Origin of the sequence: Fibrella aestuarina BUZ 2, from assembly GCF_000331105.1 — a bacterium.
Lineage (GTDB): Bacteria > Bacteroidota > Bacteroidia > Cytophagales > Spirosomataceae > Fibrella > Fibrella aestuarina.
On record NC_020054.1, the window covers coordinates 5085460 to 5546832 of the forward strand.

Sequence of the window (461373 nt, forward strand, 5' to 3'; positions counted from 1 at the left end):
GCGAAACAGCTCGCGCAGGGGCTCGATGTCCGCACGGGCGAACGGGCAACGTACCTGACGCAAACCGACACCGGCTGGCAGGTACGTTGCGACAGTGGCCTGACGCTCAGCGCCGATGCCCTCCTGCTCACCCTGCCCGCCCCGCAAGCCATCGCCCTGCTCAACGAATCGGGGGTTACGTTGGCCGAAGCGGACCAACAGGCACTGACCTCCATTCACTATGAACCCTGCCTCGCCGTGATGCTCCGCCTGAACCAGCCGAGCCAACTGCCTAAGCCCGGTGGCCTGAAGTTGCCGGACGGGCCGGTTTCGTGGCTGGCCGATAATCAGCAGAAAGGCGTCTCGGAGCAACCAACCGTAACGATTCACGCCAGCCACGCCTACAGCCAACAACACCTCGACGACGCCGATTTGACCGCGCTTATCCCCGAGCTACTGGCCGCCGTGAGTGACTACGTACCGGCCGACCGCATCGTCGAGAGTCAGATGCACCGCTGGCGCTACAGCAACGCGACCAAACGCCACCCGGACCCGATGCTGGCGGCGACCCTGCCTGGCTCAGGTACGTTGCTGTTTGGCGGCGACGGCTTCGGCAACGGCAACGTCGAGGGAGCGTTTCTGTCTGGTCTGGCGATGGCGCGACACGTAACCGGACAGCGTGCGGCCTGACAGACTATTCATACCGCCTATCTGCCGTTGGTCGGCTATGTGCCGGATCGCGCTTAGCCTACTATGGCTGCTGAGCAGTGCACAGCGGTCATCGACTAGTCACCAGTTTTACCAGCAACACCAACAGGCCCTGCACCAGTTGCTGGGACAGGCGGCGACCCCAACCGAGATTCGGGCGTTGCTCGGCTACGTGCTGGATCAGCAGCATACCGACGTTGAGCCCAATCGCTATTTCCAGCCAACCCGCCCCCCGTTAGCTGTCTGGCTGGCCCGGCAGCGGGGCGACCAGGCCAGCGCCGGGCGGCTGGCCACCACCGTGGTGTACCCGTTGCTGCGGTATGTGCTCCCACGCGCCATTACACCGCCCACGCCACCGACATCACCGGCTACCCGGGTGGCTGCCGCGGCGTATCGGTATGTCGGCGTTCGGTACGGTCCGCCTACCTTCAACCCACGGACCAACCAGGGTACGCTCGACTGCTCAGGCCTGGTCAATCTGGCGCTGGCCGATGCAGGCATAATGTACCCACGGGGCGTGGGCAGTGGCGCTACGGAGGGGATCGTTAACAGTTCCCGCTTTTACGCTGTCCCAGGTAGTCCGTTGCCGGGTGATCTGCTGGCGCGGCAGCATGGGGGCGCCTGGCGCCACATCGGCATTTACGTTGGTGATGGTTACCTGATCGAGGCCCCCTACCGCGGCACCGTAGTTCGCCGGGTGGCCTACCGCCCCGAGAAATGGCTTCGCATTCTCCGGATTCGGTGAGTACGAGTTGGCTGTGGATTAGCAGGCAGGCTAATAGCGTATCAGCCCACGCAGTACCTTTGCGCCATGATTACAATTGGACGGAAGAACCGACTAACGGCCCTGCGCCTGACCAGCGTGGGTATGTTTCTGGGTGACGATGACGGGAACGACATTCTGTTACCCAACAAATACGTACCCGCCGACCTGCGCGAAGACGACGAAATCGAGGTGTTTGTCTATACCGACTCGGAAGACCGGCCCATCGCCACCACACTCCGGCCCGCCGTGGAGCGCGATCAGTTTGGGGCGTTGCAGTGCGTAGCCAATACCTCGTTTGGGGCGTTTATGGACTGGGGTCTCGAAAAAGACCTGCTCGTACCGCTTCAGGAACAGCAGGAACCCCTCACCATCGGCCGCTGGTATGTGGTCTATTGCGGCTACGACAAGCAATCTGGGCGGCTGATTGGGTCCACGCGCATCAACACGCTCATCGACGACGAAGCCCCGGATACCATCAACGAAGGCGACGAGGTGGAAGCGCTGGTGTATGAACGCACCGACCTCGGCCTGAACGCTATTGTGAACGGACAATTCAGAGGCCTGTTTTACGCCAACGAACTCTTCAAGCCACTCCGAAACGGCGACCGGCTCCGCGCCTACGTAAAACGCGTCCGCGACGACCGCCGCGTCGACCTAAGCGTACAGCCGATTGGGGTGGCCAGCCTCGAACCCAACGCCGCAACGATTCTGGCCAAACTCCGGGCGAGCGATGGCTTTTTGCCCCTCACCGACGCCTCAGATCCGCAACTCATCTACCGAGCGCTGGAAATGAGCAAGAAAGCCTTCAAAAAGGCGGTAGGTACGTTGTATAAAGACCGCAAAATCGACATCAAAACAGACGGGATTTATCTAAAGAGTGAATGATTGGTACTGACCTTCAATCGGCAAAACGTTACCTCGAAGCGGGTAACGTGGTGGGGATTCCGACCGAGACGGTCTACGGACTGGCAGGGAATGCACTAAACCCCGACGCCGTCCTCACCATTTTCCGGGTCAAGAACCGGCCCGCCTTCGACCCGCTCATCGTCCATACCGATTCGCTCGACAAAGTGCGTTCGCTGGTGACGGAGTTGCCCCCGCTGGCCGAGGCGCTGGCCGAGGCGTTCTGGCCGGGGCCGCTGACCCTGTTGCTGCCCAAACAGCCTCACGTCCCCGACCTCACCACGTCGGGGCTGCCCCGTGTGGCCGTCCGTATCCCGAATCATTCCTTGACGATCAGCTTGTTACAACAGCTTGATTTCCCGCTGGCCGCGCCCAGTGCCAATCCGTTTGGCTACATCAGCCCAACCACGGCCTGGCACGTCGAGCAGCAACTGGGCGATCAGGTGCCTTATATTCTGGATGGTGGCCCGTGTGGCGTCGGGCTTGAATCGACGATTGTCGGCTTCGATACCGATGGCGAACCAACCGTTTATCGGCTGGGCGGGCTGGCGCTCGAAGCGCTGGAGGCCGTCGTGGGTCGGTCCTTTCGGGTGCAAAGCCATTCGGCCTCCAACCCGTCGGCACCGGGTATGCTCAGCAGCCATTACGCCCCCCGCAAGCCCACGGCTTTGCTGAACGACGCGGCTGGGTACGTTGCCAGTCCAACGGCTGGAGCCCTCGTTTTCAACGATTATCTGCCCAATATCCCGACAGAACAACAGTTGCGCCTCTCGCCCACTGGCGACCTGAACGAAGCCGCCAAAAACCTGTTCAGCTACCTCCGGCAACTCGATGCCATGCCCGTCGAACGCATTTATATTCAGCCCGTTCCGGACGAAGGCCTGGGCCGGGCCATCAACGACCGCCTTCGCCGGGCGGCAGCGTAAAGAACCTTTATGGTTTGATGTGTACCATTTAAGGTTGGCTTGCGCTCGATAATGCAGGCGCGTCAACCAACTTTGAACGGTATACATCAAACACAAAACAAAGAAGGTATCCACCAAGGGCAGATACCTTCCACGAGTACAACAAAACCACAGTCCGATGGGCGATAACCAGGGCTACGCGCTCAACACCTAAGCCTGTGGGTCTGCTGTTATTTTTTAGTTTGTTCTGAAGTTTGGCGTTGCGCTGTCAAGACACATCCGCAACGAGAAAACAGTCGTCGACAAACCGCTTATGCGTCGATCAGGAACTCATCGTGCTGGCTAACGTCGAGGCCTTCTTTCTCATCGGCCTCCGACACACGCAGGGGCAGAATCAGGTCCGTTACTTTCAGCAGCAGGAACGACATGCCGAAGGCGAATGCCGACACCACGACCAGCGCGATCATGTGGTTCATGAACAGTTTCGTTACGCCATAGGCCAACCCTTCGTCGACCACCCCGGCGTTTACGCCTTTGCTGGCGAAGATGCCCGTCATGATCATACCCACCATACCACCGACACCGTGGCAGGGGAATACGTCGAGGGTATCGTCAAGCGTTGATTTTGAGCGGAGGTGCGCTACGTAGTTCGATACCATCGAGGCAATCGTGCCCACGAAAATGGCTTGCGGAACCGTCACGAAACCAGCCGCCGGCGTGATGGCGACCAGGCCAACAACCGCACCGATACAGAAACCCAGCGCTGATACTTTCTTGCCTTTGGCGGCATCGAACAGCACCCAGCCCAGACCCGCCGCCGCCGCAGCGGTGTTGGTTGTAGCGAAGGCCGTAGCGGCCAGCGGTGAGGCGCTTACGGCCGAACCAGCGTTGAAGCCAAACCACCCAAACCACAGCAGACCCGTACCCAACAGCACGTAAGGAATGTTGGCCGGGGGCAGGAAGTTGGCTTCCATGTGGTTTTTCCGACGCTTCAGGTAAATGGCACCGGCCAGCGCAGCCCAGCCAGCCGACATGTGAACAACCGTGCCACCGGCAAAGTCAAGCACGCCGAGTTTGAACAGGAAACCCTCAGGGTGCCAGGTCCAGTGTGCCAGCGGCGCATACACGAACAGGCTGAAGAGGATCATGAAGAGCACATACGACCGGAAGTTGATCCGCTCGGCCATAGACCCCGTGATGAGGGCCGGCGTGATCACGGCAAACTTCAGCTGGAAGAAAGCAAAAACGGCGAGGGGAATGGTAGCGGCCAATGACCAGGGCTTGCCATCGAGCACGCCTTTGAACATGAAGAACGTACTGGGGTTGCCCACAAACCCGCCGATGCTATCACCGAAAGCGAGGCTAAAGCCACAAACCACCCAGATGATGCTGATTACGCCCATCGCTACAAAGCTTTGCAGCATGGTCGAGATCACGTTTTTGTTGTTGACCATCCCGCCGTAGAAATAAGCGAGGCCGGGCGTCATCAGGAGCACGAGCGCCGTCGCCATCAGCATCCAGGCGGTGTCGCCGGAATTGATACCTTCCGTCACGATCGTTGTAGGCACACTGGGCACGAAAACACCCATCACGCTGATAGCCAGCAGAATAAGCAGCGGAATTATTGCGGGTTTTTGCATGGTAGTTAACTGGTTTTTGTTGTACTTAACGAGTGGTTAGAATTTGAAGATGGCGGCCATACCGAGGGTTGCCTGCGAGGGCGTCAGCGACCCGTCGCCTTTCTGGAACTTGTTGGCCGAATAGCTATCGAGGCGGAATTCAGGCTTCAGCAGCACGTGGCCGTCGGCAGCCGTGATGTTGCCCGTAACAGTGATCGAATTCACGCTGGCTCCGTTGCCGGCCGCATCGGTCAGGCCGCGAACACCGCTCTTGTTATCAAACATTTCGTAGCGAACGCCCAGGCCAAACTTGTCGGTGAAGGCGTAGTTTGAATACACCGCCGCGCCGCCCCAGCTTTTCGAGGTCGTTGGGCCGCCGTATCCCTGATAATCCCCTTTCTGCGAACCAGCCGCCGCATTAAGGCCCAGGAAGAATTTGGGCGTAATCTGATAGGTCGTCGTCAGGTCGAAGAGCGCGTAGCTAGCGTCGTCGGCTTTGGTGCCGTCGGCCAGATCAGCCGAGGCTTCGTTCGAGGCGATCGCGTTGAGGTAGACGTTCCAGCCCGACACCGGCGAGACAAACAACTGCCCAACCAGTCCTTTCTTCTTGTTGTTATCGAACAGGTTATCGACGTTGTTGACCAACCCAACCATCAGGGCCACCCGGTCGCTGAACGCGTACTGCGCTTTTACGCCGATGTGGTAGAACGGACCGTTGTTAAAGAGGTTCGAGAGCGAGTAGTTGTAGTTGGCGGGTGCGTCGATCACTTCATAACCGATGTGCGTACCAAACTGCCCGGCCGTAAACGTCAGTTTCGACGTGGCTTTCAGCGAGATGTACGCCTGCTTGATCGCCAGCGACGTTGAGCCAGCGCCCAAAAAGCCGACGTTGTTGCCGTAGTTACCCAGATCAGCAAAGGGGCCAAACGCCAGATCCATCACCGCGTCAACTTTGCTGGATGTGTAGGTAGCCTTGGCCTGAATCAGACCAATGCCAAACTGCCCCGACTTCTGGTCGAATGCCCGAGCGTTGCCATTGATGACACTGCCATCAGCCGCTCGGCCCAGCCCCAGGTTCGACTGGCTTGCCGGATTGTTGAAGTTCCCGAAATAATAGGTATCCAGGTAGCCCGAGAACGTAAACTTTCCGTCGTCCCCTTCTGCCTTCGGGGCTGTAGCGGCAGGCTGTGCCGTCGCTACGGCTTTGGGTTGCTCAACCCGCGTTGAGTCGTTGGCCTGGGCTACAACAGCGAAACTCGATAAAGAAGCAAGTAAAAGTGCTTTTTTCATGTGTTTTATTCTGTCAGGTGTATAATGGAACGTGGTTTTATTTGGCACAAATTTTAGCTAACAAAATGACTGTTGCAATGTTTGAGGTTTAATTTTTTTGTGGAAATACCTAAAAAATGCAATATTCTTATAATATTAGCAAGTGAATCGCGGTATTATCCTATAAAGCACAATCGAAACCGACTTTTGAAGAAATTTTGATATATTTTTAAAATGCCAAATATTATTTTGTTACAATCTTTGTTATTTTTTATTATCAAATGGCCTCTGCCTGGGCTATAAACGGCAAAAGCCCGGCTTGGGCCGGGCTTTTGCTATGCAGGTACGTTGGGGGCGCTAAGCGACTTTACAATGCACCCCATCCATCGAGCGGAGCGCGTTCAGCAGGCGGTTGTCGGGGAAGACCCGGTATTGGCGCGACAATAAGTTTACTTCCACGGGCTCGTCGGGATCTTTTACTTTCATCGACAGCGTACACGTACCTGGGTGCGCCTTCACCAGGTCATTGATGACCCCAATCAGTTCCTCGCTCAAGAAGGCCAGGTTGATGGTAATGGCCAGTTCCTTGCACATCTTCTCGCGGATATCGCTGAGGTAGCGGATGTTGGTCGGCTTAAACTCCAGCTGATCGGAGTTCCAGCGGTTTTGGGTTTTGCCCGTCACGTGCAGAAACAGTCCGGGCTCCACGTACTGCGCCATACGGGCGTAGTCTTCCCCAAAGAGCGTCATCTCCATCGACCCTTGGTAGTCTTCGAGCTTGAAGATCATGAACGGGTTCCCGTTTTTGGCGATGCGCGTCTGCACACTCGACACGATCCCGCCGATGCGCAGTTCGGGCGCATTGGTTTCGTAGACCTTATCGAGCGTGCAGTTGCAGAACCCTTCCAGCTCGACGGTGAATTCATCGAGCGGGTGGCCGGTGATATAAAACCCGACGACATCCTTCTCGAACTTGAGCTTCTCGATCTGATTCCAGGGCGTCACCACGGGCGGTTTGGGCCGGGGCATGGCCACGTCGTTACCTGCCCCACCACCAAACAACGACTGCTGCGAGGCCGATTTCTCGGCGTGGTGGTTGTTGGCGTAGCGGATAATCTTCTCGATGAACGTGCTCGTGTCGCCGGGTGCCGTCTCGAAATACTGCGCCCGGTGGATGTCGGGGTCGAGGGCATCGAAAGCCCCGGCGTAGGCCAGCGATTCGATTGTTTTCTTGTTGACCGTCCGGAGGTTTACCCGCGTGATGAAATCGAACATATCCTGGTAAGGGCCATTCTGGGTACGTTCGGCAATGATGTTTTCGACGGCTGCGTCGCCCGAGCCCTTGATACCACCCAGCCCGAACCGAATTTCGCCCTTCTTATTCACGCCAAACACCCGCTCCGATTCGTTCACGTCGGGGCCTAGCACCGGGATGTTGATGTTCTTACATTCTTCGAGGAAGAAGGTAATTTTCTCAATGTTGCCGAGGCAGCTCGTCAAAACCGCCGCCATGTACTCCGAACGGTAATGCGCCTTGAGCCAGGCCGTCTGGTAGGCTACGAAGGCGTAGCAGGTCGAGTGCGATTTGTTGAAGGCGTAGGAGGCGAAGGCTTCCCAGTCGGTCCATACTTTTTCGCAGGTTTTAACAGGCAGTTTGTTGGCGGCACAGCCCTCCATAAACTTGCCCTTCATCTTGTCGAGCGTGGCGCGGTCTTTCTTACCCATCGCCTTGCGCAGCACGTCGGCGTCGCCCTTGGTGAAGTTGCCCAGCTTCTGCGACAAGAGCATCAACTGCTCCTGATACACCGTGATGCCGTAGGTATCCGCCAGATACTCCTCCATCTCGGGCATGTCGTACTTCACCTCTTCACGGCCGTGCTTCCGGTTGATGAAGTTCGGGATGTACTGAATGGGACCGGGTCGATAGAGGGCGTTCATCGCAATGAGGTCCTCAAACCGGTCGGGCTTCAGGTCCTTCATGTACTTCTTCATCCCGTCGGATTCAAACTGGAAAATGGCGTTTGTCTCCCCCCGCTGGAATAGTTCGTATGGCTTCGGGTCGTCGAGCGGAATACTGTCGATGTCGATCTCCCGGCCGTAGTTCTGCTTGATCAAGCGCAGGCATTCCTTGATGATGGTGAGGTTGCGCAACCCCAGAAAGTCCATCTTAATCACGCCCGCGTCTTCGATTACCTTACCCTCGTACTGGGTGATAATCAGGTTGGTATCTTTCGACGTCGACACCGGCACGATGTTGCTCAGGTCGTCGGGGGCAATGATGATCCCCGCCGCGTGAACGCCCGTGTTGCGCACGGTGCCTTCCAGCCGCCGCGCCTGCTGCAACACGTTCTGCACCTTCTCGGTGTCGATCAGTTTCATGACCCGCCCCACGTTCTGATCACCCGACTCGAGCGCCCGCATCCGCCGTACGTTCTCGACTTCATCGGGTGTAATGAGGTTACTCAGCCCACCCGGCCCGTCGATCGGATCTTCGAAAATCCGCTTCAGGGTCATGTTGTAGGTTGGTTTGTCGGGCACCAGTTTGGCGAGGGCGTTGGCGTCGTTGAGGGGCAAATCCATCACCCGCGACACGTCTTTAATCGCCGATTTGGCCGCCATCGTACCGTAGGTAACAATGGCCGCCACCTGCTGCTTTCCGTATTTGTCGACTACATAATCGATCACCTTCTGCCGACCTTCATCATCAAAATCGGTATCGATATCGGGCATCGACTTCCGGTCGGGGTTGAGGAAGCGTTCAAACAGCAGGTTGTACTTAATGGGGTCGATATTGGTGATGCCGATGCAGTAAGCCACCGCCGAGCCCGCCGCCGAGCCCCGGCCCGGCCCCACCATCACGCCTAGGTCGCGCCCGGCCTTGATGAAGTCGGCCACGATGAGGAAATAGCCCGCAAAACCCATCGTCCGGATGGTAAACAACTCAAAATCGAGTCGTTCCTGCACTTCGGGCGAGATATCGACGTACCGTTTTTTGGCCCCTTCGTAGGTCAGGTGCTTGAGGTATTCCCACTGATTGAGGACGTCGTCGGTATGTTGCTGAAACTCCTGCGGAATCGGGAAGTTGGGCAGCAGAATATCGCGCTTCAGCTTCAGCGTCTCCACTTTGTCGACGATCTCGTTAGTATTGTCGATGGCCTCGGGCAGGTCGTGGAAGAGCGTGCTCATCTCCTGCGTGTTCTTGAAATAGAACTGATCGGAGAAGAACGCGAACCGCGTGTTTTTGGGCATCGCCTCCTCGTCGTTGAATTCCTTCATCGACGGTGTGCTCTGCTTTTCGCCCGTGTTGACGCACAGCAGAATATCGTGGGCAACCCAGTCGTCGCGGTCGACGTAGTGCGAGTCGTTGGAAGCGATGATCTTGACGTTGTATTTCCGGGCCAGCTTGACCAGCACCTCGTTGGCCTTGATCTGATCGGGAATCTCGTGGCGTTGCAGTTCCACGTAATAGTCTTCCCCGAAGCGGTCGAGCCACCACTTAAACTCGGTCTCACCTGCTTCTTCGCCTTTTTTCAGAATCGTTTTGGGCACGATAGCCCCGATGCAGCAAGTAGTAGCGATCAGGCCCTCCTTGTACTTATCGATCAGTTCTTTGGTAATACGCGGGTATTTACCATACAAGCCTTCCATGTAGCCGAGCGAGCACAGCTTCGCCAAGTTTTTGTAGCCAGTCGGATTTTTGGCCAGCAGCAGCTGATGGTAGCGAATATCTTTCTGCTCTTTGGTAAACTGCTTGCGCGTGTGGTCATCAACCACGTAAAACTCACAGCCAACAATCGGTTTGATGCCCTGCTTGGCCGACTCGGCCACGAACTCAAACACGCCGAACATATTGCCGTGGTCGGTAATCGCCACAGCGGGCATATTATCGGCCTTAGCCTTCTTAATCAGCTTCTTAATATCGGCCTGCCCATCGAGCAGCGAGTATTGGGTATGGCAATGAAGGTGCGAAAACTGCATAGATTTACCGAAGAACGCCTGGTTGGGCAGACAGTCTGTTTGGTAAATTTAGGCAAACCCCCGAGGAACGGGCAACGCCCACCCGAAGTTTTTGGCCGAATTAGGCTTATTCTTTGGCGCCTCCCCGAAGCCCCTCAACCCTTCTTCTGCAACGCCCATACATAACAGCCGGGACTGGCGGTTGGGCGTTTAACGAAGGCAAAAAACTGGGATTCAACCAGTTTACCACTGCAGTTTATGGTTACCTGAACGGCAAACTTGGGGGCATCCTTCAAGACGGTTTCGCTAATAATGATTCGGTCGTCGGAGAAGTTGGCGTAGGCGCTTTTGGTGTAGTCGTCTGACAGCGTATCCTTTTGCGGATAGATAGAATAGACAAGTTGATTGGGTCCGGTTGTGCGTTTATAATCTGACGCAATCAACAGCACCCCAGTATACCCACTTTCGCAGGGAGCCTGTGCAACCAGCGTGGCGGGTGGGGAACAGGTAGCAGGTTCTGTATCAGTTGTGTTCTTGCAGCCAGCCAATGCGACTGTGATCAAAGCGATTGACAGGGAACGTTGAGCGGTTTTTATCATAGCGCCTATTTGATTGTACTTTAATGGCATAAATTATAAATTATTTATATAGTAGTCTATAAAAACCGAGTTATAGGCGGCAAAGGCATCGACCTGTATAGGAGGTCGTCTTACAGCGGTTCACCACGGTGACCAGCCAACAGTACGCTCATTTCAGTCCCGCTAGTCCACTGGCGTATTCAGGTTGCCAATGCCATCAGGGGGCAGTTGGCCGCTTGCGAACAGGCTTACCTAGCCAAAAAACCGACCTATTGGCTGATGACCATCCGGCCGCTTGCCTATCCTGCAAGACAATAAAATACTCAGGTTTGCCTACAAACTTATACCCCAAATAACGATACTGTGACTTTAAATTTATCTACTAATTCTACCTGATAGATTGTATCCGAATCGACGCTGGCTTAATTTTGGTAGCCGTAGGCCGACCTCTTTTTACTACAGCAGATGCAGATACTTTCAAACAGCCAAAGCGGCCGCTTGTTGATCATTGACGACAATCCAGACCATTGGGCCATTATCCAGTTGCTTCTCAAACAGCAACTGCCCAATCTGAAAACAGTGTGGCTGTCGGAGTCGCAGGCGACCATTGCCTATTTGGAGGAATGCATGGCGCAAAACCAGGCGCTACCCACCCTGATTCTGCTGGATCTATACCTGCCAAAACGCGAAACCGGCCTGGCCCTGCTCCGGCGTATAAAGGAAGCCAATGTCGAGTATTCGCTAATTCCGGTTGTGGTGCTGAGCTACTCCGACGACGAAACCGACGTTGAGGCCATGTATCAGGCGGGTTGCTCGTCGTATCTGGTCAAGCCAATTACGGTGAACGGCTGGCAGGAACTGATCCAGAAAATCAAAAACTACTGGTGGGACACGGTCACCCGCCCCCATTCTTCTTAACCAGTCGTTTGTCGGCCCCTACTGTCTTCCAGAGCAGGTCTGTTGATCAATGCATTATCCGGCCACAAACCGCTTATTTTCTGACCAATCCTTCGTCAGGTACGTTCGTTTTCCCAGTTAGTTGTCAACTACACTTATAAGGCAACATTGTGTTTGGCAGAATAGGCAAACTTTGGCTTCATTTATGCATCTTGCTCGTTGAAATGCCCTAAACGACTAGTTACCGCCATTGATCTGCCGCCGGGCCTATGCCGTACTTTTTACTGCACACGAATTCGATCATGTCGCTATGCCTGACCATCATCACAGGCAGCGTGTGGCTTTTCCTGCTAAAGTCGAGCGTCAGAACCCCCATCCGGAATTGGCTAACTCTCTTTTACTTTGCCCAGACGGCCTGGCAGTTCAGCGAAATTTTTCATTACAGCATCCACCCCGACTACGTTGGGAGCCTCGCCTACAAGTTGCTGCTCACCGGCTGGGACCTGCCCGCGCTGGCGCTGCTCGAAACGGCCTACGTGCAGGTCAACTACCTGTTCATAGCGGATACCTACCCAAAAGAGCGGCGGGTAATGCTGCGCGCCATGACAATTCTGAGCGTGCTTTTCTGCGTGTTCATTGCCTGGAATGAATTTCACAACGACAGCAACATCAGCCTGCTCAACTTCGCGGGGTTCCTGTATGGTACCATCTGCAATAGCTGGGCGCTCATCATCTGCATTCGCAAAATTTTCGCGCTGCACCGTCAGCAGCACCCCGACAGCGACGGTATCCGCTGGCTGACGTTCGTCAATGTCATTTTCGTGGTGATGTGTGTGCTCGTGGTCACCTTTGGTTTCTATTCTACCATTGGTTACTGGACCTACTGCTCGCTACTCTGGTCGGGGAATCTGGCTCAGATCGTGGTCTACCTGAACTTCGCGGCGGTCCCGATTAACCTGAAGGCCAAACAGATCGGCTTCGCTCAGGTGACAGTTGCCTCCATTCTGCTGACGGTCATGCTGGTTTTTTGTCCACCCGTGGATATCACCAACCTGGCACCGCGGCTACTTCAGCAGCCCAGTCTTCTTAAGATCACGCTCCTGATCATTGGCACCGCCACCATCAATATTCTGCTGCTGCCGCACCTGATCAAGAAAACCCTCACCGACCCGGTGCTACGCCTGCTGGCGGGGGTACAGCACGTCAACGCGGGCGATCTGAGCATCCAGGTGGTGCAGACCACGCAGGACGAAGTGGGGATTCTGACGCAGCACTTCAACCAGATGACGCAGTCGCTGCATAATGCCCATGCCGAGCTGACCCGCTACGCCCAAACGCTGGAAGAGCAGGTGGCCGACCGCACCGCCGAACTTCGGGCCGACAAAGCCCGTATCGAAGAGCAATCGATGCAGTTGCAGACGGTCATGCGCGAACTGCACCACCGCGTCAAGAACAACCTGGCGATCGTGTCGGGGCTGCTGAGTTTGCAGCTAAACCGGCTGGAAGATCAGCAGGCGATGAAAGCCTTTCAGGAAGGGCAGCGCCGCATCGAGGCCATCGCCCTGATTCACCAGCGGCTCTATCAATCGCAGGAATTGACGGCCATCGATATGGGGCAGTTTGTGGAAGAGCTAACCCTCAGCACCATGCTGGCCTATGGCTATCAGCCGGGGTCGATCAAACTCCACATCAACAGCGATGTGGAAGTGCTCGACATCGACATGGCCGTCCCCTTAAGCCTGATTATCAATGAGCTGCTAACCAACTGCTTCAAGTACGCCATCCCCAACGTACCTGACCCTAGCCTATCGATTTCGCTGGTGAAGCAGGATGGACTCCTGCTGGAAGTAGCCGACAATGGCCCCGGCATCGATATCGATCTCTGGAATAAACCGTCGACCTCGTTTGGGAAACGGCTCATCAAAGGGCTGAGTGAGCAAACCGGCGGCATACTTACGGTCGAAAACCGGATGCCGCAGTGCTCATCCCGAAAATCGACCCGATTGCACGATGAACCGCTGCTGGTTGCCGAGCAGCTGGGTACGTTGTTCCGGCTAGCCATTCCCGACCTGAAACTGATGCAGTAAATGCTGCCATCGCCACCGCTCTTGCTTATCCTCTCCGTTCTGCTGCTAAACATTGTTGTCTGCGAGTGGCTGGCAACCAAACCGGGGTTTCGCCACCTGGGTACGGCCCTGCTGGTGATCATCCTGACGGCCATCGAAGCCAATCTGGGGCTGGTACCAACGGGCGAAACGACCCTTTATGAAGGGATTTTCAGCTACGTAGCCCCGTTTTCGCTCTTTGTGCTCCTGCTCAATGTCAACCTCAGCGATCTGCGGCGCGCGGGCTTGCCTATGCTGACCATGTTCCTGATTGGCTCGGCAGGCACCATCCTGGGCGTGGTTGTGAGTATGTGGCTGTTCCGTGGGCCGCAGACGGTGGGGCCGCTCCATTATGCACTGGCCGGTATGTTCACCGGAACGTACATTGGTGGCAGCATTAACTTTCACGCGGTGGCGCTGCATTACGGGGTATCCAAAGCGGGCAATCTGTTCGTAGCCGCTACCGCCGCCGACAACATCCTGACGGCTCTCTGGATGATTGCGACCCTGGCCATCCCGCAGGCATTGCAACGCCTGCGCCCACGCCGCCTCGTCAACGCGACTACCCACCTCAACAATGGCCTGTTTTCCCGCGACGACGAGACCGTTGCGCCCAGCCACCTGGCACTCCTGCTGGCGCTAGGCACGGGGGCTATCGTGGCGTCACAGGCCGTATCGTCGGTCTGGTCGTCGGTCCCGTTCGTGCTCATTCTCACCACCCTTGCGCTGGTCCTCGCGCAGTTTCGGGCCGTCAACCGATTGCCGGGTAGCCGCCTGCTCGGGCTGCTGGGTGTTTATCTGTTTCTGGCCGTGATTGGCGCTTACTGCGATCTGGCGGCCCTACTTCGCGATGGACAACTGGCCATCGTTCTTTTCGGCATAATCTGTACGCTGGTGCTCATTCATGCGCTGATCGTCTTTAGTATCGGTGCGTTGTTTCGGCAGGATTGGGACGTGCTGGGTATCGCCTCACAGGCTAATATTGGCGGGGCCACCTCGGCGCTGGCGCTGGCCCGTAGCCTGAATCGGCCCGACCTGCAACTTCCGGCGGTGCTGGTTGGTTCACTAGGTAATGCCATCGGAACTTACTTAGGTATTTTAGTGGCTGAAGCGTTGCGGTCGTGAGTTCACCCCGCGGGCCCGAGGCAGTTGGCAATAGCGCCTCACAAGCGCTATCCTTGTCTTCCTGCTACCCAAGTTGCAAGCCATGACCAACCCGCCAATAGCCCCAACGCGAATAGCTTACCCACCCAAATACACCCACTGCCCGTTGCAGCACCACAACCCCGGATCGAAGCTGGCGGTCATGTGCTACCCCATTCACGTCAACATCACCGGATAGCTTCGAGCAAAGCTGCTCCTTATGATACCATTCCGCCCGCTACTGCTTATCGGCTGCCTGTTGGTTTTGACCGGCCAGCCCTTATTGGCTCAGGCTGTCCAACTCCGCCTAGAAGACAGCCTGACTCATCAGCCACTGGCTGGTGCCACCGTGCGTGTGCAAACCACGCCCCCCACTGGATTTATCGCCGACGCGAATGGACTGGCCCGCTTGCCGAATCTGCCACCGGGCATCACCCACCTGCTGGTTACGCTGGTTGGCTACAAAGACACGCCGTACGTGTTGACCCTTCCGTTGCCCAAGCCAGATTCCACACTGGTGATTCAACTGGCAGCGGCGCAGGCAGCGTTGGAAGAGGTTGTCGTGACGGCCACACGTACCAATCGCCGTATCGAAGACCTACCCATCAAAGTGGAGGTTCTGGGCCAGGAAGATATGGACGAGGAAGCGGCTGTGGTACCGGGCAATGTGGGCAGTATACTGGGCGACATTTCCATCATCCATGTGCAACGTACTTCGCTGACGACCGGCAACCAGGGCATACGCATGCAGGGGCTCGACCCCAAGTACACCCAGATTCTTCGCGACGGCCTACCACTGTTCGAAGGTTTTTCGGGTAATCTTGGCGTGCTGCAAATTCCCCCACTCGACCTTAAACAGGTGGAAATTGTGAAAGGATCGGCCTCTACACTGTACGGCGGTGGTGCCATCGGCGGACTTATTAACCTGGTTTCGCGACGACCCGGTGCCGAACCCGAATTAACGGCCGTCTTGAACCGCTCGACCCTGCGCGAAACCAACCTGAACGCCTACTACGCTCAGCAATGGAACGCGAAGGCAGGCTTGACGCTCTTCAGCGGCTATACTGCCCAACCTGCTATTGACGTCAACGGCGACGGCTACGCTGACTCACCACTCATCAAGCAGTTTACGCTGCACCCGCGTCTATTTTTAACGCCCTCGGCCCGGACAAATCTGAACCTGGGGTACACGTTTATCCATGAAAACCGGACCGGTGGCGATGTCGACGCGATTTACGGTCGTGACGCCACCCGTACGTATGTAGTTGATAACCAATCGGCCCGACATACCGTAGACGCAACGATCAACCAGACGGTCAGCCAGGCCAATACCCTGACGGGCCGGGGAACGCTTAGTTTCTTTGACCGCACCCAAGTCGACAACGGCTATCGGTTTGCAGGCAGGCAACTGTCGGGCTACGCGGAAGTGGCTGATTATGTGGAACAAGGTCCGCATACGATGGTAGCCGGTATAAACCTAACCGTCGAGCAGTTCCGCAAAGAGCTGACCGACAGCACACGGATCACCGATTACACGTACCGGACGCTGGGCGTTTTTGTCCAGGAGGATTACCTTATTACGCCTACAATTACCCTGCAAGGTGGCCTGCGTCTGGATCAGCATAACGTGTTTGGAACGTTCTTCCTGCCGCGCTTGTCGGTGCTGGTCAAACCCAGCGAGCACTGGAGCGTACGCACCAGCATTGGGACGGGCTATAAAACGCCCAATACCTTCGCCAACCTGACCGGAGCCGATGCCCGGACCAGCCTCAGCTATCGCTATCTGCTGCCCGTCAGCGTTGGTACGCGCCCCGAACGCTCGCTGGGCCTGAACATGGATGTGGCTTATCAGGGCACGATTGGCGACCACCTGACCATTCAACTCGACCAGGCTTTTTATTACACCGCCATCAGCAACCCCGTGGTGGCCGTCACGCCGGCGGCCAGCGGCCTGGCCCAGACCATCCTGCAAAATGCGGCCTATGACATCACCAGCCTGGGCACCGACACGTACCTGCGGATGGAATACGACGAGCTTGAATTTTACCTGGGCTATAACCACACCGCCGTTCGGCGGGGTAGCGTCGTGCGTCAGGGCGGCGACATTACACCGGTAGGTGCCAACACATTTCTACCCTACAGCCCCCGCGACAAATTTTCGCTTACGCTGGCCTATAGCATCCCTGCTAAATGGCGCTGGGGCATTGAGTCAAGTTGGGTCGGTAACCAGTATCTGTATGACAACCAACGAGTGCCGAACTACTGGTTCTGGGCGGCCGCCATCGAGCGGATGTTCGGTAAGGTCAGCGTGGTGCTGAATGCCGAAAACCTGTTTAACGTGCAACAAATTCAGTATAGCCCGGTTGTAACGGGGCCCCGCAACAGCCCAACCATTGCGCCTTTGTGGGCACCGCAGGAGGGCCGCATTGTCAACCTCGCTCTTCGGTACAAACTGCATCAATAAGCGGCAAGTCGCTTGGGATGCAGCCCGCTAGTCAGGCTATCTGCCAATCGCCAGCAGGCGGTAGATGGCCTGATTAGCGGAACAGGCGCATCAGTTTCCACGGTTGCCAGACTAATAAAATCCAAGACGTTGATCTCCCTCCTAACTTACCACGTAAAGTTCACAGCATTTTTTTACCTTTGCAGCACTTCACTCGACAAACGACGCGCCACATTGCTGTGGCGTTTTTCATAAAAGCAATAATCTATTAAGTCTATATAGTTAATACATTATGCAATCAGACTCGGCACTCCTTCCCGATTCCCCGCCCGACCCTCAGCCGTCGTTGCCGTTTAACCTGAACGGGCTGACCGTAACCGTGCAGGGTGTAGCTGCCGATCAGCAGGCGGCCGCCCTACGCACGGCTTTCCCGGCAGCGCAGGTACGTACCCAGCCCGAAGCGCCGCTCTGGCGCAAACGTACCCGCACCGAAATCGCCATTTATCTGACGGCGGCCCTCTCGCTGATGGTGGTGGGGCATCTGCTGTTCAGCTACTTCACGCTCGACCGGCTGACGCTACTGGCCACGTCGGTGCGGGTAGAACCCGAATTTTTCTATTTCCTGATGGCGGGCTTCGTGGCGCAGATGATCGACGGAGCCCTGGGCATGGCCTACGGCGTTACGGCGACCACCTTCCTGATGAGTGTGGGCATCAGCCCGTTGCATGCCACGGCCAGCGTACACAGCTCCGAGATTTTTACGTCGGGCGTGTCGGGCTACATGCACCTTAAGTTTGGCAACATCAACAGCAAACTTTTCAAAGCCGTGCTCATTCCGGGCGTGATCGGCGCCGCGCTCGGGGCGTGGCTAATCTCTGAACTGACGGCCTTCGAGCAGTATGCCAAAGCGCTGCAACCCATCATTTCGGTATACACCGCTTTTCTGGGCATCCTGATTATCCGCAAAGCGCTGATCAAACGGATCGTCAAAAAGCCGGTGAAGCAGATTGGCTTGCTCGCCTGGACAGGCGGCTTCCTCGACGCCATCGGCGGCGGTGGCTGGGGGCCCATCGTCAACTCGACGCTTATCGCCAGCGGTCGGCACCCGCGCTACACCATCGGCTCCGTTAACCTGGCCGAGTTCTTCATTTCATTTGCCTCGTCGGTGGTGTTTGCCCTCTACGTTGGGCTTGGCAACTACGGTCTGGTCATCCTGGGCCTCATTCTGGGTGGCAGCATTGCGGCGCCCATTGCCGCCCGACTGGCCCAACGACTGCCCGTAAAAACCATGATGGTGCTGGTTGGCATCGTGGTCATCCTCGTAAGTTTGCGTAAAATTCTTTTGTTCTTTTAGTGATTTGCCTTCGGCGTCATTGATGGTCATTTATTGTCATTGGTAGTAAGACGACGAATGACAATGAATGACCATCAATGACGCCGAAGGCAAATCACCTTTCCATTATGAAAAAGCAGACCAAAGCCATACGTACCCAGACGCAGCAGACGCAATACCGCGAACACTCGACCCCGCTGTTTCTAACGTCGAGTTTTACGTTTGAAAGCGCCGAACAGGGTAAAGACCTGTTTGAGGAAACCATCGAAGGCAACATCTACAGCCGCTTTTCGAACCCCAACGTCACGGAGTTTGTCGACAAGGTGTGTATGCTGGAAGGGGCCGAAGAAGGTATTGCGACGGCTACCGGTATGGCGGCGGTCTTTGCGTCGATGGCAGGTCTGCTCAAGTCGGGCGATCACATTGTGGCCTGTCGGGCGTTGTTTGGCTCGGCACACCAGATCATCACGCAGATTCTGGCTAAGTGGGGGATCACCCACACGTACCTGGACGCCACCGCCACCGAGGCTGAGTGGGAAGCCGCCATCCAAGCCAATGGCGAACGGCCCGCCGCCCGCATGGTCTACCTCGAAACACCGTCTAATCCCGGCCTGGAACTGGTCGACCTAGCGATGCTCGGGCGGCTGAAAGCCAAGTACGGCTTTATTCTGAACGTCGATAACTGCTTTGCTACGCCCATTCTGCAAACGCCACTGGATTTTGGCGCCGATCTGTCAGTTCATTCAGCCACGAAATACATGGACGGTCAGGGTCGTGTCTTGGGAGGTATCGTTGTCGGGCCCAAAGAATTGATCGCGCCGATTCGCTTTTTTGCCCGCCATACCGGCCCGTCGCTGTCGCCATTCAACGCCTGGACGTTATCGAAGAGCCTCGAAACGCTCGAACTGCGGATGGAACGGCACTGTTCAAACGCATTGGCTTTGGCGCAGGCGCTCGATCAGCATCCCGATGTAGCGACGGTGAAATATCCCTTCCTGCCGTCGCATCCGCAGTATGAGCTGGCCAAAGCCCAGATGAACGCGGGTGGCGCTATCGTCACCATCGAACTGGAGGGCGGCTTTGAGCGGGTTCAGGCGTTTATGGAGGCGCTGGAAATCCCGACGCTCTCCTCGAACCTCGGCGATTCGCGCACCATCGTGACTAACCCCAACACCACGACCCACGCCAAACTGAAACCCGACGAGAAAGCGGCCCTGGGCATCACGCCGGGTCTGATTCGGATCTCGGTGGGCCTTGAACACATCGACGACCTCATCGCTGATTTTGAACAGGCCGTAGCCGTCAGCGCCGACGTCGTGCGCGAGCGTGTGTAGGAAAAGACGTAAAGACATCTGGTATGCCTTGCCATTTTCTGGGCATACCAGATGCTGTCTCTACGTTGTAGTTTGCTTCAGTAGTTAGGCTTACCACAGAGCCAGCTTTGCCTATAGTCTGGACTTTCTTTCTCAACTCCCAAACCGCTATATGAAGCAAGCACTACTTCTATTAACGTTCCTTGTCACTCAATGCGTTATGGCACAGTCGACGCAGAAACCGGTACGCGTTGCCATTTCGGGCCTGACCCACGCTCACGTGCACGAGATACTGAACCGGCTGAAACGTCCTGGTTTGGAACTGGTCGGCATCTACGAGACGGATCGCAACCGGGCGCAGCAACTGGCCAAGCAATACGGTTTCGACATGGCGCTGGTTTCGCCGTCGCTCGACGCCATGCTCGACAAAGCTAAGCCCGAAGCCGTGCTTGATTTCGGCGCGATTGTCGATCACCGCAAAACGGTTGAAGCGGCCGCACCACGGGGTATCCATATCATGGTGGAAAAGCCGCTGGCGACAACGTACCCAGACGCCCAAGCGATGGCCGCGCTGGCGCGTAAGCACAAGGTGCAGCTGCTGACCAACTACGAGACCACCTGGTATGGCAGCAACCACCGCGCCTACACCGTAGCCCATACCGACAAAGCGATCGGCGACATTCGCAAGATTGTCGTCCATGATGGTCACGAAGGCCCCAAAGAGATTGGCTGTAACCCGGAGTTTCTGGCCTGGCTGACCGACCCAGTCGGCAACGGTGCCGGGGCGCTGTTCGACTTTGGCTGCTACGGCGCGAACCTTTCGACGTGGCTCATGCAGGGCCAGAAGCCCATTTCGGTGGAGGCGGTAACCCAGCAGATCAAACCCGACATCTATCCGAAAGTCGATGACGAAGCCACCATCATTCTGACCTACCCAAAGGCACAGGCGATTGTTCAGGCGTCGTGGAACTGGCCCTTTAGCCGCAAAGACATGGAGGTCTATGGCCAGACTGGGTACGTTCACACCATCGACGGGACGCGCATGCGGGCTCGCTACAAAGGCGATAAAGCCGAGCGGGCGATGGAAGCCCCACAGACCGAAGCCCCTGCTACCGACCCGTTTACGTACCTGGCGAAGCTGCTCCGTGGTGAAACCAAACCCGACGCACTTACGTCATTAGAGAATAACCTAATTGTCGTCCAGATTTTAGATGCCGCCCGCCAGTCCGCCAAAACGGGCAAAGCGGTTATCCTGAAGTAGCTTATGATTGGCCCACAGCTAATACTTTGGTCATTTCTGATCGTATTACCGATCAGTGCATTTGTCTGGAGCTTCCTGTTGGTCTATCCGTGGCGTTATTTCAGACAGTACTTGATCGGCCATCTGGCGATGATAATTAGTTATTACCTGCTTATCTGCTTCCTGCGCAGTCCTGAATCTGACCCAGATGGCGACCGTACGATCCTCCGGCTGGTCATGGCCGGTTACAGCCATTGTCTATTAGGCACGCTGGCAGCCTTTTTCATCCGAAAGAAGTACGCATCACACTAGTCCATTCCATCAGCGGGTGGTTTTAAACGGCCCGTTCACAACCATATGATTACCGAATCAGTCAATACCTCGTTCGAATCGCTCTCAGCCCAACTGGCGGGCCTGAATGAGATCGACGCGCTCCGGAAACTAACGGAGCTGTTCCCGGGTCAGGTCGTATTTTCGACGAGTCTGGGCTACGAAGATCAGGTCATCACCGACCTTATCGCCACCAACGAGCTACCCGTTCGCCTCTTTACGCTGGATACGGGTCGCATGTTTGGCGAAACGTATTCGGTCTGGAACAAGACGCTCAGCCGCTACGGATTGCCCATCGAGACAATGTACCCCGACCAGCGGAAAGTGGAGCAACTGATGACCACCAAAGGCCCCTACAGCATGTATGAGTCGGTGGAAAACCGGAAGGAGTGCTGCTTCATCCGCAAAGTCGAGCCGCTGAACCGGGCGCTGGCGGGCCAGAAAATCTGGATTACCGGCATCCGCGCCGAGCAGTCGGCCAACCGCCACGACATGACGCAACTGGAATGGGACGACGCCCATCAGTTGTTCAAGTTTCACCCGCTGCTCAACTGGACATTCGACGACGTGAAGCAGTACGTGAAGGAACACAACGTACCCTACAACCCCCTTCACGACCGGGGTTTTGTGAGCATCGGCTGTCAGCCCTGCACCCGTGCCATTCAACCCGGCGAAGATTTCCGCGCCGGCCGCTGGTGGTGGGAAGACAACTCGAAGAAAGAATGCGGCCTCCACACGCACGAGGAGGTTTTTAAACCATAGAAATGTCATTTGGCTTCGCGTCATTGATGGTCATTGGTTGTCATTCATAGTCATTTATTGTAATTGATAACAGAACAATGAATGACTACCAATGACCATCAATGACGCGAAGCCAAATGACAACACATGCTAATAAGCTCTCTGAATTATGGGGATCAATGAGTTGCAGGTTTATCAGTTAGCGATGACGCTGGGCGAGCATGTCTGGGGCATAGTAGCTAACTGGGATTCGTTTGCAAAACAGACCCTTGGCAACCAACTTGTACGGGCCGCTGATTCAGTTGCTGCCAACATTAGTGAAGGCTTCGGGCGCTATCATTACAAGGAGAATATACGATTCTGCTACATTGCCCGGGGCTCCCGGGGCTCATTGCTTGAAACCAGAACCTGGCTTGACAAGGCACAACGGCGCGCATTGCTCGCTGATGACTTGCATCGGCAACTGGAACAGGACATAAACACCTTGGGCGTTAAGCTTAATAACTACCTGAAATCGCTTGGCCAAAAGGCCAATTTGACAAGTGCTGATCATCAGGTCAGCGAATCAGACGTTTTTTATAGGTCAAGTCATTCAGACAGCCAATGGGACACCACAAATGACAATGAATGACGACATATGACTATGAACGACCATTAATATGGATTACCTCGATCAACTCGAATCGGAAGCGATTCACATCATGCGCGAAGTGGCCGGTCAGTTTGAGCGGCCCGCTTTGCTGTTTTCGGGCGGGAAAGATTCCATCACGCTCGTGCACCTGGCTCGCAAGGCCTTTCGCCCCGGCAAATTCCCGTTTCCGCTTGTGCACATCGACACGGGCCACAACTTTCAGGAAGCCCTCGATTTCCGCGACTGGCTGGCCGACAGTCTCGGCGAACGCCTCATTGTCAGGTACGTTGAGGATACCATCCGTACCCGGAAGCTGAAGGAGCCGACGGGCCGCAACGCCACCCGCAACGGCCTGCAAACCTTTACGCTGCTGGATACGATCGAAGAATTTGAGTTCGACGCCTGCATCGGGGGCGCCCGCCGCGACGAAGAGAAAGCCCGCGCCAAGGAACGGGTGTTCTCGGTACGCGACGAATTTGGCACCTGGGACCCCAAACGGCAGCGACCCGAGCTCTGGAACCTCTACAACGGGCGGATTCACAAGGGCGAAAACGTGCGCGTGTTTCCCATTTCCAACTGGACCGAACTCGACGTCTGGAATTACATCCGCCGCGAGAACATCGCTCTGCCGAGCCTGTATTTCGCCCACGATCGTGAGCTGCTGCTGCGCGATGGCAAGCTGATGGCGACGGCCAACGGCGTGATTCAGCGCGAAGCCGACGACGAAATCGTGACGCGCCGGGTACGTTTCCGCACGGTCGGCGACATTTCCTGCACCGCCGCCTCGGAGTCGGGTGCCGACACGCTCGAAGAGGTGATTGCCGAAATTCAGGCGACGCGCATTTCGGAACGGGGCGAAACCCGCATGGACGATCAGCTCAGCGAAGCCGCCATGGAAGACCGCAAGAAGGGCGGCTATTTTTGACTTAGTCTTCGTTATGCTTTAAAAATCAGATCACTATGAACGCAGTAACGCTCGAAACACAAGACGACCGGTTTCTAATCAGCATTGACCGCGATTATGTTGATCAGGAATTTTTAATCAACCTTGTTGAACGCATCAAACTGGAACACTTGGTTCGCAAAGCTGGTTTTGATGAGAGCATAGAAGAATTAGGCGAACAGATCAAAGCCGACTGGTGGGCCGCTAACCGGGATCGTTTTCTTAACCGGGAACCATGACTAACGTCGTCATCGACTCGAATCTGTTTTTCAGTGGTTTACGAACGCCAAACAATTGGGTACGTGACACCTTGTACCGGCCAGATATCCGGGTTTTCTCGCCTAACTTTTTGATTGTTGAAATCTTCAAATACAAAGAGAAGATTGTCGCCCGGTCGAAATCAGATGAGAGCGAGGTATACGAGCTGCTTAACCTGCTTCTGCAACGAATTACCTTCGTCAATGAAGAAGCCATTTCGCTAGGCAATCTTATTCACGCTCATCGGTTGTGTGCCGATATCGACGAGAAAGATATGCTTTTCGTAGCCTTGGCGCTTGATTTATCGGCCCTTTATTGGACGCGTGACCAGAAACTGAAAGACGGCCTGCAACGAAAAGGCTTCGTCCAGTTTTTTGAGCCCTAATTTACATTACATGGACTTACTACGATTTATTACCTGCGGCAGCGTGGATGATGGGAAAAGCACCCTCATCGGCCGGTTGCTATACGATTCAAAATCCATCCTGGCCGATCAGCTCGAAGCGGTCGAAAAAGCCAGCAAAAGCCGCGACAACGGCGATGTGGACCTAGCCCTACTGACCGACGGTCTCCGCTCGGAACGCGAGCAGGGCATCACCATCGACGTGGCTTATCGCTACTTCCAGACCACCGCGCGGAAGTTTATCATCGTGGATGCGCCGGGTCACATTCAGTACACCCGCAACATGGTGACGGGCGCGTCGAACTGCCAACTGGCCATCGTGCTGATTGATGCGCGGCATGGCGTAGTCGAGCAAACCCGCCGGCACTCGCTCATTGCGTCGCTGTTGGGGATTCAGCACGTGGTGGTAGCCGTGAACAAGATGGACCTCGTCGATTTTTCGCAGGACGTGTTCAGCAACATCTGCATTCAGTATACCGAGCTGGCGCAGAAGCTGAACATACCCGACATCACGTACATCCCCATCAGCGCCCTCAATGGCGACAATGTGGTGGACCGATCGACGGCGATGAGCTGGTACGACGGCACGACGTTGCTCAATCACCTCGAAACCATCGACATCGACGACACGACGAACCATACGCTGAGTCGTTTCCCCGTCCAATACGTGCTGCGCCCCCAAACCGCCGAACTACCCGACTACCGGGGATACGCGGGTAAGATCACGAGCGGCGCATTCCGGGTGGGTGAAGCTGTCACGGTGCTGCCTTCCGGCGAAACATCGACCATTTCGCGCATTGAAAGCAATGAGCAGGATATCCAGGAAGCCGGGGTTAACCAGTCGGTTATTCTGCACCTTGCGGACAACGTCGATGTGAGCCGGGGCGATCTGATCGTACCCTCGACCAGCCAACCCGTTGTTAGCCAGACCGTCGAAGCCATGCTTTGCTGGATGGACACGAAGGCGTTTTCAGTCGGCAGCAAGTATGTGCTACAGGTAGGTACGTCCCGCACGCGTTGTGTGGTGCGCGAGATCCCGTATCAGCTGAACATCGAAACCTACGAACAGGTAGCCGACGTCGAGAGTCTGAAGCTCAACGACCTGGCGCGGGTGGTGCTGAAAACGGCCCAACCCATTGCGTTCGATCCCTATTCGCAGAACCGGGCCAACGGCGGAGCGATCCTCATCGACGAAACCAGCAACGTGACGGTCGGTGCCTTGATGCTGGAAGGCGAAGCATAATCGGTTGTTCACAGCCTGACATCAACCCATGGATATGACGATCGGAACCATCATTTTAGCGGCCGGGCAATCGTCGCGGCTGGGCGAGCCCAAACAATTACTGGAACAGAACGGACAGCCGCTGGTGCGACACATGGCGCAGCTGGCCGTTGACCTCAACGCCGGGCCAATCGTGGTCGTGGTAGGTGCCCATGCCGAGGCCGTTTCCGATGCCCTGCATGACCTTAAAGTACGGAAGCTACCCAACCCCGACTGGCAATCGGGCATGGCGAGTTCGATTAGGGCGGGCGTGGCGCTGCTGGCTCCTACCCAGCCTGAGGCCATCCTGATCTTGCTGACCGATCAGCCCTACGTAAGCCGGGCGCTGGTGGAACAGTTGATCGAGACAGCCCGCTCTACGCACAAGCCTATCGTTGCCAGCCAATACGGCGACACGCTCGGTGTGCCCATCCTGTTTCGCCCCGCTTATTACGAAGCCTTACAACAGCTTACGGGCGATACTGGCGCCCGACTGCTCGTTCAGCAAAACCCCGACGACGTGGCTGCCGTGCCGTTCGAAGAAGGCAGCATCGACCTGGATACGCCAGAAGACGTAGCCCGCTGGCGGGAACAATAGACCCATTGGCTGGCTCGTCGGCACTAACCGACGAGCCAGCCACGATATAGTAGTTACTGCTCGTAGAGTTCGATTGGCAGCTCATCGGGGTCGGCGAAGAACGTGAACCGTCGATTGGTGAACTCATCGATCCGGATTGGTTCCGCCTGAACACCTTTGGCATTGAGCAGTCGAATGCTTTCCTCGATATCGTCGACCACGAAGGCGATATGCCGAAGCCCGGCGGCTTCCGGCCGGCTGGGGCGACCCGGCGGATTCGGGAATGAAAACAACTCGATCACATACTGCCCATTCAACGACAGATCGGCCTTATACGACTGGCGGGCAGCCCGATACACCTCCTGATCGAGGTTGAACCCTAATATCTGAGTGTAGAACTGCTTCGACCGCTCATAGTCGCGGCAAATGATGGCAATGTGGTGAACGGCTTTGAGCTTAATCATGGGCGGCGATTGACGGATTGTGCGGCTGAGTAAGGCCACAAAAGTAGCAATCACGCGGTAGCCTACAGACCCAGGTGGAGACAAGTTAAAAAACCAGTAGCTTCGTCTGAACTGTTTTACCTAAACCGCATGACACGCCACATATTGTTACTGGGTGCCTTTCTGCTCACCCGACAACTCGCTGTTGCCCAATCGTATACCATCAAGGAAGTAGCCGCTCCGGCGGCGGCTGGTTTTAGCGCCGAGCGGCTGCAACGCATGGACCGTTTTCTTCAACAGTACGTTGCCGATCAGAAACAGGCGGGCGTCATTGGCTTCATCAGCCGCAACGGACAGATTATTTATTACAAGGCGTTTGGGAAAAATGGCCCTAAAAAAGACCAATCCCTTCAGCGCGACGCCATTTTCCGCATCGCTTCGCAAACCAAAGCCATCACCAGCCTGGCCGTGCTGATGTTACTGGAAGAGGGGCGTTTCCTGCTCGACGACCCCATTTCAGCCTACATTCCGGCCTTTAGAAACCCCGTCGTACTCGATAAATTCAACGAGAAAGATTCGAGCTACACCACAAAGCCCGCCCGGAGCGAGATCAGCATCCGGCAATTGCTCACGCACACGTCGGGGCTTAGTTATACCAGCATCGGCACGAAAGAGGCCAACGCCATTTACGCCAAAGCCAATATTCCGAGCGGCATTGGCACGCCGTTCTTCAGCTTGTCGGCCAGCGTCAACGCCCTGGCCAAGCTGCCACTGATGCACAACCCCGGCGAGCGCTTTACCTACAGCCTCAGCACCGACGTGCTGGGTCGGTTGGTCGAGGTGCTTTCGGGACAGTCGCTCGACCAGTTTTTCCGCACGCGCATTTTCGAGCCGCTGGGCATGAGCGACACGTATTTTTATTTACCACCCGCCAAACACGCCCGACTCGCGACGCTCTACGCCGAAAACCAGCAGCGTCAGCCCGTTGCGATGGCCATGCAGGGCAACCAGTCACCCGATTATCCCAATCAGGCGGGGCAGTACTTCTCGGGGGGTGCGGGGCTGGTGTCGACGGCCTCCGATTACGCTATTTTTCTGCAAATGCTACTCAATGGCGGGCACTACAACGGTAAAGTGCTGCTGGCCCCGTCCACCGTCCGGATGATGCTGTCGAACCAGATTGGCAACTTGAGCATTGGCGATCGGAAGTTTGGCCTTGGCTTTGCCCTGGCAACCGCTCAGACTGCGGCCCGGCTCCCCAACTCGGAAGGCACGTTCGACTGGGGCGGCTTTTTTGGCACCAATTACTGGGCCGATCCGCAAACCGGCGTGATTGGTATGGTGATCACCCAGAAGGTTCCGAACTCGTTTAACGACCTGAACGACAAGTTCAAGATGCTGGTGTATCAGGCGCTGGTTGGCACGCCCGCAGGTACGTCGGTATCGACCAACGGGGCTACAGCAACGGCGGCAAAGAAACCATAGCGGGGCGTTGCTGGCAGCGCAACCGCTGCCCTGGCCGTTAATTTTTCCTAATTCACCGGTACACACGAAGGCGGGTTTCCCGGCGTTGTACGGAAAAAGCCTATTTTTGCTCGATGGCGCGTAGAAAGAGTAATGTGGGTGGCTACCCAACCGGACGAATCCTGTTCAGCTTAACGCTGGCCCTGCTGTTGATTGGGGCTTGTGGCCTGTTGGCGATCCAGTCGAAACGGCTGGTGACGCAGGTGCGGGAAAGCAACGAGGTGCGGGCCTTTCTGGATAGCGACCTCAGCGACAGCGACCGAACGAAACTAGCCAAAGCGTTGGCCAGTGAGCCCTTTGTGGTAACCGACGGCTCGACGCCGCAGATCAGGTACGTCTCAAAAGATGACGCCGCCCGGGAGTTTATTGCCGAAACGAAGGAAGATTTTACGCAGTTTCTGACCGACAACCCCCTGCACGCCAGTTACCGGATTCGGCTTCGGGAAGATTATTTTGCCGAAGACAAGTTGAAGGAAGTAAAGGAAAGCGTGGAAAAACTCGACGGTGTATTTGAGGTTGTTTACCCCGAAAACATGGTCGATAACATCAACCGCAACATCACGAAGATCTACGCCGTGATGGCCGGGTTTGCCTTGGTGTTGCTGGTGATTATCGTGGTGCTGATGAACAACACGATCCGGCTGGCGTTGTATTCACAGCGGATGCTGATTCGGAGTATGCAACTCGTGGGGGCAACCAACGGCTTCATTACCAAGCCGTTTCTGCTGCGTGGCCTCACGCAGGGCCTGATGGCGGGCGTGATTGCCTCAACGATTCTGATCATTCTCTGGTACATCGCGCTGGTGAGTCTGCCTGAGCTAGGTACGTTGACCGATCCGCTGCACCTGCTGATGCTGGCTGGCGCCCTGGTGGTGCTGGGTATGCTGATTGGTTTTTTAAGCACGCTTCAGGCCGTGAACCGCTACCTCGGCCTGTCGCTGGATGAATTGTATTGATCAACTGTCGTTAGCTTCGCGTCATTCATAGTCATTTATCGCCAATAACCATGAATGACCACAAATGACGCCGAAGGCAACTGACAACAAATGACTAATTCTATGGAAACGACTCGTTTAAAAACACCGAAGGCCACGCAGGCAACGACCTACACCACGCCGCTGGGTAGCAAAACCGAACCGGCCTTTGCGTCGGAGATGCCGTTCGGGAAAACAAATTACCAATTGATGATCGCCGGAATCGTAGCCATACTGGCGGGTTTCCTGATCATGACGCTCGACACCGAGGAATTTGGCTTCGGGTTCATGGGCCTCACGCTCGGCCCGCTGGTGGTCGCTGCTGGCTTCATCATCGAGTTCTTCGCCATCCTGAAGAAGCCCACTTCTGAAGCATAAGCGAACGCAAAGGCGCAAAGGGGGCGCGAAGAACGCAAAGAGCTTTCTTAGAAAATGACTCTTCGCGTTCTTCGCGTCCCCTTTGCGCCTTTGCGTTTAAATCTTCTCGTAGCTTTGCGGCTCACTTTCGCTGCTTCCATGAGTCTGTTTCATGCTATTATGCTGGCCATCATCGAGGGCCTGACCGAGTTTTTGCCCGTTTCATCGACTGGCCACATGATCATCTACTCGTCGTTGGCGGGGATTAGTGGCGACGAATTCACCAAGCTATACACCGTCGACATTCAGTTTGGCTGCATTTTGTCGGTGCTGGTGCTTTATTACCGCCGCTTCCTGCGCGACACCCGTACTCGCGAAGACATGGCTTGGTATAATGCCCTACCCGATGGTATCCGGCGGCTGCTCGGCCCAATCTCGGGACAACTCGATTTTTACCTGAAACTGTTCGTGGCCTTTCTGCCCGCCGCGGTGATTGGCTTCCTGCTCAACGATTTCATCGACAGCCTGCTCGAAAACGTGGTCGTGGTGGCCATTTCGCTGGTGTTGGGTGGCATCGTGCTGATCTTCATCGACCGGCTTATCGAGAAGAACGTAACGCGCGACTACGACATCACCTTCCCCGAAGCACTCAAGGTGGGTTTCTTCCAGTGCATCGCCATGATTCCGGGGGTATCGCGCTCAGCGGCCACCATCATCGGGGGCATGACGCAGGGCCTTACCCGGCAACAGGCGGCCGAATTCTCATTTTTCCTGGCCGTACCCACGATGGCCGCTGCTTCGGGTTACAAGCTTCTGAAAACGTATAAACTCCTGCAACCGGCTGATTTCCAAACCTTAGCTATCGGCAATGCCATTGCTTTTGTGGTCGGGCTGCTGGCCATTCGCGGCTTTGTCGGTTTCCTGAACAAGTACGGCTTCAAGGTATTCGGCTACTACCGCATCATCGTCGGGCTGGCGATTCTCGGCCTGGTAGCCGCCGGCGTGAAGATTGACATTTTGTAATTAGTTGAACGCAAAGGCGCGAAGAGGTTCGCAAAAACTATAGCGTCTTTGCGAACCTCTTCGCGCCTTTGCGTTTTCTTTTTTTATGACGGAACAAACCGATCCTAGCCAGTTGATTCTGATTGACAAGCCGCGCGAATGGACGTCGTTCGACGTGGTGAATAAGCTGCGACGGGCCTGTAAGTTCAAGAAAATTGGGCATGCCGGTACGCTCGACCCGCTGGCAACAGGCCTGCTGATTCTCTGCACGGGCAAAATGACCAAGCAGATCGACAGCTATCAGGCGCAGGAAAAAGAATACACAGGTACGTTGGTGCTGGGCAAAACCACGCCGTCTGTCGACCTGGAAACCGACTTCGATGCTGAATTCGACGTGTCGGGCATTACGCCCGAGATGGTGCGTGACGCCGCCGCCCAGCTTACGGGCACGATCCAGCAGATTCCGCCCATCTACTCGGCGGTGCGGGTCAACGGCGAGCGGCTCTACGAACGCGCCCGGCGTGGCGAAACGGCCGATCAGGTCGAGGGCGGTATCAAAAGCCGGACCGTTACGGTGAGCGTGTTCAACGTACTGACCGACGATTTCCCGACCATCGACTTCCGCATCGTGTGTTCCAAAGGCACGTACATTCGTAGTCTGGTCCGCGATCTGGGACTGCTGCTCAACAACGGCGCGTATATGTCGGCCCTGCGCCGCACCCGCATCGGTGATTTCGACGTCAAAGACGCGCAAACGGTGAACGGGTTTATTGATGACTATTTAACAAGACAGTAATGGTCATTGATTGTCATTCCTGGTCATTGGTAGTCATTCGTCGTAAAAACAATGAATGACTACCAATGATCAGGAATGACAATCAATGACAACCAATGACAACCTATGCTTGTCCATCGCGGCATCGACAGTTTATCCCCCCTCCCCTACGCGGTCGTTACCAGCGGTACGTTCGACGGGGTCCATCTGGGGCATCAGAAAATCTTGCAACGGCTCAACGAAGTAGCCCGTAGCCACCCCGATGGACAGTCGGTGGTGATGACGTTCTGGCCCCACCCGCGCACGGTGGTGTCCAACGACAGTCAGGACCTGCGGTTGCTGTCGTCGCTTGAGGAGAAAATTACCCTGCTCGAACACGCGGGCGTCGACCATCTGATCGTGATTCCGTTTACCCGTTCGTTTTCGCAACTAACCTCAGAGGAATTCATCCGCCAGATACTGATCGATCGCATCGGGACACGCAAGCTGGTGATTGGGTATGATCACCGGTTTGGCCGCGACCGTGAGGGTGGTTTCGATTACATTCAGGCGCATCAGGCCGAATTTGGCTTTGAAGTCGAAGAGATTCCCCGGCAGGACATCGAAGCGGTGGGCATCAGTTCATCGAAAATCCGGACGGCACTCAACGAAGGCAACGTTACGGCGGCTACGCGGTTTTTGGGTCGCCCCTACTCGCTGACGGGCACCATCGTGAAAGGGCGGCAACTGGGGCGCACCATCGGTTTCCCCACGGCCAACCTGCAAGTCGATGACCCCGTGAAGCTGATTCCGGCCAATGGCGTGTATGCCGTGGATGTGGAACAGGGCGGACGTACCTACGGCGGCATGCTCAACATTGGTTTCCGGCCGACGGTGGCGGGCGAGCATCAGACCATCGAAACCTACATTTTCGATTTCGACAAAGACATTTACGGCGAACACATGACGCTCCAGTTCCGGGCGTTTCTGCGCCCGGAACAGAAGTTCAACGGTCTGCCCGCGCTCGTCGAGCAGCTTCAGCAAGATGAACAGCAGGCGCGGGCCTTGCTGGCGCGGTAGGTGACGAAGCGATGCTTGAGCGTAAGAATGCGTCAAGATCTCTCATGCTTCGGGATGACAAAAAAGCCTTATTCCAACACGCGGCTCAGCAGGTTCACCCAGTTTCTGTGAAAGATCTTATCGAGGTCGTCGTCGGAGTAGCCGCGCCGTTGGAGGATAGCCTCGAACTGTTGCAGGTCGGCAATGGTGTCCAGGTCGTAGGGCGATTGCTCGGTACCAAAAAGACCATCCAGATCACTGCCAAAGCCGATATGATCGGTTGACCCCGCCAACTGGCAGATATGGTCGAAATGATCGACCAGCTTTTCGATGTTAATGCCCAGCGCCTGCGGAGATTGCTGCGCCTGCCGGTAGTCTGGATACAGCATCCAGGCATCGAGCGCTCCACCGATCACGCCGCCGCGCTCGATGATCCGCTTCAATTGCTCGTCGGAGAATTGCCGCTCGCCGGGGATGATGCTGCGGCAATTCTGATGACTGGCGATGACGGCGCCGCCAAACACGTCCAGCGCCTCAAAAAAGCCCCTATCAGTCAGGTGCGTGAGGTCGAGCAGCATGGGCAGGCGGTTCATTTCGGTCAGTAGCTCAACGCCCAGCCGGGTAAGGCCGCTCCCGTCGGAATGCGTCCCGGCGGCGTAGCGCCCCGGCCCGAAATGCGAGATACCAATTGAGCGCAGCCCCTGCTCATAATAGCGGTGCAGGTACTCCACCGACACGATGGAATCGGCCCCTTCCAGCGCCAGAATGTAGCCAATGGGCTTTTTTTCCTCTTGCTGGGCCTCATCCTGCCAGAGCGCCAAGTGCTGTTGCAGTTCAGCGCGGGTACGTATCGGCACCATCTCGCCGAGGGCTTCCATCTGTTCATACCAGCACCGTTGCGCCTGCGCGTCGGCATAGGCCTGTTGGGGCGAATGCCAGCCCGGCAATCGCGTTGCCTGTGCGGGCCAGCCGGGTTCGGTGACGCGGGCGATCATCGTGGCAAACACCAGCCCGATGTTTCCCGCCCGAAGTTCGGGGAGCGCCACGGTGCCTTTTCCCCGGTCGGGTGTGTCGGTCCAGCCCAACCGGGTTTCATTGGCCCGAATGGCGTGAACGGGCTGCGTCAGGTCCCGATTCAGAGCAATGGCATTGGTCGACAGATCAAGATGGGCGTCAACAAGAAAGCGGTTGGGCATGGGTGAGTTAGTCAATGAACAAAGCAGACAGCTACGTATCAATCTTGGATACTGGGCAGCGTCCAGTCGTTACGAATAGCCAGCAGGCGGAACAGCGTAATCAGCCCTACTGACAGAATGATGTTCAGGGTCGGGTCCAACCCCATCGATTGGTTGAAAAGGTAAAGCAGCGCGCCAAACAGACAGGGCGTGACATACAGTTGCCGGTCCAGAATCAGGGGCAATTCGTTGACCAGCGTATCCCGAATCACGCCGCCGAAAAGGGCCGAGATAACACCCAGCAGGATGGCCGCCCAGTCATTGACGCCAGCCGTCAGGGCTTTCTGCATGCCCAAGATGGTAAACAGGCCAATGCCGATGGTGTCGAAAAGCAACAAGGGCCGGTGGAGTGCGCTGCGCCACCATTTTCGAAAGAACACGGCAATGATGACGTTACCGGCGATCACGATCAGGTAATTGGGGTCGCGAATCCAGGCAATCGGGTAAGCGCCCATGATGACATCGCGAACCGTGCCGCCCCCAACGGCAGTCAGAAAACCAACGAAAAACAGCGCGACGATGTCGTGGTACATTTTCTTGCCTAAGGCCGACAACACGCCCGATATGGCAAAGACACTCGTACCAACCAAATCAATTACGTACCAGATCGTCATGTGAGAAAAGCACACCGGTTAAGTCGCCACCTGCGGCAACGAGTCAGCAAAAATACGCCGCATGACGATTTCGCACGGAGTGGCTTTAGAGTTGTATTTTGCCATAAATGAGGCTACATCGTGATCATCCGATCACGAGCGACGATCCGCCAGGGTTCGCCTGGCCGCCCATCGACGACCGGAATAACCCGTTCGTAGAGATTGACCGTGGGACAGACATGCATCGGAATGGCCAGAAACGCCTGCCCCACCTGATACACAGCGCTGTCGGGAACCCGCACATTGAGGTGTTCTTCCGACTGCCTGACTACCTCGTATTCGTCTAACTGAGGGAACACCACCCGCGGCAGGGGCGGATCAGCCGCCACGGCTTTGCTACCCAAATCGAAGCAGAGCGTCTGCTCATCCACAATCGACAGAATGCGGGTCAGGATGAAGGCGGCGGACTGAAATGGCAGATCCGGGAACGACGAGCCGTAGCCCGCATCCCACAGAAAGAATGTACCCGGGCTGCACTCGACGTCGGGCTTGCCGGCGTAGAACCGAAATGAGGGCGACCCACCCATCACCAGCGTAATCGTCCGGCCAAACTGTTCGGCAGCCAGTTCCTGCAAGGGCTGCATCTGGGCATAAATTGCGTCGGTTTTGGCCTGCCGGGCGGCGGGGTCTGTGTCGCGCAGGTGGCCATCGTAGCCGTGTAACCCAACGACCCGGATGCCGGGCATATCCTTCACGGCCTCGATGAGTGTAGGTACGTTGGCGGGGGCAATGCCGGTGCGGTCCATGCCCACATTCACATCGATATACACGTTCAGCGGGGCATCGGCAAACAAATCAGACAGCAGCTGGGCGCTGGGTACGTTGTCGATGAGGCTGGCGAAGGTCGTTTGCCCGAACGCCCGACGTACCTGGGCAAATCGCTGCGCCTTTACCGCGCTCAATTGCATGTTCAGCAGCACATCGGGCGCGCCCGCCCGGCCCAGCAGTTCAGCTTCGGCAATGGTGCTGCATTTGAACTTACGAATCCCCTTCTGAATGGCCAACGCCGCAATCTCCTGGCACTTCACCGTCTTGATGTGCGCCCGCAGGCAGTTGCCGGTTGGGGTGGCCGTCAGGGCCAGTACCGCGTCGATGTTGGCATCAATGGTGTCGGGGTAAACCAGCAGCGCCGGTGAATCGAGCTGATCCAACGGCGCTGTGGGTGGGGCAGTAAACAAACGTGTCATGGTGCAGTATACGCAGTTTTTGCGTACGAGCCACCGACGACCAGCCTACACATACACCCGTTCGTAGTATTCGCGCACCATCCGGTCGGCTCCGAAGAAGGCGTTCACGTCGGTCATGCTGCGAGCCACCATCCCCTGCCACTCGGCTGGGCGGTCGTAGTACATGGGCAAAATCTGTTGCTCCAGCAGGTCGTAAAGGCCCGCGCAGTCGTGGGCGTCGCGCACGTCGGCGGTGGCGTTGCGGTCGGCCAGCGGGACGATGAAGCTGTTCTCGTTCGGTTTGGCAAACTCCGAAATCCAGCCGTCGTTGGTCGAGAGGTTGATGGCGCCGTTCATGGCCGCCGTCATGCCACTCGTGCCCGACGCCTCACGCGGCACGATGGGCGTATTCAGCCAGATATCGGCCCCGTCTTTCAAAATTTTCGACAGCCGCAGTTCGTAGCCCGTCAGCACCGCCATGTTGGGATGCAGATGACTACGGTAGAACAGTTTGTTGAAGTTTTGCTTGGCCCCCTCGTCGAACGGGTATGGCTTTCCTGCCCAAATGATCTGGACCGGGTAGTCGGGGTTATTGAGCAGCCGCGTAAACCGCTCGTAGTCAGACAGCAGCAACTCGGGGCGCTTGTAGGCGGCAAACCGACGCGCCCAAACGATGGTCAGCACCGCCGGATCGAAGAGTTTCCCGACCTGATCGGCCACCACGTCGAGCAGCAGTTGCTTCATGGTTCGTTTCCGCACGGCCATCCGGTCGGCGTCGCGCTGTTGCTGGGCGTCGGCCAGTTGGGCATCAGCCCAATAGCGTTGATTCTGCGCGTTGGTCACGTGCGTAATCTCACACGTACCCGGGTAGTGCGCCCACATTTCCCGAGCCACTTCGCCGTGCAGTTTCGATACGCCGTTGGCCCGGCGAGCAACCCGCAGCACCGCCAGCGAATGGTTGAAAATATCTTCCCGAATGCCCGTCAGCTCACCGACCTGATCGAGCGACAACCCGTTGAAAAAGCCGAGGTTATCCAGAAAATGAATGTTGTGTTTCTCGTTGCCCGCTTCTTCCGGCGTGTGGGTCGTGAAAATTAATCGTTTGGTGATTTCGTCTTTCGCGCCGTTGAAGGTTCGGTACAGGTGGAAGATGGCCGAGAGCGCGTGGGCTTCGTTGAGGTGATACACCTCGGGGCTGTAGTTAATTTCGTCCAGAAACTTGGCGCCGCCCAGGCCCAGCACCATGCACTGCGCCACCTTCAGCGTGGGGTCGTTATCGTAGAGCCGGTATGAGATCGCGCGGGCCTGTTCGTCGTTGCCATCCACGTCGGTGGTCAGGAAGAACATCGGCACCGTGTTGAAGTGCTTGGGGTCGAGGTAATAGGCACGTACCCAGACTGGCCGACCGAATACCTGAATGGTGAAGTGAGCGCCCGTATCCTCCAGAAACGAGTAGATCTTCTCCCGAAACTGCACGTCCATGGCGTTGTCGGCCCGACGTACCTGATCGTAATACCCTTGCTTCCAGAGCATCCCGATCCCGATCAGGTTCTGTTTCAGCTCATAGGCACTTTTCATGTGCGACCCGGCCAGAAAGCCCAGCCCGCCCGAATAGGTCTTCAGGGCCTGATCGATGGCGAACTCCATCGAGAAATAAGCAACGGATTTTTTGTAGGCCGGATCAACGGCGTACGGGTGCCGGAAAGCGGCCGGTAAAGTAGCGTTCATAGGGGAGTTACCAGATGGGAAACGACAAAAGTACAGGTTTAAAATCAACGCGGGTGTTCCGTAAGCGGGTGGTTTAAGCTACCCGCTTACGGAACACCCGCGTTGATCAGTGTGTCTAGGCCAATACCTCGCTCACGGCGTGTTTTACCTGATCGTAGGCTTTACCTGCTTTGTATTTGGCTTTGCCGTACTGGTATTGCGCCTGAAGCTTATCCGACCACGAGGCGTTGCGATACAGGGCCGCCAGCGCGATACCCGTCAGGGCCACCGCCGCCAGGCCGATACCGATGGCCAGCCCCGACGATTTGGCTTCTTCTTTCACCTGCTGCTTCGGCGTGTTGAACTTCCGCATCTGGCTCGCCAGCATTTCCTGCGGCATGGTGTAGGCCATTACCTCGAAGGCTTTGTTTTTGATCCCCCCCGGCACCACTTTGGGCTTACCGGCCATCAGGGCGTCGTACCCATCTTTGGCTACCATCGCGGGATCGTCGAGCATTTCCGTCACCAACGTGTCTGAGGCACCAGCTTTGTTGAAGAAGTCAGTATCGGTTGCGTTGGGCATCAGGGCCGTTACGGTTACGTTGGTGTCTTTCAACTCGTTGACCAACGACTGCGTGAGGTTCCAGACGTAGGATTTCGTGGCGGCATACACAGCCTGCAATGGGAACGGCGTGATCGACACCAGCGAGGCCAGGTTCAGGATCTTACCCTCGTTGCGGGCCACCATATCTTTCAGGTACAGCTTGGTCAGCAGCGTGGTCGTCAGCACGTTGAGGTGGATGAGCGATTTCTCCGTTTCCCAGTCGGTTTCCGTGGCAAACTTACCATAGGTCGATACCCCAGCGTCGTTGACGAGTACATCGACCGTAATGCCTTTGGCTTTTACCTGCTCGTAGACATCGCGGGCGGCGTCTTCCTCCGACAGGTCTTTCTCGATAACCAGTACCTCCTCGGTGCCGTAGTTCATCTCGAAGACTTCGCTTAACCGGTGCAGGGTTTCTACACTGCGGGCTACCAACACGAGGTTATAGCCATCCTGAGCGAACAATTTGGCCAGCTCCTGACCAATGCCACTCGACGCCCCGGTGATCAGGGCCGTTTTTCCAATTCCTTTCTTCTGGCTCATAAACGTTGATTTGTAATAATGTACAATGCACGATGAACAATGTACAATGAACCGCTAGCGAAGTCATTGTACATTGTTCATCGTGCATTGTACATTATTCTAGGCACATTGTTCAGCCACCCTACCGATTGGTGCGACCGAAGAAGTAATTCACGCCGAAGCGGAAACGCCCACCTTTGTTCCGACCAGCCAAGGCATCGGCCTGGTTGAAGTAGTTGCTTTCAAGAGCCAGTTCGGCCCCCAGATTACGGCGAATCCAGAGCATTGTACCGATCTCAAGCGCCACGCTGCTGTAGGTTGCTTTTTCCTCAGCGCCGATGTTACTCGACCGTTCCCGGCCAATGTTGTACGAGACACCACCAAAACCGCTGATGCGGGTGCGCCACGGGTAGTACCGCAGGAAAACCCCCGTCTGCGTAGCCTTGTAGCTTGTGTTCAGGCGGCTATCGAAACTCATTTGCAGACCGGCAATTAATCCCTGCTGGAAAAAATACCCAACCTTTGGCGAAAAAGCCAGGTACGTGCCGCTGCCCGAACCGGTACCAAATCCCAGCGCGGCCCCTGCCATGGTGCTGCCTTTCTGGAACCAGGTCAGTTGGTTGCGCTCCTGATACGAGCGACTCACCTCGTATTCTTCCCGGATGCGCTCTTTGGCCTTGCCAGCCGCCTGATTCACATCTTGTTTCACATCCTGAGCCTTCTCACGCACATTGTCGCGGGTTTGCTCGTCGATCAGGGGCCGGTCGTTTTGCCTGTTCGATCGTGATGAATCGGAGGGTGAGGTGGTCTGCGCGACCGACGTACCCAGGCAGGCCGCTACTAAAGCGGCTGTGTAGAAAATCGTTTTCATTGGTTCGTTGAGTAAGCACTTCTGCCCTATAAACTGAGTAAGGTGCGTTTGGTTTGGCCATTAAGGCGGCTTTAACGAACAGCGTCCAGCGCCGAAGGCCGTTTCGACAGGCACCATCTGGCCCCTGGCAACGCACCTTCAGCGCTGGACGCTGATCTGTAAATACCGGTTTAGTTAGCCTACCTGCTTCAGCCGGTCGAGCAATTTACCGACTTGCTCAGCCGAAGTAGCCGGAAAATTAGCGATCCGAATCTGGCCCTCTTTATGCTTGCCATACCCGCTGCCAACGATCATACCGGCTTCTTTCACCGCCCCGATAACCTCATTGGCCGGGCGCGTGGTGTTGGCAACAATCACCGTTTGCGAGCGGTGGCGCTCCTCGTTCACGAAGGGGGCGTAGCCATCGGTTTGTTCCAGAAACTTGTAAATCTGCCGGGCTTTTTCTTCGGTCTGTTTCCGAACGGCATTAATGCCAATCTTATTCAGGTCAGCGGCGATCTTTCCTAACAGGTAGATAAACAGCACGTTGGGCGTAGCGGGCGTCTCGAACGTCTGGTAATGCTTGTGCAGGACGGGTAGCGTGTGGTGCGCCCCGATGGTCATCGAATCGTATTGCTGGAGACGCTCGGCTTTTTCCAGGCAGGTTTCCGAGACGATCCAGACGCCCAACCCGGCCGGCATCCCGAAGGCCTTCTGCACCGAGAAAAACGCCGAGTCGATCAGGCTGTAGTCGAGATCAGGATACGGTGCCGACGACACCATATCAACACAAAAAAGCTTCTTGCTGTACTTCCGCTTCAGCTTGTGGATTTCCGTAGGCCGCATCTGCACCCCCGACGACGTCTCGTTGTGCGCCAACGCCACGAGTTCGGCGTACTCCGGCACGTCGACATCGGCCGCGTCGAAGCCTTCGCCAAAGGGCTTTTCGGCGATGTAGGCAAATTTGCGCAGGCTTTGAGCGTAGTCGTAAAACTTACGCGAAAACGAGCCGTTCACCAGGTGAAAGCTCTCGTGCTCCACGCAGTTGAGCAGCATCCGCTCCCACACTTCCGAGGCCGACCCCATGAAATAGATGTCGTGCGTAGCCGGGATGTTCAGCAGCGTGCGCAGTTGCTCGTCGGTATACTTATAGATATCCCGAAACCGCTGACTCCGGTGCGAAATCGACCCAATCTGCTCATTGACGGACGTTTGCAGGTGCTGGTTGAACGTAGGATACAGCTCGGCCGGACCGGGTGTGAAGTAGGTGTTGCTCATAACATGAATGAGCGAAGGAATGAAAGAGCAGTCCACCACGGTGAAGGAGTGAGCTGTTTTCAGTAGGTAAGGCTAACGTACCCGAACTGTATCAACCCACTCTTTCACCGCGGCGGCGGACCGATCTTTCACGCTCTCACTCTCTAATATAAAAGTCTGAACCGAATGGTGTTGTCGATGTCTTTCAGTTCCTGTACCACTTCGTCGGCGTACTCCTTCGAAATGTCGGAGATAACGTACCCGATCGTCTCGTTGGTTTTCAGGTACTGCCCCTGAATGTTGATGTGGTATTTGGCGAAGATGTTATTCATTTTCGCCAGAATGCCAGGTACGTTGGCGTGAATGTGCAACAGCCGGTGCGAATCATGGAGCAACGGCAGTTGAAGCTCCGGGAAATTGACGCTGCCGTAGGTGCTACCGTTGTTCATGTAGGCCAGCAATTTTGTCGGCACGAACTGCCCGATATTGGCCTGCGCCTCTTCGGTGCTACCGCCGATGTGAGGCGTCAGGATCACGTTGGGTAGGCCGCGCAGTTCGTTCAGGAACTCCTCGTTGTTGGTTTTGGGCTCATACGGGAACACGTCGACACCCGCTCCGGCTACCTTACCTGATTTAATCGCCTCGACCAGCGCCGGTACGTCGACAATATGCCCCCGCGACAGGTTCAGGAAAATCACGCCCTGCTTCATCATGCCGAATTCGCGGGCGCCAATCAGGTTTTTGTTTTCCTTCCGGCCGTCGGTATGCAGCGTAATCACGTCCGAAACGGCCAGTAATTCGTCGAGCGACGCGCATTTGCGGGCATTGCCCAGGGCGAGTTTATCCACGACATCGTAGAAGTACACTTCCATGCCCAGCGCCTCGGCCACGACCGATAGCTGCGTGCCGATGTTGCCATAGCCCACCAGCCCGAGCTTTTTGCCGCGCACCTCGAAGCTGTTCGTCGCCGATTTGTCCCAGATACCCTCGTGCATCTTGTTGCTCTTCGGCACGATGTTCCGAATGAGCATGATCATCTCGCCCACGGCCAGCTCCACCACCGAGCGGGTGTTGCTGTAGGGCGCGTTGAAGACCGCAATACCTTTTTCCGTCGCCGCCGTCAGATCAATCTGGTTGGTACCGATGCAGAACGCCCCGATCGTCATGAGCTTGGGCGCGTTGTCGAGCACGCGGCGCGTGACGTTGGTTTTCGAGCGGATGCCCAGGATATGCACGCCTTGGAGCGCCTCGATCAGTTCGTCTTCATCGAGGGCGCCTTTACGAACGTCCAGGATGAAGCCCTCTTTCTCGAACAGGGCCAGGGCAATGGGGTGCACGTTTTCGAGCAGCAGTACCTTGATGCGGCTCTTCGGATACGATTGGCTACGGCTCAATTTATTGTCGAATAAAAACTCGTCCAGTGAAGCCGCCACGTGGTCGGCTTTGGCCACGACCGACGGGCGTACTACGTTTTCGGTAAACGCATAAAACCGGTTGGCCAGCCCCGATTCACGGATTTCGTAGTCGGTATAACCGTCGCCGATCACGTATACATCGCCGTCAAAATTCAATTCCCGAATCAGCTTCACCTTGCCTTTGTCCTGCGACAGCGGGTTGGTTTCGTCGCAACCGACAATGCTGCCTGCCTCGTCAAAGTGGAAGGTATTGGCATAAACGTTCTCCGCCTTGATGCCCAGCGCCGTCACGATGGGCACAATGAACTCTTTAAAGCCGCTCGACACGATGAAAATCCGGTCGGCGTGCTCGGTCAGGAACACCCGGTTGCGCTGAAACGAGTCGGACACCATCGTCGAGAGGCGTTCAACCAGCGCGGGGAGCTGATCGCGGTGCGCGTTGAGCAGTTTCAGCCGCTGTTGAATCGATTGGGCCAGCGAGAGTTCGCCCGCCATGCCCCTGTCGGTGATGGTTCGGATCTGATCGAGTACATCGTCGCGGTCGGGCCGACCCGATAGCGAGATTTCACCCAGCACGTCGAGGGCTTCTACCTTCGTGAAGGTGCTGTCGAAATCAATGATGTAATACGTCTGATCGGGGGCCGATGCCGTCGAATTCAGTGTTGGCGATTGCGTTAACATACAGAAAAAGATTACAGAAAACTTAGTCTCACGATGGGTTCGGTCGATCAGCCGAACAGGCTGGTTGGGCGTGTTGTACGTCGTGCCAACCCTGTTCTCTCGTCAAGCAAACCGCTGTTGTCTGTATGGTGAAGTGTTACTGTGTCAGAAACGAGGCGGTGCGTTTCTCGGCGTAGGTGGGCGCCTGAAGGCCTTCATTGGTAGTAAACCCGCAATGACCGCCTTGTTCAGGAAACTCCATCCAGACCGAGGTCAGTTCCTTAGCCAGGGCTTCCGGGAAGCATTCCGCCGACAAAAATGGGTCATTCCGGGCGTTTATGACCAACGTCGGTACGGTTATTTTCGTCAGAAACGCCAGCGAGCTATTTACCCGATAGTAGGTATCGGCATTGCCAAAGCCGTGCAACGGGGCCGTAATGAGGTCGTCGAACTGCCGCAGTGAGCGAATTTTACCCATGTCCACGTTGCGGATGGCGTCGGGTAGCAAGGGCGCTTTCTGCCGGATTTTTTCTTTCAGCGTGCGCTGAAACCGAATGTTATAGACCATGCTGTCCCACTTTTCCAGCCGGTCGGCCGTCGTGAGCAGATCGAGCGGCACCGAGATCGCCACCGCCCGCCGAATTGCCCCGTCAACTGCCGCGCCGCGTTCACCCAGGTACTTGAGCGTGATGTTGCCCCCAGCGCTAAATCCCACGAGGCTGATCTGCCGGTAGCCCAGCCCCAGCGCGTGGTCGATTACCGTTTGCAGATCGCCCGTTTCGCCGATGTGGTAAAAACGGGGCAGCCGGTTCATCTCGCCGCTGCACGATCGGTAATGCCAGGCCATGCAGTCAAAGCCAGCGTGCGTCAGTTCACGCACCATGCCCGCCATGTACTGCCGGGTCGAGTCGCCCTCCAGCCCGTGCGAGATGATCACGAGCGGTGCACTGTCGGACGGAGAGTTGCCAAGAGGTAACGTACCTGACGGCTCATTGGCCCCATGCCGACAGAGGTCGACGTCCAGAAAATCGTGGTCGTTTGTTTCCAGCCGCGTCCGAACGTACCTGACCGGAATCTTGCGAAATAGCGACGGTATGACCGTTTGAAGGTGCCCGGTTGGCAGGTAAGCCGTGGGCCGGAAGGAAGGCGTTGTAGTCAGGGGCATACCCAACAAAAAAGGGCCGTGCTGATCAGCACGGCCCTGCAAAGGTATGGCTTATGGCTTATTTGTTGGCAACCATATGGGCAACCCGCCGGATCGTCACGAAGCGTTTGCGGTAATAATCGGCGTTCAGGAAGTCGAATTTTACACCGCCGCTGCTGGCCGAATGGATAAACTTGATCTGGTTGTTGATGACTTCGGTGATGATCCCGACGTGCCCCACGCGCGATTTACCGGCGGCGTGGCCGTTGAAGAAGATCAGATCGCCGGGCTTAGCAAATTCACGCTCGATCTTGGCACCAATCCCCGCCTGAGCAGCGCTCGAATGGGGCAGGCTCACCCCGAACTTGGTGAAGCAGTAGCGCACAAAGCCTGAACAATCAAAACCGCTGGGCGAGGTGCCACCCGACCGATAGCGTGACGACAGGTGCTTGCGGGCAAAACCCAGCAGGTCCTGAATCACCGGGATGTCGTAGCGTTCGTCGGCCTCAGTTGCCACTACCTCGGGGTCCGCAACGTCGGTCTGTCTGGCTAAAGCAACTTGTTTCTGAATTGAGGTCGGCAGCACGGCCATTTGGGCCATTGGCGAGGCACTAACGACGGTCTTCGTTCGTACGGTGCGGGCGTCAAAGGAACGGTGGTTATTGGCAGGCGTCTCGGCGTTCTGGCTCCACTGAGCCGTTACGCGAATGGTATCGCGTGAATAATCGTGCAGAGGCTGGGCATTGGCAATTCCAAAAACGAGTACGGCGGGCACCGTAATAAGCAATCTTTTACACATAGAAAAGGCTATTTCGTTGGGGTTGCTGCAACGAAACTATGCCCATCTGCCCGTAAGGCCAAATTTTCAACTGAAAAAATGTGGTGTGTATTCCACATAATTGGGGAATACACACCACATAGCTCCTGGTTAACTCTCTGACCGTTAGCTAGTAATAGCCAGCCATACGCTCAGAATTTTTTAATCTCCTTTCAGCAGCCTCCGTTCCTGAGCGGTGAGACTACCCATACCGTGTTCGTTGATTTTGTCCAGAATCCGGTCGATCTCCTGTTGCCGCTGAAATTTGGCCCGGTTGTACCGCTCGTCTTTTGATTCGGGCTCACCTCGGCTGAGTGAAAAGCCGCGGATGTAGAGCCAATCCGGGCGCTTAATGATGAAAAACAGAAAGACAAGCGTGGGGGCCGTCAGCAACAGCACAAAAGGCCAGTTAACACGCACCACGTCGGTATCGAGCAGGCAGATGGTGAAGATACCCGCCAGCGCCCCGCCCAGGTGGGCATCGTGGCCGATGTTGTCATTCAGCGATTTAAGCCCGTAGATCGAGAACAGCGTGTAAACCAGCCCAAATACCCAGGCGGGCATCCGGAAGGGCAGGAACAACGGACTGATGGAAAGACCGGGATACAGCACGATGGTGGCGAAGATGAGCCCGGCCACCGCCCCCGATGCGCCAACGGCCCGGTACGAACTGTCGTTGCGGTGGATATAGAGCGCCAGCAGGTTGCCGCCAACCAGGCTGGCCAGATACAGAATGAGCACCTTCCAGGGGCCAACGACCCACTCGACCGTTCCGGCGAATGACAGCAGCGCATACATGTTGAAAAACAGATGCCACCAGTCAACGTGCACAAAACCCGCCGAGATGAGGCGACTGTATTCCCGGTGCGTCAGGATGCCATCGACGGTAAAGGCATAGCGCTCGAATACCGAAGGGCGGCGGAAGGCGCTGAATGTGATCAGGGCGGTAATAATGGCCAGTAGCAAGCCTATTGTTCCGGTGGAAGCCATACGAAAAGGATTGACGTCGAACGGTCGCCGTAGTGCTGTTTAGCCGCAGCCCCCACACGAACCGTTACCCTATAAACGCCAAATGCCGCAGGCACGTTTCGTTGTGCAAACCGGATTTCAGCCGTATACTTGCAGCTTCAAGTCAATATGGTGCTGCCCGTCCGGGCGATACAGGCACCCGTTGATTTATACAGATGAGGGGAGAGACCAGGCTCTGCGAACCTCAGGCAACCTACCCATTGGCAAGGTGCTACATCCTGCCCACAGCATGGTGCTGCTGGGAGATATAAACCAACATACCGACATGCTCACGCACTGCTGCCGACGAATGCCCCAACCGGGCTACTGATCCGTCACCTCCCGTCTGTTGCTCCCGAAGGAGTCACCAGCGCCGCCGCGTACGCCGATTGTCAGGCGCTACACGCTCATTTCCTTTTTCTTTTCACGTATAGCAGTATCCGTATGAACTCACAACCCAGATTTGAAACCCTGCAACTGCACGCAGGGCAGGAAATCGACGCGGTCACGCACTCGCGGGCCGTCCCTCTTTACCAAACCACAGCCTACCAGTTCAACGACTCGGCCCACGGAGCCCGGCTCTTTGCGCTGCAGGAGTTTGGCAACATTTACACCCGCCTGATGAACCCCACCACCGACGTGTTCGAGAAGCGCGTGGCGGCGCTGGAAGGCGGGGTGGCCGCGCTGGCCACGGCCTCGGGCCACTCGGCGCAGTTTCTGGCAATCAACAACATCACAACGGTTGGCGACAACTTCGTAACCACGTCGTTTCTGTACGGTGGCTCTTACAACCAATTCAAGAATTCGTTTAAGAACATCGGCGTGGAAGCCCGCTTTGCCAATGGGGACGATCCGGCCAGTTTTGAACCGCTGATTGATGATCGTACCAAGGCCATTTATCTCGAAACGATCGGTAACCCCAGCTTCAGCATTCCCGATTTCGAGGCGTTTGCCGCGCTCGCCAACAAATACGACCTCCCGCTGATCGTCGACAATACGTTCGGGGCGGGTGGGGCGATCTGCGCGCCCATCAAACATGGGGCGCACATTCTGGTCGAATCGGCCACGAAATGGATCGGTGGCCACGGCACCACCATGGGCGGCGTCATTGTCGATGCCGGTACGTACAACTGGGGCAATGGCAAATACCCGCAGTTTACCGAGCCGTCGCCCAGCTACCACGGGCTGGTGCTCAACGACGTATTCGGTTTTGGTGGCCCCTTCGGCAACATCCAGTTTATCATCCGCGCCCGGGTCGAAGGCCTGCGCGACTGGGGGCCGTCGCAAAGCCCGTTCAACAGCTGGCTGCTGATTCAGGGGCTGGAAACGCTGTCGCTCCGGGCTGAACGTACCTGCGAAAATGCGCTGGCGCTGGCTCAGTGGCTTCAGGCGCAGGACGAGGTCGACTACGTGAATTACCCCGGTCTGCCCGACAGTCCTTATCACGCGTTGGCCCAGAAATACCTCACGCGCGGCGCGGGTGGCGTGTTATCGTTCAAGCTGAAAGCCGGCCGCGAAGCCGGTGATCAGGTGGTCAACTCGCTGAAGATGGTGAGCCATCTGGCCAACGTCGGCGACGCCAAAACGCTGATTATCCACCCGGCAAGCACCACCCACTCCCAGCTTTCGACCGACGACCAGACAGCGGCGGGCGTTGAACCGGGCCTGTTGCGCGTTTCGGTTGGCATTGAACACATTGACGATATCAAAGCCGACTTCGCGCAGGCCTTCGCCAGCGTGAAGGACGCCGTTTCCGTATAGTTTGTCGGTTGCCGTTTATCGGTTGACGTTGAGTCGCCGCTTGCTTGGCGCAACGTCAACCGATAAACGGCAACCGACAAACTGCAATTTTTCTTCCCTTGCAGTACTTCGACTATAAATTTTCGTATTCGTTAGAATTGGGCGACACCCTGCCGGGTTTTCGGCTGGGCTACACCACCCGCGGCACACTCAATGCGGATGGCAGCAACGTCGTCTGGATTTGCCACGCCCTCACCGGTAACGCCGACCCCGGCGATTGGTGGAGCGGGCTGGTGGGGCCGGGCAAGTTCTACGATCCCGCGCAGTATTTCATCGTGTGCGCCAATGTACTCGGAGGCTGCTACGGCTCAACGGGCCCCTTATCGGAAAACCCGCTGACTGGCAAACCGTATTTTCATGAGTTTCCCACGCTGACGATCCGCGACATGGTGGGGGCGCTGGATTTGCTCCGGCAAGAGCTGGGCATCGAGCGCATCCACACCTGCGTGGGTGGTTCGGTGGGTGGGCAGCAGGCCGTTGAATGGGCCATCATGCAACCCAAACTCATCCAGAACCTGATCCTGATTGCGACCAACGCCGTGTTTTCTCCCTGGGGTATTGCCTTCAACGAAGCGCAGCGCATGGCCCTGCAAGCCGATCCCACCTGGGCCGACAACGTACCTGACGCGGGGCAGGCGGGCCTGAAAGCGGCCCGGTCGATGGCGCTTATCTCCTACCGAACCTACGAAACCTACGCCTTCACGCAGGCGCTCGACAACAACGAGCAAACGGATAATTACAAGGCAGCCGGCTATCAGCAATACCAGGGCGAAAAACTGGTAAGCCGCTTCAATGCCTTTACCTACTGGCTCCTGACCAAAGCCATGGATTCACACAACGTGGGCCGTAACCGGGGGAGTATTCTCAACGCGCTGGGCCTGATCGAAGCGCGTACGCTGGTGGTCGGTATTCATTCCGACATTCTGTTTCCACCGTCGGAACAGCAGTTTATGGCGCGCCACATTCCCAACGCCGTGTACGAAGAAATCAAGTCGCTCTACGGCCACGACGGCTTCCTGATCGAGTTCAAACCCCTCGCCCAGATCATCCGCAAGTGGATGAGTTAACCTGCTTCCTAGGTCAGTGTCAGGTACGTCTGTCAGTGCAAAAGCGCACCCATTCGTTGCCTAAAAAGAGCGATTCGGCAGACTAGGTAGCAAAGAGTATTCAACCTGACGCTTATCGTATACCCGATACAGCGAAGGTTTTGCAATAGCCACCCTAAAGCGACAACCCTTTCTTGATCGAGCCATCCTTCTTGAATGTGATATGGGTGTTGTTACCCCCTCCGTTCCCTGCTGCGACATTTCTTATATACGCCTGCATTTTCGGGTTACCTGCTTTATCAAGAATAGGCTGACCGTTTGAGTCCAGCATCGGTACTGTTTGAGGAGGAACGGGTAAAGGGGGAAGAATGGTGGCGTATCTTGCTACTATTGTCTGCAAACAGGTTGCTTCAGCTTTACTAAGTGTATCCTCGCTTTGATTGAGATTGTAGCGTAGCACTAATCTATTGGCTACGATTGTCCAACCTACGGGCGCTAGGCAGTCCGTGCAATGGCCCCAAAAGGGGGCTATGAATTAGTACTGCTTCCAATTGGTTTGCGCCCATACTTGCCAGTTGATCTGGCCGTCTGTGTCAATCCATTCAGATAAATGAATCAGCCCTGAATCTGGTTTCAAAAACCCTGTTGCTTTACACTCGCGAATAAAGCGTTTTAAGACATTTATTTGTTTTCTATCTTGAAAATCAAGCCGGGAACAGGGTTGTGCCATCGCTTGCCCCCCCCCCCAAAAGGAAAGCAGAATAACGATTACTGGACGCATCATACAATGTCTAGATAAGCCGACAGGCACTTACGTTAGCCAACGTACAAAATTTTATGGTAAGTACTCTGTACTACCTGTCTCCTGAAATGTAGCGAATGACCGCCTGTTCGCCGTTCAAAAGGGGAAATTTCTGAGAATTGAGAATTTAAGTCTATCTTACTTAAGGTGGCGTAGAGTCGTTAATCTGTTGGATAACGATACAAAAATATGACTAAGGTTTTACGAGGCTTGATCACAGCGATTTTGTTTGCCTCCTCAAGTGTAGCTCAAGCCCAGAATAGAAGCGTAACTCATATTTTGAGTCGACTTAATCAAGCCGTATTAACATTCAATGCGGGTCAATTTACTTTTCACGATAAGGCGAGTAAGCTCATAACCGACGATAACTCGTCCTACAAGGAACACACCAGTCGCTGCTTCTTCAAACGAAATACTAACGATTCCCTTATAGGCTATCAGTTGTCTTTATTTCGAGCCGATGGCTATCAGCAAATTTATGATGGTACTCATCTGTTTACAGTTTATAGCCAAATCTTGGAAGTAACCCCCAAACGAACTTACCCCCGGCAAATCAAACAATTATTGGGGGGCTTGACGGGCCCTCTTTATCTAATTAACACCAACCGCATTCTTCAGTATTTCAATCAACCCACCACGAATCAACACCTGCAATTTATTGGTCTGACCCACTTTATGGATCAGGAATGCTATCAGTTAAAGTTTGTCGATTCTCTAAATCGCAATCGACGTTCTGAAGTTGATTATTATGTGTCTACTCACTCGTATCTGCCTCTACGAACGGTTACTAGACTGACATCACTTGTCGGGAAAGTCAAAGAAACTACCATCTTTGACTACTCGGTCACGGATGTAAAAGCGAACGTAGCCGTAGCAAATCCCTTCAGCCGAGCTATGTTGACCGACTACCGGATTGAAAAAAACTATAACCTGGCTGAGGAACAAGCTAATGACGAGTTATTACCAATCGGTTCAAAAGCGCCGACCTGGCGACTGCCTTTGATAGGCGGTAAGACATTATCCTTAGAGGCATTAAAAGGGAAGATTATCATTCTTGACTTTTGGTTCAAAGCCTGCGCTCCTTGTCAAAAGCAGATGCTTTCGTTACAAGCCCTGCATGAAAGATATAGCGCTGATAAGGTGATGATTGTAGGAATCAACACAATTGATGATCCCATAAAAGACAAGTTAGCTTCATTTTTAAGGAATCGACTTATCACGATGCGTAGCGTCTATCAAGGTCATTCGATCCAGTCACTCTATAAAGTATATGGCTCACCTGCCTTATTCGTAATTGATAAACAAGGGACTATCGTTTATACCAAGAGTGGCTATTCCAACAGCTTAATCGAGGATATAGACCGGGTTCTTGTCAAACAACTGAGCCAGTGATGTTGACTACTTTTTAACTTAGAAAAGCGGAGTGGCAAAATAGCACCGCGCTAACTCTACTTTTGTTCTAGCTAGGTAATGGTAAATCAGCATCTTCACTGCCATCTCTGATTGATCGAGATAACGCTTTATCGTCGAACGATGAATGATCGTTCTCTCTATAAACAGTTGGTCCGCCGTTACGGAAACCCCGCCAGGTAACGTACCTGAGTGAGCCTCCGCAATGGCGGACCAACTTTATACTACAAACTGTTTAGCCCAGCGTCCGTTCGCGGCGGAGGACTTCGTCGATTAGGCCGTATTCTTTAGCTTCTTCGGCGCGCATCCACTTGTCGCGGTCAGAGTCTTTCTCGATTTGCTCAATCGTTTTGCCTGAGTGATCGGCCAGAATCTGGTAAAGCTCTTCACGCAGCTTCACGATCTCACGCGCGGTAATTTCGATATCGACCGACTGGCCCTGCGCGCCACCCGACGGCTGGTGAATCATCACCCGGGCGTGGGGCAGCGCCGAGCGCTTGCCAGCCGCACCACCCGCCAGCAACACGGCACCCATTGAGGCCGCCAGACTGGTGCAGACCGTGGCCACGTCGGGGCGCACATACTGCATGGTGTCGTAAATGCCCAGACCGGCATACACCGAGCCACCGGGGCTATTGATATACATCAGAATATCCTTGCGCGGATCGGCTGACTCGAGAAAGAGCAACTGCGCTACAATGATGTTGGCAATGTTGTCATCGACGCCCATCCCCATGAAGATGATCCGATCGGCCATCAGCCGCGAAAACACGTCGACCTCCCGGAAGTTCATCGGCCGTTCTTCAATCACGGACCGCGTCATGTTATCGACTGTGTGTCGTACATAGCCATCAACCGTCAGGCCATTGAGACCCATGTGGTGGACGGCAAATTTGCGAAATTCGTCTCCGTACTGCATATTTTTGTTAAAGGTGTCCTCTGTTCACTAGCCTCTGCCGCTTCACTACGTCAGGAAACCCACCCGACCGAAACCACTGAGGCCCATGAACCGTGGACTGTGAACACAATTTTAACTAATGTCAGAACCGGTAAGTTTCAAAACTTATCCGCTACAAAGTTGCGTTCTTAGAGGCAAGAAACCCTGTCATTTTTTCTTGAGATTTGCTCAGTTTTGCTTGATATGAAGCCCCTCAACGCTCCCACCCCTGCCGGCGAACGCATCCGGCTCGCCCGTCTGCAACGCGGTCTGTCGCAGGAGAACATGGCCGACTTGCTCAATCTGTCCACCACGGCCTACGGCGACATTGAGCGCGGCAAAACCGAACTGACCCTCAGTCGGCTAGGCCAGATCGCCCAGGTGCTGGGTACGTCGGTGGTGGCCCTGATCAGCGACGAACCAGTGGCCCTGGAGCCCACCGTGCTGGCCCCCAACGAAGTAGAACAACTCCGCAATACGGTTGAGAAGCAGGAGGTCGAGATCGAGAAGCTCCGGCTGGAGGTCGATCATTACAAACGCCGCTACGACGAGCGCCTCGCCCTCGAACTGCTGCGGGCTGTAACGAGCCAGCAACCTGAGCGCGAGCGCATTGGCTTTTAATGAGTTCGATTCTATCAAACTGAAAAGGCCGGATGAGTTACCCCATCCGGCCTTTTCAGTTTGATAGAATCGATTACTGCGCGTTGGCGCGGTCGCGGAACTCGTCGAGCGTGATCGTCTGATCAACCACCGTCAGTTGTGATTTGATATAGTCGATTACTTTATCGTCGAACACGCGGTTGAACGTGGTGGTGTAGTTTTGACCGTTGTTCTTTTCGTCCATCAGGTAGTTCCGGGCAATTTTATCGACGGTCTCTTTCATCTCATCGCCCATGTCACCCGCAAAACCGAACTGATCGCGCACCATCTGCCGGGTCGAGTCCATCACTTCTTCGAAGTTGACGTCGATGTTGGCCTGCTCGGCTACTTTGTTCTTGATGAGTTGCAGCTTGGCCGACTTCGTGAAATCGGGGTACTGCTCCTCGATCTGCTCCGGCGTAAATTTGCCTTCGTTGACCGTCAGCAGCCAGTTTTTCAGGAACTCGTCGGGCAGGCTGATGAGGATATTCTCAAGCAGCGCGTCTTCGATATCGCGGCGCAGCAGGTTGTCCGACTCACGGGCGTAGTTCTGCCCCATGATCTCGCGCACTTTCGTGCGGAACTCGGTTTCGTCGGATACGGCGCCCACGCCCAGCACCTTATCAAAGAACTCCTGGTTCAGTTCGGCGGGTTCGTGGCGGGTGATGTCTTCGATCGTGAAGGTGAAGTCGCCCGTCAGGTTGCCGGTTTCTTCTTTCTTCACGCCCGTTGCCAGCGCCCGGTCTTTCTCATCGGGGAAGGCAGTGGCCATGTCGAACGTCACGGTTTCGCCTTTGGCTTTGCCGATGAACGTACCCAGCACGTCGGCCGCGATTTTGTTGAGAGGCAGCGCTGTTTTAGTCTCGAAGGGTTCTGCGCCTTCGGGGGCAGTCAGCTGCTTCAGTTCACCATAAACGGTGTCACCTTCAGCGATGGCGTCGGCGTGGGTGTGCGCGTGAAACTGCTTACGGAGGTTTTCGATCGTTTCGTCCACTTCCTTATCGCCCGCCTCAATCGTGTAGTGGTTCACGCTGCCCAAGGTCGCCAGATCCACGTCGAAGTCTGACGCCAGCCCCAGCTCGTAGCTGAATTTGTAGTCGTCCTGGTTATCCCAGTCGATCGCGTCGGCTTCTTCACGGTTGGGCATGGGGTCGCCCACGACCTGCAATTTATTCTCGCGGATGTAGCTCGAGAGGCTCTTGTTCAGGAGGTTGTTGATCTCGTCAACCAAAATGCCTTTGCCATACATCTTCCGCACCACGGCGGCGGGTACGTGACCGGGGCGGAACCCCTTCAGCGACACCTGCTTACCATATTGCTTCAGTTTCTTATCGACTTCGGGCCGATAATCTTCGGGCTTAAGCGTAATAATCAGCGATGCATTGGTTTCGCTGGTTTTGTCAAGAACTATATCCACGATTCAGACTGGTTTAAAATGATAAAGAGTGAAAGAGCGAAAGAATGAAAGAGTGGTGCCTGTTACGAATCACTCTTTCACTCTTTCATTCCTTCACTCTTTGAAAGCACTTGTACGGGCGGAGGGACTCGAACCCCCATGCCTTGCGGCACCAGATCCTAAGTCTGGCACGTCTACCAATTTCGCCACGCCCGCAGGACCTATTTTTCGGCCTGCAAAAGTAGTTAAAAAACTAGACCCACCAAAGCATTTCGCTTTTTTGTGTGATCAATTACCTGCTTTTGCACTCAACAGCTGCATTAGCATCACCACACTACTCGCTTCGTAAGATTGGATTGGCCCCGTTGGGCAGGGCGCCTGGTAATCGCGGTGGGTCAGGTCGCGGGATCGATCGCGGTTTTGCCAGCCCAGATGTGCATTCTGCCTGAGCCAGGGCAGGTAGTGCCGCTGCCCGTAAGTGGTAGCCAGGGGCACCATGTATTGGGCAAAAATAGCTTTCAGCACGCCCTGTTCGTTGAAATCGCCCTCGGCCGGTAAGATGCCGTTGCGGCTCATACGATCGCGGGTGTAGTCGGCAGCCAGTTTGGCGTCGATCAGGTACGTCTCGTCGTGGGTGATGGCGTAAAGCCCGGTAGCGGCCCCGATGCAGGTGCCCTGGTTGTAGGTGTAATCTTCGTAGCCGGGTCGGCCCTTCCCGATTTTGTGGTCGGCCACACGCCCGCTCATCGGCTCAAACAGGTTGGCCCGCGCCCAGGCGTAGACGCGTTTAGCCTTGCCCAGGTACGTGGTGTCGTTCGTCAGGTCATACAGGCGCAGGGCAGCAATGACGGTGGGGTAATTGATGCAGGCGTTTTTGCCGCTATGCTTGAAATCCCAGAACATGCCCCCGTCGACCGGGTCATATGAGCCCTCCCAAACGTGGTTGAACCCCGAAATGGCCCGTTGCAGGTACGTTGGGTTGCGGGTTAGTTTGTGAGCGCGGGCAAAGGCCATCACCCACCACATCATGTCGTCGTAGATAAACCAGACCTTGTGGTTCGTCCAGTCGTACTGGGCATACTGCCTGCCGTTGCCTTCGTATACATCGGTGATGCGTTGGCGTTGCGCCGGGTCCTGGGTGCGTTCATAAACGTCCATGGCCATATCCCAATAGATGGCCTGCGTCCAGATGGCCGCTACGCCCTCGCGTTGGGTGGTGCCGTAATAGAGCTTGGCGTCGGGGTTATAAAAAGCCTGGTCGAACGCCGCATAGGCCCGGTCTGCGTCGGCCGGAGTGGGGTTGGGCTGTGCCCACGCCCAGCCGGGCAGGGTAAGCAGCAGGCAGGTAAGGAAGCCAAAGCGAAGTGCCATCGTGTTGGGGCAAAAAGCGGTCGATACGCCTGGTAAAGCAGCCCACGGCACAAATTGCCCCTCGCGCAGGAAATCCATCGCTTTCGCACTTTTTCCGACCTAAGCGTACCCACATTTTGTTTTAATAGTGTACCTTGAGTAACGTGTACAACGACACCACCTTTTTGAAACAACCCTGATGAATGCGACCGCTGCTCCCGTAATTGATCTTGAACAGGAACGACAGGAGATCCTGAAACGATACCGCCGATTGCTCCGGGCGGCAAAGCCTTATCTGAAAGATAATGATGCCAAGCTGATCAAGAAGGCGTTTAACACCTCGGCCGAAGCCCACAAAAACATGCGGCGGCGGTCGGGCGAGCCTTACATCTACCACCCGCTGGCGGTGGCGCAGATTGCCGTGGAAGAAATTGGGCTGGGCACCACCTCCATCGTAGCCGCGCTGCTGCACGACGTGGTGGAGGATACCGACACGACGATTGCCGACATCGAACGGGCGTTTGGTGAGAAAGTGGCCCGGATCATCGACGGCCTGACCAAGATTTCGGGCATTTTCGAATATGGCAGCTCGCAGCAGGCTGAGAACTTCCGCAAAATGCTGCTGACGCTCTCCGACGACGTGCGGGTGATTCTGATCAAACTGGCCGACCGACTGCACAACATGCGGACGCTCGACTCGATGCCCCGCGACAAACAGCTCAAGATTGCGTCGGAGACGATTTACATCTATGCCCCGCTGGCGCACCGGCTTGGTCTCAACGCCATCAAGTCGGAGCTGGAAGACCTGTACCTGAAATATGTGGAGCCGGAGGCGTACAAAGACGTCGCCAAGAAACTGCGCGAGACCAAAACCTCGCGGGATCGGTTCATCGGTACGTTCATCAAACCGATTGAAGATGACCTGATTGCGTCGGGCCTCCCCTACTACATCAAAGGGCGCCCCAAATCGATTTATTCAATCTGGAATAAGCTGAGCAAGTCGAAAAAGCCATTTGAAGAAATTTATGACCTGTTTGCGGTACGCATCATTCTGGGTGTGCCGCTGGAGCAGGAAAAGGCCGCCTGCTGGCGGGCGTATTCTATCGTAACGGATCATTATAAGCCCAACCCCGAGCGCCTGAAAGACTGGATCAGCACGCCCCGGGCCAATGGCTATGAGTCGCTGCACACCACGGTCATGAGCCGGTCGGGGCAGTGGGTGGAAGTGCAGATCCGGACCGACCGGATGAACGAGATCGCCGAGAAAGGCTACGCCGCGCACTGGAAGTATAAGGGCAACGACACCCGCACGGCGGCCGGCCTCGACTCGTGGATCGGTCAGGTACGTGAGATGCTCGAAACCACCGAGAAGGGGGAGAAAGGCGATAAAACCGCCGCCATCGAGTTTCTCGATGATTTCCGCAGCAACCTCTACAGCGAAGAGGTGTTCGTGTTTACGCCCAAAGGCGAGTTGAAAGTGCTACAGCGCGGGGCTACGGCCCTCGACTTTGCGTTTGACATCCACACGCAGATCGGCGCCAAATGCATGGCCGCGAAGGTCAACAATGTGCTGGTGCCGCTGAGCCACGTGTTGCAGAACGGCGATCAGGTGGAGGTTATCACCAGCAACAAGCAAAAGCCCAATGAAGACTGGCTGCGCTTTGTGGTGACCTCGAAGGCCAAGACCAAGATCAAAGACCTCATCAAAGAGGAGAAAAAACAATATATCTCCGACGGGAAGGACCTGATCAGCAAACGGTTGAAGATTCTCCGCATGGAGGTCACCAACGAGCTGACTAACCAGATTCGGGCGTATTTCGGCTCGAAAACCACCAGTGACCTGTATTACCGCTTCGGGAAAGGGCACATCGACGTTAAAGAGCTCAACAAGTTCAAGTCGGATAAGGAGGCTAAGGAAAATCGCGCCAACAAGCTCAATACCGATACCATTCAGGATGGCAAATCGCTGGGTAAAGAGCTGAAGAAAATCCATGGTGAACGCTCCGATGCCGACATGCTCCTCATTGGTGAGGACATGGACAAGATCGATTACACGCTGGCCAAATGCTGCAACCCGATCGCGGGCGACGATGTGTTTGGCTTCGTGACGGTCACCGACGGCATCAAGATCCACCGGGTAAGTTGCCCCAACGCGGTCGAGCTGATGTCGAACCACGGCAACCGGATTATCAAAGCCAAGTGGACCTCGCAACAGGAACTGGCGTTTCTGGCGGGCCTGCGCATCACCGGCACCGACCGGATGGGCCTGGTCAATGACGTAACGCGGGTGATCAGCAATGAGTTGAACATCAATATGCGCTCGGTAACCATTGATTCGCAGGATGGCATTTTTGAGGGCAATATCAAGTTATACGTGCATGACACCAGCCACCTGGAAACGCTGATGCGGAAGCTTGCTTCCGTCGATGGCGTCTTCGACGTGGTGCGGTTTGACTAAGCAGGCTCAAGGTCCAATCGTGGCGTCGCGGGACCAACCTCTGAGGTGACGGCCTCCGAGCGAAGCGACACTGCCCATTGGACCTTGGACCTCGAACTGTTACTTTTGCCTTATGCCAGCACCCAATCAAGCAAATATTGAATCGGCGAAGACGATTTTGCGCGCTTACCTCGAAAACAAGGGGCTACGCAAGACGCCGGAACGCTTTGCCATTCTGGAAGAGATTTACAACCGCGAAGATCATTTCGACGTCGACGAGCTGTATGTCTCGATGAAAAACAAAAACTACAGCGTCAGCCGGGCGACGGTCTACAATACACTCGACGTGCTGGTAGACTGCGACCTGGTTACGAAGCATCAGTTTGGTAAGAACCTGGCCCAGTACGAGAAATCGTATGGCTACCGGCAGCACGACCACCTGATTTGTACGGATTGCCACAAGGTGATGGAGTTTTGCGACCCGCGCGTGCAGAACATCCAGAATATGGTGGGCGACATGCTCAAGTTCGATGTCATGCACCACTCGCTGATCTTCTACGGAGCCTGCCGCCGCGACCCCTGCGAAAACCGGGACGAAGCTGCCCGCAACAAAGACCGGCAGGGTGAACCGGCTACGCAGGCTGAGGTATAACAGAATACGAGTTTCTTTTCAATGATTAGGGTCGTCGGCAAGGCGATCCATCTTTCAATTTTTCAATGATAGACGTTTTGTTAGGCCTCCAGTGGGGCGACGAGGGAAAAGGTAAGATCGTGGACGTTTTGGCGCCACAGTACCAGGTGGTAGCGCGTTTTCAGGGCGGCCCCAACGCCGGGCATACGCTCGAATTCGACGGTATCAAGCACGTGTTGCACCAGATACCGTCGGGTATTTTCCGGGCCGAAGCGCTCAATATTATCGGGAACGGGGTCGTGCTCGATCCAATCGTGTTTCGGAAGGAAATCGACGGGCTGGCGAAGTTCAACCTCGCGCTCACCCAAAACCTGATCATCTCGAAAAAAGCGTCGATCATCATTCCTACGCACCGGTTGCTCGATGCGGCTTATGAGCAGGCGAAAGGTGCGGCCAAAATTGGCTCGACGCTGCGCGGCATTGGCCCCACCTACCAGGACAAAGTAGCCCGGCAGGGGTTGCGCGTGGGTGATGTGCTGTCGCCCAATTTCCGGACGAAGTACGATACGCTCGTAGCCGCTCACAAAACGATTCTGGACTGGCACAATTTCGATTATGCCTCGGTTCTACCGGCGGCAGAAGACGACTTTTTCTCGGCCGTCGAGTTCCTGAAAACCTTTACCCTCACCGACAGCGAATACGAAGTCAACCAGGCTTTGCAGAACGGACAGAAAGTACTGGCTGAAGGAGCGCAGGGGTCGCTGCTCGACATCGACTTTGGCTCTTATCCGTTCGTGACGTCATCCAACACCATGACGGCTGGTGCCTGCACCGGGCTGGGCGTGGCGCCCCGGCAGATCGGTGAGGTATTCGGGATCTTCAAAGCCTATTGCACCCGCGTGGGCAGCGGCCCCTTCCCCACCGAACTGCACGAGGAAATCGGCGAGCGGATGCGGCAGGAAGGGCGCGAATTTGGGGCAACCACGGGGCGCCCGCGGCGGTGTGGCTGGCTCGATCTGCCTGCTCTGAAATACGCCATCATGCTGAACGGCGTTACGCAGCTGGTGATGATGAAAGTAGACGTGCTGAACATCTTCGACACGATCCGCGTCTGCACGCACTACCAACTGCCCGATGGTACGCTGACCGAGAAACTACCCTACGACCTGTGTGACACCGAGGTAACGCCCATTTACAAGGACTTCCCCGGCTGGCAAACGTCGCTCGACGGTATTCATACCTTCGACGCGATGCCTGCCGAACTGGCCAACTACGTCAGCTACCTCGAAAACGAACTGAATCTGCCCATCACGTTCGTGTCAACTGGCCCTGACCGCGAAGCCCTGGTGCACCGCGAAGCCGTAGGCGTATAGTACCGACTCCTTTCAGGTTTACGAAGGCGGGTTGCTCGTTGAGCTGGTTTCATAGCTACTCAATGAGCAACCCGTTCTCATTTCGCTGATCTAGCCTAAACCGACTTTGCTGCCATGCCATCCGCCATCCCTGTCTATAATCTACGCTCCTTTCCCCGCCATCAGTCCAGCGAGCTTTTTTACATGACTCGGCTGGAAAAACTGGTCAGCGAGTTCAAAAACATCGATCAGTCGCATTCGCACACTTTTTATCTGGTCATGTGGATTAATCAGGGCGGCGGCACCCACACCATCGATTTTAAAACCTATCCCATTCGGCCACATCAGCTTTATTTTTTGACGCCGGGACAGGTGCATAGCTGGCAGCTCGACACCAACACGACCGGGTTCAACCTGTTTTTCGAGCCTAACTTTTTTCGTAGCCAATGGGGCAACCGGCTTCACCAATACCCCTTCTACCATTCCCATCAACACCTGCCCTTGCTAGAAGTAACGCAGGCCGAAGACCGGTTCAACACGTTATTTTCCTACGCGTATCAGGAATATAGCGAGCAGCAACCGAATCGGGCCGATGTGTTTTTATCGTTTCTGCACCTCATCCTCGAATCGGCCAACCGCCTCTACGATCAGCAGCTACCCGGTGCCAACTCGCCTTATTACGATCGAATTCGCCAGTTTGAGGAGCTACTGGAAACGCAGTTTATTCAGGTACGTACCATCGGTGCCTACGCGGATCAGCTGGGGCTCACGCCCAACCACCTCAATCACATCTGCCAGAAGGTGCTGGGCAAAAAAGCGAGTCAATTGCTGCACGAGCGGATTTTGATTGAGGCTCAGCGGTTGCTGACGCATACGACTAAGTCGGTGCAGGAGGTCGGGTTTCAGCTTGGCTTCGATGATCCGTCGTATTTCGTTCGATTTTTCAGGAAGTATGCCGGCTGCACGCCGGCCGACTTTCGACATCAACAAGCAGTGAGCGAACATCGTTGATTTGTACCATAGCTGCCTTTGTTTCTACTGGCAGCCCCCACGGGCCAACCCTACCTTTGGTGCACCAAGAATGGCTGACCAGCACCTGGTAATCAGCCTGTTTGGCCACCAAAAAACGTACAGCTATGGCTTCCGATAGTCGATTTTACAGCGTTGTGTTCAATAAATGCCCCCGGTGTCATGAGGGCGATTTCTTTGTCGAACCAAGTGCGTTCAGCCGCCATTTCGATGACATGCACAGCCACTGCCCAAATTGCGGCGAAAACTACATGCCCGAACCCGGCTTTTATTGGGCGTCGATGTTTATCAGTTACGCCTTCTTTACCGCCTGGACGTTGATTACGTTTTTTGTCGCAGTCGTCTGGCTGAAGGTCGATCTGACTTACTACTTGATTGGGTTGGTCCCTACGCTCGTTTTGCTGACGCCCTATTTTTTCCGAATGGCCCGCCGAAGCTGGCTGACCCTTTTTGTCAGCCCAAAAGCCAAACGGATTTCGCTTTAGTAAACCCATGTACAGGTGTACAGGAAGGCAGCTGAGTCAGCTGCCTTTTGCGTGTGATAGTATCTGATGCTGAAGACGATGGTTAGTTTAGGTCTGGGTTTTTCGGGTGGTAACGGGGCTGGGCACGTTACCTAACAATCAAAAATGTTTCTTTACCTTCCAACGCTTTGGCTCAGGTACGTGTCCAGTGAGTAATCAACTCAGCCAGTTTATGCAAAACGTACGTGTTCTCTTTTTCCTATTTTGCCTCAGTAGCCTGCTTAGCTGCCATCAGGCCGTTACGCCACCCGATGCGTATACCACCGATCTGGTGCAGGCTAAAGTCTGGTTTCCTGGCCATTGGCGCCTGACAAAGATGTATACGATGGGCTCAGGTTCAGCAGTCCCGAATGTACAGCTTATCGTTACGGATGATCAGCAGATTAGGCTCGTCCGGGATGGCAAACAGACCGATTTGGTCAGCTACAAGATCAACGAAACGCCATACGACTTCCAACTCAAAACGACCGCCCAGCCCCGAGAGGACAACTGGTATCTGCGCGACCCGTCGTTGCGGATTGCGCCTAATCGCTTGTTTCTGGACACCGGCATGGCTGGCGATTTACCTGGTTTTCTCTTCGAGCGAATCAATCCCTGAGTTGTGGCGCCACAACAGTCGAATTTGAGGGTCTGGGTACGTTGCATGCGCGCCAATCCGCTACATTTGGCGATTCACTAGCGATACCCATGCGAGAAAACGCAACCAAAACGAAATTGCTCAATGGCCAAGCGGTGCTTGGCGTTATTTCTAACAGCTCGGACCCGACCATCGCCGAAATCTGCGGCTTCTCTGGCTTAGATTATTACCTCATCGACGGCGAACACAGCACCATCACCACGGCGCAGGTGCAGGAGATTGTGCGGGCCTGTGAGGTGAGCGGCATCACGCCGCTGGCCCGGATCCGCAGCAACGATCCCAAGCTGGTGTTGCAGTACCTCGACGCGGGCGTGATGGGTATCGTGATGCCGGGCGTTAAAACCGCTGATGATCTGGACGCGCTGATTGCGGCGGTCAAATACCCCCCGTTTGGCCAGCGTAATCTGGGGCCGGTGCGGGTTGCCGAGTACTTGCAGGGGAGCGTCAGTCAGGGCGATTATGTGCAGTATGCCAATGAGCAAACGCTGGTGATGCCGCAACTGGAAGATCAGGAAGCGGTTGCCAATCTCGACGAACTGCTGACCGTCGAAGGCGTCGATGGGTTTTTGATCAGCCCCCGCGACTTGGCCATGAGCATGGGCTATTACGACGGCCCCGGCCACGACGAGGTGAAGAAAACCATCGCTGGCGTTGTGGAGAAGATCAAAGCGGCGGGTAAGGTGGTCGGTACCACGGTGGCCAACGGCGATCAGGCGAGGGCGCTTATCGACCGGGGCGTCTTGTTCTGCCTCAACTCGGTAGCCGGTATGCTCAAAAACGCCACCAACGACTTTCTGAAAAAGTAAGCGATGCGAGATAGCACGCGGATGACATAGATTTTAGGGATGATCGCGGATGGATTCAGTCGAATGCCTGAAAAGAGAAAGCTGCGGCCGTCTTTAAAATCCGCTTCATCCGCGCGCCATCAACACCGCCGGTTGTTCGTCTAGCTAAAAACCCTTACTTTTGCGGTTCAAAATTCGAACCGACAATTAACGATATACTACAATGGGAGTTACCAAACTACTTCGGAAAGGCCGTAAAAACCGTGCCCGTTCTAACAACGCGACGGAAGCCATCAAGCAACTGCTGCGCAAGCCGATCATCAAAAACGTTGACGTAGAAGCGATCAAGGCCTCTTTTGCTGAAAAGAAAGCAGCTGCCTAAGCTAACATACATACGCTTTAAGTAGCCCCGTTGCCTTTTGGTGACGGGGCTTTTTTGTACCTCTTGAAATCCTTGCGTTGCCGCTTCAGCTCCTGCCGGATCAGTTGGCGTGTATCAAGCATAACGCGGAAACGGATAGCCGAGCCAAAAATCGAAATCCCCCCATTGACCAGTATCAGGCTATAGGTGCCTTTCAAAAACCAGCGCATAAACGGCGCGCCTGCGTGCATCTCGTAGCCGGCACCCACCAGCACGCACAACCCTGCTCCGATCAGCAAAAGACCCACCGGGGCCAGAATAAGCCACTTGGTACGGGCACTCATGCGTTTCACCAATCGTTGGCCGGGAGGCTTAGCGGGATTTGCCATAGCGAACTGTTGAGGTAGTATTATGGTAGTATTAACTCGTTACTATTTCAGGTGTTTAGCTTCGTTTTCCTCATTTACCATACCAGCCTATCCATTCCCCCAAAAAACCCAGTCCGTAGGCTGATAACTGCGTGAACGACGCCGCCACGCTGAGCACCCCCACGCGTAGGCTTCGTTCCTGTCGGGTAGCGTCGGCCAGCACCAGACCGGCAAATAGCCCGTACGCACCCAGCCCTAAACCGGCCAACGCAGGCCACAGTAGTGCAAACAGCGGTAAACTTAGCCAGCCCAGCGTAAATACCACCGGAAAGAGGTGCACGATTTTGACCGGAATGCCATATTGCCGGTTAAGCTGCACCCGCGTGCGACCAAACTGAATAATCTGCCGAAAAAAAGCCCCTAACGTACCCCGTCGTTTGTGGTACACAAAAGCGCCGGGAATGAGGCCCACGCGGTAGCCGAGCCGGAGCAGGCGCGTGCTCAGTTCCATGTCCTCCCCCATGTCGCGCTTGGCAAATCCGCCTGTTTCGGCAAACACCCGCCGCGACAGGCCCATGTTGAACGAGCGGGGTATAAACGTCCCGCCCGCATTCTGAGTTTTTCCGCGAATACCACCCGTGGTGAACACCGACGTCATGGCGTAGCTGATGGCTTTCTGGGTGGCCGAAAAATCCGGACTCGCCGCGTCGGGGCCGCCGTAGGCATCGAGTGGCGTATGTGCCAGGTACGTTTGCACGGCGGCAAAGTACCCCGGTGGGATCACGGCGTCGGAGTCGAACACGACGAAATAATCGCCATTGGCCCGCTCAAATCCATAGTTGCGGGAGAAGCCCTGCCCCGTGTTGGGTTTTTCGAAGTAACGTACCTGAAGCCGGTCCTGATACGCCGCCACCACCCCATCGGCTTTCACCGTCGACCCATCTTCCACCACCAGCACCTCAAAATTGGTCACGGTTTGCCGGGTCAGGCTGTCCAGCAGGTCAGCCAGTTCGTCGGGGCGGTTATAAACGGGAATGATGACGGAGAAAAACATGCAGGAGTAGTGATGAGTGATGAATGAGAAACGATGAGTGTGCCATGACCTTCAGTCTCTTGCCCCGGCTCACTCATCGTTCATCATTGATCACTCATCCTTCATTACTGCCTTAAGGCTTTCTTCGTTGGCAGCAATCACCTGTTCGATCAGGTCGTCGGTGAGGGCGGTCGAAACAAACAGGCTTTCGTATTGCGCCGGAGCCAGGTACACGCCGCGTTCCAGCATCGCGTGGAAATAACGGCCAAAGCGGGGGATGTCGGAGGTCTTGGCCGAAGTCAGGTCGGTAACGGGCTTGTCGGTTATAAAGAGCGTGAACATCGACCCAATCTGGTTGACGGTGTAGTTCAGCCCCAGCTTGGCCGCGCTGTCCCGGAAGCCATCGCCCAGCCGTTTACCGATCGTGTCGAGGCGCTCATATACCTCCGGATGCTCGTTCAGGTACGTGAGCATGGCCAGCCCCGCCGACATGGCAATGGGGTTGCCCGACAACGTACCGGCCTGATAAACCGGCCCGGCGGGCGACACCATGTTCATGATGTCGGTACGGCCACCGTAGGCGCCAACGGGCATACCGCCACCGATGATCTTACCCATCGTGGTCAGGTCGGGCAGGATGCCGAACCGTTCCTGCGCACCGCCTTTGGCCAGTCGAAAGCCCGTCATCACCTCGTCGAAAATGAGTACGATGCCGTGTTTGGTGCACAGGTCGCGAATGCCTTGCAGAAAACCGGGGTCGGGCAATACGCAGCCCATATTCCCCACCACCGGTTCCAGAATCAGGCAGGCGATCTGGTTGGGGTTGGCGTCGATGAGCGTTTCCACGGCCGCCAGGTTATTATACGGTGCCGTGAGCGTATCGTGGGCGGTGGCTTTCGTCACGCCGGGGCTATCGGGCGTGCCCATTGTCATGGCGCCGCTGCCCGCCGCAATCAGAAACGAATCGCCGTGGCCGTGGTAGCAGCCTTCAAACTTGATGATCTTATCGCGGCCCGTGAACCCACGCGCCACCCGAATCGCGGCCATCGTGGCTTCGGTGCCCGAATTGACCATCCGCACCTTCTCGACCGACGGCACCATGCTGACGATCAGCTCGGCCATCTCGACCTCTTTGCGGGTGGGTGCGCCAAACGAAAACGAGTACTGAATGGCATCGCGCACGGCCCGCTCGACCGGCTCAAACGCGTGGCCCAGAATCATAGGGCCCCACGAGTTAATGAGTTCGATGTACTGGCGGTCGTCTTCGTCGGTCAGGTACGCGCCCTTGGCCGATTTAATAAACAGCGGTGTTCCGCCTACCGCCCGAAACGCCCGTACGGGTGAATTGACCCCGCCGGGGATCAGCGTTTTTGCTTTCTCGAAAAGTTGTTCGCTCGTCATAAAGTGAAAGAGCGAAAACGTGAATGCGTGAACGAGCGAAAGCGGCTCGGTCATGTCAATGGAGTTGGCAGCGTCGCTTTCGCTCGTTCACGCATTCACGCTTTCACTGGTTTGCTCGTATAAACCGGGCACCGTCGAATTTTACGATCGGCACCACCTGATTGTCATTTGATCGGGTATAATCGAACCCCGACAGTACGTAATCGTTGTCGGGCTCCGTTTGCAAACTGGTTCGGTTCTTCAGCGCATTTTTCGCCAGTTGCCGCCCAAAAAACAGGAGCATGTCGTACCCCCAGGCCGAAAAAACCGACGGGATGATATTACGGCGGCTCAGGTACGTCTCCTGAAACGCTTCGGTGGCCTCGCGGCTCATATCCATAAACTCTGGCGCGACCAGATACAGCTCCCGCCGGGTGAAGGTCGACAGCGAATTTCGGAAGTAATCGAAGGCTGGGTACGTGGCGATGAGCGGGCCTGTGACGCCCCGGCTACTCAATGCGCTTAGCATGCGCGGTCCATCGTCGTCGTTGCTCGAGGCGAAGAACACGTGGCCCGGCCGGTTCATGTCGTTGATCCGCATCGCGGTGGCCATATCGGTGCCGTTGCCAGTCAGCTTGCGAAAGTCGACGACCTGAAAACCCTGCGCTTTCAACTCGGTCTGATAGGCCGAGGCCAGCAGTGAGTCTTTGCGGGCCGCCCCGAAATACACCGCCGCCCGCCGGTTCTCGTTTAATCCTTTTACAAACCGCACCGTTTCGATCGCCTGCTGCACGGTCGACGGCTGGGCGAGGTAGGCGTTGGGCAGGTTAGCAATCAGATCGCGGCTGGTGGCAATGGGGTTCACGAGCGGGATGTTATTCTGCACCGCAAACGCCGATACCAGTTTGTTCGGCTCGGCATAGATGGGGCCAATCAGCAGGTCATTCTGCGCGAATGAGGCGTTGTTGAGCAGTTCAAGCGTTTCGTCGGTGTCATTGTCGCTGTCGTAGGCAAACAGGTTGATTGTGATCCCTTCGGCCAGCAATTTGCTCTTGGCGAGCTTCATGCCTTCGTACAGGTCATAGACGTACTGATTGGACCGCGCCCGATCACCCACGCCCAACCGGTCGACGCGGAACGGAAACAAGACACCGACGTTGTAATAGCCTTTGTTCTTTTGGCGGATAGCCGTGGCAGGTGCCTGCGGGGTGGCAGGAACGGCGGCAGGGGGCGTCGGCCGGCTCGGCGCGGGGGGCGGTGACGAAAGCCCAAACCGGTTCGACAGCCGGTCCGACAGTTCCAGATCTGACTTTTCCGACGATGTCCGCTGAATCAGCTCAACCAGCGTCAGGGCCAGCGTTCGATCGGCTGGGTACTGCTTTTGTAGGGCTTTCAGTCGGTTCAGGTCGCCAATGCGGGGCAGGAAAAAAGCCTCCATCCGATCGACTTCCCGGCGCAGTTCCGGGTCGCTGATCAGGTTGGTATACGAAAACGCCTCGTCGAACAGGCTTTGCTCGAAAGCCGCTGATGCCGCCAGGTAATAGGCCTCCTCTTTTTTGAGCCAGTTGGGGTATTTGTCGATGAGTTGTTTGAGCGTGGCCCGCGCCGCCTCGAATCGTTTCTGCCTGACCGACGCAACGGCGTGGTAGTAATAAGCAAACGGCGCAAAGCTGCCGTCGCGTTGCATCACCACTTGCAGGTCGGAACGAGCCCGATCATACTCGCCTAATTGCACCGCTTTCACGCCCGCCCGGTATCGTCGCTCCGTATCCTTCTGGGCAAACCCCGTCAGCGGCAACCACACAGCCAGGCACACGATCAAAAAACAAACTTGTTGTTTACGCATTGCTACTACCATTTACTATGTGAAAAAGCAACGCGATAAGGCGTTGCTTTTTGAATGAACCGCAACGGCGGACCGTAATGGATGATGTACAATGTATAATGACTTCATACGAGCAGGTCATTGTGCATTGTGCATTGTACATCATCCATTATTCATTACTTCTTAGCTTTCTTCTTGGCGGCTTCGGCCTGCTTGCGCGCGTCTTCAGCGGCAGCCAGCTGCTTTTGCAGCATCTCCTGAAACTTCGACTTCTTGCCACCACCAGCGGCAATCTTCTGCCGGTTTTCGTCGAGCAATACCCGAATCTTCCCTTCATCAACGAAGTTCCGGATCAGCAGCTGCTGAGCGATCGTCACCACGTTCGAGACGAAGTAGTACCACGTCAGACCGGCCGGGAATGAATTCAGCACAAACATGAACATGAGCGGGAAAATGTAGCTCAGCGCCTTCATGTTTACCGGACCCGGTTGCTGCGGCGTCGTTTGGTTGTTGTAATACGCGTAGGCAATGCTCGACGCGGTCATCATCACCGTGAACAGGCTGATGTGGTTACCCACAAACGGGATGTTCGTGCCCAGGTTGATGAAGGCATCGTAGGTCGACAGGTCGGGTGCCCACAAGAACGCTTTCTGCCGCAGTTCAATGAGGTTCGGAAACAACTGGAACAGGGCCAGCAGAATCGGCATGGTCGCCAGCACCGGGATACAGCCACTCAGCGGCGAGACGCCCACCTCCGAGTAGAGCTTCATCTGCTCCTGTTGCTGCTTGGTCATATCATCGCCCACGCGCGCTTTGATCTCCTCAATTTCGGGCGCCAGCACCCGCATCTTAGCCATGCTGACATACGATTTGTAGGTCAGGGGGGTCAGCAGCAGTTTCACGAAGATCACCAGGCAGACGATCAGGATCCCGTAGTTACCGATGAACTTCTCGAAGAAGTTGAACATCGGCACAAAGAAGTATTTGTTGATCGGCTTCAGGATCGAATAGCCCAAATACACGTTCCGGTCAAACTCCGGCGCGATACCTTCTTTGATCAGTTGAAAATCGTTGGGGCCGTAGTAATACCGGAATGTCCCTTTCCCGCCTTTGATGTCGGCGAGTGGCATGCTTACGTCGGCCAGCGCCGTTTTCACCGTGCTGCTGTCGGCGGGGTCGACGGTCGTCTGAAACTTGGCCTTGGTCAGTTGTCCGGCCTGCGCGATAAACGCCGACAGGAAGTACTTGTGCTTGATGGCGAACCACTTCACCGGCTCTTCCACGACGGCTTCGTTGCTGCTTTCATTCTCGGGCAGCTTGTCGAAGTTTTCGTCGACCGTCAGGTAATTGATGGTGGCAGCGACCCGGTTGTTTTTCAGGTCGTTTTCGTATTGCTGCATGCGGTCTTCCCACAGGAACCGCACGTCGCCGTTGCCCAGCACGCCGTCGAGGCCGTTGGTCTTGAGCGCGTAGTCGATCACGTACCCAGCCGCCGGAACGGTGTAGGTTTGCTCGACGGATTGCCCCGGCCCGATTTCGGCGCGGAACGTGATCGCCTGACCCGCTGCGGTACCACTTTGGGTAGCCGTCTGGAAGTACAGTTCGTGCAGATCGACCGAGCCCGATTTAGTTGGCAACACCACCGACGTTTCGCTGGTTTTGGCATCAATCAGCAGCAACGGCTTGCCGTCGAACGTCTTGTATTTTTTCAGCAGTACTTCTTTTACCCGTCCCCCCAGCGTGCTGAACGTCACTTTCACCTCGGGGTTCTCGATCACGATATCACGGGCTTCACCGTTGGCGGCCGCCGCAAAAGCCCCAAATTGGGTGCGGGCAGCAATCGAATCGAGTGGAGCGGTGGTGGCGACCGTGGCGGCACTACCCGACGCGGGCTTGGTGGTTTTGGTTTGTTGCGTCGGTTTCTTCTCCGGCGGGGGTTTCGGCACCAGGTATTGGTAGCCGACAAACATGGCCAGAATGAGTAATAGGCCAATAAGTTGATTACGATCCATTTCTAGAGTTTGCAGTCTGCAGTTTACAGTTTGCAGTTCGGCGCTGTGCGCGTTGGAGCGTCAGCAACTGGAAACTGTAAACCATAAACTGTAAACTGAATTTCACGCAAAATTACGCCAATCGGGTGGGTTAACCAACAACTGCCTCGTTGCCGACGGGCGCTTCAAACGCACGCTTATGCTGAGCGTAGGCCATAGCCGCTTTTACAAACTGAACAAACAGCGGTTGCGGCGCCATCACCGTACTTTTCAACTCGGGGTGGAACTGCACACCCACAAACCAGGGGTGCGACGGCAACTCTACAATCTCGACCAGCCCCGTTTCGGGATTGGTCCCAACGGCCCGCATGCCGCCTTTTTCAAACTGCTCCAGGTAGGCGCTGTTGAACTCGTAGCGGTGGCGGTGGCGCTCGCTGATGGTTGTCTTGCCGTAGGCCTGATACGACAGCGAATCTTTCTTGATCTTACAGGCATAGGCGCCCAATCGCATGGTACCGCCCATGTTGACAACCTTCTTCTGATCTTCCATCATGTTGATGACCGGATTGGGCGTCTGCGGATTCATTTCGTAGGAGTGCGCTTCGGGCAGGCCCAGCACGTTGCGGGCATACTCGATAACGGCGCACTGCATACCAAGGCAGATACCCAAGAACGGCACCCCGTTTTCGCGTACGTAGCGGATGGCGTTGATCTTCCCTTCGATACCCCGCTCGCCAAAGCCGGGCGCTACCAGCACCGCGTCGAGGTCGCGCAGGCGTTCTTCTACCGCCCCTTCGTCGGCCAGATGCTCCGACTGAATCCAGTCGATATGCACCTTGCATTCGTTTTTCGAGCCGGCGTGGATAAACGATTCGGCAATTGATTTGTAGGCGTCGTGTAGCTCTACGTATTTGCCCACCAGCCCGATACGTACCTCATCGACGGGGTTTTTGAGCCGTTTTAGGAAGTTGCGCCACTCGTCGAGGTCCGAATCCTGATCGTTGTAGATATCGAGCAGATACAGCACCCGCTGATCGAGCTTCTCGTTTTTCATCAGCAGCGGCACGTCGTAGATCGTTTCGGCATCCATTGCCTCAATCACCGAGCTAACCTGCACGTTGCAGAACTGCGCGATCTTCCGCCGGATATCGGGCGGCAGCGGGTGTTCAGTGCGGCAAACCAGGATATCGGGCTGCACGCCCGCTTCCTGCAACATCTTCACCGAGTGCTGTGTGGGTTTGGTTTTCAGTTCACCCGCCGAGTTGAGGTACGGCACCAGCGTCAGGTGAATTACCAGCGTGTTGTGCTCGCCCAGTTCAAACTTAAACTGCCGGACCGCTTCGATAAACGGGAGCGACTCGATGTCGCCCACGCAGCCGCCGATCTCGGTGATGACGATATCGTACTCGCCCGATTCGCCCAGCAAACGCAGGTTACGCTTGATTTCGTCGGTGATATGCGGCACTACCTGCACCGTTTTTCCCAGAAAATCGCCTTTGCGTTCGCGGGTGATCACGTTGTAATAGATACGCCCGGTGGTGATATTGTTGGCCTGCGAGGTCGGCGTGTTCAAAAACCGCTCGTAGTGGCCCAGATCGAGGTCCGTTTCGGCCCCGTCGTCGGTTACATAACATTCGCCGTGTTCGTACGGGTTGAGCGTACCGGGGTCGATGTTGATGTAGGGATCAAATTTCTGGATAGTGACCGAAAGACCGCGTGATTGCAGGAGTTTGGCCAGAGAAGAGGCGATAATGCCTTTTCCGAGTGATGATGTTACTCCGCCAGTAACAAAAATGTATTTCGCGAACTTCGTTGAAGTTTTGGAGCCCGTAGCCGCCATGGTTGACAATCCGTTTGGTCGTTACGGGATGTAAAAGTACGGGAATTTATGCCAAAACCGGCGGTGTATTTTCAGTTTAGGTGCGTGCCGTTGGATAGAGTCCTAGCCCTGAGCGAGTTTACTGTCTATAAAAAATGGTTGCCCTTACTTGGGCACAAACCCACGCCCCTTACCTTTTTCAACGACGCCCGATGCAGGGATGCTACGGTTTATAGCCCAGTTGTTATTGGTCCGGGGCTTCCTGTTCTTGTTGCCCCAACTAGCCAGTGTAGTATGCCATCTTCTACCCATGCCTTTGAGACGGATCGTGTGTTATTTGAAGCGCTTCAGGCCGGTAAAGCCAGTGCCTACGACTGGCTCTATACCAATCTGTTCCCTTCATTCCGGTTCTGGGTCATTAACAACAGTGGCACCGTCGCTGACGCCGAAGATTCGTTTCAGAAAGGTCTCATCAACTTTATCCTTAACCTTGAATCGGGCCGGTACGAACACCGGTCCAGTACCAAAGTGACAACTGTACTGTTCGATTATTGCAAGAAAGTGTGGCTCACCGAGCTTGATTCCGCCCGGATGCGTCGCCACGCGGCCATGCCCGCGCAGGTCGACACGCCCGACTCCGACGACGCCCTGCTTGAACTCGCCCGCCAGGAAACCGTAGAGGCCGTGCGGCAGTCGCTCGGGCAACTCCGGGAGGGTTGCCGCCAGCTGATGCAGTGGTTCTACATCGACGAACTATCCCTGCGCGAAATCGCCGAACGCCTGACGATGAAAGAAACCTCGGTGAAGTCGAAGCGGTATGAATGCACCGAACAATTGAAACGTATTTACCAACAAATCGCCCGGCAACGGGGACTCTAATGCCATCGCAAGCCCAATTTGAGCTGATCGAAGCGTACCTGAATCAGGAGCTGTCTCCCGCTGATCGCCAGTCGTTCGAGCAGGCCATGGCGAGTGACGACGCGTTACAGGCCGATGTACGTCTTCACCGCTCGCTACGCATGGGTCTCCACGGCCTGGCTGTCGAGCAGCGGGTGAAGCAGGCGCATGAGCGCTACAAAGCCCGCCCTGACGACGAAGCCACCTCCCCCACCGCTGAGCCAACGCCGTTGCTCGCGCCACGCCAAAGTGCTGGCTGGGGCCGCTGGGCCGCCGCCGCTAGTGTAGTGCTGGGTCTGGGCGTCGGGTATTATTTCCTGCAACAACCCGCCGAGCCAACGAGCCTTGCTTACGCCGAGCAAAGCCTTCGCCAGAACGACGATCAGCTCACCAAGAGCCTGCCCGCGCACCTGGCGCCCACCGAACGCCGTCAGCTGCTCACGGCCATCGAGGCTTACAAAACGGGGCGGTACGACGCTGTCATCGACCAACTGGCCATTCCGGCGCAGGACCGCCAAACTGAGCCTTATCGCCACTATTTTCTAGGGCTAACGTACCTGGCCAAACAACAGCCGACCGCGGCTATCGCGCCGCTTCAGGAAGCCGTGAGCCAGTCGACAGGAGCCCTGCGCCAGAAAGCCGACTGGTTTCTGGCCCTTGCTTACCTGAAAAGTGAGCAATCTGACCTCGCCCGCCCCATTCTCAACCGGATTAGCCTCGACAGCACCCATCCGTACCACTCGTTGGCCGAACAACTGACGCAGCCAAAAGGCGATCAGGCCGCTCCTACGGAAAAATAGCTCCCTGACGTTGACTGCATTACCTTGATTACCATTCCCTTACAGCCTGCACAGCCGTCGCAGGCTGTCCTTTGCTGAGCCGGTCACGCCATCCGACGAGCCAGTTCGTTACCGTGGCAGTTCAGCCATGCTGGCCCTTCCCTCCGCCCTCGCCGGACCGGTTACGAGGCCACTCCCGACGCCGGTTTCCCTGAAAATTACTGGTTTTCCGGTATGGTGCGACCCATGTCACCCACGGTACATTTGTGGCGTTCAAGTTTATCTATCCACACTTTTTTTCTTGTATCATGAAAACGACGTTGATTCGTTTGCTGGGGGCGTATGGCCTTGCAGCGCTGCTGATTGGTGGTCTGAATGCCTGCAAAGGTGATCAGGGCGACATGGGGCCGGCCGGGCCACAGGGAGCCAAAGGCGACACCGGGGCCACTGGCCCGCAGGGTGTATCGGGGGCCGCCGGAGCAACGGGGCCGCAGGGCGTATCGGGCGCAGCGGGTAAAGACGGTAACGCCAATGTGGTCTACACCGACTGGAAAAGCATGCAAACCGATGCCTTCGGGCGTGCGGCTGACAATACGGTCGCCTACCTAAACACCAACGCCACCTCACAAGCGGTACTTACGCAGGAGGCTCTCGACAAGGGGGTCGTTTATGTCTACTACAAGTTCAAATATCCGTTTTGGGACCAGTCTATTGCCGAGTACAAACTGGTTGATCGCATCAATCAGGGATATGCCTACAATTACTCACTGGTGCCGGGCCGCCCCGCCAACAGCTTCGAAAACTACGTTCAGACCTACATCAGCAATGATTTCCTGGGCGTCAATTACTTCTATCCATATATCCAGATTTACACCCGTGACTGGAAACCGGCGACGCAGTCCTACGCTGCCATGCCGGAATTTGTTGGAAAACCCGCAACCACCTTCCGCGATCTGGTTAAAGACACACCCCAATACCGCATTATGGTGGTCTACGGCAGCACAAAAGGCGGCCGCATGACCAACGAAGGCAAGCCCGTCGATTTCAACAATTATGCGTCGGTGAAAGACTACTTTAACCTGAGTAACTAAGTTTCATCTATCCACACCATGACAACGTACCTGAACGGGCATCTGCTTCGGCAGCCGTTCAGGTACGTTGCTGTAGGCAATTACTTGTCAGCAACGCTGTAGATGGCGGCTGAGCGTGTTTGTCGTGGGAAACCTGGTTCGGCCTGTAGTTGAAACAGGGCCCTGTCTGTATCTTTACAAACCGCTGGCTTACTGGCTGGCGGTCTGTTGTTTCACCGCCTGACTTGCTCATGATTCGCCACCGCCTCCTCTGGTCCCTCGCACTTAGTACACTCACGTTCACCCCTTTATTCGCCCAGCAAAAACCCGCCGACTTACCGTTGGGTTTTGAAGAATACGACCCCGTCTCAACGCTGAAAGTCCCCGAGCATAAACGGACGCGGGCCAAATACCCGTTCATCGACGTGCACAATCACCAGTGGAACATGGGCGACGCCAACCTGCGGCCCCTCCTGAACCAGATGGACAGCCTGAATATGGGCATTATGGTCAACCTCAGCGGACGGGGCTGGGGCGATGCCGCCGAAAGCGACAAGTTCCTGAGCCAGTCATTGGCTAACATCAAGAAAACCAATACGCCCCGGCTGGTGCTGTTCACCAACATTCTGTTTGACGGTATTGGCAAACCCGGCTGGACCGACGAGGCCGTCAAACGCCTCGAAGCCGACGTGAAAGCGGGCGCCTGCGGCCTCAAGATTTACAAGAATCTGGGCATGGATACCAAAGATGCGAGTGGCAAGCGGGTGGCCGTCGATGACCCTCGTCTCGACCCGATCTGGGCCAAAGCCGGTCAGTTGGGTATTCCGGTCATCATTCATACGGCCGACCCCAAGTCATTCTGGGACCCGATGGACCGCTACAACGAGCGCTGGCTGGAACTGAAGCTGCACCCCAACCGGAAACGCTCAACCAACAACACGGCCTCGTGGGAGCAACTCCTCACCGAACAACACAACGTATTTCGGAAGCACCCTAAAACCACGTTCATCGCGGCGCACATGGGCTGGTACCCCAACGACCTCGCCAAGCTCGACAGCCTGATGCAGGCGATGCCCAACATGATCGTGGAAATCGGCGCCGTTATTGCCGAACTGGGCCGGCAGCCGCGCGCCTCGCACAACTTTTTCGTGAAGCATCAGGACCGGATCGTCTTCGGGAAGGATAGCTGGGTGCCCAGCGAATACGCCACGTACTTCCGCGTGCTCGAAACCGACGACGAATATTTTCCTTACCACAAGAAGTACCACGCCTTCTGGCGGATGTATGGCATGGCACTGCCCGACAATGTGCTGAAAAAGGTGTATTACAAAAACGCCCTCCGCATCATCCCCGGCCTCGACGCCAAACTCTTTCCAAACTGAAACCGATAGACCCGCCACGGCGGGTCTATCGGTTTCGTCGTAGCTAGCGCCGGTTGTCTTCGCCTTCCATCATGCTGAGGTAGCTAACGTACCTAGACTCGGCGATGTCGCCTTCGGCCACGGCGTCTTTAATAGCGCAGCCTGGCTCGTTGATATGCAGGCAGTTATGGAACCGGCACTGGTTGAGCCGATCGCGCATCTCGGGGAAGTAATGCGCGATTTCGGCCTTACCCGTATCGATCAGGCCCAGTTCCTTGATACCCGGCGTGTCGATGATGAACGTACCTGGCGCCAGTTCAAACATCTCGGCGAAGGTGGTGGTGTGCACGCCTTTGTTGGCAAACGTCGACACTTCGTTGGTGCGCAGATCGAGGTCGGGCGCAATCGCGTTCACCAGCGACGATTTACCCACGCCCGAATGCCCCGACAACAGCGTGATTTTACCATCGAGCAGGTCACGGAACGCCTCCACGCCGTCGCCTTCGGTGGCTGAGGTCGCCAGCGTTGGGTAGCCGATCTGCTCATACATATCCTGAATCTCGCGCTGGTACTCGAGCCCTTCGTCGTTCAGAATATCGGTTTTGTTGAACACAACGGTCGTGGGGATGCGGAAGGCTTCGGCCGTGACCAGAAAGCGGTCGATGAAGCCCAGCGACGTGCGCGGCAGGGTGAGCGTAGCCAGCAACACTGCCTGATCGAGGTTGGCCGCCAGAATATGCCCGTGGGCCGTTTTGTGCACCGACTGCCGGATGATGTAATTGTCGCGGGGGGCAATGTCGAAAATCACGGCCGTGTTTTCGAGTTCGTCTTCCACCTCAAACTGCACCCGATCGCCCACGGCAATGGGGTTGGTTACTTTCAGCCCCTTAATCTTGAATTTGCCCTTCAGCCGGGCGCGATAAATATGTCCGTCCTGGTTCCGAACGTCGTACCAGGAACCCGTTGAGCGTATGACTAAGCCGTCTGCCAAAATGAATCCTTTTTAGTTGTAAACGCAAAGCGCGCACAGGGAATCGCAAAGGACGCGAAGTTTTTCAACATTGTCTTTGCGACCTTTGCGTCACTCTTTCGCGCGTTGCGTTTCTACCGATGAAGTTTCTACGTCTGTTGCTGAAAATCCTGGGCGGCCTGCTGGCGCTAATCGTGTTGTTTCTGGCAGTGAGCCTGTCGCCCAACGACCATACGCCCTACCAGCAAACCGATTTTTACCGACAGACCACCGCCCGCCTCAATGCGTTACCGGCGCTGCCCAAGCCCAAAACGGCCTTGCGGGCGGGCTGGGCTAAAGCCAACCTGACACCCACCTTCACAACCCCCACGGGCGGCTATGGCGTGCGCAAAGGCAAGCACTGGACCACCGTCGCCGATTCGGTCTGGGTACGTGCCGTGGTGTTCGACAACGGCAACGGCCCCGTGGCGCTCATCGCCTCCGACCTGCTCATTACGCCCCCCACCTTGAGCGAGCAACTGCGCAAGCGCCTACCCGAGGTGGGCCTGCGCTGGGAATCAGTGTATTTCGGAGCCATCCACAGCCACAACAGCCTCGGCGGCTGGGCACCGGGCCTGGTGGGTAACCTGTTTTCCGGGTCCTATGATCAGCGGGCCGTCGATCATATCACCAATACCATCCTCAACGCCATCCGCCGCGCCAAAGCCGATCTGCAACCCGTAACGGTCGGATACCGGGAAGTTAACGCGCCGGAGTTTGTCTATAACCGGCTGGACGATACCAAACCCGTCGATCCGTTTTTTCGGTTGTTGCAACTCAAACGGGCCAACGGCCAGACGGCCACGCTGGCAACGTACCCAGCCCACGCTACGCTGATCGATATTTTTAGTTACCAGTATCTCAGCCGTGACTGGCCGGGTCGGCTGGTGGATGGGCTGGAACGCGAAACAGACGGCTTTGCCCTGTTTCTGGCGGGTGGCGTCGGGAGCATGGGCCCCAAAGGGCCACCCACCGGCAAAGACATCAAGCTGATCGACCAGTACGCAGCCGAGATGCTCACCCGCCTGAAACCCGAGTTGAGCCAGTTCAACGCCGCGCCCGACAGCACGCTGGGCCTGCTTACCCTACCCCTTACCCTGCGCGATCCAGCGCCCCGCGTGATTGGCGATTGGCGCATTCGGCCGTGGCTGTTTCATGCTGTTTATGGCGATTACCCGTCCGATCTGAAAGCGTTGCGTGTGGGACCCGTGCTGCTCATCGGCACACCCTGCGATTTTTCGGGCGAACTGTTGGCACCGCTCACCCAGGTCGCGCGGCAACAGGGCCTCGACCTGATCGTGACGAGCTTCAACGGTGGGTACGTTGGCTACATCACCCCCGATGCCTACTACGACAAAGACGCCTATGAAACCCGCGTTATGAATTGGTTTGGCCCGCAGAACGGCGCCTATTTTTCCGAATTGATGCAGGGGTTAACCCGAAAATCAACCTACTAAACCGGAGGTGCCTGCCCCGTCCCTTTTACTAAATTAATCCTATTACAACTCCGGATTAGTCAAATTTTAATATACTAAGCCAAAAGAGTCGTTACATTACCTACCTAAAACAGGTACTACTATGAACCGGCTCTGCTTACTGCTGCTCCTGCTGCCTAGTCTGCTTTTCGCCCAACATGACAGCGTCCAGACGCTACGGCGGCAGGACCTGAAGCCAATCGGGAACGACCTTGTACCTGACTATCGAGGTCCTTACTACGGATCAACGGTCAGTACGCAGTACACGTATGATGGCCTGGACATCATAGCGCGCCATTTAGTCCCCTACATACAAGCCTCGGGTGATCCGGATGCCATCCGGGAAATCAACGCCTACATCCGTAACCGACATACGGGTGGTTGGCTTATTGCGGGCGGCGTGGCGACTATGGTTGTCGGTACGGTGATGGTGGCGTCCAATGCGCCCAATGCGGATGGTAAATTCACGACGCAGCAGCCCTACATCTGCCCGACTGGTTTGGCCTGCGGGTACAGTGGCGGAGTCGTCTACGGTGGGCAACAGGCGGGGGCTGTCACCGTCCCCGATAACCAGCGCAAAAACGCGTTCGGAGCAGGCTTTGCTGTTTTGCTGGGCGGTGGTATCCTGACCGGCATCGACTGGGGCCTCAACCTACCGGGTCAGCACGTACGTCGGGCAGTGCAGTACTACAACCGGTCGCTTCGGCAAGAGCAGCGCGTTTCGTGGCGCTTACAGCCCGGTACCATCACCACGGCGGCGGGGCTTACGCTACGGAGTCGTTTCTGAGCCTGCCGCCACGAAGACCTCCAGTTCGGGCCACTGCCGGCGCAGCATTTTTTTCAACATACGCAGGCCCCATTCTTCGGTACGGCGGTGGCCAATGGCAATCACGGCCATCCCCGTTTCCTCCACGGCGGGCTGAGCGCCCGTGCGGTACTCGCCCGTGAGGTACAGGCTGGCCCCGCGTTCATAGGCCTCCCTGATCAGTTCGCTGTTCATGACGCCGGCCACCACCACCCGCGTCGGCATGGGATCGTAGCCCCACTCGGCCCGATCAAACCCCGTAAAGGCGTGCTCCACAAACGACACCCAGTCAGTAAAAGGCCGCAGCAGGGCGTCGCCAATCATCCCGATCGGGCGGGGCGGCATGGGGTTGCCCAGATCGTCGGGGGCGCGTTTATAGCCAAACTCGGCCACGTTGATCAGCCCCATCAGATCAGCCAGCCGGGGGTTCATGCCCATCGTCAGGTGCTCGTCGAAGGGCAGATGCTGGTGCAGGATGCCGATATCGGCCGACAGTTGCTCCAGTTCGACGCGCCAGGGCCGGTGCAACCAGAGGGCATCGAGTTGCTCGGCCCGCACCCAGTCAGCCAGTTGGGGCGGGGGATCGAGGGCCAGACCGAGGCGGCGGATCGGGCGGTCCGACGCTCTATAGATACCGCCCTGCTCGCTTGCCGGAAACCGGTCGACGAGTAAGGTCTTTTGCAGATAGGCGTTAATATCGGCTAGGTTCAGGTGCTGCATGGCGACAGAATCGCATATGTTCATAATAGTTCGGCCATATTAGCAACAAATCCGTATCAATCGGCTACACCAGTAGGCTAATTTACGTCGAATCTGATTTCCCTGCGACGGGCAAGGGATAGGCAGCCGAAAAATCTGCTTTACATAAAAATCCTATTTTGACCATGAAAAATCTGATTCCGTTGCTGGCGCTGGCAGGGGTTGCGGCGACACAGTTGCCACCCGTCCGCTCGTCATCGCCTAACGTAACCGTAGTGGACCGGCCAGCCGTTAGCAGCCGTAACGCTCACTACGTCAGTAATCAGGCTCCTCTCAAACCCGACTATTTCATCAAACTCCCCATCGGTAGCATTCGACCCAACGGCTGGCTGCTCGAAAACCTGAACCGGCAGGCCAATGGGTTGGCGGGGCATCTGGGGCAAATCAGTATCTGGCTCACTAAAAAAAATAACGCCTGGCTCAACAAAGACGGCAAGGGCGAGTACGGCTGGGAGGAACTCCCCTACTGGCTTAAGGGCTACGGCGATATGGCCTACGTGCTCAACCGCCCCGATATGCTGGCCGAAACCAACATCTGGCTTGAAGGCACCATGAATAGCCAGCGCGACAACGGCGATTTCGGCCCTATCGTGATGCGCAACGGCAAACGCGATTTGTGGGCGCAGATGCTCATGCTGTTCTGCCTGCAATCGCGCTACGAACACAAACCCGATCCGCGCATTCTGACCTTGATGAGCCGCTATTTTACCTGGCAAAACAGCCTGCCCGACGATCAGTTCTTGGAAGATTACTGGGAAAACAGCCGGGGCGGCGATAACCTCTACAGCGCTTACTGGCTCTATAACCGCACCAAAGCGCCCTTCCTGCTCGAGTTGGCCCAAAAAATTCACCGCAACACCGCCAACTGGCGGCAGGCCAACAACCTGCCTAACTGGCACAACGTCAATATTGCCCAGTGCTTCCGCGAACCGGCGACCTACTACCTGCAAAGCGGCGACCAAAGCGATCTGATGGCAACGTACCACAACTTTGAGCTGGTGCGGCAGCGCTACGGGCAGGTACCCGGCGGCATGTGGGGTGGCGACGAAAACAGCCGCCCCGGCTACACCGACCCCCGGCAGGCCGTTGAAACCTGCGGCATGGTGGAGCAGATGGCCTCCGACGAGCTGTTGCTTCGTTTTACAGGCGACCCGTTCTGGGCCGACAACTGCGAGGACGTCGCGTTCAACACCCTACCGGCGGCGTTCATGCCCGATTACCGCTCGCTCCGGTACCTCACGGCTCCCAACATGGTGCGCAGCGACGCGGCCAACCATCACCCCGGCATCGATAACCAGGGGCCGTTTCTGATGATGAACCCCTTCAGTAGCCGCTGCTGCCAGCACAACCACGCCAACGGCTGGGTCTATTACGCCGAAAACCTGTACATGGCCACGCCCGACAACGGCCTCGCGGTGGTACTCTACAACGCGTCGGAGGTGACGGCGAAAGTGGGCAATGGCTCAGCGGTGACGCTCAAGCAGGAAACCAGCTACCCCTTTGAGGAGCAGGTGCGGCTAACGGTGCAAGCCGCCCGCCCCACAGCCTTCCCGCTCTACCTGCGCGTACCGGCCTGGTGCAGCAACCCCACGGTGCGCGTCAACGGGCGAGCAGTACCGGTTACGGCCAAAGCCGGGCAGTACATCGTCTTGACCGATACCTGGCAATCGGGCGATAAGATCACGCTCGACCTGCCCATGCGCCTGCGGGTACGTACCTGGGACGCCAACAAAAACAGCGTCAGTGTCAACCACGGCCCGCTTACCTATTCGCTGAAGATCGATCAGGAAGTGCGGCCGGAAGACAGCCGCAAAACCGCCATTGGCGATTCGAAGTGGCAACCCGACGCCGATCAGTCAAAGTGGCCGTCGTACGAAATCTTCCCCAGATCGGCCTGGAATTACGGGCTGGTGCTGGCACCGCAACCCGAACGATCATTTACGGTAACGCGGAAGAAGGGCCCCGTGGCACCGTTCCCGTTCACGCCCGAAACAGCCCCCGTCACCCTGACGGTGAAAGCCCGGAAGATTCCCGGCTGGGCGATCGATCAGTATGGGTTGTGCGGTGTGTTGCCCCAGAGCCCGGTGGTCAGCCGTGAACCCGTGGAGACCGTCACGCTCGTCCCGATGGGGGCTACCCGTCTTCGCATTGCTTCGTTCCCGGTGGTACAGCCATAAGGCACCCGCCAGGCATAAAAAAAGAACAACAAAACCCTATTCCGATCCATGTTGTATTCTTTCGGCACAAAACGTAGTTATTTTAGCAGCTTATTTCCGGTGGATAGGCACCGAATAAGCCAGTTACAGGTCTCTACGTTATTCCGTTCGTTATGAGAAAAAGTGAGTTTGCTTCCCTGCCTGACGCTGCCCTTTGGAAACAGGCTCTCTCGGGCGATAAGGCGGCTTTTTCCTATCTCTACGAAACCTTTGCGCCGGTGCTCTACAATTACAGCTACCGCTTCACAGGTGATCAGGCGTTTACGGAAGACTGCATCCAGGAGCTTTTCCTGCGGCTGCTCGAACGGGGCAGCAACCTGTCGGAGACCGATTCCATCAAGTTTTACCTCTTCCGGGCGCTGCGGCGCGACATCGTGCGGCGCCTCGACGCGCGCGATCAGCAAACGCTGCCGCTGCTCGAACGCGACACCGACTTCCGGGTTGAGTTCACGCACGAACCGTCATGGCTGGAACACCGCATCAGCGAAGAGCGCTCGGGGCATCTGCTCAGCCTGCTCAATCGCCTGCCCGCCCGGCAGAAGGAAGTTGTTTACCTACGATTCTACGACGAGCTACCCTACGACGAAATCGCTCAGATCATGGGAATCAGCCAGTTATCGACGTATAAAGTGCTCTATAAAGCTCTTGCCAGCCTGGGAAAACACCTACCTGCCCGGGCGGCATTGTCGTTGTTGCTGCTACTGTTGACGAAACCGTAAAAAATAGTACCTAATCAGGGATAATTTATCGCATTCCCGGATTTGACCTGATAACAGCAATAACAGGTCAATGGAAGTCCCCGACTACAGCGAATACGGCTTCGAAGATTTCTTGATGGATGCCGATTTCAGGGCGTGGGTCCAACAACCGACGCCTGAAACCGACGCATTCTGGCGCCGATTCGCCGCGGCGCATCCCGAGCTACAGGCCACGATGGAAGACGCCGCCTGGGCCGTTGAACACTTCACCATCCGCCCCCATACGCTGCCCGACGCGAGCCGGCAACGCATCTGGGCGACCCTTAGCCGCCACTATGACCAGCGGTATGCGGCGGCGGCACCCGCCGATGAAACACCCGTGCTCCGGCTCCCTATCTGGCGGCAGTCGTGGTTTCGGGTGGCGGCGTCGCTGACGGGCGCCCTGCTGGTTGGACTGGGCTGGTACACCCTCAACGTACCTGGCCGTCACACCATCGAGACGGCCTATACCGAGACAAAGCAGGTGACCCTGCCCGACGGCTCCACCGTCACGCTCAACCGCAATTCGTCGCTCACCTACGCCGACGACTGGAGCGCCGACAAACCCCGCGAGGTGTGGGTATCGGGCGAGGCGTTCTTCTCGGTGCATCGGCACGCGGCCCCCACGGCCACGGCCCCCACCCGACCGTCTGACGCCTTTATCGTGCACACCGACCTGACCAACGTTGAAGTGCTCGGTACGCAGTTCGACGTGAACACCCGACGGGGCAAAACGCGGGTCGTCCTCAACGAGGGCAAAGTAAAACTCACCCGGCCGGGCGCAAACGAAAGCCTGCTGATGCAGCCCGGCGACCTGGTCGACGTATCACCCAGCGCCACGGGTTTCCAGAAGCGGCGGGTCGACGTCGACAGCTACGACGCCTGGCGCGATGGGCAGCTCCGGTTCGACCAGACCCCCATCCGCGACATCATCAGCGGGCTGGAAGATATCTACGGCTGGCACATCAGCCTACGCCGCCCCAATCTGGCCAGCCAGACGTTTACGGCTACCGTTCCCGCCGACAACCCCGATCTGCTCCTTTCCCTACTCACCGAATCGTTCGGTCTCCACATTCACCGGCGCGGCTCCGTCGTGACCATCGAATAACCCTAAGTCTTCCTACTCCCTTTTCTTTTTACTATGCCTAAACAACTACGCTCCTTAAAAGCTGGTCTGTTTTGCCTGCCGCTGCTCGGTAGTTTCCCGACGGCGGCCTCGGCCCAGGACTTTGCGTCGATCCGCCTGGTATCGACCAAGGCCGCTACCAGCGACTTCAGCCCCGTCATCGTTCGGTTGCAGCAGACCGCACCAACGGCCCGCCGCAACATGCGGTTACTGCGGGAATGCCTCGACAAGCTGGCGAAACAACACAATGTGCGGTTCGCCATCAACGATCAGATCATCGCCAACAAGTACGCCGATGGTACCGTGCTGCGCCTCAACAGCCTCAAAGGTTCGCTCGACGCGTTGCTCGCCCCGCACCACCTGACCTACAAAAAGGTGGCGGATTACTACGTAATTCAGCCCGCCGAGGCGACACCGGCCCTGCCGACGATCCCCCGCACCCGCCCCACCTCGGAGCATGCTGAGCCGGGCCTGATGGCCCCCATGGCGTCGCTGCAGAACGAGCTGGTAGCCCCGCCCCTGCACCTGGTGGCCGTCAAGGATTTTCCCGTTCGGGGTACGGTGCGCGACAGCACCAACGGCCAGGGCCTGCCGGGCGTAAGTGTGGTGCTGAAAGGAACCCAACGCGGCACCACCACCGACGCTGACGGCAACTTCCAACTCGACGTACCTGATGCCAGTTCGGTGCTGGTATTCAGCTACATCGGCTTCGTCAACAAGGAACTGACGGTGGGTGGGCAAACCAATCTGAGCATCAACCTGCGGGCGTCGGATCAGGCCCTGAACGAGGTCGTGGTGGTGGGTTACGGCACTCAGAAACGGGAATCCGTAACGGGAGCCATCTCGACCATCGCCAGCCGCGACATCGAGAAAGCGCACGTCTCCACGGTCAGCGCCGCCCTGGCGGGCAAGATTCCGGGCGTGTCGTTCCGGCAAAACGAAGGGCGCCCCGGTTCGTCGGCCATGTTGCAGGTACGTGGTATGGGCGATCCGCTGTTTGTGATCGACGGTATCCAGAAAGACGCCGGTCAGTTCAACAACATCGCCCCGTCTGACATCGAAACCATTACCGTACTGAAAGACGCCTCGGCCTCGGTGTATGGCTCACGGGCGGCCAACGGCGTCGTGATCGTGACGACCAAACGGGGAAAGACCGGCAGCCGCAACGTAATCAACATCGACTCGTATTACGGCTGGCAAAACTGGACCCGTTTTCCGAAGGGCGTAGGTGCCTACGAATGGATGCTGGGCAAAGCCGACGCGGAGGTGAACCAGACCGGCAAAACCAACATCACCCAGGACGAACTGAACAAGTGGAAGCAAGGCACCGAAGCGGGCTACAAGAGCTTCGACTGGTATGATTTCATCGTGAGCAAAAACGCGCCGCAGTACCAGTTCAGCGCCAATGCCACGGGTGGTTCCGACAAGATCAATTACTACTTCTCGGTGACGCGCCTCAACCAGGATGCCGTGCTGAACCAGTATAACTTCAACCGGACCAACATCCAGACCAACGTGGATGCCCGCATTGCCGACCGGCTGAAAGTGGGTGTGCAAATCAACGGCCGGATCGAAAGCCGGGAAAACCCCGGTGTACCGGGTAGCGACGACTACTGGGCTCCTCGTTTCGCCTTGTTCCGCAACCGGCCCACCGAGCGCCCCTACGCCAACGATAACCCGCTGTATCCCAACAACATCGGCCACAATGCCGAAAACTGGGCACTGCACAATTTCGATATTTCGGGCTACTGGCGCGAAGACTGGCGCGTGCTGCAAACCAACTTCAGCGCCGACTACAGTACCCCCATCAAAGGCCTGACGGCGCGGGGTGTTTACTCTTACTACATCGCCGACCGGCTCATGAACGGGCACGAATACACCTACAACGTGTATTCCTACGACCCCGTCAAGGACGCTTACAGCATCACGGGGGGCAGCAGCAACCCCTGGCGTGAGCGCGGTACCCGGAAGATCCTGGAGAACGTCTTGCAGGGCCAGTTGAACTACAGCAACACCGTCGGGCGGCATACCGTGGGCGCTACGTTCGTCGCCGAGCGCATTAACCGCCGCGACATCGAAACCTGGGTGCACACGGTGCCGAAAACCAACGCTCTGCCGCTGTTGCAGTTTGCCGACATGGATACCTACAACGACAGCGACAACGAAGAAGCCCGCATTGGGTACGTGGGCCGGCTGACGTACAACTACGCTGACAAGTACTTTTTCGAGGCGGCGGGTCGACGCGATGCCTCCTGGAAATTTGCCCCTGACAAGCGCTGGGGCTTCTTTCCCAGCGTATCGGCGGGCTGGCGGATTGGCGAAGAGGCGTTCATCAAGAACCTGAACCTCGCTGCTCTGAGCGACCTGAAACTGCGGGCGTCGTATGGCAAGCTGGGCGACGACGACATCAACCGGGACGCATCCTTCATTTCGCCCTTTGCCTACATCCCTGGCTACAACTACGCCTCCTCGACCGAAATCCTGGACGGGCAGATTATCAAAGGGTCGCGCAATACGGGGGTGCCCATCAACAACCTCTCGTGGTTCACGAGCACCATCGCCGACATCGGCCTCGACTACTCGCTCTTCAACGGCAAGCTGACGGGTGAATTCGATTATTTCTACCGCAAACGGACGGGCCTGCGGGGCCGCAAGTACGACGTGCTGGTGCCCAATGAACTCGGCTACGCCCTGCCCGACGAAAACGTGAACAGCGACGCCCGCATCGGTGGGGAAGCCTCACTGGCCTACAATACTTCTTTCAAGGGCGTGGGAATCCGGGCGGCGGCCAACGTGGGCTATTCGCGGGCCCGCAACCTGCAATCATACAAGCCTATGTTCGGCAACTCGCTCGATTACTACTACAACTCCCGCGAAAACCGGTGGGCGGATACGTATTGGGGCTGGGAAGTGATTGGGCAGTTCAAGTCGCCCGAGGAAATTGCCGACTACAAGGTCAACGTGGATGGACAGGGCAACAAAACGCTGCTGCCGGGCGATTTCATCTACCGCGACGTAGATGGCAACGGCCGCATCGACGACAACGACCGGCGGCCCATCGGCTACCCGGTGTCGAAAGTGCCCATTGTCAACTTCGGCTTCAACCTGTCGCTCAACTACCGGGGCTTCGATCTGACGGCCGATTTCTCGGGTGGCAGCATGTACTCCTACAACCAGAACTGGGAGATGCGCTGGCCCTACCAGAACACGGGCAACCTGCTGCGATCGATGTATGACGACCGCTGGCACCGCACCGACCCGCTCAACCCCGACAGCCCCTGGATTGAGGGTCGCAGTCCGGCCCTGCGCTTCAACGACGGCGGCCACAGCAACTACAACAAACCCTCGACCTGGTGGCTGGTCAATGTGCGTTACATCCGCCTGCGCACCGCTGAGGTGGGCTACACCCTGCCGCAGAGTCTCACCAGCCGCCTCAAAATCCAGAAGGCGCGCGTGTACCTGAACACTTTCAACCTGTTCTCGATCGACAACGTCTCGCAGCTCGGCATCGACGCGGAGGTGACCGACGAAAACGGCCTGCAATACCCGCAAAACCGGTTAGTCAACGTAGGGGTAAACCTGTCGTTTTAACCCACAGCCTATAACCGTCATGAAACGAACTACATGTACTTTACTGGCGCTGCTCACCGTGTGCGGGGCCTGCAATGACCAGGATTTTCTGTCGAAACAGCCGAAGAACATCCTGCTCGAAAATCAGATTTTCAGCGACCCGTCGCTTACGCTGTCGGCCGTCGCGGATCTATACAACCGCTACCCCGACTACCAGCGCCTCGACCGCTGGTATGAGTTCACCAATTTCGACGAAGCCTTTGCTTCGGCCTTTGGCGACTACGGCCGGCATCAGAACCAGGATTATGGCTACGGCAGCTGGGGTAGCTGGGATTATGGTTACCTGCGCGACATCAACCTGTTCATTCAGCAGTTGGACAAGTCAACCGAACTGGCCGCCGACGCCAAAGCCCGGTTCAACGCCGAGGCCCGTTTTGTTCGGGCGGCCCTCTATTTCGACCTGGTGAAACGTATGGGGGGCGTGCCGCTCATTCTGGAGCCCATGACCTACGACTTCAGCGGCGACCCAACGTACCTGCAAAAGGCCCGCGCCAAAGAAAGTGAGATCTACGATTTCGTCATCAGCGAAATGGAAGCGATTAAAGGCGCGCTACCCAACGACCCCAACGTGAAGTCGCGGGCCTCGCGCGGCGCGGCGCTGGCGCTGGAGGCCCGGGCGGCCCTCTACGCCGGGTCGATTGCTAAATACGGCGCCACCACCCCGCAGGTGACCCTGCCGGGCGGCGAAGTGGGCATCCCTGCCGACAAGGCGACCGCCTATTACCAGACGGCCCTCAAGGCAGCGCAGGAGGTGACGGGCTACTCGCTGTACCTGAAAAAACCCGACGATCTGGCCGACAATTTCGCGAGCCTGTTCTACGACAAAGGCAACAACCCGGAGGTGATTTTTGCCTACGATTACAAGCTCAAGAGCGGAAAAGTGCAGAGCTGGACGCTGGATAACAGCCCGTTGACCTCAGCCGAAGAAGGCACCAACGGTGGTCGGCTCAATCCCTCGCTTAACCTGGTGCAGTCGTTCGAGAAGCTGGACAACACCTTTGCGCCGCTGCCCATCAATGATGCCGCCGGAAACCCGATCGTGTATGCCAATCAGAAGGATTTGTTTGCGGGCCGCGATGCCCGGCTGGCGGGAACGGTGCTGTTTCCAGGTACGTCGTTCAAAGGCAAGCCGGTCGATATTTGGGCGGGGGTACAAACAACCACTGGTCAGGTGATCACGGCCGACAAACCGGGCGATACCAAAGTGCTGCCCGGCGGCACCACGCCCGTACAGGTGGTGGGCAAAGACGGCCCGATCGACGGCTACGAGTTTACAGCCCAATCGGGCTTCTACGTCCGCAAGTACATGGACCCCACCGTTGGGTCGGCGCAGATCGGGACGCAGTCGGAAGTGTGGTGGGTACGTTACCGCTACGCCGAAGTGCTGCTCAACGCCGCCGAGGCCGCCTTTGAACTGGGGCAGACCGCCAAAGCAGCCGAGTACATGAATCAGGTACGTGCCCGCGCCGGTCTGACCAAACCCTTGACCGCTACTGACATCACCTTCGACCGGATCTGGCACGAGCGCCGCGTGGAACTGGCCTTTGAAGACCATCAGCTTTGGGATTACAAACGCTGGCGGCTGGCGCACGTTGCCTGGAACGGCAACAGCGCCCCGCTGACCACCAACCCCGGCAAGGCGACCGAAACCAGCACGCGCGTGTTTGGCCTGTGGCCCTACAAACTCTACGCGCCCGGCACGCCCAACGATGGCAAGTGGATCTTCAAGCAGGTGCTGCCCTCGCGCGTGACCAACGCGCACCGCTTCCGGCTGGGTAACTACTACTCGTTCATCGGCGACGACGTTCGCGCCAACAACCCTAAAATCGTGCGTAACCCGAACCAATAAGCCACTATGAAACGACTTCTTTTTTACGGGCTTGTGTTGCTGGCTGGCCTGGCCGTAACCGCCTGCGACTACGACAATTACGCCGCCCCCCAATCCTACCTGAAAGGCCGGATCGTCTACAAAGGAGAACCCATCGGCGTGGAGTACAACAACGTCACGTTCGAGTTGTGGGAACCGGGCTGGCAGAAACGCACACCCATTACGGTGACCGTCGATCAGGATGGCTCGTACTCGGCGCTGCTCTTCGACGCCACCTACAAGATGTACATCCCGTCGGCGCAGGGGCCGTTCCGTACTATCCGCAAAGACAACTCGGACACCACAACCGTGGCGCTCAGCGGCTCCCAGACGATGGACATCGAGGTGATGCCCTACTACATGATCCGCAACGCCCGGCTCGTGTCGGCCAGCCGGAAGGTAACCGGTACGGCGTCGCTGGAAAAGATCATCACCGACGCCAACGCCCGCAACGTCGAGCGCGTGTCGCTGTATGTGAGCAAGACGCAGTTTGTGGATGGCCGCACGAGCGTGGCCACCAAAGACCTCACCGGCGCCGACCTGACAAACCTGGCCAACCTGTCGCTGTCCGTCGACGTACCCGCGTTGACACCTGCCCAGTCGTTTGCCTACGCCCGGATCGGGGTCAAGATCGCCGGGGTTGAAGACATGCTCTTTTCGCCCGTTCAGAAAATTCAACTGTAAAACAGGCGGTTGCTGACGCGACGTTCTCGTTGGCAACCGCTGTTCAAAACGCCTTTTTTTAGTCGTAAACGATAATTCATAGGTTAGAAGTGCGGAAAAGCCTGCCTTGCTTAAGGGAGGCTTTTTTTGATGGTGCGCCCATCATCCCGCCGCTTTCACAGCGGTATCGTCGACACTTCGTTTCTGCTTTGCTCAACGTTCATGAAGCTTTTTTTATCGGTTAGTCTGCTGTTTATCTGTTTTATCTGGAATAGCCCAATCGTACAGGCGCAGCCCGATACGGTGGCCCTGCCCAGTCCCATGCAGGCCGCCGACGTGGGGAGCCTGGTGGGCACGGTGCTGGATTCAGCCAGCCGCAAGCCGGTGGAATTTGCCACGATAGCCCTGTTTCGACCCGGCAGTGCCCAGCCGCTCACGGGGGTTACCACCGACGCAACGGGCAGCTTTGCCCTGAATCACCTCCTGCCGGGGCGGTACGTGCTGCGCGTGAGCTTCGTTGGCTACGACAACCGGATGACCGATACGCTGGCGCTGACGCCCGACAGTTACCAGCAAACCCTGCCCCCGCTGCTGCTCCGGTCGACGGCCAACACCCTAGCCGAGGTGCAGGTAACCGCCCGCCGCGACCTGATCGAAGACCGGGAAGACCGGCTCGTCTACAACGCGGGCAACGACCCGTCCAACGCGGGTGGTACGGCCATCGACGTGATGAAAAAGACGCCACTGCTCACCGTCGATCCCGACGGCACTATTCAGCTTAAAGGAAGTACGAGTATAAAAGTGCTGGTCAACAACAAGCCGTCGAGCATTATGGCCCGCAGCATCAACGAGGCGTTGCAGATGATTCCGGCCGACGCCATCAAAGCGGTGGAGGTGATCACGGCCCCCTCGGCCAAATACGATGCCGAAGGCACGGCGGGGGTCATCAACATCATCACCAAAAGCCGACTGGAAGGTATGACGGGTGGCCTGAATGGCACCGTCGGCAACCGCACCGACAACCTCGGCGGTAACCTGAACATGCGGGCGGGTAAATGGGGACTCACGGCCTACGGCGGCGGCAATTACACACTCAACTACAGCCGGTCGTCGTCGGTGCGGCGGGCGCTGGGTACGTCCGATTCGGTGAGTGAACTGTATCAGAGCAGCAGCAGCCGCAACGGGGGCAATGCGCTGTTCGGCTCGTTCAACCTCGACTACGAACTCGACTCCACCAACCAGTTTGGCCTTGATGGCAGCGTCAACAGCAGCGACCGCTCAGGTACGTCGATTCGCGATACGCGCTACGTGTCGGCCACGCCCCGGCAACCGTTCCGGCGGTATACCGACAACACGTCGGCGTCCAACAGCGTCGACGCCAACATCAACTACACGCACCTGTTTGCCCGGCCCGAACAGACGCTGACCTTCCTGACGCAGGTGAACCGCAACGCCAACGACAGCCGTTACGCGCTCGATCAGTACCCACTCCCCGAAGGCGAGCTGATCAACTACCGCGAACGGAACGTCAACCTGAACACGACTACCGAACTGACGATTCAGACCGATTACGACCACCCGTTCAAATCCAACAAACAGAAACTGGAGGTGGGCGTTAAAAGCGTGCTGCGCCATGTCGGCAGCGATTACCGCCTCGACAGCGCCACCGACAGCACCGATTTCCGGGAAGACCCGCGCCGGGCCAATCAGTTCGATTACCAGCAGCACATTGTGTCGGGCTATGCGTCGTTTCGGATCAATACACCCCGCAAATGGACGTATACGCTCGGGAGTCGCTATGAGCTGACCCGCATCACCGCCGATTTCGTGTCGACAAAAACCACCTTCGCCGACCGCTACACCAACCTATTGCCCAACGTCTCAGTATCGAAACGGCTATCGGGCAATCAGCGCGTCCGGTTTAATTACAGCCAGCGGATTCAGCGTCCGTCGATCAACTTCCTCAACCCGTACATCAACTCGACCGACCCAAAAAACCTGTTCTTCGGCAACCCCTACCTCGACCCCGAACTGGCCCATTCGGCCGAAATCTCCTACAACACGTTTACCAAAAAAGGCCTGAACATCAACGCGATGGTCTTCGCCCGGCTGACTAACAACGCCATCGAGCGCGTCACGACCGTCGACACGGCCAATGTTTCCTATACGACCTACCAGAACATCGCCCGCAACGCCACCTACGGCCTCAACCTGTTTGGGTCGGGTCGCCCCTACCGCAACTGGCAACTGAACGGCTCGATCGGCGTCAACTACAACCTGCTAAATAGCGCGGCCTTACAGGTGCAGAACAGCAACTGGAGCTACCGCGTGACGATCAACACGTCGGTGCCGTTGCCCAACGACATCAGTCTGCAGGCCAATGCCTCCTACAACTCGGCCCGGATTCTGTTGCAGGGACGTACCTCGGGCTTTTACAACTACGCGTTTGCCGCCCGCAAGGAATTCAAAAAGCAACGCGTGGTGCTGACGCTGAACCTCGAAAACGCCTTCGCGCAGTACAACACCATCGTGAACCAGTTTCGTACGGCCACGTTCATCACAGACGGCGTCAACGAAAACGCTTACCGCAACATCCGGCTGTCGGTCAACTGGCGTTTCGGGCAACTATCGGCCAAAGCACAGCGCCCCAAAAAGCGCATCACCAACGACGACGCGAAGACGGAATAAATGGAGTTTCTCCGGTTTGAGTTTTGGCGTTTTCCGCTGGCTGGCCCAAGCTTACTAGGGCGTCAGCCAACCGGAAACTCAAAAACGCTAAACTCATTTTAGGTACGTATCAGAAACTTACGTAGCTTTGCCCTTCCAAAACACGCTTCGCCTTGCTGCGCTGCGTCTATGCCGATGAAGCTGATTGCGCTCGCTCGGGTTCGGTAACGACAACGAGCTTTCTTTTCTGACCGCCCGCCCCACGCCAGCCGTGGCCGTTTGCGCTGTCTTCCTCTCTCCTTCTCTTCACATCGGTAGCCGTTTTTGAGCGGCCCTTTCTCCTTTTCTGTAATGTCCCGATTTTTTCGGCTCTTGCTGGCTGCCTTGCGCGGCTCAGAAGCCAACCTGACGTCTGGTAGCATCAACCGGGCGATCTTCCTCCTATCCGTGCCCATGATTCTGGAAATGGTCATGGAGTCGCTCTTCGCGATCGTCGACGTGTTTTTCGTCGCCCGCGTGGGCACCGAAGCCGTCGCCACGGTGGGCCTGACCGAGTCGGTACTGACGCTGGTCTATTCCATCGCCATTGGCCTCAGCACGGCGGCTACGGCGCTGGTGGCTCGGCGCGTGGGCGAAAACAACACCGACGAAGCCAGCCGGGCCGTTGGGCAGGTGTTGTTTGTATCACTGACGGCGGCGATCGTGCTGGGTATTCCCGGCGTGGTGTTTGCGCCGGACCTGCTCCGGCTCATGGGCGGCGATCCGGGGCTGGTTGCCAGCGGGGCCGGGTACACCCGCGTCATCTTTGCTTCGGCACCGGCCATCATGTTGTTGCACACACTCAGCGGCTCGCTGCGGGGTGCGGGCGATGCCGCCACCGCCATGCGCTCCCTCTGGATCGCCAACGGCATTAACATCGTGCTCTGCCCGATCTTCATCTTCGGCTGGGGCCCCATCCCCGAGCTGGGCGTGATGGGCTCGGCGGTGGCTACCACCACGGGCCGCAGCCTGGGCGTACTGTACCAGCTTTACGCGCTGGCTGGTCCCAAAGGCCGGTTGCGTATCAGTTGGGCGTCGGTGGCGCCGGACGGGGGTGTTATTCGTAACCTGCTGAATCTCGCAGCGGGTGGTACCGGTCAGTTCCTGATCGGATCGGCCAGTTGGGTATTCCTGACGCGCATCGTCTCGACCTTCGGTAGCGACGTGGTGGCGGGCTATACCGTGGCGATCCGCATTTTCATCTTCACGATTCTGCCGTCGTGGGGGATGGCCAATGCGGCGGCGACGCTCGTGGGGCAGAACCTGGGGGCCAACCAGCCCGACCGCGCCGAGACGTCGGTGTGGCGGGCGGCCTTGTGCAACCTGCTGTTTCTGTCGCCGGTGGGGCTGGCGCTGTATCTGGGCGCCGAATCGGTGGTCGGCATCTTTAGCCAACAGCCCGACGTGCTGGCCATCGGCGTGCAGAGCCTGCGGATTTTCTGCCTTGGGTACGTGTTCATGGCCTACGGCATGGTGGTGTCGCAGGCGCTCAACGGGGCGGGCGATACCCGGTCGCCCATGCTGATGAACATTTTGTGCTTCTGGGTTATTGAAATCCCGCTGGCCTGGCTGCTGGCCGAAGTGCTCCGCTGGGGGCCGTCGGGCGTGTTCTGGTCGGTGGCGATCGCCGAATCGCTGCTCGCGGTCGTCGCCGTGCTGATCTTCCGCCGGGGCCGCTGGCGAACTGTGAACGTGTAAAACAGTTTTCAGTTTCGAGTTTTCAGTTTAGACTTAGCTGGCTCTCTAGAAGCCTGCATCAGCCAACGCTAAACCTTCGAAACTCGAAACCGAAAACTGGAACCTCTAAACTACTGTTATCCATATAGTATGATCGAAACGCATAAACAACCCGAAACCGCTGTGTTAGTGGCCGTTTCTACGCAGAAACAGACCGCTTCGCAGACACAGGAATACCTGGACGAACTGGCCTTTCTGGCCGAAACGTCGGGGATTGTCACGAAGAAAACGTTTACCCAAAAGCTCGAACGGCCCGACGTGCGCACGTTTGTGGGCAAGGGGAAACTGGAAGAGATTCAGACGTATGTGATGGCCGAGCCCGTCGATACGATCATCTTCGACGACGACCTCACGCCCGCGCAGGTACGTAACCTCGAAGCCGAGTTCAAAGACATCAAAGTGCTCGACCGGAGCCTGCTGATCCTGAACATCTTCTCGATGCGGGCGCAGACGGCGCAGTCGCGGGTGCAGGTCGAACTGGCGCAATACCAGTACATCTTCCCCCGTCTGACGCGCATGTGGACCCACTTGAGCCGCCAGAAAGGGGGCGCCGGGATGCGGGGGCCGGGTGAGAAAGAACTCGAAACCGACCGCCGGATCGTAAAAGACAGGATCGCCTTCCTGAAAGAAAAGCTGGAGAAGATCGACAAGCAAAGTCAGACGCGCCGCAAGGAGCGGGATCGCCTCGTGCGCGTGGCCCTGGTGGGGTACACCAACGTGGGCAAATCGACGCTGATGCGGACCGTGGCCAAGACCGATGTCTTTGCCGAGAACAAGCTGTTTGCGACGGTCGATTCGACGGTGCGGAAAGTCACGCTGGGCAACATCCCGTTCCTGCTGACCGACACCGTTGGGTTTATCCGTAAGCTGCCCACGATGCTCATCGAGTCGTTTAAGTCGACGCTCGATGAGGTGCGCGAAGCCGATATTCTGCTGCACGTGGTCGATATCTCACATCCCTCGTTTGAGGAGCATATCGACGTGGTGCACAAAACGTTGATCGAGCTGGGCGTAGCCGACAAGCCGGTGGTACTGGTGTTCAACAAAATGGACGCCTTTGTACCGAAGGAAGAATGGGCGCCCGAGTTCGACGCCGAAACGGAGGGCGAAGTCCCCGCCGACGAACGGCGGCAGACGGCGCTAACGTACCTGAAACGGATGAACCTGGCGAAGCAGGCCGAGCACGTCGTATTCGTGTCGGCGCAAACGGGCGAGAACCTGTCGGAACTGCGCGAGCTGCTCTACGAGATGGTGAAGGAACGCCACTTCCAGATCTATCCCAACTGGCTGAACGTACCCCTGCTCGAAACGGCCACGCTGGGCGGCGACGGAGCCCGCCCCAGCGCGGAAGAAGTCACGCCAAAATTGGAGAACTAGGCTGTTTTGCCCATTTTTGCAGTGAAATGCACAATGGATAATGAACGATGTACAATGAGTGATCGCATTGCCATTGTACATCGTTCATTATCCATTGTGCATTTCACTGGCACTGTAGTTCAACGGATAGAATAGGCGTTTCCTAAACGCTAGATGCGGGTTCGATTCCCGCCGGAGCCACTTTATGGCCTCCTCAGTTGGCTCAAGCAGAGCCAACTGAGGATGACCACTTCCTGGCCAATCTCTCAAACAGATACGCCTACCTGGCACAGTGGCTGCTTTTGTCGGCAGGAACTGATGGCATTATTGCGCGTAGAAGGTCGCCAATTGAGCCAGGCGCTGTTTAACCAGCGGGTTCTTCATGGGCTCAAATCTGGCTACCTCGACGTCGTCTTTCGTGACAGTCACATAAAAAGGCTGATTCAACCGGGTCGTGAGGTGGTAAATGGTTGCCAGCTCGGCAATATCCTCAAACCAGGCAGCCATGGCATACAACGAAGGAAACGGCGTCTTTGAGAGCGTTCTATACACGGCCGGCGCCGCACTGATCGGCACCGTCTTGCCGCTTCGGAAACGGGTTTGTTCCAGCAGCGAATCCAGGTACGTACCGGCGGGTACGTTCATCAAGCGCCATATACCCTTTGTAAACCGTGTCGGTTTAACCACTGATGTTGGCTCGTCGACGTGTGGGGTGATCTCCTTGACCGCGTCGACAATATGCGTGGCCTCGTGCATGAGCACGTAAACGATCGCGTCCATATTGCCCCCCTCAACGCGCACGTTGTAACGAGGCTCATCGGCCTGCTTAAAGCACGTGTTCTCTTTGGCCGAGGCCCAGTCAGCAATGGTTTCGTCCAGTAAACCGGCCCGAAACGTAATCGTAAACTGTCTGGACAGGCCGCTAGTATCAACGGGCGACGTCAATGCCGTGTTGGGCATGTTGTCCATAAAGCTGATGCTGTGCAAATGCTGTTTCAAAAGTTGCCGATGTAGTGGGGGCAGCAAGGCAAACGCACGGCTCACCTTCTCTTTCTGAGCGGGCGTCAGCTTATGGTCAACGGGATTCATGCCAGCCGCGCGGAATTTGTTGACGATCGCTTCGGAGGCTACCCGAATCCGTTCTGCGGGGTCATTTTCGTACGTCGCCGCCACCTTCTGCGCCAACATATGGCCCGAGACCAATAGCGTTAGCAAAGCCCAAGTCGCCCATCGAAAAACCGAGTTCTTAATCATCGCGTCATCAGTCATTTAGCGGATGCCCACTTGATCCGCTGTCAAGTGGGCATCCTACTTGTGCAATTTGGGCAAATTTCGGCCGGGAGCGTCTACCCTGAAATGCGTAATGAGCGAATGAGTGGCCCATCCAGTTCGAGGTGGTAGTGCAGCACAGCCGGGCTTCCGGGAAACGTGCCGCTTACCTCGACGGTCAGCTCAGCCGTGGAGCCGGTTTGCTCGAAATCGAGTGGTTTTAGCTGCATCCGGTACTTTTGGGTCGCCCCCTCTATCCATTGCTTAATTTCGGCTGAGCCCGCATAGGACGATCCTTCGTCGGAAACGGTAGCCGCTGTTGTAAAGTGCGCCGCAAATGCAGTGCTGTCCAGGTCATTCTGCGCCTTGACAAGGCCTTCTATATTGTCAGGGAGTTTCATTAGTATACAGTTTATGGTTCAATAAACGGGGTTTGTCGCCCGTCTGGAAACTACCGGTCTATACCGTGGGTATGGTGCCGCCGTCAATGACAAAGTCGGTGCCGGTCAGATAGGCCGCCCGGGGTGAAACCAGGAAGCCCACCAGTTCAGCCACTTCCTCAGGCCAGGCGGGCCGACCGAACGGAATACCGCCAAGGGCATCCATTACCCCCTCAGCGGCCTGTTCTACGGTACTGCCTGAACGTTCGGCAATACGCTCCATCATTCGGCTCGATGCCGTGGTCATGATCCAGCCCGGCGATACGGTGAGCACACGTACCCCTTTTGGCGCCACCTCGTTCGACAGGCTTTTGCTGTAATTGACCAGCGCGGCTTTCGCCGCGGCATACGGCAGCGTGGCGTCGTATAAGGGCAACTTTGCCTGGATGGACGCGATGTGGATGATGACCCCTGCCCCGCGCTTGATCATGCCGGGCAACAACCCGCGGTCTAAGCGCACGGGGGCCAGCAGATTCGTTTGAAACGAAGCCTCCCAATCTTCATCGGATAGCGTAGCGAACCCACCACCCGGCGTTTCTGAGCCACCCATGTTATTAACCAGGATATCCAGGTGACCGAATGTGCTAAGTATTTCGTCAATTACGTGCTGGGTGCCGGCCGGTTTGCTTAAGTCGGCGGCGATAAAATGGGTACCATGCGTCTCGTCTTCCGGCTTGTTTCTGGCCGTACTAATCACCGTGGCACCCGCTCTCAACAGGCGATCGGCGATGGCCTTCCCGGCTCCTTTACTACCTCCGGTGACCAGTGCGATTTTGCCTGCCAATTCATTGTCAAAGGGACTATCCATAACGCTGTTGCTTTGTACAGGACAAATTTGGGGCGTATGACAGGCGCTGACAAGTACGGTCTTACGAATCAGATAGGGATAAATTTGTCCCTATTGAGCGGCCCGGTGCACCTGGTTATATTTGCCGTATGTACGAACGAAAGACGTTGCCCGAGTTGACCTGTGGGCTCGACCTGATTGGCGAAGTACTTTACGGCAAATGGAAGATGCGGCTGTTGTGGTTTATCCACGAGGGTTTTCAACGCCCCAGCGAGCTGCAGCGAAAAATTCCGGGGGCTTCCCGGCGCGTGCTGAACGTACAGTTGAAGGAACTGGAAAGCCACGAACTGGTCGGAAAAGTGATTCACCCGGTTGTGCCGCCCAGGGTTGACTATTACCTCACCGATTTGGGCCAATCACTCATTCCCGTTATTGGCGCTATCGGGCAATGGGGCGATCAGCATGATGAGCGCTTGCGGACCCTCATTCTGAAGAACATCACACCCGAATCACAATGATGGCTATCATGGCCAGTGTCTAATACTTTCTGAAGCCGTCGGGCATTTCACCACAATGGCTTCGGATTTTTAATTCGTTTAGGGGAGGTAGATATATTGGGGCTTCCTGGCCGTCACACAAAATCGGCCATTAACGCGTTCAGGTGGCTTATAGTACACGTATCTTCTGGCTCATTGTCAATGAAACGGACTATAGTAAATAGTGCTTATCGATCGACTAAGTTTATCCTATAACTCTTTTCATCTCTATTTATGAAATCTAAGTTGCAACTATTCTTTTCCGCAGTATCAATCTTATATACCGTTCAATGTGTAGGGCAAGAGAACCTTGGTTCTATAAAGAAACGATACTTTTTTGTAGATGCAAAGTATACCAAAAAACTTATACTGTCAAATTCGACAACAGGTGGCTTACAACTAGAGGTTATTAATATGTTAGTTGATCATAACAAGGTAAAAGATTATGGAAGTAACACGAATCTATCTTACGCAATCAGTATGATCGTATTACCGAAAGCTGGCTTTTCACACTATGCCTTTAATGACCGGTTTTGGCGAGAAGTGAATTATGATCATATTCGAGATAGTGTTATCACGTTTAATGACGTCGTGAAGCTCGTCGATCAGTCCTTTAAGTCAATACGTGAGGAAAAAGACCAGGATTCTGATTTTGAGAAGTCAAATGGTTTGTCAATGAAGACTAGAACATATAATTTGATTCCAATTATAGAAATCGACAGTGCTTTCTATATTCCGAACGAGGCTGAAACCATGACACAATGCTTTGCGATTGATAACACGACCGTGCCTAAGACAGTAAGGAACAGTACAATGGCTACTTGTATACGAAAGCCCATCCAAGTTTCAATGCCGATTCAGTGAGGATTATCGCTGATGAACTGATTGATAAACCCGAATTAGTTGTAGATAAAACCCCCAGAAGCACTGGGATTTACGACAAATTTATATTATTGCGCAAAGAAGAATATTCGGGCATATATAATTTTATCCATTTACAAATTAATAAATGGTTTATTGGACCTTTCTACCAAGACTATAGTTTAAAAAAATATTATGGGATAGGTGAATTCCTTTTTCATCCTTGTATAGGCATTGTAGGGGCTACTTATCCGTCATATCTGAAAAGTTTTTACAGCTGGATTCCCGGAGTTGAGAAGAAGCAAACTGTATTATTCAGAGCTATACAAGTTAACGGCACACCCTTAAATCATTATTTAAATTTGAATTGCAACTAAGCAGTCGTAAGAGTAAGTTCACGGCATGACCACTTAGTATTATGGCAGCAAACGCCGTTGCCAATACACATTCATCAACGTTACCAATAACCTATTTTAAGAAGTAAACGTATGTTCAATATTTAGTCCACACGAAATTAAATAATGGGCAACCTAGGCTGGCTTATAAATACATATCAACATTGAGTAGAGACTTTTTTACGGTGTTTATTTAGTACTGCCTTTACGTTGATCCTGACGTAGTCCGTAACGCCTTTTCACTTCTATCTGGCCACTAGGCTTGGCGATAGCATTGATCACCTTACCTGACTTTACAGACTTACTCACGCATTAAGGGCCTTTTACTACTCCCGATAGCACTTCCTTTTGCCTTTAGCTTCACGTTCTTATTCATATGGCCTTCGGGATCTTACGGTTGCGTTTGCCTTCACCATATCCGTAAAATTGGTAGTAACTTCCGTAATCTGTATACCCGTTTACCGGTCTATTCATGAGACTTTTGTACCGGTCTCCTTTTGTCCCAAACGAAAGGCGGTTCCGATCAGCCAATCACCCTTGCTACAACTACGCATACATCATCACCTAGTAAACCCAACAACAGTGGCAACGTACAATCTAAAGGTTAACGGAAAAATCAGGCGAGTGGATGTCGATCCAGCTACGCCCTTGCTGTGGGTGCTCCGCGATCATCTCGACTTATCCGGCACCAAATATGGCTGCGGAGTCGCGCAGTGCGGCGCCTGCACGGTGCATCTCGACGGCACGGCGGTCCGTTCCTGCCAGTTGCCGGTGTCGGTGGTTGGCAAAGGCGCCGTCACCACCATCGAAGGCCTCGCGGCAACGGCCGGTTCGGCTAGCCTCCACCCCGTGCAGAAAGCCTGGCTCGACCACGACGTAGCACAGTGCGGCTACTGCCAGGCGGGGCAGATCATGAGCGCGGCATCCCTGCTCAACACCACGCCTAACCCTAGCGACGCCGACATCGAGGCCGCCATGAGTAGCAATATCTGCCGCTGTGGCACGTACCTGCGCATCAAAGACGCCATCAAATCAGCCGCCAAGAAGTAGGTACGTCGTCAACCCGAAAACAACACCTCCACCATGAAGACTAGCAACCCAGCCCTCAACCGGCGCTCGTTCTTAAAAGCGTCGCTGCTTACCGGTGGCGGCCTGATGCTTAACGTCAGTTGGTTGACCAGCGCCAAAGCCGCCGACAAACTGGAGGCGCTGAACCTGCCGCCGCAGTGGACCCAACTGAACGGGTATATTCAGATCACGCCCGATAACGTGATCAAACTGCTGTGCCCTAACCCCGAGTTCGGGCAGAACGTGATGACGTCGCTGCCGATGATGGTAGCCGAAGAACTGGACGCCGACTGGTCAGCCGTGGTCGTCGAGATGGGCCCGCACGACAACGCGAAACTGGGGCCTCAGTTTACGGGCGGTAGCAACTCGGTCCGGATGTACTGGAAACCCCTGCGCGAAGCCGGGGCCGCCGCCCGGCAGATGCTGTGCGAAGCTGCCGCCCAAACCTGGAACGTACCTGTCGGTGAGATCACGACCAAAGCGGGTGTGTTGTCGCACGCAAGCGGCAAATCGGCGAAATACGGCGAAATGGCCAGCAAAGCCGCTACGCTGCCCGTGCCCAAAGGTATGAAGCTGAAAGCGCCCAAGGACTTTTCGATCGTGCGGACGTCCAAGAAAAACGTGGAAGGGGAGAAAATCGTCACCGGCAAACCCCTCTTCGGACTCGACTACCGGGCCGAGGGGATGCTCATCGCCATGATTCAGCACCCGCCTGCATTCGGCATGAAGCTGAAATCGTTCGATGCCGCGCAGGCGCTCAAGATGCCGGGTATCAAAGACGTATTCAGCCTGAAATTGTACCCTGAGGGTTTCGAGCAGGGCGGTTTCGACACCCGCACGTTCAACGACCTGCTGGTTGTGGTGGGCAAAACCACCTGGGAGGTCATGCACGCCCGCAAAAAGCTGGTGGCGCAGTGGGAACCGGCCGGCGAGGTCAAAGACACCATGATGGGCCGGGGTGGCAAACGGGAGGTTTCTGTACCCGGTGGCCTGGAAACGACCACGGCCCAACTCGAAAAGATGCAGGAACTGGCCGCCAAACCGGCTCAGCAACTGCGGAAAGATGGCGACCCTGAAACCGCGTTCAAGACAGCAGCGCAGGTAATTGAACGTACCTACAATGCGCCCTTTCTGGCCCATAACTGCATGGAGCCGATGAATTTCTTCGCCCACGTAACGCCCGAGAAAGCTCTGTTGGCGGGCCCCTTGCAGGCCCCGGGCTGGGCCGAGCCTACCCTATCGAAGCTGCTGAACCTGCCCGCCGACAAGATCGAAATTCAGATGACACGCATGGGCGGTGGATTTGGCCGTCGCGCCTATCCCCAATACCTCTACGAAGCCGCGTTGATCGCCAAGCAAGTCAAAGCCCCCGTCAAACTGATGTACACCCGCGAAGATGACATGACCTATGGCATCTACCGGCCCATGTACACGGCAACGTACCGGGCGGCGCTGGATGCCAACAAAAACCTGATTGCCTTCCACGTGAAAGGCGGCGGCATCCCGGAGCATCCGGTACACGCCAACCGCTTCCCGGCCGGTGCCGTCGACAACTACCTGGCCGAAGGCTGGGAGATTCCTTCCAACATTACCATCGGGGCGTTCCGGGCACCACGCTCCAACTTCAACGCCGCCGCCGAGCAATCGTTTCTGGACGAAGTGGCCGAGGCGATGGGTAAAGACCCTATCGAGTTCCGGCTGGAGCTACTAAAACGGGCGAAGGAAAACCCGGTCGGCAAAAACAACGAGTATGACGCCGATCGTTACGCTAGCGTGCTTACGCTGGTACGCGACAAGTCGGGCTGGAACAAACCCGGCAACGAGAAATACAACCGGGGCGTGGCGGCCTATTTCTGCCATAACTCCTACGCCGCGCACGTAGTCGACATGGTCACCCGCGATGGCGAGCCGTACGTAGAGCGGGTGTTCAGCGCCATGGACTGCGGCATCGTGGTCAACCCCGATGCGGCCAAAAACATGGTGCAGGGCGCCGTGGTTGACGGCATCGGCAACGCCTTTTATGGGGCCCTGACGCACAAAAACGGGGCCGCCGAGCAAAGCAACTTTCACAATTACCGGCTAATCCGGCACAACGAAGCGCCCAAACAGATTGAGGTGCATTTCGTTGAAAACGACCTCGACCCAACGGGCCTGGGCGAACCGCCTTTCCCGCCGGTATTTGGTGCGGTCGCCAACGCCCTGTACAAAAACCGGGGCAAGCGATTCTACAACCAGCCCTTCAAGCCCGAACTCGACAAGAAGATTCAGGGGTAGTAGTACCGTCACTTTGTGAGACCAGGGCACCGAAGTGCCCTGGTCTCGTTTTTTTGGGATTCGGTTTTGTGGGGTGAACATTACCGGGTGCGGGCAAAGTCGAGAGTGACGCTGATGCCCCGTACGGTGCCCTGTGTGATATCCTGCCGCAATTCGCCGTCGAGTTGCCGGGTGAGGAGAGCCACCAACTGCGTGCCGAAGCCAGTACCCAGCGACGCGGCCGTGGTTTTACCCACACCGTTATCGGCCACAACGAGCCGAAGGTGATCTGCGCCGAGGTCGTTCAACTCGATACGTACCCAGCCCGGCTGCTGATCGGGAAAGGCGTATTTGAGCGCATTGCTCACCAACTCATTAACAATCAGACCCAACGACAGAGCCGTATCGACGTCGAGGGCCAATTCGGGCATGGGGCACTCGATGCGAATACGCTGAGTGGCGTTGTAGGTATCGAGCAGGGTTTCGGCTAACCGGTGAAAGTACGACCGCATCTCGATGAGGGCTACGTGGCGATCCTGATAGAGCTGCTGATGTAAAATGCCCATGCTCTGCACCCTATTTTGGCTGGCGCGCAGCACATCCTGCACGGCGGGGTCGTTATGTTGGGCCGCCTGGAGTTCGAGCAGGCTCGACACGATCTCCAGATTATTCTTGACGCGGTGGTGAATTTCTTTCAGCAGCAGTTCATTCTGGGCGTTTTTTAGCGCAATCTCATCGCGTTGCTGTTTACTGATCACGGCTTCTTGCAGGGCCAGCTTGCGGGCCTGCTCGCGGAGGCGGGCCTTCATCAGGAACCATAAACCAATTCCTGCCAACAACCCATATACCGAATAGGCCCAGGGAGTTTGCCACCAGGGCGGACGGATACCAATACGGAGGGGCGCGGCCAGGGTGGTCCAAACGCCATCTGTGTTGCGGGCTTTCAGGTGGAACAGGTACGTTCCCGGCTTCAGTTGGGCAAAGTCGACGGTATGTTTGGCGCCGATGTTGACCCACTGCGGCTTCTCATCAACTCCACTCAGGGCGTAGGCATACTCCCGACTGGCCGTGTTGCGGTAGTCGAGCAGCGCAAACCGGAGTTCAAGGGTGTTTTGCCGGTACGACAACGCCAGGTTGTTGGTTCGCCAGTGTTGTTGGGGCAGTGGCCTCATTGTCTGGGTTTCATCGGCATCAAAACACGAAACCGCCACTATCCGCAGGGGCGATGGTGTCTGGGTGGTGTTTTGACTTAGGGCTGGCCTGAACCGCCGCAGGTTGTTCTGGCAACCGAAATAAATCTCGCCGGTGAGAGGCTGTGCGGCAATGGGGGTGGAATAGGGCGAGGTTCCCACAAACTGCGGAAACGTGGTTACCTGCCCGGAGATGGGGTCGATACAGGAGACCACCTGATTCTGATTGAACCAGATTTTGCCCGTTTCGTCTAGCGTGGAGTTGCCAAAGTAATCATCCGTAAACCCGCTGGAAAGACCATACTTGTTGAACCGCCCCGTTTTGACCGACAATCGCTGTAATGGGGCCGTGTACCCACTCGTCACCCACACGTCGCCCTGCTTATCCACGAGGGGCGCGTAGGTGTAGTTGCTGGCTAATCCGTAAGGGTCGCCTTGCCGGAGCATGTACCGCCGCACCTGCCGGGTACGTTTGTTTACCCGGCACAACCCGTTGGTCGATCCGCACACCCAAATGGTGTTCTGCGCATCGACGGCAATTTTTTGCAGATGGTTCGAGGGCAGGCTGTTGGCGTTGGCCGGGTTCTTTTTCCATTGCTCATAGACGCTTACGAGCCCTGTTTCAAGCGACAAACTACCTGTCGGTATGCGGAAAAGGCCATCGCCCCAGGTCGAAATCCAGAGATCGCCGTCGTGATCGAGGGCCGAGCAGATAGGGGTCTGGATGGGTTTGCCTTTCCCTGTCGGAAACCGGAGCGGGCGGGAAAAGCCCGTGTTTTTGTTGAAGATAAACAAGCCATCATCTTCCGACATAACCAGCAGGTAGCCATCAGCCAGTACACTACAGGAAAGCACGTTGGGTCGTTTCAGCACAAACCGGGTGTCGCCCCGGTTCGAATCGTAGCGAATCAGCCCGAGGGCCGTACTGATCCACAGCAGGCCGTTCGATTCGGGGAGGATGTCGGTAGCCAACGGCCTGACGCCGCCCAACATCGGCAATTGAATGTTGGGGTAGCGTTCCTGACGGCCGTCGAAAAAGAGCGGATTTTTGTCGCTAAGCCGCTCCAGCCAGATCAGCCCCTGCCGATCTTCGTAGAGCGTCAGCAACCCGGATAACCGCTCCTGATTGTCGACGGCAACCGGCGTGCATTGCTCCACCACGGCCCGATCGGCCGATATGCGGAAAATGTCGTTCTCGCAACAGAGCCAAAGCCGCCCCAACCGGTCTTCCAGCATCACTTTGGGAAATGGAATCGCTTTTCCCCCGGCCGTCTGTTTGGTAAACGAGGTGAGTTGCCCGGTTTCTGGATTGAATACCCGTAGCCCGGTTTGGTCGGGAACGCCCATCCAGAGCAGACCCCGATGATCCTTACAGAGACCGCCGGAGGTATTTAGCCTACCGGTTGAGCTAGAAGCCCCTCCCTGTTTATCGATTGGCAGGTAATGCCATCGACTACCGACAAGGTCATAATACTCAAACCCAGCCGTGGTGCTGACGTAAATTTGACTGGCCGTAACCACGATGGGCGACAGCGGGTTGCCCTGTAGCTCTCCGGTTTTACCGGGTTGGGGCAAAAAACGGACAGTACGGCCTGTTTTGGGATCGAACCGATTCATGCCCCAATCGCTCCCGATCCAGAGTTGTCCTGACGCATCACGTTGCAGAAACCGCAGGTTGTCGGACGACAGACTGGCCTTATCGGTGGGTACGTGCCGAAAATGGGTGACTTTTCCGGTTTGTGGATTATACGCATTCAGGCCACCATCGCGGGTAGTGATCCAGAAGTTTCCCTGCTCATCCTGGATCATATCGACCGCATGGGCTGACGATAACGAATTCAGATCGACCGGATTGGAGTGGACGGACTCAATTTCATGGCCGTCGTAGCGGCTTATACCGTTCGAACTGACGAACCAGAGAAAATCGTCGCGATCGGTAAAGAATCGGTTGATGGTTAATTGATTTCGGTTGCGGCCCAGCGTCTCTTTGGGAGGTTCGTTGAAATAAAGCACCGTAGACTGTGCCTGCCCGGCAGATGCAGACAGGCACAGAAGCAGGAGGAACCACCCAAAAACAACGTACCCATTCATGTTGCCCTGTTTAGTGGCCTAAGCTACTTCACTTGTCTTTCTGATCCTCGTTGTTGATATCGCGGATGCAGAGGAATTTTCCGTCGCGCTTTTCAAAAATGCCCATGTATTTGCCGGTACTCACTACGTTGCCTGCCGTGTCTTTGATCGTTGTCTTCCCAACTTCGGTCACTACGTTGCCATCGCCGTACACGTCCATCGTTTCATAAGAAACCGTGGTCCCGGCCTTGCGCGCTTTCATACTTTTGAGCAACACCTGCCGGATAGCCGCCTTGCCCACACTCATGGGTTCGTCGTCGGCCATTTCTACGGCATCGTCTGCGTAGAGTGCCATTACTTTGTCGATGTCCCTGGCTGTTGTGGCGGTGGCCCATTCGGTTTCGATGGCCTGTATCTCCGTTTTGATGGCAGCCATGTCGGGTTTAGTTGCTACCTGCTCGGTGCTTGCTTCTGCTTTTTGGGCGGGGGCGTTACAACCGGTAACGCAAACAGTCGTGCTGGCAACAACGGCCAGGAGTAGGGTAAATGGCGTGTTTTTCATAGTTTGTTTTTTAGTAATCATTGTTTTGTTGCGACAGGCGGAGCGGCAGACTCGTGGTAGAATGTCGCCTTCCATGCGCCGTTAATTTTCGCAAAGAGCATCGTTCCCGCTACGTGCTCAAACGTTAGCTTCTGGCCGGTTTTAAGCGTTGCCTTCTGTTCCATCGAGAACGTGTAAAGCACCAGTGAGTCAGTCAACACCCGAATCACTTCTTTGCTGGGCACGACGCTCAACGTCTTCATCTGGCTAAATCCGTCTGCGTTCAGTTTTTTTAGCGCGTCGTAATCGCCCAGGGTGCCATCGGGATTGACGGCCTGAAAATCAGGTGTATTTTTAAAGTAGGTCATACACGTTTCAATGTCCAGCTTTTCGACCTGTTGAAAAAAATCTTTGACAAGGGAAGAAATTTCCTGCTCAATGACTTGCTTCTTTTCGGCGGTCATCACGGGTACGTTAGCGGTGGTGGTTTCCTGTTTATTGGTATTGCATCCAGTGGTGCAAACAGACAGAGTCACTGCGACAAAAAGAATCAGAATGGAGACTAATAAAATGGTTTTCATGGTTTTGATTTAGACGATTTAAGGTACTCTCACTAAGCGACGATAGAGTTCAACGGCTTTTATTTTCTCGTACACTGTACCCAATTTTTTATCGGCTTCCTGAAACGATTTGTCATCGTGGATTTTCTGGTATGCTTCGGCATTGGGCCAATTACCCTCGAAGAAGTAGCTGTATTTGTCGGCTCCTTTTCTCTCTACTTTGTAGAGGGTGTACCCGGCGTTACTGTACCCCAGGCGTGTAATAACCGTGTTCAACTCGCTGATCAACGCCGATAGTTGGGCCTCCGTTACACCGGCTGGCATATCGAATAGGTGGATGCTTTTGAGTGAAGGCGTTGCCGTTTGCTGAGCCTGCACAGATGCCGACATGCCGAGGCTAACCAGCAACCAGAGAGCAGAAAGGGAAATCAGGAACTGTTTCATGATTTTGATTGATTTGTTTGATTGTTTTAATATCCATTGTTCAGGACTTCAAGCTAATAAGCACAGACAAATCTATAGACCAGTACACTGATTTATAGATGTTTATACACTAAAACTCTTTAATTCATTCGCACTCAAATTCTCCTTTGACTTTATTTATTGTAGTCAATTAAATTCAATTCCATAAACAACAAACAGTTTTTAAATGCCGCGGAAATTTCCATTTCTGGATAGGCGTCAATGTCACGAAATCCAAAACGTCTATATAAGGCGTGAGCTGCTTCCATAAACTTCGGACTATCAAGGCGAACTTTTTTATAACCGATTTTCCCGGCTTCAACTAAAAGTTGGTTAAGGATAGCTCGTCCAGCCCCAACGCGTCTGCTAGCTGGATGGACAAACATTCGTTTTATTTCACCGATATCGGAATTGATACGTTTTAGGCTTCCAAGTCCACATACTTCACCTTCGTAAATAGCTAGTATTAGCTGTCCGTAAGGTGGTTGAAACTTGCCAATCTGTTGGATGTCCTGTTCAACAGTTTCTTCGGGATTATGGGGATGAACGCCGTAGAGCTCCTGCATTTTGTCGTTACCCCAAACTAAATAATCAAACCATAATTTTTTAACGGCCTCCAGGTCGTCAGGAATGACAACGGTTCTTGTGCTTACTTTTTGATTTTCGTTCATTTCCTGAATAGGTTTTGGTTGTCTACTTTCTGTGGTAGCCTTGCCGCTAACTCGTCGATTTATATCATCTTAAATCGGTTCGAGTTTTACCCACATTCCCGTTCTTTTATTGCGAATTCATTGATCACAGATAGCTCAGCCACCACTGCTCTTTGTGCGTTGTCTTGTAGTCATCAAACCAGCGACACAGGGGGTACAACGACGCGACAACGGCTATCCAGATGAAGTAAACCACCCCAAGATCATAGCCACCCTCACCGGGTAGCACAAACCGCATCGGTATGATTTTCAGCGATTTATCGGCCTCCGTCATGGTATGGCCAGCGGCAAAAAAGACAAGCATGCGCAGGGTATGCAGGACGTACCAATGGATCGTGTAATAAAAAAAGGCCGTTCGTCCGTAGGTGCGCAACACGGCCGTAACGCGGTTGTGGATGTTCTCCAGCAACGCCAGGCCCAGCAGTGCCGGCCCGACCGTAATGCACATGTACAGCAGCGACGGGGGGTATTTGTGCACCTTCAGGAACGAAAACACCGTGGTGAGGCCATCTTTCTGGACGCTCCAGGGGAAGGGGTCACCGTATCCATTCAGCAAGCGCAGCCCCACGAATAACCCAATGGCGCCGGCACCGAAATAAACCAGCCATTGTTGACGCTTGCTGGCGGCAACCGTTGGCTCAAACAGCCGGCCCAGGCAGTAGCCCAGCATCATTAGCCCCAGCCAGGGAAGAAACGGGTACAGTACCACAATGACCCGACCGGGCGCGTAGTCAAACACACGGTGATCGCCACCATGGAACAACGCCCACCAGAACCCCGATGTAAATCCTGGTGCCTGTTCCACCGCATCCAGCAGATTATGGCCTAAAACGATCGCTAAACCAATACTCAGTATGGCCCGGAACGGCAGCCACGTCAGCCCGGCCATAAACACCATGCTGATGCCCAGCGACCAGAAAACGACCAGCGTGATGGAAGTAAACAGGGTAAAAGTATCCCCCGGCACAATCAGGAGTACCTCGGCGACAATGAGCCACAGGCCCCGTTTCAGCAGGAATAGACTCAACTCGCTACGCGATTTTCGTAAACCCTGGAGGTAAATGGACGTACCCGATAGCAAGGCAAACGTAGGGGCGCAGAAGTGGGTAATCCAGCGGGTGACGTACAGGACCGGCGTGGTGGTATCGAGATTGAGCGGGTCGTCGGTATAGGCCTGGCCGTGGAAGAAATCACGCGTATGGTCCAGCGCCATAATGACCATAATCAGGCCCCGCAGTACGTCGATGGACTCGATGCGGCTTTTGATTGATGAAGGCACTGGATTGAGGGCGCTTGCGGTTACCGATGTATGGGGGAGCGGAAAGGTCATGTCGGTATAGCGACTAACTCTCGTTTATGTGTCATGGGAGATTTGGGCTAACCCCAGGCAGGAATCTGTGAAAACCGATGAGGCTCAACATTGAATCCGCTTAACTGAATCAGCGCACTTTATAGGCTTCTAACTCAATCTCGATCAACTGGCCGGGCAAGGCTAATTCCTTCACGCCAAACCACGACCCGGTCGGAAACTGCTTTTTGTAGATCGTATTTCGGTAAGCCGACTGTGCCACAAATTCGGACATGTTCGTGGTCAGAATATTCTCCACCACAACGTCGTCCCAGTTGTAGCCATAGTGCTTCAGAACTTTGTCCAGATCGGCGTAGCAATTTTTCATCTGTTGCCCCAGATCACCCTTAGCCGTCAGGTTTCCTTTCTCGTCCATACTGACCGCACCCGATATTTTCAGTTCGTTGCCAATCCGAACGGCATGGGAATAGCCATACGCTTTCTCGACGTCGGGCCGTAACAAGAAGTATTCCGGTACATCGGACTGAGCCGCTGGTTTCTCATCTGCTTTTTGGGGAGCGGTAGTGCAACTGGCGGCAAACAAGATTAGGGCGGCAAAAAGGGCCAGAATGGGAACGAATGGGTTGGTTTTCATTGACTTGGCTTGGTTGTTTCGCCCGGCATGCAACGCTGCCAACTGGGCGAATATGGTGTGGATAGATTCGGTTATTTCTTGCTCATAATCAGCATTATAGGCTTGTCAATGACCCCATCTTTTTGCATCCTTTCCGCCAAATCCGGGCGGGCAAAAAAAGCCTTCGGTGCATCGGGCGAGGCCCACTCGCTGATGATACAAACCGTGTTGGGATCGTCGGCCAGTGTACTGACTTCGGCACTTAGTTCGCCCGCCAGCATTCGTTCGTTATAAAACAGATCGAAGCCTTTTTTCCAGGCGGCATAGTCGGCCACTTTGTGATAGACCATCGCTTTGACGAGTTTGACTTGTGTGTTGCGGCTGATCTTCCACTGCCCGTTCTCTTTGACCGCAGTGTTGCTGTAAGCTCCCTCTCTCACGATCCGCTCTCCTGTTGCCGACCGCCCCGTTAGGTGATAGGTTCCTGTAAAAATCACGCTGCCATCGAACTGCGGGCTAACATTGGCCAGCGAAACGACGTTGGTCACGTCGGCATCGACAAACCCCTGCGTGTAAAAGTCACCTATCGCAGCCCCTTTTATGGTGGTGCCGTCTGTAGCCGTCCGCACGGCATCGGCGGTGAACATCGTTTTCAGGGTCGCTGCCTCCTCGCGGTTAAAGGCATCCTGAAACCGCTTCATCAGGTCGCGCATCTCAAGCGCAACCTGGTTCATACTCCACTTGACCTGACTGATTTTCCACTGTCCGCCGACCTTGCCGATCATCATCTCATAGGTACCTGCCGTGGGGTTGAGCTTCGCGCCGGTTTTCCGCACGAAATCGTAGCCGCTGACAGTCGTGCCGACTTTTACTTTGCCATCAGGCTGAGCCTCGGTGCTGACCACCGTGAGGTCCATATACGACCCGGCCGTTTCGCCGAAATCGCGTACGTAGTCGGCTTCAACATCGGCTTTAGAACCGGGCGTTACACTGCCATCGGGGTTTACCCAGCCCACATTGTCGGCAAAAAGGGTCATCAGCGTGGGCCGGTCGCCTTTGTTATAGGCTGTCTGGTAGGTTTTGACAAAGGCAACCACTTCGGGGTTGAGGCTCTGAGCGAGGGTGGTGGCCGTGAAAGCCGGGAGGAGCAGCAGCGTCAACAGCCGGGCCATGACGAAAGACAGGTTACTGGTTTTCATGGGTGTGTATGGTTATTTGGATCGATTGGGAGAAGCAAGGCTGCATGGCCAGCTGTAGCGTTTCCAGCGCCAGCCTGAACGCTACGCCGAGGTCATTGGCCGCTAGGGTGTTGCTATATACAAGTGCGGCTGCGGGCGGGGGCTGGTTCAGCATGAGCGACAGGATAGGCATGGCGGGATCGGAATAAAAAAAGGCTACTCCAGCGGAGCAGCCCTGTAAACCAACCTTATAGACATCTGGCAGGCAACCCCGCCGGGACGAACGCCCCCTTTTGTTATCCCAGACCCGCTCCGATTAGTACGAGTAACTGAGCGGTCACACCATTCGGATACGGCGCAGCAGTTCGTCGCGGTAGATGTGGCCCAACGGCACGGTTTTTCCCCCTACCGTGAGGCGGTTTTCAGCGACCTCGTCTACCCGCAGCAGGTTGACCATATACGACCGGTGCACCCGAAGAAACTGCTGCGTGGGGAGGGTTGCTACCAGTAGTTTGAGTGGCGTAGTAAGGGTATACTGCTGCCCGGCCGTAAACAGATGGCAGTAGTTTCGATCGGCTTCCAGGTAGAGAATGTCGGCCAGTGCGATACGCACCATGCGATCGATGTGGCGCACAAAAATCCGGTCATTCAGTACATAAGGTGCCTCGCTCGGTTCCAGTGACGCCGAAACGTCGGCCTTGGGCGGCTGGGTACGTTCAGGCAGTAAACTCAATGTAAGTTCAATGGCCCGTTGTAGATCGAGGTTATTGATGGGCTTGCCGATAAACGCATAGGGGTGAGTGGCTTTTGCCCGGTTGAAAGTCGCTTCGTCGGTGTTAGCCGTCACAAAGATGACCGGAATGGCACCCCGCTCATGCAACGCCTGCGCCGTTTCGATGCCATCGGTCGTGCCCCGCAACTGCACGTCAAGCAGTACGATATCGGGGCGGTTGGTTTCGGCATGGTGCAGGGCCTCTTCGCCCCGCGCCACTACCCCTGTTACCTCATAGCCGAGGCTGGTCAACAGCAGGGCGATTTTGGCCCCGATAAGCATATCATCCTCCACGACGAGTAGTCTTACGGGCAACCCATCGGGGCTGGACGGCTGAAAGGGCATAACCTGGGGCATCGGTGGCGAATCGGTTCGTCAATATAGCGCCATTTAGGCAACTATAGTCGCACACACTGCTGTGTATTCATCAGCAGGCCAGCCTGCTACAATTCCTCATTTCTATGCCATCAGTCGAGCGCGCCGGCAAGACCTGAACGGCAAATTAAGTGGGCATACATGTTGGCTCAAGAACGGCTCCTGAAGTACTGCACCCGTTTCTAGTCAAATCTGTCGGTCAATTATTTTGGGGATCTGATTAAGAAAGAAACCGGCAAAACGGCGCAGAAGTATATGCAGACGAAACTCATCGACGGTACCAAAGAACGCATCTTCAACCAGAGCAGGCCGGTCAGCCAGATCGCCTATGAAATGGGTGATAAATCCCCCATTAGTTCACCCGGTTATTCGAGCAGAAAGTGGCGGTTTGAACTGATTTTGGTGAGGTAGGGTAACGTAAAGCAGGACGGACTACTAACAACTGATTTAATTAAACGATCGTCTGAATTCGAGGGGCGAAAGATTGGTCTTCGTTTTGAACAGTTTGCTGAACGATTGCGAGTGCTCGAACCCCAGCTCGTAGGCCACTTCGCTTACGGATAATGTAGTGGTCGAGAGCTTCTCTTTGGCGGCGGCAATCAACTTATCGTGAATGTACTGCTGGGCGTTTTGCCCGATCAGCGACCGGAGCATATCACTCAAATAACTGGGCGACAGGTTCAGGTGCGCCGCGAGGTAGCTGACCGTTGGCAACCCCTGACGCAGGGAGGTCTCATCGGCAAAGTAGCGATCCAGTACATCCTCCAGTTTTTGCAACAGATCGTGGTTTACGGCTTTGCGAGTGATGAACTGGCGTTTGTAAAACCGATCAGCGTAGCTCATCAGTAACTCAATCTGAGCAATAAGCACGCTCTGGCTGAAATCGTCGATCCGGCTGTCCAACTCCTTCTCGATCATGTTGAAGAGGCCAATGATCGTCCCTTTTTCCTCTTCCGACAGGTGCAGCGTCTCGTTGGTCGAGTACGAAAAAAAGCCGTAGTGCTTTATGGTCTTCGCCAGTGGGTAGCCCAAAAAGAAATCGGGATGAATCAGCAGCGTATACTGCGAACAGATGCTGCCGTCGTCCTGACTGCTGCCGATGACCTGACCCGGCGACGCGAACAACAAACCACCTTCATCGAAATCATAATAACTCTGGCCGTACTTCAATTTGCCGCCCAGTTTTGGTTTGTACGAAATCTTGTAGAAACCCAGCACATGCGAGCCGGGTAACGCATGCATGGCCACGGGGTTATTGGCGCCATTGATGAGGCTGATCAGCGGATGCCTGGGATTCGGTAGCCCAAAAGCCCGATGGGCATCGGCCAGCGATTCGATTTTATACGGGCCGTTTTCCTCTTTTTTCATAAACCATCACGTAAACCAGATTAACCGATAGCAGTTTACTATCGGTTAATCTGGCTGTTTTAGCTACAATTTGTCTGATCTCGGGGTTCGTTATGCCACTGCCCCCTGCGCGGCGTTGGAAACCGATTCCCAGGCTTCCCAGGTCGCCATTCGTTCCGCATAGGCAGCACGTACCGAGGGCAGGTTATGGCTACCCAGAAAGAACCGGAGCGGTGGATTTTCAGCGTCAACGGCGGCAAACAGCGCGTCGGGAGTGGCCTCCGGGTTGCCCCTTTCCATAGTGCGGAGGTTTCCGAAGAACTGATTTTTGAAGTCCGTGTAGACGTCGAGTCCTTTGGCAAACTTCAGGGATTCCTGACTGCCAAACTCAGTAGCATAGGCTCCGGGTTCAATAATGGTCACGTTGATACCAAACGGCTTTACTTCCGCAGCCAGGCTTTCATGAATGGCTTCGAACGCCCATTTCGACGAACAGTAGTAGCCGATCACCGGCAGCGTTACATGCCCCAGGTTACTCGACGTACCCACGATGTGACCGCTCCCCTGCGCTCTCAACAACGGCAACGCCGCCTGAATCACCGAAACCGGCCCAATGACGTTGGTTTCGTAAAGGGCGCGAATGTCATCCGCGCTGGCTTCTTCGATGGTACCAACCAGCGAATACCCGGCATTATTGAACACGATATCGAGCCGGCCAAAATGCGCGTGGGCTTGCTCAACGGCGGCTTTTACCTGCTCAGGTTGCGTTACGTCGAGCGCCAGCGTCAGCACGTTGTCGCCGTAGGTTGTGGTCAGGTCGGCAATACTATCCAGGTTGCGGGCGGTAGCGGCCACTTTATCGCCCCGTTTGAGGGCCGCCTCAGCCCAAACGCGCCCAAACCCCCGGGACGTACCTGTGATGAACCAGACTTTTGATGCTACAGGCTCACTGCCTGCTTTTTCTTGCGGTATCATAGCGTATTAGCTAGCGTTAAATGATACCACAAAGGTCGGGTGACCCGATTCGCCACCTGTAGCCGAATTGAGGGGGTTTGTAGTCAAAACGAGTACCGCTCCAATCAGACGCCGCCGCCCACTCTACCAGACGGTGATCCGGTCTTGTTCGGGTTTGTACATCTTGTCGCCGGGCTGCACGTTGAAGGCGTTGTAGAACGGCGTGAAGTTCATCAGTGGGCCATTGACGCGCCACTTGGCCGGTGAGTGCGGGTTCGTGTTGACGTACATGCCCATATAGGCGTTCCGGGTTTTCACGCGCCAGATCCGGGCAATCGAGATAAAGAACCGCTGATCAGGCGTGAAACCATCCAGCTTCGCGGTGCTTTTGCCCTGCTCGGTCAGTTTGAAGGCGTCGTAGGCGATGGCCACCCCCGCAATGTCGGCGGTGTTTTCGCCCACCGTGAGTGCCCCTTTCACATGCACCGAATCCAGCACCGTAAACTGATTGTACTGATCGATCACCTGCTGGGTACGTGTTTTGAACTTGGCGTAATCGGCTTTGGTCCACCAGTTGGTCACATTGCCGACTTTATCGAACTGCGCGCCCTGATCGTCGAACGAGTGGGTGATTTCGTGGCCGATCACCATACCGATGCCGCCGTAATTCAGCGCGTCGTCGGCGTTCACGTCGAAGTAGGGCGGTTGCAGGATGCCCGCCGGGAAAACGATCTCGTTGAGCGGCGGGTTGTTGTAGGCCGTTACCGTGGGCGGTGTCGTGTGCCACTCTGTCCGGTCGACGGCTTTACCTACTTTAGCCAGACTTTGCACGTAATCGTTTTTGTTGGCCGACAGCCGGTTTTCGAAATAGGCGTTCCGTTTCACGTCCACCTTCGAGTAATCGCGCCACTTGTCGGGGTAGCCGATTTTCTGCGAGAAGGCATACAGCTTTTCTTTTGCCCGGTTCTTGGTCGAATCGCTCATCCAGTCCAGTTTCGTAATCCGGGCTTCGAAGGCTTTTTTGAGGTTATCGACCAGCACCGCCATCCGTTTTTTGGCGGCTTCGGGAAAGTATTTTTTCACATATAACTGCGCCAACGCCTCCCCCAGCGACCCATCGACGGCCTGCGTCATGTCTTCGGCCCGCGTCTTCTTCACCGCCTGTCCGGTCAGCATTTTGCCATATGCAAACGAGGCATCCACAAAGGGTTGGCTTAGGTACGTGGCGTAGTTAGTGAGGGCGTGGGCCTTCAGGTAAACTTTCCACTCGTCGATGGGAACCGACGTTAGCATCGCGTTCAGCTTGTCATAATACGCCAGTTGGGCCACGTTGACCGAATCGGCGGTTACGCCCAGTTGGTTCATCAGGGTTGGCCAGCGCAGGGCGGGCTGTTTTTGCGCCAGCTCCGCCACGGCCAGTTTGTTGTAATTGGCTTTCACGTCGCGGCGCTCGATGTTCGTTTTGTGGGACGCGGCCAGTTGCTTTTCAACGGCATACACAACGTCGGCATCTTTCTGGGCGATGGCGGCCTCGGTGCCGGTCAGTTCAAACAGGCGGGTGAGGTAGGCGCGGTACGCTTTCTGGATGGCGGCAGTCGACGAATCGGTTTTGAAGTAATACTCCCGTTCGGGCAGGCCGATGCCGGTTTGGGAAAACTGGGCGATGTTGACCGAACTGCGCCGGTTGTCGGGTCCAACGTAGAAGCCAAGGATCGACCGATCGCCCACTTTCTGTTCGTCAGCGACCAACGTCAGCAGCGACGCTACATCCGTTACGGCGTCGATGCGGGCGAGCAGCGGTTTAAGGGGTTCGTAGCCGCGTTGGTTGATCGCGACCGTGTCCATCCCCGAGGCGTAAAAATCACCTACCTTCTGTTCGATGCTCCCGGCTGGGTACGTCCCCGCCGACACGCTATCCAGGATGGCCTGTAGCCGGATGCGCTGCGGGTAATTCATGAACGAATAGGCTCCAACGCCTGCCTGGCTGGCGGGAATCTGGGCGGTGTCGGTCCAGATGCCGTTGGCGTACTTGAAAAAGTCATCGCCGGGTTTCTTAGATGCATCGATGCCCGTGATGACAACGCGTTGTTTGGTTGGTACTGCCGCTCGCTGGCAGGCCCCCGCCAACAGGAGCATCAGCGCGCAATAGACAAGGTTTTTCATGGTGTATAGTGCTAACGAGCGAAGATACTCCAGAAAAGTCAAGGCAAAATAAAAACGAACAGCGTTTCGTTAGCAATTTCACTCAATACTACCTATCTATTTTCTTTGCTACAATCTTCATATGGAGTTTTACGTCGTCCGAAATTGTTCCATCACCATACTGATAAAAGTACTTTTCTGATCCAGAATTGACGCCCCAATCGGTTCGATCAATGACCAGCGTGCCATTCATCTCGACAGTCCCATCCATTCCATCGTTAAAATTCAGTTTGGCCGGAAAAGTAACTGTCTTCGTAATGCCTTCCATGGTCAGAGTTCCCGTAATTTTTATATTCCCTTCTGTTCTGCTTCGTATGCTTCCATCAGTTGGAATTTTTGTCTTTCCATCATTTCCTGTTTCGACTTTTGTCATTACGAATGTTGAAACAGGAAATTTTTTAACATCGAAAAATGGTGGCATTTTATTGCGTGGGCGTTGATCATCAACCTTTTGTTCGATTGTAGTCATATCGACGTCGACTGTACCGCCCGTTAACTGACGATTTTCGATCAGCAATTCACCTTTTAACAGATCGACGTCGCCTGTTGTTGACCCATCACCACGAAACGTAGACCCTTCCCATCCACCAAGAAGCATAGAGACTTTCCAGATGATGACACTTTGCTTCGTGTCTACGCGGTATTTCTTCTGACCTTTTTTGTTATAAAAGTCCGTGATGGTCTTTCCATCATAGCGATAGACGCCGGTTGCATCGCCAAACCAAATACTGCCATCGCTTGCCTCCGAAATCCCAAAAAAAGCCTTTCCAGACCTAATTTCGGTTACAGTGGTCTTATCACCATCCAGAGAATTGGCGTCATACCGGGAAACGGCCTGAACCGTCGAATTAGCAGGATTTACCGGGCCGGTAGTCCAGATGTTTCCTTGTTTATCCTGGATTATCGCAGTAGCACCTCTCTCCGATACCTTCGTAAACGTATGGCCGTTATAACGCCAAAGGCCACCGGTCCGGCTTACGTTAAAGCCATTGTTACCGCTGAACCAGATGGTCCCTTTTCGATCTTCCAGTATAGCCGAAACGTGGAGAAAGGGCTCGCCTTTGTGGGTTAACGTGGTAAATTTCTTCCCGTCATACACAAAGGCGTCGCCTCTTGTGCCAACCCACAATCTTCCTGTTTTATCGGCAATGATGGTATTAATATCATTATTCAGTTTTTCATCTTTATAAAAAAGCGGGACGTTCGGAGACGTAAACGTCTGAAACGATTTTCCGTCGTAACGACTTAGGCCACTTGCAGTACCAAACCAGATAACACCGGCTTTATCTTCATAAATAGCTGTAACCCGATTATCGGCAAGACCTTCCGTAGTTGTAAAATGTTGAACGGACTTTCCGTTGTCATAATAAACGCCTGAATCAGTAGAAATAAACCAACTATTCCCCTGACGATCTTCCAGAACATCCCAGAATTTATGCTGCCCTAGTTTAGCGGTCAGGTTAGTAAACAATTTTCCATCGTATTGAAAAACATCACCAAATGATTCGTTATTCGGGCCAGCCATTAAAAGGCCATCATTCCTACCTTTTTTTATACTACGAACTAATATGTTTGGTCCTATGTCTTTGATTTCGGTCTTGATAGTATCGTTTGATTCATCTGTTTGGTTTTGTTTGCAGGAAGCGCAAAAAGTAGACAGGAAAAGTAAAGCATATACGAGGGCGTAGTTCATTCTTTTTCTTTTTTAATGCCAACGAATGTCAACCGCAACGGCGGGCTGTAAACCTAGCCGTCTTTATGCTGAGATGTGTTGGAGCGCTAGTAAAAGAATGTGAATGAAACGTAAAAGCCGCTTTTACGGATTGTGGCAAACTCCTGCCCCTAACTCGTTATACGTATTGACAAGCGGTTAATGCTCAGGCAACGTCTGCATCGGCGGCCCGGCGGTATTCATTGGGCGATTGGCCGACTCGCTGTTTGAATACGCGGATAAAGTGCTGAGGGTATTTAAAGCCCAGATCGTAGGCGATCTGGCTGACCGACTTGCTCTGGTCGAAGATGCGTTCTTTGGCTACGTCAATTAGCTTAGCCTGAATGTATTCCTGCGCGGTTTTGCCGGTTTCTTTCTTGATCAGATCGCCGAAATAATTGGCCGACAAGTTCAGTTCACCCGCGCAATACGCCACCGAGGGCAGGCCAATTGTCTGTGGTTTATCAGTCTGGAAATACGCGTTCAGCACCTTCTCGAACCGCTCCAAAACGCCCTGATGCGCGTGATTGCGGGTGATAAACTGCCGGTCGTAGAAACGGACGCAATAATTCAAAAACAGCTCTACACTATTGACAATCAACTTCTTGCTGTGCTTGTCGATGGTCTGCTGTAGTTCGTATTCGATTTTCGCGAAGAAATCCAGCACCAATTCCCGCTCCCGTTTCGACACGTGCAGGGCTTCGTTGGACTGGTAACTAAAGAAGGTGTAGTCCTGTATGTGCCGCCCCAGCGCGGTGCCGTGGATCAGATCGGCGTGGAAAACCAGTGCATAGCCTTTGGGCTGATACACGTCGCCGTTGCTGTTCATCCCGACTACCTGACCCGGCGCCAGAAACACCAGGGTGCCCTCCTGATAATCGTATGTGTGGCGGCCATACACCAGATCGCCGCACTTAACATCTTTCAGCAGGATGGCGTAAAAGCCAAAATACATACCCGATCCGGCTCGAGGCGCTGCTTTCGAGAAGTCGATGACACTGATGAGTGGGTGTAACGTTTCGTGCTTATTGAATACGTTGTAATCCGTGACCGTTTCGAATCGTAGCAGGGTGTCCATAGCCTTGTTGGTTGACCTATCTCAAAAATAGCACTTTCCAAACGGGCGGCCGGATGCCTTTTTGCGCATCCGTAATAGTGGTAGTAACTCCCGTAATCTATATACCCGTCGGGCGTCGAATGACTCTGACCTTTGTGCTGTAAACAGACCGGCAGTGGCTGCTAGAGTCGCGTTAGGAAACGAATACACGAACGCAATCAATTCAATACCATGCAAACACGTCAATTAGGTAATAGCGGCCTGGAGGTATCCGCCATTGGCTTCGGCTGTATGGGGTTAAGTTTTGGCTACGGTCCATCAACGGACAAACAGACGGCCATCGACTTACTCCGTGCCGCTTTCGATCAGGGCGTCACCTTCTTCGATACGGCTGAAGCGTACGGCCCCTTTGTCAACGAAGAGCTGCTGGGCGAAGCCTTACAGCCCGTTCGGGATCAGGTCGTTATTGCCACCAAGTTCGGCTTTCGGGACGGCGTCTCGACCAAAGGGCCCGACAGTCGCCCCGAACGTATTCGTCAGGTGGCCGACGAAGCGCTGAAACGGCTCCGCACCGACCGCATCGACTTGTTTTACCAGCACCGGGTCGACCCTGCGGTGCCGATGGAAGACGTAGCCGGTACCGTCAAAGACCTCATTCAGGCTGGCAAGGTGAAGCACTTCGGCCTGAGCGAAGCCGGTGTGACCTCCATCCGGAAAGCCCACGCGGTTCAGCCGATAGCGGCCCTGCAAAGCGAATACTCCTTGTGGTGGCGGGAACCCGAAAAAGAGATTCTCCCGGTCCTGGACGAACTGGGCATCGGGTTCGTGCCGTTCAGCCCACTGGGCAAAGGGTTTCTGACGGGCAAAATCGACGCGACGACGACCTTCGACAAGACCGATTTCCGCAACGTTGTGCCTCGTTTTTCGGAAGAAAACCGAAAAGCCAATCAGGCCCTGGTCGATTTATTGAGCACGATGGCGGCCGAGCGCCAGGCCACCCCCGCACAGATTGCGCTGGCCTGGTTGTTAGCGCAGAACCCCTGGATCGTCCCGATTCCCGGCACGACCAAGCTGCACCGGTTAGAGGAAAACATAGGAGCTGCAGCTATTACCCTGTCTACCGACGACATCGGCCAGATTAACACCGCCTTTGCCCAGATTCCGGTGCAGGGCGACCGTTACCCGGAACACCTGCAAAAACTGGTGGGCAAGTAAGCCACCGAGATCGGCAATGGCTCCCACTCCTGAAACGCCTCGCCGCTTTTTGCCCACCGTAGCCTATTCGGTACCCGTCATCCCGATTCGGTATCTGTTTGTGCCTGGCCCGAACCGCCTGCGTCAGTTGCGGTTCGGGCCAGTTGATTACTGATATGAACTGTATCGTAACCAGGCCCGGTTGTAGGATACGAGCACCCGTGCGCTCCCGCAGCGCTTTACTCCATGCACGTAGCTAGCCCTCCCATACCGGTTTATCCGCTCCAGCCCGACGAAACCGGCAACACCCAGTTTCGTCTCTATACGTATCAGGGGAACCTCCCCGATCAGGCGGATCTGCTGATTCCACACCGCAAGGATCATTACTTACTGGTGTTTATCCGGCGGGCGGGCAGTCGCCAATGGATCGACACCACGCCCTACGTACTCAGGGACAACACGATCTACTTTAGCGGCCCCAACCAGGTCATCGTCAAGGAAGGTATGCACCAGTTGTGGAGTACGGGCATTGCCTTTACGAATGAATTTCTGTCGTTGCAGGAAAACGCGTTCCTCAGCCAGCTCTCGTTGCTCCAAAACCCACAGAACGGCCATGAACTACCTCTTGCCGAGGCCGATGTGCGCTTTGTCGAAGCGCAGTTGGCCAACATTACAGCGGAGTATCACCGCCCCGGCGACTGGCAGCAACGGATGCTCTCGGCTCACCTCACGGTGCTGCTAACGTACCTGAGCCGCCTCTACACCGCGCAGTTCAGGGATACGCCTCCCTCGGCTGACAAGCTGCTGCTGAAAACGTTTCAGGCCACGATTGACGCGTGTTTCCGCGAGCGGCATGAGGTAAGCGACTATGCCTCGCTGCTCAACCTGTCGGCGGGCTATTTGGGCGAAGTGGTGAAACAGCAAAGTGGCAAGCCCGCCATCAAGCACATCCATGAACGGATCGTGCTGGAAGCCCGACGCCTGCTGTTTCACACCAACGATTCGTTGAAAGAAATTGCTTTTGACCTCGGCTTTTCCGATGCGTCGTACTTCAGCCGCTTCTTCAAACGCGAAACCGGCCTGACGCCGGCTGACTACCGCCACAACAGCCGTAAAATGTACCAGTGATGCCGTAGAATGTGTACCAGCTGGGCGCCCGGCCTTCCCTAGCTTTGTCCCGTTAATCACGCAAGGATGAAGACAGTATTGATAACAGGCGCCAACAAAAGTATTGGCTTTGAAACCGCCCGGCAGTTGCTACAGCAGGGCTATTACGTGTATTTGGGCAGTCGCGACGCGCAGAAAGGGCAGCAGGCCGCCGATCAGCTACGGGCCGACGGCCTCGATCAGGTGGAGCCCGTTGTGATCGACGTCGATGACCCGTCGTCGATCAACGCCGCCCGGGCCGCAATCGGCCAGAAAACACCGGTACTGGATGTGCTCATCAACAATGCCGGTATCCACGGTTCCATGCCGCAGACGTCGCTGGAAACGGATAGCCGCGCCTTCAGGCAGGTGTTCGACACCAACTTCTTCGGCGTCATCGACGTAACCCAGGCGTTCATCGATCTGCTGCGGCAGTCGCCGGCACCACGCATCGTCAATGTTACCTCGGGGCTGGGTTCGCTTACGCTGCACAGCGACCCGACCTGGAAATACCATGCCGTTAAGCCCACCAGCTACGTCGCGTCGAAAGCCGCCCTGAATGCCTATACCATCGTGCTGGCCCACGACCTGCGCGATACGGCTTTCAAAGTCAACGCCGTTGACCCGGGCTATACCGCCACCGATTTCAACAATCATTCGGGCCCCGGCACTGTTCCCGATGCAGCGGCGCGCGTTGTGAAAGCCGCCACCTTGGACGCCGATGGCCCCACGGGTCAGTTCTATAGCGACGACAATAGCCCCGAAACAGGCATCAGCCCCTGGTAATCCCTTTCGCTGGCTGGCAACGTACCTGGAACGTACCCAGCGTTGGTTGCCAGCCAGTGATTTGTGTCATCAGCCACGGCTGGTGCGCAGGGCGCAGGCCTATCCCCTCCCCACCGGGTCTTTTTGCCGCATCCATTGCCGCAACTCCCCCATCGACCGGAGGTTCAGCTTTTGCAGCACGTTGAATTTGTGGGTCTCGACGGTCTTGACGCTGATGAACAGCCGCTCGGCAATTTCCTTGTTGGTGTAGCCCCGCGCAATCTGTTCCACCACTTCATACTCCCGGCTCGTTAATTTTCCCTCGCTCAGCACCGGGTGGCTCGTAGTCGTTCTGTTGCGGTCACCGAAGTGCGGCGACAAGAAGCGGTACCCGGCGGCTACCTTGCTCAGGCAGCTCACCAGTTCGTCGTTTACGTGGTCGGCGCATACTTTGCCGCTGATATCAAGCTCGTCGAAGGCATTGAGCCAACTCACCCCACTCGGCAACAGCACCACGCACTTGACCGGCAACTTGGGCCAGGTCCGAATGCGCTTCACCAGTTCAATGCTCGATTCGTGGCAGCCAGGATCGGGTTCCACCAGCACGAAGTTGGGCAGTAGCTGGCACAGGGTCTGCAAAATGTCGTCGCCATAATCAGCCGCGTTGATGAAGGTGTAAAAGTCGGGCGGGTTGGTAAAGCAGTTGACTAACGCACTCTGGTCGGGTAGCCAGTAAGCCACCGTTTGCGGAATTCCTTTTTTCATAACGTGCAATTGATAGTAAAGCTATTTGTGCCGAATGAATGTATTTCTTCGTGAGTGTGGAGGCGGCTGCGCCAGCAAGAGGTGCGCTACTACGACTACGCTGTTGGTTAACTACGGTTGATCTACTTTTCAGTCTAATATATGTTTGTAAGATCATAATTATATAGAATAGTTATCGGTAGGTAGGTATCTTACCAGGCGGGCAGTACGGCTGCTCGGTGGGCGTATGATCTGCGTAAGCAGCTAAACAAGCGGTCAACCTGTATTGGGTGGCTGACTTCGTGGGGGTCTCGTCCAACTCGTCTATTTTGCCGTTACCTTAGCGGTTTATCTGCAAACACCGATGAAAAATCGACTTTTTATGATCCTGGCTGGCTCGTCGCTGGCCTTTACTGCCTGTGGCCAAACCGCGTCGACCCAAACTGGTAGCGGGCTGGCTCCGGTCGAAACCAAAGAACCCAACTCCGCTTACAAACCCGCCTTCGCTGGCCAAACGCGCGTGGCTGGCGTTAAATCCAGCACCAATTACCAGCGCACCGTTCTGACCGAGGCTCTCAAGAGCCCCTGGGGCATCACAAGCCTGCCCGACGGCCGCCTGCTGGTTACCGAAAAAGAAGGCACCCTCCGCCTTGTCACCACCGACGGCAAAGTAAGCGAGGCGATTACGGGTATTCCGAAAGTCAACCCGGCCGGACAGGGTGGCCTGTTGGGCATTCGGGTCGACCCCGATTTTGCGAAAAACCGCATGGTTTACTGGGTCTTTTCAGACGCCACGCCCGAGGGTAACCTGACGGCCGTAGCCAAGGGCAAACTGGCCGCCAACGATAAAACCATCGAAGGCGCCACGGTGATTTACCGCGCCACACCCGGCTACAAGGGCACGCTCCACTACGGTGGCCGGATTCTGGTGGCACCCGATGGTAACCTGCTGATCAGCACCGGCGAACGGTCGGATAAGGTAACCCGCCCGCAGGCGCAGCAGCTCAATTCAGGGCTGGGTAAGGTAATCCGGATCACCAAAGAGGGCCAACCCGCTCCGGGCAACCCGTTTGCGGGGCAGGCCGACGCCCGTCCCGAACTGTATTCGTATGGCCACCGGAACGTGCAGGGCCTGGCGCTGCACCCAGTTACGGGCGAGTTGTGGGAAAATGAGTTTGGCCCCCGCGGCGGCGACGAACTGAACCTGATCAAACCCGGCAAAAACTACGGCTGGCCCACCATCACCTACGGCATCGAATACAGCGGCGACAAAGTCGGCGAGGCCATCCAGCAAAAAGACGGGCTGGAGCAGCCGGTTTATTACTGGGACCCGAGTGTATCGCCCAGCGGCATGACCTTCTACACGGGCGACGCGATCCCCGAGTGGAAAAACAACCTGTTCATCGGCTCGCTGAGCGGGATGCACGTGGTTCGGCTGGTGATCGAGAACAACAAGGTGGTTGGCGAAGAACGCCTGCTGGCCGACGAACTTCAGCGCTTCCGCGACATCACCCAGGGCAAAGACGGTGCCCTCTACGCCATCACGGACCAGGGCCGCCTGTACCGTATCAGCAAAAAATAAGATCAGTCTAGAACAACGCAACGGGGTTCGGCAAAAGGCGCACTAGCTACCTTTTGCCGAACCCCGTTGCGTTTATCGGGTGATGTGTACGTCAGTCACGCACGCTGTCGTATCCCCTATTCATACGCCACGACGGCCTTGATCACCTGCTGATCAGGGTCGTAGAGCGACGTAAAGTCGTCGGTTAGCGTGGCGAAGGTTAGCCGGTGAGTAACGTACCCATCGACCGACAACAGACCCGCTCGGAGCAGCCGGATGATTTTGGTAAAGTCGGTGGGGTAGGCATTGCGTGACGTTCGGATCGTTAGCTCTTTCATCTGGATGTAGGGGTCGTGGAACGTTAGGTCGCCGATAAACAGGCCCACGTAGACCACCGTTCCGCCCGGCGCTACGTACTCCACGCACCGCTCCATCGACTGCTTGTTGCCCGTGGCGTCGATCACCACCGTGGGCAGTTTACCACCCAGCAGCGCCTGTAACTCCTCGACCACCGTCTCGCTGACGGTCAGCGTATCGACGCCGGGCAGCGTTTGCCGGACGAAGTCAAGCCGCGTCTGATTCACGTCGAGGGCCACGATCCGGGCGGCGGTCAACTGCCCCATCATCATGGCGGCAATGCCAATGGGCCCCGCGCCTACCACCAGCACAATATCGTTGGGCTGCACCATGCCCCGGTCGATGGCGTGGCTGCCGATAGCCAGGGGTTCGATCACGGCGATCTGCTCCAGCGCCAACCCGTTGGCCGGAAACACCTGACTGGCCTGGTAGATCATGTACTCCTGCATGGCGCCGTCTTCGTGCACGCCCAGCACCCGCACGTTGGGGCCGCAATGGGTTTTGCCCAGTTGCACCGCCTGATCAGTCGAGATGTTGCGATACGGCATCACGGCGCACCGATCGCCCACGGCCAGGTGGGTTACGCCCCCGCCCAGTTCGACTACCTCGGCAGCAATCTCGTGGCCCAGAATCCGGGGATATGAGAAAAAGGGCTGGCGTCCTTTGTAGGCGTGCAGGTCGGTCCCGCACACACCCAACGCCTTAATTTTCAGCAGTACTTCACCGGCACCAGGCTGGCCGGGGTGTTCTTTTTCGATGCGCCTGAACGCACCGGGTTCGTCGAGAATAATGGCATTCATAAGAGGTAAATCCTGAAAGCGCCCACAGCGCTACGGTAGAAAGCGGACCAGTAGGCCTGATTTACCCCGCCGGCCCGCCCGACGCACCCGCCTTTTCGAGCCGACGCCCTACAGGCGCTTCTCAGACAGCGAGTTGCGTCAGTTTTTCTTTGAGCGAAACAAAATCGAGGGGCTTGGCCAGGAAATCGTCGGCACCCAGCGTCATCGCCTGTTCTTTGCTTTCTTCGTCGCCATAGGCCGTAATCATCATCACCACGGGGGGGCGGTCGGGCTTCACCTGCCGGATGTGCCGCAGCAGTTCCAGCCCACTCATGCCCGGCATATTAATGTCGGAAAGGATCAGGACGGCTTCGTGGGGGCGTTCGTTGAAAATGGTCAGTGCTTCTTCGCCCGACGAGGCAAAGGTCATGTGCACCGCACCGCTCCGGATTTCGCGCCGGAAACGCTGCTCAAATAGCGGCTGAACATCCGCTTCGTCGTCAACAACAAGGATATGCGTCATGGGGTATCGTTTAACGGGTGGCGTTTCGAGTTTTCAGCTGGCGGGTACGGTCTTACTCTGGCGTCAGCCAACTCGAAACTAAAAACTCATTCAAACCGCTGGCAGCAGAATGGTAAAGGTAGTGCCTTTGCCTTCGATGCTATCGACCTGCATGGTGCCATTGTGGCCTTTGGTGATAATCTCGTAGCTCAGGCTCAGGCCCAGCCCCGTGCCGCTGCCGCTGGGTTTGGTGGTAAAAAAGGGTTGAAAAATCTTCTGTTGCAGTTCGTCGGGCACGCCGGTGCCGTTGTCGGCTACTATGATCTCGACGCCAATGGGAGTTTGCCGGGTCGTTACCTTCACAAACGGCCGGTAGGCCAGCCCCACCAGCGTGTCTTTTTCGCGTTCGGCCTGCTGGCGCTGCTGGACGGCGTAGAAGGCGTTGTTGAACAGATTCAGCAGCACCCGGCCGATGTCCTGACCCACCACCGACACCGGCGGCAGGCTCGGGTCCAGCTCCGCCTCGAAGCTGGCGTTGAAGCTCTTGTCCTTGGCCCGCAAGCCGTGGTAGCTCAGCCGCAGGTACTCCTCGGCTAGCGCGTTGAGGTCGGTGGGCTCCCGCTGCCCCGTCGAGCTGCGCGAGTGCTGCAACATCGAGCGCACGATGCCCGAGGCCCGCTGGCCGTGGTGCTGGATCTTGCTCAGGTTCTGCACCAGATCGCTCAGCAGTTCCTCTTCCAGCTCGGCGTCGCGCTGGGGGGCGGGGCGGGTGCGTTCCTCGCGCAGCTCCTCGAGCAGGTCCACCGAGACCTCCGAGAAGTTGTTGACGAAGTTCAAGGGGTTCTGGATCTCGTGGGCGATGCCCGCCGTCAGCTCACCCAGCGACGCCAGCTTTTCGCGCTGCACGAGTTGGTCCTGCGCGGCGCGAAGCTCGTTCAGGGCCATCTGGAGTTCTTCTTTCTGGCGGCTCAGTTCCGCCTTTTGCTGGGTCAGCTCCTGGGTACGTTCCTGCACCAGCTCTTCCAGCAAATGCCGTTCGCGGCGCTCCTGTTCTTCTTTTTCCTTCCGCTCCTCAACTTCTTTGCGATACGTCTTTCGCTGTCTGGACGCGAAGAAGAAAATCGAGAACACCCACACGTACCCAAACCCCACGGCGCTTTCGAAGAAGTTGCTGTAGGGGTTGAAAACCGAGGTTGGCAGCACCAGTTTTACCAGCGATGAGGTCACCAGCACCAGCCAGAACGGCACCATCGCCAGCAGCAGGGTGCGGGCGGGCGGGTACCGGCGCGAGCCGATGTAGGTCAGGTAAATGACGATGGCAATGACGACATACGCCACCCAGGTAGCCCGAATTTCAAACTTACCGTTTGCCTCCCCAATCTGATCCAGCACAAACAGGCCAATCAGCCCGTAGGCCGACCAGGTTAGCCAGCGGTCCCAGGTCGGTTTACGCTCCCTGGTATTGAGGAACGTACGTACCTGAAACAGCAAAAATAACGTAACGCCAAGGACGGGAAAGTTCATGAACCAATGGGTTTGCTGTACACAGTCTTCTGTTCACTGTTTACTGTCTTCTGTTGCCTAACGCCGGATCAACTTGCGCCAGCCAACAGAAGACAATGAACACATACTATGAGGACTCCTTAAATCGGTAACGTAATCACAAATTCGGTAAAGGCATCGGGGCGTTGGTCGCTGGACTCCACGCGCAACGTACCGGCATGGGCTTTGGTAATAATATCATAGCTCAGACTCAGGCCCAGCCCCGTGCCACTGCCGGTTGGCTTGGTCGTGAAAAAGGGTTGAAAAATCTTGCGTTGCAGGTCTTCAGGAATACCGGTGCCGTTGTCGCGCACCCGAATCTCCACCGACGACCCGACCCGCTGGGTACGTACCCGAACGGCCGGCTGGTAACCGGGTTCATCCTGCTGCTTGCGCTGCTGGACGGCGTAGAAGGCGTTGTTGAACAGATTCAGCAGCACCCGGCCGATGTCCTGACCCACCACCGACACCGGCGGCAGGCTCGGGTCCAGCTCCGCCTCGAAGCTGGCGTTGAAGCTCTTGTCCTTGGCCCGCAAGCCGTGGTAGCTCAGCCGCAGGTACTCCTCGGCTAGCGCGTTGAGGTCGGTGGGCTCCCGCTGCCCCGTCGAGCTGCGCGAGTGCTGCAACATCGAGCGCACGATGCCCGAGGCCCGCTGGCCGTGGTGCTGGATCTTGCTCAGGTTCTGCACCAGATCGCTCAGCAGTTCCTCTTCCAGCTCGGCGTCGCGCTGGGGGGCGGGGCGGGTGCGTTCCTCGCGCAGCTCCTCGAGCAGGTCCACCGAGACCTCCGAGAAGTTGTTGACGAAGTTCAAGGGGTTCTGGATCTCGTGGGCGATGCCCGCCGTCAGCTCACCCAGCGACGCCATTTTCTCTTTCTGCACCAGCTGATTCTGGGTCGTGCGCAGTTCATCGAGCGACTGTTGCAGCTGGGCGGTGCGCTCAGCGACCTGTTGCTCGAGGCGTTGTTTCTGGCTCGCCAGCAGTTGCTGCCGTTCTTTTTCCTGCTCGAAGGACTGCTTCGACAGACGCTGCACTTCCAGCAACTGCCCGGCCATCCGCCGTTGGGTGTAAATAAACGACCGCGCCACGTAGAGCGAAATCGACAGCGGAATGCACAACACGGCGGTATTGTAGATAATTTGTACCTGAAAGCGGGTCAGCGCAACGGGCCGGATAAACGCCAGTTCGTCGACGCTGTAGAGGCAGTAGACAAAGAACAGCACCAGAGCCGCCACCATACCTGCCGTGATGAACTCGCCCCCCCACTGCCGCCGCGCCTTGAGCATCACCCGGCTGCACTCAGCCGTTACCAGCAGCGCCGGTCCGAACTCGATCCAGAGCAGATCGGTGTCACGCCGCACGAAAAAGAAAACCACGCACAAGCCCACCAGCCCCACTACAATGCCGTAGTTAAGCCCCATTTTCTTCTCGAAAATCGCGTAGATGGCCGTCAGCAGGGCAACGTACCCAACCGGGTAGGCCAACGTACCCAGCAAGGTCCAGCGGGCGTAGGCCGTTTGCGTATCGACCAGCGTAAACAGCTGAGCGATAGCCAGAAACGCAACCCCAAAGCAAAAGCAGGCCAGCGCCGTGGAGCCGTTGGTGCGGTCGGCAGTGTTGTAAAACCGGAATACCGTGTGCAGCAGAAACAGCACGAAAAACAAGCCCGCCGTAAACGCCCCCGCAATGGGTTGCCAGCGAATCATGAACGAGTCGGTGAGGTCGGCGTCGGCGGGGTAGAGAGTTGCCAGAAATAGGTGACTATCGGGGGCCGTATACTGCCCTACACTCAGGCCATCGTCCTGCACGGCAAACCGCAGCGCCAGCGTCAATGTCCCGGTTGAATCAGGCCTGACGACCAGCGTATGCCGCCGAAACGGGTTCGTAGCCTGGATGGGCTGCCCATCGGTGGGGAACACGCCGGTTCGTCGCCGCAGTTGCCCATTGACAAACAGGTCAGACGCCGCCGTTTGTTGCCAACGCAGGGTAAAAGCCTGGGTTCGCAGCGCCTTCGGGATCGTCACGCGCAGCCGAAGCCAGCCAAGCCGGTCGGGCAGTTGAGGCAGCAGGTCGGCCACCAATTGGGTGGGGTCAATCGGTTTCCAGTCGCGATCAGCCAGGTTGGGTTGGCTCCAGGTCGGGTCATCGCCCGCCCGAAACGCCCAGGTCGTTCGCAGCGATATCCCCGAATCGGCCAGGCTTTCGACCGTCACGGTCTGCGCAACAGCCAACCGACAAAGTAGCCAGCCAATCAAAACAAAACAGATACGGGGCATAGGTGGCAAGGGGATCAATGGCTAAAGAAACGCCATTCGGCCCAAAGCCGCAAGCCGATGGGGCTGGATGGTCACTATAGCCCATAAACAGTGGTGCCATTCCGTCGACGGAATGGCACCACTGTTTCGCTTGGTATGGGTAAGCAGGCTCAGGGTTTCCGCTCGTAGGTGAACTCCTCTACGTTGCCGTTGGTGTACTCGATGCGCATCACCAGGCCATCGGCATTGTAGGTGATCTGCTTGGTATTGTTGGTGATGTTATTCCGGTTAAACAGCTTCACCTGCGTATCGCTGAAATAAGCCGAATTGTCGAACGGAGCAGTATTGAATGGATTAGCACTTGAAACTAATGAATTGCCATAATACAGCGCCTGTAAGTTAAACCCCACTAGCCCTCGATACGGGTTAGGCTTGTCATCGTAGGCATATGTAGTTCCATTTATAGCGACGGCATTTTCTCCATTGAAAACATAGGTTTCGTCAGGGACGGTAGTCGACCCATCGAGCCGACTGACCGGTAGCAGAGAGGAACCGGAATAGGTGAACTCAACGCCCAATAGTCGAATGAACAGTCCATATGGGCTAAAAGAATCAAAACCGACCCGATTTGTGGTTAGCCTCCCCGCCGCATCATATTCATACCGCCCATACACGAAAGGCTTAAAATCCGGAACCTGATCGTTAACGACTTTACTGAACTGGAGTACCCTGTCAGAGTCGTACCGAACGGCCCGGTACGTGTCGTTCACTGTTGTAAAACCCGAAAACCGCCCTGTTGCATCGTACGTCAAGGTATACGTTGTTGCCGGATAGGTATTGTTGCCCACGGTACGGGCATTGTAATTAACCGACTTCAAGCGAAACGCACCCAGCGGATTGGGATCGTCGAGGCGGTGGTCGCAGCTTAGCAGCAACGAGGCGGGCAGTAGGACGGCCCAAAGCAAACGGAGTGTTTTCATAATCGATGTTGTATACCACGCACAATGAGCAGATGTATTTCTCAGCGTAGTAAATCAAGATATTACTTACTGATTATTAATCCCTTCAACTTTATGAAACGAAGGGTGTTTACGGTTTTCGTTCATAGATAAACTCCTCTACGTTGCCGTTGGTGTACTCGATGCGGGTTACCAGACCATCGGCATTGTAGGTGATCTGCTTGGTATTGTTGGTGATGTTATTCCGGTTAAACAGCTTCACTTGTATATCGGCAAAGTAGTCGCTGTTATCGAATGGCGTGTTGGCCGGGCGGGCCAGTTGTGGGTTTTCAGAGAACGTAGTAAATCCATTGAAGCCCAGCAGTCCATAATACGGGTTAGGCTTATCGTCGTAGGTGTACGGCGTTCCGTTGATGGTGACGGCATTGCCATTGACAAACGTGTAGTCTTCCTGGGCATTGTTGATGGTGAGTTGCGACTCCAGATACCCCCGACGTACGGGCTGCGGCACCAGCACACCCTGCTGCGCGGTATACACGTACCCATAGCGACGCAGCACCTGATCGGTTCTTTTGGTGGGATCGGTGGGGTCTATCCCGCGGTTCCAGGTTGTGATCTGACTAACCGGCGCATCGGGCGAATGCGTGTACGTCATAAACTCGCCCAAAAACGAGTTTGATAAATCCGTTACCACCTGCACGGGCCGATCCTGCGCATCCCGCTCTACACGGTATTGCTGGAAGAACAACCCGTTCCCCTGCGTATAACTGAACGTATAACTGATCACTGACCCCTTCGAATTGTATGTCAGCTGATAGCCCCGTTGCTGGCGGGGTATGCCGTTCACGGTACGCGCATTGTAACTAACCGATTTCAGCCGGAACTGCCCCAGCGGACTGGGGTCGAGGCGATGATCGCAGCTTAGCAGCAACGAGAGGGGCAGTAAGGCTACCCAAAACAGGCGTATTGTTTTCATAATCGATGTGTTGTGGTTGCGCGTTCTATTTGGGAGTAAAAAAAAGGTAAGTCACCCCGTTATTACCAATTGATGAAACGGCCCAGAATCGGCTGGTTTTGGTTTTCTTTGCCCTATGGTGACGACACGCGCCCGGAACCGGGTCAATCAGTCGTTGGGCATTCGCGCCGACGAAGGGACGACCGTCCGGCTGTTTTTTGGACATAATTTTCTGCTGGGCATTGGCACCGTGCTGGTTTACGTAACCGCCACGCTGTTACTGCTCGAAAACCACCCCGAAACCAACCTGCCCCTTGCCTACATCGCCTCCGGGCTGGGCATGATGGCTGTGGGCAAAATCTACGCGCATTTCGAGCACCACCTGGCCCTGCGGCAACTGGTCACGCGGGTGCTGTGGTCGGTCATTATCCTGACGGGCGTCATCGGGGTGCTGGTGGCCTTCGGGCACTCGGTCGTGACGGCCATCGCCATTATGGTGGGCTACCGGTCCATCTACTTGCTGACCAATCTGGAATTCTGGGCTGTATCGGCGCTGGTATTCGATGTACGTCAGAGCAAGCGGCTGTTTGGCGTCATCAGTTCGGGCGATATGCCCGCCAAAGCGATCGGGGCCATCTTGGCGGCGCTCATTCACGGGCATGGTCCACTGCTGTGGCTGCTGCTGCTGGCCTTTGCCTGTTACGGGGCCGCCCTGCTGATCACCAACCAGACCTTGCGCCTGCACGACGTGGAAGCCACCGCCCGCCCCGCTCGCGCCACGCAGCGGCCCATCAAGGCACTCGTCAACCAGCTGTTTGGCGGTAGTGACCTGATCTTCGCCGTCTGCCTCACGCTCGTGCCCGTAGCGATGCTAGCGGCGGGCATCGAATACGAATTCTTCGTCAACGTAAAGCATAAATTTCACGATCAGGGCGACGTGATGGGCGCGCTGGGGCGGGTGCTGGCCGCCACGTACCTGTTGGCCATGGGCGTAAAAGCCCTGTTTTCGCGCCGGGCGCTGGATCGGTTCGGCATCCCCGCCACCCTGACACTGCTCCCCGCCGTGGCGGGTCTGGGGCTACTGGCCTACGGGCTGCTGGCCGGGCAGGCCAACAACGACCAGGCTCAGCTGGTCTATTACAGCTTGTTGTATGTGGGGTTTGAAGTGGTTCGCCGGGCCATTTTCGATCCGGTCTTGCTGGTCTTGTTTCAACCGCTGCCGCCGCAGCAACGGCTCAAGGGTCACACCTTGGGCAAAGGCTTCTACGAACCGCTGGGCATGACCCTCGCCGGGGTGGCCCTCTACCTGGTGGCGCTGCTGGGCGAACGTACCTACGGCTGGCTTCTGCTGGGCGGTGGCCTGCTGGCGCTGGCCCTGCTGCTGCTGACCCGCCGCACCTACCGCCGGTATGTACTGACCTTGCAGGATGCGCTGAGTCACCGGTTTGTTGCCCCCGACTCGCTGGCCATGCCACAGGCCGCTACGGCCTTTATCGAAACCGCACTGGCCAGCCCCAATGCCCTCGACGTACTGAATGCGATCGACTACATCCCCACGCTGCCACCCGAGGAACAGCAGCGCCACATAGGTACGTTGCTGCGCCACCCCGACGCGCAAGTCCGGCAACAGGCTATGGCGCTCACCGACACCACCGCCGAACACCTGCCCACGTTGGCTGAACTGGCACAACAGGACCCCGACCCTGACCTTCGCCGGTACGCCGCCGAGCAACTCGCGCAGCAGGCAACCACCGCTGACGGGGCGGCATGGGTCACCACGCGGGAAGCGGTACAGCGACTCCTCACCACCGCCGATCAGGCTGGGCGTGAAGGTGCCATCATCGGCGCGTTGCGAAGCCAGCCCGCCGACAAAGCCGCCGTCGACAGCCTTGTCCAACTGATCAACAGCCCCGACTCAGCCGACCAGATCACGGCGCTCCATTGTTTGGCCACCACCCCGCTGGCCCGCCAGGAGGCGTTCGTTCAACGCGCACTGACCGACGCGACACTGGTCGAAGCGGCCTTACCCGCCGCGGCCCAGTACGACGCCATTCGCCCTGCGCTGACCACGTTTCTAACCAACCGGCACTACTGGCGATCCGCCAGTGAAGCCCTGATTGCGCTGGGCGACGAGGCTTTGCCGCTGCTACCCAGGCCATCGCTGTCGGCAGCCGATGCGGCGTTGGTGCGCCGCCTGGCGGTTGTGGCGGGGCGGGTCGGTACCGAAGCGGGCCGCCAGTGGCTGCTAACGTACCTGGCCGACGCCCCCTTTGCTCTGCGGGGCCCCTTGTTAACGGCGTTGAAAGAATATGACCCCGACGCTGCTAACGCGCCGCTTTATCACCGCCTCATGGCCGACGAAGCCCATTTGGCGCAACGGTTGTTGCAGGGACTCGCCAGCACGGCCAACCCCGCTCTGGCCAGCGCGCTCACTTACGAAACCACCGTAGTCACCGACCGGCTGCTGCTGCTGCTGATGGGCCTCACCGACCGGCAAACGGTGCAAAACGCCCGTCAGAGCCTGTATCACCAGACGACCGAACGCCGCGCTAACTCGCTCGAACTGCTCGAAAACCTCATTCTGTCGGCCAAGAGCCCCCGGTCGGTCTATGCTGCGTTGCTGGCCCTGACCGACACCGCCCTGCCCCTCCCCGACCGGCTCAGGCTGCTGGCCCCCCATGTAGACGCCAGCCCGACGCCCATCCTCGACGATATCCTCACCGAACGTACCCAGACTTTTACGAACTGGACCGTACTGATGGCGCAGGCCGCCACCCCGCCCGACTCGTACCACCCAACGCCAACCTCCATGCACCACGCGACCGACACCGCCACTGTTTCGACCATCGAACGGGTTTTTCTGCTTAAAAACAGCCGCCTGTTTGCCGACACTCCCGCCAACGTGCTGGCCAGCATCGCCCCGATCATGAAAGAAGTCACCTTCAGCGAGGGGGAGGCAATTGTGCGGCAGGGCGACATTGGCACCAGCCTGTTCGTGCTCTTCGACGGGCAGGTAGGCGTCTATACCGGCGATACGCTGCTGGCCCAACTGGGCCGGGGCGATGTCTTTGGGGAACTGGCCCTGCTGGATGCCGAACCCCGTTCGGCCACGGTAACGGCGCAGGGCGACGTGCTGGCCTTCCGCATCGACCAGGACGATTTCTACGACCTGATGGAAGAACGGCCCGAAGTTCTCCGCAACATCATCAGCCTCCTCAGCCGCCGCATCCGTACGCTGAATCAGGGAAAATGAGTTGAACTCACTTCAGCCCAAACACGACGCGCAGGGGTTTCAGCGGGCGGATCAGCGCGACATAAAGCAATACGCAAAGGGCCAGCGACGACAGACTGATAAACCAGAAACCGCCCCAAACGCCTAGCTTCAGCTTGTTCAGGGCCCAGTAGCCGATGACGACGATGACGGTCTGGTGCAGGATGTAGAACGGGTAAACGGCCTCGGTCAGGTGGGGCAGAATTGGCTTGTTCACATTCAGATAGCGGTAGCCATAGCCCACCGTCGCCAGTACCGAAAACCACGTCAGTCCAATGCTGTTGAAGCTGTAAAGGGTGCGCAGTACCGCCGACGCTTCTGTAGTCTCATCGCTGATCGTGGCTCGCCAGCCATAGAGTATAACCGTACAGACCACCGTTGCGGCCAGAAAAATACGCCGTTGGTCGGTCAGGAGTTGCCAGAAGGCCACACGGCTTACCAGCACGTAGCCGTACCAGAACAGCAGCAGGTTTTTCATGAAATACGCCCAATCATCAATGAGCGCGTGCGTTTCGTTGGGGAAGAAGCCGCCCAGAACGAGGTCGTTCAGCCAGAGCGGCACCACCAGCGCCAGTGCGCCACCGGGGCGGTCAAGGAGGTGGGCCAGCCGGTCGATGGTGCGCTGACCACGGTCGCTTTTTAGCCAGCGGAAGACTGGAATGCTGAGAAGCGAATAGAAAAACAGGTAGCAGATGAACCACAGATGATGCCAGCTGAAGGCGCCACCCTGCCCACCATCCCGATACGACTGAAACCGGAAGACCTCCGGGTAAAAATCGAGATAGCTGCCCGCAAACCGTTCCCGAAAGAGCCATTCGATGTAAATCTGCGGCGGCACCACCACAAACATGCCAAACACCAGCGGCACGAATAACCGCCGAAATCGCTCACCCGCATAGCGGCCGTAAGTGCGTTTGCGCAGGGCAAACCAGGTGCCACCGCCCGAAATAAAGAATAGCAGCGGCATCCGCCAGCGGTGCAGCCACCGCATGACCTCTTCCATGGGCTGGCTATGCTCGGTGCTTTTGATGTGCCAGCCCCACGAGACGTAGATCATGCCCGTGTGGTAGAACAGCAGGATCAGAATGGCACCGATGCGCAGCCAGTCGAGGTCGTAGCGGCGGGCGGTACCGGTCAAGAGAACATCAGGCGAAACAGCGGGTTGGGCCGGAGAAGGCGTCATGGTCGTTGGCGTTGATTGATGCTCCAAAACACGCTTCCAGCGCCTGTTTTGCCCTGTCTGCCGACGATTTCGCAGTTCGTCCCGGTCGGCACGCAGTTTCTGCTACCGATCCGACGACGTTTCGGCACCGGGTAGCGCCTCCCTGAATTGCGCGGGCGTCTGGTTGGTCAGCCGTTTGAAAGCGGTATGAAAGGCCGAGGGCGAATTATACCCCACCCGCTCGGCAATCTCGTCGATTTTGAGCCGGGACGTGGCGGGGTCGGCCAGCAGGCGCTGGGCTTCGGCCACCCGATGCTGCGCCAGCCAGTCGAAAAACGAAACGCCCAGCCGGTTATTCAGCACCTGCGACAGGTGGTGCGGGCTGGTGTTGAGCCGCCGCGCCAGCGCCGACAGCGACACATCGGCCAGCAGGTGGGTGCGTTCGGTGGTGGTTAGCTGCTCCAGCCGGGACAGCAGAGCGGTTTCCTGCTCGGCACTCAACGCCGACTTTTCGTATTTCCGTCGAACGGGTGGTTCGTCGGGCGGCACAGGCAATTCGGCAGGTACAGTCACGGCCTCCGGGCGCGTCGAGGGGCTGACCAGCGCCCAGAACGTCGTGCAGTAAATAATTACGGTGAGGTAACAGGCCAGCAGGTAATCGCCCAGATCGTCGGGAAACAGCCGTTTGGTGCAGATAATCAGGAAGGGAAACAGCAGCAGCAGGATCACCAGAAAACGCAGCGACGAGAGCGGGTCGGGCGCCGTTGCCCAAAACCCCACGCCTTTTGCGCGAAACGCCCGCCGTACCGCCCTCAGCGACAGCAGGCTGTAAACGAGTAAGCTCAGTACCGTCAGCTCATTGATCCAGTCACGCAGCCAATCGTAGTCGACCAGAGCATTGTAATTGGCTTTGATCCGGGGGAGTTCGGGGTGAAATGAGCCGAGGTAAGCATTGTACTGGTAGGCCTCGGGCTGGGTGAGCCAGGTGAGCGAATAGAGAGCCCACGCCACCGCCGGCAGCGTATGCCACCCAACGTTAGCCAGGGGCCGATTGGTCAATCGGCTAACAACGTACCCATAAAAAAGCGGCGACAGCAGCAGGTTGATGGGCTCGGTGCTGTCGTTGAGGGCCAGTACCCGAAACATATAATTCGTATAGCCCAGCAACACATCGCCAGTAAGCAGCACCAGGCCCAGCATAAGCCAGCCCAGGTAGCGGTTGGCCGGGTGCTGCCGCCGCGACCCGGTCAGGAAAAAGAAGCCCAGCAACCCTGCCTGCACAATCCCCAGCAGCATCACCAGGGCAAACACATCAAACCGAAGGGGTAATGCCGTCATAACGGGCGCAAAATGATCTGCACAAAGCTACGGGGAAAGTGGGGAGTTGCCCAGCACTCGCCGCAGCCTATACTCACCACTTCCGCACGGAGCCCACCACCGATTGCGTGTCTGACGCTGGCCGACCCGACAACGAGTTCGGGGCGTTCAGGTTGGCGTGTTCATCGACGCCCACGCCCAACCGGTCGACCAGCTCGCCGCCCAGCCAGCCCGTCAGGCCCGCTAGCAGAAAGCCCGCCCCCGACACCAGCAGCGCCAGCGTATCGGGAACGTACCCGGGCTCGTTGCGCCGTAGCAGCCAGCTCAGGGCAAACAACAGCAGCACCCCCACGTTGCCCAGCCCGTGCACCAGCCCGACCCGACGGGCGCGGGTACCGGCGGGAATGGCAAACCAGTCGATCCAGCCGGGGACGGCCGCCACGATACCACCCAGCAGCCCCCCGACGATCGCCCAGAACGACACAATCGTAAACTCCCGCGTATCGCTGACCAGATACGCCCCATCAAATAACACCGAAGCCGCCAGTAAGCCCAGCGGAAACACAATCAGAATGGGGTGGAGCGGATGCCCCAACGCTTTAGCCCGACTTTCCATGACCGTTTACAGCAATTGATTACCCCTCCGCAACGCCCGGCTTTGGCATTTGTTAGCGGCCACAGCCTAAAAATCTACTAAAAAACTATACTAATGAGCCACCGGTGTCAACAATTGATTGGGACTGCGCGATGTATGGAGTATGAGGTCCTGGTTTATCGCACTGTCGCCGGTTAGCTGGCTACACATTGGGTTTGCGCTGCTGGCCCTGCTGACGGGTAGCTACATCCTGTGGGCGCCAAAAGGCACCACCCGGCACCGGCAGGTCGGCTACCTGTATGTGGGCAGCATGCTGGTGGTCCTGACAACCGCATTCGGCATTTATCACCTGTTTGGCCACTTTGGCATCGTGCACTGGGGGGCGGTGGCCTGCTGGCTCGCGCTGAGCGGGGGGATGGCCGCCGTCTGGCTACGAACGTACCTGCGCGACTGGCTACGCTGGCATTACTTCGGCCTGAGTGCCTCGGTGGCGGGCCTCTACACGACGTTTATCGTCGAAGCCACCTACCGGCTGTTTCCGGCCGCGTATTTCTGGTGGACGACCATGGGCACCGCCACGCTGGTGCTGACGCTGGCCGGGGGACTGATCTACCTCAACCGGGCGGTGCAGCCCGCCGCTTCCGACAGCGGTACCGGTCGCTAAAGACGCGCGCCGACGCCTAAAAACAACGACCACTTACTACGTTGATTACCAGTTAACTAAATCAGGTAGTTGCACGTACTACCGCTTAATCAGGGGGGTACTTATGCGCTCGTGAAGGCGTAGTTCAGCGGTTTTCCGGTGGCTGGCGTTTGGCTAGGTTTGCCCTTGACCAACAGGCATCCCGCCTGTTCATAACCATCCCTATAATACCATGAAAGGCGTACAGAAAACCAGTACATCGGGCCAGCCAATTTTGCCGGCTGCGGCCCAGACCGACCCAACCTGCCTGCCCGTTCCGCCCTCGCCCGAGTTGCGGGATAAACTCGTCAAGGAACTGGAGAAACTGCGTAAGCGCGAAACACCGCTGGCCGCACACCTGAATTTTCAGGAGCAAAACGTCGTTGGGCGCGATGATGGCCTCATCTACCCCGGCACCCTGTATCCGCTGGGAACAACGGCTTCCATTGCCCAGAATGGCGCTGCCGAACGCGCCCCGCTCCAGGGCACCGTCCGGGTGGCGATTGTGCTGGTCAATTTCAGCGACAGGGCCATCACGCAGCCCGCCAGCCACTACAACCAGTTGTTTTTCTCGCTGGGTGCGATGCCAACGGGCAGCGTGCGGGAGTACTACCGCGAGGTATCAAACAACCGGGTCGATATCCAGGGCGAAATCGTGGGGCCGGTTACGCTCTCGCACCCGATGGCCTACTACGCCAACGGCCAGTCGGGACGCGGCAACGCCCTACCTAATTCGCGCACGATGGCGCAGGAAGCCGCCCAACTCGCCAACCCGCTCCTCAATTTTGGCAATTATGACAACGACGGCGACGGCTACATCGATGCGTTCATCGTCATTCACGCGGGCACGGGCGCCGAGCAGAGCGGCTCGGCCTCCGACATCTGGTCGGTGAAGTGGGTGCTGCCCAGTCCTTTCGCCGCCGATGGCAAAACCATCTATGCGTTCCTGACAGTGCCCGAAAACTGCCGGACCGGCGTGTGTGCGCACGAACTGGGGCACCTGCTGTTTGGCTTCCCCGATCTGTACGACGGCGTGGGCATGGGCGAAGGCATTGGCAACTGGTGCCTGATGGGCGGCGGTAGCTGGAACGGCGCTACCCCCGGCGACCGACCGGCGCACCCCTCGGCCTGGTGCAAGCTCCAGCAGGGCTGGGTGACGGTGGTGAACCAGACGGCCAACGCCAACGTGAGCCTGCCCGACGTAAAGAGCAGTTTCAAAGTGCACCGGCTCTGGAAAGATGGCGCGGCAGGCTCGGAATACTTCCTGGTCGAGAACCGGCAGAAGACGGGTTTCGACGACCACCTGCCTAACAGCGGCCTGCTGGTGTGGCACATCGACGACGCCGTGGGCAGCAATACCAACGAAGCCCATTACAAAGTAGCGCTGATGCAGGCCGACGGGCTGCGCGATCTGGAACAGAGCCACAACCGGGGCGACGCGGGCGACCCTTTCCCAGGCAGCAGCAACAAACGCACCTTCAGCGCGTCGAGCACGCCCAATTCCAATTCCTACGCGGGGGCAGCTACCTGCGTGACGATCAGCAACATTGGCGACCCGGCCGCCACTATGACGGCCCGCTTCCAGGTACGTTGTAAAGTGATCAAGGAATTCAAGGAGATCAAAGAGGTTCGTAAAGACGTCATCAAAGACAAGGAGATTCACAAAGACCTCATCAAGGACAAGGAGATTCGTAAGGAATTCATCAAAGAGAAAGACTTCCTCAAAGATGTTCAGCCCGACAAGCGCATCAAGGAGAAAGACAAGGATAAGGACATCTTCGAGAAACCGGGCGATGGCAAGCTCGCCGACGGTCGCCCCGGCGAACTGGGCGGTGGCGGACTCGGCGCAGATGCGGGCGGGACTGATCCGATGGCCCGCCTGACGGCGATTGAAGGGCGGCTCAATGCGCTGGAGCCCTTTATCAGTCAGTCGCTCCGGCCCGATCTGGTGGCGGGTGCTTACCGGCAGGAAGCCGACCAGGGGGGTGAGGCGCACGAACTCGACGCCGAGAGCAAGCGGAGTTTCGACACCAAAGTACCCGATACTATGTAACTGGCGGGCGCAGTCCGTTGGTGGGCTAACCCCTCACCAACGGATCGCCGCCTGAACCTGCCGAAACCATGAAAACACTCCTGATCCTGGGGCATCTGCACGACGCCACCCTGCCCGCGCTGGCCCGCCTGCTGCGCGAGCGGGGAGCGGTGCGGGTCGAGTGCCTGACCGACGCCGATCTGATTGCCGCCCCCGACTGGCGGGTACAGCTTACCAACGACACCACCGACTGGCAGCTAACCCTGGCCGATGGGCGCCATTTTTCGGCCCAGACTACCGACGCCCTCTACAACCGGCTGGGGTATCTGACGCCATTGCCCTTTGCCAGCGCTACCGACACCGCCTACGCCCAGGCCGAATGGCACGCGCTGCTGGCCGGCTGGCTGCAAAACCTGGGCCCGACCCGGCGGCTGGGTACGTTGTTCCCGACCACCCTGGCCGTTGGCACCGCCAATCCGCTGCTGCGCGTACGTCAACTGGCGCTGGCGGGGCTGCCCGTCGCCGATCTGTGGGTAACGGCAACGCCACCCAAACAGGGGTTTACAGCCCCGGCCGCCTCCACAGCCGGCCAGTGGCGGCAGGAGACCCTCAATCACCAGTACAACTCCGTACTGGCCACGCGCCAAACCCTCACGGGCGCATTGGCCCGCGTGTTCCGCACGGGTATCCGCCAGCTACAGGCTCAGCTCGACTGCGAACTGCTTCAGGTTCATTTCTGCCAGAGCGTTAGCGGCCACTGGAAAGCCACCAACTACCAGACGCTGGTGCAGCCCGGTTCGGAAGCTGAACTCGCCGCCCTGGCCACGTACCTGATCGAACGTACCCACGCCCCCGCCACTCACCTCACTCCTGCCCTGCCATGATCCTGATTGCTGGTATTGCCTCCGAAGAACCCACCGCCCAGGTGATTGAGAGCGCCGACGCACTGGGCATCGACTACCTGGTCTTCAATCAGCGCGACGCGGGCCACTACGACCTGCGTACGTCGCTGACGGCCAACGGCCTGCGGGCCGAGTTGTGCATCGGCGGTCAATGGATCGACCTGACCACGCTCGATGGCCTGTATGCCCGCCTGATGCCCCCCGAAACGTTTCCCGACGTGCAGGTGAAAGGCATGGCGCTACGCCTGCCACCGGCGCTGCACCAACGGCGGCAGTTCATCAATACCCTGTTTGCCCAACTGGTCGATCTGCTGCCGATTCGGGTCATCAACCGCCACGAGGCGATGGAATCAAACTTCTCGAAGCCCTATCAACTGGCGGCGATCCGCGCCGTTGGCCTGGGTATCCCGGCTACGCTGCTGACCAACCAGGCCGGGGCCGTGGCCGACTTTGACACCGAACGAGGCCCACTTATTTTCAAATCCATCAGTTCGACGCGCTCGATCGTGAAGGTGCTGACCGATGAATACCGCGATCGGCTCCCGAACCTGACGGCGCTGCCTACGCAGTTTCAGGAACAGTTACGGGGTCACAACATCCGCGTACACGTGGTGAGCGACGCTCTGTTTGCCGCCGCGATCGACAGCACCGACGTGGATTATCGCTACGCCAGTTCGGGCGGTGGCCACACCACCATGCAGCCCGTTCTGCTGCCTGCGGCCATCGAAACGGCCTGCTTTGCCCTATCTAAACGCTTGATGCTGCCGTTATGCGGGATCGATCTGTTCAAAACTGAGCGGGATGCGTACTATTGTTTCGAGGTCAACCCATCGCCGGGGTACACCTATTTTCAGCACGAAGCCGGGTTACCGATTTCCGACGCCATTGCCCGTTACCTGGCGACGGGCTCGGCCGTTCGTCAGCCCGTTCAGTAACCCGTTATCAGCCTATGCAGATCATCGAAAATCGGACGCAGGTTCGGGGCGTGGTGCAGCACGTTTCTGCCCAAAGCGACGTAGCCCAGTTTGGGACCCTTCACCTGCTCGTGCAGCAATTGGCCGCCGTTGCCAACGTCGCCGACCTGCTTTCCTCCCGCGAGCCCATCAGCCTCGCGGTGCTGGTGCCCCTCGCTGAACTAACCAACGCCGATCTGACCGAGGGCCAGACGGTTGAGGTCGAGGTACGCCTCGCCACGCCTGACCGCCTTTTTGCCTACGCAGGTACGCTCCATCGCCTTCGTTAAGGTGGGGCAAACTTTTTTTCGCACAGTCATTGACTATTCCGTTTTTTGCTCATTTACTTTGCAAAACAAAGTACTTTCAATAAAACCATCATGAACCCTCTTTCTTCGCCTCAGCCCTCGTTATTCGACCGGCTCAATCAGTGGTTACGCACGTCTACGCTCATCAAGCTGGCGACGATTGGCATCCTTATTCTGGTATTGCTTATCCCAACCACCATGCTGCAAACCCTGATTTCGGAGCGGGAAAGCACCCGAAACACGGCCGTTGCGGAAGTGAGCGGGAAATGGGGCGGCGTCCAGACCATCAGCGGGCCGATTCTGTCGGTGCCGTATACGGTGGTGGAGAAGGACGAAAAAGGAAAAGAATCGCGCTACACGGCCTACGCGCACGTTTTGCCCGACGACCTGCGTATTACCGGTACGTTGCAGCCCGAACAGCGCAACCGGGGCCTGTTTCAGGTGATGCTCTACAACACCCGCCTGCTCCTGCGGGGTACGTTGCCCCGCCCCGACATGGAGCGGCTCGGCATCGACCCGGCCGCCGTTCAGTGGAACCGGGCTTTTGTGTCGGTGGGCATCAGCGATATGAAAGGCATTAAAGACGAGGTACAACTGCGCGTGAGCAGCGGGGGCGGCGCGTTGCAACCCCTGACGGTCGAGCCGGGCGTACCTACCGACGACGTGCTGGCCTCGGGCATCAACGCCCGCGTGCCGCTGGGCGACTCGCTGCGATTCGACTGCGAACTGAACCTGAACGGCAGTACGGATCTGTATTTCATGCCGTTTGGCAAGCAAACGACCGTATCACTGACTTCGCCCTGGGCCACACCGAGTTTTGTGGGGGCGTCGCTGCCCGATCAGCGCACGGTGAGCGCGTCGGGTTTTGGGGCGCAGTGGAAGGTGCTGCAATACAACCGTAACTACCCGCAGCAGGGCCTCGGTGCCTTTCTGACGCACCGCTCGCCATCAGAGGAAGGCGTGACGGTATCGGCGGCGGTGGGTACCGAATTTGGGGTTCGGCTGCTGACGCCCGTCGACGAATACCAGAAAACGATGCGCTCGGCCAAGTACGCCGTTATGTTCATCCTGATCACGTTTACGGCCTTTTTCTTCGTGGAAGTGCTCGACAAGCGGCGCATCCACCCCATCCAATACCTGCTGGTCGGGTTTGCCATCTGCCTGTTTTACCTCTTGCTGCTGGCCATCTCCGAGCATATGTCGTTCAATCTGGCTTACTTCATCAGCGCGGCGACGGTGCTGGCCATGATCACGTTCTACGTACGCTATGTCTTTGAAAATACCCGGCTCACGGCGCTGTTCAGCGGCATACTGGCCTTGCTCTACGGCTTCTACTTTTCGCTGCTGCAACTGGAAGACTATTCCCTGCTGCTTGGCACGCTCGGCCTCGCGCTGATCCTCGGTACGATCATGTACCTGACCCGCCGCATCAACTGGTACCAGGCCTACGCGTAGACAGTTTACGGTAGACAGTGTGCGCTATAGCTACCTATAGACTGTTCATTACCTACTGTCCACTGTCAGCACCCAATCCTGGCCGTAACCACTGGTGGGCGGCGAAAACCGTTGCTCACCCGTGTTTGGGTACGTACCGATGGGCGTCGACTGGCCTGTGCGGGGGTCAAACCAGGCGGCGGTAATCTGTTTGCCCTCGGTTTTGCCCAGCAGCAGCGTAAAGGGTCGGCCCGCCGACGAGTAGACAAAGGCGTAGGTGCGTCCCCGCGTGGCCTGAATGCGCTCGGCGGGCGGGTAGTTGTTTTCCCGAATCAGCGACTGATCGGGTATCCGTTCGAGTAGTGGGCGGCTGGTGAGCAGTTGCCGCACAAAGCGCATCTGGCGGGCAGCGGGCAGGTCAAGGGCTTCTTTCCAACTTAGGTGCGGCCCGTTGACCGGCGTGCGACCGGGCGCAAACAGTTGCCAAACATCGTGGCACCCGTAGGTCTGGCCGTGCGCCCCGGCAAACAAGGCTAGATACACCGACTTGCGCACGTCGAGCGCATTGGACGTACCCAGCGCCTTCGCATTGAAGCAAACAGGATGGTCTTCGTAGATCGGCTCGGCGTCCATTGTGGGTTTGGTGGGCTGCCGGTTGTAGCTGGTTGTGAGGTAGTCGTAAACGGGGGTATCGCGGCAGTGGCCCGTCTGGTGCATGTTAAAATCAAACCAGGCGTCGGCCTGAAACCAGCGCCCCGCGCCGCCATCGGTCACCGAATTAGGTTGGGGGTGGAACGTCATCAGGGCTTTATCAGCCCCACCCACACCCTGCTGAATACCGTCGGCCATCGCCCGCCACACCGCCACGTCGGGCGACCCCTCGCGGGGGGTACGGTCGCCGCCCAGCACCCAGATGATGTTGTCGCGGGTTTTATAACGGTCACCGATCCAGCGGCCATAGGTATGGGCATTGTCGACGTTGAAAATCTCCGGCCCTTCGCCCCACTTGTCTTTAAAGAGCTTATCGCCCCAGGTAGGTAGCAGCGCCACCGCGATACCCAGCGACCGCGCCTTGTCGATAATCCAGTCGACGTGCTCAAAATAGGCAGGATTGGGCGTAGTGGGGTCGTTGTTGAGCAGCGGTTTCTGGCCGTAGGGGTTGGGGTCGTTGAGGCCATTGAGTTCGGCTAGCGCCACCGCCTGCACGACCGTAAAGCCCTGTTCGGCCCGGCGGCGCAGGTAGTAGTCGGCTTCGTCGCGGTTGAGGCGGTGAAACAGTTCCCAGGCGGTATCGCCCAGGTAGAAGAAGGGTCGACCATCGGCGTGAACCAGGTACCGTTGGTTGGCCGATACCCGCAAGGGACCGCCTGTCCAGGGAGTGGGTGTCAGTTGGGCCTGCGTGGGCGATGCATACAGCCAACCAAGCGTCAGCAGTAGAAACAGTCGTTTCATATCGGAAGGATTTAGCCATAAAGGGCAAATCCCTGCCCCCTTTACTACCGAGGTGACGACGGCTATTTCCCCAGCCGTTCCCACCAGCGGACGCGCTCGTCCTGCTCGAACGGCCGAAACCCGTTGTTGAGCAACACCGTTTGCGAAGCGGTATTGTCCAAGGCCGTTTCGGCCACCACCCGGTGGGTATTGGGCTGGCTCAGCGCCCAGGCCGTCATGGCTCCTACGATTTCGGTCATGTAGCCCCGCCGCTGAAAGGCCGGGTACGTGCCATAGCCAATTTCGACGGTCTGTTCTTCATCGGGCATACCTTTAAACTTCGCGTCGGCCACAAACTGGTTCAGGGTAGTGTCGAGCGCAATCCAGAGGGTGTCGTAGATCGACTGGCGACCCGGATTTTGCAGAAAGGGAATCGTAAAATGCCGCAGGATGCTCAACAACGGCTCGGTCACTTCCCGATGGCCCGGCCGAACGCCCATCGCTTCTTCGAGCCGGGTACCGCCCGCAATGTGCAGCCGCACCTGCTCCAGCGACAGCGGTAGCAACATGAGCCGGGGTGTTTCAATCATAGTCGGCGGTTGGTTAGTCGCCCGCAAGATAAGCGGCTACGCGATTGGTCAGTATGTCGACGAGTTCATCATCCATGTAGCCATACTCATCGGGAATGAGCAGCGTCACGATCGGCTTACCGGTGACCAGATCGGCGTAATGAGCCAGTATCCAGTCGCGGTGTTTGCGTTCCATTACAAACACAATATCGGCCCAGCCGAGCAGGCCGGGCGTTAGTTTGGTGCGAGCACCGGGCGCGGTCCCTGCCGAACGTACCTGATAGCCAGGCTCCGACTCAAAAATGCGTTCGGCGGTCAGGCTGCGTTGCCGATTTCGGCTACAGACAAACAATAGCTTTTCCAAAAAGTGATTCAACGAGGGCGTTCTGTCAACGCTCGCTCAATTTATACTGGCTGGGCTTCACCGTATCAGGATTAGCCCGATAATCGTAGTTCGAAACGGTTCGGAGCTCACCCTCCTAGCCTGTAACCCCCTCACTCGATGCCGATCATTTCCCGCAAGAAACAGGTGTATCCGATCCGGCAACCGCTGCGGCATTACCTGACGCACTACAACCGCGAGCACGACCTGCCCATCCAATACGCCGATCTGCTTCGGTTCGACAATTCGGTGACGCTGTTCGACAACCGCAACCGCGACACGCTCTGGGAGACGGTCTACTACCCCGCTACGGAATCGAACGATATGTTGCAGGCGCTCAAGCAGATTTACGCCATCCTGAAAGCCGACGGCGACATGTCGGTAACGGGGCATCTGGCCATCGACCGGGTCGATCTGTGTATGTATGGCAACACCGCGCCGTTTCGGGTCCGTATCCGCAACCAGGTCAACGATAATTTCGATTATTTCTACCTCAAAAAGGCCGATGCCTCGCGCATTTATGGCCTCGAACTAGAGCACATTCTGTCGCCCAACCGCATCAGCTACCTCACGAGCGGGCAAACGCTGATTGAAGAGCACATTGCGGGCATTCCGGGGGATATGTTTTTCGAGCAGCGCATCAACGAGGACGATCTCAACCCGGTGCGGTTGTGCAAGGAGTTTGTCAAGTTCAACGAGCGCTGTTTCATCCGGCTGCTGGGCGACATGCATTCGAGCAATTTCGTGGTCGACCTCACGCCCGACTTCGACGAGGTCTATTACCGCATCCGCGCCATCGACTTCGATCAGCAGTCGTACGAGGGGCGCAAGTCAGTCTATATGCCGCAGTATTACCGGCAAAATCAGCCTATTATCGACCTGGGCACGAAGACGCTGACGCCCGAAAGCGTTCGGCAATACCAGATTGAAGAACGGTCGCTGATGGCGGGTCGGCTACGGGTGGAACAAACCCGGATTGGCGATCTGATGGCGGCCATGCGTCACGACGAGATTGCGCCACCGTCGCATGTTCGGCAGCTCGCTGAGTCGCTCAACCGCCATTACCAGACCACCCGCTTTAGCCCCGCCCGCACCATGGGCGACCTCGTCTGGCAAAGCCTCGAAATCTTGGCCATGCATTAAAGATGGAAACGCAGATGACGTGGATCATAGGGATGATCGCGGACTGTCGTAATTCCAATGGATGGGATACAGTGGCTTATCAGTTACGGTAGATCTTGCGTTTGATTTCGGATTTCCGGCCAAAATTGAGTAGTAGCCCAACTTCGATCGTCGTCGCTTTCAGGTAATTCAGCAATTGATATTCGTGTTCTGGCCTAATCTGGTCCACGGCTTTCAGCTCAACAATAACTAACTCGTCCACGATGAGATCAGCAAAGTAATTACCGACTTCTACGCCTTGGTAATACACTTTAACTGGTTGTTGCGTCAGACATTGAAGGCCCCTGCTTTGCAATTCAAGGCACAACGCGTTTTCATAAACACGCTCCAAAAAGCCGTAGCCAAGCTCATTGTATACAGTGTAGAAGGCACTAATGATCTGATTGGTTAAGTCGTCGTGTAGCATCGGTTTTGGTGAGATAGGTGTAATAGAGCTTTAGAATCCGGGCAAATCTGAGGAAACAGACTTCATCAGCGAAAATCCTTTAAATCCGGTTCATCCGCGTTCCAATCTATTCCCCAACTTGCGGCCATGCAACATCGATACGTACTCACCTATGTCTTCCTGGTTTGGGCTGCCCTGGCAACGGCCCAAACACCCCCTACCTCGTCAACGGCCCGATCGGGGAAAATTCTTGTTACCGATCTCACCCGAATCAAACAGCTTGGCGAGATCCGGCTGTCACCCAACGGCACGCAGGCGCTCTACACCCTAACCAGCATCGAAGCCGCCGACCAGCCGTTTGAGTTCGACTACCGCACCCACGTTTACCTCACCAGCACCACGCCCGGCAGCGCCCCCAAAGCCCTGACGCGGGGCACCGAAAGCGCCCGGCAACCCGTATGGTCGCCCGATGGGCAATCGGTCGTGTTTTCGCGGACCGTGAAGGGCAAACCCCAACTGTTTGTGATGCCCCTCGGGGGGGGCGAGGCCTACCAGCTCACCAGCCTCCCCTACGGCGCCAGCAACCCGCAGGTGTCGCCTGATGGCAAACGCATCCTGTTTTCGAGTACGGCTTCGTTTACCGAACTGCAAACCGACACGCTGCTGAACCCGACGCGGCAGGCACCGAAGTGGTCGCTCGAAAAACCGGGACTCGCCGGGTACGTACCCAATCCTAAAGAGACTGTTAAGCCCAACCCCGACGGCTCGCTGACGGAGGTGTGGGCGTACCTGGCCAAAGATGTCGACGACAAAAAGGCGAAGGTGATTAACCGGCTCAATTTTCAGGGTGAGTCCACTACCGAGCCGATGATGAGTTTCCAGCATCTGTACGTGGTCGATTTCCGCACCGATGGCCCTATGCCGACGCCCAAAGCCATCACGCGCGGCTTCGCGTCGTATCAGGCGGCGGTCTGGCACCCCAACGGGCAGGTGATTCTGGCCGTTACCGACCGCGACCCGGCCCAGCACCCCGACCGCGAAGTGGACAATGCCATCGTGGCCATTGCCGCCGATGGGTCAGGCACGGTGACGCCGGTGGTGAGCGAAGCGGGGAAATCGTTTGCCAATCCTACCCCCTCGCCTGATGGCAAACGGCTGGCGTACCTCGGCGGCAACTCGCGCGGCGTAGATTTTGCGCCCCTGATGGTAGCCGACCTGACTGGCACCACGATCAGCAACGCCAAAGAAATCGTCTTCGACCGGGCGGCGGGCAACCTGCGCTGGGCCAACGTACCTGCCCCCACAACCGGCAAACGGAAATCGGCTGGCGCAGCGGGTTATACGACGTTGTACTTCACGGCCCCATCCGACGGCGGTTTCCCCATCTACCGACTCAATCAGCAGGGCGTTACTGAGCGACTCAGCCCCTTCGAGTTGGGCCTCACCAGCTTCGATGTAGCCAATGGCCGGATGGTCTACAGCCAGACGAGCATCGACGACCCGGCCGCCCTCTACACCGCCACGCCCGACTTCACGACCCCGGCCCTGCTCAACGCGCCCAATGCCGACTGGCTCGCGGGCAAAACACTGAGCCGACCCGAGAAGCACGTCTACACCAACTCGAAAGGACAGGCGGTCGACTACTGGATCATGAAACCGGCCAACTACGTCGCGGGCCGAACGTACCCGCTGATCCTGAATATGCACGGCGGCCCAACGGCCATGTGGGGACCGGGCGAGCAATCAATGTGGCATGAGTTTCAGTACCTGTGCGCGCAGGGCTACGGCATCGTCTACGCCAATCCCCGCGGGTCAGGTGGCTACGGGCAGGCATTTCAGCGGGCCAACTACCGCGACTGGGGCACCGGCCCCACCGAAGATGTGCTGGCCGCTGCCACCGCCGCCGCCCGCGAAGCCTGGGTCGACACGTCGCGGCAGGTGATTACGGGGGGCTCGTACGCGGGTTACCTCACGGCCTGGATCGTGGCGCACGACAACCGGTTCAAGGCGGCGTTCGCGCAACGGGGCGTCTACGACTTGACGACCTTTATGGGCGAAGGCAACGCCTGGGCGCTGGTGCCCAACTACTTCGGCCTACCGTGGGAGCCGGGCGCGCAGGCCGTGCTCGACGCCAATTCGCCGTACTCGTTCGTGCAGAACATCAAAACGCCGCTGCTGATCAAACATGGCGAAAACGACCTGCGCACAGGCGTTATCCAGTCGGAGATGCTGTACAAAAGCCTGAAAATCCTGAACCGCCCCGTCGAATACGTCCGCATGCCGGGGGCTACGCACGAACTGAGCCGCACGGGCAACGTCCGCCAGCGCATCGACCGGCTGCTGCGCATCTACGAATTCTTCGAACGCTTCGTCGGCGATACGGGCAAAGCGAAATAGTAGATTACGGGGCTACAGACCTATAAGGTTTTTGAAACCTTATAGGTCTTCTTTTTTATAGGAAGTTCAGGTACGTCAGTTGGCAATGTTCATGCTCAAAAGCGTGGCTCTATGCTGACGCTGGGTGCTACTGCATTGCTGTCGCTGTTCTGGCACACCCAGCGCCCATAAGTGTTGATGAAGAGGAGACAACTTCATTGAACACAAGACACTGAATCTTTACACATTCGTCAGATTAGGCTGCAAACTCGCCTTTGGGACGTGCTCATCGTCCTAGGGAATCAGCCCTGCGTGTAGAAAACTCGACTTGGCTTTACTTCTGGTTTAATCGCTTAATTAGGTGTTCGATACTCTGCCGCCAAGCAGGATAGTCGGACTCATTCTCTGCCCACAATTCATTCAATTTCGAATCGTCATCTAAAACTCGATTTAATGCTTTAACTACCTTCTCCTTTAAGTCAGAGAAGTCTACGTTTGAATGGCGTTCTGGGAAGGTATCGACAGCTAAAGGCTCATCTTGGTTAACCTTAGAAAACATGGTTCCATTTAGTTGTCTGTCCACATAAGCGGCAGCGACTATAACGGCATTGCCTTCGTCAGCTTCCAAATAATCTGCTTTAACGGCATTCTCAAACGCGTTCTTAATCAGCTTTTTAGGATTTTTAGCATCCTCAATATCTGCCATAAAATCCAGTGCTGAATCATCTTCAAAGTATCCGTGTCCCCAAGCTCCCATCACTAATCTTTTGATAAACAAGTTGTTAATTCTCAAACATAGTCTGCCGAACAAAACCCGCCCAACGTGCCAAAAAGCCTAACTGCTGTGGCCTGCCATCTGTTGCCGGTGACACACCTTGCACTCAAATTTTGGCTGGTTCACCCAACTCCCCTGAGGGCTAATGGTTTTGCCGCTACCTGCGCAAGTGAAGCCCTGACCCGGCTAACCTTTTCACCCTCAGCAATGTTGGGCGCAGGATGGTCGTGTATGTAGGAGGATTCCTGTCGCCTGAAAATGCCGAGTAGCGGAGCTAAAATTAAGCTTCGAGTATCTGCTGCCAGTATACAACTCGATGAGGTGCGGTGTGAGCTATATCAGATAAGAAGGCTGTTTTCAATTGATTGTAAGCGGCCACTAGATCGGCCATCTTGAACTCAATGCGCTGCCAGTCCTTGTCGCCTTCAGCTTCGGTAATGGACTCCACAATAGAAAGGTAGCCGACTCCATCCTGGAAATCAAACTGAAACGCTGGTTGGCCTTGCTCACATTCATCAATGGTGTAGGTATCCTCGCCCTGACGATAGGCTAGTATGAGTTTTGAGAGTTCAGCTAGCCAAATATTAAGGCAAACATCAGAAACGCCGAAATACCCCATGTAAGGCACAACAGCCTGATTGATTTTAAACTCCAGGCTGCCATGCAGATGATGATACTCAGGGGTATCATGCAGTAATTGGCCTAACTGGTGTTTGAAAGAAACGCTCATTGATCACGTAGTTGTGACTGCAAGTTAGGTTTGTCAGCGGTTGGTTGGCGTTGATACAAGTACGTACTGTCGGCGGAAGTTGGGCCTGTCGGACGCGATCCACGAATACGCTTTCTTTTTTGGCTTCTAGTGATAGAGCGGCAAGCAAGTATACAGAAGCAGTTTCCTCTACATCCTCGTCTGGTTTGATACTCTAACACTCTTTCGGCAAGTAACCCCTGCGGTCCATTCATCGCCACCTGCAACGCTACTTATTTTCGTGGCCGGTTATACCATCGGTACTCTTCCCACCGCTTCAGCTTACGCCAAGCAGGGTCATAATCTTGGTCGGAACCACCTGTTTCGCCACGCCCACCTAACTCGAACAGTGTGCTTCTCAATGAGTCGATGCCATACTCATTTGTCGTTGTTGATGTAAAGCTCAAGGTGTTGTCATGAATGCCTATCGGCACAGTATAAAATTTGACGATGTCGAATTGTAGCTCACTGACATGCGTTAAATGTTGAAGCCGTTGAAGCTGCTCGTTCCGCAAAAGAGTTGCCTCTTGGTATTTGTGCTGTTGAAGAAAGACGTTTAGTTCTTGACTCAGTTGAGTAACCTTGTCGGCATCGCAACCAAGGACATGGTTAACTTCCTCTAAAGAGCACAAAACAGGCAGATGGACAATCGCTTTTAGGTCAAGCGTTAGTCCTGTTTGTCGCTCAAACTGCTGCTTGATACTCTTAAAGGTTGGTAAACCTTGAGCAAACTCGAATGAGTGATAGATAAAGCCCATTGGTCGATTTTCCCAGATAGAGGTATTACGTCAAATTTGGTGTATCAGCGGAATGGTGCCGCGCCACAGCCACGTTTGTCAACAAGAATAAGAATTACCGCCAACTAAATTATCATTGAGTGTACGTCGACGTACTGTTTATGGACCTTTGCCAGCCCTACGCTTCGCAACCATAACCAATACTATATCGTTTTGCAACGGCTTTTGCCTAAGCCAACGCTACAATCCTGTTAGCCTTATACGCCGGCTGAACGTGCGTATCGCCTTATCTTTGTTCTATGCGTATCCCGGAGGAAACAGTTGAGCAGATTCGGCAGGCGGCCGATATTGTGGAGGTAGTGGGCGAGTTTGTGTCGTTGAAGCGACGCGGCAGCAATTACATTGCCTGTTGCCCGTTCCACAACGAGAAAACGCCTTCCTTCAACGTCAATCCGGCGCGGCAGATTTACAAGTGCTTCGGCTGCGGCAAAGCCGGTGACCCCGTCCGTTTTGTGATGGACGTAGAGAACCTTGGCTATGGCGAGGCGCTGCGCTACCTGGCCAAGAAGTACAACATCGAGATTGAGGAACAGGAGGTTACGCCCGAAGAACAAAATCGCCAGACCGAGCGCGAAAGCCTCTATATCGCCCTCAACTACGCCAAAACGTTTTTCCAGGACCACCTGCTCAAAACCGACGAAGGGCGCGGCATTGGCCTCAGCTATTTCCGCGAACGGGGTTTTTCGGACCCCACCATCGCCGCCTTCGACCTCGGCTACAGCCCCGATAGCTGGGACGCGCTGCTCACCGATGCGCAGGCGAAAGGCTACAACCCCGATGTGCTTGCCAAAGCGGGGCTTACCGTCACGCGGGAGGACTCTAAAAAAGTGTTCGATCGGTTCCGGGGGCGGGTCATGTTCCCGATCCACAACGTGTCGGGGCGGGTGATCGCCTTTGGGGCGCGGATTCTGAAAGCCGATCCCAAAGCGCCCAAGTACCTCAACTCACCAGAGACGGATGTCTACCACAAGAGTCAGGTGCTGTACGGCATTTTTCAGGCCAAGCAAACCATCCGGCAGGAAGACATCTGCTACCTCACCGAGGGCTACACCGATGTGATTTCGCTGCATCAGGCGGGGATCAAAAACGTGGTAGCCTCATCGGGTACGTCGCTCACCATCGAACAGATCCGGCTCATCAGCCGCTTCACGCAGAATGTAACCATCCTCTACGACGGCGACGCGGCGGGGGTCAAAGCGGCCCTGCGCGGCCTCGACATGGTGCTCGAAGAGGGCCTGAACGTGAGCGTGGCCACCTTCCCCGACAACGACGACCCCGACAGCTACGTCCGCAAGGTAGGGGCCGAGGCGTTCCGAACGTACCTGAAGGGCAACACCCAGAATTTTATTGCCTTCAAAACGGCGGCCCTCCTCCGCGACGCCGGGGCCGACCCGTTCAAGCGGGCCGAGGTCATCACCGAGATCGTCGGCAGTATTTCGCGCATTCCCGACCCCATTAAGCGGCAGGTGTTTTTCCAGAGCACCGCCCAGCAACTGAAGGTCGACGAACAGACGCTGATTTCAGAGAGCAACCGCCTGATTCGGAAGCAGCGCGAAACGCAGATCAAGGATTACGAACGGCAGCAGGAACGGGATGCCCGTCAGCACAACGTACCTGGCAACCGACCCCGCCCGTCGGGCCCGGAGTCGAGTGGGTACGTTCCCGATTTTCCGCCCGACGATCTATTCAACGACCTACTCGATGAAGTGGGGATCGCGCCGTCGACGGGCCAAACCGAAACACAGCCCGCTACCACCCAGCCGGCGGCTAGCAACCTGCGGCCGCCCCTCGCCTATCAGGAAGAGGAATGCGTTCGGCTCTTGATGAACTACGGCACCCGCGAACTGGAGCCGGGCATTTCGCTTTGCCACTACATGCTCAGCGAACTGAACGACATCGACTTTCAGCATGCGCCCTACGACTTGATCCTGAACATTTTCCGGCAAGCGTTCAGCCAGGGCGACATCCTGACGGCCGACGATTTTCTGCAAACGGGTCGGCCTCACCTGAGCGACCTGCCGCTGGAGCAGCGCAACAGCCTGCAATACGAGGCTATCAACATGACCACGCTGCGCTACGAAATCAGCGAAAACTGGGAAGAGAAACACCAGATTTTCGTGCCCTCGGAGGAAGACACGGGCGTACTGGCCGAGGCAGCGTTTGGCAATATTTTGCGCCTGAAAAAACTGCTGGCCGAAGAGCGCATGCACGATCTGCTGCAACGCATCCGCACCGTCACCGACCCCGCCGAATCGGATCAGCTCATGGCCGACTACATGCATTTCAAGCGCGTCGACGTGGAGATTGCCAAGCTGCTGGGCACCGTTATTTCGGGGTAAATCCGTGCTGTATCGGCACCCACCGGCCGGAGGGCGACCGTTGTTGCCAAAACAAATACAGTCCTGATATGGTAATCTACTGAGTCACTAACCCGACGCTCAGTAGACCGTCGTTTGCCTTACCTATGACCGATCTGACCAACGACGAAAGCGACCGACTCGTTGAAGACTGGATGATGTTTATGCGCTGGATGTACGATGTACCAACTTGGTTGTTGGCAATACTCATTATTGGGGCGTTTGTTAGTGTGGCCTTGCTGGGTTTGTTCATCACCCACCGACGTATTCACAAAAGCAGCCTTGCCACCGTCATCGACAATGGCACGGTGGGTTGGTTTTTTTCGGGCGTCTCGGTCCTGTACGGCCTTACCCTGGGGTTGATTACGGTGGCTACCTGGGGCAACTACGCTACGGCTACCGCCATTGCCTCCAACGAATCAGCCGCCATTGCAGTGCTCTACCGCGATCTGATGGGCTATCCAGAACCTTTACAGGGTGAACTCCGGAATCGACTCAAGGCCTATACCCGCACCATCATCGACCATTCCTGGCCGGCGCAGCAACAGGGTGCCATCAGCCTGAAAGAAACCAGTCGGCTCGATGAATTTCAGGATGCGTTTCTAAATGGGGAATCTCAGGCAGAGAGCCGGGCGATGCTCCACGCGGAAGCCCTTCGGGCCTTCAACCAGATGATCGAACTACGTCGTCAGCGCCTCGATTCCATCAAAGGCAACGTACCCGGTGTACTTTGGAGCGTGGTGTTGATCGGCGCACTGGCCACGATTACGTTTTCCTTCTTTTTTCTGATCACCAATTTCAGCTTACACGCGACCATGACCGGCATTTTGGCCGGGATGATTGGCCTGCTGATTTTTCTACTTGTGGTCCTGGATCATCCCTACTGGGGTGAAGTGAGCGTTACGCCGGAAGCCTATGAATCGGTTTACACTACGCTGATGGACAGGGTGCGCAAGTAATCGGCATTGGTGCCGCCTACCTTACGAGCGAGGTGTTAGGGCTAACCAAGCAGCTACCCGGACTTGATTTCATCCTTCGTAATCAACGACCGTTTACCGTCGGCGCCGAATCGGATCCGTTCCTAGCTGGTTACAGGCACCTTAAGTGCGCCTTCAGCGAGCTTGCCAAGCTGTTGGGTACCGTTATTTCAGGGTAAAGGCGTTAGATGACCCGGTTGAGGGCCTTTCGGGAGGTATACTTCTTTCGCGTACTCAACCATGAATCGACGATTGCTGCTGAAAACCGTAGCCGGTCTGGCTGCCATACACCCCCTTTCACGCCTGCCGGGCTGGGCCGCCCCCTACCGCACCCAACTGAGCGGTGAACCCATGGCTACGGGCAAATTCAAGCCGACTTGGGAATCCCTTCAGCAGTATGCCGTGCCCGACTGGTACCGCGACGCCAAGTTTGGCATCTGGGCCCACTGGGGCGCTCAATGCCAGCCCGAGCACGGCGACTGGTACGCCCGTAACATGTATGACGAGGGGGGCAACGACTATAAATTTCACGTCGAAAAATACGGACACCCCTCCAAGGCGGGCTTCAAAGACGTGATTCATCAGTGGAAAGCCGAGAACTGGAACCCCGATCAGCTGCTGTCGCTGTACAAACGGGCGGGTGCCCAGTACTTTATGGCGATGGCCAACCACCACGACAACTTCGACAATTACGACAGCAAGTACCAGTCGTGGAACGCAACCCGGCTGGGTCCTAAGAAAGACATCATCGGCGGCTGGGCCAAAGCGGCCCGTCAGCACAGTCTCCGGTTTGGCGTGAGCGTGCACGCTGCCCACGCCTGGACCTGGTACGAGACGGCCCAACGGTCGGACAAGCAGGGCCCGCTGGCGGGCGTCCCCTATGACGGCAAGCTGACGAAAGCCGATGGCAAAGGCACCTGGTGGGAAGGCTACGACCCGCAGGAGCTCTACGCCCAGAACCACCCCCTGAGCGAAAACAGCCTCAAGACCAGTAGTATCCACCGGCAGTGGGAATGGGGCAACGGCGCCAACGTACCCCCGGCCGCCTACTGCGAAAAATTCTACAACCGCACCGTCGATCTGATCAATAAATACAGCCCGGACGTAGTCTATTTCGACGATACGGCACTCCCGCTATGGCCCATCAACGACGCCGGCTTACGGATCGCCGCGCACCTCTACAACAGCAACATGAAACGCCATGGCGGTAAGTTGGAGGCGGTACTCAACGGGAAGATCCTGACCCCCGAACAGCAGAAGTGCATGGTCTGGGACATCGAGCGGGGCCAGTCGAATCAGATCGAGCCGTTTGTGTGGCAAACCGACACCTGCATTGGCAGCTGGCACTACGACCGGCGCGTGTATGACAACAACCGCTACAAATCAGCGCAGACGGTTGTCCATACGCTGGCTGATGTCGTTAGCAAAAATGGCAACCTGCTGCTCAGCGTGCCCGTGCGCGCCGACGGCAGCATCGACGAAAAAGAAACGGCAATCGTAGAAGGCATCGCAGCCTGGATGGCCATTAACAAAGAGGCTATCTTCGGTACACGCCCTTGGCGGATATTCGGTGAAGGTCCGGCGCTGGAATCGGCGGCTCCGTTGAGTGCGCAGGGTTTTAACGAAGGTAAGGGCAAGCCGTTCGGGGCAGAAGACATTCGCTTTACCCGCAAAGGCAATACGCTCTACGCCATCGTGATGGGCTGGCCCGCCGATGGCCAGGTACGTATCAAAAGCCTGGGAACCGCCGCGGCCCAATCCCCCGCCTATACCCACGTTAGTCTACTGGGTCATTCCGAGCCATTGCGCTTCACTCAAACGGCTGAGGCATTGACTGTCAGCCTCCCCAGCCAGAAACCCGGCGATTACGCCTATTGCCTCAAGCTAAGCTAGTCCCAGGTACGTTATCGCACCAACAAAAAGCCCCTGCCGTTACCAGCAGGGACTTTTTGTTAAACCTATAAGGTTTTCGAAACCTTACAGGTTTTATACGTTCGTATTTACTTCACTTCTTCATACGGCACGTCTGACACGTCGCTGTCGGTGGGTTGGCCGTTGCCGTTGGGCTGACCGCCACCCGGCTGACCACCAGCGAATCCATCCATCGGGTTGGCTCCGTCGGGTTGACCCTGCGTTGCCGCGTAGATCTCCTGCGAGGCGTTGTTCCAGGCAGTCGTCAGGCTGGCGAGCGCCGTTTCGATAGCAGCTACGTCGCGGGTGCCGTGCGCCGTGCGAAGCTGCCCAAGCGCGTCTTCGATGGCCTGTTTGTTACCAGCCGACAGTTTGTCGCCGTAATCTTTTAGTTGTTTCTCGGTCTGGAAAATCATCGAGTCGGCCTGGTTAACCTTCTCAATTTTCTCTTTCTCGAGTTTATCGGCGGCTTCGTTGGCTTTTGCCTCTTCGCGCATCCGGTTGATCTCGGCGTCGGTCAAACCACTTGAGGCTTCGATCCGGATCTTCTGCTCTTTACCGGTGCCTTTGTCGCGGGCCGTTACGTTCAGGATACCGTTGGCATCCACGTCGAACGTCACCTCGATTTGGGGCACACCACGCGGTGCGGGCGGGATGTCGCTCAGGATAAACCGACCCAACTGGCGGTTCTGACCAGCCATTGGCCGCTCACCCTGCAACACGTTGATTTCTACGCTCGGCTGGTTGTCGGATGCCGTTGAGAACACTTCCGTTTTCTTGCTCGGGATCGTCGTGTTCGACTCCACCATTTTGGTGAATACGCCGCCCATCGTTTCGATACCCAGTGACAGAGGAATTACGTCGAGCAGCAGTACGTCTTTTACTTCACCCGTCAAGACACCACCCTGAATGGCAGCACCAATGGCCACGGCTTCATCGGGGTTAACGGCTTTCGAGGGCTTCTTGCCAAACAGCTTCTCTACTTCTTCCTGTACTTTCGGAATCCGCGTTGACCCACCGACCAGAATCACTTCGTCGATCTGGCTGGCGCTCAGGCCTGAGTTTTTCAGCGCCCGGCGGCACGGCTCCAGACTCCGCTGAATCAGCGAATCGGCCAGTTGCTCAAACTTCGCGCGGGTCAGCGTCCGAACCAGGTGCTTCGGAATCCCATCGACCGGCATGATATACGGCAGGTTGATTTCCGTCGACGATGAGCTCGACAGCTCAATTTTCGCTTTCTCCGCGGCTTCTTTCAGGCGTTGGAGCGCCATCGGATCTTTCCGCAGGTCGATGCGCTCGTCGTTCAGAAACTCCTGCGCCAACCAGTTGATGATCACCTGATCGAAATCGTCACCACCGAGGTGCGTATCGCCGTCGGTCGATTTTACTTCAAACACGCCATCACCCAATTCCAGAATCGAGATATCGAACGTACCGCCACCAAGGTCAAATACGGCGATCTTCATGTCCTTATCGGTCTTGTCGAGACCATAGGCCAGGGCCGCCGCGGTGGGTTCGTTGATAATCCGTTTTACGTCGAGACCAGCAATTTGGCCCGCCTCTTTGGTGGCCTGCCGTTCGGCGTCGTTAAAGTAAGCGGGCACCGTAATGACGGCTTCCGTTACGGTTTGGCCCAGGTAATCTTCGGCCGTCTGCTTCATCTTTTGCAGAATCAGCGCCGAAAGCTCCTGCGGCGTGTATTGCCGGTCGCCGATCTTCACGCGGGGGGTATCGTTGGGACCCTTCTCCACGTTGTACGAGATCTGACCGAGCTCGTTTTGTACTTCGTTATACCGTTTACCCATGAACCGCTTGATCGAGTAGATCGTGTTCTGTGGGTTGGTGATGGCCTGGCGCTTGGCGGGATCGCCCACTTTCCGTTCGCCGTTGCCGTTGTCCATAAACGCCACCACTGAGGGCGTTGTGCGACGGCCTTCGCTGTTCGGAATTACCACCGGCTCGTTACCTTCCATAACGGCCACGCACGAGTTGGTTGTGCCTAAGTCAATGCCAATAATCTTTCCCATAATGTATTGTCGTTCGGGTTGAACAGGTTCAGTCTGCTGACGACACCAACACCCGAATCATTCCTGCAAGCGTTTAGTTCGACAGTCTGTACACTCTCTATCAAGCCAAATGCCAGCTCGTTTGTTTGCTTTTTTTTATGCCAGATTGGCAGCGTTTTTTGCCTTAGTGGGCCAGTTAGTGCACGAGTTGGCAGGTGGCACTGACAACCCTACAACAAAAAACGCCGGAGGTGCTCCCCCGGCGCTTCGGTAATGTGTCGGAACGGCTTACTTGCCGCCAAAGAGCCCACCCAGCATACCGCCGAGGCCGCCCCCGCCGCCCATTTGGTTGCCGGCTACGCGCATCAGGTCGTTCATATCGAGTTTACCATCGGCCATTGCTGAAGAGGCCATGCCCATCCAGTCGGTGCCCTGCTGCCCCGTCGCGGCGCCCATGATGGTGTTGCCATCCACGCTGTTGTCGTTGGGGTCGGCGGCTTTATTCATGAGCTTGCCCAGCACGACGGGCACCAGCGCCCCGGCAATTGACATGGCTACCTGCGGCGAGATGCCCAGCTTTTCCATCAGGCCCTGCTGCACGTTTTCCTGAACGCCGTGGGTCACGGGGTTGTCCTGGATATTGCCACCGCCGTTTACGACCATGCCGAGCAGATTGCCCAGACCGCCGCCCTGCGCCTGTTGGGTGAGGCCACCCATCATACTTTGCACCACCGTTTCCATAGCGGTGTTGTTGTGCTGATTCGGGATAGCGGGATTATTTACGATCGCAGAGCCAGCGTTCTGCTGCACGAGGTTCATTAAGGTCTCAAACATGAGCTAGTAAGGATTATGTGTTTGTTCGGTTTGGTTAAGCGGATAAATGTAGAGAAGTTTCGGGCGGTATTAAGCCGGCCCCAACGTACCCAACCTTTTTTAGTTCTTACTGTTTAACCAGCTGCTATGACGAACCCATCAGCCGATAGTAACGCCCCCGACGACCAAAAACCGGCCACCGATTTTGCCACGCAGGTAACGCCCCTGCTGACCGACCTACTCTATCCCAGCGAATCCGACGAACCCATTGAGGTCGTCGACACGTACCTGAAAATGGCCGAGCCGCTCACGGTCAGCCACATCAAAGACTGGCTGATGCTGCCGCCCTCGGTCTACGTCGAAGAAATGCCCGAGGCCGATTTCTGGGTACCCGTCACGACCATTGAAGCGTGGTTTGGCGACGATGAAAAAGCGCAGGCCCACCAATTTCAGCAATTGAAAGAAACGCTGGAAAAGCTCCTCACTGACCGGCAGGTGTTCCGCGTGGGCGATACCGAGATCGACGTCTACCTGCTTGGCAAACCCGCCGAAGGCCCCCGCGTCGGGTTGAAAACGAAGGTGGTGGAGACGTAGCGAACGTTCGTCTGGCTTACTATTGCTGGCTAAGTTGCAACTTAGCCCCGAGGCTCATGCTCACCTTACCCTCACTTTTGTATTGAATTTGCTTGGCAACTGCTGTTTGAGTCCCCTCGACGGTCAAGCGGTGTGCGATTTCTACTGAGTCTACACTTGTAGGAATTCGATTACAGGACCACACACTAGGGTCAAGCCATGCGCCGTTCTTCACGGTTCGAAGGACAGCGCAGTCGGTTGTCGTGAAATTGTAGGTAGCAGTGAAGTCGGATACCCCATTGTCGATGCAAAGGGTTCGAACGCGCCACTCATAGGTAGTGCCCGGCGCCAAGCCTGTGAGCACCAGTCCACCAACGGCAGCTGTCGTGCTGTTAGGCCATGTAGTAGCTCCCTGAACGCGCCACTGTACATCGTAGCGCGCGCCCAAGCCAAATTCATACCAGCTTAAACTGGCGGTATTAGCACTAACAGCGCTGCTTTGCGGAGACGGTATATTGCCGTATGGGTAGCCAGGGCCGGGTGCCCAACAGTAAGGCAGTAAAATGGTACTTGTCGGGTCACCGGGCTGTCCGTTACAAACCTGTTGAACCTGAACATCGTAGCCAGTTTTTAATAATGGCTGTATGGTATAGTCAAACCCGCTGACCAACGTACTTTCGGTCCAATCACCACCGGTCTCAGGGCGCCACCGGACACGAAATTGAGGAGTAGAAGGTGCTATCCAACCAATAGGCATATCCCATCCAATTTTAGCAGCACCTGATGTTACAGCGAGTTTTGACACGAAATTGGGTGACGCACAAGCCGTGGAGAAAGAGCGGGGCGATGTATAAACAGACGCATTGGTAACAGAACAAAGCGTTTGAATCCGCCACTCATAACGTGTACCCGATTGTAGGTTAGCCACCACAACGGAATTCATGCCTGTAGCCGAGATCGCGTTCACACTGATGGTTGTCCAGTCAACAGGATTTGTGCTATAGGGTCGCCACTGTACCCGGTAAGCAATGCCGCCGATTGCCCTCCACCATAACCCAATCTGACTGAGCGAAAGCGCTTGCTCATACTGATAGCTGACGGCTTCGCATGAAGTCGTAAAGGAGCGAATTGGTGTGTAAGACGAAGTGGCCGTTTGCGAACAAACTGCCTGAACCTGCCATTCATAGGCAGCACCTACCGTTAGACCGGTTAGTGAGGCAAAAACCGTTTCCGTTCCGTTCCTTGTGTAGGGCGTAACAACAGTCAACGAATTCCAGACTGGATTTCCATCTTCCCGCCAGCGTACATTCGCTGAGATGGCTCCTGAAACGCCAAACGCTAGCACGACCGCCGTTCCGGTCTGGTCGATTTCCCGATACGAGTCAATGTTGGTGCAGTTACCGCCGGCGCTCTGCGTCTGAAAACTGTTTGTGGTGGTAAAAGCGGAGTTACTCCCTTCTTCGCAAACTGTTCGTAACCGATAGTCATACGATGTCCCTTGCGTCAGATCAGTCAGTGTATAGGTAGAACCCGCCACGCTTCTGCTATTCCAGGTGGATTGCCCTGATGGTCGCCACTGCAATTCGTACTGCACGCCATTTCCATAGTTACCCCATGTAAAAATTGCGGAGGTGGCCGTAATCTGAGGCACGTTTACATACTTGGGCGTGTAACAGCCCGTCGTGAAAGGTGCCCCGTTTACGTAGCCCGATGGCACACCACTGCACAGCGTTTGAACACCCCACTCGTAGGTGGCTCCGTTTACGAGGCCGGTGAAACTTATGAATGAGTTGGGGGTACTCGTTGTTTCTAGCCAGTTCTGGTTTGATCCCGCTGGGCGATAGCGCGCCTGAAACTGAATATTGGTTCCTAACAACTGTCGCCAGTATACATAAGCTGCAGAAGCCGTTACATAGCTCACGCCCAATTCGGTTGGTACAGAGCAAGTTGAGGTGAATGAACGCGGGACTGTAGCGTTAGATAGCGTCCCGTCGGCGCACTGACTCACCAACTGCCATTCATAGTTTGTACTCGGAGTCAGGCCGGTTAGTGAGAACGGCGAGGAGGCAATGTCAGCAACACTATTCCAGATAGACGTACCCACAGGTCGCCAGTTCAGGGTGAACTGATGTAGCCCTGGGGCGGCCGACCAGTAAAGAAGGGCGGCTGTTGGAGACACGGCTTCATAGAGCGAATCGGGAACAGGACACGATACCGTGAACGTGCGCGTGGCCGAATAAGCGGATAGTCCATCAGCGCATGCAGTTCGTACTCGCCACTGATAGGTCGCTTGATAGGTCAATGCCGCCAGGTTATACTCGACGAGGTTAGAAGCGGTCGTCACCAATGAAACGGATGTCCAAGTGCTTGCGGTGGCAACTTTCCAGTCAAGCTGATAGCCGGTAGCACCAGACACAGCTGGAAAACTAAGCCAGATACTATTGAATGTCTGGCGCGTTTCCTGAAGCGCAACAGGGGTAGGACAAGTTGAGAAGGCGGCAGTAGACAAACTTATTCCTATAACAGCAAAAAAGAAAAACAGTATTCGCTGCCGCAGTACCCCGAACATATGTTACGAATTTGTGTGAATGCGCACCAAGTAAAGTAATTGTTTTTAAATAAAAAAATACATATCTCCTATGGTGATACATGGGCTTTTTCCTGCCAAAACAAAAAACCCCCGGCCTCATGACCGGGGGTTTGCTAATAGAACGCAATAGCTGCGTAAATGCTGTTTATTTAATCTGATCCACCACAGCTTTGAACGCCTCGGGGTGGTTCATGGCCAGATCGGCCAGCACTTTCCGGTTCAGTTCGATGCCTGATTTGTGCAGGGCGCCCATGAATGCCGAGTACGACATGCCATGCTGACGAGCACCTGCGTTGATCCGCTGAATCCAGAGGGCACGAAAATCGCGCTTCTTGGCTTTGCGGTCACGGTATGCATACCCTAACGCTTTTTCAACGGCGTTTTTCGCCACTGTCCAAACGTTCTTACGACGGCCATAAAAACCTTTGGCCAGTTTTAAAATTTTCTTGCGACGTGCCCGTGAGGCTACGTGATTGACTGAACGCATTGTATTATGCTTTTTTGACGAAGGCGAGTCTGTTAATGAACAATGTATGATGCAAAATGTACAATGGCTTGGGTAGCCATGAATCATTGTACATTGTTACTTATTCAGTATACATTCTACTTAAAAGCCTTTCTGTCGGGTGAAAGAATTAACCAAAAAAGATGACTACGACAGACCCAGCAGGGCCTTGATCCGCGGCTCGTTGCTCACGTGCACCGTTGATGAGTGCGCGAGGTTCCGCTTCTGCTTCGTCGTTTTCTTCGTCAGAATGTGTGAGTGGAAGGCGTGCTTCCGCTTGATTTTCCCGGTGCCTGTCAGCTTGAAACGCTTCTTGGCTGCCGAGTTAGTTTTTTGCTTTGGCATGATGGACTTGACCGGATCGCCGGCCACGATTAAATAAACAGGCCGCAAAGGTACGAAAAATGACTGTACGATGTACAATGAATAATGCACAATGGGGCAGACGCCTTCTAATTCCGCGTCTGCCCCATTGTGCATTATTCATTGTACATCGTACACTATTTCTTCACCGCCACTACTTTCGGGGCAAGGAACATAATCATGCGCTTGCCTTCGAGCTTAGGCTCCTGTTCGATCTTGCCGACTTCTTCCAGGCCTTTCGAGAAGCGCTCCAGAATCTGAAGGCCCCGGTCTTTGAAAACGATCGACCGACCGACGAAGTGCACGTAGGCTTTCACCTTGGCGCCTTCTTTCAGGAATTGCAGGGCGTGCTTCAGTTTAAATTCGAAATCGTGGTCGTCCGTATTTGGGCCGAACCGGATTTCTTTGATCACGACCTTCTGCGCGTTGGCCTTGATCTCTTTCTGCTTCTTCTTCTGTTCGTACTTGAACTTCGAATAGTCGATTACGCGGCAGACCGGCGGGGTGGCGTTGGGCGAAATCTCCACCAAATCCAGACTCTGCGCTTTGGCCATCGTTAAGGCCTGCTGAATGCCGTAAATGCCCTGTTCAACGTTCTCGCCGACAACCCGCACCTCACGAGCCTGGATGCGTTCATTAATTCGGTAGGGTTCTTCCACCACGCGCCGGGGTGGTCTCCGCTGGGGTAATGCCATGTGTTGGGGTTAATGTGAAACGTCGTTGTAAACTTTCGTTTTTTAAACGCACGAAATATATAAAAGTTTGGCTTTCGCCACGTTTGCGGGTTGGTGTTTACGAGTTCATGTTTCGCTAATGACGACAACTTCTGCGAATTAGCAAACCAACATTAAACACTAACCATCACCTGTTAAACTATACTTTTACCTGCTCCTGAAAGAACGCGGTAAAGTCACTGATACTCATACTGCCGAGGTCGCCCTCGCCTTTGCGCCGCACGGATACCTTGCCTTCGGCCTGCTCCTTCTCACCCACAATGAGCATGAACGGAACTTTGGCCACTTCCGCATCCCGGATTTTGCGCCCGATTTTCTCGTCGCGCACATCCACAAAACCACGGATATCCGCCTCCTGTAGGGTCAGGAACAACTCGTTGGCGTAGGCCTCGTATTTTTCTGAAATGGGCAGAATCGCAATCTGATCGGGTGAGAGCCAAAGCGGAAAATTGCCCGCCGTATTCTCGATCAGGATAGCCACGAACCGTTCCATCGAGCCAAACGGGGCGCGGTGGATCATCACGGGGCGGTGTTTCTGGTTGTCGGCACCGGTATATTCCAGTTCGAAGCGCTCGGGCAGGTTGTAATCGACCTGAATCGTCCCCAGCTGCCACTTCCGGCCCAGCGCATCGCGCACCATGAAGTCGAGTTTGGGGCCATAAAAGGCGGCCTCCCCTTTCTCCATAACGATGGGCAGCCCTTTCTCGTTCGCCGCGTCGATAATCGCCTGTTCGGCCTTGTCCCAGTTCTCGTCCGACCCGATGTACTTCGTTTTATTGTCGGGGTCGCGCAACGACACCTGCGCGCTGTAATCGGAGAAGCCCAGCGCCTTGAACACGTACAGCACCAGATCGATCACTTTCTTGAACTCGTCGCTCACCTGATCGGGGCGGCAGAAGATGTGGGCGTCATCCTGCGTGAAGCCACGTACCCGCGTCAGCCCGTGCAGCTCACCCGACTGTTCGTAGCGGTACACCGTTCCGAATTCGGCCAGGCGCAGCGGCAGGTCGCGGTACGAGCGCGGCTTGGTCTTGTAGATTTCGCAGTGGTGCGGGCAGTTCATCGGCTTCAGTAGGAACTCCTCCCCCACGTCGGGCGTCAGGATGGGCTTGAACGAATCTTCGCCGTATTTCTCCCAGTGGCCCGAGGTCACGTAGAGCTGCTTGCTGCCGATGTGCGGCGTTACCACGGGCGAATACCCGGCACGTACCTGCGCCCGGCGCAGGAAATTTTCGAGCCGCTCGCGCACGACGGCACCTTTGGGCAGCCACAGCGGCAGGCCTTGCCCTACTTTCTCCGAGAAGGCAAACAGTTCGAGTTCCTTGCCCAGCTTGCGGTGGTCGCGCTTTTTGGCCTCTTCCAGCAGGGTGAGGTAGTCGTCGAGTTCTTTCTGTTTCGGGAACGTGATGGCGTAGATGCGCGTCAGCATCTTGTTCTTTTCGTCACCGCGCCAGTAGGCTCCTGCCACGTTCATCAGCTTGGCCGCTTTGATGAACCCCGTATTCGGGATGTGTGGTCCCCGGCATAGGTCGGTAAACCCACCCTGCGTGTAGAATGTGATGCTGCCGTCTTCCAGGCCCTGCAACAGGTCGATTTTATACGGGTCGCCTTTCTCGTCGAAATAAGCGATGGCGTCGGCTTTCGAAACGGCCTTCCTGACGTAGGCGTTTTTCTGCCGGGCCAGCTCGAGCATCTTGTCTTCTACCTTTTTGAACTCCTCCTGCGAGAAGTGCCGCCCTTCAAAATCGACATCGTAGTAGAAGCCGTTTTCGATGGGGGGGCCAATGGCAAACTTGATGCCGGGGTACAGCGCTTCCAGCGCCTCGGCCATCAGGTGGGCCGACGAGTGCCAGAACGTCGATTTGCCTTCTACGTCGTTCCAGGTCAGCAGTTGCACCGGCACCGCCGAGCCGTCGGCAGGTACGTCGATCGGCAGGGTAGCGTCCTGCACTTTGCCATTCACTTTGGCGGCCAGCACGTTGCGGGCCAGGCCTTCACTGATGCTCAGGGCTACGTCGAGACTCGACGCCCCGGCGGGGTATTCGCGGATGCTGCCATCGGGCAACGCTACGCTTAATTGCACGTCTTGAGTGGTCATATTGTGGGGAGTCAGTTGGCTGCGCCGTCAGTCGTGGTCATTGGTAGTCATTTGTTGCTTTTACGATGAATGACTACCAATGACCACGACTGACGGCGTAGCCAACTGACCTTCTTTAATCAATCGTTCTAATCTTAATTGAGTCGCCCATCGATTGGATACGGGTTCGGGGTTGGATGGGGGCAATCCGAATCCGGTTGGTGTCAAGTATACGCCCGCTGGGCGTTCGGTCGGGCAACAGGCCCGTTTTGTCGTCGGTATCGGGCAGCAGGTAGTCGCCGTAGCCAGCGGCCATCTGTTGCCGGCGCTGCACCCGCCACAGGCCAGCCTGCGCCGCCGGGTCATACGGATCTTTCTGCAACACAGCCGTGTACTGCGCCTGTGCCCGCTCCCACTGGTAGGTCATTTCGAGGCCGTGGGCGACGAAATAACCGATCCGCGGGAAGTCGGCTTTCCGTTTCTGCACCTGCTCGTAGTTGGTCAGCGCCGCGCCGTAATTACGGAAACGTTCAAAGATCAGACCAGCCTGAAAGTAAGCCTGCACAAAGTTGGGGTCGAGCCGTACGGTTTTCTGGTACGAGATCAGCGCACTATCGGCCCGGCCCGCCGACTGGTAGATCATGCCCCGCTGAAAGAGCAATTCGGCGTTGATCGGGAAGTACTGCATGGCCCGCTCGTTGTAAACCAGCGCCGTATTCAAATCGCCCAGCGACCGATACACCGCCGTCAGTTGGTTGTAGGTAGGCAGAAAACGCGGTTTCAGTTGCAGGGCCTGTTGGTAGTCGGCGAGGGCCCGGACGGTATCGCCCAATTTGGCCGCCATCAGGCCGTTGTAGAAATGCGCTTCGCCATCATACGGGGCCATCTGCAGGGCCTTAGCCACGTAAAGACGGGCCTTTGGGTATTGCGTCTGCTGTTGCAGCACGTCGCCCATGAGCGTGTACAGCTCCGGCGACGTAGCCCCCAGAATTTCAGCCCGTTGGGCGTCGTCAAACGCCTTATCGGGTTTGTTCAGCGCCCGCAGTACCTGCGCCCGTACGACGTAGAAAAAACCGGTGTTGTTGTTTCGGGAAATCGCTTCGTTAATATCCTCCAGGGCATCGGCGATGCGCCCCATCGAGAGCAGGATCATGGCCCGTTTGGCATAGGCCGTTGCCGACGACGACTGGCTGATGGCCCGGTCGAGCGCGCGAAGGGTGTTCTGCGCCGACGTACTATCGGAAGCCTGGGGAAGGGGTGGGATGCGCGATAGTCGCCGGTCGCCGCTGCTACACGCCGCCAGAAGGCCTACCCCCAAAAGGATCAATATGTATCGCAAAATGTCCCCAAGCGAAAGCTGTTAATCTGTCTACAGTCCTCTGTCTTCTGTTGTTTCACTTAGGTACGTTGTGTGTGGTCAGCGAGCCAACAGAAGACGGAGGACTGTAAACAGTAAACTGAGTTCACAAAGTTACAGAAGAAAACCGAGAGAAAACGCCCAGTGGCAGCCGTTTCTGCCGCGAATCGGTCAGGAATAGCTCGCCCGACTGGTAGTTGGGGAGCCGGTTGATCGCCGCCGCCCCTTCAGGTACGTTGCCAAAGTGCTGCACCATGAGGTTGTCGAGGATGATGGCCGAAAACCCGAGCGAGTACAGGTTGATGATGAAGAAAAAGTCGCGCCGGTCGAGCAAGGCCGCGCAGGTACGTAGCAGGTCGTTGAGCTGCTCTTCCAGCACCCATTTTTCGCCGTCGGGGCCACGGCCATAGGCGGGCGGGTCCAGAATGAGGCCGTTATAGGTGTTGCCGCGCCGTTCTTCGCGCCGCACAAACTTGACGGCATCCTCCACCACCCAGCGGATGTTGTCGAGGCGGCTCATCTCCATATTTTCCCGTGACCACGAGATCACCGGCTTCACGGCATCGACGTGCGTGACGTCGGCACCTGCCTGCCGGGCTGCTAGTGAGGCCCCGCCCGTATAGGCAAAGAGGTTCAGCACGCGCGGCCGCTCAACGGGCATGGCTTTTACGGTGTCGTGGATGTACGTCCAGTTCACGGCCTGTTCTGGAAAAATACCGACGTGCTTGAAGGCCGTCAGCGCCAGCTTGAAGGTCAAATCCAGTTCCTGCTGCTTGAAATTAACCGTCCAGGGGTCCTGAATAGGCTTGAGCCGCTGCCAGTCGCCGCGCTCGGGCGATTGCCGGTCGCGCCGAAACGTGGCGTGCGCCAGCCGTTCCCATTCGCCTTCCGAGAGCGAGCAATCCCAGATCGCCTGGGGTTCGGGCCGGGCCAGAATATACTGGCCAAACCGTTCCAGCTTCATAAAATCGCCCGAGTCGATCAGTTCATAATCAGCCCAGGCAGGGGGGGTGAGGAGGGTCATGAGGGAGGAAATGAATAATGTACGATGCACAATGACTCCACTAAAGAGACAAGAATCTCATTAACAGTACTTTAGTACTTATTTTTCATTGTGCATCATACATTGTTCATTGTACATTCTTTTTAACTAAAAGCACCACATTCTCCACGTGGTGCGTGTGGGGGAACATGTCGACGGGCTGCACGGCGTCGACGCGGTAGGCTTCGTCGAGCCAAGCCAGGTCGCGGGCCTGCGTGGCCGTGTTGCAGCTGATGTAGACAATTTTCTGCGGGGCGGCTTTGATGAGCTGCCGAACCACGGCCTCGTCCATCCCCGCGCGCGGCGGATCGGTAATCACCACGTCGGGGTGGCCGTGCTGGGCGAAGAATTCCTCCGTGAGCAGGTTCTTCATGTCGCCCGCGTGAAACGACGCATTGCTGATTCCGTTGACCTCGGCGTTTACGCCCGCATCGGCGACAGCGGCTTCCACATATTCGATGCCAACCACGTACCTAGCTTGCCGCGCCACAAACAGGGCGATGGTGCCCGTGCCGGTGTAGAGGTCATACACCAGCTCGTTGCCCGTCAGGCCGGCCATGTCGCGGGCCACGCTGTAGAGCGCAAACGCCTGCTTGGCATTGGTCTGGTAGAACGATTTGGCATTGACCCGAAACGTCAGCACCTGATTGACTTCGGACGTACCTGGGGCCGATGCAACGGCTCCCGACGTACCCACGCCAGCATCCATGGTTTCCTCGATGTAGGGCGTACCGGCATAGTTAATCACTTCCTGATCGCCGTAATTGTCGTTCTTCTTCGTGTTGATGATGTAGTTCAACGACGTAATCTGCGGGAAGCGTTCGAGCAGGTGATCGAGCAGGGCGGCGAGCGTTTGCGGGTGATCCTGCGCTACCTGTAGTGTCACCATCACCTGCCCGGTGGTGTCAGCCGTGCGGATGATGAGCGTGCGGAGGTAGCCCTCATGCGTTTTGAGGTTGTATGCCGCCAGGTTATTGGCAAACAGGTAGTCGGTGACGGCCAGCCGGATGTCGTTGGACGGATCGGGTTGCAGGTAGCAATGCTGGATGGGTAGCACCTTATCAAAGCGGCCCGGCACGTGGAAGCCCACGACGCGCGGGTCCATGCGCTCGGTAGTTTGTACTTCAGCCTGCGTGAGCCAGCGCCCGTCGGCGATGGTGAATTCCAACTTATTCCGGTAATACTGGGTCGGATGGGCGGCGAGAATCGGCCGCATTGACGCGGCACTACCGCCGGGCAACGGAACCTTGGCGATGCGCGTAAGGTGATCAATAACCTGTTGCTGCTTGAACCGCAGTTGTTCGTCGTACTGAATATGTTGCCATTTGCAGCCCCCGCATACGCCGAAGTGTTCGCAAAACGGCTGGGTACGTACCGGCGAGGGCGTCACCACCCGTTCGACGAGGGCTTCGCGGTACTGTTTTTTCTGATTGAAAACCCGGATGTCGACCACGTCGCCGGGTGCAGGCATCGGATGGCCCGGTCGGCCTTCCACAAAAATGACCCCGTCGTCGGTGCGGATCAGGCACTTGCCCTCCGCCGCCACGTCGGTTACGGTCAACCCCGCGAGGAGTTGGGGTTGTTTATGGTGTTTTTTACGCATTTCTAGTCGTTCAACGTCCAACGGTCAACGTCCAGTGCGATGCGCGTAACGGTAGCACAAACCTTGATCCTTGACCAGTAGACCTTGAACCTTCTCGTTCAAACTGCTAAATTAAGCAGCCTTTTCGGCAAGGGCTGTACCCAACCCAACTTGTATGCCTCAACTTTACATGAAAGCGCTTTGTCGGCTTCTGTTTTTCAGTGTAGTAAGCCTATTGCCCCTCGTCGGTTTTGCCACGCACATTGTCGGCGGCGAAATCGAACTGCTCTACCTCGGGCCCAACAGCGCTTATTCGCACCGGCTCAACCTGAATTTGTATTTCGATCAGAACAACGGCAACCCCGGTGCCGAAGATGCCTTGATGACCCTGGGCATTTTCCGCAAGCGCGACAATGCCCAGCTGGCCAGTATCGACCTGCCGCGCCTCGGTTCGTCGCAGGTAGCCTACTCCATTCCCAGTTGCGCCACGGCCATTCAGAGCACCCGCCTGATCCGGTACGGCGTCGACGTAACCTTCCGCCCCGAGTCGTTCAACGACCCCGGCGGCTATTACGTCAGTTGGGAACGCTGCTGCCGCAACGGGACCATCAACAACCTCCTTGCCCCCGGCGATGCAGGCTCGGTATTCTACCTGGAATTCCCGGCGGTGCTGCAAAACAACCAGACCTTTGCCAACTCCTCGCCTGTTTTCAACACAGTCAAAGGCGACTACATCTGCCTCAACCGGCCCTTTACGTTCGATTTTGGCGCCCGCGATGCCGACGGCGACAGCTTGGTGTATACGATGGTGACGCCCTTCAACGGCTACAGCACGGCGGCTGTCCCCTACCCCGCCCGCCCGACCCAGCCCGGTCTGGAAGGTGTCTTTCGGGCGGCACCGTATCCCCCTGTGCGCTGGGCCAGCGGCTATTCCGAAACCAACGCCATACCCGGCATCAGCCCCCTGAAAGTAGACGCCAAAACGGGCCTGCTGAGCGTAACGGCCGATCGGGTCGGGCTCTTTGTGTTCTCGGTGGAAGTGGTCGAATACCGCAAAGGCGTGGCCATCGGCCGGGTACGTCGTGATTTCCAGTTGCGCGTAATCGACTGCCCCCGCAACGATGCACCCGTGCTGCTGATGAAAGCGCCCGGCAGCAAGGAGTATTACAAAGCCGGTACGGTCATCCAGTTGACCGACACCGATAAGGCCTGCCTGAACCTGTTCCTGACTGATCCCAACGCCAACCAGCGCATTACCGTCACCAACGGCAGCGGCGCCCTATCGGGCCTGGCGATCACACCGGGCGTGGTTAGTTCCGGCAATGGGCGGGACACCACCTCGACGCAGTTCTGCTTCGATGCCTGCGCGCTGTATAACAACGGCAACCCCGTGACGCTGCGCATCCAGGCCACCGACGACGGCTGCCCGCAGGGGATTACCACTAACCTCGACGTACTGGTGCAGGTGACGTCGACGCCCGGCGTCAAACCCGTGGCGAGCACTGATCTGCGCGGCAGCCAGACAACCATTTCGGTGGGCTCATCGCTCACGTTCAATGCGTTTGGCAAAGACCCGCAAAACGGCGCTGTGTCGATTCAGGCCGTGGGCCGGGGGTTTGCGTTGGGCAGCGCAGGCATGACCTTCGCCCCCACCTCGGGCACCGGCACCGTGCAACAACCCTTCCGCTGGAACCCGACCTGCTCGCAGGCGTCGCAATCGGCATACGTGGTCGACTTTATCGCCATCAAACGGGCCTGTAACGTCGAACGGCGCGACACCACCACCGTCAGGTTGACTGCCCAAGGGCCCGCCAGCCAGCCACCAACGATTCGGACCTCGCTGCCCAGCCGGGTGGTGGAATTGACCGTTGTGCCGAACGATACAAGCTCGGGCGCGGTGCGGTTTACCGTCTTTGGTAACGATCCCGACAAAACCGACAGCCTGCGCCTGACGGGTGCGGGCCGGGGGTTCAGCCTGACGCAGGCGGGTATGGTGTTTACGAACAGAAATGGCCGGCCCGAACTACAATCGCCGTTTTCGTGGCAGGCGACCTGCGCCGTGTTGCAGGGGCGGCGCGAGGCCACCTTCACGCTCGACTTTGCCAACACCGATGGGAGCTGTCAGGCTAAAAACACCGATACGACCAGCGTGGTACTGAAGCTGAAAACGCCCGAGGTCAACTACAGCGACCTGAAGGTGCCCAACACGTTTACGCCCAACAACGACGGCAAAAACGATTATTTCGGGTTAATGAACGTACCTGTCGAAAACTGCTACGAGAAATTCGAGCGGGTCGACGTGTACAACCGCTGGGGCGTTCAGGTCTTCACCTCCACCGACAAGGCCTTCCGCTGGTATGGCCCCGACTTCCCCGTTGGGCTCTATTATTACACCGTCACCTTCGGCCGACAGACCGTAAAGGGTACGTTGATGCTCGTTAAGTAGTAGTCAATGATCAATTGTAATGAGCGGCCTATGCCACTGAGTAGGTAAGCGGCATTCCTGACGCGGTCTGGCTTATGACTTCCGGCAATCAGCCCTACCTTTGGGGCTTGTACAAATCACGTAAGCACATGGCACAGGCACAAGCTGGCGACACCGTTCAGGTTCACTACACAGGTACGTTGACCGACGGCACCTTATTCGATTCGTCGCAGGGACGTAGCCCATTAGAATTTACGCTCGGCAGCGGGCAGGTCATCAAAGGATTCGATGATGGCATCACGGGCATGGCTGTCGGCGATCATAAAACCATCCATATTCCCGTTGAAGAGGCCTATGGCCCGGCGCACGAAGAGATGGTCTTCACGCTCGACCGTTCGGATATTCCCGACGAAATCCCCCTTGAGGTAGGCATGACGCTCAACATGCACGAAGACGGTAACCCGCAACCCGTGCCCGTGATCGTCCGCGCCCTGAGCGACGATTCGGTCGTGCTCGACGCCAACCACCCCCTCGCCGGGCAGGACCTGACGTTCGAGATCGAACTGGTCGGGATTAAGTAAGTCGGTACAACAAGTCCCTGAAAAGCGAGTGCGGAGTCTGGAAAGGCGGTATGGTAAACGTGTAAGCAACACGTACCTAACTTTCCAGGCTCCGCACTCATTTCTTTCAGACTTTCCAGCCGTTCCTGTTGTTGTCTGTGGTATGGATACGACACCGCTCAACGTGGGATACGCCTGCATCAACCTGACGCTGCAGGTCAACGAACACATCACCACCACCCGGGGAATGATCAAAAAGACATTCGCCGAGAAAGGCCTGCAGTACGCATCGCAGTTGGCCCTGCAAAACGTGCAGGATTTGCTGAAGGTAGTCGACTGGAACCTCGAACACGGGTTTCAACTGTTTCGTATCTCGTCCGACATTTTCCCCTGGGCTTCTGAATACCGTATCAACCAACTCCCGGATTTTGCGGAGATCCGGGCCGTGCTGGAAGATATCGGCGCGCGGCCTATCCGGCTCACCTGCCATCCGGGGCCATTCAACCACCTGGCCGGGCAGGGCAAAGTGCTCGAGAATACCATCACCGATCTGGAATACCAGTCGTCGGTATTTGACCTGATGGGCCTCACGCCCTCGCACTGGAACAAGATCAACATCCACGCGGGCGGCACCTACGGCGACAAAGCCGGTACGTTGGCCCGATTTGCCAAAAATTTCCGCGAACGGCTGTCGGAGAGCCTACGCGCCCGGCTCACCGTCGAGAACGACGACCGGCCCAATCTGTATACGGTGCAGGATCTGACGTACCTGCACGAGCAGATCGGTACGCCCATCGTGTTCGATTATTTTCACCACAGCCTCAATCCCGGCGACCAAACGCAGGAAGAAGCTTTCCTAACGGCCTACGGCACTTGGGATGTACGCCCCGTCTTCCACTATTCTGATTCGCGGCGCGACTATGAAGACCCCAAAGCTCGCCGCGAAGCCCATGCCGACTGGCTCTATAACCCCGTCAACACCTACGGCAAGGACGTTGATATTGTCTTTGAATCGAAGATGAAGGAACTCTCGATCCTGCGCATCCGGGGCGACGTACCTGACTACTCGCCCAAACTCCAGAAGCTCATTCAGCAAACCGCCGCCACCGCCGATGAGTAGCAACTTACTCCGCGATTGCTAACTAGTGCTGAGACTCGTTACCTTACACGTTGAACCAGTAGGAGAGCTTAATCACCAGTGCGCGGTTTTTGCTGGTCAGTGAGCCGGGGAAATAGTTTTCCTGATAGACCACAAACAGGTCTGATACCGGTGCATACCGCCATTGCAGACGCGTGTTGAGCAGCGTGTTGGCCGTCTGGTTGTTGACCTGCACGGTGGTCGTCCAGAACAGCTTACGCGTGAAGGTCAGATCGAGACGGGGACCGATCAGCAGGTACGTTGCCGATTTGTAGGGTTCTGGCAAGCGAATGGCGTTGAACTCGCTGTACACGCTCAGCGACCCGTAGGGCTGAAAGCGATACTGCACCTGCGCCGTCAGGCTGGTGTTTTTGCCGTTGAAATAGCCGCCGCTCCACCCTTCCAGGCTCACATTGAACAGCTTACGCCGGTCGGAATTGTAAAAGCCAAACAGCCCCCGGATGTTGTAGCCGGTATCTTCGGCGAGTTCGCGGCCGTCGGAGTTAGTCGGGTCGTAAGGAAAGAACAGGTACGTGTAATGGTTGTAATACCCCAGCCCTCCCTCGGCAGTGCTCCGGAACTGCACGTTGTAGCCAATGTTCCATTCGCGGTCGGTCAGCCGCGCCACGCCGGAGGGTGTCAGCGTGCGAATCAGCATCAGGTCAGTGAACGGCCCATGCGACACCACGGCGCGGCTCCCTTTGGTGTAGAACGTACCAGACAGCTCGGGCGTGAAGCGCCAGTAACCCCGTCGGTTCACGAAGCCGATGTCATTGATCTGGTACTGCCGCCCCACATACTCCTGCGTCCAGGTGGCGGTGAGATTGCGGCTCGTATAAACGAGATTCAGGCCGTGCGTGTAGGCATCCTTGTCGATGGTTACGCCGTTGCGGCGCTCGCCCGGCTGATCGGGCCGGAAAGCGCGGGTGTAAAACAGCTTACCGCTCCAGCGGTTGTCGGCCGTTTGCAGGTTGTATTCCAGGCCCGCCAAGCGGGTGTAGCGCAGGCTGTCAGGTACGTTGCTGCGCGACCCGCCCACGCCCTGCCGGTTCACGAAAATACCCGAGAGGTTTGACCGCCCGAATAGCTGCCGCTGCACCACCGCCATGGTGTAATTCTGGCCCGTAATGCCCCGCTCAGGCCGATTGGCCGTTTGGGTATTAAGCAGCCCCACCCGCCAGTCTTTGCCCACTTTGCCGCTCAGCCGGGCGCCGTAGAGCAGCGGATTCTGCACAATTACCCCCGTGGTAGTGTCGTAGCTGATACCGATGCGCCGACTGAAAAAAGGCCGATTCTGCTCGAAACCGAAGTTGGCGAAGAGGTCCTGATTCTCGATAAAAAACTGCCGCCGTTCGGGGTAGAAGATCTCGAACCGGCTGAGGTTGGTCACCTGCTGATCGGCTTCCACGTTCGAAAAATCGGGATTGACGGTCAGGTCGAGGTTCAGCGACGGCGTCAGCCCGAACTTGGCGTCGAAGCCAACGCCGCCGGCAACCGTGCGCGCGCCCATACTGCCTTCGCCCAGGTTGTCGCTGTAGCGGGCCGCCACGTACGGAATCAGCGAAATGTTGGGGCCGGGGTCGGGCAGTGGCGTCTCGAACCGAACGGTATCGGCAAAGGCCAGCGCCGAGATGCGGTAGGCCACCGGCACGCGCCGCCACGAGGTACGCTGGTTGTTTTTCAGGTCGTGGCGGGCAAAGTTCATCAGGAACCACGACGTGCCTTTGCGGTAGCGGAAGCTTTTGAACGGAATCACCAGTTCGGCCTGATACCGGTCGTTGAACACACGTACCGCCGAGCGCCACTTGTTGTCCCACTCCGATGCCACGCGCTCGCCGTTGAACAGCTGCCCCTCGCGCTCGACGCCGTAAGGCGTTACGTTGAACGTGAAGCCGTTGATTCGGTCGCCGAACGGATCGAGGTAGACGGTGAAATTATCGTTCTGGTCCCACTCGAAATCACGCTTCAGCGAACTGGCCGTGTAGCGCCGCTCGGGGTTTTTATCGTAGCAGATCACAGCTACGTACAGGTGCTGGGCGTCGTAGGTCAGGCGCACTTCGGTAGGGTTGTAGGCCCGCGCCGTATCGTTCGGAAAATTCTGGATGAAGTTGGTGGCCACCTTTGCCGTCTGCCAGGTACGTTCCGTCAGCAGCCCGTCGAGCTGAATCGACGAATCGGCGGGCGACACCTGCAGGGTTTGGGCGCGGAGGAGCAGGCTACTCAGACAGAGGCCTATCAGGACCAGTACACGTTGACTCATAGGGCAAAAATAGGGGGCCCGACGAAGCGCTACCGGCCGGTTAGGATGAACGGTTTCACGACCTAATCGATGGGCCACCGTTCCCGGCAGCCGAAACAGGGGCCGCCCCAACTTTTTTGACTAATTTTGTGGTTTATCAGACAGACACAACCCCCGTTCTTTCAGCGTGAAACATATTCGGAATTTCTGCATTATCGCCCACATCGACCACGGTAAAAGCACCTTAGCTGACCGGCTGCTGGAGTTTACCAAGACCGTCGGTGCCCGCGATATGCAGGCCCAACTGCTCGACGATATGGACCTGGAGCGTGAGCGTGGCATCACCATCAAGAGCCACGCCATCCAGATGGATTACATGCATAACGGCGAGAAGTACACCCTCAACCTCATCGACACGCCGGGCCACGTCGACTTCAGCTATGAAGTGTCGCGGTCGATTGCCGCCTGCGAAGGTGCCCTGCTGCTCGTGGATGCCTCGCAGGGGACCGAAGCCCAGACGATCTCGAACCTGTACCTGGCGATGAATAACAACCTGGTTATCATCCCGGTGCTCAACAAGATCGACCTGCCCGGTGCCATGCCCGAGGAGATCAAAGACGAGATGGTGGACCTGCTCGGCTGCGAGCGCGACGATATCATCCCCGCCTCGGGCAAAGAGGGCATCGGCGTGCCGGAGATTCTGGCGGCGATCGTGGAGCGGATTCCGCCCCCGAAAGGTGACCCCAACGCGCCCCTGCAAGCCCTGATCTTCGATTCGCAGTTCAACTCCTACCGGGGTATCGAGGTTATTTTCCGGGTCAAGAATGGCTCGATCCAGAAAGGGCAGAAGGTGAAATTCATGAACACCGGCAAAGAGTATTTTGCCGATGAGATTGGCACGCTTCGCCTCTCGCAGGAACCCAAAGACAGCATCGAGTGCGGCGACGTAGGCTACCTCATTTCGGGCATCAAAGTGGCGAAAGAGGTAAAGGTGGGTGACACCATCACAAGCTTCGACACGCCCGCCAAAGAAGCCATTCAGGGATTCTCGGAAGTAAAACCGATGGTCTTTGCCGGCATCTACCCGGTCGAAACGAGCGAGTTTGAAGAACTGCGCGAGGCCATGGAGAAGCTGCAACTCAACGACGCCGCGCTGGTATGGGAGCCCGAAACCTCGGCGGCCCTTGGTTTTGGGTTCCGTTGTGGGTTCCTCGGCATGCTCCACATGGAGATTGTGCAGGAACGCCTCGAACGCGAATTCGACATGACCGTGATCACGACGGTGCCGTCGGTGCGGTTTGAAGTGATGACCACCAAAGGTGAGTTCATGCAGGTGTCGGCCCCGTCGGAGATGCCCGAGCCCAATTTTATCGACACCATCGAGGAGCCGTTCATCAAAGCGCAGATCATCACCAAGGCTGAATACGTGGGGGGCATCATGAGCCTTTGCATGGATAAGCGGAGTATCCTGAAAAACCAGGTTTACCTCACCGCCGACCGCGTGGAGCTGCAATTTGAGATGCCGCTGGCCGAGGTCGTGTTCGACTTCTTCGATAAACTCAAGACTATCTCGCGCGGGTATGCCTCGCTCGACTACGAGTTTATGGACAACCGCGAAGCCGACATGGTGAAGCTCGACGTGATGCTCAACGGCGACCGGGTCGACGCTCTCTCGGCCATCGTACACCGCAGTAAATCGTATGAATGGGGCCGGAAACTGTGCGAAAAACTGCGTGAGCTGATTCCGCGCCAACAGTTCGAAATCGCCATTCAGGCCGCCATCGGTCAGAAGATTATTGCCCGCGAAACGCTCAGTGCCCTGCGTAAAGACGTATTGGCGAAGTGTTATGGCGGTGATATTTCGCGGAAACGAAAACTGCTCGACAAACAGAAGAAAGGGAAGAAACGGATGCGTCAGGTCGGCAACGTCGAGATCCCGCAAGCCGCCTTCATGGCCGTGCTGAAGATCAACTAGCCGTTCTTTTACTGGCCTAGAACGCCCCGCCAACAAGGTTGACGGGGCGTTCTGTTTTGTCGAAATTCGGCCCGAAAATTGATATGTACATAGGTTAGACAACCGCGCTAGCCCATATGCGTTTTTTACTGCTCTTCCTCTTTGCACTCCCGGCCTTACCAACGAGCGGTCAGGCGATTAAGCTATCCGATAAGCCTACCAAAACGGTGTTTGCAATCAAGGCCATCGACGACAAAACCGAGGCCGACATACCGGCTCACTTCATCATTAAAACCTCGCTGGCCCGCAAGAAATTTGAAGGTAATAGCCGTGTGGGTAAAGAGTTTGAGTTTATCCTGACCCGCGCCGATACCCTCGACGTGATCGCCACCGCCAAGGGCTACCAGGAAGCCGAAGAGCTTATGGTTGTCACCTGCGACACCTGCGCCAACTACGGCTACGCCATCCGCCTCGAAAAAGCGGATTCCGTCTTTCGGAACCTACAGGTCAACCAGGCCATCCGCCTCGATAAGGTTTATTTCGATCAAAGCAGCTACCACATGCGCCCTGAGTCGTACGAACAACTGGACAAGCTAGTCCGCACGCTCCAAACGCAACCGGCGCTGAGCATCGAAATTGCCGGCCATACCGACAACGTGGGCGACCGGCGGCTCAATCAACTGCTTTCCGAAAACCGGGCCAAGGTGATTACCAATTACCTGGTGCGCAATGGCATCCCCGAGAAACGGCTGCGCTACAACGGCTACGGCGATACGCGCCCCGCGGCCCCCAATGATGTAGAAGAAAACAAGCGTAAGAACCGCCGCGTCGAATTCGTTGTATTGGGGAAGTAGCGCGTCGGTAGCTGGCTCCAGCAAACAGAGGCCACACACCGACCTACCCATCCCATGACCACGCCCACCTCAATAGTACGCCAGATCTGGGGCGACGCCGACGTGATCCTGCTGGTTTTCGCGGGTTCAGCGGCCGAATTCGCCCTCAACAAAGCGGTCGATTGGCTGTTCTTTACCGGCAAACTACCGGCCGATCCCATCGGGCGTTTGTTCTCGACGGTGCAATACGCCCAGCAGATTGTTTTTGCCGACCAAACGCGCGCCAGTCAGGCCGTCACACGCATGGCCGACATCCACGCGGGAGTTGAAGCCAAACGGGGCTATGAGATTCCCGCCTGGGCTTATCGCGACGTACTCTATATGCTCATCGATTATTCGGAACGAGCCTACGAACTGTTGCATCGCCCCCTCACCGACGCCGAGCGCGGCGAGTTATTCGATACCTTTCAGCAGGTGGGCGCCGGTATGCACGTACCTGACTTGCCCAACACCTACGCCGATTTCAAAGCCGACCGGGAACGGCATCTGGCTCAGGATCTGGAACGGAGTGCCTACACCGACAAACTCTTTCAGCGGTATCGCGAAGAGTTGGGCGACTGGCGCTTCGGCCTGTTGCTGCAAGCCCAAAGCCTGTTGGTACCCGCGCCGGTTCGTTCGCTGCTCAAGCTACCTGAACGCCCTCCCCTTACGTACCTGATGTGGCTGTACCCACTCTTCAATACGTTGCGGCTGCGGGCGCTGGTGCAGCGGGTGCTGATGCCGACAACGTACCTGGCGAAGGTGCAGGCGCTGGACCGGCGCTAATTCCACCCCGTATGGCACTGACACGAAAAAACCCCGCCGATCAATCGGCGGGGTTTTCATTTGGGAGTATGCAGGTAAAACCAATAGCGCAGGGCTTTAGTTCGCACGTTGGAAACGATTCGGATAATTTTTCAAAATAGTTTGCCGGAACATTGGCCTCGCCGGGTACGTTCCTTCCAAAACGACACACTAATGAACAAGCCCCAACTTCCGTTCAACGAATTAATCAAAAGTGGTCAGCCGGTGCTGGTCGACTTCTACGCGGATTGGTGCGGCCCCTGCAAGATGATGGCCCCCACGCTGAAGCAACTCGCCGACCGTTCTGGCGACAAGCTCAAGATCGTAAAAATCGATATCGACCGGAGCCGGGCCGCCGCCGACAAGTTTCAGATTCGCAGCGTGCCAACGCTCATTCTCTTCAAAGACGGCAAGATTATCTGGCGTCAGTCGGGCGCGCAGCCCCTTCACAAACTGGAAGCCGACGTAAAGCCTTATTTATAGTAAGGGGTCAAAGTTTGATGGCCAACGTGTAATGTTGCAACGTAATGAGTGGCGTTTGCCACGTTGACCATTAAACTTTGGATAAAACGTTGAACTGGCTTACGAATAAACGGATCGTTGTAGTCGGCGGTACTACTGGTATGGGGTTATCGGCCGCGCAGGCTTTCGTTCGCGAAGGCGCGCAGGTAGTGGTGGTAGGGCGCAACCCGGATAGCTGCGCCACGGCCGAAACGCTACTGGATGGCAACGGCTTAGCCATGAGCGGCGACGCCGCTGACCCACAAACAGCCATCAAAGCCATCGACCTCTGCCAGACGATCTTCGGCGGATTCGACGGACTTTATCACGTAGCGGGTGGCTCGGGTCGCCGTTTTGGCGATGGCCCCCTCCACGAACTCACCCTCGACGGCTGGAACGCCACGTTCCAACTCAACCTCAGCTCGCTGATGCTCTCGAATCAGGCGGCGGTGCGGGCCTTTATGGCGGCGGGTACGGGCGGCACCATCCTGAACATAGGTTCGGTGCTGAGTTACTCCCCTTCGCCTAAACACTTTGTCACGCACGCCTACGCCGCCGCCAAAGCCGCCGCTTCGGGTTTCGTGCGCTCGACGGCGGCCTATTATGCCAGCCACAACATCCGGATTAATAGCCTCATTCCGGCGCTGGTTGAGACACCGATGGCCCAACGCGCCGCTGGCGACGAAGCCATTATGGCCTTTATCAAAACCAAACAGCCCCTCGACGGGGGGCGCATTGGCAAACCCAGCGACCTCGATGGCGCAGCGGTCTATTTTATGTCGGATCAATCGGCGTTCACCACTGGCCAAATCCTCACCGTCGATGGTGGCTGGGATCTGAGCGAAGGGCAATACTGAATTTCTCAGCACAGAGACACGGAGATCACCTAGGGAACAATAGCGATTCTATTGGCTCCGTATTCGCTGTGTAATCTCCGTGTTTCTGCGTTGAAAAATCACCTCAACGGCTGTAGATCAGGGTTTTGCAGGAAGGTATAATCGGTCAGCGTGTACAGAAACGAGATAATGTCGTTCTGCTCCTGCACCGTCATCGGAATACCGACCTGACCGTTTTGTTTCAACAGGGGGTCAAGGTAGGGGCTGTCCTGAACGCCGGTGGCGTAGTGGCGCAACACTTGTTGCAGGCTCGAAAACCGGCCGTCGTGCATGTAAGGCGGCGTAAATTCTACGTTGCGCAGACTCGGCACCCGAAACTTGTACAGGTCAGCGTCCTGCGCCGTGATGGCGTACCGACCCTTATCGTCGATTTTGGCGGTGGCCAGTTGAGGCAGGCCGTTGTTACGGAAGCCCTGGTCGGTAAAAAACGGCTCTTTATGGCAACTGGCGCACTTTTGCTGAAACAGCGTCAGTCCGCGCTGAGCAGCCTCTGTCAGTGCCGCGCCCCCCTCCTTCCGCGCCACTTTATCATACGTCGAATTGCTCGATACCATCGTCAGCATGAACTGCGAGAGCGCCTTCAGAAACCGGTCGCTGCTGATGGAATCCGAGCCAAACGCCGCCCGAAACAGGGGCCGGTAACGCCCACTCGTCCGCACCTTCGTCAGCACGTTGGGGAACGTTTCGTCCATCTCGATGGGATTCTGTATGGGTGCGATGGGCAGCAGATCGAGGTCGATGATGCCGCCATCCCAGAAAAACGTGTTGCGCCAGGCCAGGTTCTGAATGCCAGGTACGTTGCGGGTACCCGTCTGGTCGCGGATGCCGTGGCTCAGCGGGTGGTCGGTATGCGAAAAACCGGTAAAAGGCGAGTGGCAGAAAGCGCACGAAATGGTGCCGTCTTTCGACAGCAGCGCATCGTAGAAGAGCGTCCGGCCAAGCAGCACGCCCTCTTTGGTGAGCGGGTTATTGGCAAAATCGTACGTTGGATCAGGAAAATTGGCGGGTTTCTGCCAATTGAGCGGCGTGCCCGTCGATGGGGTAACGGGTGGTTCGGGCTTGACGGGTTCGGTGGTGGGCGTTTGCTTGCAGCCAACCACCCAGCCCCAGAGCGCCACACTCACAGCCAATCCGATGCCCTGCCATCCCCTCATTTTTGCTCCAGCGTTGACAGGCCAAACGAGAACATCGTCGCGTAATTGTTGGCGATCGTGGCCGACACCGGCGACACCATCACGTCGGGGTACTGGGCGATGCTGATCGGCGTGGGACCGTCGAAGAGTTTACCGGCATCGGCCAGCACGACCAGCCGGGTACGTTGGTCGGTGCCGATGTTGAGGGTGTTGCCCGAACTGCTCAGCGGCACCCGCACCGTGCGCAGGTTGTTGAGGGTGCGCGACTGATAGCCGCCAAACAGCCCAATGTGATAGCGGAAATTGCGATTGCCGGTGGCATCAACCGGGGCGGCGGGCGACGTGCCTTCCAGTTTCAGGTGAATATAGCCCGTATTCCAGTCCCAATACATCCCGCTGGTATGGCTGCTGCCGGGGTCGAGTACGCCTTTGCGCCGGCTCACGTCGGCGGTGTTGCGCAGGCTGTCCACCCCAATCATGAATTCCAGTTGACTGTAATCGCCCGCCGGAATGTTGTTGAGCGACATACTCTGCGAGGTCGGGTCCGAGGAGCGAACCAGAAAATAGCTATCGTCCTGCGGCACCGTGTAGGCCGAGCCGTCGGTCCGAAGCAGCCGGATGTTAGTCAGGAAATAATCGAATTTAGAAACGACAAACGACTCCCCGGCCTTGTTCTGGTAGGTCTTGGTAGTCAGCACCAACGGGCTCCCGTTGACCGTATGTTGCAGCGACAGATCGAGGCTACCCGTGCCCGGATCGAGGCTCGATTTACAGGAAAAAATCGCCAGACTAACAAAAAGCAGTGCGTAAAACCGGTTCATAGCGATCGTTTTAGCTATGCAAACATAACGACAGGACGACCTCGATGTTGTAACGCTATTGGGCCCACCAGCGGCTTGTGGGCAACACGCCCCCCAGCGGTACGGGCTCGCCGATACGGGGTGTCGTTACGCGCAGCGAAGCCGTATCGCTCACGGCCGCCGTCAACTGGTTGATCGGCTCCGTCCAGGGGTGAAACGCCAGCGCGAACTTTCCCCAGTGTACGGGCAGCAGCACCTTGGCACCCAGGTCGTTGGCCGCTTTGGCCACTTCGTTGGGAAACATGTGGATACTGGGCCAGTCGCGGCCATACTGCCCACATTCGAGCAGGGCGAGGTCGAACGGACCGTGTTGCTGCCCAATGCTTCTGAAGTGCGGCCCGTAGCCCGAATCACCACCCAGAAACAGGCGTTGGCCATTCAGGTCCATCACGAAGGCGCTCCACAGGGTTTGACCCCGCCGGATACCACGCCCCGAAAAATGCCGGGCCGGTACCGCCGTCAGCGTAAAGCCGTCTGACAGGGTGGCCGTTTCGTCCCAGTCCAACTCCGAAATCCGGGTCGGGTCGTAGCCCCACCGTTCGAGGTGTACGCCCACACCGAGGGCAGTCACGACCCGCTTTACTTTGTTGCTCAGCCCCTTCACCGTTTCGTAGTCGAGGTGGTCGTAATGGTCGTGGGTAATCACCAGCAGATCAATCGGCGGCATATCGGCAACCGTATACGCATCCGCGCCGGGAAACGCTTTCCCGAAAACCGGCACGGGCGATGCATAGCCCGAAAATACCGGATCGACCAGCACCGTAACGCCACCCGATTTGATCAGGTACGACGAATGGCCAAACCAGACGACGGTAGTGCCAACAGCGGGCAGGTTGCGGAGATCGGTCCTGACAGTCGATAACGGCTGTTGGGGCTCCACGTCGGCGGGTTTCCGGAAATTATCGGTCAGCATAGCCCAGTACGAGGCATCGCGGCGCATCACGTCGGTCGGCTCAACATTCTGGAAAGCCCCTTTGCTCCAGTGTTTCGATTGTTCGATGCGCGTCAGGCGAACATCGGCGGGCACGCCGCCAAAAGGCGCCGTTTGCATAAACAGGTACGTACCCAGGCCCAACAGGGCAATAACAAGTAGGATATAGAACAGCATTCGTTTCAGGCGATTCATGGGCCGAAGGTAGCGACAACCAGGCCGATCCATCATCGCTTTGGCTTGATAGTATGTCTGTTTTAATTGACGATTACGATTCGTTTTGTAACTATGCCCCGGTCAACATGGGCATCATGGGTGGGTTTCTTTTTCAGCTTCGGTGGGTCATCATCGGTTTGCTGCTATCGTCGGTAGGGCTGGCGCAGTCACCGGTGCTGCTTCGGGGGCGGCTGGTCGATAGTCAAACGGGCCAACCCCTTCCCTATGCCGCCCTGTACGTCCCCCGCCTCAAGGTCGGCACCGTCGCTAATGGCGATGGTCGTTTCCAACTCCACATCGATCAGGCTGCGCCCACTGATAGCCTGCGCCTTTCGATGGTAGGTCATCAGACCCGGTACGTGGCGCTCCGCCAGCTGACCGACCACGCAGAGGCGCTGACCTTGGCGCTTGTGCCCGCCGCACAACACTTAAACGAGGTCGTCGTGCGTCCCATTGACCCGGTCGATCTGGTGGTGAAGGCAGTGCGGCGCATTCACAAGAACTACCCTGATCAGCCGGCTATGATGACCGGTTTCTACCGGGAATGGGTACGTGAGAAGGAATTTTTGGTGCAGAGCGAAGGGCAATTGGAGTTGTATAAAGCCAGTTATGGGCGCAGCAGTTCGGCCGATGCCGTGCGGATGCTAAAAGGTCGCCGCAAACCGCTGCCCACTTATTTTTTGTCAGGAACGGATACCTGCCACCTGCCCAATATCACCAACGGCCCGCATCTGGGCATCATGCTCGACATTGCCAAACTAACCAACTTGGGTACGTTCCTGCTCCCATTTGGTGAGGCTGGTTATACCTACGCGTACGAGGGCATGACGTCGGTCGACGATCGCGACGCGTACATCATCTCGTTTACACCCCGTTTGGGTCCGTCGCCACGCAACAGCGCTTTTTTCGAGGGGAAGGTACTGATCGAAAAATCGTCGTTAGCTATCGTAAAAGCCCATTTTACGCTGTCGTCCAATGGGCGTATGCACGTCAACAACGGGTTGCGCATTTATCAGTTACCCATTCATCTGCTGTATCGGCATTACCTCATCACCTACCAACCACTCGACGGGCGATACACGCTACATCATGCGCAGGTCGAAAACCACTATCAGTACACCGCCAGACCGGCTCAGCTAATCCGTAACCTGATGGACTTCGTGGTGACCAAAACCAGTTTCGACAACGTCCAGAAATTTGCCCGCCGGGACGTAATCACCGAAAACCAGTCCTTTTCGGAACGGGTCATGGACTTTGACGATAGCTTTTGGGCCAATGACAACGTCATTGTCGAGGAGCAGTGAGGCTGGCTAAGGTGTGCATTCGACGCCCCCTAGTTAATCAGCACGTGGCGGGTTATAGTGGGCTGACCCTGTTGCTGTAGGTGTATCAGGTACAGACCAACGGGCAGATCACTCACCGTCAGGTCCGTAACATCACCCGCGCGGGACGTTTTACGGCGCAGTATACCCAACGCATCATAGAGCAATATGTAGGCTGGCGTTGTCTGTTCGGCCGTTGGCCAACGTACCTGAAGGCGGTCGTGGGTTGGGTTCGGAAACACCTGCGCTGTGATGTCGGTCCCAGCCCAAACGGCCAACGGCCGCGATACGGACGCGGCTCCGTCGTTGTCGGTCTGGCGAAGGCGGTAGTAGTTCCAGCCGGGAGCGGGGGCTTCGTCGGTGAAGGTATACGTCTGGCGGGCGGTGGTGGTACCGCTGCCGGTTATGCGGCCCAAGGTGGCGTAAGTTGCCGCGTCGGCGCTACGCTCGATGCTGAATGAAGCGTTGTTGACTTCGGAGGCCGTTGCCCAACTGAGGCGGGTAGTTTTCCCGAGCGGTTCGGCCTTGAAGTCTAGGTACGTTACCGGCAGCGGCGTCGAGCCGATGGTAATGTCGTCGAGGCGTAGTTCGGGGCGCGTACCACTGCCTGTGCCCGTCTGGTAATAGACCCAACGCAACTGCACAACCGGCTGATCGTTGACGGTACTGGGAAGCACTAGGCTGAACGCCTGACTGGTGCCGGTTGTCGAGGCCACGTAAGCCGCACCCGCAACGTTGGTAAAGTTGCCACTTGTGCCAACCCGGTATTGCAACTGAATGGCATAGGGGCGCCCACCCGATGCTACGGTCCCACCCGTCCAGCTCACGATAATCCCATCGCGGCCAGTTGTGTTTAGCGCGACTACCGCGCTACCTACGAAGCGTGTATTGCTGACTGTTCCCCCCACGCAATCGTTAAACTGCGCTTCGGCTGTATTCAGAAAACTGATTCCGGCGCTACCCTTCCCTAGCAAACGCGAGCGAGCCGTCAGGTTATAAGCGCATTGGTAATCGCCGGTACCGGGGGCCAATGGGTTAAACAGGTTATCTTCTCCGTCGCGCGATGTCTGGAAAACCATGTTGGGGGGATAGGTACCCGCCGCCGAAGCTCCGTCCCAGCTGACGAAGGTGTAGTTTCCCGACGAAAGGTCGAATGGAGCCGGATTTGACTGGCTACACCCGACCCGCGCTATGGCTAATAGACCTAACAACGCGTACAGCTTTTTCATGAGATACATGGATAGACAACGGCTTAGACCTCCGCTAACTAAGCAAATATTCTTAAGCAGTTGCGTTATTTACGCCATTTTTCTCAAAAAAATCTGACATTCGGCGACAACCGGCTAGTCGGTATCGGGCTGCTCGGGCCGGGCTAGCAGGTAAACGACCAGGCTAAACGCCAGCGCCCCGCCACCGGCCAGCAGCAGGGTAAACACTGTCAGGTTAAAATCATCGCTGGGCTGAATGGGGCCACGCCTCGCCAGCAGATACCCAACACGACCCATCAGCGTCAGGGCCGACAGCGTACACCCCACCACGATCAGCCACAGAATAACGGGCACGCGTTTCCAGCGCCACCCCACTACCCGGCCGTCGGGCGTTACATATGTTTTGGCTCTTTTCTCCACCGTATCTTGTTTGCTAAGTAACGTTTAACGTTTTAACTCGCCACTTTACTGTAAACGGGCAATCTTGTGGTTATTCCACCAACTGGTTTTTATGCACGCGCACGATCATTCACACAACCACACTGCTCACTCACACGCCACCACGATCACAACCATCAACCGGGCCCTGATGATTGGGGCGGCGGTCAACATTCTTTATGTGCTGGTCGAAGCCGGGGTGGGGCTATATACGGGCTCGGTGGCTTTGCTGGCCGACGCGGGGCACAATTTAAGCGATGTGGCGGGCTTGTTGCTCTCCCTGCTGGCTTTTCGGCTGGCGCGGGTAAAGTCGTCACCAACGTTTACGTATGGGTATCGAAAAAGTACGGTGCTGGCCTCGCTGGCTAATGCGGTGCTGTTGCTACTGGCCGTCGGGGCCATTCTGCTGGAAAGTATTCAGCGTTTCAAGCACCCTAGCTCCATTCCGGGGGGGACGGTGGCCTGGGTAGCTGCTCTGGGGATTGTGGTCAACGCGGCGTCAGCACTGCTTTTTTTTCGCAACAAAGAACACGACCTAAACATGCGCGGCGCGTACCTGCACCTGCTGGCCGATGCGCTCGTATCGGTTGGCGTGGTGATCTCCGGGTTACTGATGCGTTACACAGGCTGGTTCTGGCTCGACGCGGCCGTGGGTATCCTGGTTGCGATCGTGATTCTGGTGGGTACATGGCGGCTGCTTACCGACAGCCTGCGCCTGACGCTCGATGGTGTACCCGCCAACATCATGCTCGCCGACGTGCGGCAGACGATTCAGGACGTTCCGGGGGTCGTGGCGGTAGAGCACATACACGTATGGGCCATGAGCACAACCGAAACCGCCCTCACAGCCCACCTTACGCTCGACACTAGTTTGTCGGCAGATCAAATCGCCGCCCTAAAAAAAGAGGTGCGCCACGAGCTGGAGCACCTCAACATTAGCCACGCAACGCTGGAGACGAATTGAACGGGTCTAGTCTTCCAGCCACATGACTTTATCGTAAGCGATTTCGTAGTCCATCTCCTGGAGCGGCGTCGTCCCCACAAAACGTCCCGCCGGGCTCACGCGAACGCCGTGCCACAGGCCCGTGGCATCCCGAAACAGCAGCCGGTAGCCAAACAGCGGGTGGTAGGTACCGGCATCGGTACGGTGGTCCCAGCCCGTGTGCAACTCGATGGCGAACCCCACCCGGTCAATTACCTCGGCCATCTGGTCGAGCAACGTACCTGTGGGGCTTAAATCTTCAATCCACAACACCAGATTGTCGGTCCCCCAGTCGAACTGGATAGCCGACGGGCGTACCGACAGCAGAGCGGCCATGAAACTGGCCGTATCGGTGCTCGGAGTAGTCGAAGTGGGCGTTGTGTTCATCAGCTTTGTTGTTCCGGTAGCAACCGGCTCAGCCGGTTGCTACCCTGTTCAAATAGAACAAAAACGGCCCCGAATTAATCCGGTAACCCGTTGGTTTCCTGCCATTTTTTAAGCCAAAAGCGGTACTTTTTGCGACCGTAGTCAACGAAGCCGGGCAGGGCCGTGGCGTCCACCGCAAACAGCCGATGCGGGGCCTGTTTGGTCACGCCAACCAGCACAAACCGGAACCGCCGGGTGGTATCCCATTCACCCGAATCGGCATGTTGCAGGCTGTCGAGGTAAAACGCCGCCTGCCGGTCGTAGTCGTAGTCGTAACAGCTTTGCAGAAACTGCGCCTGCGTGCGGGCCGACGTCGTCTTGAAGTCAAGCACCAGCGCGTTGTGGCGTTTGGGGCTCGTGTAGACCAGATCGAGGCGCGCCTTGCAGGCCACCTGCGTAACCGGGTCCGTAAACAGCACCACCCGGTCGCGTTCGGCCATGCGCAGGTAACGCCGGCAAAACGAGTCGTGCCGGATCGTCTGCGTCAGGCTCGTTGGGGTGTTATCCGTAGTCAGGTCGCCACCCAGGGCATCCGTCATGAGCCGATCGTTGGTCAGGTCGGGCAATAGCTGCTCAAGCACCGTCGCTACCGATTCGGGTTCGAGCAGGTGCTGATGAAAAGCTTTGCCAAACGCCCGGTTGCCAAAACGGCTGGCCGATTCAGCCCCCCAACGCGCCGTTGGCTGCTTGCCATTGGTGTAGCCTAGTTGCTCTTCCTTCAGGCGCGTCAGGTCGGAGTTCGATACGCGCGGCAACGTGCGGTAATCGCCGGGTAAGGCCATGCCGGCACGTACCCAGCCCATCAGTTGGTCGGTCAACAAAGAGGGAGTCATGAATAAAGCAGTTTAAGGGTCAACGTTCAACGCCTGGGGTTGCCAGCCTGTGCCTGTTGCTTCGGCTGGCAAACCTCGCGCGGACGTCGACCATACAGCAGTCAAACACGTACCGGCGATCAGGCCGTCAAGAGCGCCGGACCGGCGATTGGCCCCAGAACGGGTTCGTCGATAGCGTGCGCAAACGGGTTGTAGTAGTTAAACGCCGTCTTGATGTTGGCGATGTCGGTCAGGGTTTCCTGCCGGAACACCTTGTAGTCCTGCGCAAACAGTTTCAGCTCGGCCGATTTCTCGGGGTTCGCCATCTGGTATGAGAAGTTGGCGATGTAATAAATGCCCTTGGGCTGAATTTTATTATTTTCTTTTTTCTCCGCCGTAGCCGTGATCACCACGTCGGCCAGCGTGAGGTCATCGTAGTACAGCGGCTCGATCAGCCGGAAGATATTGTCGACCGAATAGCCGTGGAAGAGCACCGCCGATACGCAGTTCTTCTCGTCGATGAAAAAGAGCTCAGCCCAGTTCTTCGTGCCCATATTCAGGATGTTATCCGTAAAAATGCGCCACGCAATAGGCTGAAACGTGAGGGTGCGGCCCAGCTTCTCAACGCCGTTGACATTAAACACACCCTCCTTGGCATCGAACCGATACTGACGCGGGTGCCCTTCCAAATACTTGTACCGGCTGACCACTTCACCCGTCGTTTCGTGTATCATTTGATACGGTTTCACGACCTGAGCGTTTTGAAAAGTCTCGATTGTGTTTTTGTTTTGCGTGTTCATTAGTATTTGTTGTTTACTGTTCGAGCAGGGGGTCCGGTTGAGGCCCCTTTTGCCTTTTACAGGGGTTGTTTAACAACTTAAAGATACCGTATTTTAGTCAAAAAGAAAAACATAAATCGGTCGCACTTTACCCGCCAAAACCAGCGCTACCGAAGCAGAAAAATAATCAACACAATCTTCTAGTAATCAGTAATTTACAAATCTATTCTTGGCACCGTTCGTTACGCCAAAAAAGGCCATTCGATAAATCAGTCCTCTATTTCACTTGTACACTATCTATTGCTCTATTGGCTTCGCGCTAAAATCAATTTACACAACTCAATTAGTCGGTATCGTCTGATGGCCTGATCGCCGCTACGTACCTGACGTCCCTTGCGCCTGACGCGGGCTGTGCTTTTTCGATTTTAAACAACTCGCCAGATAGGTGGTTTAGTAAGCAAACACGAATCACTCAAACCATGGCAACTAAATCCGCTTTTGATCCCGATCAGGTTGATTCTGACTATTATTCGAAAGATCCCAATCAACAAGGTACGTCCGACTACGGCCACGAATCGGAAGGGGTCGGCACGAATGCCTATAAAGACAGCACGGCGGGTGCTGATATGGAAGCCGCCAACCGCGACGACGTGACCAACGCCCGCGCCGAAAACTGGAGCGACAACAACCCTGATGCCCCCAGCGGCGAAAGCGTAGGGACGTATCAGGAGTGGGACGTGAATCCCGACCTGCTTAACCCCGACAAGCCCAAGCGCGGCCTGACCGAGTTTGAAGCCCAGAAACTGGAATCCATCTCCGACAACCCGTCGGATGAAGCGCTCTTCAAGCGGGCTGATGCCACGTACCTGGAACAGGGCGATAACCCGAACGTCGGGTATGATCCTCATAACAAAGGCTACGACGGCAAAGCCGGGAAAGAACAATAAGCTTGTTATAACCCTGTTATAGAGCAGGCAACCCACGCGGGTTGCCTGCTTTTTTTGTGCTTTATGGTTAAATAGGCATTTTTGAACCCTTTCTCAACGTGACCGTCTGTCAGTAGCGCGACAAACCGGTTGCCCGAGTGTACTGACATAAAAACCGCAGTTTATGAACCGCATGAAAACAACGCTGGGTATCGCCCTGATTACCCTGGTTATCGGCACCAGCGCAACGACCCTGAAAGAGCCCCTGAAAGGCAAGTGGGAAAGCCTGTTTGACGGTAAAACGCTCACCGGCTGGCATACCTACAAAAAAGCGGGTCAACCCGTTTCTGCTAATTGGAAAGCCGAAGATGGCGCGATCCATTTTACCGGCGGCCGGGGCGGCGGCGACCTGCTGACCGACAAAGAGTACGGCAACTTTGAACTGGAAATGGAGTGGAAAATTTCGGAGGGCGGCAACAGCGGCATCATCTACCACGTTTCGGAAGACCCCAAATACAACGCTACGTACTTCACCGGCCCGGAAGTGCAAGTGCTCGACGATGAGCGCCACCCCGACGCCAAAGCGGGCGTTAGCGGCAACCACAAAGCCGGTTCGCTCTACGATATGCTGCCCCCCGCCGACCTGAACGCCGTGAAACCCGCCGGCCAGTGGAACAAGGTGCGCATCGTGATTGCCAACAGCAAAGGCGAGCATTACCTCAATGGCAAGAAGGTTGTCGAGTATCCCACCACCGGCCCCGAGTGGGACAAGATGGTGGCCGCCAGCAAGTTTAAGGCCTGGGATGGCTTCGGCAAATACGCTACTGGCCGGATCGCCCTGCAAGACCACGGCAACGAAGTATGGTTCCGTAACATCCGAATCAGAGAGCTTTAACTTTAATGAATAATGTGCAATGAGTAATGTACAATACATGATTTCTCAAGCCTGATCTGGCTATTCATTGTACATTATTCATTCTGCATTACCTCCCCCCATGCAACGTCGCAACGCCCTCCGAACCCTAACCGGTACTGCCCTGTCGCTGACAGCCGTACCTTCTTTTTCGCAGCTTATGAAAGAAAAAGAGCCCCTTGCTCCCACCCAACCGGCAGCTGCTGCTCTGAAAGGTAACATCAACCATTCGGTATGTCGCTGGTGTTACTCGAAAATTTCGTTGGAAGACCTCTGCAAGGCGGCCAAATCGATCGGTATCAAATCGATTGAGTTGGTTGGCCCCGAGGAGTGGCCGACGCTCCAGAAATACGGCCTGACCTCGGCCCTGCCGTGGGGCGCCGGCAAAGGCATCACCGATGGCTTCAACGATCCCAAGCTGCATGATGAGCTGGTAGCCAGTTACGAGGGTATTTTTCCGAAGCTCAAAGCAGCGGGCCTCACCACCGTGATCTGTTTCTCGGGTAACCGCCGGGGCATGAGCGACGAGGTGGGCATCGAGAACTGCGCAAAAGGCCTTAAGCGCCTCATGCCCAGCGCCGAGAAATACGGCATCACGATGATTATGGAATTACTCAACAGCAAGGTTGACCACAAAGACTACATGTGCGACCACACTGCCTGGGGCGTCAAGTTGTGCAAAGCGGTCGGCTCTGAGCGCTTTAAACTCCTGTATGACATCTACCACATGCAGATCATGGAGGGCGACATCATCCGTACCATCCGCGATAGCAGCCCGTACATCGGGCATTACCACACGGGTGGCAATCCGGGCCGGAACGAGATCGACGAAACGCAGGAGATCAACTACCCGGCCGTGATGAAAGCCATTGTGGCCACGGGCTACAAAGGGTTTGTCGCCCAGGAATTTATTCCCAAGCGCGACCCACTCACTAGCCTCCGCGAGGCGGTTAACCTGTGTGACGTATAACCATAACCGTTAAAAAAATTTAAAACGGCACTTATCCTCAAGATAGGTGCCGTTTTTTATGCCTAATTGCAATGCATTGCATATAAGTAGGTTTAAGTAATAAGATTGAGTACGGCCCTAAAAAGGCCAATTTATACTTAGTAGACCAAAATAATAGAAATTGTATTTTTTAACGAAAAAGTGGGGTATTATGCAATCGATTGTATAATTATTAAGGCAATAATCAAATATTAATTTGTCACCTGTAGGCCGGGTAATAGCTTTAGCCTCGATCGGGAAACTCATCCGGTCTGATTAAACTAAACTCAACTCATCTATGGCAAGCAGGAATCTCTCCAAACTGCTACTTGGCTTTAGCCTTTTGCTGGGTACGTTACTCTCCAGCACACTAGCCCTCGCTCAGGGCACTACTCGTACCGGTCGGGTTACGGGTCAGTCTGATGGAGCGGGTATTCCAGGGGTTAACGTAACGATTAAAGGCACCACGCGTGGGGCTGTCACCAATGCAAACGGTGATTTTACCATTGTAGCCGACAACGCTGCAACACTTGTTTTTTCGTTTATCGGGTACAAATCGCAGGAAGTCGCTGTCGGCTCTCAGACCACCTTTACGGTCACGCTGGCAGATGATGCTACCTCGCTCAACGAAGTCGTTGTTACGGGTTATACCAGCGATAGCCGCCGCGAAACATCCGGTTCGGTATCAACCGTGCCGGCTCAGCAGTTGAAAACGGTGCCTTCTGGTAACGTTGAACAGCAGTTACAGGGCCGCGTAGCGGGTGTAACGGTGATCACCAACGGACAACCGGGCACCAGCAGCCAGATCCGGGTACGTGGTTTTGGGGCCTTTGGCGGTAACCAACCCCTGTATGTCGTGGATGGCGTTCCGACGCAGAACATCAACTTCCTCAACCCCGACGACATCGAGTCGACGACGGTCCTGAAAGATGCCGCAGCGGCGTCGATCTACGGGGCACGGGCGGCCAACGGCGTAATCGTGTATACGACCCGCCGCGGCCAGCGCCGGGCGCAGAAACTGACCGTTACGTATGATGGTCTGTACGGTTTTACTGATCCGGGTAAAGGTCAGCCCATCCTGAATCCGCAGGAGCAGGCCGACTGGACCTGGCAGGCGCGCCGCAATGATATCTATCAGGCTGGCGGCACGGTTGGCCCCGATAGCTTCACGGGTCTGGCTGGTGGCCAATATGGATCGGGCCAAACGCCTGTTCTGCCCGAATACCTGCTGGTAGGCACTCGGGCCGGCGTAACGGGCGGCGTTGATCTGGCGGCCGAACGTACCCGGTACAACACCAACCCGGCCAACGGCGCCGTGTACCTGGTTATTCCGTCCAACAAAGAAGGTACCAACTGGTATAAAGCCATCACGCGCACGGCCCCGCTGCTGCGCCAGACGCTTGGTTTCTCAGGCGGTACCGACGCGAGCCGCTTCTACGTTAGCCTGGGCATGCAGAATCAGGGGGGTATCGTTCAGTACAACGATTTCAGCCGCTACACGCTGCGCGCCAACACTGAGTTTGATCTGACCAAAAACCTGCGCATTGGCGAGAACTTCCAGCTCACCTACCTGTCGGTTAAAGGGCAGCAGGGCGGTAGCAACGGCCAGAACGTAGCCGCCGAAGAAAACGACGTCTTGCTGGCGTTCCGGATGGCGCCCATCGTGCCGGTCTACAACTCGTTTGGTGGTTATGCCGGTACGGCAGCACCGGGCTTCAACAATGCCCGTAACCCGGTCGCTAACCGTCTTGGCCAGCAGAACAACCTTAGCAACAGCATTATCGGCTACGGTAACGCCTACATTGAGTTTGATCCGATCCCGGCCCTGACCCTGCGGAGCAGCCTGGGTGGTAGTTTCTACAACAACTACTACAACTACTACAACCGCGCTCAGTACGAAAACTCGGAGAACAACACCAACTTCACGTATGGCGAAGGCGCCAGCACGGGGCTGGCCTGGACGTTCACCAACACGGCGCAGTACAAGCAGCGGTTCGGCATTCACTCAATCGACGTATTGGGTGGTATCGAAGCCCTCAACACGGGCAGCGGCCGCAACATCGACGGCTCAGGTCTGAACCCTGCCACGGTCGATCCGGCCTACGTGAACCTAAGCACAACCACGCCCGGCTCTACCCGGCTGGTCAACAGCGGCAACGGCCTGGGGGTTAACTTCTACTCGCAGTTTGCCCGGATCAACTACGTGTTCAACGACAAGTATATCGTAACGGGGGTGATCCGCCGCGATGGTTCGTCGCAGTTCGGGGCTAATAACCGCTACGGGGTATTCCCGGCCGGTTCGGTTGCCTGGCGCCTGTCGTCGGAGCCGTTCATCAAAAACCAGTCATGGATCAGCGACCTGAAAGTGCGGGGTGGTTACGGTACGATGGGTAACTCCAACAACGTGAACCCCAATAACCAGTACAACCTGTTTTCGTCGAACCCCGGCAACGGCTATGACCTGACGGGTGCCAACACGTCGATTACGCCCGGTTTCTACCGCAGCCAGATCGGTAACCCCGATGCCAAATGGGAAACCTCGATCACGACCAACTTCGGTATCGATGGGTCGTTCTTCAACAACCGCCTGGAAGTCATCTTTGACCTGTGGCGGAAAGACACCAGAGACCTGCTGTTCCAATTGGGTCTGCCGGGTGTTGTAGGGGTTCGGGCCAACGCGCCGTCGGTCAACATCGCCAGCATGCGTAACCAGGGTATCGACATTCAGATTATCGGCCGGGGTAACGTCACCAGCGACCTGACCTACGAAGCCAACCTGACGGGTAGCTTCCTGCAAAACCGCATCACGGCGCTGGCTCCGGGCACGCCCTATTTCACGGGCAGTGGCCAGCGGTTGAGCACGCCGGTCGTTCGCAACGAACCGGGTCAGGCGATCTCGTCGTTCTTCGGGTATAAGGTGATCGGGCTCTTCAACTCGAAAGAAGAAGTATCCTCGGCTCCCACGCAGGATGGCGCCGCTCCGGGCCGTTTCCGTTTCGCCGACATCAACAACGATGGCCGCATCAACGACGACGACCGGACGTACCTGGGCAGCCCCGTACCGAAATTCACGGGCGGTGCTACGCTGACGTTGAAGTACAAAAACTTCGATTTCGTCACGTACCTGTACACGTCGCTGGGCAACCAGATCTTCAACAACTCGAAATGGTACACCGACTTCTACCCGTCATTCCCGGGAGCAGCCATCAGTGCCCGCGTGAAAGATTCGTGGCTCCCCACGAACACTAACACGAACGTACCCATTTTCGAGTCGACGTCGAACTTCAGCACCAACACGCAGGCCAACTCGTACTACGTAGAAAACGGCTCGTACCTGCGGATGCAGAACCTGACGCTGGGCTACACCCTGCCGGCCGGTATGCTGGATCGGCTGGGCATGAAGCGCGTGCGGATTGCGGTAGCAGCCAACAACCTCTTCACCGTTACGGGCTACTCGGGCCTCGACCCGGCTGTAGGGGGCGCAGCTGATACCAACTTTGGTATCGACATCGGTAACTACCCCCTCACGCGTAGCTACAACGCCGTACTGAACATCAGCTTCTAAAACCAGATAACGGTCAGGTAGCCGATGCTGGTAACCTGACTACATCACAACAACGAGACAATCATCTATTATGAAAAAGCTATTTCTTAGGGGAACAACCGTCGCGGCAATCTTGCTAGGCACCACGTTCGCCTGTAAAGAAAGTTTTTTGAATGTGCAGCCAACAGGCTCGTTGCGTACAGACAATCCGCTGCTGTACTCGAAGAGCTCGATCGATGCCGCCCTGGTTTCAACCTACGCTCAGCTTAATGGCCGGGGCTTCTCCCGGGCCACCAGCTCGTTCAACTGGGTGCGGGGTAGCGTATCGGGCGGTGAAGCCAACAAAGGGTCAAACTCCGGCGATGCGGGTGGTAACAGTAACTTCATCACCTTCCAGCGCTTTGAACTGCTGCCTTCCAACGGCGACGTGAACGACAAATGGCGGGGCATGTATGAAGGTATCAGCCGGGCCAATGCCGTGCTGCGCCTGCTGCCCAACGCCGGCGCCGACGTTTCTGCGGCCGACAAATCCCGGATCGAAGCCGAAGCCAAGTTCCTGCGGGCGCACTATTACTTCGAACTGAAGCGCTCCTTCAACATGGTGCCCTACGTAGACGAGACGCTCGACTACGGCACCGGCATTGAGAAGGTGGCGAACAACGTCGACATCTGGCCGAAGATCGAAGCCGATTTCAAATTCGCGGCCGATAACCTGCCCGCTACTCAGGGCGCTGTAGGTCGTGCCAACAAGTGGGCGGCAACGGCGTACCTGGCGAAGACGTACCTGTACCAGAAAAAATACACCGAAAGCAAGGCCCTGTTTGATCAGGTTATTGCCAACGGCGTAACGGCTGGTGGTAAAAAGTACGCCCTGGTGGCCAACTACACGGATCTCTTCAATGCCGAGAAAGACAACAACGAAGAGTCGGTATTTGCGATTCAGGCGGCAGTGAACACCGGCGACGTAGCCAACTCGGCCCAGGAGCTCGACCTGAACTTCCCGTACAACACGGGCTCGAATGGCCCGGCCGGCTGCTGCGGTTTCTTTGCCCCCAGCTTTGAGCTGGCCAACTCGTTCCGCACGGCCAACGGCCTGCCCCTGCTCGATGGTTCATACAACACGGGTAACAACCAGTTGAAAAACGACCAGGGTATCGACTCAAAAACCGCCTTCACGCCAGACGCTGGCCCCGTAGATCCGCGGCTCGACTGGTCGGTTGGCCGCCGTGGTATCCCCTACCTCGACTGGCAGGTGCACCCCGGCCTCGACTGGATTCGTGACCAGGGCTTCGCCGGCCCCTACTCGCCCAAGAAGTTTATCTTCTACAGATCGCAGGACAAAACCCTCACGGATGGTAGCTCATGGACTGATGGGTACTCGGCCATCAACTACAACATCATTCGGTTTGCCGATGTGCTGCTGATGGCAGCCGAAGCCGAAATCGAAGTGGGTAGTCTGGAAACGGCACGTACCTACATCAACCAGGTTCGCACGCGGGCGGCTAACCCAGCTTATTGGGTAAAGCTGAGCGGTGCCAACGCGGCCAACTACGTGATCAACACGTATGCAACGGCGTTTGCCAGCAAAGAGGCAGCACGGACTGCGGTTCAGTTCGAGCGTAAGTTGGAACTGTCGGGCGAAGGCCACCGCTTCTATGACCTGGTACGCTGGGGGAATGCGTCAACGGTGCTGAACGCTTTCCTTGCCTACGAAAGCCAGAAATTGCCCGTAGGGTACGGCGGCGCGAAGTTCACGGCCAACAAAGATGAGTATATGCCGATCCCGCTCACGCAGATCGACTATCAGGGTCGCGATGTACTCAAGCAAAATCCGGGATACAACTAAGACGACTAGTTGATAACCCTTTTTATTGACAAGGTCCGCCAATCTGTTGGCGGACCTTTTTCATGTCCGTACCATATCAAATCTATGTTTAAAGTAGATATAACACCCCCTTTTTCTTTGAATCGTTCAATTCGTTAACTTATTTGTACTTACTTCATTGCTTAAGTACTCTATCAGAATCAGCCTAAACTACTTAGTAAATATCAAAAACAACGATTGCATTATTTTACGAAAAATTAACAATTAATAGCATAAAGGTATAATTATTTCATGCAATGCTTCTAAACGGTTTGCAACGTTCTGGATAGGTAATAGCTTTAGAGTTAGTCATTCAGAAGAATGGCTAATAGACAAACCTAATTTTATACTCTATGTTAAACATGTACATGTCCAGATTCATGGGCATCGCCCTCTTCTTGGGTGTGCTATTCACGAGCGGAATGGCATTGGCACAGGGCACTACCCGAACAGGGCGAGTGACAAGCCAAACCGACGGGACCGGGCTTCCCGGCGTCAATGTTACAGTGAAAGGCACGACCCGAGGGGCTGTAACTAACCCAAACGGCGAGTTTTCAATTGTCGCCACCGATGACGCCACCCTGGTCTTCTCGTTTATTGGATACAAAGCACAGGAGGTTCGCCTGGGCAATCAAACCAATATCAAAGTGTCGCTTAGCGAAGAAAACGCAACACTGAACGAGGTGGTCGTAACGGGCTATAGCTCACAATCGCGCCGGGACATTACCGGGGCAGTAGCTACGGTCAATACCAAAGAACTGTTGTCGATTCCGGCCACAGACGTGTCGCAGCAGTTGCAGGGCCGCGTAGCCGGGGTGACGGTAACCAACGATGCTACACCGGGCGGTAGTGCCACCGTGCGGATTCGTGGTCTGGGTACCATCGGTAGCAATGACCCGCTCTACATCATCGACGGTGTACCCACGCAGAACCTGGGTACCATCAACCCGAACGACATCGAAACCTTCCAGGTGTTGAAAGACGCCTCGGCTTCGTCGATCTACGGGTCACGGGCAGCCAACGGCGTTGTCATCATCACGACCAAGAAAGGGAAAGCCGGGGTATCGCGCATTACCTTCGACGCCTACTACGGTAGCCAGCAGTGGGCTAAGAAAGGCGAGGTATTGAATTCAACCGAACTGGGCCAATACCTGTACCTGGCCGACGTAAACGCGGGCAAAACGCCTTCACACGGTCAGTATACGTACGGCGCCAATGGGCAGGTTACCATTCCGGCCTATGTGTTCCCCAGCCGGGGTGCCGAAGGTTCACCCGACGTTGATCCGGCCAAGTACTCGCTGACGCCGAGCAACATCTACCCGATCACCCGCTCAGCCAATACCAACTGGTTTGATGAAGTAACGCAGGCGGCCCCCATCCAGAACTACCAGCTTGGTGCGTCGGGTGGTTCAGAAACGGGCCGTTACGCCTTGTCAGTCAACTACTTCAATCAGGAAGGTACGGTAAAGTACATTGGCTATGACCGCTATTCGATCCGGGCCAACACCGAGTTCAACGTGAAGAAGCGCATCCGGGTTGGTGAAAACCTGACCGTGGCCTACAGCAGCCGCAAGGGTGGTTTCAACAACAACGAAGAGCAGAACGCCGTATCGGGTGCCTACAAGCACCACCCCCTGCTGCCGGTTTTTGATATTGCGGGCAACTTCGCGGGTAGCCGGGGCCTAAACCTCGGGAACAACGAAAACCCGGTAGCGACGCTGTACCGTCAGCGCGACAACCGCTACAACAGCATCCGCGTGTTTGGTAACGCCTATGCCGAAGTCGACCTGCCTGCGGGCTTCATGGTTCGTAGCTCGATCGGTATCGATGCCAACAGCGACCGGGCCAAGTACCTGCGCCGGGCCAACCCCGAATACATCGAGGGTAACTTCAACCTGGAGCTGAACGATCAGAGCCGCTACAACTACCAGTGGGTCTGGACCAACACGCTGAACTACGCCAAAACCTTCGGTGGTGCGCACAAAGTGGAAGCGTTTGTCGGTACGGAGGCCATCAAGCAGTATCAGGAGTATTTCGATGCGTTCCGTAGCGGCTTCTTCAACGATCAGCTGTCGATTCAGAGCTACCTCGATCTGGGTACGCGGGCGACGTCGGCCAACAGCGGCCGGGTTGAGCAGGATTACACGCTGTTCTCTATCTTCGGAAAGGTCAACTACGCCTTCAACGACAAGTACCTGTTCCAGGCCATCCTGCGTCGTGACCAGTCGTCGCGTTTCCTGGCTGCCTCAAACAGCGCCCTGTTCCCCGCCGTATCGGCTGGCTGGCGGATTTCGCAGGAAGACTTCTTCAAGAACATCACCTTCATCAACGACATGAAGATCCGGGCCGGCTACGGGCAGACGGGTAACCAGGCGATTGGTGATTACAACGCATACACGACGTACCAGTCAGACACCTATCACTCAGGTTATCCGATCAACGGTGATCCGGGCACAGCTACGGCTGGTTTCGACATCCGGCGTTTTGGTAACCCGAATGCAAAATGGGAATCGACGGCCTCGACCAACATCGGTTTCGACGTGTCGATGCTCGCCAACAAACTGGAGGTGAACTTCGACGTGTGGAGCCGGAAAACGACCGACATGCTGTTCACCACGCCGTTTACGTATTCGGCGGGTGATGCCGAAATTCCGTCGTACAACGTGGGTAGCATGAGCAACCGCGGAGTCGACCTGGCAATCAGCTACCGCGATCGTCGTGGCGATTTCCGGTATGGCGCTACGCTGAACTTCGCGACGTACCGCAACGAAGTCATCCAGTTGGACGAAAGCCCCTCGACCCGCTACTTCGGGTATAGCTCACGTGTACCGGGTGGCGGTGTGACCCTGACGCAGGCGGGCCTGCCCGTGTCGTCGTTCTACGGCTACAAAGTGCTGGGTATCTTCCAGAGCGATGAAGAAGCCAAAGCCTGGGCACCGTTCGGGACGACGACTTACAACAAAGCCGGTAAATTCAAATTTGCCGACGTCAACGGTGATGGCGTGATTACCGACGCTGACCGTACGGTTATTGGTTCGCCGCACCCCGATTTCACGTATGGCCTCAACCTGAACCTGGGCTACAGAAACTTCGACCTTACCGTATTTGGTAGCGGTTCGCAGGGCAACCAGATCTTCAACTATACGCGCTACTTCACCGATTTCAACACCTTCCAGGGGAACCGGTCGAAGCGGGCACTGTACGAAGCCTGGTCACCGACCAACAAGGGTGGCACCACGCCGATCCCCGACGCCAACGATCAGGTGAGCAGCCTGCCCTCGACGTACTTCATCGAGAATGGTTCGTACTTCCGCCTGAAAAACGTTCAACTCGGCTACACGCTCCCCACCGCCCTGCTGTCGAAGCTGGGTCTGGGTACCGCTCAGGTATACGTTCAGGGCCAAAACCTGCTGACCGTTACGAAGTACACCGGCCTGAACCCGGAGATCAGCATCTCGAACAACTCGAGTGGTGACCGCAACCGGAACCTGGGCTTCGATGGTGGTTATCTGCCGGTATCCCGGACGCTCCTGGTCGGCCTGAACCTAAGTTTCTAAGTCATTACTCCCAAAGACAATCGGCATAACATTATGCAACTTCTTCATAAAAAAATTGTCATCTCGACGCTTACGCTCACCGGCCTTTTGCTGCTGGATGCGTGTAGCACCGACTTTCTGACCCGTCAGCCACAGGGACAGTACAGCCCCGCCTCGCTTAGCAACAGCAACGGCATCGAGGGGCTGCTGATTGGTGCCTATGGCATGATCGACGGACAGGGGATCGACGGGCAAGACGCCTGGAACCACGAAGTACAGAACTGGGTCTACGGTGGTATTGCATCAGACGATGCCTATAAAGGCACCGACTCGGGTGACCAACCCGAACAGTCGTTCATCGAACGCTACGACTTCCAGCCGACCCTCAACCACACCCGCAACAAATGGCGTGGGCTGTATGAGGGGGTTGCGCGTACCAATGACCTGCTCGACAACTTAGGCGCCGCCACAGGGATCACCGATGCCCGCAAGAAGCAGATCGAGGCCGAGGCCCGGTTCCTGCGCGGCTATTTCCACTTCGAGGCCCGGAAGATTTTCCGGTACGTTCCATACATCGACGAGAAAATCTACGATGCCAGCGACCCGAACTCGACCAAGGTTCCAAACGACAAGGAGATCTGGCCAAACATCGAAGCCGATTTCCAGGCAGCGATGGCGGTGCTGCCCGAAACACAGGCTGAACCCGGCCGCCCAACCAAGTGGGCAGCGATGGCACACCTAGCCAAGACCTACATGTTCCAGGGGTTTGATATCAGCACGGGTGCACCTAATGCGGCCAAACTGCAGCAGGCCAAAGCGCTGCTCGACCAAATCGTGAACAGCGGCAAATTCTCCCTGATGGAGAATTACTCGCAGAACTTCGATTCGGACACCCGCAACAACAAGGAGTCGATTTTCGAGGTGCAATATGCCAAGTCGGCGGCCGATGATGGCGCTGCCAATGCCGGTATGGGCCTGGCTCACCCCTACGCATCGCCTTGGGGCTGCTGCGGCTTCTATCAGCCGTCGCAAAACCTCGTGAACGCCTACAAAACCGACGCCAACGGCCTGCCCTTGCTCGACACGTTCAATGATTCTGACGTGAAAAATGACCAGGGTGTTGCCTTCGAAGCGGCTTACACGCCCCACACGGGCACCCTTGACCCCCGCCTCGACTGGACGGTTGGTCGCCGGGGTATCCTCTTCAAAGACTGGAAAATCCATAACAGCGACTTCATCCGCGATCAGTCGTATGGTGGCCCCTACTCGCCCAAGAAGCACGTTGCCTCGCGGAAAAACACGCTGCTGGGTGCCGGCTGGGTAAACCTGACGGCCAACAACTACCGCATGATCCGGTACTCGCACGTGCTGCTGTGGCTCGCCGAAGCCGAAACCGAAGTCGGTAGCCTGACCCGCGCCCGCGATCTGGTCAATATGATTCGGAAGCGTGCCGCCAACCCCGCCGACTTCGTGAAGCTGGCCACGCAGGGTGCCACCCGCGATGCCTACACGGTCGATGAAAGCAAGCCTGCCGCCAACTACCTCATCAAGGAGTACCCGGCGTCGGCGTTTGCCACCAAAGAAGCCGCTCGTAAGGCTGTCCGCTTTGAAACGCGCCTTGAGTTTGCGATGGAAGGACACCGGTTCTTCGATCTCGTTCGCTGGGGTATCGCAGCCGACGTACTCAACACCTACGTAACGAAGGAGGCCGACAAACGTACCTACAAGCGCGGTGCCCGGTTTGTAAAGGGCCGGAACGAGTATTACCCCGTTCCCCAACAAGCCATCGATAATGCCTTCAAAAACGGTCAGCCCACGCTGGTGCAGAACCCGGCCTACAAGTAGTCGGTACACAGCATAGCTTAATAGTCAAAAAGCCCGTTTCGAGATGTTGCTCGAAACGGGCTTTTTCGTTGGCTGTCAATACGACAGGCCCGGCGTTTTCCGCAGGTACGTCGCCGTCGTGAGTTGAGCCAACATGAAAGCCGCCACGTCGGCACGCGAGATTTTCAGCCTCAGCCCGGCAGCGTTGGTGCCAAAGCCGTGTTGATACAGGTTGGTGAGCGGGCCATCGGTAAAGGCGGCGGGCCGAACGATCGTCCAGTCGAGCGAACTGCGCCGGATGTATTGCTCCTGCAGTTCGTGGTCCTGCATGGCTTGTTTCAGCAACAGACCAAACATCAGGTATTTCCAGAAAAAATTCAGATTTTCCCGACTGTCACCAGCGCCCAGCGTGGTCTGGCAAATGAGGCGATCAATCCCCTCACGTTCCATCGCCTGAATAATATGCCGGGTACCTTCGGCGCGAACAACCCCTTTGCGCCCCGCCCCTAAGGCACACAATACGGCATCGTGCCCGCCGATGGCCTGCTCAACAGCCGCGTAATCCAGTACGTCGCCCGCGTATACCTGCAATGAAGGATGCTCAACCTGTACCGATTCGGGTCGACGACTGAAAGCGGTGACCGTGTGTCCCTGATCGAGTGCCTGACGAACGAGCTCGCGGCCGATGCTGCCCGTTGCTCCAAAAATGATGATGCGCATATCCTTTTTTTAGGACAAACGTACCCGTCGGCAAAGGGTGAAAATAGAACAAAACCGACAGCGCGCCTTACGTACCCAGCGGACTGAGTAGCCGGGCATCGGCCCGATGCCGCCGAAACTGCAGGGGCGTCACGCCCGTGAATTCTTTAAACGAGCGGATGAAGTGCGACTGATCGGCGTATCCGTTGTCGAACGCAATGTCTGACAGCTTCTGGTAGTGGCGGCTTTCCAGCTGACTCAGTGCCGACTGAAACCGACAAATGCGTGAAAACAGGCGCGGTGAAATGCCAACGTACTGCTCAAACCGACGTTCAAAGGTGCGCTCCGAAAGGTTGAGGTACTGTTGCAACGCGGGCAATTGGGTCAGCCCGTTTGTGATCCGAATCCGCCCAAGGGCATAGTCCAGCGCCGGGTCGACGCCCAGGGCGCTGGTTCGGGCGAGTTGGAGCACATAGGCCGATAACCGGCTGACCTGCTGGGCCGCCGTTTCGTGCCAAAGCTGCTCCTGCAAAGACTCGATGCCCTGCGTTGGCAACGCACTCAGGTCATAACAGGTATCCGTCAGTTCATTAGCCCTAACCGCCAGTAATGGCCCGATCGCCTGCGGGTGCAACAAACCGACAATGAGCCGGAAAGGTCCTTCAGTCGTAATCTGCACGGGTTTGACCGGCTGACCGTACAGAAACAGCGACGCCAGCGTATCGGTCTTGTTGGCCAGTAGCACCCCGGCGCGGGCCGATTGCTGAAAGACCAGACCGGGAAACCCATCGGCAAAAAACGAAAACGACTGCGCCGGTGCCGCCGGATCGGTGGATTCCAGCACCAGCCACTCCTTGACAAACGGGCGCAGCGCAGCCGATGGCGCAATACGTTGAGGAATCATAGTAATGAGTCAGGCTATGATTTGTGTTAATGCACTGTTTAGCGGCGCAGTAGAAATTGATAGGTCTTCGCTACGCCCCGGTCATTAATCGTCCCGGCACGCCAGTGAGGCATGGCAGCACCTACCCGCGCCAGTTCCTTTTTCAACGTCGGATCGGCATCATACGTCGGGACCAATTCGATGACCTTACCGGTCTTGTCGAGCGTGGCAGTCAACCAGGTTTTCCGCCCTAGCTTGATGGGGTTCTCGGCGTCATCAAGTTGATTGAGCACAAAGGTGTTCAGTTTATCGTCGCCACCAGGGAAAGCAGGCGGAAACTGCGTCTTAATCTGAGGCAGAGGCCCATAGGTGTTGTAGGTAATAACTGGCTTACCGCCATTAATCCCACTTTGCGCCCGCGAATCGGAGCCGGTCGCGGCCCAAACTGTAACGGCCAGGAGAATAGGCAGGATCAGGTTTGAATACGTCTTCATGGTCTTTTCGGCGAAGATGCAGCACTGGCAGGGTGGTTGCATAGCCGCTTGTCGTCTGTTTTACCCCCCGTCTACAAGGCCTTGTACGGCCGGAGGCCATGGCCTCAGGGGCTTATTTTCCCAGTAGCTGTTTGCGATGATTGACACCCCAGTTATGAAGTTCCATCATCACGTTCTTCAACGAACGAGAGTAATCCGTAGCCACGTATTCGATCAAACCCAGATTGTCCTCGTGAACGATGCGTTGGATTAACTGGTGCTCCTCCATATCCTTCAATTCCTTGGCGAGAACTTTAGGGTTGATTTTGGGGATGCTACGCTGTATTTCCGTGAAACGGCGATTGTCGCGCATAATAGACGTCAGAATCAACACTTTCCATTTGCCGCTGATCACGTCCAGCGCATCCCGGATGGGTAGTATCTGGTCTATACAATCGATCTGCTTGGTTTTGCCTTCGGTTAAAATCATAGCGCTTACGTTCAGGTAACTGCCCACAACTGGCAAGTAAAAGTAAAGACCTTTGTCAGACCACCTACTCCGTATCCGGGATGACAAGTCCGAAAAAAACCTCGAAAACGCTCCACATCACCTTGTGGGTTACCCAAGTACTGCTGGCTCTACTGTTCATCGGCTCGGGCGTGTTCAAGTTGGTCACCCCCATTGCTACCCTCGCCCAGATGTGGCCCTGGGCGGGCGCCTATCCGAACCTGCTCCGGCTAACCGCCCTGCTCGATGTATGCGGTGGTGTGGGCATCGTTTTACCGGCGCTCACCCAGATCAGGCCGAGATTGACCGTCCTGGCAGCGTTGGGTTGCGCTACCCTGATGCTGAGTGCCATTGTCTTTCACCTGGCTCGTGGTGAAGGCGCCAACACCCCGATCAACGTTGTCGTGTTGGCCCTTTCGCTTTTCGTAGTCTGGGGCCGTTGGGCAACTGTACCGCCCAGCCTGGTAGCGAAAAAGTAAGTTTCCGGCTATCCGCTGAGGCGTGAGAAAGCGGCACAAAGTCGCTCATCATTTGGGAGCAAACAGGCTAGCTCTTCACTGTTTAGGCTCATCAGCGCTGTTATACGTGCTTCTCCAGCAAGGCTCGATAGTCTGCTGAAAAACAACTTTCTTCCGCACCTGATAGCGATTGGGAAAACAACTGGTCAGCGGCCTGGGTCTTACGAGATAGCTAACTGCCAACGACCCCATGCGCCGTCTGTTTCTGTATTTACTTTTGGTCCTATGCCTGATGAGCACGCCTACACTAGCCCAAACGGGCCAACCGAAGCGCTTTACTAAGGTGCCCGCTGGCTACCTGATGGTGTTGCAGCAGGGCGACAATGTCTTTGAGCAGTTGGAAGCGCTCGCCCGGCAGGAAGCCATCCCGTCGGCTACGTTCACCGGACTAGGGTTTGTCACGATCCAGTTTGGCTTTTTCGACTTCAAAAAGAAGGAGTACAAACCAAAAACGTTTACGGACGTCGAGCTAACCAGCCTGACGGGTAGCCTGGCCTGGCAGGAAGGCAAGCCGTCGATTCACGCGCATGGCGTTGTCGGCGACGAGCAGTTCAGGGCACACGCGGGCCATATTTTGTCCGCCACGGTGAGCACAGGCTCCGTCGAAATCATGATCACGGTACACCCGCAACGGCTTGAGCGAAAAATGAACGAGCAACTGGGTGCCAATGTGCTTAGTCTGGACGAGTAAGTGTCTGGTTTTCTTCGCCGACGAGGCGGCTGGGTACGTTGCCAGCTAGTCAGGTACGTTCCCACTCGCCATCATTTCGCCAGAAAAGAATGTACCCGATCCACTAGCTAGTGGATCGGGTACGTCGTTGATTCAGATAAACTGTAGTTGACGCGCGGGGCGTTACCAGCGCCGATAGACCCGGCGAGGCGCTACGTAAACGGGGCGGGGCCGGGCATAATAGCGGCGCGGGGCGTAATACCGACGCGGCGCGTAATAGACCGGGCGCGGCCGAGCATAGTAGCGGCGCGGGGCGACATAAACGGGACGGGGTACTACGTAGACCGGGCGCGGTGCCACATACACCGGACGAGCATAGTGGCGATAATGGTGGCGGTGACGAAACCGCTGGGCTTCAGCAAATGGGCTGATAAACAGGCTTAAACCAATCAGAAGCAGGGCAAATTTTACCGTTTTCATGTGTTCTTTCTGTTAACGTTGCACCATACGGCGGGCCGCTTTGGGGCCACCCACCTCTCTTAAGACTACCGAAGCAGCCTATAAGTTCAACGACGAACGTTCCTTCAGATTGGCTCAACCGACGTTTTTATGCCGAATAAGCCCAGCCTTTTTCGTAGTCACGGCTCCACAACTTCATGGCTTCCTTGTCTTTGATGTGGCCATTTTTCGTGTCGACCTCAAACGGTTTGTTCACCCGGTACGAGATATTGGCCAGGTGGCAGAGCAACGTACTCTTGGCGCCTTCATCGATGGGCGATGCCTGTTTTTCCTTGCCGCGAATGGCTTCAAAGAAGTTAACCACGTGCCGGGTGGTCATGTCGCCACCGCCGCCAAGCGCCGTACCCGCCTCGGAACCAGCCGACTTACTATCTTTCACGAGCTTGCCATCGCGGTTGTACAATTTGTAGCCGTCCCGGTCGACGTAAACGCTGCCCGTTGAGCCGAAAATGACCGTGCCGCGGTCGGAGCCGTAGGTCTTATAGCCGTTGCGGCTTTTGCCATCCCACTGAATGATCTTGTTGCCCGGAAACCGGAAGGTCGCTTCCATCGTGTCGTATATCGCCCAGCCGTCGTTCATAAAGTGCCGCTTGGCCGCTTCGGTCGACACGTATTCGGGGTACTCGACCTGCAAGGCCCACCGCGCCACGTCGAGTTCGTGAGTGGCGTTATTGCCACTTTCGGCCGTGCCGTAGTGCCAGCCATACCAGTGCCAGTTGTAGTCCCAGGTGTCGTGCGTGTAGGGCATGCGCGGAGCCGGTCCCTGAAACAGATCCCAGTCGAGGCCGTCGGGCACGGGCGCCGCTTTGGGTATGGGCACTTCGCCGCGCTGTGCCACGTAGAAGGCCACGGCTTTGTAGGGCGTACCGATCACCCCGTTATGAATCTGATTGACAATATCGATCGACTCCACCGCCGAGCGCTGCTGATTGCCCATCTGGATCACCTTGCCGTAGCGGCGCTGGCACTCCATCAGAATTTCGCCCTCGCGGGGGTTGTGGCTGCACGGTTTTTCGACGTACACGTGCTTGCCGCCCTGCGTAGCCAGCCACGTACCCGGCGCGTGCCAGTGGTCGGGCGTGGCGATAAACAGCGCATCGACGTTCTTGTCGGCAATGACCTTCCGAATGTCGTTTTCCAGCTTCGGCTGGTAATTGATGTGTTTGGCAAACTTCTGCGCCCCGGCTTCGCGCTGTTTCTTCATCACGTCGCACAGGTACATCAGTTCGACGTTGCTTTCTTTTTTGCCGATGGGTTCGTAGTAAGCGCCCAGCCGCCGACCCAGCCCGGCAATGGCGACGTGGATACGTTCGTTGGCACCCAGAATGCGGGCGTAGCTTTTGGCCGACATGCCGTAGCTGGCAACCGTTAAACCGGCGGTGCCCAGGGCTGCTTTTTTGATAAAATCACGTCTGGAATTGTCCATAAAACGCAGGAGTTGGAGGAAGAAATCAGGTTGTGGTGACAGGAACAACAAACGAATTAAGAGCGGCGCTTGGCTGAGCGGGTCGCCTCGCAAACGCCCCGGAAATACCCCACCGACTCGGCAATACCGGCCAGCGGGTCTTTCATGTCTTTCTCGTATTCGAGGCTGCACGAACCCGAATAGCCGATTTTGCGGAGCATCTGCACAAAGGCCGGAATATCGATCACGCCGCGGCCCAGCTCGCAGGTTTTGCCTTCTTTGGTCGCTGCCGACACGTTTTTGAGGTGAATGTCGAAAATGCGTTTGGCGTAGATCTGCAAATCGGCAACGGGATCTTCGCCGAAGCGTTTGTCGTGGCCCATGTCGAAGCAAAAGCCGATGCGCGGGTCGAGGTCTTTGATTTCCTTGTAAATCGACGCCGGGTTGGGGTAGAGCGCAATGTCGGGGCCGTGGTTATGAATGGCCACGCGGAAGTCGTATTCCTTCACCCGCTTATCCACCAGCGGCAGCAGCTCCACGTTGGGCACGGCTACAATCAGCTTCACCCCTACCCGTTTAGCATAGGCAAACGCCCGATCAACTTCGGCCTCGGTTTTCATGTAGATGGGCCCCACGGCGTAGCCCGTCACGTTCGACTCTTTCAGCTTGGCATGAAACTCGGCGATCTGTTCGGGGGTGCTGTCGAGCGGCAGGTGGAAATCTTTGATGCACAGGTAGTGCACATCCACTTTGCGCAGCATCTCCAGCGCCTGATCGAGTTTAAAATGGACAAACGTATAGCCCGCCATGCCCAGTTTGAACTGATCGTCATTGGCGGCGACGGGAGCCGTGGCCAATGCCTGCGTGCCGCCCAGGCTGCTCAGGGCGGCTAACCCTCCGGTGCTTTTCAGAAAGACTCTACGTGTTGTCATGCTGTTACTTCGTGTTTCGTTCGGTTTGAAACAGTAAAAGCACTTCAACAACCGCACTTAACATAGCGCGAACTGCTTTTGCCAAAAAAGGCAGACCGGGCTGGTCAACGCAACGGCTCGTCGGTGCGTTGAATCAGCTGCAACGCCCGTTCCAGCACCTCATCGCGGCCAGCCCGGATACCGGCCGGGGTGGGCGTGACCAGCACGTCGGGCACAATGCCGACACGCTGGGTTTCGCGGCCGTCGGGGTAATACACGCCAATCCCGCTGAAGGCCGTTCGGTAGCCGCCCGGCAGGGGTACCCACGCAATATTCCCATCGGCACCCGCGGTGGGGCTGCCCACCAGCAACGTACCCGGAACCGACCGAAACGCCATCGCCGTAAATTCGGCCTGGCTCTGCGTCTCGGCGTCGACCAGCACGATAAGTTTACCGCGATAGGCTTTCCCTTTCAGGTGGGGTAGCCTGGTCGGTTTCTCGCTGGCGAACGTACCCGGAAACCGCAGGTTGGCGCGGGTGAAGCGCACAAACGGAACGGGCTCATCGGTCAGGTAGCGGCTGATGAGCCAGAGGGTGCCTTTTGGGTAATTCCGCAAATCGACCAGCAGGGCGCGGGCGGCTTGCAGCGGCTGCATGACACTGTCGACCTGGGGCGTCGTGAGCTTGCCCATGTTTACGTACCCAACGCTGTCAGCCAGCCATTGGCTCACAGGATATTGCTGCGCAGTGGACGCAGCCGCTATAGCCCGGCCCAGTTTCGGGTAGGGATACCGAGGCACCAGCACGACGGTGTCGCGCCCGTTGTGCCGGATGGTAAGCCGGGCTTCGGGGTTAGTGCCAACGCCAATCAGCCACCGCAGGTCGCGCAGTAGCGCCCCTTCATTCGAGGCCGCGATAAACGGGCGCAGGCGCTCAACACGGGCCGGAATCGGCTCGCCATCAATCGCGTGAATGACGGTGCCGGCGGTTACGACCGTGGGTACGTTCAGCGAATCGTTGAAGCGGCGGGTAACGACGAGTTGGCGATCCAGAAAGGTCGCTTCAAACGGGAGCCAGAGCTTACCCCACTCACAACGCAGACAGCGTGTTTTGTCGACGTTCTGCATGAAGGCATGGCTGTCGTTGATGCGGCTAGTCAGTTGATAAAGAGCGCCTTGATAAGCCTCTTCGGTGGTTGCCTGTCGAAATACGGGGATGAGGTCGGTCAGTACGTCGTTCCAGCTGCCATCGACGGCGTACTTGTAGGGAAAGAAATACTGGATGACGTTCCAATAGCGAAACAGGGCCAGCAGGCGACACGGCTCGGCGGCGGTCCCGCGTCCGGGCTGATGGAGGTTTTCGTATAGTTTTTCATTATCAAACGACAGCGCAAACCCCGATTGCGGAGCCGGTTGCTGCACGTAATACGGTTTCCCCTGATAGCGGTTGGCGATCAGGTAGGTCAGTCGCCCTTGAAGATCGGGTGTAAACACCAGCGAATCAGACAGAAAAGCCAGATCGAGGTTGCGTTGCCCCGACTCGCTGACCGGGCAATTCCGGCACGATTTCACCGGCCCCAACTCATCGAGAAGTTGCCCATAAACGGCGGATAATGCCTGTTTATCGGCCGCCTGTTGCACCGCAGGCAGCAACGCCATCAGTTGCTGATCCCAGTCGCGTTTCCCCGGCGCTACGGCGGGATGGTAATACTTCAGAAACCCCCATAGTTTGGCCAGCGAAGCCAGTTTTTGGGTGTCGGTGAGCGGTTGGGCCCGTGAGGAAGCCGATACCAGAAACAGGCAGACGATAAACAGGGTGCGCATACGGAGCGAAAGACGAGTGTACCCACACGACCCGGGTTACAGTAAGTCGTTGCAACGGTAGGTATTAAGGTATGTTAAAATGTCGCCTATCCCCTACGGCATGGGGTGCAGCCCTTCCCAACGTACCTGCCAGCGACCATCTTTTGGAAAACCGGGCGTGGGTGTCTGGTTGCCGTCGTAACCCGCGCAGAGCAAGGCCATTGCCGCCAGCAGGCCCCCGTTGCCGGGCAAATACAGCGTCAGGCGGGGCGTCTGGTAATTGTGTCCGTTGATCAGGTACGTATTGGTCGTGACATTCCTCAGCAGCGCGTCGATGGCGTTATCGGGCCGACCGAGGCGGGCCGCCGTCATGGCGACCAGCGGGAAATCCCAGCCCCAGGTATGATTCCAGTGCCAGACCTGCTCCACCCGGTCGTAGGTACGTTGCATCACCGCCGGGTCCACCACGCCGTTGGGCGGCAGCGTGCTCATTGCGGCCAACACCGCCGGGTGGTCGATGGTGTAGGCGCTGTTGGGGCCATACGAGTCGGTCACGTTTTCGGCGGCTTTGTAGAGGCCATCCTGTTGGGCCAGTGGGGCCAGCCCGTCGATCACGCGCTGCCAGTCGGGATTGGGCGGCAGGCCCAGCCGCTGCCGCCAGCGTTGCGCCGTTTGCAGCCCCCACCGCCAGTAGGCCAGTTCGTAAGGCGGGTTCACCGTCTGCACAGGATCGAAACATTCCTGCGCCGGAATCACGCCCTTTCCCAGGTCATAGCCGCCCGTGGCGGGGTTGAGGTGCGCAAACGACGCCATGAAATCGGCGGTAGCGAACAGGATGTCGCGGTAGCGCTGCAACACCGCGCGGTCGGGTTTATTGCGGTAAATTAGTTCGGCCAGGTAGATGGGATGCGGCTGCTGCCAGATCAGAAACGACCCCACCGACGACGCCGTTTCGCCCCCCTCGGGATCGGTCATTTTGGGCCAGCGCACCCCGGCGTAGCCCTGCCGGGTGGCGATGGCGCGGGCGGTGGGCAGGGCGCGATCATACCAGCCCATGCTGTTTTCGAGCAGTTCGGTCCGGCCCCAGAGCGCGTAGTGGGCGGCGTGCCACCAGTACATTTCCATGTGCGGTTTACCAAACCAGCTGTTGTAGGTGAGGCCGGTTTCCTGCGGGGGCGACGTACACGCACACTGCACGCGGGTGAGGTATTGCGAGAGCACCACGCGCCGCTCCAGTTCGTGGGCGCGCGGGTCGGTGCTGCCGCTCAGGTCCACCGCCCCACCCGACAGCCAGAACGCCCGCCAGCCCGCGCGGCTGCTTTGGGCGACCGCCGTAAAGTCAGGTACGTTGGCAACCGCTTTGGGCGAAAACTGAACGCTGATCCCAAACGCTTCACCCCCGCCGGGCGTCAGCGTGTAGTCGTGCGGGGCGTTGTTGCGGAGCGTGACCGCACCGAGCCAGCGAGCCGTCACTACGTAGCTGTCGGCGTCGAGCTGACGGCTGAAACGGGCCGAATTGAGCGTCGGCAGGGTTAATTGCGTCTGATGGTCGGCGGCGTGGGTGTAGTTGACGCCCATGTCGGAAAAGGCGTTGGTCGGGTACGGAAACCGGACACGTACCTGAATGCGCTTAGCCCGCAGCAATGTCGAAACCACGCGCACGGCAACCACATCCTGACTCGCGTGGGCGCAGGTGGTGACGCTGATGGGCGACCCTTCGACAACGAATGAGCTGCTGATTTCGCCCGTCCACACATCGAGTTGCTGCCGTACCTGTTGCAGGTCAGCCAGTTGGGCGGGCTTCCCGTCGCGTTTCAGAATTACCAGCCCCACATTGCCCAGTTGCAGTCGGTGCGGGTTTTGGCGGAAATAATCGGCGGCTCCCTGCGCCCGGCCAGGTTCGCGGCCCTGCACAGCATAGGGCCGATCGTTCCCGTTGAACGAATACGGTTTCAGGCATTCGTCGAACCGGTACTGACCCGTATTGGGGAAGCGATGCCAGCCCCAGTCGGACTGCGTACCCAGCGGAATGCCGTGGGCGTAGGCTTCGGGAAACGATTGCAGGCCCGTGGCGTCGACCGTGAAGGCAAACCGGCCGTTCCCGACAGTGAGCGACCCCAGCGTGTCGGGGCGGGTCAGCACCACCCGGTGCCGATTCACCACGGCCTGCCGGTCGATGGGCGTTGCGCGGGATTGGGCCAGACTCACGAGCGCGCAAAGCGTCAGCAGGAAGGTCAGGGGTAAGCGGTGCATACGGGCTTTTAGCCTGCATAAGACCGCTTACCCCGTCTGGCTACTGAACCAGCAACACGTTCTTGCCTTTGGAATGGCCCAGTTTCTGGTACGCCAACGCTTCTTTGGCGGCGGTCAGGGCAAATTGCCGGTCGATCACCACCTTCAGTACGCCCTGCTCGATCAGCCCGACGAGCTGTTTTAGTTGCTCGGCGTCGGCATGAAACAGAAAATGCTGGGCCGTAATGCCGTGTTGTTCGGCCAGCCCTTCCACGGGTTTGGCGGTAATGGTCACGTAGCGGCCACCCGGTTTCAGCAGCGGAATCGTCTGCGCCGACGTACCCATGCTATCGAACACGGCATCAAAATCGGCGGGCAGGCTGTCGTAGCCATCATGGTAATCGACTACCTCATCGGCACCGGCTTCCCGCACGAAGGCTTCGTTTTTCTCCGACGCCACGGCCACTACCCGCGCGCCTTTCCACTTGGCCAGTTGCACGGCGAAATAGCCCACGCCCCCCGCCGCCGCCTGAATCAGGACTTTATGGCCGGGCTGAATGGTCAGTTTGTCGAACAACCCCTGCCAGGCCGTCAGCCCCGCCAGCGGAATCGCGGCCGCTTCGGCAAACGACAGGTTGGTGGGCTTGAGCGCCAGATGTTCTGGCTCCGTAACGATGTACTCGGCAAACGCGCCCTGTTTGGCCCATTCGAGCGACCCGATCACTTCGTCGCCCACGGCAAAGGTTGTCACGTCGGCGCCAACCTGCTCCACCACCCCGGCGATGTCGGTGCCGATGATGTGGGGCATCTGAAAAATACCGTTTATCACCCCTTTCCAGTCAACGGGATTGATGCCACAGGCATGCACACGCACCAGTACCTGACCGGCATTGGGCGTGGGTACGTCGAGGTCCTGCACCTGAATGTTGTCCAGCGACCCTTTTTCACTAATGGTAATGGCTGTCATTGTATGAAGCGGGCCGCGTTACGCCGACCCTACCCGTTGGACACGAAACCCGCTGTTATGGTTCTCGTGGCGGGTGGGTTTTGTACAGGTGCGGTTAGCGCCAACCCTAGTCGTCGCCGTAGATCAGCTTGCCGGTGATGGGCAGGCGTTTGCCGCGCAGGTCGCTCATGGGCCCCTCCACAATGCCACAATCCAGCAGGTTATCCGGCGACGACCGGCGACCGCTGTAGACGTTGACGAGCAGGCGGATGTCTTTATCGGCCAGCGCGTCGTAGTCTTTTCGGGCAAATTTGAGGTTTTCGAAGGTGGCTACCCGGGCCGTCGTCAACTCGATTTTCTGATCCTTCACACCCACTTCGCCCGATTCCAGAAATTCCTGACTCGTGGTGTCTTTAGGCGTGCCGCTGAAAAAGGCCGCCACGATCACCGTTTCTTTATCTGCTTTCAGTTTCGCTTCGGCTTTGGGGCTCAGTTGCAGGGCGATGGTCACGCGGGGAATCACCACCGAGTCCCCGTCGAGTTGATAATAACCTATATCAGACGCGATAGCGGTTGTTTTGGGGCTATCGGTGGCGGTATTGTTTCGCTCGGTACGTGATGAGCAGGCGGCGACAAACAGCGCTATGGCAAACAGAAACCGGTGGGCGGTCATGCGCAGTTGGGGAAGGCTTGGGATGGTTTACTGCTTGTAAAGAAACGCAATCAGCACACTGACGAGGGCCAGGCCAGCAAAAAGTAACCCGGCGGTGTGGCGTCCGGTCAGGTACAGCAGCCACGCGCCTATCAGGAAGAAGGCGATCTCAAACACGAGCCGCCCCGCAAAGGGTAGCCGGTAGGCCGACCGGGGTGCGGCAAACACCCCCCAGAGGGTTATGCCCAGCAGCGTTAGCCCAATGGCAAACAGGTACTTGGTCAGGGTGGTGCGGCCCTGCTGAAACCCCCAGGTGGCCAGACTGGCAAACAGGGCCAATTCCAGCAGAAACGCCAGCCCCAGATTGATCGTTTTGAGTAGGTTCATAACGAATCGTGGCCTTTCGAGCCGTACAGGTTCTTATTGCTTACGACCCAGCCACAGCAAGCCGTTGACAATCAACTGGTTTTGCGCCGGGCTCTGAAACGACGACGACAGTTCGCGGTTGGTTTTGTTTTCGTAGTCGATGTCGTTGTGGCCCATGTTCACGTACAGCATCCGGTACTTGCGGTTGGTCCAGACAACAGGGTAATAACCACTGTGCCAGATTTCATGGGGTTTCGGGCCGGTGCCCAGCGGAAAGCTTTTGGCGTCGATCGCCAGCAGAATGTCGATGTCGGGGTTCTGGCGCAGGTCGTTTTGCCAGCGGTACCATTCGTTCGGTGTAGACTGGAAGGTGGTGGGTAAGCCCTTCGTGACGGGGTGGGTCGGGTCTTCGACGTGCAGGATGGCGGCGGTGGGTCGCCAGGTATTGCTGCCGTATTGGCCTGACCCCAGCAACTGGTTGTGGTACCAGTCCCAGTTTTGTGGGTACGTCGAGGGCGTCAGGGCGAAGGCGGCGAAGTGGAAGCCCAACCAGGCCCCGCCCCCTTCCAGGTACGTCTGAAACGCGGCGCGTTGTTCGGGTTTCTCGGGGCGGGTATCCAGAAAGACAACGACCTGATAGTTGGCCAGAAATGACGCGTTCAGGTCGGCCCAGTTGCTGGTCGAGTCGTAGCGAAAGCCGTGCTCGGTACCCATTTTGGCCAGCCATCGGTTAGCTTCGTGTACAAAGCTGATGTGCGCCGGATCGTTTTTGGCCGTGTAAAACCCAACGACCTTAAACGGCTGGGTACGTCCATACTGGGTACGTGGTTGGGCTTGGGTGATCGTGCTTACGAGCAAGATGAAAAAGACTATCAGATAGCGGCCGGGCATTGGCGTATTGAAAACTTGGCTGTTTTCTAGAGACGGATAACAATGCCCTTTCTACCCGGTTTTTTGACTTTTTTGTCATTCCGAGGCACGAGGAATATTACGTTCTCGCGGCTTTTGAGTCAGCACGCATCAAGATTCCTCGTCCCTCGGAATGACAAAGAGCCTATTCCGGCGTGAATTGTAAATGGTATTTTTTGTCATCCCGACGGAAAGAGGGATCTCGAAGCGCCCCTACCCACAAGCAGGGAAATCTTAAGATCCCTCCTTCCGTCGGGATGACAAAAAATCTCCACACAAATTCCTATTGGTCAGCGCATTAACCTGTAAACTCGCTGCAAATCAGGCAATTCTACCAGTAGTCATTCCACTCAGAATTTTACGACACCCTCGTAGGCTTTTTTGGGTTTCCCGTCTTTGTCGAATAGCAGCGGGTAATCTTTGCGGCCGGGGACGGGGAAGTTGTCGAGCCACGAGTAGCGATCGGAGAGGTTCCAGAACGTGACGCCGGTGATGGTTTTGCGGTGCTTACGGAACACGTCGAACAGCATTTTGTAATGCGCAGCCTGTTTGTCGTTCATCTCGGGCGTAAACTCGCTCTTGTCAGTGTCGCGGCGCTCGCGGCGTTCGTGCTCTTTAGGATACACCGACACGTCGAGTTCGGTGATCTGCACCTTCAGACCCAGGCCAGCGAATTTGGTGATCGACTCTTCCAACTCCTGTCGGGTCGGCTCGAAAATCGACCAGTGCGCCTGCAACCCAACGCCGTTGATGGGTACGTTCCGGGCTTTCAGCTTTTTCAATACCTGATAAATCTTCTCCCGTTTCGCGGCGCTCTCGGTGTTGTAATCGTTGTAGAAAAGCTGCGCCGAGGGGTCGGCCTCGTGGGCATACTGGAAGGCTTTTTCGATGTAATCCTCGCCAATGATCTCGTAAAATTTCGACTTCCGGTAAATGCCGGTTCCGGTGTCGGGCACGGCTTCGTTGACCACATCCCAGGCGTAGATTTTGCCTTTGTAGTGGCCCATCACATCGGTAATGTGCTGTTTCAGGCGGGCGAGCAGTACCTCACGGCTCACCTGCTTCCCTGTCGAGTCGGTAAAGAACCACCGGGGCGTCTGGTTGTGCCAGCAGAGCGTATGACCACGCAGCTTGATGTTATTCTGCTGGGCGAAGTCGGCGATGGCGTCGGCATCTTTCCAGTAGTAGCGGTTCGGCTCCGGGTGAATCGGCCCCATCTTCATGGCGTTTTCGGGCGTCATGCTGTTGAACTGCGCCTTGATCAAGTCGGCGTCGGGGCCGGGCTGCACCATACGCTGATTCACCGCCACCCCGATGGGGAAGTAGTTTTTGTAATAGTCTTTCAGCCCTTTTTCGGGGGCAATGAACGCCGATACCAGCGTCAGCAGAGCAAGTGAAACGATGCGCATAGTTGTGTTTGTTTGACCCCACCCCCTGCCCCCTCCCCTTGGTTAAGGGGAGGGGGTTTTAGCGGGCGAAAGCTCATTTTAGCCGAACTTGATGAAGTGGTTGAACTGGTAAGCCTCATCTTAAGATGGCGGGGCAGGTAGCTCGTTTTAAACAAACCTGATTCAGTGGCTAGACTAGCCAACCTCCCCTCCCCTGCTTTCAGGGGAGGGGCCGGGGCGGTCCCGCGTCCGGGTGGGTCCTACTTCACTTCCAGCACGACCACCGAGAACGGCGGGAGCGAAACGGTGAGCTTGTCGCCGTCGCGTTTGAAGCCGGAAAAGGCAGTTGGTGCTACCTTATTGGGCTGGGCAAAGGTGTTATGGTCCTGCAATTTGGTCGATGTCAGCACGCGGCCGGTGATGGTGCCCGCGGGCAGGCCGTTCAAGTCAACGGTTACATCGTTGGCCTTCTTGGCGTCGATGTTTACCAGCGAGACGTGGACGCGGTTTTGCCGGTCTTTCGAAGCGGATACCGACACGGCGGGGAGTTTGTCGCCGCCCAGTTTATAGTCTTCCGATTTCACCTCCACGGGCAGCAGCGTGGCGTCGTGGTGAACGGTGTACATCTCCATCACGTGGTACGTCGGTGTCAGCAGCATCTTGTTGCCTTCGGTCAGGATCACCGCCTGCAACACGTTGATGGCCTGGGCCAGGTTGGCCATTTTCACCCGGTCGCAGTGGTTGTTGAACGTATTGAGCGTGGTGCCGGCAATCATGGCGTCGCGCAGGGTATTCTGCTGGTACAGAAACGCGCTGTTGGTGCCCGGCTCCACGTCATACCAGCCGCCCCATTCGTCGACGAGCAGGGCCACTTTTTTCTTCGGATCGTACTTGTCCATGACGGCCGAGTGCTTCGTCACCAATTCTTCCATCAGCAGGGCCTGCTTCATGGTCTTCATGTACGTCTCCTCATCGAAAGTCGTCGACGGGCCTTTTTTAGCCCATTCGATCACCGAGTAATGGTGCAGGGCCACGGCGTCGAGCAGCGAATGCGGAATGTTCTTCATCAGCGTTTCGGTCCAGGTGTAGTCGCCGTCGCTGGCACCCGACGCAATGCGGAAGAGACTGTAGTCCTTGCTGCCGTTGCTCATGAACGTCGCAAACTGCCGGTAGAGGTTAGCGTAGTAGTCGGCGGTCATGTTGCCGCCGCAGCCCCAGGCCTCGTTGCCGATCCCCCAGTATTTCACGTTCCAGGGTTCGGTGCGGCCGTTTTGCTGACGCAGTTCGGGCATGGGGCTGCTGCCGTTGGGGTGCGTGGTGTACTTGATCCAGTCGGCGAGTTCCTGCGGGGTGCCGCTGCCCACGTTGGCCGACAGGTACGGCTCGGTGCCCAGCAGTTCGCACATGTTCAGAAACTCGTGGGTGCCGAAGCTGTTGTCTTCACGCACGTTGCCCCACCAGATGTTGAGCATCGATGGCCGCGATTTCTTCGGCCCGACGCCGTCGCGCCAGTGATAGGTGTCGGCGAAGCAGCCACCCGGCCAGCGGAGGTTCGGGATCTTGAGCTTTTTCAGCGCCTGTACCACGTCGGTTCGGACGCCGTTGATGTTGGGAATGGTTTTGTTGCCCTCGCCCACGTAGAACCCGTCGTAGATACAGCGCCCGAGGTGCTCGGCAAAGTGCCCGTAAATCTGGCGGCTGATGGTGTCTTTACCCGTTTTGGCGATCGAGACCCGGTTTTGTGCCAGCAGGCTCAGCGGGGCCAGCGCCGAGGCGAGGGTGATTAGTCGTAAGAAACGCTTCATAAAGCAGATGGTCATTAAGGCGTTAGCAGCGGTCGTACCACAGGGCTTTTGGCCCCGCGGTACGACCCGGTAATGGCTTATTTGTAGGCGTCGATGGTCTTGATGGTACCGTCGGGGTTGTAGGTCAGTTCGGTCACCTTCACGTTGCGCAGGGGTGTTTTGCCCGACAGTTGCACGTCGTGGTAGAACAGGTACCATTTCGGGCCAACCTGCACGATCGAGTGGTGGTTGGTCCAGCCCAGCACGGGCTTCAGCACGACGCCTTTGTAGGTAAACGGTCCGTAGGGATTGTCACCGATGGCGTAGCAGATGTTATGCGTGTCGCCAGTCGAGTACGAGAAGTAGTACTTGCCGTTGTACTTATGAATCCAGGCGGCTTCGAAAAAGCGTTTGTCGTTGTCTTTCTCCGTGAACGGCTTACCGTCAGCGCCAACCAGCTTGATCTCTTTCACGGGCTCGGCAAACTCCTTCATGTCGGCATTCAGACGAGCGACGCGGGGCAGGTAGGCCAGTTCATTTGGCTTTTTCAACGCACCTTTCGCGTTGTACTTGTTGCCGGTCCAGCGCTGTAACTGTCCGCCCCAGATCCCCCCAAAATACAGATACGCTTTGCCGTCGGTATCCTGAAACACGGTCGGGTCGATGCTGTAGCTGCCTTTGATGGGCGCGGGCTCTGGTTTGAAAGGGCCGGTGGGGCTTTTGCTCGTGGCTACGCCGATGCGGAAGATGTCCTGCTTGTCTTTGACGGGGAAATACAGGTAGTAGGTTCCGTTTTTGTAGGTCGCATCGGGCGCCCACAGTTGCCGACCCGCCCAGGGAATGTCTTTGAGGCGAAGCGCCACGCCGTTGTCTTTTACCGGCCCGCCGATTTTGTCCATCGACAGGATGTGGTAGTCGTTCATGACGAAGTGCCCGCCATCATCATCTTCCTTGACGTTGACCGCCTCGATGTCGTGCGACGGATAAATGTAAATCTTGCCGTTGAACACGTGCGCCGAGGGATCGGCGGTATAGATATTCGAGATCAGCGGCTGCGAAATCGGGTTTTTTCCGCCGTTCGTCTGCGCCACGGTGGCGAGTGAGCAGCCCAGCAGGGCCACGAGTGCGAGTGTAGTTTGGGTACGTTGCATGCGTTTTAGTTGATAGTGGTTCGATAAGTTCCTCCAGCGGGGTTAGCCCTTCCAGGTGCCGAATTTGCCCAGTTGGTAATCGCGGTAGGCGTCCATAATTTCCTGCTCCGAGTTCATGACGAATGGGCCGCGGGCCACCACCGGCTCATTGAAGGGCACGGCATGCCCGAAGAGCAGGAGCGCGTCGGTCGTGGCCGTTACCTCGAGACTGTCGCCGTCGGGGTTGAACGTAACCAGCTGGCGCTGATCGACGGTTTGCCCGTTGACGGTGAGACTCCCCCGAATGACGTAGAACAGGATGTTGCGATCGGCAGCCACGGGCAGCCTGATTTGCCCACCCGGCTGGAAGGCGATGGTGCTGAGAAAGACGTCGCTAAGCGTGTTGAACGCGCCGGGCTGTCCTTCCCAAACGCCAGAAACGAGGTTCAGGTCGACACCGGCACTAACCGGAATCGCCGGAATCTGCTCTTTTTGCAGGCCTTCGTAGGCGGGTTCGGTCAGTTTGAGGCGGGCAGGCAGGTTGACCCACAGTTGCAAGATTTCGAGCGGCCCACCCTCGGCCAGAAACCCGGCCGACGACACTTCGGCGTGGATCAGGCCCCGGCCCGCCGTCATCCACTGCACGCCTCCGGCCGTAATCACGCTCTGGTAGCCCTGCGAATCTTTGTGCATGATGTCGCCGTCTACAATGAACGTCACGGTTTCCATGCCCCGGTGCGGGTGCGGCCCAAATGGCAGGCCGTTATTGCGCGGTGGGTACGTCTGGTAGCCGTGGTGGTTCAGAAACAGAAACGGGTCGATCTGCGCCAGTTGCCGGGTGGGCAGGGGCGAGTAGGTGATCAGGTCAGCTATGGGGCTGTATTCGGCCGGATGGATGTTGTTGATGCTGCGCATGGGGGTTACGAACTGGTGTGGGCTTACATCGTCACCGAGTCATAGACGACGACCTTGCTCCAGAGGTGCTTGTTTTTCTCGACAAACTGCAGGTGAATCGGGTGTTTCTGGTACACCTCCTCTTCTTCCAGGTTATCAAAAAACAAGAGCCACGACACCTGATACGACCGTTCGATGACGTCGCGGTTGGTGGTGGCGGGCGTGCCGATAAAGTGTTGCCGGATCACGGGCACTTTGCTCAGCGCCTGAAGGGCACTTACCAGCTGCTTTTTGTCGGCCTCGCTGTTAGGGTTGGTGAGCCAGAAATAGACGTGGTGCACAAACGGCTTCGCGGGAATTTTGTCAGGTACGTTGCCAGCCTGCGTGGCCAGTAGCCCACCCGCCGCGAGCGTCTGCGGGGTCTGTTCAATAAATTGTCGACGGTTCATTATGGGAAGATACTTGATTGATTAGTAGTCGTTTGTGGTCATTGGTGGTCATTGGTGGTCATTGGTAGTCATTCGTGGTCATTCGTTGTACAAAACAATCAATGACTATAAATGACAACGAATGACCACCAATGACCCGCAGCGGCGGACCGCATCAATGACTCCTAAAACCCAATGGAGTTGCCGCCATCGACGGGGAGTGAGACGCCGGTGACGTATTTGGCGGCTTCAGAGGCCAGGAACACGGCCGCCCAGCCGATGTCTTCGGGCTGGCCGAATTTGCCCATCGGGGTGCGGCGCATAGCGCGGGCGAAGCGGTCGGGGTCGCCGCCCATCGCGGTTTTGCTCATAGCCGTTTCGATGAATCCCGGTGCAATGGCGTTCACCCGAACGCCTTTGCCCGAAAACTCCGAGGCCAGCACTTTCACCATCCCTTCCACCGCCGATTTGGACGCCGCGTAGGCCACCACCCGGTCGATGCCATAGTAGGCCGCCATGGAAGAGATCATGATGATGGAGCCGCTGCCCCGCTGGAGCATGCGGGCGGCGCAGGTACGTGTCAGCGAGAAAACGGCGTTCAGATTGGTGTGCACGATGCGGTCGAAATCGGCGTCGGTGACTTCCAGCGCGGGCTTTTTCAGATTGATGCCCGCGTTGTTGACCAGGATGTCGATGGGGCCGTAGGTACGTTCGATGTCGTCGACCAGCGCCTCCAGGGCATCGCGCTCGGTGACGTCGTTGACCCGGTAAAAGGCCTGCTCGCCGAGTGTGGCGATGGCGTCTTGCAGGGGTTGCTCGCGGCGGCCCGTGATGACCACTTCAGCCCCGGCCGCCACCATGCAGCGGGCGATGTCGAACCCGATACCGCTCCCTCCGCCGGTGATGAGGGCGCGTTTGCCCGCCAGTGAAAACACCGTTTGAAGCGCGGTAGCCGGGGCGGGGGCGGCCTGTTGTCCGTTTGAATGCATTAGCGTAATAAATAAATGTCAACTGATTTTTTTACGTCGGTCAGCGTGCGATCCGGTTTTTTGAACGGAGCCGGGATGGGCTGCCGGGCAAAGGTCTGCAAATACAGCACCCAGGCGTCGCGCCACCAAAGGGCTTCTTTGTACTGAGTATCGAGCCGACCCGACACGTCGGCAAATAAAGCCGGATCGACGGCTGACTTTACCTGCGCCCACTCGCGCCGCATCCACTGCACCGAGTCGGCACCGGTATAGAAGCGGGTACAGAGTTCGTTCCAGAGCGTGCGGCCCGAGCTGAGCGGTTTGGTCCAGGGTACGTGGTGGAACCACAGCAGATACGGCAAGGGGCAGGTTTCGGGGTTTTCCCACTGCCGCCGCACCTCGGGCCGGTACTGCGCCAGCGCGTTGCTACCGGTAGGGGTTCGGTCGAAGCCCAGCCCAACGGAGTCGGCGCGGTGGTAATACACGGCGGTCCAGTCGGGGCGGGAGCTGTTGTTCTGCCAGGGCTCGGGGGCAAAATGCACGCCCGTCCAGGGGCGCGACAGGCCCAGCGGCGTGTTGTAGTCGACGTAGATATCCCGCGATTTCAGCAGCAGGTTCGTGATGCGTTTCACCGCCTGCGGTTCGCTTGTCAGGGTCATTCGCGTCCATTCGTTAGCGATGGCGTCCGACGAGAGCGTGTGATCCCAGGCCAGCCGCCCGAAGGCATACCAGTTGGCCTGCGCCAGCGGGTTGCCGGTCCAGTTGCGGTCAGAGCCCGTATTAGCCACGCCCGCCATGAGCGTTTGGGTCGGTCCGGCGTTCCGGTAGCCGTGCACACTGCCGTCGACCACCTTCGCCACGGTTGATCCTTTGCCGTTTACGTAGGTGTCGGCTTCCAGACATTCCTTGAACAGCGGCGCTTCGTAGACGGTATGGGTGGCAAAACCGAGGTATTCCTGCGTGATCTGAAACTCTATGCCCAGCGGTGTTTTGGGCATATTGCCGAACAACGGCGAGAACGGCTCACGCGGCTGAAAGTCGATCGGGCCGTTTTTAACCTGCACAATCACCTTCGGGTCGAACTGCCCGTCGAGCGGCGTAAACTCCTCGTGGGCGGCTTTGAAGCGGTCGGCTTTGGGATCGGCTTTGTAGACGAACGCCCGCCAGATGACCAGGCCGCTGTAGGGTTTCATGGCCGCCGCCAGCATGTTGGCGCCATCGGCGTGGGTACGTCCATAGTCCTGCGGGCCGGGTTCGCCTTCCGAATTGGCTTTCACCAGGAACCCGCCGAAATCGGGAATGTACCGGTGGATTTCGTTGACTTTATCGGCCCACCACTGCCGCACCTGCGGGTCAAGCGGATCGGAGGTTTTGAGGCCACCCAGCGTTTTGGGCGCGGCAAAATAGACCGATAGATAGACCTTGATACCGTAGGGCCGGAACACGTTGGCGAGTGCGGCTACTTTTTGCAGGTATTCGCCCGTCAGCAGGCGCGGGCTGGCGTTGACGTTGTTGACAACGGTGCCGTTGATACCCAGCGACGCGTTGGCGCGGGCGTAATCGCGGTAGCGCGGATCGACGGTTTCGGGCAGTTCATACCATTTCCAGAGCGTGCCGCCCGCGTAGCCCCGCTCGATGGCGCCGTTGGGGTTATCCCAATGGTTGAGCATGCGCAGCTTCACCTTCGGGTTGCTTGTCAGTGATACTTGGTCGATGGGTTGGCCCGTTTGCAGGTGACGCAACAGGGCAAAAGCGCCGTACAGCGCACCCGCATCGGTTTTGGCCGAAATAACGATGTTGTTCTGCCGACGGACGATCCGATACCCTTCGTCGTTGAGGCCCTGCACGTCGGCGCCCGACGGGGCTACGGTCAGCACAATACCGCCCGTTCGGCTTCCTGATTGAGCGACAACAGGCACGGCTTTACCTAATAGGCCCTGCAAGCCCGTCTGTAACTCCGTAACGGCTGATTGCAGGACGGGCGATGGCTTGTTTGCGGCAATGAACTGCGCGGAGCGGGCGTAGGCCGTGCGGCGGGGTATGTCGTTGATGAGGTCGTATTTCAGCCAGAGCCGGTAGCCGTCGTCGGCGTGCGCAAGCTGGGTCAGTAGTAACAGGCAAAGGAGTAATCGATACATAGTAGGTACGTTGTGGCGGAGTGGTTCAGCGTCAGCTTAGGCCATTTCGGCGCGTTGGTTTATCGGTTTTATTTCCTGAAGCATCCGTTCGATACCCAGTTCGAGGCCGCGCAGTTCGGCCAGCCCACGCAGGCGACCGATGGCCGAATAGCCTGGGTACGTTGGTTTACCCGAATGCAGGTCGTCGAGCATCTGATGGCCGTGATCGGGGCGCATCGGGATGGATGGCTCGCCGATGCCCGTCCGGGTACGTCGCTGCTGTTCGAGCACGATGGCCTTCACCACGGCGTACATATCGACATCGCCCGCCAGGTGGTCGGCTTCGAAAAAAGCGTTGTACCAGGGGCCGTCGGGCTGCTCGGATTTGGTGGTGCGCAGGTGCACAAAATGGATGCGTTCGCCAAACCGCCCGATCATGCCGGGCAGGTCGTTGTCGGGCCGGATGCCCAGCGAGCCGGTGCAGAAGGTGATGCCGTTGGCGACCACGTCGCAGGCGTCCATGAGCTGTTCCAGATCGGCCTCGGTGCTGACCACACGGGGTAACCCCAGCAACGGACGTGGCGGATCGTCGGGGTGGATGCAGAGGTTGACACCCACTTCCTGCGCTACCGGCGCCACCTGCTGAATGAAGTAGTACAGATTGGCGCGCAGTTCGGCATCGCCGATGGTGGCGTAGTGGTTCAGCAGCCCCTGAAACGTATCGAGCGTGAACGCTTCGTTGGAGCCGGGCAGGCCGAGCAACACGGTGTTGCGCAGGGTAGCGATGTCGGCGGGCGTCATCCGGGCAAACTCCTCACGAGCCGTCTGGATAACCTCGGGCTCGTAATCAGCTTCGGCACCGGGCCGTTTCAGAATGCACAGATCGAAAACGGCAAAATCCTGCCAGACGAAGCGTAGGGCCAGCGAGCCGTCGGGCATTTCGTAGTGCAGGTTGGTGCGCGACCAGTCGAGCACGGGCATGAAATTGTAGCAGACCGTTCGGATGCCGCAGGTTGCCAGATTACGAATCGACTGCTTGTAGTTTTCGATGAACGCCTCGCGCTCGGGCAGTCCTTTTTTGATGGCCTCGTGCACGGGCAGGCTTTCGACCACGGCCCAGTGCAGCGGTACATACCGGTCGTTATCCTGCTCGATCAGCCGGATGCGCTCCTGAATGGCCGCTACGGGCCAGACATCGCCCACCGGAAGTTGGTGCAGCGCTGTGACCACGCCGGTGCAACCGGCCTGCCGAATATCCATCAGCGACACCGGATCGTTCGGCCCGAACCAGCGCATCGTTTGTAGCATGCCCATTGATTAGTTGTGTTGGTGGGTTTAACTAGTGATTGACGTATAGTACTCTTTTTTTGTCATCCCGACCAGGACGCGTAGTCGTCAGGACGCATCTTCGGACTAGGCTGAAAACCTCCGGCTACAGGCGATTCCTTCTGTAGCCGGGATGACAAAAAACGGCCTTCTAGCCTATTCTATTTCGCTTTTACCCGTATATACCGATCAGCGTATTGGAGGAACGTGGGCCAGTTGGGGCCGGTGGTGTGGCCGCCGCTATGCTGCCGGAAGGCAATGTCGCCACTCACCAGCGCCGTTTCCTGGGGCGGATAGTCCATCGTACCCATGCCTTTTTTGCCCAGCAGTTCGTAGACCGGGCTGGCGTAGGCCCCACCCAGAAACATGCCTTTGGCATCGACCCATCGACCTTCCACGTCGGGCGAGCCGGAGCTGATGAAGACGGGCCGGGGCGCGCAGAGGGCTACCAGTTCGTGGGCGTCGACGGGCATATCGGTGGGTTTGAGAGGTCCGGCGTATTTGATAAAGTTGCCCGCCATCCAATGGTATTCGGCCGACGACGCGACGTTTTCGACCTGCTCGCCATAAGTGCGCCGGTGTAGTTTCACGCCCCCTTCGCCCGATGAACCGATAAAGCCGATGGCGAAGCGCGGTTCGTAGGCCATTGTCACGGCCGTGGCTTTGCCGTAGCGCGACAGGCCCTCGATACCCACCTGTTTGGCGTCGACGTCTTTGTCGGTTTCAAAGTAATCGAGCGCCCGGCTGGCGCCCCACGCCCAGGCCCGGAGCGCCCCCCAATCGTCGGGTTTGCGGGGCTTGCCTTTATTCACCAGTCCAATGATGCCCTCGGTCAGGCCCGCACCGTTGTCGGCCTGGTAGCTGGTGGGGTAAATGACGGCGTAACCCCAGCCTTTTTCGAGTAGTTGTTGCTGCCAGCTCAGTGGTGGCGGGGCGGTAGTCGACGACGGGGGCTGCGGCATTCGGAAACCAGCGGGAAACCGGAACCCATAGCTCATCATCACCGGCACACCACTTTTGGCCTTGGCGGGTGTGGCCAGCATCAACTCAATATCGACCTTGATGGCTGGGTACGTTGCGTTATCCACGTGGCCAACCAGTTGTTTCAGTTTGATGGGGTACGCACCATCAACCGTATCTTTTGTGCTGACGACCTCCCAGCGCACGCCAGGTACGTTGGCGGGCACCCGGCCGTAGATTTCCCGGTCGAAATCTTCCACAATTTCGGGGCGGCGCTTTTGCCACCAGTCTTTCGCCGATTTTACTTTCTGCCCATTTTTCAGGGTAAGCGGGTCGGGCAGGCTGGTATAGGTGGTGGCTTTGGCTTCATCGGCGTTGGCAGCATTGGGCGCTTTCGGATTGCCCGACGGGCCCGGCCGCGTTTCGGTAATCATCAGTTGGGCCAGCATGCTGCGGTAGTCGGCCTGCGTTTTGCGTTGTTGCCGGGCCATCAGGCTGTCCTGCTCGGGCGTGCGCGGACCAAACTGGGCCAACAACCAGGTCGGGGTAGCCAGCAGCAACGTACTGATTAGTAGTGACTTCATGAGATCGAGGGCGTTTGACTGGCTTAGCGGCCGGTTGATTCGTTAAGCGTGGCAGTTTCGGGCCGGAAACTCTCGGGCGGACCGAGGTAACTGGGCTTCAGCCCGCCCCGGTCGATGACCAGTTTCTGCACCACCACCGCCGGGTCGACCAGCCAGTAGTTGAGCGTATGCGGCCCCGGTTTGGTAATCCGGTGGCGGGTCGTCAGGATGCGGATGTTGTTGGCGACGGATTGCTCCCAGACGCGCGGGGTTTCATTGGCGTGGATATCCACAAGCTGCGGGGCTTCATCGTCGAACGAAATGGCGTATCGCAAGCCTTTGTTATCGTTGAAATTGAGCGTGGGCGACAGGTACGTCTGCACCTGAACGCTGCCGCTGTCGGCCAGAAAAACGGCGTATTCCAGGCGGGGCGACGCGCCACCGGGTTTGTCGATCGCGGGTGCCGTGACGGGCCAGCTGGTCATGCCCGATGCGGTGCGGCCAATGTCGGGGATGCGTATCCAGTTGGTCGCTGCCGTGGCAACGGTTCGGCTGGGGTGTTCGGCCTCGATGGATACGTACCCACCGCTTTCCACAAACCCTTTTGCCAGGGTGGGGCGGGCTGCCGGTTTGTCGACCATCGCCTGCACGACTACCGGCGGGCCGTTCGGGCCGCTGATCGTGATCGGCACCTGTTGTTTACCAACCGGCACCTGCTTCCAGTCGACGCGGACCAGCAACCGGGTTTCTTTGTCGACGGTGCCTTTGGGCGCCGACAGGCTAAGCCACGGCACGGTGGTTGTGGCCGTGTACGTCACCGGCACCGATCCCCGGTTGAACAGTTCGATGTAGTGGGATTGCGCTCCGTACGGGTCGAAAACCGGCAGGCGAGCCTCGGCCGTTGAACCACCCGGCCACCACGCCGTCGAGCCTTCGATGGCGACGCCCAGTTCGGCCGTGTTGGGTACGTCCAGCGTTTTCACGTCGGGCATTTTGTTCTTCTCAGGCTGCTGCCAGTAGGTGTAGCCGATGTGGGTCTGGTCCATCATGTGGCTCCACTTGCCCCCGGCCAGCGTATCGTTGTAGTAGCGCGTAATCTGCGCGTCTTTCTCGAAAAGCGTCTTCACCCGATCGGCCAGATCGTTGGTGGCGGCTCGCCCCTGCTCAGCATACCAGCGGTTGCGGCCAGCCGTTACGTAAAGCTCGTTGACGGTCGCACAGGCTTTTACGGGGTGCAACACCAGTTGAAAATAGGCGTCCTGATAGCTGGCGGGCAGGTCTTTTCCGATACGCTCTGCTTCCGCCAGCAGTTGGTTGTAGTCGTTAACGACCGTTTCGGCCTCGCGGTAGTTGGTAAGGGTGTATGTATTGGGGGCCAGCAGTTCGGGTTTCCGGCGGGCGTTGAAGCGGGTGTATTGGGTCAGCACGTCGGCAATGGCGGCGGCGTGCTTCGTTCCGAACTGCCGCTCGGCCCACAGGCGGGTGTAGTCGGGCAGTTTGTCGGCGGGCCAGTTGTTGGGGTTCCAGGCGTAGTCGAGGAAGAATTCGATGGGAAACTCCATCGGTTTGATGTCGCCCACGTTAACGATCCAGATCTGATCGACGCCGTGCTCGTAGGCCAGGTGCATCTGCTCCCAGGTGCGGGCGATGGGATTGGTGTTTAGCCACTTGTAGTTGCGGGGGCCACCCACGTAATCGAAATGATAATAGATGCCGTAGCCGCCTTTGCGTCGGGGAGCGCCCATGACGGGGAGCTTACGGATGTTACCCCAGTTATCGTCGCAGAGCAGCAGGGTCACGTCGTCGGGCACGCGCATGCCTTTGTCGTAATAGTCCTGCACTTCCTTATAGAGCGCCCACGACTGCGGCGTTTCGGACGCGGGTTTGCCCGTTACGTCCTGAATGATTTTGCGCTGATCGGCCACGATCGTTTCCAGCAGCGTGGTGGCGGTTTCGCGGCTCATGGGGGCATCGCCGTCGCCCCGCATCCCCACGCTCAGGATACTTTCGTTGGTGCCCATCCGCTGCACGCTGCTCCGCCAGAACGCCCGCAGGGTGGAGTCGTTGGTGCTGTAGTTCCAGGGACCTTTGCCGTAGCGGCGCCACTCGTCGTGCGCCCGCATCAGCGGTTCGTGGTGCGAGGTGCCAATGACTACGCCGTATTCGTCGGCCAGTTTGGGGTTCATAGGGTCATCGTCGTAGAAGGCGTTGCCCCACATGGCGGGCCAGAGATAATTGCCCTTCATCCGCAGGATCAGCTCGAAGACATGCTCATAGAACTGGTGGTTGAACCCGCCAAACTTCGCCTTTGTCCAGCCCGACAGCGCCGGGGCTTCGTCGTTGATAAAGATGCCCCGGTATTTCACGGCGGGGGTTCCCTGCGTGTGGCGACCCGGCAGCACATACAGCGTTGGCTGCGGTGCCACAGGCACGTCGGCCCACCAGGTCCAGGGCGATACGCCAATCTGCGCCGAAAGGTCGTAGAGGCCGTAGATGGTGCCGCGTTTGTCGCTACCGGCAATCACCAGCGCCCGATCAACGCCGGGCATGGGCTTTTCCACGACCTGCGTCACGAAGGTTTCCCACTTGCCCGCCAGATCGGTTACGTTCAGTTTGTTGGCTCTGATAAGGCCATCGATCAGCGGACTTTTCCCCAACGTACCCACCAGCACCACCTCCTTCGCCGACAGCTTATCCATCACCAGCGCAGGCTCGGTGTGAGTCACCTTGCCAATGTCGGTTTTCAGGTTGTTAAGTGCCCGTAGCACACCGGGAAAATCGCTTCCGCTCACCACCAGCGGCGTTGCTTTCCTGTTGGCTACCAAGGCAAACCGCCCTTTTCCGTTCTGGCCCGACACGTAGCGGTTGGGATCGATGGCGAAGGTCGTGGCCGAACCGAGCAGCAGCACGATGAGCAGCAAGGTTCGCCGATGCCAACAAGAAGCGGTTGAGTGATTCATGGGTACGTTGTTCATTCGCAGTCAATAAGCCAATAGCCTGAGCTGGTAGGGTCGGCGTGTCGTGCGGTCGTGGCCAGACGCCCCCCGACCCTACCAGACCGTTCTGCTAAACGAAGAAAGGCACGTCTTTGGGGGCGTATTTTTTCATTCCTTCTTCGTTGATTTCCACGCCGATGCCCGGTTTTTCGGAGAGCGGAATGAAGCCGTCTTTCACCATCGGGCCGTCGAACGTGACGATTTCCTTAAACATCGGCTCTTCGTGGAAATATATCTGCCACTCCAGAATCAGGAAGTTGGGCACGGTGGCGCAAACGTGGCTCGACGCCATCGCGCCCAGATACGAGGCCACCATGTGGGGCGCAAAGGGCACGTAATACAGGTTGGCGAGGTTGGCAATGCGCTGCCCTTCACCCAGGCCACCCGCTTTTTGCAAATCGGGCATGATGATGTCGACCGCCCCAATTTCGAGCAGGCGCCGGAAGCCATGCGCGAGGTAATGGTTTTCGCCCGCGCAGATCGGGGTGTTCGACGCTTCGCGGATCTGCCGGTAGGCTTCGGGGTTTTCGGCCGGGATGGGCTCTTCCAGAAACAGCAGGTTCAGCGGTTCCATCATCTTGGCCACGCGCCGGCCCGTCGTGACGTCGTAGCGCCCGTGCATGTCCACGCAGATATCGATTTTGGGGCCAACGGCTTTCCGTACCCCCGCAATTTGATTGTACATCCGCTCCAGCTCGCCCTGGCTGGCGGTCCAGTTGTAGGCGTCGAACTTGTTAGGATCGTTGCGCTCGTCGATGTCGTATTTGACGGCCGTAAAGCCCATATCGACCGCTTTTTTGGCGCTTTTGCCGAAAGCGTCCGGGCTGGTATCGGTTTCGCGGTAGGCGCCCGTATCGCAGTAGACCCGCACCTTATCGCGGTATTTGCCGCCCATCAATTGGTAAACAGGCAGGCCCAGCGCCTTGCCGACGAGGTCCCACAGGGCCGTTTCGATGGCCGACAACACCGAGATGTAAATGCCCGACTGCGCGCCCTCGAAGAAGCCCGACTTGCGCACATCCTCAAACAACCGATTGACGTTGAGCGGGCTTTTGCCTTTGATGCGCTGCGCCATCATCTTGACCAGGTGATACGTACCCACCGACGCGTCGACGGCCTCGCCGCAGCCCCAGATGCCCTGGTTGGTGTGCACTTTCACAAACAAGCTGTGGCCATTGCGGGTGTAGCCGCATTTGATGTCGGTGATTTTCAGGTCCGACGGGGCCGAGGAGAGCGGGGCGTTGTGCACGGCCGTTTCAAGCCCGCTCCCATAGCTGGTGATCGAGGTAGCCGCCAACGCGCTCGCGATAGCACCTTTGGTCAGGAACGAACGCCGTCCGATCCCGTTTTGTGTCGTTTTCATTAAAGTGGCAGGGTTTAGGAATAGTCAGTTACCAGGTACGGGTTTTCAGGTAGTCCTGTATCTGTTCTTTCGGTACGGGTAGTTCGCTGATGTGGGCGTTGAGCCACTGCGAAAAATCTTTCTCGATCTCGGGCGACCAGCGGGTGTCGATCTGCCCCGGCGTGTACTTCTGCTCGCGGAGGCGAAGGTGCCCAAACATGTCGCGCAGCCGAACGATCTCGGAGGTTTTCACCACTTTTTCGGCCAGATGCGGCGGAATGAACGACACGGCCCCGTCGCGCCCCAGCACGATGTCGCCGGGCATCACCATCACTTTACCGATGCGGGTCGGTTTGTTGATCCCGATCAGCACCGTGTTCAGGTCGCCCGGCGGGTTGTGGTGCGAAGGGTGGTAGCTACGAAAATACGACGTAAAGCCGCCGATTTCTTTCAGCCCGGCCACGTCACGCACGGCCCCCTCATACACAATCCCGTTGCCCGTTTTGGCAAAGATCGAGTTGCCGAGGTTATCGCCGATGGTGGGGCCGTCTTCGTGCATGCCATACTGATCCACCACATACACATCGCCTTTCACAAGCAGATCGATCGGCCAGGAATTCTGCCCTTTCACGCGGCCGTCTTTGTCGTGCCCTTTCTGGTCGATCGCCTTGTGGATGTCGGGTCGGCCGGGCATGAAACAGGCCGTTACGGCGCGGCCCACCAGCACGCTGTCGGGGTTGATGGTTTGCCAGCCTTCCGCATATTGATACTTGTAATTTTCACCCTTCATCACCGCCCAGGCTTCTTCGTGGGTGACGAGTTTCATGCGTTTCAGCAGGGCGTCGGGTACTTTGGGGCGGCCATCGGGAAAGCGGTCACCTTTCCATTCAGGCGTCAGAAAAAGCAGTTCCTCGCGGGAAATTTGTTGTCCCCGCGACACCGTTCGCTGGCCTAACAGGCCCATCAGCAAGACGGCAACGAAAACCAGTTTCATAAGTTTTATACGTGTTTAGAGGGTTTACCCATACGGAATGCGTTTGCTGCCTCTTTATACCCTTTTCCGTACACTGACTTCCTGATCCAGAATAGATTGGCGGCCCCACGTTCTCGTTTTAAAAACATATCCTGCCTATAAGGCAGGACATGTCGCTCTTAACAAACCTATGTGAAACGAAGCAATGCGATGTAAACCGGGCGGGTGTTAACGTACCCAGCCCTGGTTTCTGTAGCTCAAGTATGAAGTTACCCCGACGAGGACGGCAGACGATCGGGCTAGCTGCAACTACGGCCGGACCTGGGTCGGGCTCTCCCCTTTCGTTGATGCGTCTCAATCAGAGCCTAAAAATCCTGCTGATTTTTATATTTTGCAACCGATTGCAGAAACAGTTTCAAAAAAAGTGATTATTCGTGTGAAAATAGGCCTCCAAAGCCCTTTTTCAGCCATCAACCGATTACCAGACAAGTTACGTCTATTGCTTTTGCTATACATAGCTAATCGTATCCCGTATACATTAAGGTAAGGTTATGGATTAGTCAAAAACACCAATTGTTTCCGTTGTTGTTAGTAGCTTAGTCGTCTGGCAACGTGGAAAAACAATACATTTGTTAGGGTTAACCCAAGGCAGTCGACTGCCCTACCTACCACGTACACTAGCCACCAACGACGATAGCCTAACGCTGCATGGAGAAGGAGACAACTATTTACGATATTGCCGAACGACTTAAACTGTCCCCTGCCACCATCAGCCGGGCGCTGAATGACCACCCCGCCATCAACCACGATACCAAGTCGATTATCGCGGCCACGGCACAGCAGATGGGGTATCGGGCCAACATGTTTGCCAGTAACCTGCGGCGGCAACGCAGCAATACCATTGGGGTTATTGTGGGCAGCCTTACCAGCAGCTTTATGTCGTCGGTGCTGGCCGGTATGGAGCAGGTGGCCAATGAGGCGTCGTACAACCTGATTATCAGCCAGTCGCTGGAGTCGGCCAAGAAAGAGATCGCCAACGCGCGCACCATGTTCGACAGCCGGGTCGACGGGCTGCTGGTCTCGGTGGCCTACGATACCGACTCATTCGATCATTTTGAGCCGTTTATCCGAAAGAAGATTCCGCTCTTATTTTTCGACCGGGTGCTGACCCACAAGCAATGCACGAGCATCACCATCGACAACGCGCAGGCGGGTTACGAAGCGACCTCGCACCTGATCGAACAGGGTTGTCGGCGCATCATGCACGTGACGGGCAGTCTGAAACGAAACGTATATGCCGACCGGTTGGCGGGCTATCGGCAGGCGCTCATGCAGCATAACCTGCCCATCGATGAGTCGCTGATTATGGTTACTGCCCTGGATCGGGAAGCGGGCATCGAGGCGGCCCGGCGGCTTCAGGCGATGGATAACCGCCCGGATGGGATGTTCATCACGAACGACTTCTGCGCGGCCAGCAGCATTATCGCCCTCCAGAAACTGGGTCTTTCGGTGCCCAACGACGTCGCCGTCGTCGGCTTCAACGACGATACCGTCGCCCAGATTGTAGCGCCCCAACTAACGACGATCCATTATTCGGGCATCACGATGGGCGAAGTCGCCGCCAAGAGCCTGATCAACCACCTGACGGGCGTGCAGGATATCCTAACGACCAACCGCATCATTCTCCGGTCGGAGCTGGTGATTCGGGAATCGTCGTTACACGGCCGGGTACGTTCCTAAGCCACCAGGACCACCGCCTGCATCGCCGACTTGGGCGCGTCGCAGGTTGGGCAGGCGTAGGTGTCGGGTAGGTCGGCAAAGGCGGTGCCTGGTGGGATGTCGTTCAACCCATCGCCGTAGGCAGCATCGTACACAGTGAGGCAGTGCGGGCACTGATGCACAGGCTCGACCGCGTCGGCTACGGGCTCGGGCAGGTCGGGTTCGGCGTATTGGGCATCGCGGTCAGCGGGCAACCGGTTGGTATTGAACTGCCGGCACAGGCGGTTGATCTGATTCGGGAGGTGCAGTTTGAGTAGCCCGCTCTCAAACCGATGGTACACCCGGCTGTTGGGATTGAATTGCTCGGTATAGTACACATCATACACGCTGAATAGCGCCAGTTGCCCAATCCGCAGCAACGGCCGACGGCGGATCAGCACCGAACCAAACACCTCGGATTTGGGGCGGGTCTGAATCCCGAAACATAGCCCGAACGTGCGGGTGTCGTGCTTCTCGAAATAGTGCAGGACGTAGTTTTTCAGGCGGGTACCTTCGTCGGTATAGTCTTCCGTTTGCCAGGCGAGGCCATTGGCAGCGTGGCGCACGTTGATGTTGTGTTTACCCAGCACATACGACCAGTCAGCCCGATCTTTCTCCTCAATCCCTTTAATGATCAGCGATTTCCAGGGGGTCGTGCAGAGTTCGCCAATCCGGGTTTTGAGGCAAAGGGCGCAGATGTCCAGCAGAAACGCGATCGAAAACTGCTCATCGCGGCGGTACAGGCCCAGCCACGACCGCTGCCCATATCGGTTGAACCCTTCGTAGTAGGGCAACGAAAATTCGGGCAGCACCAACTCCTGCGTAACGGGCTGACTGATGAACGACTGCCGGGCGGTCACGGTCCGGTACAGGGTGGCTTCGTCGGTATGTTCGTCGGTCAGCATGGCGGCCTCCACGGCCTGCGCTAGTCGGCCTACGTCGTTGGTGTAGACCAGTTCGGGCCAGCAAAAGAGCGTGTTGCTTTGTTTGGGGCGCACGTAGAGGTACCAGAAGTGCGGGTCGGGGGAGCTGATGAAGTTCAGGTTGCCGGTGAAGAAAGGCGTGAAACTCTGCCGGGCATCGGCCAGATTCACCTTCAGACGAGGGCGATACTCAAACTGATCCAGCACGGTATGGTATTCGCTTTCGCTCAACCAGCCGCCCGCTTGAAACACCGCCTCGCCACAGTAGGAACTGATCAGGTTGGGGTATTCTTCCGAGTTGACTTCGTAGGTGATGTCGTGCTGTTGCAGGTCTTTTTCCAAAAACCGCAGCACTTCATAGTGCACCGTAAGCAACAGTTGCTGCCGGGCGCCGAACTGCACTGTCCGCACCTGGGCGTCGTAGGCCAGCCGCAGGATGGTCTGAAGGGTGCGCGGCGACACGATGCCCGCGGGCAGATTCACCTTCAGCGTATAATAGTCGCGCATAAACAGTCGTCGTCGATCAGATAAGGTTAAGCGTTGACCGGCTCGGTCAGTTTGTCCAGCAGGCTGCGTACTTCGGGGCGGCAGGAGCCACAGCCGGTGCCCGCGCCCGTTTGCTGGCAAAGCGCGTTGAAATCGGTGCAGCCCGCCCGGATGGCCCGCTCGAGGTTGCCCTGCCCGACAGTGTTGCACGAACAAACCAGCTTGCCCAATACGGGGTCGGCCTGTTTGCTCGATCGCAGCAGTTGCAGCCGCTTCTCCGACAGTTCAATGCCATTGGCGATGAGGTCGCGGAACTCGGCAAATTCGTTTTTGTCGCCAATCAGAATCGCGCCAATCAGCTTGTCGTTGTGCACAATGCACTTCTTGTAATAGCGCCGGGCTTTGTCGATAAACACGATTTCTTCGTAGGCCGCGCCCCCACCGGCCGGTACGTCGGTTACGCCCATACTGCACAGGTGCAGGCCCTCCATCTTCAGGATGTTCATCGACAGGCTCCCCCGGTAGGGTTGCGACACGTCGCCGGCGATGAAGCGAGCCGCCACCTCGGCCTGTTGCTCGGCGGCCAGGGTGATACCCCACATCTGCCCGTTCCATTGGGCCACTTCGCCCGTCGCAAAAATGGCCGGGTCGGAGGTTTGCATGTACTCGTTGACCACCACGCCCCGGTTGCAGACCAGCCCCGCCTCGCGGGCCAGTTCGATGTTCGGCTCGGTGCCAATGGCCATTACCATCACCTGACACGGCAACCGCCGACCCGATTTTAGCTGAATGCCATCGAGCCGAGCCGTGCCCGAAACGGTCTGCACTTCTTCGTTGAAATAAATGTCGATGCCCCGGTCGAGCAGTTCGAGATACAGCAATTCGCTCGCCAGCGTATCGAGCTGACGTTCCATAAACCGGCCACCCCGTTGCACCACCGCCACCCGCACACCAATCTGCCGCAGCGAAGCGGCCAGTTCGAGGCCCAGCAGCCCACCGCCCACGATCACGGCCTGCGCCTCGGGCTGATCCAGAAAGGGCAGGAGCGCATCGGCATCCAGCCGCGAGCGCATGGTGAAGATACCCGGCAGGCGGGGCACTCCTTTTGGTCGGAACGCCCGGCTCCCCGTACCCAGCAGTAGCTTGTCGTAGGCATGTTCGACGCCGTTGGTATCGGTTACCACCTTCGCCTGCCGGTCGATGTGGGCAATGCCAATACCCTTGTGTACCACAATGTTGGCATCAGCAAACTGGTCTTCGCGCAGCTTGACGAGTTGCGCCCAGCTCTGCGCGCCGCTGATGTAGTCGGGCAGCAGCACGCGGTTGTAGAACGGGTAAATCTCCGTGGAGAACACGTGGATTTCGTCGTCCAGAGCCTGGCTGTCGGCCGTAACGGCGCGGTAGGCCTGAATGAACCCCAACCCGGCCGAACCCGCCCCGATCACGACGATTTTCTCAGTAGGTTTTCGGTACGGCACCACCTCGACCGCCGCGAACTTGAAATCGGGTTCTTTCGAGCGCGGGTCGACCAGGCTACTGGTCAGGTTGTTGGCCCGGTTGAGGGTGCTGTTGCCCGGTTGCTTACCCCAGTGCATGGGCAGAAAGCAGAGGCCGGGGCGCAGGTCGTCGGAGAGTTGAGCGTTCACCCGCACCTCGCCCCGCCGACTACGTACCTGCACCAGTTGCCCCTCGCGAATACCACGTACCTGCGCGTCGGCGGGGTGGATGTGCAGGAAGGGCTGCGGCACGTGCTGCATTAATTTGGCGACCCGCCCGGTCTTGGTCATGGTGTGCCACTGATCGCGGACCCGGCCCGTGGTCAACACCAGCGGAAAATCGGGGTCGGTGGGTTCCGAGGTGTTTTCGTCAAGCACGGCCTGAAGCTGTGCCCGGCGGTTAGGGGTGTAAAACTGCCGGTCGGTGAAGAGTCGGGGCGTACCCACAGCGCCCGTATCGGCGTCATCAACCGATTCGGTGACCGCCCGCGCCGCCGCGGAGTAAGGCCACTGAATGCTGCGCCGGTCACGCAGCAGCGCGTGACTGATGCCGGTCACGTCGACGTTGGTACCCGCCGTGCTGCGGGCATATTCGTCGTACACATCGGCGGCGGTAGCGTAGTTGAATTGGGAACCAAAGCCCATTTTTTGGGCAAAGCGCCAGATAATCTCCACGTCGGGCAGCGCCTCGCCGGGCGCATCGATCACCTTCGGCAGGTACGTTACCCGCCGTTCGGCGTTGGTCATGGTGCCTTCTTTCTCGAGCCAGGCCGCAGCCGGTAGCACCACGTCGGCCAACGGCACGGTATCGGCCCGGTTCGATACGTCCTGCACCACCACAAACCGGGCTTTTCGGAGCGCTTCTTCGGCCCGGTTGACATCGGGCATGCTCACCAGCGGATTGGTGTTGATGATCCAGACCGCCTTTACGCGGCCATCGTGCAGAGCGTCGAATAGCTCAGTGGCCGTCAGGCCCGGTTTGGGCGCGATCTTGACGGGGCTCTGCCAGAAGGCTTCCATTTCGGCCCGGTGGGCGGCGTTGGTTACCTCCCGATGGGCGGGCAGGCTGTTGGCCAGGCCACCCACTTCACGTCCACCCATCGCGTTGGGTTGCCCGGTGAGCGAAAAAGGGCCGTTGCCGGGTGTGCCGATGCGCCCCGTAATCAGGTGCAGGCTGATGAGCGAGAGGTTTTTGTTCACGCCTACCACCGACTGGTTCAGGCCCATCGTCCAGAGCGACAAAAAGCCCGTCGACTGCCCGATCCAGCGCGCCACCTGCTCAATCTGCGCCGGTTCAATCCCGCACAGGTCGGCGGCGTCGGCCACGGTCCGTTGCATCACCTGCGTCGCATAGGCCGCAAAGCCGTCGGTATGGCTGGTGATAAAATCATGGTCAACCCATCCCTGTTCGATCAGCACTCGGCCAATGGCGTTGTTGAGCACAATGTCGGTGCCGGGCCGGATGGGTAGGTGCAGGTCGGCGGAGCGGGCGGTGTCGGTGCGGCGGGGGTCGATGCAGACGATTCGCACGTGCGGGTTGGCCGCCTTGTGGGCTTCGATGCGCCGCCACAGAATCGGGTGGCACCAGGCCGGGTTGGCCCCCGCCACCACAAACAGGTCGGCAGACTCGATGTCGTCGTAGCAGACCGGCACCGCATCTTCGCCCAGCGTCAGTTTATAGCCCACCACCGCCGAACTCATGCAGAGCCGGGAGTTGGTGTCGATGTTGTTGGAACCGATAAACCCTTTGATGAGCTTGCTGACCAGGTAATATTCTTCCGTCAGGCACTGCCCCGATACGTAGAAGGCTACCGCGTCGGGGCCGTACTTTTGAATCAGGGTGCGGAACACGGCGGCGGTCCGTTCCAGAGCCGCGTCCCAACCCACGCGCTGCATGGGCATCGACCGGTTGAGCCGCATCTGCGGGTACAGCAGCCGATCTGAGCTATCCATGACCGTGTAGTGCAGGTTCATGCCCTTCGAGCACAGCAGGCCCCGGTTCGACGGGTGTTGGGGGTCGCCCTCGACGGTCAGGCGGCCGTTGGCATCCTGGTTCACCAGAATGCCACAGCCTACGCCGCAGTAGCAGCAGGTGGTGCGGTGTTGCGTGGTTGGCGTATGCATAGGACCGGAGGATTACACGTTGATAAACAAAACGTTAGGCGACAGTAAGGGTGGATTCAGTGGCGGGTTCAGCTGTGGGTACGTCGGCTTTGGCAAAGCGCGTCAGGGCGACTACGCCCGCGACCACCGTGACCAGCGCCCCGATGTACACGAAGGCTTCGGAGTAGGAGATGCTATCCGATTTGAACAGAAAACCCGCCAGCACAGCCCCCACGTTACCCCCCGCGCCTACGATGCCGCTGACCGAGCCCAGCGCCTTGCGGTTGATGAAAGGGACCATGGCGTAGGTGGTACCATTGGCCATTTTCAGGAATAAGGCAAACACCACCATAGCCACGATGGCCACCGTCAGGCTCGCCGTCAGCCCAAAGAAGATGATCCCGGCCCCCTCAAGCAGCAGCAACCCCGCCAGCAGTAATCCTTTGCCGCGCATGCCGAACCGCCGCCCCACGTTGTCGGCCACGATACCACCCATGGCGCGGGCGAAGAGATTCATGAACCCAAACGACCCCGCCAGCAGCCCCGCGACGGTGAGGCTTGCGCCAAATTTTTCGGCGAAAAACAGGGCCGCTACGTTGTCGAAGGTCACTTCAATACCGAAGCAGGCGCCGTAGGCCAGAAACAGCACCCAGGTGCGGTAGTCCTTGGCGGCGTCGGCCAGCGAGCCTTTCTGTTGCTGCTGCCGGTCGGGCAGGGCGTCAAAGTTACCGGCCGGGGTGTCCTGGGTGTAGCGCCAGTACAACAGTGCCATGATGAGCAGCCCAACACCCGGCACCAGCATGGCCAGCCGCCAGGCCGAGGTGGGCAGGTAACCCAGGCTCACGAAACCGGCGAAGATAAGCGGCATGACCATGTTGGTGACGCCACCGCCGAGGTTCCCCCAGCCGCCCGCCACCGCGTTGGCCGTGCCGACAATCTTCCGGTCGAACATCACCGAGGTGTGGTATTGCGTGATCACGAACGACGCCCCGATCACCCCGATCGCCAGCCGGAACAGCAGGAAGGTGACGTAGTTGTGCGACAACCCCACCAGCAGCACCGGCACGGCAGCCAGCACCAGCAGGGCCGTGTAGGTTTTGCGCGGTCCCCAGCTATCGCAGAGCTTCCCGACCACGATACGGGCCACCACCGTTACGGCCACCGACGCGATGATGATGTTGCCAATCTGCGCTTTGGTCAGGCCGAGGTCGTCTTTGATGACCTTCATCAGCGGAGCGAGGCCGAACCAGCCGAAGAAACAGACAAAAAACGCCATCCAGGTGAGATGGAAGGTGCGCATCTGCACACCGCGGATGCTGAAAATGGTCAGCTTGTCGAGGGGTTTGTTGGCTTGCATGTGAACTGACGGATTAATGGTTGATAGAGAGTTTGTCAAACAGAAGGCCTCGCAGCCGGTCGTGGCTGTTTGCGTATACCGGTCTGGTCAAGGCGTCGGGTTGGTCGGTTACGGCCGGATGGCCACGGGTTTGGTGTAGAAGAAATCAGGGCGGATGTTGATCATCAGGTACGCCCACGTACCCAGCTTATCTTTCTGGTTCATGGTGCCCTGCTTGGCGTATTCGAGGCTGTTTGTGCCGTTCATGAGCGAGTAGCCCAGTTCGAGCGCCGTCAGCTTGTTAAGCGCGTAGGTGGCCACGAAGTCGTATTCGATACCCAGCTTGGGGTCGATCAGGCTACCGGCGGGGGCGTCGGTCATGCGGTTGGCGGTGGGGGCTGCCAGCGCGAAATAGTGGGCGTCGAGGCCCGCCGTCAGCCGGTTGGCGGTGTATTTCACTTTCACGAAGGCATCCTGCAACCCACCCGCCGGGGCACCCGTGCCCACGTAGAAATAGTCCATGTAGCCCCAGTGGCGGTGGGGCGTGCCGTAGAGCGGATCGAACCGGCTCGTTTCGCCCGCTTTGCTCGTGTTGGCGTTATTGCCCGACAGCACCTCGTAGCCCGGCCCGAAGCTGAGCGGTCCTTTCTGAAACAGGACGTTGCCGCCGTAGTGATACGCATCGCGGATCAACAGGCCGTCGCGGTCATGGCCGTTTTGCCCGTACCCAAATACCTGCCACTGCACCTTACCCAACGGCGAGGCGGCGTTGCCCAGTTGCCCGGTAAGCATGGCCCCATAGGTGAGCCGCGAGTTGACGCCCGTCACGTCGTACCGGCGCCCGTAGACGTACCCCTGCGCGGCATTGCCCAGTGAGTCGACCCGGTACTTTTGAAAATCGTCTTTAAAGAGCAGCGCCGAGAATTTGGTCTGGTTGACCTTGCGGGCCAGGTAGGCCATCTGAAACGATTTGAACTGCTGATTCTGCCCGTTGGTACTGAGGGGCGTGGCCAGCACCGGCGCGCCGCCCCGGCCCGCCGTGGGCAGAAAACCCGCCGGAATCGCCAGCGTCACATTCTGCGTCGACAGGGCCGTAGCCGGCGCGTTGCCGGCCGTGTAGAACGTACCCACGGTGCCGAAGGCGTCGGTATTCTGGTTGAAGCCCACGCCCAGATCGAGCGCCCAGCCCAGGTGCTGCGCTTTCAGCAGGGCCGCGTCGAAGCGGCGGCCCTGTTGCAGCCAGTCGAGGTTACCCAGCAGGCGCACGTCGTCGTAGACCAGTTCCTGACGGCCAATCTTGAGCGACAGGTTCTGGATTAGCTTGAACTTGAGTGTCGTATCGGCGCTGTTGGCCAGGGTGATGTCGGCCCAGGCTTCGTGCACCATCAGCCGGTTGCCGTCGACGTTATCAATGGTGGCGGCATCCTGCCCCCACACCCGCACATCCTGCACGGCGGTCTGGAAGGTGACGCGGTCCCATTTGTAGTTGAACGTCAGCCGGGCGCGCTGCGAGGTAAACACCGCCGCCGGGCTGTCTTTGGGTGCTAGATTGCCCAGCCCGTTCCGAACTTCGGTGCGGGTCCGTAGCTGCCCCGTGAGCGAAAATTGGGCATACAGTAAGGTATTGGTAGCCAGCATGGTGAAGCACACCAGGGCCACTCTCAGGGTAGATAGTGTCATGAGGAAGTACAGTGAGATAGAAAATGAAGGTCCGGCCGGAAAGCTCGGCCAGGAAGGCCCGAATGGGCAAGGCAGCGGCAGGGATACCCCAAATCGGGTAAACGGTACTAGACGGCCTGATCGATGATGGCGCGCGGGCGGAGCAACCCGTCAATGTGGGTACGGTCGGGTGCCGGGCGAGCGGGGCGAAATTGTGTTATTCGCTTTTTTTCATTTTCTTTGATGCGTTTGTGTTTTTCGCATAAACAATCCCTGTTTAGCCGATCCAAAGGTGCCCCCACACCGGATCGGCTTTTTTTGTGGTCTTATAGACCAGCCGCCGCGTACGCAGGTACGTTGCGCAAACACGCAGCCAGATACGACGGGTGCAGCGTCACCACCGCCCCAATAACCAGCACCGCGGGTACCCCAATAGGTGCCCCGGAGGGTGCCCCAATGGGTGTCTCCGCATTATGCTCAGCCATCAGTTGTGGCATGGCCCAGACTTCACCCACGAGGCACTGCTCATCGGGCCGCGTCCCATTCTGCACAACGGCCATCGGCAGGTGCCCACGGCCGGCTTCACAATAGAGCGCGCAGATTTCGTCCAGTTTCCGCAGCCCCATCAGGATTACCACCGTTGCGTTGGACTGCACCGCCAGCCGCAGATCGTTGGAGAGCGCGCCCGTTCGGGTGGTGCCGGTAATGACCCAGAAGCTCTCGCTGATGCCCCGGCTCGTCACGGGAATCCCCTGTGAGGCGGGTACGGCGATGCAACTCGACACCCCCGGTACCACCGTGCACGGAATGCCATGTTGCCGGGCGTAGTCGGCTTCTTCAAACCCGCGCCCGAATACATAGGAGTCGCCGCCTTTCAGCCGCACCACGTGCCCATGCTCCAGGGCCAGCCGCACGATCAGGCTGTTGATCGCCTCCTGCGGGTACGACGGTTTCCCCGCCCGTTTGCCTACGTATAGCGTCTGCGCATCCTCCGGCGCGTAGGCCAGCAGGCTATCGTTGGCCAGATCGTCGTAGAGCACCACGTCGGCCTGTTCGAGGGCCCTGATGCCCTTTAAGGTAATCAGTTCGCCGTCACCGGGACCCGCCCCCACGAGTGTAAGTTTTGGCTGCATAGTAAAACGAGAGATAATACCTTATAGTCAAAAAATACTATTAGTTGAAAATTTCAAATAGTACAATTCTTGGTTCAAAAGTATAGATCAAATTGGCAAAGTCAAGTCATTTTCCAAAAAATATGTTCTCAATCAACAGTAAACCAGAATTTAATAGTAGGTTTTTCAAAAACAGCCCTATAAATTTGAAGTGATCAAGAAAGGGGAATTTTGATCAATTCCTTAGTAAAATACAATTTTAAAACAGGGTGTTTATAATCTCATAGTCACTATCAACTATGCAACACAGCACAAGCAAACGAATTGTCGTCGTTGGCAACGGCATGGTTGGCTACAAATTCTGCGAAAAATTTATAGCCAAAGAAAAAAACGGGCAGGCGTTCAGTCTGACCGTTTTCGGGGAAGAGCCCCGGCCCGCCTATGATCGCGTACATCTGAGTGCCTATCTCGGCGAGAAAACAGCCGACGAGCTCACAATGGCCCCGGTTGGCTGGTACGCCGAGCAGGGCATTACGCTGCACCTGAGCGATCCGGTCGTCGCCATCGATCGGGACCGGCAGCAGGTTCGGTCGCACCACGGTCTGGTAGTGCCTTATGACTATCTGGTGCTGGCTACCGGGTCGGGCGCGTTTGTGCCACCGGTAGCGGGCGTCGATAAAGACGGTGTGTTTGTGTACCGCACCATCGAAGACCTCGACCTCATTCAGGCCTATGCCCGCAAGGCGCGGCGCGGGGCCGTGCTGGGGGGTGGGTTGCTGGGCCTCGAAGCGGCCAAAGCGCTGCTCGACCTGGGGCTCGACGAAGCCCACGTGGTGGAGTTTGCCCCGCGCCTGATGCCCCGGCAGATCGACGAGGCCGGCTCCGAGATTTTACAACGCCAACTCGAAGGACTGGGCCTACAGATTCACCTGGCCAAAAGCACGCAGGCGATCACGGGCAACGAGACGATCACGGGGATGCAATTTACCGACGGCACCCACCTCGACGTGGACATGCTCGTGATTTCGGCGGGCATCCGGCCTCGCGACGAACTGGCCCGGACCGCCGGACTCGCCACGCACCCGCGCGGGGGTATCCTGGTCGATACGTACCTGCGCACCTCAGACCCGGCCATTTTCGCCATCGGCGAGTGCGCGCTGGTGCATGAGATGATCTACGGGCTGGTGGCACCGGGCTACGAAATGGCCGAGGTCGTAGCCACACAACTGCTGGGCGAAAGCCGGGCCTTCCAGCCCTTCGATATGTCGACCAAGCTGAAGCTCATCGGCACCGACGTGGGCAGCTTTGGCGATCCGTTTGCGGGCGAGCCCCTGCACCGGACGATCGTGTACACCAACCGGGCGAAGGGCGTTTATAAGCGGATCAACGTGTCGGCCGATGGCAAGCACCTGCTGGGCGGCATTCTGGTGGGCGACGCCGAGCAGTACAATATGCTCTTGCAGACCTGTAAGAACCAGACTATCCTGCCACCCGACCCCGAAGACCTCATTCTGGGTACGCGCGGCGGTGAGGAAGCCGGGGCCGGTATCATGAGCCTGCCCGACGAGGCCCTGATCTGTTCGTGCGAAGCCCTTACCAAAGCCCGGTTATGCCACGAAATCGGTGAGAATGGCCACACCACGGTTGAGGCGCTGAAGAAAGCGACCAAAGCCTGCACCGGCTGCGGCGGCTGCACGCCGATGGTAAAAGACCTCATCCAGGGCGTGCTCAGTCAGCAAGGCGTCTACGTCCGCAACGTCCTGTGCGAACACTTCGACTACACCCGGCAGGAACTGTTCGACCTGGTGAAGATCAACGGCCTGAAAATCTACACCGACGTACTGAATACCCACGGCCGTGGCGATGGTTGCGAAGTGTGTAAACCCGCCGTGGCGTCAATTCTGGCCAGCCTCTGGAATGAAAACATCCTGCAAAAAGACCGCGCGCCTATCCAGGATTCGAACGACCGGTTCCTGGCCAACATTCAGCGGGGCGGTACGTACTCGGTCGTGCCCCGCATTGCGGGCGGCGAGATTACCCCGCAAAAGCTCATCGTGATCGGGCAGGTCGCGCAGAAATATGGCCTGTATACCAAGATCACGGGCGGGCAGCGCATCGACCTGTTTGGCGCACACGTGGGCGACCTGCCCAACATCTGGGAAGAGCTGGTAGCTGCCGGGTTTGAAAGCGGCCACGCCTATGGCAAGTCGCTGCGGACGGTAAAAAGCTGCGTGGGCACGACCTGGTGCCGCTTCGGCGTGCAGGACTCGGTGACGTTTGCCGTTGAACTGGAAAACCGGTACAAAGGTCTGCGCTCGCCGCACAAGCTCAAGTCGGGCGTGTCGGGCTGCACGCGCGAATGTGCCGAAGCACAGAGCAAAGACTTCGGCATCATCGCGACCGAGAAGGGCTGGAACGTCTATGTGTGTGGCAACGGCGGGGCCAAGCCCCAGCACGCCCAGTTGCTGGCGGCCGACGTCGACAAGGAGACGTGCATCCGGCTGCTGGACCGGTTCCTGATGTTCTATGTCAAGACTGCCGACCCGCTCACCCGCACGGCCACCTGGCTCAACAAACTCGACGGCGGCATGACGTACCTGCGGGCGGTAGTCGTCGACGATGTGCTAGGCATTGCCGCGGAACTCGAACGCGAGATGCAGTTGTTGGTCGACACCTACGCCTGCGAATGGAAAGCGGTGGTCGACAGCCCGGAGCTTCGCCGCCGGTTTGCCCACTTCGTGAACGTACCTGAGCAGAAAGACCCGACGGTGCAGTTCGAACCCATGCGCGACCAGATCCGCGCCAAAGAGTGGGCCTGAGAGCAGTTTCGTGTTTAGTGAAGTTGGCTGACGCGTCTTTCTCGGGCGTCAATCAACGCTAAACACCAATCCTCAACCTTAACCGTTAACCAGCAACTGCCAACCATGGAAGCACTTACTGTAGATACCCAACAACTTACCTGGCATGCCGCCTGCCCGACGGATGCCGTCCCCGCCGATGGCGGCGCCTGCGCCCTGATCGCGGGCAAACAGATCGCCATTTTTAACTTCACCCGCCGGGGCGAATGGTACGCCACCGATAACGAATGTCCCCACCGGCAGCAGATGGCCCTCGGGCGGGGGATGATCGGGAGCCAGGGCGGCGAGCCCAAAGTGGCCTGTCCGTTTCATAAGCGCACCTTTTCGCTGCAAACGGGCCAATGCCTCAACGATGACGCCTACCAGATCAGCACGTACCCGGTTCGGGTAGAAGGCGGTATGGTGTACGTCGGATTATCCGTCGATTAACCGCAGGCTGTAACCCCGGGGTCGGGCGGGTGGCCCGGCCCCTTTCTCCCATGAGTCAACTTGATCAACAGGTAGCCAACCGACTGACCCGCTTCTACATGCTGGCGCTGGCCATCCTGGCGCTTTTGGCGATCAGCGGGCTGGTGTTTATCCGGCACACCATCAGCACCCATTACGACGACAGCCGGGTGGTCAACGTGGCCGGGCGGCAACGGATGCTGAGTCAGCGGCTGACTAAGCTGGCACTGCTGCGAACAGTGAATCTGTCGGCCGCCGATACGGTCTCCTTCGATTCGCTCCTACGTACCTGGAGCCAGTCGCACATTCAGTTGCGCAACGGGACGCTTCGCATGGAGAAGACGTACACCGTCCGGAAAAGCCCAACGCTCGACAGCATGTTTACCCGCATCGAACCCGAGTTTCAGGCGATCAATCGGGGCTTCGCGGTCGTTCGCCAGCCGGGCGCTACACCCGGCCAGCGGCAGCAGGCACTGGCCCTCGTTCTGCAACACGAACTGTCGTTCCTGCAACTGATGAACGAGATTGTCTTTCAGTTCGATACCGAAAGCTTTACGCGAGTCCGTAGTCTTGAGCGCATCGAGTGGCTGCTTACCACCGCGACCCTGCTGACGCTGCTGCTCGAAGGTTTTCTTGTGTTCAGACCCGTCGTGCGCTATGCCCAGCACGTGGTACGGCGGCTGGATCGTTCTGAACGGTCGCTTCAGGCGGCCAACGGGGAGCTGGAACAGGCCAATCAGGAGTTGCTCCGGGCCAACCACCAGTTGGTCGCTACCCAAAAAGAGCTGTTACAGATCACCGAAGAGAAATACCAGCTACAACTGGCCGAAGAAACCATCCGGTCGGCGGCGCTGCTGGAAGGCCAGGAAGACGAACGACGGCGCTTTGCCCGCGAGCTGCACGACGGCATTGGGCAGATGCTCACCGGCCTGAAACTCCACGCCGAAAAGCTGAAATCGACCGCCGTGCTGGACGACAAACAGCGCAGCCGCTTCGCCGACCTCTGCGAGCTGATCTACGACATTATCCAGACAACCCGGCAGGTGTCGTACAACCTGATGCCCTCCACCCTGAGCGATTTCGGGCTGGGGGCCAGCCTGCACCTGCTGGTCGAGCAAACGAGCCGGTCGGTGAGCAGCCAGCTGGTGTATGAAGGCCCGCGCGATGGGCAGCGCCTGCCCCCGGCCGTCGAAATTGGTCTGTACCGGATTGCCCAAGAAGCCCTCAACAACGCCATCAAGCACGCCGACGCGCCACAGATTCGCATTCAACTCCAACAGACACCCCGCCAGGTTGTTCTTTCGGTGCAGGATACTGGCAAAGGGTTTTCCCTGAAAACCAGCACCAAAGCGGCCAGACCACCGGTGAGCGTCAACGGACTCGACAACATGCGGACCCGGACGCGCCTGCTCAACGGCCAATTAACGATCCGCTCGAAACCAAAACAGGGCACCGAAATCAAGGTCTGTCTTTATCTTTAGCCGTATTCATCAACTTAGCCGATCTACTGCTACGCCCAATGGCCATCCGACTTCTCATTGCCGACGATCATGCCGTGGTCAGAAAAGGGATTCGCCTGCTGCTCGAAGACGAATCCGATATTCAGATTGTGGGGGAGGCTTCCGACGGCGACGAAGCCATCGATCTGGTCAACAGTCTGCAACCCGATGTGCTGCTGCTCGACATCACCATGCCCCGCATGTCGGGCATCGAGGTGCTTAAGAGCCTGGGCCAACAGCCCTCTTCCCTGCACACGCTGATTTTTAGCATGCACAGCAACCCCGACTATATCCTGAAAGCCGTACAACACGGGGCAGCCGGCTATTTGCAGAAAGACACCAGCCAGGAAGAGATCCTACAGGCCATCCACGCGGTCATGGGTGGCGAGCTCTATTATCCCCCCAGCGCGTCCACGATCATCATCCGGGAGCTGGTGCTGGGCGCTGCGCCCGCACCGGGTGGCCCAGACGGCCAGCACCAGCCGTCGGCCGTGTCGATCTGGAACAAGATTACCTCGCGGGAAGCGCAGGTGCTGACCTGCCTCATCGAGGGCATGAGCAGCGCCGAAATTGCGGCCCAGTTTGGCAGCAGCGCCAACACCGTCGCCAACCAACGGGCCAGCATCATCCGGAAAGCCGGGGTCAAAAACACCGCCGACCTGATCCGGCTGGCCCTGAGCGAGCCGATGCCCCGCCCGCTCAACTGAGCGTTGGCGAACCACCAGGTACGTGCCAGCATCAGTAGAAGGCGGGCTGTTGGGCTGTTTTGGTGGTATGGCGCCCCCTCCTACTCCAGCTCAGTTTGTTCTGCCCGATACCGGGGCGTTTCCCAACAGTCGGTTGCCCGTGCTGCTCTATCGCGGGGTGGTACCCCCCACGCCCAACCCGGCCGACTGGCTCGAGCAGACGTTTATCGTCAACAACTGGACCAACAACTGGCGTAACGGTATTCTTACCTATCCCCATTACCACAGCACCACCCACGAAGTGCTGGGTATCTATGCCGGCTCGGCCACGCTTCAGTTGGGTGGCGAGAGCGGCCCGCTCATCGACGTGCAGGCAGGCGACGTGCTGGTTCTCCCGGCGGGCGTGGGGCATTGCAACCGACGGCAGAGCGGCGACTTTGGCGTGGTGGGCGGCTACCCCGATGGGCGCGACTGGGATTTGCTCCGCGGCCGGGCGGGCGAGCGGCCCGCCGCCGACCAAGCCATTGCCCGGTTGCCGATTCCGGACTCCGACCCTCTTTTTGGGCTCCAGGGCCCATTAATGCCGATCTGGAAATAAGCCTATCGTACCTTTACTAAAATCTTATTTGCTGGTCAGTTTCGGCCCGCTCTTTCGTTATAGGGTAAACCCTAATGTTTTAAATCTATGGGTTTTCACTATTCTATTTCGCTACTGATAAGTCCTAATTTTGCTATATAAAGTTCTACTTCAATTCGGCGCGAAAGTCGTCTTAGGTAACATACGATACAGCAGGCAGCCAAACCGGGCTATTGCGTAACGATCCTCTTTTTTTAACCGACCAGCATGATACGTGTGTTAATTGCCGATGACCACAATGTCTTCGTGGAAGGGATTGAGTCATTGATTTCCGGCTCGTCTGAAATTGAAGTGACCCAGCGATGCTACGACGTATCGTCGGTGCTTGAGTCGATGGCTCAACACGTCGCCGATGTCATTCTGCTCGACATTTCGTTTCCCCACGTCAACGATGGCCTTGGCCTCTGCGATCACCTCACCAAAGTGTACCCACAGACCAAAGTGATTGCCCTGACCATGCACGACGACGCCAGCCTCATCAAGCGGATGGTGAAGAAGGGGGCTAAAGGATACCTACTGAAAAATACGTCGAAAACCGAGCTGTTGCAGGCGATCCGGATGGTGCATCAGGGAAAACAATATTTTAACGAAGCCATCACCAATATCTTGCTGACGGACGTACCCAAGGCCCGGCGGCAAACGGCCGAAACCGGCATGCGCCCCAACCTGACTCCGCGCGAATCGGAAGTACTGATACTGATTGCGCAGGGGCTAACTACCCAACAAATGGCCACGCAGCTGTTTGTGGGCGTGAAAGCCGTCGAATTTCACCGCAGTAGTCTGCTGCTGAAGTTTGGCGTGCCCAATACGGCGTTGCTGGTGAAGACGGCCATGGAACTGCAATGCATCTGAGCGCATGAACTGGGGCAAGGCTGTTCTTTTCGTTCTCGTTGTCGGCTTTCTGGGGCGGTCGGGCTACGCTCAGACCGATACGTCGGCCATCGAGCGCGAGAAAGCAGCACTTGACCAGCTGTTGAGTACCGAGCAGTACACGCAGGCGGCGCGGGCCTACGAGAAGCTGGCCGACCTCTACCATCAGGTCTATGGCTACAACAAATACACCATCGACGCCTACCTGAATGCCATTTCGCTCTACACCCGTCAGGGCGATTCGCTGGGTAGTTACAACGTCCACATGACCGTTGGCAACTACTACACGCAGGACTATTTCATGCAATCGTATGCCGAAGATCATTTAACGAAAGCGCTGGTGTTTTTTCAGCGCACCAACAACAGACCCAAAATCATCGAGTGCCGGCTGGGGATTGCCAACATGGTTGCCAAAAAAGAGCCGACGCCGGTTTCGCTGATTACCGAACTCAAGGCCATCGAACACATGAGCGAGCAGTACCGACAGGTTTATTTCCAAACGTACGCCCAGAATCTGCTGGCCGATACGTACCTGCGGCTCAAGCGGCCCGACTCGGCCTATCACTACGCCGGGCTCAGTCTGGTGCGTGCGAAAGCGATTAAGGTCAACTGGCTGGTGGCGCTCAACTACTTTTACCTGGGCATTGTGGAGCAGTTTCGGAATCAGCACCGCAAAGCCATCGACTATTACCAGAAGAGCTACGCCATTGCCGAAGTCGAGAAAAACCTGACTACCCTGCGGCAGCTTTCCCGCCACACGGCCGAGAGTTACGCCTACCTCAACGACTACAAGAACGCCTATCGCTTCGAGCAGCGGGCGCTGGAATTCACCAATCAGTTCTACTATTCGGAGCAGACAAAGAGCATCCGGTTGCAGGAGCTGAACAGCCAGATCAAATCGCTGGCCGTCGAAAAACGCCTCGCCGAAGAGCAGAGTCAGCACCAGCAGATGGTCAACTACACGCTGATCGCCGCCTTGCTCGTGAGCATTCTGGGCGTGGTGGCGCTGGTGTTCATGCGGCGGCAGCAGAAGCTGATTGCCCATCAGCAATCGGTGATTGCGCAGCAGCAGATCCGGCAGCTGGAGCTGAAGTCACTACGGGCGATGATCGAAGGGCAGGAAAGCGAACGCAGCCGCATCGCCCGCGACCTGCACGACGGCCTGGGTATTCAGTTGTCGCGCATCAAGCTGTTTGTGGAGGCCCACGAGGAGCAGCTCCCGCACGCCATCAAAGAACCCTTAAACCAGTTTCTGGACGAAGCCTGCACCGAAACCCGCCTGATTTCCAACGACCTGCGCCCCTACGCCCTGTCCACCTTTGGGCTGGTACCGGCCCTCGAAGACCTGGTCCAGAAGCTCAACCTGGTCGAAGGGCCCCGGCTGTCGCTCGAGCATTACGGCGACCTGCCTCCCCTGGGCGACGAAGCCTCGGTGATGATCTACCGGGTGATCCAGGAACTGCTCAACAACGCGCTTAAACACGCGCAGGCCGAGGCCATTACCATTCAACTCATGGCCAGCGACGAAACCCTGCTCATCAGCGTCGACGACGACGGGCGGGGTGGTGATTTTGCCGAAACGGCATCAAGGGGCAACGGCATTGCCAACATCCGGTCGCGCATCGATTACCTCGGTGGCCAGGTGATGTGGCAGAGCGAACCCCAACGGGGGACGTCGGTCATGATTTCGCTGCCGATGTCCCGACTCAGTCAATTGCTTACCCAGGAGGTATAACCCGCAACCAGCTGGCGAGTGGCCAACCCGGCCGAACGCCAAATCTCTACTACCTCTATTTTCTTACTATAACAATCAAACTCTACCACAATGATTAAACGTTTGCTTCCAGTAGCCGTCCTGCTCAGCGGTTGGTTGACAACCAGCGCGGAAGACCGGCCAACAGCAAAGTCGGTCAACGTACCCAGTCGAGGGAGGGTGGCGCACATCACCGCACCCGCCGACGCGAAAGCACTCATCAAGGGGACGGTTTCCGACGATAAAGGCAACGGCCTGCCGGGCGCTACGGTATCGGTGAAAGGCACCCAGTTGGGGACCACCACCGACGTCAACGGGAATTTCTCGATCAATATGCCCGAAGGGGCCAAAACGCTGGTGATTTCGTTCATCGGTATGACTTCGCAGGAAGTAGAGGTGGGCACCCGCACCACCCTGAACATCACGTTGCAGGCCGGTGGGCAGGCGCTCGATGAAGTGGTGGTCATCGGCTACGGTACGGCCAAACGGTCGGACGTGACCTCGTCGATCACGACGGTGAAAGCCGCCGAACTGAAAGACATTCCGGCGGCGGGTATCGACCAGTTGTTGCAGGGTAAAGCGGCCGGGGTAACCGTCACCAGCAACGGGGGTCAGCCCGGTGGTGGGGTGTCGGTGAAGGTGCGGGGCGTGACCTCGATCAACAGCAACGACCCGCTGTTCGTGATCGACGGCGTACCGTTTGTGGGTGGCAACACCTCGTCGAGCTCAGGTTACGCCGGGCTGGGTGGCAGTGACGGCCAAACCGGCAACTCGGTGATGGCCATGCTTAACCCGAACGACATCGAGAGCATCGACGTGCTGAAAGACGCCTCCGCGCAGGCCATCTACGGGTCGCAGGCCGCCAACGGCGTGATCCTGATCACGACCAAGAAAGGCAAAGTAGGCGAAGGCAAGATCAACTACGAAATGTATACCGGGGTGTCGGAAGTAGCCCGCCGCCTCGACCTGTTGAAACTGCGCGATTTTGCCCGGTATCAGAATCAGGTGCTGCCCGCCATCGGGCTTCCCGTTGCCGACGAGTTCAAAAACCCCGATCTGCTGGGCGACGGCACCGACTGGCAGGAGGCCATGTTTCAGCGCGGCAAGATCAACAACCACCAGCTGAGCTTCTCGGGTGGCCGCGACAAAACGACCTATTACCTGTCGCTCAACTACTTCGATAACCAGGGGATCATTCTGGGGTCGGATTTCAAACGGTATGCGTCGCGCTTCAGCATCGATAGCCAGCTAAAAAGCTGGGCAAAGGTGGGCATCAGCGCCAACGTGTCGCGCAGCATCCAGAATGTATCGCTGGCCGACGCCGCCGAAGGCACTATCTGGTGGGGAGCTACTACCAGCCCGCTCACGCCGGTGAAAAACATCGACGGCACCTGGGGTGGCGGTCAGACCGTGGGGGGTGTGCAGTATTATGGTTCCAACCTGGTGGGTAACAGCCAGTTCCGGGGCAACACCAAAACGACCAACAACATCTTCGGTAGCCTGTATGCCGAGCTGTTCTTCACCAAAGAGCTGTCATTGCGCAACGAGGTATCCTACTCGCTGGGGCAGGACAACAACGTCGCTTTCCAGAAAGCCGGTAACGTGGGCAGCACGTCGTTCCGCAGCAAACTGATCGACTCGCGCTCCGACAGCTACTACTGGTCGCTGACCAACTACCTGACGTACAATAAGTACCTGGGTAAACACGGCTTCCAGGCCACGGTCGGCCACCAGGCGCAGAACTCGTACTACCAGGGTATTTCGGGCTCGAAAGTGGATCTGCAGGCGAACATTTTTGACCTCAACACCGGCAACGCCGACCAGACGACCTGGGGCCTGAGCGGTGGCAAAGGCCAATGGGCGATGGAATCGTGGTTTGCCCGCGCCAACTACACCTTCGACGATAAGTATTCGGTGTCGGCCAGCTTCCGCGCCGATGGTTCGTCGAACTTCGGCCCCAACAATCGCTGGGGCTACTTCCCCGGTGTATCGCTGGGCTGGACCATCTCGAACGAGAAATTCATGAAAGGCTCGATCGCCAACGTGGTCAACTACGCGAAATTCCGTGCGGGCTATGGGCTCGTGGGTAACCAGAACTTCCCCGGCGGCGCGCCCAACCCGGCCTACGTGGGGGCAGTGCAGTTCTTCTCGGGGCCGGTTGGTTTCGGTTCGTCGAATATGATCAACGGCATTCCCAACCCGAATCTGAAATGGGAGTCGGTGAAAACGGCCAACGTTGGTCTTGACGTGGGCTTCCTGAACGGCCGCATCGACGCTACGATCGACGTCTACAAGAAAGTCACGTCGGACATGATCATCTTCCTGACCGGCCCGAACCTCATTGGGGTAGGCGATCAGTGGGACGACCTGAAAGCACCGCTGGGCAACGCTGGTCAGATGACCAACACGGGTATCGACCTGAGCATCACCACGACCAACATCAAGAAAGGCAACTTTAGCTGGAAGACGAGCGGCGTGCTGACGCAGTTCACCAACAGCTACGACCGCGCGGCCTCGGCAGCGTCGGCCCTCGATGGCAAGGTGTATTATAACAACTACCTCATCACGCACACCACGCCCGGCCGTCCGGTGGGTTCGTTCTGGGGGTTGCAAACCGACGGGCTGTTCCGCACGCAGGAAGAACTCGACAAATCGCTGCCGCAGTTTGGCTACAAGGTGAATCAGGCGGAAACGTGGCTGGGCGACATCCGCTTCAAAGACGTGAACAACGATGGTAAAATCGACGCCAGCGACTACACCTTCATCGGTAGCCCGCTGCCCAAGTTCACCTGGGGCCTGACCAACACGGTCAACTACGGCGACTTCGATTTCTCGCTGTTCCTGCAAGGGAGCCAGGGTGCCAAGGCCTTCAACTTCCTGCGCTGGCAGCTGGAAGGCCTGAACAACGCCTACACCAACCAGATGACGACGGTCAACGACCGCTACACGGCCGAAAACCCGAACGGATCGCTGCCCCGCTTCACGAGCACCAACAAAAACAACACGGCCATGTCGGACCGGTACGTGGAGGATGCTTCGTATGCCCGGATTCAGAACATCACGCTGGGCTACCGCCTGCCTAAGGCGCTGCTGAGCAAGGCGCACGTGTCGAACCTGCGTATCTACGGCTCGATCCAGAACCTGAAGACGTTCACGAACTACTCGGGTTACGATCCCGAAATCGGCTCGTTCAACAACAGCATCAAGCTGATGAACGTCGACGCCGGTCACTACCCGAACCCCCGCACGTTCACCATCGGCGCGAATCTGCAATTCTAACTGAAACGTCATTAGCTGCGCGTCATTTATAGTCATTAGCCTTCGGCGTCATTCCTGGTTTTCCGCCCAAGGCAGTACAACGAATGACTACCAATGACAGCGCAGCGGAATGACCACCAATAACATTGATATCATGAAACGCAAACTCATATATGCTGCCATGCTGGCTCCGGCTTTGTTCCTGACCAGCTGCAAGGAAGATTTCATTGAGCGGCCTTCGCTGTCGGGCACGACGACGGGCAACTACTACAACAACGCCGACGAAGTACGGGCGGCCACCAGCACACTCTACAGCGGGCTACCCTGGCGCAACTACGAAAGCCGCGCGCAGGATGCCATCGGCGACGTCATGGGAGGCAACATGTTCACCTACACCGACACCGAATACCTGAATTTCACGGTATCGGCGGCATCGGAGCGCGTAGGGGCGTCGTGGGGTGCCTTCTATAAGATCATCGGTTACGCCAACGTGATGCTCAAAACGTTTGAAGAGAAGAAAGCCGCTGGCGGTGGCGCCGCCTACCTCGACCCGGCCATTGCCGAGTGTCATTTCATCCGGGGTATGCTGTATTTCTTCATCGCACGTACCTGGGGTGCCGCGCCGATCATCACCGATCCGGGTGCCACGGCGCTCTCGGGCGACTTCAACATTCCGCGCTACATCCAGAAAGATGTGCTGCGGTTTGCGCTCGAAGAGTTGCAGGCGGCCGAGAAAGGCCTGCCCGAGTCGGACGTACCTGGCCGGGTCACGAAGTATTCGGCGAAAGGCATGATGGCCAAGCTCTACCTGTATCAGAAAGACTACGCCAACGCCAAAACCAAAGCTGAAGAGGTAATCAGTTCAGGCAAGTACATGCTGGTAAGCGACTACACGGGTATGTTCACTAAAGCGAGCATGAACAACAACGCCGAGTCGCTCTTCTCGATTCAGCACCAGTTTGCGCAGGATCCCTGGGGTACGGCCAACATCAAAAACCCCGATCGAGGCGCGGGTGCGCTGCGCACGTCGGAGGCCGATGCCTGGGAAATGTACGTTCCGTCGATGGACATGCTGAAGGAGTATGAGTTTGGTGACCTACGCCGCAAATGGTCGGTGATGGAACACGGCTGGACCAACCCGAACTGGAAACCCCAGCGCGCCAACGCCCCGGCCTATAACGCGTTCATGGCCAATGGGTTCAAATACGATACCCTGCAACCAACCAACGACGGTGGCAGCCTCTCGCCCACCCGCGCCAACATCGTGAAGTACTTTGCCGGACCCGGTAAAACCTACGGTGGCGAACCCGTACTGGGCCAGGGCTCAGGCAACAACGTGGTGCTGCTGCGCTACGCCGACGTGCTGTTGATCTATGCGGAAGCCGTGCTGGCGGGTCAGGCCTCGACCGCCGACGCCAAAGCCCTCGACGCGCTGAACCAGGTGCGGAAACGGGCCGGGCTGAACCCCAAAACGGTGATCACCAACGACGACATTCTGCACGAGCGCCGGGTTGAGTTTGCCTTCGAAGGCGACTACTGGTACGACATTCAGCGGCAGGGCTACGCCAAAGCGAAGGCAATCATCGAGAAGCAGGACCGTGGCTCGAAAGCGTACGGTTCCTTCCTGACCAACTTCTCGGAGGATAAGATGTACCTGCCCATTCCAGCTGGCGAAATCGTTCAGGACCCCGAACTAGGCAAACCCGCCGTTCCGTACTACAAGTGATCATACCTCACCCCTGGCCCCTCTCCTTAAAACGAGGAGAGGGGGACATAAACGTCAACCTTGAGCCGAGTTTACCCGATCTGTTAGTAGCCAGTTTGGGAAACTCCCCTCTCCTGAAAATCAGGAGAGGGGCCGGGGGTGAGGTCCAAACCAACGCATAGTCATGACTCTCTATAAATCAACGTACTTCGCAGGCGTAGCCCTGCTCGCCGGACTGGCCCTGACGGCTTGTCAGAAAGACACCGACGGCAGCCCGCAGATTGCCCCCGGTAATCCCGTTGCCACCAAAATCTTCCCCGACTCGGCGGCGGGCGGAGTAGCCGTTACCCTTACGGGGACAGGGCTGGGCGACATCCGCACCATTATGTTCGAGAAACAGAACGTACCGGCGGGCTTCCAGAGCACCCTCAACACCGACGGAGCGCTCATCTTCCGCGTACCGGCCGAAGCCGCAGGTGGGGTACAGAACATCATCTTCACGAACAGCGCCGGACAGTCGCTGAAGGTGCCGTTCAAGGTGCTCGCCTACCCGACCGTCAGCGACGTATCGGATTACAACTTCACGAAAGGCACGGTCATCACCATCAACGGTAACAACTTCGACGATGTGACGACCGTCGCCGTAGCCGACTCGCTGAAGGGCATTTCGGATAACGCCACCATCGTGTCGAAATCGAAGAAGCAGCTGGTTGTGCAGATGCCTGCCACCACCCTGAACCGGGCTACGCTGGCCATCACCAACAGCACCGGCCGGATTCGGACCAAGCAGGAATTCGTGAACATCGACAAAGCCATGCCGGTCTTTACCGACGCCTACGGCACGTTCGTTGACAACTCGTGGGGCGATGCCGGCGCTGTTTCGACCAAAGAAGCGAAAGACGGCAAGGCATCGGCCGCCAAGACCTTCCAGAAAGGCAACTGGCACCTGATCGGCTTCGCCAACTGGGCGGGCATGGCGTATGACCCCACCTACACCTACGTGACGGGCTGGATCAAAGGCGCCTCGGCCGACTACTCGCTCTACCTCACCACCGACGCGGCCAAAGCCGGTTTCGGTGGATTCGACGAGAAAAACCGGATCGACGTGAAAGCCGGGACGTGGACGTACTTCAAATTCAAGATTTCAGACATCGATTTCTGGTCGGCGGGCTCAACGCTGAAACAGGTCGGTTTCCGCATCAAAGGCCCCGACAAGCAGGACGAAACGTTCTACTTCGACGACATTTTACTTGTGAAATAGTGCGCCTGAGTACCTAAACCATCATGGGTAGCCTTTCGCTACCTGTGGTGGTTTTTTTCTGCCCAATCGTTTGCCTTTTCAGCGCTGCCCATGAATGACTCTACGCTTTTCAACTATCGCCATCTCTTTGCCATACTCTTAGTAGTCAGCCAGTTAGCAATCGCAACGCGAACCTTAGGGGCCGATCCCATCCGCATCGAAGCCGAGTCAGGTACGTTGGCGGGCGTGGAAATAGCCACCGTTGCGACGGGGTTTTCCGGCAAGGGGTACGTCACGGGTTTCGACAACGCCACCGATCAGCTCAGCCTGAGCGCCACCGTACCGGCGGGCCTCTACGAACTGACCATCGGTTACCGCTCGGCGTCGGGCGACAAAGGCATCGATTTTCAGGTTAACGGCAGCCCGGCTAGCGGCACGCTCAAACAGACCGCTGGCTTCAGGCCGTTTAGTGGCGGAAAATTCCTGCTCACAGGCGGCAACACCATCATCACCATCTTTCGGGGCTGGGGTTATTTCGACATCGACTACGTGTTGCTGACGCCTGCAACGGTGAAACGCCCCACCAAACCCACGTCCCAGCTGAGCGACGCCGCCGCGACCCCCTCCACGCTGGGTCTGTATGCCTTTCTGGTCGATCAGTATGGCCAGAAAGTGATTGCCGGGCAACAGGACGACGTAGAGTATGTACTCGACAAAACGGGCAAAGAACCCGCCATTGGCGCGTTTGACCTCATCGACTACTCCCCTACCCGCGTGCAGAACGGGGCCAAACCCCTGCGCAGCAGCGAGGCGTGCATCGACTGGGCAAAAAAAGGCAACGGGCGCGGTATCGTCAGCCTGATGTGGCACTGGAACGCCCCCACCGACCTTATTAACCAGGCACCTGATAAACTCTGGTGGCGCGGTTTTTACACCGATGCCACTACCTTCGACCTGAACGTTGCGCTGGCCGATAAAACCAGTCAGCGGTATCAACTGCTGCTGCGCGACATCGACGCCATCGCGACCGAGCTCAAAAAATTCCAGACGGCCGACGTACCTGTGCTCTGGCGGCCGTTGCACGAAGCCCCCGGCGGCTGGTTCTGGTGGGGCGCCAAAGGCCCGGCCCCGTTTCGGCAGCTCTGGCAACTCCTCTACGACCGGCTCACCAATTACCACAACCTGCATAACCTCATCTGGGTCTACACCGCCACCGACACGGTCAACCCCGACTGGTACCCCGGCGATGCGTATGTCGATGTGGTAGGGCTCGATATTTACAGCACCCCCAACGCCACCCTCAGCACCAACTGGGATAACGCGCTGGCGCAGTTTGACGGCAAAAAGCTCGTCACCCTTTCCGAATCAGGTAATCCGCCTACCCTCGATGCCATCCGCGGGCTGGCAACCTGGTGGTCGTGGTTCGCCGTCTGGACGGGTACCGACTACATCAAAAAGCAGCCCGTCGAGCAACTGCGTGCGCTCTTCACCGATGCCGACGTTATCACCCGCGACGAACTGCCTGACTGGCGCAAAGCCATTACGCCCCTCATCACGGGCGTTGACCCTGACCCCGGTTACCACGTCACGGCGATGGGCAACCCCATCGATGGCAGTCAGGTCGATCTGGACATTGAGGGGGCCGAAGGGCAGGCCCTCCGGTTCGTGGTGTTCGACACGCGGGGCCGCCAACTGACCGAACGCGCCGTGACGCCCCGCACCGCGACCTTGCGCTACTCATTTCCGCTCGGTTCCCACGAGCCGGGCCTTTACCTCATACGTATATTCTCGGCAACGAAGGCTTCTACCTTAAAGCTGATTAAATCCTAAACGCCAACGTACCCAGTCCATGAACTCACTCGCCTACCCCCGCGTGGCCATCGTGCTGCTGTGCCTGCTGACGGCCTCGGCCACCCACGCCCAACCCCTCGGCCTCTTCGACGGCCATACTGATGTCGGTAAGGTCAAAAAGGCCGGGTCGGCCCGCTACGACGCCAAGAAAGACGAATACATGCTCACCGGTGCCGGTTACAACATCTGGTTCGACCACGACGAATTTCACTTCCTGTGGAAACGCATGAAGGGCGATTTCATCCTGACCACCCGCGCCAGCCTGATCGGCAAGGGCGTCGATCCGCACCGCAAAGTCGGCTGGATGGTGCGCAGCAGCCTCGACAGCAATTCGGCCCACATCAACGCTGCCGAGCACGGCGACGGCCTCACCTCACTCCAGTTTCGCCGCAAGACCGGAGCCCTGACCGAAGAGGTGAAGGCCAAAATGACCGGTGCCGACGTGATCCAACTGGCGCGGCGGGGCAACACCTACACCATGTCGGTAGCCAAATTTGGGGAGCCGTTCATCACCGAGCAGGTCACCGACCTCGATCTGGGCGACGACGTGTACGTGGGGCTGTTCATCGGCTCGCACAATAAAGACGTGGTGGAACAGGGCGTCTTCAGCGACGTGCGCATCAGCATACCGGCGCGCGAAAACTTCGTCCCCTACCGCGAATACATCGGCAGCAACATTGAAGTACTCGACCTGGCCACTACCCGCCGCAACATCCTCTACTACTCGCCCGAGTCGTTGCAGGCCCCCAACTGGACACCCGACAACAAAGCCTTTATCTACAACAGCAACGGCAAGATTTATCGCTTCGACCTGAAGAAGAAAACGCCCGCGCTGCTCAACACCGACTACGTCACCAACAACAACAACGACCACGTGCTGTCGTTCGATGGCAAGATGCTCGGCCTCAGCAGCAGTAGCAAAGACCACGGTAACAAGTCGATCGTGTATACGGTGTCGGTTGGGGGCGGCAAACCCAAACAGATCACGCCCGTTGGGCACTCCTACCTGCACGGCTGGTCGCCCGATGGGAAATGGCTGGTCTACACGGCGCAGCGCGACGGCGAGTTCGACATTTATAAAGTAAGCAGCACGGGTGGTCCCGAAACGCAGCTCACTACCGCCAAAGCCCTCGACGACGGCCCCGAGTACTCGCCCGACGGCAAGTACATTTATTTCAACTCGACCCGTAGTGGCCTGATGCAGATCTGGCGCATGGATGCCGACGGCAGCAACCAGATCCAGATCACCAACGACGAGTTCAACAACTGGTTTCCGCACATCTCACCCGATGGCAAACAGATGGTGATCCTGTCGTTCCTGAAGGATATTTCGCCCGACGATCACCCCTTCTACAAGCAGGTCTACCTGCGGCACATTCCCATCGAGAACGGCCAACCCGCCAAAACTACCCCCAGGGTACTGGCCTACATCTACGGCGGTCAGGGCACCATCAACACCCCGTCGTGGTCGCCCGACAGCAAAAAACTCGCCTTCATCAGCAATTCGGCGCCCCTGAGCGCCGCTCCCACCTCGGGCAAATAAGCTAACGCCTGCCTGGGTGCCAAGCCGCGTCAGCACCGCCTGAACGCGGCTTGGCTGGTTTATGACGGTCTGATGCGGCGGCATGGGTAAATCGGTGCTAAAATATCTTGGTAATGTATAGTTTTGTAAAAATACCCAGCCTAACCAGCCTATGCCGATCTTCGTCATAAACCGATCGCCCCAGCCCGATACGCCGGGCGCCATGCCCGAACTGTCGGTTGAGCAGCGGCTATGGGCGGGGTTCATGGCGGGTGACGAAACGGCCCTCAATACCCTGATGACGACCCACTACCGGTCGCTGTTCCGGTACGGCACCCGTTTTTCCAAAGACCGCGAGTTCATCAAAGACGCCATTCAGGACCTGTTTCTGCACCTGTGGGAGCGCCGCACATTTCTTCGGAAAGACGTGGCCATCAAGCCCTATCTGATGGCGTCGCTGCGCCGGGCCATGCACCGGAACGTACCCAGCGGCCGCCCCAACCTTGAGCTGGGCGATGAGCAGGAGGCGTTCGCCTTTGTGTTTTCGGTGGAAGAGCAGTTCATTCAGCACGAAACCACGTTCCAACGTACCCAGCGCATGCAGCAGTTGCTCGACACGCTGCCCCGCCGCCAGAAAGAAGTCATCTACCTGAAATACTTTCAGGAACTCGACCGGGACCACATCGCGCAGGTCATGGACATCGCCCCGCAGACGGTATCGAATCTGCTTCAGTTGGCCCTCCGGCAGCTGCGCCAACAGGGTGCGGCTCAGTTGCTTATGTGGCTGGCCACGGCCTTACTCGCCACAGGTACGTTGGCCACCTGCTAAGAAAAATTAAAAATTTTCTGAAAATCTTGGTATCTGTCGGTAGTTGATGTCTATCTGCTTATGAGCGGCTCAACTCCGGCGATGAAACGATACCTGCAGTACCATATTGATGACTTTGTCTGGGATTTGGCCTTCCGGCAATGGGTCCTGACCCCCACCCGCGAAACCGAAGCGCAGTGGCGGCAATGGCTGGCCGCTCACCCCGACAAAGCCCCGTTAATCGACGAAGCCCGTGCGCTGGTACTGGCCCTGCAACCCGGCGAACTACCACTCAGCGAACAGGAGATTCAACAGGCCGTACAGCGCACCGTGGAACGGACCCGGCAGCGCGATCTGTCTAAGACTGCGGCGCCCACGACCCGACCGCTTCCGTTCTACCGGCGGCCCTGGCTGCGGGCAGCGGCAGCCCTATTACTCCTGCTGGGTATTTCGGGCTGGCTGTGGCTCAACCGCCTGATGACCGGCCCGGCGCTGGTGAGCTACGAACAGCTGGTGACGGAACAGAAACAGACGCTCGTCGAGCGGTTCAACCAGACACAACAGACTATCCCCGTCAAATTGCAGGACGGCTCGCTGGTGCTGCTCAAACCCGGCGGCCGCCTCAGCTACGCACCGGCCTTCCGGGGCCCGCGCCGTGAGGTTTATCTATCGGGCGAGGCCTTCTTTGAGGTTGCCAAAGACGCCAGCAAGCCCTTTCTGATTTACGCCAACGGCCTTACCACCAAGGTACTGGGCACCAGCTTCCTGATAAAAGCCTACCCTAAAGACCCCAACGTAACGGTCGAAGTGAAGACCGGGCGGGTGGCCGTCTTTGCCCAGAAAGACCCGGCGCACCAGCAAAAAGTAGCCGACCGCGATCTGACGGGCCTGGTGCTGGTACCGAACCAGAAAATTGTGTTTGAACGCGAGCAGGCCCGCCTGGCCAAATCGCTGGTCGACAATCCGCAGTTGCTGCCCGGCCCGTCGCAGAAAAACCCGTTTGTCTTCGACGACACCCCCATCCCCACGGTCTTCACCACGCTTGAGCGCGCCTACGGGGTCAATATTGTCTTCGACAGCGATCTGTTGGCCAACTGCCCCCTCACGGCCGAACTGACCGATCAGCCCCTCTTCGAAAAACTCGACATCATCTGCCGGGTCATTGAAGCCCGTTATGATGTGATGGATGGCCAGATCGTGGTGTACAGCCACGGCTGCAAACCCTAGTGCTTATGCCCAAACCACCCACTATCCTAAACGACTACCAGACAGCTGTCTAACGAAAAAGTCGGCAATGCGCCAACATTGCCGACCTGATTGCTCCCCCTGCTGAGTTGGAACCTGAGCCATCCCGTCTACGGGATGCGGGGGATTGTTTTGCCTACTAGTTCTCAAACAAAACGTACCAAAACTATGAAAAAATGGGTACAACGGAAATCTGTATTGGGTAAGCTTATGCACATCACCTGTACACAACTCCTGCTGGCGCTGCTCTGTGTGGGCGCAAGTTTTGCCCACGACGGAAAGGCGCAGGCCGTTCTGGACCAGAAGGTTACGCTACAGGCGCAGGCCACCGACATCCGAACGGTGCTGAACCAGATTGAACAACAGACCGACGCCCGGTTTGTCTTCAGTTCGCGCCTTATCAAGACCAACCGGAAGGTAACGATCTCGGCCACCAACGAATCGCTCGGTACGGTGCTGACCCGTATTCTGAAGCCGCTGCAAATCGACTTCGAGGTGGTGCAACAGCTCATCATGCTCCGCCGGGGCGACAGCATGGGCCTGGCCGAACCGCCCCCCGCCCCCACCGACGACAACGCCCTGGCGGCGCTCGAACGGGTCATTGCTGGCACCGTCGCCGACGAAACCGGCGAAGGCCTGCCCGGCGTCAGCGTCGTGCTTAAAGGCACGCAGCGCGGCAGCACCACCGACGGCGCGGGCAAGTTTCGCCTCGCCATTCCCGACGAGGCCACCTCGCCCGTGCTGGTGTTTTCCTTTGTGGGCTATCTGCCGCAGGAAGTGGCCGTGGGCAATCAGTCGGTGGTCAATGTGTCATTGAAGGCCGACCAGAAATCGCTCGATGAAGTGGTGGTCGTGGGCTACGGCACGCAGTCGAGGCGCGTCGTGACCGGCTCCGTGGCGAAGGTCGATCTTGGCTCGCTGGAAACGACGCCCAACACCAACATCGCGCAGGCGTTGCGCGGCCGGGTGGCGGGCGTTCAGTTTACCGACAACGGCCGGCCGGGGCAGGGCGGCAACATCCTGATTCGCGGGCAACGCTCCATCACGGCTGGCAACAACCCGCTCATTATCCTGGACGGCATTTTCTTCGAAGGCTCCCTGTCCGACATCAACCCCGGCGACATTGAGTCGATGGAGGTGCTGAAAGATGCCTCGGCAACGGCCATTTACGGGGCCCGCGCCGCCAACGGAGTCATTCTGATCTCGTCCAAAAAAGGCACGACCGAAAAGCCGACCATCCGCCTCTCGACGTTCTACGGGGTGTCGAGCTGGAGCCGCAAGCCCAAGCTGCTCTCGCCCGAGCGCTACCTGCAAAAGGTCCTTGACTACCGATCGCAGGCCGGTCTGGCGTCAGATCCCGCCAAAGTAGCCGACTACCTCGACGCGACGGAGAAGAAGAACTACCTAGCTGGCAACGTCATCGACCCTTGGGATTTGATTTCGCAGCCGGGCAGCATCCAGAATTACGACCTCAGTATTTCGGGCCGGTCAAGCCGGACCAACTACTTTCTGTCGGCCAACATCAATAAAGACAAAGGTCTGATTTACAACGATAACGCCAGCCGAACCAGCGTGCGGGTGAACGTCGAGAACCAGATCACCGACTGGGTACGTATCGGCGTCAATGCGCAGTATGCCGAGCGCGACCTGTCGGGGCAGGAAGGCAACCTCGGCGCGGCCTTCTGGACCACGCCCTTCGTGTCGCCCTGGCTCGACGAAGCCAAAACCGACCCCAACCCGTTCCCGACGGAAGACAACCTGGCCGGCTCGGTGCTGTTCAACGCCATCATCAACCAGAACGAAGAAAAGCAGCGGAACCTGTTCGCCAATTTCTTCGGGATCGTCGACGTGCCGTTTGTGAAGGGGCTCTCGTACCGGCTCAACTACTCACCCAATTATCGCTGGTATGAACTGAACAACTTCAGCCCGGTGTATCAGCGCAACGGCATCAACTCGACGGGCAGCGCCAACCGCCGCACCGATTTCAACCGCAACTGGGTGCTGGAAAACATCCTGACCTATTCACGGCAGTTCGGGCAGGACCATAACCTCGACCTGACGCTGCTCTACGGCCGCAATCAGGCCTACTCCAACTCACTGGTCGGGTCGGGCGTGGATTTCACCGGGTCGAGCGACGCCAACGGCTGGAACAACCTGGCGCTGGCCAAAATCCAGACCACCACGAGCACGGCCTCGCAAGTCGACGCCATCTCGTCGATGGCCCGCCTCAACTACCGCCTGAAAGACCGCTACCTGCTGACGTTCACGACCCGACGCGATGGCAACTCGGTGTTTGGGGCCAACAACAAATTCGCCATTTTCCCCTCGGCGGCCCTGGGCTGGATCGTATCCAACGAGTCGTTCATGAAACAGGTACCGCTGGTTAACCTGCTGAAGCTGCGGGTGTCGTATGGGTCGGTGGGCAACCAGGCCATTCAGCCCTACAGCACGCTGGTACGGCAGGGTCAGGGTCTCTACGTATTTGGTGATGGTGGCACCACCTCGGTGGGGCTTTTCCCGGCCAACATGGCCAACCCCAACCTGCGCTGGGAAACTACCACCACTACCAACCTGGCCGTTGATTTCGAATTGCTGAAAGGGCGCATCGGTGGCACCGTCGAGTGGTACAACATGGACACCAAAGACCTGCTGCTCAACCGGCAGTTACCCACGCCAACGGGTTTTTCGAGCGTGCTGACCAACGTGGGCGCCACCAACAACCGGGGTTTAGAACTGAGCCTGAGCACGGTAAACGTGAAACGTAGCGGGCTGGAATGGTCGAGCAACATCATCTTCTCCTCGAACCGCAACCGCATTGTCCACATCTACAACAGCGATATCAACGGCGACGGCGTCGAAGACAACGACATCGGCAACCAGTGGTTTGTGGGAAAGCCCATTCAGGTGATTTACGACTACACCTTCGACGGTATTTATCAGGCCAACGACCAGATTCCGACCGGGCAGAAAGCCGGTTTTGTCCGGGTCAAAGACCTCAACGGGGATGGTAAAATCGACGCCAATGACCGCAGCGTGATTGGCAACCGCGACGCACGTTTCCGGTGGAGTTTCACCAACAACCTGCGGGTGGGGCCATTCAACCTCATGGTGATGCTCAACTCGATGCTGGGCTGGCAGGGCGTCAACCTACTGGGGGCGACCAGCGAGCGCGTGACGGTGAATGACAATGGTAATTTTCCGAGCCGGGTCACCAATTTCCAGGATCTGGGCTGGTGGACGCCCGACAACAAGTCGAACACCCGGCCGTCGCTGGTGTATTCCAACCCGCTGGCTACGGCGGCCGGCCTCATCGAAAGCCGCGATTTTGTGCGCCTGCAGGAAGTATCGCTGTCGTACGACGTACCCAAGCCCGTGCTGAACAAGCTCAAGATGGCGTCGTTGCGGGTGTTTGTCAGCGGGCGTAACCTGTATACACTCACCAACTGGACGGGCGTCGACCCCGAAACGGGCTACAACAACCGCTTCTCGATTTACCCCACGCCCCGCACCCTGTCGGCTGGCCTCAACTTCAGTTTTTAATCGTTTCGTCTGACACATACCTATGGAACATAGCATCAAAAAACTGGTCACCGGCCTGCTGCTGATCAGCGGGTTGCTCCTGACCCAGAGCTGCGATGAGGCGGTCCTCAACGAAAAACCGCTGGCCTTCCTCTCGCCCGACGTCACGCTGGTCAACAACGCCGGTTTTCAAAGCGCCATCGTGGGGCTGCACCAAGGCTTCCGCGAATTGTTTGGCCAGAACAACGACAACGCCGACGGCTGGTGGTCGCTGTATTTTGGCACCGACATCGGCACCATCGGCACCCGCGACGCCCACCTGCGCGATTACTCCACGCAACTGACGCCTACTTTCTTCGGCGTGACGTGGTTCTGGAACTGGGGCTACCTGACCATGCTACCCCGGGCCAATCAGATCATCGAGTACGCCCAGCGCCCCACGGCCACCTGGACCAGCGAGGCCCAGAAAAACGCCGTCATCGCCGAGGCCCGGTTCTTCCGCGCCTACACGCTCAACCTGCTCACCAACCTCTACGGCGACGTACCCGTAGCCGACAAAGTGTTTACCGAACCCAAGGTCGATTTTCAGCGGACGTCCCGTAAAGACGTGCTGGCGTTCGTGCGGGCCGATCTGGAATTTGCCTCCCAGAACCTCCCCCTGACGACCACCATTCAGGGCCGGATCACCAAAGATGCCGCCGACCACCTGCTGACCGAGGTAGCTATCAGTCAGGGCGAATACGATCGGGCCATCGCCGCCGCGACCTCCGTCATTTCGTCGGGCCGCAACCAGCTGATGACCAGCCGCTTCGGCAGCACACGTACCCAGCCTGGCGACGTGTATTCCGATCTCTGGAAAGACGGCAACCAGAACCGGTCGTCGGGGAATCTGGAAAACATCTGGGTGATGCAGTACGAGTTTCAAACGCCGGGCGGCTCGCCTACGTCGGGCTTTGCCAAACCCTGGCTGCGGGCCTGGGGGGCGCGCTACTTCGATGTGCGCGATCCCAACAACGCCCCCGGTGGGCTGGTCGTCGATAGCCTCGGGCGAGGCGTAAGCTGGATGCGGCCCAATACCCACGTCCTGCACACGATCTGGCGCGAAGACCCGGCCGACATGCGCAATTCGCCCAACAACATCCGGCGACAGTGGTACTACAACAACCCCTCGTCGCGGTTCTTCGGGCAGCCCATCAAACCGCATCAGTACCTCGACACGCTCTACCACATTTACCCCTCGTTCAAGAAAATCGAAGGGCTTTCGCTGGCCGGGGCCACCAACACCCGCACCTTCAGCGACTGGCCCATGATGCGGCTGGCCGAAACGTACCTGCTGCGCGCCGAAGCCCACCTGCTGAAAGGCGATAAGCAGAAGGCCGCCGACAACATCAACGTGGTACGGAGCCGGGCCAACGCCAAGCCCGTAACCGCCGACCGCGTCGACCTCGACTACCTGCTCGACGAACGCCTGCGCGAACTGATCGTGGAAGAACCCCGCCGCCTCACGCTGAGCCGGATGGGCAAGCTGGTCGACCGCACCAAGCGCTACAATGGCTATCCGCTGACGGTCAGTACCGTTCAGGACAAAAACGCGCTGTTCCCCATTCCGCAGACGTTTATCGACGCCAATTTTGGGTTTAAAGTGGCCCAGAATCCCGGCTATTAACTCAGTTTAACCGCTGCCCAACGTACCTGACCGCCTTTACTGCTGCTGGGTACGTTGGGCAGCCAACCCAAACGCTATGACTTCGCTCAATCGCCGTGATTTTATCCGAACAGCTTCGGCCGCTGGCACCAGCCTGCTTTTATCGCCCTCGCTGTCGGCCGGGGGGCTCTACCGGGGCGCCCCCAACGAAAAGGTCGTGCTGGCCATGATGGGCACCAACAGCCGGGGCGCGTTTCTGGCCAAAAACTTCGCCCGCACGCCCCATACCGAGATTGGGTACGTGTGCGACGTCGATGAAAAAGTACTCGCCCGCACGCTCGACAGCCTGGAAAAGCAGACGGGCAAACGCCCACAGGGGTTCACCGACATTCGGAAGCTGCTCGAAAAGAAAGACTTCGATGCGCTGGTCGTAGCCGCCCCCGACCACTGGCACGCGCCCGCTACCATCATGGGCTGTCAGGCGGGCAAGCACGTATACGTGGAGAAGCCGTGCAGCCACAACCCGCACGAGGGCGAAATGGCCGTTGAAGCCGCCCAGAAATACAACCGGCTGGTGCAGATGGGCAGTCAGCGGCGGTCGTTTTCCAACGTGCAGGATGCCGTCAAACGGCTGCGCGAGGGCGTCATCGGCCGGGTGTATTTTGCGCGGGGCTGGTACACCAACTGGCGGCCGAGCATCGGCAAAGGCAAGGAAGTGCCCGTGCCCGGCCACCTGCACTACGACCTCTGGCAGGGCCCGGCCCCCGCCCGCCCCTACCGCGACAACCTCATTCACTACAACTGGCACTGGTTCTGGCACTGGGGCACGGGCGAAGCGCTCAACAACGGCACCCACGAGCTGGACGTAATGCGCTGGGGGCTCGGGGTCGACCACCCCACCAAAGTAGTGTCGTCGGGCGGGCGGTTTGCGTTCAACGATGATTGGGAAACACCCGACACCCAAACCATTACCTTCAACTTTGCCAACAACACGGCCATGTCGTGGGAAGGCCGGAGCTGCAACGGCTACGACGCCGAAGGCACGGGCCGGGGCGTGGTCTTTTACGGCGAAAAAGGTACGTTGGTGTATCCCGGTGCCAACAGCTACAGCATCTACGACCAGAAAAACAAGTTGGTGCAGGAGGTGAAAGACAGCACGCCCTACGACGCCACCAACACCGTCAGCCCGCTGGAACAACTGGACGCCCTGCACCTGCAAAACTTCGTGCAGACTATCCGGGGCGAGGCGAAATTGCAGTGCCCGATTAGTGAAGGCCATAAATCGACGTTGCTGCCTCAACTGGGCAACATTGCCTACCGCGTGGGTCGGGTGTTGCAGTGCGACCCCACCAACGGGCACATTCTCAACGATAAAGAGGCCCAGAAACTATGGTCACGCGAGTACAACAAAAACTGGAACGTCAGAGTCTAAACCGCCCCATTCAATGACCAATCAAGTTATTGCCCGCGTCCTTGTCGGGCTGGGGCTGGTTTGCCTCGGCTCGCCGCTGATGGCGCAAAAGAAAGCGCCGCTGCCCAACGTACCCGGCATGGTGTCGTACACGTACCGGCAGAGTTTTCAGCGCAACGTGGCGGCTACGCTGGACACGATCCGGGCGATGGGCATCACGGACATGGAATTCTCGAACCTGTTTGGCAAGACGGCCGCCGAGCTTCGGCAACTGCTCGACGAACGGGGTATGCGCTGCTCGTCGTTTGGCGTAAGCTACCCCGATGCCCTCACCAAAACCGATGAGGTCGGTGCCAACGCCAAAGCGCTGGGGGCGCAGTATGTGCGCGTAGCCTGGATTCCGCACGAAGCACCGTTCAATCTGGCCGCCGCGCAGAAAGCCGTGGCCGATTTCAACCAGATCGGAAAGCGCCTGAAGGAGCAGTACGACCTGACGTTTTGCTACCACAACCACGGCTACGAATTCCACCCCGCCCCGGAAGGCACCCTGTTCGATTACATCGTGCAAAAAACCGACCCCAGGTACGTGAGCTTCGAGCTGGATATTCTATGGACCGTCTTTCCGGGGCATGACCCTGTGGCGTTGTTGCGCAAATATGGCAGTCGGTTTGCGCTTATGCACCTGAAAGACCTGCGCAAGGGCGTAGCAGGCAACCTGTCGGGTGGCACCCCCACCGAGAACGACGTAGCGCTGGGCACCGGTCAGGCCCAATTGCCGGGCATCATCAAGGCCGCGCAACAGGCGGGCGTTCGGCATTTCTACATCGAAGACGAGAGCCCCAACATCGCCACGCAGGTGCCGCAGAGCCTGGCCTATTGGCGACAGGTAACCCGCTAACCCAGCCCAACGCGAAAACGGCCGCGCTCCACTCAGGGGCGCGGCCGTTTTCGCGTTGAAGAACGTACCCAGCGCGAGTCAGGTACGTTGCTGGGTACGTGCTTAGGGCTTGGCTACCAGCAGTTCGCCCAGTTTTTTGCCCAGTTCTTCGCCCCGGATGTTCTTCGCCAGAATCTTGCCATCGGGGCCAATCAGGAAATTCTGCGGAATAGCCCGCACGCCATACAGCTTGGCCACATCGTTGTCCCAGAATTTGAGGTCCGACACCTGCGTCCAGGTCAGCCCATCCTTGTGGATGGCGCGCATCCAGGCTTCTTTAGCATTGGGCCGGTCGAGCGATACGCCCAGGACGGTGAAGTTTTTGTCTTTGAACTGGTTGAAGTTCTTCACCACGTTGGGGTTTTCCTGCCGACAGGGCCCACACCAGCTCGCCCAAAAATCGACCAGCACGTACTTACCCCGGAACGATTTCAGCGATACGGCTTGTCCCAGCGTGTCGGCCTGCGTGAAATCGGGGGCCACTTCACCAATCGAGGTCGCTTTGAGGTTAGTCAGCACCGTGGCGTATTCTTTGCCGGCTTTGCTGTTTTTCAGGTCGTCGGAAAGGGTCGCGAAAAGCGGGGCCACATCCGTGTATTCAGGCACGCTTCCACCCGTCGCCTTCACCGCATCGAGGCTGACCAGGCTACGCGGGTTCGCTTTGATGAAATCCGCCCAGATTTTCTTCTGCTCACTTTCGATGGTGTTGTAGCGTTTTTCGATCGAGCTGTTAAAATCAGCCGATTTACGCTGCTCGTCGGTGGCTTTCTGGTACTCCTGCATCAGCGCCGTCATCCGGTCGGAGGCGGGTTTCAGCGCGGCCTTCAGTTTCTCGTTGTCGGCGTTCAGTTTGGTGCCGCTCGCTACGGCATGCAGAACCGAGTCGGGGCTGCTGACCGTGATCGTTCCCGGCTCCAGGTACACCGCTACGCCATTGGCGGCGCTCAACCGGCGCATACCTACGCCCCGATGGTCGATGATCAGCATCGCTTTAGTGGGGTCGGTTACGGTACCTTTGAACGAAAAAGCACCATTCGTGATGGCCGACGAATCCAGGTTGACGGTCCCACCCGACACCGTTCGCAGGTACGCTTTCGCAGGCGCGTTGTACGTACCTACTTTGCCGGTGAGCGTGTAGGCACCACTTTGGGCCAACCCCGCCAGTGGCAGGAGCGCGCAGGCCATAGAAACCAGGTTTTTCACAATCGTTATCAAGCTTGATTTACTGTAATGATAACAGTTTTGGGCAACCAGACCAGCCATTACGGTACTTTTTAGTCAGAAAGTCACCAAAAGGTGGCGACGTGTTGGATTAAAAGCCCCCCAACAGAGGGCACGCCGGATACACCCCATACTTTCCGGCGGATTAGTCCCTAACCACCCGACGTTAGGGTTTTCCCTGAATTATATGCCTTTGGGGTTTTCGGTAGCAATAGAGGCTCAGGCCAATCCTAATTTTGCTATCAATAATTCTATTTGGTATCCGTTCCAGTTGCCGCCAGCATTCGGAAGGCAGCCCCACCCGGCCATTGATTTCAGTAACCTTGCCCGCATATGGCCTGACGGGCGTTAGGTACGACGGTGATTTTGGTTTATAGTACGTAAGCGTTCTCTGCAGCCACGACGGCCCAGACAACCTTGAGCCGTTGGCAGAGGATGTTACCGCTTACTCCTAAACACGCATGAAACGCAGACAATTTGTAACTGCCTCGCTGGCAGCTTCCGCCGCCCTGACAACCGCTCAGGCAAACCCCTTGACCACCCCGATGGCCCCGGCCCGCAAGCAGGTCTATGAACTTCGGGTCTATGAGTTTCGCTTCAACCTGTCGCAGGCGGGTCTGAACAGCTACCTCACCGAGGGGCTGATTCCCGCCCTGAACCGGATGGGCGTGAAGAACGTGGGCGTCTTCACGGAAATGGGCAAACCCGAGCCCGCCAAAACGTACGTGCTGATTCCCTACGGTTCGTGGGAAGAGTATGGCATGGCCGCCACTAAGCTCGCCGCCGATACAGCCTACGGGCAGGCGAAGGCCAAATACGACGCCCTGACGCCCGACAAAGCCCCGTTTGTGCGCTACACCACCACGCTACTCAACGCCTTCGACGGCCTGCCCGCGCTGACCGTGCCCAAGGCGGAAGGCCGCCTGTTTGAACTACGGACCTACGAAGGCTACTCGGAAGATGCCGTGCGGCGGAAAGTAAAAATGTTCAACGACGAAGAAATCACGATTTTCAACAAAACGGGGCTGCATCCGGTCTTTTTCGGCGAAGTGGTGGCCGGCGAACACATGCCCTGCCTCACCTACATGCTGACGTTCAAGGACATGGCCGAACGCGATGCCAACTGGAAACAGTTCAGCGCCAACCCCGACTGGAAACGGGTATCGGGCGCTCCCGAATACGCCAACACCGTGTCGTTCATTCACCGGGTGTTTCTGGAACCGGCCGCTTCCTCGCAGATTTAAGTGCAGTACGTACCCCTCTTCCTCTCGTTTTAACCAGGCAGGCACCCATGCACCTGACACTCCCGGCCCTGCGCCTCCGCTTCCTTCTGGGCGGTCTTTTCTTCGTGGCGCAAACCCAGGCCCAGTCGGTTTCCGAATCGATCCGGCTCAACCAGATCGGGTTTTACCCCAACGCGGCTAAGGTCGCCATTATCGTAGCCGGGTCAGACGCCAACGGGTCGGACGCCAACAGGCCGGACGCTGCCCAGCCCTTTCAGCTGACCACGCCCGACGGCAAGCAGGTGGTGTTCTCAGGTACGTTGAGTGCGGCTCGCAAAAACGTCATTTCGGGTAAACTGGCACGTACAGCCGATTTTTCGGCCTTTAAAAAAGCTGGGACCTACGTCGTGAACGTACCTGGCCTGGGGCGCTCTTATCCGTTTTCGATTGGGGCCAACGTGCACCGCCCCGTGGCAGTGGGCGCGCTCAAAGGGTTTTATTACCAGCGCATGAGCACCGACCTGCCCGAACGCTACGCCGGGCAATGGCACCGCCCCGCCGGACACCCCGACAACCACGTCTGGATTCACCCGTCGGCGGCCACGGCCACGCGCCCGGCGGGCAGCACGATGGCTTCGCCGCGCGGCTGGTATGATGCCGGCGATTACAACAAGTACATCGTCAATTCGGGCATCACGATGGGTACGTTGCTGTCGCTTTGCGAAGACTTCCCCGACTTCTGCCGCACGCTGACCACCAACATCCCCGAAAGCAACAACCGCCTGCCCGACCTGCTCGATGAATCGCTCTGGAACCTGCGCTGGATGCTGACCATGCAGGACCCCGACGATGGGGGCGTATACCACAAACTCACCAACCCGAAGTTCGACGGGATGGTGATGCCCGACAAGGCCGGTTCACCCGATCGGACGAGCGATCGCTACGCCATTCAGAAAACCATCACGGCGACGCTCGACTTTGCGGCCGTGATGGCGCAGGCCAGTCGGGTGCTCAAACCTTATGGCCGCGAGCTGCCCGGCCTGGCCGATTCGTGCCTGACCGCCGCCACCAAAGCCTGGCAGTGGGCCAAACAGAACCCCAATGCGCTCTACGATCAGGAAGCGATGAACCGTGCCTTCGACCCCGACGTAACCACAGGGGCCTACGGCGACCGCAACGCGGGCGACGAGTGGATCTGGGCGGCAGCCGAGCTCTACCTGACTACCAAAGACGACGCGTATTACACCGCCGTCGACCTGTTTCCCGACGCTAAAACCCAGCTTCCGTCGTGGGCGCAGGTACGTCCGCTGGCTTACTATTCGCTTGCCCGCCTGCGTAATCAACTGACGGCCCGCGGCCAACAGGATCTGCCGAAGGTGAAAGCCCAGCTTCTCCAGCTGGCCGATGGCCTGCGGCAGGACGTGGCGAAACACGCGTTTCAGACACCGATGGGAAAGGTAGCGAGCGACTACATCTGGGGTAGCAGCGCCGTAGCGGCCAATCAGGGCATCGCCCTCATTCAGGCGTACCGGCTCACCAACGACGCCACGTACCTGAACGCCGCCCTCGCCAACCTCGATTACCTGCTGGGCCGCAATGCCGTGGGCTACTCGTTCGTCACGGGTTTTGGTCATAAAACGCCCATGCACCCGCACCACCGCCCATCGGTCGCCGACGGCATCGATGCGCCCGTGCCGGGTTTACTGTCGGGCGGAACCAACGCCAACGCCGCCCGGCAGGATAAATGCCCGGGCTATACCACCACCGTCGCCGATGAGGTCTTTCTGGACGCCGACTGCTCGTATGCCTCTAACGAAATCGCCATCAACTGGAATGCGCCGCTGGTGTATCTGGCCGCGGCGGTCGAAGCGCTTCAGCAGAAAGCGACACCTATTCCAGCGCAGCCCTGACCTAACCAACTGGCTATCAATAGCAAGTTTCTTACTAATCATTTCGTATTGTTTTCTCCCCACTGTCACCCATGAGCGTTCGTTTTTTCTGTTCCGTTCTGCTGCTTGCCAGTCTGGCGGCGCATGGCCAGGTCCGTATGGCCCGCATTTTCTCCGACCACGTGGTTTTGCAACGGCAACAGGCTATTCCGGTTTGGGGCTGGGCCAAACCGCGCGAGACCGTGAAGGTGACGCTGGCGGGCCAGACGCAGCAAACCAAGGCCGACGCCAACGGTAAATGGATGGTGCGGTTTACGCCCCTAGAAGCGGGTGGCCCCCACACACTGGTCGCCACGGCCAAATCGGGCAACGCGCAGGCAACTGACGTGCTCATTGGCGAGGTGTGGCTTTGCTCGGGGCAATCGAACATGGAATGGCCGGTGCGGCAGGCCAACAATTTTGCGGCCGAAAAAAAGAACGCCAATTTCCCGACCATCCGGCATTTCCGCGTGGAGCACGAGTTGGCCCTGACCCCGCAAACCGACCTGAAAACGGGCGACTGGAAAGTGGCGTCGTCGGAAACGGTGGGCGACTTCACGGCGGTCGGGTTCTTTTTCGCCCGTGAGCTGGCCCAGAAACTGAACGTACCCATCGGGCTGATGCACTCGTCGTGGGGCGGGTCGCAGGTCGAGGGCTGGATTAGCAAGGAAGGGATGTTGAGCAACGACGAGCTGCGACCTACCGTGCAAAACCTGCCCACCAACTGGGCCGCCGCCGACAGCCTGGTCGACCTGAAACTCCGCAAACAGCTACAGGTGCCGGTAAACCTTACCCCCGCCGACGAAGCCAACTACCTCAAGCCGGACTACACGTTTGCGGGCTGGCGAAAAACCGACCCCATCGGCCAGTGGGAATGGAAAGACATGCGCGGGTTCACCGGGCGCGGGTACATGGCCCGGCTCGTCGACATTCCCGAGGAGATGGTTGGCACGCAGACCACGCTGGCCCTGGCCGAAAACGACAGCCCGAATCAACTCTACATCAACGGTAAACTCGTGGCCGAAGGCACGATGCAGGGCGTTCGGAAGTTCACCATTCCGGCCAACACCTGGCAGGCGGGCCAAAACCGGATTGTGCTGAAGCTAGGCAACATGGTGAACCCCAGCTGGTATGGACCGGGGCTGAAGGGTTCGGCTACGGACCTTTACGTGGAAGACGGGTTGCAGCGCATCAGCCTCGGCAGCGACTGGTTCATCATGCCCGCCTTCGCCGAAAAGCACGAGTACAAGCGGTTCATGAACAACGTCGCCATCAGTATTTACAACGCCATGATCGCTCCGCTGGAACCCATGGCCATGCGCGGGGTACTGTGGTATCAGGGCGAAACCAACGCCGGGCGGTCGTATCAGTACCGGCAGTCCTTTCCGCTGCTCATTAACGACTGGCGGCAGAAATTCGGGCAGACCATGTCGTTCTATTTTGCCCAGCTCTCGAGCTATGGCCCTAGCCAGAGCAGCAACCAGGGAAGCGGCTGGGCCGAACTGCGCGAAGCCCAGACCATGACCCTTAGCCTACCCAAAACTGGTATGGCTGTCATCACCGACATTGGCAACCCCAAAGACATCCACCCGACCAACAAGCAGGACGTGGGCCACCGGCTGGCGCTGAACGCCCTCAAACTCGACTACGGGCAGACCGTCAATTACAGCTCGCCGATGTACGACAAGGTGACGTTTGACGGAAACAAAGCCATTGTCCGTTTCAAGCATGCCGACGTTGGTCTGACGGCGCACGACAAGTATGGCTACGTCAAAGGCTTCGAGATTGCGGGCGACGACAAAGTGTTTTACTACGCGCAGGCGACGATCAGCGGCAACACGGTGGTAGTGTCACACCCGAAGGTGGCCAAACCGGCGTCGGTGCGATACGCCTGGTCTGACTCACCCGACGAAGCTAACCTCTTCAGCATCGATGGCCTGCCCGCCAACCCCTTCCGCACCGACGACTGGCCCGGCGTCACGCAGAAAGTCCGCTTCGACTAGTACTCATTACCCATTTACTCACCGTTATGAAACCCATTCTGTCCTCCAACGTCTTCGTTTCAACCATCGCAGCCGTTGGGCTGACGGCCGGAACGCTCGCCGGCCCTTCTACCCTTGCCGGGCCCCGCCCGAAACTGATCGACGCCCACGCTACGAAAGAAACCAAAGCGCTGTACCACAACCTCGACAAACTGTCGCGGAAGCACATTCTGTTTGGGCATCAGCACGCCACCGAATACGGCCACGGCTGGACGGGCGACGCCAACCGCTCCGACGTCAAATCGGTCAGCGGGTCGCACCCCGCCGTGATTGGGGTCGACTTCAGTGGCTTATCGGGGCGCCCGGAGGCGGTGATCGAAAAGACAAAGGCGGAGCTTCGGAGGCAGATTGCCGACACCTACGACCGGGGCGGCGTAACGACCGTAGCCTGGCATTTTTCCAACCCTGTAACGCCCCGAACGGGCTTTTACTGGAAGGATTCCGTATCGGCCCCGGCGGTGGCTAATCTGGTGCCGGGCGGGTCGCACCACGCGCAGTACAAGGCCATTTTGCGAACGGTGGCCGATCTGGCCAACACGACTAAAGGCAGCGATGGCAAGCTGGTGCCGATGCTCTTCCGGCCGTATCACGAACTGGACGGCGGCTGGTTCTGGTGGGGCAAGCCGCATTGCTCGCGCGATGAGTTCACCAGCCTTTGGCGCTTCACGGTAACGTACCTGCGCGACAGCCTACAAGTCCATAACTTCATCTACACGTTTTCACCCGATTGCCTCTACAAATCCGAAGCCGACTACACCGACCGCTACCCCGGCAACGACTGGGTCGATGTGGTCGGCGTCGATAACTACGCCGATTTTGGCCGGAATGGGCGTTACAACATACCGGCGGGCATTGCCAAGCTCAAAATCATGGCCGATTTCGCCGCGAAAAACGGTAAACTGGCTGCTTTCACCGAAACCGGTCTGGAATCCATCCCCGACACGACCTGGTGGACCAACACGCTGCTAAAATCGCTGAAAGCCGAGAAGTTGAAGCTGGCCTATGTGCTGGTCTGGCGCAATGATACCCGCAGCCCCACGCACTACTACGCTCCCTACCCCGGTCAGGTAAGCGTGCCCGATTTTATGCGGTTTTATCAGGACCCGTACACTCTGTTTGAAACCGACCTGCCCAACCTCTACCGGCGTAAACGGCTGCTGTTCTTTTAGCAACGAAGGACGGGCGTTTACAACGACGGCAGTTTGTCGGCCCAGGGTTGCGCCTGTTCCAGTTGCCCCGCCACGCGGAACAGTAGCGCCTCGTTGCCCAGCGCGGCCGTGAACATGGACCCAACGGGCAACCCATCGACCGTCCAGTAAAGCGGCACCGACATCGACGGCTGACCAGTCATGTTGGCGACGGGCGTAAACGGAATGTAGCCAAACGATTTTTCGGCCAGTTGGTCGATCTGCCGACTGCCTTTCATAAACCGCAGCCCACCCACCGTGTCGATCATTTTGAGCAGTTGGGTTTCGGAAGCGCTGTTTTGTAACTCACCGATGGCGATGGGGGGCCGCGCCATCACGGGCGTCAGCAGCAGGTCATAGGTTTCGTGGAGCTTGCCCATGATCCGGCTGAGGGCATTCCAGCGGTGCGTCTGGTACGCAAAATCGGCCGCCGAATAGCCTTCGGCCAGCCGGGCCAATGCCCAGGTATTCAGTTCCACGTCGTCGCGGCGGGTTGGGCGTTTGAGGTAATCGGCCAGTTCACGGAGAGTCGCGCCCGTTTCGCCAATCACCATCGTCAGGAACAGTTCGCTCAGCGCGGTATGGTCGTAGGGCAACGCAATTTCATCGACGGCATACCCCAGCGTTTCCAGCAGTTTGGCCGTATGTTGCACCGCCCGGACGCACTCCTCGTGGGTACGTTGCCCCGGAAATGGATGCTGGGTCGTGAGGGCCACGCGCAGCTTGCGCGGGCTCACCTCGACGGGATCGCGCCCCACCTGACTCAGAAACGAGTCGGCCGGTTTGTCAAAGGCATATGGGTCGCCGACCGCCGGGCCAGCGATGACGTCGAGCAGCGCGGCACTGTCGCGCACGGTGCGGCTTACTACGTGGCTCCGTACGCAGCCCTGCCACAGCTCACCAAAACCAGGCCCCATGCTGGCCCGCCCCCGCGACGGCATCAGGCCAAACAGCCCACAACACGAGGCCGGAATACGGATGCTCCCGCCCCCATCCGACGCCGTAGCGGCCGGCACGATACCCGCCGCCACCGCTGCCGCCGAGCCGCCACTGCTGCCCCCCGGTGAGTGCGTGGGTTTCCAGGGGTTGCGGGTCGGACCATATAGGGTTGACTCAGTATAAGGCGTTAGACCAAACTCTGGCGTATTTGTTTTTCCAAAAAACACCAGCCCGGCCTGCTTGTATCGCGCTACACTGTAGCTGTCGTGCGACGATACGTACCCAGCGTAGCCTTTGCAGCCCATCTTCAGCGGCGTTCCGGCCCATTCCAGTTCCAGATCTTTCAGCAGAAAGGGAACACCCCGCAATGGCCCATCGTCGGGCAACTGATCGAGCATCCGGCGCCCCTGTTCGTAGAGGGGCGTCACGATCGCGTTGAGCGTGGGATTGACGCGCTCGGCCTGCGCAATGGCCATATCGAGTAATTCGATGGGTGTAGCCTCACCCCGCTGCACCAAATCGGCCAGCGCCAGAGCGTCGTGTTGCGTGTATTCGGAAGGAGTCATGACCATGAACCGTTATCAGGTAACCGGGATGTTCCGTTTTACAATCGGTTGTTGCATACAATAGTAAACCGGAACATCCATACTTGGTAGCGATTCGTTGTTCCTTGTTAGCGCGGCAGAATCAGGCTGGCTACCGTTTTGCGATCGGTACGGCCATCGGTGGGGCGCAGCCGGAAACTGTACGTGTAAGTTTTGGTGGGTGACAGCAGAAATTCGGGATGGGTACGTGGGGTCCAGCTGTCGTCACCGCCGAGGCCCATCTGCTGAAAGTCGATGTTGACCAGCGTGGTGGTCCCCCGCTCGACCGTTTGCGCATGGGGATTCTTGGCTGCCAGCAGGGCCGCGTCCGTGTAATCGCGGGCGTTGACATTCAGCCAGGTCGCATTACCGCTGATTGGCTCCGCCACGATCAGCAGACCGGTGTTGCCGGAGGCGTCGGTCAGGTGCGCCCAGCGAACGTCAGTCTTGTTGCCGTTTTCCTGCGCCATCGTGTACGGGAAAAACTGATCGGCCACTTTACCAGTATAGACCCCCACAAAAGCGGCATCTTTCCGGTCGGCATAGCTTTCAAAGGGGCCGCGCCCATACCAGGTCAGCGTGTTCAGGATGGCGGGTACGCTCAGTTGCATGCCTACCCGCGCCAGCGACGGCAGCGCCGTGGCGGTGGTGCTCCTGGGCTGCGTCAGGCTCCCACTCGAATAGGTTGTCGTCACCAGCACATCGCCGGTGCCGTACACCAGATACTCGGTACTTTGTCGGATGCTGCTGCCTTTCAACACGCATTCGTTGGTACAGATAATCTTAACACGCTGCCCGTTACCCAGCTTTTCAACTACCATATCGACCGGCGAAAACGTAGGCTGATCCAGCCCGACGCGCCGCCAGTGGGCCGCAAACGACTTGTCGCCACCACCTTCATCGTTGTCGGTAGGCACGCGAAAGAACGACGGGCGTAGCAAGCCGCCACCGCCGTTTTTCGGGTCGAGCAACAGGTCTTTGTCTTTAAACTGCCAGCGGCTGATGCCCCCCGCCGCTTTGCTGAACAGTACCATAAAATTGTCGCCCCGCAGCTCGACGGCCGAGTTGGTCTGATTAATCTTCAGCAGCGGAATCCGGGCCACGCCAATAACTGGGGGCGTAACCACGTCGGTCTGAATCGGAAACTGCTCGGCAGCCACTTCGTGACCAGCGGCCGCCCAGGGGGTGGCTTCTTTTAGTTGCAGGCTCAGCACCAGAAAGTACTCGCTACCGGGCTCCAGCACTGACGGGATGCTGTACGGCACCGTGACCTGAATCGTCTGCCCAGGTTTAGCCGTCAGCGTCGGCACAGTGCCCTGTTGCACCACGTCGCCGTTGCGGACCAGTTTACAAATCAGTTTGAGGTTGTCGAGGCTCTGGAAATCGTAAGTGTTTTTGACGTTCACCTTCGTTTGCGTGGCCGACAGTGGCGCGGGCAGCATGAATTTAACGTAGCTATAGGCCCGTTTTACCTCGTTCAGCTCGGGCTGCGGCGTCCGGTCGGGGTTCACCAGCCCGTCGCAGGCGTTGGCGCCGTCGATGTAGTTGATGTGATCGGTGTAGGGCTGGCCTTTTTTGTCGCGCAGGTACAGCCCCTGATCAACCCAATCCCAAATGAAACCGCCCTGCATACGTGGGTATTTGTCGATGGCGGCCCAATAGTCTTTCAGGTTGCCTACGCTGTTGCCCATAGCGTGCGCGTATTCGCACACGATGACGGGGCGCGTGGGGTCTTTTTCCATCAGCCGGATCATATCGTCGACCGACGGGTACATGGTGGTGATGATGTCGAAACTACTGAGCGACGTGGCGGTGTAGGGCTTTCGACCCTCGTAGTGAATGGGGCGGGTGGGGTCGACCAGCTTGATGATGTTGGCCATATCCCGGAAGTTCTGCCCCATGCTGGTTTCGTTGCCCAGCGACCAGATGATGATCGACGGGTGGTTTTTGTCGCGCTCCACCATCGCGCGGCCCCGTGCCACAAAGGCATCGCGCCATTCGGGCCGTTCGGCAATCTCGTAGCCCTTATACCAGAGGTCGTGGCTTTCAACGTTGGCTTCATCGATCACGTATAGGCCGTACTCATCGCAGAGGTCATACCACTCCGTCACGTTTGGGTAGTGGCTCGTCCGGACAGCGTTGATGTTGTATTGCTTCATCAGCTTGATGTCGCGAATCATGCTTTCGCGGCTGATGACGCGCCCGGTTTCGGGGTCAAACTCGTGCCGGTTTACGCCTTTGAACGTCACGGGCTGCCCGTTGACGAGCAGTTGGCCGTTTCGCATTTCCATTTCGCGGAAGCCGATCCGCTGGCTGATCACCTCCTGCACCTGCCCGTCGTTGGTGATCAGCTGGATCGTGAGCGTGTAGAGATTCGGCGTTTCGGCCGACCACAGCAGCGGGTTGGTTACGTAGCGGCTCAGGCGCAGGATTTTCTCCTGGTCAGACCCTACGGCATTTTCAGACAATAGCGTTTCCGTGAAAACGGGTTGTTTCTGCGGGTCATAAAGCGTTGTTTTCAGCCGGTAAACGGGCATCAGTTGCCCAACCAGATTACGAACGTAAGTGGTTAGTTTCAGCGTCCCGTTGCGGTAGGTGGGATCTTCCAGATCCGTCGTGATCTGCACGTCGCGCAGGTGCAGGCGTGGGCGGCTCACGAGCGTGACATCGCGGAAAATGCCTGCCAGCCGCCAGAAATCCTGGTCTTCGAGGTAGCTGGCATCCGACCAGTTGATGACCTCGACCGCCAGCACATTTTCGCCGGGTTGGATGGCCTCGGTAACCCTAAACTCAGCGGGCGTCATGCTGTCTTCATGATAGCCAACGTACCGGCCATTCAGAAACACCCGACAAGTCGACTGCACGCCCGCAAAATGCAGGTACGTTTCGCGACTGCTCCAGTCGGCGGGGACTTTGAAACGCGTTCGGTAGAGCCCTACCGCGTTGGTATCAGCCCGAATCAGCGGTGGCTCTGCCGGAAAGGGGTGTTTGATATTCGTGAAAATCGGTCGATCATAGGCCCGTCCTTCGCGGGCACCTACGACCTGCCAGTTGGACGGCACCGGCATATTGTCCCAGCCGGCGTCGTTGGTCGATGGCGCACTGAAATCGGCCGGGACCAGTTTGGGGTGTTTCAGCCATTTGAACTTCCAGGTCCCGTTGAGGCTCTGCACCAAAGGCGACGCCGTGCGTTTGTCGTCCAGTGCCTGGGCTTCCGTAGTGTATGGCCAGAAGGTAGCGTGGTGGGGTTCGGTATACTGGCTACTAATCTTGGGATTTTCGTAGAATGGAACGTCAGCCGATTGGGCAGCGGCCATCTCAACGCACAATAACGAAAAAGCTGCCTTGCAGACAACTGAGTAGATATACGGTAGGCGCATCCGGTGGGGCTAAGTTTTCACAAAGTAACAAAGCCGTAAGATAGCAGCAAAGGGCTAGGTTTACGCAACCGTTGGCCACTTCAGAACGCCAAATAGGCCAGGGGAGCCGGGCTTACGACTACTTAGTTCGTAAACCCGGCTCCCCTGGCCTGTTGCGTATGTATACGGATACTGCTTTGCCGACTAGCTAGCCGATGCACTTCCCTAGCGACTGCTGCTATGGCCCGAATGACCACTGCCGCCGCGTTCGTCGGCCAGCTCAGTCTTTGACTTGCCACCCGGCGTCTGCTGGCGGCCCTGGGGGGCGTGATCATCTTCCTCGCTCTGCTTGCTTTTATGCACGCCCCGCGAGGTCTTACCCTGGTTTTCGTCGGGCAGGTTGGTATTCAATTCGTGCTTCTTGGTGTCGTCGGCGGTCTCACGGACGGTCGGCTGGGTTGTTTGCTTGCTCATAACGTTGATCGTTTATACAATAGCAACACCCACTACGCCCCGTTGTTTACCTTTGTCGACTATCTGGCTGGCGGATTTACGTATGCACACCAATTATTATTTTCTGCGCCAACTGGCTCCTGCGCTGGCCACCCGGCTCGATGGCCTCTACCTGATGGAATGTTTCAGCCAGGATCGCGACGAGGTGGTGCTGGCGTTTGCGCAGGCACGCGGCAAGGCCAATTATTACAAGCCGTTCTTCATCAAGGCCACGCTCCGCCCCGATTTCTCGGGCCTATTGTTTGCCGACGACGTACGTCGCGCCCGCACCAACAGCGTCGATCTGTTTGACGACCTCACCGGCAACGACAGCGGCGAAGACCCCGACCGACCCGGCATGGAACAGCCCGGCAAAGCCGTGTTGGGGGTACGCTCCTTCCTGAACGAACGCTGTCTAGGCATCGAGCTGGCCGACGGCTATACGCTGGTTTTCAAGTTTTTCGGCAACCGGCCCAACCTGCTGATTTTTCGCGAGAACGAGGTTGTTGACCTGTTCAACCAGAAATTGGCCGCCGACCAGACGCTACGCCTCGACGGACTGGACCGGCCGATCGATCAGTCGGAAGCCGCGTTCGAGGCCGCTGGCCATGACTACCGGAAGCTGTTTCCCACCTTTGGCAAGCTCGTCCGAACGTACCTGGAGCAACGTACCCAGGAAGCCGGTACGGGCGTCACCTGGCCGCTGCTGCAATCGGTCGTGCAGTTACTGGAAAACCCCACGTACCGGCTCGTGACGTTTGAGCACCGGCCGACATTGGCACTGGTACCCATTGGCGAAACACGACGTACCTACGACGACCCGATAGAGGCCGCCAACGGCTTTTTCATTGCCTTCAACGGGCAGAATGTGGTGGAACGGGAGCGGGCGGAAGTGTTGCGGCTACTCGACAAACGACTCAAACGCGCGCAGACGCTGCTCGACGCCAACCTGCAACGACTCATCAGCCGCGACGAAGGGCCCAGCCACGACGAATTGGGCAATCTGTTGATGGCCAACCTGCACAACGTACCTACGCTGCCCGGCGGCCGCTCACCGGAGACCATCACGGTCGAGGATTTTTACCGCGACAATCACCCCGTAACCATCCGACTCAAGCCCGATCTGTCGCCGCAACGCAACGCCGAAGGGTATTACCGGAAAGCCAAAAACGAGAAGATCGAGGCCGAGCATTTGCAGCAGCAGATCGACGGGCGCGAGGCCGAGATGGCACAACTGGCCGCGCATCGGGCAGCCATCGAGCCCATTCAGTCGTTGAAAGAATTGCGGCGCTATGTGAAACAGCATAACCTGCTCACCGAAAATGCGGCCTCCACCGACCCGGCCGAGCTATTCAAGGAAGTGCAGGTAGACGGCTTTACGATCCGGATTGGGCGCAACGCCAAAAACAACGACCTGCTCACCCAACGCTATACGTATAAGGAAGACCTCTGGCTGCACGCCCGCGACGTGAGCGGGTCGCACGTGGTGATCAAATACCGGGCGGGCAAACCGTTTCCGAAAACGGTGATTGAGCGAGCCGCCGAACTGGCCGCCTGGTACTCCAAGCGCCGCACGGACAGCCTATGCCCGGTGATTGTTACCCCCAAGAAGTTTGTTCGCAAACCAAAAGGCCTGGCCGAAGGGCAGGTGGTTGTCGAAAAGGAAGACGTCGTCCTGGTCGTACCGAGGGGGTAATGTAATGTATACTGAATAATGTAGGATGTATAATAGGGCTGATGCGTCTTTTCTTGCGTCAGCCCTATTATACATCCTACATTATTCAGTATACATTACTTATTCTTCACAATGCAGTTTGCCATGCCCTCCCAGGTTTTATCCCACGAGTGTTCGCTCAGAAACTGATCGATGGCGGCCCAGTTGGTTGGGTGTGTTTTGTTGAGTGCTTTCTCGATAGCCGTGTCGAACGCGTCGACGGTAGCAGCGATCTGCACAAAATCCGGTTCACCGTAGGTACGTACCACATCGCGGATGGGCGTCGATACCACCGGCAAGCCAGCGGCCAGGTACTCGGGTGTTTTGGTCGGGCTGATGTAGCGGGTCGACGCGTTCAGGGCGAAGGGCAACATCGCTACATCCCAGCCGCCAAAATACGTGGGCAGCTCTTTGTAGTTTTTCATCCCGAGGTAATGGATGTTGTCGTTCTTGGGTAGCGTCGCCGGATCGATTTTCACGATCGGTCCCAGCAGCACAAACTGCCACTCGGGGCGGCGGTTGGCCAGCTCGCGCAACAATTGCACATCGAACCGCTCATCGATCACCCCCGAGAAACCAATCCGCGGGTGCGGGATGCTGGCCTGATCGGCCGGGTCAGCCTGCGCTGAATCGGTGGCGCGGTTGCGTGCCTGCGCAAAGTGCTTGAAGTCGATGCTGCTCGGAAACGCGTGGGCGTGCGCATGACGAGTCCGCTTGGCTTCATACAAGCTGTAGCCGCCCGTGAACACCTGATCGGCACGAGCCATCAGCTTCGCTTCCATATCGATGAGTTCGCGCGGGGCTCCCAAAAATGCCGACAGCTCGTCCATACAGTCATAGACAGTATACGTGGGCGTCAGGTGGTCGCTGAAGTCCAGGGCCATCGGTGTGTAATACCAGGCCACGTATTCGGCAATGCGCTCCGATTCGATCAGCTGATCGACCGTCCGGCGCAGGTAGGCCAATACCTCCTGGTGCGGAGTGCCGTGGGGTACATGGGGTACCACCACTTTGAGGCGCTCGCCTTCCTGCCGTACTTCAACGCGCAGGTCTTTGCCCCAAATCGGCTCTTCCAGGAAGTAAACGTTCATTTGCTGGCTGGCGCGGCTCATCAAATGCTGTGGACGCTGGTAAACAAAATTCCAGCGTAGATGCGAAAAGCAGATCAGGCTCTCGGGTGACGAAGCCGGTGCTTTAGTTGGCGCAATGGGCTGTGTGGTCTTGGGCAAGTGGGTTTCTGAAACCGACGCCGTTGACAGCAGCTCACTGGATGTTACATCGCTCGATGATGACGAAGGGAAGTCACTGATTTTCATGTAGGGGTACCAATGAAGATGGTTAATTAAGAGGTCAACCTATTGCAGACAGGCACAAACAGCTTTCGATCAAAGCGGGGCGGTTGCCCGGCAAGACCTCTACACTTACCCGTACGTATACTGATTGACAAACGGCCAACATGGCAACGTTTATCAAAACAACAATTGGTCACCTATAATGTTGATGCCTCTCTGCTAATAGTTAGGCAATGGCCCGCCCCCAACAGGAAGCTGTTGGGGGCTGTATGGGCCTTTTTACTTCTTCTGGAAGGTCATCGCTACCCCGTTCATGCAATAGCGCAATCCCGTTGGCTTGGGGCCATCGTTGAACACGTGACCCAGGTGCCCATCGCATACGGCGCACACGACCTCATCGCGCTCCATGCCGTAGCTGTTGTCTTTGGCCACTTTTACGGCGTTCTTCGTGATTGGCTCGTAGAAACTCGGCCAGCCCGTGCCCGACTCAAACTTGGTTTTATAACTGAACAGCGGGTTCTTACAGGCCGCGCACAGGAACGTGCCATCCTCATGGACATTCAGCAGCGGGCTGGTGCCGGGGCGCTCGGTGCCATGTTTCCGCAGCACTTCATACTGATCGGGCGAGAGTTGTTTCTTCCACTCGGCGTCTGATTTCACGACCCGGCGGCCACCCGGCGGGGTCTGCCCCTGCTCATACAGGCTGGCGGTTTGGTGGGCTGAAGACGTATTGGTCTGGCATGCCAACGAGGCAACCAGCGCAAGCGCTAACGTACTGTTTATGAAGTAGTTCATGTCGTGTATAGCAGGCTGAAAACGGATTCATTACCGCTACACTATATACGTAAAATTGACCGCTTCAGTTTCGTACAACCAGCCATACCCCCGCCAGGATCAGCCCGATACCCAGCAGGCGCCAGGCGTTGGCGGGGTGGTGCGCAAAACCTAGCAGTCCGTAATGATCGAGCACGACGGCGGCGATCAACTGCCCGGCCACACTCAGGCTCACCAGGTTGGCCGTACCGATGCGCGGCACCGACAGAATGACGGTGGTGACGTAGACGGCCCCGATCAGCCCGCCGGTATACTTCCACCAAGGCAACGACCGCGTAAGAGACAGTGATGGAATACCCCCGCCCGACGACAGGTGTACAATCAACAACGTCAGGAAGCCCGTTCCGAACGAGATGAGTGAGGCCAGCACCGGATTGTTCAGGGCTAGCCGCAGATTGGAGTTAACCGCCGCCTGCACCGAGATCGCCGTGCCCGTCAGAAACGCCAGAACCAGAAAAAGATAGTACATAAGTGAGTGCCCATGACCCCGCTCAGAGCCATTTTGTTATTCATCGCGGGCCGAAAATAGCCGTTTAAGCCAGCTTTTCTTCTCGGTGGCCTCCAATTCCTGCTCGGCCGCAGTGGGCAACTGAGCCGCCAGCTTCGCCAGATCGGGTTGGCCGGCATCGACCCAGCAGGTATACCAGAGGTCGCCCACCATCTTGACCGATGCCCGCATCTGCCGCTCGACCTGCCCGCGCAGTCGCTCGTGATACTGCCGGGCAAAAGCCGCCGAATAGACTTTCACGGTCTGCCCGTTGCGGTCTTCGAAGTTCCATTTCTGGCTTTCGCCCAGTTGTTGGGTCAGCTGCTGCTCGATGGCCAGCACCGAATCGAGGGCCGCGTGAGCGGCGAAAACCGCCTGCCACGCCCGTCGTTGCGGGTGTTCTACGTAAGTGGCAGCGCCCACGATCATATCATACTGGCCCGCGAACAACTCGGGCAGGCGCGATTCCCAGAAACCATGAATACCCGTTTGGTTGGTGAGTTGGCCGTTGTAGTTACGCGTGGTGTGCAGGGGTACGTTGGCATCGGCAATGTAATGCCCGATGTCGGCCGACAGGCGCAGGATCTTGGGTACGTTCCGCTCTTTGAACGCCTCGGTCAGCTGGTATTTGGCCAGTTGAATGTGCCAGGGAACAATACCATGAATCGCCAGGGTGTCGGCCCCGTACCGGTCGGCGGCGGCCGACCACGATCGGGGCAGGGTCTCGCGGGTGGTGTCGGCATAGGCGTCGAGATCGATAAAATGACGCGGTGCCTCACCGACCACCGCATAGCGCCGCTTGTCAGGATTCACGGCATTGTCGGTCAGGTACTGAATCCGGCTTTTGTAGAGCGGCATCATCTCGGGCGGCAGCGTAAACACCGCCAGCCGGTTGATCTGCTGATGTGCATAAAAGCCCCAGGTTGGAGCCGTTTCAGGTACGTTCGTAACGGTGGGGCGGCGGGGTGTTTCTGACGGGTTTGCCAGAGCGAGTGAGGCCACAAGAAAATTTTTTCCCAGAAAAACACCCAACCAAATTCTGTTGATGTACATTTGTCCAGTCGTGGTACTATTTATAGAGCAAGTTAAACTATTTAAATAAAACCTCGACCCAAAGCGAATAAAATTTTTTAAAACGACATAGTTACCAAATCAATGCAACGCGAATCTAAAGGATATGCCCTCATTGTAGGTCTATTCTGCATCCTCGGTTTATTAATCTACGGAGCCTATTCACCGGCCCGTAAAGCCCAGAAACAGCAGATTTTCTGCTTTTCTTTCGTGAAAGACGTAAAAACGCAAGCTGTCGAAAAGCACATGCGCGATTTTGCAGCTTTGAGACACGAAATTCCGCAGGTCGTGGGGTACACGGCTGGCAAGACGTTTATCGCGGGTGAAAGCACCAACGAGTACGATGCCATGCACTACCTGACGTTTCAAAACGAAGACGACATGAAGGCGTTCATCAAAAGCGCGCCGTATCAGCACTTTGTCGACGAGAACAAAGCCAACTGGTCGAAAACGCTGGTTGTCAACGCCGACATTCAGCCATAAGCTGGATGTACGATGCATACTGTACAATGCACAATGGGGGCTGACGCATCTACTCTTGCGTCAGCCCCCATTGTGCATTGTACAGTATGCATCGTACATTCTTTATGTATTCTTTACCAGGTCAACGACCGTTTCAACCCAGAGGGGGCTGTCGTTGAGGCTTTCGACGAGTTGCCAGTGTTCACCACCCTGCTCTTCGAATAGTTCTTTGTACTCCTCGCCTACTTCGATCGTTGTTTCCAGGCAGTCGGCAACAAAAGCCGGCGAGAAGGCCAGTACGCTTTTCACGCCCTGCGCCGCCAATTTCTTGATCGTATCTTCGGTATAGGGCTGAATCCAGGGATCTTTACCCAGCCGCGACTGAAAACAGGTGGTGTATTGACCTTCGGGAATACCCAATTCGCGCACCAGTCGCCGGGTGGTTTCAAAACACTGCGCCCGGTAGCAATGCTGATTGTCGGCCCGGAGCGAGGCACAACAGTCGCCCAGTTGACAGACCGTTTTTGTGACGTCGCCCTTGCGGATCTGACGTTCGGGCAGGCCGTGGTAGCTGAACAGGTAATGGTCGTAGGTACGTTCGGCCATATACTTGCGGCCTAATTGCACGAATCCTTCGATGAACTTCGGGTGTTCGAGAAAGCGATTCACGAAACGTACTTGCGGAATCACCTGCCACGTTTTCAGTACCTCCATCACCTTTTCATAGACCGAGCCGGTCGTGGCCGAGGCATACTGCGGAAAGAACGGCACCACCACGATGTCGGTCAGGCCGAGGCGTTGAAACTCGGTCAGGGCCGTGTCGATGCTGGGGCTCTGGTACCGCATCGCCAGCCGCACCACGTAGTCGTCGCCCAGTTGCGCCTGCACCATCTTCTCGACAACGTACCCGTAATGTTTCAGGGGCGACCCGTTGTCGGTCCAGACTTCGCGGTAGGTTTTGGCTGATTTGGGAGCCCGGAATGGCGCGATGATGCCATTGACGAGCAGAAAACGGGGAATGTAGGGTATGTCGATGACCCGCCCGTCCATCAAAAACTCACGCAGGTATTTCCGTACGTCGGGCACGCTGGGGCTGTCGGGCGTACCGAGGTTCACGAGCAGCACGCCGGTTTTGCCAAGCAGACCAACGGCTTCTGTAGCGTCCGTTGTATGGGGAGATTGTAAAGCAATAGCGTCCATAACTGGGTAACGGGAAACGTTTGGTGCAAGGTTCAAGGTGAGTTAAAGTCTGCTGTTCACCCCCTATTTTGGCCGCTCAAACGAGGTGTAGACTGATTTGGGCAACTTGGTGAAGACCCGGATGTCGGAGAGTTCGCGGGGGCCACGCTTGCCCGATAGTTTGATCTGCCCGTAGGTCTGGTAGTCGGTCCAGGGTAGCGTGAAGCCCGGTTTCTCGTCGGTGAATTTGGGGTAATAGGCCCACTGCGACACCAGCCGGGTGGCCTTGTCGACCCAGACGTGGTATTTGTTGTCGGGGGTGTTGCCCACGCCTTTGAACGTCAGTTGGATCAGGTCGGCGGGTTTACCGTCTTCAGTTTTTGCCTCGCCCAGATCTTTCAGCGTCACGCCCGAATCTTTCAGCTTGAACGGCATCAGCAGCCAGTAGGCGTCGTTGATCCAGGCCCCTTTGCCCTGCTTCACGTATTTGGCGACACTATCGGGGTTGGTTTCTTCCTTGCCATTCCGAAACACACGCCCTTTTTCGGTGTTGATGTTGACCAGAATCGTCTGATCATTCCGTAGGTTATCGATCCGAACGTCGCCGGTCCACTTGTCCCAGTGCAGGCGCCGGAAGCCCAGAAACGTCCAGGCGATATGATGCGTGTTGTCCCAGGCTTTGCGGCCTCCCTGCGCGGCCATCACCTCGTCGGCGATCTGCACGGCGCGGGCGTCTGAGCCAGCCATATCAAAACCCTCGGCGGGTGGGTTGTCGGTCTTCTGGGCCAACAGGGGCGATGCCAGCAGCAAAAGCCCAAACAGAAAGTAGCGCGTTAGCATAGGATTGATGTTAGACTACAAAGCTATACGACCGGCGTCATTTAGCGGCAATAAGCGATTAAAATGATCAATATGATCTAGATTTGTATCGATACTAGTTATACTATGACCCTTACCCAGCTCGATTACATCGTCGCCATCGACACGCACCGTCATTTTGCAACCGCTGCCGACCATTGTCATGTCACCCAGCCAACGCTGAGCATGCAGATTCAGAAGCTGGAAGATGAACTCGGGGTGTTGCTGTTCGACCGGTCGAAGCAGCCCGTTGTGCCTACCGAGACCGGGCAGGTGATTGTGGCGCAGGCCCGCGAGGTGTTGCAGGCGGCGCGGCGTATCCCCGAACTGGCCAAAGAATCGCGCGACGAGGTGGGCGGTGAGCTACGCGTGGGCATCATCCCGACGCTCGCGCCTTATCTGCTGCCACATTTTATTGGCGAATTTATGGATCGCTACCCCGGTGTGACGATTCAGATGCAGGAATTACTGACCGACCAGATCGTGGAGCGCCTCCGCAGCGGCCTGCTCGACGTGGGCATCGTGGTGACGCCCCTGCGCGAAGGCAATTTTACGGAGATACCCCTGTTTAGTGAGCCGTTCATGATTTATGCCGCCGATGGCCACGACCTGCTGAAAAAGGCTACGGTATCGCCCGCCGACCTCACCCAGACTACCGATCTCTGGCTGTTGTCGGAAGGGCACTGTTTTCGCGATCAGGTGCTAAACCTCTGCGGAGGCCGGTTTTCGGGCCGATCGGCGCTGCGGTACGAAACGGGCTCGCTCGAAACGCTGGTCAGGCTGATTGAGCGGCAGGACGGCTTCACGCTTCTCCCCTATCTGGCGACGCTCGATTTCGACCCGATCCGTCGCGCCCGGCTGCGGTCGTTTGCGGGCAAGCAGCCCAAGCGAGACGTGAGTCTGGTGATGCACCGTAGTTTCCTGAAACGCAGCCTTATCAACGCGCTACAGCGGGAGATTCTGGCCCACCTGCCCAAGATGGCCTAAGGCGCTATTGCCGCCTGGGGATTCAAAACTTTCGTCGGCTGAATACTGGCTTTTGGGGTTTTGATTTTCGCTCCTGATGAGGCATGCATCAGAATTGGTTCAGTAAAGACTACTTGACCAGTCTTTGCCAATACGTAACCAATCTCGTCATTGGCCGGATGGCTGCTCTGAAGATAGATCTTATAGACCAGATTGGCCGAGCTATCCATTGGGGCAATTTCCTTGATTAATAGCTCTGAAGTAAAGTCAGTTACAGCACTTACAGGGATTTTTTTATAGGCGGCAAATACATCTCTGGCCCTCTAAGGCGTGATTGCTGGCACGACATCGAAATTGCGCAGTTTTACGTAATGGCCGTGAGTGTAATACATCTTGCCTCCCTTGTAGTGGAAGTTATACCCGGCACCATCTACTTTTACGTCCTTATAAAATTGATCAAAGTGATCGTTAATAAAACCAGCCCGTCGCTGTTTATCGCGAGCTTTCACAAAGACATCTTCGGCCGTTACCAGTAGATATTGCTTCATAAAGGCCAGATCGGATAGGCTGCTGGCCGCGTCGTTCTCGGTAATCTCCATCGCCCGAATGATACCTTTCCTATCCCGAAGTAAAATCGGAGCCTTGTCGGCGGGTTGAGTGTAGGCCATCAGAGGCAGCGCCAGTATCATGGCGAAAAGTAACTATGTTTTCATGGTTGAGAAATAGTTTAGTTAATGCGTTTATGCTTGGATACACCGAAAATTGAAAAAATATTTTTTCGCTCTAGACGCATCGTATCCTTGTTGAATTGGAGATCGTAGTCAAACATTATCCAGACTCCATCCTCTCTCATACTACCCATATGAAGGAGCGAGTCGATCCAGTATTTGCGTCGATAAGTTGTTTTATCAGCATAGGTATACTCTAAAAGCACACTATCAGGAAGAAATTCTTGATATCCCGTAGGATTGGCTATAGGAGGTCGGTATTCCCCATTGCCTACATAGAAAGTCTCCCACTTTCCTAAAATTTGCTGGCGTGGATCAAGCGGCATGGCCTCTTGTTTACAGCCGGAAAGCATGAAAACTAAGAGGGTAGCTACTAGACATTTCATGGCACAATCCACTATTTATTTAACTAAGTCAAAACCAGAATAAGAAAGAGTTACACATAACGGCTCACCTCAAGGACTACTTCGTTCTAATACCCCACTTATTGGATGGGCCAAAGGACTATTAAATTGAGGCGATTCTTTCCCGCGCAAACACCAATTCAACATGCTACAGGTGACTATGGACACATTTGCCTACAAGTACTGAATGACTTTAAGACTCCTTTCTAGACAAAAGCGTTGGAATATTGAAGATAAAAGTCAATTCGACAATGGGATAATTCAATTGTTGGGCCAAAGGGACACGTATAATCTTACTTGGCTACATTAGGTAACATGCAGCCCTATCCTTCTGCAACGGTGCCTAGCCCTTGACGCGCCAGTTGAAGATACCCCGCCGGACTTTAAAGCTCTTTTTCAGCCCGCGAATGAGCAGGAAGGCCCCGATGATGCCAAAGACCAGCGTGAGCGCGAGGATCTTCAGCAACGCAAACACCACCGCCACCAGCACCACCACGATAGCCGCTTTGAGCTGCCAGGGAATCTTTTGCCACCAGTTGAGTTGCTTGCGCGGCGGCAGGCCCAGGAGCTCGCGCAGGGTTTTGCGTTGCTTGTCTTTCGGACCGGGGCCTACCTCGATAGCCTCAGGTACGTTCTGTTCAGCATTGGCAGCCGGGCTGACGGGCGAGGTCGGGCGGGCGGGTGCCTCACGCACCGGATTGGTTAACCGTTGGGTACGTTGCTGATGGGTCCTGATGCGCTCCCCCACCGACTCAGGCAGGCGTGTTGCGCGGGCGTCGGCATAAGCAACAGGCGCGGCGGCGGGCTCGTCTACGGGCGCTGTAGGGGCCTCGGGGGCTGATTCGGCGACCGGCGGTACGTCGGTGGCAGGTTGGCTTGGGGAGTAGAAAACTTCGCGGGGACTACGTTGAAAAGTGGCTACGGGACGATGACAGGCCGAAAACGACGCACTCAAACAAACAGCCAGCAGGCCGACGGATTTACGCATGTGTGATGGAAAGCGTTTTTCCATCAACGCCCGCGCCCTACCCGACAGTATAAATAAAGAGCGAAAGGGATAAAGACTGAACAGGCTGACGCGTCAATTGCGCTTGCGCCGGCCTGTTCAGTCTTTATCCCCTTCGCTCTTTACTTCCGTCGGCTTTCCAGAAAGGCCTCGATGCGGTCGAGGGCGATGGTTAGCTCATCGACCGTGGGCAGGCAGACGATCCGGAAGTGGTCAGGTGTTTTGAAATTGAAGCCCTGCCCCGCTACCACCAGCACCTTCTGCTCGACCAGCAGATCATACACAAAGGCGTTATCGTCTTCGATGTTGAACTGGGTGAGGTCGATACGCGGGAAGATGTACAACGCGCCTTTGGGTTTCACGCAGCTGATGCCCGGAATCGCCACCATGCGCTCGTAGGCGAGCATGATCTGCCGGTATAGTCGGCCGCTGGGTAACACCAGATCGTTGATACTCTGGTACCCACCCAGCGCCGTCTGGATGGCGTATTGCGTGGGTACGTTGGCGCAGAGCCGCAGACTCGCCAGCAGCGTGAGGCCCTCGATATACGACTTGGCTTTGTGTTTGGCCCCCGTTATCACCAGCCAGCCACCCCGGAAACCGGCGCCGCGGTAATTTTTCGACAGGCCGCCCATCGAAATGCAGAGTGTGTCGTGGACGAAGCGGGCCATCGGGTTATGCGTGGCGCCGTCATACAGAATCTTGTCGTAGATCTCATCGGCAAATACGATCAGCTTGTGTTTTTCGGCGATGCGCGCGATGCCTTCCAGAATAGCTTTGTCGTAGACGGCGCCGGTGGGGTTGTTGGGATTGATAATGACCACCGCCCGCGTTTTCGGCGTGATTTTGCTTTCCAGATCCGCTAGATCAGGATTCCAGCCATTGGTTTCGTCGCAGGTGTAATGCACGGGTTTACCACCGCAAAGCGCCACTGAGGTTGTCCAGAGCGGGTAATCGGGCGAGGGCACGAGCACTTCGTCGGTTTCGTTGATCAGTGCCTGCATCGAGAGCAGAATCAGCTCACTGACGCCATTGCCGATGTAAATATCCTGAATGGTGACGCCCGGCAAACCGAGGTTTTGCGTGTAATGCATCACCGCTTTTCGGGCCGCAAACAGTCCCCGCGAGTCGGCATAGCCCTGCGCATTCCGGATATTCAGGATGATATCGTGGACAATTTCGTCGGGCGTATCGAAACCAAACGCCGCCGGATTACCAATGTTCAGGCTGATAATCTTGTATCCCTGGCTCTCCAGCTCCAGCGATTTCTCATAGACCGGCCCCCGAATGTCGTATTTGAGGTGCGTCAGGCGGTCAGATTTGCGGATCTCCATCGTATAAAAAACCCGCATGCCGGCTTCGGGCAATGCGGGTCAGCAAAAATACGTATAAATATACTTGTGGCGTGCGGGTACCAAATCCGTCTAAAGATTACCCCCATTTGTGAAATCGAATCGTTACATGAGTTTTTGTTCCTGGCCTGTGGCTCGCCTTAACGCCTGCAGCGGTGGCGTGTCTGCGCTCGCGATTAGGCGAGCCGTCGTCAACCTCAGCGGCCCGCCGCTCACCCAACCGAATCAGCACCAACCGGTCGATCAACTGCCTCATCGCGCTCGGCCTATTCGGGAGCCGCGCCGCCGGGTGATCGTTTCATCCCTCTGTAGCTCGCCAACATGCCTGTTTTCAGGCGAATTAGCTGCGCACGCCTCCGTCGTTACCCGGTAACGAAGCCACTTCTCAAAGTCGGCCATACGAAATATCAACATCTGTGCCGCCTTTTCATCGTATCCCGCTCCTTGTTGTTGTGTTCAGCTCAAAATCAAGGTTAGTCCACTAGAATGGGGGAATATTTGCTGCTCAATAAATTTCTATTAGGCGTTTGCCTATTTTTGCGTCAATAGGCAAGGTTTTTGTTAGGTATCAAGCTATACACTATAACGATCTGGCCGGCATCCCAACCCATAATTACTATGCTCACTATCAATCAAGTAAGTCAGAATGCCACGCGCCAGACTGTGTCAACCCAATGGGCTATGTCGTCGACGCGTTTTTCCACCAACTGGCAGGTTACAGCCACGTTGTTGCTGGATGATCTTGACAACGAACTCGAGTACAATTCGACGTTTGGTCCCGTTCCCAATAAGCCTGTAGCCCCGGCTATGCCTTCTTTTTTCGCCATGCTTGAGGCCGAAGGTAAAACCGAAGAGGCCGTTACCTTTCTCGACTAATTTAGCCCTATCATACATAAAGCACCGGAGGTGCCGAGTACATTGATGCTGTCATAGCAAGACAATGTACTCGGCACCTCCGGTGCTTTTTATGGCTTTATGGCCCGTTTCTAAAAACCCACGCGCATCCCTTCAATGCGCTCACCCGAGATCGTTTGCTGATCCATGTTGAAGATATCGGCCAGTGTCATCGGGTCGTTCGTGTGATGGTCGATACCCAGACTGCCCATCAGTGCGTTGGCTTTGGCGGCCGTCAGTTTACCAAACGCATAGTCGATCATGAGGCGCCCTTTACGAAGCAGCGCTTTGTCGAGCAGGCTTTTATTGGCGTTGAAAGTTGCGATAATCTGAATATGCAGACAATCAGCCAGCAGGCCATCCGTCAGGTTCAGGATATTCGAGACACTGTTGGTGTCGCCCCCGGCTTCGCGGGCCTGCAAAATTCGCTCGGCATCTTCGATGAGCAACACCGAGTCGCGCTGTTCGAGTAGGAACGGAATCAGGTCGGGCGAGGTCAGGTAGTTGGTCATGTAGGGCGGCAGAATCAGCATATTCTTCCGCACCAGCGAGCTGAGGTATTTGATGTAGGTGGTTTTGCCCGTGCCCGGTTCACCGTGCAGCAAAATCAGCCCTTTGTATTTGGGCCGGTTCAGCACCGATACCAGCCGCTCGTGCACCTCCGGGAAGCCGTCGTTGTAGTACAGCGACAGGTCGATGGTGGGTGGCTCGATATCGACCCGCTCCGTGTGCAATCCACCCAATCCGCTCTGAATGAGGTAAATATGCGTTTGTTCGGGTTCATGCTCGTAGACCAGCTGTTCAATACCGGCCAGGCAGTTATGCAGCACCTGCTCAGACCGGTAGTAGCCCGAAAACCGGCAATACGAATCGGCCATAAATTCGCCGTTCAGCATCACACCGTCGGGGTGGTGATACATCCGTTCGTTGGTGCGGAAGCCGTCGCGGCTCAGCCGCATCGACGCATTGATTACCCCAAAACCACGGCCCAACAACCACTCGTGCAGGTCTGTTTTGTAGTCTTCGTGCGAGAACAGGTAATTGGGGTACTCGCCGTACGTCTGAACAAAATGAGCCGCTAAGGGAAACTCGCGGTCTAAATCGTGGGTAATGAAAAGGTCCTGAATTGTGCGTTGATTGGGCATACGCCTTAAAAATAAGAAAACTTCAACGGATTGGGATTGGGCGTAAACCGAAAGGTCAGCTCATGAATGGTCGGCTGGAACGAACTATACGGTGCTTCGGGGGCTGTTGAGTTAAACTGATACCCTACCCGAATGTTGTTAGACAGCTGATAGTCAAGCGAAGCCTGTACATAATTGTACGTACCCACAAAGAACGTATTGTTCTGCCGGACCGATACGCCCAGGGCTGCTTTGTCGTGATACCAAAGGCGGGCGTTGAGATCAACGGCCAACGGTTCGCTACCCGCCCGCGACAACACCACCGAGGGCATCAGCAACAGGTCGTCGGAGAGGCGGAGTTTGGCACCGGCCTGCGCATACACCGGATTACGAAATGCCAGCCCCGTAAATTTCTCCATTCGGACGCTGATTTCGGGCATCGACAGGCCAATAAACAGTTTTTCGGCGTCGTAATACAGGCCCGCTCCGGCGCCAAACAAGGCGCTGGTTCCGCCCACGTTGGTACCCACGCCGATGACGGGAATAAAACTCACGCTCCCCTGCACCCCCACAAACAGGCGGGCCAGATTGGGCAGATCGATGCGGTACGACAGGGCCGGGCTGATGGCCACCGTGCCGAGCGTGCTGTTGCGGTCGTTGAGTACCTGAAGCCCCAAGCCAAACCGGCCCGTACCGAGCTGCCCGTCTGCCGCAAACGTCTGCGTGATAGGCGTGGCAATCTGCTGCGAATTCTGGCTTAAAAAGCTGAACAGCCGCCCCCGAAACGCAAGCGTCATGCTGAAATCTTCGCGTACGCCCGCGAAAGCCGGGTTGATGGCCATCGGGTTAAACATATACTGCGAATACAGCACCTCTTTCTGAGCCAGCGCCGATTGGGCCACGCTCAGTCCGACGAGTACATACCACAGCAAACAAAAACGATTGATCATGTCTAGAGGAAATCGACAAAGGTGGCAATTTCCCCTATTTCAAGCGCATTTCCTATGCCAGGATAACCTACCAGCAAGTCGAAACAGCCTACACAGATCGGATCTTCGGTTATAGCTTTGGCTACCCGAACGGCTCAGCCCTATTGGGTGCGCGGGTTCACGTCAAACCGGCCGTTGGTGACCGTAACGGTACGGCCCCCGGGCGTTGCCGCTGTAAACTCAAACGTACCTGCCACTATGCCTGTGGTAGTATCCGCTTTAACCAAGTTGATCCAGCCTGTGTAGTTGGCTGACGTGACATATTCGTCGCCGTTGCTGGAAATATATAAGCCGTAATCTTTTGGAGAGACGGCGGCAGGGGATACAGCTGTAGTAAAAGTCAACGGATACCGGCCTGGCTTACTATTATTTAACAGAAGATTGACTTGTTGCTTGTCTTTCGCATGCGCGAGAACAAAAATGCCTATTTGTGTAGCTATAGACCCAAATCTCAGAGATAGACCTCCAGTTACTGGCTTTATGCCCGAAAAAGCGGGCCCGCCATCGGGTACGTATGCGTTACCATTGATTAGGCAGCCAAACGTATTCTGCCCACTTTGACTGGGTCTGGGCAATGGGTCCTGGCTACAGGTGCTCAGCACAACATCGGCGAGAACCAGACTTGTCAACCGTAACAAGACAACGCACGAACGTATAGGGTTGGTCGATCTCATTTTTATACCGAATGCCCAGCAGAAGCGCAGCCTTGTAAAACCATGATAAAGATGTCCGCAAGTGTAGGCATATAAGTCGCTCCTGTAAGTATACACAATAGCAAGATCTATTAAACGAGCCCCTCAAGTCGTTATAGTCATCCCCCCATGCTGACCGTGGTAGTCAGGGGGTATCGTAGGGCAGCTCATCGGTTTCATTACCTTTGTGCTCAGCCGTTTTACAGACAAATGGCTTCGTAACCATCCGGTTTACGGGTGTTTTTACCGCATACTATTCCTATCTCTATGGCTAACCGTACTGTACTTTATTGGTCGATTGTGGTCGCACTCGGCGGCTTCTTATTTGGCTTCGACACCGCCGTGATTTCGGGGGCTGAGCGGGCCATCCAGCAACTCTGGCAGCTTAGTTCCGTTCAGCACGGCTTCACCGTCTCCATTGCGCTGATCGGCACCGTTGTTGGCTCGCTGATCGGCGGCATACCAGCCGATCGCTTCGGCCGCCGGGCTACGCTGTTTGGCATTGCGGCCCTGTACCTGATCTCGGCGCTGGGCTCGGCGCTGGCAACCGACTGGACTATCTTTCTGATCTTCCGCTTCCTGGGTGGGCTGGGCGTAGGAGCTTCGTCGGTAGCGGCACCGCTCTACATCGCCGAAGTGTCACCGGCGGCCTCGCGGGGGCGCATGGTCGCGATGTTCCAGACCAACGTGGTGGCGGGCATCCTGGTCGCTTACCTGTCGAACTACCTCTTGCAGGGTGTTGGCGGCGACGAGTCGTGGCGCTGGATGCTGGGCGTGCAAACACTCCCATCGCTGGTATTCTTTCTGGCCCTGTTTGGCGTTCCTGAAAGCCCACGCTGGCTGGTGCTGAACCGGGGCGACAAAGCAGGCGCGCTGGCGACGTTGCAAAAGGTCGATCCGGCCACGGCTTCTGATACGCTGGCGGCTATCGTGGCCTCGGCCCAACAGCCCAAAACGGAGCAGGCAACGCCGCAGCCGTCGCTATTCAGCCGCGCCTACCGGCTTCCCATTATGCTGGCGGTGTTGTTTGCTGTGTTCAACCAGGTATCGGGCATCAACGCCATCATCTATTATGCCCCGCGCATTTTTGAGTTGGCTGGGCTGGGTACGTCGTCAGCCCTGCTATCGTCGGTCGGCATTGGCGTCGTCAACTTTCTGGCGTGTGTGCTGGCGCTCAATTTCATCGACCGTTTCGGGCGGCGCGTGCTGATGATTATCGGCTCAGTGGGGCTGGTGATCACGCTGGGTCTGGTGGCCTACGCGTTTGCGGGCAAGGGGCTCGGGGGTATGACCGTGCCCTTTCTGCTGTTTGCTTACATCGGCTTTTTCTCCTTCTCGCAGGGGGCCGTTATCTGGGTCTTCATCTCCGAAATTTTCCCCAACGAAGTGCGGGCGAGCGGGCAGGCGCTGGGCAGTTTCACCCATTGGTTCATGGCCGCACTGATTGCCTTTTCCTTTCCGTACCTTACGGAACAATTCGGTCCCTCAACGCTCTTCGCCTTTTTCTGCCTGATGATGCTCCTGCAAGGGTTATTTGTGTGGCGACTTATGCCCGAAACCAAAGGCACGTCGCTGGAGCAGATGGATTCGGCCATTGTACTACATTAGGCTAACCGGCTGACGTTCATCATTATCTTCAGCCTGTTAGTCTCAGCCATCAACCCTTAAACCTCAAACGCTTATGGATCAGCGAATTATTAACCTTTTTGACGAATACACCCACAAGCCACTTCCCCGCGACGAGTTCATGAAACGGCTGGCCAAACTGACGGGTGGTATGGCAGCGGCAATGGCGACCCTACCGCTGCTGGAAATCAATTATGCCCATGCCGAAACCGTGCCTCATCAGGACGATCGGCTCGTTACGGAAACTATCACGTACCCCGGCGACAATACGACGATGAAGGGGTATCTGGCGCGGCCTAAAGCCAACGGTAAGTACCCGGCGGTGATCGTTATTCACGAAAACCGGGGGCTGAACCCACACATCGAAGACGTGACGCGCCGGATGGCGCTGGCTGGTTTTCTGGCGCTCGCCCCCGATGCCCTCTCAGGCGCAGGTGGCACCCCAACCGACGACGCCCAGATCCGGGAGCTGTTTGGCAAACTAGATATGACCCAAACCCGCAACAACTTCGTCAAGGCGGTCGATTACCTGCAAACCCGTCCCGACAGCACAGGCAAGGTCGGCTGCGTGGGTTTCTGCTGGGGTGGCGCCATGGCCAATCAGTTGGCGGTGAACGTACCCAGCCTCAAAGCTGCCGTGCCGTTCTATGGCCGTCAGCCCGAAGCCGCCGATGTACCCAAGATCAAAGCCGCAGTTCAACTGCATTATGGCGGGCTCGACGAGCGTGTCAACCAGGGCATTCCGGCCTACGAAGAAGCGCTCAAAAAGGCGGGCGTGCCGTACGAACTCTATGTGTACGATGGCGCTCAACACGCCTTTCATAACGACACGGCGCCTACCCGTTACAACGAAGCGGCCGCCAAACTAGCCTGGAGCCGCACCGTCGACTTCCTGAAAAAGCGGTTAGCCTAGCAATGCTACGACCTGCAAACAAAGAGCCCCGCCTAAACCAGGTGGGGCTCTTTGTTTGCAGGTACGTACCCGTTACTCAATGCGGAGAATCTTGATCTCGGTGCGCCGATTCTGCTGGTGCTGCTCTTCGGTGCAGTCGATTCCGTTGGTGCAATCATTGACCAGCAGCGTCTCGCCATAGCCTTTGGCCTTCAGTCGTGACTTGGCAATCCCTTTCGAGGCAATGTAGTTGATGGCGGCTTTGGCCCGCGCACTCGACAGCGTTTTGTTATACGTATCGGTACCCCGGCTGTCGGTATGCGACCGCAACTCGATTGACATCTTCGGGTACGTTTCCAGCATCGTCACCAGCTTGTCGAGCTCCTGAGCGGCATCCGAACGGATAACCGACTGGTTTTTGTCATAATAGATATCGTCAACGCGCAGCACAACCCCAGTGCCAAACATGGTCAGGTTCGGGTCACCGCTGCCATCGCTATTGATGCGGCTGGCTTTCGAGGCCATGCGCTTGTATTTACCTTCGAGGCGATAGGCGCAGCCCGTCAGGGTTGTGAATGAATAGGCCCCGTCACTATCCGACCATAACTCCGTTACCTCATTCGAGCATTCGTTGGTCAGCAACACCCGGACGTCGCGCAGTGGTCGCCCATCGGTCTGACTCGTTACGTGGCCTGTTTGCCGTTTCACCGTACCGCTGATAAGGGCCCCCGTTCTGGTGGCGATGGATGCCGTAGTCACAACGGGCCGTTCCAGGGCCAGTTCGAGACGCGAGGGCTGATCATCGTCCAGGTTGCGCGTCGAGAAGCCCATCTTCGTGTCGACGTACCCGTTGCGCATGGCCGTGAAATGGAAATCACTTTCGGCGTCCACGCACAGCCGGATCGTCCCTTCGTCGTCGGTGATCAGTTCTTTGCGTTCGTTGCCCGGTTCGCCCCCTTCAACCATCACCTGCGTTTTGGGCAGTGGTTCCTTGGTGTTTTCGTCATACACACTGACGGTCAGCTGTCGGCAGGGGTACAAGGACCCTTCCCGATCGAAGCGGTAGATGTCGTCATCGGCCCCGCCATGTTTCCGGTTGCTGCTGAAGTAGCCCGATTTGCGGTTGCCGTCGGTAACGATACCAAAATCGTCGCTGGCCGAATTGAACGGTTCACCCAGATTTTTCACCACGTTGGTCGGCTTACCGTCGGGGGTCATTTTCGCGAAGAACAGATCCAGTTCCCCCATTCCCGGTAGCCCGTTCGAGGCGAAATAGAGGTTGTTCTTTTCGTCGACAAACGGAAACAGCTCGTTGCCTTTCGTGTTCACCTCCGGCCCAAGATTCATCGGAACCGACCAGCGCGTGCCTTCCCAGCGAGAGATGTACAGGTCCGTACCGCCGTAGCCACCGGGCATATCCGAGGCAAAATAGAGCCGAAGGCCATCGCGGCTGAGGGTGGGATGCCCCGTCGAGTAATCGTCGCTGTTGAAGGGCATTTCCTCGATAGCGCCCCAGACTCCATTGGTTTGGCGAGCCGTGTAGAGCTTGAGTTTGTTGACCCCATCCGTGCTACGCCCGACCTGCCCGTTGTTGAAGTTATTCCGGGTAAAAATTACCTGCGAGCCATCGCGGCTGAACGTAGCCGGCCCTTCGTGATATTTGGTATTCAGCGATCGGCCAAACCGCTCGGTTTCCGATACGGGTTCGAGGCCGTAACCATCACCCGCCGTAACCTGATTGCTGCCGAAAACGCCGACAGTGCGGCTATCGTTGGCCGTACGGGGGGTAAAATCGTCGCTACCCAGCACCGTATACGATTGTTTGCGGAGCAGCCGCTGCGCCGCCCGGCTCTCGCTCAGGCTGGCCAGGGCGTCGGTTGCCCCGACGGCACTTAGCTCCGGCACAAAATACAAATCGAGATACGAAGTACTCCCGTTGCCTTTAAAGACCCGCCGATAGCCTTTCGCCCGGCCTCCTTCGGTCACGAAAACCAGTCCGTTGCGGTAATACATCGGGCTGAATTCGGGCTTCCGGGTATTGATGTCCAGAAATTTGATCCGGTAGGTAGCAGCCGTCGTGTTGGTGAGGGCGCTTACATCGCGGTAAACTTTAGTCGACAGTTCAGGCACCCGACCATCGGCGTTTTGCTGGGCCGTGTACGTATCGAAGGCCTCCTGCGCTTCCTTGTACTTGCCGTTGCTGACCAGCGCCTGCGCATAATACAAGTAAGCATCTACCTGGCTGGCAGGTACGTTGCCATCGCCAATCAGGTTTCGGTAAACGCGCTCCGCGTTCTGGGAGTCACGCAGTTGGCGGTAACAATAACCCAGCCGGGCCAGCGCCGACCGGCTCGCTGCCTGGTTCGGGTAGTCGGCTTGCTGAAGGGCCTGTTCATATAGCGCAGCAGCTTCCGAGTAGGCCATTTTTGCAAACTGTTGGTCAGCCTGCTGCGCCGGACGCTGGGCAAACGCTGTTACTGCCAGTAGCAATAACAGTCCGATTTTTGGGAGAGAGCGAACAATCATACGCGCTAACGACAGTCAAATGAGTAAGTTAGCAAACAAAAGGGTATGCACTCAGACGAATACATACCCTATTCATGCAAATACTCTGCCGTTTTTTATTAGAAGTATCGCGGTGTAAGGATTTTGTTTTTACCATATCCGAACTCATACCGCAGCATCAGTTCGTGTGAATTGGGCGAGAACCGGCCCAGGCGATTCAGCATGTGGTCATAAGCATAACCGAACCGGATCTGATCGCTCAGCTGGAACTCCAGCAGCCCCACGATAGCATCGTTGGTAAAGCTGGAAAAGGTATAAAACTGATTCTTACGGAACGACGTACCGATGGCGACGCGGTCGTTGAGCCAGAGGTTCAGGTTGCCATCGAAACCCAGCGGAGCCCCTTCCGAATATTTCACCAGCATTGACGGCTTCAGCTTGATCGCCGGGCTCAGCCCGATAACAAACCCGGCCATCGCGTAGCCAACCCGCGCCTGCCGCGACCGGATGCCCGGCGCGCTGAAGTCGGTCAGGTTGTTGCGCAGCAGACGCGGTGCCGAAATGCCGATATACGAACGGTCGTTGCTCAGGTAAACCCCCGTACCGAAGTTGGGGAGCATCTTGTTGATGTCGACAGCGAAAGCCGGATCAGACGCTCCCGTTTGGCCCGGAGCCAACACAACGTCGGTCAGGCGGTTGCTGTAGGCCGATACTCCACCCGACAACCCCAGCGACAGGGTCGAGCGGTTACCCACCCGAAACCGGAACGCGTAGGTGAGGTAGCCGCCCGTCTCGGTCTGGTTCCCGATCCGGTCGTTGTAGAGCTGAATGCCGACCCCGATCCGCTCGCTGTTCAGGGGCATATCGGCGGTGAACGTAGCCGTTTGGGGCGCACCCTGCAAGCCAATCCACTGCGCCCGATACAGCGCCGTCATGCTCAACACATCGCGGCTGCCCGCGTAGGCCGGGTTCAGGGCCATCGTATTGAACATGTACTGCGAGAACATGGCGTCCTGCTGCGCCTGAACCTGAGCGGTAACCCCCAGGGCGAGCAGCACTGCCGCTGCCCAGCCTTTGACTGTATTTCTTGTTGACATGGTCAGTTAGAGTGCAATAGGTTCAGGTTGGTGGTCAACGTTTTCGATCGGGTCGTTACCGGGTGGCGATCGTCAGGCCGAAAACGTTGACCCTCAACCTCTTTTTCTTAGCGGCTCAGTGTCAGGTAGCGAACGTATTCACGACCATCGCTGAGGCGTACCACGTAGTAGTACGTACCTACCGGAAGGGCGTTGCCGCCGTCACCTGAGCTGATCTGTACACCGGTGTTGGCCGTACCATCCCAGTCGTTCTTGTAATCGTCGCTCACGTAGACGCGGTGGCCCCAGCGGTTGAAGACTTCAAGACTGACGGTCGTACCCTGCGTGCCACGGATGACGAACAGGTCGTTGATACCATCCCCGTTCGGCGAGAAACCTTCGGGGATGAACACCGTTTCGAGCGACAGCGGCAGGAACAGCGGCGTGGCTTCACGCTCGGTCAGATCCGTCGGGTTGTTGTTGCCGTTCGGGTCTGGGTTCATACCGTTGGTCGATGCGTCGCGGACGGTTTCGGCACCGGCCTTCGCTACGGCGTACACCGTGTTGAAGAACGTACCTGTCACCCCAGTGCTTGCCACGTTGATCCGTATCCGCAGGGTGTCGGTAGCGCCGACCGCGAGGGTGCTGGTCGAATCGCCCAGTACCAGCATCGGATCGGCCCCACCATTGAATCCTGGGTTCAGCTTCAGCTTACTACCCGCTGATGCAATTGGCATGCCAAGGACACTATAGCTGGCGCCCACCTGCTGATTAAATGTGTTCGTGAGCGTATCCGAGAGTGCTACGTTGGTCAGCTTCACCGTGCCGTAGTTTTTCACTACTACGCGGTACGTCACATCGTAGGTTCCGTTGGCCTGACGAGCCGTATCCTGGACCATCATGGCGACCCCAATGTGCGGTGCGCCCGGCAGGCTGTTGAGCACCACGAACGTACCCCGGTTGTTGTTGCGCGGATCCAGGTCGTTGTCGGGGTCGACGTTAGAGCCCGTGTTCGACGTATCGCGCACCGCAACCGAACCGTTCATGGCCGAACCGATCGCCAGGTTGGTGAAGGTCAGCGACGTGGCTTTCGACACATCGACCCGGGCCATCAACTGCACATACCGGATGGCTTTGGCAGGCAGGCTGCTGGCCGTCGTGTCGAGCATGTTGGTGAGCAAGCCCATACCTGTATAGTTCGGGTTTACCTTCAGCCCGGCATCAGCCGTCAGCGATACGCTCACTACCTGCGCGCCACTGCCGAAGGTCGCCGACAGGTCGTCGACTACCTGCACCTGGCTTAGGCCAACCGAACCCAGGTTGCAGACTTTGATGATGTAAGGCACATCCCAAACGTTGTCGGCCACCCGAACCGGCGTACCCACTTCTTTGGCAACACCCAGCAACGCGCTCGGCAGATCGAAGCGGACCATCGTTTTCGAGTTGTCGCTCGGCACAATCACGCTACCGGCATTTGAGCGATCGCTCAGCGTTTCGGTGCTGCCTTCCGGCTTAGCCGTGGCGTAAATCTGGCTGTAGAACGGCCCGGTACCATTTGGCTTCACGTTGATCACGTAGGTGATCGTATCCTGCTTGCCAGCGGCCAGGCGGCTCACCATCCCGTTCAGGTAGTACGGAGCAGTGGTCCCGTTGAAGTCGCCAGAGATCACCAGTTCGCTACCAGCGTTGACGGTCGGGGCGCTCACGATCGAGAACGTTGCCGGTGCCGGGAACGACACTCCTACGCTATCGATCAGGCTCACGTTGGTCAGCGGTGTGGTGCCGAAGTTCTTCACATACACCTTGTAGGTAACGTTGTAGCTATCGTCGGCCTGCTTCGCGATGCCGTCTACCGCCAGCGCTACACCCAATTGGGCCGTTTGTGCACCCGGTACGGTAATGAAGAAGGTTGAGCTACCACTGTTGTTGGTCGGGTCACCATCTTTATCCGGGTCCGCATCGAGGCCATCCACTGAGTCGTCTGTTACCGTCGCCGTGGTGTTGGTCGCCGTGGCGCGGGCCGTGTTGCTGAACGTGTACGACTGCAATGGGGTCACGCCAGCCGTTACGTCCATGACGAAGGTCGTGGTCTGTCCGGCAGCCAGTGTTCTGTTTGCCCCCAGCAGTTGGGTATCGGTACCTGTTCCGCTGTAGACCGGGTTGAACGTCAGAGCCGGGTCGGTTGCCGACAGGTTTACACTCCGCAGGTTGGCGACACCAAACACGGCACCTAGATTATCCGTAACGCCCACATTGGTCAGGTCTTCGTCGCCGAAGTTGGTCAGTGTGAAGGCGTAACGTACCGCCACCGTCGAGTCATTGACCAGTCGGGGCTGACCCACGATGTTCTTAGCCAGGCCAATGGTGCCGGGGCGGAACGGTGAGCTGTCGGTGACGGTCACGCTGGCCGTGTTGTTAGCGGTGCCCGGATCGTTCACGTCGCTGTAGGTAATGCTCGCCGTATTAACCACCGCACCTTTCTTGCTCAGACGTGCTACGAAGACAATCGAGTCAGACGCACCCACGGCCAGGCTATCAAAGCGTTTCAGGATAGACCCGTTGGCCACCGTGTAGTTGAGCGGTGCGTTACCAACCACCAGATTCAGGCCGGTCGGTAGTACGTCGCGGATGTCTACGTTGTACGCCTTGTCGGGACCATTGTTTGTCACCTTCAGGGTGTACGTCAGCGCTTCGCCTACTTTCGGCGACGTGTTGTTAACCAGTTTGGTCATCACGACGTCGGCCGATTGGGTGCTGTTGGTGCAATCGAATACTTTCACCACCACCTGAGCCGGCAGACTCACGCACTGCGTGGCTGTCTGTTCAAAGATGTAGTAAGTGCCAGCACCCGCCGTTGCCGGGTTCATCACCAGCGGTGAGGTCGGCGTGTTGCCCATGCGGAACTCATAAGTGCTGCCCGCCGTGGTCATGCTCAGCGCGTTGCTCAGGTTAACCGTCGTCGCCGGGCAGGTATTGCGCAGGTTAGCCACCACGGGGGCCGCTACCGGCGCTGCCACGTTGACAACCACAGGCGCCGAAGCGACCGAACTACAGCCGTTGGCATCTACCACCTGCACCGTATACGTACCGCTGCTGGCTACCGTGATGCTTTGCGACGTTGCCGACGTACCTGTCCACTGGTAGGTGTAACCGGCACCGGCTGGTGCGCTCAGCACAACCGAGCCACCCGCGCAGAGTTGCGTAGCACCCGCCACGGCGATGGTCGGCTGAAAAGCCGGGCCGTTCAGCTTCAGGACCATGGCATCGGTTTGAGCCGGGCATTGCGTGTTATTCGTTTTGGCCGACAGAGTCAGGGTTACCTGCCCGGCCTGTACATCGGCCGCGGAGGCCGTGTACAGTGCCGTTGGGCTGAAGGCATTGTCGAACGTACCGGTGCCACTGCTGGTCCACTGTACGGTCACGTTCTGCCCCGTCGTGCTTCCTTTCAATTTATACGTCTTGGCCGCGCAGATCGCGTCGTCGGCCCCGGCGTTCACCGTAACCGGGTTGTTGTCGCACGGCAGGATGTCGCCGCAAGCCCGGATCTGCACCTGGATGGCCGTCGGGAGGCTGTAGCAACCACCGGTCGTTTTCTCAACCACGTAGTACGTACCTGACACCGTCACGTTGGTGTTGGCCAACTTGCTGGCCGGGTTCAGATCAGGCGTCGTGTAGTATTCGAACGAACCACCCGTTGTTGCCACCGCACGTACCGCACTGGTCAGGTTCACCGAAGCGAACGGACAGGTGTTGGTCAGGTTGGTAACCACTGGCTGCGGCACTTTCGACAGCACCGTCACCACGATCGGGTTCGAGCGTACACTCTTACAGTTATCCGAGGTACAGCAGACAGCCGTGTAGGTTGCCGACAGAGCTGGCGTTACCGTGATGCTGCTACCCACTTGGTTGTTGCTCCAGACAGTGTAGGCACCGTTGGCACAACCACGAGCCGTCAGCGTGACTGGCGCACCGAAGCAGGTTGTAATCGCACCGTTCTGCGCACCCGCGGCGGCAATGACCGGTGCACCCGGCGAACCAACCGTCAGGCTAACCACTGGCGACCAGTCGCTGGCGCAGTTGCCCATCACACACTTCACAGCGTAGGTGGTGCTCACCTGCGGCGTTACCGTGATGCTGCTCGTGGTGCTGCCGTTGCTCCAGAGGTAGCTACCGTTCTCGCAGCCCTGAGCCGTCAGCGTCGCTTCGTCGCCGGCGCATACCGACAGTTTGTTGCTGCCAATCGTCGGCACGGTCGGGGTTACCACACCGATGTCGAACATCTCCGAGTGCGCGCTTACGCAGCCGTCAATTTCGCAGGTAGCGGTTACCCACACGTTGTACTGGTTCATGGTCAGCGACAGCACACTACCAACAACCCCGTTGCTCCAGACCACTTTGCCGTTGTCGCAGCCGGTAGCCGTGATCGACACCGGTTCACCGTAGCAGCGGTAGATCACGTGCGGCCCAGGAATAATCGGCGGGTTCACGTACTTGATCGTCGTGCTGGCACCGTTCACATCGAGGTCAGCGCAGAGGTTATTCGTCCGGATCAGGTTCAACACCTCGGTTCCCGTTGTCACGCCCGGCCGGATAACCGAGAGATCAAGCGCAGCCGGGTTGTACACCAGCGTGTGGATCGTGTAGAGACCTACCGCCGTGGCTGGTACCGTGAACGAAGCCGTCGGGCTGGTTTGCTGAATCACCAGGTTGTTCCCTTTTGTGAGCACGTACACCGTCGAGAAGCCAGTCGGCACAACACGATCCCCGTTGTCGGTCGCCGTGAGCGTTACCGCTGTCAGGCTCGAGGCGCAGATGTCAGCAGCCGGAGCGACCAACGTACCTGCTTTGGCGCTGCAATTCTCCGGTCCACGGTAACGAACCAGGATGCGTACCGACGGTTCGGTCGTGCATGAGCGGAAGCGGCAGGTCGCCGTGTAGTAGTTGACGGCGGCCGTTGGCGTCACCACGATACTGTTACCCGTTTCGTTGGTCGACCAGGTAACCGTGCCCGGGCAATTGTTCGTTACGGTCAGCGTCACGCTTTCGCCAGGGTTGATGGCCGTGCTTGAGGCCGCGATGGTCGGCACCGGCACGGGTACCACCGTGATCGTGTAGAGCGACGACGGCGCACTCAGGCAGGTATTGGCACCACCGCCCTGCTGGCAAACAGCCGAGTAGCTGGTTGTCATCGTCGGCGTTACCGTGATCATCGACTTGCCGTCGTCCTGCGGGCCAGTGCTCCAGATTGGTGTACCGGCGCAGTTCTGGATCGTCAGTTCAACCGATTCACCCGGGCAGACAACCGATGTGCTACACAGTACAGTCGGCGCTGGCGGCGTGGTCAGGTTGATGCTGATCGTGTTCGAGCGTGGGCTACCACAGGCGGCCGGCAGACGGCAGATGGCGTAGAAGACTTCGCCTGCCTGCGGTGCCACCGTAATCGACTGGCCTGTCATCTGGTTCGACCAGATCACCGTACCGCTGCTGCAACCGCTGGCGGTCAGCGTGACGCTGCCTCCGTTGCAGATGCTCGGTGAAGAGGCTGCGATGGTTGGTGCCGTACCCGACGTGCGCAGGATCACCCGTACCTCGTTCGAGCGGCTGCTTTCGCAGTTGTCGACCAGACAGGTAGCCGTGTAGGTCATGTTGCTGCCCGGCGTTACCACGATGGTATTACCCGTTTGAACCGTGTTGCTCCACTTCACAATACCGTTGGCACAGCCTTCCGTTACCGTCAGCGTTACCGACTCACCCGCACAGATAGCGGTGTTCGGGATAGCGCGGATCGTTGGTGCCGTTGGGCGGCCTACCGAGATCGCAATTGACCGCGACGGATCGCTTACGCACTCACGCACTTTGCAGTAGGCGTAGAAACTTTCGTTGGCCACCAGTGTCGTCGACATGACGCGACCGACGGCGTTGTTGCTCCAGTAAATCGTACCGTCTTCACAACCCGAGGCCGTCAGGCTAACCGTACCACCCACGCAAACCGAAGTCGTTGAGGCGACAATCGTCGGGTTGGTTACCGGAATCACGCGGATCGTGTAATCGCTTGAACGCGGGCTGGTGCAGGCGCCGTCTTTGCAAACGACCGAGTACGTACTGTTACCCGCCGTTGGCAGCACGACGATGCTGCTCGTGTTGTCACCCGTGCTCCACAGCGGCGTGCCGAGGCAGTTTTCAACCGTCAGGGTTACAGTTTCACCCGGGCAAACCTGCGTTTCGCTGCATACAACCGTTGGTTTCGGCAGCTCACCCACGCGGATGGTTACCTCACTCGACGGGCTGTAGCAGTTGTTGACGCGGCATTGGGCCGTGTAGCGGGTATCGGCGTTGACCGTTACCGAAATCACGCTGCCGATCTGGTTGTTGCTCCAGTAGACAGTACCGTTCCCACAGCCCGTTGCCGAGAGGCTAACCACCCCACCCACGCAGGTACGTTCGGCGCTGGCCAGTACTACCGGCGCAGGCGTTTTCGTCACCGTTATCGTGATGGCGTTCGAAGCCAGGCTGGTGCAGCTACCCACCACGCAGCTAGCGGTGTAGGTCGTTGTCACTCCCGGCACGACGATGATGTTCGTCCCGGTCATGCCGTTGCTCCAGCGAATCTCACCAGCGCAATCGCGAGCCGTGAGGGCGGTCGATTCCGTTTCACCGCAAAGCGATGTAACGGCGCAGGCGATCGTCGGGGCTGGTATCGTGCCACAATTGTCGAGCGTGATACCTGCCGAAGCCGTGTTGTTCTCCGGCTTGGTCGGGTCGTCGTTCGGACCGCTGATGCGGACGAAGTTAACCAGTGAGCCATTGCCCGTCACGCGAGCCTGAACGATCAGGCTGCGATCTGAACCGGCGTTCAGCGAACCAACCGACCAGACCCCGGTCGTGGCGTTGTACTCGTTGGCAGGCGTAGCGCTTACGAAGGCCAGACCAGCCGGCAGAACCTCGCTCACGATGACACCCGTTGCCGGTACAGGCCCATTGTTGATGGCTTTGATACCGTATGAAACCACATCACCTACCCGGTACGGGCCAGCCGTCAGTACTGATTTCTGGATCGCCAGATCAGCCAGGCAGGTTGCTACCCGCACCACTACCTCAACCGTAGTCAGGCTGGTGCAGCCGTTGGCGGCAACCGCTTGCGCCACGTAGGTTGTCGTTTGCGTCGGCGAGATGGTCAGGTTCCGGCCGCTGTCAACGATGCCTACCAGTTCGCCGGTGGCTTTGTTGGTCCAGCGGATGCGGGCGTTATCCGCAAAGCCGATCAGTTTGGTCATAGAGCCCTGGCAGATGGTGGCGTCCGGATCTTCGCACGATGCGCCGTATACCGTTGTCGGCCGTGGGCTCAGCATCACGATGACCGTGCTCTGGGCGGGCAGGCAGATGCCGTTGCCGTCCGGATCGTTGGTCGTTACCGTGAACTGCACCTGACCAGCCAGGATGTCGGCCGCCGAGGGCAGGTACGACGCCGTCAGGCTGTTGGCCCCGGTGAGGGTCCCTGCCGTTGCCGAATTCGATACCGTCCAGGTTACACCCGTTGCCGAACCACCGATGGTAGCCAGCAGCGTGAGGCGGTCACCAGCGCAGGCCGTACCTGACGTCAGCGTAGTCGATACCATTGCCACGTTGGTGCAGCGACAGTCGATTTGTGACACCGTCAGTACACCCGGCACGCTGTAGCAACCAGCCGGCGAGCGCTCGAAGAGGTAATACGTACCTGCGCCAACGGCGGTCAGGTTGCTCACCAGCGGGCTGGTTTCGCTGCTGGTCGTGCGCCATTCGAAGGTACCTCCCGGCAGCGATGGGCTGGCCGGTTGTACGGTCGTCAGGTTATACGTTTCGTTCAGGCAGATCGTCGCCTCGCGCGGCGTCAAAGTCGGCGCGTTGGGGCGCGGATTGACGTTGATCACTACCGGGATGCGATCGCTAATACAGCCTTCTGCCGTTTCAGCTTCTACATAGTAGGTCACGTCGGCGTTTGGCGCTACCGTGTACGACTGGGCGTTGGCCGTCGTGAAGGAGGCCACACCACCCGTTGCCTGCTGGTACCAGCGGATCACCACAGCACCGGCAGCGTTCGCACTCACCGAGGCGACACCACCGACGCAGATGCTGCTGTTGCTGACACCCGCTACCAGTACCACCGGCGTAGTGCATGAGGTACTGTAGACTCCGGCATCGACCGTGCGGTTATCGCGGCCAACGTTGCCCAGCGGCAGTGAAGCGTCGATTGCCACAGTCCGGCTGAAGCCATCGGCACCCGCATCGCTATCCAGCGTACGGTCGGTGCCAGCCTCGCGTTGCGTCAGGGTAAACCCGCTCGGCATCGTAAACTTCACGACATAGTTACCCGAGATCAGATTCTCAAAGAGGTAGAAACCGCTGGCATCCGTCAAGGTTTCGCTCAGCGGGTTGTCCAGATCAGCCGTCCCGAAGAGTTGAACCGTTACACCAGCCAAACCAGCGTTTGGCCCATCATTCTGAATACCGTCTTTGTTGGTATCCAGGAAGACGTAATCACCAATTGAACCGTATGGTACGATACCGGCATCGACGTTCGGGTTGTTACGAGCCGTGCTTGAGATCGGCTGCGTCACGTCGATGGTAATGACATCCGTCAGACCATCTTCGTTGGCATCGCTATCCAGCTCGTCGCCAACGCCCGGTTTCTTTGGTGTGGCGAATACGGTGCCGTTCGGAGCCGTGAATTTCACCACGTACTGGCCGCTCGGCAGGTTGCTGAACAGATAAGCCCCCGTGCTGCTGGTTGTCGTCGTAGCGATCGGTGTCGTGAGGTTGTTGGCCGCGTAAAGCTGCACCGTTGCCCCCGATACGCCGGGCTCTACCGCCGGATCGCCCTGCGTACCATCATTGTTGTAGTCAAACCAGACGTAGTTGCCAATCGAGCCCGTGTTACCGCGGAAACCAGCGTCGATCGTCGTGTTGCTTTCACCCGACGTCAACGTGAAGGTCGCCGTACGGCCCGTCAGCGGGTCGACATTCGAGTCAAGAGCCGGGTTACCACCCACCAGCGGCGTCACCGTTGTGAAGCCCGTCGGGGTTGTGAAGCCGACCGAGTAGCTATTGCTGCTGCCCGGCGTCAAGCCCGTGAACGAGTACAGGCCACTGCCATCGGTCGTCGTCGTTGCCACCGCTGAACCATTCTGGTAGAGGGTTACGACCACACCCGGAATCGGCGTGTCGCCCGGCGTTTGCGTATTGCTATTATCGGTATCGTTGAAGACGTAATCACCAATGGTGCCCAGTTTCACATACCCAGCGTCGAGACGCGGGTTGTCTTCACCGGCAGCCAGCGTTACCGACCGTGTACGGCCCGTTGCCGGGGTTACGTCTGAGTCAACCGTATCATCACCACCGGTTTGCAGGCTGGTGACGCCATACCCTACCGGCGTGGCGAAGCCCACCGAGTAGTTGTTCGACGTACCTGGCGCCAGGCCGGTGAATGAGTACAGGCCACTGGCATCCGTCGTCGTCGTTGCCACCGCCGTACCGTTCCGATAGAGCGTTACGATTACGCCCGGAATGGGTACGTCGCCTGCATCCTGAATACCGTTCACATTCTTGTCGTCAAATGCGTAGTTGCCCAGGCTAGCCAACGGTTGCTTGTAACCAGCATCGATCGTGGTATTGTTTTCGCCCGATGAAAGGGTAATCGACGCCGTGCGGCCCGTGAGGGGATCTACATCCGAATCGAGCGCTTTATCGGTACCCGACAGCGGGGTCGTAGCCGAATAGCCCATTGGCGTCGTGAAGCCTACTGAGTAACTGAACGACGTACCTGGAGCAAGACCGGTGAAGCTATACAGCCCGCTGGCGTCTGTGGTGGTGGTCGCTACAGGGTTGCCGTTCTGGTAGAGGGTTACGACTACACCCGGAATCGGCGTATCGCCTGCGTTCTGGACACCATTATTGTCGTTGTCCTGGAATACATAGTCTCCAATCGACGCCGGGCGGATAAAGCCTGCGTCAACCGTCGGATCAAACTGACCGGCGGTCAGCGTATAGGTTCCCGTTTGGCCCGTGAAGCCAATCAAATCGGAATCGAGGGCATCGTCGGTACCAGCATTCGGAATCGTCGCTCCAAAGCCAGCTGGTGTTGAGAAACCAACCCGGTAGACGTTCGCAGCACCTGATGCCAGCCCTGTGAAGCTGTACGCACCATTGATATCCGTCGTCGTTGTCATGACCGCTGAGCCATTCTGGTACAACGTGACTACTACACCGGCGATAGGTACGTCGCCTGCATCCTGGATGCCGTTGGCGTTCTTGTCTTCGAAGACGTAGTTACCCAAACCAGCCGATTGCTGATAGAAACCTGCATCCACTGAGGTGTTGCTCTCCCCTGAACTCAGCGTCAACGCCTGCGTCAAGCCAGTCACTACATCCGCATCCGAATCCAGCCCGTCATTGCTACCCACATTGGCCGAGGTGGCATCGAAGCCCGAGGGCTTGCCGAAGCCAACCACATAGCTATTCGACGTACCTGGCGTCAGGCCAGTGAATGAATACAAGCCACTGCCATCCGTCGTGGTCGTGGCCACGGCCGAGCCATTCTGGTAAAGCGTTACCAGCACACCTGAAATACCCGGCTCGCCGACATTCTGAAGCCCATCGCGGTTCTGGTCGTTGAAGACATAGTCACCCAACGAGGCTGGCCGGAAATAGCCCGCATCGACCGTCGAGTTAAACTCGTTGGCTGTCAGGCTATACACACCCGTCAAACCGTTGGCACCAGCATCTGAGTCCAGCGCGTCGTCGGAGCCCACATTGGCCAGCGTGCGGCTGTAGCCCGCCACTGTACCGAAGCCCACGGTGTAGGGCACACCCGGGGTCAGCCCCGTGAAGCTGTACAATCCGCTGGCATCGGTGGTGGTGGTACGCACCACCGACCCGGATTCATAGAGGCTAACCAACACACCCTGAATGGGTACGTCACCCGCGTCTTGGATGCCGTTCACATTCTTGTCTTCGAAGACGTAGTCACCCAAGCCTGCCGTCTGACGAATGAAGCCTGCGTCAACAGTCGTGTTATTTTCTCCTGACGTCAGCGTGTAGGAACCGGTACGGCCCGTCGACACGCTGGCATCTGAGTCAATCGCATCATTGCTACCCACATTGGCCGAGGTCGCTTCGAAGGCCGTGGGCTTACCAAACCGCAACGAATAGCTGTTGCGGCTACCCGGGGTCAGGCCCGTGAAGCTGTACAGACCGCTGGCATCCGTTAAGGTTGTTGCGACAGCTGAGCCATTTTGGAACAGCGAAACCACTACGCCCGGAATTGGCAAATCACCCGCATCCTGAATCCCATTCTTATTAACATCTTCAAACACGTAGTCGCCGAGTGAAGCCAGGTAATCGTTACGATCGCTCGTAGCGTAGAAACCGGCATCAAGACGATCGTTGTACTCATCCGGCATCAGCGTAACGGCCCGCGTCAGGCCCGTTACCGGGTTGGCATCTGAGTCGAGGGCGTCATCACCGCCAACCTGTGCGGCTGTTGCCGTCAGGTTTACCGGTGTGGCAAAGCCTACCGAATAGCTGAACGACGTACCTGGCGTCAGACCGATGAAGCTGTAGAAACCATCGCCGTTTGTTGCCGTCGTGGCCACAGCGCTACCGTTCAGGTAAAGTGTAACAGCGACACCATTGAGCGGGAAGTCCCCGGCATCCTGCACACCGTCTTTGTTACGGTCGTAGAAGACGTAGTTGCCCAACCGCGCAGTCGGTGTGGTATACCCGGCGTCGATGGTCGTGTTGCTTTCACCCGAGGCCAGCGTCACTGAGACGGTGCGGCCCGTCACCGGATCCACATCCGAGTCTAGTGATTTGTCGGTCCCCGACAGTGGGCTGGTGGCTGAGTAACCCGTCGGTGCGGTGAAGCCTACTGAATAGCTATTGCTGCTGCCCGGCGTCAGACCCGTGAAGCTGTAGAGCCCGCTACCATCGGTCGTCGTCGTTGCCACGGCCGAACCATTCTGATAGAGCGTCACCAGCACACCTGGTATCGGCGTGTCGCCTGCTGATTGCGTACCGTCCTTATCGTTATCCTGGAAGACGTAATCGCCAATAGAGCCTGGTCGGAAATAACCCGCATCCACCGTCGAGTTGAACTCGTTGGCCGTCAGGCTGTAAGCTCCCGTCATGCCGTTAACCCCAGCATCCGAATCCAGCGCGTCGTCAGAGCCCACGTTGGCCAGCGTACGGCTGTAGCCCGCTACTGTGCCGAAGCCCACGGTGTAGGGCACACCTGGGGTCAGACCCGTGAAGCTATAGAGACCGTTAGCATCAGTGGTCGTGGTACGCACCACCGACCCTGATTCATAGAGACTCACCAGCACACCCTGAATGGGTACGTCACCCGCGTCTTGGATGCCGTTGGCGTTCTTGTCTTCAAACACGTAGTCGCCCAAGCCTGCTGTCTGACGCGTAAAGCCCGCATCCACTGAGGTGTTGCTCTCCCCTGAACTCAGCGTCAACGCCTGCGTCAAGCCAGTCACTACATCCGCATCCGAATCCAGCCCGTCATTGCTACCCACATTGGCCGAGGTGGCATCGAAGCCCGAGGGCTTGCCGAAGCCAACCACATAGCTATTCGACGTACCTGGCGTCAGGCCAGTGAATGAATACAAGCCACTGCCATCCGTCGTGGTCGTGGCCACGGCCGAGCCATTCTGGTAAAGCGTTACCAGCACACCCGGCAGGGGCACATCGCCCGCATCCTGGATGCCGTTCTTGTTCTGATCATTGAAGACGTAGTCGCCCAACGAGGCCGGCCGGAAGTAGCCCATGTCCACCGTCGAGTTGAACTCGTTGGCCGTCAGGCTGTACACGCCCGCCAGCCCCGTCGCCGCGTTGCCGTCCGAGTCCAGCGCATCGTCTGAGCCCACGTTGGCCACCGTACCCCGGTAACCCGCCGGTGCGGCAAAGCTCACCGAGTAGGGTACGCCCGGGGTCAGCCCCGTGAAGCTGTAGAGACCGCTAGCATCGGTGGTGGTGGTACGCACCACACTGCCGTTGCTCAGCAAGCTCACCACCACCCCTGAGATGGGCACGTCGCCCGCGTCCTGGGTGCCGTTGAGGTTCTTGTCCTCGAAGACGTAGTCACCCAGCCCCGCCGTCAGCGGCGTGAAGCCCGCGTCCACGGTGGTGTTGCTCTCGCCCGAGGCCAGCGTCACCGAGGCGGTGCGCCCCGTCAGCGGGTCCACATCCGAGTCCAGGCTGCGGTCGGTACCCGATAGTGGGCTGGTAGCGGTGAAGTTGGTGGGCGTGGTGAAGCCTACTGAATAGCTATTGCTGCTACCCGGGGTCAGGCCCGTGAAGCTGTAGAGCCCATTGGCGTCGGTGGTGGTAGTAGCCACCGCCGAGCCGTTTTGGTAGAGCGTCACCAGCACACCCGGCAGGGGCGTGTCGCCTGTATTCTGGATGCCGTCTTTGTTCTTGTCCACGAAGGCGTAGTCACCAATCGAAGCCGGACGAAAATAGCCAGCGTCAACTGACGTATTGCTTTCGCCCGCCGTCAGAGTCACCGCACTCGCAAGTCCAGTAACGGGATCGGCATTGCTATCGAGGTTCCGGTCGGCGCCAGCTAGCGGTGTCGTTGCTGAGAAGCCCGTCGGCTTAGCGAAGCCAACCACGTAGCTATTCGACGTACCTGGCGTCAGGCCCGTAAAGGAATACAAGCCGCTACCATCCGTCGTGGTCGTGGCCACGGCCGAGCCATTCTGGTAAAGCGTTACCAACACACCCGGGATGGGTACGTCGCCCGCATCCTGAATGCCGTTTACATTCTTGTCGTCAAATACGTAATCGCCCAAGCTGGCGGTCACGCCCGGAATCACAACGATGTTGCAGCAGTTGCCGGTGGGGCAACCGTTGAGTGTAGCCTGAAATGAAAACGTGCCGGGTCCCTTAATAATCAGGTTACCCGACGCATCCACACTGGCGTTTGTCGTAGACGCCGAAATAGGCTGACCATCGGCCAACCACGTTACTGCCGAAAAACCAGCCGGTTTATCAACCTGATACTCATCACCGGCGTACCAGCTTAAGGGTACCGAAAAACAGGCATTGTCATAATCATCTTCCAGCAGACTACCGTTGCCCGGAATCGAATTAGCGTCGGTCTCATTCATCGCGCTCACTTCTGAGGCGCTAAACGCGACACCTTCCGCATCAACGCGGGCATTGATCAACAGCGTGACCGTTTGGCCCGCCGCGATGTTTCCAATGGCCCAACTCCCGAGGCCTGTAGCGCTCGTATAGTTGAAGGTACCGACCGAAGCCGTAGACGACAGGTACGTGCTGTAGCCGATGGCGATTGACTCACTCACGACAACGCCTGTTGCCGGCGCCGTGCCTGAGTTTGTGACGGTAACGGTGTACGTAACAACCTCACCAATCGCGGGCGTTGGGTTATTAATTGCCTTGTCGAGACTGAGGTTAACCGAACTCGACTGAGCAGCCGCGTTAATCCCGGTAAACACGCTCAAGCATAACAAAGTCAGGGCGCAGAGCTGACGGAAGCTGGTCATTGCTTGTCGGCTGGCCATAACAGCCCCAATCCGCGCTTGCATTAACGCGCGAAAACAGGCTGGTAGAGAGCCCGCTGGAGTGTCATACTGGTTGCGTAAAGGTTGATTATCCATTGAGAGAAACCGTATTAGAAAGCGAATGGTATGGGCAAGCGGCAAATGATCGTAGCGAAGAGGAAGAGGGTGTGATTCGGAATCCGGCGGGCCGGGAGGCTCTCCGCTGGGTGGCCTGTATCGACCTGAACCAGCGGCCGTTTGCGGATACGCGCCAAGAGCGTTCTGAACATGGCCTGCTACGCACTGAGCTTTAGCTGCTCTTCCAGAAAACAAGCCAGTCAGCAGCCACACGACCTGCTTCAGAAAGCGCAGTAGTGCCCGGCTAGCTTGCCGTATTGGTAAAACCATCGTTGATGGCTTCCACTCGTTCATGGTAATTGCCTTCTGGAGGCGACTCGTAGGTATAGGATTCAAGTTCATCTGCTACCAAGTTGGAGGCGTTCAACACGTATCAGGTACCAGTTGGGTGGCAGGTTACTTTGTGACCTAGCATATATGAACTGGTCACGGATAAACAGCACCGGGCGGTCTACTGGCTTTAATACACGTTGTAAGTATCTAAAACTATGCCAAAGCCCTGTATGCCACTTTGTTTCGGGTAACCATCAAGGCAACGGAGCAGCAATGAGCCTGTTACTGAGTATAAAAGATTAGTGATGGTACTTATATCATATCTAAATACTGCGTATAAATCACCTGTTTTATCGACTATAAGCGGTTTTTTAGCCAAAAGAAAACTATGCCAACTCAAGGTTACAACTGGTGTATTACACGATATCGATTAGTAGGTATGCGCCATAAAAAAACCCCGGACAAACCTGTCCGGGGTGAGTATCAAGCTATCAGCAGCATACCTGATGCTTACAAAAACACCATGTTAAAAGTCATACCCTAGCGTCAAGTAGAAGATAGGCGGATTCGTTACGCGGTTCTCGATCCCCCAGGCGTAATCGGCTTTGACATAATAGCCAAACAGCATCGTACGGGCACCAACCCCATAACCAATCAGGAACGGATTCTTGAAATTCGTGACGGTGTAGTGGAAAGGCGGCCGGTTTTCTTCGACCGTATTCAAGCTGTTGTTGCGGCTGAACGGCCCTTCGGTACCCGTCCAGGCAGCGCCAATATCCGAGAAGCCAACGATCTGGAAGTTCCGCAGGAAATTCGACGTGATGTTACCCCGGTATAGGTAGCGAATCAAGGGGAAGCGCAATTCGGCGTTGAAGAGCAGGTGGCTGTTCCCGATGAGTTTGCCCTGACGGAAGCCACGCAGCGGCGCAACGAAATCCATAAAGAACAGATCCTGTATGTTCTGGTTCTGATCCAGCAGCAGGGGATTACGGGCACCCGGCTCCCGTTGCGATTGCGCCTGACCAATCCAGTTCTCCATACCACCCAGCGCGCTTTGCTTCGGGCTGGCGCCCCCCGATTGCCCGTACGATAAACGCATGGCCAGGATCAAATCGCGGTGCAGGCGCTGGTAACGCCGGATATCCGCCGAAATCCGGTTAAACGATAAACTGTTGCCTTGCAGGCTACCGTAATTTTCGTAGCGGAATTTCATGCGCGTGCCTTCGATCATGTTCATGCCGTTGATCTTGGTGTTATCGAATACCACCTCGGCCCGTGCCCCGGCGTAGTCGCGTACCAGATCAGGCTCACCCAGTGCCGATAGGTCGATGCGGCGCGTCACGGCGTAAAACGGCGATACCGAGAACCGCGTATTGACCGACACCGGATACGACGCCGTCAGCGACACGCGGTTATACCGGTAACGCTGCCCCTGATCGATGCTGCTGTTGAAGTCGTTGAACAACGTTTGCCGGTCAACGCGAATGCCGTAGTCGATCCGGTGTTTCTGGTTCATGTATTCCAGCCACAGGTCGCTGTTGCGCAGCGATGTGGTAATGAACAGGCCCGCCTTCACGATGTGGTTTTCGAGCAGATCGTTGAGTGCCACCCGCTGAACGTACCCAAAGCCCCGGATGGGGTCGATCCGAAAATCGGAACTGGCATCATTCATCACAAACAGTCCGTTGTACGGGAACGGCCCGCGCACGGTCACGTTTTCGCGGCGGCGGCTCCGGGGCAACGGAGTCGTTAAACCACCCGACGGGTTACCGCTGTTGAATGTCGTGGCGGCCCGCCGTTGCCGAAACTCGGCGGCTTTCAGCACGTCGGGATCAAATTCATAAAAATCGGTATCAACCTCACCCGGAGCCAGCGCCAACCGGTTTTGGGCGGGCGCTACCGTCTGCGCAACGGGCGCCGTGCGGGTAGCCGTATCGCGTCGGGCTATGCCGGTGGAATCTGTTCCGACAGCCGTGGTGGTAACGGCAGTTGGTCTGACGGCCACCGCGCGGCGCAGCCCCATGCTGGTTGCCCGTTGGGTTGTGGGCAGACCACCGCCCGCTTCGGTCAGCTTGGCCCGATAGCCAATGTACTGTTCGCCATCCTGAATGCTGCTGTACACAAATCCACCATTGGCGGGTAGGTAATCGAACAGCCGAATGCTCATCGGCAGGGCCGTAACCGCCGTTTCTGTACCTTCGTCGACCAGGTGCTTGTACAGGTTGCGGATACCACTGGCTTCCGACAGGTAGTAGACCGTATTCTCGGCGCTGGCTACCGGCGAGGTGGCCCGGCCAACGGAGTCGGTCAGCCGGCGAACCGACGTCACGCGGGGCGTTCCCTCAATACTGAACAGACTGAATTGGTCACGGATGTTTTTGTAGCTGCCTTTATCGACGTTCAGCGTATCCTGCTGCCGGTTCGATGAGAACACAATCTGCCGGGTACGTCCCACAAACCGGGGCTGCAGATCATCGTACAAATCGTTGGTCAGTTGCTGGTAATTGTTCCGGTTGATGCTGTACAGAAACAGATCGCTCTGCCCCTTCCGAACGGCACTCATGATGAGGCTACCGCCGTCGGCCGAGGCGTCCATGCTGGTTACCTGCGACAGGCCGTTGATTGCCTGTTTCAGCACCAGTTTCGGGCGTTTTTCCAGGCTGTATATATATAGGTACGGATCGCCTTGTTCTTCCACCAGTACCGCCAGCCGGTTGTCGCGCTGCCAGGCGACCAACGGCGTGTTGGGCCGATAGCTTAATCCGTCGAGCCGGTAGCCACCAGAGAGCAACGACAAACTCTTTTTCGTCTCCGTGTTGACCACCTCTACGTTGTAACGCCCATCCCGAACTGTCGTGTAGGCGATGTACGCCTTATCGAGGCTCAGTTTCAGGCTGTTTAGCTGCACCGGCGCTTTAGTCGTTGAGGTCAGCTTGATCCGGAAATCATCATTGTTGGTCTTGAAAGCGGCAGCAAACGGGCCGGCCTGCCCGGCATAATACTCGCGCCACTCGCGCAGAAACCGATTGTACGGGACACCCAGCGTGCTTTGAATACTACTCTGCTCGTTGCGGATGATGCGCGTCAGGTTCAGGATATTCGAAATATTGTCGCGGCCATACTTCTGCCCCACGTAATTCCAGATCGATTGCCCCACGCGCTCGGCTTCGATGCCGGTCGTTACCGACGGTTTCCGAATCGGGTTATTCACCGAGGCATCGCGCATGTAGTCGTCGAGTTCGGTACTCCAGCCCTCCGACACGTAGGCCGCCATACCGGGCATAAACCAGTCTGGGAGTGTCAACAGCAGGGAGCTTTGGAGGGCATCTTTCAGGCTACCGCCGTAGAGCATGTCGTAGACGAACAGCATGGTCACGTCGCGGATCAGCTCTTTCCGGAAACTCACCTGATCGCCCGTAAACGCCAGCTCGACCCGCGACTTCGAGAGGTCGAGTTCGCGGCGGCTCAGTTCACCCAGCGTTGTTACGCCGATGTTGCTCTGCGCCAATTCCTGCGGCGAGTTGTAGAGAAAAATCTTGATGCGGTTGTAGGGCGTGTACCCCAGCAGTTCGGTGATCCGGTCAAAGTCGGATTCGGCGTACTGCGCCGCGAGGTTGGCGATCTGCTCACCATCCTCATAATAGTAAATTTCGAAGTTCGACGTCCGCACGGTCTGCCACGTGAACGTGCGGTACTGAATCCGGTTTTTGCCGAACTGTTCGAGTGAAGGATAATTCTGGGCGACCGCCGGGATGATCAGGGCCATTCCCAGGGCCAATCCCAGCAACCCGATTCTATAAAACTGACGCATATACCGAGTAGAACGAGAAGAATGTAAGCCAGTTGCTGCTTTCCGGGGGCCGGTTGGCCGAGCCGGAGAAGGCACCACTGACAACTCTTTTTTAAGCTACATTATAACGCTTGAAAACGAGTAATCTGTACGGCCGGCTCAATTTCTTCGCCCACGGTCAGGTGGTTGGCCAGGTTATGGGCCAGATAGGGCGCCAGCGACACCCCTTTGGTACCCATACCCCCAAAAATTCCCACGGCCGGGTATGTCGGATGCCAGCCCACAAACGGCCGTCGGTCTTTGGTTGAAGGCCGGATGCCCGCCTGCTGATCGACCACCCGAAACGGGATTGTCAGTAACTGACGCGCTTTCGTTTCTAAAAACGAGCGGCCTGCCTCGGTTGTTTGCCAGTCGAGGTTATCCCAGGCGTAGGTAGCCCCAATCCGGAGTCGGTAGCGTCCCGATTCGGCCGATAACGGCAGCACAAACACCCCTTGATTGATAATGTTGGTCACTGGGTACGTGTCGACTTCGGCGGTCAGCACCTCCCCTTTCACCAGGCTGTAGGGCAACCAATCAAAGAACGAATTGGCCGCACCGTGGGGACCTTCGCAAAAGATAACGTACCTGAATGCCTGCCCGTTGTACGTAACGCCGTCGGGCCGAATCTGTAGGTCGTTGGCCGACACATCGGCGTGCTGAAAAAGCCCCTGCGCCCCAAGCCAGTCGCGCACAGCGGTGATGAAGCGGGGCAGATCGACCCAGCCCGCTCCGGTCACCTGCAAGCCGCCAAACGGGTTGCTGACGACCGCGCCGTACTGGGCATTATCGGGTTGGATGGTCACGTAGCGGGCCAGGGCGGGGTCGGCCACGGCCCGTTCGTAAGCGGTTTGCTCGGCGGCGTCGCGGTAGGGCCGGTACACGTCCAGCGGCGTGAAAAACGACGTACCTGAACGCCCGCCCGACAACTGTTGGTCAGCAGCCGAATAGAAGTGGTGTAAGTACGGAAAAAGTTGGTCGGCCAGCCAGGTTTTAACCAGCTTCCGGCCCGTAAGCGGGTTCACAATGCCCGCCGCCACGCCCGAGGCCGACGGCACCGAGGCCGACGAAACCACCCGCACCCGAAGCCCCCGTTGCAATAGCGTCAGGGCCAGTACCGACCCGGCGACACCCTGCCCAACGATCAGCACGTCGGCCGCCGGGCGATTGTGCGGGACGTCGGCCATCATGCCTGGCGTGCGGCTGTCTTGTTGGCAGCGAAATGCCCTTTACGATGGAGTTCGGCAATGCGCCGGTCAGCCAGTTCGATCACCCATTCCACCTGCTCGTCGATCATCATAAACGAGGTGTCGAGCAAGACGGCGTCGGCAGCCTGCGAAAGCGGGCTTTCGGCGCGGGTGCTGTCGATATGGTCGCGCTTTTCCAGGTTGCGCACAATGTCGTCGAGGTTGACGAGTTCGCCTTTTTCGAGCAGTTCCACCTGCCGCCGTTTGGCCCGGATAAATGTATCGGCGGTCATGAACACCTTCACTTCGGCGTCGGGGAATACCTTCGTACCGATGTCGCGGCCATCCATCACCACGCCGCGTTTGCGGCCCATGCGTTGCTGCTGTGCCACCATCGCCCGGCGTACTTCCACAATGGTGCTCACTTCGCTCACCATATTGGAAATGTACATTTTCCGAATTTCTTCCTCCACGTTCAGTCCGTTGAGACAGGTTTCATTTCGGCCCGTTTTTTCGTTGAAATTAAACGATACGTGCAGTTTTTCGAGGGCGGCCGCCACCTCCTTCGGGTTGGAGTAGGTGATGTGATTCTGGTGAAAATACAAGCTGACGGCCCGGTACATGGCTCCGGTGTCGATGTAGGCGTAGCCCATCCGGGCAGCTACGGCTTTGGCGGTTGTGCTTTTTCCGCAACTCGAATACCCGTCTATGGCAATGATGATCTTCGACATGAACCCTGTTCCTGAATTTTTCCGCAAAGAAACCACTCACGGGGCGGAATTGGAATTAGTTTGACGACGGGCTTTGCTCACCCGCCCCTACTCACCTGACTTTCAGCCCCTATTAGCAAACGACAAACGGCAAACTAAGTTTTCAACCACGCTGCTTTTGCTGAGCGTCGAATTCTTCCCGCAGAATGGCGTAGATGTGTTCGTCGAGGTATTTGTTATTTTTGATGGCCCCTTGCAGCAACACGGCTTCGTGCCGGAAATGCGCCCGTTCCAGCACTCGCATCGACCCGAGGTTGCCGTCCAGCACACAGGCATAAATGCGATTGACCTGCGAATTGCGGAAGATATATTCCACCATCACGGGCAGCACCTCAGAGATGATGCCGCGCCCCCAGTAGGCCTCCGACAGCCAGTAGCCGATCTCGGCATTGTAGCGGTACAGATCGTCGCGGACGGTGTAACCCACGTTGCCCACGGCCTCACCGTCAATTTCGATGGCCAGGTTGTTGGGGAGTTGCAGGGTCTTGTTGGAACGTACCCACGAGGTGGCATCGCGCACGGTGTACGGGTACGGGAAAAAGTCGCGCACCCAATTCCAGATGTTACGATTGCTGGCGTGGCGCGAGAGAGCCTCCTCATCGCCTTCGCGCCAGGGACGAAGCAGACAAGTATCTAATTGAAAGTAAGTCAACAGGTAGCGAAGTTTAACGAAGGTGGTCTGGTCCGTACTCGCGATAGCCCATGCAGCTCCGATGAGGTGGGTCAAGAACGACTACGAAACGGACAAGATCAAGTTTTTTAACCGCCCCTTCCCGCCATTGTTATCGGAAAATTACCGTCAGGCTTCGCGCACCGTGGGCGCCGATCACGAGCGACTGCTCAATATCGGCCGTTTTGGAGGGCCCCGCAATGAACACCCCGTAGCTCAACCCGGCCCGGTCGATACGGGCGTAGGCCTCGTGCATGGTCTGTACCAACGCCGATCGGTCGAGCAGCAGCACCAGGTGTTGCGTGATGAAAGGCAGCGCCCGGTGCAGCATGTTGGTTTCGGGCACCCAAACAGCCCCGTTTTCAGCCACGCCAAACACGCCTTCCAGCACCGCCAGATCAACGCGGTCTAGCTCGGCCACGGGCGTCTCCTCCCCGATCGGTACGGTAGCGATACCCGCCAACGGCACCGATGCCGCTACGCGCTCCTGATCCGCGTAGGCTGCTCGGATCACGCCCTCGACGGTCTGCGTAGGCTCGAGCACCGTAGAGCGCCCTCCCACAAAAGCCAGCACGTCCTGGAAGCGCGTGAGGGCGTCGGGGAGGCCATCAGTGAACGTGGGTACGTTAGGCAGCTCGGGGCCGTCGAAGCGGTGCTGCCGGATGCGGTCGAGAATGGCTGATTTTGACACGGTGGTGGGCGTCTTTTGGGGGCAGGCTAGTTGGTTTTCTGGGTTTCCATCCACTCCCGAAAGCTCTGCTTGGGCGGGGCGGGCAACTCGCGGGCAATGGCCCAGGGGTTGAGCGAGCCGTTGTGCGTGAGGGCGTGGGGCGTAATCGACAGCATCCGGCGGGCGACTTTACCCAGCCGGGCGTAGAGCTTAGGCCGAGCCAGCACCTGCGCCAGACCACGCATACCGAGGCGTTTGCCCGCGGGCATGGCCCCCTGCTGCCCGATGATCTGCCGCCATTTATACAGCTGAACGTGAATGTCGATTTTGACAGGGCACACGTCGGAGCAGGAGCCGCAGAGGGTGCTGGCAAAGGGCAGCGACGCGTGTTTGCGCACGTCGATATTAGGCGACAGAATAGCGCCGATGGGGCCGGGAATGGTGAAATCGTAGCTGTGTCCACCGCTGCGCCGGTAGACCGGGCAGGTGTTCATGCAGGCCCCGCAGCGGATGCACTTCAGCGACGCCCGGAAATCGGGGCGGCTCAGTTGCGTGGTACGGCCGTTGTCGACCAGCACTAGGTGCAGTTCCTGACCAGGGCGGGGCTTGTGAAAATGGCTGGTGTAGACCGTGCTGGGTTGCCCCGTGGCCGAGCGCGCCAGCAGTCTGATAAATACGCCAAGGTCGCTGAGGCGGGGGATGATCTTTTCGATGCCCATGCTCGCGATGTGCACCGGAGCCAGCGTGACGCCCAGATCGGCGTTGCCTTCGTTGGTACACACCACAAAACCACCCGTTTCGGCAATGGCAAAATTGACACCCGACAGGCCCACTTGAGCCTCCACAAACTTACCTCGCAGGTGTTGCCGGGCGGTTTCGGCCAGAAACTGCGGGTCGGAAGCCCCGGCGGGCGTACCTAGGTGGCGGTGGAAGATGTCGCCTACATCCTCTTTTTTAAGGTGGATGGCGGGCATCACAATGTGGCTGGGCGGTACGTGTTCAAACTGAATGATGCGCTCACCCAGATCCGTGTCGACCACGTCGATGCCGTTTTGCTCCAGAAACGGGTTGAGGTGGCACTCTTCGGTCAACATCGACTTGCTTTTTACGATGCGCGTGGCCTTGTGCCGGTGCAGGATATCAAGCACGATCTGGTTGTGCTCGGCGGCATCGGCGGCCCAGTGCACCACAATGCCGTTGGCCTGCGCCTGCTGCTCAAACTGCTCCAGGTACGTATCGAGCCGGCTCAGGGTGTGCATCTTGATCTGCGAGGCCATATCGCGCAGTTGCTCCCACTCCGGAATGGCGTAGGTGGCGCGGTCGCGTTTCTGCCGTACAAACCACAGCGCTCCGTCGTGCCAGGTGGTGCGATCAACGTCGGCGGTGAACTTCTCGGCGGCTTTTGGGTGGCTCATGGGTACGTACGTTTGACGTTTTGGGTTTTGCCAAACCTATAAGGTCTCCGAGACCTTATAGGTTTCTAGTGGTTACCCGTTCAGAATCTCGGCGATGTGTAGCACGCGAATGGGTAGGTTTTTCCGCCGCACGATACCTTCTAGGTGCATCAGGCACGAGACATCGCCACCCGTGATGACCTCGGCCCCGTTGCGGACGTGGTCGGCCACGCGGTCCTGCCCCATCCGGGCCGACACCGCCGCTTCCGATACACAGAAGAGGCCACCAAAGCCACAACATTCGTCGTAGCGGTCGAGGTCCACCAGTTCGAGGCCATCCACGCCGGTCAGCAGGCGGCGCATCTGCCCATCCCGAACAGGCGTTAGTTCCGAATCGGTAGCCATGCGGAGGCCGCGCTGACCGTGGCAACTCAGGTGCAGCCCGACCCGGTGCGGAAAATGAGCCTCGATCTGCTCGACCTTCAGCACCTCGGTAATAAACTGCACGAGGTCGTAGGTGCGTTCGCGCACGTGCTGAACCGCGGGGGTCTGGTCGATAATGTCGAAATGCTTGCGGACGTGATAAACACAACTAGCCGACGGGGCCACGACGTAGTCGAAGTCGGCGAAGGTGTTCACGAAATGGTCGTAAACCCCCACCGAGTCGCGCTCGCAGCCCGCATTGGCCATTGGCTGTCCACAGCAGGTTTGCTGGGCCGGGTACGTTACCGACACGCCCAGTTTCTGAAGCAGCTGCAACGAGGCAATACCCACTTGTGGATAAAACTGATCGACGTAGCAGGGAATGAAAAGACCGACGTTCATAAGGTTGGGACTAACTATCACGAAGGTAGGCATCGTGGGCCAAACTAGGTTCCTACAGGCTCCTAACGGCGGCAGTTATGCAATGGCGGCCCTTAGAGCTTGAACACCAGTTTGGCAGGCACCCACTTCTGGCCAGGGGCGGCGGTAGGCAGGGCGTCCTGATAGCCCCACATGAGCTTTTCCCACTCCTGCACACGTGGGTTGGCGGCATCCATCTGTCCTTTCCGTTCGAGCGAAAAGGTTTCGTCGCCTTCGATAATCAGAAACAACCGGTTTTCGACGCGGTAAATCTCCATATCAACGATACCCGCGTCGCGCAGGCTTTGCAGGATATCGGGCCAGACGGCTTCGTGATAGCGTTCGTATTCGGCAATCAGATCCGGGTCGTTTTTCAGGTCAAGAGCAAGACAGTGGCGCATGGGGAGGGCGAGTTTGGTGTTTTCAGTTTAGAGTTTACGAGTGTCTAGTTTGGCGTTTTCTGTCTTCAGTTTGGAGTTGGCTTGCGCCAGAGTAAAGCTTGCGTCAGCCAGCTCTAAGCTGAAGACTGGAAACGCCAAACGCTCAATTATCCTTCTACACTCGTTTTGTGCCCTCGCCAGCCGTACCAGGCGACGACGAGGAAGCAGAGCATCGGCACGGAATAGGCGACCTGAATGTTGCTTTGGTCGGAGATCCAGCCCATCAGCAGGGGGAAGAAAGCACCACCGGCAATAGCCATCACCAGCAGTGAGGCGCCCAGTTCGCGGTCGTCGGTAAGGCGATTGATGCCCAGCGCGAAGATGGTCGGGAACATGATCGACTCGAAGAAGGGCACGGCAAAAACGGCCCAGACAGCCAGGTCGGATTTAGCCGTGACGGCTACCGCCAGCAGTAGTAAACTGATAAGCGAATAGATGGCCAGCAGTCGACCGGCGGGTACGTAGCGCGTCAGGAACGTACCCACGAACCGGCCAATCAGGAAACCCAGCAGCGCGTAGCTGAGCCACTCCGCTGCCTGCCGCTCAGGTACGTTGCTGGTGAATTTGGCAAACCGAATAAAGAAACTGGTCACGCAGACCTGCGCGCCGACGTAGAAAAACTGGGCGATAATGCCCCCTGTCAGTTGCGGATGTTGCAGGGCTGTCCGTAGCGACGACACCCGCTCCCCGACCGCCGAGCGCACGTCGGGCAGTTTGGTGAGGGCAACCAGTGCCAGCACCAGCAGCACCACGATCGCGATAACGAGATACGGCATCTTGACCGAATTGGCCTCGAATTGCAGGTAGGCATCCAGCGCAGCAGGCGACATGGCGGCTAGTTCGTCGGGCGAGTGCTCGATACCGCTCAGAATCAGCTTGCCACCCAGTAACGGAGCCAGGAAGGCACCCAGCCCATTGAATGACTGGCTAAGGTTAAGCCGGGTAGTGGCCGACTCCGGGGGGCCGAGCAACGTGACGTAGGGGTTAGCCGCCGTTTCCAGAAACGCGCAGCCCGACGCGATAATGAACAGCGCGCCCAGAAACAGGGCATACAGGCGGGTACTGGCGGCCGGCCAGAACAGCAGGGCACCTAGCGCATACAGGCTGAGGCCTACCAGAATTCCCTGTTTGTAGCCAAACCGTTTCATGACCATCCCCGCCGGAATGGCCATCAGGAAATAGGCCAGATACACCGACGAATCGATCATGGCCGATTGCAGATCGGTGAGCTGACAGGCTTTTTTGAGGTGCGGAATCAGGATGGGCTCCAGATTGTGCACAAACGCCCACAGGAAAAACAGGCTGGTTACAAGCGCAAACGCCATTGTGTAGCGCTGGGCCGGTGCCGCCGTTGCTGAGGCAGGAGTTGGGGAGGTCATAGGGAGACGGAGTTGAAAGGCGATGAGCGATAGCTGATGAACGATGCGTGGAGTGGCATGCCGATCTGTCGGTACCGCTCATCAGCTATCGTTCATCACTTAAGAAATAGCGCGGTCCAGGTGGGTATAGCCCCCATCGACGTGAATGAGCTGACCGGTAGTGTGGCTCGAGCGGTCAGAAAGCAGAAACGCCACCATGTTGGCAATTTCTTCGGTGGTGGTCATGCGGTGTTCGAGCGGGATTTTGGCCGTAATCTTCGCCAGCGTTTCGTCTGGGTTTGGCAGCGTTTTGATCCATTTGGCATACAGCGGCGTCCACGACTCGGCCACCACCAGGCAGTTGACCCGGATGCTGTAGGGCAGCAGTTCGACGGCCCATTCGCGGGTCAGGGCATTACGCCCGCCGTTGGCCGCTGCGTAGGCTGAGGTGTTACCCTGCCCCGTTTCGGCCACCTTCGAGCCGATGTTTACGATGCTGCCTTTGCTGGCTTTCAAGGCGGGCAGAGCGTGGTGGGCCATCAGGTAATAATGCACCAGATTCTTGTGCAACGACGCGATAAACGACTCGTAATCACCATTTTCCAGACTTACTCCGTCATTGACGCCAGCATTATTGACCAGCCCGTCGATGCGCCCAAACTGCGCCAGGGTGTCGGCCACGGCCCGGCGGCAGTCGTCGGGTTGCGTCAGTTCGGCCACGATGCCCACGGCCCGGCCGCCCGCTTCTTCGATCTGCGCCACGGCTGCCTGGTTGTCGGCTTCGGCCCGGCCCACGATGACGACAACGGCCCCTTCGGCGGCCAAAACCCGGCTGATGCCTTCGCCAATGCCTTTGGCACCGCCCGTTACAATGATGACTTTATCCTGTAGGTTCAGATTCATGGTTATAGGGAGAATGGAACGCGGATGACAGCCTGTTAGCCGATTCCCGGAATGCTGTTATCCGTGTTCCGTCAGTGAGTTATAATCTATAAAACGCCGTGGCATTCTGGCCAAATACCTTTGCCCGGACCTCGTCGCCCCAGGGCTGCACATAGTCTTCGACGATGGTTTTCACCTGGGTGTAGTCGGCGGCGGTGAGGCACACAGGCCAATCGGAGCCAAACAGCAGCCGGTCGGGTCCGAAATGGTCGAACACCACGTCGAGATAGGGGAAAAAATCGGCCTTACTCCAGTTGTGCCAGTCGGCCTCGGTGACCATGCCCGACACTTTGCACGACACGTTGGGTTGTTTAGCGATTTCGGCCATCCAGTTCGACCAGCGGTTTATCTCCTTGGTTTTGATGTAGGGTTTGGCCAGATGGTCGATCACGAACGTCACGTCGGGTGCGGCCCGCACCAAGTGCAGCGCCGCTTTCAGCTGCGTCGGGTAGATCAGGATGTCGTAGGTAAAGTCGAACGCCGCCAGTTGTTTGATGCCTTTGATTACCTCGGGCCGCATCAAAAAATCGTCGGGCTCGGCCTGGGCTACGTGCCGGAATCCCTTGATCTCTTCAAACTGCGAATAGCTTTCCAGTTTGTCGTAGAGATTGTCGGCCAGCAAATCGACCCAGCCTACCACGCCCCGAACGATCTCGTAGGCCTGCGCCAGCCCGAGCAGAAAGAGCGTTTCGTCGTCGGATTGGCTGGCCTGCACGGCTACGCAGCCGTCGATGCCATTGGCCCGGAGTACGGGCTCCAGATCGGCCGGCAGAAAATCGCGGCGGATGGTCGCCATTTCGTCGGTAATCCAGCTGTCGCGCTCAGGATTGTAGAGCCAGAAATGTTGGTGTGCGTCGATCATCAAATGAATACTGTATGATGGATAATGAATAACGTACGATGGATAATGTAGGATGAACAGTGACTAGGTGTCCCGACGGAGCGCAGTTTGCATTGTCTATTGTCCATTATCCATTGTACATCATCCATTAGTTATAGGCCACTGCTGTTTGCTGTTGATGACCCAGGCCTTCGATACCAAGCGTAACCACGTCGCCGGGCACCAGATACCGTGGGGGTTTCAGGCCGAGCCCAACGCCGGAGGGTGTTCCCGTCGAGATAACGTCGCCGGGGAGCAGCGTCATAAACTGACTGATGTAGCTCACTAGCGTGGGTACGTCGAAAATCATGTCGTCGGTGTTGGAATCCTGCAACCGCTCGTTGTTCAGGCTGAGCCAGAGGTTCAGGCTATTGGGGTTGGGTACGTCGTCTTTCGTCACTAGATAGGGCCCCAGCGGCGCAAAAGTGTCGCAGCCTTTGCCTTTGTCCCATTGCCCACCGCGTTCCAGTTGAAAGGCCCGTTCGCTGTAGTCGTTGATAACGGCGTAACCGGCAACGTAGTCCAGCGCATCGTCGAGTTCAACATAACTCGCCCGCTTGCCAATGACAACGGCCAGTTCAACCTCCCAATCGGTCTTGACCGAATGCTTCGGAATCACTACGTCGTCGTTGGGTCCGCAAAGCGACGTGGTCGATTTGAAGAACAGAATGGGTTCTGTGGGTGGCGTGGCGCCCGTTTCGGCCGCGTGCTTGGCGTAGTTCAGCCCAACGCAGACAATCTTCGAGGGGCGTTTTACGCACGGCCCGTAGCGCACCTCGTCGGGTACGTTGGGGCACTGATCGGCGTGGCTTTCCAGCCAGTGGGCCAGCCGGGCGGGGCCATCAGTGGCAAAGAACGTCTCATCATAATCGCCACCAAAGTGCGTCACATTCAGGCGGCGCCCATCGGGCAATTCAACGGCGGGATGTTCGTGGCCATCGGGGCCAAAACGAAATAGCTTCATGAGGTTGCTTTACGAAGTATGCGTGACGCAAGCAGGGCGCACGCCAGATTCCTTTAAGAAAGGACTGGAAGGCTACTCTTTACCAACCTTATGGTTAAAAACACGTTGGATCAGGTCTGGCAAAGGCGCTATTCCGTTCGCCCACAGCGAAGTTAGTTTACCCGCCAGTCGACCCAGGCAGCGTCGTCTTCACCGTTGCTAACCCCATTTCCCGGTACGCTGTCGGCATCGGGCGGGCTGTTTGGGCCGGGGCTTCCCACCGACCATACCTGCACCGCATTGCGAAACCAACCCGCTGCATTGGGCGTGATGGTAGCCGTCAGCACGGCCGATCCATCAATCGCCAGACTGCCGATCGTGGCCTGAATAACCGTGTATTGGGCAGTCGATGCGATTGCTGTAAACACGGATGAGGCGGCCAGGCTTGCGCCCCACAGCGTGTCGCGCACAACGACCTGCGCGGCCGACAGGCTACCCGCGTTGGTCACGACGACCGACAACTCAACTGGCTGCCCAACGGCGACGGCGCGGGTCGACAAGGCCAGTTTAAGGCTCAGGTCGACCCGGTTAGCCACAGGCCTCGGCTGGTTGGGAAAGACGGGCGGCAACAGCGTTTGGTTGGGGTTGGGCGATTCCGACACACTCCCACCGGCGTCGGTGGTGCGGAGTTCGGCGATGGTCATATCATCTTCGCCATCACCTGTGCCCGAACCAGGCTGACTGTCTTCATCGAACGCGTCGGAGCTGCTCACCTGCGCCGCCAGCCGGTAGGTTCCGGGTGCCGTTGGCAGCACCGTCAGAGGGAGCGTCTCGGAGGTGCCTGCCAGCACAGCCGCGACTGTCCCTGACAACACCCCGCTTGCCTGCGGAGTCAGGGACGGACTACTTACAAAAGCCAGCCCGGCAGGTAGCCAACTGCTGATAGTTACATTCGTCGCGTCGTCGGGCCCGTCGTTGGCTATAGTCAATTGGGCCGGCACAGGCTCGTTGGCCTTGATGGCGCGTTGATCAAACACCAGTTGAAGCGAGAGATCAGCGCTAGGCGCTAACGAACCAACCACGTCAAACTCCCGCTCCACCGTAAAGGCGGGCCGGTACAGGTCGCTCCCGTGCTGCGCCACCCGCAACCGTACCCGGCCCGCGGTGCCCATGAGCCGGATCGCGCTGCCCTCCATAAAAGCCGGGCCACTCAGCACGTACAGCGAGACGGGCAACCCCGACGTACTCCAGACCAAAGGCCGAAACGGGGCGCTGGTTTTCGCGCGTTTGCGGGGCGCAGGAAATTCGATCGTCTGCTGGCTGCCGGCACAATCCGGGTAGATGTCTTTGTTGACGGTGACCGCCAGCCCACTGGGGTCGGTCACCGTCAGCACAACCCGGTACCAGTACGTTTCCAGCGAGCTGCAATTGCCAAGCGGCGTGAGGGTCACCGTGGGTGATGCCGTCGTGAACGTCCCCCCTTCGTGGGCGTGGTCGTTGTGCATGCTCAACAGTTTCCACTGGTACGTCAGGTCGGTTGTCGCCGACTCAGCATCGGTTACTACAGCCGACAGCGCTACGAGCGTGGGCGACGTGGCGCTGACGACCGACAGGCCATCGAGGCTCGTCGATACAACGGCGGGCGGTGTATTATTGACCGAAATAAGCTGCGTGGCCTGTCCCGTAGCGCCGCCCCCATCGGTCACCGTCAGCGTGGCGGTGTAGCTGCGCGATCCGGTAGCCGTATAGACATGCACCGGCTGGGCCTGCGTGACCACGGATGAGCCATCGCCAAAATTCCAGGCGTAGGTCAGAGCGGTACTTTCCAGATCGCTGGACTCTGTTGCCGAAAAGGTCACCGACAACGGGCTACTGCCATAGGTTGGGGTAGCGGCAATAACGGCCTTAGGCGTCTGATTCCCCGTGAATTCAATCTTAAACGGATCGAGCAGAAACAGGAAAAACGAATACAAGTTGTTGTCGTTGGGGTTGACCATCAAGGAGACCAGCCCATCGAACCCATACCCAAACGGTTCGACGGCCATGGGGTGGTCGTCGGTGTCAAATTCGGCGTAGGCAATCCAGTTGCGGTTGTAGTCGCCAAAGAAATACTTGTTCTGGTAGGCTTCGGGCAGGGTGCCGCCCGTGCGGGTCCAGCCGCCACCGATGATGCAACGTCCGCCCGATGTGACGTTCTGGTAAGGCAAGTGTAGATCGGGTACGGCTTCGGCATGGCCGTGTTCCAGAAAAAACGTTTCGCCGCCAGTACGCCCATACATCAGGTCGGCTTTCGAGAAGTTCCCCAGCGAATCAGCCGGGTCGGGTAGCCAGTTGTAATAGATGTTCTGCGTGGAATCGTTGGGGTTTACAATCTGGTTGGGAGGAATGGTGTAGAACTCCGAGCGGCCATCCGTAAAGCTCAGCCCTTCGAAATAAGGCCAGCCAAAGTTCTGCCCGCCATGTTTCAGAATGTGCAGTTCTTCGAACCGGCTCCAGCCCACATCGGCGATGTAGAGCGAACCGGGGTTGGCATCGGCCGGGTTGGTACTGCCCGTGTTGGGCCGCAGTGAAGCCCGAAACGGATTGCGCAGGCCCCGCGCGAACACCCGCGACCGCGCCGACCGGGGGTGAGCCACCTCGTAATACGGGTTGGAGGGCACCCCGTCGCCCGTGGCCGGGTCAATCCGTAACACCTTGCCATTGTGCGAATCGAGGTACTGGCTGCGGTAGGAGCCGATGTTTTCTTTGAACGTGATGATGCCACTTTGCAGGCCCTGTTGCCAATAGGCGGACCCATACCCAGGGTTCCCGGCGCCCCCTTTATCGGCCCCGCTCAGGCCAGCCCCATCCCCCGTTGTAACGAGCAGGGTGCCATCAGCCCCAAAGACCAGAGCGACACCCGAGTGCGACCCGTCGAGTACCGGAATACCCGTTTGGGCCGATTCGCCAACCAGAACCCTACGGCTATTGGCCTGCACAACCACGTTGTTGGCATTGGTGGCCGTTAGGCTGGCGGGCGTGACGGTATAGCGCGTGATGCGGACAATGGTGGCCCCGCTCGCCGACTGGTTGGGGTCGTACCCCGGTGTGCCCGCGTAGAGCAGGTGGTACCGATCCACCACGTACCCAAGGTAGAGGTGCCCATTCTGCGAAAAATTGGGATCAAGCGTGAGACACAGCAACCCCAGATCCGACTCGGTGGCGACTTCCTCACGAATATCGATTAGGGGGTTGGTCGCCACCGCCCCGTTCATGCTGACCCACACGCGCCCGTTTTTCTCACAGGTGTACATTCGGTTCTGCGGATCGAAATCCATGTCGACGCTTCGGCCGGGTATGCGCGCGCTGACCTGAGTAATGGAGAAACCGGGGGGACCTTGTTGGGCTGACGCAGGTATGGCCTGCGACAATAGCCAGGTCAGGAGCAGGCGAAAAGCCGCTGGTGAAATTAATCGAGAAGACATGATGACGGTGGGATCGAGACGGGCTATTGAGTCATCGATTACAACTCATTCATCATGTTTCGTACCAAAACGTAAGTAACGGCCCGTTTACCGCTCAGTAAACAACCGCACCTTCCAAGCAATATCCAAAAATATCACTGGCTATCAGATACTTACCTCCGCATCCACCTTACAAATACATAAGTAACCATATTTATCATACCGCTTAATAAATGTCGAACGAATTACCCACCATCCAATAACTATCAATTTTCATATGGTAATTACGGGGTAGGATTGTGGACTTTTTCAATACCCAAGTCGAGTAACCGCCCCTCAGGCAATGGCTGTCCGATTTGCGAATGAATCTGTCCGATTCGGTGTGGTCTGCCGCGTGGGTACGTTTCTTTCTGCAACGTCAATAGCTCTGTTCTGCGGGTCGGTTTTGTACCATTTCTACCATCAAAACCTTTTACAAAACGTACAACACATGGAACCATTTATTGGCATGGTTGGCCTTTTCGGCTTCAATTTCGAACCGCGCGGCTGGGCCTACTGCGGTGGTCAGATTTTATCCATCGCCCAAAACTCGGCGCTGTTTGCACTGCTTGGCACCACCTACGGCGGAAACGGCCAGACAACCTTCGCGCTACCCGATCTACGGGGTCGGGTGCCCATCGGACAAGGACAGGGGCCGGGCCTGACCCCGCACACGATTGGTGAAGTGTCGGGAACAGAGACCGTAACGCTATTGCAGAGCCAGATGCCCGCGCACAACCACCCGATGACCGTATCGGCGACGATCGGTACGCAGAACAATCCGTCGGAAGCTTTTTTGGCTGTCGCCACAGACCTCAATGAGCAGGCAATAAACGTCTATGGAACGACGCCCAACTCGATAGCCAATCTACAAGCCATTGGCATAGCGGGCGGCACCCAACCGCACCAGAATATGCAGCCTTATCTGGTGATGAACTACTGCATTGCGCTGGAAGGCATTTTCCCTCCCCGCAACTAAGCCACGACGAACGCCCTGCCCTGCCTACCCCATCGGTAACGGCAGGGCAGTTGGTATAGACGAAAGGCAGAGCGCGTTTCGTCCGCTTGCAACACTCAACTTTTCCTTAGTATCTATGGCCCATTTCTATACTTCAGATCGCTTTATCAACGTATTCGATCTTAAAGCTATTCTTAATAGATGCCGACTAGCGGTCCTGTTTGGACTGACGTTGCTGCTCTCGACCGTGGCCAACGGCCAGATCTATTATGTGCAATCGGATGGGGTTGCCAGCGCCCGTAACGACGTCCTGAAACGAATCAATCAGGATGGCACGGGCGATACGCAGATCGCTACCAACTTCGCTGATATCCCCAATTACATTGCGATCGACCGGGCCAGTAACACGGCTTTCGTTACGGAAGCGCGCGCCAGTAACCTGGCAAAAGTTTACAAAATAAACCTAGGCACGGGGACTGTTTCGACAATTGCCAGTACAGCCAGTCCGGGTAGCACCTGCACGGGGATTGCCGTTGATCCGACAAATCAATATGTTTATTATACCCTCAACGACGGAGTAGCCACCAGCAGCACGGATGAGTTGCGGCGGGTCCATTTTGATGGTACGGGCGATCAGTTGGTGGCAACGGGCTTCGTTAACGTACCTGGCCAGTTGGCCATCGACGTACCCAACGATCGCCTGTTTGCTATCGATAGCCGCGCCACCGCCCCAAAAGTGGTTACGGTCAACTTAACGAATGGCACATCGACCACGCTGTTTACCTCAACCAGCGTGGTAACAGGCATTGCTTACGACGCCACAAATACCAAACTGTATTATTCAATTTCTGACGGTGTAGCCGGCACGGCCACCGATGAGCTTCGGCGGGTCAATCCCAACGGGACAGGCGATGAGCTAGTGGCCACCAACTTTGCCAACCTGCCTGCCGCCTTGTCGATCGATGAACCCAACAATCAGGTTATCGTAGCGGATATACGAGGCACGGCCCCCAAGCTGTTCAAGGTGAACCGTACGACCAAAGTCGCCACGTTGATCACTAGTCTGTCTAGCTCATTTGCGCTGGTCGGCGTGGCCGTCTATCCATCCTGTGCTGTTCAGGCTACGACATTAACGCCCAGCCCCTCGAGCGTGCTCACTTGCTCACAGACCACGCTCACCCTCACGGCCGCGTCTGGTGGTACCAACTACACATTCACCCGCGTTGGGGGCGGTAGCGGTATCGTCAGCCAGGATGCAACGGGAGGTACAGCCATTGTGAACGCGCCAGGTACGTATTCGGTCGTCGTAACGGGTACGGACGGGTGTAGCAGCACGGCTACCGCTACCATCACCAGTAATACCACAGCGCCCACGGTAAGCATCAGCCCAACCAGTGGCACACTCACCTGCGCCCAACCCACCCTGCAACTGACGGCCTCAGGCACGGGTACGTCGTACCGCTGGACGGGTGGTTCAACCAGCAATCCCTTTACGGTAAGCGCCGCTGGGGTCTACTCGGTCACGGCTACCGGCACGAACGGTTGTACGGCGGTAAGCAGCAGCGTCACCATCAACCAGAATTTCACCATACCCAGCTTTACGGCCACCAGCGGATCGGCCTGTACGGGCAACCCGGTCACGCTGACCGCCAGTGGTTGTCCAGGCGGCACTATCAACTGGCCAGGTGGTATTACGGGCAGTACATTTACCACAACGATCGGGGGCATCTATACGGCTACCTGTACGATCGGCACCTGCACCACGACGGCCAGCGGCACGGTTACCATCAACCCACTGCCAACGCCATCGCTTTCGGCGAGCGGGTCAGGTACGTTGACGTGCGCGGTCACCAGCCTGACGCTGACGGCCACGGGCGGCACGAGCTACACCTTTGCCGGACCGGGCGTGGTGAGCCAGAATGCCGCCGCCGGGACGGCCGTCGTCAACGCCTCGGGTACGTATTCGGTTACCGTAGCCAGTGCTGCGGGTTGCACAAGCACCACCAACGTTACGGTGAGCAGCAACACCACGGCCCCCACGCCTTCGATCGCAGCCAGCCCATCCACGACACTGACCTGCGCGCAGACCAGCCTGACGCTCACGGCGCAGGGCGGCAACAGTTACGCCTTTGCCGGGCCGGGTGTGGTTTCGCAGTCAGGTAATCAGGCCGTAGTGAATGCTTCAGGTACGTATTCGGTGACAGTCACCAACACAGCGACGGGTTGCTTCAGCACGACGGCGATTACCATCAGCCAGGCGGCACTGCCCACGGCGAGCCTCTCAGCCAGCCCGTCTACGACGCTCACCTGCGCCGTGACCTCGCTGACGTTGACGGCCCAGGGTGGCAATAGCTACGCTTTCGCCGGGCCGGGTGTGGTTTCCCAGTCGGGTAATCAGGCGGTAGTCAACGCGTCAGGTACGTATTCAGTCACGGTTACTAACACCGCCACAGGCTGCTTTAGTACCACCTCGATTACCATCAGCCAGAACGCGACAGCCCCCACGCCATCAATCGCGGCCAGCCCTTCAACCACACTGACCTGCGCCCAGACCAGCCTGACGCTGACGGCCCAGGGTGGTACCAGCTATGCCTTCGCCGGACCGGGTGTGGTTTCACAGTCAGGTAACCAGGCCGTAGTGAATGCTTCAGGTACGTATTCGGTAACGGTCACCAACACGGCTACGGGCTGCTTTAGCACCACCTCGATTACCATCAGCCAGAACACCACGCTGCCGACGCCGAGCTTGGCGGTCAGCGGTACACTCACTTGCGCGGTAACGTCGGTGACGCTCACAGCCCAGGGCGGCAACAGTTACGCCTTCGCCGGACCCGGTGTGGTTTCGCAGTCAGGTAACCAGGCGATTGTGAACGCCTCTGGTACGTATTCAGTCACGGTCACCAACACGGCCACGGGCTGTTTCAGCACCACCTCGACCACGGTCAGCAGCAATACCACGACGATTACCCCAGTTTTTGTTGCGAGTCCAGGCAATACGCTTACCTGTTCGGTCACGGCGATTACGCTGACGGCCACGGTAACCAACAATCTGAACGCCAATACGTACACGTTCACCGGGCCGGGTATTGTGTCGCAAACGCTCAATCAGATCGTTCTGAACGTTGCCGGTACATACTCGGTGACGGTTACCAACAACGCAACGGGTTGTTCCAGCACCACCTCGATTGTGATTGGTCAGGACATAGCCACGCCCTCAGGCAGCTTGACAGCTACCAACGGTGGCGTGCTGACCTGCGCCGTTTCCAGTGTAACGCTCACGGCGTTCAACACCGCCGGCCCACAGGCAACCACGTACCGCTTTACGGGGCCAGGGTTCCTCACCATAGGGCCCAGCGCGACGATTGCCGCCACGCAGACGGGATTGTATTCGGTAACGCTGATCAGCAGCAACGGGTGTAACAGCGCTCCGGTCTCTCTCAGCGTATCGGTAGACAGAACGCCACCGGCTAACGTGAGTCTGGTGTCCACCAATAGCCAGGGCAACCCATCTACGGTGCTGACCTGTACGGAGCCTGTACTGACCTTAACCGCCAGCCCGGTTGGCAGCTACACGTATACGTTTAGCAGCGGGGCCGCGCAGGTAGGAACAAGCAACGTGGCGACGGTCAGCGCACCCGGTACCTACACCGTTACGGTTCGGGGAACGAATGGTTGTACGGCGCAGGCCACAACCACCATCACCAGCAGCACGGGCGTTCCGACGGCAACCCTCGCGGCCAGCCCATCGACCACGCTCACCTGCGCCCAGACCAGCCTGACGCTCACGGCGCAGGGCGGCAACAGCTACGCCTTTGCCGGGCCGGGTGTGGTCTCGCAGTCGGGTAACCAGGCCGTGGTCAACGCCTCAGGTACGTATTCAGTCACGGTGACCAATACGACCACGGGCTGTTTCAGCACCACCTCGATCAATATCAGCCAAAACACAACAGCTCCCACACCCTCGATTGCGGCCAGTCCATCAACCACGCTGACCTGCGCGACAACCTCGCTGACGTTGACGGCCCAGGGCGGTAGCAGTTATGTGTTCGCCGGGCCGGGGATCGTATCTCAATCGGGCAACCAGGCCGTGGTCAACGCCTCAGGTACGTATTCGGTGACGGTCACCAACACGGCCACGGGCTGCTTCAGCACCACCTCGATCAACATCAGCCAGACGACGACAGCGCCAACGCCGACTTTGACAGCCAGCCCGTCTACGACGCTCACCTGCGCCGTGACCTCGCTAACGTTGACGGCCCAGGGTGGCAATAGCTACGCTTTCGCCGGGCCGGGTGTGGTTTCCCAGTCGGGTAATCAGGCGATTGTGAACGCCTCAGGTACGTATTCGGTGACGGTCACCAATACGACGACAGGCTGCTTTAGTACTACCTCGATTACCATCAGCCAGAACGCGACAGCCCCCACGCCCTCGATTGCGGCCAGCCCGTCTACGACGCTCACCTGCGCCGTGACATCGGTGACGTTGACAGCCCAGGGCGGCAACAGTTATGCCTTCGCCGGACCCGGTGTAGTTTCGCAGTCGGGCAATCGGGCGGTGGTCAACGCGTCAGGTACGTACTCGGTAACGGTCACCAATACAGCGACGGGTTGCTTCAGCACCACCTCGATTACCATCAGCCAGAACACCACGCTGCCAACGCCGAGCTTGGCGGTCAGCGGTACGCTCACTTGTGCGGTAACGTCGGTGACGCTCACGGCGCAGGGCGGCAACAGTTACGCCTTCGCCGGGCCGGGGATCGTTTCACAATCGGGTAATCAGGCCGTAGTGAATGCCTCGGGTACGTACTCGGTGACGGTCACCAACACGGCCACGGGCTGTTTCAGCACCACCTCAACCACGGTCAGCAGTAACACCACGGCCCCAACGGCTACCCTGACAGCCAGCAGCCCGGTTGTGTGCGCGCCGAATACCATCACGCTGACCGCGGGTGGAGGTACGCAATACCGCTTCGCCGGACCGGGCCTGAGCCAGACTGGTTCATCGAACACCGCCGTTGTCGCCCAAACCGGTACGTATTCGGTGACGGTGACGGGTGCGAACAGTTGCTCGGCAACAAACAGCGTCTCGGTTACGGTGAACGCCCAGCCGTCGGCTCCCAGCCTGACGGGTGCCAGCCTGACCGTGATTGCCAACCCGACACCGCTGCCGCTGACGCCTTACGCAACCGCTACCGGAGGGAACATGCTGGTTTTTTACGGCCCTAATGGGCTACTGAATCCGCCGAATGCCGATATCAGCACGCCGGGTGTTTATAGCTTCTCGGCGGTACAAATCAGCCCGCAGGGATGCGCCAGCCCAGCCACGCCGTTCAGCCTGACCGTACTCTCGCCGCTGCCACCAGCCAGCCAGACCTTGTGCCGGAGCAGTTCGGTGGTCCTGAATGTGCTGCCAACGGGGGTTCGGTACCAGTGGTATCGCCTCAACGGCAACGTAAGCATTCGCCTGACCGACGTATCGGGCGTGCAACGGGGTACCGGCACGTCGAGCCTCACGTTGATCAGTATTCAAACCAGCGCCACCTACACCTGTCAGGTGACCTACGCCGACGGTACAGTGCAGACTTTCGGGCCGTTTGCCGTGAACGTAACGATCTGTTCAAATAGTCGGGAGGCCGCCTCGGCTGAACCCGAGACGCCGTTGCAAGTGCGTCTGACCCCGAACCCATTGGTTGGGGGCCGGCTCCGGGCCATTGTGACGGGCGCGGCTGGTCAGCGGCTACAGGTCGAACTGATCAACCAGCTCGGTCGTCCGGTCGCTCAGCAACAGTGGGAACAGGCGTCCGCCGAACAGCTGGTTGATTGGGACGTTAGTCAGCAGTCAGCGGGTATACTGCTGTTCCGCGTCAGCACCGACCGCCAGAGCCAGACGGTGAAGGTGATCAAAGAGTAAGGTAGCTGTTGATGGTCGTTGAGGCACCGTGCCTCAACGACCATCAACGCGACGTATCCGTTTAAAGCACAAGCGCCCAGCCAAAAGGTTGGGCGCTTGTGCTTTAAACGGATACGTCGGCCGACTAACCCCTACGTGTTTAGCCGAATGGTGCCGCCATCGATGGGGTAATCGCAGCCAGTGATAAAACCAGCTTCGTCGGAACACAGGAAAAGGGCCAGCGCAGCCACTTCCTGCGGTGTTCCCATCCGACCAATGGGTTGCGCTTTAGCCAGTTTGTCAACCATCTCGGCTTCCTGACCGGGGTAATTTTTGGCTATAAACCCATCGACAAACGGTGTATGCACCCGCGCCGGGCTGATGCAATTGCAGCGGATGTTGTGCGCGAGGTAATCTTTCGCCACCGACAGGGTCATGCTGACGGTAGCCCCTTTGCTCATCGAATAGGCAAAACGGTCGTTGAGGCCCAGCGTGGCGGCAATGGACGCCATGTTGAGGATGACGCCGCCCCCCGCCGCCCGCATGTGCGGCAGTACGGCATTGAGGCAATTGTAAACGCCCTTTACGTTGACCGAAATTACCCGATCGAAATCGGTTTCGATGGTCGTCTCGGCATTGCCGATGTGGGCGATCCCCGCGTTATTGACCAGTATGTCGATCCGGTTTTGGGCTGCGATCTGCTCGACGACGCCCCGAACCGCCAGTTGGTCGGCCACGTTGACTTCGTGCGCAAAGGCCTGTCCACCCGCCGCCACAACGGCATCAGCCGCCGTTTGCGCGGCGGCCCGGTTCAGTTCCAAAATATGAACCGTTGCTCCCGCCTGCGCAAATGCTTCCGTAATCGCCAGCCCAATGCCGCTGGCGCCACCCGTGATGAGGGCTATCTTGTTTTGTAGAGAGAACATAAGGTCATATCAATGAATAATGCACAATGGACGATGTACAATGATTAATTGAGGCATCAGTAATCATTATACATCGTCCATTGTACATTATTCATTTTATAGTGAAACCCCCCGTTTCCAGGGAATGAAATCATCTTGCCCGAGTTGTTCGGCTTTGGTCAGGTACGTTCCTGAGGCCAGCCCGATGAGCCAGTCGAGCAGGGCTTCGCCGTTTTGTTCAACGGTTTGGGTGCCGTCGATAATCGGGCCGCTGTCGAAGTCGATCACGTCGGGCATACGGCGTTGCAGTACCGTGTTGGTCGAGATCTTCACAACGGGACAAACGGGGTTGCCGGTGGGTGTGCCAAGGCCCGTGGTGAACAGAATCAGGTTAGCGCCCGAACCAGCCATGCCCGTGGTAGCCTCCACGTCGTTGCCGGGTGTGCAGAGCAGGTTCAGACCCGGTTTGCGGATCGGCTCGGCATAATCGAGGACATCCGCCACAAAAGCCAGCCCGCCTTTTTTGGCGGCTCCCGCCGATTTGATGGCGTCGGTAATAAGACCGTCTTTGATATTACCCGGCGACGGATTCATGTCAAAACCCGATCCGGCGGCTTCGGCCTGCGCGGCGTAGGTTTCCATCAGGTTGATGAATTTCTCGGCTTTGGCGTCGTCGGTAATCCGGTCGATCATGTTCTGTTCGGCGCCACACAACTCCGGGAATTCGGCCAGCACGGTGCGGCCACCCAACGCCCCGATCACGTCGGACAAATGCCCGATCGCCGGGTTGGCCGATAAACCCGAAAAACCGTCGGAGCCGCCACATTTCAGCCCTACGCACAATTGGCTCAGGGGAGCCGGTTGCCGCTCGATCTTGTTGATCTCAACCAGTTCCAGAAACGTGTCCTTGATGGCCTGCGTCAGCAGCTCGTATTCGGTTCCCGCCTGCTGCTCATACACCAGAATGGTCTTTTTACCGTGCGGGTTTTGCCGCTTTACCTCCTTCTCCAGCATATCGGCCTGCAGGTGCTGGCAACCAAGGCTGAGCACCGTAGCACCCGCTACGTTGGGGTTGTTAATGTAGCCCGCCAGCAGCGAACAGAGCGCCGCCGAATCTTGCCGGGTGCCTCCGCAGCCCATCTCGTGGGTGAGAAATTTGATGCCGTCTACGTTGGCAAACGGGCGCTTCGGTTTGTCGTCGGCTACGGTAGCCATTTGTTCGCGCGCCACAAAGGGCTGCATCTTCTTGATGACATCCATCTGCCCGTGCTGATACAGGTGCAGTAGTTCACGTACCTGATCGCGGTACTGCTCGGGCTGGGCATAGCCCAATTCACGCTCGAAGGCCTCTTTCAGGGTCAGTACGTTGCGGTTTTCGCAGAATACCAGCGGAATCACCAGCCAGTAGTTGCGCGTACCGACACGGCCATCGGCCCGGTGATAGCCCATGAACGTGCGGCTCTGCCAGCGCGACACGTCGGGGGCCAGGTACGTATAAGGGTGACGGTTACCGATACCATAGGCGTCGGACTGGTGTTTGAGGTTGAAGGTGGTGATTACCTCACCACGCCGGATGGGCTGCGTGGCGCGCCCCACCGTAACGCCATACATGGTGACGGGGTCGCCCGGCTGGCGATCTTCCGTCACGAATTTATGCTTGGCCGCTACTCCGTTGGGCAGCAGGTACGTTTCTGTACCGAGCGTGACCGACGCCTGAGCCGGCAAATCGTTCAGCGCAACGATGACATTATCGGCCGGGTGTATTTTTAGTATGCTCGTAGTCATGCAGTAAAAAAAGGCCCTTTTAGGCGTTTTTAGAAGCCGATTACTACTTAATTATACCCGTTGGGTTCATAGGCTATGCTGGCGAAAACTTTGCCATCGGGCTTGCGATTCTACGGGGCATTGTAAAGATTTGATGATTGAACAGCCTTTTCCGCACCACGCCTAATTCAGCCTTCTCGTCATTCGCTTTATGCTAACTGCCAACATCCTGAACCTTTTCGACAAATCGATCATCTATGGAACCATCCGTTTCGACCACGGGCGCATCGCCCAGATCGATCGCCTGGGTGCCGAGCGCCCCGGCGAACCCTACGTGCTGCCCGGTTTCATTGATGCGCACGTGCACGTCGAGAGTTCCCTGCTGACGCCCGCGCAGTTTGCCCGGCTGGCGGTGGTTCATGGCACCGTAGCCACGGTATCAGACCCGCACGAGATTGGCAACGTGCTGGGGGTTCCGGGGGTGGAGTATATGCTGGCCGACGGCAAACGTACCCCGTTTAAGTTCTGCTTCGGGGCGCCTTCCTGCGTGCCGGCTACGCCCTTCGAAACGGCGGGCGCTACCATCACGGTCAAGGATGTACGCTACCTGCTGGGCCTGCGCGACATCGGTTACCTCGCCGAGATGATGAATTTCCCCGGCGTGCTCAACGACGACCCCGACGTGCTGATGAAGATTGCGTATGCCAAAGCGTTCAGCAAGCCAGTCGATGGGCATGCGCCCGGCCTGCGCGGCAACGACGCCCAACGCTACATCGACGCCGGCATCGAAACCGACCACGAGTGCATGTCGTATGACGAAGGGCTGGATAAGGCCCGCCGTGGCATGAACATCCTGATTCGGGAAGGGAGCGCGGCCCGCAACTTCGACGCCCTGATTCCGCTGGTCGATGAGTTTCCGCAACTGGTGATGTTCTGCTCCGACGACAAGCACCCCGATACGCTGGCGCAGGGGCACATCAATCAACTGGTGGCGCGGGCGATCGGGGCGGGTTACAACCGCTGGAATGTGCTGCGGGCGGCCTGCATCAACCCCGTGCTACACTATCGCCTGCCCGTGGGGCTGCTGCGCGAAGGCGACCCGGCCGATTATATCGTGGTGCGCGACCTGAATTCGTTTGAACTGCTCGAAACGGTGATCAACGGCGAACCGGTGGCCAAAGAAGGTCGGTCACTCCTACCCGACCTGCGCAGCGAACACGTCAATCAGTTCAACTGCTCGGAGAAGGACCCCGCCGATTTCTGGCTACAGGCCCATCGGCCCTATGGTCTGCTGCGGGTTATCGAAGCCATCGACGGGCAGCTCATCACCAACGAGTTGCAGCTAGAGGGCACTATTCAGCAGGGGGCCTGGGTAGCCGACCCCGACCGCGACCTGCTGAAGATTGCGGTGGTCAATCGCTACGCCGATGCGCCGGTATCGGTTGGCTTTATCAAAAACTTTGGCCTGAAACACGGTGCCATTGCGTCGTCGGTGGGGCATGATTCGCACAATATCACCGCCGTCGGTTGCGACGACGAGAGTCTGTGTCAGGCGGTGAATGCCGTTATCCGGGCGCGGGGCGGACTGTCGGCAGTGGGCGTTATTCAGCAGGATAGCCATCCGCTTTATATCCGCAAGCTCTTGCCCCTGCCGGTAGCGGGGCTGATGACCGACGAAGACGGGTACGTGGTTGCAGCGCAGTATACGGAGTTGGATCAGTTTGTGAAAGAGGAACTTGGCAGCACCCTGGCCGCTCCCTTCATGACGCTGAGCTTTATGGCACTTCTGGTTATACCTGCGCTCAAGCTGAGTGACAAAGGGTTATTTGACGGGCGCTCGTTTCAGTTCGTGAAAATTGAATGCGCCCACTGAGTTAGCCTTCAGGCACATATCCTATACGATCTTACCATAATCATGCTGTTTTTTAACGATTCACTGTTTTTTTGCATTTTGCCGGTATAATTCATAAAATCTTGTAGTAAGTTTACCAGAGACCTCTCTCCAAAACCAACACGCAAGCTACCATGGCTCGTCAGCGCAACACGCCTGGAATCGACGAAATCAAATTGTGGGACGAATTCCGGTCTGGCAACCAACCGGCTTTTGCTCAACTTTATCAGGAATACGTCAGCGTCTTGTTTCACTATTGCAGTCACTTTTCGCAAGACCGCGCCCTGATCAAAGATTGCATCCATGATTTATTTGTCGAGCTGTGGCGGCATCGGCAAAACATCGGCCCCACCACCTCTGTGCGCTTCTACCTGATGGCGTCGATCAAACGGAAGCTGGTTCGGCACATCACCGCCGAGCAGAAGTTCTGCAATCCCGACGACCTGCGCCCCGGCGAAGGGTTTACCGACAGCGATCGCTCGCACGAGATGACGCTCATTCATCAGGAAGAAGACTCGTTCATGAATGACTGCCTGAGCCGCGCCCTCGACCGCCTGCCCCGTCGGCAGCGCGAGGCGATCTACCTCAAATTTTACCAGAATATGGGCAACGATGAGATTTCGAAGCTCATGGAAATCAACATCCAATCGGTCTATAACCTCATTTTTGGGGCGCTGGGCAACCTAAAGAAATACGTATCGACAGAACGTATGCCCATATAGTACCCCATTGCTCAGTGCCTGTTCATTGCGTCGTTTCTTTCCCTGTCTATTCCTAAGCCTTGAAAGCGGGCCGCTGGTTAACTAACCGGCGGCCCTTTTTATTTTACGATTCGTAGGGCGTAGTTTGTCGGGGGCGCCGGTTAGCGCCTCATAACAACAGACCACAAACGCAATGAACACCGGTACTATCCCCCTCCCCGAACGAGTCAGACCACGGGTATTGGACGACGTGATTGGCCAGCAACAATTAATCGGGCCCAGCGGTGCACTGCGCCGGGCCGTCGAGGCGGGGCGGCTTCCTTCCATGATCCTTTGGGGCCCGCCGGGCGTGGGCAAAACCACTCTCGCCCTCCTGTTGGCCGAGGCCGTCAAGCGACCGTTTGTGGCCCTCAGTGCCATCAACGCCGGTGTAAAAGAAGTGCGCGATGTGCTGAGCCGCCCGGCGGGTTTATTTCCGCCGGTTGTCTTTATCGACGAGATTCACCGCTTCAACAAGAGTCAGCAGGATGCGCTGCTGGGGGCCGTGGAGAAAGGGCAGATCACGCTCATTGGCGCTACAACCGAAAACCCATCGTTTGAGGTCAACAGCGCCCTGCTATCGCGTTGCCAGGTCTACGTGCTCGAGGTGCTCGACCGCGACGAACTGATTCAGGTGGTCGAACGGGCGTTGACTACCGATGTTGAGCTGAAAAAACGGCAGGTACGTGTCGCTGAGTATGACGCACTGCTCCGGCTGTCGGGGGGCGATGGACGCAAGCTGCTCAACCTGCTTGAATTAGTGGTGAGCAGCCACATCAGCAGCGATGAACTGGTCATTACCGACGAGTACGTGACGAAGGTGGCACAGCAGAACATTGCCCGCTACGATAAGTCGGGCGAGCAGCATTACGACATCATTTCGGCCTTTATCAAGTCCCTGCGTGGCTCAGATCCCAACGGAGCCCTGTATTGGATGGCGCGGATGCTGGTGGCAGGCGAAGACCCCGTGTTCATTGCCCGGCGGATGCTCATCATGGCCTCAGAAGACATCGGCAACGCCAACCCCAACGCGCTGCTGATGGCCTCGCAGGCGATGCAGGCTATCCGGGTCATTGGCATGCCCGAAGGACGGATTATTCTGAGCCAGGTGGCGATCTACTTGGCTACGTCGCCCAAGAGCAATGCCAGTTACACGGCCATTAACGAGGCGATGGCCCTTGCCGAAAAAACGGCCCACCTGCCCGTGCCGCTGCACCTACGCAATGCCCCAACGAAACTGATGAAGCAGTTGGGCTACGGCCGTGAATACCAGTATGCACACGACTATAATGGCAACTTTAGTCAGCAAAATTACCTACCCGACGAGTTGCAGAGCCAACGGATTTTTGAACCCGGACAGAACCCCCGCGAGCAGGAAATTCTTCGCACCTTACGCACATTGTGGGGTGACTGGTATGGATATTGATTAAACAACAACTTAGCATATTGACGTTTTTGTTTTCTTTTGGGCGGTTGTTTTCTTAATTTAGTACGAATGACCTTACTCTTCTGTTGATTATGATGAAATACGCTTTTCCTTTTCGTCTAGTCCAGTATGAAGAAGCCACCCCTGAAGTTCAACAGCTATACGACGAAACACGTCAGGCACTAGGCTTACCGTTTGTCTTAAACTGGTTTAAATGTCAGGGTAATAACCCTGTCTTGCTGCGGGGGAACTGGACAAAGCTCCGCGCCACATTGCTGCTGGGGGTTGTTCCCAACATTATCAAGCAGCTCATTATCTACAATGTATCGACGCAGCGCGGTTGCCACTACTGTGCAACCGTGCACGGCCTGTTTGCCAACAGACTGGGCAACGTCTTCGGTGAGCAGTTTAGGGTCACCGACGAGATGAATAGCGAACTCATTCCGCTCAGTTATCGAACCGCCGTCCGCGTAGTCACCAAAGCGGCTTTGCAGCCGAAAGCCATTACAGAAGACCACTTTAGCCAGCTTACTGCCGTTGGCTTCAACGGACAGGAAATTCAGGAATTGATGGCTCAGGCCGACTTGGTGAACATGTTAAATACCATTGCCGACATTTCCGGCATTAGGATTGATAATGAATTAGTGGAAATCGCCGCTTAACTCAACGCCTTTGTCTGCCCTCAACGACTTCAAGTACCGTATTATCTACGAGCAATTATCGAGGTTTTCTGGCAATCTCAGCCGGACCACCTCGTTTGATGAAATACGGCAATGCCTGCAACGTCACGTTAAATACCTATTTAGTTACCAGCTTATTCGCTTCTGTTTTTACCAACAGGATGAGTACGTGATTTTCTCCCTCACGCCCTCCGAGGTTGTCTGGCAACAAGGCGATTACGGCCTGCTCTACAGCCACGAACGATTGCTGAAAGGCAACAGTATTCCGGTGGTGATCAACGACGCAGCCGTGCTCGCGCAGAGCATTGAGCTGGTGCGACTTCCCTCAACCAGCGAGCTTATTCAATTGTGGAGCTGGAACCTGACCCTCGCACCTGAGTCAGGCGTTATTGCCTGCGTTTTCTCTACTGAATCGCACTCGTTTCAGGCGGCAGACATCACCGTGCTGAAGATCACGCTGGAAAATCTGTATGCCAAAATTCAGTCGATTCGGCTAATCGACGAACTGAATGCCAGCAAAAGGGCCGTCGATAAAGCGCTTCTGGCTTTGCAGGAGAAAAGCAACGTAATCTCGGAATTGGTCGCTACTCAGGAAGAAGTCATTCAGCAACGTACCCGGGCGCTGGAACTGAAAAACACTAAACTACTGCACTTGTCGCGGCAGCACGCTCACACCATTCGTGAACCCCTCTCCCGCATTCTCAGTCTGGCTTACCTTATTGATGTACTACCACCAGAGGAGGTGATCAGCGAGATCATTCCCGCCCTGGTGGCCACCTCAACCGATCTGGACCAGTCGCTGCAACAGGTTGTGCAACAAATCGACGCAGCCTTATTTTCGTCTGACGAATGGACTCAAAAGCTATGACGCCAACCATTATGCTGGTTGATGATAGCAGCATCTGCAACCTGATCATGCGAAAAGGGCTAAGTCAGTTGCCGATCAGTGCCGACATACACGACTTCACCGATCCAGTCTACGCGTTCTCACAGCTAACCGTGCTGCAACCTACGTTGATCTTTCTGGACCTGAACATGCCTGAACTCGACGGTTGGGGCTTTCTGGAGCGTATGCGTGAGACAGATCAGCACCATCGGGTCATCATCCTGACGTCGTCGACAAGCGCTATCGACCGGGCGCGGTGCAACGAGTTCAGCAATATACTCTCATACCAAACCAAACCCGTTACCCGTAGCTTTCTGGATTCCTTACCGCAATTTCTTCAACCCAGGCCCTAGACCGCTGGCAATTGCCTAAAACGCCACGGCTTTCAGCCGCAGCCCGGCATCTTCAGGCAGCCCAAAAACCAGGTTCATATTCTGAACGGCCTGCCCCGAAGCCCCTTTGGTGAGGTTGTCGATTACGCTGCTGATGAGCAACTGGCCATCGTGGTGTTCCAGCGCCAGCAAGCACTTGTTGGTGTTGACTACCTGCTTCAGATCGACCGGGCCGTTGCTCACATGCGTGAAGGGGTGGTTTTCGTAGTAAGCCCGATAGCGGTCAAGCGCGTCGGCCAACGTACCTGCATAGGGCGTGTACACGTTGGCCATGATCCCCCGTGTGAAGTCACCCCGGTAGGGCACGAAGTTGATCGCTTCGCTGAAACCGGGTTGCAATTGCACCAGACTCTGCCGAATCTCGGCTAGGTGCTGGTGCGTAAAGGCTTTGTAAATAGACAGGTTGTTGTTGCGCCACGTAAACCCTGTGGTAGGCACCAGCGCCTGCCCCGCGCCTGTGCTGCCCGTTATGGCACTCACCTGCACGGCGTCGAGCAGCAGGTCCGCCTCGGCCAGCGGCAACAGCGCCAGTTGGATTGCCGTAGCGAAACAACCCGGATTGGCTACCCGGTCGGCTTGCTGGATGCGCTCGCGGTTCAGTTCAGGCAGGCCATACACAAAATCGGCCGTTTCGTCGCGGAAATCGGTGCTCAGGTCAATGACCGTTACGTGCTCAGGTACGTCGTTTTCGGCCAGAAACTTCGCCGATTGGCCGTGTCCTGAACACAAAAAAAGCACATCGAGGCCTTCCTGCTGAACCAGCGCCTGAGTTTCGCCCCCGGCAAACGTCAGGTCGGTATCGCCCAGCAGATCGGTATGGGTGGCCCAAACCGGCTTACCCGCCTGACTTTGGCTATGGGCAAACGCCACCGACACAAACGGGTGGTTAATCAGAATTCGAAGCAGTTCACCACCCGTGTAGCCCGCGCCGCCAATAATACCTGCGTGAATGGTCATCCTCAAAAGAGAATGGATAATGAAGAATGGATACTGGGTGATCGCAACCGCCCAGTATCCATTCTTCATTATCCATTATTCATTGTTTTTAACGCGTTCGTAAATCATGACCTGGTTGGAGGCGACTTTCGAGAAGCCGCGCACGTCGTCGCCAGTCCAGGCATTGTTCATCTCACCGTATGAACCAAATTTCGCCGACATTAGGTCGTATGGTGACTCGATACCCAACACCGTGAACCGATACGGCGCCAGTTGCACAAACACCTTGCCTGTTACGTGGCCTTGTGTGTCGGCCAGGAAGGTCTCGATGTTCCGCATGACGGGGTCCATAAACTGCCCTTCGTGGAGCATGGTACCGTAGTAATTGCCCAGCTGCTCTTTCCAGGTCAGTTGGTTTTTGGTCAGAACGTGCTTCTCCAGCGCGTGGTGGGCCTTGATGATGATCAACGGGGCTGGTGCCTCGAAGCCTACGCGCCCTTTGATACCGATAATGGTGTCGCCCACGTGAATGTCGCGGCCAATACCATACGGGCCAGCCAGTTCGGTGAGGCGTTGAATAGCGCCAACGGGGTTCTTGAACGTTTCGTCGTTGATGCCCGTCAATTCACCATGCGTAAAGGTCAGGGTTACGGTTTCGTCACCCGATTTGGTTACCTGCGTCGGCCAGGCCGATTCGGGCAGGTACTGGTTCGACGTGAGTGTTTCCTTACCCCCTACCGACGTACCCCACAAGCCTTTATTGATCGAATAGGCGGCTTTGTGCCACTCCTGATCAACACCTTTGCTTTTGAGATACTCGATTTCGGCCTCCCGCGACAACCGCAGGTCACGGATGGGCGTGATGATTTCGGCCTCGGGCACGATGATCCGGAATGCCATATCGAAACGTACCTGATCATTACCAGCACCCGTACTGCCGTGCGCAATCGCCGACGCCCCAATTTGCCGGGCATATTCGCCAACGGCAATGGCCTGAAAGATCCGCTCCGCCGATACGCTTAGTGGGTACGTGTTGTTTTTCAGCACGTTACCAAATACCAGAAACTTCAGGCAATCCTGATAATAATCGTCGGTTTTCGACACCACGGCGTGCGAGGCAACCCCTAGCGAATAGGCCCGCGCTTCGATGGCCGCCAGTTCGTCGGCCGAGAAGCCCCCCGTATCCACCAGCACCGAGTGGACCTCCATGCCCTTATCTTCGGTCAGGTATTTTACACAAAAGGAGGTGTCGAGCCCTCCGCTAAATGCAAGAACAACTTTTTGTTTATCAGCCATTTCAGGTAGGAAGGTCATGTGTCGGCGCGCAACGCCCACCGACAAACGCCCAATTTGGCCGCAAATATCGGAGTTGTTGGGAGAAAAACGCAGCTAAACTACAAACGGCTTAACGCACGCAGATTCCGTTCGACAATTTCGACCACTACCGCGTCGGGCTTCTCAGCCTCGATCCGTTTCCAGTCGAGTGTCGACTGCCGCACAAAGTACGACTCGCCGAAGTAGGCTGGCAGAAAAAACGCTACGCTCGTGGTGAATGAGTCGCCAAAGAGCATCAACCTGGGTTGAGTCGTGTCGGGTCCGATCCATTGCCTATCCGGGTACCCGGTAGCCGACCGGCTACTCACCTTTACTTCTCTGGCTTTCAGCGGATTTTTCGGCTCAACCCCGTACAGATAGGGTTCGCGAACTTGCTTACGCAACATCATCAAACCGGCCAAATCGCCACCGTCGCCAGGAACCTTGGTATAGCGATAATCCTCTTTTCGGATCGGCTTAAGGTAGGGGAAATGCAATCGCATATGATCCATCAAAACGGCGCATCCGATTAGAGCCCCGTAATTGTTCCAGTGTGTATCTGTTTTTTGGTAAACAGGGGCGAGTCTCTTTGCCTGTATCAATGTATCCCGAAGATCGATATACGACAATTCAGGATACCGACTCATGGTAGATGACAACACGTCATGTGGTGTTTCAGGGCGGTAGCCAGCTGCTTTATCGACTTTATTTTGCTGTAGTAAGTCGGGGAGTTTTTCAGAATAGATACTATGCGAATCGGGAGCAATCAATACGTAAAATTTAATACTTTTTTGCTTCAATTTTTGCTGAACAGCTAGTAAATGGTCAGCAATAATGCGGGCTGAATCAGCGGAAAGTGAAAACAAACCAATGTGTTGTTTTATGACATATCCAGTTTGGTCACCTGCAAATAGCCACCCATCCTTTCCTAACAACACTTGCTCGGGTATAGGCGACTGCTTTAGTAAAAAGTAATTCAACACATTGTGGCAATAAACCAAGGCAGTTCGTCCACCAAAATTACCGACATAATAGGAATTAATTTGTCTTAGTTTGTTTTTGATATAAGTCCCCCCCCTACCGGTAGTCTGTACATTTGACTTGGATTCCATGGTTTGTTCTGGCGTAACGCCTAGAAAATAGCTAACCGTTGGCAAGAACAGTATGATAAAAAAAATTAACACTATGCTTTGTATGTATAGCTTTTTCATGAAGTTATCATCGATTAAAAGCGAAAGTAAATAAATGGATTATAGGTACTGGCGGCTAAATAAGTAATGGTAATAATAAACAAACCGAATAAGCCAATCATGTAGCCAATATCCCGCCAAAAAACAGGAAGCAGTCGCTGCCATTGGCTCTTCCACCAGTGATAAAAAGGAGTCGCCAGCAGACCACCCATCAGGAACGTACCCAGCTGAGGAGCTGTCAACAGGTAAGAAATCGGGTAAACCGTCCAAGTTGCCGTTATCTGACCGATACCCGTCATTCGACCTAGATAAGCCACGGCGCTACCGAGATCGTCGGCCCGAAAAAACACCCAGCCAACCACTACAATCAACAGGGTATAGACATGCCTTACGGGCCATGGAACGCGCTTAAGCCAATTGGCAAGCCCCGCCCGCTCAACCAATAGAAATGAGCCGTGAAATAACCCCCAGACAATGAAGTTCCAACTGGCCCCGTGCCACAGGCCTGTCACAAAAAAGACAACCAGTAAGTTACGATATGTTTGCGCGGCCGTCCCCCGACTACCACCCAAGGGTACGTACAGATAATCTCTAAACCAGCTGGAGAGTGATATATGCCAGCGCCGCCAGAAATCCTGAATAGATTGAGCCGTGTATGGGTAATTGAAATTTTCCTTGAAGTCAAACCCAATGAGTTTACCCAACCCAATGGCCATATCAGAGTAACCCGAAAAGTCGAAGTAGATCTGAAGCGAATAAGCGATAATACCAAGCCAGGCCGTTGATGTCGACATCGCATCGACAGGTGTATCGAAAACGGTATCGGCAACTCTGGCGAACGAATTAGCTAACAACACTTTCTTCGCCAATCCAATAATAAAGCGCTCGATACCCAACGAAAAACTATAAAATGTTGTGTGCCGGTTCGTTAATTCGCCAGCGATATCCGCATAGCGTACGATTGGCCCGGCGATTTGATGCGGGAACATGGCGACATACGTACCGTAATCGATAAAATTTCGGTTGGCGTCAATACGGTCCCAATAAACGTCGAGTACATATGAAATACCCTGAAACGTGTAAAAACTGATACCAATAGGTAACGCTATCGTTTCTACTGATTGCCAGTGTTCAGTTGATGCACCCAGGTAATGGGCGAGCTGGCTTGCCGAATCAACTGTAAAATTGGCGTATTTATAATAGAATAATAAAGATAAACTACCAATCAACGACAGATACAAACCCCACTTTCTGTACGAGTGCGCAATGAGTAAACCAGCGATATAATTTATAGCGGCAGAGGACAGCAAGACAATGACCACAAGGCCTTCCCCCCACGCGTAAAACAATAAACTAGCAACAAAAAGAAACCTATTCCGCCAACCAAGACGAGCTTCAGCTTGTATCAATTGCTTAGCTGGCAGCGCGTGATAGATCAGTAGAAAAAAAGGAAGAAATAGAAAAACAAATATTGGTGAGCTAAATAACATGCCAATACATCGGCGCCATGAATAGAAGGTAAGTTTTTGCTTTTTTATCTTAGTTATTCATTATCATTATACACAGCAATCTCGCGATATGAATCATCAGTACTTTACTTCACATGATATTAGTAAACTATGAATCTACGAATTCATAAATGGGCAATAGTTAAGCGTTTATGCTATCTATCATTGTTTGCCAGCGTACTAGCCTGTGGCTACACGGATGACTCGATCAATAAACCGCCGGTTGATGTATCCGTCACGCCGCCCAATGGCAATACGCCTACCCTGCCGGCGGCAGCTGATTGTGATTGCCCTGTAGACACGCCGGTCGCCTCAACACCGCCGACGGCTTTCGCCCGAACGCTTATTATCGGCAATAGCATCATGCTTCACCTACCGCTGCCTAACGTAGGTTGGCCTTATTCGCACGGGATGGCTGCGTCTGCCCCACAGGCCGACTTTGTTCACCTGTTGACGGCCAACTTGCAGCGAGTACTGCCGTCTGCCAGCGTCACTTTGGCGAACGGAGGCGATTTTGAGAGAGCGTACTGGACATACGACCTTAGTCAGCTAGATAATGCTTTTGTGAGCAAGCCTAATCTTGTCATTGTTCGTATCTCCGAAAACATCAACGACAAGTTGGTTGACGCCAACAACTTTGGCGTGCATTACAAACGCCTGCTCGATTATATAGCTGCGCATTCGGCTCCAGACGCGAAAATCGTCTGCTCAACCAGTTTCTGGAATAACCCTAAGAGCGATGCGGTCATTCGCACCATTGCCGCAGAGCGTGGTTATGCAGTAGCCTGCCTGTGCAAGCTGGTTGGCCGCCCTGAGTATATGGCCACTCAATTCACTAACCCAGGGGTGGCCGCTCATCCCAATGACAAAGGCATGGCCGAAATCGCCCGAATACTTTGGGCCCAAATTCAGTAGTTTACAAAACACGAAAGCCCGCCTCTACTGGGGCGGGCTTTCGCATGGGAAGACTATAAGCTAAGCAGTTACCGGCTGCGGTTGTGGCTGAATCATATCCATGTCGGGCTTCGACTGATCGTCGAGGGTGACGCGGCCGCGCTCTTTCCGGACAATACGCGAGTAGAGCGAAATTTCCTGATTAAATAGGAACAGGAAAAACAGCTTCACGAACGACGTGTGGTATTTGAGCGTCTCGTAATACTCCGGTGCGGCGTTCTTAATAGCCGGCAGCTTATTCCAGGGTACTGACGGGAAATCGTGGTGTTCGTTGTGAAAACCTACGTTCAGGTTTACCGTGTTGAGTCGGCCATAGTAGCTGTAGGTTTCCTGATTAGGATCGAGGGTCAGGAAGTGCTCCTGCGCCCAGCGGGCACCCAGCGGGTGCAGCCCCACCGAGAAGAACAGACACAGCACCAAAAACGCCAGGGCCTTCCAGCCGAAGAACACAACGATGAGCACGTCGAAGGTGATCTGCACAACGAAGTTGGCAATCACCCATTTATCAAATACCGCCAGTTCGCGCATACGGAGCGTGCGGATACCCTGAAAAATGGGGTACAGCAGCAACCAGATTGCCTTACCGATCGAGTAGTTGTTAATCAGTTTCGCTTCGTACCAGTCGGGCAGATCGGCGTCGAGTTCGTGCACACCCTGGAAAGCGTGGTGCTTGATGTGGAAGTTCTTGAACGTAATGGCCGTGGGGAATACTGTGGGCAGGTTGGCGAAAATAGCCGTCCAGACGTTGGCCGCGGGCTTACGGAACACGAGGTTGTGGGCTGCTTCGTGAATGCAGACAAACAGGGTATGCGCCGGAAAGGCACCAATGAACCAGGCCGCTGCAATAATCAGCCACCACGACTGATCGCGCAGGAGCCATGCCATACCCACCATCAGGATGACACAGGCCACCGCAACCCAGAGTGTCGTCGGGTTTTTTTGCCCAATGAGCTTCTTTACCTCCGGGTGGGCTTTCATGATTTGCCGTGTGCGGATGCGATGGGGCTCCGCCGCAGTCGAATACGTAAAGTCGTTGACTTTTGTTGACATAATTCAGGTGTCGTGGCTACGAGTTGATTAAGACCCGTTGTTGCTTACGGTTAGTTTGTACGATTGACAAAAATAACCACAAAGACGGGTTAACTTTTTGTCTGTTTGATATTAATCATAAAAAAGACGCACCCGCCAGGGGTGGGTGCGTCTAACTCATTGGTTCGTAATCAACAATATATAAGATGTATAGGCTCGGCTCACCATCTTCCGGTGGGCGACGCGACAGGGTCTTGTCAGTACTGAACGGAAGCTATTAAACGAACGAGGGCAACGGCTTACAGTGTGAAAGCATAACCGACTGATATACCAACGCTGCGGTTACGGACGGGCAGGTTAACGAGCGGCACCTGCAACTGACGGGTGAAGCCATACTCATAGCGACCTTCCACAAAAAACTTGCCACTACCGGCCTCGGTCGAAATCCCGAAACCACCTACGCCCGAAAAATCCCAAGGATTCAGCGTATTACCAAAATCGAGGTCGACATCCATGTTTTTCGTCGTAAACAGGGCCGTAGCGCGGGTGCGTATGCGGCCATCGAAGGTGTAGGCTACCGCCGGGCCAGCAAAGAAGTAAGGTTGTATCGGCCCGTCGACCAGATTGACTTTCAGCAACGCCGCCGTTTGGATAGACTGAGTCTGGTAGGCCACGCGCGCCCCAATTGGCAGGTTGATAAGCCCCAGATCAATGTTGGTGCCTTCGCGCAGCACAAACCCTTTTTGTACGTAGTTCACTTCGGGGCGGAACGACACCAGGCCGGTGCCCAGCGGAATGTCGAGGAAGATACCGCCGGTGGGGCCGGGCGACAACTCAGGCTGGACGGGTAGGTTTTTGAGCATTGACGGCTCCGAAACGGTCCCCCAATTGACGCCCCCCCGAAAGCCCACCTGAACCTGGGCAAAGGAAGCAGAGGCAATAAACAAAGACGTGAGGGCAAGGGCGGAGGCAACTAAGCGTTTCATACTTTCTTACTGAGGTTAATTTGGTGAACCCGAAGCTCGACCCAGCCGGGTCGATAGATAGGCAGTCAGTCGGGAAGTAAAAAGTCGGCTATAGGCGCGTTTCGTGATTGTTTGATGCTTGGATAGACCAGCCACGAGAAAGATTAACGTACCTGAGAAATTTTTTTGGGCGCGGCTTTCTCCTTTCTTTGCGGGTCCGAGTTTAGGCTTGGGGTGACATTCATTGGCCATTACTATGCGTTCGATGCCAGTGCCTACCGACTCTTGACCCACGACCAGGAATTATGCGCTACGTAAAACCAACCCGATACAGCTACCTGCCCAAGCCCCTCGACCGGCTCGATATCATCGGCCTGTTCGAGTGCGATCCTTTTGGTAACTGGTTGCTGTTTAAGCGCATCATCATCTCGATTGTGGGCTGGTTTACGTATTTCCGGTACACAACCGTCAACCGGATCACCATCGAAGGCACCGAGCATCTGGAGAATCTGCCCATCAACAATGTGCTGTTTCTATCGAATCACCAGACCTACTTTGCTGACGTCATTGCCTTCTACCACATCTTCTGTGCGGTGAAATGGGGCTTCAAAGACACCATGCTCCCACCGATGTATCTATTTGCACCCCGCGCCCGGCAATATTATGTGGCCGCCAGCGAGACCATGCAGAAGGGAATTCTGGCAAAAGTGTTTGCGCTGGGCGGGGCCCTTACCGTAGAGCGGTCGTGGCGGGCCGATGGGCGTGACGTCAAGCGCACGGTCGACACGTCGGCGGGCGACAAAGTGCGGACGGCCCTCGAACATGGCTGGGTGATCAGCTTTCCGCAGGGCACCACCAAACCTTACGCCCCCGTTCGGAAAGGCACGGGCTATCTGATCAAAGAAAACGACCCCATCGTAATTCCGGTGGTCATCAACGGCTTCCGGCGGGCGTTCGATAAGAAGGGGTTGCGGTTTAAAAAGCGTAACACTCAGCTCTCCGTCCGCTTCAAAGCGCCCCTGGTGGTTAGCCCCGAGGAAAGCGTAGACGAGATTGTCGAGAAGGTCCGCCGTGCAATCGAGCAGGACATTCCCGAGCAGATGGACTGGGTTCAGGGACCGGGCGGCCAGTAGCTCATTCGTTGAACGACGACCGCCGGTTTTCCCCTCGCTTCGTTCGTTATTTTCCCGAGCAGGCGCCGGGCGTATAACGTACCCCGGCACAGGTCGCCATGCAGGCATTACTGTAGGTACGTCCGTCGCAGCCGCAAACAGGTTGGTACTCCTGGGTACAGATGCAGTTGGCCGTAGCTTTCGGCTGACAATCGGGCGTGATGGCTTTGGCGCACCCTACTAGCGCAGCCAGCGCGAAACAGGTAGCAAGCGTCTTCATGATGGATGGTGTTCGTTGGTAACGGGTTAGCCATAAGACCCATCAGACCACCAAACCGTTGCGTTGCCCTACGTCTGAATGACACCAACATTGAACGGTTTCGTGATCGGGGCGTGGTTGGCTGCTTCCAGCGTGGTGGCCACGTGGCGGCGGGTATCCAGCGGGTCAATCACGGCATCGACCCACAGGTGCGCGGCGGCGTAGTAGGGTGATAGCTGCGCGTTGTATTGATCCGTAATTTTTTGCAGCAGCGCCTGTTCGTCTTCGGGCGTGATGGTCTCGCCTTTTGCTTTGAGCGACGCCACCTGAATTTGCAGCAAGGTTTTGGCCGCTGACGCGCCACTCATTACAGCCATCTGGGCGGTTGGCCAGGCCACCATCAGGCGCGGGTCGTAGGCCCGGCCGCAAAGGGCGTAGTTACCGGCGCCATACGAGTTACCCACGATGATCGTGATTTTGGGTACCACCGAGTTGGCCATCGCATTGACGAGTTTTGCCCCGTCTTTGATGATGCCCCCCTGCTCGGCCCGGCTACCGACCATGAAGCCCGTTACATCCTGCATAAACACGAGCGGGATCTTTTTCTGGTTGCAGTTCATGATAAACCGCGCGGCTTTGTCGGCCGCATCGCCATAGATCACGCCGCCCATCTGCATTTCGACCGCCGCCCCCCCGCCAGAGCGGGGTTGTTTGGCCTTCACGACTTTCCGCTGGTTGGCCACGATACCCACCGCCCAGCCGTCGATGCGGGCATAGCCGCAGATCAGCGACTGACCATAATCGGGCTTGTAGGGATCGAAATCAGAATTATCGATGAGCCGATCGATGATGGCCTGCATATCGTAAGGCTTAACCCGGTCCTGCGGCAGCAGCGTGTAAATCTCCGCCGGATCAAGCGCGGGCGGCGCGGGCGCTACCCGGCTGAAGCCCGCCGTTTCCGGGGCTCCCGTCTTATCGAGAATGCGTTTGATGGCGTCGAGGCAGCTCTGATCGTCGGGGTATTTGTTGTCGATCACGCCCGAAATTTCGGTATGCATGGCGGCGCCACCCAGCGTTTCGGCGTCGACATCTTCGCCGATGCTCGCTTTCACCAGATACGGTCCGGCCAGGAAAATCGATCCGGTTCCTTCCACAATCAGGGCTTCGTCGGACATGATGGGTAGATAGGCGCCGCCCGCCACGCAACTGCCCATAATGGCCGCTACCTGCAACACCCCCATCGCCGACAGGTGCGCGTTGTTGCGGAACATCCGGCCAAAATGATCTTTGTCGGCAAACACCTCGTTTTGCAACGGTAGGTACACACCCGCGCTATCGACCAGGTAGATGATCGGAAGCCGGTTTTCCATGGCTACCTCTTGCGCCCGCAGGTTCTTTTTGGCCGTAATCGGGAACCACGCGCCCGCTTTCACGGTGGCGTCGTTGGCCACGATCACGCACAGCCGCCCCGACACGTACCCAAGGCCCGTAACGACGCCGCCGGATGGGCACCCTCCGTGTTCGGCATACATGCCCTCGCCCACAAAAAGGCCGATTTCAAGGAAGTCGGTTGCCTCATCGATCAGGTACGTTATCCGTTCACGGGCGGTGAGCTTGCCTTTTTTGTGTTGATCATCAATTTTTTTCTGGCCACCACCCAGGTACGTCTGGGCCGTGCGGCGGGTAAGTTCGTCGAGAAGGGGTTGCATAAGGGTTTGCGAATGAAGTTGTAGTAAAGCAAAAATGCTGACGCAAAGGGTTTCGCGTCAGCATTTCCGTAACGAATCCTCGTTTATTTCTGCGGTATCGAATCTACTTTGGTCGTCGTCGTGGTAGTGACGCGCACGGTGCCCGGCTTGCTCGGGGCCGGCTTGTCTTTCTTACCGAAGACCGAAAACGAGACGTTGATGTATTTCTTCGGGTTTTCCCGGAAATCGTTCAGCAGTTTGTCGACCGATCCGGCTGTGCGGCTCACGTTGACATACAGGGAATCGTCCGTCGTCAGCTTACCCAGCGAACCCTGCCCTTTCTCGATGTTGCCCAGCAGTTTTTGCAGGTTATCGATCGATTTATTGGCGTTGTTGAGCGTCTGGCGAAGTTGCAGGGCGTTGAGCGAATCGGCGAATGAGCCGGTTTTGGTCAATATTGGTCCCAGTTCGCGCGTGGTCTGGTCCAGCGAACGCGACAATTGATTCACGTTGGCCAGCGCCGCTTTCAGGCCAGCCCGGTTTTCGTTCAGCGCCGCATTGAGCGTGCCCGTAACGGCATTGGCCCCTTGCAAGGTCTGGTTCAGGATCACGCCCGTCTGGTCAAACTGGGCTACCACCGTGTTAAGCCGGTGCGTCAGCGAGTCGACGTTGTTCAACACGGGCAGCGTTTTTTCCTTGATCAGGCCCGAAATGCCCTGCTCGTTGTCGGCTACCAGCATCTCGCCTTCAGCCAGCAGGGGCGCGCCGGGATTCAGTTGCAGCCGGATGATCTTGCCACCCAGCAGACCGCCATCAGCCAAAAGCGCTTTCGACCCCTGCGTGATGACCACGTTTTTGTTGACGTCGAGGGTGACCCGGAGTTTGTTACCCTGATCGGGCAGGAGTTCGATGGATGCTACCCGGCCAACCGTTAACCCGTTTAGCAATAGCGGGTTCGACGTGGTTAGCCCGTCTACGTTACTATAAATGACGCTGTATTGCCTACTTTTCTTGAAGATATTGGTCCCCTTCAGAAAGTTGAACCCAAAAAATAGCATGGTGAGGGCCACCAAAGCCAGCAGACCCACCTTTGCTTCCTGCGATAGTTTCATGAACGATTGATACAATGCCCGGCTCAACAACGAAAGCGCCGGTGCCTATTGGGGATAACTTAGGTTTATCGGTCAAGGTTCAACAGACAAAGGCTCAGCGCTCAATTGGCCGAAAGACGGCCGTGATCGCGACGTCTTGAGTGGTCGACGTTAGTTTGTCCCCTCCATATCGTGTTTATACTGCTCGAAGGCTTTGCAGATAGAGGCTGCAATGCGGTCCTGCCCATCTTCAGAAGCCAGGAAATCTTCTTCATCAACATTGGTGAGGTAGCCAGTCTCAACCAGCACGCTCGGCATGGTCGTGCGCCACAACACCAGAAAACCGGCCTGCTTGACGCCGTTGCTGCGACGTTCGGCCATGCGGCGGAAGTTGCGCTCGATTTTCTCGGCAAAGCTGATGCTGCTGCCCATGAACGCGTGCTGGTAGTTAGCCAGCATAATATAGGCCAATGGTGAGTTGGGATTAAAGCCCTTATAGGTTTCCTGGTAATTGGCTTCTTTCAGGATAACCGCGTTTTCGCGTTTGGCGACGTCGAGATTGCCTTCGGTTTTGTGCAATCCCATGGTGTAGGTCTCGGTACCGTGGACGGCCTTCGACACCGGGCTGGCGTTACAATGGATTGAGATGAACAGGTCGGCGCGGTTGCGGTTGGCAATGGCCGAGCGCTCTGCCAGTTCAATAAACCGGTCGGTGGTACGGGTAAAAATGACCCGCACGTCGGGCATTTCCTCTTTTATTTTGGTCCCTAATGCCAGCGCAATCTTCAGGTTGATCTTCTTTTCCTGCACCTGGCGGCCGTGGGTACCGGGGTCTTTTCCGCCATGACCGGCGTCGAGCACGACCGTCCTGATCTGGTTGGCGCGCCCCGCCGGACGGGGCTGCTGGGGCACGGTATCCTGCCACCGAGTGGGGCTTGGCAGGGTCGTCAGGGCAAGCAAAGGCCCCAATATCACCGAAAGTAGGACAATCCTAACAAACCGATTTGAGGCCAGTGGCACAGTCGGTTTAATACTATTTAACAGTGAAATGGCTTTCAAGGCAGTATCGGGTGTTTGTTCGTTGATAACTTTGTGTACGTTGCGACGACATTCTCCCGTCGGCAAATGTAATTTTTGATAGAACCGAAAAAAGGACATATTATTTTACGGGTCAACACCTGGGTGCTGATCCTGTGGCTATTGCTGGGCTTTTTGAGCCTCGCACGGGCGCAGGAACGCCCCACCAGCCCGCTTAGTCCGCTCCCGACGCCCCCTTCCAAACCTGTCAACCAATCGCCCGAAGCCGCACGGCCTGCCTCAGGTACGTCGGCACCGGCCGGTACGCAACGTACCCGGCTTTCGGGCCGTTCGGCGGGTGATACGGCCCGAACCGACACGGCGAAGGTACCGCAGGATCAGTTTGCCACCACGGTTCGCTATTCGTCGAAAGATTCCAGCCAGGTCAACGGACAGATCGTGGAGCTATGGGGTGAAGCCGAAGTGGTTTACGGCGACATCTCACTGAAAGCTGATTACATCAAACTCAATCAGGAAACCAACGAGGTGTATGCGCGCGGCCGCTACGATTCAACGGCCAAGAAGACCATCGGCACCCCCATTTTCAAGGACCGGAGCGAGACCTATAATACTAAAGAGATCCGCTACAATTTTAAGACCAAAAAAGCCCTCGTCACCAGTATCATCACGCAACAGGGTGAGGGCAACATCCGCGGAAAAACCGTTAAGAAAGACGCCGAAGACAACCTCTACATTCGCGGGTCGATTTACACGACCTGTAACCTGGCTACGCCCCACTTCCACATCAATGCGCCCAAGCTCAAAGTAGTGCACAATAAGCAGGTCGTGTCGGGGCCGTTCAACCTGGTTATCAACGAGATCCCCTTACCGCTCGGGCTTCCGTTCGGCTTTTTCCCGTTTCCGAAGAAAAAAGACATTGGCGTATCGGGGATCATTATGCCCCAATACGGCGAAGAACCCAACGGACGCGGCTTTTACCTGCGCGACGGCGGTTATTACTGGGCCGTCAACGAGAATATCGGGCTGCAGTTTACGGGACAGATCTACTCGCGGGGTAGCTGGGGCGGTGGGTTATCGGGCGCCTACAACAAACGGTACCGCTACAACGGGGGCTTCCAGCTACGCTATAACCGCAACTTCGCCGGCGACCTGATCGATACCCTCAACAAGCCCCGCACCGACTTTGCCATCACCTGGAACCACGCCCCGCAGAACATCGGGCGGCGGTCGTCGTTTTCGGCGAGCGTCAACGTGACCAGCAACAGCTATAACCAGTTCAACTCGTTCAACACGGCGGCGGTTACCTCTAACGTGGCGGGGTCGTCGATCCAGTATAGCCGTACGTTTGGCAAATACGTACGGGCGGGGAGCAACCTGCGCGTCAATCAGCAGTTTGGCCAGATCAACCAGACCACGGGTGTGCGCGAAAACGGCAAAACGGAAGTATCGGGCGACTTTAACCTGTCGGTCAATCAGATTGCGCCGTTTGCGCTTAAGGGGGGCACGGGTCGCTGGTACGAAAGTTTCCGCCTGGGCTTTCAGTTCGACGCCAACGCGCAGGTCAGCAATACCATCCGCAGCCAGTTCGATACGACGGGTTACGGTTTTCGGGTCATACCCGACGAATCGATCTTTGGCAAACCGGTTAGCCGCGCGATATTCATTCAGGACAGCATCCAACGGGCTACTGACATCCGCCTGGGCAGGACCGTCGAGGATCCTAACCTGATTGCGTTCAATTTTGACAACATAGGACGCATCTGGGACAATCGGCTGATCAACATGCGCTACAGCATACCCATTGCGCTGCCTAACTTTAAGATTGCCCGCTACATCAACTTCACGCCGGGTTTTTCGCTACAGGGCGATATCTACAACTACCGGCTGAACTACGAATACGTACCTGACTCCAACGGCGTGCGCATTAGCCGTGAGCGGGGCTTCTTCCCGACCTACCAGTTCTCGACCAACGCCAGCATCAACACGCGCTTCTACGGCACGGCGTTTATCCGGGGGAAGCGGCTCGAAGCCATCCGGCACACGGTAGCCCCGTCGGTGTCGATCAGCTACACGCCCGATTTCTCAAGCTCGACCTTTGGCTTCTACCAGCGGCTCGAAGGCCCGGCAGGTTCATCCTTTAACAATGTACCCGAATACCGCCGCACACTGTCGCGCTTCCGGGGGTTAGGAGGTACGTATGGCAGCACCCCGCCGGGGCAATCGGCGATCGTGTCGTTTGGGATCGTCAACCAGTTGGAAATGAAGGTACGTACCCGCGACGATAGCTCGGGGCAGGAGTTCAAGAAGGTACCCATCTTCGACAACCTGAGTTTGAACGGCAGTTACAACCTGCTGGCCAACGAGTTCAACCTCTCGACGATCAACGTCAGTGCCAATACGCAGATCGCCAAGAACGTCAACTTCAACATCTCGTCGGTTTTTGATCCGTATTATTTCCAGCGGTACGAAGCAAACGAGACGAGCTCTAAGCAAGTAGAATATGTGCGTGTCAACCGATATATGGTGAACGAAGGAGCTGGTCTGGCGCGGTTATCGAGCCTGCAAGCGTTTATCAGCACTCGCTTTGCACCGAAAAAAGCTGATCAGCCCAAGAAATCACCCAACGCCAGCGATGCCACGCTGAAGGCCATCAGCCAGAATCCCGATCTCTACGTCGATTTTACCATTCCCTGGTCGCTAAACGTTAGCTATTCTTTTGGCTATACGAGTTTCAGCCCCATCCAGAGCGCCATCATCCAGACGATGCAGCTAACGGGTGATTTCAGCCTGACGCCCAAATGGAAGTTTACGTTCCAGACGGGATACGACTTCCAGTTCAAAGCCCCCTCGATCACCACCATCGGCGTCAACCGTGATCTGCACTGCTGGGAAATGGCCTTTAACTGGACGCCTTATGCCGGTAGCGCCTTTCGCGCCGGTAACTACTCCTTCGATCTGCGAGCCAAATCATCGATCCTCCAGGAGTTGAAACTTAGCCGTCGTCGGTCGTTCTACGATTCGGGTGGATTTGGTGGTGGTTTCCGGTAGGCAAGGCTATGACCAAGCTATTTCATCTCACTCTTTTGTACACACTTATCTACCTTTTAATAAATCATAACAGTGCAGATCTGATTACTCATTCATACAGGCATGTTTGTTGACAAACCGGCCAAATCATCCTATTAGTATACTTTAATTGAATATTATATATAAAATGTAACTACATATAATATGCGAAAAGCTTTTTTTTTATTCTCACACCCTCTAATTATAACCAACTGATTATTAGCACACTATTAAACGTATATAAGTAAATATTTTTAAGCATAAAATCGATTATAAGTTGACAATCACCTAGTTAGTCGGTGTTTACTTGGTATAGTAGTTGCCAATGGTATGGAAAGAAAACATGCACTCTATCCTATGCAAACAAGTGCCTATTGCAGACCGCTACTTTCATAATTACTAGGCTATTACGTTAGCCCGTTTCGCTCTCTCCTCTACGGATACCGACTATTAACAACAGGTTTGTCGACGGACCTGAACGGTATCTCTACGCGCTTTTTCCAACAGCCACGGTGGTCTTTATCATCGACCACGCCTGGTCAGATTTCAGTCCGTTTCACCTACTTCTTTTTAGTCCACATGAAAAACGTTTCACGTAACGTAGCCACGCTGCTGGCTATGCTAGTCTGCACTATGTCCATAGTTTTTGGACAAACGACACCGCAAACGCGGGAAAACAATCAGGTTTGTATGGATCCCGTCGTTGGGATCGGGCGGGGCGCTTACATCAATCAGGCCCGCACATCGGGCATATGCGTGGCCTGCGCAGGCACCAGCACTTCAGCCGTTGTAAATGGTAATCTCACTGATTTTGCTACGATCGATTTGGGCGTGTCAGCCGCTGGTGGTTACCGGGTTTCCGTCAGGGATTCGCTGCAATATTATCCCGCTGGTAACGAAGCCGGGTTCGTAATCCGGTACCGCGACAGCGGCCTGCTCGGCCTGCTCGATGCGACCCTGCTAAACCAGGTTGCCATCCGCACGTACCGCAACGGAACGCTGGTCGAAACAGCTAACTTCTCGAGCGGCACGGGCCTGTTGAAAGCCACCGTCCTGGGCGGCAGTGGCTCAGGCAAACAAGTACTTAGCTTCGTAACGACGCAGGATTTCGACGAAATCGAACTAGCCTACACCGGTGTGGTTTCAGCCGGCAAACTGCTCGACGTCTACTATGCGTTTGAGGGCCCCGGTACGTGTCCTAAAGACTGTATGGACGGCCTGCTGACAGCGGGCAACGGTGCCACTGCCACAAGCGGGGAGATCCCGGCGCTCGGCTTGCCACTCAGCTGTCTGGCTGGCAGCGTGTCAGGGAGCTCCAACCTGGTCGACAGTGATTCAACAACCAACTTTGCCACCATTTCGGCGACAGTCGGCTTGCTCTGCCGCCGCTATGTAGAAGTAGGCACGGCCACCACGTACCCAGCTGGTTATGAAGCCGGCTTCGTAATCGACAATGGCGGTGGCCTCATCGACCTGACTGCCCTGGGAGGCATTACCGTTGCCACTTATTACAATGGTGCCCTGCGGGAGTCTTTTTCAGGTACTGGCCTGGTTTTCAGCAACGTATTGGGTGGATCAAACAAAACGCAACTGGGCTTCAAGGCACAGCAGGCATTTAACAGCATCCGTATCACACTTGCCGGTGTGTCGGTAGCAGTTAGCCTGCGCGTTTACCATGCTTATGTCAAAGCCGATACAGATAACGACGGTGTAGCGGATTGCCTCGACAAGTGTACGGGTAACGATTTGCTCGATGCCGATGGGGACGGTATCCCCGACGCCTGCGACAGCAACGTGGCCGACCTGTCGGTGACCAAGTCATCAAACAGCAGCACCGCGACGGTGGGCAGCAACGTAACGTATACGGTCAACGTGCAGCGCCTGTCTGGCCCCAACGCCACAGGAGTTGTGGTCCTCGACACCCTGGCTCCCGGTCTGGTTTACGTATCACACGTAGCATCGCCGGGTACGATTTATAACCCCACAACGGGCCGCTGGACGATCGGTAGTGCACTGGCAGGCGCCACCTCTACGGTTTCGCTGAGCATCACGGCGCGGGTCGACGTGCGGGGCGTCAGCACCAACATCGCTGAAGTAATTCGCAGCTTTGAAACAGACCCCAACTCGACGCCGGGCAACGGGAACCTGTCGGAAAACGATATTGCCAGCGCCTGCGTCAGCGTACCAATTGATCTCTGCCAGGGTTCATCGGTGGTGCTTTCGGCCCCCGATAGCTACACGGCTGGCGTAGAGTGGTTCCGTACGTTCAATGGCGTCACTACATCGGTAGCCACCACGCCTACCTTCTCGGCCTCGCTGTCGGGTAGTTATAGCTTCACCAGCACCGGCGCGGCGGGTTGCGTATCGGGCAACTGCTGCCCCGTTATCCTGAACGTGGAAGCCCTGCCAACGCCAACGCTGGCGGCCAGCCAGTCGGTTATCTGCGCCGGAGCCAGCACGACCCTGTCGGTTGTTAGCCCGGTGGGTAGCACTACTTATGTCTGGAGCGATGGCACCGTAGGTACGTCGGTGGTCGTTAGTCCATCCGTCACGACCGTTTACAGCGTATCGGCGACCTCGGCTGGTGGTTGTTCGAGCATCGTATCCATTACCGTTACGGTCAACGCAGCGCCTGTTCAGGCACCGATCGTGGCTATTTGCGGCCCGGCAACCAGCGGTACGTATAGCTTCGTAATCAACCCGAGCACGGCGGGCACCAGCACGTCGTACTTCGTAAAAGTGGGTTCTGCTGCCGAAACGGGCCCGTTTGCGTACGGCACGCCTCGCCAGATCGACGGCAACACCGGCTCATTCTCGGTTGTGATTCGGGACGCCACCACGAGCTGCTCGGTGACGCTACCGGTTACGGCTCCGGTCAACTGCCCCACTTGTCCGCCTAAAGTTTGCGTACCGATCCGGATTGCCCGTGTTGAGTAGTGTTAGGTTTGTTTGAACTATCCATTCCATACCGAACGGCCCGCCTGGGCCGTTCGGTTTTTTGTGTGGTCTACAAACCAATAAGCAATCGGTTTAGTACACCGTCGATTTCAGCTTGCCTTTCATGGCCTTCCGCAACTTCTCGACTTTGGGCAGCGACACTCGCTGAATGTAGGGCTGGTCGGGGTGGAGTTTGCAGTAATTCTGGTGGTAGTTCTCGGCCGGGTAAAACACCTGAAATGGCGCCACTTCCGTCACCACCTTGCCCGCATAATGATTCGATTCGTTGGTGCGGCGAATAGCCGCTTCGATTTCGGCTTTCTCGGCCGGTGTGCGGTAGAACGCTACCGACCGGTAGTCACGGCCAACGTCGGGTCCCTGGCGGTTAAGGGTGGTGGGGTCATGCCCCGCAAAAAACGCGTCCAGCAGCTCACGGTAGCTGATCACCTTCGGATCGTAGTACACCTGCACCGATTCGGCATGACCGGTTTGATCGGTGCCCACCTCTTCGTAGGTTGGGTTCTTGGTGTTCCCCCCCGAATAGCCCGAGATCACGTCCCGCACGCCTTTCAGTTGGTCGAAGCCTTCTTCCATCGCCCAGAAACACCCACCCGCAAACGTAGCGACGGCCTCGCCGGGTTTTAGGGCAGGGAGTTTGGCCGGTGCTGCTGCCGGGGCCTGTGCCCAGCCGACCTGCGCCGTCAGCAGGAGCATCAGTATGCTTAGTCCTTTTTTCATTATGTCTGCTTGTTAACGTACCTGTACTCAATTAGCAACGGAGCCACCCGGCCTACACGCCTGATGGGTCGCCGCTAGCTATACATCATAAACACGCCGTTGCATCAATCCGTTGCTTCGTTCGCGGCCTAGTGGTTGCTCCGGGCAACTGGCGTTGTGTCCTGGCGCGGGGGCAGAGCAACCGGCTGCGTAAACGCGTGTTTTATAGACGGAAATTGCTGCTGAATGGCAGCATGAATGCGTACGATGGCTTCGTTGAGAACGTCGGTGGTGAGGTTGGTCTGAAACGCCACGCTTTGCACCATCGTGATTTCTTCGGGGCCTAGATAGATGGTTGCCAGCTCGCTGACCCGCACAACCGCCGGGTCCGATTCGGTCAGGGCGATCAATTGTCGGCTCACCTCCGGGTCGACACCCTCGCCCAGCAGCAGGCTTTTGCTTTCGCGCGCCAGCACCACCGCTACTCCCACCAGCAACAGCCCGATCAGGATGGAAGCCAGACCATCCAGGGTAGGGTTGTTCAGTGTATGCCCCAGAAAAACGCCCAGAAACGCGATGATCAGCCCAATCACGTCGGAAGCGTCTTCAAACAGCACGGTGAACGTAGCCGAATCTTTACTGTCTTTGATGGCCGCCCACAAGGATTGATTACCGCGTTGGGCATTGAAGGCCCGCCAGGCGGTCAGCAACGAATAGCCGTCCAGCACCAGTGCAATTCCCAGCACGATATAATTCCAGAAAGGGTCTTTGATCGCCTCGGGGTGCTGAATGTGCGTGATGCCTTCGTAGAGCGAGACCCCGCCGCCAATGGCAAAAATCAGCAGCGCCACCACATACGACCAGAAGTACTGCTCGCGCCCGTAGCCGAACGGTCGTTTCTGATCGGGCGGGCGCTGGCTGCGGCGTATGCCCAGCAGCAGGAGCAATTCGTTCAACGTATCGACCAGCGAGTGAATCCCCTCAGAAATCATGGCCGAACTACCTGTCATGCTCGCCACGATGAACTTGGTTGTAGCAATGCCCAGATTAGCCGCCAGGGCCGTATAAATCGGCGTATTCGATGAAGCCATACGGGTAAAACTACGGGTCTGGATCGATGTTTACGCAGCCGTTTAGGGTTTTCACCAAACTCGGGTTAGCCGAGCGACATCGAGCTGTCTTTTTGCTCTATTTTGGGTCCGTTGCCTCGGCAAACGGCACCGGATCCCCTTTTTTTGGTTATAAACCTGTAGACCTACTAGGCAGCACCGATAGCCTCGTTTATTCACCCGATTCGGGTCTATGCTTTCCATCAGCGTTGGTCGGTTTATTGCGGCACAACGAAGAACCTCCGGCGGTCGAAACCGGCGCCGGGATGCGGGAGACAATCACCCAGATTCTCGAACTGGCCCCTTCGCAAGGCACAGGCGAGCAACGAAAAACAGGCGCTAACGCTGGATCCTCCAGCCCGGCCTGATTCTCCAAGCAGCGTCGTCAATCAGGAAACAGTACAGCTGTTCGGCTCACTCCGGCCAAACCAGCTTGCAGTACCGCGCTGCTGAGCGCGGGTGCCTTTATCAGGTACGTTGCCCAACCTATTGCGGGCAAGCCGACCGCCCTGAAGCACTAAAAACGGCGCTTTTCTTTACCCAACACGTGCGTCACCTCTTGTTGCGCCCCTGTTTCGTTCAGGCCGACGCGGAAACCCCGTTTGCCTTGCGCTGCCTGAATCTCCTTTGGCAGTTTGCACAACTCACTTTTACTCAACGTTAGCATGTCAACCAAACTCAAATTCAGCGCCACCGGCCGATCCCCGTTTTTTGCCACCCTTCGTGAGCGGGTCGATGCCTACTTTGCCGGCAAGGCGCTCTCCCCCCACGCCAACGGAGCCATGTGGGCCAAAGCCGTGTTTTTCCTGGCTGGGTACGTCCTGCTCTACGCCCTGTTGATCTCTGGGCAGTTTGGCGTTTGGCCCATGCTCGGCTTTGCCATCGGGCTAGGCGTGTTCGCGGCCTGCATCGGGTTCAACGTATCACACGACGCCCTGCACGGCGCTTTTTCGGCCATCCCGTGGGTCAACAAATGGCTGGGAAACACCTTTTACCTGCTGGGTGCCAACCCGTATGTCTGGAAAATCACGCACAACGTAGTGCACCACACGTATACCAACATTCCCGGCCACGACGAAGATATCGAGGTAGCGCCCGGCCTGGTTCGGCTGAGTACCGAGGAGCCCCTGCGCCCCTGGCACCGGTATCAGCACCTCTACACGTTTCCGCTCTATACGCTGGCCTCGCTTTCCTGGGTATTCCGAAAAGACTACGTTAAGTTTTTCAAACGCCAGATCGGGCAGCACAAACCGGCGGCGCATCCCCGGCGCGAGTACATCAACCTGTTTATGGGCAAAGCGCTCTATTACCTGTTCTTTCTGGTGCTGCCTTACCTGCTGCTGGATGTAGCCTGGTGGCAGGTGCTGATCGGGTTCATGGGGATGCAACTGGCCGAAGGGCTGGTGCTGGGGCTGGTCTTCCAACTGGCTCACGTGGTCGAAGGCACGTCGTTTCCGTTACCCCATGAATCGGGCACGATGCAGGATGCCTGGGCGATCCATCAGCTTCGCACCACGGCCAACTTTGCACCCCGCAGCCGGCTGGCTGCCTTTGTGTGTGGCGGTCTGAACCGGCAAATCGAGCACCATCTGTTCCCGAAGGTGTGCCATATTCACTACCCGGCCCTGACGGCCATCGTGCGGAATACGGCGCGCGAGTTCAACCTGCCTTATCTGGAAAACCGCAGCTTCTGGACCGCCATCGCCTCCCATTTCCGGGTGTTGCATACGATGGGTCGGCCAGCCTAGGCCCGGTCGGGTTCCCGTTGGCTTTGCGCTGGCGGGAGCCCGCCGGCAACCACCGAAACGAAGGACCCGAAAAGAGTTAAAGCGTTTTGGGACTCAGCGTGTTGTATACTAAACCATAAGCGCATGGCGACTCATCAGGACAAGAAGAACAAGAACATGAAAAAAGTGGCGACAAAGCCCGCTAAACAATCGGGCCACCCGGCTGTGCCCAAATACGTTCGCGATGACTCAACGACCGGGCCATTGGACCTGACCGCTCAGGCGAAGAAAGGCAAGAAATAGCGATCCGCAGCCGCTGGCGCTGAGTACGTCCCTGCCCGGTAGGCTGACGTTAGTGCCTCTGTCTCCATCTTAACCAAACATCCCTTACCATTTTTTTTATGGCCAACAACACGCTGGTTATCGTCACAGGCTACAAGTCGATCTCGCCCCGGCCCATCCGAAAAGCCTATCTGAACAGCAGCGAAGACAAGTCGACGCAACGGTTCCTACAAGCGTACCCTGGCATTCGGGACGTTACAGTGGTCACGATCGACTTTGACGACGAATTCACGATCCGCGCCAACGGCGAGATCGCACCCTATTAAACAGCCCGTCAGTCAGGCACCATTGTCGGGTGACCGACTGGCTGTTTCGCGCCCTTGCGTTACCCGTTCAGGTTGTTGTATTGCCGGATATAGGTGCCGGGCGACATGCCGGTGGTTCGTTTGAACTGCCGGTTAAAGTTCGACAGGTTAGTATAGCCGCACGAAAACGCAATTTGGCTGATGGTTTCTTTCGATTCGCGTAGGTAGCGGCAGGCGTGCTCGACCCGCACCTCGTTGAGCAGCGTCGAAAACGTTTTGCGGGTGTGTTGCCGGAAGAACCGGCAAAACGCACCGGGCGTTAGGTTCGCCACGCTGGCCACGTCGTCGAGCGCGATGGGCGTGTGGTATTGTTCCAGAATAAAGGAGAAAACCCGTTCCAGCCGCTGCTGGTCTTCGGGGCGCTGAGGCCGCGTAAAGGCCGTCACCGACAGCACCTCCCGGCTGGCCGTCGTCGCCAGAAAATCCAGAATCGTCAGCAGCGTAACCAGTTGCTCAAAGGGGCGCTGCGTGGGCAGTTTCCTGAACTGATCGGGCAGGGGGTGGCCCTCGCGGCACCGAAACCGAATGCCGTGCTGCGCCTCGGTCAGCAGTTGTTGCAGATGCCGGGTTTCGGGGGCATTCAGCACCGTTTTTTCCACCTCGTCGGGCCGGAACAGGGCCGAAATGGCAATAGACCGCATCGACGAATCGGGCAGAAAGTAGCCGGGATCGCTGCGCAGCACGTGCGGCAGATTAGCCCCGAGCAGCAACACGTCGTTGGGCGCAAACCGATCGATCTTGTCGCCCACGATCAACGTCCCCTCCCCTTCCTGAATGAGCGTCAGCTGGATTTCCGGGTGAAAATGCAGCAGTTTGTAGAAGTGGGGGAAGCTATCCTGCTCAACCCGAAACGACCGATCGTCGCTAGCCAGTACTTTAAATAATAGCGGCTTCATCAATACATTTTTTACGAGTCTACCTTCATTCACCCACAAAGTAGTGAATATAATACCATTGTTTATGAATCGGTAGCAAACGAGGGGTCAATTGGGCCGGTACCTTTACAGTATACTAGCAACGCCAATCATACCCCTTATCGCTATGAACGTTACAACCCGTTGGGAAGGTGTCTATCCCGCGCTACTGACCCCGTTTACGGCCGACGACCAGCTTGATCTGCCCCTGTTCGAAAAAAACCTCCATGCGCAGCTGGACGCCGGCGTGCACGGCTTCATCATCGGTGGCTCACTGGGCGAAGCCAGTACATTGCAGAATCAGGAAAAAATCGAACTGCTGCAATCAGCACTGGCAGTATGCGAAGGCAACGTACCTGTGCTGATCAACATCGCCGAGCAGGCTACCCGGCAGGCTATCCTCTGCGCGCAGGAGGCTGAAGCCAACGGGGCCGACGGGCTGATGCTGCTGCCCCCCATGCGCTACCCCGCCGATGCCCGCGAGACCGTGACGTTCTTCAAAGCCGTAGCGAAGGAAACTTCCCTGCCGATCATGATCTACAACAACCCGTATGATTACAAGATCATGACCACGGTGGCGATGTTTGAGGAACTGGCCGAACTGCCCAACATTCAGGCGGTGAAGGAATCGACCCGCGACCTCACCAACATCACCCGGATGCGCAACGCCTTTGGCGACCGCTTCAAGCTGATGGGCGGCGTGGATACGCTGGCGCTGGAAGCCCTGTTGCTGGGTTGCGATGGTTGGGTTGGTGGCCTTGTTGATGCCTTCCCCGCCGAAACGATGGCGATTTACAACCTGGCTAAAGCGGGTCAGGTAGCCGAAGCACTCGACATCTACCGTTGGTTTATGCCCCTGCTCGAACTCGACATTCACCCCAAACTGGTGCAATACATCAAGCTGGCGGCCCAGGCTACGGGCATCGGCTCGGAACACGTGCGTGCGCCCCGCCTCCCGCTGGTCGGCGCCGAACGCGAGCAGGTGCTCAGCATCATCGAAACGGCTATGGCCAAGCGGCCCATGCTGGCGACCGGTAAACCCGTGGCCGAACCGGGCGCTTCAGCCCCGCTTAACCCCGCCCTGACGACCTTGAACCCGGCTGTATTCATTAACTAGGTATGGCTGAATACCACTTTTTCTGCATCGATGCGCACACCTGTGGCAACCCCGTGCGGGTAGTCACGGGTGGGAGCATTCCCTTTTTGCAGGGTGCTTCGATGAGCGAAAAACGGCAGCATTTCCTGCGCGAATTCGACTGGATTCGGACGGGGCTGATGTTTGAGCCGCGCGGCCACGACATGATGTCGGGCAGTATTCTGTACCCACCCATCGACCCGGCCAACGACGCGGGCGTGCTGTTTATCGAAACGTCGGGTTGCCTGCCCATGTGCGGCCACGGCACCATCGGCACGGTCACGGTAGCGATCGAGCGCAACCTGATCCGGCCCAAAACGCCGGGCGTGCTGCTGCTGGAAGTCCCCGCCGGGCTCGTCCGGGCCGAATATGTGATGGATGGCTCCAAAGTGACGTCGGTGAAGATCACGAACATCAAGTCGTACCTCGCCGCCGAAAACCTGACCGTTGACTGCCCCGATCTGGGTACGTTGACCGTCGACGTGGCCTACGGAGGAAACTTCTACGCCATCGTTGATCCGCAGCCCAATTTCCCCGGCCTGGAACACTACAACGCCGAGCAACTGATTGGCTGGGCGCGGGTGATGCGGCAACGGATGAACGAGCAATACACGTTTGTGCATCCCGAGAACCCGACGATCAACGGTCTGAGCCATATCCTGTGGACTGGCAAACCGCTGCTGGACAGCTCGACCGCCCGCAATGCCGTGTTTTACGGCGACAAGGCCATCGACCGCTCGCCCTGCGGCACAGGTACGTCGGCGCGGATGGCCCAACGCTACGCCAAAGGCCTGCTAAAACCGGGCGACGTGTTCGTGCACGAAAGCATCATCGGCTCCATTTTCAACGGCCGCATCGAAGCCGAAACCGAACTGGCGGGCCAACCGGCCATTGTACCGAGCATTGAAGGCTGGGCGCGGATTCATGGCTACAACCACCTGATTCTGGACGAAGCCGACCCCTACGTACATGGGTTTCAGGTTATTTAAAGAGTGAAAGGGCGAACGAGTGGCGCGGCCAGGAAATGCGCCTCTTCACTCATTCACGCTTACACGCATTCACCCTTCCACTCATTCGTTTTTTTCTTATGCACATTGGTATCGTAGGTGGCGGTATTATCGGGCTGTGTTCGGCCTATTACCTGCACAAAGCCGGGCATACGGTGACGCTGTTTGACCAGAACCCCATTGCTGATGGTTGTTCCTTTGGCAACGCCGGCATGATCGTGCCCAGCCACATTATTCCGCTGGCGCAGCCGGGCATGATTGCCAAGGGCATGCGCTGGATGCTTAAATCGACCAGCCCGTTCTACGTCAAACCCCGCCTGAACCTCGATCTGGCCCGGTGGGGCTGGCTGTTTTATCGCCACGCCAACGATGCCCACGTGCAGCGGTCCATTCCGGTACTGCGCGACCTGAGCCTGCTGAGCAAAACGCTGTATCAGGACCTGGCCGCCAACGGCGATCTGGAATTCGAATGGCAGGAACGGGGCCTGTTTATGCTGTACAAAACCGCCGCCGCCGAGCACGAAATGGCCGAGGAAGCCGACGTAGCCAACCAGGCGGGCATCGAGGCGGTGCAGCTCAACGGGCAGCAGGTGCAGGACCGGGAACCCAACACCCGCGTCGACGTGCGGGGCGGTGTCTTTTACCCCGGCGACGCCCACCTCAATCCCAACGAGCTGATCAGCTCGTTGGTCACGTACCTGCGGCGCGAAGGCGTCACGCTCGTCGAAAACGCCACCGTCACCGGCTTCGGCAAGACAGGGACTCACATCCGGTCGGTCCAGACGGCGCAGGGCACCTACGAGGTCGACAAGGTGGTGATCGCGGGCGGCGCGTGGTCGCCTGAACTCGCCCGACAACTGGGCCTCGACCTGTCGTTGCAGGGCGGCAAGGGCTATAGTTTCATGGTCCGCAACCTGGTCAACAACGTGCGTATTCCGGCGATCATGCTGGAAGCGCGCGCCACCGCCACCCCGATGGGCGCCGACCTTCGTTTTGCGGGCACACTCGAAGTGGCTGGTACCGACATGACCGTCAACATGAGCCGGGTGCGCGGCATCGTGCAGTCGATCAATAATTATTACCCCGATATTCCGGTCGATCTGCCACCGGTGGAGCGCGTTTGGCGGGGGCTGCGTCCCTGCTCGCCCGATGGTTTGCCGTATATTGGCCGCACCAACCGGTACGACAACGTGGTGCTCGCCACGGGGCACGGGATGATGGGCCTGAGTCTGGGGCCGGCTACGGGCAAACTGGTGAGTGAGGTAGCCGCCGACAGCGTCAACAGCCTGGACATTTCCGCCTTCAGCCCGGACCGGTTTTAACGCAACTCCCCTATCCGGTGAACGCGACGACGCACGTATGGCGTTGCCTAACCAACCTTACCGCATATGACAGACGCACAACCAGCAACCGATATGTTTCAGGGTATCAACCCCGCTACCGGCGAAGCCCTGCCCGGTTTTTTCTCCGAAGCTACCGTCGATGAGGTAGCGCAGGCCTGTGAGCAGGCCGCCGTTGCTTTTGCTACGTACCGCCAGAAATCAGGTGCCGAAAAAGCGCGTTTTCTGGAGGCCATTGCGGCCGAAATCGAAGCACTGGGCGACGAGCTGCTCACGCGGGCGCAGGCCGAATCGGGTCTGCCACTGGCTCGCCTGACGGGCGAACGCGGCCGCACGACGGGGCAACTCCGGCTGTTTGCCGAGTACCTGCGCGACGGCTCGTGGGTCGACGCCCGCATCGACACGGCCCTGCCCGACCGGCAACCCCTCCCCCGCCCCGACCTGAGGCAGATGCTGCGCCCGCTGGGACCTGTTGGCGTGTTTGGCGCGAGTAATTTCCCGCTGGCCTTTTCGGTAGCGGGTGGTGATACGGCCTCGGCGCTGGCGGCCGGTTGCCCCGTTGTGGTCAAAGCGCACCCAGCCCATCCAGGTACGTCGCAGCTCGTTGGCGAAGCCATTGAGCGGGCCGTGGCGGCTTCGGGTATGCCCGCCGGTACGTTCGCGCTGATTCACGGCCGCACCACGGCCGTCGGCATGGCCATCGTGGAGCACCCGGCCATCAAAGCCGTTGGGTTTACGGGCTCCTTACGCGGTGGCCGGGCCTTATTCGACGCCGCCGCCCGCCGCCCCGAACCCATTCCGGTTTACGCCGAGATGGGCAGCACCAACCCGGTCTTCTTCCTGCCGGGCATTCTGAAAGAAAAAGGCGCCGCACTGGCCCAGCAGTACGTTGGGTCGGTGACGCTGGGCGTGGGGCAGTTCTGTACGAACCCCGGCCTGTCGGTGGTGCAGCGGGCCCCCGAAGCCGACACCTTCGTAGAGGAATCGGGCAAGGCCGTTGGGCAACTGGCGCCCGCGACGATGCTCACCAAGGGCATTTTTCAGGCGTTCACGAAGGGTATCGACAAGCTGAGCCAGACGGCGGGCATTCAGGTGCTGGCGCAGGCCAACCCCGCCGATAGCTTTGCCAACGGCACGCCGACGCTGCTGACGACAACCGCCGACGCCGTACTGGCCAACCCGGCGATTGCGGAGGAAGTCTTTGGTCCAAGCAGCGTGATCGTGCAAGCCAACGACCGCGAGCAACTGCTGGCGGTGGCGCGTGGGCTGGAAGGCCACCTGACCGCCACCGTTTTTGGCACCGACGCCGAACTGGCCGATTACGCCGACTTGCTCGCCATTCTGGAGCAGAAGGTTGGTCGCCTGCTGATCAATGGCTTCCCAACGGGCGTTGAAGTGAGCCACGCCATGCATCACGGTGGCCCCTACCCCGCCACCACCGATTCACGGTCGACCTCGGTGGGTACCAATGCCATCGTGCGCTTTGCCCGCCCCGTCTGCTACCAGAATTTCCCCGATGCACTCCTGCCCGACGAACTGAAGGCCAGCAACCCGCTGCACATCTGGCGACTGGTCGACGGGAAACGAACGAATTAACTCCAACTGATCAATGTAACCCCGGCCCCCAATGCCGTGCATCAGCCGATGTATGGCGTTGGGGGCTATTTCATGCGCGTAAACCAAGTACGTACCTGAATTACCGACAGGCGCCGCCACTTACGTATGCCTCAGGTACATACCTGATCCGCCAAACATCCGCCGGGCCGAACCAGTTAAATCAATGAAACTGATACAACAGCAACTTATGAAAACGATTCGCGCCCTGAGCCTTGTCCTCCTGATTGCACTGGCGGGCAGCTCGTGTACCCCGAACATGAAGTTCAACACGTCGACCATCGTACCGTCGGCAACGGGTGAGATCAAAGTACGGAAAGACCGAAACCAGAACTACGCCATCGACATACGGATCTTTAATCTGGCCGAACCCGAGAAGCTCAGCCCGGCCAAAAGCGCCTATGTGGTCTGGATGGAAAGTGACGGCAATAGCTCGCCCAAGAAATTAGGCCGGATCAACACCGGCACCGGGCTTTTCTCCAAGGCGCTGAAAGCTGAGCTACACACCACCGTTACAACCAAACCAACGCGCATTTTTGTGTCAGCGGAAGACAGCCCCGACGTCGATTACCCACAGGGTGCCGTGGTGCTGAGTACCTAGAAACTGGCTCGTTTAACCAGACAAAAAGCCGCCGGGTAACGTACCTGGCGGCTTTTTGCTTGTAGCGAAATTGGCTATTCCCGGACGAGCCGAACGCCGTAGACTGGCCCCGCCGCATTGCCCGGCTTGGCCTGTAGCCGGATCGTCACGGAGGTTTTGCCGGTGGTCAGCGCCGCCGGGATTGGGTACGGGATGTCGTAGAAACGGCTTTCCTTGTATTTGTTCAGGTCTTCGCTCGCGATTACCGTTCCGTCGACCAGCACGTCGAATTGGCGCCCCCGGTTGTCCATGCCCCAATACGTCCCGATCAGCGTATTGCGGGCGGCAGGGTCGGTTTTCATCGTGAAACTCAGGGCGCCGCCATCGGTCGCTACCCGAAACTTGCGGGTATGGGCCTCGCCCGCTTCCAGCTTGTCGCCCGTTACGTTATGGTCGCGTTCGGGTTGCATCTCGCCCAGCCGCAGCAGATCGACCGTGCGCCGGTCCAGATCGGCGGCTTCGCGGCGTTTTTGTTCGTAAACCGCCTGCTGTTTTTTCCAGGTGTCGGGGGTAAACACGTCCCAATACACCGTGTAGTAGGTATCCTGCACGTCGTAGAACGGGCGGAGCGAAACGGACGTCCGGGTGCCGGTCTGCGCCGTCGTGAAGGTGAGCGGCTGCGCGGCAGACTTGATCCATGCGTTCGGGTCGGCGTTGCTGGTCACGAATACCGGCACGCCCTGCATCGGGTCGGGTTCGGTGGTACCCAAATCGCCCGCCAGCAAGACCGGGCCGTAGAAGAAGGCCTGTCGGGCTATGTTATCGGGCATCGGCATCGCCCGCAGCGAGGCGGGTAACGTTAGCTCAACGACATCACCCGTTTTCCAGCGTTGGTCGATCACCACGTAACCATCCTGCACGGTGCTGGTCGCCGCTTTACCGTTAACACGTACCTGCATCGGCCCGGCGAGCCAATATGGTTTCCGCAGGCGGATGGGCAGTTTCGTGGGCTTGTCGGCCTGCACCGTCAGCCGCACGGTCGGGTCGGCGGGGAGGTTGGCGTTCAGGGTCAGGCGCAGCCCTTTCTCGGCCCAGTTCAATTCCGACGGGATGAACAGGTTGACGAACAGGCTCTGGTCGGCTCCTTTGAAAAAGATGCTTTCGCCGTATTTGACGTGGTTTTCCATGCCGGTGCCCACGCAGCAGGTAAAGTCTTCTTCCTCATCGCTGAAGTGCTTGCGCGTGCCCATCCGCAGCGGCACAAAGTAGCAGACCATGCCCGTTTTGTGGTGCTGCGACGCCAGAATGTGGTTGTACAGCGCCCGTTCGTAGTAGTCCATGTAGGCGGCGTTGGGCTGCAATGCAAACAGATGCCGGGTCAGTTTCAGCATGTTGTGCGTGTTGCAGGTCTCCATCGTGTTGTCGGTCAGCTTATCGGTCAACTGATCGGGCGTGCTCAGGTATTCGTAATTGCTGTTGCCGCCGGGCGCGTAGGTGTGGTGGTTGACGACCGTCTTCCAGAAGAAATCCGACATGGCCAAATCGGGTTGGCTACCCGTCAGTTCGTAGCGCCGGATCGTGCCGATCAGCTTGGGCACCTGCGTGTTGGCGTGCCGACCGGGCAGGATGTCTTTCTGGTGCGCCAGCGAATCGAGCACCACCCGGTCGTGGAATTTGTACGACAGGTCGAGGTATTTTTTGTTGCCCGTCAGCGCGTAGATGTTGGCCAGCACGTCGTTCATGCCGCCATATTCGCAAAGCAACATCTTCTGAACTTGCTCGTCAGTGAGGTTTTTCAGCGTCTCGCCCGTCCAGTCGGCCATCCCGACGGTAACGGCGAGCGCCTTGTCGTTATGGGCATACAGGTAGGCATCGAGCAGGCCCGCCATGACCTTGTGCACCGTGTACCAGGGCGACCAGGCGCCGTTGAGGTCGAAGCCCCGCGAGCGGATGTTTCCCTGCGCCACTTCGGCAAACACCGTGTCTTCGCGCGGAATGGCCCCCACGTAGCCCGTTTTGCGCGCCCGCTGGCAGTCGGCCAGTTCGTCGACGATGTAATTGACCCGTTTCAGGTACTCGGGGTCGTTGGTGGCGGCGTACTGCAGGGCCAGCGCCGACAGGTAATGCCCCAACGAATGCCCCGCCAGCCCCGACGACTCCCAGCCACCGTATTTGGCGGCCTTCGGCGCGAGGCCCGCGTGCGCCCTGAACTGAGCCAGCAGCCGGTCGGGCTGGAGGTTGAGCAGGAAACGGGTGTCGGCTTCCATCGCCGTTTTAAACGGGCTGTCGAGCAGCTTGACCGCACTGAGCGGAAAGGCATAGGCCCGGATCGGCACCGCCGTTTTTACCCGCATCCGGGCGTCGTTCTGTTCAGGCAGGTACGTTTGCGCCGTTGCCAAGTGCGCCAGGCATAGCACGCCGGTTAAAAAGAGAAGTCTCATCGTTTTCGTACAAGTCAATGGTAGACCCACCAGACGTCAACCAGTTTTCGCCCGATGGCGATTGCATTTGCCAACATTGATTCGAGGACTCAGGGCATGTCAGGTCGGGAACCTGACACCACGCACCCACGCATCCAGTCACTCTTTCACTCATTCACTCTTTCCCCCCACACTCCATTCCAGTATCCCGCTCGACGCGTCTTTCGGGAGTTGCACCAGCATACGCAGGGCACCGGTCTGCACCGGTTCGAAGGTGACCTCGTTGTAGGCATCTTTGCTAATCGGGTAAGGCGTTTTCGTTTTCACTTCCTGCCAGTCGCCGTCCGCGGTTTGGTACAGCAGCTTCCACGAGGCGGGTATCCGGCAACCACCCCAGGGGCCATCGTCGAACCAGTACACGTTGGCCGACGACACCGTGGCGGGTTTGGCAAACGTGTACTGCACCCACTGCGTCGTGTCTTTTTTGGGCCACCAGTGGTAGTAGATGTTGTCGTGGTCGTTGGAGTGCTTCGGCGTATCCTGATCGTTCAGGGCCGCCAACGCCTTGGTTGCCAGCGAGGCCGAGATTTTGCTGGTCGACGCAATCGTGGGGGCGGGGGTCGGCTTGGCGGCGGTGGGTTTGGTTGCCAGCCAGACGGCCATTTCGCCGCTTCCCCGGTTGGCCCAGGCGTAGTACGGAATGGCCATCAGCCGGGCCGGGCTTGTCTCGAAATCGCCCGTGCTCGTGCGCTTCACCTTGGCGGCTTCGGCGGTCAGGATGTCGGCCCCGCCAAACAATGCCGGGTTGAAACGCGCCTCCAGTTGGCTCTGATCGGGCAGGATGTAGTCGAGTACGTGTCCGTCGGGGGCGTCGGGCCACTCGGCGCAGTACACGATCGGGCCACGCTGCAACGCCACCTTGTCCTGATCGGCTTTCACCTGCTCGTTGGCTTCGACCCGGCGCACGTCCATCGGCAGCGACAGCCGCACCACATCGCCCGGTTTCCAGGTCTGTTGCAGCACCGCATAGCCGTTATCAAGCGTGTAGGCCGCTTTTTTACCATTGATTGTAATCTCGACCGGGCTATTTCGCTGATCGGCGAAGCGGTACAACGTACCTGGCACCGGCTGATTCTGCGCCCAGCCCGGAATGCGGAGGGCCAGTTCAAACGCTTTGGCTTTGGCGGGATTCAGCGTAAAGGCGATGTCGCCCGACCACGGGTACGTGGTTGCTTGCGCGACGCGGATCGCCGTACCGTTGAGGGTAACGTTGGCCGTGCTGTTCACGAACAGATTGGCGTAGAGCCGGTTGCCGCGCTGCGCGTAGACGTACCCGGGCATCGACGGAATGAACCGGCACACATTGCTGGGGCAGCAGGCGCAGCCAAACCAGGCCGAGCGCGCGTGTTGCCCCTGCGATTGCAGCGGATTGGGGTAAAAAAACCGGTCGCCGCTCAGCGATACGCCCGACAGCATCCCGTTGTAGAGCGTCCGTTCGAGCACGTCGTAGAAACGGGCGTCGCCGTGGAGCAGAAACAGCCGCTGATTCCAGTAGATCGTGCCGATGGCGGCGCAGGTTTCGTTGTAGGCCGACATATTGGGCAGGTTATAGGCCGGGCCGAAGCCTTCGTGGCCCCCTTCGGCGCCAATCCCGCCCGTGATGTAATACTTGCCGTCGACCACGTCGTGCCAGATCCGGTCCATCGCCGTCACGTAGGCTTTGTCGCCGGTGATGGCCGCCACGTCGGCCATGCCCGAATACATGTACGTCGCCCTGACCGAGTGCCCGACGGCTTCGGTCTGCTGCGTGACGGGCTTGTGGTCCTGGCTGTATTCCTGTCCCTTGCCGCGCACGTCGAGCAGAAACTTCGCCAAATCGAGGTAGGCTTTCCGGCCCGTCGTGCGGTACAGTTTCACCAGCCCCATTTCCACAACCTGGTGACCGGGGGCGTAGCTCAGTTTACCGGGGCCAAAGTCGCGCACCAGCAAATCGGCGTTTTTGAGGGCGACATTCAGCAGCGTTTTTTTGCCCGTAGCCTGGTAGTGCGCTACGGCCGCTTCAAACAGGTGGCCGCTGTTGTAGAGTTCGTGGCTCAGGTCCGATTCTTTCTCCCAGCGTTTCAGACCCGCCCAGGGGTGCGGGTGCGCCGGGTCGATGGTGCGGGCCGTGTAGAGGTAACCGTCGGGCTCCTGCGCGCTGGCAACGTACCCAATGAGCGAGTCGATGCGCGCGTCGAGTAGTTTGTCGGGGAAGGTTTGCAGCGAATAGCTAGCACCTTCGATGATCTTGTAAATGTCGGTGTCGTCAAACGGGTACTCGGTGCAGAACTTGGTGCCGGCTTTCAGATGCCCCGCCACCAGAAAGTTGTCGACCCGACCCGTGCTGTAGCAATGCTTCAGCGCAATTGGGATGGTCACCTCGTGGTTGAGCCGGATGCGCGGCGCCCAGAACTGGTCGGTCACCCGGACGGCGGTGAACGGCACCGGCTGGATGGGGTAGTCGCCACCGGCTTTCAGCCCGGCCCCGGCCGACTGGCCGTAGCCCGCGCCCATCAGGCCCAGACAGGCCAGGGAGAGCAGTATCGTGAACACATGAGTACGCATATAAAAGACAGGCTTAGCGCAGTAAAATAGTATTAGCGATCGGGTAAGCATTCCGGCTGAAGCCCGGTGCCCGCAACAAAGCCGGATCGGTTTTCGGCGGCAATAGGCAATGGCAATCAAGGGCAAAATACCACCAAAACGGCTCAAATAAGCTAGTTCAGGGCTGGAACACAACGAAGGTACAGTGGCAGGCAGGCCGTTTTTATGCTGTAGTTCGCGAGTGCTGATACTTTTTTAACAAGTGCATAAACAAGCCCATTGAATGCAGCCTGAATTCACTTTATTGCTTTCAGGTTCTTTGGCACGAGCCGAAACTGGCCGTAGTTTATTCTGAAAACGACCTCTTTCGCCAGCCCCGCCAACGATCTACCCGACTCGTCCGGCCTGTACTGTGTCCGTCGGGTTTACTGCCTGACTATACCCAATTGTAACCATCCTCGTCTTGCCAACCCATGGAAACAGCCACCAAACCTGTTAACGAGTTCGTAGCCCGGCTGGGCCTGCTCGACGCGACGATGATTGTGGCCGGTTCCATGATTGGGTCGGGGATCTTTATCGTCGCGGCCGAAGTGACCCGCAGCGTGGGCGGGGCGGGCTGGATGCTTGCCATGTGGCTGCTGGCGGGGTTGGTGACGGTCATTGCCGCCGTGAGTTATGGCGAACTGGCGGCCATGTTTCCCCGCGCGGGTGGTCAGTACGTCTACCTGCGCGAGGCCTACAACCCGCTGGTCGGGTTTCTGTATGGCTGGTCGTTTTTTGCCGTCATCCAGACCGGCACCATCGCGGCCGTGGGCGTGGCCTTTGCCAAATTCACGGCCTACCTCATTCCCGCCTTCAGCGACACCAATTTCCTGCTCGATTTGGGCTTCTTCCGGCTGTCGGCGGCGCAGCTGGTGTCGATTTTCGTGATCGTGCTGCTCACCTACGTCAACAGCCGGGGCGTGAAAGAGGGTGCGGCGCTGCAAACGTTTCTCACGATCGTGAAGTTGCTGTCGCTCTTTGGTCTCATCATCTGCGGGTTTATCTGGGGCGCGAAGGCCGACGTCTGGAACGCCAACTGGCAAAACGCCTGGCACCTGGCCAGCCTGACCAAAAACGGGGACGCCCTTTCCTACACCACCTTATCTGCCCTGGGGGCGTTCGGCGCCATTGCCATCGCCATGAAAGGCACGCTGTTTTCGAGCGACTCGTGGCACAGCATCACCTCGATTGCCGGGGAGGTAAAACGGCCCGAACGCAACATCGGCCTCAGCCTTGTGCTGGGTACGTTGGTCGTGACGGTCATCTACGTGCTGACCAACCTGATGTACCTCGCCGTGGTGCCGCTCAACGACATCGCCTTTGCGCCGAGTGACCGAGTGGGCGTGGTGGCGGCCGACTACATCTTTGGCAACAGCGGCACCATCATCATCGCGCTCATGGTCATGATTTCAACCTTCGGCTGCAACAACGGGCTGATTCTGTCGGGCGCTCGGGTGTATTACATCATGGCCAAAGACGGGCTGTTTTTCCGGAAAGCAGGGCAACTCAACCAAAACGACGTACCTGGCTATAGCCTCTGGATGCAGTGCCTGTGGGCCAGCGTGTTGTGCCTCACCGGCGAATACAACAACTTGCTGGCACTGGTCATTTTTGGCGTATTGATTTTCTACATCCTGACTATTCTGGGCATCTACCGCCTGCGTCGGCTCCAACCCGATTTACCCCGGCCCTACAAAGCGCCCGGTTACCCCTATTTGCCCGCCGTGTATGTGGTGATCGCCCTCGCGCTGGCGGTATTGCTGTTGTTTTTCGAAACCAAGTATACCCTGCCGGGACTGGGCATTATCCTGGCCGGTATACCCATCTATTACTGGCTCATCCGGCAACCAGACTAATGCCCCCGCCCCTTCCGGTGAAATAGCCCGCCGAAGAGGCCTGCTGCTAAACGGGTGCGGCAACGTACCCACCGATTTATGGCTAACTAAACCGCGTTATGAAACCACGCATCGACCTACGTTTACGCATTAAACCAGGCCGTAGTTGGGCCTTTATCTTGCTGCTAGCCGGTAGCGAAATGCTGGCACAGGGCACCGCCAGTGATTACAAACGCAGTGAGGCCCTGAAGGAAAAACTGCGCGACAAACTCTACAACGCCCCGACGGCCATCAACTGGCTACCCAAAAGCAACCGGTTCTGGTATCTGACCCGCACCCGCAAAGGAAGCGAGTTTATCGTCGTCGACGCCGCCAAACGGACCCGGCAACCCGCTTTCGACGCGCAGCAGGTCGCGCAGAAACTAGCCGAAGCCACCGGTAAAACGCTCGACCCCTACAAACTTCCGTTCAACACCATCACCTTCGGTAAAGACGACGAAAGCGTCGAGTTTGTGGCCGAAGGGTCGGTCTGGCAATATGGGCCGGGATCGGTGGCGTTTCGGAAGAAAGGGCCCTTTACGGCCGAAGTAAACGACCGCCGCTATTGGGGCGAAGGCCGCGACGAAACCGCCAAACGAACGGTTACGTCGCCCGACAGCAACTGGACCGCCTACGTCAAAAACTACAACGTATACATCAAATCCCGGCAAACGGGTGCCGAGAGCCAGCTGAGTTTCGACGGGTCGGCGGGCGATTACTACGCCAACAGCATCCAGTGGGCACCCGACTCGAAAAAGCTGGTCGCCACCAAACTGCGCCCCGCCGAAAAGCACCTGATTCACTTCGTCCGCTCGTCGCCGACCGATCAGTTGCAGCCCCGCCTCGAAAACCGCGAGTACCTCAAGCCCGGCGATGCGTTGCCCGCGCGGCGGCCACAACTCTTTCTGGTTGAGAGCAAACAGCACCTTCCGGTGTCCGACGCGCTGTTTAACCAGCAGTTCAGCCTCTCGAACCTGAACTGGCGGGCCGATAGCCGCGCCTTCACGGTTGAATACAACCAACGGGGGCATCAGCTGTACCGCGTGCTGGAAGTAAACGCCAGTACGGGCGCCGTCAGGACGTTGATCGAGGAACAGAGCAAAACCTTTATCGACTACAGCGGCAAGCGGTTCCGCTACGACGTGGCCGACGGCAAGGAGCTGGTCTGGGCGTCGGAACGTGACGGCTGGAACCACCTGTACCTCTATGACGGCCCATCGGGCCTGGTGAAAAAACAGATCACCAAAGGCGAGTGGGTGGTACGCGAGGTAGTGCACGTCGATGAGCCCACCCGCACGATTCTGTTTGCGGCGAGTGGCAAACAGCCGGGGCAGGACCCGTATTTGATTCAGTATTATCGCGTTAAGTTCGACGGGACGGACCTCACCGCGCTGACGGCAGAGAACGCCAACCACGTCGCGCGCTTTTCGCCTGATTTTCAGTATTTTACTGACACCTACTCGCGCGTCGACCTGCCGCCGACGACCGTGCTGCGTAGCGCCAAAGACGGGTCGGTGCTGATGGAGCTGGAAAAAGCCGACCTCACCGACTGGCAGCAGGCGGGCTGGAAAGCACCCGAGGTGTTTACGGCCAAAGGACGCGACGGTAAGACCGACATCTGGGGCGTCATCATCCGGCCCACCAATTTCGATTCGACCCGAACGTACCCCGTCATTGAAAACATCTACGCCGGACCGCACGGGTCGTTTGTTCCCAAGACGTTCATGGCCAACGCCTTTGCCATGCACGAACTGGCCGAACTGGGCTTTGTGGTCGTGCAGATCGATGGCATGGGTACGTCGAACCGCTCGAAAGCCTTCCACGACGTGTGCTGGAAAAACCTGAAAGACGCGGGCTTCCCCGACCGGATCCTATGGCTACAGGCCGCCGCCCGGAAATACCCCTCGCTCGACCTGAACCATGTGGGCATCTACGGGACGTCGGCGGGTGGGCAGAGCGCGGCCGGGGCCTTGCTTTTCCACCCCGACTTTTACAAAGTGGGGGTTTCGTCGTGCGGGTGCCACGACAACCGCATGGACAAGATGTGGTGGAACGAGCAGTGGATGGGCTACCCCATCGGCCCCCACTATGCCGAATGCTCGAACGTCACGAACGCCCACAAACTACAGGGGAAACTGATGCTGCTGGTGGGCGAAGTCGATGATAACGTCGACCCCGCCTCGACCATGCAGGTGGCCGATGCGCTCATCAAAGCCCAGAAAGATTTTGAGCTGGTGGTGCTGCCGGGGGTTGGTCACTCGTCGGGAGGAGACTTCGGCGAGCGCAAACGTCGCGACTTTTTCGTCCGCCATCTCCTGGGCGTCAACCCGCCTGCCTGGCCCGCCCCGGCTCCCGCCGCACCCTAGTCTATCGATACCGTACCGCTATTCACCTACCAACCACCTGCTTGTATGCGAACCCCCTACGCCTTCACGACACTGCTTTGTTTTGTTCTGGTATTCGCGGATGGGCTTCCGAGCCGGGCGCAGTCACGAACGAATCCACTGGCTGATGTTAATCCGCAGAGCAGCGATGTGCATCATTTGCTGACGCAGTACTACGCCGATTGGGGCAGTCTGAGCCGGTTTTACACCGTAGCGGGGTCGCCCGAGCGCCGGGTACGTTTCCAGCAATTTCATACCGACTACCTCAACCGGCTGGAACAGCTCGATTTCAACCGCATGACCACCGACAGCCGGGTCGACTACCTCTTGTTTCGGCGCGATCTACAGCAGCAGTTAGGCAAGCTCGCGGCGGAAGCAACCGAGCGGGAGCAGATCAACGCCTGGTTTCCCTTTGCCGATTCGGTTTACGCGGTGGAAAAGCGGCGGCGGCGCGGGCATGTGCTCAACCCGCAGCAATTCGCCCAGAACCTGACGAACATGAGTCAGCAGATCGGTCAGTTGCAAAGCGCACTATCGAAAGAAACCAACCTGAACCCGGCCCTGTTGATGCGCGCCATCTCGACTGCCGAGGGGTTGCAGTCGGGGCTTAAAAGCGTGTATACCTTTTACAACCACTACGAGCCCGGGTTTTCGTGGTGGATTCCGCAGCCTTACCAGAAAACCGACAGCCTGCTGACGGCCTACACTGCCTTTTTCCGCAAGAAAAGCCGTGACGCCGCCCCGGTCAAGGATGATGGCAGCGGCATTACGGGCGTGGCCGTTGGGCGCGACGAACTGCTGCGGCAGTTGCAGGTCGAACTGATTCCGTACTCGCCCGAGGAGTTGATCGAGATCGCCAACAAGGAGTTTGCCTGGTGCGACCGCGAGCTGTTGAAGGCATCACGCGAGATGGGTTTCGGCGACAACTGGAAGGCGGCGCAGGAAAAAGTCAAAAACAGCTACGTACCTGAGGGCCGTCAGCCCGAGTTAATCCTGCGGCTGTTGAACGAGTCGGTCGCGTTTTTGAAAGCCAAAAACCTGATCACCATCCCGCCCATTGCCGAAGAAACCTGGCGCATGAGCATGATGTCGCCCGAGCGGCAGCTGGTTAACCCCTTCTTTCTGGGTGGCGAGGTGATCCAGATTTCGTACCCCACCGAGGGCATGAAACACCCCGACAAGCTGATGAGTATGCGCGGCAACAACCCCCATTTTTCGCGGGCGACCGTGCACCACGAACTCATTGCGGGCCACCATTTGCAGGGGTTCATGAACAACCGCTATAAGATCTACCGCAATTTCGACACCCCCTTCTGGACCGAAGGCTGGGCACTCTACTGGGAAATGCTCCTCTGGGATCAGGGGTTTCCGCAGTCACCCGAAGACCGCATCGGGATGCTGTTCTGGCGAATGCACCGCTGCGCTCGGATCATCTTTTCGCTCAATTATCACCTGGGCAAGTGGGGCCCGCAGCAGTGCATCGACTTCCTCGTCGACCGGGTTGGGCACGAGCGGGCCAATGCCGAGGGGGAAGTGCGGCGGTCGTTCATCGGGGGGTACCCGCCGCTGTATCAGCTGGCGTACATGACGGGCGGGTTTCAGTTTCTGGCCCTCAAAAAGGAACTCGTCGACAGTGGCCGCATGACCCACAAGCAGTTTCATGACGCCGTACTACAGATCAACGCCATGCCGGTGGAGATGATCCGCGCCATTCTGACCAACCAGAAGCTGCCCAAAGACTTTAAAACGTCGTGGCGGTTCTACGATCTGAAACCCTAGCCGCCCCCAACCCTTCCGGTCGACAAAGCGCCCTCTTCAACTTACATGGAGAGGGCGTTTTTTGTAACTAGAAAACACCTTCACCGGCAGCAGTAATCGACAATAAACACTATGATAAAATACTTATTCTTTTGTACTTATTTAATTGTTTATTAATCTAATTACCCAACAAGTATAATAACCGATCTATCGTCTTTTTTTCAATATAATATTCTGTATTAAGTGATAGTATTGGCATAAAATTTCATAAAAATGAATATTGCTAACATATTATAACACCATATATTTGACGGTAGTTAACCTCACTTATAATCCGAATTTAATCTGTTCTATGGTAAGAAGTCTACTGATGAGTATACTCATGGTATGCTCATTCTGGGATCCCTGCTGGGCTCAGGAACGAACCCTTAAAGGAAGGGTTACAGCCGCCGAAGACGGAAGCCCGATCCCGGGCGCTTCGGTTGTCTTAAAAGGTACCACGAAAGGCGCCAACACCGACGTTGATGGGGCCTACTCGATTGCCATACCGGCGAGTGGTGGCACACTGGTTGTCAGTTTTGTGGGGACAGTTACCCAGGAAGTGGAGATTGGCAACCGCACCCAGGTGAACATTACGCTGGCTGCCGACACCAAGAGCCTTCAGGAAGTGGTCGTGACCGCTCAGGGCATTGTCCGCGAGAAGAAAGCGCTGGGTTACGCCGTCACCACGTTGGATAACAAGCTGCTGGAAGACCGACCACAAGCCGATGTGGGCCGGGTCCTGCAGGGCAAAATTCCGGGGGTTAACATTACGGCTACATCGGGGGTTTCGGGCACGGGAACGAGTATCAACATCCGCGGTTTTTCGTCGATTACGGGCTCAACCCAACCGTTGTTTGTCGTCGATGGCGTGCCGTTCAATTCCAGTACCAACTCCCGCGATGGGTTTACGGGCGGGGGCCAATCAGCCTCCAGCCGATTTCTGGACCTCGACCCCAATAACATCGAGAATATCAGCGTGTTAAAGGGGCTGGCCGCTACCGTTACGTATGGCGATCAGGGCCGAAACGGGGTGATTCTGGTGACGACCAAAAACGGCAGCAAGAAGGCCCGGCCTACCGAAATCACGCTGACCCAGTCTGTCTTCGCCAACACGGCCAACCTGCCTACGTACCAGAACGACTATGTTGGGGGATTCCAGCAGAACCTGGGGTACTTCTTCAGCAACTTCGGCCCCACCCTCGCCGAAGCCGCCGCCTACCCGTCGCAGAATACCAACACGGCATTGACCAATCACCCGTATGCGTTTCTGACCAATGCGGCGCTGCGGTCGGCGATGGCCCCGTACGTGGCGTCGGTAAGTCCGTATAAAATGCAGGTCTTCCCCGACAACGTGAAGGACTTTTTCCGAACCGGGCTTATCTCCAACAGCTCGATCAATCTGTCGGGCGGCAGTGAGCGAGTTGGCTATAACCTCTCGGTGGGCTATAATAACGAACAGGGGTATATCCCCGAAAACGGCCTGAAACGCCTCAACATCGGGGCGGGCATCCGGGCGCAGTTGACCAAAAAGCTGAGCATCAGCACCTCATTCAACTACGCCAACACGGACCAGTATTCGCCGCCACTCAATGCAGGGCAGGGTAACAACTCGCTGGGCGGTTTCCCATCGGTGCTAGCCAACGTGTTGTTCACACCCCGGCAGGTCGATCTGATGAACTGGCCGTATGAAAACCCGGTCGACGGCGGCACGGTGTATTTCCGCTCCGGCAACGACATTCCGAACCCGCGCTGGATTCTGGCCAATTATAAAACGACGGGTGTGGTCAACCGCTTCTTTACCACGACCAACCTGACGTATGACATCGCCCGGGATCTGGTGCTGCTGTATAAGGTGGGCCTCGATACCTACACCGAAAACCAGGAGTATAAATTCAACAAGGGTGGGGTCGACTTCGTCAATGGGTTTTACAACACCTACGACATCAAGAACACGATCTGGGATAACAGCGTGATTCTGTCTTACACCAAACCCCTGGCCGACCGCTTCACGCTCTCGGGCCGGATCGGTGGTAACATGCGTAACGACCGGTCTGGTTCTATCTTCGTAACGAGCCAGAATCAGCTGGCCCGCAACCTGTTCCGCCACAGCAATTTCATCGACAACGTGGCGTCGAACGGCGAAGTCGAGCAGACGCGCATCGGGGTATTTGGCGAACTCACGGCCGACATCAACGATTACCTGTTTCTGAACCTGGCCGCCCGCAACGACTGGACCTCGACGGTAGAAATCGCCAACCGCCAGATCTTTTACCCCTCGGCCAGTGTCTCGTTTGTACCCACGTCGGCCATCAGCAGTCTACAGGGCAACAGCGTGCTCAGCTTCCTGAAAGTCCGGGCGGGCATCGGTACGTCGGCGGGCTTTCCCAACCCGTACAGCACGCGTAACGTCTTGAATCAGAGCGCCAGAGGCTGGCTCAACTCGTCGGGCGCTACCGTGCAGACCCACTCGGTCGACAACACCCTGGGCAACCCGAACCTGAAGCCCGAGTTACATACCGAGATCGAACTGGGCCTTGAAGGGCGCCTGTTCAATAACCGGCTTAGCTTCGACATCACGGGCTACCAGCGCACTACCCGCGACCTGATTACCCGCACCCCCCTCGACGCCTCGACGGGCTACACCGCCACGACGATTAACATCGGCAAAATCCGCAACGAGGGGATCGAAGTGAGCCTGTCGGGCACCGCCATCAAGCGCAATGGTTTCTCGTGGGACGTGACCGGCGTGTTCTCGCGCAACGTACCCAAGGTGCTTGATCTGGGTGGTACGCTTCAGGAAGTGCAGATCGCGGGCTTTGGGGGCACGCTGGGCAACTACGCCGTGGTTGGGCAGCCCTTTAACGTCATTAAAGGCACGGGTTTCCGGCGCAACGACCAGGGCCAATACCTCATCGACGGGCAGGGGTATCTGCTGGCTACGACCTCGCCGGTGGTACTGGGTAATCCCAACCCGGCGTTCACGTCGAGCCTGATCAACGAATTCCGCTACAAAAACTTCTCGCTTAACGTAATGATCGCGTACCGGCATGGCGGGGTTATGTACTCGTCGACGGCGGGTGCCCTGCTGGGTCGCGGTCTGGTCAACACGGCCAACGGCAATCTGGGTGGCAACGACCGGTCACAGACGATCGTCCTGCCCGGCGTGAAAAACTCCGACGGCACCCCCAACGACATTCAGGTTACGGCGTCGGACTTCTACTTTAACAACTACTACTTCTTCGGCGACGAGGGTCGCATGTTCGACGGGTCGACGATCCGGTTGCAGGAAGTATCGCTGTCGTATCAGCTGCCCAAAACGCTGCTGAGCAAGATGGCGATCAAGGGTGCCTCGCTCACCTTCTTCGGCAACAACCTCTGGTACCGGGCGCTGTATTTCCCCAAAGAACTCAACTTCGACACCGATAACCTCGGGCTGGGTGTAGGCACGGGCATCGGCTTCGAATTCCTGACGGGCCCCAGCGCCCGGCGTCTGGGCGGCACGCTAAAGATTACCTTCTAACCATAAGGCAAAACGAGGCGCCGGTGCCAACGCCCGCGCGCATTCACATTCCTTATTTCAAAAGCTGACGATAATGATCAAGAAGTTAAGCGCCTTACTACTCCTGCTGTGTGTGGGTGCGGTCAGTTCCTGCAAGCTGGATTTGCTCGACAATCCGAATGCCGTAACGACCAACAACACCGACATCAATTACCTGCTCAACTCGATTGAGCTAAGCTACCGGACGCACTTCAACCAGATGAGCGATCCGGGGATGCGCCTGACGCGCATGCTGAACCAGGGAGCGGCCATTTATGACAACGCCGTGTCGCCCGGTAACTTCGACGGAGCCTGGGAAACCGCCTACGCCGGCCTGATGACCGACGTGAAGACGCTGATTCCGCTGGCTGAATCGAGCGAGTTGTTTGTGCACGCCGGTATTGCCCGTACGTTGCGGGCCTCGGTGCTGCTCAATCTGGTGGATGGGTTCGGCGACGTACCTTATTCGCAGGCCATCGACGCCGCCAATTTCAACCCGGCCGTCGACCCCGCGCAGAGCATTTATGAAGCGGCCCTCGCCGAACTCGACAAGGCCATTGCCAACTTCGCGGCTACGTCGAAATCGGGCGCGACCAGCGACCTGATCTACGGTGGCAACGCCGACAGCTGGACCCGGGTGGCCAATTCGCTCAAGCTGAAGGCGTACCTCAATCGGCGCCTGATCGATAAAGCCGGCGCTACCACGGCCATCAACGCCCTGATCGCCGGGAACAAACTGATCTCGACCGCCACTCAGAACTTTGCGTTCAAATTTGGCTCGAACCTGACCAACCCCGATACGCGCCACCCGCGCTATGCCGGCCAATACTCCCCCACCGGCGGCGGCGACTACCAGTCGAATTCCTACATGGGTACGTTGTATTCGTCGAAGGGCTTCCAGGACCCCCGCATGCGCTATTACTTTTACCGGCAAACGGTGAAAAACCCGACCGACGTGAACGCGTTGCGCTGCATCACCAACTCGAAACCCGCCCACTACACCGATGCCGACGTGTTCTGTCTGCCTACCAACGTGGGGTACTGGGGCCGCGATCACCTCAACAACGAGGGCATTCCACCCGATGGCCTGCTCCGCACGGCCTGGGGCGTTTATCCGGCGGGCGGCCTGTATGACAATGACGCAGGCGTGCCGGTTTCGCTGGGAGCCGGAGCCGGTGGCGCGGGCCTTCACCCCATCCTTATGCGCTCGTTTGTTGATTTCATGCTGGCCGAATCGGCCCTGACGCTGGGTACCAACGGCGTGGCCAAAGACCTGCTCAAGTCAGCGATTGAAAAGTCGATGGCCGACGTACGGGCGATGGCACTGGGGACGATCGAAAGCGGGAAGATCAGCACCTACGAAGCCGCCAACAACGTCGTGTGGGCCGATCAGGTGACCAAGTACGTGACGAAAGTCCTAGCCGATTACGACGCTGCCGCAACCACTGACGCCAAGCTGAACATTATTGCGACGGAATACTGGCTGGCGCTGTATGGCAACGGCATCGAGTCATACAACCTGTACCGCCGCACGGGCAAGCCGTCGAATCAGCAACCGGCGCTCGACGCGAGCCCCGGCTCGTTCCCCCGGTCCTACTACTACCCGTCGACCTACATCATCCGGAATGCCAATGCGAAGCAGAAAGCAAGCCTGACGGTGCCCGTCTTCTGGGACAATAACGCCGCCGGCATCCTCAAATAAGCAGCCGGTTTCTGTTGTAAACGCATCAATTCCCACAAAACGTAAGTTGTGATGAAACAGTATCTAATGCTGGCGCTGCTGGGTATGGGCTCGCTAAGCTGCAAAACAGACATGGTCAGCCGGATCGAACCGGCCGACATCGAGAACGGGGGCTACATCCGCACCGTGACACCTTACCCCGTTGGCAATTCCACGTTCAGCGTGAGCAAAGCCAATTTGGGCGGCACCAAAATGGAGTTTGTGGCCGAGGCCGTCACGCCCAACCAGGGTGCGTTGTTTGCCACCTACGACCTGACAATCAGGTTTGTGGATGCGACGCCCGCCAACGGCACGACGCCCTCAACGACGGTAGCCCTGAAGTCGATTCCGGCATCGGCCTTCACGAAAGATGCCACGACCGGCTACCCACGCGCCACCATTGCGGTGACGGGTACCGAGGCCCTGACAGCCACCAAACTGACCGCCGCCGACATCACCAACGGCGACCGCTTCGAGGTCAACGGCACCATGAAGCTGACCAACGGTAAAACGTTTACGGCGGCCAATACGGGCGCCAATATCACCGGTGGTGCCTTCTACAGCTCGCCCTTCTTCTACCGGATTAACGTCGTGAATTAGTAGCGATAGTTGCCATTCGTCAAAGCGTAAAAACGGCCGACCTGCACACGAAAACGTAGCAAGTCGGCCGTTTTTTATGACTCAGGTGCGGTTCGGGCGTACGTACCCGCTGTCAAGCGGTTTCGTAGCGCGGTTTCCTTACAGGGTACGTTCGCTCTTATCGACGGTATTGGCCGATTGTTCGTCTGGTAGCGCTGGGTGGGGTGTCCGCCGAACTTTCTGGAATAAGGCCAGTACTCCGACGATGATCAAGCCGACAGCCAGACCAATGGCAAACTCTTTGAGCGACGCAGGTACGTTCGGAAGAAGCTCGTGCAGGTAATGTATGTTATGCACGAATATGCCACCGGCTACCAGCAAAAGGGCCAACGTACCTACCACGCCCAAAACCCGAATGACGACGGGCAGCGCACCCACCAGCCCGCGACCAATCGTCGACAAGAGGCTGTTCTCCGCCGACCCCTTCATTAGCCTATAGCCGGCATCGTCCATTCGGACAATCAGCGCGACAAAGCCATAGACCCCGACCGTGGCCAACAGCGCCACGACCGACACGGTCACAATCTGTACCGACAGCTCTTCTTCGGCCACAGCCCCCAGCGCGATGATGACAATTTCCACCGACAGGATGAAATCGGTCGTAATGGCCGATTTTACTTTATCCTTCTCCTCACCGGAGGCTGGCTTTTCCGCCTGAGCCGGGGCGGCCGCGTGCGGTTTCTTACCCACTCGTTCAGCCAGGAAATGGACGATCTTTTCGGCCCCTTCATACGCCAGATAACAGCCCCCAGCCAGCAGAATCCAGGTAATAGCAGCGGGGAGAAACGCATTGAGCAGCAGCGCAACGGGCACGATGATCAGCTTGTTGACGAATGATCCTTTGGTGATTGACCAAAGGATGGGCAGTTCCCGGTCGGCCAGAAAGCCCGTTGCTTTCTCGGCATTTACGGCCAGATCATCGCCCAAGATACCGGCGGTTTTGCGCGTGGCTACTTTTGTTGCCAGCGCAACATCATCCATTAAAGCCGCTATATCATCTAAGACGGCGAATACTCCCGATGGCATTTTTATTTCGTTTTAACTCGTAAAATACGCTCAAGCCAGCAACAAACCGCCCCTGTTCCCGAGGCAAATCGCCACATAGTGAAGTGAGTCTGTGTATGAATGGCTTAGCAAGGACCATTAACGACTAGCTTGACGTACGCTCGTCCCTACGCCTTTTTGGAAACATCCACTCTTCCTGGCTCTATCTGGTACAACACAAAAAAAGCACTCACGGTTAACGGTGAATGCTTGCGCTATCAGTCTATATTTCTGGTAATGGAGATTCCCACTCATTTGTTGCTAGATGAAACAATCTCGGGCATTCCGCGCGCCACCACAGAAGCGGACGAGTAGGCTGGATAGCCCTAACGAAGCTTAATCTATGCCCGGAGCGGCCAGGCGATATCGTCCGTCTGCTCTGCAAAATCAGGTAGTGGTGGACTAGATAAGTGGTATGCGCGCGACGGATTTATTAGTTGGCGAAAGGAGCCGTAGGCAGTTTTTGACCAACAGGCGGCCTACACACCGACTAGCATCAATAACCAGGTAGCCGCAAAAAGGCGATGACCTTCTGTTCTAACTCAGCCCATAATTGAGCCTCCAACACCTTACGTCGCTTAATCAGCTCCTGCCGACTATAGTGGCCCTGCGGCACCTCTGCCGACACAACTATGCCCGTCGGTTTATGCAACAGCTCCACGCGGGCCGCAGTCAAACCAGTAGCGCGGGAAGTCCTAGTCATTCGACCGCCCCTACCCCCACCAGACGTACTTCCAAACTCAGACTCCGCTACGTCGGAGGGGTTCAAGCTAAACTTAGACTTCATAACCAGTACTTTCTTATTCCTCGCGCGCAGACTGCCGTCACGGTAGCACTCCTCAGTTAATAAGCAACAAATGCATTGCACGTCACATTGCACAAAGCATAAAAAAAGCACTCACGATTTAACGTAAGTGCTTGATACTTAATGCTCCCGAAGCTGGGCTCGAACCAGCGACCCTCTGATTAACAGTCAGATGCTCTAACCGGCTGAGCTATTCGGGATTGTGCCGGACGACCTACCGTTGCGGTGAAATCGTGGTGCAAAAGTAGGGCGTAGAATGGCCCAGCGCAAGTGTTTGGCCTAAAAAAATGTCATTGATCGGCTCACCTCGGCGGGTCGGTCGTCAGAACTCGGTGACAACCAATCACTAATGCGCCCCGATCAATGCCAAAAATTTTTACCGCGGACCGAAGGTCGTCGGGCCACCGAAGGCATCGGGGCGGTGATTGGGCACCTGCTGCAGGATCAGTTCCTTCACGCGCCGGGCGTCGCCCTTGGTGAAGTTATTGATGATGATCTCGGGCCGGGCGCGGGGGATCACGCGGATGGTCGCGAAAAACAGACCGTTGTCGATCTCAACGCCCGAGATGTCGGAGTAGAACACGAAGTTGTCGGTACCGCCGATAAGCTTCTTCACCCGGAAGGTGACGCCTTTGTCGTTGAATTCGATCACGTCGCGCCGGATCGGATCTTTAAAACTGCTGCTGGAGAATCGTTCGTTCATAATTGTCTTTCCGTTATCTGTTCACGGTCTTGTGTTGGCTGCCGCCGGATTAGGCTTGCGCCTGCCAACAGCAAACCGTGAACAGACAACCTACTTTTTAATGTGTAGTACTTTCTTGGTTTCGAAAAACTCACCGGCAAAATAGTCGGCGAGGTTGTAAATCTTCGTTTTTTCGGGAATTTCGGCGATTTCCTCGGCGAGGTCGCCGCCCTTGAGGTATAAAACACCGTTGGGCAAGTGGTTGTTGCCGCGCTTGGTGATCTTGTAACGTACCCAGCCCATAAACGGCTGCAAGCGCGTTACGGCCCGGCTCACCACAAAATCGTAGGTCTCGCTCAGGTGCTCCACGCGCACCTGCTCCGCCCGCACGTTGGTGAGGCCCAGCGCGCCGGCCACTTCCTTCACCACCGTGATTTTCTTGCCGATGCTATCGACCAGGTGAAACTTAGCCATCGGAAACAGAATCGCGAGCGGAATACCCGGAAAGCCGCCGCCCGTGCCTACGTCGAGGATTTCGGTGCCGGGCTTGAATTGGATCACTTTGGCAATGCCCAGCGAATGCAACACGTGTTTTTCGTACAACGCGTCGATGTCCTGCCGCGAAATCACGTTGATTTTCGCGTTCCAGTCGCGGTAGAGCCCATCCAGCGCCGCAAACTGCGCCCGCTGCTCATCCGTGAGGTTGGGAAAGTAAGAAAGGAGTTGTTCCATGAATAATGTACAATGCACGATGTACAATGATTTGGTTAATGAACAGAGTCCGGGAGCGGAGCCATTGTACATTATACATCGTACATTGTTCATTCTATCTATACTACCAGCCCGTTTGTTTCTGACGGAAGGTAAGGGCCATACGGGCGGTCGATAAGCAATAATAGCTGGCCAGCAGCAGGTCGGTGGCGGGGATGGCGTACCAGCGCACCATCGCGCCGAGCCGGTGGCTGATGCGGCCAATGATTCCCCAAAATAAACCAAAACGCAGCACAAACAGGCCCGTTGCCGCCAACAGCATCGGATTCAGGAGGGCCTCCCGCTGCTCCGTCAGGGCCAGATATAGCACGTACCCAGCCACGCCCAGCCCCAAAAGCCAGGTGAGCACGTGCGAGGCCGTGATAAGCCCGAGCATGGCTTTGTCACCGTTCTTGTACTGCCGTCCCACGTTCAGGTGGCGTTGTTTCTGCCGCTTCCAGTCGGCCCAGGTACGTTTGGGGGCCGAGGTCGTGAAGGTGTCGGGGTGCAGGCTCACGGCGACGTTCTGCGCCGTTGCGGCCTCGTTCACAAACAGGTCGTCGTCGCCGCCCCAAATGCGCATGTGGCTGTAGAAGCCTTTATGCCGAAAAAAGACCTCGCGGCGGTAGAGCAGGTTGCGCCCCACCCCCATGTAAGCTCGCCCCGCCAGCGCCAGCGACACGTATTGCACGGCGGTAAAGAGCGTTTCGGAGCGGATCAGGAAATTGAGCAGGCCCGGCGCGCGCTCATAGGGCGAGATGCCCAGCACGATTTCCGTGTCCTTGTTCCCAAGCAGCGCCACCATACCCGCCAGCCATTGGTCGGAGGCGGGGCGGCAGTCGGCGTCGGTCAGCAGCACGACCGGGTACGTTGCCTTTTTCAGGGCGATGGTCAGGGCGTATTTTTTGGGCGTCACGTGCGCGGCTTCCACGTCGATCCGGATGAAGCGCAGGTTGGGCAACAGCGTCACCATCTCATCCAGCAGCACGTCGGAGAGATCGGTCGAGCGGTCATCCATCACCAGCACTTCGTAGAGCGGGTAGTCCTGCGCCGTCAGCAGCGGGAGCAATTCGAGCAGGTTATCGTGCTCATTATGGGCGCAAACCACGATGGTTACGCCCGTTGTAGGGGCCGTTGGCGGCGCGAGGTCAGCCACGGGGCGCAGGGCCGTTCGGGCAAACAGAAACAGCAGGCAACCAACCTGAACAGCCAGCACAACGAGCCAGCCTGCCAGTAGAAAGAGAATCACAAGAACCGTAGCGGTGTTATCAAATGAGTACGTGGGGGAAACGGTCTGTAAAGATAGCGACGTACCTTTGCACTAAAGAGTGAAAGACCGAAAGAGTGACGGAGGGAGCACCGCACGGTTGCGATTGGTTCTGCCATGACTCGCCCTCTTTTCGGCCCCTTCGCTCCAGGCGGAATACCGCTTTGACTAGCTTATGACATTTACGATTGAACAGACTGATCCGCAGTCGCAGGCCCGCACGGGTACGTTGACGACGGATCACGGGGCCATTCAAACGCCCATTTTTATGCCCGTGGGCACAGCGGGGACGGTGAAGGCGGTGCATCAGCGCGAACTTGAAACCGACATCAACGCCCACATCATCCTCGGCAACACCTACCACCTCTACCTGCGCCCCGGCCTCGACGTGCTGCGGCAGGCGGGCGGGTTACACGGTTTCAACGGCTGGCAGCGCCCCATCCTGACCGACTCGGGCGGGTATCAGGTGTATTCGCTGTCGAATACGCGCAAGATCAAGGAAGAAGGCGTGACGTTCAAGTCGCACATCGACGGCTCGAAGCACACCTTCACGCCGGAAGGGGTCATGGACATTCAGCGCACGATCGGGGCCGATATTATGATGGCCTTCGACGAATGCACGCCCTACCCCTGCGATTACGCTTACGCCAAAGCCTCGATGGACATGACTCACCGCTGGCTCGACCGCTGCATCCGCCGATTCGACGAAACCGAAGGGCATTATGGCTATCAGCAATACCTGTTTCCGATCGTGCAGGGCAGCACGTACCCAGACCTGCGGCGGCAGTCGGCCGAGACGATCGCCAGTAAAGAACGGACCGGCAACGCCATCGGTGGTTTGGCCGTGGGCGAACCCGCCGAGGACATGTACAAGACCATCGACCTGGTCAACGAGATACTGCCGCGCGACAAGCCCCGTTACCTGATGGGCGTGGGTACGCCCGCCAACATCCTCGAAGCCATTGCGCTGGGCGTGGATATGTTCGACTGCGTGATGCCCACCCGCAACGCCCGGCATGGGCTGTTGTTTACCACGGCAGGCATCATCAACATCAAAAACGAGAAGTGGAGCCGCGATTTCAGCCCCATCGACGCCACCTTGGGGGGCTATGCGAGCACCTTTTACAGCAAAGCCTACCTGCGCCACCTCTTCAAAGCCGATGAACTGCTAGGCGGGCAAATCGCCTCGCTGCAAAACCTGACGTTTTACCTGTGGCTGGTTCGGCAGGCGCGCGCGCACATCGCAGCGGGTGATTTTGTCGCCTGGAAAAACGAGATGACGACCCGGCTGATGGTGCGGATGTAACGGCCCTATCAGCGGGGGCGGATGTAGCCTTGCAGCGTGACGTCCTCAAACAGGTACGTTGCCGTGACGGGCTGATCTCGGTAACGGGCGGGCACCCAGTCGACGTCTTTGAACGCCAGATCGACCGCCTCGCGGCAGCTTTTGAGTAGCTCTTTATCCTGATTCGACGAGATGACGCGGTAGCGCGTGCCATTAGCCGACACGGTTGCCATGACCTTGAACGACACGAAGTTCACGCCATTCCGTTGCAGGCTAGCCGGCAACCGAACGGTGCGCGCGATGATACCGTACACCTGCGCTGAACTCGCCAGGTACACGGGCCCATCGTCGAGTACCATCGCCACCACACTATCGCCCTCCTGCACTTGCGCCACCGACGAGGCCGAAGAGCCCCTACTGCTGCTCTTTACCTGCCGGGTGTCGTAGTCGTAGACCAGTTCGGGCTGCTCCGACGCACTGTAGAAGGTCCAGACACCCACCCGTTTGTTGGCTTTGTACTGCCCTTCTTCGAATAGCTTACGCTCCTTTATGCTGCGTTTCTGATAAGCCCCGTCGCGCACGGTGTCGTTATCAGCCAATACCTCAAACTGCTCGAACAAATGCATCGAGCGTTTCTTCACCGTTTTGTGGGGTTGAGCCAACAGCAGCGAGGGCATTATCAGGCAGAATGTAAGTAGCCATAGGGAATAAAGGCGCATAACGGGTTTAGTTAGTCTGCCCCTAAATTAGGCAACCAAAATCAACCTCTGGCTACTTATACGTCACATAGATGATACTTTATTGCTTTAGTCCTTCTTGCTGGCTCTGGCTTTTTTGGCCTTTTCTGTGTTAGGTACGTTCTGCTTGCCCGCTTTGGAACCGGCTACTTTCTTAGCGTTAGTCGCTTTCTTTTCGGCAGGCGACAGCTTATCCCAAGCCTCTTTGGGCAGGTAACGCGTCGTACCCCCCTCGCGCTCAGCGGGTTTACCATCGGCCGTTTGCCAGTCTTCATCGGTCCATTTGTCGAGGTGCTGCTGAGACTCCGTTTTGTGGTCGTCTTTGTAGCCGCCGCCCGCTTTTTCATACTCGTGGGCGAGCAATTGGGCTTTCCGGGCGCTCCATTGCCCGGCCTTGCCCCCTTTATCACCTTCTTTAATGTCCGCTTTCAGCTTCTCGCGTAGCTCAGGATCCGTGTAGTTATCGGCTTTTTTGGTCGATTTGGTCGCAGCGGGTTTCTTCGTTGCTGACAGCTTTGTACGCTGCGTTGCTTTGCCGTCGTCGGCTTTACGTTTCGCCGTTTTCGAATCGGCCTTCCGGGTTGTTGTCGTTGCCATGTCGTTGAGGGTGTATGGCCGCCGGGTTGGTCACCAACGGTCTGCTACAGTCACATCCTAACCGACTGTTCAGGATTTTGTTTAGACCTGTATAATATGCTTTTTTAAGTATTAAATTGCATTTAAAAGTACTATCAACTGACTATGCAGATGACCGCTCCACCCAATTCACCGGTTACCTCCCCCACCCTGACGGACCTTTTTTTGAGGTGGGAGCACGAAAAGCCTACGCAAACGTACCTGCGTCAACCCGTGGGCGACCGGTTCATCGACTACACCTGGGCCGAAGTTGGGCAGCAGGCGCGCCGGATGGCCACGTACCTGAACGCGCTGGGGCTACCGCCCGGCAGCAACATCGGGTTGGTCTCGAAAAACTGCGCCCACTGGCTCATTGCCGATCTGGCCATTCTGCTGAGTGGGCATATCTCGGTTCCCTTCTACCCTACCCTCACCGCCGAGCAACTCCATCAGGTGCTCACCCACAGCGGCTGCCCCGTCCTGTTTGTCGGCAAACTGGATAACTGGACGGGCATGAAAGCCGGCGTTCCTGATGGCGTTACTCTCGTAGGTTTTCCCACTTACGGCCCCGCCACCGATCTGTCGGATCGGAGCGACTTGATGGCCTGGGACGAGATTATGGCGCATTATGAGCCCATGACGACCGTTGCCCGCCCGCAACCCGACGATCTGTTCACCATTATCTATACGTCGGGTACGACGGGAACGCCCAAAGGGGTCATGATCGACCATCAGGCCGTATCAGAGGCCTTGTTCGACACCCGCATTCTGCTCAAGCACGATACGCCCAACGCCCGGTTCTTTTCGTACCTGCCGCTTTGCCACATCGCCGAGCGCAACATTGTGCAGGCAACGAGCCTGGCAACGGGCGGCACGGTCTATTTTGCCGAATCGCTCGATACGTTTGCCAAAAACCTGGCGACCGCCAAACCCACGCATTTTCTGGCCGTGCCCCGCATCTGGACCAAGTTTCAGCAGGGTGTGCTGGCCAAAATGTCGCAATCGAAGCTCGACCGCCTGCTCAGCATCCCGATTGTATCGGGGTTGGTAAAGAAGAAGATCCGGCAGGGGCTGGGGCTCAACGAGGCCGTACTCATCCTGACGGGTGCCGCGCCCATGCCCAAATCGCTTATTCAGTGGTTCCGGCGGATGGGCATTCGTATTCAGGAAGCCTACGGAATGACCGAAAACCTCGGGGCCGTATCGATGATGCCCCTCGACGACATGCGCGACGGAACGGTGGGCAAGCACTACCCCGGCATGGACGTGGCTATTGCTCCGGATACGGGCGAGATCCTGACCCGATCAAAGTGGTTGATGCGCGGCTATTACAAAAACCCGGACCTGACCCGCGAGGTCTTACAGGATGGCTGGCTGGCAACGGGCGACGTGGGTACGTTGGACAACGACGGTTACCTGACCATTACGGGGCGCGTGAAGGAGATGTACAAGACGGCCAAAGGCGAATATGTGGCGCCGTCGCAGATCGAGTTTGGCTTTGCCGACAACAATTACGTCGAGCAGATTTGCGTGGCCGGGCAGCAGTTACCGCAGCCGATGGCGCTGGTGGTGCTCTCGGAGATGGGCAAACATGCCGAGCGGATTCTGGTAGAGCGCAGCCTGGAAGACACCATCAACGCACTGAACCCAACCCTCCACGCCTACGAGCGCGTGCGAAAGGTGGTAGTCGTGCGCGACGCCTGGACCGTCGACAACAACATGATGACGCCCACCATGAAGATCAAGCGCAACGTGATCGAAGCGCGCTACGATGCCCAGTTACAGCCGTGGTACAACCACGATCAGTTAATTATCTGGGAATAAGTCACGTCTATTTATTCTTGCTATCCTTTATGTCAGTGCATCAAACAATCTTTTCTTGATTCAGTTCTATAGGCATGACTCAGTGTGAGTCTGGCATACATACACGTAAATCCATTCAACATCATGAACGAGACAACATTGAAAGGCGCCTGGAACGAAATGAAAGGGAAAATCAAGCAGGCTTATGCCGACTTGACAGATGATGATCTGACATACGCCGACGGAAAAGAAGACGAAATGTGGGGCCGGATTCAGCAGAAGACGGGCAAAACAAAAGACGAAATCAACAAGTCTATAGCTGACCTGTAACCAGCAGCAGTACTTGAAGCGCCCAATTGGTTTACACAGCCAATTGGGCTTTTTTGTGTCCAAATGGGCACGTTTTAGCTTTTGGCAGAGCCATAGTTAGACAATATAAAGAATCTTCATTTGGGGACTGTTCCACGCACGGGCATATTGGGACACTCTCTTACCTAAAGCGCCATTTGCTCAGATTACCCGTGAAACACGTTTGGATATTTCGACGTTAGGGTTGACTCGTATAGCCATTTTGGCAAACTTAGGTAGTCCATTGGTATATGTTTCACTTTATAACCGCTTGGACAGTATGAGAGTACAAACTCACGCCGTGCACTTCACGGCCGATCAGACACTTCTGGATTTCATTCAGAAGAAACTCAACAAGCTCGACACCTTCCACGACCGCATCGTAAGTGCGGAGGTTTTCTTAAAACTGGATGGGGCCGAATCGGCCAAAGTAAAAGACAAAATCGTTGAGGTGCGGCTCAACATTCCTGGAAAAGAACTCTTTGTCGTTGAACGCAATAAATCCTTTGAAGCCGCTGTGGATCAGTTGGTCGATGTGATGAAGGACAAACTGGTGCGCTGCAAACAGAAACGCACCGACTTCTCAAGCCCGGCGATTACCAGCGCTCGTTATCAGCTCGAAGAAAACGCCGTTGAGCAAGAGCAGGACGAGTTTTAATGAATAATGTATAGTGCACAATGCACAATGGGGCTGGCGCAAGAGTAAGACGCGCCAGCCCCATTGTGCATTGTGCACTATACATTAGTCATTCATCACAGCCCAAACGCCTGTTTGATCTGATCGACGAAGTCGAGTTTCTCCCAGGTGAACAGTTCTACTTCGACCTGCTTGCTCGTGCCGTTTGAGCCGAAGGTTTTGGTAACTACCTCGTTTTTGCGGCCCATGTGCCCGTAGGCAGCCGTTTCTGAATAGATCGGGTTGCGCAGCTTGAGCCGTTGCTCGATGGCGTACGGCCGCATGTCGAATAGCTGACCGATTTTTTCGGCAATCTCGCCGTCGTGCATCGACACCTTGGCCGTGCCGTACGTATTGACATACAGTCCGCAGGGTTTAGCCACGCCGATGGCATACGATACCTGCACCAGCACCTGATCGCACAGGCCCGCGGCGACCATGTTTTTGGCGATGTGCCGGGTCGCGTAGGCCGCTGAACGGTCGACTTTCGAGGGGTCTTTCCCCGAAAACGCGCCGCCACCGTGTGCGCCTTTCCCGCCGTAGGTATCCACGATGATTTTCCGGCCCGTCAGGCCCGTATCGCCATGCGGACCGCCAATAACGAACTTACCCGTGGGGTTGATGTAATAGGTGATATCGTCGTTGAAAAGGCCCTGCAATTCGGGCTTCAGCTTGGCTTTCACACGCGGGATCACCACGTTGATGATGTCTTCGCGGATTTTCGCCAGCATCGCCTCGTCCGAATCAAAATCGTCGTGTTGGGTGGATACTACCACGGTATCGATCCGAATGGGCCGGTCATCGTCGGAGTACTCGATCGTCACCTGCGATTTGGCATCGGGACGGAGGTAGCCGATCAGGTTCGGCTCGGTGTTGCGAATCAGCGACAGTTCCTGGAGGATCTTGTGCGACAGATCGAGCGGCAACGGCATGAAGTTGTCGGTCTCGTTGGTGGCGTAGCCAAACATCATGCCCTGATCACCGGCACCCTGCGCGTTGGCTTTTGTCTCGAAGTCGTCGTTGGTCACCTCCCGGTCAACGCCCTGATTGATGTCGGCTGATTGGTCGTGAAGCGCCGAGAAAATCCCGCACGAGTTCGCTTCAAACATGTACTCGCTCTTGGTGTAGCCGATCTTGCGGATCACTTCCCGCGTAATCTTCTGCACGTCGAGGTAGGTTTCGGTTTTGATCTCACCCGCCAACACGACCTGCCCCGTCGTGACCAGCGTTTCGCAGGCTACTTTGCTGCTGGGATCGAACGCAAGAAAATTATCAATGAGTGCGTCGGAGATCTGGTCGGCGACTTTGTCGGGGTGTCCTTCTGAAACAGATTCGGACGTAAATAGATAGGGCATGCGACTCCGTTATGACTTAGTTTGAAAGCACAAAACTAAGGCTTTATCTGTAAAGCCATAAGGCACAATCGTTACACCGGCGCGGTTTGAGCACCATTGGCTAGATTGAGGGATCGCAAACGCGTGTCGGCAAAGGAATTGTCACTGCCGCCTGATCCTCCGGCAAGCTTAGGTGACAGCCGCAATTCCTCAGCCCACAGTACAAAAAAGGCCACGTATACCCAGCCTCACGCTGCCTACCGCGCCACGTCGATTTTGTATTTCTTTCCTTTCATTTTTTCATCCCGAACGCGGGCGAGCAGATCGGTAACGCGGTCGCGGCGAACGGCAGCAAAAGCCATGTAGTCGCCCACTTCGATGCGACCCAGATCCTGGTTGGCGAGTTGGCCTTTCTGGATAAAGAACCCCACGATATCGCCCTTGCTCAGCTTGTTTTTCTTGCCACCACTCACGTAGATTGTCACGAAGGCGGGTGGTGCGGGCAGTGGTGGCGTTTTGGCGGGCAATGGGTACGTGTCGAGGTCGTCAGGAACGTACCCAGGTACGTCGTCGGAGGGTCCGCGGTCGGGCAAGAGCAGGTAAGCAGTGCCGGTGGCGTGCATCCGGGCGGTGCGACCGTTGCGGTGCGTAAACTCAGTTTCGTGGGTCGGCAGTTCGTAATGAACGACGTGCCGAAGTTCGGGGATGTCGAGGCCACGCGCGGCCAGGTCGGTAGTGATCAGGTACGTGACGCTGCCATTGCGAAACCGGATCAGGGCGCGTTCGCGGGCATCCTGCTCCAAAGCGCCGTGGTAGGCAGCCGCATACAGACCGTTGCGATTCAGGTAATCGGTCAGTTGCTCAACGGTCTCGCGCAGGTTGCAGAATACCAGGGCCGCATCGTCGCCAAACGTGCAGAGCAGTTTGAACAGCGCCTCGCGGTCGTCGGGTCCGGCGGTTGGCACGGCCTTCAGCGTCAGCGAAACGGGGTTGCTTTCTTCTGTACCAAAGGTGAGCCGGGTGGGCTTATGCAGATTTACGAAGTCGGGCACGCGCACGCTCGCCGTGGCCGATACCAGTACCCGCGTTTGCAGGTTGGGCAACAGGTCGATGATGTAGGCCATCTCGTCGTGGAAACCCAGCGTCAGCGACTTGTCGAACTCATCCAGCACCAGCGTGTCGATGCTCGTTGGGTCGAAGGAGCGGCGGGTGAGGTGGTCGGCGATGCGGCCCGGCGTGCCAATCAGCAGAGCCGGTGGGTTGCTCAGGTTGCGCACTTCCGTTTCGGCCGAGTGCCCACCGTAACAAACGTTGACTTTGAAGCCCGTCGCCATCTTGCGCCAGACCTGCTCGATCTGCATAGCCAGCTCGCGGGAAGGCACCAACACCAGACACTGCACGCCCGGCCGATCGGCGCGGAGCAGGGCCAGTACCGGCAGCAGGTAACCCAGCGTCTTGCCCGACCCCGTGGGGGCGATCAGGTACGTATCGGTGCCGGGCTTGATAGCCGCCTCAGCAGCAAGCTGCATCGGGTTCAGGGCGTCGATACCAAGGGCAGTGAGTACCTGCGCGACGGCAGGTTGGGCGGCTCCCTGCTGGGCAGCACTCCGCTGGGCGGCTCCCCGCGGGGTACGTTGGTCATCATTCATTACCCAAAAGTACGCCCATCCTGTGGTTAAACGGCTACGTCCGCGCTGAGCGCTGCCAGGTTTAGAACACCCGCTTCCGCATCACATCGAACGCCCCGACGGTAAAGGGGCCCAGCGGTACGGTGCTCATAATGCGCAGATCCTCCCAGAGCGACGTTTCTTCGTCGAGGAACCGGAAGATGCGGGCGGGCGGGTTGCGCTCATACAGGCGCGTAAAAATGTCGTCGGCGGGGTGCCGTTTGTACTGCAACACGTTCAGCAGCACACTATCGAGCAGGCCTTTAAACGTCTGCATGAGCCACGGTTTACGGCGTTCAGGGCGACCTGTAGCGGCCAGCATATTCACCAGTTCGCGCAGATTCTGCTGGGTACGTTGAAAGGTGTAGCCCGTCGACGGTTTGGTGTAGCCCCCCGCCGTACCAATCCGGACGATGTGATCACCAGGATGTTCGGGCGTGGGTACGTCCGACATGGGGATCACGCCGAACTCGGTCTCGCTGATCTGATAGCCGCCCGTATCAATGTAAGTGTCGATGTAGGTGCGGAGCGACTGTTCGTACTGCTCGGGCGTGAGCAGGTGGTCGTTGAAGATGGTGTACTCGACCATCGCCGTTTTTTCGTCGAACGGCAGGACATATAGAAACCGGCAGTCGCCTTCCTGCGCCACGCGGAAGTCCATCATGCGCGGGCGTGCCACGTCGAAACACGGTTTCTGGGCCGTAATGACCCATCCTTTAAAATGTTGCAGCAGGTTGTGGTTGGCCGGATCGCGCAGGTTCAGCGGGTGCGTGCTGTCGAAAATCAGGTCGGCGATCATCGGCTCGTCGTCTACGATCAGAAAGCCGCCGTCGGCCGTATCTTTCATCCGGTTGACCGTCCCCAACCGAAACTCGATGTTGGAAAACTGGGCCAGATGAGCTTTGACGTGGTCGTAGAAGTCGATACCACGCAGCATCTTGTATTGATAGTCGCCGATGTTGAGCGATCCCGACAGCGTGGTGCCGTAAAAATCGACGGTATTCCACTTACGGAACAAAACGGGTTCAAAGGGCCCCGTCTCGCGCTCCCAGAAACACCAGGTTCGGTCGTTCTGGTCTTTGGCCTCCTTATCGACGATCAGGATCGACTTATCGCGCAGTTTCGACTGACTGATGTAATACGCCAGGCTCAGGCCAGCCATACCGCCGCCCGCAATGATATAATCGTATTTCTTCATGAAAAGAAATGTCCTCCGTAGTCATTAATCGTCATTCGTGGTCATTTGTTGCGTTTGACTCACAAATCACCGCCCATGATGATTAACGACTACGGAGGATGTTTCTTTATACGTTCACGTGGCGTTCGGCGTGGTAGCTCGACCGGACCAGCGGCCCCGACTCCACGAACTTGATGCCGCGTTGCTCACCGGCTTCTTTGTACATCGCAAACGTGTCGGGATGAATCCATTCGATCACCTCGTGGTGCATCTTGGTTGGTTGCAGGTACTGGCCCAGCGTGAGCACGTCGCAGCCGTTTTCGACCAGGTCGTCCATGGCTTTGAAGACCTCATCCTGCGTTTCGCCCAGCCCGAGCATGATACCCGTTTTGGTGCGTTTGCCAAAGTCTTTGGTCCGGCGAATCTGCTCCAGGCTGCGTTCATAACGGGCCTGCGGACGGACCCGGCGGTAGAGGCGCTCCACGGTTTCCATGTTGTGCGACACTACCTCTTGTCCGCCTTCGATCATACGGATCAGGGCGTCCCAGTTGCCTTTGGTGTCGGGGATCAGCGTTTCGATGGTGGTCGTAGGCGACGCTTCTTTCACCGCGCGCACCGTCTGGTACCAGATTTCGGCACCCCGGTCTTTCAATTCATCGCGGTTAACCGACGTGATGACGGCATGTTTCACCTTCATCAGCACGATGGCTTCGGCCACGCGACGCGGCTCATCGGCATCGTATTCGTTGGGTCGGCCCGTTGCCACGGCGCAGAACGTGCAGCTGCGCGTACAGACGTTGCCCAGAATCATGAATGTGGCCGTCCCTGCGCCCCAGCATTCGCCCATGTTGGGGCAATTGCCGCTCTCGCAGATGGTATGTAGTTTATAGGTATCAACCAGCTTCCGAACCTTCGCATACTCCGGGCCAATGGGCAGTTTCACCCGCAGCCAGTCGGGACGTTTCGCGCGCTGTTTTTCGGAAGGGATAACGGGAAGTTCAATCATGGCACTGCTTGTTTCTTCAGAAAGGAAGAACTAGGCCGTAAAGTTCTGCCCTGAATGTACAATGTATAATGAACGATGCACAATGGGTTGTCGCGCCGCATTGGTCTCACGACAATCCATTGTGCATCGTTCATTACACATTGTGCATCACTTCTTCGATCCGAAGAACAGCGTGATGTAGCCCGATGAAAAGAAGTTGCGGTTGCCCACCGTACGGTCGCCGATGGCGGTGTTGGTGTTGGGCACGATGACGATTTTCTTGGGAAACAGTTCGGCCAGAAAGCCAATTTCGACGCCGGTAGTGTTGCTGCGGAAGGCGCTGAGCTCGAAGCTGACGGCCGCTTTGGCGTGTACGCCCACCGTGAGCGTCGACTCGCCCAGCCCCTGAAAGAAGTTACCCGACCCAACGATAAATTCGGGCTGCGAACCGGGCGTGGGATTAGCTACCTGCGAATACGGCACCTGCCGCGTGGTCCGGCCCGACGACACTTCGACGTAATACGGCTTGATGACGCCCAACGATGGCCCCGCCGCCAAAATGGCATTGACCGAAATACCCTCGTCGGCATTGCGCCGGAACAGCGCAATTTCACGGCCGTACTGGGGGCGCAGCACGAACAGGTAATTTTCTTTACCCGCCGTGATGGAGCTGCCCGTGTTGTTGCCCGACGAGATTTCGCGCGGGTGCCGCACGTTGACCAGTTCGATGCTCAGGTAACGGTACTGCGTTTTACCAAACAGCTCATCGTCGAGCCGTTTCGACTGGCGGAACACAAAGCCACCGAGCAAACCGGCGTTGGTATTCGTCGTAATCCCGAACGTGGTTACGGTATTGTAGTTGTCTTCGTCGGTATCGTTCGTCGACTGGGCGTGGCTTACCCCCGCCGCCAGCCAACTACTGACCACCACCAGACAGGCTTTTCTATAGAAAGATTTCATCAGTGAATCGTCGGATTACGAAATATACGAACGAAACTAGTGCTTCTCGCTAAGAACGCACAGAACCAGACGGTTGTTTCACGCCCCACCCGGTTCCACGGGCTTTTTTCTGAACCGGTTCAGCCAATTCGGTAACGTACCCAGCCAACGCCCACGCGGCCATCCGGTCAGGTCCATAAAAAAGCCCCTACCGATGGCGGCAGGGGCTCTTGAGCGTATAACCAGCGGCTACTGCTGACCCGGCAACGTCTGGATCACGGTGCTCGTGTTGAAGCTCCCGACCTGATAGATATTAGCCAAATTCTGCACCGAGACGCTGCCGGCCTGCGTCACGGTCAGCGTATTGTTGTTGCCAATCTGTTGCGCAAAGTTGTTGATCAACTGACCATTGTCGATGCCCTTGATCGTGCTGTAGCCGCTCTGCGTGGCCGTCACCTGGTTGTTTTCACCACCCTGCTGTATCTGCGCCACGTTTGCGTCGTTTTCCTGCCCAATCGTGACCACGCTTTTCTTGGTAACGATCGTTGAGCCATCAACCGGCGACAACCCGTTGATGAAGCCCTGCTCCACCACGGCTACGTTGCCGAGGGTACTGCTGGAGGTGAGGTTTTGCTGAATGCTCACCGTGCTGCCACTGCCATACGACATGGTAGACCCAGCGCTGCCCCCCTCCCAGGCGTACGTTTGCTGGATGGTAGCCAGGTTATTGTTGCCCGTAGCACCCTGCTCGATGGTCGCGACGTTATTGGCCGCGCCAACATTCTGAATGATCTGCGCGACACTGTTAGCGCCCGCCTGCTGAATATCGGCCTGGTTGTAGTAGCTCTGGTCGGTTTGGTAGATGATAGCCGCGTTGGGCTGGGCCGAATTGCTGATCTGCGTCACCCCCGCCTGGTTGTTGGTGGCGTCGCCCGTTTGGTACACCAGCGCCAGACCCGACTGCCCCGACTGATCGATACGGGCTTCGTTTTCGGCGCTTACGCTGGTTTGTAACACTTCGGCCGTGTGGCTTTCGCCCGCCTGCTTGATTACCCCCAGGTTAAGGCGGCTGTTATCGCCTTGCCGCACAACGGCGCTGTTGGCGGTTCCGGCGGCATCGATAAGCCCCTGCTCGATCTGCGCGCGGTTCTGGGTCGAGTTATTCTGTTGGTCGATGACGGTCAGGCCGTTGTTATCGCCCAGTTGAACGATGTTGCCGTAGTTGGCCCCGCTGCCGCCCAATGGCCCGGCGTTCTGGTAAATATTCGTCTGGTTGTTGCCGCTACCCACCTGCCGGATGGATCCGTAGTTGCCGTCGGTGGCCAGCGGGGCGCTGCCCAGCCCGGGCGCCAGTAGCGTTGAGCCACCACTCCGGAAGCCATTGCCTCCCTTCTGTTCAATGGCAGCGCGGTTGTTGCTGCCGCCTGATTGCTGAATGGTAGCCTGGTTGTAATCAGCCCCGTTGAGTTGATCAATAAATACCTGATTGGTCGGGCTGGCGTTGGCCGTTTGTGTCACCGAGGCCACGTTACCGACGTTGGGCGTCGAAGCCGGTCCGGTAAGTTGCCGAACGGTAGCGACATTGCCATTGCCCGTCTGTAAAAAGGTGGCCGATTGGTTGTTGCCGTTCTGGCTGAGCGTCGACGTGTTCTGCGCTTGTGCAGCAGCGGCAACAGCCAGCAGCGTCAGACCTGTAAGTATAATACGTTGCATAAGCTGGAGCAGAAAATCAGATTCAGGAATGAATAGTTATAGTTGTGACCTGCATTATCCTATAACACTGGTAAATGTATCTACTGTTATGTTTCAGTGAACCAATTGTTTTTGAGCGGTAGCAAGCTACATATATAAAATCCGGCATATGTTCCAAACCATCAATCCTTACACTCAACAGATCCTTGCGCAGTATGAGGCCGACACGCCCGACCGCGTACTGGCTAAGCTCGACCGCGCCCATACCGATCAACCCCACTGGGCCGCGCGTTCATTCGCCGAACGTGGCCAGTATTTCCGGCGGCTGGCTACGTACCTGCGGCAGGAGCAGGCTCGGCTGGCCGAGTTGATCACGCAGGAAATGGGCAAGATCATTGGCGAATCGAAGAACGAAATCGAGAAATGCGCCAGTCAGTGCGACTACTATGCCGAGCAAGCCGAAGCCCTGCTGCAAGCCGACAACGTACCCACGGAAGCGCAGCGCAGCCTGATCACCTACGAGCCTGTGGGTGTCGTGCTGGCCATCATGCCCTGGAATTTTCCGTTCTGGCAGGTGTTCCGCTACGCCGTACCGGCGCTGATGGCCGGCAACACCACCCTGCTCAAGCCAGCCCCCAATACGTTTGGCTGCGGCCTCGCGCTTCAGGAGGCCTTTGGGGCGGTGGGCTTTCCAGAGGGCATTTTTCAAACGCTGATCACCGACGTGGACGCCATTGAAACGTTACTGGCCGATGATCGCGTGGGTATGGTGACCCTCACGGGTTCAGAGCGGGCGGGGAGTGCCGTGGCGGCGCAGGCCGGACGGTCGATCAAGAAATCGGTGCTGGAACTGGGCGGTAGCGACCCCCTTATCGTGCTGGCCGACGCCGACCTCGACAAAGCCGCCGAGGCCGCCGTGCAGTCGCGTATGAGCAATGCCGGGCAGGTGTGCATTGCGGCCAAACGGTTCCTGGTCGAATCGTCCGTAAAAGCGGCGTTTACCGAAAAAGTGGCGGCGCGGATTGGGCAGTTACGCCAGGGCGACCCCACCGACCCAACCACGCAGGTTGGCCCAATGGCCCGCCTCGATCTGGCTGAACAACTCGACCGGCAGCTCCAGACCGCGATGGCGCAGGGAGCCACGCTGCTGGTGGGCGGGCGCCGCGACGGGTGTAATTTTCAGCCCGTGCTGCTCGACGAGGTAACGCCCGGCTCCATCGTTTTTCAGGAAGAAACCTTTGGGCCACTGGCCACTATCACCGAAGTGTCGGATGCCGAGCAGGCTGTTCGGCTGGCCAACCAGACCCGCTATGGCCTCAGCGCCACCATCTGGACCAGCGACACGGCCAAAGCCGAGCAGATGGCCCGCCAGCTAGCCGCGGGTAGTGTCTTCATCAACGCCGTGGTTCGCTCCGATTCGCGCCTGCCCATTGGGGGCGTGAAGAAATCGGGCTACGGGCGTGAATTGGCCGAAGCCGGCATTCGGGAGTTTTGCCACCCGAAGGTGATCTACGTTGCCTGACCACGTACCCACCGGAACGTACCCAGGCAACGCAGTTCGGGCAGCGGTCTACTGGTTCAGCACAAGCGACCAGGTAATGTCGGCGGTGGGCCGAAGCTGAGCCGTTGCCGAACAGTATTTATCCATCGATAAGTCGATCGCACGCCGTACTTTGGCCTCGTCGAGGTCGCCTTTGAGGTGATACTCGATGTGAATGCTTTTGAAGGGGGCTGGCGTAGCGCCCTGCTCCCGCTGTCCCTGTACCCGAATGCCGAAGTCGTCGATAACCTGCTTTTGTTTGTTCAGGATCACGATCACGTCAATAGCGCTGCAACCCGCCAGGCCCATCAGCAGCATTTCCATGGGCCGAGCCCCGGCATTGTGCCCCCCAATGTCGGTGGAGCCGTCGATGTCGAGTGTTACCCCGGCAACGCCTTTTGCTTCAAAATGAAAGGCATCATCAACGCGCTGCAGGTCGACGGTCATCGTCGAGTAAACCGGTGATTCGGGCGTAGTGGCGGGGGTTGCGGTCATAAGTTTTTTGGCAATAAAGCCGTTAAATCGTTATCTTCACTTTCTGTTAAACAGACAACAGCCATGTCCGAAAAAGTTTCCGGCGACTTATTCGACCTCAAGAACGACCCCCGGCTCAGCCATTATCTGTACCGGGGTGGCTTCGGTTGCTGGCTGCTCTATCTGGTCGTGGGCACGCCGCTGCTGGCTAACCTACGCTTCTACCGGACCGACCTGGGCGTGTTGTCATTCTCAATGATGGTCGCCGGTTTGTCGGCCTCGATGGTCTACGACTACTACCACAACCTGCCCTTATTTGAACAAAAAAAGAAATGGCTTGCGCTTAGTTATTTCTTACTAGCGGGAATTGTATACTTCGTAGTCCTCGGCCATAAATCGCCGGTTCTGCCCCACTGGTTGCCATTCTAAAAACGCCTGTTGAGGGCCTTTTTCATTCACATACAAAAAACGCCTGTTTACATACGGCTCAATTACTATAGCCTACAACGGCCAGGGCGTCCGTGGATTTAGTTTCCGAGTAAAGCTATTTTTGAAGCATCGTTTTACAAGCTTCTTAAATCGTTAACTCGGTATGAATGCTCCAACCTCCTCCGCGCGTATTGGTATTGAAGAATGGCCAACCTTGCGCCTTTATCAGCGCGAACACGGCCAGCAATCGTTTCACGTAGCGAACCTGATCTACCTTCAGTCAGAAACCAACTACACTTGGCTCCACTGGAACGACGGGAAACGAATGCTCATGCCGCGGACCCTTAAATTTTACGAGCCCAAACTACCCAGCGAATTCTTTTTCCGGCTGCACCGTAACTGTGTCGTAAACGCGCGCTACATCACTGGCACCGAACGCACGCCCCAGGGCGGCGCCTTCATCGTGCTCTCTACGGGCGAACGCCTGCCAATCTCTCGCCGCCGCTGGACGGCCGTTAAATCCCTGATCAACCGCTTCCGCGAGTCGATGAATTAAACAGATCTACTTATAAAACGAGTCGTAAGTCCCGGCAGCATCACCCGGCTCATCCGGTTTCCTACTGCCCGCGACTTACGACTCGTTTTCGATTCGCCGCTCTATTCACACCTTACTTTAATACCTTCGTAATCTCGTTTAGCCTGTCCATTTTGGCTTGAAAATCGCCGGTCAGCTGCTGGCGAATTGCGGTCAGGTTGTCCAGCGTTTCCTGTAGCGAATCGGGTAGCATCTCTTCCAGTACTTCGCGGAAGCGTTTGGCAAACGTCGGTGATTTTCCGTTAGTTGAAATGGCGATTTTTAGATCGCCTTTTTTTACGACCGAGCTCAGGTAAAAATCGCAGAGCGGTGGCGTATCGGCCACGTTGACCAGAATTTTTCTGGCCTTGCAATCGGCCTGCACCTGCCGGTTCACGGCCTTGTCGTTGGTCCCCACAATCACCAGATCCTTGTCCGTCAGGTACGTGTCGTCGTAACGTACCTGCACCAGCGTAACGCCCGGATGCGCAGCCGCCAATTCGCGAATTTCGGCGCGGATCTCGGGTGCTACCAGCGTGACGGGTGCCGCGGGCGAATTGGCGAGCACGGCCGTGAGCTTCTCCAGACCAACGTACCCACCGCCCACAATCAGCGTCTGGAGTTGGTCGAGCTTCACAAATATGGGAAAGAGGGTATTCATTGGGGTATAACGATCAAAGGCCAGGATCCAAAGTTGGCTAACCTTGGACCCTGGCCTTTGAACAGTGGACAGCCGATTAAAATTTCACCCCTACGTTTACGCCCAGAATCCGGCGCTGCGAATTTGAGGTGTTGTCGCGCAGCACGTTCTGGAAACCGTGGTGATACACAAAATCAATGAAGAGCGGGCCCGCGTCGAACCCGATGTTGGCCAGACCGTTCAGCGTGGCATCATTGAAGTCGCTGCGCGTAAGGTTCAGCACGCTGTTGTTGCCCCCCAGCGGCGTAGCAAATTCGGCACCGACCTGCAACCGGATACCCGATACACCCCGCTCCGACTGCGCGATTTTGACACCCACATAGGCCGGTACGTGCAGATACTGCTGATCCACGTTGGTGGTGATGTCTTTGATGCCATTCACCTGCCCGTCGCCAGACCGGTAAAATTCAGAGCTTGAGGTCAGGTATTCGGCCCCAATCTGCCCGTAGAGACGGCCACCGCCCCGCACAAAGAAACCAAGCTGGTAACCCAGCCGACCGGCCAGCCCCTGCGCGTTGCCGTTGGCGTCGATTGCCTCGCCCTGAAAACGGGTTGAGTTACCACCGGCATACAGGCCAAACGTGAAGTTCTTATAATTCTCGCGGTGTTCGGTCCGTTCCTCTTTTTTATACGACCGTTGTCCGTCTTCGAACCCTTCGTCATACGCCTGGCTCAGATCATTGCGGTCATAGAGCCGGCCCGAGTTGCGGTCACTCCGCTCCCGGTAGTCGTTGTCATACCGTGCGTCCTGCATGTCGCGGCGGCGGAAATCGCGGCGCTCCCGAATTACGTCGTTTGCATCCACGTCCCGGCGATCGTTGCGGCGCATGTCGCGATCCCGGTCGCGTAGTTCCCGTTCCCGATCACGCAACTCGCGTTCCCGGTCATCCATGCGATCGTCGCGGCGTTCAAAACGATCATCGTTGCGATTGTCATCGTAGCGTTGTTGCGCCATCACTGCCGATCCGGCCAGCGATGTGGCGGATAGCGTTGCCACCAGCGCGATGGCCCGTACTGTCTTTTTCATAACGTGTGTTGAGTTGTTGGTACTGAAATCACAAGTACAACCTACAGGTAAGGTAGATTGTTAAAAAAAGGGTGCCAGAAGTACCCAGTCACTAAAAAGGCGTAACGCCCATACCAAATTGCTTTACAGCCATTTACGGCTTAAGAATTTGGTGTGGGCGTTACGCCTTTTTTTAAGCAACTGCGACCAGAAAGGCTTAGAATTTAAAGCCTACGCTGGCGCTCAGGATGCGACGGCTAGAGCCCTGGAACGTGTTGATCTGAACGGCATCACCCAGGCCATAGTGGTAGGTCAGGTCGATCAGGAACGGACCAAAGTCGAAGCCAAGCTGACCCAGTGCGTTGAACGAGCCACTCTTGATTTCATCTTTGCTCAGGTTGAAGCTGTTGCTGTTTGAGCTGATACGGTTCGCATATTCAGCACCAACCTGCACCCGAATGGCCGAGTTACCACGCTCAGAATCAGTCAGTTTATAACCGATATACACCGGAACCTGGATGTACTGAATGTTGATGTAGTCGCGGATGGCCTGCGTTGACGAGCCATTGCCTGCCCGGAAGTAGTTCGAGCTAGACGCGAAGTACTCAGCGCCAATCTGACCAAACAGACGGCCACCGCCCCGTACGAAGAAACCAGCCTGATAGCCCAGACGAGCCGACGGGTTTTCGGCATCGATTGACTCACCCTTAAAGCTCGTGGCGTTCAGACCGGCGTAGATACCAAAGACAAAGTTGTTGTAGCCATTGCGGCCAGCCGGATCAGGCGCCGTGCGAGACGTGGTCGAATACGTGTTCGTCGTTGTTGTCGACGTACCTGAATTCATGCTGTTGTCGTAGCTGGTCGAGGGCGTCGTAGTGGCACCGCTCGTACCCATCGTATTGTAGTTGCCACTGCCCGACGGCGTTACCGTCGTTGAGTTGTTGTACGTACCGTTGCTGTTATACGTCCCCGTTGTGCCCGTTGCCCCGGTGCTCATTGAGCCCGATGGGCTGCTTGTGCTGTAGGTATCGGTCGTGGTAGCACCGCTCGTGCCCATCGTGTTGTAGTTGTTGCTACCTGATGGCGTCACGGCAGTCGAGTTGTTGTACGTGCCGTTGCTGTTATACGTACCAGTTGTACCGGTAGCTCCTGCGCCAGTCGTTCCCGTGCTCATCGAGCCCGATGTGCCGCTGTAGCTCGATCCCGACGACGTAGCATTGCTGCTGTTGTAGTTGTTGGTGTTCGAGTTGTTGTAGTTCGACGTGCTCGTCGAGGTTGACGACGACTTAGTCGTTCGAGTTGTCTGGCCTACTGCCACACTGGCCGACAGGATGCCGACCGCCAAGAGTACCTTATTCATTTTCATAACGTTTTGAGTTGAACGAAAAAAAGGCGTGACCTAAATCACGCCTCATTAACCCACAGACTTATTAGAATGTTTTAGTTTTCGCGCATTTGCTTAAATGCGTTGATCAGCCCGTTTGTTGAACTATCATGGCTGGTAACGGGCGTATCCCCCTCAAGCTCAGGCAAAATTTTATTGGCAAGCTGTTTTCCCAACTCAACACCCCACTGGTCGAAACTAAAAATAGTCCAAATTACGCCTTGTGTAAAAATCTTGTGTTCATACATCGCAATCAGGCTACCAAGCGAGCGCGGCGTAATCTGTTTCACCAGAATCGAGTTGGTGGGGCGGTTGCCCGAGAACGCTTTAAACGGCGCAATCTGCGCGATCTCCTCGGCGGTTTTGCCCGCTTTACGCAGTTCGTCGGCGGCCTCCTCCTCAGTCTTGCCATTCATGAGCGCTTCAGTCTGCGCAAAGAAATTTGAGAGAAGCAGCGTGTGGTGGTCGCCCAGCGGCGTGGTCAGGGGGCGGTGACTGATGGCCGGGGCGATAAAATCGCACGGAATCAGCTTGGTACCCTGGTGAATGAGCTGGTAAAACGCGTGTTGGCCATTGGTACCCGGCTCACCCCAGATAATCGGGCCGGTCTGGTAATCGACGGGGTTGCCGTTGCGATCGACCGATTTGCCGTTGCTTTCCATATCACCCTGCTGGAAGTAAGCCGCAAAGCGATGCATGTATTGATCGTAGGGCAGTATCGCCTGCGACTGTGCCCCGTAGAAATTGTTGTACCAGATCCCCAGCAGCGCCAGCGTTGCCGGAATGTTCTGATCCAGCGGTGCCGTCCGGAAGTGTTGGTCCATCACGTGGGCGCCGGTCAGCAGTTCTTCGAAATTGTCGAACCCAATGTACAGGGCAATCGACAGCCCGATAGCCGACCAGAGCGAGTAGCGGCCACCGACCCAATCCCAGAACCCAAACATGTTGGCCGGGTCGATGCCGAATTTCTCCACCTCTTTCTGGTTGGTCGACAGGGCAGCGAAGTGCTTGGCAATGTCTTTTTCCGTACCGCCATTGTCCAGAAACCATTGCCGGGCCGAGTTGGCGTTGGCCATGGTTTCCTGCGTGGTGAAGGTTTTGGACGCGATCAGAAAGAGCGTGCTTTCGGGACGTACCTGTTGCAGGGTTTCGTAAATGTGCGCCCCGTCGACGTTCGACACGAAGTGCACCTTCAACGTACCGGCGTAGGGTTTCAGCGCTTCGGTCACCATCACCGGCCCCAGATCAGAGCCACCGATGCCAATGTTCACCACGTCGGTGATGGCCTCGCCGCTGTAGCCTTTCCACGCGCCCGAACGTACCTGCTCGGTAAACGTTTTCATGTGGTCGAGCACGGCGTTCACCTCGGGCATCACGTCGGCCCCATCAACCAGGATGGGCGTATTGGCGCGGTTGCGCAGGGCCGTATGAAGTACGGCTCTGCCTTCGGTACCGTTGATTTTATCGCCGCTGAAGAGCTTGCCGATGGCGTCGGTCAGGCCCGCCTGCTCGGCGAGTTGCCGCAGCAGGGTCATGGTTTCGGCCGTCACGCGGTTCTTCGAAAAATCGACCAGGATATCCTCGAAGCGCAGCGAAAACTGGCTGAACCGGTCAGGGTTTTCGGCAAACAGGTCGCGGAGGTGTTGCTGTTGGGTGGCCTCGAAATGAGCTTTCAGTTGGCTGTAGGCTGGCAGGGCCAGAAACGGATGATTCGTCAGCATGATTGGATTCGGTCAGCAGAGAGCCGCGAATATCGGGGTTTAGCCCGTGATTTTTCAGCAAAGCCCCGCCCGATCAAGGCCGCATACGCGAATTCTGGGATGCCCCGTACCCTCAGTTCCACACCCAAGGCTCATCTACAACCGCACCGACACGTTTTCCTGCACCTGCACGGGCGTTTCGTCGAGCGTTTTGAGGTACTCTTCCCGCTGCTTCAACTGCGCTTTCAGCGCGGCAATGTCGGCCGTAAGGCGTTGCCATTCGGCATCCTGGGTGAAATCGTAGGTGGTGCGGCGGGTGATCTGCACGCTGCCCGCATTGTAATGGATGGCATTGTTGCGCACAACCGGATCGTCGGTCCCCTCATCGGCCTCGCTGATGGCCGAAGCCGTGGGCACGGGTAACGGGTCGAACTGCCCGCCAGCACCTTCCTGTATGGGGTCCGGTTGGGGTTGCTGCGTAATGGCCCGCAGTTCCTGCGCCTGCGCCACACTATGGCTTTTTAGCCGGGCGATGATCGTTTTGATGTACAGTTCATAGCGTTTCATCTCCACGTAGGTCTTCAGCAAATCATACTGGCCACTGTCGATGATCTGTTGCGCGTGGTCGGCGGCCAGGCGGATCAGCCCTGTTTTCGGCATATTTCGGTCGAGGGTTCCGATTGGTTTGATAAGGCCCATTCCCGTCTTTTTTGGTTTATTCTCCAGTTATTGGGCCAAGTTACGGTCCGCCCCAAAACGCCCGTATTCTTTATTTATGCAACACATTCTGATTCTGATCGGCATCAGCGGCAGCGGCAAAACCACCTTCGCCAACCAACTGGTGCAGGCCGACCCAACGTACCTGCGCCTGAGCCGCGACGAACTCCGGCGCAGTTTGCTGCCCGTTCCACTCAATGCCTATTGGCGCTGGGGGGGCAAACGCCGGAACCGGATCGAGGAGCTGGTATCAGAACTGGAAAAAACGGCCCTGGCAACCGCCCTCGACGAGGGATGGAACCTGGTCATCGACAACACGCACCTACGCCAGCACTACATCGACGACGTGCTAAGGCAGGTGAGCCATCGGATCGTACGGGTCACGTTCAAGGTGTTTGACGTTCCGCTCGACGAGGCCATTCGCCGCGATAAGGCCCGCCCCGACGTGGTTGGTGCTTCTGCGATTCAGGAACAATATGATCGTTACGTGGCGCTATTTCGCCACTTTAATCCGGCCCAAACGCTCGTCTTTCCGGAGCATCCGTTGCCCCTTCGCGAACCATTCACCCAAGATCGAGCCTTACCTATGTGTGTTCTGGTCGATATTGACGGCACCATCGCCAGCCGAACAGGCCGGTCGCCCTTCGATTGGAAGAAGGTGCACCTCGATACACCCCGGCAACCCGTCATCAACGTGGTACGGGCCTTGCGGGCGTCGGGCCACACCGTCGTGTTTTTGTCGGGCCGCGATAGCGTGGCGCGTGCCGATACCACCGCCTGGATTGCCCGGTATCTGGGTTGGCAGGAAGGCACCGATTACGTGCTGTTTATGCGGGCGGCCAACGACAACCGCAAGGACGCGATCATCAAACGGGAATTGTTCGAGGCGCACATTCAGGGCCACTATTACGTAGACGTTGTGCTCGACGACCGCGATCAGGTGGTATCGCTGTGGCGCAACGACCTCGGCCTGACCTGCTTGCAGGTTGACTACGGCAATTTTTGATCAGACGCGACAACACCGGCACCCCTTATAAAATCAAACCTATAAGGCTTAAAAAACCTTACAGGTTTACGAACCAATACGTTATGACAAAACACTCCCACTTCCGCGACGCGGCATTTATTCTGGCAGGCATCCTTAGTGTAGGGTTTGGCTTGAAGGGCTTTCTGTTGTCGAGCCAATTTATTGATGGTGGCGTTACCGGCGTTTCGATGCTGCTGGCGTCGCAAACGCCCCTGCCCCTGGCGGTTGGCATTGTGCTCATCAACCTACCCTTCATCTGGCTTGGGTACCGGCAAATTGGCCGGGCGTTTGCCATCAAAAGTACACTGGGTATTGCGGGACTATCGGCTTGTCTGGCGTTTGTCCCCTTCCCCGATGTTACGCCCGATTTATTGCTGACAGCGCTGTTTGGGGGCTTTTTCATCGGCGCGGGCATCGGCCTCTCGATGCGCGGCGGAGCGGTGCTCGACGGCACCGAAGTAGCGGCGCTGGTGATCAGCCGCAACGTACCCACGATGAAAGTCAGCGACGTCATTCTGTTGCTGAACGTATTTATTTTCGGAGCCGCCGCCTTCTTTCTCACCATCGAATTGGCGCTCTATTCGATGATTACCTATTTCGCCGCGTCCAAAACCATCGACTACATCATCCACGGTATCGAGGAATACACGGCCATCCTGATCGTATCGGAGCGGTATCTGGCTATTCGTGAAAAAGTATCCGAGAATGGCTGGGGAGTCACCATCCTGAAAGGCGCCCAGGGCTACGGTAAACGCGGCGACCGGGATCAGCCCGTCGATGTGCTGTATGTCGTCGTTACCCGGCTGGAAATCAGCCGCCTGCGTACCACCATTTTAGAGATCGACGAAACGGCCTTCCTCATCCAGTACCCCGTCGATGACGTACTCGGCGGCCAGATCAAGAGTTTGCCGTTGCATTAGCATTTGTCGTTTACGGTTTGGCGTTTCAGGTTCAACGTTAGCTGTCGTCCGATTACTGAGGCGACAGCTAACGTTAAACCTGAAATCCTATTCTACTGCAACCACCTGCTCCGGTTTTTTCGGGACGGTCAGAATCAGAACGCCGTTTTCCTGTTTGGCCTGGATACCGGCCGCATCCACGCGGTTGCTGAGCGGAATGGTGCGCTCAAACGACTTCAGGGGGTATTCCTGCAACAGGAAAGCCGGGTCATTGGCGGTGTCGTGGGCGCGGGTCCCCTGGATAACCAGTTCCTCATTGACCACCCGCACCGAGATGTCGGCTTTGTCGAAACTGACGGCATAGACCAGCACCCGGTAGTGATCGGCATGGTCTTCAACGTTCATGGGTACGTTGTATTTAGGCCGACGCCAGCCCCCGAAGAACGGACGAATAAATTGAGCAAAGGAGTTGTGATGGCCCTGTTGGCCGTAGCCATGTTGATGGCGGTGATGATGCGCGTGCATAGTATTAGTTGGTTGTAAAGGGCGGGCACCGAACGTACCCACCGGAGTTGTTTACTTGATTGCTTGATTCACTGGTTATAGCACGAAGTCTTCGCGGTGCCGACCCAGCGACTCCGTTTCGATCGGGCGTTGCCATTGGGTCTGCTGCTGATTGAAGGCGGCATATTCGTCGTCGCTCATCCGGCGAATCCGGTCAGCGAATTCCATACGGCGGGTTTGCCAGCCTCCCCACCGGCTCGGGACATTGCCCCCTCCAAACGCCCGGCGGCGGATGAAGCGAATAGCGCCACCGACGATCAGGGCAAACAGGGCGAGACGCAGAAAGAAAAATGGAAAGGCGACGAGGGCTGCGCCAAGCACGATGGCGGGCAGCACAAAACGAGGCATGCGGTTCATTGTCTTGTTGCAAAGCCGGGTATATGAACGGCTTCAACGAGGATGACGCACAAGTCGCCGGATTACTTTAAGAAAGTTGAAAATTTTTTGAGATCCAAAGTCCAGACACCGGGCCACTTGGCTATTGAACCCTGACCATTGGTCTAGACGCCTCTCCGTTTCCGCCATTGCTCCTTGAAACGGGCTTTTTCCTCATCGCTCATTTGTTGCCATTTGGCACGCCAGGGAGCTCCAAAGCGGTGATTGCCAGCGCCCCAGCCCCGGCGTGCCCCCGGGAAGCCGCCAAATAGCAGCCGACTCAGCACCAACAAGCCCGCTGCCTGCCAGATTGTGACCGGGCGCACCGAGACCACCTCGGCCAGCACGTGGTTCCAGAGCCACATCACCACCGCCGACAGCAGCGAGACAACGAGTAACCCAAAAAACGGAATCCAGAAAAAACGGCGGCGGCGGTTAGGGTGCATGCAGATTAGTCGTTTGACAGTTCGTCGTAAAGTCGTTGAAGGCGGCGGCGGAGGTGCTGTACGGCGTAACGCTTCCGCGAAATAATCGTTTTCAGGTTCTCGCCTGTCTGATCGGCGATTGCCTGAAGGGTCTGCTCTTCCAGTTCGTTTTGAATAAACACCGTACGCTGATTCTCGGGCAGTTCGGCCAGGGCGGTCATCAGTTCATCCCAGATCAGGTCACGAAACGCCGGGTCGTCGGCCGATTCCGCCAGTTGGGTATCCGTCAGCAGGTCATCGAGCGAGAGGTTCGCATCGTCATCATCGTCGGCGCGGGCGGCGTCGGAAAAAGGCGTTTCGCGGGTACGTCGGTACCGGTCGGTGATGCGGTTGCGGGCGACCTCGTAGAGCCACCCACTCAGGCTACCGATCTGATCCAGATCGACCACCCGGCTCAACTGATACCAGACGTCCTGCAAGATATCTTCGGCGTCTTCTTCCGTCCTGACCCGGTCCCGGATAAAGCCAAACAACCGCCCACCGTACTGCTTCACAGTATCCAGTACCGTTCGTTTGGGTGTTTGGTCGGGCATGGGCGAATGTACACAGCCGAGGCATTTGGCCGCCTCCGTTCCAGGTGGTACTGGTTGCAGCCATCGCTAAATGGTAGCAGGGCAGGATCAACGGCGCCGTGCGGCTCATCGCAAGCGTCATGTCTCCCAAGCAAGCCAACTCGCAGCACTCGTTTTAATCGAGCGTACAGCGCCCGGATACCCAGTTATTAAATTTTTTTAAAAAAATTGGAATCAGGCGAGTTAAAAGCGGCCCTAATCCTATTTACGTATTGAAGCCCCCATCCGTCGAGTACGCCCGAGGGTCATTTTCTTGCTTTGGCTGTCCGCATCGGTGGCTTGCCCGTGACTCAACGTTCATTCTAACCCCGCCTGCATGATCTGATCGACGAAAGACAAAAAGAAGTCAGCAGTGCTGCAACACCACTGACTTCCGTAACTCCCCAGGTTCCTCAACCTATTGTCCACTTAAGTAGACACGGGATGATTTTGCCCAATTTTTACTCAAACAAAACCTCCTTAAAAGTATGAATAACCTTCTACTCTCCAATCGTTTTGGAGGGAAAGTCATACGACTAACTTTACTCAACCTGCTGCCAGGTACTCTGTTGGTCAACGCGGCGATGGCCGGCGATCAACTAGCGACGGCGCATGCCCCAGGCAACGCTACTACGGTATTGAACCGGTTTGCCGAGCCAGTCCCTCCCATCACCGTGAAAGGCCGGGTACTCGATGAGTTGGGCAAACCCATTCCAGGCGCCACGCTGCTGGTGAAAGGCACGACCAGCACCGGTACCGTTACCGACGCCGACGGGGCCTTCACCCTGAACGTACCTGACGGCGCGGGTACGTTGGTGGTATCGTCGATTGGGTTTACGGCGCAGGAAGTTGCCATCGACAACCGCAGTTCCATCGACGTTACACTGAAAACCGACGTCAAATCGCTGAGTGAGGTCGTGGTTGTGGGTTACGGTACGCAGCGCCGCGCCGAAGTGACCTCAGCCGTGACGACGGTAAAGGTGGAGGACTTTAACCAGGGTGGTGTGCGCAGCCCGCTCGACCTGATTCAGGGTAAAGTGGCCGGTCTGACCGTCACGCGTACACAAGGCAACAACCCCAACGCCGGGGCGTCGATTCAGCTGCGGGGTATCGTTTCGGTCAACGGGGATCAGTCACCGCTGATCGTCATCGACGGGATTCCGGGTGGTAACCTGGATCTGCTGCAGCAGGACGACATTGCGTCGTTCGACGTGCTGAAAGACGGGTCGGCGGCCGCTATCTACGGCACGCGGGCCAACGCCGGGGTTATCCTGATCACCACCAAAAAGGGACAGTCAGGCCCGCCCCGTTTCGACTATTCGACCTATGTGCAGCACGAGGTAGTCAACCGCCGGCCGCGCTTCCTGACCGCCGACGAGTGGCGTGCCTACAAAGCCGACCCCACCAACGTGAAGGCGGCACAGATGACCGACCTGGGCGCTTCGACCGACTGGTACAACCTACTAATCAACAAAGGCAACCTGAGCCAGTACCACAATATGGCGCTGTCGGGTGGTAATGCATCGAGCAACTACCGGGCATCAATCTACTACAACGGGGCTGACCCCATTACGATCCAGAACGAACGGAAGCAGTATGGCGGGCGCCTAAGCATGTTTCAGCGCGGTTTGAACGACCGGCTGTCAGCGCAGATCAACCTGGCGACCAACCTGAGCAAAGGGAATTTGCTCGGCGGTCAGGCGGGTGATTTTGAAAACGCGCTGGGCCGGAACCCGACGCAGCCCGTATATAACCCCAACGGCACGTTTTATGAAGAAGGCTCGACGACCAACCCCATTGGCCGCCTGACTCAAGAGAAAAACCGCCGCGATCAGCTAACGACCTCGGCCGATGCCCGCGTAACATTGGAACCTATCGATGGCTTGCGGCTGTCGGCCTTCGGCTCCTACGTTCGGGATAGCTGGAACGACAACGAGTACCGCCGCACCGACTCGCGTTTTTCGCAGATTGGTACGCTGAATGGTACAGCCGTCAACGGAACGGGTTACGCCTACAAGCGGAACCGGATCGCCAATAACTACGCGTTCGAACCCACCGCTGAGTATAGCCGGGTTATTGCCAATGACCATACGATCCGGGCGCTGGCCGGGTATAGCTACCAGTACGGCACCCTGGAAGATTTCTCGGCGGGCAATAGCGGTTTCCTCAACAACATCTTCCAAGAGAATAACCTGGGCGCGGGTAACTTCCTGCAACTGGGCAAATCATCGCTCTACAGCTTTAAGGAAGATAACACGCTGGTGGCGTTCTTCGGTCGTCTGAACTACTCGTACAAAGACAAATACATTGCCCAGTTCATCCTGCGTCGTGAAGGATCGAGCCGATTCGGGGCCAACAACAAGTTTGGTAACTTCCCGGCCGCGTCGGTGGGCTGGACCATCAGCCAGGAAGATTTCATGAAGAACTTGGCGTGGGTCAACAGCCTGAAACTACGGGCGGGCTACGGTGTTACCGGTAACCAGGGTATTCCGAACTACCAGTCGCTGGTGCGGCTCAGCACGGGGAACCAGTACCTGAACGACGACGGTGTCTGGCGGCAAACGTATGGCCCCAGCAACAACCCCAACCCGAACCTGCGTTGGGAACGGAAGGCCGAATTCAACGTAGGGCTTGACTTTGCCCTCTTCGGCAACCGGCTGACGGGTACGCTCGACGTGTACCGCCGCCGCACCACCGATCTACTGGGTAGCTTCAACACCCAGTTGCCGCCTTACATTCAGTCGACACTATATACCAACGTCGGGACCATCGACAACAACGGGGTAGAGCTGTCGCTGAGCGGCACGGTGATGAAGAAAGACAACTTCAGCTGGAGCATGGACCTGATCGCTAGCACGCAGTCGAACCGACTAGCGTCGTTCTCGAATGACGTGTTCAAAGTGACGTTCCTGAACTTCGGCGACATCGGTGGTTTTGGTGCGCTGGGTAACGCTATTCGTACCATCGAGGGCGGACCGCTGGGCAGCTTCTACGGCAAGCGCTTTGCCGGCTTCACGCCCGAGGGCCGGTGGTTGTTCTACAAAGCCAGCGGCGAAGCCGTTACGGCCGACAAGATTGTGCCGAACGACGATTATGCCTACATCGGCAACGGGATTCCGAAGTATTACGCTTCGTGGACTAACCGCTTCCAGTACAAGAATCTGGACCTGACGCTGTTCTTCCGGGGTAAGTTCAAGTACGACATCCTGAACCTGCAACAGGTGTTCTTCGGCAACAAAGTGTACCTACCTAACAACGTGCTGCTCGACGCCATCACGCGCAACAACCAGATCAACGACGCCCTGCAATACTCGGATTACTACCTGGAAAAAGGGGATTTCGTGAAGCTCGACAACGTGACGCTAGGCTATAATTTCAAGCTCAAAACGAAAGCCGTCCGCAACCTCCGCCTGTACCTGACAGGTCGCAACCTGTTGACGATCACGGGTTACCGGGGCGTTGACCCTGAGGTACCTGACACGGGCCTGAATAACCCGGCACCCGGCATCGACGGACGGGGCTTCTACCCACGTACCCAGTCCTACACGGCAGGTCTTCAAATTGGCTTTTAATCTGACCAACCATGAAACGTTCTCATAAAGCCCTACTTATCAGCGGCATTACCTTAACATTAACCGGCCTGAGTGGTTGTACCGACCTGAGCGAAACGCTCTACAGCCAGATCAACGCCAACCAGTATTACAACAACCGGCAGGAAGTGCTGGCGGCCGTCTTGCGCCCCTACACCCACGCCAACGCCTGGATCGCCCCCACGGCTCAGAACAGCTACTGGCGGCTCAATGAACTCACGGCTGACCAACTGGCCTGGCCGCAGAAGGGCCGTCACGGCTATGACGACGCTCAGTGGATTCGCCTGCATGGCCATACCTGGGCATTCACCGAAAACAACATCTGGGATCCCTGGAGCCTGTTGTTCACGGGGGTTGGCTTCTGCAACAGCGTACTGGGCGATTTCAACCGGCTCAACTTTGCCCAGATTGGTGTAAGCGATACCGACAAAGCCGCGTTCACCGCCGAACTGCGGGTCTTCCGGGCGCTGCACTACATGAAGTTGATGGACCTCTACGGCAACGTACCCATCGTGACTACGGTTGGTACGCCCCTCAGCCCGCCTACCGCGCCCCGCGCTGAAGTGTTTGCGTTCGTGGAAAAAGAGCTGAAAGAAAGCGTCGACCAACTGCCCAACCTGAGCAAGGCCCTGATTGGCCGACTCACCAAAGCCGCTGGGTATTCGATTCTGGCCGAGCTGTATTTGAACGCACAGGTCTGGAGTGGCACGGCCCGCTGGGATGATTGCATCGCTGCCTGCGACAAGATCATCTCGGGTTCAACGGGTGGTCTCAACGGCGCACCCGCCCTCGACGCCAACCTGACCAGCACGTTCAACAACACGAACGACAACTCACGCGAGGCGCTGTTTCAGCTGACTTACGACTTCCAGACGACGCCCACGCGTTGCGGCTGGAACAGTGACTTCTACCACTTCCAGCAGCGGTTGATTTACAACGGCGATGCCAACGGCAACAACGGCGTGGTGGTGATTCCGAGCGCTTACGACGCGTATAACGACAAGGATCTGCGTAAATCGACGTGGTTCCTGATCGGGCCGCAGTTCCAGGCGGCTAACCCTACGCAGCCGGTACTGGGAACGGAAGAATACCGCGACAAGCAACTGGTGTTTGTGAAGGAAATTCGCCGGGCCAGCGAGGGTAAAACCTCGTCGACGATGATCGATGGTGAAGAAAACAGCGGTGCCCGGTTCAACAAGTACCGGCCCGGTCAGCAGACCGAAGCCAAGTACTGGAGCAACGACTGGATCATCTACCGCCTCACCGACATCTATTTCTACAAGGCGGAGGCCCTGATGCGCAAGAATGGCAACGTAGCCACGCCGGAAGCCCTGCAACTGGTGAACGCCGTTCGGCAGCGGGCCTTTGCCACCGCCGACTACGTACCCTACACGGCGGCGACGCTGACCTTGCCCGAGTTGCTGGCCGAGCGCGGCCGCGAATTTGTCTTCGAAGGCAAACGCCGCACGGACATGATTCGCTTCGGTGCGTTCACGACCAACAGCTGGTGGGATCACCAGCCCAGCAACGACCCGAACAAGAACCTGTTCCCGATTCCGCAACGGCAGTTGGCCGCCAACCCCAACCTGAAGCAAAACCCAGGTTATCCGGCGCAGTAAACGAGTTTACCGGTTAGAGTTAACGGTTTAAGGTTGGTTGGCGCAGATTACGGATGCGTTAGCCAACCTTAAACTTTAAACGCCAAACCCAAACTTCTCTATGAAATATGATACCCCAGCTCGTGCTTGATTTCCTTTAGAACGAAGGTGCTGTTGAGCACGCCGATATTCTCGATTTCGGAGAGTTTATACTTCACGAAATCGTGGTAGGCGGGCAGGCTGGGTACGTGAATTTTGAGCAGAAAATCGACCTGCCCGGCCATGTGGTAACACTCCTGTACTTCGTGCAACTTCTGCACCTCCTCCTCAAATTTTTCGATGAACGCCTTATCGTGGTACCGCATCGACACCTGGCAGAACGTGGTAATGGGCTGCCCCAGCATGGCTTTGTCGAGCACGGCCACGTATCCCTTGATGATGCCCAGGTTTTCGAGCCGTTTGATGCGTTCGTAAACAGGCGACAGCGTCAGTCCCAACTGGGTAGCTAATTCTTTTGTTGTCAGCTTGGCGTCCTCTTGGAGGAGACGTAACAAGGTGCGATCGATCTGGTCTAACTGGTCCATTCCAAAAAATTTTCTGTGGTCAAAGAGCCTGTTGTTTATCTGCCGTGATATTGTTGGCTAAGCCTAATGAATACCACAATTTTCACCGTTCTGGCTAACAATTTCGCTTCTTTTAGCGGTATAATTAACTTTGTGCAGCAAAATTCATCACAAGCTTACTCGTCAGCAATGGCCGGGTTGGGCCGTTGCTGTCACCCTTCATCAACAGACTTTTCTTCGTTATGAAGCACGACACCTGCCTGGTTATTGGTGCCAACGGACAAATTGGCACCGCCCTGCTGCCCCGCCTTCGGGCCCTTTTCGGTACTGACCACGTGATCGGCGCCGACCTCCGGTTGCCAACGGCCGACACCGGCCCCTTCGTACAGCTCGACGCTACCAACGCTCAGGCGCTAACTGATGTAGTCCGGCGGTATGGCGTCACTCAGATCTATCATTTGGCGGCCATCCTGTCGGCCAAGGGCGAACAGAACCCGGTCTGGGCCTGGAACCTGAATATGCAAACGGCGCTCAACGTGCTGGAAGTAGCCCGGCTCAATGAGGTAAAGAAGGTTTTTCTGCCCAGCTCGATTGCGGTTTTTGGTCAGCACGCGCCCGCCTTCGATACCCCGCAAACAGCCTATCTGGACCCGACGACGGTCTACGGCATCAGCAAAGTGGCGGCCGAAAACTGGTCGCTTTATTACCACCAACGCTACGGGCTGGATGTCCGCTCAGTGCGGTATCCGGGTGTCATCAGCTACGAGACCCTGCCCGGCGGCGGCACCACCGACTACGCCGTCACGATTTTCCACGAGGCCGTACAGGACCGTCCGTTCGAGTGCTTCCTGAGCGCCGATACCCGGCTACCCATGATCTACATGGACGACGCCCTACGGGCCACGCTCGAACTGATGGAAGCGCCCGCCGATAACCTTTCGGTGCGAACCTCCTACAACCTGGCTGGTGTTAGTTTTACACCGGCCGAGCTGGCCGACGCCATCCGGGTGCATTTTCCCGCTTTCCAGATTCAGTACAAGCCCGACTACCGGCAGGCCATTGCTGACTCGTGGCCCCGCACCATCGACGACAGTGCTGCCCGCCAGGATTGGGGCTGGCGACCCGCCTACGATCTGCCCCGCATTACGGAGACCATGATTGCCAACCTCAGCCCGATGTACCAACTTCAACACGAATCATAACCGACTATGAATCAGACCATCAAAGACCAATTGCAAGCCGAGCTGCAAGCCATTGAGGAAGCCGGCCTGTACAAGAAAGAACGGATTATCGTCTCGCCGCAATCGTCGGTCATTGCCATTCACGGCGGGCGCGAAGTGCTGAACTTCTGCGCCAACAACTACCTCGGCCTCTCATCGCACCCTGATGTGGTGGCAGCCGCGCACGAGACCCTCGACACCCACGGTTTCGGGATGTCGTCGGTGCGGTTTATCTGCGGCACGCAGGACATTCACAAGGAGCTGGAGCGCCGGACCGCCGAGTTTGTGGGCACCGAAGACTGCATCCTTTACGCCGCCGCTTTCGACGCCAACGGGGGGGTGTTTGAGCCCCTGCTGAACGAAAGCGATGCCGTTATTTCCGACGAACTGAACCACGCCTCGATCATCGACGGCATCCGGCTGTGCAAAGCCAAGCGGTTCCGCTACAAGCATAACGACATGGCCGATCTGGAAACGCAGTTGCAGGCGGCAGCCGGTGCGCGCCGTATCCTGATTGTTACCGACGGGGCCTTCTCGATGGACGGCACGATCGCCCAGCTCGACAAAATCTGTGATCTGGCCGACCAGCATAATGCGCTGGTGATGGTCGACGAATGCCACGCCAGCGGTTTTCTGGGTAAAACCGGCCGGGGCACGCCGGAGCATCGCAACGTCTTTGGCCGCATCGACATCATCACGGGTACGTATGGCAAGGCCCTGGGCGGTGCGTCGGGTGGGTTTACCGCGGCGAGCAAGGAAATCGTGGCGCTGTTGCGGCAACGGTCGCGGCCCTACCTCTTCTCCAACACGCTGGCCCCGGCTATCGTGGGCGCCTCGTTGCGGGTTCTCGATCTGCTGGAATCGTCGACGGCCCTGCGCGACAAGCTCGAAACCAACACGCGCCACTTCCGCGAGGCCATGACCGCCGCCGGTTTCGACATCATCCCCGGTGAGCACCCCATCGTGCCGATTATGCTGTACGACGCGCCGCTCGCGCAGCAATTTGCCGCCCGCCTGCTCGAAGAAGGCATTTACGTCATCGGTTTCTTCTACCCCGTGGTGCCGCAGGGCAAAGCCCGCATCCGGGTGCAGATTTCGGCTGGCCACGAACCGGAGCACATCCAGCAGGCCGTCGACGCCTTCACCCGCGTCGGGCAGGAGTTGGGCGTGATCTCTGAAGCAGTCAATAACTAGTTTAGGGTTCGGTATTTACCGGTAAAGGTTGGCTGACGCCCGAGTAAGGCATGTCAGCCAACCTTTACCGGTAAACACCAACCCTTGAACCCTCTTTTTTCCTATATGCTCAACCCACTACGCTGCGCTCTGCTGGCAGCCCTTACCCTGACGGGTGCCTACGCCCAGCCTGTTGCTACCCCCTCCCCCGACCGAGCCGATCTGGTGAATCCGCTCATCGGCACCGATTCCAAACCCAGTCTATCAAACGGCAACACGTACCCAGCCATTGCCCTGCCCTGGGGCATGAACTTCTGGATGCCGCAAACCGGCAAAATGGGTAACGGCTGGGCCTACACCTACGCATCCGACAAGATTCGGGGCTTTAAGCAAACGCACCAGCCGTCGCCCTGGATGAACGATTACGGCCAGTTTTCGATCATGCCCATCACCGGCAAACTGCGCCTGAACGAAGACGACCGCGCCAGTTGGTTTTCGCACAAGGCCGAGGTGGTGAAGCCCTATTACTACAGCGTTTACCTCGCCGACCACGACGTAACCACTGAAATTGCCCCGACCGAACGCGCCGCCAGTTTCCGCTTCACGTTTCCCAAAACCGACAGCGCCTACGTGCTGATCGACGCGTTCGACAAAGGCTCGTATGTCAAGATCATTCCCGGCCAACGCAAGGTGATTGGCTACACGACCCGCAACAGCGGCGGCGTCCCCAAGAATTTCAAGAATTACTTCGTACTGGTGTTCGACAAGCCTTTTGCGATGGCGCAGGCCTGGCACGGCAAAACACTGGCCAACGATACCCTCGAACTGCAGGCCAACCACGCCGGCGCGGTGGTGGGGTTCCGCACCCAGAAGGGTGAGCAGGTTCACGTTCGGGTAGCCTCCTCGTTTATCAGCGCCGAACAGGCCGACCGCAACCTGGGTGAACTGGGTACCGACTCCTTTGAGCTGGTGAAGCAGAAAGCCAAAAACGCCTGGAATAAGGAATTGAACCGAATTCAGGTTGAGGGTGGGTCGCTGGCGCAGATGCAGACGTTCTACTCGTGCCTGTACCGGTCGCTGCTGTTTCCGCGCAAGTTTTACGAATACGGCGCCGATGGCAAGGTCGTGCACTACAGCCCGTATAACGGCGAGGTACGTCCCGGCTATATGTTTACCGACACGGGTTTCTGGGATACGTTCCGCTCGATGTTCCCGTTCCTGAACCTGATGTACCCGGCGTTGAACGCCCAGATGCAGGAAGGGCTCGCCAATGCGTACAAAGAAGGCGGGTGGCTACCGGAGTGGGCTAGTCCCGGCCTGCGCAACGTGATGGTTGGCTCCAATTCGGCGTCGATCGTGGCCGAAGCGTACCTGAAAGGAGCGCGAGGTTACGACATCAACGCGTTGTATGAGGCGCTGTTGAAGAACTCGGAAAACGAAGGCCCGATGGACGCCGTTGGTCGCCGCGGCGCGCAGTACTACAACACGCTTGGGTACGTTCCGTATGACGTAAAAATCAACGAAAACGCCGCCCGCACCCTCGAATACGCCTACGACGATTTTGCCATTTACCAGTTGGCGAAAGCCCTGAAACGCCCGCAGGCCGAGATCGACCGTTTTGCCAAACGCAGCCAGAACTACCGCAACCTGTTCGACAAACAAACGGGCCTGATGCGCGGAAAGAACAAAGACGGGCAATTTCAGACGCCGTTCAACCCCTTCAAATGGGGCGACGCCTTTACCGAGGGTAACAGCTGGCATTACACCTGGTCGGTTTTCCACGACGTGCAGGGGCTGGTCGATCTAATGGGCGGTCGGCAGAAATTCGTCGCCAAACTCGACTCGGTGTTCACGATGCCACCGGTTTACGATGAAAGCTATTATGGCGGGGTCATTCACGAAATCCGGGAGATGCAGATTGCCAACATGGGCCAGTATGCGCACGGCAATCAGCCTATTCAGCACATGATTTACCTCTACAACTACGCCGGTGAGCCTTGGAAAGCGCAATACTGGCTCCGTGAGGTGCTGAACCGGATGTACCTGCCCACGCCCGACGGCTACTGCGGCGATGAAGACAACGGCCAAACCTCGGCCTGGTACGTGTTTACGGCGATGGGCTTCTACCCCGTTTGCCCCGCGTCTGACCAGTACGTGCTGGGAGCACCGCTGTTCAAAAAGGTGACGGCTACGCTCGAAAACGGCAAAAAAATCGTGATCAACGCCCCCGCCAACAGTGACCAGAATCGCTATATCGGGCAATTAACAGTAAACGGAAAACCCTATAGCAAAAACTGGCTCAGCCACCGTGAACTGCTCAACGGGGCCGTTATCAACGCTACCATGACGCCTAAACCGAATCAGCAACGGGGCACCCAACCGGCCGATTTCCCTTACTCCTTCTCGACTCAGAAATAAGCGCGAAGCAGGTTCGCTACATCTCTAATTCACGCACGGCGCAACGCAGCAGTTGACGGTCTACCAGCCTCAATTGCTGCGTTGCGCCATTGCCGTTTTCGGGCAGTTAACAACGAGTTTATTAAGCTTATTTCATCCTGTCTATCAGCAGTTTATTCACGCCAATTTACCATATACCTTACGGGCAATCTGGCCGAAATTAATGGCCCGAATCGCCCTCCATGAATCCCTACCACACTAGTTGGCTCTTAAAAACAATAAATATAAATTTTCGTAGGCCAGACCTTTATTAGACACTATCCTACGGGGGTGCTTTAAAACATTTCCATTGTATTCTAATGTCTTTCTTACCCCGTTTTAATGTCACGGGCGGTGTTTTGTGTCATTCAACCTGACACAAGCTATGCAACACCAGACTTCGCCTTCGATTTTGCGCCACGGTTTTGGGCTGCTACTCGCCTGTGCAGTGATGCCCCGCCCGCTGACAAAGCCCGCTTTTGTTGAGTCAATTCAATTGCCCGACTCAGCCATTAAAGCCGAAGCGCCGCCGCCCCATTAGCGCTTCCGACGGGCGCGCTACGTTGCTCCTTAGCGCGGTCCTTAGCCTTGATCAACAGGCCTCCTCGTTCACTATCAATAGTTTACACCAATACCCCACAATCATTCGTGGGTTAGGCATTTGCCGCTCTCAGTACAATACGTACCCGAACTTCCCCTTTTCACTACGGCTATTTAACGCTTTCCGTAAACAATAAAACACCATGAATCGAGTACTCGTGCTTATCAGTCTGTTTGGTTTTTTGGGCCTTGCAAGCTGTGAAAAAAAAGAAGAAAAGAAAGAAGAAGAGGTCAGCTTCCGGGTGACCAGCCCCTTGCAGAAAGACACGATGGTGACCAAAGAGTACGTGTCACAGATTCATGCCATTCAGCACATTGAGCTGCGCGCGCTGGAAAAGGGCTATCTGCAAAAGATTTTCGTCGACGAAGGGCAGGCCGTTAGGCAGGGGCAGCTGATGTTCCAGATTATGCCGATTGTCTATCAGGCTGAACTGCAAAAGTCAGAGGCCGAGGCCAACTACGTCGACATCGAGTACCGCAACACCAAACGGCTGGCCGACAGCAACATCGTGTCGAAAAATGAGCTTGCCCTGTCTAAAGCCAAGTTCGACAAGGCCAAAGCCGAAGTGAATCTGGCCAAAACGCACCTGCAATTCACGACGATCAAAGCACCCTTCAATGGCATCATGGATCAGTTCCGGGTACGTCAGGGCAGCATGGTCGATGAGGGCGATTTGCTCACGACCCTGTCGGACAACAGCAAGATGTGGGTCTATTTCAACGTACCTGAGGCCGAGTATCTAAACTTCAAGACGCACGCCAACGGACCGCAGAACGTACACCTGCTGATGGCCAACAACGAGCGATTCCCCTACGCCGGCGTTGTGGAGACCATCGAAGCCGATTTCAACAACGAGACGGGTAACATCGCTTTCCGGGCCACATTCCCCAACCCCAAAGGGCTGCTGCGCCACGGCGAAACGGGCAGCATTGAAATGACGGTACCCCTCAAGAAGGCGCTGATCATTCCGCAGAAAGCCACGTTCGAAGTACTCGAAAAGAAATACGTCTACGTGGTTGACAGCAAGGGCGTGATCCGGTCGCGGGAGATCAGCATAGCGGCCGAGCTACCGCACATTTTCATCGTTCGGGATGGTCTCAATAAAGACGACAAGATCCTGCTGGAGGGCTTGCGCCAGGTGAAAGAGAACGAAAAAATACACTACAAGTTTGAGCAGCCTGCCTCTGTCATCGCCAATCTGGGTCTGTATGCCGAGTAGAGAGAACTGATGTACAATGCGTAATGAACAATGTACAATGAGTGATGTAGCGTGAAAAACAATAGTCACGGTCTAGTCACACCTCATTTAGCACATAGTGTTCGCCTACCCCATACATTGTACATTATCCATTTTTCATTATACATTCTTAAGCAGAAACTATGTTTGCTAAATTCATACGCAGGCCCGTTTTCGCAATCGTGATTTCGATCATGATTGTCTTTATCGGCGTACTGGCTATTAAGAAGTTACCGATTTCACAGTTCCCCGATATTGCGCCGACGACGGTCAATATTTTCATTGCCTATCCCGGTTCCAGCGCCGACGTGCTGGTTAAATCCACGCTGATTACGCTGGAACAGGCGATCAACGGGGTGCAGGATATGCGCTACATCGCCACCGATGCTACGAGCGCCGGTGAAGCCACGCTCCGGATCATTTTCGAGCCGGGCACCGACCCCAACGACGCCGTTATCCGGGTGAAAACGCGGGTCGACCAGGTGATGCCGCTGCTCCCCGAACTGGTACAGCGCGAAGGGGTTGTGATCACGCCCATTCAGCCGAGTATGTTGATGTACGTCAACCTCTATTCGACCAATAAGAGCATCGACGAAAAATTCCTGTTCAACTACGCCACGGTGAAGATGATTCCCGAGATCCAGCGGACGAAGGGGATTGCCCGGGCGCAGATTCTGGGTAGCCGCCGCTACGCCATGCGCGTGTGGCTCAACCCCGACCGGATGCGGGCCTACAACATCTCGACGGAGGAAGTCATGAAGGCGATCGGTGAGCAGAGCATCATCGGGCGGCCAGGCCGGATCGGGCAAAGCTCGGGTATTGCGGCGCAGTCGCTGGAATACGTGCTGACCTACAAAGGGCGCTACAACAAGCCGGAAGAATACGAGAACATCATTGTTCGGGCCAACTCGGCCGGGGAAAGCATTCACCTCAAAGACATTGCCCACGTTGAACTAGGTAGCGAATTCTTCGACATCTACTCCAACCTCGACGGCCATGCGTCGGCGGCCATTGTCTTGCGCCAAAACTACGGCAGTAACGCCAGCGACGTAATCGACGAAGTGAAAGAGAAACTCGACGTGATGAAAGCGTCTTTCCCGCCGGGCGTCGATTACAAAATCAGCTACGACGTATCCAACTTCCTGGACGCCTCGATCGAGCAGGTCATCGATACCCTCCGCGACGCCTTCATTCTGGTCGCGCTGGTGGTGTTTATCTTCCTGGGCGACTGGCGGTCTACCCTCATTCCGATTCTGGCGGTGCCGGTATCGTTGATCGGGGCCTTCTTCGTGATTCAGGGCTTTGGGTTGTCGATCAACCTCATTACGCTCTTCGCCCTGGTACTGGCCATCGGGATTGTGGTCGATGACGCCATTGTGGTGGTAGAAGCCGTGCACGCCAAGATGGAAGAAAAGCCGAAGCTAACGCCCTTTGGGGCCGTCAGGGAAGTGCTGGGCGAGATCAGCGGGGCCATTATTGCCATTACCCTCGTGATGGTGTCGGTATTCCTGCCCATCTCATTCATGTCGGGTCCTGTGGGTACGTTCTACCGGCAGTTTTCAATCACGATGGCCAGCTCGATTGTGATTTCGGCCATCATCGCCCTGACGCTGACGCCCGTTTTGTGCGCCATGCTGCTGAAAAACCACCACGGCCATCCGCCCAAAAAGAATATCCTGAGCCGGGCGATCGACCGTTTCAACCAGGGCTTCGATAAAATGACGGGCTGGTATGTGGGGCTGCTGCGGCTGATCGTCAATCGGCGCTTCGTCACGTTTGCCGTGTTGGCGGGTTTCTGCGCGGGCATTGTGTTCGTGAACAAAATTCTGCCTGCGGGTTTCATCCCAAACGAAGATCAGAGCACGATCTACGCCATCATTCAGACGCCGCCGGGCTCGACGCTGGAGAAGACCAACCAGGTGTCCCGGAATCTCCAGAAGATTTGCGAAGAGGTGCCGGGTATCGAGTCGATCTCGTCGCTGGCTGGCTACGAAATCATGACCGAGGGTCGGGGTTCCAACGCGGGTACGTGTCTGATCAACCTTAAGCCCTGGTCGGAGCGCGACAAAAACGTGAAGGAGATCATGGAAGAGTTGGAAGAGAAATCGCGGAACCTGGGCGCGACCGTCGAATTCTTCGAACCACCGGCAATTCCCGGTTTCGGTACGTCGGGCGGTTTCTCGATGCGTCTGCTCGACAAAAACACGGATACCGACTACAGCGAATTTGACAAGATCAACAAGCAGTTCATGGATAACCTGGCCAAACGCCCCGAGCTGACCGGCCTGTTTACCTTCTTCGCGGCCAACTACCCGCAGTATGAACTGGAGATCGACAACAACCTGGCCATGCAGAAAGGCGTGTCGATCGGGAAGGCGATGGACAACCTGAACATCATGATCGGTAGTACTTACGAACAGGGCTTTATCAAGTTCAACCAGTTCTTTAAAGTGTATGTACAGTCGGATCCCAGCTTCCGGCGGTTACCGTCTGACCTGCTGAAGCTGTTCGTCAAGAATGATGAGGGCGAAATGGTACCGTACTCGTCGTTCATGAAGCTGAAAAAAGGGCAGGGACCGAACGAGATTACCCGCTTCAACCTGTACAACTCGGCGGCTATCCAGGGGCTTCCCGCCAAAGGCTACACCACGGCCGACGCCATTGCAGCGATCCGGGAGGTGGCCGCCAAGACGCTGCCAAAAGGGTACGACATCGCGTTTGAGGGGCTATCCTACGACGAATCGATCCGGGGCAATGAGTCGCTCTACGTCTTCCTGATCGTGTTGGCCTTCGTCTATATGGTGCTGGCGGCGCAGTATGAGAGCTTCATCATTCCGCTGGCCGTAGTGTTCTCGCTGCCGGTTGGGGTATTCGGCTCATTCCTGCTGCTGAAGCTCATGGGTCTGGAAAACAACATCTACGCGCAGATCGGCCTCATCATGCTGGTTGGTCTGTTGGGTAAAAACGCCGTACTGATTGTGGAGTTTGCCGTGCAGAAACGACAGCAGGGCGAGACGATCCTGAACGCGGCGATTGAAGGGGCCAAAGTTCGTTTCCGCCCGATCCTGATGACCTCCTTTGCGTTCGTCGCCGGTCTGATTCCGCTGATCCTCGCCAAAGGAGCGGGCGCCATTGGCAACCGCACCATCGGTGCTTCGGCCATGGGGGGCATGCTGTTCGGCACCATTTTCGGGGTTATCATCATCCCCGGCCTGTATTACATCTTTGGTTCACTGGCCGACGGCCGCAAGATGATCCGGGATGAAGACGAATCACCATTAACTGAAGCCATTGAGCCGCACTATGTTGAGGAAACAGATCATGCATAAAGGAATCGTTGTGGGGGGGATCTTACTGGCCATTGGGGCCTGCAAAGCCCCCCAAACAACCATCCGGGACGAAAACCGGGGTGTTCCCGGTAAGTACAGCTACACGTCGGACACCACGAATGCGGCGCGGATCAAGTGGCAGGACTTCTTTCCCGATCAGAACCTGCGCAACCTGATCGACACGGCCCTGCTCAACAACCAGGAACTGAACATCACGTTGCAGGAGATTGCCGTTTCGCAGAATGAAGTACTGGCTCGTCAGGGGGAATACAGGCCCTTCGTGGGTGTCCGTGGTGGAGCCGGTGTCGATAAAGTGGGGCGATATACCAACATCGGTGCTCTGGAAAAGAACATCGACATCGCCCCGGACCGGGAAACGCCCGAACCCCTGCCCGATTTTCTGATCAGCGCTTTTGCCACCTGGGAGGTCGATATCTGGCACAAGCTCAGGAACGCCAAGCAGGCGGCCGTAAACCGGTATCTGGCGTCGGTAGAGGGTCGGAATTTCATGGTGACTAACCTCATCGCCGAAATCGCGACGTCGTACTATGAGTTGCTGGCCCTTGATAATCAGCTGGCGATTGTTCGGCAGAACATCGAGGTGCAGAACAACGTACTGTCGATTATCCGGCAGGAGAAGGAAGCCGCCAAGGTGACCGAACTGGCCGTTCGGCGGTTTGAAGCGCAGGTATTGAACACCCAGAGTATTCAGTTCGATCTTCAGCAGCGAATCATCGAAACCGAAAACCGGATCAATTTTCTGGTAGGCCGTTACCCGCAGCCGGTGGCTCGCAACGCGGCGGCGTTTAATGGTACGGGGTTGCCTACGGTCACTACGGGTCTGCCCTCGCAACTGCTGGCCAACCGCCCCGACATCCGGCAGGCCGAGTTGAACCTGATAGCCGCTAAGCTGGACGTGAAATCGGCACAGGCGAATTTTTACCCTTCTTTGCGGCTGTCGGCAGCCCTTGGTCTGAATGCGTTCACGCCGGGGTATCTGTTCAATCCGGCGTCGATGCTCTCGTCACTGGCGGGCGATCTGGTTGGACCAATCGTGAACAAGAACGGTATCCGGGCCACGTACAACACCGCTACGGCCAAGCAGTTGCAGGCCGTTTATCAGTACGAACGAACGGTGCTGAACGCCTTCACGGAAGTGACGAACCAGCTGTCGCGGATCGATAACCTGGGCAAGAGCTACGAACGGAAAGAGAAGGAAGTACAGGCGCTGACCCAGTCGATCAGCATTTCCAACAGCCTGTTCCGCTCAGCCCGCGCCGACTACATGGAAGTACTGCTTACCCAACGCGACGCGCAGGAGTCGCGCCTGCAACTGGTAGAAACCCGTATGCAACAGCTAACGGCTACGGTCGCCGTATACCGTGCGCTGGGTGGCGGCTGGAACTAGGGTTGTTGTCATTCGTTGTGCAAAATTTCACGGCGAACGGCAACGAATGCCTATTTAATGACGGCACAGCCAAATGACCGTTTCTCCTAACCACGTACCTTTGTGGCTATGAGTTACCTACCTGTCAAGCAACTGCTTCAGACGGAACCTGGCCAGACCGTGACGGTGAAAGGCTGGGTACGTACCAAGCGCGAAAGCAAAAACGCTGTCTTCATCGCCCTCAACGACGGCTCCACTATCCATACGATTCAGGCGGTGGCCGAAGCGGGTCAATTGCCCGACGAAACACTCCGCCTCATTACCACCGGCGCCTGCGTGGCTATCACGGGTGAGCTGGTTGCTTCGCAGGGCGCGGGGCAGGCGGTAGAAGTTAAAATCACCGACGTACACATCTACGGCCCGGCCGACCCCGAGAAATACCCACTGCAACCCAAGCGGCACTCGCTCGAATTCCTGCGTGAGATTGCGCACCTGCGGCCCCGCACTAACACGTTCAGCGCCATTCTGCGGGTACGTCATGCATTGGCCTTTGCGGTACACAAGTATTACAACGACAACGGCTTTTACTACCTCAACACGCCCATCATCACGGCGTCGGATGCTGAAGGGGCCGGTGAGATGTTCCGCGTGTCGACGCTCGACCCGATGAACCCGCCCAAAACTGAGGAGGGTAAAATTGATTACAGCCAGGATTTCTTCGGCCGCGAAACCAATCTGACGGTATCGGGCCAACTGGAAGGCGAGCTGGGTGCGCTGGCGCTGGGCAAGATTTACACCTTCGGGCCGACGTTCCGCGCCGAAAACTCGAACACCACCCGCCACCTCGCCGAGTTCTGGATGATTGAGCCCGAGATGGCGTTTTTCGAGCTGGAAGACAACATGAATCTGGCCGAAGACTTCGTGAAGTCAGTGATTCGGTACGCACTCGACCACTGCGCCGACGACCTCGCGTTCCTCGACAATCGGTTGAAGGAGGAAGAAAAGACGAAGAAAAAGGAAGAACAGAGCGAGATGAGCCTGCTCGACAAGCTGCGTTTCGTGGTCGATAACGATTTCGAGCGGCTTACCTACACGCAGGCCGTCGAGATTCTGCGCAATTCAAAACCCGCCAAGAAAGGGCAGTTCCAGTATGAGGTGAGCTGGGGAATCGACCTGCAATCGGAACACGAGCGGTATCTGGTCGAGAAGCATTTCAAGAAACCCGTTATCCTAACCAACTACCCCCGGGAAATTAAGGCGTTCTACATGAAACAGGACGACGCCCCCGCCACCAACGAACGCGGCGACGTATTCGGTCCGACGGTGCGGGCGATGGACGTGTTGTTCCCTGGCATCGGTGAAATCATCGGCGGCTCGCAGCGGGAAGACGACCTCGACAAACTCACTGCGCGGATGCACGAGGTGGGTATCGAGCCCGAAGCCATCTGGTGGTATCTGGATACGCGCCGGTTTGGCTCGGCCCCACACGCCGGTTTCGGGCTGGGCTTCGAGCGGCTGGTGCTATTCGTAACGGGCATGGGCAACATCCGCGACGTGATCCCCTTCCCCCGCACGCCCAAATCCGCTGAGTTTTAAGCTTTCTGATCGCAAAGGCGCGAGGGAAATCGCAAAGACCGCGATGTGTTTTCTTTAGTCAATGAGAAAAACACGTTGCGACCTTCGCGATTTCCCTCGCGCCTTTACGTTCAGAAACTCTTTCAAACATTCACTTATGGCTATGGTTGTAAATACGGATTGTTAAACCATTTACCCCACGTTAGTCATGATTAAGAATGATGATATTGTTGAGGATCTCAACGAACTGGTAAAAATCAATAACGACCGCATTCAAGGCTATATGAAAGCGGTTGAAGATACAGAAGACACGCAACTCGACCACCTCTTCAACGAGATGATCGTGCAGAGCCAGAACTTCCGTAGCCAGCTAGCCGACCACATCGTGCGCATCGATGGCTCGGCCGTTTCGGACGCCACCACGACCGACGTTAGCAGCAAAATTCACCGTGCCTGGATCGACATCAAGTCGGCCCTGACCGGCAAAGACCGCGACACGGTATTGAGCTCGGTGACCTTCGGTGAAAACGCTGCCGTAGAAGCCTACGAGAGTGCTATCGAGAATGATAAGCTGCCGGCTTACATCAAAGAAGACTTGACCAGCCAACTTTCGCAGCTGAAAGCCGCCCGCGAGAAGATGGAAGCGCTGAAAACGAAGTAGTACCCTGAGTAATCGGTACAAAAGGATAAGGGTGAGTTGGCTGACGCGCAAGATCTAGTCCTGTGTCAGCCAACTCACCCTTATCCTTTTGTACCGATCACGTTGTTATGCGCCAGCAGGCAGTGGCATATCCTGCAAATCGTCGTCCGTTAGTTTGATCTCGGCAGCGGCGGTGTTTTCCTCCAAATGCTTCACTGACGACGTACCTGGAATCAACAGCATCATGGGCGATGCAGCCAACAGCCACGCCAGGGCAATCTGATGCTCGGTGGCATTGTGGCGTTCGGCCACCCGCTTGATGGCGGCGGCGTTACCCAGATCACCACCACCCAGTGGATACCACGGGATGAAAGCAATGTTCTGGTCTTCGCAATAAGCCAACACGTCGTTCCATTTCTGTTGCCCGAAGCTGTACATATTCTGTACCGACACCACTTCAAAATACTGCTGGGCTTCTTTGATCTGCTCGACGGTTACTTCCGATAGGCCGATGTGCTTGATCTTGCCTTGCTGCTGCGCTTCTTTCAGGAAGCCGAGGTATTCTTCCGACGGCACTTTATCATCAAAGCGGTGGAGCTGGTACAGTTGAATCTGCTCTAGTTTCAGCCGTTTCAGGCTACCATTCAGCGCTTCCTCCAAGTGCTTGCGGCTACCGTCGACGGGCCACTGATTCGGGCCGGTACGTAGCAATGCCCCTTTCGTGCCGATTACCAGATCGTTTGCATACGGATGGAGGGCTTCGGCAATTAGTTCTTCCGATACGAAAGGCCCGTAGCTATCGGCGGTGTCGATAAAGTTAATGCCGAGGTCGAGGCAGCGTTTCAGCACGCGTAGGGCTTCATCGCGGTCTTTGGGCGGCCCCCAGATGCCTTCGCCGGTGATGCGCATGGCTCCGTAGCCCATTCGGTTGACGGTCAAATCACCGCCGAGTGTAATTGTTCCCGACGCTACGGCCGGTTTGTCTGTTGTTGACTGCATGGGTAATACTTGTTGAAACATGAATTGAGCCAGTCGGTGCCTGTCTCCTATCCTTCTACTAAACCATACCAGCAACTGTTTGCTCCAAACCGATTTTTCTTTGGCTGCCCGTACCTGGCCTCTGATAACACCTCACCGAACGTACTCGTAGCGCACCACTTTGGGCCCAGAATAGGGCTCCCAGTTTAAGTTTTCCGACAGGGTGATAACGTCGCTAATTACACGCCCCTTACTGTCCAGTGTTTGCTGACGTTCTTCGACTTTACCCGGCCGATACGCCGGTGCGTACGAATCAACCCGTACGCTAGTCCCGTCGTAATGGTATACTTTATAGCTGCTGACAGTGCCAACTGGCTGCTGGTACTCTTCACGTACTAGCTTACCCGACTCATAGGTATTTACGACGCGGGCGTTCAACTGACCTTCGCGTGTATAGTACGCGACTTGTATCGGCTGTTTGTCCCTGTTATAATCCGTATGGACGTAGCTAACTAAATGCCGCCAGTTGGTCGGCGGCGTCTGATTGTCGATAAAATAATCACTTTCAATCATCCTGTCCGGACTTGGGTACGTGTAAACCCATTCCCTACCCGAACGCCAGGGCTCCGACTGCAACAGTCGCGAATAGTCGTTGCGTTTCTGCAATCGCCCGGTTGAGTCGTACGTATAGGTCTGATAGCGTGTGACACTGAGTTCACCTCCTTTATCGTGTCCCCAGTTCTCTAGTTTCGCCAGGCGGCCGTTCTGATCATACACGTAGCGATCCTCGGTAAGGGGCCTTGTGCTGGTTTCATCTATAAACCAACGTACCCGTGCCAGGCGCCGGTCCACTTCCTGTGCAGGATCAACCGACCGGGGTTGGCAGCCAGCCAATCCGATGATAGCCACTACCATCACACTTAGCCATTGAATCTGTTTCATACAAGGATCGCACATTATGTATACCCCTAATGAACGATAGATGACGCACCTACGAAAGCGAATTTACTGAGCGACCGGACCGGCCTGCTATCAAGTTAGTTGGCTACCGCTTTTCGATGCCTTCCAGCACCCGGCGGATGACGTTGGCGCGGGCCATGAAATCGAGGGAGGCCGGTACGTCGCGGTCGTCGATCAGGGCTTTGAACCGCTGCAACAACTCAATGTAATCCGCTAGTGCCTGCGAAACGTTGTCGCGGTTCTGGTCGAAAATGGGTGCCCACATTTGTGGTGAGCTTTTCGCCAGCCGGACGGTACTCCCGAAACCCGTGCTCGCCATATCGAAAATGGCCTGCTCGTCCTTTTCTTTTTCCAGCACCGTCAGGCCCAGCGCGAAGGCGCTTACGTGGCTCAGGTGCGACACGTAGGCGAGGTGCAGGTCGTGTTCCTGCGGCGTCATGTAAAAGAGCTTCATGCCGATATCGGAAAACAGTGCTTCGGCCAGTTTCAGGCTATCCGGATGGCTTTTTTCGCGATCGCAGATGATCAGGTTTTTACCGGGCAACAGTTCTTTGAACGCCGCGCCGGGACCCGAGTTTTCGGTACCCGCCATTGGGTGCGCCGCGACAAACTGCGGACGATTTGGGTGCGCGTCGGCCAGCGCACAGATGCTTTCTTTAGTCGACCCCAGATCGAGCACCGTTGCCCCAGCGGGCAGTTGATCCAGCACACTCGGCAACAGGGACAGAATGGTGTTAACGGGTGTAGCTAACACCACCAGCGTACTTTGGGCGAGGGCCTCATCCAGCGGCAGGATGGTATCGACAATGCCTTTGGCCAAGGCCAGTTGGCCGTGTACGGCCGACGCATCGACGCCCACAAAGGTGGCTTTGGGGTATTTTTCCCGAACGGCCAGCGCAAACGAGCCGCCCAGCAAGCCAATACCGATGATGCTGATAGTCATGTTGTATAACGTCTGACGTTTTATGTCGTGGGAGCCTAGCCGTTAGCGGTTAGCCGGCTTACAGCTTCCCAAATGTGCTCTTTCGGCATACAGAGCGACACCCGGATGTACCGATTGCCCTTGGGACCGAAAATAAAGCCCGGCGCAATGAAAACGTGCTTGTTGTAGAGCAAATCGTCAACCAGGGCGTCGGCCGATTGAATGTGTTCGGGCAATTTAGCCCATAAAAACATCCCCTCCTGATCGCGGGCGTACGTGCACTGAAGCGCGTCCAGAAACGCATAGGCGGCTTCAAGGCGGCCCTCATAGACCGCATTCCGTTCGGCATGCCACTCGTCGGTATTGGCCAAGGCAGCGGCAGCGGCCGTTTGCAGCGCCAGAAACATGCCCGAATCGACGTTACTTTTAATCGTCAGCACCGAGTCGATGTAAGGCTTGGCGGCGGCCAGCCACCCAATGCGCCACCCCGCCATGTTGTGCGATTTGCTCATCGAATTCAGTTCGACGGCTACGTCTTTCGCGCCATCGACCGACAACAGGCTGATGGGCGCCTTCTTGTTCAGAATCAGGCTGTAAGGGTTGTCGTGGCAGAGCAGTACCCGGTGGTCGTGCGCGAACCGGACCGCGCGCTCGAACAGGGCTTTACTCGCCGGTGCGCCCGTTGGCATGTGTGGGTAATTGAGCCAGATGATCCGGGTACGTTCGGTGACTAGTTCGGCCATCTGCGCCCAGTCGGGTTGCCAGTTGTTGTCTTCCTGGAGCGAATATTCGAGCACCTTCGCGCCCACCATCTGACTCACCGCCCGGTAGGCCGGGTAGCCCAGCTCGGGCACCAGGACCTCGTCACCCTCGTTTAAAAACGTCAGCGACAGGTGGGTGATCCCTTCTTTCGAACCAATCAGCGGTAGCAATTCCGTCTCCGGGTCAAGCGTGACGCCGTAGGTACGTTGGTAGAAACCCGCGATAGCCTGCCGAAGGGCTGGAATGCCTTTGTACGACTGATAGCCATGCGCCCCCGGCTGATAGGCCGACTGCGTCAGTGCTTTCAGCGTGGCGTCGGATGGCATCATATCGGGGTTACCGATACCTATGTTGATGACATCATGACCAGCGGCCTGTAGCGTTCGCACTTCGGCCAGCTTGATCGAGAAGTAATATTCCTGTGCCTGATTGGCCCGGTGGGCGAGAGGGATAATCATAAAAAGAAAACGGTCCAACGGTTAAGGTCCAAAGTCTGAAGTAGCTGACGTCCAGACCAGACGCGACAACTAACTTTAGACTTTGGACCTTAACCGTTGAACCTCTTTACGCTTAGTTCAAAAACGTCAGCCGGAGATCGTTCAGTTGGCTCTTGATCGACGCGTCGACTTGTTGGTCGCCTACGCGCAATACGTAACCGCCAATCAGTCTTGGGTCGATTTTCTCTTCCAGCTCAACCAGTTTCGCCTTTGTCAGCGACTGTACTTTCGCCTTCAGCTGCGTGCGCAGTTCATCGGTCAGGGGCGTGGTGGTGATCACCGTGGCCCGCTCGACGCCCTTCATCACGTCGACTTGTTGGTTGAACGCAACGGCAATATCTTCGAGGATGTTATCGCGGCCTTTCTGCGCTACGATCTGGAAGAACGACAACGTCATAGGATTCAGCCGACTGCCGAATACCGCGTTGATGATGCTCCACTTCTTCGCGTTGCGCACGATGGGGTTCTTCAGCAACACACCCAATTGCCGGTTTTCAGCGAGTGTCTTCTGGAAGAACTGCATATCGCCCGACAATTCCTGTACAATTCCTTTCTCCTGCGCCAGGTCGATCAACGACTTGGCGTAGCGGGTAGCAACGGTTCCTACGGCCATGATTTCGTGCTTAGTTTAAGCGTGACGAAGCCACCAGGTCCTGAACCAGTTTCTCCTGTGATGATTTATCGGCCAATTCGCGACGGAGCACTTTCTCCGCTACTTCGATTGACAGGTTCACCACCTCTTTTTTCATGGATGCGACAAGGGCCTGCCGCTCATTCTGCATGGCTTCGCGGGCCTGCTCGAGCATCCGCTGTCCTTCAACAGCCGCTTTGTCGCGGGCATCGGCCACCAGTTTGTCGGCGGTTTCTTTGGCACCACGCAGGATGGTATCACGCTCGATGCGGGCCTGCGCCAGAATCTGTTCGTTTTCGGCTTTCAGTTTGGCCATCTCGCCGCGTGTCTTTTCGGCCAGATCCAGCGCGCCCTGAATGTTGTCTTCACGCTCTTTCAGGCTCTGCGTGATGGGCTTCCAGGCAAATTTGCTCAGCAGGAAAAACAAAAGGCCAAAGATGACCACCTGCCAGAACAATAGGCCAAGATCGGGGGTGAGCAGTTCCATAGTCAGTTATAAACGATAAAATGAAGTATAAAACGGTACGTCTTCTTTTGTTTTTGACGGAACGTACCTGACTACGGCAACCCCAATAGTCAGGTACGTTTCCAAATGCGGTGCACCCCGTGCGCCATTGCCTACTGCGTTGGCGGAGTACGTGTTGACAGTGACTGATTAACCCAGGGCAACCAGCAGACAGATAACGGCAGCGAACAGGGCCACGGCCTCGATGAGGGCGGCGATGATCAGCATGGCAGTTTGGATACGACCAGCGGCTTCAGGCTGACGGGCAATGCCCTCCATGGCGCTACCACCGATACGACCGATACCCAGACCAGCACCGATAGCGGCCAGACCAGCACCTACAGCGGCACCCATGACACCTACGTTACCAGCAACTTCCAACAAGATTGAGAGCAGATACGCTAACATCTTAAAACAGATTTATATGTGAAAAAGAAAACAAAAGAATGCAAGATTGATTAACCGATCTCTTCGCCGGGGCCCTCATAGCCAATGCCATGATCGGCCTCGTGGTGCTCTTCGATCGCGCTGCCGATGTACATCGACGTGAGCAGCGTGAAGATGAACGCCTGCAGGAACGCCACCAGCAACTCGATCAGGTTCATGAAGAGGGTAA

The 461373-nt window shown here is 57.0% G+C and carries 365 protein-coding genes, 3 tRNA genes and 1 riboswitch (2 of these 369 cut by a window edge); of the genes, 171 read left to right on the forward strand and 197 right to left on the reverse strand.

The genetic code is table 11. From position 1 onward, the window contains the following. The 4 genes from FAES_RS21150 to FAES_RS21165 form a co-directional block, all read left to right on the forward strand. Positions 1 to 669 carry the 3' portion of an NAD(P)/FAD-dependent oxidoreductase gene (locus tag FAES_RS21150; RefSeq protein WP_041258267.1) on the forward strand. The gene continues 321 nt to the left of window position 1, outside the view, so only the last 669 of its 990 coding nucleotides appear in the window; its start codon lies beyond the left edge, outside the window; its stop codon occupies positions 667 to 669. Between the two features lie 37 nt (positions 670 to 706). Continuing rightward, a complete protein-coding gene (locus FAES_RS21155) occupies positions 707 to 1432 on the forward strand; it encodes a C40 family peptidase (RefSeq protein WP_015333225.1) in 726 nt (241 codons plus the stop codon). A gap of 66 nt (positions 1433 to 1498) precedes the next feature. Continuing rightward, positions 1499 to 2338, forward strand: a complete 840-nt coding sequence (locus FAES_RS21160) for a CvfB family protein (protein ID WP_015333226.1) — start codon at positions 1499 to 1501, stop codon at positions 2336 to 2338. Next, positions 2335 to 3282, forward strand: coding sequence for an L-threonylcarbamoyladenylate synthase (locus FAES_RS21165; RefSeq protein WP_015333227.1), 948 nt, complete (start codon positions 2335 to 2337; stop codon positions 3280 to 3282). Before FAES_RS21160 ends, FAES_RS21165 begins: the two co-directional genes overlap by 4 nt. 290 nt (positions 3283 to 3572) lie before the next feature. On the opposite strand, the gene FAES_RS21170 is transcribed toward FAES_RS21165, so the two are convergent. The 4 genes from FAES_RS21170 to FAES_RS21185 form a co-directional block, all read right to left on the reverse strand. Further along, a complete protein-coding gene (locus FAES_RS21170; protein WP_015333228.1) occupies positions 3573 to 4901 on the reverse strand; it encodes an ammonium transporter in 1329 nt (442 codons plus the stop codon). 36 nt (positions 4902 to 4937) lie between these two features. Further along, positions 4938 to 6170, reverse strand: coding sequence for a porin (locus tag FAES_RS21175; protein ID WP_015333229.1), 1233 nt, complete (start codon positions 6168 to 6170; stop codon positions 4938 to 4940). Between the two features lie 336 nt (positions 6171 to 6506). Beyond that, positions 6507 to 10127, reverse strand: coding sequence for a DNA polymerase III subunit alpha (dnaE, locus tag FAES_RS21180; RefSeq protein ID WP_015333230.1), 3621 nt, complete (start codon positions 10125 to 10127; stop codon positions 6507 to 6509). 134 nt (positions 10128 to 10261) lie between these two features. After that, on the reverse strand, positions 10262 to 10705 hold the full coding sequence (locus FAES_RS21185) for a hypothetical protein (protein WP_229364515.1): 444 nt from the start codon (positions 10703 to 10705) through the stop codon (positions 10262 to 10264). Positions 10706 to 11149: 444 nt separating this feature from the next. On the opposite strand from FAES_RS21185, the gene FAES_RS21190 reads away from it, so the two are divergent. The 15 genes from FAES_RS21190 (at position 11150) to FAES_RS21260 (ending at position 26323) form a co-directional block, all read left to right on the forward strand. After that, entirely contained in the window at positions 11150 to 11602 is a 453-nt protein-coding gene (locus tag FAES_RS21190) for a response regulator (protein WP_015333232.1), read from the forward strand. 248 nt (positions 11603 to 11850) lie between these two features. Then, entirely contained in the window at positions 11851 to 13668 is a 1818-nt protein-coding gene (locus tag FAES_RS21195) for a histidine kinase dimerization/phosphoacceptor domain -containing protein (protein ID WP_015333233.1), read from the forward strand. Beyond that, positions 13669 to 14811, forward strand: a complete 1143-nt coding sequence (locus tag FAES_RS21200; protein ID WP_015333234.1) for a DUF819 family protein — start codon at positions 13669 to 13671, stop codon at positions 14809 to 14811. A 238-nt stretch (positions 14812 to 15049) separates the two neighbouring features. After that, on the forward strand, positions 15050 to 17293 hold the full coding sequence (locus FAES_RS21205) for a TonB-dependent receptor (RefSeq protein WP_015333235.1): 2244 nt from the start codon (positions 15050 to 15052) through the stop codon (positions 17291 to 17293). Positions 17294 to 17564: 271 nt separating this feature from the next. Further along, the gene (locus FAES_RS21210) at positions 17565 to 18626 is read left to right on the forward strand and encodes a sulfite exporter TauE/SafE family protein (protein WP_015333236.1); all 1062 of its coding nucleotides are present in this window, start codon (positions 17565 to 17567) and stop codon (positions 18624 to 18626) included. A 107-nt stretch (positions 18627 to 18733) separates the two neighbouring features. After that, positions 18734 to 19939 carry a trans-sulfuration enzyme family protein gene (locus FAES_RS21215; protein ID WP_041258269.1) on the forward strand — a complete coding sequence of 402 codons (1206 nt, stop codon included), beginning with the start codon at positions 18734 to 18736 and terminating at the stop codon, positions 19937 to 19939. A 151-nt stretch (positions 19940 to 20090) separates the two neighbouring features. After that, positions 20091 to 21179, forward strand: a complete 1089-nt coding sequence (locus tag FAES_RS21220) for a Gfo/Idh/MocA family protein (protein WP_015333238.1) — start codon at positions 20091 to 20093, stop codon at positions 21177 to 21179. A 3-nt stretch (positions 21180 to 21182) separates the two neighbouring features. Continuing rightward, positions 21183 to 21470, forward strand: coding sequence for a hypothetical protein (locus FAES_RS21225; protein WP_041258271.1), 288 nt, complete (start codon positions 21183 to 21185; stop codon positions 21468 to 21470). Positions 21471 to 21515: 45 nt separating this feature from the next. Next, positions 21516 to 22250 (forward strand): phosphoadenylyl-sulfate reductase, encoded by a 735-nt coding sequence (locus FAES_RS21230; RefSeq protein WP_015333239.1) that lies wholly within the window; start codon positions 21516 to 21518, stop codon positions 22248 to 22250. Positions 22251 to 22398: 148 nt separating this feature from the next. After that, positions 22399 to 22860, forward strand: a complete 462-nt coding sequence (locus FAES_RS21235; protein WP_065814283.1) for a four helix bundle protein — start codon at positions 22399 to 22401, stop codon at positions 22858 to 22860. Between the two features lie 28 nt (positions 22861 to 22888). Continuing rightward, the gene (cysD, locus tag FAES_RS21240; protein ID WP_015333240.1) at positions 22889 to 23785 is read left to right on the forward strand and encodes a sulfate adenylyltransferase subunit CysD; all 897 of its coding nucleotides are present in this window, start codon (positions 22889 to 22891) and stop codon (positions 23783 to 23785) included. Between the two features lie 35 nt (positions 23786 to 23820). Then, on the forward strand, positions 23821 to 24042 hold the full coding sequence (locus FAES_RS21245; protein ID WP_015333241.1) for a hypothetical protein: 222 nt from the start codon (positions 23821 to 23823) through the stop codon (positions 24040 to 24042). Next, positions 24039 to 24446, forward strand: a complete 408-nt coding sequence (locus FAES_RS21250) for a PIN domain-containing protein (protein WP_015333242.1) — start codon at positions 24039 to 24041, stop codon at positions 24444 to 24446. Before FAES_RS21245 ends, FAES_RS21250 begins: the two co-directional genes overlap by 4 nt. A 10-nt stretch (positions 24447 to 24456) precedes the next feature. After that, on the forward strand, positions 24457 to 25707 hold the full coding sequence (locus tag FAES_RS21255) for a sulfate adenylyltransferase subunit 1 (RefSeq protein WP_015333243.1): 1251 nt from the start codon (positions 24457 to 24459) through the stop codon (positions 25705 to 25707). 34 nt (positions 25708 to 25741) lie between these two features. Further along, positions 25742 to 26323, forward strand: a complete 582-nt coding sequence (locus tag FAES_RS21260; RefSeq protein WP_041259281.1) for a nucleotidyltransferase family protein — start codon at positions 25742 to 25744, stop codon at positions 26321 to 26323. 53 nt (positions 26324 to 26376) lie between these two features. Here FAES_RS21260 and FAES_RS21265 read toward each other — a convergent pair whose 3' ends face one another. Next, complete coding sequence (locus tag FAES_RS21265; RefSeq protein WP_041258272.1) at positions 26377 to 26766, reverse strand: VOC family protein; 390 nt, start codon at positions 26764 to 26766, stop codon at positions 26377 to 26379. Between the two features lie 129 nt (positions 26767 to 26895). On the opposite strand from FAES_RS21265, the gene FAES_RS21270 reads away from it, so the two are divergent. The 6 genes from FAES_RS21270 (at position 26896) to FAES_RS21295 (ending at position 32436) form a co-directional block, all read left to right on the forward strand. Next, positions 26896 to 28230 (forward strand): serine hydrolase domain-containing protein, encoded by a 1335-nt coding sequence (locus FAES_RS21270; RefSeq protein ID WP_015333246.1) that lies wholly within the window; start codon positions 26896 to 26898, stop codon positions 28228 to 28230. 113 nt (positions 28231 to 28343) lie between these two features. Continuing rightward, on the forward strand, positions 28344 to 29225 hold the full coding sequence (locus FAES_RS21275; protein ID WP_015333247.1) for a cell division protein FtsX: 882 nt from the start codon (positions 28344 to 28346) through the stop codon (positions 29223 to 29225). A 102-nt stretch (positions 29226 to 29327) separates the two neighbouring features. Next, complete coding sequence (locus FAES_RS21280; RefSeq protein ID WP_083891503.1) at positions 29328 to 29621, forward strand: DUF3098 domain-containing protein; 294 nt, start codon at positions 29328 to 29330, stop codon at positions 29619 to 29621. Positions 29622 to 29759: 138 nt separating this feature from the next. Continuing rightward, a complete protein-coding gene (locus FAES_RS21285) occupies positions 29760 to 30623 on the forward strand; it encodes an undecaprenyl-diphosphate phosphatase (RefSeq protein WP_041258273.1) in 864 nt (287 codons plus the stop codon). A gap of 85 nt (positions 30624 to 30708) precedes the next feature. After that, complete coding sequence (gene truB / locus FAES_RS21290; protein ID WP_015333250.1) at positions 30709 to 31398, forward strand: tRNA pseudouridine(55) synthase TruB; 690 nt, start codon at positions 30709 to 30711, stop codon at positions 31396 to 31398. Between the two features lie 105 nt (positions 31399 to 31503). Then, positions 31504 to 32436 carry a bifunctional riboflavin kinase/FAD synthetase gene (locus FAES_RS21295; protein ID WP_015333251.1) on the forward strand — a complete coding sequence of 311 codons (933 nt, stop codon included), beginning with the start codon at positions 31504 to 31506 and terminating at the stop codon, positions 32434 to 32436. A 68-nt stretch (positions 32437 to 32504) separates the two neighbouring features. Here FAES_RS21295 and FAES_RS21300 read toward each other — a convergent pair whose 3' ends face one another. From FAES_RS21300 to FAES_RS21350, 11 genes are all read right to left on the reverse strand, one after another. Next, a complete protein-coding gene (locus FAES_RS21300) occupies positions 32505 to 33611 on the reverse strand; it encodes a dipeptidase (protein WP_015333252.1) in 1107 nt (368 codons plus the stop codon). 38 nt (positions 33612 to 33649) lie between these two features. After that, entirely contained in the window at positions 33650 to 34264 is a 615-nt protein-coding gene (locus tag FAES_RS21305) for a trimeric intracellular cation channel family protein (protein ID WP_015333253.1), read from the reverse strand. A 113-nt stretch (positions 34265 to 34377) separates the two neighbouring features. After that, positions 34378 to 35490 (reverse strand): D-TA family PLP-dependent enzyme, encoded by a 1113-nt coding sequence (locus FAES_RS21310; protein ID WP_015333254.1) that lies wholly within the window; start codon positions 35488 to 35490, stop codon positions 34378 to 34380. Positions 35491 to 35535: 45 nt separating this feature from the next. Beyond that, on the reverse strand, positions 35536 to 37197 hold the full coding sequence (gene glgP / locus FAES_RS21315; protein WP_015333255.1) for an alpha-glucan family phosphorylase: 1662 nt from the start codon (positions 37195 to 37197) through the stop codon (positions 35536 to 35538). A gap of 115 nt (positions 37198 to 37312) precedes the next feature. Continuing rightward, positions 37313 to 38323 carry an SDR family NAD(P)-dependent oxidoreductase gene (locus FAES_RS21320; RefSeq protein ID WP_015333256.1) on the reverse strand — a complete coding sequence of 337 codons (1011 nt, stop codon included), beginning with the start codon at positions 38321 to 38323 and terminating at the stop codon, positions 37313 to 37315. Between the two features lie 121 nt (positions 38324 to 38444). Next, positions 38445 to 39173, reverse strand: coding sequence for a hypothetical protein (locus FAES_RS21325; RefSeq protein ID WP_015333257.1), 729 nt, complete (start codon positions 39171 to 39173; stop codon positions 38445 to 38447). Between the two features lie 174 nt (positions 39174 to 39347). Next, positions 39348 to 40430 carry an aminotransferase class V-fold PLP-dependent enzyme gene (locus tag FAES_RS21330; protein ID WP_015333258.1) on the reverse strand — a complete coding sequence of 361 codons (1083 nt, stop codon included), beginning with the start codon at positions 40428 to 40430 and terminating at the stop codon, positions 39348 to 39350. A 143-nt stretch (positions 40431 to 40573) separates the two neighbouring features. Next, a complete protein-coding gene (gene serA / locus FAES_RS21335) occupies positions 40574 to 42505 on the reverse strand; it encodes a phosphoglycerate dehydrogenase (protein WP_015333259.1) in 1932 nt (643 codons plus the stop codon). A 136-nt stretch (positions 42506 to 42641) separates the two neighbouring features. Further along, positions 42642 to 43649, reverse strand: coding sequence for a YheT family hydrolase (locus FAES_RS21340; protein ID WP_015333260.1), 1008 nt, complete (start codon positions 43647 to 43649; stop codon positions 42642 to 42644). A 58-nt stretch (positions 43650 to 43707) separates the two neighbouring features. Beyond that, positions 43708 to 44427: a C40 family peptidase gene (locus FAES_RS30795; protein ID WP_015333261.1), complete on the reverse strand. Its 720-nt coding sequence runs from the start codon at positions 44425 to 44427 to the stop codon at positions 43708 to 43710. A 180-nt stretch (positions 44428 to 44607) separates the two neighbouring features. Beyond that, complete coding sequence (locus tag FAES_RS21350) at positions 44608 to 45435, reverse strand: rhomboid family intramembrane serine protease (protein WP_015333262.1); 828 nt, start codon at positions 45433 to 45435, stop codon at positions 44608 to 44610. Between the two features lie 183 nt (positions 45436 to 45618). Continuing rightward, a riboswitch (SAM riboswitch) is annotated at positions 45619 to 45728 on the forward strand. A gap of 169 nt (positions 45729 to 45897) precedes the next feature. Here FAES_RS21350 and FAES_RS21355 point away from each other — a divergent pair. Then, positions 45898 to 47214 carry an O-acetylhomoserine aminocarboxypropyltransferase/cysteine synthase family protein gene (locus FAES_RS21355; protein WP_015333263.1) on the forward strand — a complete coding sequence of 439 codons (1317 nt, stop codon included), beginning with the start codon at positions 45898 to 45900 and terminating at the stop codon, positions 47212 to 47214. Positions 47215 to 47312: 98 nt separating this feature from the next. Then, positions 47313 to 48320: a homoserine O-acetyltransferase family protein gene (locus FAES_RS21360; protein ID WP_148289427.1), complete on the forward strand. Its 1008-nt coding sequence runs from the start codon at positions 47313 to 47315 to the stop codon at positions 48318 to 48320. 514 nt (positions 48321 to 48834) lie between these two features. On the opposite strand, the gene FAES_RS21365 is transcribed toward FAES_RS21360, so the two are convergent. Then, positions 48835 to 49083, reverse strand: coding sequence for a hypothetical protein (locus FAES_RS21365; RefSeq protein WP_041258274.1), 249 nt, complete (start codon positions 49081 to 49083; stop codon positions 48835 to 48837). A 207-nt stretch (positions 49084 to 49290) separates the two neighbouring features. Between FAES_RS21365 and FAES_RS21370 the strand changes: the two genes are divergently transcribed. Further along, a complete protein-coding gene (locus tag FAES_RS21370; protein WP_015333265.1) occupies positions 49291 to 50493 on the forward strand; it encodes a TlpA family protein disulfide reductase in 1203 nt (400 codons plus the stop codon). A 253-nt stretch (positions 50494 to 50746) separates the two neighbouring features. On the opposite strand, the gene FAES_RS21375 is transcribed toward FAES_RS21370, so the two are convergent. Beyond that, on the reverse strand, positions 50747 to 51430 hold the full coding sequence (locus FAES_RS21375) for a ClpP family protease (RefSeq protein WP_015333266.1): 684 nt from the start codon (positions 51428 to 51430) through the stop codon (positions 50747 to 50749). 222 nt (positions 51431 to 51652) lie between these two features. Between FAES_RS21375 and FAES_RS21380 the strand changes: the two genes are divergently transcribed. Next, positions 51653 to 52069, forward strand: coding sequence for a helix-turn-helix domain-containing protein (locus FAES_RS21380; RefSeq protein ID WP_015333267.1), 417 nt, complete (start codon positions 51653 to 51655; stop codon positions 52067 to 52069). A 73-nt stretch (positions 52070 to 52142) separates the two neighbouring features. Here the strand turns inward: FAES_RS21380 and tig are convergent, their stop codons facing one another. From tig to FAES_RS21395, 3 genes are all read right to left on the reverse strand, one after another. Next, positions 52143 to 53504, reverse strand: coding sequence for a trigger factor (tig, locus tag FAES_RS21385; RefSeq protein WP_015333268.1), 1362 nt, complete (start codon positions 53502 to 53504; stop codon positions 52143 to 52145). A gap of 113 nt (positions 53505 to 53617) precedes the next feature. Further along, a tRNA-Leu gene (locus FAES_RS21390) sits at positions 53618 to 53699 on the reverse strand. Positions 53700 to 53771: 72 nt separating this feature from the next. Next, entirely contained in the window at positions 53772 to 54932 is a 1161-nt protein-coding gene (locus FAES_RS21395) for a glycoside hydrolase family 76 protein (protein ID WP_015333269.1), read from the reverse strand. Positions 54933 to 55032: 100 nt separating this feature from the next. On the opposite strand from FAES_RS21395, the gene FAES_RS21400 reads away from it, so the two are divergent. The 4 genes from FAES_RS21400 to FAES_RS21415 all read left to right on the forward strand — a co-directional run bounded on the left by FAES_RS21400 (position 55033) and on the right by FAES_RS21415 (position 60264). Further along, on the forward strand, positions 55033 to 57291 hold the full coding sequence (locus FAES_RS21400; RefSeq protein ID WP_015333270.1) for a RelA/SpoT family protein: 2259 nt from the start codon (positions 55033 to 55035) through the stop codon (positions 57289 to 57291). Positions 57292 to 57403: 112 nt separating this feature from the next. Next, complete coding sequence (locus FAES_RS21405) at positions 57404 to 57922, forward strand: Fur family transcriptional regulator (RefSeq protein ID WP_015333271.1); 519 nt, start codon at positions 57404 to 57406, stop codon at positions 57920 to 57922. A 65-nt stretch (positions 57923 to 57987) separates the two neighbouring features. Next, complete coding sequence (locus tag FAES_RS21410; protein ID WP_015333272.1) at positions 57988 to 59274, forward strand: adenylosuccinate synthase; 1287 nt, start codon at positions 57988 to 57990, stop codon at positions 59272 to 59274. A 114-nt stretch (positions 59275 to 59388) separates the two neighbouring features. Next, positions 59389 to 60264 carry a helix-turn-helix domain-containing protein gene (locus FAES_RS21415; protein WP_015333273.1) on the forward strand — a complete coding sequence of 292 codons (876 nt, stop codon included), beginning with the start codon at positions 59389 to 59391 and terminating at the stop codon, positions 60262 to 60264. Positions 60265 to 60356: 92 nt separating this feature from the next. Here FAES_RS21415 and FAES_RS30870 read toward each other — a convergent pair whose 3' ends face one another. Then, a complete protein-coding gene (locus FAES_RS30870; protein ID WP_445451869.1) occupies positions 60357 to 60776 on the reverse strand; it encodes a hypothetical protein in 420 nt (139 codons plus the stop codon). A gap of 202 nt (positions 60777 to 60978) precedes the next feature. On the opposite strand from FAES_RS30870, the gene FAES_RS21425 reads away from it, so the two are divergent. The 3 genes from FAES_RS21425 (at position 60979) to FAES_RS30520 (ending at position 62610) form a co-directional block, all read left to right on the forward strand. After that, complete coding sequence (locus FAES_RS21425) at positions 60979 to 61404, forward strand: hypothetical protein (protein WP_015333275.1); 426 nt, start codon at positions 60979 to 60981, stop codon at positions 61402 to 61404. Positions 61405 to 61493: 89 nt separating this feature from the next. Beyond that, on the forward strand, positions 61494 to 62249 hold the full coding sequence (locus FAES_RS21430) for an HpcH/HpaI aldolase family protein (protein ID WP_015333276.1): 756 nt from the start codon (positions 61494 to 61496) through the stop codon (positions 62247 to 62249). 202 nt (positions 62250 to 62451) lie between these two features. Then, positions 62452 to 62610, forward strand: coding sequence for a hypothetical protein (locus FAES_RS30520; RefSeq protein WP_015333277.1), 159 nt, complete (start codon positions 62452 to 62454; stop codon positions 62608 to 62610). A gap of 17 nt (positions 62611 to 62627) precedes the next feature. Here FAES_RS30520 and FAES_RS21435 read toward each other — a convergent pair whose 3' ends face one another. The 6 genes from FAES_RS21435 to pyrG form a co-directional block, all read right to left on the reverse strand. Next, the gene (locus tag FAES_RS21435; RefSeq protein ID WP_041258276.1) at positions 62628 to 62978 is read right to left on the reverse strand and encodes a hypothetical protein; all 351 of its coding nucleotides are present in this window, start codon (positions 62976 to 62978) and stop codon (positions 62628 to 62630) included. A 70-nt stretch (positions 62979 to 63048) separates the two neighbouring features. Further along, positions 63049 to 64011, reverse strand: a complete 963-nt coding sequence (locus FAES_RS21440; protein ID WP_015333279.1) for a glycosyltransferase family 2 protein — start codon at positions 64009 to 64011, stop codon at positions 63049 to 63051. Positions 64012 to 64101: 90 nt separating this feature from the next. Then, entirely contained in the window at positions 64102 to 65391 is a 1290-nt protein-coding gene (gene hemL / locus FAES_RS21445; RefSeq protein ID WP_041259295.1) for a glutamate-1-semialdehyde 2,1-aminomutase, read from the reverse strand. Between the two features lie 103 nt (positions 65392 to 65494). Further along, the gene (locus tag FAES_RS21450; RefSeq protein ID WP_148289428.1) at positions 65495 to 67216 is read right to left on the reverse strand and encodes an ABC transporter substrate-binding protein; all 1722 of its coding nucleotides are present in this window, start codon (positions 67214 to 67216) and stop codon (positions 65495 to 65497) included. Between the two features lie 155 nt (positions 67217 to 67371). Continuing rightward, positions 67372 to 69207: a membrane protein insertase YidC gene (gene yidC / locus FAES_RS21455; protein WP_015333282.1), complete on the reverse strand. Its 1836-nt coding sequence runs from the start codon at positions 69205 to 69207 to the stop codon at positions 67372 to 67374. A gap of 130 nt (positions 69208 to 69337) precedes the next feature. Continuing rightward, entirely contained in the window at positions 69338 to 71026 is a 1689-nt protein-coding gene (pyrG, locus tag FAES_RS21460) for a CTP synthase (protein ID WP_015333283.1), read from the reverse strand. Positions 71027 to 71299: 273 nt separating this feature from the next. Between pyrG and FAES_RS21465 the strand changes: the two genes are divergently transcribed. The 4 genes from FAES_RS21465 to FAES_RS21480 all read left to right on the forward strand — a co-directional run bounded on the left by FAES_RS21465 (position 71300) and on the right by FAES_RS21480 (position 75133). Then, positions 71300 to 71884: an RNA polymerase sigma factor gene (locus tag FAES_RS21465; protein WP_041258277.1), complete on the forward strand. Its 585-nt coding sequence runs from the start codon at positions 71300 to 71302 to the stop codon at positions 71882 to 71884. Then, positions 71884 to 72702, forward strand: coding sequence for an anti-sigma factor (locus FAES_RS21470; protein ID WP_015333285.1), 819 nt, complete (start codon positions 71884 to 71886; stop codon positions 72700 to 72702). Before FAES_RS21465 ends, FAES_RS21470 begins: the two co-directional genes overlap by 1 nt. 287 nt (positions 72703 to 72989) lie before the next feature. Continuing rightward, a complete protein-coding gene (locus tag FAES_RS30770; RefSeq protein ID WP_015333286.1) occupies positions 72990 to 73772 on the forward strand; it encodes a collagen-like triple helix repeat-containing protein in 783 nt (260 codons plus the stop codon). Between the two features lie 230 nt (positions 73773 to 74002). Further along, a complete protein-coding gene (locus FAES_RS21480; RefSeq protein ID WP_015333287.1) occupies positions 74003 to 75133 on the forward strand; it encodes an amidohydrolase family protein in 1131 nt (376 codons plus the stop codon). Between the two features lie 43 nt (positions 75134 to 75176). On the opposite strand, the gene rsgA is transcribed toward FAES_RS21480, so the two are convergent. Next, positions 75177 to 76103 (reverse strand): ribosome small subunit-dependent GTPase A, encoded by a 927-nt coding sequence (gene rsgA, locus FAES_RS21485; RefSeq protein ID WP_015333288.1) that lies wholly within the window; start codon positions 76101 to 76103, stop codon positions 75177 to 75179. Positions 76104 to 76222: 119 nt separating this feature from the next. Here rsgA and FAES_RS21490 point away from each other — a divergent pair, with 119 nt between their 5' ends. Continuing rightward, positions 76223 to 77578: a hypothetical protein gene (locus FAES_RS21490; protein WP_015333289.1), complete on the forward strand. Its 1356-nt coding sequence runs from the start codon at positions 76223 to 76225 to the stop codon at positions 77576 to 77578. A 121-nt stretch (positions 77579 to 77699) separates the two neighbouring features. Continuing rightward, the gene (locus FAES_RS21495) at positions 77700 to 78383 is read left to right on the forward strand and encodes a hypothetical protein (protein ID WP_015333290.1); all 684 of its coding nucleotides are present in this window, start codon (positions 77700 to 77702) and stop codon (positions 78381 to 78383) included. Here FAES_RS21495 and FAES_RS21500 read toward each other — a convergent pair. Continuing rightward, on the reverse strand, positions 78366 to 79121 hold the full coding sequence (locus FAES_RS21500) for a Nif3-like dinuclear metal center hexameric protein (protein WP_148289575.1): 756 nt from the start codon (positions 79119 to 79121) through the stop codon (positions 78366 to 78368). The genes FAES_RS21495 and FAES_RS21500 overlap by 18 nt on opposite strands. A gap of 164 nt (positions 79122 to 79285) precedes the next feature. Here FAES_RS21500 and FAES_RS21505 point away from each other — a divergent pair, with 164 nt between their 5' ends. The 10 genes from FAES_RS21505 (at position 79286) to FAES_RS21550 (ending at position 95399) form a co-directional block, all read left to right on the forward strand. Continuing rightward, positions 79286 to 81337: a beta-L-arabinofuranosidase domain-containing protein gene (locus FAES_RS21505; RefSeq protein WP_015333292.1), complete on the forward strand. Its 2052-nt coding sequence runs from the start codon at positions 79286 to 79288 to the stop codon at positions 81335 to 81337. A gap of 152 nt (positions 81338 to 81489) precedes the next feature. Continuing rightward, complete coding sequence (locus tag FAES_RS21510; RefSeq protein ID WP_015333293.1) at positions 81490 to 82095, forward strand: RNA polymerase sigma factor; 606 nt, start codon at positions 81490 to 81492, stop codon at positions 82093 to 82095. Between the two features lie 70 nt (positions 82096 to 82165). Further along, positions 82166 to 83221 carry a FecR family protein gene (locus FAES_RS21515; protein ID WP_015333294.1) on the forward strand — a complete coding sequence of 352 codons (1056 nt, stop codon included), beginning with the start codon at positions 82166 to 82168 and terminating at the stop codon, positions 83219 to 83221. A gap of 33 nt (positions 83222 to 83254) precedes the next feature. After that, positions 83255 to 86830 (forward strand): SusC/RagA family TonB-linked outer membrane protein, encoded by a 3576-nt coding sequence (locus FAES_RS21520; RefSeq protein ID WP_015333295.1) that lies wholly within the window; start codon positions 83255 to 83257, stop codon positions 86828 to 86830. A 19-nt stretch (positions 86831 to 86849) separates the two neighbouring features. Beyond that, positions 86850 to 88718, forward strand: a complete 1869-nt coding sequence (locus tag FAES_RS21525; protein WP_015333296.1) for a RagB/SusD family nutrient uptake outer membrane protein — start codon at positions 86850 to 86852, stop codon at positions 88716 to 88718. Positions 88719 to 88724: 6 nt separating this feature from the next. Next, positions 88725 to 89420 (forward strand): DUF3823 domain-containing protein, encoded by a 696-nt coding sequence (locus FAES_RS21530; RefSeq protein WP_015333297.1) that lies wholly within the window; start codon positions 88725 to 88727, stop codon positions 89418 to 89420. A 201-nt stretch (positions 89421 to 89621) separates the two neighbouring features. Then, positions 89622 to 92087, forward strand: coding sequence for a TonB-dependent receptor (locus FAES_RS21535; protein ID WP_229364517.1), 2466 nt, complete (start codon positions 89622 to 89624; stop codon positions 92085 to 92087). 330 nt (positions 92088 to 92417) lie between these two features. Continuing rightward, on the forward strand, positions 92418 to 93803 hold the full coding sequence (locus FAES_RS21540; protein WP_015333299.1) for an MATE family efflux transporter: 1386 nt from the start codon (positions 92418 to 92420) through the stop codon (positions 93801 to 93803). A gap of 129 nt (positions 93804 to 93932) precedes the next feature. Next, complete coding sequence (gene hflX / locus FAES_RS21545) at positions 93933 to 95219, forward strand: GTPase HflX (protein ID WP_015333300.1); 1287 nt, start codon at positions 93933 to 93935, stop codon at positions 95217 to 95219. Positions 95220 to 95327: 108 nt separating this feature from the next. Continuing rightward, positions 95328 to 95399, forward strand: a tRNA-Arg gene (locus tag FAES_RS21550). Positions 95400 to 95522: 123 nt separating this feature from the next. Here FAES_RS21550 and FAES_RS21555 read toward each other — a convergent pair. The 3 genes from FAES_RS21555 to FAES_RS21565 all read right to left on the reverse strand — a co-directional run bounded on the left by FAES_RS21555 (position 95523) and on the right by FAES_RS21565 (position 97715). Continuing rightward, entirely contained in the window at positions 95523 to 96413 is an 891-nt protein-coding gene (locus FAES_RS21555) for a hypothetical protein (RefSeq protein WP_229364518.1), read from the reverse strand. Positions 96414 to 96544: 131 nt separating this feature from the next. Beyond that, entirely contained in the window at positions 96545 to 96868 is a 324-nt protein-coding gene (locus FAES_RS21560; protein WP_015333302.1) for a hypothetical protein, read from the reverse strand. A gap of 58 nt (positions 96869 to 96926) precedes the next feature. Then, positions 96927 to 97715, reverse strand: coding sequence for an SDR family oxidoreductase (locus FAES_RS21565; RefSeq protein WP_015333303.1), 789 nt, complete (start codon positions 97713 to 97715; stop codon positions 96927 to 96929). Positions 97716 to 97843: 128 nt separating this feature from the next. On the opposite strand from FAES_RS21565, the gene FAES_RS21570 reads away from it, so the two are divergent. From FAES_RS21570 to FAES_RS21585, 5 genes are all read left to right on the forward strand, one after another. After that, positions 97844 to 98212 carry a winged helix-turn-helix transcriptional regulator gene (locus FAES_RS21570; protein ID WP_015333304.1) on the forward strand — a complete coding sequence of 123 codons (369 nt, stop codon included), beginning with the start codon at positions 97844 to 97846 and terminating at the stop codon, positions 98210 to 98212. A 252-nt stretch (positions 98213 to 98464) separates the two neighbouring features. Then, positions 98465 to 99094: a hypothetical protein gene (locus tag FAES_RS21575; protein WP_041258278.1), complete on the forward strand. Its 630-nt coding sequence runs from the start codon at positions 98465 to 98467 to the stop codon at positions 99092 to 99094. Further along, entirely contained in the window at positions 99091 to 99468 is a 378-nt protein-coding gene (locus FAES_RS30205) for a hypothetical protein (protein WP_148289429.1), read from the forward strand. Before FAES_RS21575 ends, FAES_RS30205 begins: the two co-directional genes overlap by 4 nt. A 600-nt stretch (positions 99469 to 100068) precedes the next feature. Then, positions 100069 to 100536 (forward strand): (2Fe-2S)-binding protein, encoded by a 468-nt coding sequence (locus FAES_RS21580; protein ID WP_041258279.1) that lies wholly within the window; start codon positions 100069 to 100071, stop codon positions 100534 to 100536. A gap of 33 nt (positions 100537 to 100569) precedes the next feature. Continuing rightward, positions 100570 to 102828, forward strand: coding sequence for a xanthine dehydrogenase family protein molybdopterin-binding subunit (locus tag FAES_RS21585; RefSeq protein ID WP_015333306.1), 2259 nt, complete (start codon positions 100570 to 100572; stop codon positions 102826 to 102828). Between the two features lie 80 nt (positions 102829 to 102908). Here FAES_RS21585 and FAES_RS21590 read toward each other — a convergent pair whose 3' ends face one another. From FAES_RS21590 to FAES_RS21635, 9 genes are all read right to left on the reverse strand, one after another. Next, on the reverse strand, positions 102909 to 106088 hold the full coding sequence (locus FAES_RS21590) for a histidine kinase dimerization/phosphoacceptor domain -containing protein (RefSeq protein WP_015333307.1): 3180 nt from the start codon (positions 106086 to 106088) through the stop codon (positions 102909 to 102911). A gap of 28 nt (positions 106089 to 106116) precedes the next feature. After that, entirely contained in the window at positions 106117 to 106629 is a 513-nt protein-coding gene (locus tag FAES_RS21595) for a YybH family protein (RefSeq protein ID WP_041259303.1), read from the reverse strand. A 17-nt stretch (positions 106630 to 106646) separates the two neighbouring features. Next, positions 106647 to 107189, reverse strand: coding sequence for a YybH family protein (locus FAES_RS21600; RefSeq protein ID WP_015333309.1), 543 nt, complete (start codon positions 107187 to 107189; stop codon positions 106647 to 106649). 18 nt (positions 107190 to 107207) lie between these two features. Beyond that, complete coding sequence (locus tag FAES_RS21605) at positions 107208 to 107612, reverse strand: hypothetical protein (RefSeq protein ID WP_015333310.1); 405 nt, start codon at positions 107610 to 107612, stop codon at positions 107208 to 107210. Between the two features lie 152 nt (positions 107613 to 107764). After that, positions 107765 to 108301 (reverse strand): GNAT family N-acetyltransferase, encoded by a 537-nt coding sequence (locus tag FAES_RS21610; RefSeq protein ID WP_015333311.1) that lies wholly within the window; start codon positions 108299 to 108301, stop codon positions 107765 to 107767. Positions 108302 to 108425: 124 nt separating this feature from the next. Continuing rightward, complete coding sequence (locus tag FAES_RS21615; protein ID WP_229364519.1) at positions 108426 to 109619, reverse strand: acetyltransferase domain-containing protein; 1194 nt, start codon at positions 109617 to 109619, stop codon at positions 108426 to 108428. 160 nt (positions 109620 to 109779) lie between these two features. After that, complete coding sequence (locus FAES_RS21620; protein WP_015333313.1) at positions 109780 to 110283, reverse strand: RidA family protein; 504 nt, start codon at positions 110281 to 110283, stop codon at positions 109780 to 109782. 71 nt (positions 110284 to 110354) lie between these two features. After that, positions 110355 to 111461, reverse strand: a complete 1107-nt coding sequence (locus FAES_RS29690; RefSeq protein ID WP_015333314.1) for a nuclear transport factor 2 family protein — start codon at positions 111459 to 111461, stop codon at positions 110355 to 110357. A 316-nt stretch (positions 111462 to 111777) separates the two neighbouring features. After that, positions 111778 to 112569, reverse strand: coding sequence for a LytR/AlgR family response regulator transcription factor (locus FAES_RS21635; RefSeq protein ID WP_015333316.1), 792 nt, complete (start codon positions 112567 to 112569; stop codon positions 111778 to 111780). Positions 112570 to 112842: 273 nt separating this feature from the next. On the opposite strand from FAES_RS21635, the gene FAES_RS30800 reads away from it, so the two are divergent. Further along, positions 112843 to 112998 (forward strand): hypothetical protein, encoded by a 156-nt coding sequence (locus FAES_RS30800; protein ID WP_015333317.1) that lies wholly within the window; start codon positions 112843 to 112845, stop codon positions 112996 to 112998. 36 nt (positions 112999 to 113034) lie between these two features. Here the strand turns inward: FAES_RS30800 and FAES_RS21640 are convergent, their stop codons facing one another. The 5 genes from FAES_RS21640 to FAES_RS21660 form a co-directional block, all read right to left on the reverse strand. Next, complete coding sequence (locus FAES_RS21640; protein WP_015333318.1) at positions 113035 to 113955, reverse strand: helix-turn-helix domain-containing protein; 921 nt, start codon at positions 113953 to 113955, stop codon at positions 113035 to 113037. Between the two features lie 90 nt (positions 113956 to 114045). After that, positions 114046 to 114909, reverse strand: coding sequence for an SDR family NAD(P)-dependent oxidoreductase (locus FAES_RS21645; RefSeq protein WP_015333319.1), 864 nt, complete (start codon positions 114907 to 114909; stop codon positions 114046 to 114048). Positions 114910 to 115032: 123 nt separating this feature from the next. Further along, entirely contained in the window at positions 115033 to 117051 is a 2019-nt protein-coding gene (locus FAES_RS21650) for a M13 family metallopeptidase (RefSeq protein WP_015333320.1), read from the reverse strand. A gap of 88 nt (positions 117052 to 117139) precedes the next feature. Continuing rightward, positions 117140 to 118783, reverse strand: coding sequence for a YceI family protein (locus FAES_RS21655; protein WP_015333321.1), 1644 nt, complete (start codon positions 118781 to 118783; stop codon positions 117140 to 117142). A 184-nt stretch (positions 118784 to 118967) separates the two neighbouring features. Beyond that, positions 118968 to 119879 carry a helix-turn-helix domain-containing protein gene (locus FAES_RS21660; RefSeq protein WP_015333322.1) on the reverse strand — a complete coding sequence of 304 codons (912 nt, stop codon included), beginning with the start codon at positions 119877 to 119879 and terminating at the stop codon, positions 118968 to 118970. A 210-nt stretch (positions 119880 to 120089) separates the two neighbouring features. Here FAES_RS21660 and FAES_RS21665 point away from each other — a divergent pair, with 210 nt between their 5' ends. The 4 genes from FAES_RS21665 (at position 120090) to FAES_RS21675 (ending at position 122984) form a co-directional block, all read left to right on the forward strand. Then, entirely contained in the window at positions 120090 to 121073 is a 984-nt protein-coding gene (locus FAES_RS21665) for an aldo/keto reductase (protein WP_015333323.1), read from the forward strand. Between the two features lie 16 nt (positions 121074 to 121089). After that, positions 121090 to 121227 (forward strand): hypothetical protein, encoded by a 138-nt coding sequence (locus tag FAES_RS30455; protein WP_158408802.1) that lies wholly within the window; start codon positions 121090 to 121092, stop codon positions 121225 to 121227. A 71-nt stretch (positions 121228 to 121298) separates the two neighbouring features. Beyond that, entirely contained in the window at positions 121299 to 122180 is an 882-nt protein-coding gene (locus FAES_RS21670) for a helix-turn-helix domain-containing protein (protein ID WP_015333324.1), read from the forward strand. 66 nt (positions 122181 to 122246) lie between these two features. After that, positions 122247 to 122984 carry an SDR family oxidoreductase gene (locus FAES_RS21675; RefSeq protein WP_015333325.1) on the forward strand — a complete coding sequence of 246 codons (738 nt, stop codon included), beginning with the start codon at positions 122247 to 122249 and terminating at the stop codon, positions 122982 to 122984. A gap of 99 nt (positions 122985 to 123083) precedes the next feature. On the opposite strand, the gene FAES_RS30775 is transcribed toward FAES_RS21675, so the two are convergent. Beyond that, positions 123084 to 123728, reverse strand: coding sequence for a response regulator transcription factor (locus FAES_RS30775; RefSeq protein ID WP_015333326.1), 645 nt, complete (start codon positions 123726 to 123728; stop codon positions 123084 to 123086). 343 nt (positions 123729 to 124071) lie between these two features. Between FAES_RS30775 and FAES_RS21685 the strand changes: the two genes are divergently transcribed. Next, on the forward strand, positions 124072 to 125289 hold the full coding sequence (locus FAES_RS21685; protein ID WP_015333327.1) for a PQQ-dependent sugar dehydrogenase: 1218 nt from the start codon (positions 124072 to 124074) through the stop codon (positions 125287 to 125289). Between the two features lie 116 nt (positions 125290 to 125405). Here the strand turns inward: FAES_RS21685 and FAES_RS21690 are convergent, their stop codons facing one another. From FAES_RS21690 to FAES_RS21715, 6 genes are all read right to left on the reverse strand, one after another. Next, positions 125406 to 126425 carry a zinc-binding alcohol dehydrogenase family protein gene (locus FAES_RS21690; protein WP_015333328.1) on the reverse strand — a complete coding sequence of 340 codons (1020 nt, stop codon included), beginning with the start codon at positions 126423 to 126425 and terminating at the stop codon, positions 125406 to 125408. Between the two features lie 121 nt (positions 126426 to 126546). Further along, positions 126547 to 126927, reverse strand: a complete 381-nt coding sequence (locus tag FAES_RS21695; protein ID WP_015333329.1) for a response regulator — start codon at positions 126925 to 126927, stop codon at positions 126547 to 126549. A gap of 90 nt (positions 126928 to 127017) precedes the next feature. Beyond that, complete coding sequence (locus FAES_RS21700; RefSeq protein WP_015333330.1) at positions 127018 to 128430, reverse strand: ATP-binding protein; 1413 nt, start codon at positions 128428 to 128430, stop codon at positions 127018 to 127020. A gap of 119 nt (positions 128431 to 128549) precedes the next feature. Then, positions 128550 to 130724 (reverse strand): sensor histidine kinase, encoded by a 2175-nt coding sequence (locus FAES_RS30685; protein WP_015333331.1) that lies wholly within the window; start codon positions 130722 to 130724, stop codon positions 128550 to 128552. A gap of 149 nt (positions 130725 to 130873) precedes the next feature. Continuing rightward, positions 130874 to 131683 (reverse strand): hypothetical protein, encoded by an 810-nt coding sequence (locus FAES_RS21710; protein ID WP_015333332.1) that lies wholly within the window; start codon positions 131681 to 131683, stop codon positions 130874 to 130876. A gap of 109 nt (positions 131684 to 131792) precedes the next feature. Then, positions 131793 to 132638 carry a hypothetical protein gene (locus FAES_RS21715; protein ID WP_015333333.1) on the reverse strand — a complete coding sequence of 282 codons (846 nt, stop codon included), beginning with the start codon at positions 132636 to 132638 and terminating at the stop codon, positions 131793 to 131795. 115 nt (positions 132639 to 132753) lie between these two features. On the opposite strand from FAES_RS21715, the gene FAES_RS21720 reads away from it, so the two are divergent. Beyond that, positions 132754 to 135870, forward strand: a complete 3117-nt coding sequence (locus FAES_RS21720; protein ID WP_015333334.1) for a cyclic nucleotide-binding domain-containing protein — start codon at positions 132754 to 132756, stop codon at positions 135868 to 135870. A gap of 7 nt (positions 135871 to 135877) precedes the next feature. On the opposite strand, the gene FAES_RS21725 is transcribed toward FAES_RS21720, so the two are convergent. The 3 genes from FAES_RS21725 to FAES_RS21735 form a co-directional block, all read right to left on the reverse strand. Next, positions 135878 to 137071: an acyltransferase family protein gene (locus FAES_RS21725; RefSeq protein ID WP_015333335.1), complete on the reverse strand. Its 1194-nt coding sequence runs from the start codon at positions 137069 to 137071 to the stop codon at positions 135878 to 135880. A 102-nt stretch (positions 137072 to 137173) separates the two neighbouring features. Then, entirely contained in the window at positions 137174 to 138388 is a 1215-nt protein-coding gene (locus FAES_RS21730; protein ID WP_015333336.1) for a helix-turn-helix domain-containing protein, read from the reverse strand. A 73-nt stretch (positions 138389 to 138461) separates the two neighbouring features. Continuing rightward, on the reverse strand, positions 138462 to 138983 hold the full coding sequence (locus FAES_RS21735; protein WP_015333337.1) for a DUF2231 domain-containing protein: 522 nt from the start codon (positions 138981 to 138983) through the stop codon (positions 138462 to 138464). A 142-nt stretch (positions 138984 to 139125) separates the two neighbouring features. On the opposite strand from FAES_RS21735, the gene FAES_RS29260 reads away from it, so the two are divergent. The 6 genes from FAES_RS29260 to creD all read left to right on the forward strand — a co-directional run bounded on the left by FAES_RS29260 (position 139126) and on the right by creD (position 145294). Further along, a complete protein-coding gene (locus FAES_RS29260) occupies positions 139126 to 139626 on the forward strand; it encodes a DUF2306 domain-containing protein (RefSeq protein ID WP_015333338.1) in 501 nt (166 codons plus the stop codon). A gap of 211 nt (positions 139627 to 139837) precedes the next feature. Beyond that, the gene (locus FAES_RS21745; RefSeq protein ID WP_015333339.1) at positions 139838 to 141697 is read left to right on the forward strand and encodes a M6 family metalloprotease domain-containing protein; all 1860 of its coding nucleotides are present in this window, start codon (positions 139838 to 139840) and stop codon (positions 141695 to 141697) included. A gap of 68 nt (positions 141698 to 141765) precedes the next feature. Further along, on the forward strand, positions 141766 to 142560 hold the full coding sequence (locus FAES_RS21750; protein ID WP_015333340.1) for a hypothetical protein: 795 nt from the start codon (positions 141766 to 141768) through the stop codon (positions 142558 to 142560). Further along, positions 142557 to 143513 carry an ATP-grasp domain-containing protein gene (locus FAES_RS29265; RefSeq protein WP_015333341.1) on the forward strand — a complete coding sequence of 319 codons (957 nt, stop codon included), beginning with the start codon at positions 142557 to 142559 and terminating at the stop codon, positions 143511 to 143513. The genes FAES_RS21750 and FAES_RS29265 overlap by 4 nt, the downstream gene beginning before the upstream one ends. Positions 143514 to 143527: 14 nt before the next feature. Continuing rightward, positions 143528 to 143821 carry a hypothetical protein gene (locus tag FAES_RS21760; protein ID WP_015333342.1) on the forward strand — a complete coding sequence of 98 codons (294 nt, stop codon included), beginning with the start codon at positions 143528 to 143530 and terminating at the stop codon, positions 143819 to 143821. A gap of 90 nt (positions 143822 to 143911) precedes the next feature. Then, positions 143912 to 145294, forward strand: coding sequence for a cell envelope integrity protein CreD (gene creD, locus FAES_RS21765; protein ID WP_015333343.1), 1383 nt, complete (start codon positions 143912 to 143914; stop codon positions 145292 to 145294). A gap of 48 nt (positions 145295 to 145342) precedes the next feature. Here creD and FAES_RS21770 read toward each other — a convergent pair whose 3' ends face one another. The 3 genes from FAES_RS21770 to FAES_RS21780 form a co-directional block, all read right to left on the reverse strand. After that, positions 145343 to 146725 carry a glycoside hydrolase family 140 protein gene (locus FAES_RS21770; RefSeq protein WP_015333344.1) on the reverse strand — a complete coding sequence of 461 codons (1383 nt, stop codon included), beginning with the start codon at positions 146723 to 146725 and terminating at the stop codon, positions 145343 to 145345. A gap of 62 nt (positions 146726 to 146787) precedes the next feature. Then, a complete protein-coding gene (locus FAES_RS21775; protein WP_015333345.1) occupies positions 146788 to 147294 on the reverse strand; it encodes a GNAT family N-acetyltransferase in 507 nt (168 codons plus the stop codon). Positions 147295 to 147307: 13 nt separating this feature from the next. Further along, a complete protein-coding gene (locus tag FAES_RS21780) occupies positions 147308 to 147637 on the reverse strand; it encodes a low molecular weight protein tyrosine phosphatase family protein (protein WP_041258281.1) in 330 nt (109 codons plus the stop codon). A 138-nt stretch (positions 147638 to 147775) separates the two neighbouring features. On the opposite strand from FAES_RS21780, the gene FAES_RS21785 reads away from it, so the two are divergent. Continuing rightward, positions 147776 to 148798: a hypothetical protein gene (locus tag FAES_RS21785; protein WP_015333347.1), complete on the forward strand. Its 1023-nt coding sequence runs from the start codon at positions 147776 to 147778 to the stop codon at positions 148796 to 148798. Positions 148799 to 148877: 79 nt separating this feature from the next. On the opposite strand, the gene FAES_RS21790 is transcribed toward FAES_RS21785, so the two are convergent. Beyond that, positions 148878 to 149243 (reverse strand): GxxExxY protein, encoded by a 366-nt coding sequence (locus FAES_RS21790; RefSeq protein ID WP_015333348.1) that lies wholly within the window; start codon positions 149241 to 149243, stop codon positions 148878 to 148880. Between the two features lie 126 nt (positions 149244 to 149369). Here FAES_RS21790 and FAES_RS21795 point away from each other — a divergent pair, with 126 nt between their 5' ends. Further along, positions 149370 to 151619 carry a S9 family peptidase gene (locus tag FAES_RS21795; protein ID WP_015333349.1) on the forward strand — a complete coding sequence of 750 codons (2250 nt, stop codon included), beginning with the start codon at positions 149370 to 149372 and terminating at the stop codon, positions 151617 to 151619. 313 nt (positions 151620 to 151932) lie between these two features. Here the strand turns inward: FAES_RS21795 and FAES_RS21800 are convergent, their stop codons facing one another. From FAES_RS21800 to FAES_RS21810, 3 genes are all read right to left on the reverse strand, one after another. Continuing rightward, entirely contained in the window at positions 151933 to 152391 is a 459-nt protein-coding gene (locus tag FAES_RS21800; protein ID WP_198409037.1) for a DUF4259 domain-containing protein, read from the reverse strand. A gap of 262 nt (positions 152392 to 152653) precedes the next feature. Then, positions 152654 to 153103 (reverse strand): hypothetical protein, encoded by a 450-nt coding sequence (locus tag FAES_RS21805; protein WP_015333350.1) that lies wholly within the window; start codon positions 153101 to 153103, stop codon positions 152654 to 152656. Positions 153104 to 153354: 251 nt separating this feature from the next. Then, positions 153355 to 153879, reverse strand: coding sequence for a hypothetical protein (locus tag FAES_RS21810; RefSeq protein ID WP_041258283.1), 525 nt, complete (start codon positions 153877 to 153879; stop codon positions 153355 to 153357). A gap of 278 nt (positions 153880 to 154157) precedes the next feature. On the opposite strand from FAES_RS21810, the gene dnaG reads away from it, so the two are divergent. The 3 genes from dnaG (at position 154158) to FAES_RS21825 (ending at position 159145) form a co-directional block, all read left to right on the forward strand. Then, positions 154158 to 156257 carry a DNA primase gene (gene dnaG, locus FAES_RS21815; protein WP_015333351.1) on the forward strand — a complete coding sequence of 700 codons (2100 nt, stop codon included), beginning with the start codon at positions 154158 to 154160 and terminating at the stop codon, positions 156255 to 156257. A 125-nt stretch (positions 156258 to 156382) separates the two neighbouring features. Then, on the forward strand, positions 156383 to 157234 hold the full coding sequence (locus FAES_RS21820; protein WP_015333352.1) for a bestrophin-like domain: 852 nt from the start codon (positions 156383 to 156385) through the stop codon (positions 157232 to 157234). A 258-nt stretch (positions 157235 to 157492) separates the two neighbouring features. After that, entirely contained in the window at positions 157493 to 159145 is a 1653-nt protein-coding gene (locus tag FAES_RS21825) for an alpha-L-fucosidase (RefSeq protein ID WP_015333353.1), read from the forward strand. Between the two features lie 107 nt (positions 159146 to 159252). Here FAES_RS21825 and dnaK read toward each other — a convergent pair whose 3' ends face one another. Both dnaK and FAES_RS21835 read right to left on the reverse strand, forming a co-directional pair. Continuing rightward, positions 159253 to 161190: a molecular chaperone DnaK gene (gene dnaK / locus FAES_RS21830; protein WP_015333354.1), complete on the reverse strand. Its 1938-nt coding sequence runs from the start codon at positions 161188 to 161190 to the stop codon at positions 159253 to 159255. Between the two features lie 267 nt (positions 161191 to 161457). Beyond that, positions 161458 to 162003: a hypothetical protein gene (locus tag FAES_RS21835; protein WP_015333355.1), complete on the reverse strand. Its 546-nt coding sequence runs from the start codon at positions 162001 to 162003 to the stop codon at positions 161458 to 161460. 126 nt (positions 162004 to 162129) lie between these two features. Here FAES_RS21835 and FAES_RS21840 point away from each other — a divergent pair, with 126 nt between their 5' ends. Beyond that, entirely contained in the window at positions 162130 to 162576 is a 447-nt protein-coding gene (locus FAES_RS21840; protein ID WP_015333356.1) for a nuclease A inhibitor family protein, read from the forward strand. A 19-nt stretch (positions 162577 to 162595) separates the two neighbouring features. Here FAES_RS21840 and FAES_RS29705 read toward each other — a convergent pair whose 3' ends face one another. The 8 genes from FAES_RS29705 to rlmD form a co-directional block, all read right to left on the reverse strand. Then, on the reverse strand, positions 162596 to 165124 hold the full coding sequence (locus FAES_RS29705) for a fibronectin type III domain-containing protein (RefSeq protein ID WP_015333357.1): 2529 nt from the start codon (positions 165122 to 165124) through the stop codon (positions 162596 to 162598). A 166-nt stretch (positions 165125 to 165290) separates the two neighbouring features. Then, positions 165291 to 165632, reverse strand: a complete 342-nt coding sequence (gene rplT, locus FAES_RS21845) for a 50S ribosomal protein L20 (RefSeq protein WP_041258284.1) — start codon at positions 165630 to 165632, stop codon at positions 165291 to 165293. A 165-nt stretch (positions 165633 to 165797) separates the two neighbouring features. Further along, the gene (rpmI, locus tag FAES_RS21850) at positions 165798 to 165995 is read right to left on the reverse strand and encodes a 50S ribosomal protein L35 (protein ID WP_041259314.1); all 198 of its coding nucleotides are present in this window, start codon (positions 165993 to 165995) and stop codon (positions 165798 to 165800) included. A 155-nt stretch (positions 165996 to 166150) separates the two neighbouring features. Then, a complete protein-coding gene (gene infC / locus FAES_RS21855; RefSeq protein ID WP_015333360.1) occupies positions 166151 to 166708 on the reverse strand; it encodes a translation initiation factor IF-3 in 558 nt (185 codons plus the stop codon). 178 nt (positions 166709 to 166886) lie between these two features. Next, positions 166887 to 168845, reverse strand: a complete 1959-nt coding sequence (gene thrS / locus FAES_RS21860) for a threonine--tRNA ligase (RefSeq protein WP_015333361.1) — start codon at positions 168843 to 168845, stop codon at positions 166887 to 166889. Positions 168846 to 168960: 115 nt separating this feature from the next. Continuing rightward, entirely contained in the window at positions 168961 to 170142 is a 1182-nt protein-coding gene (locus FAES_RS21865; RefSeq protein ID WP_173401278.1) for a tetratricopeptide repeat protein, read from the reverse strand. 145 nt (positions 170143 to 170287) lie between these two features. After that, complete coding sequence (locus FAES_RS21870; RefSeq protein ID WP_015333363.1) at positions 170288 to 171205, reverse strand: class I SAM-dependent methyltransferase; 918 nt, start codon at positions 171203 to 171205, stop codon at positions 170288 to 170290. A gap of 106 nt (positions 171206 to 171311) precedes the next feature. After that, a complete protein-coding gene (rlmD, locus tag FAES_RS21875; protein WP_015333364.1) occupies positions 171312 to 172826 on the reverse strand; it encodes a 23S rRNA (uracil(1939)-C(5))-methyltransferase RlmD in 1515 nt (504 codons plus the stop codon). A gap of 154 nt (positions 172827 to 172980) precedes the next feature. On the opposite strand from rlmD, the gene FAES_RS21880 reads away from it, so the two are divergent. The 3 genes from FAES_RS21880 (at position 172981) to uvsE (ending at position 176910) form a co-directional block, all read left to right on the forward strand. Beyond that, positions 172981 to 175251, forward strand: a complete 2271-nt coding sequence (locus tag FAES_RS21880; RefSeq protein WP_015333365.1) for a T9SS type B sorting domain-containing protein — start codon at positions 172981 to 172983, stop codon at positions 175249 to 175251. Between the two features lie 128 nt (positions 175252 to 175379). Next, on the forward strand, positions 175380 to 175811 hold the full coding sequence (locus tag FAES_RS21885; protein ID WP_041258285.1) for an FKBP-type peptidyl-prolyl cis-trans isomerase: 432 nt from the start codon (positions 175380 to 175382) through the stop codon (positions 175809 to 175811). A gap of 142 nt (positions 175812 to 175953) precedes the next feature. Next, positions 175954 to 176910 carry a UV DNA damage repair endonuclease UvsE gene (gene uvsE / locus FAES_RS21890; RefSeq protein ID WP_015333367.1) on the forward strand — a complete coding sequence of 319 codons (957 nt, stop codon included), beginning with the start codon at positions 175954 to 175956 and terminating at the stop codon, positions 176908 to 176910. A 43-nt stretch (positions 176911 to 176953) separates the two neighbouring features. Here the strand turns inward: uvsE and FAES_RS21895 are convergent, their stop codons facing one another. Beyond that, positions 176954 to 179188, reverse strand: coding sequence for a DUF5916 domain-containing protein (locus tag FAES_RS21895; RefSeq protein WP_015333368.1), 2235 nt, complete (start codon positions 179186 to 179188; stop codon positions 176954 to 176956). 166 nt (positions 179189 to 179354) lie between these two features. Here FAES_RS21895 and lepA point away from each other — a divergent pair, with 166 nt between their 5' ends. The 5 genes from lepA (at position 179355) to FAES_RS21920 (ending at position 184155) form a co-directional block, all read left to right on the forward strand. Then, on the forward strand, positions 179355 to 181142 hold the full coding sequence (lepA, locus tag FAES_RS21900) for a translation elongation factor 4 (RefSeq protein ID WP_015333369.1): 1788 nt from the start codon (positions 179355 to 179357) through the stop codon (positions 181140 to 181142). A 116-nt stretch (positions 181143 to 181258) separates the two neighbouring features. Then, positions 181259 to 181975, forward strand: a complete 717-nt coding sequence (locus FAES_RS21905; protein WP_015333370.1) for an OmpA family protein — start codon at positions 181259 to 181261, stop codon at positions 181973 to 181975. A 54-nt stretch (positions 181976 to 182029) separates the two neighbouring features. Continuing rightward, the gene (locus tag FAES_RS21910; RefSeq protein ID WP_015333371.1) at positions 182030 to 182779 is read left to right on the forward strand and encodes an oxygenase MpaB family protein; all 750 of its coding nucleotides are present in this window, start codon (positions 182030 to 182032) and stop codon (positions 182777 to 182779) included. Positions 182780 to 182971: 192 nt separating this feature from the next. Further along, entirely contained in the window at positions 182972 to 183280 is a 309-nt protein-coding gene (trxA, locus tag FAES_RS21915; protein ID WP_015333373.1) for a thioredoxin, read from the forward strand. An 89-nt stretch (positions 183281 to 183369) separates the two neighbouring features. After that, a complete protein-coding gene (locus FAES_RS21920; protein WP_041259319.1) occupies positions 183370 to 184155 on the forward strand; it encodes an SDR family NAD(P)-dependent oxidoreductase in 786 nt (261 codons plus the stop codon). 98 nt (positions 184156 to 184253) lie between these two features. Here the strand turns inward: FAES_RS21920 and FAES_RS21925 are convergent, their stop codons facing one another. From FAES_RS21925 to FAES_RS21935, 3 genes are read right to left on the reverse strand one after another with little or no spacing between them, the layout of a single operon-like run. Continuing rightward, on the reverse strand, positions 184254 to 185348 hold the full coding sequence (locus FAES_RS21925; RefSeq protein ID WP_015333375.1) for a cytochrome-c peroxidase: 1095 nt from the start codon (positions 185346 to 185348) through the stop codon (positions 184254 to 184256). Further along, on the reverse strand, positions 185345 to 186148 hold the full coding sequence (locus FAES_RS21930; protein WP_015333376.1) for an MbnP family protein: 804 nt from the start codon (positions 186146 to 186148) through the stop codon (positions 185345 to 185347). The genes FAES_RS21925 and FAES_RS21930 overlap by 4 nt, the downstream gene beginning before the upstream one ends. Before the next feature lie 55 nt (positions 186149 to 186203). Next, on the reverse strand, positions 186204 to 187313 hold the full coding sequence (locus tag FAES_RS21935) for an MBL fold metallo-hydrolase (protein ID WP_041259321.1): 1110 nt from the start codon (positions 187311 to 187313) through the stop codon (positions 186204 to 186206). 53 nt (positions 187314 to 187366) lie between these two features. Between FAES_RS21935 and FAES_RS21940 the strand changes: the two genes are divergently transcribed. Beyond that, positions 187367 to 188638 (forward strand): carboxypeptidase-like regulatory domain-containing protein, encoded by a 1272-nt coding sequence (locus FAES_RS21940; RefSeq protein WP_015333378.1) that lies wholly within the window; start codon positions 187367 to 187369, stop codon positions 188636 to 188638. Between the two features lie 29 nt (positions 188639 to 188667). Here the strand turns inward: FAES_RS21940 and FAES_RS29270 are convergent, their stop codons facing one another. Both FAES_RS29270 and FAES_RS21950 read right to left on the reverse strand, forming a co-directional pair. Next, positions 188668 to 189885, reverse strand: a complete 1218-nt coding sequence (locus tag FAES_RS29270) for a T9SS type A sorting domain-containing protein (RefSeq protein ID WP_158408803.1) — start codon at positions 189883 to 189885, stop codon at positions 188668 to 188670. A 114-nt stretch (positions 189886 to 189999) separates the two neighbouring features. Beyond that, entirely contained in the window at positions 190000 to 190284 is a 285-nt protein-coding gene (locus FAES_RS21950) for a hypothetical protein (RefSeq protein ID WP_015333380.1), read from the reverse strand. Between the two features lie 91 nt (positions 190285 to 190375). On the opposite strand from FAES_RS21950, the gene FAES_RS21955 reads away from it, so the two are divergent. Then, a complete protein-coding gene (locus tag FAES_RS21955; protein ID WP_015333381.1) occupies positions 190376 to 191266 on the forward strand; it encodes a cation diffusion facilitator family transporter in 891 nt (296 codons plus the stop codon). A 6-nt stretch (positions 191267 to 191272) separates the two neighbouring features. On the opposite strand, the gene FAES_RS21960 is transcribed toward FAES_RS21955, so the two are convergent. From FAES_RS21960 to FAES_RS21970, 3 genes are all read right to left on the reverse strand, one after another. Beyond that, positions 191273 to 191671, reverse strand: coding sequence for a hypothetical protein (locus tag FAES_RS21960; RefSeq protein WP_015333382.1), 399 nt, complete (start codon positions 191669 to 191671; stop codon positions 191273 to 191275). A gap of 74 nt (positions 191672 to 191745) precedes the next feature. Continuing rightward, on the reverse strand, positions 191746 to 192543 hold the full coding sequence (locus FAES_RS21965; protein ID WP_015333383.1) for a PD-(D/E)XK nuclease-like domain-containing protein: 798 nt from the start codon (positions 192541 to 192543) through the stop codon (positions 191746 to 191748). A gap of 119 nt (positions 192544 to 192662) precedes the next feature. After that, entirely contained in the window at positions 192663 to 193322 is a 660-nt protein-coding gene (locus tag FAES_RS21970) for a hypothetical protein (protein ID WP_041258286.1), read from the reverse strand. 458 nt (positions 193323 to 193780) lie between these two features. Between FAES_RS21970 and FAES_RS21975 the strand changes: the two genes are divergently transcribed. From FAES_RS21975 to FAES_RS22005, 7 genes are all read left to right on the forward strand, one after another. Continuing rightward, the gene (locus FAES_RS21975; RefSeq protein WP_015333385.1) at positions 193781 to 194248 is read left to right on the forward strand and encodes a hypothetical protein; all 468 of its coding nucleotides are present in this window, start codon (positions 193781 to 193783) and stop codon (positions 194246 to 194248) included. Positions 194249 to 194411: 163 nt separating this feature from the next. After that, positions 194412 to 195122 carry a 3-keto-disaccharide hydrolase gene (locus tag FAES_RS21980; protein ID WP_015333386.1) on the forward strand — a complete coding sequence of 237 codons (711 nt, stop codon included), beginning with the start codon at positions 194412 to 194414 and terminating at the stop codon, positions 195120 to 195122. 100 nt (positions 195123 to 195222) lie between these two features. Continuing rightward, entirely contained in the window at positions 195223 to 196110 is an 888-nt protein-coding gene (locus tag FAES_RS21985) for a hydroxypyruvate isomerase family protein (RefSeq protein ID WP_015333387.1), read from the forward strand. 316 nt (positions 196111 to 196426) lie between these two features. Continuing rightward, complete coding sequence (locus FAES_RS21990; protein ID WP_015333388.1) at positions 196427 to 199693, forward strand: SusC/RagA family TonB-linked outer membrane protein; 3267 nt, start codon at positions 196427 to 196429, stop codon at positions 199691 to 199693. A gap of 70 nt (positions 199694 to 199763) precedes the next feature. Next, positions 199764 to 201518 carry a RagB/SusD family nutrient uptake outer membrane protein gene (locus FAES_RS21995; protein WP_015333389.1) on the forward strand — a complete coding sequence of 585 codons (1755 nt, stop codon included), beginning with the start codon at positions 199764 to 199766 and terminating at the stop codon, positions 201516 to 201518. Positions 201519 to 201904: 386 nt separating this feature from the next. Next, complete coding sequence (locus FAES_RS22000; RefSeq protein WP_229364520.1) at positions 201905 to 205093, forward strand: SusC/RagA family TonB-linked outer membrane protein; 3189 nt, start codon at positions 201905 to 201907, stop codon at positions 205091 to 205093. A 33-nt stretch (positions 205094 to 205126) separates the two neighbouring features. Continuing rightward, a complete protein-coding gene (locus FAES_RS22005) occupies positions 205127 to 206917 on the forward strand; it encodes a RagB/SusD family nutrient uptake outer membrane protein (protein ID WP_015333391.1) in 1791 nt (596 codons plus the stop codon). A 75-nt stretch (positions 206918 to 206992) separates the two neighbouring features. Here the strand turns inward: FAES_RS22005 and FAES_RS22010 are convergent, their stop codons facing one another. The 4 genes from FAES_RS22010 to FAES_RS22025 form a co-directional block, all read right to left on the reverse strand. Then, positions 206993 to 207616 (reverse strand): NAD(P)-dependent oxidoreductase, encoded by a 624-nt coding sequence (locus tag FAES_RS22010; protein ID WP_015333392.1) that lies wholly within the window; start codon positions 207614 to 207616, stop codon positions 206993 to 206995. A gap of 67 nt (positions 207617 to 207683) precedes the next feature. Continuing rightward, entirely contained in the window at positions 207684 to 208499 is an 816-nt protein-coding gene (locus FAES_RS22015) for a helix-turn-helix domain-containing protein (protein WP_015333393.1), read from the reverse strand. Positions 208500 to 208537: 38 nt separating this feature from the next. Further along, on the reverse strand, positions 208538 to 209014 hold the full coding sequence (locus FAES_RS22020; RefSeq protein WP_015333394.1) for a hypothetical protein: 477 nt from the start codon (positions 209012 to 209014) through the stop codon (positions 208538 to 208540). Positions 209015 to 209084: 70 nt separating this feature from the next. Further along, complete coding sequence (locus FAES_RS22025; RefSeq protein WP_041258288.1) at positions 209085 to 209441, reverse strand: winged helix-turn-helix transcriptional regulator; 357 nt, start codon at positions 209439 to 209441, stop codon at positions 209085 to 209087. Positions 209442 to 209521: 80 nt separating this feature from the next. On the opposite strand from FAES_RS22025, the gene FAES_RS22030 reads away from it, so the two are divergent. Further along, positions 209522 to 209938, forward strand: a complete 417-nt coding sequence (locus FAES_RS22030; RefSeq protein WP_015333396.1) for a DoxX family protein — start codon at positions 209522 to 209524, stop codon at positions 209936 to 209938. A gap of 229 nt (positions 209939 to 210167) precedes the next feature. Further along, positions 210168 to 210668, forward strand: coding sequence for a PPC domain-containing DNA-binding protein (locus FAES_RS22035; RefSeq protein WP_015333397.1), 501 nt, complete (start codon positions 210168 to 210170; stop codon positions 210666 to 210668). Between the two features lie 162 nt (positions 210669 to 210830). On the opposite strand, the gene FAES_RS22040 is transcribed toward FAES_RS22035, so the two are convergent. From FAES_RS22040 to FAES_RS22140, 21 genes are all read right to left on the reverse strand, one after another. After that, on the reverse strand, positions 210831 to 211127 hold the full coding sequence (locus tag FAES_RS22040) for a hypothetical protein (protein ID WP_015333398.1): 297 nt from the start codon (positions 211125 to 211127) through the stop codon (positions 210831 to 210833). A gap of 127 nt (positions 211128 to 211254) precedes the next feature. Next, complete coding sequence (locus tag FAES_RS22045) at positions 211255 to 212592, reverse strand: Gfo/Idh/MocA family protein (protein WP_015333399.1); 1338 nt, start codon at positions 212590 to 212592, stop codon at positions 211255 to 211257. 56 nt (positions 212593 to 212648) lie between these two features. Continuing rightward, positions 212649 to 213503, reverse strand: coding sequence for a sugar phosphate isomerase/epimerase family protein (locus FAES_RS22050; RefSeq protein ID WP_015333400.1), 855 nt, complete (start codon positions 213501 to 213503; stop codon positions 212649 to 212651). A 104-nt stretch (positions 213504 to 213607) separates the two neighbouring features. Next, a complete protein-coding gene (locus tag FAES_RS22055) occupies positions 213608 to 215305 on the reverse strand; it encodes a S41 family peptidase (protein WP_015333401.1) in 1698 nt (565 codons plus the stop codon). 93 nt (positions 215306 to 215398) lie between these two features. Next, the gene (locus tag FAES_RS22060) at positions 215399 to 217537 is read right to left on the reverse strand and encodes a hypothetical protein (protein ID WP_015333402.1); all 2139 of its coding nucleotides are present in this window, start codon (positions 217535 to 217537) and stop codon (positions 215399 to 215401) included. Between the two features lie 40 nt (positions 217538 to 217577). Beyond that, a complete protein-coding gene (locus FAES_RS22065; protein WP_015333403.1) occupies positions 217578 to 218483 on the reverse strand; it encodes an NADP-dependent oxidoreductase in 906 nt (301 codons plus the stop codon). Positions 218484 to 218589: 106 nt separating this feature from the next. After that, positions 218590 to 219135, reverse strand: a complete 546-nt coding sequence (locus tag FAES_RS22070; RefSeq protein ID WP_015333404.1) for a hypothetical protein — start codon at positions 219133 to 219135, stop codon at positions 218590 to 218592. A gap of 27 nt (positions 219136 to 219162) precedes the next feature. Then, on the reverse strand, positions 219163 to 219501 hold the full coding sequence (locus FAES_RS22075; protein ID WP_015333405.1) for a YrdB family protein: 339 nt from the start codon (positions 219499 to 219501) through the stop codon (positions 219163 to 219165). A 33-nt stretch (positions 219502 to 219534) separates the two neighbouring features. Next, a complete protein-coding gene (locus FAES_RS22080; RefSeq protein ID WP_015333406.1) occupies positions 219535 to 220371 on the reverse strand; it encodes a ThuA domain-containing protein in 837 nt (278 codons plus the stop codon). A 368-nt stretch (positions 220372 to 220739) separates the two neighbouring features. Then, a complete protein-coding gene (locus FAES_RS22085; RefSeq protein WP_015333407.1) occupies positions 220740 to 221798 on the reverse strand; it encodes an endo-1,4-beta-xylanase in 1059 nt (352 codons plus the stop codon). Between the two features lie 239 nt (positions 221799 to 222037). Then, the gene (locus FAES_RS22090; RefSeq protein ID WP_041259329.1) at positions 222038 to 223582 is read right to left on the reverse strand and encodes an alpha-N-arabinofuranosidase; all 1545 of its coding nucleotides are present in this window, start codon (positions 223580 to 223582) and stop codon (positions 222038 to 222040) included. Between the two features lie 77 nt (positions 223583 to 223659). After that, positions 223660 to 224712, reverse strand: coding sequence for a glycoside hydrolase family 43 protein (locus FAES_RS22095; RefSeq protein ID WP_015333409.1), 1053 nt, complete (start codon positions 224710 to 224712; stop codon positions 223660 to 223662). 42 nt (positions 224713 to 224754) lie between these two features. Beyond that, complete coding sequence (locus FAES_RS22100; protein WP_015333410.1) at positions 224755 to 225606, reverse strand: pirin family protein; 852 nt, start codon at positions 225604 to 225606, stop codon at positions 224755 to 224757. A 23-nt stretch (positions 225607 to 225629) separates the two neighbouring features. Next, on the reverse strand, positions 225630 to 226034 hold the full coding sequence (locus FAES_RS22105; RefSeq protein ID WP_015333411.1) for a Dabb family protein: 405 nt from the start codon (positions 226032 to 226034) through the stop codon (positions 225630 to 225632). Between the two features lie 164 nt (positions 226035 to 226198). Then, positions 226199 to 227002: an SDR family NAD(P)-dependent oxidoreductase gene (locus tag FAES_RS22110; RefSeq protein ID WP_015333412.1), complete on the reverse strand. Its 804-nt coding sequence runs from the start codon at positions 227000 to 227002 to the stop codon at positions 226199 to 226201. Further along, positions 227002 to 229119 carry an alpha-glucuronidase family glycosyl hydrolase gene (locus FAES_RS22115; RefSeq protein ID WP_015333413.1) on the reverse strand — a complete coding sequence of 706 codons (2118 nt, stop codon included), beginning with the start codon at positions 229117 to 229119 and terminating at the stop codon, positions 227002 to 227004. Before FAES_RS22115 ends, FAES_RS22110 begins: the two co-directional genes overlap by 1 nt. A gap of 36 nt (positions 229120 to 229155) precedes the next feature. After that, positions 229156 to 230412, reverse strand: a complete 1257-nt coding sequence (gene uxuA / locus FAES_RS22120; RefSeq protein ID WP_015333414.1) for a mannonate dehydratase — start codon at positions 230410 to 230412, stop codon at positions 229156 to 229158. 173 nt (positions 230413 to 230585) lie between these two features. Further along, positions 230586 to 231968, reverse strand: a complete 1383-nt coding sequence (locus tag FAES_RS22125) for a glucuronyl esterase domain-containing protein (protein WP_015333415.1) — start codon at positions 231966 to 231968, stop codon at positions 230586 to 230588. Positions 231969 to 231991: 23 nt separating this feature from the next. Further along, entirely contained in the window at positions 231992 to 234907 is a 2916-nt protein-coding gene (locus tag FAES_RS22130) for a glycosyl hydrolase 115 family protein (protein WP_041259334.1), read from the reverse strand. A gap of 106 nt (positions 234908 to 235013) precedes the next feature. Then, on the reverse strand, positions 235014 to 236306 hold the full coding sequence (locus FAES_RS22135; protein WP_015333417.1) for a mandelate racemase/muconate lactonizing enzyme family protein: 1293 nt from the start codon (positions 236304 to 236306) through the stop codon (positions 235014 to 235016). 28 nt (positions 236307 to 236334) lie between these two features. Further along, entirely contained in the window at positions 236335 to 237279 is a 945-nt protein-coding gene (locus FAES_RS22140) for an RraA family protein (protein ID WP_015333418.1), read from the reverse strand. A gap of 687 nt (positions 237280 to 237966) precedes the next feature. Here FAES_RS22140 and FAES_RS22145 point away from each other — a divergent pair. Next, on the forward strand, positions 237967 to 238998 hold the full coding sequence (locus tag FAES_RS22145) for a LacI family DNA-binding transcriptional regulator (RefSeq protein WP_015333419.1): 1032 nt from the start codon (positions 237967 to 237969) through the stop codon (positions 238996 to 238998). Here FAES_RS22145 and FAES_RS22150 read toward each other — a convergent pair. The 5 genes from FAES_RS22150 to cobA form a co-directional block, all read right to left on the reverse strand. Continuing rightward, positions 238995 to 240446, reverse strand: coding sequence for a rubredoxin (locus tag FAES_RS22150; RefSeq protein WP_015333420.1), 1452 nt, complete (start codon positions 240444 to 240446; stop codon positions 238995 to 238997). The genes FAES_RS22145 and FAES_RS22150 overlap by 4 nt on opposite strands. 26 nt (positions 240447 to 240472) lie before the next feature. Continuing rightward, the gene (locus FAES_RS22155; protein ID WP_015333421.1) at positions 240473 to 244045 is read right to left on the reverse strand and encodes a nitrate reductase; all 3573 of its coding nucleotides are present in this window, start codon (positions 244043 to 244045) and stop codon (positions 240473 to 240475) included. A 34-nt stretch (positions 244046 to 244079) separates the two neighbouring features. Further along, a complete protein-coding gene (locus FAES_RS22160; RefSeq protein ID WP_015333422.1) occupies positions 244080 to 245381 on the reverse strand; it encodes a NarK family nitrate/nitrite MFS transporter in 1302 nt (433 codons plus the stop codon). 108 nt (positions 245382 to 245489) lie between these two features. Then, positions 245490 to 247040 carry an alginate export family protein gene (locus tag FAES_RS22165; protein WP_015333423.1) on the reverse strand — a complete coding sequence of 517 codons (1551 nt, stop codon included), beginning with the start codon at positions 247038 to 247040 and terminating at the stop codon, positions 245490 to 245492. A 305-nt stretch (positions 247041 to 247345) separates the two neighbouring features. Beyond that, on the reverse strand, positions 247346 to 248152 hold the full coding sequence (gene cobA / locus FAES_RS22170; RefSeq protein WP_015333424.1) for a uroporphyrinogen-III C-methyltransferase: 807 nt from the start codon (positions 248150 to 248152) through the stop codon (positions 247346 to 247348). Between the two features lie 278 nt (positions 248153 to 248430). Between cobA and nirB the strand changes: the two genes are divergently transcribed. The 18 genes from nirB (at position 248431) to FAES_RS22260 (ending at position 275983) form a co-directional block, all read left to right on the forward strand. Continuing rightward, the gene (nirB, locus tag FAES_RS22175) at positions 248431 to 250950 is read left to right on the forward strand and encodes a nitrite reductase large subunit NirB (RefSeq protein WP_015333425.1); all 2520 of its coding nucleotides are present in this window, start codon (positions 248431 to 248433) and stop codon (positions 250948 to 250950) included. A 105-nt stretch (positions 250951 to 251055) separates the two neighbouring features. Beyond that, positions 251056 to 251418 (forward strand): nitrite reductase small subunit NirD, encoded by a 363-nt coding sequence (nirD, locus tag FAES_RS22180; protein ID WP_015333426.1) that lies wholly within the window; start codon positions 251056 to 251058, stop codon positions 251416 to 251418. 50 nt (positions 251419 to 251468) lie between these two features. Beyond that, positions 251469 to 252917, forward strand: coding sequence for an ATP-binding protein (locus tag FAES_RS22185; protein WP_015333427.1), 1449 nt, complete (start codon positions 251469 to 251471; stop codon positions 252915 to 252917). A 38-nt stretch (positions 252918 to 252955) separates the two neighbouring features. Then, positions 252956 to 253642: a response regulator transcription factor gene (locus FAES_RS22190; protein WP_015333428.1), complete on the forward strand. Its 687-nt coding sequence runs from the start codon at positions 252956 to 252958 to the stop codon at positions 253640 to 253642. Between the two features lie 22 nt (positions 253643 to 253664). Further along, a complete protein-coding gene (locus FAES_RS22195) occupies positions 253665 to 254219 on the forward strand; it encodes a cupin domain-containing protein (protein ID WP_198409038.1) in 555 nt (184 codons plus the stop codon). A 246-nt stretch (positions 254220 to 254465) separates the two neighbouring features. After that, entirely contained in the window at positions 254466 to 255110 is a 645-nt protein-coding gene (locus FAES_RS22200) for a response regulator (RefSeq protein WP_015333430.1), read from the forward strand. A 4-nt stretch (positions 255111 to 255114) separates the two neighbouring features. Further along, positions 255115 to 256863: an ATP-binding protein gene (locus FAES_RS22205; protein ID WP_015333431.1), complete on the forward strand. Its 1749-nt coding sequence runs from the start codon at positions 255115 to 255117 to the stop codon at positions 256861 to 256863. Positions 256864 to 256953: 90 nt separating this feature from the next. Next, on the forward strand, positions 256954 to 260160 hold the full coding sequence (locus FAES_RS22210) for a SusC/RagA family TonB-linked outer membrane protein (RefSeq protein WP_015333432.1): 3207 nt from the start codon (positions 256954 to 256956) through the stop codon (positions 260158 to 260160). A 133-nt stretch (positions 260161 to 260293) separates the two neighbouring features. After that, positions 260294 to 261865, forward strand: coding sequence for a RagB/SusD family nutrient uptake outer membrane protein (locus tag FAES_RS22215; protein WP_041259336.1), 1572 nt, complete (start codon positions 260294 to 260296; stop codon positions 261863 to 261865). 163 nt (positions 261866 to 262028) lie between these two features. Next, on the forward strand, positions 262029 to 263105 hold the full coding sequence (locus FAES_RS22220) for an IPT/TIG domain-containing protein (protein ID WP_015333434.1): 1077 nt from the start codon (positions 262029 to 262031) through the stop codon (positions 263103 to 263105). A 90-nt stretch (positions 263106 to 263195) separates the two neighbouring features. Next, entirely contained in the window at positions 263196 to 264914 is a 1719-nt protein-coding gene (locus tag FAES_RS22225) for a glycosyl hydrolase (protein WP_015333435.1), read from the forward strand. 19 nt (positions 264915 to 264933) lie between these two features. Continuing rightward, positions 264934 to 266478 (forward strand): TolB family protein, encoded by a 1545-nt coding sequence (locus FAES_RS22230; protein ID WP_015333436.1) that lies wholly within the window; start codon positions 264934 to 264936, stop codon positions 266476 to 266478. A 151-nt stretch (positions 266479 to 266629) separates the two neighbouring features. Then, on the forward strand, positions 266630 to 267286 hold the full coding sequence (locus FAES_RS22235) for an RNA polymerase sigma factor (protein WP_015333437.1): 657 nt from the start codon (positions 266630 to 266632) through the stop codon (positions 267284 to 267286). Positions 267287 to 267367: 81 nt separating this feature from the next. Then, positions 267368 to 268492, forward strand: a complete 1125-nt coding sequence (locus FAES_RS22240; RefSeq protein ID WP_041258290.1) for a FecR family protein — start codon at positions 267368 to 267370, stop codon at positions 268490 to 268492. Between the two features lie 228 nt (positions 268493 to 268720). Continuing rightward, on the forward strand, positions 268721 to 272050 hold the full coding sequence (locus FAES_RS22245; protein ID WP_015333439.1) for a TonB-dependent receptor: 3330 nt from the start codon (positions 268721 to 268723) through the stop codon (positions 272048 to 272050). A 22-nt stretch (positions 272051 to 272072) separates the two neighbouring features. Next, positions 272073 to 273695 (forward strand): RagB/SusD family nutrient uptake outer membrane protein, encoded by a 1623-nt coding sequence (locus FAES_RS22250; RefSeq protein ID WP_015333440.1) that lies wholly within the window; start codon positions 272073 to 272075, stop codon positions 273693 to 273695. A gap of 76 nt (positions 273696 to 273771) precedes the next feature. Then, the gene (locus tag FAES_RS22255; RefSeq protein ID WP_015333441.1) at positions 273772 to 275106 is read left to right on the forward strand and encodes a Gfo/Idh/MocA family protein; all 1335 of its coding nucleotides are present in this window, start codon (positions 273772 to 273774) and stop codon (positions 275104 to 275106) included. Positions 275107 to 275119: 13 nt separating this feature from the next. After that, positions 275120 to 275983 (forward strand): sugar phosphate isomerase/epimerase family protein, encoded by an 864-nt coding sequence (locus tag FAES_RS22260; RefSeq protein WP_015333442.1) that lies wholly within the window; start codon positions 275120 to 275122, stop codon positions 275981 to 275983. Positions 275984 to 276085: 102 nt separating this feature from the next. On the opposite strand, the gene FAES_RS22265 is transcribed toward FAES_RS22260, so the two are convergent. Next, entirely contained in the window at positions 276086 to 277207 is a 1122-nt protein-coding gene (locus FAES_RS22265; RefSeq protein WP_173401279.1) for a TlpA disulfide reductase family protein, read from the reverse strand. Between the two features lie 497 nt (positions 277208 to 277704). Here FAES_RS22265 and FAES_RS22270 point away from each other — a divergent pair, with 497 nt between their 5' ends. The 4 genes from FAES_RS22270 (at position 277705) to FAES_RS22285 (ending at position 283605) form a co-directional block, all read left to right on the forward strand. Next, a complete protein-coding gene (locus tag FAES_RS22270) occupies positions 277705 to 278487 on the forward strand; it encodes an NIPSNAP family protein (protein WP_015333444.1) in 783 nt (260 codons plus the stop codon). 47 nt (positions 278488 to 278534) lie between these two features. Then, the gene (locus FAES_RS22275) at positions 278535 to 280376 is read left to right on the forward strand and encodes a glycoside hydrolase family 9 protein (RefSeq protein WP_015333445.1); all 1842 of its coding nucleotides are present in this window, start codon (positions 278535 to 278537) and stop codon (positions 280374 to 280376) included. A 71-nt stretch (positions 280377 to 280447) separates the two neighbouring features. After that, positions 280448 to 282397, forward strand: a complete 1950-nt coding sequence (locus tag FAES_RS22280) for a sialate O-acetylesterase (RefSeq protein WP_051054251.1) — start codon at positions 280448 to 280450, stop codon at positions 282395 to 282397. Positions 282398 to 282423: 26 nt separating this feature from the next. Further along, positions 282424 to 283605, forward strand: coding sequence for a glycoside hydrolase family 26 protein (locus FAES_RS22285; protein ID WP_015333447.1), 1182 nt, complete (start codon positions 282424 to 282426; stop codon positions 283603 to 283605). A gap of 17 nt (positions 283606 to 283622) precedes the next feature. Here the strand turns inward: FAES_RS22285 and FAES_RS22290 are convergent, their stop codons facing one another. The 3 genes from FAES_RS22290 to FAES_RS22300 all read right to left on the reverse strand — a co-directional run bounded on the left by FAES_RS22290 (position 283623) and on the right by FAES_RS22300 (position 288979). After that, positions 283623 to 285134 carry an amidase gene (locus tag FAES_RS22290; RefSeq protein WP_015333448.1) on the reverse strand — a complete coding sequence of 504 codons (1512 nt, stop codon included), beginning with the start codon at positions 285132 to 285134 and terminating at the stop codon, positions 283623 to 283625. A gap of 101 nt (positions 285135 to 285235) precedes the next feature. After that, a complete protein-coding gene (gene lacZ / locus FAES_RS22295; protein WP_148289578.1) occupies positions 285236 to 288463 on the reverse strand; it encodes a beta-galactosidase, LacZ type in 3228 nt (1075 codons plus the stop codon). A gap of 267 nt (positions 288464 to 288730) precedes the next feature. Further along, positions 288731 to 288979: a hypothetical protein gene (locus FAES_RS22300; RefSeq protein WP_015333450.1), complete on the reverse strand. Its 249-nt coding sequence runs from the start codon at positions 288977 to 288979 to the stop codon at positions 288731 to 288733. Between the two features lie 82 nt (positions 288980 to 289061). Between FAES_RS22300 and FAES_RS22305 the strand changes: the two genes are divergently transcribed. Further along, positions 289062 to 290693 carry an NFACT RNA binding domain-containing protein gene (locus FAES_RS22305; RefSeq protein WP_015333451.1) on the forward strand — a complete coding sequence of 544 codons (1632 nt, stop codon included), beginning with the start codon at positions 289062 to 289064 and terminating at the stop codon, positions 290691 to 290693. Between the two features lie 95 nt (positions 290694 to 290788). Here FAES_RS22305 and FAES_RS22310 read toward each other — a convergent pair whose 3' ends face one another. The 4 genes from FAES_RS22310 to FAES_RS22325 all read right to left on the reverse strand — a co-directional run bounded on the left by FAES_RS22310 (position 290789) and on the right by FAES_RS22325 (position 294377). Continuing rightward, the gene (locus FAES_RS22310) at positions 290789 to 292027 is read right to left on the reverse strand and encodes a glycosyltransferase family 1 protein (protein WP_015333452.1); all 1239 of its coding nucleotides are present in this window, start codon (positions 292025 to 292027) and stop codon (positions 290789 to 290791) included. Positions 292028 to 292282: 255 nt separating this feature from the next. Then, positions 292283 to 292798 carry a peptide-methionine (R)-S-oxide reductase MsrB gene (gene msrB / locus FAES_RS22315; RefSeq protein ID WP_015333453.1) on the reverse strand — a complete coding sequence of 172 codons (516 nt, stop codon included), beginning with the start codon at positions 292796 to 292798 and terminating at the stop codon, positions 292283 to 292285. A gap of 64 nt (positions 292799 to 292862) precedes the next feature. Next, the gene (locus FAES_RS22320) at positions 292863 to 293306 is read right to left on the reverse strand and encodes a DMT family transporter (RefSeq protein WP_015333454.1); all 444 of its coding nucleotides are present in this window, start codon (positions 293304 to 293306) and stop codon (positions 292863 to 292865) included. Positions 293307 to 293342: 36 nt separating this feature from the next. Beyond that, positions 293343 to 294377, reverse strand: coding sequence for a zinc dependent phospholipase C family protein (locus FAES_RS22325; RefSeq protein WP_015333455.1), 1035 nt, complete (start codon positions 294375 to 294377; stop codon positions 293343 to 293345). 102 nt (positions 294378 to 294479) lie between these two features. Here FAES_RS22325 and FAES_RS22330 point away from each other — a divergent pair, with 102 nt between their 5' ends. Continuing rightward, on the forward strand, positions 294480 to 294878 hold the full coding sequence (locus FAES_RS22330; RefSeq protein WP_015333456.1) for a Dabb family protein: 399 nt from the start codon (positions 294480 to 294482) through the stop codon (positions 294876 to 294878). Positions 294879 to 294980: 102 nt separating this feature from the next. Here the strand turns inward: FAES_RS22330 and hemH are convergent, their stop codons facing one another. Next, positions 294981 to 296057: a ferrochelatase gene (hemH, locus tag FAES_RS22335; RefSeq protein WP_015333457.1), complete on the reverse strand. Its 1077-nt coding sequence runs from the start codon at positions 296055 to 296057 to the stop codon at positions 294981 to 294983. 63 nt (positions 296058 to 296120) lie between these two features. Then, a complete protein-coding gene (locus FAES_RS22340; RefSeq protein ID WP_015333458.1) occupies positions 296121 to 296876 on the reverse strand; it encodes a hypothetical protein in 756 nt (251 codons plus the stop codon). Between the two features lie 105 nt (positions 296877 to 296981). On the opposite strand from FAES_RS22340, the gene FAES_RS22345 reads away from it, so the two are divergent. Next, entirely contained in the window at positions 296982 to 297881 is a 900-nt protein-coding gene (locus FAES_RS22345) for a hydrogen peroxide-inducible genes activator (RefSeq protein ID WP_015333459.1), read from the forward strand. Here the strand turns inward: FAES_RS22345 and FAES_RS22350 are convergent. The 5 genes from FAES_RS22350 to FAES_RS22370 all read right to left on the reverse strand — a co-directional run bounded on the left by FAES_RS22350 (position 297878) and on the right by FAES_RS22370 (position 301332). Next, on the reverse strand, positions 297878 to 298090 hold the full coding sequence (locus FAES_RS22350; protein WP_015333460.1) for a hypothetical protein: 213 nt from the start codon (positions 298088 to 298090) through the stop codon (positions 297878 to 297880). The two genes, FAES_RS22345 and FAES_RS22350, sit on opposite strands and share 4 nt — an antisense overlap. A gap of 93 nt (positions 298091 to 298183) precedes the next feature. Further along, positions 298184 to 298549, reverse strand: a complete 366-nt coding sequence (locus FAES_RS22355) for a hypothetical protein (RefSeq protein WP_015333461.1) — start codon at positions 298547 to 298549, stop codon at positions 298184 to 298186. A 38-nt stretch (positions 298550 to 298587) separates the two neighbouring features. After that, the gene (locus FAES_RS22360) at positions 298588 to 298941 is read right to left on the reverse strand and encodes a hypothetical protein (RefSeq protein ID WP_148289431.1); all 354 of its coding nucleotides are present in this window, start codon (positions 298939 to 298941) and stop codon (positions 298588 to 298590) included. 394 nt (positions 298942 to 299335) lie between these two features. Beyond that, on the reverse strand, positions 299336 to 299980 hold the full coding sequence (locus tag FAES_RS22365) for a hypothetical protein (protein ID WP_051054253.1): 645 nt from the start codon (positions 299978 to 299980) through the stop codon (positions 299336 to 299338). Positions 299981 to 300120: 140 nt separating this feature from the next. Beyond that, entirely contained in the window at positions 300121 to 301332 is a 1212-nt protein-coding gene (locus tag FAES_RS22370; protein WP_015333463.1) for a pyridoxal phosphate-dependent aminotransferase, read from the reverse strand. Between the two features lie 173 nt (positions 301333 to 301505). Here FAES_RS22370 and FAES_RS30460 point away from each other — a divergent pair, with 173 nt between their 5' ends. Both FAES_RS30460 and FAES_RS22375 read left to right on the forward strand, forming a co-directional pair. Further along, a complete protein-coding gene (locus FAES_RS30460; RefSeq protein ID WP_015333464.1) occupies positions 301506 to 301643 on the forward strand; it encodes a hypothetical protein in 138 nt (45 codons plus the stop codon). 325 nt (positions 301644 to 301968) lie between these two features. Then, entirely contained in the window at positions 301969 to 302226 is a 258-nt protein-coding gene (locus FAES_RS22375) for a hypothetical protein (RefSeq protein ID WP_148289432.1), read from the forward strand. Positions 302227 to 302336: 110 nt separating this feature from the next. Here the strand turns inward: FAES_RS22375 and FAES_RS22380 are convergent, their stop codons facing one another. The 3 genes from FAES_RS22380 to FAES_RS30845 all read right to left on the reverse strand — a co-directional run bounded on the left by FAES_RS22380 (position 302337) and on the right by FAES_RS30845 (position 305031). Beyond that, positions 302337 to 303389, reverse strand: a complete 1053-nt coding sequence (locus FAES_RS22380; RefSeq protein WP_015333466.1) for an AAA family ATPase — start codon at positions 303387 to 303389, stop codon at positions 302337 to 302339. Positions 303390 to 303394: 5 nt separating this feature from the next. Then, positions 303395 to 304318: a PorP/SprF family type IX secretion system membrane protein gene (locus tag FAES_RS22385; protein WP_015333467.1), complete on the reverse strand. Its 924-nt coding sequence runs from the start codon at positions 304316 to 304318 to the stop codon at positions 303395 to 303397. 140 nt (positions 304319 to 304458) lie between these two features. Beyond that, positions 304459 to 305031 (reverse strand): Riean_0653 family protein, encoded by a 573-nt coding sequence (locus tag FAES_RS30845; protein WP_374755357.1) that lies wholly within the window; start codon positions 305029 to 305031, stop codon positions 304459 to 304461. Between the two features lie 285 nt (positions 305032 to 305316). Between FAES_RS30845 and FAES_RS22395 the strand changes: the two genes are divergently transcribed. Both FAES_RS22395 and FAES_RS22400 read left to right on the forward strand, forming a co-directional pair. Then, positions 305317 to 306657 (forward strand): sugar porter family MFS transporter, encoded by a 1341-nt coding sequence (locus tag FAES_RS22395; protein ID WP_015333468.1) that lies wholly within the window; start codon positions 305317 to 305319, stop codon positions 306655 to 306657. 73 nt (positions 306658 to 306730) lie between these two features. Beyond that, the gene (locus FAES_RS22400) at positions 306731 to 307588 is read left to right on the forward strand and encodes a dienelactone hydrolase family protein (RefSeq protein ID WP_015333469.1); all 858 of its coding nucleotides are present in this window, start codon (positions 306731 to 306733) and stop codon (positions 307586 to 307588) included. A 72-nt stretch (positions 307589 to 307660) separates the two neighbouring features. Here FAES_RS22400 and FAES_RS22405 read toward each other — a convergent pair whose 3' ends face one another. The 17 genes from FAES_RS22405 to FAES_RS29275 form a co-directional block, all read right to left on the reverse strand. Further along, complete coding sequence (locus tag FAES_RS22405) at positions 307661 to 310093, reverse strand: OmpA family protein (protein ID WP_015333470.1); 2433 nt, start codon at positions 310091 to 310093, stop codon at positions 307661 to 307663. A 98-nt stretch (positions 310094 to 310191) separates the two neighbouring features. Next, on the reverse strand, positions 310192 to 311169 hold the full coding sequence (locus FAES_RS22410) for a PorP/SprF family type IX secretion system membrane protein (RefSeq protein WP_015333471.1): 978 nt from the start codon (positions 311167 to 311169) through the stop codon (positions 310192 to 310194). A 107-nt stretch (positions 311170 to 311276) separates the two neighbouring features. Next, entirely contained in the window at positions 311277 to 325697 is a 14421-nt protein-coding gene (locus FAES_RS30215; RefSeq protein WP_041258294.1) for a T9SS C-terminal target domain-containing protein, read from the reverse strand. A 128-nt stretch (positions 325698 to 325825) separates the two neighbouring features. Beyond that, positions 325826 to 325984, reverse strand: coding sequence for a hypothetical protein (locus tag FAES_RS30465; RefSeq protein ID WP_158408804.1), 159 nt, complete (start codon positions 325982 to 325984; stop codon positions 325826 to 325828). Between the two features lie 647 nt (positions 325985 to 326631). Further along, positions 326632 to 329916, reverse strand: a complete 3285-nt coding sequence (locus FAES_RS22420) for a hypothetical protein (protein WP_041258295.1) — start codon at positions 329914 to 329916, stop codon at positions 326632 to 326634. Positions 329917 to 330017: 101 nt separating this feature from the next. Beyond that, positions 330018 to 331124, reverse strand: coding sequence for an NAD(P)/FAD-dependent oxidoreductase (locus tag FAES_RS22425; protein WP_015333474.1), 1107 nt, complete (start codon positions 331122 to 331124; stop codon positions 330018 to 330020). Continuing rightward, complete coding sequence (gene cmk / locus FAES_RS22430; RefSeq protein ID WP_015333475.1) at positions 331121 to 331852, reverse strand: (d)CMP kinase; 732 nt, start codon at positions 331850 to 331852, stop codon at positions 331121 to 331123. Before cmk ends, FAES_RS22425 begins: the two co-directional genes overlap by 4 nt. A 142-nt stretch (positions 331853 to 331994) precedes the next feature. Next, positions 331995 to 332543 carry a GNAT family N-acetyltransferase gene (locus tag FAES_RS22435; protein WP_310589939.1) on the reverse strand — a complete coding sequence of 183 codons (549 nt, stop codon included), beginning with the start codon at positions 332541 to 332543 and terminating at the stop codon, positions 331995 to 331997. Between the two features lie 130 nt (positions 332544 to 332673). Continuing rightward, complete coding sequence (locus tag FAES_RS22440) at positions 332674 to 333252, reverse strand: LutC/YkgG family protein (RefSeq protein ID WP_041258296.1); 579 nt, start codon at positions 333250 to 333252, stop codon at positions 332674 to 332676. Positions 333253 to 333278: 26 nt separating this feature from the next. Continuing rightward, positions 333279 to 334646 (reverse strand): lactate utilization protein B, encoded by a 1368-nt coding sequence (locus tag FAES_RS22445; RefSeq protein WP_015333478.1) that lies wholly within the window; start codon positions 334644 to 334646, stop codon positions 333279 to 333281. A 72-nt stretch (positions 334647 to 334718) separates the two neighbouring features. Then, a complete protein-coding gene (locus FAES_RS22450; RefSeq protein ID WP_041258297.1) occupies positions 334719 to 335450 on the reverse strand; it encodes a (Fe-S)-binding protein in 732 nt (243 codons plus the stop codon). A gap of 92 nt (positions 335451 to 335542) precedes the next feature. Beyond that, positions 335543 to 335869, reverse strand: a complete 327-nt coding sequence (locus FAES_RS22455) for an L-rhamnose mutarotase (protein ID WP_015333480.1) — start codon at positions 335867 to 335869, stop codon at positions 335543 to 335545. Positions 335870 to 336015: 146 nt separating this feature from the next. Beyond that, positions 336016 to 337287: an L-fucose:H+ symporter permease gene (gene fucP / locus FAES_RS22460; protein ID WP_015333481.1), complete on the reverse strand. Its 1272-nt coding sequence runs from the start codon at positions 337285 to 337287 to the stop codon at positions 336016 to 336018. Positions 337288 to 337386: 99 nt separating this feature from the next. Next, positions 337387 to 338169 carry an L-fucose dehydrogenase gene (locus FAES_RS22465; RefSeq protein WP_015333482.1) on the reverse strand — a complete coding sequence of 261 codons (783 nt, stop codon included), beginning with the start codon at positions 338167 to 338169 and terminating at the stop codon, positions 337387 to 337389. 79 nt (positions 338170 to 338248) lie between these two features. Then, entirely contained in the window at positions 338249 to 339073 is an 825-nt protein-coding gene (locus FAES_RS22470) for an amidohydrolase family protein (protein ID WP_041258298.1), read from the reverse strand. 124 nt (positions 339074 to 339197) lie between these two features. Continuing rightward, a complete protein-coding gene (locus FAES_RS22475) occupies positions 339198 to 340052 on the reverse strand; it encodes a fumarylacetoacetate hydrolase family protein (RefSeq protein ID WP_015333484.1) in 855 nt (284 codons plus the stop codon). A gap of 152 nt (positions 340053 to 340204) precedes the next feature. Further along, positions 340205 to 343495, reverse strand: a complete 3291-nt coding sequence (locus FAES_RS29275; protein ID WP_015333485.1) for a PQQ-dependent sugar dehydrogenase — start codon at positions 343493 to 343495, stop codon at positions 340205 to 340207. Between the two features lie 469 nt (positions 343496 to 343964). Between FAES_RS29275 and FAES_RS22490 the strand changes: the two genes are divergently transcribed. Both FAES_RS22490 and FAES_RS29280 read left to right on the forward strand, forming a co-directional pair. Continuing rightward, complete coding sequence (locus tag FAES_RS22490; protein WP_041258299.1) at positions 343965 to 344492, forward strand: phage tail protein; 528 nt, start codon at positions 343965 to 343967, stop codon at positions 344490 to 344492. Positions 344493 to 344607: 115 nt separating this feature from the next. Beyond that, the gene (locus tag FAES_RS29280) at positions 344608 to 350382 is read left to right on the forward strand and encodes a T9SS type A sorting domain-containing protein (protein WP_015333487.1); all 5775 of its coding nucleotides are present in this window, start codon (positions 344608 to 344610) and stop codon (positions 350380 to 350382) included. Between the two features lie 131 nt (positions 350383 to 350513). Here the strand turns inward: FAES_RS29280 and FAES_RS22500 are convergent, their stop codons facing one another. Continuing rightward, positions 350514 to 351287 carry an SDR family NAD(P)-dependent oxidoreductase gene (locus FAES_RS22500; protein WP_015333488.1) on the reverse strand — a complete coding sequence of 258 codons (774 nt, stop codon included), beginning with the start codon at positions 351285 to 351287 and terminating at the stop codon, positions 350514 to 350516. A gap of 96 nt (positions 351288 to 351383) precedes the next feature. Then, on the reverse strand, positions 351384 to 353051 hold the full coding sequence (locus FAES_RS22505) for a UxaA family hydrolase (protein ID WP_015333489.1): 1668 nt from the start codon (positions 353049 to 353051) through the stop codon (positions 351384 to 351386). A gap of 190 nt (positions 353052 to 353241) precedes the next feature. Between FAES_RS22505 and ade the strand changes: the two genes are divergently transcribed. The 6 genes from ade (at position 353242) to FAES_RS22535 (ending at position 359006) form a co-directional block, all read left to right on the forward strand. Further along, on the forward strand, positions 353242 to 354903 hold the full coding sequence (gene ade / locus FAES_RS22510) for an adenine deaminase (RefSeq protein WP_015333490.1): 1662 nt from the start codon (positions 353242 to 353244) through the stop codon (positions 354901 to 354903). A gap of 152 nt (positions 354904 to 355055) precedes the next feature. After that, positions 355056 to 355643 (forward strand): RNA polymerase sigma factor, encoded by a 588-nt coding sequence (locus tag FAES_RS22515; RefSeq protein ID WP_015333491.1) that lies wholly within the window; start codon positions 355056 to 355058, stop codon positions 355641 to 355643. Positions 355644 to 355815: 172 nt separating this feature from the next. Then, positions 355816 to 357087 carry a replication-associated recombination protein A gene (locus FAES_RS22520; protein ID WP_041258300.1) on the forward strand — a complete coding sequence of 424 codons (1272 nt, stop codon included), beginning with the start codon at positions 355816 to 355818 and terminating at the stop codon, positions 357085 to 357087. 92 nt (positions 357088 to 357179) lie between these two features. Next, positions 357180 to 357749, forward strand: coding sequence for a carboxymuconolactone decarboxylase family protein (locus FAES_RS22525; RefSeq protein ID WP_015333493.1), 570 nt, complete (start codon positions 357180 to 357182; stop codon positions 357747 to 357749). A gap of 187 nt (positions 357750 to 357936) precedes the next feature. After that, complete coding sequence (locus tag FAES_RS22530; protein ID WP_158408805.1) at positions 357937 to 358635, forward strand: hypothetical protein; 699 nt, start codon at positions 357937 to 357939, stop codon at positions 358633 to 358635. Further along, positions 358632 to 359006 carry a response regulator gene (locus FAES_RS22535; RefSeq protein ID WP_041259358.1) on the forward strand — a complete coding sequence of 125 codons (375 nt, stop codon included), beginning with the start codon at positions 358632 to 358634 and terminating at the stop codon, positions 359004 to 359006. Before FAES_RS22530 ends, FAES_RS22535 begins: the two co-directional genes overlap by 4 nt. A 15-nt stretch (positions 359007 to 359021) precedes the next feature. On the opposite strand, the gene argC is transcribed toward FAES_RS22535, so the two are convergent. The 4 genes from argC to FAES_RS22555 form a co-directional block, all read right to left on the reverse strand. Further along, entirely contained in the window at positions 359022 to 360002 is a 981-nt protein-coding gene (gene argC, locus FAES_RS22540; protein ID WP_015333496.1) for an N-acetyl-gamma-glutamyl-phosphate reductase, read from the reverse strand. Positions 360003 to 360077: 75 nt separating this feature from the next. Further along, on the reverse strand, positions 360078 to 361277 hold the full coding sequence (gene argG, locus FAES_RS22545; protein ID WP_041259360.1) for an argininosuccinate synthase: 1200 nt from the start codon (positions 361275 to 361277) through the stop codon (positions 360078 to 360080). A gap of 98 nt (positions 361278 to 361375) precedes the next feature. Continuing rightward, complete coding sequence (locus FAES_RS22550; RefSeq protein ID WP_015333498.1) at positions 361376 to 362506, reverse strand: alginate O-acetyltransferase AlgX-related protein; 1131 nt, start codon at positions 362504 to 362506, stop codon at positions 361376 to 361378. A gap of 14 nt (positions 362507 to 362520) precedes the next feature. Further along, a complete protein-coding gene (locus tag FAES_RS22555; RefSeq protein ID WP_015333499.1) occupies positions 362521 to 363975 on the reverse strand; it encodes an MBOAT family O-acyltransferase in 1455 nt (484 codons plus the stop codon). Positions 363976 to 364104: 129 nt separating this feature from the next. Between FAES_RS22555 and FAES_RS30220 the strand changes: the two genes are divergently transcribed. Further along, complete coding sequence (locus tag FAES_RS30220) at positions 364105 to 364908, forward strand: SGNH/GDSL hydrolase family protein (RefSeq protein ID WP_015333500.1); 804 nt, start codon at positions 364105 to 364107, stop codon at positions 364906 to 364908. A gap of 60 nt (positions 364909 to 364968) precedes the next feature. Here the strand turns inward: FAES_RS30220 and FAES_RS22565 are convergent, their stop codons facing one another. Both FAES_RS22565 and FAES_RS22570 read right to left on the reverse strand, forming a co-directional pair. Beyond that, complete coding sequence (locus FAES_RS22565) at positions 364969 to 365997, reverse strand: fatty acid desaturase (protein WP_015333501.1); 1029 nt, start codon at positions 365995 to 365997, stop codon at positions 364969 to 364971. Positions 365998 to 366275: 278 nt separating this feature from the next. Continuing rightward, positions 366276 to 366962: a porin family protein gene (locus tag FAES_RS22570; RefSeq protein WP_041258301.1), complete on the reverse strand. Its 687-nt coding sequence runs from the start codon at positions 366960 to 366962 to the stop codon at positions 366276 to 366278. A gap of 284 nt (positions 366963 to 367246) precedes the next feature. On the opposite strand from FAES_RS22570, the gene FAES_RS22575 reads away from it, so the two are divergent. Then, the gene (locus tag FAES_RS22575; RefSeq protein WP_015333503.1) at positions 367247 to 368074 is read left to right on the forward strand and encodes a lysophospholipid acyltransferase family protein; all 828 of its coding nucleotides are present in this window, start codon (positions 367247 to 367249) and stop codon (positions 368072 to 368074) included. Positions 368075 to 368120: 46 nt separating this feature from the next. Here FAES_RS22575 and FAES_RS29770 read toward each other — a convergent pair whose 3' ends face one another. The 4 genes from FAES_RS29770 to FAES_RS22590 form a co-directional block, all read right to left on the reverse strand. Beyond that, positions 368121 to 368333: a Kazal-type serine protease inhibitor domain-containing protein gene (locus FAES_RS29770; RefSeq protein WP_015333504.1), complete on the reverse strand. Its 213-nt coding sequence runs from the start codon at positions 368331 to 368333 to the stop codon at positions 368121 to 368123. Positions 368334 to 368401: 68 nt separating this feature from the next. After that, on the reverse strand, positions 368402 to 370021 hold the full coding sequence (locus tag FAES_RS22580) for an acyl-CoA carboxylase subunit beta (RefSeq protein WP_015333505.1): 1620 nt from the start codon (positions 370019 to 370021) through the stop codon (positions 368402 to 368404). A gap of 83 nt (positions 370022 to 370104) precedes the next feature. Continuing rightward, on the reverse strand, positions 370105 to 371112 hold the full coding sequence (locus FAES_RS22585) for an MlaD family protein (RefSeq protein ID WP_015333506.1): 1008 nt from the start codon (positions 371110 to 371112) through the stop codon (positions 370105 to 370107). 150 nt (positions 371113 to 371262) lie between these two features. After that, the gene (locus FAES_RS22590) at positions 371263 to 372249 is read right to left on the reverse strand and encodes an N-acetylmuramoyl-L-alanine amidase family protein (protein WP_015333507.1); all 987 of its coding nucleotides are present in this window, start codon (positions 372247 to 372249) and stop codon (positions 371263 to 371265) included. On the opposite strand from FAES_RS22590, the gene FAES_RS22595 reads away from it, so the two are divergent. Further along, entirely contained in the window at positions 372226 to 375177 is a 2952-nt protein-coding gene (locus FAES_RS22595) for a putative LPS assembly protein LptD (protein WP_015333508.1), read from the forward strand. The two genes, FAES_RS22590 and FAES_RS22595, sit on opposite strands and share 24 nt — an antisense overlap. Before the next feature lie 708 nt (positions 375178 to 375885). Continuing rightward, positions 375886 to 378132 carry a DUF11 domain-containing protein gene (locus FAES_RS22600; protein ID WP_015333509.1) on the forward strand — a complete coding sequence of 749 codons (2247 nt, stop codon included), beginning with the start codon at positions 375886 to 375888 and terminating at the stop codon, positions 378130 to 378132. A 93-nt stretch (positions 378133 to 378225) separates the two neighbouring features. Here the strand turns inward: FAES_RS22600 and msrA are convergent, their stop codons facing one another. Both msrA and FAES_RS22610 read right to left on the reverse strand, forming a co-directional pair. After that, on the reverse strand, positions 378226 to 378870 hold the full coding sequence (gene msrA / locus FAES_RS22605) for a peptide-methionine (S)-S-oxide reductase MsrA (RefSeq protein WP_015333510.1): 645 nt from the start codon (positions 378868 to 378870) through the stop codon (positions 378226 to 378228). Positions 378871 to 378998: 128 nt separating this feature from the next. Continuing rightward, on the reverse strand, positions 378999 to 379940 hold the full coding sequence (locus tag FAES_RS22610; RefSeq protein WP_015333511.1) for a cation diffusion facilitator family transporter: 942 nt from the start codon (positions 379938 to 379940) through the stop codon (positions 378999 to 379001). A 683-nt stretch (positions 379941 to 380623) separates the two neighbouring features. Here FAES_RS22610 and FAES_RS22615 point away from each other — a divergent pair. From FAES_RS22615 to FAES_RS22620, 3 genes are all read left to right on the forward strand, one after another. Continuing rightward, positions 380624 to 381706: a fatty acid desaturase family protein gene (locus FAES_RS22615; protein ID WP_015333512.1), complete on the forward strand. Its 1083-nt coding sequence runs from the start codon at positions 380624 to 380626 to the stop codon at positions 381704 to 381706. 123 nt (positions 381707 to 381829) lie between these two features. Continuing rightward, positions 381830 to 381988, forward strand: a complete 159-nt coding sequence (locus FAES_RS30530; protein WP_015333513.1) for a hypothetical protein — start codon at positions 381830 to 381832, stop codon at positions 381986 to 381988. A 98-nt stretch (positions 381989 to 382086) separates the two neighbouring features. Further along, positions 382087 to 382293, forward strand: coding sequence for a hypothetical protein (locus FAES_RS22620; RefSeq protein WP_015333514.1), 207 nt, complete (start codon positions 382087 to 382089; stop codon positions 382291 to 382293). 59 nt (positions 382294 to 382352) lie between these two features. Here the strand turns inward: FAES_RS22620 and FAES_RS22625 are convergent, their stop codons facing one another. Beyond that, positions 382353 to 383228 carry an AraC family transcriptional regulator gene (locus tag FAES_RS22625; protein ID WP_015333515.1) on the reverse strand — a complete coding sequence of 292 codons (876 nt, stop codon included), beginning with the start codon at positions 383226 to 383228 and terminating at the stop codon, positions 382353 to 382355. Between the two features lie 145 nt (positions 383229 to 383373). On the opposite strand from FAES_RS22625, the gene FAES_RS22630 reads away from it, so the two are divergent. From FAES_RS22630 to FAES_RS22650, 5 genes are all read left to right on the forward strand, one after another. Then, positions 383374 to 384363 (forward strand): dihydrodipicolinate synthase family protein, encoded by a 990-nt coding sequence (locus tag FAES_RS22630; RefSeq protein WP_015333516.1) that lies wholly within the window; start codon positions 383374 to 383376, stop codon positions 384361 to 384363. A gap of 2 nt (positions 384364 to 384365) precedes the next feature. Continuing rightward, a complete protein-coding gene (locus FAES_RS22635; protein WP_015333517.1) occupies positions 384366 to 385370 on the forward strand; it encodes a 4-hydroxyproline epimerase in 1005 nt (334 codons plus the stop codon). A 98-nt stretch (positions 385371 to 385468) separates the two neighbouring features. Then, entirely contained in the window at positions 385469 to 386710 is a 1242-nt protein-coding gene (locus FAES_RS22640) for an NAD(P)/FAD-dependent oxidoreductase (protein WP_041258302.1), read from the forward strand. Positions 386711 to 386776: 66 nt separating this feature from the next. Beyond that, on the forward strand, positions 386777 to 388324 hold the full coding sequence (locus FAES_RS22645; protein ID WP_015333519.1) for an aldehyde dehydrogenase (NADP(+)): 1548 nt from the start codon (positions 386777 to 386779) through the stop codon (positions 388322 to 388324). A gap of 208 nt (positions 388325 to 388532) precedes the next feature. Next, positions 388533 to 388943, forward strand: a complete 411-nt coding sequence (locus FAES_RS22650; RefSeq protein ID WP_041259368.1) for a hypothetical protein — start codon at positions 388533 to 388535, stop codon at positions 388941 to 388943. A 74-nt stretch (positions 388944 to 389017) separates the two neighbouring features. Here FAES_RS22650 and FAES_RS22655 read toward each other — a convergent pair whose 3' ends face one another. Continuing rightward, positions 389018 to 391363: a beta-L-arabinofuranosidase domain-containing protein gene (locus FAES_RS22655; RefSeq protein WP_015333521.1), complete on the reverse strand. Its 2346-nt coding sequence runs from the start codon at positions 391361 to 391363 to the stop codon at positions 389018 to 389020. A 150-nt stretch (positions 391364 to 391513) separates the two neighbouring features. Further along, on the reverse strand, positions 391514 to 393946 hold the full coding sequence (locus FAES_RS22660) for a glycoside hydrolase family 127 protein (protein ID WP_041258303.1): 2433 nt from the start codon (positions 393944 to 393946) through the stop codon (positions 391514 to 391516). Positions 393947 to 394398: 452 nt separating this feature from the next. Here FAES_RS22660 and FAES_RS22665 point away from each other — a divergent pair, with 452 nt between their 5' ends. The 6 genes from FAES_RS22665 to FAES_RS22690 all read left to right on the forward strand — a co-directional run bounded on the left by FAES_RS22665 (position 394399) and on the right by FAES_RS22690 (position 405883). After that, a complete protein-coding gene (locus tag FAES_RS22665) occupies positions 394399 to 395823 on the forward strand; it encodes an APC family permease (protein ID WP_015333523.1) in 1425 nt (474 codons plus the stop codon). 98 nt (positions 395824 to 395921) lie between these two features. Next, complete coding sequence (locus tag FAES_RS22670; RefSeq protein ID WP_015333524.1) at positions 395922 to 398207, forward strand: S9 family peptidase; 2286 nt, start codon at positions 395922 to 395924, stop codon at positions 398205 to 398207. A 45-nt stretch (positions 398208 to 398252) separates the two neighbouring features. Then, the gene (locus FAES_RS22675; RefSeq protein WP_015333525.1) at positions 398253 to 400004 is read left to right on the forward strand and encodes a DUF885 family protein; all 1752 of its coding nucleotides are present in this window, start codon (positions 398253 to 398255) and stop codon (positions 400002 to 400004) included. A 331-nt stretch (positions 400005 to 400335) separates the two neighbouring features. Beyond that, positions 400336 to 403545 (forward strand): SusC/RagA family TonB-linked outer membrane protein, encoded by a 3210-nt coding sequence (locus FAES_RS22680; protein ID WP_015333526.1) that lies wholly within the window; start codon positions 400336 to 400338, stop codon positions 403543 to 403545. A 73-nt stretch (positions 403546 to 403618) separates the two neighbouring features. Then, on the forward strand, positions 403619 to 405265 hold the full coding sequence (locus tag FAES_RS22685) for a SusD/RagB family nutrient-binding outer membrane lipoprotein (RefSeq protein WP_015333527.1): 1647 nt from the start codon (positions 403619 to 403621) through the stop codon (positions 405263 to 405265). Positions 405266 to 405316: 51 nt separating this feature from the next. Then, complete coding sequence (locus tag FAES_RS22690; RefSeq protein WP_015333528.1) at positions 405317 to 405883, forward strand: hypothetical protein; 567 nt, start codon at positions 405317 to 405319, stop codon at positions 405881 to 405883. Positions 405884 to 406021: 138 nt separating this feature from the next. Here the strand turns inward: FAES_RS22690 and FAES_RS22695 are convergent, their stop codons facing one another. From FAES_RS22695 to FAES_RS22720, 5 genes are all read right to left on the reverse strand, one after another. Further along, positions 406022 to 406948, reverse strand: coding sequence for a DUF808 domain-containing protein (locus FAES_RS22695; RefSeq protein ID WP_015333529.1), 927 nt, complete (start codon positions 406946 to 406948; stop codon positions 406022 to 406024). Between the two features lie 949 nt (positions 406949 to 407897). Next, positions 407898 to 407971 (reverse strand) — tRNA-Asn (locus FAES_RS22705). Positions 407972 to 408147: 176 nt separating this feature from the next. Then, a complete protein-coding gene (locus tag FAES_RS22710; protein ID WP_015333530.1) occupies positions 408148 to 408474 on the reverse strand; it encodes a PH domain-containing protein in 327 nt (108 codons plus the stop codon). Positions 408475 to 408564: 90 nt separating this feature from the next. Beyond that, positions 408565 to 409185, reverse strand: coding sequence for a 16S rRNA (guanine(527)-N(7))-methyltransferase RsmG (gene rsmG / locus FAES_RS22715; protein ID WP_041258305.1), 621 nt, complete (start codon positions 409183 to 409185; stop codon positions 408565 to 408567). 103 nt (positions 409186 to 409288) lie between these two features. Continuing rightward, positions 409289 to 410452 (reverse strand): glycosyltransferase, encoded by a 1164-nt coding sequence (locus FAES_RS22720; protein ID WP_015333532.1) that lies wholly within the window; start codon positions 410450 to 410452, stop codon positions 409289 to 409291. A 193-nt stretch (positions 410453 to 410645) separates the two neighbouring features. Between FAES_RS22720 and tgt the strand changes: the two genes are divergently transcribed. Continuing rightward, positions 410646 to 411776 (forward strand): tRNA guanosine(34) transglycosylase Tgt, encoded by a 1131-nt coding sequence (tgt, locus tag FAES_RS22725; RefSeq protein WP_015333533.1) that lies wholly within the window; start codon positions 410646 to 410648, stop codon positions 411774 to 411776. A gap of 8 nt (positions 411777 to 411784) precedes the next feature. On the opposite strand, the gene FAES_RS22730 is transcribed toward tgt, so the two are convergent. Beyond that, positions 411785 to 412432 carry a hypothetical protein gene (locus FAES_RS22730; protein ID WP_041258306.1) on the reverse strand — a complete coding sequence of 216 codons (648 nt, stop codon included), beginning with the start codon at positions 412430 to 412432 and terminating at the stop codon, positions 411785 to 411787. A gap of 129 nt (positions 412433 to 412561) precedes the next feature. Beyond that, on the reverse strand, positions 412562 to 413089 hold the full coding sequence (locus FAES_RS22735) for a hypothetical protein (protein WP_015333535.1): 528 nt from the start codon (positions 413087 to 413089) through the stop codon (positions 412562 to 412564). A 144-nt stretch (positions 413090 to 413233) separates the two neighbouring features. Here FAES_RS22735 and FAES_RS22740 point away from each other — a divergent pair, with 144 nt between their 5' ends. From FAES_RS22740 to FAES_RS22750, 3 genes are all read left to right on the forward strand, one after another. After that, positions 413234 to 414931 (forward strand): AMP-binding protein, encoded by a 1698-nt coding sequence (locus FAES_RS22740; RefSeq protein WP_015333536.1) that lies wholly within the window; start codon positions 413234 to 413236, stop codon positions 414929 to 414931. A gap of 123 nt (positions 414932 to 415054) precedes the next feature. Further along, positions 415055 to 415240, forward strand: a complete 186-nt coding sequence (locus FAES_RS22745) for a CsbD family protein (RefSeq protein ID WP_015333537.1) — start codon at positions 415055 to 415057, stop codon at positions 415238 to 415240. A gap of 298 nt (positions 415241 to 415538) precedes the next feature. Further along, positions 415539 to 415916, forward strand: coding sequence for an HPF/RaiA family ribosome-associated protein (locus FAES_RS22750; protein WP_015333538.1), 378 nt, complete (start codon positions 415539 to 415541; stop codon positions 415914 to 415916). A gap of 95 nt (positions 415917 to 416011) precedes the next feature. Here the strand turns inward: FAES_RS22750 and metK are convergent, their stop codons facing one another. The 6 genes from metK to FAES_RS22780 form a co-directional block, all read right to left on the reverse strand. Continuing rightward, complete coding sequence (gene metK / locus FAES_RS22755) at positions 416012 to 417289, reverse strand: methionine adenosyltransferase (RefSeq protein WP_015333539.1); 1278 nt, start codon at positions 417287 to 417289, stop codon at positions 416012 to 416014. 236 nt (positions 417290 to 417525) lie between these two features. Then, a complete protein-coding gene (locus FAES_RS22760; protein WP_015333540.1) occupies positions 417526 to 418917 on the reverse strand; it encodes a DEAD/DEAH box helicase in 1392 nt (463 codons plus the stop codon). Between the two features lie 61 nt (positions 418918 to 418978). Further along, positions 418979 to 420133, reverse strand: coding sequence for a lycopene cyclase family protein (locus tag FAES_RS22765; RefSeq protein ID WP_015333541.1), 1155 nt, complete (start codon positions 420131 to 420133; stop codon positions 418979 to 418981). 106 nt (positions 420134 to 420239) lie between these two features. Then, the gene (gene lipA, locus FAES_RS22770; protein ID WP_015333542.1) at positions 420240 to 421118 is read right to left on the reverse strand and encodes a lipoyl synthase; all 879 of its coding nucleotides are present in this window, start codon (positions 421116 to 421118) and stop codon (positions 420240 to 420242) included. 147 nt (positions 421119 to 421265) lie between these two features. Then, positions 421266 to 422057: a hypothetical protein gene (locus tag FAES_RS22775; RefSeq protein ID WP_015333543.1), complete on the reverse strand. Its 792-nt coding sequence runs from the start codon at positions 422055 to 422057 to the stop codon at positions 421266 to 421268. 228 nt (positions 422058 to 422285) lie between these two features. Continuing rightward, positions 422286 to 423749, reverse strand: a complete 1464-nt coding sequence (locus FAES_RS22780) for a curlin-associated protein (protein ID WP_015333545.1) — start codon at positions 423747 to 423749, stop codon at positions 422286 to 422288. Between the two features lie 148 nt (positions 423750 to 423897). Here FAES_RS22780 and FAES_RS22785 point away from each other — a divergent pair, with 148 nt between their 5' ends. Then, positions 423898 to 425250, forward strand: coding sequence for an NAD-dependent succinate-semialdehyde dehydrogenase (locus FAES_RS22785; protein WP_015333546.1), 1353 nt, complete (start codon positions 423898 to 423900; stop codon positions 425248 to 425250). Positions 425251 to 425298: 48 nt separating this feature from the next. Here the strand turns inward: FAES_RS22785 and FAES_RS22790 are convergent, their stop codons facing one another. Further along, positions 425299 to 425763 carry an OsmC family protein gene (locus tag FAES_RS22790; RefSeq protein ID WP_015333548.1) on the reverse strand — a complete coding sequence of 155 codons (465 nt, stop codon included), beginning with the start codon at positions 425761 to 425763 and terminating at the stop codon, positions 425299 to 425301. 63 nt (positions 425764 to 425826) lie between these two features. On the opposite strand from FAES_RS22790, the gene FAES_RS22795 reads away from it, so the two are divergent. Then, on the forward strand, positions 425827 to 426171 hold the full coding sequence (locus FAES_RS22795; protein ID WP_015333549.1) for a hypothetical protein: 345 nt from the start codon (positions 425827 to 425829) through the stop codon (positions 426169 to 426171). A gap of 163 nt (positions 426172 to 426334) precedes the next feature. Further along, positions 426335 to 426727: a LytR/AlgR family response regulator transcription factor gene (locus tag FAES_RS22800; RefSeq protein ID WP_015333550.1), complete on the forward strand. Its 393-nt coding sequence runs from the start codon at positions 426335 to 426337 to the stop codon at positions 426725 to 426727. A gap of 112 nt (positions 426728 to 426839) precedes the next feature. Here FAES_RS22800 and FAES_RS22805 read toward each other — a convergent pair whose 3' ends face one another. From FAES_RS22805 to FAES_RS22825, 5 genes are all read right to left on the reverse strand, one after another. Further along, positions 426840 to 427406: a precorrin-2 dehydrogenase/sirohydrochlorin ferrochelatase family protein gene (locus FAES_RS22805; RefSeq protein ID WP_015333551.1), complete on the reverse strand. Its 567-nt coding sequence runs from the start codon at positions 427404 to 427406 to the stop codon at positions 426840 to 426842. Between the two features lie 76 nt (positions 427407 to 427482). After that, complete coding sequence (locus FAES_RS22810) at positions 427483 to 428472, reverse strand: hypothetical protein (protein WP_015333552.1); 990 nt, start codon at positions 428470 to 428472, stop codon at positions 427483 to 427485. 196 nt (positions 428473 to 428668) lie between these two features. Then, positions 428669 to 429811, reverse strand: a complete 1143-nt coding sequence (locus FAES_RS29285; RefSeq protein ID WP_158408806.1) for a porin family protein — start codon at positions 429809 to 429811, stop codon at positions 428669 to 428671. A gap of 80 nt (positions 429812 to 429891) precedes the next feature. Next, complete coding sequence (gene pgi / locus FAES_RS22820) at positions 429892 to 431556, reverse strand: glucose-6-phosphate isomerase (RefSeq protein WP_015333554.1); 1665 nt, start codon at positions 431554 to 431556, stop codon at positions 429892 to 429894. Positions 431557 to 431691: 135 nt separating this feature from the next. Further along, the gene (locus tag FAES_RS22825; protein WP_015333555.1) at positions 431692 to 432234 is read right to left on the reverse strand and encodes a hypothetical protein; all 543 of its coding nucleotides are present in this window, start codon (positions 432232 to 432234) and stop codon (positions 431692 to 431694) included. A 76-nt stretch (positions 432235 to 432310) separates the two neighbouring features. Between FAES_RS22825 and FAES_RS22830 the strand changes: the two genes are divergently transcribed. Then, entirely contained in the window at positions 432311 to 433258 is a 948-nt protein-coding gene (locus FAES_RS22830) for a phosphatase domain-containing protein (protein ID WP_041258307.1), read from the forward strand. An 83-nt stretch (positions 433259 to 433341) separates the two neighbouring features. Continuing rightward, entirely contained in the window at positions 433342 to 434199 is an 858-nt protein-coding gene (locus FAES_RS22835) for a YitT family protein (RefSeq protein ID WP_015333557.1), read from the forward strand. 87 nt (positions 434200 to 434286) lie between these two features. On the opposite strand, the gene FAES_RS22840 is transcribed toward FAES_RS22835, so the two are convergent. The 4 genes from FAES_RS22840 to FAES_RS22855 form a co-directional block, all read right to left on the reverse strand. Continuing rightward, positions 434287 to 434703: an Hsp20/alpha crystallin family protein gene (locus FAES_RS22840; RefSeq protein ID WP_015333558.1), complete on the reverse strand. Its 417-nt coding sequence runs from the start codon at positions 434701 to 434703 to the stop codon at positions 434287 to 434289. 75 nt (positions 434704 to 434778) lie between these two features. Next, positions 434779 to 435099 (reverse strand): prepilin peptidase, encoded by a 321-nt coding sequence (locus FAES_RS22845; protein ID WP_015333559.1) that lies wholly within the window; start codon positions 435097 to 435099, stop codon positions 434779 to 434781. Between the two features lie 143 nt (positions 435100 to 435242). Next, the gene (locus FAES_RS22850) at positions 435243 to 435563 is read right to left on the reverse strand and encodes an HMG-box domain-containing protein (RefSeq protein WP_015333560.1); all 321 of its coding nucleotides are present in this window, start codon (positions 435561 to 435563) and stop codon (positions 435243 to 435245) included. A gap of 5 nt (positions 435564 to 435568) precedes the next feature. After that, entirely contained in the window at positions 435569 to 436135 is a 567-nt protein-coding gene (locus FAES_RS22855; RefSeq protein ID WP_015333561.1) for an RNA polymerase sigma factor, read from the reverse strand. Positions 436136 to 436641: 506 nt separating this feature from the next. On the opposite strand from FAES_RS22855, the gene FAES_RS22860 reads away from it, so the two are divergent. After that, positions 436642 to 439725 carry a SusC/RagA family TonB-linked outer membrane protein gene (locus tag FAES_RS22860; RefSeq protein WP_015333562.1) on the forward strand — a complete coding sequence of 1028 codons (3084 nt, stop codon included), beginning with the start codon at positions 436642 to 436644 and terminating at the stop codon, positions 439723 to 439725. An 11-nt stretch (positions 439726 to 439736) separates the two neighbouring features. Then, positions 439737 to 441362, forward strand: a complete 1626-nt coding sequence (locus FAES_RS22865) for a RagB/SusD family nutrient uptake outer membrane protein (RefSeq protein WP_015333563.1) — start codon at positions 439737 to 439739, stop codon at positions 441360 to 441362. A gap of 98 nt (positions 441363 to 441460) precedes the next feature. Here FAES_RS22865 and FAES_RS22870 read toward each other — a convergent pair whose 3' ends face one another. Next, positions 441461 to 441925 carry an Lrp/AsnC family transcriptional regulator gene (locus FAES_RS22870; RefSeq protein WP_015333564.1) on the reverse strand — a complete coding sequence of 155 codons (465 nt, stop codon included), beginning with the start codon at positions 441923 to 441925 and terminating at the stop codon, positions 441461 to 441463. A 221-nt stretch (positions 441926 to 442146) separates the two neighbouring features. Between FAES_RS22870 and FAES_RS22875 the strand changes: the two genes are divergently transcribed. From FAES_RS22875 to FAES_RS22910, 9 genes are all read left to right on the forward strand, one after another. Further along, positions 442147 to 443106 (forward strand): NAD-dependent epimerase/dehydratase family protein, encoded by a 960-nt coding sequence (locus FAES_RS22875; RefSeq protein WP_015333565.1) that lies wholly within the window; start codon positions 442147 to 442149, stop codon positions 443104 to 443106. Positions 443107 to 443112: 6 nt separating this feature from the next. Next, the gene (gene kbl / locus FAES_RS22880) at positions 443113 to 444318 is read left to right on the forward strand and encodes a glycine C-acetyltransferase (protein ID WP_015333566.1); all 1206 of its coding nucleotides are present in this window, start codon (positions 443113 to 443115) and stop codon (positions 444316 to 444318) included. Positions 444319 to 444423: 105 nt separating this feature from the next. Next, entirely contained in the window at positions 444424 to 446715 is a 2292-nt protein-coding gene (locus FAES_RS22885) for a GH92 family glycosyl hydrolase (RefSeq protein WP_015333567.1), read from the forward strand. 403 nt (positions 446716 to 447118) lie between these two features. Then, the gene (locus tag FAES_RS30470; protein ID WP_015333568.1) at positions 447119 to 447274 is read left to right on the forward strand and encodes a hypothetical protein; all 156 of its coding nucleotides are present in this window, start codon (positions 447119 to 447121) and stop codon (positions 447272 to 447274) included. A 202-nt stretch (positions 447275 to 447476) separates the two neighbouring features. Then, entirely contained in the window at positions 447477 to 448553 is a 1077-nt protein-coding gene (locus FAES_RS22890) for an efflux RND transporter periplasmic adaptor subunit (protein WP_015333569.1), read from the forward strand. Between the two features lie 161 nt (positions 448554 to 448714). Then, entirely contained in the window at positions 448715 to 451900 is a 3186-nt protein-coding gene (locus FAES_RS22895; RefSeq protein ID WP_015333570.1) for an efflux RND transporter permease subunit, read from the forward strand. After that, positions 451893 to 453308 carry a TolC family protein gene (locus tag FAES_RS22900; RefSeq protein WP_015333571.1) on the forward strand — a complete coding sequence of 472 codons (1416 nt, stop codon included), beginning with the start codon at positions 451893 to 451895 and terminating at the stop codon, positions 453306 to 453308. Before FAES_RS22895 ends, FAES_RS22900 begins: the two co-directional genes overlap by 8 nt. Positions 453309 to 453416: 108 nt before the next feature. Beyond that, positions 453417 to 454883, forward strand: a complete 1467-nt coding sequence (asnS, locus tag FAES_RS22905) for an asparagine--tRNA ligase (protein ID WP_015333572.1) — start codon at positions 453417 to 453419, stop codon at positions 454881 to 454883. A 187-nt stretch (positions 454884 to 455070) separates the two neighbouring features. Continuing rightward, on the forward strand, positions 455071 to 455523 hold the full coding sequence (locus FAES_RS22910) for a ferritin-like domain-containing protein (RefSeq protein WP_015333573.1): 453 nt from the start codon (positions 455071 to 455073) through the stop codon (positions 455521 to 455523). 105 nt (positions 455524 to 455628) lie between these two features. Here FAES_RS22910 and FAES_RS22915 read toward each other — a convergent pair whose 3' ends face one another. The 8 genes from FAES_RS22915 to atpB all read right to left on the reverse strand — a co-directional run. Continuing rightward, entirely contained in the window at positions 455629 to 456501 is an 873-nt protein-coding gene (locus FAES_RS22915; RefSeq protein WP_041258309.1) for an aldo/keto reductase, read from the reverse strand. A 132-nt stretch (positions 456502 to 456633) separates the two neighbouring features. Beyond that, positions 456634 to 457422, reverse strand: a complete 789-nt coding sequence (locus tag FAES_RS22920; RefSeq protein ID WP_148289433.1) for a hypothetical protein — start codon at positions 457420 to 457422, stop codon at positions 456634 to 456636. Positions 457423 to 457525: 103 nt separating this feature from the next. Continuing rightward, positions 457526 to 458383, reverse strand: a complete 858-nt coding sequence (locus FAES_RS22925; protein WP_015333576.1) for a prephenate dehydrogenase — start codon at positions 458381 to 458383, stop codon at positions 457526 to 457528. A 35-nt stretch (positions 458384 to 458418) separates the two neighbouring features. Beyond that, positions 458419 to 459582, reverse strand: a complete 1164-nt coding sequence (locus FAES_RS22930) for a pyridoxal phosphate-dependent aminotransferase (RefSeq protein ID WP_015333577.1) — start codon at positions 459580 to 459582, stop codon at positions 458419 to 458421. Positions 459583 to 459694: 112 nt separating this feature from the next. Then, positions 459695 to 460234 (reverse strand): ATP synthase F1 subunit delta, encoded by a 540-nt coding sequence (atpH, locus tag FAES_RS22935; RefSeq protein ID WP_015333578.1) that lies wholly within the window; start codon positions 460232 to 460234, stop codon positions 459695 to 459697. 10 nt (positions 460235 to 460244) lie between these two features. After that, the gene (gene atpF, locus FAES_RS22940) at positions 460245 to 460739 is read right to left on the reverse strand and encodes a F0F1 ATP synthase subunit B (RefSeq protein WP_015333579.1); all 495 of its coding nucleotides are present in this window, start codon (positions 460737 to 460739) and stop codon (positions 460245 to 460247) included. Positions 460740 to 460907: 168 nt separating this feature from the next. Beyond that, positions 460908 to 461165: an ATP synthase F0 subunit C gene (gene atpE / locus FAES_RS22945; RefSeq protein WP_015333580.1), complete on the reverse strand. Its 258-nt coding sequence runs from the start codon at positions 461163 to 461165 to the stop codon at positions 460908 to 460910. Positions 461166 to 461215: 50 nt separating this feature from the next. Further along, on the reverse strand, positions 461216 to 461373 hold the 3' portion of the coding sequence (gene atpB / locus FAES_RS22950) for a F0F1 ATP synthase subunit A (RefSeq protein ID WP_015333581.1). 943 nt of this gene lie beyond the right edge of the window; 158 of the gene's 1101 nt are visible here — the last part of the coding sequence; its start codon lies beyond the right edge, outside the window; it ends in the stop codon at positions 461216 to 461218.

Coding starts and splice junctions, on each gene's coding strand:
- FAES_RS21155 (WP_015333225.1), top strand. CDS start 707: ATGTGCCGGATCGCGCTTAGCCTACTATGGCTGCTGAGCAGTGCACAG.
- FAES_RS21160 (WP_015333226.1), top strand. CDS start 1,499: ATGATTACAATTGGACGGAAGAACCGACTAACGGCCCTGCGCCTGACC.
- FAES_RS21165 (WP_015333227.1), top strand. CDS start 2,335: ATGATTGGTACTGACCTTCAATCGGCAAAACGTTACCTCGAAGCGGGT.
- FAES_RS21170 (WP_015333228.1), bottom strand. CDS start 4,901: ATGCAAAAACCCGCAATAATTCCGCTGCTTATTCTGCTGGCTATCAGC.
- FAES_RS21175 (WP_015333229.1), bottom strand. CDS start 6,170: ATGAAAAAAGCACTTTTACTTGCTTCTTTATCGAGTTTCGCTGTTGTA.
- dnaE (WP_015333230.1), bottom strand. CDS start 10,127: ATGCAGTTTTCGCACCTTCATTGCCATACCCAATACTCGCTGCTCGAT.
- FAES_RS21185 (WP_229364515.1), bottom strand. CDS start 10,705: ATGATAAAAACCGCTCAACGTTCCCTGTCAATCGCTTTGATCACAGTC.
- FAES_RS21190 (WP_015333232.1), top strand. CDS start 11,150: ATGCAGATACTTTCAAACAGCCAAAGCGGCCGCTTGTTGATCATTGAC.
- FAES_RS21195 (WP_015333233.1), top strand. CDS start 11,851: ATGCCGTACTTTTTACTGCACACGAATTCGATCATGTCGCTATGCCTG.
- FAES_RS21200 (WP_015333234.1), top strand. CDS start 13,669: ATGCTGCCATCGCCACCGCTCTTGCTTATCCTCTCCGTTCTGCTGCTA.
- FAES_RS21205 (WP_015333235.1), top strand. CDS start 15,050: ATGATACCATTCCGCCCGCTACTGCTTATCGGCTGCCTGTTGGTTTTG.
- FAES_RS21210 (WP_015333236.1), top strand. CDS start 17,565: ATGCAATCAGACTCGGCACTCCTTCCCGATTCCCCGCCCGACCCTCAG.
- FAES_RS21215 (WP_041258269.1), top strand. CDS start 18,734: ATGAAAAAGCAGACCAAAGCCATACGTACCCAGACGCAGCAGACGCAA.
- FAES_RS21220 (WP_015333238.1), top strand. CDS start 20,091: ATGAAGCAAGCACTACTTCTATTAACGTTCCTTGTCACTCAATGCGTT.
- FAES_RS21225 (WP_041258271.1), top strand. CDS start 21,183: ATGATTGGCCCACAGCTAATACTTTGGTCATTTCTGATCGTATTACCG.
- FAES_RS21230 (WP_015333239.1), top strand. CDS start 21,516: ATGATTACCGAATCAGTCAATACCTCGTTCGAATCGCTCTCAGCCCAA.
- FAES_RS21235 (WP_065814283.1), top strand. CDS start 22,399: ATGGGGATCAATGAGTTGCAGGTTTATCAGTTAGCGATGACGCTGGGC.
- cysD (WP_015333240.1), top strand. CDS start 22,889: ATGGATTACCTCGATCAACTCGAATCGGAAGCGATTCACATCATGCGC.
- FAES_RS21245 (WP_015333241.1), top strand. CDS start 23,821: ATGAACGCAGTAACGCTCGAAACACAAGACGACCGGTTTCTAATCAGC.
- FAES_RS21250 (WP_015333242.1), top strand. CDS start 24,039: ATGACTAACGTCGTCATCGACTCGAATCTGTTTTTCAGTGGTTTACGA.
- FAES_RS21255 (WP_015333243.1), top strand. CDS start 24,457: ATGGACTTACTACGATTTATTACCTGCGGCAGCGTGGATGATGGGAAA.
- FAES_RS21260 (WP_041259281.1), top strand. CDS start 25,742: ATGACGATCGGAACCATCATTTTAGCGGCCGGGCAATCGTCGCGGCTG.
- FAES_RS21265 (WP_041258272.1), bottom strand. CDS start 26,766: ATGATTAAGCTCAAAGCCGTTCACCACATTGCCATCATTTGCCGCGAC.
- FAES_RS21270 (WP_015333246.1), top strand. CDS start 26,896: ATGACACGCCACATATTGTTACTGGGTGCCTTTCTGCTCACCCGACAA.
- FAES_RS21275 (WP_015333247.1), top strand. CDS start 28,344: ATGGCGCGTAGAAAGAGTAATGTGGGTGGCTACCCAACCGGACGAATC.
- FAES_RS21280 (WP_083891503.1), top strand. CDS start 29,328: ATGGAAACGACTCGTTTAAAAACACCGAAGGCCACGCAGGCAACGACC.
- FAES_RS21285 (WP_041258273.1), top strand. CDS start 29,760: ATGAGTCTGTTTCATGCTATTATGCTGGCCATCATCGAGGGCCTGACC.
- truB (WP_015333250.1), top strand. CDS start 30,709: ATGACGGAACAAACCGATCCTAGCCAGTTGATTCTGATTGACAAGCCG.
- FAES_RS21295 (WP_015333251.1), top strand. CDS start 31,504: ATGCTTGTCCATCGCGGCATCGACAGTTTATCCCCCCTCCCCTACGCG.
- FAES_RS21300 (WP_015333252.1), bottom strand. CDS start 33,611: ATGCCCAACCGCTTTCTTGTTGACGCCCATCTTGATCTGTCGACCAAT.
- FAES_RS21305 (WP_015333253.1), bottom strand. CDS start 34,264: ATGACGATCTGGTACGTAATTGATTTGGTTGGTACGAGTGTCTTTGCC.
- FAES_RS21310 (WP_015333254.1), bottom strand. CDS start 35,490: ATGACACGTTTGTTTACTGCCCCACCCACAGCGCCGTTGGATCAGCTC.
- glgP (WP_015333255.1), bottom strand. CDS start 37,197: ATGAACGCTACTTTACCGGCCGCTTTCCGGCACCCGTACGCCGTTGAT.
- FAES_RS21320 (WP_015333256.1), bottom strand. CDS start 38,323: ATGAGCCAGAAGAAAGGAATTGGAAAAACGGCCCTGATCACCGGGGCG.
- FAES_RS21325 (WP_015333257.1), bottom strand. CDS start 39,173: ATGAAAACGATTTTCTACACAGCCGCTTTAGTAGCGGCCTGCCTGGGT.
- FAES_RS21330 (WP_015333258.1), bottom strand. CDS start 40,430: ATGAGCAACACCTACTTCACACCCGGTCCGGCCGAGCTGTATCCTACG.
- serA (WP_015333259.1), bottom strand. CDS start 42,505: ATGTTAACGCAATCGCCAACACTGAATTCGACGGCATCGGCCCCCGAT.
- FAES_RS21340 (WP_015333260.1), bottom strand. CDS start 43,649: ATGCCCCTGACTACAACGCCTTCCTTCCGGCCCACGGCTTACCTGCCA.
- FAES_RS30795 (WP_015333261.1), bottom strand. CDS start 44,427: ATGTGTAAAAGATTGCTTATTACGGTGCCCGCCGTACTCGTTTTTGGA.
- FAES_RS21350 (WP_015333262.1), bottom strand. CDS start 45,435: ATGGCTTCCACCGGAACAATAGGCTTGCTACTGGCCATTATTACCGCC.
- FAES_RS21355 (WP_015333263.1), top strand. CDS start 45,898: ATGAACTCACAACCCAGATTTGAAACCCTGCAACTGCACGCAGGGCAG.
- FAES_RS21365 (WP_041258274.1), bottom strand. CDS start 49,083: ATGATGCGTCCAGTAATCGTTATTCTGCTTTCCTTTTGGGGGGGGGGG.
- FAES_RS21370 (WP_015333265.1), top strand. CDS start 49,291: ATGACTAAGGTTTTACGAGGCTTGATCACAGCGATTTTGTTTGCCTCC.
- FAES_RS21375 (WP_015333266.1), bottom strand. CDS start 51,430: ATGCAGTACGGAGACGAATTTCGCAAATTTGCCGTCCACCACATGGGT.
- FAES_RS21380 (WP_015333267.1), top strand. CDS start 51,653: ATGAAGCCCCTCAACGCTCCCACCCCTGCCGGCGAACGCATCCGGCTC.
- FAES_RS21395 (WP_015333269.1), bottom strand. CDS start 54,932: ATGGATTTCCTGCGCGAGGGGCAATTTGTGCCGTGGGCTGCTTTACCA.
- FAES_RS21400 (WP_015333270.1), top strand. CDS start 55,033: ATGAATGCGACCGCTGCTCCCGTAATTGATCTTGAACAGGAACGACAG.
- FAES_RS21405 (WP_015333271.1), top strand. CDS start 57,404: ATGCCAGCACCCAATCAAGCAAATATTGAATCGGCGAAGACGATTTTG.
- FAES_RS21410 (WP_015333272.1), top strand. CDS start 57,988: ATGATAGACGTTTTGTTAGGCCTCCAGTGGGGCGACGAGGGAAAAGGT.
- FAES_RS21415 (WP_015333273.1), top strand. CDS start 59,389: ATGCCATCCGCCATCCCTGTCTATAATCTACGCTCCTTTCCCCGCCAT.
- FAES_RS30870 (WP_445451869.1), bottom strand. CDS start 60,776: ATGGGTTTACTAAAGCGAAATCCGTTTGGCTTTTGGGCTGACAAAAAG.
- FAES_RS21425 (WP_015333275.1), top strand. CDS start 60,979: ATGCAAAACGTACGTGTTCTCTTTTTCCTATTTTGCCTCAGTAGCCTG.
- FAES_RS21430 (WP_015333276.1), top strand. CDS start 61,494: ATGCGAGAAAACGCAACCAAAACGAAATTGCTCAATGGCCAAGCGGTG.
- FAES_RS30520 (WP_015333277.1), top strand. CDS start 62,452: ATGGGAGTTACCAAACTACTTCGGAAAGGCCGTAAAAACCGTGCCCGT.
- FAES_RS21435 (WP_041258276.1), bottom strand. CDS start 62,978: ATGGCAAATCCCGCTAAGCCTCCCGGCCAACGATTGGTGAAACGCATG.
- FAES_RS21440 (WP_015333279.1), bottom strand. CDS start 64,011: ATGTTTTTCTCCGTCATCATTCCCGTTTATAACCGCCCCGACGAACTG.
- hemL (WP_041259295.1), bottom strand. CDS start 65,391: ATGACGAGCGAACAACTTTTCGAGAAAGCAAAAACGCTGATCCCCGGC.
- FAES_RS21450 (WP_148289428.1), bottom strand. CDS start 67,216: ATGCGTAAACAACAAGTTTGTTTTTTGATCGTGTGCCTGGCTGTGTGG.
- yidC (WP_015333282.1), bottom strand. CDS start 69,207: ATGGATCGTAATCAACTTATTGGCCTATTACTCATTCTGGCCATGTTT.
- pyrG (WP_015333283.1), bottom strand. CDS start 71,026: ATGGCGGCTACGGGCTCCAAAACTTCAACGAAGTTCGCGAAATACATT.
- FAES_RS21465 (WP_041258277.1), top strand. CDS start 71,300: ATGCCATCTTCTACCCATGCCTTTGAGACGGATCGTGTGTTATTTGAA.
- FAES_RS21470 (WP_015333285.1), top strand. CDS start 71,884: ATGCCATCGCAAGCCCAATTTGAGCTGATCGAAGCGTACCTGAATCAG.
- FAES_RS30770 (WP_015333286.1), top strand. CDS start 72,990: ATGAAAACGACGTTGATTCGTTTGCTGGGGGCGTATGGCCTTGCAGCG.
- FAES_RS21480 (WP_015333287.1), top strand. CDS start 74,003: ATGATTCGCCACCGCCTCCTCTGGTCCCTCGCACTTAGTACACTCACG.
- FAES_RS21490 (WP_015333289.1), top strand. CDS start 76,223: ATGAAGTTTCTACGTCTGTTGCTGAAAATCCTGGGCGGCCTGCTGGCG.
- FAES_RS21495 (WP_015333290.1), top strand. CDS start 77,700: ATGAACCGGCTCTGCTTACTGCTGCTCCTGCTGCCTAGTCTGCTTTTC.
- FAES_RS21500 (WP_148289575.1), bottom strand. CDS start 79,121: ATGCAGCACCTGAACCTAGCCGATATTAACGCCTATCTGCAAAAGACC.
- FAES_RS21505 (WP_015333292.1), top strand. CDS start 79,286: ATGAAAAATCTGATTCCGTTGCTGGCGCTGGCAGGGGTTGCGGCGACA.
- FAES_RS21510 (WP_015333293.1), top strand. CDS start 81,490: ATGAGAAAAAGTGAGTTTGCTTCCCTGCCTGACGCTGCCCTTTGGAAA.
- FAES_RS21515 (WP_015333294.1), top strand. CDS start 82,166: ATGGAAGTCCCCGACTACAGCGAATACGGCTTCGAAGATTTCTTGATG.
- FAES_RS21520 (WP_015333295.1), top strand. CDS start 83,255: ATGCCTAAACAACTACGCTCCTTAAAAGCTGGTCTGTTTTGCCTGCCG.
- FAES_RS21525 (WP_015333296.1), top strand. CDS start 86,850: ATGAAACGAACTACATGTACTTTACTGGCGCTGCTCACCGTGTGCGGG.
- FAES_RS21530 (WP_015333297.1), top strand. CDS start 88,725: ATGAAACGACTTCTTTTTTACGGGCTTGTGTTGCTGGCTGGCCTGGCC.
- FAES_RS21535 (WP_229364517.1), top strand. CDS start 89,622: ATGAAGCTTTTTTTATCGGTTAGTCTGCTGTTTATCTGTTTTATCTGG.
- FAES_RS21540 (WP_015333299.1), top strand. CDS start 92,418: ATGTCCCGATTTTTTCGGCTCTTGCTGGCTGCCTTGCGCGGCTCAGAA.
- hflX (WP_015333300.1), top strand. CDS start 93,933: ATGATCGAAACGCATAAACAACCCGAAACCGCTGTGTTAGTGGCCGTT.
- FAES_RS21560 (WP_015333302.1), bottom strand. CDS start 96,868: ATGAAACTCCCTGACAATATAGAAGGCCTTGTCAAGGCGCAGAATGAC.
- FAES_RS21565 (WP_015333303.1), bottom strand. CDS start 97,715: ATGGATAGTCCCTTTGACAATGAATTGGCAGGCAAAATCGCACTGGTC.
- FAES_RS21570 (WP_015333304.1), top strand. CDS start 97,844: ATGTACGAACGAAAGACGTTGCCCGAGTTGACCTGTGGGCTCGACCTG.
- FAES_RS21575 (WP_041258278.1), top strand. CDS start 98,465: ATGAAATCTAAGTTGCAACTATTCTTTTCCGCAGTATCAATCTTATAT.
- FAES_RS21585 (WP_015333306.1), top strand. CDS start 100,570: ATGAAGACTAGCAACCCAGCCCTCAACCGGCGCTCGTTCTTAAAAGCG.
- FAES_RS21590 (WP_015333307.1), bottom strand. CDS start 106,088: ATGAATGGGTACGTTGTTTTTGGGTGGTTCCTCCTGCTTCTGTGCCTG.
- FAES_RS21595 (WP_041259303.1), bottom strand. CDS start 106,629: ATGAAAAACACGCCATTTACCCTACTCCTGGCCGTTGTTGCCAGCACG.
- FAES_RS21600 (WP_015333309.1), bottom strand. CDS start 107,189: ATGAAAACCATTTTATTAGTCTCCATTCTGATTCTTTTTGTCGCAGTG.
- FAES_RS21605 (WP_015333310.1), bottom strand. CDS start 107,612: ATGAAACAGTTCCTGATTTCCCTTTCTGCTCTCTGGTTGCTGGTTAGC.
- FAES_RS21610 (WP_015333311.1), bottom strand. CDS start 108,301: ATGAACGAAAATCAAAAAGTAAGCACAAGAACCGTTGTCATTCCTGAC.
- FAES_RS21620 (WP_015333313.1), bottom strand. CDS start 110,283: ATGAAAACCAACCCATTCGTTCCCATTCTGGCCCTTTTTGCCGCCCTA.
- FAES_RS29690 (WP_015333314.1), bottom strand. CDS start 111,461: ATGAAAACCAGTAACCTGTCTTTCGTCATGGCCCGGCTGTTGACGCTG.
- FAES_RS21635 (WP_015333316.1), bottom strand. CDS start 112,569: ATGCCCCAGGTTATGCCCTTTCAGCCGTCCAGCCCCGATGGGTTGCCC.
- FAES_RS30800 (WP_015333317.1), top strand. CDS start 112,843: ATGCAGACGAAACTCATCGACGGTACCAAAGAACGCATCTTCAACCAG.
- FAES_RS21640 (WP_015333318.1), bottom strand. CDS start 113,955: ATGAAAAAAGAGGAAAACGGCCCGTATAAAATCGAATCGCTGGCCGAT.
- FAES_RS21645 (WP_015333319.1), bottom strand. CDS start 114,909: ATGATACCGCAAGAAAAAGCAGGCAGTGAGCCTGTAGCATCAAAAGTC.
- FAES_RS21650 (WP_015333320.1), bottom strand. CDS start 117,051: ATGAAAAACCTTGTCTATTGCGCGCTGATGCTCCTGTTGGCGGGGGCC.
- FAES_RS21655 (WP_015333321.1), bottom strand. CDS start 118,783: ATGAACTACGCCCTCGTATATGCTTTACTTTTCCTGTCTACTTTTTGC.
- FAES_RS21660 (WP_015333322.1), bottom strand. CDS start 119,879: ATGGACACCCTGCTACGATTCGAAACGGTCACGGATTACAACGTATTC.
- FAES_RS21665 (WP_015333323.1), top strand. CDS start 120,090: ATGCAAACACGTCAATTAGGTAATAGCGGCCTGGAGGTATCCGCCATT.
- FAES_RS30455 (WP_158408802.1), top strand. CDS start 121,090: ATGGCTCCCACTCCTGAAACGCCTCGCCGCTTTTTGCCCACCGTAGCC.
- FAES_RS21670 (WP_015333324.1), top strand. CDS start 121,299: ATGCACGTAGCTAGCCCTCCCATACCGGTTTATCCGCTCCAGCCCGAC.
- FAES_RS21675 (WP_015333325.1), top strand. CDS start 122,247: ATGAAGACAGTATTGATAACAGGCGCCAACAAAAGTATTGGCTTTGAA.
- FAES_RS30775 (WP_015333326.1), bottom strand. CDS start 123,728: ATGAAAAAAGGAATTCCGCAAACGGTGGCTTACTGGCTACCCGACCAG.
- FAES_RS21685 (WP_015333327.1), top strand. CDS start 124,072: ATGAAAAATCGACTTTTTATGATCCTGGCTGGCTCGTCGCTGGCCTTT.
- FAES_RS21690 (WP_015333328.1), bottom strand. CDS start 126,425: ATGAATGCCATTATTCTCGACGAACCCGGTGCGTTCAGGCGCATCGAA.
- FAES_RS21695 (WP_015333329.1), bottom strand. CDS start 126,927: ATGACGCATATCCTTGTTGTTGACGACGAAGCGGATGTTCAGCCGCTA.
- FAES_RS21700 (WP_015333330.1), bottom strand. CDS start 128,430: ATGAACTTTCCCGTCCTTGGCGTTACGTTATTTTTGCTGTTTCAGGTA.
- FAES_RS30685 (WP_015333331.1), bottom strand. CDS start 130,724: ATGCCCCGTATCTGTTTTGTTTTGATTGGCTGGCTACTTTGTCGGTTG.
- FAES_RS21710 (WP_015333332.1), bottom strand. CDS start 131,683: ATGAAAACACTCCGTTTGCTTTGGGCCGTCCTACTGCCCGCCTCGTTG.
- FAES_RS21715 (WP_015333333.1), bottom strand. CDS start 132,638: ATGAAAACAATACGCCTGTTTTGGGTAGCCTTACTGCCCCTCTCGTTG.
- FAES_RS21720 (WP_015333334.1), top strand. CDS start 132,754: ATGGTGACGACACGCGCCCGGAACCGGGTCAATCAGTCGTTGGGCATT.
- FAES_RS21725 (WP_015333335.1), bottom strand. CDS start 137,071: ATGACGCCTTCTCCGGCCCAACCCGCTGTTTCGCCTGATGTTCTCTTG.
- FAES_RS21730 (WP_015333336.1), bottom strand. CDS start 138,388: ATGACGGCATTACCCCTTCGGTTTGATGTGTTTGCCCTGGTGATGCTG.
- FAES_RS21735 (WP_015333337.1), bottom strand. CDS start 138,983: ATGGAAAGTCGGGCTAAAGCGTTGGGGCATCCGCTCCACCCCATTCTG.
- FAES_RS29260 (WP_015333338.1), top strand. CDS start 139,126: ATGAGGTCCTGGTTTATCGCACTGTCGCCGGTTAGCTGGCTACACATT.
- FAES_RS21745 (WP_015333339.1), top strand. CDS start 139,838: ATGAAAGGCGTACAGAAAACCAGTACATCGGGCCAGCCAATTTTGCCG.
- FAES_RS21750 (WP_015333340.1), top strand. CDS start 141,766: ATGAAAACACTCCTGATCCTGGGGCATCTGCACGACGCCACCCTGCCC.
- FAES_RS29265 (WP_015333341.1), top strand. CDS start 142,557: ATGATCCTGATTGCTGGTATTGCCTCCGAAGAACCCACCGCCCAGGTG.
- FAES_RS21760 (WP_015333342.1), top strand. CDS start 143,528: ATGCAGATCATCGAAAATCGGACGCAGGTTCGGGGCGTGGTGCAGCAC.
- creD (WP_015333343.1), top strand. CDS start 143,912: ATGAACCCTCTTTCTTCGCCTCAGCCCTCGTTATTCGACCGGCTCAAT.
- FAES_RS21770 (WP_015333344.1), bottom strand. CDS start 146,725: ATGAAACGACTGTTTCTACTGCTGACGCTTGGTTGGCTGTATGCATCG.
- FAES_RS21775 (WP_015333345.1), bottom strand. CDS start 147,294: ATGATTGAAACACCCCGGCTCATGTTGCTACCGCTGTCGCTGGAGCAG.
- FAES_RS21785 (WP_015333347.1), top strand. CDS start 147,776: ATGCCGATCATTTCCCGCAAGAAACAGGTGTATCCGATCCGGCAACCG.
- FAES_RS21790 (WP_015333348.1), bottom strand. CDS start 149,243: ATGCTACACGACGACTTAACCAATCAGATCATTAGTGCCTTCTACACT.
- FAES_RS21795 (WP_015333349.1), top strand. CDS start 149,370: ATGCAACATCGATACGTACTCACCTATGTCTTCCTGGTTTGGGCTGCC.
- FAES_RS21805 (WP_015333350.1), bottom strand. CDS start 153,103: ATGAGCGTTTCTTTCAAACACCAGTTAGGCCAATTACTGCATGATACC.
- FAES_RS21810 (WP_041258283.1), bottom strand. CDS start 153,879: ATGGGCTTTATCTATCACTCATTCGAGTTTGCTCAAGGTTTACCAACC.
- dnaG (WP_015333351.1), top strand. CDS start 154,158: ATGCGTATCCCGGAGGAAACAGTTGAGCAGATTCGGCAGGCGGCCGAT.
- FAES_RS21820 (WP_015333352.1), top strand. CDS start 156,383: ATGACCGATCTGACCAACGACGAAAGCGACCGACTCGTTGAAGACTGG.
- FAES_RS21825 (WP_015333353.1), top strand. CDS start 157,493: ATGAATCGACGATTGCTGCTGAAAACCGTAGCCGGTCTGGCTGCCATA.
- dnaK (WP_015333354.1), bottom strand. CDS start 161,190: ATGGGAAAGATTATTGGCATTGACTTAGGCACAACCAACTCGTGCGTG.
- FAES_RS21835 (WP_015333355.1), bottom strand. CDS start 162,003: ATGTTTGAGACCTTAATGAACCTCGTGCAGCAGAACGCTGGCTCTGCG.
- FAES_RS21840 (WP_015333356.1), top strand. CDS start 162,130: ATGACGAACCCATCAGCCGATAGTAACGCCCCCGACGACCAAAAACCG.
- FAES_RS29705 (WP_015333357.1), bottom strand. CDS start 165,124: ATGTTCGGGGTACTGCGGCAGCGAATACTGTTTTTCTTTTTTGCTGTT.
- rplT (WP_041258284.1), bottom strand. CDS start 165,632: ATGCGTTCAGTCAATCACGTAGCCTCACGGGCACGTCGCAAGAAAATT.
- rpmI (WP_041259314.1), bottom strand. CDS start 165,995: ATGCCAAAGCAAAAAACTAACTCGGCAGCCAAGAAGCGTTTCAAGCTG.
- infC (WP_015333360.1), bottom strand. CDS start 166,708: ATGGCATTACCCCAGCGGAGACCACCCCGGCGCGTGGTGGAAGAACCC.
- thrS (WP_015333361.1), bottom strand. CDS start 168,845: ATGACCACTCAAGACGTGCAATTAAGCGTAGCGTTGCCCGATGGCAGC.
- FAES_RS21870 (WP_015333363.1), bottom strand. CDS start 171,205: ATGACCCTCCTCACCCCCCCTGCCTGGGCTGATTATGAACTGATCGAC.
- rlmD (WP_015333364.1), bottom strand. CDS start 172,826: ATGCGTAAAAAACACCATAAACAACCCCAACTCCTCGCGGGGTTGACC.
- FAES_RS21880 (WP_015333365.1), top strand. CDS start 172,981: ATGCCTCAACTTTACATGAAAGCGCTTTGTCGGCTTCTGTTTTTCAGT.
- FAES_RS21885 (WP_041258285.1), top strand. CDS start 175,380: ATGGCACAGGCACAAGCTGGCGACACCGTTCAGGTTCACTACACAGGT.
- uvsE (WP_015333367.1), top strand. CDS start 175,954: ATGGATACGACACCGCTCAACGTGGGATACGCCTGCATCAACCTGACG.
- FAES_RS21895 (WP_015333368.1), bottom strand. CDS start 179,188: ATGAGTCAACGTGTACTGGTCCTGATAGGCCTCTGTCTGAGTAGCCTG.
- FAES_RS21905 (WP_015333370.1), top strand. CDS start 181,259: ATGCGTTTTTTACTGCTCTTCCTCTTTGCACTCCCGGCCTTACCAACG.
- FAES_RS21910 (WP_015333371.1), top strand. CDS start 182,030: ATGACCACGCCCACCTCAATAGTACGCCAGATCTGGGGCGACGCCGAC.
- trxA (WP_015333373.1), top strand. CDS start 182,972: ATGAACAAGCCCCAACTTCCGTTCAACGAATTAATCAAAAGTGGTCAG.
- FAES_RS21925 (WP_015333375.1), bottom strand. CDS start 185,348: ATGAGGGGATGGCAGGGCATCGGATTGGCTGTGAGTGTGGCGCTCTGG.
- FAES_RS21930 (WP_015333376.1), bottom strand. CDS start 186,148: ATGAACCGGTTTTACGCACTGCTTTTTGTTAGTCTGGCGATTTTTTCC.
- FAES_RS21935 (WP_041259321.1), bottom strand. CDS start 187,313: ATGAATCGCCTGAAACGAATGCTGTTCTATATCCTACTTGTTATTGCC.
- FAES_RS21940 (WP_015333378.1), top strand. CDS start 187,367: ATGTCTGTTTTAATTGACGATTACGATTCGTTTTGTAACTATGCCCCG.
- FAES_RS29270 (WP_158408803.1), bottom strand. CDS start 189,885: ATGAAAAAGCTGTACGCGTTGTTAGGTCTATTAGCCATAGCGCGGGTC.
- FAES_RS21955 (WP_015333381.1), top strand. CDS start 190,376: ATGCACGCGCACGATCATTCACACAACCACACTGCTCACTCACACGCC.
- FAES_RS21960 (WP_015333382.1), bottom strand. CDS start 191,671: ATGAACACAACGCCCACTTCGACTACTCCGAGCACCGATACGGCCAGT.
- FAES_RS21965 (WP_015333383.1), bottom strand. CDS start 192,543: ATGACTCCCTCTTTGTTGACCGACCAACTGATGGGCTGGGTACGTGCC.
- FAES_RS21970 (WP_041258286.1), bottom strand. CDS start 193,322: ATGAACACGCAAAACAAAAACACAATCGAGACTTTTCAAAACGCTCAG.
- FAES_RS21975 (WP_015333385.1), top strand. CDS start 193,781: ATGGCAACTAAATCCGCTTTTGATCCCGATCAGGTTGATTCTGACTAT.
- FAES_RS21980 (WP_015333386.1), top strand. CDS start 194,412: ATGAACCGCATGAAAACAACGCTGGGTATCGCCCTGATTACCCTGGTT.
- FAES_RS21985 (WP_015333387.1), top strand. CDS start 195,223: ATGCAACGTCGCAACGCCCTCCGAACCCTAACCGGTACTGCCCTGTCG.
- FAES_RS21990 (WP_015333388.1), top strand. CDS start 196,427: ATGGCAAGCAGGAATCTCTCCAAACTGCTACTTGGCTTTAGCCTTTTG.
- FAES_RS21995 (WP_015333389.1), top strand. CDS start 199,764: ATGAAAAAGCTATTTCTTAGGGGAACAACCGTCGCGGCAATCTTGCTA.
- FAES_RS22000 (WP_229364520.1), top strand. CDS start 201,905: ATGTCCAGATTCATGGGCATCGCCCTCTTCTTGGGTGTGCTATTCACG.
- FAES_RS22005 (WP_015333391.1), top strand. CDS start 205,127: ATGCAACTTCTTCATAAAAAAATTGTCATCTCGACGCTTACGCTCACC.
- FAES_RS22010 (WP_015333392.1), bottom strand. CDS start 207,616: ATGCGCATCATCATTTTTGGAGCAACGGGCAGCATCGGCCGCGAGCTC.
- FAES_RS22015 (WP_015333393.1), bottom strand. CDS start 208,499: ATGATTCCTCAACGTATTGCGCCATCGGCTGCGCTGCGCCCGTTTGTC.
- FAES_RS22020 (WP_015333394.1), bottom strand. CDS start 209,014: ATGCAACCACCCTGCCAGTGCTGCATCTTCGCCGAAAAGACCATGAAG.
- FAES_RS22025 (WP_041258288.1), bottom strand. CDS start 209,441: ATGATTTTAACCGAAGGCAAAACCAAGCAGATCGATTGTATAGACCAG.
- FAES_RS22030 (WP_015333396.1), top strand. CDS start 209,522: ATGACAAGTCCGAAAAAAACCTCGAAAACGCTCCACATCACCTTGTGG.
- FAES_RS22035 (WP_015333397.1), top strand. CDS start 210,168: ATGCGCCGTCTGTTTCTGTATTTACTTTTGGTCCTATGCCTGATGAGC.
- FAES_RS22040 (WP_015333398.1), bottom strand. CDS start 211,127: ATGAAAACGGTAAAATTTGCCCTGCTTCTGATTGGTTTAAGCCTGTTT.
- FAES_RS22045 (WP_015333399.1), bottom strand. CDS start 212,592: ATGGACAATTCCAGACGTGATTTTATCAAAAAAGCAGCCCTGGGCACC.
- FAES_RS22050 (WP_015333400.1), bottom strand. CDS start 213,503: ATGACAACACGTAGAGTCTTTCTGAAAAGCACCGGAGGGTTAGCCGCC.
- FAES_RS22055 (WP_015333401.1), bottom strand. CDS start 215,305: ATGCGCACCCTGTTTATCGTCTGCCTGTTTCTGGTATCGGCTTCCTCA.
- FAES_RS22060 (WP_015333402.1), bottom strand. CDS start 217,537: ATGCACCGCTTACCCCTGACCTTCCTGCTGACGCTTTGCGCGCTCGTG.
- FAES_RS22065 (WP_015333403.1), bottom strand. CDS start 218,483: ATGACAGCCATTACCATTAGTGAAAAAGGGTCGCTGGACAACATTCAG.
- FAES_RS22070 (WP_015333404.1), bottom strand. CDS start 219,135: ATGACCGCCCACCGGTTTCTGTTTGCCATAGCGCTGTTTGTCGCCGCC.
- FAES_RS22075 (WP_015333405.1), bottom strand. CDS start 219,501: ATGAACCTACTCAAAACGATCAATCTGGGGCTGGCGTTTCTGCTGGAA.
- FAES_RS22080 (WP_015333406.1), bottom strand. CDS start 220,371: ATGCCCGGCCGCTATCTGATAGTCTTTTTCATCTTGCTCGTAAGCACG.
- FAES_RS22085 (WP_015333407.1), bottom strand. CDS start 221,798: ATGCGCATCGTTTCACTTGCTCTGCTGACGCTGGTATCGGCGTTCATT.
- FAES_RS22090 (WP_041259329.1), bottom strand. CDS start 223,582: ATGAAGCGTTTCTTACGACTAATCACCCTCGCCTCGGCGCTGGCCCCG.
- FAES_RS22095 (WP_015333409.1), bottom strand. CDS start 224,712: ATGCAACGTACCCAAACTACACTCGCACTCGTGGCCCTGCTGGGCTGC.
- FAES_RS22100 (WP_015333410.1), bottom strand. CDS start 225,606: ATGCGCAGCATCAACAACATCCATCCGGCCGAATACAGCCCCATAGCT.
- FAES_RS22105 (WP_015333411.1), bottom strand. CDS start 226,034: ATGAACCGTCGACAATTTATTGAACAGACCCCGCAGACGCTCGCGGCG.
- FAES_RS22110 (WP_015333412.1), bottom strand. CDS start 227,002: ATGCATTCAAACGGACAACAGGCCGCCCCCGCCCCGGCTACCGCGCTT.
- FAES_RS22115 (WP_015333413.1), bottom strand. CDS start 229,119: ATGTATCGATTACTCCTTTGCCTGTTACTACTGACCCAGCTTGCGCAC.
- uxuA (WP_015333414.1), bottom strand. CDS start 230,412: ATGGGCATGCTACAAACGATGCGCTGGTTCGGGCCGAACGATCCGGTG.
- FAES_RS22125 (WP_015333415.1), bottom strand. CDS start 231,968: ATGAAGTCACTACTAATCAGTACGTTGCTGCTGGCTACCCCGACCTGG.
- FAES_RS22130 (WP_041259334.1), bottom strand. CDS start 234,907: ATGAATCACTCAACCGCTTCTTGTTGGCATCGGCGAACCTTGCTGCTC.
- FAES_RS22135 (WP_015333417.1), bottom strand. CDS start 236,306: ATGAAAACGACACAAAACGGGATCGGACGGCGTTCGTTCCTGACCAAA.
- FAES_RS22140 (WP_015333418.1), bottom strand. CDS start 237,279: ATGAAACTGGTTTTCGTTGCCGTCTTGCTGATGGGCCTGTTAGGCCAG.
- FAES_RS22145 (WP_015333419.1), top strand. CDS start 237,967: ATGGAGAAGGAGACAACTATTTACGATATTGCCGAACGACTTAAACTG.
- FAES_RS22150 (WP_015333420.1), bottom strand. CDS start 240,446: ATGCGCGACTATTATACGCTGAAGGTGAATCTGCCCGCGGGCATCGTG.
- FAES_RS22155 (WP_015333421.1), bottom strand. CDS start 244,045: ATGCATACGCCAACCACGCAACACCGCACCACCTGCTGCTACTGCGGC.
- FAES_RS22160 (WP_015333422.1), bottom strand. CDS start 245,381: ATGCAAGCCAACAAACCCCTCGACAAGCTGACCATTTTCAGCATCCGC.
- FAES_RS22165 (WP_015333423.1), bottom strand. CDS start 247,040: ATGACACTATCTACCCTGAGAGTGGCCCTGGTGTGCTTCACCATGCTG.
- cobA (WP_015333424.1), bottom strand. CDS start 248,152: ATGCAGCCAAAACTTACACTCGTGGGGGCGGGTCCCGGTGACGGCGAA.
- nirB (WP_015333425.1), top strand. CDS start 248,431: ATGCAACACAGCACAAGCAAACGAATTGTCGTCGTTGGCAACGGCATG.
- nirD (WP_015333426.1), top strand. CDS start 251,056: ATGGAAGCACTTACTGTAGATACCCAACAACTTACCTGGCATGCCGCC.
- FAES_RS22185 (WP_015333427.1), top strand. CDS start 251,469: ATGAGTCAACTTGATCAACAGGTAGCCAACCGACTGACCCGCTTCTAC.
- FAES_RS22190 (WP_015333428.1), top strand. CDS start 252,956: ATGGCCATCCGACTTCTCATTGCCGACGATCATGCCGTGGTCAGAAAA.
- FAES_RS22200 (WP_015333430.1), top strand. CDS start 254,466: ATGATACGTGTGTTAATTGCCGATGACCACAATGTCTTCGTGGAAGGG.
- FAES_RS22205 (WP_015333431.1), top strand. CDS start 255,115: ATGAACTGGGGCAAGGCTGTTCTTTTCGTTCTCGTTGTCGGCTTTCTG.
- FAES_RS22210 (WP_015333432.1), top strand. CDS start 256,954: ATGATTAAACGTTTGCTTCCAGTAGCCGTCCTGCTCAGCGGTTGGTTG.
- FAES_RS22215 (WP_041259336.1), top strand. CDS start 260,294: ATGAAACGCAAACTCATATATGCTGCCATGCTGGCTCCGGCTTTGTTC.
- FAES_RS22220 (WP_015333434.1), top strand. CDS start 262,029: ATGACTCTCTATAAATCAACGTACTTCGCAGGCGTAGCCCTGCTCGCC.
- FAES_RS22225 (WP_015333435.1), top strand. CDS start 263,196: ATGAATGACTCTACGCTTTTCAACTATCGCCATCTCTTTGCCATACTC.
- FAES_RS22230 (WP_015333436.1), top strand. CDS start 264,934: ATGAACTCACTCGCCTACCCCCGCGTGGCCATCGTGCTGCTGTGCCTG.
- FAES_RS22235 (WP_015333437.1), top strand. CDS start 266,630: ATGCCGATCTTCGTCATAAACCGATCGCCCCAGCCCGATACGCCGGGC.
- FAES_RS22240 (WP_041258290.1), top strand. CDS start 267,368: ATGAAACGATACCTGCAGTACCATATTGATGACTTTGTCTGGGATTTG.
- FAES_RS22245 (WP_015333439.1), top strand. CDS start 268,721: ATGCACATCACCTGTACACAACTCCTGCTGGCGCTGCTCTGTGTGGGC.
- FAES_RS22250 (WP_015333440.1), top strand. CDS start 272,073: ATGGAACATAGCATCAAAAAACTGGTCACCGGCCTGCTGCTGATCAGC.
- FAES_RS22255 (WP_015333441.1), top strand. CDS start 273,772: ATGACTTCGCTCAATCGCCGTGATTTTATCCGAACAGCTTCGGCCGCT.
- FAES_RS22260 (WP_015333442.1), top strand. CDS start 275,120: ATGACCAATCAAGTTATTGCCCGCGTCCTTGTCGGGCTGGGGCTGGTT.
- FAES_RS22265 (WP_173401279.1), bottom strand. CDS start 277,207: ATGGCCTGCGCGCTCCTGCCACTGGCGGGGTTGGCCCAAAGTGGTGCC.
- FAES_RS22270 (WP_015333444.1), top strand. CDS start 277,705: ATGAAACGCAGACAATTTGTAACTGCCTCGCTGGCAGCTTCCGCCGCC.
- FAES_RS22275 (WP_015333445.1), top strand. CDS start 278,535: ATGCACCTGACACTCCCGGCCCTGCGCCTCCGCTTCCTTCTGGGCGGT.
- FAES_RS22280 (WP_051054251.1), top strand. CDS start 280,448: ATGAGCGTTCGTTTTTTCTGTTCCGTTCTGCTGCTTGCCAGTCTGGCG.
- FAES_RS22285 (WP_015333447.1), top strand. CDS start 282,424: ATGAAACCCATTCTGTCCTCCAACGTCTTCGTTTCAACCATCGCAGCC.
- FAES_RS22290 (WP_015333448.1), bottom strand. CDS start 285,134: ATGGTCATGACTCCTTCCGAATACACGCAACACGACGCTCTGGCGCTG.
- lacZ (WP_148289578.1), bottom strand. CDS start 288,463: ATGGCCGCTGCCCAATCGGCTGACGTTCCATTCTACGAAAATCCCAAG.
- FAES_RS22300 (WP_015333450.1), bottom strand. CDS start 288,979: ATGAGCAAGCAAACAACCCAGCCGACCGTCCGTGAGACCGCCGACGAC.
- FAES_RS22305 (WP_015333451.1), top strand. CDS start 289,062: ATGCACACCAATTATTATTTTCTGCGCCAACTGGCTCCTGCGCTGGCC.
- FAES_RS22310 (WP_015333452.1), bottom strand. CDS start 292,027: ATGAAAATCAGTGACTTCCCTTCGTCATCATCGAGCGATGTAACATCC.
- msrB (WP_015333453.1), bottom strand. CDS start 292,798: ATGAACTACTTCATAAACAGTACGTTAGCGCTTGCGCTGGTTGCCTCG.
- FAES_RS22320 (WP_015333454.1), bottom strand. CDS start 293,306: ATGTACTATCTTTTTCTGGTTCTGGCGTTTCTGACGGGCACGGCGATC.
- FAES_RS22325 (WP_015333455.1), bottom strand. CDS start 294,377: ATGTACATCAACAGAATTTGGTTGGGTGTTTTTCTGGGAAAAAATTTT.
- FAES_RS22330 (WP_015333456.1), top strand. CDS start 294,480: ATGCAACGCGAATCTAAAGGATATGCCCTCATTGTAGGTCTATTCTGC.
- hemH (WP_015333457.1), bottom strand. CDS start 296,057: ATGGACGCTATTGCTTTACAATCTCCCCATACAACGGACGCTACAGAA.
- FAES_RS22340 (WP_015333458.1), bottom strand. CDS start 296,876: ATGCTAACGCGCTACTTTCTGTTTGGGCTTTTGCTGCTGGCATCGCCC.
- FAES_RS22345 (WP_015333459.1), top strand. CDS start 296,982: ATGACCCTTACCCAGCTCGATTACATCGTCGCCATCGACACGCACCGT.
- FAES_RS22350 (WP_015333460.1), bottom strand. CDS start 298,090: ATGGATAGCTCGGCCAATCTGGTCTATAAGATCTATCTTCAGAGCAGC.
- FAES_RS22355 (WP_015333461.1), bottom strand. CDS start 298,549: ATGATACTGGCGCTGCCTCTGATGGCCTACACTCAACCCGCCGACAAG.
- FAES_RS22360 (WP_148289431.1), bottom strand. CDS start 298,941: ATGCTTTCCGGCTGTAAACAAGAGGCCATGCCGCTTGATCCACGCCAG.
- FAES_RS22365 (WP_051054253.1), bottom strand. CDS start 299,980: ATGCGTAAATCCGTCGGCCTGCTGGCTGTTTGTTTGAGTGCGTCGTTT.
- FAES_RS22370 (WP_015333463.1), bottom strand. CDS start 301,332: ATGGAGATCCGCAAATCTGACCGCCTGACGCACCTCAAATACGACATT.
- FAES_RS22375 (WP_148289432.1), top strand. CDS start 301,969: ATGCTCACTATCAATCAAGTAAGTCAGAATGCCACGCGCCAGACTGTG.
- FAES_RS22380 (WP_015333466.1), bottom strand. CDS start 303,389: ATGCCCAATCAACGCACAATTCAGGACCTTTTCATTACCCACGATTTA.
- FAES_RS22385 (WP_015333467.1), bottom strand. CDS start 304,318: ATGATCAATCGTTTTTGTTTGCTGTGGTATGTACTCGTCGGACTGAGC.
- FAES_RS30845 (WP_374755357.1), bottom strand. CDS start 305,031: ATGAGATCGACCAACCCTATACGTTCGTGCGTTGTCTTGTTACGGTTG.
- FAES_RS22395 (WP_015333468.1), top strand. CDS start 305,317: ATGGCTAACCGTACTGTACTTTATTGGTCGATTGTGGTCGCACTCGGC.
- FAES_RS22400 (WP_015333469.1), top strand. CDS start 306,731: ATGGATCAGCGAATTATTAACCTTTTTGACGAATACACCCACAAGCCA.
- FAES_RS22405 (WP_015333470.1), bottom strand. CDS start 310,093: ATGATTGTTCGCTCTCTCCCAAAAATCGGACTGTTATTGCTACTGGCA.
- FAES_RS22410 (WP_015333471.1), bottom strand. CDS start 311,169: ATGTCAACAAGAAATACAGTCAAAGGCTGGGCAGCGGCAGTGCTGCTC.
- FAES_RS30215 (WP_041258294.1), bottom strand. CDS start 325,697: ATGACCAGCTTCCGTCAGCTCTGCGCCCTGACTTTGTTATGCTTGAGC.
- FAES_RS30465 (WP_158408804.1), bottom strand. CDS start 325,984: ATGTTCAGAACGCTCTTGGCGCGTATCCGCAAACGGCCGCTGGTTCAG.
- FAES_RS22420 (WP_041258295.1), bottom strand. CDS start 329,916: ATGCGTCAGTTTTATAGAATCGGGTTGCTGGGATTGGCCCTGGGAATG.
- FAES_RS22425 (WP_015333474.1), bottom strand. CDS start 331,124: ATGATGGCCGACGTCCCGCACAATCGCCCGGCGGCCGACGTGCTGATC.
- cmk (WP_015333475.1), bottom strand. CDS start 331,852: ATGTCGAAGATCATCATTGCCATAGACGGGTATTCGAGTTGCGGAAAA.
- FAES_RS22445 (WP_015333478.1), bottom strand. CDS start 334,646: ATGAGCCACCCAAAAGCCGCCGAGAAGTTCACCGCCGACGTTGATCGC.
- FAES_RS22450 (WP_041258297.1), bottom strand. CDS start 335,450: ATGAACGTCGGTCTTTTCATTCCCTGCTACGTCGATCAGTTTTATCCA.
- FAES_RS22455 (WP_015333480.1), bottom strand. CDS start 335,869: ATGCGCCACTGTCTTGCTCTTGACCTGAAAAACGACCCGGATCTGATT.
- fucP (WP_015333481.1), bottom strand. CDS start 337,287: ATGACCTCCCCAACTCCTGCCTCAGCAACGGCGGCACCGGCCCAGCGC.
- FAES_RS22465 (WP_015333482.1), bottom strand. CDS start 338,169: ATGAATCTGAACCTACAGGATAAAGTCATCATTGTAACGGGCGGTGCC.
- FAES_RS22475 (WP_015333484.1), bottom strand. CDS start 340,052: ATGAAGCTATTTCGTTTTGGCCCCGATGGCCACGAACATCCCGCCGTT.
- FAES_RS29275 (WP_015333485.1), bottom strand. CDS start 343,495: ATGTCTTCTCGATTAATTTCACCAGCGGCTTTTCGCCTGCTCCTGACC.
- FAES_RS22490 (WP_041258299.1), top strand. CDS start 343,965: ATGGAACCATTTATTGGCATGGTTGGCCTTTTCGGCTTCAATTTCGAA.
- FAES_RS29280 (WP_015333487.1), top strand. CDS start 344,608: ATGGCCCATTTCTATACTTCAGATCGCTTTATCAACGTATTCGATCTT.
- FAES_RS22500 (WP_015333488.1), bottom strand. CDS start 351,287: ATGTTCTCTCTACAAAACAAGATAGCCCTCATCACGGGTGGCGCCAGC.
- FAES_RS22505 (WP_015333489.1), bottom strand. CDS start 353,051: ATGACTACGAGCATACTAAAAATACACCCGGCCGATAATGTCATCGTT.
- ade (WP_015333490.1), top strand. CDS start 353,242: ATGCTAACTGCCAACATCCTGAACCTTTTCGACAAATCGATCATCTAT.
- FAES_RS22515 (WP_015333491.1), top strand. CDS start 355,056: ATGGCTCGTCAGCGCAACACGCCTGGAATCGACGAAATCAAATTGTGG.
- FAES_RS22520 (WP_041258300.1), top strand. CDS start 355,816: ATGAACACCGGTACTATCCCCCTCCCCGAACGAGTCAGACCACGGGTA.
- FAES_RS22525 (WP_015333493.1), top strand. CDS start 357,180: ATGATGAAATACGCTTTTCCTTTTCGTCTAGTCCAGTATGAAGAAGCC.
- FAES_RS22535 (WP_041259358.1), top strand. CDS start 358,632: ATGACGCCAACCATTATGCTGGTTGATGATAGCAGCATCTGCAACCTG.
- argC (WP_015333496.1), bottom strand. CDS start 360,002: ATGACCATTCACGCAGGTATTATTGGCGGCGCGGGCTACACGGGTGGT.
- argG (WP_041259360.1), bottom strand. CDS start 361,277: ATGGCTGATAAACAAAAAGTTGTTCTTGCATTTAGCGGAGGGCTCGAC.
- FAES_RS22550 (WP_015333498.1), bottom strand. CDS start 362,506: ATGAAAAAGCTATACATACAAAGCATAGTGTTAATTTTTTTTATCATA.
- FAES_RS22555 (WP_015333499.1), bottom strand. CDS start 363,975: ATGTTATTTAGCTCACCAATATTTGTTTTTCTATTTCTTCCTTTTTTT.
- FAES_RS30220 (WP_015333500.1), top strand. CDS start 364,105: ATGAATCTACGAATTCATAAATGGGCAATAGTTAAGCGTTTATGCTAT.
- FAES_RS22565 (WP_015333501.1), bottom strand. CDS start 365,997: ATGTCAACAAAAGTCAACGACTTTACGTATTCGACTGCGGCGGAGCCC.
- FAES_RS22570 (WP_041258301.1), bottom strand. CDS start 366,962: ATGAAACGCTTAGTTGCCTCCGCCCTTGCCCTCACGTCTTTGTTTATT.
- FAES_RS22575 (WP_015333503.1), top strand. CDS start 367,247: ATGCGCTACGTAAAACCAACCCGATACAGCTACCTGCCCAAGCCCCTC.
- FAES_RS29770 (WP_015333504.1), bottom strand. CDS start 368,333: ATGAAGACGCTTGCTACCTGTTTCGCGCTGGCTGCGCTAGTAGGGTGC.
- FAES_RS22580 (WP_015333505.1), bottom strand. CDS start 370,021: ATGCAACCCCTTCTCGACGAACTTACCCGCCGCACGGCCCAGACGTAC.
- FAES_RS22585 (WP_015333506.1), bottom strand. CDS start 371,112: ATGAAACTATCGCAGGAAGCAAAGGTGGGTCTGCTGGCTTTGGTGGCC.
- FAES_RS22590 (WP_015333507.1), bottom strand. CDS start 372,249: ATGTCCTTTTTTCGGTTCTATCAAAAATTACATTTGCCGACGGGAGAA.
- FAES_RS22600 (WP_015333509.1), top strand. CDS start 375,886: ATGGATCCCGTCGTTGGGATCGGGCGGGGCGCTTACATCAATCAGGCC.
- msrA (WP_015333510.1), bottom strand. CDS start 378,870: ATGAAAAAAGGACTAAGCATACTGATGCTCCTGCTGACGGCGCAGGTC.
- FAES_RS22610 (WP_015333511.1), bottom strand. CDS start 379,940: ATGGCTTCATCGAATACGCCGATTTATACGGCCCTGGCGGCTAATCTG.
- FAES_RS22615 (WP_015333512.1), top strand. CDS start 380,624: ATGTCAACCAAACTCAAATTCAGCGCCACCGGCCGATCCCCGTTTTTT.
- FAES_RS30530 (WP_015333513.1), top strand. CDS start 381,830: ATGGCGACTCATCAGGACAAGAAGAACAAGAACATGAAAAAAGTGGCG.
- FAES_RS22620 (WP_015333514.1), top strand. CDS start 382,087: ATGGCCAACAACACGCTGGTTATCGTCACAGGCTACAAGTCGATCTCG.
- FAES_RS22625 (WP_015333515.1), bottom strand. CDS start 383,228: ATGAAGCCGCTATTATTTAAAGTACTGGCTAGCGACGATCGGTCGTTT.
- FAES_RS22630 (WP_015333516.1), top strand. CDS start 383,374: ATGAACGTTACAACCCGTTGGGAAGGTGTCTATCCCGCGCTACTGACC.
- FAES_RS22635 (WP_015333517.1), top strand. CDS start 384,366: ATGGCTGAATACCACTTTTTCTGCATCGATGCGCACACCTGTGGCAAC.
- FAES_RS22640 (WP_041258302.1), top strand. CDS start 385,469: ATGCACATTGGTATCGTAGGTGGCGGTATTATCGGGCTGTGTTCGGCC.
- FAES_RS22645 (WP_015333519.1), top strand. CDS start 386,777: ATGACAGACGCACAACCAGCAACCGATATGTTTCAGGGTATCAACCCC.
- FAES_RS22650 (WP_041259368.1), top strand. CDS start 388,533: ATGAAAACGATTCGCGCCCTGAGCCTTGTCCTCCTGATTGCACTGGCG.
- FAES_RS22655 (WP_015333521.1), bottom strand. CDS start 391,363: ATGAGACTTCTCTTTTTAACCGGCGTGCTATGCCTGGCGCACTTGGCA.
- FAES_RS22660 (WP_041258303.1), bottom strand. CDS start 393,946: ATGCGTACTCATGTGTTCACGATACTGCTCTCCCTGGCCTGTCTGGGC.
- FAES_RS22665 (WP_015333523.1), top strand. CDS start 394,399: ATGGAAACAGCCACCAAACCTGTTAACGAGTTCGTAGCCCGGCTGGGC.
- FAES_RS22670 (WP_015333524.1), top strand. CDS start 395,922: ATGAAACCACGCATCGACCTACGTTTACGCATTAAACCAGGCCGTAGT.
- FAES_RS22675 (WP_015333525.1), top strand. CDS start 398,253: ATGCGAACCCCCTACGCCTTCACGACACTGCTTTGTTTTGTTCTGGTA.
- FAES_RS22680 (WP_015333526.1), top strand. CDS start 400,336: ATGGTAAGAAGTCTACTGATGAGTATACTCATGGTATGCTCATTCTGG.
- FAES_RS22685 (WP_015333527.1), top strand. CDS start 403,619: ATGATCAAGAAGTTAAGCGCCTTACTACTCCTGCTGTGTGTGGGTGCG.
- FAES_RS22690 (WP_015333528.1), top strand. CDS start 405,317: ATGAAACAGTATCTAATGCTGGCGCTGCTGGGTATGGGCTCGCTAAGC.
- FAES_RS22695 (WP_015333529.1), bottom strand. CDS start 406,948: ATGCCATCGGGAGTATTCGCCGTCTTAGATGATATAGCGGCTTTAATG.
- FAES_RS22710 (WP_015333530.1), bottom strand. CDS start 408,474: ATGAACGAACGATTCTCCAGCAGCAGTTTTAAAGATCCGATCCGGCGC.
- rsmG (WP_041258305.1), bottom strand. CDS start 409,185: ATGGAACAACTCCTTTCTTACTTTCCCAACCTCACGGATGAGCAGCGG.
- tgt (WP_015333533.1), top strand. CDS start 410,646: ATGACATTTACGATTGAACAGACTGATCCGCAGTCGCAGGCCCGCACG.
- FAES_RS22730 (WP_041258306.1), bottom strand. CDS start 412,432: ATGCCCTCGCTGCTGTTGGCTCAACCCCACAAAACGGTGAAGAAACGC.
- FAES_RS22735 (WP_015333535.1), bottom strand. CDS start 413,089: ATGGCAACGACAACAACCCGGAAGGCCGATTCGAAAACGGCGAAACGT.
- FAES_RS22740 (WP_015333536.1), top strand. CDS start 413,234: ATGCAGATGACCGCTCCACCCAATTCACCGGTTACCTCCCCCACCCTG.
- FAES_RS22745 (WP_015333537.1), top strand. CDS start 415,055: ATGAACGAGACAACATTGAAAGGCGCCTGGAACGAAATGAAAGGGAAA.
- FAES_RS22750 (WP_015333538.1), top strand. CDS start 415,539: ATGAGAGTACAAACTCACGCCGTGCACTTCACGGCCGATCAGACACTT.
- metK (WP_015333539.1), bottom strand. CDS start 417,289: ATGCCCTATCTATTTACGTCCGAATCTGTTTCAGAAGGACACCCCGAC.
- FAES_RS22760 (WP_015333540.1), bottom strand. CDS start 418,917: ATGAATGATGACCAACGTACCCCGCGGGGAGCCGCCCAGCGGAGTGCT.
- FAES_RS22765 (WP_015333541.1), bottom strand. CDS start 420,133: ATGAAGAAATACGATTATATCATTGCGGGCGGCGGTATGGCTGGCCTG.
- lipA (WP_015333542.1), bottom strand. CDS start 421,118: ATGATTGAACTTCCCGTTATCCCTTCCGAAAAACAGCGCGCGAAACGT.
- FAES_RS22775 (WP_015333543.1), bottom strand. CDS start 422,057: ATGAAATCTTTCTATAGAAAAGCCTGTCTGGTGGTGGTCAGTAGTTGG.
- FAES_RS22780 (WP_015333545.1), bottom strand. CDS start 423,749: ATGCAACGTATTATACTTACAGGTCTGACGCTGCTGGCTGTTGCCGCT.
- FAES_RS22785 (WP_015333546.1), top strand. CDS start 423,898: ATGTTCCAAACCATCAATCCTTACACTCAACAGATCCTTGCGCAGTAT.
- FAES_RS22790 (WP_015333548.1), bottom strand. CDS start 425,763: ATGACCGCAACCCCCGCCACTACGCCCGAATCACCGGTTTACTCGACG.
- FAES_RS22795 (WP_015333549.1), top strand. CDS start 425,827: ATGTCCGAAAAAGTTTCCGGCGACTTATTCGACCTCAAGAACGACCCC.
- FAES_RS22800 (WP_015333550.1), top strand. CDS start 426,335: ATGAATGCTCCAACCTCCTCCGCGCGTATTGGTATTGAAGAATGGCCA.
- FAES_RS22805 (WP_015333551.1), bottom strand. CDS start 427,406: ATGAATACCCTCTTTCCCATATTTGTGAAGCTCGACCAACTCCAGACG.
- FAES_RS22810 (WP_015333552.1), bottom strand. CDS start 428,472: ATGAAAAAGACAGTACGGGCCATCGCGCTGGTGGCAACGCTATCCGCC.
- FAES_RS29285 (WP_158408806.1), bottom strand. CDS start 429,811: ATGAATAAGGTACTCTTGGCGGTCGGCATCCTGTCGGCCAGTGTGGCA.
- pgi (WP_015333554.1), bottom strand. CDS start 431,556: ATGCTGACGAATCATCCGTTTCTGGCCCTGCCAGCCTACAGCCAACTG.
- FAES_RS22825 (WP_015333555.1), bottom strand. CDS start 432,234: ATGGGCCTTATCAAACCAATCGGAACCCTCGACCGAAATATGCCGAAA.
- FAES_RS22830 (WP_041258307.1), top strand. CDS start 432,311: ATGCAACACATTCTGATTCTGATCGGCATCAGCGGCAGCGGCAAAACC.
- FAES_RS22835 (WP_015333557.1), top strand. CDS start 433,342: ATGACAAAACACTCCCACTTCCGCGACGCGGCATTTATTCTGGCAGGC.
- FAES_RS22840 (WP_015333558.1), bottom strand. CDS start 434,703: ATGCACGCGCATCATCACCGCCATCAACATGGCTACGGCCAACAGGGC.
- FAES_RS22845 (WP_015333559.1), bottom strand. CDS start 435,099: ATGAACCGCATGCCTCGTTTTGTGCTGCCCGCCATCGTGCTTGGCGCA.
- FAES_RS22850 (WP_015333560.1), bottom strand. CDS start 435,563: ATGCACCCTAACCGCCGCCGCCGTTTTTTCTGGATTCCGTTTTTTGGG.
- FAES_RS22855 (WP_015333561.1), bottom strand. CDS start 436,135: ATGCCCGACCAAACACCCAAACGAACGGTACTGGATACTGTGAAGCAG.
- FAES_RS22860 (WP_015333562.1), top strand. CDS start 436,642: ATGAATAACCTTCTACTCTCCAATCGTTTTGGAGGGAAAGTCATACGA.
- FAES_RS22865 (WP_015333563.1), top strand. CDS start 439,737: ATGAAACGTTCTCATAAAGCCCTACTTATCAGCGGCATTACCTTAACA.
- FAES_RS22870 (WP_015333564.1), bottom strand. CDS start 441,925: ATGGACCAGTTAGACCAGATCGATCGCACCTTGTTACGTCTCCTCCAA.
- FAES_RS22875 (WP_015333565.1), top strand. CDS start 442,147: ATGAAGCACGACACCTGCCTGGTTATTGGTGCCAACGGACAAATTGGC.
- kbl (WP_015333566.1), top strand. CDS start 443,113: ATGAATCAGACCATCAAAGACCAATTGCAAGCCGAGCTGCAAGCCATT.
- FAES_RS22885 (WP_015333567.1), top strand. CDS start 444,424: ATGCTCAACCCACTACGCTGCGCTCTGCTGGCAGCCCTTACCCTGACG.
- FAES_RS30470 (WP_015333568.1), top strand. CDS start 447,119: ATGCAACACCAGACTTCGCCTTCGATTTTGCGCCACGGTTTTGGGCTG.
- FAES_RS22890 (WP_015333569.1), top strand. CDS start 447,477: ATGAATCGAGTACTCGTGCTTATCAGTCTGTTTGGTTTTTTGGGCCTT.
- FAES_RS22895 (WP_015333570.1), top strand. CDS start 448,715: ATGTTTGCTAAATTCATACGCAGGCCCGTTTTCGCAATCGTGATTTCG.
- FAES_RS22900 (WP_015333571.1), top strand. CDS start 451,893: ATGCATAAAGGAATCGTTGTGGGGGGGATCTTACTGGCCATTGGGGCC.
- asnS (WP_015333572.1), top strand. CDS start 453,417: ATGAGTTACCTACCTGTCAAGCAACTGCTTCAGACGGAACCTGGCCAG.
- FAES_RS22910 (WP_015333573.1), top strand. CDS start 455,071: ATGATTAAGAATGATGATATTGTTGAGGATCTCAACGAACTGGTAAAA.
- FAES_RS22915 (WP_041258309.1), bottom strand. CDS start 456,501: ATGCAGTCAACAACAGACAAACCGGCCGTAGCGTCGGGAACAATTACA.
- FAES_RS22920 (WP_148289433.1), bottom strand. CDS start 457,422: ATGAAACAGATTCAATGGCTAAGTGTGATGGTAGTGGCTATCATCGGA.
- FAES_RS22925 (WP_015333576.1), bottom strand. CDS start 458,383: ATGACTATCAGCATCATCGGTATTGGCTTGCTGGGCGGCTCGTTTGCG.
- FAES_RS22930 (WP_015333577.1), bottom strand. CDS start 459,582: ATGATTATCCCTCTCGCCCACCGGGCCAATCAGGCACAGGAATATTAC.
- atpH (WP_015333578.1), bottom strand. CDS start 460,234: ATGGCCGTAGGAACCGTTGCTACCCGCTACGCCAAGTCGTTGATCGAC.
- atpF (WP_015333579.1), bottom strand. CDS start 460,739: ATGGAACTGCTCACCCCCGATCTTGGCCTATTGTTCTGGCAGGTGGTC.
- atpE (WP_015333580.1), bottom strand. CDS start 461,165: ATGTTAGCGTATCTGCTCTCAATCTTGTTGGAAGTTGCTGGTAACGTA.